Below are 461,373 nucleotides of genomic sequence, written 5' to 3' on the forward strand. Positions count from 1 at the left end.
GTTGTATCTTTTTGAAAAGGGGGAGAAGAGATGGCAGAAGTAAATGCTCAAAAATCTTCGTTTTTTAAAACTAAAAAAGAAGAATCAAATACAGATTTCTCTCTTGTGAAAGGTGCATTAACAGAAAATATAAATCGTTTAGAAAAACTTATGGATAGTAATAGTTCGAAATATGCTCGAGTGAAAAAAATAAAGGAAAATGCATAAGAGCATTTTCCTTTATTTTTTATTTTACATTAAACTTTTCTTTTACTTTTAAAGGTAAATCCGCTTTTTGAATTTCTTCATAGGATTTTACTTCAATCGATGATATTTCATTTTTATCTTTATTTTCTTGGTCTACATAAATGCACAAAAATGCCTTTTCATTTAATTTTTGATCGTTTGATTGTTTTTTACTTCTAAATGTAATTTGTTTTCTTACTCCATCTTCATCATATGCCGGCAATGTGTAGTTCCGTAAGTTTCTACCTTCTATCTTTTCAATAAACCCTTCACCTTTTATCTGTACGTAATATACATCCTTACCGATTCTATTTAGAGAAGCTCTTTCACACCCGATAGTTAAGTTACAAAATAATAAACTTAGTGTAATGACAGATAAAAATTTTTTCATTTTCATTATCTCCTTTAAATTATGTATTTAAAGTATACGGTTATTTTTTTAATAGAAAAATCGATTTTGATTACAGCACTCTTACAATCTTGTAAGAGTATAGCTTATTTATACTAAATTAAAAAATATAAGGATGGAATGAATAGGTTATAATGAATTTTTGAAATCTTAAAATAAAAGTAAAATAATGAGTCATGGTATAATAATAAAGGACGTACATATTATTTTGTCAATTGGAGAGGAGCTTAAAAATGTATTCTACTTTAGAACAATTAACAAAGCACCCTGTATTTTATCATTTTGCAGAAATTTCAAAGATTCCTAGAGGATCAGGTAATGAAAAAGAAATTAGTGATTACTTAGTGAGTTTCGCAAAGGAACGTAATTTAGAAGTTATTCAAGACGAAGCGTTAAATGTCATTATAAAAAAAGAAGCTACTTCTGGTTATGAGAATGTTCCAGCTATTATCATTCAGGGGCACTCTGATATGGTGTGTGAAAAAAACCAAGCGACAGTTCATGATTTTGAGAAAGATCCAATTGAATTAAGAATTATTGGAGATATGTTATATGCAAACGAAACTACTTTAGGTGCTGATAATGGTATTGCCGTTGCATATGCATTAGCATTATTGGATTCAACAGACATCCCGCATCCAGCTTTAGAAGTTGTTATTACAACTGAAGAAGAAACGACAATGGGAGGTGCATTCGCTGTTGATTCAAATCATTTTGACGGAAAAATATTTATTAATATTGATTCTGAAGAAGATCATAAATTACTAGTGAGTAGCGCAGGTGGTGCGAAAGCAGTTGAAACGATTTCAGTGATTTGGGATGAAGCGTCAGTAGATATGGACACATACCGACTATATGTTGGGGGACTTAAAGGTGGACATTCTGGTTTGGAAATTGATAAACAACGCGGTAATGCGAATAAAGTATTAGGACGAGTTTTACGTGATTTATCACTTCACATTCAGTTTAATATGAGTGAAGTTCATGGCGGCTTAAAAACAAATGCAATTCCGCGTGAAAGTGTAGCTACAATTTTATTACGTGCAGAAGATGTACAGCAAGTAGAAGAAAAACTAAAATCATGGACACGTATGTTACAAGAAGAGCTACGTGCTGTTGATCCGGATGTTCATGTTTCACTTACAAAAGTAGAAGAAAAGGCGGAAAAAGTCTTTTCTAAAGAAACACAAAAACAGCTTATTTCTTCATTATTCTTAATTCCAAATGGTATACAAAGTATGAGCATGGATATTAAAGGTCTTGTAGAAAGCTCAACTAATTTAGGAGTTATTCAAACACTGCAAGATGAGATTAAATTACGAAGCGAAGTGAGAAGTTCTGTAAGTAGTTTAAAACAACATATTGTAGATGAAATTAAGTATATTGCGGAATTAGTAGGGGCAACATTTGAAAAAGAGTCTGAATATCCAGAGTGGCCATATAATCCTAATTCGCCTATCCGTAATTTATTCGAAAAAGTGCACCAAGAAAAATACAGCAAAGATGCTGAAATCTTCGCAGTACATGCAGGAATTGAGTGCAGTGTATTTGTTCAAAAAATGCCTGAGTTAGATGCTATTTCATTCGGTCCAGATATCTTTAATGTTCACACTCCAGATGAACATATTAGTATTTCTTCTGTTGTGAATAATTGGGGATTTTTCGTTGATGTAATGCAGGGAACGAAAGAATTAGCTAAGTAATAAAAGACGGAATAAAAAGCAGCCTAAATTTATAGGTTGCTTTTTTGTATAGAATTTTATGTGAAGCAAAATAATGGCCAAGAAATTTACCTATTGTTGATTTAAAATAAAGTTTGATAAAAAGATCTATTTTGCAGAGTATCTCTTTCTTCAACAATCGGGCCATTTAATTGAATAAGACTACACAAAAAGTCGCTTTCCCTTACCTAAGGAAAGCGACTTTTTAGATTGGTTTTCCCCTTATTATCAAGCTTTTACTTTAAGTTCCTTTGACTAATAAGGTTTACTTCAGTAAAATAAGGTATATTATATTTGTTGAATAGATTCTCTTTAAAGACAAGAAAAGTAGGTGAATAAAGTGGGGAAATATCAATTGGATTACAAAGGTCAGGCAGCTGTGGCAAAGTTTCATGAAAAACAGACGCCTGCCAAATTTGATAAAAAGCAGCAACTTGAAAAATTGCGTGCGGAGTATTTGAAAAAGAAGCAAAAACAAACAGATAAATAATACGTTATGTTTTTCTTTATGTAATGCAAACAAACACAAGAAAATAGGTAAGTTATTCATCGTTCAAATATATACAGGCTATTTTTTCAAACCTCTTACTTAATGAACTAAAAAGTCGATTCCTTGAGATGGAAATCGGCTTTTTTAATAAGTGACATTTCCTTAGCGTTGTAAATCCGCATTTTCCTGACGCTATCCCAAGAAGTAATTGAGGATAATGTATCTACCACAGTCGGGCGCTTTAATTGAGTAAGGTTCACAAAAATCATCAAACTTTTCTATTCGCTCTTTTATCAAGGTTTATTAAGTTAATTTAATCAAACTTTATTCAAAAGCTACACCTATGTAAAAGTGCTGCTGTAATATTATATCCTCTTGATAAGGAGAAAGTATTACTACACAAGTGTCATGTGAATTTCATGTACCGTAATTTAAATAAAAAAATAAAGAGTTTCAAAAAAATATAAAATGGTTTTCTTGTCCGCATTCTCGGATTTATTATAACTTGGTTAATTTGACTTGTGTAATTATATTTGGTAGGAGTCTAGCAAATGGTGCAAATATAGTAATTTTTGAAAAGAGACCGACAGACCCTGTCAAGTAGATAATAAGAAAACGGCTAAGCTACCAGTGTGTTTCGATATTTAATCGGGGCGCACTGGTTTTATTTTTTTTGTAAATGTGGAACAAATGTATTACTTAGATTGTCTATTAAGTGTAATCCTAAAAAATATGAAAGTACGGATCATTTTGAAAAATACAAGGGTATTAAAAATAGGTATGTGTGTGGAAATACTAAGTGTCAGTGCGCCTAAAAGGGTGTGATGAGATGGTCTATATGAAAGCGATCCTAATGTCTTATATGTATATAGAATTTGATAACACTGTCTATTTTTTGGAGGATTATGTTAAAATAACGTTTTTTTGAGCACAAAGATATTGGAGGTAACAGAAGTGAAAGGTATGTTTTACAAGAGATTTATTGCAATAGGAACAGTGCTTACACTATTTTGTAGCATGGTTGTTACATCTGGAAGAGCATCAGCGGAAACAGTCCCTGTTTTAGACGTAGAAGCAGGATCAGCAATTTTAGTAGAAGCAAATTCCGGAAAAATTTTATATCAAAAAAATGCAGATGAATTATTAGCAATTGCTAGTATGACAAAAATGATGAGTGAATACTTAGTTCATGAAGCGGTGGATAAAGGAAAACTTAAATGGGATCAAAAAGTTAAAATTTCTGAATATGCATATAAGATTTCGCAAGATCGCTCATTATCAAACGTTCCATTAGAAAATGGTGGCTCTTATACGGTCAAAGAGTTATATGAGGCAATGGTAATCTACTCTGCAAACGGTGCAACAATTGCTTTAGCTGAAGAGATTGCTGGAAAAGAAGTCAATTTCGTGAAAATGATGAACGATAAATCAAAAGAGTTTGGAATGAAAAATTATAAATTTGTAAACTCTACAGGTTTAACAAACCATGATTTAAAAGGACATCACCCAGAAGGGACAACTCCAGACGAGAAAAATAAAATGTCCGCAAGAGATTGTGCGATTTTAGCACAACGTCTTATTCAAGATTTCCCGAAAATATTAGATACAGCAAAAATCCCTAAAAAAACATTCCAAAAGGGTGGCAAGTATCCGATTGATATGACGAACTTTAACTGGATGTTAAAAGGCTTAATTAAGCAATACGAAGGTGTAGATGGGTTAAAAACAGGAACTACTCCAGAAGCCGGAGATTGTTTTACTGGTACAGTAGAAAAAAACGGTATGCGTCTAATCTCTGTAGTTATAAAAGCAAACTCTCATACAGCACGTTTTGATGAAACAAAGAAATTATATGATTATGGATTTGCAAATTTTGAAGTGAAGAAGGTCTATGGAAAAGATTCAGTAGTAAAAGGTCATGAAACAGTGCGAGTAGCAAATGCAAAGGACAAAGATGTGGTTGTTCAAACGAAGCAAGCTGTTTCACTTCCAATGCCAAAGGGCAACAAAGACGTTTATAAAAAAGAATTTAAAGTATCGAATAAAGAACAAGAAGCGCCTATTAAAAAAGATGTAACAATTAGTAAAATGACTATATCACCTAAAGATAGTACAGATCCTGGATTTTTATCAGGTAAATCATTACAAGTAGACCTTGTAACAAAATCTGAAGTAGAACAAGCAAATTGGTTTACACGTTTAATGCGCGAAATAGGATCTTTCTTTAGCGGTATGTGGAATAGTGCGGTTGATATAGTAAAAGGCTAACTTTGTAGGATAAAACTAAATATTAGCCTGAAATAAAAGGTTTCAAAGTATTATAGATTTTTATGTGGATGGCTTAGAATGGAAGATTGCATTAATTCTCAAATCTGGTTCTTCGGAACTTTCGGTATTGCAATCAAGCTAAGATAAATTTGTATCCATATAATCAAAAAACGCTATTCTTTTTGTAGAAATATACAGAAAGGATGGCGTTTATTATGAATTGTTCGATTCAAAGGGTTCTGGTGCAAGGTTAGTTTAATAAAGTTACATGATGAAAAAACATTCATTATTCCATCAAGTGACAATTAAAATCGATACCTGGTACTTATTTCTGTTATTAACTTTTATAAAAATTTAATAAAATCTTTTCTTTCTATTAAATATTTTGTTTTAAATTATTTATATAAAGAAATGGAGGCCAGAAAATGAATTTTTTAAAGAAATTTAAGTATCTCTTTATAGCGTGTATCCCTATGTATATAGTTATTCTTTAATTTCAATCGAATAAAAAAGCAAGGTATTCGAGAAAAAAGTACGGTACCATACAGAGAAAACGCTCTCCCATACAAAAGTAAATTGTACCGAAAGTGATAAAAGCGAATGTTATATGGAGGGAACCCCCTAATAATTTCACCTGAAAATCGATAATTAATGAAACAAACAATAACAAAATGATACATGATTACGAGTTAATATCCCCAAAAGATAGGATTACTAGTGACAATCTTTGATACTGACAAGTGAGGTGACGTCGATGAGAGGGACATTAATAAAAAGTGGAGTATTTATTTTAGTTTTAACAGGAGGGCTATATCTTACAAAATACGCATATGACCATCATACTAACCGAGTTAAAGTAAGAGACACGATTCAACAAATATCAATAGAGCATGGTATACCGCCATGGATTCCTTTATCTATTGCATTCCATGAAAGTAAGTTTGATCGAAACGCAATTGGAGATCAGGGCACAACATTTGGACTGTTTCAGCTTCATCGAGGTGGACTAGCACCTAAAGATTTAACGAACGAAGATTTGAAAAATGCAGAAACCAATACTCGAATTGCAATATCTAATATGATAAATGCATATAACCGTGGTTTACAGCAAAATTTAAAAGGACCAGAGCTATTAAAATATGTTGCTAATACCTCAGGGTGGCCTGGGAATAAGGGTGTTCAATGGACAAATAAGCAGACAGACTATAACGAGGGTTTAGAAAACAGTTTTAAAATGTTTTCTAAACGACAATACGATTTTATAGAATGAAATTTCTTTTTTCTTTCTATTATTATATAACTTATGCCTAAATACGAAAGTTTCCTAAAACAGATACATAGATTGACTTTGTACTGCTTATATTAGGAATTTAAAGAAACAATATGTATAATTTTCACACTACACTAGTATAGTGGCCTTTATTAACAGCAAAATCTACAATTTACAAGGAGAACATTTTATGAGTAAGAGAATAAAAGAATTAGATTCCATGCGAGGATTAGCAGCACTTACAGTGGTATTTGGACATTTTTGTTTAATGCTACCATCGTTGCCTAATTCTATTAAATTTTCCCCGCTTAGGTTTTTATGGGCTGGCGGGGAAGCTGTAATCGTTTTTTATGTACTCAGTGGTTTTGTGTTATCTATGGCACTTTATCATTCAAAAACAAATTATTGGGGATATTTAATTAAGCGATTTGTACGAATCTATATTCCTTATTATTTTTGGATAATCATTACCTTTGCTTTATTTATTTTGTTCTCGCCGTATGAAGTGGCTGGACTACGGGATTGGTTCTATGATAGGTGGCAAGGGTCTATAACAAAAATAGATATTATAAACCATCTTGTGCTTCTTAATAACTTTTTTACGGAAAATTATAATCCAGTTATCTGGTCATTGGCTCAAGAAATGCGTATATCTATTGTGTTTCCGTTGTTATTCCTTCTTTTTTATAAACTGAGTTGGAAGAAAACGATACTATTTGCTTTGAGCTTTTCTTTAATTAGTGTTTTCCTTAATATGTTGCATATAGGGAAAGCAGAGGGATTTTATAATGGTTATGCCGATACACTGCATTTCACATCGATGTTTATGGTTGGAATGTTACTTTTTAAGCATCAGGAAAAGCTTATCTACTTATATAGGAATATGAAAAAATTTAATAAAGGATTTCTTATTGCATTAGGGATTATTCTATATTTATATTCCATTTTAATTTATGGTTTTTCCCGTAATGATACTACTTTCTTATTAAAAGATTGGGGTGTCGTAATCGGTGTTAGTATATTTATAATAATGGCCATGAGTAACCTAAAAGTGAAAGCATTTTTAAATAAGAGTGTATTTGTATACTTAGGAGAAATTTCATACAGTATCTATTTGTGTCATTTTCCAATCATGATGGTACTATTTAAACTTTTGTATACAAAGATACCTATCTTTTTCCTTCTTGCTTTGTGTATTTCAATGACAATACTTTTTTCTATAGTTTCGTATCATTTAATTGAAAAGAAATGTATCAACTGGGCAAAACAAAGAACAACAAATTTTCGAAAAAAAGTGTAATGCTTGAAGGAATTTTATTTCTTTAGTAAATATACGAATATGACCGATTCCTAAGTATATTAGGAATCGGTCAATTACGGATTCTATATAAATATACTAAAATTGAACAAATTTTTAATTTTATACTTAACTCCAAAAATCCTCTTACTAAAGAGAATCTTCGTAACGTTTTTCCAGACATAGCCGAAAGTACAATTAGTAAAACGCTAGTTTCCTTGTAGCTGCTTGGTCAAATAAAGCTGGTTTCAAGAGGAAGAAATGCTCAATGTATACAGGTTTAATTCTGTATTAATAATTATTAGGGGTAACAACACATCGCTATCTATATCTAAAATGTTATATAAAACTATTGAATATTTTATTCGTAAAAACAGAGGTGTAAAATGAATTTTATTTCCGAACTACTTGTTACCTTTGCAATTCCTACAATACAACTCACATTCTTGTTACTACTCATTTTTGTTTTTAGCTACTTTGTAGTATACAAAAAGGTATGTAAAGGAGGGGGGGAATTTACCGTACAACAAGTTATATTATTTATATTGATAATAGGATATTATTCCCTTGTATTATCAGCTACTTCATTTGGTCGTCCAGATGATATAACTTTTGCAAGAACAATTGACTTTGATGTACTTAGTGTTTATAAAAAAGCATGGAATACCTTTTCATTTTCTTCTTTTTTCCATATCATTGTGAATATAGGTATGCTTTTTCCGTTAGGAATTTTATTACCTTTATTTAGTAATGTTTTTCAAAAAACAAAATGGATGTTAATCAGCTCAATTATAGCAAGTTTATTGATTGAAATCCTTGAATTTACAATGCAACGTGGAAGTATGGAACTAGCCGATTTACTTCATAATACTTTAGGAATGATGCTAGGATATTCTATGTTAAATATAGTTCTTATATTGTTGAAGAAAAAAGAAACAGATACACAAATGACCAAATATTTATTTCTTCCGATTACAGTAAGTTTTGTTGCACTTGGAATAATGATTTCGTATCAAATGAAGGAATTTGGGAATATGCCTTTAGATCCCATTACAAAAACAGACATGACTGATGTCACTATAAAAACATCAATAGAGTTAAAAGACGAAGGTAATAAAATGCCTGTTTACAAAGAGGAAATTACAAAAATGCCTAATGACAATGAGCCAGTTACAAAAAAATCACATATTCGAGATGTCGAAATTCTGTCTCCCAAAGAAGTATTTCAAAAACTAAAACAAGGAGACTTTGATCCTATAATATCTTTCAAAGCAGGTGATACATTAGTCATTACAGATTATAATATAGATTACTACGCTGATACAAAAGGCTTTTCTCAACCTATATATGTTTTTCAAGTACGCTTAAATGATAATGGGAAAGATAGTTGGTCTCAACCTATTTCTGCGAGAAGATAACGTAGATTTTCATGTTTTTGTTCATGTGAAATAGTTTAATCGAGTTGTCTTGCTCATTTGAAAAATCTCCTATGGAATTTAATTGAAATTGAAAAACATTTAAGAAGAACAATTACGCTGTGGGCTATTGTATAGTGTAGATATGAATAATAAAAAAGGGGGACTATATATGTGGAAGCGATTTGTAGCGATTGGTGATAGTTTTACAGAGGGGATAGGGGATGAAGTTGAGGGAATAGCATTAAAAAGCTGGGTAGATCATTTTGTTCAACTGTGTGTAGATGATTTAAAATATGCTAATTTTGCAAAACGTGGGTTAGTAACTAAAGAAATTCGCTCACAGCAATTGGAACAGGCATTAACTTTTAATCCAGATTTGGTTAGTCTAATTGCAGGTGCAAACGATGTTTTAAAAGGACGTTGGAATCATCATGCATATAAGAACGATATGGAATTTATGATAGATACATTAAGTAAAGCAGGTGCTGATATTATTATAGCAAACCTTCCAGATTTTACTGTTAGGCTTCCATTTCCATCTGAAAAAAAACAAGTATTAAAAGAACAATTATTAGAGGCAAATGAAGTTATACTTTCACTGAGTAGAGAGTATAAGCTTCATCATGTTGACTTTTGGAATCATCATTTAGTTAATGACAATACGCTTTGGTCTACGGATTTAATTCATCCAAACTCAAAAGGATATGTAAAAGTTGCTGAATTGATTTTTAGTAGTTTGCCTGTACATGACTCTTTTAAATAAGCTGTAGAATGACCTAAACTCCTGTCGCATGCTGTACAGGGGTTTTTGGTGCGAAAAAGAAGGATATAGAGTGCCTATAAATTATACTTTAAGTAATTCTTTTTATTGTTTATATTTTTGTTATTTTCTGTTGCAGAATCCTTAGTATAAGGATTCTTTTTTTGTATCAATAATCTATAAAGAAAAAAGATGAAATTGGCGAAAATGAACTAAAAGGTATTTTAAATGAATTGTTAAAACAACACTAATAATGATAACGTTCGCTAAATATATTCGTCGTTTGTAAGAATCTTAAAATCTTCCCTTTTTGAATGCAGCTTAACCATAAATTTAATTTTTTTGTAAATGTGGAACTATTTCATTACTTACACTGTCTATTAAGCGTTAAAACATTTTTTATTTAACATATTTAGAAAGGAATAATCATTTTTAATTAAGGGAGAAGATTGAATTGAAAAAAATATGGATGCTGCTTTTCTTTTGTTTTGGAGTTATGTTGGTAGGATGCAATAAAGATGAGCCGCCAAAACAAGCATTTGAAGAATATATCAATTTATGGAATGATAAAAAATTTACAAATATGTATGATTATTTATCAGAACATGCAAAAAAAACGATTTCTAAAAAGGAGTTCACAGAGAAATATCAAAAAATTTATGAGGGTATTGGAGTTAAGAATTTAAAAATTAAAACGAAAGGAGAGAATACTAAAGATAAAGAACTTTTTCTTTTTGAAGTTAATATGGATACGGATGGAGGAACAGTTTCATTCATCCATGAAGCAAAACTCGTGAAAGATAAAGATAAGGAATCTTGGAAAATAGATTGGACACCAGACTTCATTTTCCCAGGTATGAAAAAAGATTACAAAGTACGTATGCAAACAGAGCAAGGAAAACGCGGAGAAATATATGATCGAAATGGAAAAGGGCTTGCAACGAATGGAAAAGCGACTGAGGTTGGAATTATTCCAGAGAAACTAGGTGAAACGGCAGCGCAAACGAAAGAAATAGTAGCACAATTACTTGATATGTCTATAGAAGAGGTCGATCAAAAGCTCGCAGCGAAATGGATAAAACCAGATTCCCTTGTACCAATTGGTATTTTAAAAGAGGGAACCAGACAGAATGATTATATTGAATTAGAAGGAGTTTCATCTCGCCCAGTAAATATTCGTACGTATCCATTAGGAGAAGCAGCGGCACACTTAACGGGATATATAGGAAAGGTAAATGCAGAGGAGTTAAAATCGCTTCAAAAAAAAGGTTATCAAGCAGATGATTTAGTGGGTAAGACAGGTTTAGAGAAAGTATTAGAGAATAAATTGCGTGGTGAAAAGGGTGGACGCGTATTTATGGAAGATGAGAACGGGAAAGAGATTAAAAATGTAGCAAAACAAGAAGCAAAAAAAGGGAAAAATGTTACGTTAACTATTGATGCTGTAATTCAAGAAAAAATCTTTAATGAGATGAAAAATGAAGCAGGATCTAGTGCAGCGGTCAATCCTAAAACGGGTGAAACAATCGCACTTGTAAGTAGCCCTGCTTATAATCCAAATACAATAGTTAGAGGAGCATCAAAAGCTCAACGGGAAGCATGGAATAATGACTCGAAACTGCCAATGATGAATCGCTTCACACAAGCATTTGTACCAGGTTCCGTATTTAAAACGATAACAGGTGCAATTGGTTTGGAAACAAACACAATAAATCCTAAGGAAGAATTTAAAATTCAAGGATTAAAGTGGACAAAAGATTCATCTTGGGGAAATTATTATGTAACACGTGTGAAGGATGCTAGTCCAGTTGATTTTGATAAGGCAATGAAGTACTCTGATAATATTTATTTTGCTCAACAAGCTTTGAAAATAGGAAAAAATCAGTATGTAAATGAATTTAAGAAATACGGATTTCATGAAAAATTACCAATTGAATACGAATTCCCTATTTCAATCATTGCAAAAGATGGGATAAAAAATGATATTCAACTAGCAGACACGGGGTACGGACAAGGACAAGTATTAATGACACCTCTTCATTTAGCATTGACTTATGCACCGATTGTCAATGAGGGTAACATTCCGTCACCGCATCTTATGAAAAAAACAAAAGAAGCGGGAAATTGGAAAGAAAATGTGATTTCAACCAAGAATCAAGAGATATTAAAAAGTGCGTTAATAAAGGTTATTAATGATCCTGATGGTGCTGGGAGAATTGCTAAAGTTGATGGTGTAACTCTCGCTGGTAAGACAGGTACAGCAGAACTGAAAGAATCGAAAGAAGCAGAGGGTAAAGAACTTGGATGGTTTGCAGCTTTCGATGCAAGCGCGCCAAACATGATTGTTACCATGATGATTGAAGATGTAAAAGGAAGAGGCGGGAGCAACGTTCCAGGTGAAAAAATAAAACATGTTTTTCAGAAATAATACTTAATTAGAAGGTGAAATTTACTTCTTTAGTAAATATACAAACCTTACCGATCCAAGAGTATATTAGGAATCGGTTAATTTATGTCTAAACGCAGATTTTATGATTTTAATAATCGTATTTAATTACGTGTTTTTTACACAATTAAATACGATTATTTTTTATTTGAAAATTATAAAACAACAAATTTAAAAATATTAAATTAGATAATTGAAGTTTAAAAAATAAGAGCTATTATACTTAACTTTATTTTCAGAAATATTACAAAACTGTTAGTTTGAAGTAAGGTTATTCAATATAAGTAAGAGGGGAATTTCTTTATACTAAAAGATAAAAGTATTAATTAGATATTTCTAGATAATAAATAGATACATAAATAAAAGGAGCTAAATATATGTATAAAATCATGATTGTAGAAGATGACCAAAAAATTTCTAAACTACTTCAATCCCATATTAATAAGTACGGGTATGAAGGGAATATTACAGAGGATTTTGAAAATATTTTGGCTAACTTTGAAAAAATTCAACCTGATTTAGTTTTATTAGATGTAAATTTACCGAGTTTTGATGGTTTCTACTGGTGCCGACAAATTAGAACGGTCTCTACTTGTCCCATTATATTTATATCAGCACGTAGTGGAGAGATGGAGCAAGTTATGGCACTTGAACATGGTGCAGACGATTATATCACTAAACCGTTTCATTATGAAGTTGTAATGGCAAAAATCCGAAGTCATCTTCGAAGAATTTACGGAGAATACGCACCGAAAGCGGAAGAAAGAGTTGTTCAGCAATCCGGTTTAATACTTTATCCAGAAAAAATGGAATTAAAGCTAAATGATAGCATGTGTATACTGTCAAAAAAAGAAACTGTTTTACTAGAAACTCTCTTACGACAATCTCCTAGTATTGTTAGTCGAGAGAAAATTTTAGAAAAACTTTGGGATGACTATACGTATGTAGATGATAATACGTTAAGTGTAAATGTTACACGTGTCCGAAAAAAATTAGAGGAAATCGGAATAAAAAATGCATTAGAAACAGTTCGTGGTGCTGGATATCGTTTGAAAATAACTTGGAAGAATGATGAGGTATAATAATGAATTTATTTTTACGTGAACATATCCCTTTCATCTGTTTCTCAATCATTCAGCTATTTGTCGTTCTAACTGTTTATTGGCTGGATGGATATAACCACTTATCTACTGCGTTATATAGTGTGTTTTTAGGAGGATGCTTTTTAATTGCGTTTTTACTTTATCGCTACTTTAGCCATCGTAGATTTTATAACAAATTATCCAACCCTTCTGAAACATTAGAGGACTCCTTAGAAGAACTCGATTCCACTCCATTATCAGTAGCACTTCAGCGTGTGTTAAAGACACAATACAGTCAATATCATCAACAGTTAAAGACTTGGGAATATAAACAAAAAGAGCACCTTACATTTATTAATCAATGGGTGCATCAGATGAAAACGCCCCTATCAGTTATTGAACTGATCACACAAGAAGAGAATGGGGAGGTTTTTGAAAGTATTGTGGAAGAAGTAGATCAAATGCAGTACGGATTAGAAATGGTTTTATATATGGCGCGATTACAAACGTTTGAGCAAGATTTTTATGTGGAAAGAGTTTCGTTACAGGAAATCGTTCAAGAAGTAATCCGTGAAAATAAACGTCTGTTTATCCGTAGCTATGTTTATCCAGAAGTAAAAGTAAAACAAACTATTATGGTAGAAACCGATAGAAAGTGGCTTCGGTTTGTTATTCATCAAGTGATATCCAATGCCATTAAGTATTCAGCAGGAAGTAGAAAAAACGTTACTATTACTACATTAGAAGAAGAGCTCTCAGTAATCCTTGAAATACACGATCATGGTGTGGGAATCCCAAAAGAAGACCTCCCGAGAGTATTCCGCCCATTTTATACGGGAATAAACGGTCGGAAATTTAAGGAATCTACTGGGATGGGATTATATCTTGTGAAAAATATTATAAAAAGATTGGAACATGATATTGAAATAAAGTCGGAAGTAGGAAAAGGAACAACAATCTGTATTATTTTCCCTTATGCAAATCGTTAGAACGGTATTTAGTTTGACTTTTCAGAAATATTACAGACCTGTTAGATATATGAAAGGTTAATCGATATGAGAAGAAGGGACGCTTAGATAAACTTAGGTTATTAAAAGATAAAAAGGAGCAAAACGATATGGAAATATTAAAGGTCTGTGAACTGAGTAAAATCTATACAGGAAAGGTATCTTATGAAGCGCTCGCCGACATTAATTTGAGTGTGAAAAAAGGGGAGTTTGTAGGAATAATGGGACCATCAGGAAGTGGAAAAACTACTTTGTTGAACATGGTTTCTACTATTGATTCTCCCACATCAGGAGAAATATTGATTAATGGAGAAAATCCATATCAATTATCTCAAAATGAACTGGCATTATTTCGAAGACGTGAATTAGGTTTTGTGTTTCAAGCATTCAATCTTCTTACAACATTAACTGTAAAAGAAAATATTGTTCTTCCTCTGACGTTAGATGGTACTAAAGTTGAGGATATGAATCAGCGTGTAGAAGGTATTGCAGAAAAATTAGGCATTCAAGATATATTAAATAAACGAACATATGAAATATCGGGCGGACAAGCACAAAGAACAGCAATTGCACGTGCTCTAATTCATAAACCTAAATTATTACTTGCAGATGAGCCGACAGGAAACTTAGATTCAAAAGCGGCTAATGATGTAATGGAGTTATTAAAACGATTAAATAAAGAACAAGATGCAACAATGATGCTTGTTACGCACGATCCAGTGGCTGCAAGTTTTTGTGATCGCGTTGTATTTATTAAAGATGGAAAATTATATAACGAAATTTATAACGGAGAAAACCAACAAATGTTTTATCAAAAAATTATAGATGTACTTGCATTACTAGGAGGTCGTAAGCATGACTTTTCAAAGATTCGCTTTTAATAATATCATTTGAAGTAAGCGGACTTATGCTGCACACTTTCTAAGTAGCTCATTTTCAGTTATGGTTTTTTTTACATATTCACTCTTACTTTTTCATCCTGATTTACAAGGAGAACTAGCCTCCACAAGTAAAACAATGAGCCTTTTAGGAACAATGGGGATGCAAATCTCTCAATATCTCATTTTTGTATTTTCATTCTTCTTTCTTTTATATTCGGTGAGTTCTTTTTTAAAAACAAGAAAAAAAGAATTTGGAATTTTAATCATGCATGGTATGACACCGGCGCAGTTAAACAAATTAATTTTTTTAGAAAATATGTTAATTGGAATCGGATCTATTATGTTTGGTATCTTAATTGGATTGATATTTGCAAAGCTCAATTTGTTAGCAAGTGAAAATATATTAGCGATTGATAAGGGTCTTCCTTTTTACGTTCCTATAAAAGCTGTCTTTACGACAACTGGCGCATTTTTGATTCTGTTTCTAGTCATTTCGTTGTTTACTTCTAAAATGGTAAAAGCAAACAAGTTAATTGATTTGATGAAATCAGAGGAAAAGCCAAAACCAGAGCCAAAGGCATCAAAAGCATTAGCATTTCTTTCCGTATTCTTCATTGGATTAGGGTATGGATGTGTGTTCTATTTCGTACTAGAAAGAAACTTCATTATGCCTTACTTACTTGGAGGGGTAGTCTTTGTAGTGATAGGGACATATTTTCTATTTTCACAGTTGAGCGTGTATGTAATACGTGTCTTAAAGAAAAAAGACACTTTGTTTTTTAATAAAACAAACCTTCTTACTATATCTGAATTGGCCTATCGTATGAAGGATAATGCAACTATGTTCTTTATGCTAGCGATTGTTTCCGCTGTGGCCTTCACAGGGATTGGTACATGCCTAGCAATGGGAAATAAGGGATTAACCGAAATGACCAACCCATTTGCATTTACCTATACTTCGTTAGGAGAAAATGCACAAGAAGAAGAGCACATTACAGAAATGAAAAAACAACTTACTCGCTCAAATTTCTCTTATCAGGTAGCGGTTACGAATCCTAAATTCACGGAAAATAATTTAGTGCTAATCAAAGTATCAGAGTATAACAAGTTTGCAAAAATCTTCGGGTATGAAATGGAAAAGATAGATAATGATCAAGAAGCGATTATAGTACCCTCAATAATTTCGCAAAAAGAAAAGTATGCAAGAGGAAAAGATATACCCGAGAAAATAGATGTAGTACAGGAAAACTTAGAAATGTCCCTCCGGGTCAAGAAGGCGGTCCCACATATAGTTCTCCCAAATTCAATTGGAGCCATTATTGTTGTTTCGGATTCTCTGTACGATAAAATCCCTAACAGAAAGACGGAAGATGATTCTTACGTAATGAAAAGTCAATATGGTTTTGTCGTGGAAAATTGGGAGAAATCAAGAGTGGTTACAAAAAAATTAGAAGAAACAATGGGTAATCATAATTCGGGGCAAGCACATCATTATTTTAAAGCGTTGTATTCTGAATGGATTTCTTCGAAACAAGAGAACGGTATTTTACTTATTGTCAGTGTATTAGTAGGGATCGTATTCTTTACGTTTGCAGCCAGCCTATTATATTTCAGGCTATATGCAGATTTAGAAAGAGAACAACAACAATACGAAATGATTGCAAAGGTCGGTCTAAGTAGAAAAGAACTAAAGAAAATCGTAACACGACAGCTTATACTAATGTTCTTCTTGCCTATCATTATAGCGATTATTCATAGCGGGGTCGCTTTTATAGCCTTGCAACAGCTAATTGACTACTCTGTTTTAAAGATTTCGATTTTAATTATACTAGCCTTTATATCCATTCAAAGTGTGTACTTTTTCACTGTCCGTTGGCGTTATTTACAACGGTTATATAAAAAAATTATGTAGCGTATTGATAAAACAAGCAAAGAGGAGAAAAAGCAATGAAAAAAGTAATGAAAGTGTGCGTGGCAGGGATTGTATCTATTTCTATGTTAGGAGCTTGTTCTTTTGGGAAGAAAGAAGAACCAAGGAATGCCGCTTTATTAATTGGAGGAGAACAATCATTAAAAGGAATAGTAAATCAACATAAAAGTGAAATTAAGACCAACACTTTGTATAAAGTGAAGCAAGCAGAAATTGATGGTAAACAAGTATTAATGATGGATCAAAAAACAGCGAAAAAAATGGTTGGGTTAGGTGTATTAAGAGAGTCAGATAATGATGATGAAGTATGGAGTTCAGACCCAATTAAGTCAGTACCTTCAGCTCCAAAAGGTAAAGCTGTATTATTGGCTAGTAAGAAAAATAAAAAAATTAAGGAATTAACAATTAATGAAAAGAAAATAGATGTCCAGTATGCTAGTGATACTTGGTTTGGTCACTATCGTAATCCAAATTACGAGGAATTGATTGTAATTGTTGATAATGCAACTTTCAATCAGATTCCTGTAAATGAAACATCAATGGAAATCCTACATTTCAATAAATCGTATGGAGAAGATAGACCATACAACTCAGATGATGTTAAAGCTGCACAAGCAGAAACTGAATGGAAAAAACTCACTAAAACTATGGGGAGTCAAGTGGATGTATTAGATGCGGTTTCTATTATAAAAAAATAATGAAAATATATTTAATACAGAAAAACCAGGATGATTTTAAGAATTTATCCTGGTTTTTCTGTATTACATTTTTTTAAGAAATATCATCTGTCGAAAAAAAGATAAACAATGGAACAAATGAAACTTGTATCATGTCTATATATTGAAACCATATTAAAAGTGAGGGCAGCTTTATGTTTATTCAAATAAGTTTGAGGTGTGGAAATGGAACAGAAGTTTATTGAAAAATGTAATCATGATGAGCTTGACTATGTTATAAAAGACTATTGGCAAGATGTATGGAATTATTCATTTATTATTACGAAAGATCCACACTTATCAGATGACATCACACAAGATGTATTTATTAAGGTTTTTAAACATTGGAATTCGTTTCGAAAGGAGTCATCTATTAAAACGTGGATATTAAAAATTACAAGAAATACGGCAATAAACTATTTGAAATCCTCTTATTTTAAAAGGATATCTTTAGTGGGATTTTTTAGTGACGATAAGCAATCTCCATCGGCAGAACAAGAATTTTTTAATCAAGAGGAAATGAATGATGTGTGGGATGTTGTATTAAAACTACCTAAAAAACACCGCGAAATACTAATATTGGACGCGAAATATGAATTATCTTATGAAGAAATGGCTGAAACATTAGGTGTATCCATTGGAACAGTCAAATCTAGGTTAAGCAGAGCAAGAAGTAAAGTTTCAAAATTAATAGGGGAGGGTAGAAGTGATGAACAATAAAAAAAATCCTGACTGGTATAGCAAATTAAAAAATGGACCAATGGAGCGTCGTAAAGATGAAGAAGCATTTATTTATAAAATAAAGCAATCGATATACCAAAATAGTGAAGTAGACTCTGTACCATACAAGAGACCATTTCGTAAAAAAGCATTGCCTATTGTAGTTGTTTTGGTTTGTACAATGTTATTTTTTATTGTTCAACAACCTTGGCTTGATGATAATAAATCACCGGTACAAAGTAGTACTCAAATTAAGCCTAAAACAAAAGATGAGTCTGCTCAAGATCCATCATTAAAACAATTTATGAATGAGTTATATCGAAGTACAAATTCAAAAAATGAAAATGACCTGTATAGAGCGTTAAATGATGAAGTTCTATTTAAAGGGAAAATTTATCAGAAGGATGAATTGAAGTTTGATGAGGATATTTTTCATGAGTTGCAAGTCGCTCTTACAATGGGGGGAGAATTTGCAAATGATACAAAGAAAGAATACAAAGTACCAAGTGGATTGACAGAAAGTAACCAACCAAAGCAATCGCATTTTATATATGCAACTGTTACTGGAAATAAAACGAAAATTTTAGCTGAACCAAAACGAGAATCACAAGTTTTATATGAAGTATCTAATGAAATGGTAAAAGCTTTGATTCCAGAAAAAGCGCAGAATGATGGATATATAAAAATATCGACAATTAACGGTTATACTGGATATGTACAAAAAGAGTATGTTTTAACTGATATTAAATATTCTTTCATATTTGAAAAGAATGATGAAGGTATATGGGAAATAACGAATATAGATTCTATATGGTAAAAGAGGAAGGTTCACTTTAATGAACCTTCCTCTTTATCTTTATCCTCTTTTTGAAGTGAATTCCAGCACTCTAAAATTTCTGATGTAACGAGAGCAGCAATATTTTTTTCCGAATTACTACCAGGAATAACGACAGAAATAGCAATTTTTGGATCTTCGGTAGGAGCATATGCAATGAAAAGAGAATGATTTATCATTCTTTCTTGCTCGTTCGGAGAGCCAGTTATCCCTGTTTTACCCGCGACATGAAAGGGCAAGTTTTTAATCTCCTCTATATTTTGACTCATCCCACCTTGCACGACACCCCAAAATTTCATAGGATAACGATTTGAACTTTCTAAGAGTGGTTTAAACTTTTTTGTTTCCTTATCGTCTTGACCAATAATAGCACTTACGATTTGAGGTTTATATTTATCACCTTTACTTGCCAAAGTTGCTGCATATTGAGCAAGTTGAAGAGGGGTGTGTACTTCATTTCCTCCCCAAGATGCATTTAATAAAGCAGAGATTCCATTTTCAAACTTATTAGATGGATGAAATTCATATTCTCCGTCTTCTTCAAAGGGTAAATCAATACCAGTTTTAGAGCGGAGGCCAAATTGCTTTAAATAATCTGTCCATATATTTGCTACTTTTTCTATATTCCCATTATTTCGGTTGAATAAGGGGAGAGCTACTTTTGCTGTCATAAATGTATTTGATGAATTAATGATAGCTTGACTCGGTGTAATTTCACCTGTTGGTGTTCCAGGAGCATTGGTGATGTTATTTTGATTATCATACTGAAAACTACCATTATCCAAATATGTATCCTCAGGTTGAAAAAGCTTTTCGTTTAATCCGATTAAAATAGTAAGTGGCTTTATAGTAGAGGCCATATTTACATAAGATTCACCATATTTTAATTTTTGAATTGCTTTATTTTGCGAAAGGGATTTAATGTTTTCTTTTTTAGATGATACATGTGTATTTAATATATTTGGATCAAAAACTGCCGAATTGGCCATAGTTAATATTGCGCCAGTTTTTACATCGGTTACTACTGCATAACCAGCATTAGCATCAGGTACTTTCTTAATTTGAGATCTTAGTGCTTCCTCTGTTTTTTGCTGCAATTTAGAGTCTAAAGCTAGCCGGACATCTTTTCCTTTTTGTACTTTTTGAATGTTCCATAAGAACTTTTTATTATTCATTTTAAAAATCAGAGTTTTTCCGGGTTTTCCTTTTAAATCATTTTCATATTGAAACTCAATCCCACTTTTACCAACAGGTACATTTTTAGAATTAAGGTCATTTTCTACATACCCAATTACTTGTGAAGCAATTTCGTTCTTTGGATAATATCGAATGAATTCGTCTTTGATCACTACATTTTTAGGTTTATTCTTGTTTATGAATGAAATTTCATTTTTATTTATATCAGAGTATAAGGATATTTCATTCATAGTCTGCTTATTACAGGATTGTTGTAATTGAGATTTTATGTCCTCTGTAGAAATGTCATGTTGAAACTCGTTTGAAAATTGATTGAAAAAAGCTAATGTGTTTGATGTATCTTTATTCGATAGTTTTTCATCATTAGAAGTGCAATATAGAGACTTAACTTTCTTATTTGTAGCTAGTATTACACCATTTTGATCCAGAATTTTTCCTCTTTCAGCTGAAGAAGTTGCGATAGTAATTGAAATGAAGTTGATTTTTAATAAAAGTAGTAAAATCACACTTACAATAGAAAGAACCGCAAAAAATCTCCATCTTTTCGTATGTAACATATAACCCTCCCTTATGTAGCCTATTCCATCTTATAGTTAATTATTTTTTTTGTAAATGTGGAACAACTTTATTACTTAGGTTGTCTATTAAGTATTACAGCATGAAGAAAGGAACAATCAGTATGAAAAAAGTACATGTTAATAGTAAGTCTATGTGTAAGTTTAATATGAGTCATTATACAGTTTAGCATTTCTAATGCAGGCGACAAAAAAATAGAGAAAAAACAGGAAGGGAGATTTATCAATTACACGGCTAAACCAAAAGGAATGGATGCTTACAAGGATTTAACAAAAAAGATAAGACACTATTATAACTGAATAGTGGTTTCTAATATATAGGGAACGCTTTAAGTATATTTATTTACTAAGTATTAGTGAGGATTTCCTGAAGAATTATATGGAGGATTTATGAAAGAACAAAAAGTAAAGAAACAGAAGACATATATATCTATTCGATTGAATATAATGTTCCTTTGCATATTTGTACTATTCTCAGCTATTATTATGCAGCTAGGAAAAGTACAAATCGTTGAGGGAGAGGCTTATAAGAACCAAGTGGAAAACAGTCAAAATGAAACAACTAGTATACCAGTTCCACGTGGACAGATTCTAGATCGAGAAGGGAAAACGGTCGTTAATAATAAATCTCTTCGCACAATTACGTATACAAGGGTGAAGGGGATTACGAGTGAAGATATTTTAAAAACAGCAAAAGACTTGGCGAAGGTACTTGAAATGCCTGAGCAAGATATAAATAAATTAACCGATATCGATAAAAAAGATTTTTGGATGCAATTGAATACGAAACGTGCGGAATCAAAGATTACTAAAAAAGACATAGGAAAGTTTAAAGAAAAGGGAATAGAGGGAAAAGAACTAGACAAAAAAATTCAAGACTTAAGACGAAGTCGCGTTACAGAAGTAGAATTGGCAGAATTAACAGCACAAGATTTAAAGGTGTTAGCTATTAAAAGTAAAATGAGTTCAGGTTATCAACTGACACCACAAATTATAAAAAAAGATGTGACAGATCAAGAATATGCGCGGATAAGTGAAAAACTTGCGGAGTTTCCAGGAGTAGATACAACAGTTGATTGGGAACGTAATTATGTAAATGGTAATTTATTTCGTTCCGTGTTAGGTAATATTACAAGTAGTGAAGAAGGATTACCGAAAGAAAACTTAGATTCTTATTTGGTACGTGGATATAACCGTAATGACCGTGTAGGAAAAAGTTATATTGAACAACGATATGAAGATGTATTACACGGCACAAAAGAAGAAGTGAAAAACATTACTGATAAATCAGGAAACATTATAAACACAGAAATAATCTCTAAAGGAAAAAGTGGTAATAGTTTAACATTAACGATTGATATGGAATTACAAAAGAAAGTGGAAGAAAGTATAGAGAAAAATTTGAGAGCTTTTAAGAGTTCAGAGCCACTGTTGGACCGAGCGTTTGTCGTCATGACAAATCCGAATAACGGACAGATTTTATCTATGGCAGGCAAAAAGATTGTAGAAAAAGAAGGGAAAATAGAGATTGAGGATTTGGCATTAGGTAACATGACAACTTCGTATGAGCTAGGGTCAGCTGTAAAAGGCGCAACGTTATTAACTGGATATGAGACAGGGGCAATACAGTCAGGAGATCAATTTTATGATGCACCGATGAAATTTAAAGGTACACAAGCCAAAAAATCATGGAATGTATCCGGATTTGGTAATATTAATGATTTACGAGCTTTACAAGTATCTTCGAATGTATACATGTTCCAGACAGCTTTAAAAATTGCGGGAGTTAATTACGTACCAAATGGTTCATTGGATATTAAACAAGAAGCATTTGATAAAATGCGTTATTATTTTAAACAATTTGGTTTAGGTGTCCCAACAGGTATTGATTTACCGAATGAAATAACTGGACAAACGAGAAAAGTAGATAGTCAACCTGGGTTTTTATTAGATTTTTCTATCGGTCAGTATGATACGTATACACCATTGCAATTGGCACAATATATTTCAACTATTGCAAATGGTGGATATAGAATGCAACCCCAAATTGTACAAGAAATACGAGAGCAATCAATAAAAGAAGAAGAGGTCGGTAAAGTTATACGCTCTATAGAGCCTGTCGTATTAAATCGAGTTGATATGAAGAAAGAACATATTGATCGGATAAAAGAAGGTTTTAGATGGGTATTCCAAGAAGGTGATGGAACTGGCGTGAAGTATTTCAAAAATGCGCCATATAAACCAGCAGGAAAGACAGGGACAGCTCAAACTGTATATGGTGGAGATGATCCAATTGGTAGAAATGCAAAAGGAGAACGTATGGAATGTTACAACTTAACATTAGTTGGATATGCTCCATATGATAATCCAGAAGTAGCATTTTCTGTAGTAGTCCCATGGCTTCATGATGATAAAAATGGAATTAATTCTATAATTGGAAAGGAAATTTTAGATGTATACTTTGATTTAAAAAAGCAACGTATACATGGTGAAGCTGCTAGTACAGATAGTTCGAATCAAAATTAGTAAAATTTGTGCACTTTTCTCAGGGGAAGAGACCCTGTTTATATAAAAGCCTTTATAAGTTAAAGAAAAAGGAAAATTTGAAATAAGAGATAGCGGCTATCATAGTTGCTATCTCTTACTTTTGTTAATATCTTGGCTACTAGTTAAAAAGGTTTTAAATTTATCCCGCTATTTGCCGGGTAGTAAAACTCCCACCTCAAAATTCAGCTGGAGCAAAGAAGTTAGGCGGGAGTCGGGCTGCCCGTAAAAGCCCGATTGGTGAGGGCTGATAATCAGTGGGGGATGAACAAAACCCCCACTGATTAAAGTTTCACTTTATGGAACAAACTTGTTTCTTAGATGGTCTATTATGTGTACGTATAAAAACAGGTTTTCAAATAGGATACAGTGTATTGAATTTACTACTTGTTTTCAGTATTGAAAATTTGAAAGGAATGATGGTTTTGGAAAACAAGAGGATGTTAAAAGTAGGTTTATGTGTTGGTATATTAGGTTTAAGTCTTACAAGCCTAGAAGCTTTTACAGGAGGGGCATTGCAAGTTGAAGCGAAAGAAAAGACCGGACCAGTTAAACATAAAAATCATGCGACGTATAAAGAATTCTCTCAACTTGAGAAAAAATTTGATGCTCGATTAGGTGTGTATGCTATTGATACTGGTACAAATCGAACAATTGCTTATCGACCTAACGAAAGATTTGCCTTTGCATCAACCTACAAGGCATTAGCGGCAGGAGTATTGCTACAGCAAAACTCAACTGAGAAATTAAATGAAGTTATCACTTATACGAAAGACGACTTGGTGGAATATTCACCCATTACAGAGAAACATGTAGATACAGGCATGAAACTTGGGGAAATTGCAGAGGCGGCTGTTCGTTCCAGTGATAATACCGCCGGGAACATTTTATTTAATAAAATAGGCGGACCTAAAGGATATGAAAAAGCACTTAGACAGATGGGTGATCGGGTTACTATGGCTGATCGCTTTGAGACAGAGTTAAACGAGGCTATTCCAGGAGACATTCGTGACACTAGTACAGCAAAAGCAATTGCTACCAATCTTAAGGATTTTACGGTCGGAAATGCACTTCCAGCTGATAAACGTAAAATTCTTACAGAGTGGATGAAAGGAAATGCTACAGGAGACAAACTTATTCGTGCAGGCGTACCAACTGACTGGGTAGTTGGAGATAAATCAGGAGCTGGAAGTTATGGGACACGAAATGATATTGCTATCGTTTGGCCACCGAACAGGGCACCTATTATCATTGCAATCTTATCTAGTAAAGATGAGAAAGAAGCTACCTATGATAATAAATTAATTGCAGATGCAGCTGAAGTTGTAATCAATGCTCTTAAGTGATAATCTTTCAGTTTTTTCATTTCTTTATATAATGTTATTAAAAGTATAAAATTAGAAAATGATTCTTTTTCGTGTGAAAAGAATCGTTTTTTTGTATTCTTATAATTCAAAGGGTAAAAGTAAGAATATAATGAAAATACATTACGTATCCGGAATGAAAATTTCATGTACTGAATTATTTTATTAACATAAACAATATCAAAAAAGTATAATATAATTCAGTTAACATATATAAATGTTTTATGAAAATAAAAAGGAGAAACTATGAAAAAAAATATTAATAGAGTCATTTTGATTGTTAGTACAATAGTTGGTATTATTATATTTTCATATTTGCAGAACAATTTAATAAGTGTAAATGAAGTTAATATAGCATCTAGCAAAATTCCTTCCTCTTTTAAAGGATTTAAAATCCTCCAACTTTCAGATTTACATAATAAAAAATTTGGTGAAAACCAAAATGTTTTAATTAAAAAAGTAAAAAACTTGAACCCTGATATCATTGTTATTACCGGTGATTTAATTGACAGTAAATCATATAATGCAGAAATTAGTTTGCAAGTAATACGAGAACTTGTGACGGAGTATCCAGTATATTTTGTGACAGGAAATCATGAACAGTGGTCAGGGAAATATAACAGTTTAGAGAAAGAATTGAAGAAATACCATTTTACAGTTTTAAGAAATGAGCATGTAAGTATTCAAAAAGAGGGGCAAGAAATAAACTTGCTAGGTATTGATGATCCAGAATTTACTAGTGGAAATCGTGATGAAGAACATATTGTTAAAAATGAGATTAGGAAAGCTAAAGATGGAATGAATTCAGACGGTTTTAAGATATTACTATCTCATAGGCCTGAATTTTTAGAAGCATATGTTGATGAGCAAGTAGATTTAGTGTTATCGGGTCATGCACATGGGGGACAAGTTCGGTTACCTTTTATCGGGGGATTAGTTGCTCCTAATCAAGGAATACTGCCCAAATATACAGCGGGTTTATATGAACAACAAAATACGTCTATGATAGTTAGTAGAGGATTAGGCAATAGTATCATTCCGCAAAGAGTTTTTAATAGACCTGAGATTGTAGTCGTGCAGTTAAATTAATCTGTACGGCTTTTTTGTTCAGGAGAATAATTTAAAGGTAGTTTTTCTTGAGTACAAGTTTCCATTACAATTTTGTTAAAATTTTTCAACGTTACATAAAGTAACAAAATTTGACCTATTGAGTTTGTTATAGTGTAAATAATCAAAAAACTTAAAAATTAGTCGAGTTAAAATAGTTATTATTAAGCAATATTAAAAATATAAAGGGGTGTACAAATGCATAAAGAATTTGAAATTGAAGAATATACGGCGATTGAGGAGCAAATTCATTATTATAGTACGTCTTTATTAGTAAGTCATCCTGAGCAAATTGTAAAGTATTTAGAAAAACGGTTGGAAAAGTATGCAGAAACGTTACAATATGCACATTTATATCCGGAAACGGTTATATTACCAATACAGCAAATAGTTATCGAATATTCATTAGATGTTGCTAGAATTAGAAGGTATTTAAATTTAAAAACATAACAAAAATCGAATAATTTACAATGAAACAGAGTCGACTTTAAGAAAAAATATTCTAATGTCGACTCTGTTTCATTGATTTAGTAAATAACAGAAAAAATATATGTTTGAAAAGTTTGACATATAATAATTCGAGAGTAAAATAAAAGTGAGTACTCACTCATTTTAAAGAAAAGGGGGATTTTTAGTGCAGCAACCTTCAATTATTTTACGAGATGTATCAAAAAGTTTTGGGAAAAAAGAAGTTTTGCATAACCTTTCGCTGCAAGTAGAAAAAGCAGAAATTTTTGGCTTGGTTGGACCTTCCGGATCAGGGAAAACAACACTCATTAAAATGATTGCAGGTATTAATGAGTCAACTACAGGGGATGTAATTGTTTTTAATACAAACATGCCTAATCTAAATGAAATGAAAAGAATTGGTTATATGGCTCAGGCTGATGCATTATACGAAGAACTATCGGCATATGAAAATGCAGATTTTATTGCAACGATGTATGGGTTAAAAGGTAAGCGTAAGAAAGAGAGAATCGTAGAAGTTTTTGAACTTGTGCAATTATCAGAGCATATGAAAAAGCAAGTACAGCATTTTTCAGGTGGAATGAAAAAACGTTTATCATTGGCGATAGCACTCCTTCATGAACCAGAAATATTAATTTTAGATGAGCCAACAGTTGGGATAGATCCTCTACTTCGAAAATCGATTTGGGAGAAGTTTTATGACCTTAAAAAGAAAGGAACAACTATTATTGTAACAACGCACATTATGGATGAAGCTGAGTTTTGCGAACGTCTAGGGCTAATTAGAGAAGGGAATTTAGTTGCGATTGGCACACCGGAGGAATTGAAAAAACAAACATCTTCTGGACGAATTGAAGATGTCTTTATGTTAGAAGGAGTGATTGAATCATGAGAGTTAATGGTGTAGTCATCCGTATCATTCGTCAATTTTTTCGAGATAAGCGTTCTTTAGCAATGATGTTTGGGGCACCAATGTTATTACTTTGGTTATTATCGCTAATATTTACACAAAAAGACTATATACCGCATATTGCTGTAGTCGATGTACCTGCTCCTATAGTAAAAGCAATGAAAAATCAAGAAGCATCAATTTATGAATATAGTAAAGACAAAGCAATTTCGGAATTAGAAAAGCAAAAGGTAGATGCAGTAATTCATTTAGAAAATGGAAAAATGAATCTTCTATTAGAAGGCAGTGATTCATCAAAAAACCGTGCGGTACTTCAAGTATTGCAAAAGAGTACAGAGAAGAATAATGTATCAATGATGAAGCCTGAAGTGGATTATTTACATGGCTCTAAAGACATTACGATGTTCGATGGGCTTGGTCCCGTATTAATTGGTTTCTTTACATTTTTCTTTGTATTTATATTGTCCGGAGTATCTTTTGTAAGAGAACGTTTAAGTGGTACATTAGAGAGATTATTGTCCACACCAGTGAGAAGATGGGAAATAGTTTTAGGATATATTATTGGTTTTGGAATCTTTGCATTTATACAATCTATTATAATTGTAAGTTTTTCAGTTTATATTTTAGATTTATATGTAGCTGGCTCAATATGGCTAACGCTACTTATAACATGTATGCTTTCTTTAACTGCACTAACATTAGGCACATTTTTATCGGCATACGCAAATAATGAATTTCAAATGATTCAATTTATACCGCTTGTTATCGTGCCACAAGTCTTCTTTTCTGGGTTGTTTCCAATGGAATCCATGAATACATGGTTACAAATGTTAGGTAAATTATTTCCACTCACATATGGTGCTGACGCTATGAGACAAGTAATGATTCGGAATCAAGGGTTTACAGAGATTGCATTAGATCTTACTGTATTACTACTTTTTTCACTATTATTTGCAGTAGGAAATGTATTTGCATTAAAGAAACATCGCAAAATATAATGATGATAAAAAGGAGCACAATAAATGAAGAAGGATTGGCTGGAAGAATTAGTTGCCGCAACTAATACTGATAAACGTAATGAACGTCAAATGCGTATATTAGAGGCAGCTGTTGATATGTTTGGAGAAAAAGGGTACGCCTCAACTTCAACGAGTGAAATTGCAAAGCGAGCTGGTGTAGCGGAAGGAACAATCTTCCGCTACTATAAAACGAAAAAAGATTTATTGTTTGCAGTCGTGATGCCGACCTTAACAAAGTTTGCTGCACCATTTTTCGTACAAGCCTTTGCAAAAGAAATATTTAAAACAGAGTATGAATCGTATGAAGTGCTTTTAAGAGTAATAATTCAAAATAGATTTGAATTTGCTAAAAAGCACTTTCCAATGATAAAAATATTAATTCAAGAAGTACCATTTCAGCCGGAACTAAAAAGTGAAATACAACAATTAATAGAAACAGAACTGCTTGTACATTTTAAAAAGCTGATTGCAAAGTTTCAAGAAGAAGGGGAAATTATTGAACTTCCGCCATCTTCCGTATTACGTCTTACTTTATCAGCTGTATTAGGGTTGCTCTTAACGAGGTTTTTATTATTGCCGGAAGAGAAATGGGACGATGAAGTGGAAATTGAAAATACGATTCAATTTATATTGTATGGACTAACGCCACGGAGGTAATGTGATGCGACAATTTGCTAAACCGATAATTGTTGTAAGTAAATGTTTAGAATTTGATGCCTGTCGTTATAATGGAGAGATGGTTCCAGATTTAACAATTCGAAACTTGCAGCCATTTGTTACATTTATACCTGTATGTCCTGAAGTAGAAATTGGTTTAGGGACTCCTCGTGAAACGATACGTATTGTAGAAAAAAATGGTGCGAATAGGCTTGTACAACCGTCAATACGAGAAGATGTAACTGAAAAAATGAATGAATTTTCAAATGCATTTTTACAAACATTACCTGAAGTTGACGGTTTTATTTTGAAGAATCGTTCGCCAAGTTGCGGAACTCGTGATGTGAAAATCTATTCTGGTTTTGAAAAAGGGCCAGTAAAAGGAAAAGGAACTGGATTATTTGGCGGAGCAGTAATAAAAAAATTTTCGCATCTTCCAATTGAAGAAGAAGGTAGATTGTCGAATTTTATTATTAGAGAGCATTTCTTTACAAGATTGTTTACAATCGCGCATTACAAAATGATTAAACATACTAAAAACATAAAAGAACTCGTAGCGTTTCAATCAGATTATAAGTATTTATTTATGGCATATAATCAGGTAAAACAAAAAGAATTAGGGCGTATTATTGCAAATCAAAAAAATGAAACAATTGAAGTCGTATTTGATAACTATGAGAAGACTTTATATGAATTATTTATTCGCGCGCCTCGCTATACATCGAATGTAAATGTATGTGAGCACATTTTTGGATATTTTAAAACAAAGCTAAAAAAACAAGAAAAAGATCATTTTTTAGAGCTGTTACAGAAGTATTCTGAAAAGAAAATCCCACTTAGTAGTGTACTTGTAATTTTAAAAACATGGGCCATTCGATTTGATGAAAAGTATTTATTAAGACAAACATATTTCGAACCATACCCTGAAGGGTTAGTAGAAATTTCTGATTCGGGAAAAGGTAGAGATTATTAAACAATAAATTACATAATTCGACACAAAACCTCCTATGTTGTTGTAGAACAATGTAGGAATTTTTTTGTGCATTGGTACAGAATCTGTTTTAAAATTAAGTTATGACAGAATTATAGCAATTGTCTAACTAATATTCGTGTCTTTTAAGAAGTAATGTTTGTAGTAGAAACTCGCACGCTGTCGAAACTCAATATTCGATAAGGGGTGTGTAGCGGAATGGAATTTACTCTAACTCGCGAAAAACAAATGATTAAAGAAATGGTACGTGATTTTGCTGAAAAGGAAATCGCACCGAAAGCTGTATATTATGACAAAACTGCGGAATTTCCATATGAAACATTTCAAAAAATGGGCGAACTAGGATTATTAGGTATCCCATTCCCGGAAGAGTATGGAGGTTCAGGTGGCGATACGTTATCGTACGCGTTAGCTGTTGAAGAGATTGGTCGTGCTTGTGGTGGAACAGGTTTAAGCTATGCTGCAACAATTTCATTAGGTGCTTCTCCAATTTATTATTTCGGTACAGAAGAACAAAAACAGAAATTTTTAGTTCCAATGGCGTCAGGTAAAACGTTAGGTGCTTTCGGATTAACGGAGCCAAATGCTGGATCTGATGCAGGGGGCACACAAACGAAAGCAATTTTAGATGGCGATGAATATGTTATTAGTGGTGAAAAGTGCTGGATTACAAACGCAGAGTATGCAAATACAATTATTGTAACCGCTATCAACGGTTTTGAAGACAATGGTAAAAAACGTATTTCTGCATTTATCGTACCGACTACTAGTGAAGGATTAACGATTTCAAGCCCTTACGATAAGATGGGTGTTCGTGCTTCTAATACTTGTGAAATCGTACTTGATGGTGTACGTGTACCGAAAGAAAATATTCTTGGTGATGTAAATAAAGGATTTAAACAATTCTTATATACGCTTGATGGAGGACGTATTTCAATTGCAGCATTAGCAGTAGGTATTGCACAATCTGCATTTGAGCGTGCATTGCAATATGCGAAAGAACGTCAACAATTTGGAAAACCGATTTCTAATTTCCAAGCGATTCAATTTAAATTGGCTGATATGGCGACTGAAGTAGAATTAGCGCGTAATTTAGTACATAAAGCAGCTTGGTTAAAAGATAACGATAAACCTTTCGGTAAAGAAGCGGCTATGGCAAAGTTGTTTGCATCTGAAGCTGCAAGTCGTATAGCAAATCATGCAGTACAAATTCATGGTGGATATGGCTATATGCGTGAATATGAAGTTGAACGATATATTCGTGATGCAAAACTTTTAGAAATTGGTGAAGGAACTTCTGAAATTCAACGTCTCGTAATTGCAAGACATTTAGGATGTAGATAAAAAGGAGGGGTCACTATGTTTCAAAAAATATTAATTGCTAATCGCGGGGAAATCGCAGTTCGCATTATGAAAACTTGTCAAAAACTTGGCATTCGTACCGTTGCTATTTATTCTGAGGCTGATGAAAATGCCCTTCATGTAAAATTGGCAAATGAAGCTTACTTAGTAGGCGGTCCACGTGTCCAAGAAAGCTATTTAAACCTTGAAAAAATTATTGAAATAGCTAAGAAGACAAATGCTGAAGCAATCCATCCGGGGTACGGATTATTATCAGAGAATCCATCTTTTCCGATTCGCTGTAAAGAAGAAGGAATCGTATTTATCGGTCCTTCAGAAGAAATCATTACTAAGATGGGAAGTAAAATTGAGTCACGTATAGCGATGCAAGAAGCAGATGTGCCAGTAGTTCCAGGCATTACTACAAATATTGAAACTGCTGAAGAAGCAATTGAAATTGCGAAACAAATTGGTTATCCATTAATGCTTAAGGCATCCGCGGGCGGCGGAGGCATTGGAATGCAGTTGATGGAAACTGAGCAAACGCTCACCAAAGCATTTGAAAGTAATAAAACAAGAGCGCAAAATTTCTTTGGTAACGGAGAAATGTATTTAGAGCGCTATATAGCAGATGCACATCATATTGAAATTCAGCTTTTAGCAGATACACATGGTAATACAGTGTATTTATGGGAACGCGAATGTTCAGTGCAGCGCCGAAATCAAAAAGTAATTGAAGAAGCACCTTCACCATTTTTAGATGAGGGTACACGAAAGGCTATGGGAGAAGTTGCTGTACAAGCTGCTAAAGCACTTGGTTATACAAATGCAGGTACAGTTGAGTTTCTTGTAGATGATCAAAAGAACTTTTATTTCTTAGAAATGAATACGAGATTACAAGTAGAACATCCAGTTACAGAAGAAATTACTGGGTTAGACTTAGTTGAACAACAATTACTTATCGCATATGGTGAGAAGCTATCATTTACACAGGATGATGTAAAACGTAGTGGTCATGCCATTGAGGCTCGTATTTATGCAGAAGATCCGAAAACATTCTTCCCATCACCTGGGAAAATTACAGATTTAACGTTACCGACAAATATACGTATTGATCACTTTTTGGAGAATCAAGTAACGATTACACCTTTCTATGATCCAATGATTGCGAAAGTAATCGCACATGGTGAAACTCGTGAAGAAGCGATTTCAAAATTAAAAATTGCTCTAGAAGAGTTAAAAGTAGAAGGTATTAAAACAAACACACCAATGTTACTGCAAGTACTCGGAGACGATGTGTTCAAAAGTGGTATTTATACAACAGGTTTTGTAACAAAACAACTTGTTAAAAAATAAGAGTTATGAATATTAAGGGGGAAAAAATGATGACGAAAGTATATGCATCGATGGCAGGAAATGTTTGGAAAATTGTTGTAGGAGTAGGAGATACAGTAGAGGAAGAGCAGGATGTCGTCATTTTGGAATCTATGAAAATGGAAATTCCAATCGTTTCAGAAGAAGCCGGAACTGTTATGAAAATTAACGTACAAGAAGGCGATTTTGTAAATGAAGGAGATGTATTACTAGAAATTGAATAGGGAGATATAGGGAGATATAGGGGGAAGCGAATTGAAACTACCTAATTTTGCTGTCATTAAAGAAGTCGGGCCACGTGATGGCTTACAGAATGAAAAAAAGATTGTTGGCACAAAAGATAAAGTAAAATGGATTCAACTACTTACAGAAGCGGGATTGTCGTACGTTGAAGTTTCCTCATTCGTTCACCCTAAATGGGTTCCTGCATTAGCAGATGCAAGTGATGTATTTTCTGAGCTAAAAAGGGATCCAGATGTTACATATGCAGCGCTTGTTCCAAATCAAAATGGTTTGGAACGAGCTTTTTTGCAAAATGTAGATGAGGTGAATGTTTTTTTATCAGCAAGTGAATCTCACAATAAAAGTAATATTAATAAATCTATTAAAGAAGCATTAGCTGTAATTGAAGATATAACAAAACAGGCAATGTTCGAAGGGAAAAAGGTAAGGGGCTATGTTTCTACTGTATTTGGATGTCCTTATGAAGGCGATATAAGTGCCACAGCAGTTGACGAAATATGTAATCAACTATTTTCATACGGCATTTATGAAGTTTCTCTCGGTGACACGATTGGTGTAGCGAATCCATTACAAGTAGAACAAGTATTAGAACATCTATTAAAGAAGTATGATGCTTCGCAGTTTGCAATGCATTTTCATAATACGTATGGAATGGCTCTGGCGAATGTAGTTAAGTCTTTAGAATATGGTATTACAACGTTTGATAGTTCTTGTGGTGGACTCGGAGGATGTCCTTATGCACCAGGAGCATCGGGTAATGTTGCTACTGATGACTTAGTGCATATGCTCCATAAGCTGGGAGTCCAAACTAATATTGATGAAGAAAAGTTATTGAGAGCTAGTCAGTTTATTCAAAGTAAGTTAAATATCCAATTACCGAGTCATGTGTATAGAGCGCTTCAACATAAAACGATAAGTAGGTGAGAAGATGCTACAATTACAAAACATTTCAGTTGACTATGTTACACCGCACGTTGTAAAGATTTCGTTAAATCGTGAAAGACAAGCAAACTCATTATCTTTGGCATTATTAGAAGAATTACAAACTATATTAACTCAAATAAATGAAGAATCAAATACGCGCGTTGTTATTTTAACAGGGGATGGCGAAAAAGCATTTTGCGCTGGTGCTGATCTAAAAGAGCGTGCCAACATGAGTGAAGAACAAGTTCGCCATGCTGTGGGTATGATTCGTTCTACTATGGAGATGGTGGAACAATTACCACAACCAGTTATTGCTGCTATTAATGGAATCGCACTTGGTGGAGGTACTGAATTAAGCTTAGCTTGTGATTTTAGAATTGCTTCTGACACTGCAATTCTAGGTCTTACTGAAACTTCTCTTGCAATTATACCTGGAGCAGGTGGTACTCAGCGTTTACCGAGATTAATTGGAGTCGGTAGAGCGAAAGAATTAATTTATACAGGAAGACGTATTTCGGCGCAAGAAGCGAAAGAATATGGTTTAGTAGAATTCGTAGTACCAGCTGATTTACTAGAAGAGAAAGCAATTGAAATTGCAGATCGAATTGCTAAAAATGGTCCAATTGCTGTTCGATTAGCAAAAGAAGCAATTTCAAATGGTATTCAAGTAGATTTACATACCGGATTACAAATGGAAAAACAGGCGTATGAGGGCGTAATCCATACGAAAGATAGATTAGAAGGATTACAGGCATTCAAGGAAAAACGCAAACCAATGTATAAGGGGGAGTAAATATGTTAGATCAAAAACAACAATCTAATTCATTTGAAGAACGAGTTGAAACAATTAAGCAAGGCGGGGCAACGAAATATCATGAACAAAACAAAGCAAAAGGAAAACTTTTTGTTCGAGATCGTTTAGCTCTTTTATTCGATAATGGTGAATATGTGGAAGATGCATTATTTGCAAATTGTGAACAAACCGGGTTACCAGCTGACGGCGTTGTAACTGCAACTGGTAAAATACATGGTCGTACTGCTTGCGTAATGGCAAATGATTCAACTGTTAAGGCTGGATCATGGGGAGCACGTACAGTTGAAAAGATTTTACGTATTCAAGAAACGGCTGAGAAATTACGTGTGCCGTTATTTTATTTAGTTGACTCCGCTGGGGCACGTATTACAGATCAAGTTGAAATGTTCCCTGGACGCCGCGGTGCGGGAAGAATTTTTTATAACCAAGTGAAATTATCTGGAAAAGTGCCACAAATTTGTTTATTATTTGGACCTTCAGCAGCTGGTGGTGCGTATATTCCAGCATTTTGTGACGTTGTTATGATGGTTGAAGGAAATGCTTCTATGTATTTAGGGTCTCCGCGTATGGCTGAAATGGTTATCGGTGAGAAGGTAACTTTGGAAGAAATGGGCGGAGCACGTATGCATTGCTCAGTATCAGGATGCGGAGATGTTTTATGTAAAACAGAAGAAGATGCAATTACGCAAGCGAGACAATATATTTCTTATTTTCCAAGTAACTATTTAGAAAAGACTCCTTTGATTACACCTCAAGAACCGAAACAGTTCGATAAAACGTTAGAAGAAATCATTCCAGAAAATCAAAATGCTCCTTTCAATATGAAAGATCTCATTAACAGAATTATTGATGAAGGTTCTTTCTTTGAAGTGAAAAAATTATTTGCTCAAGAACTAATTACAGGTTTAGCGCGTATTGATGGTAAGCCAATTGGCATTATTGCAAATCAGCCGCGTATGAAGGGCGGCGTATTATTCCACGATTCAGCTGATAAAGCAGCGAAGTTTATAAATTTATGCGATGCATACCATATTCCATTATTATTCCTTGCAGATGTACCTGGATTTATGATTGGTACAAAAGTAGAACGTGCCGGAATTATTCGTCACGGTGCAAAAATGATCTCTGCAATGAGTGAAGCAACTGTACCGAAAATTTCTATCGTCGTTCGAAAAGCATATGGAGCTGGCTTATATGCAATGGCAGGTCCAGCGTTTGAACCAGATTGCTGCTTAGCATTACCAACAGCTTCTATTGCGGTAATGGGTCCAGAAGCAGCGGTTAATGCTGTATATGCAAATAAGATTGCAGCTTTACCAGAAGAAGAGCGTGCAAGCTTTATTGCTGAAAAACGAGAAGAGTATAAGAAAGATATTGATATTTACCGTTTAGCATCTGAGATGGTGATTGATGGTATTGTTCATCCAAATAATTTACGTGAAGAGTTAAAAGGACGATTCGAAATGTATATGAGTAAATATCAAGTATTCACAGATCGTAAACATCCTGTATATCCAGTTTAAAAGCCCTATTTAGGGCTTTCTTGCTCAAAAAGTCAAGGAGGGGAAAACATGAAACAAGCAGTTTGGTTTCCAACAGAAGAATATAAAGAAAAAACGCGTTTATTTGGTTGGATGAAATCATTAGGCTATGAAGATTACGAAGCTTTTTATAATAAGTCAATTGAAGAAACAGCTTGGTTTTGGGGAGAAGCTGAGGGAGCAGTTGGCTATCAGTGGATGAAACCATATACAGAAGTGTTAGATTTAGAAAATGGTACACCGTTTGCACAGTGGTATACTGAGGGAACTTGTAACGTTGTAGAATCTGCTTTATCTCGCTGGCTTGCAGACGATAAAACGAAAACACAAGCAGCACTTATGTATGAAGGGGAAAACGGAACTTCGAAATCATTTACATATGAAGAGCTTGACAGCTGGGTAAGCCGTGTTGCCAACGGTTTGAAACATGCTGGTATTGAAAAAGGTGATCGTGTAACAATTTACATGCCAATGATTCCTGAAACAGTTGTTGCTATGTTAGCGGTAATGAAAATTGGAGCGATTATTTCACCAATATTCTCAGGTTTTGCTGCTGATGCAGTAATGACACGTGTACAAGCAGCTGGTTCAAAAATGGTTATTACCGCAGATGGCTTTTCACGCCGTGGGAAAATTGTTTCATTAAAAGATGAAGTAGATAAAGCTTGTGAACATTGTCCAACTGTTGAAAAGGTGGTAATTGTTCGTCATGCAGGAAATGATTTTACACCGCATAATTATGATTTTTCATGGAGTACGTTAGAAAAAGAAAAACCATTTATACATGCTGAAGAAATGAACAGTGATGATCCATTAATGCTTATATATACATCTGGAACGACTGGTAAGCCGAAGGGGACAGTACACACACATGCTGGTTTTCCGCTAAAATCTGCATTTGATGCAGGATTTGGAATGAATATAAAACAAGGCGACCGAGTGTTATGGGTAACTGATATGGGCTGGATGATGGGACCATTTTTACTATTCGGCTCTTTAATTAATGGCGCAACAATGGTTATGTATGAAGGTGTCCCAGACTTTCCAGAAGCAGACCGCTTATGGGAGACAGTCGATAAATATGAAATTACTCATCTCGGTATTTCACCAACGTTAATCCGTGCATTAATGGCAAAAGGTGATGAATATGTAAATAAACACTCGTTAAAGAGTTTAGAAGTATTCGCATCAACAGGAGAACCTTGGAATCCAGACCCATGGATGTGGTTATTTAATACAGTTGGTAAAGGTAAAGTACCAATTTGTAACTATTCAGGTGGAACTGAAATTTCAGGTGGGATTTTCGGGAATGTCCTAATTAAGCCGATCGCACCGATTAGTTTTAACGCATCTTTACCAGGAATGGCAGCGGTTGTACTTGATGATCAAGGTAAACCAATTCGAGATGAAGTCGGAGAATTATGTTTAGAAAAACCTTGGGTAGGTATGACGAAAAGTTTCTGGGAAGATGATGAACGTTATGTAAACACATATTGGTCACGCTTTGAAAATAAATGGGTCCATGGGGACTGGGTTATTTATGACGGTGAGCAATACATCATCACAGGACGTTCAGACGATACGCTAAATATTGCAGGGAAACGTATTGGGCCTGCTGAATATGAATCTATTCTTGTGAAACATAATGAGGTAATAGAAGCAGCGGCAGTTGGTGTACCGGATGATGTAAAAGGAGAAGTTTGTCATTGTTTTGTTGTATTACGAGATGGTGTAACATTCTCAGGAGAATTAAAGAAAGAATTAATGAGTTTAGTAAACTCTCATATTGGTAAAGCTTTATGTCCAAAAGACATCCACGTTGTAGAAGATTTACCAAAAACACGAAATTCTAAAGTAATGCGACGTGTTATTAAAGCAGCTTACTTAGGAAAAGAGTTAGGAGATTTATCGTCACTTGTAAATCCTGAAGTAGTTCCGTTTATTCAGGGGTTACAGTCTAGCAAACTATAAAATTACGAATGAGCTCTATTTACATAGAGCTCATTTTTAATGTTTACAAAAAGATAAGAGAGAAAAAGTAAATTTGAAGTTAAAAAATATACTATTAGTGTTAAGTATATCTGTTTGTTTTTAGTTTTTATCAAAATAGGATACTATGGCTGTCTATTCAATGGAGTGATTGAATTTTGTTAAGAATGAAAATTTAGTGAAGAAAAAAGTAATGAATAAAAGGAGAAATCCCTGGGGGACAGGGATTCAATAAGGGAGATATCATTGTCGTTCAATGTCGAAATTTGGCGTATCCGACAAATTAATATTATCACGAATTTTCAGGAGATTGTGATAGTGGATGTGTCAAAAATGTGTACGGGTTTCATATAAAAGTGTTATTTAAATAGGAAAAGGGAAAAGAATTAAGTTCACTGGTTCTTAAGATTTTTCCCTTTTAAATTTACTGTTTGTTCGTTGTTCTATATACATCTGAAATTGGTAAATCTTCGCCATGTAAAGCTTGAGTACTGTCCTTTTTGTTTGAATCATGTGCCTCCTGAGATGTTTCTTGCATTTGCTCTTGGGCCTTACTAGGAGTATTCAGCGCATCTGATGACACATGATCAAGTTGTTGACTTAATAAATCTTTTTTATCCATGTTATGTAGCTCCTTTTTGAACTTAGATATAAAAACGAAGTGCTTTTAAATAGTTACGTGGGTATTATGTATCTTTGAATGGAATTATATACATAAACTATATTGAGAATTTAACTAATTATAAAAATTACTTGTGATGACAAGCTTAAGAAATATAAAGATCATTAGTTCTTAATAAAAGCGTTATTTTAGTAGGGTGTTACGAAATTTTATTTGAAAGGAACATCCCAATGATAAAAAAGAGCACTGTAAATCAGTGCTCATCTTATTAGATATTGCTTAGTCCTTAAAAATAAAACCATTATGGACAATTCACAATGGTAATAGTGACGCTAGCCATTGTTCCAGGAGAATCAAGAAGTGAAGCAGTAACGGTTACTGTTCCAGGCCCATTAGCGGCTAGAAATACAGCGGTAAAGTTACCTGAAGCATTGGTAATGACCGCAAGAGGAACCATGAAAGCAAGAGAAGGGTTACTGAATGAAAAACTGACCACTACTCCTGGAGTAGGACTACCGTTTACTAATACTTGACCCGAAAAAAATAAAGTATTATTTCCTTGAGTGGATACACATGCTGTGGTTTCGTTAGAAGTCAAGGTAATAGAGGCAGGCCCAGCAGGAAGATTAAATCCAGTTGGTCCAGTTGGTCCGGTAGAACCGGTCGATCCGGTTGGTCCGGTAGAACCAGTTGATCCGGTTGATCCGGTTGATCCGGTTGGTCCAGTTGGTCCGGTAGAACCAGTTGATCCGGTTGAGCCAGTTGGTCCGGTAGAACCAGTTGATCCGGTTGAGCCAGTAGCTCCTGTAGAACCGGTGGGACCAGTAGGGAATTGAAAGGGTTGAACAGGTGGAAGGGTAGGTCCAATAGAACCCGGATTAAGTGCAGCAAAATATAAAAACTCGTCCATTATTTATCACCTCTAAAAATCGTATTACTAATAGTAAATGTAATGATAGAGCAATGTGAAATGGACAAGCGGTTGTATTTTAATAAATTAAACAAAATAGTTATTTGATAGAAAAAGAAATTAGTATGTTTATTTTAGAAATTAAATATAAAAAGGCGATTATCGTCAAATCGCCTTTTTGGGTAATGCAGTGTAATTTTATTCAGTTATTTGAAATATAGTTTCATTCGGTTTGGAAAATCCATACAGTTTCCTTGCGAATTTTAAAATTTCTTCTTCACTACCTGTTAAAGCCTTAACATCATTTTTAAGGGAATGACCATCCTTCTTTAAAGAAGATAATTTTTGTTGCTCTGTATTAAGCGTGATTTGTTTTTCTTTAATCATTTCTTGTTGGTTATTAAGAGAATATTGAAGGACAAAAATTACAGATAATATAAAAGCCAAAGTAGTTATAATACGGCGTCTTGTTTTTTTATTATTACCTTGTTGGGTGTTAGGGTTCACTTGCTGTGAGGGTATCTTAGGATTTGATTGTTGTGATGATATTTTTGGGATGTTTCCCATTAAAATGCCTCCATTACTGATTGTAGAATTTAAACTGTTTAAAAGTATTATAAATGTTCAATAGGAATTTTAGAAGATAGTTTAATATAGGTGAGTTTTGTAAAGTTTAAACAAAATCCTTATTTAAATAAAAGGAACCCCGATTGTCTGCAGGGCTCCTAAGGGTAATCGTCAAGTAATGACGTACTCGACTAGTTAACGATATCATGAATTTTTTGGTAAATATACTGGTAAATGCGTCCAAATTAATGAGAGCATTATTTGAAACAAAAACGCTATTTTAATAGGGAGGGGAATAATGATGATTCCATGGGACAAGCGAGTATACATTGTATTAAGGTGATCATTTTATTACAGAGGGGACAATTTTAGAGGTTAGTGAAAAGGCGAATAAATCATTATATTGGCTTTGGTGCATGTTAGCTCCAAGCTATGAAAAAGTGTGCGGTAATAGTACAAAGCGACTTCGGTTGATTCGGATAGATGATGATGAAGAATGATATAAAAATTTCATTTTGTAGAGAAATGAGGTGATTAAGGATGGGCATAGAATATGCCATGTTTGTATTAAAAAAGAGCAGAATTTAGCCTATATATAAAGATGTTGGAATTGTTCTAAAGGGGGGAATATCTGAAATATAAATAATTGAGGGGAGTGAACTAATAATGGAAACTAGTACTTTTTTAGGATTGTTTTGGGGATGGATAACGGTTATCGTATCGGGAATACTTTTCGTACGTCCATCGGTACTACGTGAATTGAAAAAATTAGTGGTTGAAGACAGAGGATTTGGTATTATGTATGGTTTTCTATCGATTTTCCTAGGGTTAGGTAGTGTAATCCTACATAATGTATGGGTATTCAATTGGCAGGGGTTCCTAACGGTTATTGCATGGCTTGCATTATTAAAGGGAATCTACATAATTGCATATCCTGAACCCTCCAAGAAAACAGACTTTGAATTAAGGGTACTATCTACACGTATAGCGCTCGCTATCATTGGCGCCTTGGCTTTATGGATGCTTATAGTAATCTATATAAAATAATCCTTTTCTAATAAGAACTATATTAAAATAAATCTCTACGTGTTCATTGACAAAAAGCTGACTATACTTAGTCAGCTTTTTGTATATTACATTCTAGTATTTATCGGTCACAAAAGACATGTTCTCTCTTTTAAGTCGATATTGAAAAAATTACCAATTTTTTCTTTTACAATGACAACAAATAAAGAAACATTTACAACGACACTTATTTCGTTTAGAACTCCAATCATCATCACAATGATTCTTTTCTTTAGATTTCCACCAATCATCATTACAATGCTTTTCCTTAGAACTCCAATCATCATCACAATGATTCTTTTCTTTAGATTTCCACCAGTCATCACAACAATGCTTTTTCTTAGAACTCCAGCAATCATTTTTCCAGGACATTCTTTTATACCTCCCTTCAATAGGATTCATACTATTCTATGTTTTAGTAAAAGAATGGCTTGTTTATTAACCTATTATTTTACCTTTATATGATAGAGTGCTTTCTACTAGATATAGAATTCATACAAACTATGCTAATTTTCAGGAGATAGTTGAGAGAACTACTGGTTATGATATTAATCAACAAACACTTGTTGAAGGAAACGTTAAGATTTTAAATAATATCTTATTTTGGAGTACGCTTTTTTGAATGTATATTTCACAATGGTAAAGGAAAAATACACCATATCACTGCGAACAAAGCCTATGTATATGTGAAGTAATAGGAAAAGGTGGTCCCTATTCAAGGAGCCGGCTTATTAAAAGTATAAATAAGAAGGTTTAGTACAAGTGTTTGTTTTTTTATTTCTATGCTTTTGTCTCGTACACTTTTAAGCTATTGGACATACTTTACTAGTAGAAAGGATTAGGGGGTGAGGTTTTGGGTTCTCGATTTAATAATTGTAGAAAGAAATGTACGTGTAAGCATGATGATTGTTGGGACATTTTTGAAGAGTGTAAAAAGGAAAAGAATGAAAAATGTGACAGCTCTTGTGTACAAGGAATTAGAGATGAGCTTAAAAAATTAATTAATAAAACAGTGCGAATTAACACTGAAGAACGTACTTATATAGGTACTGTTTCTTCGGTAACTTGCGATGTTGTTAAGCTAGCTGCTATTCCTGGTTCAGTTGCAGCAATTATATCTCTTTGTAAAATTGAAGCAATTTTACCACCTGCTACAACTGTTACTGATGAGTTTGATTTTAACGGTGTTGACGTAGCAAATAAAGATTAATTATGCTTTATTGATGCTAAGCCATTCTTACGAATGGCTTTTTATTTTGTTTAAAAGGGAATATATTTTTCATATAGAAATAAATTTGAAGGTGTATAAAAGGTTGTGTGAAAGGAGAATGAGAGTGATCAAGCTGAAACAATTTACAAGAACTGATTTCAAACAATTAATTAATTGGGTCGATTCCGAAGGGTTTTTAATACAATGGTCAGGAAATGCATTTACATATCCTTTAAATGAACAGCAATTAGAGAAATATATAGAAAGTGCAAATACACTCGCTTTCAAAGTAATAGATGAAGAGACTGAAGCAGTTATTGGTCATATTTCGCTTGGACAAATAGATAATATAAATAAATCTGCAAGAATTGGAAAAGTGCTAGTTGGTGATACGGAAATGAGAGGACATTCAATAGGGAAATATATGATGAAAGCAGTACTTCAGGTTGCTTTTGAAGAATTGAAACTGCATAGAGTTACTCTTGGTGTTTATGATTTTAATACGTCAGCCATTTCATGTTACGAAAAAATAGGATTTGTAAAAGAAGGATTATTAAGAGAGTCAAGAAAAGTAGGAGCTAAGTATTGGAACTTATGGGAAATGAGCATGTTAGAATATGAATGGAACAATAAACAACAATAGTATTTTATAATTATATTATGTTAACAAAAGGGATTTGGTGGGAATCGTGAATAAAAAAACTAAAATAATTTCAATTGCAGCTGTTTCAGGGGGCGGTAAAACTACCATTACAGAAAGTTTAGCTCATGAGTTGAAAAACTCAAAGGCTCTATATTTTGATAGATATAAATTTGATAACAGTCCGGTTGATATTTGTAAATGGATTGATGATGGAGCTAATTATGATGAATGGGTACTTACACCATTAATTAATGATATTCAGCATTTTATACAAGCTAGTAATTTAGACTATATTATTGTAGATTATCCCTTTGCATACTTAAATAGTGAAATGCGAGAATGCATGGATGTAACTATATTTATCGACACTCCTTTAGATATCGCGATGGCTAGAAGAATTTTGCGAGATTTTAAAGAAGGTACAATGGATGAAATACATAATGATTTGAAGCATTACATGACACATGCGAGAAAAGCTTATTTAGAGGCAATTCATACTGTTAAGCCGAATTCAGATATCGTATGGGATGGATCTTTATCTGTAAGTGAAATAATTAATCATGTTGTAGAGGAACTTAATCGAAGAGAAGTGATTGTCAATGGTTAAATGTATTGAGGAATATGTACCAGTTGATAACTTTAAAATATATACGAAAATATTCCAAGGAAAGAAGAAGCGACCAGTTATAATATTGGAAGCAGGTTATGGTGATTATTCAAAGGCATGGGATCATATTGCTGAAGGGCTGACGGAATATGGAACGGTACTCACATATGATCGAGCTGGATTAGGAAAAAGTGAGAATAGCTCTAAGCTACGCATTAGTTCTGAAATGGTAAAAGATTTAAGAGATTGTTTAAAGCAACTTCATTTAAGCCCACCATATATATTTGTAGGTCATTCATTTGGTGGTATTAATGCACGTTTATTTACGACTTTTTATCCTGATGGTATGTTGGGAATCGTTTTGGTTGATTCAACACCAGAAAATTATAAAGAAGATTTTTTACCAATAATGCCTCCAGAATTTCAAGAAGCTTACTATAAGCAATTTGTATATGAAAGTTCATATGAAGAGTTTATGTTTAGTCTAGGTGAAGCAGATCGACATTGTAAATCAATGAGTGATATTCCACTTGTCGCGTTAACTGCTGGAAAAAAAGATTTTTATTCAGCAGATGCACAACTGAAATGGTTACAATTGCAAGAAGAATTATTACAATTATCAACCAATAATAAATTTATTATTGCAAAAAATAGCGGTCACTATATTCAAAAAGATGAGCCACATTATGTAATAGATGCTGTGAAGTGGATAATAGATATGGAGAGTGATAAATGTGCTGGTTTTATTTCGGTATAATTGGCAAGTAAGACAGGATTGGTTTAAGTTGTGTGAGCAACTCACTGAGGAAGAATTGCTTCGCAAACGGGTTGGCGGTGTAGGGAGTATTTTAAAAACACTATTTCATATTGTAGATGTAGAGTATAGCTGGATTAATGCTCTTCAAGGAAAAAAAGATCGAGAACCGCAGTTTAAAGATTATCAATTAATCCAAAAAGTGAAAGCGCTATCTGATTCATATCGACGAGAATTAGAAGAGTTTTTGCAAATATGGTCTGGTGACCTAGAATATAAGATATTAAAAGCTTCGTGGACAGACAAAATATATACATACGGAGAAGTGTTACGACATGTAATTGTGCATGAAATTCAGCACATTGGCCAGCTATCTATACGGGCAAGAGAATTAAATCTTCAGCCCGTTTCAGCGAATTTAATTGGAAGAGGATTGTAGATTTAGAAACCGACTTGCAGTGTAAACGCAAGTCGGTTTTTATATATAAGAAGATTTCTTAATTAAAATCCTCGGCTTTTTTTTGACGTATATATAAAAACATTAAGATTGTAATGATGAAAAAGATCATAATCGTTTGTATGATTAAATTTTTAAACTGAAACAATATTGTCCAAGATGTAACAGCATCTTTAAAAGCTTGGAGTGCAGAGTACGAGGAAGGATCAAAACCGTACTGAAGTAACTTTTTTGTTTCAATAAAAGTACTGTTTTCATCACCGGCGTCTAATATTACTGAAATAAGTCTAGTATCTCCTCGTGTGGCTGTACTGACAAAACTATAATTACCATTAGTTGAAAAACTAGTTTGTAAGCCGTCAACACCTTGGAGTTTAATGTTTTTATTAAGGGAATATATCATTTTATTTGTATTGAAAACTTTTGAATCTTTGAAGGTAAATTGGTAAGAGGTTAGTTTCGTAACATTCAATACATCTGGAAAGTTTTTTACTAATTGTGTTGCTAGTTTAGCGACGTCTATCGATGTTGTAGTTGATTGTTTATTCGTATCGTTATTAATTCCAGTAGCATTTAGAAACGGGGATGGTTGTGATAACTTTAGTTGTTTTGCTTTGTCATTCATTAAAAGTGTAAAGTTATCTTCGTTTCCAGCAATGTGTTCTGCAAGGGCAAGTGCGGAACGATTATTCCCTGTCAAAAACAATGCATGAAGTAAATCACGAACCGTCGTTTTATCTTTCGAAGTTACTTGTATGGGACTCGTTTCTGCTCGGAAAACTTCGTTACTTATTTTTACTAATTCATCTAACTGTATTTTTCCTTCATTCAGTTGTTCCAGTGCGATATACTCTGTCATTAATTTAGATAAAGTAGCTGATTGTATAGGAGTTTCTTCATTTTTTTTATAAACAATCTCACCAGAATTAGTATCTATTAAAATAGCTGATTTAGCTTGAATAATTGGACCATTTACATAAAGATAAAAATATAAAACGATAAGTGCAGTAATAAGAAAAGATAATAATAAAACTGTTATTTTTTTCAAGAATTGCATTAGCGATCCTCCTACTATTACATCAATAATATTATTGTAAAAAGGAATGCTTAATTAGGAAGAAAGAAAAGGTAAAGAATTTCTAAAGAATTATAAAGGATTATTAAATTTTGGATATTGATGGAATATAAAAGGTTCAATTTCTTATATGATAAAAAATTGAACCTATAAATATGTGGTATTAAGCTTTATAAGGGAATAATTTTACAGTGAAAGTTGTTTTTTTATCATCGCTATATACTTCAATTGTTCCTTTATGCAATTCAACAATACTTTTTGCAATTGCTAATCCGAGCCCAGATCCACCAGTGTTTGTTGAACGTGATTTTTCAACACGATAAAAACGTTCAAAAATATGAGGTAAATCAGTACTAGGGATAGGTTGTCCGTAATTTGTTATATCAATTGTAATCATGTTATTGCTTTCGTAAGCGGTAATATCAATATGATCTCCATCATTTCCATAAGTAATAGCGTTTATGATTAGATTTTCAAACACACGTACTAATTTATCCCCATCAGCTAGTACCATTAGCTTTTGAGATGGGAAAGAAGGGCGACATTCAATATTAGCTTCTTGAAGCTGTATCCGAAATTGGACAGTTAATTGTCCAAGCAATTCCACAATATCAATGGGAGCAGAATATAAACTTAATTCTTTATTTTGAACGCGTGTATATTCAAACAAGTCATTCATTAATGCATTAAGACGAGTTACTTTATCGTAAATGACTTGAATATAGTATCGTAATTCTACTTCATCTCTATAATTATCATGATGGATTAAATTTACGTATCCAACTATAGATGTAAGAGGGGTTCGTAAGTCATGTGATACATTTGTAATAAGTTCGCTTTTTGCTTGTTCTGCCTGTCTTTCTTCATCAATTGATACTTTTAATTGCTCAATAATTTGATTGACCCCAGTTGCCAGTTCTTCTAAATAATTATGGTGTACGATGGAAACTTTATGATTAAAGTTTCCACTTGCAATATACCGAATCTCTTCAATCATTTTTTTTATACAAGTTTCATAGTAAACCTTTCTTTCATGACGATAAAAAATGTATAAATAGGATGAGAAAATAGAAAATAAAAACAAATAAGATACAATCATCATCCATAAAGACTCTTTTAATCCAATATATTTTTCATGGCCAAAAATTCTAATGAATTCTTTTCCTAGTTCGCTTAGAGTAAGTGAACTCTCAATTACACTCGTTACGAGGCGAAATATAATTAATTCGGTAATTGGTGTAAGAGTGATAGCTAATAAAAGCCAAAAAATAAGCTTCCACTTTGGTATATCTTTTAATATATCAAATGCTTCATTTCTCAATTTTATATCCTACTCCCCAAACCGTATGAATTAGTTTTTCACCATTCATTACGGTTTCAAGTTTATCGCGTAAATTACTAATATGGACCATTACCGTTTTATTAGAACCATAACCGTCTTCATTCCAAACTCGTTCGAATATCTCTTCAGAGCTAAATACTCTTCCAGTATTACTCGCTAGTAAATATAAAATATCAAATTCGATAGAGGTGAGTTTAATATATTCTCCATTTACTTTAACAGTATGATTATGTTTATGTATTTCAACAGAACGAATACGAATAATACCATCTTCATTCTTTTGGGAAGTAGCATTTTGGAAAGAGGATCTTCGTAATAAAGCTTTCACTCTAGCCACTAATTCTAGTGGATTAAACGGTTTAATCATATAATCATCTGCGCCGGTCATAAGTCCTAAAATTTTATCCATATCTTCAGCCTTTGCACTAAGCATAAGGATAGGTACGGTATTATTTTCACGCACTTCTTGACAAACTTCCAATCCGTTTCGTTTTGGCATCATAATATCTAAAAGCATAAGGTCAACTTCATATGTACATATCATTTGTAATGCTTCATCACCATCATAAGCTTTATAAATGTTATAGCCTTCATTTCGTAAATAAACAGCCAGTAATTCTACAATATCTTTATCATCATCAATAATTAATATGTTTTTATTCATTTTATAGTTAGTTCCTTTCCTTACAATTAATCAACATTACTATAATATCAAACATTTATGTATTTTGTAGTGATGTTTCTACATAAAATTTCATGTATCGTATTAAAAAGGAATTAAAACATTCATAACGAATATAAAATAAGAAGGATATTTAAACTCCACATTATACTGAAAGATAGTTATAAGGGGGACTTGCTATGTTATATAATGATATATATTCATTTACTCCAACTGGAAAAATAGAAAATGATATTAAAGCTTTTCTATTAAAATACAATAAAGAATTTACATATAAACATTCAATTCGGAATTTAAAAGAAATTGTAGAGTAGAAAGGGTATAAAAATGCAATTAAAAGAATATATGAATCAAACATTCCCAGGAGTTACATTAGTACCGTTCATATACTTTCAGTGGGAAAATCATCTTCATTTTGATTTTGGGAAAGATAAATATCAAAATATAGAAGGAAACGACGATTTAAACATGGAATACTTCTCTCGACTATATACATATAATAAATATTTATTTGAAGATATATTTTCAAAAGAAGATGAAGTGTTTTTAGTAACAAATGTTTATTGATTTAAAAAGGAAAATGTGAAAAATTCGCAGAAAATAAATGTATATAATCGATTTATTAAAAAGAGGGAATTAAAGTTTCAGGTTAGACAAGAAACTTTACCATTTTTATTTAATGATGAAGAAGTAGATTTATATTGTACATAGCAATTTTCGTTAAAATGCTTTGCGGAAGATATTAAATACCAATCGCTTATTAAAGCTGCTAATCATGAAGATTTCTCAGGGCTCCACCCGCGTTTTGGGCGTAAGAAAGAAATTTCTTATCCAGATGTATTTCTCATAAATGCAACGAAAGATATATCATGTTTATTTATCCTTTTCGGCAAGAAGACTCCATCTGATTTGTGTTACGGGTGAAGCCCAACAATTCAGGGGGAGATGAATTGCCGTCAGTCAATAGGCTGAACTCTCTGAGAAGGGTGGTGAAAACAATGGCTAGAAAGAAAGCAGTTAAAGTATTACGTAAACAAAAGAAAATAGAAAACATGCAACGATTCACTCAGAAACAGAATATCGGACGAGCTTGCCTCACGGCTAAAGAATTTCGTTTACTTCAACGCATGTCGCATAGTTCAAAAGCATTGCGAAATGTTGGATTGTACACCATTAAACAAAGTTATTTGAACAATAATAAAATGGCTACTGTAAAAGAAGTGGACACTGCCATGCAAGCCGATATGAACTATTGGGGCATTCAATCAAACTCTGTTCAAGCTATTCGTAGAGCCTTATATACAGAAGTGAAGAGCTTTTTTAAAGCATTGGAACAGTGGAAGAAAAATCCTGAGAAATTCACAGATCGTCCTAAGTTTCCGAAGTATTCTGGTTCAACTGACAAACGAATCATTGAAATCTATCAAGTTCCAAAAGTTGATGATAACGGGTATTGGATGATTCCGATGAATGTGGCATTCAGGAAAAAATTCGGTTCCATTAAAATACGTATGCCTAAAAATTTAAGAAATAAAAAAATTTCCTACATTGAGATTGTACCCAAGCAAAAAGGTCGGTTCTTTGAGGTGCATTATACATATGAGATGCACGTTTCTCAAATGAAGAAACAATCCACGACTACTAGTAACGCTTTGAGTTGCGATTTAGGTGTAGACAGATTATTAAGTTGTGCAACAAATACAGGTGATACATTCTTAATTGATGGGAAAAAATTAAAATCCATTAACCAATACTTCAACAAAGTGATACGTAATCTACAACAGAAAAATATGGAAAATGGACTTTCAAAACGTGTTGTAACGAATCAAATGGCTGCACTTTGGCATAAACGAGAAAGACAAATAAATGGTTACATTTCACAAACTGTAGGCCTGTTGTTTAAGAAAGTGAAAGTATTCAAGATAGATACTGTTGTCGTAGGTTATAACACTGGTTGGAAACAAAAATCTGATATGGGAAAAAAGAATAATCAAAAATTTGTTCAAATCCCATTTCATAAACTGATTTCAGCAATTGAGAATAAATGTGTAAAAGAAGGCATCCGATTTTTGAAACAAGAAGAAAGCTATACTTCAAAAGCCAGTTTCCTAGATAAAGATAGGATTCCTGTTTGGTTTAAGGATGATGAGATTAATTATCGTTTTAGTGGCAAACGAATCACTCGTGGTCTGTATCAAAGTAAATCAGGAAAGTGTATCCATGCGGATATTAATGGTGCGTTGAATACATTGCAAAAATCAAGAGTTGTAGAATTACATGAAAATCTTAAAGTGAAAACGCCGATCCTATTAGAAGTGCAAAAAAGTAAGGCTGTTGCTTCGTGCATGGCTTAGTGGGTGCGTCAACCATCCATGTGTACTCGACTTGTCGGGGCTTGTAGCACACGCCGGAGTAATCTGAGTGGTGGCTTCTTCTACAAGGAAGAATTGCTCTTTTTCGAAAGGGTGGTGCAAGTGGGAAAACGAGAGTTCGTTGCCAGTACCAACCAAAAACTTACTTGGGGTGTTACCATAAGGTGGCATGAACTCTAGAGCGTCAAACTGTCTAGCGATAGACGAAAAGACCTAGAGTTCTAACTCAAGCCCCACTGAAATGCTTCATCTCAGTGAGGGGAGTTGACGATGATAGAGGATGTGAAGTAATTGCGAAGAATAAAGAAAAGATACGGGATTTATATGAGAAGTATAAAGAGTGGATACCAGAATATGAACGAGAGAGTATAGATGACTTATTTACATGAAAATAGGAGGAAGTGAAGTGTGTAATGAAAAGGATCGCAATTGTATCTGCATGGGAACCAGAGCTTACGTATTTGCATCAACATTATCCAAGTGAGCGTGTAGAAAAAATAGCAGCTTGGGAATTTCATTTTCATTCTATTAATGAATTAGAAGTTATTTCAGTTGTAACTGGTGTCGGTAAAGTAAGTTGTGCTAGTTGTGTACAACTATTAATAAGTGAATTCCAGCCAGACCAGTTATTTATGACAGGGATTTGCGGGAGTTTATCAGATAAGGTGAAAAATGGACACATCGTTGTAGCTCTTAATACTTTGCAGCATGATGTTACAGCGGCTGGTTCAGGAGAAGATAGTTTTAATCTATATGATGGTAGAACAGCACCTATTGAAACAACTAAATCGCTCGTAAAACGAATGAAGAAATTGCGTTCGTATGACCCGGTCCATTTTGGTACATTTCTATCTGGAGATCAACGTATTCGAAGTTCAGAAATGAGGTATTTACTTCATACTGTATACGGTGCTTTAGCCGTTGATCAAGAAGTGGCAGCATTTGCTTATGTATGTCGTGTAAATAACAAACCATTTCTATGTTTAAAAGCTGCCTCAGATCAAGCGAATGACAAAACGAAAGAAGAACAAAAGGTTTTTAAAATGTTAGCATGTGAACGAGCGTGTGAGCATTTAATTACTTTTTTACGTGTTTATGAGATTACTGTAGTTAACAATAGATAACAAGAGGGGGAATATCCCGCTCATTTCAAATTAAGAGGTGAATTATAATTGCATACGTATTATGGAGAACTTTGTACAAAGATATATGAAAGTGATAAATCAATTGCGAGTGGAAAAGAATTGGATTTTTATCTTTCTTTTGCAAAAGATAAAAATATACATGTGTTAGAACCAATGTGCGGAAATGGTAGAATGTTAATTCCCTTTATGCAAAATGGTGTGAATATAGAAGGGTTCGATATTTCGAAAGATATGCTTAAAGTTTGTAAAGATAAAGCAGAAAAAGTAAACTTAAAACCGGTTGTATCACAAGGAAGAATAGAAGAATATCATAGTGATAAAAAATACGATCTCATTATGATTCCTATCGGTTCATTTTCACTTTTACCAAATAATTTAGTAGACAATAGTCTTCAAAATATGAAAAACAACTTAAAGGAAAATGGAAAATTACTTCTTACAGTTGTACAAGGTGGAAGTGAAATAGAACAAATTCTAGATTGGATAGAGACAAATAGAAAAGAAATTAACAATGAATTAATTGTTGAATATAGAAAAGTTTCATACGATAAGGCGCAAAAACTTCTAAATATTATACTGAAATATGAAATCATTCATGATGAGAAAATAAAAGAAACTGAGATTATGGATTTTCCTATAAGACTATATAATTTAAAAGAATTTGAAAATATACTTATTACTAATGGGTTTAGTCAAATTGTTGTTCATGAAATAAAAGATGGATATGGTGAAGGTAATTCATTTCATGTATTTGAATGCAGTTTATAACAAGTCAAAGCGGGGGATTATACCTATATGATTCAATACAAAAGATGTAGTGAAGTAAGTATAGATTTAGTGTATAAAGCTTTTAAGGATGGATTTTCAGATTACATTATTAAAATGGAAGTTTCAAAAGAAGATTTTATTAAAAGATTTTTTGGACCAGAAGGGAATATGCTAGAACACTCCTTTATTGCATTAGACGGTGACAAATCTGTTGGTGTAATACTTGGTGGTATTAAGGTATATGAAAGTATAAAAACAATGCGCTGCGGAACATTAGCTGTTCATCCAGAGTTTCGAGGCATTGGTGTAAGTCAAAAGTTATTTGAGTTACATAAAGAAGAAGCGACACAAAATAAATGTAAGCAGCTTTTCCTTGAAGTTATTGTAGGAAACGATCGGGCGATTCATTTTTATAACAAATTAGGTTATGAAAAAGTATATGATCTTTCTTATTATAATTTAAATGATTTAACTAAAATAATGAATAAAGGTAATAAAAATATTGAAGTAAAACAATTAGAATTTCCAACATTTAAAGTTGAAATTCAGAAATGGCTAAACTTCCATATAAATTGGCAAAATGATATTGATTATATTGAAAAAACAAATCATACATTTTACGGTGCATATGTTGATAGTGATATAAAAGGTTCTGTATGTGTAAATGAACAAGGAAAAATTAGTTTTATTTTCATAGACAAAGACTATAGAAATATTGGTGCTGGGACGAAATTATTACAGGTAGCAAGTGAAGAATTAAAGTTATCAAGTTTATCAATTGGGTTTCCAAACAACAATTTACTGAAAGGGTTTTTAAAGAAATCTGGATTTGAAAAGAATTCTTTAGCACAATATGAAATGTATTTATTGCTATAAAAAGCGGAGGGAATTATTCTTTTCGCTTTTTATTTTGTACTATAAACGTTTTTGCTGTATGTGGGAGGATAAGTAAAAACAACAGAAGTTTTGTTATCTATCTTATTGAACTAACTGGCACTTTAGTTGAAGAAGGAAAAAATATAGTAAACATAGAATATATTAATACATTAAAAGATTTATGAGGTGAAAGTGATGGCAATTAAGCAAGACGAAATTAAAGTAGTAGTCGGAGCTGGAGTATTTAATAATAATCCAGGTTGGGTTCAAACGCAAGAAGATGAACTTAATTTACTAGACAATACCACTTGGGAAGAAAGATTTGAATACAATTCCATTTCAGCTATTTTAGCAGAGCATGTATGGGAACATCTTACTTTTGAAGAAGGTGTAAAAGCAGCTGAAATTTGTTATAAATTTTTAAAGCCATCAGGTCATATTCGGTGCGGAGTGCCTGATGCATTTTTCCGAGATGAAACCTACCAAAATATAGTTCAAATAGGCGGCCCTGGCCCGAAAGACCACCCAGCTGCAAGCCATAAAATCGTACATAATTATAAAACATTAACGAAAATGTTTGAAATTGCTGGATTTGAGGTAGTTTTACTTGAATATTGTGATGAAAATGGTCAATTTTATTACACAGAATGGGATGCGAATGACGGCGTTATTTTCCGCTCGAAAAGGTATGATTCTAGAAATAGAGGCGACAAACTTGGTTTTCCATCGCTAATTGTTGACGCGATTAAAAGGTAAGTCATTCACCTAAAATAGGTGTTAGTTCTATCCGTTCATGAGTCGCAAATGCGGCTTTTTTTATTTGTTTTGTAAACCTACGTTTAGCAAGGAATTAGACATACATAATAAGTGATTTTGAACATTACATAACTTGATTTGAATACTATATTAGCTCTTATTAACACCATTTATCTTAAAGGAAATTGCTTTTAAATATTTAATGGAAATATTATATAAAATAAATAAATCAACGTTTTCTCATGTTGAATTTTTTTGTGGAAATGTTGAGGTACGCCTATTGTAATAAACATATGGAGAGAATATATAATAAATCAATGTTCAAATTATCATTCACACATTAAATTAATATTTCATTGCCATAGAGATTTCTTTAATACATAAATTCGTGTAAAATAAGAACATATATTCTATATACAAGTAGGAGGCAATAAATATGTTGGCTGAAATAGAGAAACAAACTGACGGCTATATTGTGAAATTTGAACGCCAATTTTCTTATACAATAGAGGAAGTTTGGTCTGTTTTAACTGAAAACAGCAAGCTTAAAAAATGGATGTCTAATTTACAGATTGAAAATCTTAAAACAGGTGGAATTATAAAGTTCGACATGATGGATGGTTCATTTTTAAATATTGATATTTTAGAGTGCCAACTAAATTCAGTACTTGAATTCACATGGGATAAAGATCGTGTCCGATTTGAAATACATAAAGAGGAAAATGGTTCTCTTTTACTTCTTAAAGAATACATTCAGGAATTAACTGACCATACACCGAAAGATATAGCTGGTTGGCATATTTGTCTTGATCTTTTTTCTTCAGTTTTAGAAGGAGAAGAGAAGGTTTTTTCAAAAGATGAGTGGGAATATTGGTTTGATAATTATAAGGTTAAGGTTGATGAGTTGAAAGATTAGGGATTAAATTCATGGTATTTATTATATAATTATTATCTTATAAAAATGATTTTTAAAAACAATAAGAATAGAGGTTAATATGAAAGTAAATCAATTAATTGCAAATAACATAAATAAACTTGATACTGTTATTCCGTTTAATAAATCACTTGGTATTGCTGGTTTATCTGGATCTGGAAAAACAACTCTTTGTCAAACAGTTGGTGAAGAATCAAAGAAGCGTCTAGTTTCCTTATTGCCAAAGGCTGAATATCAATATTTATTTCCTAATATTATGGAAACTAATTTTAGTGCCATTAAGATGGAGGAAATGCCTTTAGTACTTTTTTTAGGAAAATCATCAATTTCTTCCAATCCGCGTTCGACGATTGGTACTCATACAGGTGTTTTTAAAGAGATTCGTGAAAAACTAGCGGAAGAATTTAATCTTTCTCCTGAAGTCTTTTCATTTAATAATCAATTAGGTTGGTGTGCTAGCTGTAAAGGGCGTGGTACTACTAAAAATATTGAGTGTAAAAAATGTAAGGGGAAACGTTATAGTGAAGAAGTTGAACAACGTACTATTGAGTTATTTGCTAAATCACATACAATTTCGGATATTAACGATTTAAGTGTTGAATCTATTCTTTCATTAGCAGAAGAATTAAATATTAGTGAAGCAAAACAACATATATTGCAAAATATTATCAATATGAACATTGGTTATTTAACATTAAATCGAATTATGGGTACGTTGTCAGGTGGAGAATTAACACGACTTTACTTAGCTGAATTCATGGCAGTTAGTGAAAATACTGTAATTATTATTGATGAGATTTCAGTTGGACTTGATAATGAAACATTATTACAAATATTAGAAGAGATCAAGCAATTAGGGTGTAAAAATCAAATCTGGCTCATTGATCATTCAGATACAGTACTGGATACAACAGATGAGCAATTGTTCTTCGGACCTGGTAGCGGAAAATATGGTGGACAAATCGTGAAAGAATCACCAAGACCAAAACCAATACTATCGGAACGAAATTACGAAATGCCAACAGAATATTATACATTCCATGAATTATATTGCCGAAATATCCAAATGACTGAGTTTCAGATTCCTAAAAATAGACTTGTAACTGTTACAGGAGAGTCTGGATGCGGGAAATCTACACTTGTCAATGAGTGTTTAGCTACAGATTTCTTGAAACGATATCCCAAAGATAAACTAGTTATGGTAGGTCAAGATCGAAACCAATCGATTACCAGTCGATCAACTGTAGCAACTTTCTTAGATATTAAAAAGAAACTGACAAAGTATAGTGAAGAAATTGATGATATTTTTGAGCGCTCAATTGAGGATATTATTGATGAAATTCCAAATGAAGATATTGCGTATAAACGCTTAAGCCTACTAATCAAATTAGGACTGGGATATTTAACATTAGAACGAAAAACACAAACATTATCAACGGGTGAGTTTCAATGTGTTCATTTAGTTTCTGAGTTATTTGCAAAAACAAGAAATCCACATACATTGTTTATTTTTGATGAGCCTTCAAAAGGTTTATCGCAAAATATTTTAAATCAATTTATAGATAGTGTTAGAGGGATATTGCAAGATGAATCAGTCTCTATCATAATGATTGAGCATAACAGTTACATGCTAGAAAGCTCTGATTATATTGTTGATTTTGGAAAAAGACAGGTTGAATCTATAGAGCATCTTGATGTAGTAAGTCATGAGGATTATTATCGTCAAAAAAGCAGTGTGAATAATGCTGAGCAAATACATATTTCTTCAACGCTTAAGCGTAAAGAAGGAGTTCACTATTTAAAAGAAAATCATATTAACTATTTTAAAAATGCTGAAAACGTTTATAAGGGTGGTATTTTAAAAAGCTTATCATCAATGGCACGATTAATTTATGGTGAATATGAATCTGATACAATGGCACCTGTTGTTGCTATTGATCTCGAAAGACATTTGTATAGTCAATATAGTTTCTTATATGAAATTGGTGGATTGATCAATCATATTGTAGCTGCTCATCCGACTAATAAAGATACGAGAAGTTTCGATTTCTATTCTCAGGATAATCATTGCCCATCATGTTCGGGACGTCTTCAAATTGAAGTTTTTGATAAAGAAATTACAATTCAAGATAAAAATGTTCCATTTTGGGATGGTCTATTCGATCCGGAAATCATGAAAGTATTAAAATTTTATCAATATGAAAAAATAGAATTTCTATTTGAAGAAATTAAAAATGAGCTTGGTCATGATTTGACGAAAAGCTATAATGATATGTCTGAGGAAGAGAAACATACATTTTGGTACGGCTATTTTGATAAGTCTTTTTATGATAAGAAAGGAAAGACACGTAGAACATGGGTAGGATTTAATACGATTATTGGCGGGTATATTGTTATTTCAAAAGCAGCTATTAAAGAAGATATTAAGACTTCTAAAGAAATGATGACATGTCCAATTTGTAAGGGGACTTTATTAAATCACCATAAACCACTTAATTTTGGAGATACAGATATTCGTGAAATTATTAATCAGCCGCTTAACGAAGTATTAAAAATTGTAGGAGATTTGCCTGTACTCTTCAAATTGAAATCTATCGTAGGTGACGATATGATTATGACAGAAGATGTTTCTTTATTACCTAGAAATATACAAGTCGCACTGAAAATGTTTGAATTAGAACAAGCAAGCTTTTCAAACTATGAAATGGTATTACAAAATGTATTACCATTCTGGGGCGAAATTAAAGGTAATGTCGAATCAATCAGCAATAATAATAAGGTGACTATTTGTGATTTCCAAAATATCAATGAAACAAGAGAAACCATTATAGATAAGTATTTCACAAATGGAAAATATAAAAAACTAACATATGTGTATGAAGCATTTGGTTACAAAAAATTAGTTACCCAAATTAATAAAATTAAAAAAAGTAACCCATGTCCATTCTGTAACGGAAAAAAAGTAATAACAGAAGATAACCTGCATGACGGCGTGTTCAAATTAACAATTCCGTGTGTAACTTGTAATGCAAGTGGTATTAACGATGAAGGACGTAAAGAAATTGTCGATGACATAGACGTAGAAACATGGTTAACTGGAAAAGTTAGTGATGTTGTGGATGAAAGCTTACGAACTGAGGATGTTGCAGACATTCTAATATTTAATCGAATTCGTGAGTTGAATAAGCGAGAAATGATGGCAGTTTATGAATGTCTGGAGAAAAATAATTAAACTAAGAAGAATAAAAATAGTGGTTAGTTAGGGATTAAAAACTCATTTGCAATAATCTGCAAATGAGTTTTTATGTTGAAGAAGAGTTTCTTTAAACGTGTTAAGGTAGATAGATAATAGAGCAAGAAAAATCTATTTGTAATACCAATATAAATTATTCTTAAATTTAAAACTGAAAGGTATTACAGGTTGGCATTTATGTTTAAGTTTTGTTAGTCTTTCTAAGATGTAAATACATTTATCTGCGAGAGTTAGTTTTAAATCGTTAATTATGATCATTTATTATATAATTATTGACGTATAAAAATGTTTTTTCGGGATAATAATTTAGGTTATTTGGATAATAACAAAAGGAATATGCTACTTTTTTAGTGATTGTATAATTATTAGAATTTTTAAATTTAACAGAAATATATACTTGAATGAAGTATATATTTCTGTTAAATTTATCGTATGGATAGAACAAGTTTAATTAAAGGGAATTTAGAAATGTGTGTATTGTCTATTTTGTCTACAAAGAAAAGTTATGGTTATGAAATTATGAAAGAACTCGAAGTACATAATTTAAAATTGAAAGGAGTAGGAAGTATTTATCCCATTTTAACTAAACTGAAAAATCAAGAGTGGGTTAATACTTATCAAGAGGTGACGGATAGTGGTAAAGTTAGGATTTATTACGAAATTAATGAAAATGGAAAATTACGTCTTGAGAAGAAAGTTAATGAATGGTTAGAGTTGCAATCTGATATTAAAATATTATTAAAGAGTGGTTTGAAAGGAGACCTTCTGAAATGAGGAGTGAATTAAAAGATAAAGAACAGCAATTTTTAACAGGCGTACTTAAGGAATTAAAGCAATATGATATAAGTTTAGAAGAAAGGGAAAATATTAAACAACAAATTTTAGAGCATATCCAAGAATGTCGTGAACATGGTGAGGAAAGTATAAATGACCTAGGAACGCCTCAATTATTTGTTCAAGACTTTTTGGAGATAAATGAAATTGATCTGCGAGTGAAAATGAAACAACTTCAAAATATAAATAAAAAATCTAATACATTAATCATAATTGGCATATTTGTCGCATTTATTACATACCTCATTTCACAAACTACACTTTCAATATTTTTAACTGAATCCCTTAATCCAACCAACAGTGAAAATAACTTTAATTTTAATCTTTTATATCGAATAGCAGAAAATCAATGGTGGAACTCTATATTAATAATGATTAGTTTAATGGTTTCTTTATTAATATCTATAATTTTAGTAATTTATAAAAAAAGAAAGTTATCCGAAGTACATTAAGATGAAGATATCGAAATATAAATTGTTTCTAATTTGTATAGTTTGTAATGTATTAATGTTATGTATTGCACATTCAAAAGTTTACGCTCAGCAAAATATTAGAGTTACTTTAGATATTTATATTGAAAAATTTTTAAAGGAACATAAAATTCCAGGAGCTTCAGTAGCTATTGTACATAATAGAGATGTATTTTACACAAAATTATGGGGGGTTACTGGAGAATCTGAAAAAAAGATAACTAGTAAAACACCATTTGCAATTGGATCAATAAGTAAATCTTTAACTGGTCTAGCTATAGTGAAGTTAATAGAAAATAAAAAAATAAATTTAGAGGATTCAGTTCAACAACATCTTCCTTGGTTTAAAGTAAAAGATAATCAATCGGCCTCAAATATAACAATCCAACATCTACTAACACATTCAAGTGGAATGAGTACCTATGAAGGTTTAGCATTATCAGATAAGCAATCAAAGACTACTACGGCTATAAAAGAAAATGTAATGAAACTGTCGAATGTAACATTAACTGCTCCCCCAGGACAAAAATATCAATATAGTAATGCAAATTATCTCGTTCTTGGTGCACTTATTGAGGAAGTTTCAAAAGAGACATACTCTACTTATATGGAGAAGCAAATTTTTCAGCCATTAAGAATGAATGGTGCAGCAGCAAATAGTGAAGATTCTTATAAAAAGGGTTATTTAACAGGTTATCAATCATGGTTTGGAATACCAAGAAAAAGTACGGTGTCGTATGATAATGGTGGGACACCATATGGATATATTACAGCAAATCTAGAAGATATGATTCAATTCATTAAGTTTTTGAATCACCAAGAGCATACACAATTTTTAAATAAAGATAGTATGGATCTTTATTTATCTCCATTATATAAAATAGATTCAGCGAAATATTATGGTTTTGGACTGAGGACAACAAATATAAATGGAAACGAAAAGATGGTTTGGCATTCAGGCTCAACTCCTGATTCACATGCAGAAATATTTATTTTAAATGAAACTGGCTGGGGTGTTGTGATTTTAACGAATAAAAATCATGTTTTAGAAGAAGCATCACTACCAGAATTTAAAAAAGGGATTATTAATATTTTGAATGGTGAAGAACCGGTTGATATACCAAAAAATATATCAATAGTTCAAATTGTTATGTCAATATTAATATTCGCACTTTTCATTACAGCAATTATGTTAATAATAAAGTATAAACGTAATAAAATTTGTAAAAAAATGACCTGGATTTTTCTAGGGAGTTTATTTCTAATATTATCTATTACTTTAATTCCACTTCTTATTTATAGTACAAATTCACCGTGGCAGACGATTAAAACGTTTTCTGCAGATGTAGCGTTGCTCATTAGTATTATAGTTACTTTATTGAATGTAAATGGATTAATATCAATATATATTGCGTTGAAAAGTGAATTGGTAAATAAGTCATAAGAGCTTTTAATTATATAAATATAATACATTAAATAATTGTTTAAACTGTTATAAATAGTTGACTCTCACACAATGTGTCATTGTTTAAGCTTAAGTTGAGCTTCGAATAATTGTAATAAATAGGAGGAACTAATGTTCAAAATAGGGGATTTTTCAAAACTTTCTTCCATTAGTATACGTATGTTGAGACATTACGATAAAATGGAATTATTACAACCAGTAAAAGTCGATGAGCAAAGTGGTTATCGATTTTATTCAGCAGCCCAATTAAAGAAAGTAAATCAAATTCAAGTGTTAAAAGATATGGGATTTAATATTGCCACTATTAAAGAATTAGTAGAGAGTGAAAATATTGAAGTAATAAAGTCACAATTTGAAAATCGTAGTGCTCAAGTAAAGGAAGAAATGGACGATCTCAAAAAACAATTACGTCTCCTCGAAGACTCAATGAAAACGATGAGAGAGGATGTTATTGAAATGAACTATCATGTTTCATTAAAAGAAATTCCAGAAAGAAATGTAGCAAGTGTTAGAAAGGTTATTCCATCGTATAATTGCGAAGGGGATTTATGGAGTATATTGATGCAAGAAATTAATGTTAAAAATATTAGTATAGCTAATCCGAGTTATAGTATTGCTACATTCCATGATCAAGAATATAAGGAAAATGATGTGGATGTAGAAATACAGATAAATATTTTAGGGGAGCATGAAAATACAAAAGATGTTAATTTCAAAAAGATAGATCCATCCTATGTAGCTTCAATAACAGTTAACGGAAGTTATGAACAAATGACAGCTGTAAATGAGGCGGCAGCAAAATGGATTGAAACGGAAGGTTATGAATTAGCTGGACCGATGTTTAATATTTATCACGTTAGTCCAGCGATGGAATCAGATCCTAATAAGTGGGTTACAGAGGTTTGTTATCTGATAAACAAATAAACAATAAAGTAAAAAAGGCATCGTATATGCCTTTTTTACTTTATTTCTATCTGGAAATATTTAGCACAAAGGACTCGTTGATTAACCATAATAGCCTCCTTAATACTAGTTAATCTAAGGAGGCATTGAATTGTTATAAATTAATGATATGTGTATCCTCCATCAGGAAATAATACATTACCTGTAGTAAAACCATTTTGCATTAAATACAGGACAGTATGTGCAATTTCATCATTATACCCAGGTCTCTGTACAAGAGAAAGAGATTTATAATCTTCATAAGCAGCTAGTCTTTTCTCATTTTGTTCATTCTCTCTTCGTATCGTTCCAGGAGAAACAACATTAACTCTAATAGGAGCTAATTCAACAGCTAAAGCTTTCCCTAAGCTTTCAATAGCACCATTACAAGCTCCGTAAGCAGGCGCTCCTTTAAGTGGCCGTTGACTAAATGCACCGGACATTAATACGATAGATCCAGAGTTTGAGAGAAAAGGAATTGCATATTTTACGGCATAATATTGTGGCCAAAACTTTCCGATAAAGCTGCTTTCGGCGATATCATCCGTAGCAGTTATTGATCCAAGTGTGTAAGAGGCTCCTGGTGTGAATAAATGATTAAAATTCCCAACCTTCTTGAAAAAATCTTGTAATTGCTCTTTATTTTGATTATCCAATACATAAGTTTGAAGATGGTTGTTATTTATTATTTCTCGAGCAGCCTTTAATTTTTCTTCCGAGCGCCCTGCAATAATAACATGTGCTCCTTGTTCAAGTGCTTGTTTTGCTGTTGCTAATCCAATACCAGAACTCCCGCCGATGATAACGATATGTTTATCTTTTAATACAGTAATAGACATGATTAAACATCTCCCTTAATATAAGATTTAAAATAAGTTGTGTTAATTTTATTATTCGTTAAAAAATGACTACTGAAAAGTACGCACTTTATATGTACTTAGTCGCGAATTTCGTACTAATCGCTTGTTATATGGATACATAATATAAAAAATTATTCATTATAATTTATGATTTGAGGGGAGTGGTGAGGAAAATGAATTTAGAGGAACCGAAATTAAAAGGAGTAATAGCGACATTACAAATAATCGGTGGGAAATGGAAACCACTTATTTTATTTATTTTGCTAACAGATGGAACGAAACGGTTTGGTGAATTAAAGCGATTAATACCAGATATATCTCAAGGAACATTAGCGAAGCAGCTTCGTGAATTAGAACAAGATCAACTTATAAAACGTGAAATTTATCAAGAAATACCACCTAAAGTGGAATACAGCTTAACAGAACATGGAAAAACAGTAAGCACGGTTTTGGATAGTATGTGTGGTTGGGGAAGAGGACATTTAGAATATATCGATAAAAACAAACTATAATATTATTATGTAAACTAAATGAGATTTGTCGAAACATATCGTTTTAATAATTTGTATTTTATAATATATAATTAAATAGTGTTATAGGTTATTATATATACAGTCTTCCAGATGAGGTGATATAGATGAAATGCTGTATCGTTCGAAGTAACTAGTTGTTCGGGGCTGAAAAAATGCGTAGCAGATATAAAAGAAGACGTAGGCCCTTTCACGATAATATCAACTATGAGTCTATTTCGAGAATCATCTAAACAGTTAATGCATTTTTACAAAGGGGAAATAATAAAATGAATGAATTAGAGTATAAAAGTTTTTATGATAAAGTGGGACGATTAAATGGGTGGGACTTTAGTAAGCTAAAGTGTGAAACTGTAGGTGACACTTGGGACTTTTATGGCGAAGTGCAAGAAAGATGTAAACCATCAGATATTCTACTTGATGTTGGCACAGGTGGAGGAGAGAATATATTAAAAATAGCATCTTCAGCTGCATTACTGATTGGAATAGATAATTCTAATGGAATGATCAAAACAGCACATTCCAATTTGAATAAAGCAGGTGTACAAAATGTTGAATTTCTTCAAATGGATTCGGAATTTTTAACGTTTCCGCATGCTCATTTTGATATTACTTCAAGTTGTCATGCGCCGTTTGTAGCATCTGAATTGGCAAAAGTAATGAAAAAAGGTGCTTTTTTCTTAACACAACAAGTTAGCGAACATGATAAATTAAATCTTAAAGAAGCATTTGGTAGAGGGCAATGTTTAGGTGAAAGCGATGGTACGTTAAAAGATAATTATATGGGTGAACTTATTAGTGCAGGATTTGAACTCGTACAAGTACGTGAATATGATGTTACTGATTATTACAGTACTCCTGAGGATCTTATTTTCTTATTAAAACATACGCCTATTATTCCTAGATTTGGAGAAAAAGAAGAGGACTTTAATATTTTACAAAAGTTCATTAACGCTAATAGTTCCGAAAAAGGTATTCGTACGAATTCAAAAAGGTTTATGATTATTGCTGTTAAATCATAGTGTATTTTAACGTAAAAGCTGATTTTCTTTAAAAGAAAATCAGCTTTTTTTGTGGAAAAGAATGCAGGGGAAACTTAAAAATCATAGAAATAGGTAAAGTGGTAATCTAAAAATTGAAATATAGGGGATAATTATTTTGAAACGTTACTATATTAACAACGAAGAAATTAACGCACATATTACTGAGTGGGGAAATAATGAAAAGCCCGTTATCTTTTGTTTACATGGGTTAGGTAGTACGAGTTTAAGTTTTATAGAAATTGCAGAAGAATTAAAGGAAGAGTATAGATTTATCTCCATTGATGCACCTGGGCATGGTAAAACACCGCCCTTTGAAAGAACGAAAGATTATGAGATGCTGAATTTAGCAAACTGGTTAAATGAAATAATAAATGAACTGAGAATTGAACATTTCTATTTTTTATCACATTCGTGGGGAAGTTTTGTAGCACTATTTTATTTATTAAATAATCCAGAAAAAGTACTAGGAAGTATTCTTATTGATGGTGGATATCAAACAAAAAGGCTTCAAGAAGAAACTCTTAAAGAGGAAATCGCGTATTACGAAAAGGATTTTGAAGAATATATTTTTAATAATTGGGGTGGATTTTTCAAAAGTGAAAAAGAAGCATATACTAGGTGGTCTCCATTATTAGAAGTTGCTGTAAAAGACCTAGGGATTGAAATGGATAATAAAGTATGTTGGCATGCGAGAGGTACAACAGCTGGTAATATAATAAGAGGTATGCATAAAGATGAAACGATAGATATTTACGAGAAGTTACTATCTAATATTATATTGCTTCGAGCTACAGTTCCGCAAATATGGGATGAATATAGAGATAAAACAGTGAGGATTTTCAAGTTAAAAACTGGCGCGAAAGTAAAATTAATCTCTGATACTACACATTTGTTACACTGGGATAAACCAGAAGTTGTTATAGAGGAAATAAAAAGTAATTGGAGATAACATATTCATACTAAAGTTGTAGTTTTTATATAAAAAATCAATCCTTCCGTTTGATTTTATCTATTTATAAGTGTAATACAATAAGAATAGATAATAAGAAACAAGGGGGAATGTAAAGTGATTACACATATATCAGATATAAAACTACAAACGGTTTCTATAGAAGGGGTAAAACAAGTTTATAAAGACATATTATCTTTTCCAATAAAAAAAGAAAACGCATCATATATTCAATTTGAAGTAACACCGTATACAACAATTAGTTTTCAAGAAGTATATGAACCAATTGCACCTGCGCATTTCGCTTTTGAGATCCCATATTCAAAGTTTCATGAAACGGCAAAATGGCTTAAAGAGTCTGGATTACTCATTGTGAAATGGAAAGATGGTCATACAATTGGTGAGGAGAGCGGTCTATTCAATTTATACTTTAAAGATGGTGATGGAAATCTTCTCGAAATTATCGCACATAGTTATGTTAAAGAAGAGGTATTAGTCCCGCATTCACCGTTAAACATTTTATACGTAAGGGAAATTGGTCTTCCGGTTAAAAGTGTACCTGTATTTACGGAATGGTTGAAATCAAATCTAGACATGAAAACGAAGGAAGATGGGGATATTTTCAACTTTGTTATAGGTGGCACTGCATATATCGTTGCAACCTGGTGGCAGCGACCGTGGATTCCAATCGCGATGAAAGCTTTACCACCGAAAGTACATGTTTCATTCGGAACACCGGATCATACGTTTTTACAAAAAATCCAAAATAACTTTAAGAAAAATGGTGTTCCATTTGAAAGTAAACATACTGAAGTATTGTTTATTCAACAAGGGTATTCATTTTCTGTTTTGCATACACCGGAGTTTCATTCCGATATTCCTAGAAAATTAAACTTACCACTTTCTATATAATTATAGGGAGGGGTAAGTTTTTTCGTTTTCATGAAGGAGGGTTTCAGTATAATTACACTGAATTTATAGAGGACTATAAGGCGTTATTCTAATTTACTGTAAGGAGAGAAATGAATTGAATCTAGGAAATCCGATAGCCAAAGGAAATACGGCTGAAATTTATCTTTGTGATAATAAAGTTGTGAAATTGTTTAAAGAATGCCTCCCTAATACAGAATCTCTATACGAAGCACAAAAACAAAAGTATGCATATTCATGTGGTTTACACGTTCCTAAAGTATTTGAAGTTACAGAGATACAAGGTAGACAAGCTATTATTATGGAATATGTAGAAGGAGAAAGTGTTGGTGAGCTTTTGCTTAATAATTTGAGTAAAGCGGAGCATTACATAAGTATATGTGTTAGTGTACAACAAAAGATTCATGCGATCTGTGTGAGATCGGATGAAATAGAGCTGATGGAAAAGAGGCTTTATCGTCAAATTAATTCTGTTCATAATCTGGATGAAAAACAAAAGGGAAATATATTAAAAAAGTTTGATTCAATCACATTTGAACCTAGATTATGTCATGGTGATTTACATCCGTTTAATTTAATTATGAGTAATGGTGATGTGAAAATTATAGATTGGGTTGATGCTAGTTCAGGTGATATTCGTGCAGATGTGTTTCGGACATACTTATTGTATTCACAGAATTCAGTGGAATTAGCTGAAATGTATTTACATATATATTGCAAAAAAACAGGTCTATTAAGAGATGAAATTTTCCAGTGGGCTCCTATTATTAGCGCAGCTAGATTGGCAGAGAGTACACCTCTGTAAATAAAAGATGTTTTCAAGTATTTATTTTGATCCCTATTAAAATAGTGAATCATTTATTTTTTTACTCATTGATTCTCTCCGTTATTTTTCTTGCTAATTCTTTTCGGTTTGTCATATACTTAAAAGAGACCAAACGTTTTCTTTTAGGAGGACACAATGCGTAAAGGTGAATTAACAAAAAGAATGATTCTTGATCGTTCCTCTGCTCTGTTTAATGTAAAGGGGTATAGTGGTTCTTCAATTTCTGATATTATGCGAGAGACTGGGCTAGAGAAGGGCGGTATTTATCGTCACTTTAAAAATAAAGATGACTTGGCTGTTCAAGCCTTTCAGCATGCAACTTCACAAATGGGAGTGCGTTATGTCGAAGAGATAAAAAAAGCATCCAATACGTTGGATAAGTTAAAAACTTTTATTTCAGTTTTTACATCTCTCATTCATAATGATCCTCTTCCAGGAGGCTGTCCAATCATGAACGTAACGTTAGAAGCAGATGATTCCCATCCTCTCATGGCAGAACAAGCACAGATAGCGATGAATCAATTACTTGGAATAATTGAAAAGATTATTACGTATGGAATTGAGCAAGGAGAGTTAAAACCAGATACTCAAGCAAAACAGATTGCTATCATCTGGATTTCTTCTCTTGAAGGAGCACTTGCCTTGTCACGCTTATACCAAGATACAGTTTATATTGATACAGTATCGTCACGACTTTTAGATGAATTGGAAAAACAAATTACGGCCAACTAAGCCGTAATTTTTATCGCAAAAAAGAGATTGTTCGGTTTCTTTTTTGAGGGGGTGATCACTTAATAGAAATTCCATGATGGAACTATGAAAGAACGGATGAGAGAAGAATGGTACTAATACAAAATAGTAAATTGAAAAATGTGTAGAATATGAACGATTTCGGCCTACCTGTTTCTAATTTTTGGAGGAGTGTGAAAAGGGATATGAGAGAATTTGAAACAATCGTAATTGGCTCTGGACCTGGAGGATATGTTGCTGCAATAAGAGCTTCACAATTAGGGAAACAAGTGGCAATTATAGAAAGAGAGAATCTTGGTGGCGTATGTGCTAACGTCGGCTGCATTCCATCTAAGGCACTTATTTCTGTAGGTCATCGTTTTGAGGAAACAAAGCATTCAGAAAATATGGGTATTTTTTCTTCTGGTGTAAATGTTGATTTTGCAAAAGTACAAGAATTTAAAAACAACGTTGTAAAGAAATTAGTAGGTGGTGTAGAAGGGTTATTAAAAAGCAATAAAGTAGAAGTGATAAAAGGTGAAGCTTATTTCATGGATGCTAACACTATACGAGTAACCAATAAAGATGCAGCTCAAACATATACATTTAAAAATGCAATTATAGCTACTGGATCACGCCCAGTTGAAATTCCAACATTTAAATTTACAAAACGTGTGATTAACTCTACAGGTGTACTTAGTTTAACTGAAGTTCCAAGTAAATTGGTTGTAATCGGTGGTGGTTACATTGGTACTGAATTGGGCTCTGCTTACGCTTCCCTCGGTTCTATAGTAACAATTATTGAAGGAGGTAAAGATATTTTAACTGGCTTCGATAAACAAATGACTCAAATTGTGAAAGAAGACCTTATAAACAAAGGTGTTACAGTAATAGTAGATGCATCCGCTAAAGGTGTTGAAGAAGTTAAAAATGGTGTAATTGTTACCTACGAAATTGATGGTGAAGAAAAGAAAGTTGACGCTGATTACGTATTAGTAACGGTTGGCCGTCGTCCTAATACTGAAAATATGGGTTTTGAAAAAATCGGTATTGAGTTTTCTGACCGCGGTTTATTAAAAGTTGATCAACAATGCCGTACTAACCTTCCGAACATTTTTGCTATAGGAGATACCATTGCTGGTCCACAGCTTGCACATAAAGCATTTTACGAAGGAAAAGTAGCTGCCGAAGCTATCTCTGGTGAACTATCATTTGTTGATTACTTGGCAATTCCAGCAGTTTGTTTCACAAATCCTGAATTAGCTACAGTTGGTTATACTGAAGAACGAGCAAAGGCAGAAGGCATGGAAGTAAAAGTGATTCAATCCCCATTTTCAGCAAACGGTCGTGCACTTGTATCAAATGAAGGAAAAGGGTTCTTGAGGCTATTGGTGCGTAAAGAAGATGGTGTATTAGTAGGTGCTCAAATCGTGGGTAATGGTGCATCAGAAATAATTGCCGAAATGGGTTTAGCAATTGAATCAGGCATGAAAGTTGAAGATATTGCATTAACACCACATGCTCAACTAACTTTAAGTGAGATTGTGATGGAAGCTGCTGAGGCCTTAATTTACAATTTTAAATAAATATTAATTAATAAAAATTGGATTTCTTCGTTTTTTAGAAATTCTAAATAAAATAAATGTAGAGATAAATATGTAAAAAACAATCTTTACTAATAAACTTCTTAATAACATATTATGGCTAATTGAGCCGTTTTTTTACCGTAAAAAAGAGACTATTCGGTTTCTTTTTGTGAGAGGATTTATTCATTTATTAGAGAATAAAAAGTGAAATTATGGAAAATAAATATGAGAGGAGAATACAAATGAGTCAATTTGTTAATTCAACAATGGAAGGTAAAAATTTTAGTGCTGTTCAAGTAGGAAAGTGGGAGGATCTGCTTCAATATAAAAATGGAAATCCATTTAAAGCTCCTGGAAAGGTATTTCTTAAAGATGACTTACAATGTACAGGGATGGAAGTTTCACTAAATGTTTTCCCTCCAGGCATTTCAATGCCCTTTTATCATAAGCATAGAGAAAATGAAGAGCTGTATATCTTCGTCAAAGGACAAGGGGAATTCAAGATTGATGATGAAATCCTTGAAATCAAAGAGGGTACTGTCATAAGGGTGGCACAAGAGGGGGAAAGAATTTGGCGTAACAATTCAAGTGAACCTCTCTATTTTATTTGTATTCAAGCTAGGGCAAATACTTTGGAAGAAAGTAATATCGAGGATGGTATTAAGCTAGATAAATCCGTTGAATGGATTGAAAAATAGGTGCCACTGTACGATTAAATATCGTTTCGCTCCTTGTATTTTGTCTTTTGAAGAAAACTTATCTATAGAAAAGTACACCCAATTGTTAAACTGAATGTAACAATTGGGTGTACTTCATAGGAAACCAACTGTGTTTAAAGAATGGCTTTTTTCAATCTGTATTCTATAAAGGTTCATTATCCGTACTTGTTCCTCAGTTAACTCTTCTTTATTCCAATACATATGCATTAAACTATATTCGAATATCTCCTTTAATTTAATAAACAATGGAAGCTGCTCTATCATTTCTTTAGGTAGATCATTTTCCTCCTGGTATCCGTCGATTATTGCTTTTGTAATAGAATTCTCATAGTCGACTATGAGAATTCCCAACGAAAGAATATTCTATCGCGCTATAGACTGGAACAGCTAAATCGAATATGTAAAAATGTTTTTCACAGTCTTGAAAATCAATCATTTGGATATAGTTTATTAATTAGTTTAAGTATCTCTTTTTCTATATTATTCATTTTAACTTCCTTTCCAAACATAAATTTTCCACTCACAAAACTACTAGTTCCTTAACTTACAAATTTCGTGTTTTATTTGGTAGAATCCTTTAAAAAAGATTTATCCCGTAAAAGTCCGATTAGTATGGGATAATAATCAGTGGGGAGGAACAAATTCCCCACTGATTAAAGTTTCACTTTATTGGAAAGTTAAGTAAATGTATGTCAAAATAAGATAGCTGAAAAAATATGAAATGAGTAATTACATATGATATTTAAAGGTTCTAGAGGGTGGTTAATGTTATAAACCACAAGAAATATCAAAAGAAAGAAGTGGATACTTCTTATAATATTTAGTGAGGAGGGAGATAAATGAATGAACATATACAGCTAATGATTGAATGGATTGAGGGCAATTTAAAAAAGGAGTTTTCATTAGATAAATTATCTGATTATATGGGGTATTCTCCTTACTTCTGTTCGTTTAAATTTCATCAAGTAACAGGGATAAGTATTAGACGATATATTCTTCTTAGAAGATTGTATTTATCAACGGAAGATTTGACGAATGATAGAAAGATAATTGATATCGCATTTGATTACGATTACTCTTCGCAAGAGGCTTATAGTAGAGCATTTAAAACTGTTTTTGGTATCACCCCAGGAAAATTCCAACTTAACAAAATACCGGTTCAATCATTTATTAAACTCTCAATCAATGATGGCAAGGAGTGGGATAGAATGAATTTTTCTAGAAAAATTGAAGTTAATCAGTTACGAAATGCGAAGAGTGAGCTGTTTGATAAAGATGTACTAAACATATTAAATGGTCAATTTATGTATGAAGAATTTAAAAGTGAAAGACTAATGGGAGAGTCTGATTACGCTCCATTTAATGAAGCTATGTGTGTAAATGCGACTACTGCACAGATTTTTGATGATGAGTTTATTAAAACAAGGGCAGAAGGACATCAAGGTACTGTAGAAAATTATATGAAAAAGGTTATTCATCCTTTAGAGAATCTTTTTAAGAAAGAGTATAAATGTATCGTTTTATGGTTTGGTGAGGATATGTTTTGCCAAATGAATCTACTTACCGTACTTTCTTACCTTGAACAATCTGATTATAAGGGAAAAGTATACTTAAATAGCTTCAGAGAGGATGAATTTAAAGTAAGTCAAATTGAACTTGAATTAGGGAACTATTTTTCTGTTTACAATGAAGTTCTAATAAATCATAAAAAGCCATCTCATGAGATACTACCTGTAATGTATCAGGCGATAGGTTTATATTTAGAGATGCTAAAAGAAAATAATGTAGTAGTAAAGTATATCTCCAAAAATAAAGATTTACCAACACAAGAGTTACTAAAAAGGTTGTTTAATCTTTTTCCAACAATAGGATATGGGGACCTACAATATATAGAGCTTATTAATAAAGCGAGATAAAGATTCAATTTGTATTGAATAAAAAACAATAAAAAATGCACCTATAAGGACAGATGCATTTTTTTATTTATATTTGTTTAAGTAATTCCAATTCCTCTTCTACAAATGCCATTAATTCTTTTATTGTCTCACTAGAAAAATCAAAACGAATTCCAGCTGCTTCATATACCTCTGGTAAGGATTCAGAGCTACCTAGAGATAATGCTTTTTTGTAATTTTGTAGTGCTTGTTTAGGATTCTCTTTATATTGTTTATACATTTGCAATGCACCAAGTTGCGCGATTGCATATTCGATATAATAGAATGGTATTTCGAATATGTGTAGTACAGGTAACCAGCCAGTTGCTATCCAGTTTTCATAACCTTCAATATTTACCACATTCGATTGGTAAGTGTTATGTAATTCTAAATATTTTTCATTTCTTTCTTTAGCAGTATGATTTGGATTTTCATACATCCAATGTTGGAATTGATCAACGATAAGCATTTGTGGTAAATACTTAACAATATCTTTAAAGAAATCTAATTTTGCTTTTATAAATTCTTCTGTATTCTCATAAAATGCATCCCAATACTCCATCGAAAACAATTCCATTGTCATGCTGGCTAGCTCAGCTGATTCTGAAGGGATTTCTAAATATTTTTGTAGCTGTAGCTGCTTCATACATTCATTATGAATACTATGGCCCATTTCATGGAGGAAAGTAGTAACATCATAATGTGTATGATTGAGATTCATAAAAATAAAAGATAATTGAGAAGCAGGTAAGTGTTCGCAAAATCCTCCAGGTGCTTTTCCTTTACGACTTTCTAAATCTAAGCAATCATTTTTATACATACGGCTCAATAATGCAGAAAATTCTGGGTCTAGTTTTTGTAAAATATGAGAACTTTTTTCGATTAAATCACTCTCGTCTTCAATGGGTTTTAATACTTTTTGATTTGGTGCGGCTGCTTTTAGATCCCACGGACGAAGTGTATCTACTTGAAGTTCAGCTTTTTTCTCATTAAATATATTATCAATAAGTGGCACAACGTATTTACGAACGGATTCTGCAAGTTCATAGCAATCATCAGCCGTATAATCAAAACGTTCATATTTTTTAAACATATAATCACGATAATTATCTAATTGAATGTTTTTTGCCTTTTGGTGACGGATTGCAATTAATTCATTTAAAATATGTTGTAAATTATTTTCAACAGATAAGAATTTTTCAGAAATGAGCGTTTTTGCTTTTTTTCGTATATCACGATTCGGATTTTGTAAGTAAGACTGTAGTTCAGTAATTGTTTTTTCTTCGCCATCCCATAGTGCAGTCAAACTGCCTGTAATTTCGAAGTACTCGGTTACTAATTTGTCTTCTTTTACTTCTAAATCAATGTTCTTTTCACAAAATAATGTTTGCGCATTTTTTATTTTTTTATCTAGTAAGCTATAAGTTTTTGGATCAAGTTGCATTCGAAATGGTGACTCTAAATATTTATTATCCAAGGAATTTTGATAACGTTTCAAAAGAGGCCTTACATATTGTTGATCATATTCAAACGTATCTTTTATTTCTTTGTTATCTGTATTACATTGAAAGTCAATATAGTGTGATCTCAATTGTTCTTCGATTTCCCATATTAATTTCGACTGTATTTTCAGCCAATTTTCTAAATCTTCTCCTGAAGAAATGGGTCTACTTAATAAAGTAGATAATTCGTTCTCTAGCTCATGTATATTACGGATATCGATCGTATTAGAGTTCTGCATTATTTACCCCTCACTTTTTATTTACTCAAGGAGGTATTCTTCTTTTTCGCTATGATTCCTTTTTTTCCTAGAAAATTTGTGCCTATTACTCCAAGAACAATCATAAGTGTACCGGCAATATGATAGTAGGCAATTTGCTCGTGTAAGAATACAACGCCTGCGATAATTGTAATAAGTGTAGATAAGTTGCTAAAAACACTTATTTTGGCTGCTTCAATATAAGATAATGAATAGTTTAATAATAATGCTGTCAGTAAGGAAGATAGTAATCCTAAATATAAAATGGAGATAAGGAATGTTCCATTCGTAAATGGCTTAAAGTATACAGTTATTGTACCTTTGTTCATATGGTCAATGATTGCGATGAAATTAAAACTAATAAAACCGATTGCTGTCATTGTGTATGTTAAATCCATCAGCTTGAATTTCTTTGTCATTTTTCGAGCTAATACATTGTAGCAAGCAGATGATAATGCCGATAATAAAATGAGAATAACACCGATAAAGCTCGTTTCATGAGCCCCTATACCATTCATAACAAATATATAAATGACACCTATGACAGAAATACATACTGATGTTTTTTGCCATGTATTCGTATATTCTTTTAAAAAATAGGAAGCTAGTATCATCGTAAATATAGGGATCGCTGCTTGTATAATTCCAGCTTCAGATGAACTTGTATATACTAAGCCAAATGCTTGGAAAGCAAAGAACAATGCTGGATAAAATATTGCGAGTGGTAAAAGTGTAAGTATGTTTTTAAATGATATATTTAACTTTACAAAACCGAAAATAACCGGAATGGTTGCTGCTATGAAGGCAACTGTAAAACGGTGAGCCAGAGTATCAAGAGGACTCGTAATGGTTAGTGCTAGTTTCACAAACATAAATGAAAATCCAATAATAAATGAATAGAGTAATGCTGACATATATGCTTTTGTTGTATTTGTCATAATTCCACCTCATAGTAGTTGATTTCTTACTGGCCAGTATACGTACATAGTAATCCTTCTGGTCTAGTGCTACAATGTGAATAAATACAAACTGTACCGGTACAAAAAAATAGGAGGTGTAATGATGTATAAATATTTACATGTTTTGAACGACTTAGAAAGTATGATTCAAAATGGTGAGATAAAAGAAGGAAAGAAATTACCGTCTATACGGTCGCTTGTTACACAATATGAATGTAATAAGGCGACTGTAATACGAGCGCTGCATGAATTGGAAAAGCGTCATATTATTTATTCTGTACCTCAAAGTGGATACTACGTTGTTAAGAAATCTGGAAGTTACGTAGAAAGTAACGAGATTATTGATTTCGCTTCTTCGGCCCCAGATCCAGATGTTTTTCCATACTTAGATTTTCAGCATTGCATTAATAAAGCGATTGATACCTATAAGAATGATTTGTTTATATACGGAACACCGAAAGGGTTACCATCTTTAATTTCGGTTGTGCAAAAACAGTTAGCAAACTATCAAGTTTTCACAAAGGAAGATAATATATTTATAACGTCAGGTGTGCAGCAAGCACTTGCTATATTAACTTCAATACCATTTCCGAATGAACATAATATGATTCTAATTGAACAGCCAAGTTACCATTTATATATTGAATATGTAGAAACAAATAACATTCCTGTAATCGGAATTAAGCGTACGCATGAGGGGATAGATTTAAATGAACTAGAGCGGATATTCAGCACAGAAAAAATTAAATTCTTTTATACAACTCCAAGATTTCATCATCCACTTGGAACTTCGTATTCTAAAAAAGAGAGAGAAAAGATTATTAAACTTGCGAAGAAATATAATGTATTTATAGTAGAAGACGACTATTTAGCAGATTTAGAAACTGATTCAAAAGTAGATCCGTTTTACAGCCAAGATAATTGTAATCATGTTATATATTTAAAAAGTTATTCGAAGATCATCTTTCCTGGTTTGCGAGTCGGTGTTGCAGTCATCCCGCAATCCATTGCAGATGCCTTTTATAAGTATAAAAAGATTTTAGATATCGATAGTCCTATGATTTCGCAAGCTGCTTTAGAAATTTACATAAAGAGCGGAATGTTTGATCGGCATAAACATAAAATAAAAACATCTTACTACAATAGGTCAAAAAAACTAGCGGCAGTAGTAGAAGGTGTTCAAAATGAAAATCCACATTTGTTTACTTCTAGAACAGTAGATCCAATTGGAATACACACTTGTTTACAGTTGAAAAAAAATATAGTCACGGGCACATTTATTAAAAATTTAAGCAAGAGTCAAATAAGCATAGATTCTATTGATAAAAATTATTTAAGTAACTTTCATAAAGAGAGATTGTTAAAGTTAAATGTATCTAATGTAAAAGAAGAAAAGATTGAAGAAGGGATTGGGAAAGTAATTGAGGAAATAAAACGAATGAACCGTGTAGATTTTCAGTTTAAAAAAGAATAATGTTTATTAAGAGGCGTAATATGAAAAAGAAAATAATTGCATTGTATGTACTGCTCTGGTTGAGTCACAATAATAATGTTTAATTACAAAAAAATCGTTCCATTCATGATATACCATTAAAAGGTCGTTTTCTTGAATTTGAATTAGAGAACGGGTTATGTATATGTGAATTTAAGGTAATTCAGAGGGTGTTATTTCATTTAGTATAAGGAAGTATTACTCAACATGGAGGAGATTAATTATGAGCGATACACAGACATTACGAGGGCTAACCACAGTTAGTTTTTGGACAAATGATCTAGCAGCTGCGAAGAAGTGGTACGCTGAGCTATTAGGAAGCGAACCATACTTTGAACGCCCAGGATATGCCGAATTTCGCCTTGGAGACTACCAACATGAGCTAGGTTCGATAGTCGTTATGCGCCAGTTGGTACAGTCAGAGCGCGGCGTGGGATGATTTACAACAATTCTCTTTATTACTTATGTTTTTGAGTACATTAATATTTTACAGATACTTAAAGAAGATTAAACGTGAGAGAAAACTGACTTCTTTCGAATGGACAATGTATTTTGTCACTCAATTCGCGACTTCCATTTGGGCAATTACTTATTTTATTAAATTCTTGTCTGAATCGTAAGTTACATTAAAACATTTTAGTTTACTGGGTTATTGTTATCTATTAGGGATATAAATATAGTCCGTATCTAAGTCAATGACGACATCGCTCTTAATGTCTTCTTGTAATGACTTTGGAATGTTTTCAAAATGATAACGTACACAAAATAAATTTATAAGCTCCTCATTAGATAACTCTTCATTTTTTACGTTAAAATACATTTTTTTTAACTTACTGATAGAACAGTTATGACCAATAACATACTCATTAATTCCATATCCATCAAATTCAATTATCATGTTATCACTATTGGTTGCTAGCCAACATTATAGCTTTAATTTTGGATGAATCTTTCATATTGATTATTATACATAGCTTATATATGTCTCGTCTCAATTATGATATTCAAAATAAGAAGAAACACATTTGGAAATTTTTGTAGCAGGTGCAACAGCACGTTCTTTAATACCAATGCTAATAAAAGAAGGTCATACTGTGTATGCAATGATTCGTAACGAATCACAAGTAGAAGCAATGAAGAAAGTTGATGCTTTACCAGTACTAGCTGAGAGAGAGGTGCTTCAAAGAATAAGGCACGTAAAGAGAATGGATACTTTAAAATATCATAAAAATCCTTTAATGGGAATACTAGTAACATTCACTATTAAAGGATTGGGCTGTAATGAATATACTTTTTGAAAGCATTATTTTAATCCTCACTGGAATTATTGTTTTAAAATTGACAGGTAGTAAATCTGTTAGCCAAATGACGAGAGCTGAAATTATTATTGTGGTTTCTATAGGACGTATTATTGTAGAACCTATATTAAGTAGGAAAGTAGGCCCATCTATTTTTGCTGCGTTTATTTTTGCGGGTGTTTTACTTATTATTCATTTTTTTGAATTGAAATCACGAAAAGTAGAAAAGTTTCTAAATGGAAATAGCATTATTGTTATAGAAAACGGAGAAATCTTAAAAAAGAATTTATTACGCGCGAAAATGTCAGAACAACAATTATTTATGCATCTGAGAGAAAAAGGTATACATGAAATCAAGAATTTACAACAAGCAACTGTAGAAACGAATGGACGGATTGGGTATCAACTAACTACTAAAGCACAACCAGTTACTTTGGAAATGCTAGAAAAGCTTCTAGAGCAATGCAATCTGAAAAAAAAGTTTTAGACTGAAAAGCGCTTCTTGTACATAAAGGCACTTTTCGCAAACGTGTAAAAGTCCCTTCAGTAATCCTGAAGGGACTTTCGTGTTATCTAATTTACCGAGGGTGATGATGATTAATATTACGATTAACAACAACATTAAAGTTCATAAAAATAAACAGAATGAATAATTGACAAAAAATGAGAATAGTAGTAATCTAACGTAAAACATACGCTACCGTATTTTATTGGAGAGATGATATGCAATTAACGAGGGAAGACTGGATAAAAGTAGGATTACAACAATTAGCTAATGAAGGTATACATAAAGTTCGCATTGAAGCACTTGCTCGATTGCTAAAAATAAGCAAAGGAAGCTTCTATCACTATTTTCGTGACCATCAAGAGCTTTTAGATTCTATGCTCGACTTTTGGGAAGTGCATGCAACAAAGCTGATTGTTCAAAGTATGGAGCAACAGGATGCTTCTTTAGAACAGCTATTACAGATTAGTTTTAATCAAGATAAAAAAATTGAGAATGGTATTTATGCTTGGGCTAAATATGATCCTGTTGTGGCAACACGTTTAGTAGATATAGAAGAACAAAGAATTTCTTGTGTTGCAAAATTGTATCAAAAAATGGGCGTAGACGAAACTGAATCAATTGATCGAGCGAGACTTGCCTATTTAACGTATGTAGGATGGATGACAAGGTTTGAAGCAAATCTTAATTTTGATATTGATAAAATGGTTGAGCTTTTAACTTCTTTCAGCGGGTGTCCAAACATCCACTGAAAAAAGTAAAGCCTCCGGACGCAATTATGCTGAGGCATAATTGATTATTCGATAATAAATGTCCCTAATATGGTTATAAAACCTGAAGGGACAAAATTTTCACTATAACATACGGTAGTGTATGTTATCTTTGAAGTTACGAAATTGGGGGCGAATAAATGAAATTACTATTAATAGTAGTAGCTGTGGGGCTTCTGTGGTTTATCAGTTTTTTGCATATTTATTGGGCTTTTGGAGGTCGATGGGGTTCTGCTGCTGTTATCCCAGTAAAAGAGGGAGAACATAAGCCTGCTTTTACTCCGAGAATATGGGGAACATTATTCGTAGCCATTCTTATTCTATTAGCTAGTGTCATTATTGTTGTTCAAGTAGGTTATTTGCAGGGGTTCGAAGCAAATAGTTTATCTAAAATCGGAAGTATTGTCTGTGCTTTAGTTTTCATTATTAGGGCAATTGGTGATTTTAAGTTTGTTGGATTTTTCAAAAAAATTAAACATTCTCAGTTTGCTAGATATGACACTTGGTTCTATAGTCCATTATGTTTATTCTTTGGTTTTGTCTATATCATGTTGTTGTTTTAATAAGTATAATGAATTCCCTATAAAATAAATTTTATGCAGGAAGAAAACAGCTCTTATTGAACAAGTAGCAATAAAAAGAAGTTTGAGCATAGCAATAGAGCAATACGGGTTCTGGTGACAGCGAAGTCCGCTATGATTAGTCATTTGTGTTTAAAAAGAGGATAGATAGGGCGAATTTATTCAAGCTCTTCTATCCTTTTAATTTTTATAAATCTAATGTATGACATTAGATAAGAATTCACTATTAATAATAGGTTCAGCTTATATCTTGACTTTTAATAAAATTTTAAAGTGTTGGTTTTTTATTGTGTGAATAATAGGTTAGTTGTTGTTTTGGAGTTTAAATCATTGATTTAAACTTAGCAATGGTATCATGTAACCTTTCTAATCCAATCAACATATCTTTATCATTTAACATTGAATAACTAATTCGTAAATGATTATATTGAGTTTCATGGTTTAATAGACAAGCTGTTCCAGGTAAAAAAGAAACATCTACTTCATTTGTTTTTTGTAATAATGTAAAAGGATCGATTGACTGTGGGAGTGTAACCCATAAGTTAAATCCACCATTAGGTATTTCAAATTCTAATTCTTTTAATGGAGATAATATACCAATTGTTAAATCTCGTCTAATTTGTAAAGCTGTACGTAATTTTTCTAAATGATTTTTCATTCGTTCCGCTCGTAAAAAAGGAAGTAGTGCTTTCTGCGTTAATAAAGGGCTACCAATATCCATAGAAGCCTTCACAGCGTATAACCATTCAAAGATATGTCCTTCAGCTGCAAGTGCCGCGATGCGAAGACCTGGTGCTAACGTTTTACTAAATCCTTTTAAATATATAACATGACCATTTGTATCAAAGCTTTTTATTGGAGGGGGAATTTTAAAATCCTCAAAATAAATTTCTCCGAAAGAATCATCCTCAATAATGAAGAAGTTATATAGCTCTGCTAGTTCTACAAGTTCCATTCTTCTTTCTTTACTCATTACTGTGCCCGTTGGATTCTGAAAAGTAGGATTCACATATAACAAAACAGGATTCTTTCTTTGACAAATATCATCGATTAGATCTGAGCGAATGCCGTTGTTATCAAGACTAACAGGGATAATTTGAACTCCTTTATTAACAAATACATCAAGCGCCGCTCCATAACACGGACTTTCTACTAACACTATGTCTCCAGGCTTTAATAATGTTTGGGCGATTAAATCGATTCCTTGCTGGGCACCACTTGTAATTAATAATTGAGATGGATCTGTAACTAATTGTTGGTGTTCCTTTAAGTAGTTTGTTATTTCCACTCTAAGTTCTTTGTCACCTTGAACAGGTCCGTATGTTGCCAGTATCATTTGATCCTTATTAAGTAATTTGTGCATTTCATCTGAAAGAAACGGATTTGGTAATAAACGTGGATAAAGGACAGCCTGTGAAAAATCAAAATATTTACGATGTTGGTTCATTACATATTGAGAACGCATAACATTAATGGATTTCGTTTGTTGCCATTGATATGGGATTGGTTTGAAATCTTTATTCACACGTTTATGTATATAGGCACCTTTTCCTTGTTCAATTCGTATATAACCTTTCGTTTCTAACTGTTTATAAGCTTTACGAACAGTTAATAAACTAATTTGCAAATCATCGGCCATAGAACGTAAAGAAGGGAGGTAATCGCCATGTGAAAGCATCCCGCTTTGAATTCTCTCAACAATTTGCATATATATTTGTTGGTAATATGGTATGTTGGATTCTTTACGTAGTACTATCTTCATAGAATCACCTGTTTTTCTTTTTAATTTAATTAAAGCGAAAAACAGTCTGACAATCAACTATATTTTTATTCAACTGTTATATGCGTGGATACACTGTTATACAGCATATCCTCTATACTCATTTCAAGAGTAAAAAGGAGGAAGGAAAATGGTCATTTTAAATTATATTTTAGTATGTATTATTTTTGGAACGACATTTTTAACGATAAAAATTGGAATAGAAGCTGGCGCACCACCATTATTTTCAGCTGGAATTCGTTTCTTTTTGGCGGGCCTTATTCTCATTATTATTTTTAAATTAAAGCGAAAGGATATTATGCCCTACTTATTATCGAAACGTATTATATATGCTGGTTTTTGTTTAACATTTATGACATTCGCGACCCTTTACTGGGCTGAACAATATATTTCTTCTGGATTAGCTGCAGTTCTATCTGCAACAGCCCCAATGATGATTTTGCTATTACAATCAAAGAGAAATAAAACAAAATTGCAAAAAGAACAACTTGTTGCTTTAGTTATAGCACTTACAGGAGTTTTGTTTATATCTTTACCTGGCATGCATCAAGAACTTACTTTCATATGGAGTATTGCATGCCTTGTTATATTAGTAGGAGAGTTGTTTTATGGAATAGGTTCTATTCGTTCTAAAGAGATACTTTCAGATTTACCTAACGTATCACCATTTCTCATTAACGGCATTCAAATGTTTTATGGAGGAGTTTTGCTATTAATTGTATCTGTTGTAATGGAACAGCCGAATTTAGCTGTATTAACATCTTGGAATGTACAATGGCCAATTTTATATCTCATATTTGTAGGATCAATCGGTGGGCACGGTTTATATTATTGGCTCTTATCAAAAACAAATCCAATATTTCCATCAACATGGTTGTATGTATCCCCATTAATCGCTGTTATTGTAGGTTATTTTGTATTAGGAGAACCATTAAATCCTGCAATGGGAATTGGAGCTTGTTTAATCTTGATTGGTGTATTTTTAGCGAATCGTTCTACACTTGGAGTTTATTTTAAGCAAGGAAGGTTGTTAAAAAAAGAGATGTAGTTAAAGTTTAATGATGTAGAAAACAGCGAAAAACGTATTCAAACTTTAGAAGGAAAAATAGTTAATTTAGAGAGAGTGATTAACACATTAGAATATAGATTAGGGATAGTAGAATCAAAAACACAGTTGGAGAAATAACCAACTGTGTTTTTATATAGGGTGTATTTTATTTTACACTTAACTAAATCGGTCGCATATTGTTTGGTGGATAAGTGTTATTTTTTTATTACGGTATTGCCCATTGCGATAGAAATTCGATTCCAATTGTTTATTTGATTAATGATTAACACAAGGTCAACATATTGTTTTTCGTCAAAGTGTTCACGTACTCGGTTATATAGATTTTCAGGAACTCTTTTAGTAGGAATGAGAGTAATATGCTCCGATAGTTCCAGAGCAACTTTTTCTTCAGGAGTATAAAAATCACAATCATCCCAAGCATTTAAGCAATAAATTCTTTGCTCGGTTTCACCCAATTTTCGGGCGTCAGAAGTATGCATATCGATACAATAAGCACAGCCGTTAATTTGAGAGACTCTAATTTTTATAAGCTCTCTAACAGCTCGATTAATTGAAGATTTCTTCGTGTATTTCTCCATATCCATCATAATTTTCATACCATCAGGCGAAATATCATAATAAGACATTCTTTGACTCATAAGACAAAACCTCCGTTATTATAAGTTTTTATAATAAAAACACACTAGGTCGCGATAGGGACTTCTAGTGTGTTTTCATAATTAATTTACTTTTTTAATAAATCCTTTATAATGACGTTTCACAAGCTGACTTTCGAGCGTCTTCATCGTTTCTAATGCTACACCTACGATGATAAGTAAGCTTGTGCCACCGATTTGGGCAGAAGGTGGTAATGTTGCGATTTTCGTGAATACAAGCGGTAATATTGAAATTGCTCCTAAGAAAATCGCACCGATAAATGTTAAACGGTATAAAATTTTTGTTACATACTGTTCTGTAGATTTACCTGGGCGAATACCCGGGACATATCCGTTTTGCTTTTTCAAATTCTCAGCCATTTGTTCAGGGTTTACTTGAATAAATGCATAGAAGTATGTGAAAGCAACGATAAGACCAACATAAAGCGCCATTCCAAACGGATGTGCAAAATCAAGATTCGCAATTAGCCATTTAGATACGCTCGAGTCAGGGAAGAGCTGCGCAATTGTACGCGGCGTCATTAAAAAGGCTGAAGCAAAGATAACAGGAATTACACCTGCACTATTTACTTTAAGAGGTAAATGAGTATTTTTTGCTCCTTGATATTGATTGTTTCCTGAAACAGCTTTTGCATATTGAATCGGTATTTTTCGAACAGCTTGTTGAATGTAAATAACACCAACAACTATCGCTAAAATTACGAGTCCAATTAAAACCATTTTTATTATGTGCATAAATAACTGATCGCCTGCGTTTTGGAATTGTTGCAAATAAATTTGATTAGCGACATTTGGAATCGCCGCAACAAGTCCTGCGAAGATAATCATTGAGATTCCATTACCAACGCCATTAGCGGTAATTTGTTCACCTAACCAAAGTAAAAATGCAGTACCAGCAGTTAAAACTGTCGCAATAAATAAGTATGTAGTCCAGCTTTGATCTGTAATTAATTGTCCACCTGCTATATTATTAAAACCATAAGACATCCCAATGGATTGTATGAATGCGAGAATGATTGTAAAGTATCGAGTAAATTGAGCTGATTTCTTACGGCCCATTTCTCCTTGCTTTGCCCATTCTGTAAATTTAGGTACAACGTCCATTTGTAGTAATTGTACAATGATAGAAGCTGTAATATATGGTGTGATACCTACAGCAAAGATTGAGAAGTGTTGCAGTGCTCCTCCGCCAAATACGTTCAGCATGCCTAAAACGTTAGCTTGATCTTGTACTTTTAATACCTCTGCGTTAGTATGAGGAACTGGAATAAACGTGCCAATTCGAAAAACAATTAGCATCGCTAGTGTAAAAAGAATTTTGTTTCTTATCTCAGCTACTCTCATGAAATTTGAAATCGTACGAAACATTATGTCGCCTCCTATATTTTTATCAGTTCAAAACTGATTATTATATCCCGATGAAGTAACCACAAACCTCCTTCCGCATTAAATTCATTTGACAAATGGAATTTTATACATTTTGTAGTTTTCACGGATATAAAAATATAAGGTGTTATACAAGCGATTTATTAACTTTTCGTAATCATTCAATACCCATAATATAACTAATAAATTAACAAATGTACATACATAAGCATTAAAAATGAATGAATAGGTTGATTTTTTACATATATTTAATGCTAGATTGATAATTAGGAACGTTTTGTTTTATGTAGTTATATTGAAAGGATTCCGTTGAAAGTATTATGATGTAGCTGTAGCGCATAATAACCTCAAGGAAATCTTCAAGGATGTTGAGAGAACTCATACATTTCAGCATGAATTAGAGAACCTACTAAAGAAAGAAAAGATTGGATTGGAATAATAGTGAAGGAAAATCTTTTTTCCATAGAGAATATTTCTAGCGTAGGAATTTAAGTATGTAGGTTCTAGCGAAAGGAGAATTCACATGAATACATTTGTAAATGACAAGTTTTATGAAACTAGAAATCAATTATTTGAGGAAATTACTTTGTTAAGTGATGCTCAATTTAATAGGAAACCAGATAAGGATAAATGGAGTATAGCACAAGTTTGTCATCACTTAGTTTTATTAGATGAGAGAGTTATAACAGTTATTTCATCGGGATTAAAAAAGATGGATAGTATCTTAAATGAGCGTAAAGAAATTCACACTATTTTATTAGATAGATCGATAAAATTTATAGCCCCAGAAATGATTGAACCAAGTATAGAACCATTTGAAGTGCAGCAAATGGTTGATTTGTTAAACAACTCTAGAAAAGAATTGATGCGTTTCCTGAGTACAATAGAAGATGAATCTATATTAGCGAAAAAATCAGTGATGCATCCAGCTCTTGGAGAATTACTCCTTGATCAGTGGATAGAACTGATCTATTTGCATGAACAGCGTCATATAGAACAAATCAAAGAGATAAAATTGCTTTGTGAGGTTGAAAAGTAAAAATCATTATCTATTTATTGAGCGATTTGGGATAGCATCAAGGATTCGAGTGATAAAATATAAGTCCTGATTAAAATTATGATGAATTAATAAGCAGAAAAAAATACGAAACTAGCAGATTTTACTCCTGAAGAGGAAACGAACATTTGAAAAAAATCTGAATCCGATTTGCTGTATAAGTGTAACCCCGTCTTAAATGAAGAGCGGGGTTATTATTTTTGGAAGTGATCTCAGTATTTTCATATAGAAGGAAAAAATTAGAAATAAAATCCAAAAATGAGTTGTATGTCCAAAATTTTGAAAGTACGTATACATCTACCGTGGGTTTAGCGCTCTTCACACGTTGGAGGAAAAAGTATTTTATTAGAAAACGATAAAATACTATTCTGTTAGGGGATATATGCATTTTATTCTCTATATTTTCACAGCAAAACCACCTCCAAAATTATCTTTTGTAGTTGAATTTCTCTGAATAATAAGTTACATTTTTAAAGTTCAAGCAACTTTATGACAGTACAAAAAGGGGAGAAATATTGTTATTATGCAAAAAATGAAATGGAAGAACTATGTATGCAATTTTATTATTCTTATGCTTCTTGTAACAGCAGTAACAGTCAAACCAGCTATTTCTAAGGCTGAGGAATCTAATGTTAATATTACATTGTTAGGTACTGCAGATATTCATGGTAGATTTATGCCTTGGGATTATGCGCTTGATGGAGCAAATATGAGTGGAAGTTTGACGCAGCTTTATACGGTTATAAAGAAGGTACGTCAAGAAAATCCAAATACCATATTAGTAGATGCCGGGGATACAATTCAAGGAAACTCAGTAGAATTATTCAACGATAAGCCACAATCGCCAATGATGGTAGCAATGAATACAATGGGATATGACGCCTGGGCATTTGGAAATCATGAATTCAACTTTGGATTAGATACATTGAAAAAAGTTAGTGAGCAATACAAGGGAAAGACGTTAGCAGGAAATATTTATAAGGAAAATGGAGAGCGTTTTCTTCCTGCATATACGATTGTTGAAAAAGGTGGAATTAAAGTCGGGATTATTGGTATGAATACACCAATGATTAGTGATTTTGAAAAAGGGACAGATCATTTGGATGGTTTAGTAGTGAAAAATCCAGTAGAAGAGACAAAAAAGGCTATTAAAGAATTAGAAGATAAAGTAGATGTAATGGTAGGGGTTATGCATATGGGACTAGAAAATGAGAATGGAATCCCAGGTACTGGTGTTCAAGATATTGCGAATGCTTGTCCGGAACTAAGCGCTATTTTTGCGGCTCATATGCATAAACTTGTAAAAAAAGAAGTTGTAAATGGCGTAATTATTACAGAACCAGATAAATACGGAACGCATATTTCACGTATTGACCTTACTTTTACAAAGCAAGATGGGAAGCTTGTTTTAAAAGATAAAACAGCTACCGTTATACCTGTAAAAAATGCTGATGGAACTACAGTATTATCTGATTCTACACTTGAAGAAACACTAACACCTTTTCATGAGTATGCGAGAGGAGATGCAAATGTTGTAGTCGCCCAATTAAAGGGTAGAAACCTTGTTCCTGAAAATGAAATAAAGGGTATTCCAAGTGTGCAGATTCAAGAGACACCTTTATCAGATTTCTTTCATGAAGTCATGCTCCATTACAGTAAGGCGGATGTAGTAGCCCATCAAATTGATAATGATTATGCCCGTTTGGATATAGGTCCTATAAAGAAGAAAGATATTGCTTATAATTATCAATATGCTTTGGGAGAAATTACAGTATATAAGATAACTGGAAAAGATTTAAAAGACTATATGGAATGGGCAGCAGGATATTTTAACTCATCTCGTGCCGGAGATGTAACAGTTAGCTTTGATAAAAACCGTCGTGCGTCTAAATACAGTACGAACGATTTCTTTGGAGGCGTAAAATACGAAATTGACTTAACAAAACCATATGGTAGTAGAATTACAAATTTACGCTCTATTCGTACAAATAAACCAATCAAAATGAGCGATGTTATGACGCTAGGAATGAATGCGTATAGAATGGAGGCTCTTCAGGCAAAAGGGGGAGCTTTAGAGGGACGTAAATTTGAACAAACTTGGTCATCTAAACAAGAGAATGCATTCGGAGAAACAGGTGGAACCATTCGTAACCTTGCTATTACATATTTAAAAGAGGTAAAGAACGGTGTATACACGCCAAAAGTTATGCATAATTGGAAAATTACTGGTGTAGATACACATTCTTCAGAGCGTAAGGCTGTAGTTGATCTTGTAAATAAAGGGATTTTAGAAATCCCAAAAACAGAAGATGGAAAATATTCAAATATAGCATCTATAAATACTAAAGATTCAATTACAAAAGAAGAGATTGTAGCACTCTCACAAAAAGCTAATATTAATCCAAATCAGTTTAATCATGTAAAAAGAAAAGGTGAATTTTACAAAAAACTTAGTAGGATAATTAAATAAATATAAAAAAGATGGCTCTCGTGCAAAAAACTATTAAACTTGGACATACCATTATCCTAAAAAAGTTTGTGATCGGTATGGAAATATAGAGAATCATCGGTAAAAAATCCCCTGAATCGCTTTAAAAATTCAGGGGATTTTTCATTTGAATAATTATTGTTTCATTTCTCACTATGTATATTTATAATATGCTTTAAAAGAACATACCTTAAGTTAATAACATGCAATAGATACGTCCTTTTCTATATTTAAATGGGGAGAAAAATTTATCTTTAAAAGATATTTTTGACAAGATGAAACTCATATAAGACTTCAGCAGTCTCAAAACGTTACAATCCATGCAGCTATAGACATAAATAACAAAATTATATTGAAAAATCTAACTTGTATATGCGTTGCCTCACTAAAGTATTTATCTACTATTCTGAAAATAGTAAAGAGTGGTTTTTTATGTTGTTAATAAGATATAAGTGTACTTTGATTAGAATGAATATAGATAATTAACGACTAACCAATTGGATGAGCACCTAAAAGGGCTCATTTTTTATTTTATCGACCACATATATGTAATTTTGCATAATATTACATAAATTTTGTATTTTCTCTTTTTTTCGACATAAATAGACAGTATACTTTGTACAAGCTTTCTATTTCAAAAATTATACGAGGTGAAAAAATGAAAAACACAAAGACATTAACTAAAGTAGCATTAACAACAGGATTAGCTTTAACAGCTGTGGCACCATACGGAATAGGTCATGCAGAGGAAACAGATCAACTTCAAGTTCAAATTCAGGAGGACTCATTCCGTTCAGGTGAACTTACACAACCGTCACAAAAAACACCAGAGAATGTAGTAAAAGATGCTCTTAAGGAGAAAGCTGAACAAGCTCTTTCTCCAAATCAAGTCAATGGAGAAACAGGAGTAGATTATAAAGTTCTTCAAAAACGTGGTTCGTATGATGGAACAACACTTGTGCGTATGCAGCAAACATACGAAGGAAAAGAAATATATGGCCATCAATTAACTGCACACGTAGATAATAAGGGGGTTATTAAAAGTGTTTCAGGCGATAGCGCGCAAAATTTAAAACAAGAAGAATTGAAAAAGCCTATTAATCTATCAAAAGATGGAGCGAAACAATATATTTATACGAAGTACGGGAACGATATCAAGTTTATTTCTGAGCCAGAAGTTAAGGAAGTTATTTTTGTTGATGAAAATAATGGACAAGCTAGCAATGCATACCAAGTTACCTTTGAAGCGGCAACACCAAACTATGTTTCCGGAACTTATTTAGTAAATGCACAAAATGGTGATATGTTAAAAAATATGGTACAAGAATCTAACTTAAAAGCAAGTGAAAAACTAGTTGGAGCTTTAAAGGAAAGTAAAAAAAGTAGTCTTACATCATTAACTGGAACAGGAAAAGATGATTTAGGTATATCTCGTTCATTTGGTATTTCTAAACAAAGTAATGGCAAATATGCACTTGCTGATTATACAAGAGGGCAAGGAATTGAAACATATGATGTGAATTACAGAGATATTACTAAAGAAGAAAGCTATTATCCTGGTACACTAGCAACCAGCACTTCAACAACATTTAACGATCCAAAAGCAGTAAGTGCTCATTACTTAGCAACAAAGGTATTTGATTTTTATAAAGATAAATACAAGCGTAATAGTTTTGATAATAAGGGACAAAAGGTAGTTTCAGTTGTACATGCTTGGGATTCTGAAGATACGAACGATCCGAAAAATTGGCAAAATGCATTAAGTGCTAATAATGGAAGTATGCTTGTATATGGTGATCCTATTGTCAAGGCATATGACGTAGCTGGACATGAATTTACACATGCTGTTACTTCTAGCGAATCTAATCTTGAATATTACGGTGAATCTGGTGCGATTAATGAAGCGCTATCTGATATTATGGGAACATCTATTGAGAAATACGTAAATAATGGAAGCTTTAACTGGACAATGGGAGAACAAACTGGATCTGTTTTCCGTGATATGGAAAACCCAGCTTCTGTTCCATCTTCACTTGGAGTACCTTATCCAGATGATTACAGTGAATTTAACGATTTTAATGGATGGGATCAAGGCGGCGTTCATTTTAATTCAAGCATTATTAATAAAGTTGCGTATCTCATTGCAAAAGGTGGAACGCATAACGGGGTAACTGTTAAAGGAATTGGTGAAGATAAAATGTTTGATATTTTCTATTATGCAAATACAGATGAATTAAACATGACATCTAATTTCAAAGAATTGAAATCAGCATGTATTCGAGTGGCAACTAATAAATATGGGGCGAATACAGCTGAAGTTCAAGCGGTGCAAAAGGCATTTGATGCAGCAAAAATTAAGTAAGTTAGAAATATAGTTTTCATTCATATATTAATACATTATGAAAAAACAGCTAATATCATTTTAAGGATATTAGCTGTTTTTTTACGTAGCAATACACTAGTGAAAATAAACTTACTAAGCAATAATCAGGCATCTATCTTCAATAAGTTACGACAAATATATAAGATTTCAAGGATATAAAACAGAAAATTAATAATATATTGACCTTTTAATAGTAAGTGCTATAAAATGAAAGCGATAACAAACGATTGCTTTAAAATGATTTCCCTGATCTTTTAGTATTTACAACTATATGAAGGCAAAAAAAATCTATTTTTTTAAGCATTAATGCAAACGTTTTCGTATTAAAAGATCATTGAAATACATACGTGAAAATAGTCAATATGGGGGTGAAGTAAAAGAGATTTCTACATTAATTTAAGCAGTGTAATTTAGTATGAGCATAATAAATAGCTCGTACTATTTAAAGAAAGGGTGTATGTGGTGCAAATGACAAAAAGATTAATTAACAAATCATTTTTATTACTTGCCATAATCGTTATGTTATCATCTGTTTTCTCTTTTCAGAGTGTGAAGGCAGTTTCAAATTCGAAAACAACTGAAGTTATCATTCATTACAAAGAGAAATCTGGAAATACAAAAGACTGGAATCTTTGGGTATGGGGAGAAAATGCAAACGGTAAATCTTATGAATTTACTGGTGAAGATGAATTTGGAAAATACGCTAAGATAAAAATAGATGGTGACTATAATCGTGTAGGATTTATAGTTCGTACCAATGAATGGGAAAAAGATGGAAGTGATCACTGGGTTGAAAATATAAGGGATGGTCGTGCTGAAGTATGGATCCTTTCGGGTGATGAAAAAGTATATAACTCTAAGCCTTCTTCGGATCTCTCAATTCAAAAAGCTACTATTGATAGTTTTAATGAAATTACTGTAACGACTAATGTTCCGTTTAATAGTAAGGAACAGAAAATTGAAATTGAAGGCGTTAAAATTAAGGGAATTAGTCCTTATGATAAAAATAGTGGAGATATTACTAATAAGGTTAAAATAATTACGGAACAGAAAATTGATTTAAAACAAACATACAAAGTTAAAATAGCAAACTTAGCTGATGCGAATACTGAAATCGGTAAAGTCATTCGTAGCGAGGAATTTGATAATTTATTTTATTATGGTGGTAATGATTTAGGGAATATATATACTCCGCAACATACAAAGTTCCGTTTATGGGCTCCTACTGCGAGTGAAGCGAAGTTAGTTACATATAAAAAATGGAGCGATAAAATAGGTACTGAAATAAACATGCAACAAGGTGAAAAGGGAACTTGGAAAGCAGAACTTAAAGGGAACCAAAAAGGTCTCTTTTATACGTATAAGGTGAAAATTGGGGATAAGTGGACTGAAGCGGTTGATCCGTATGTGCGTGCTGCTTCTGTAAATGGAGATAAAGGTGCAGTTGTTGATTTAGAAGAAACAAATCCGAAAAAATGGAAAGCAAACAAAAAACCGAAATTTAAAAATCCGGAAGATGCTATTATTTATGAATTGCATGTACGCGATCTTTCCATCCAACCTGAAAGTGGTATTAAGCAAAAAGGGAAATATTTAGGTGTAACAGAAAAAGGAACAAAAGGGCCTGAAGGTGTAAAAACAGGACTTGATCATATGAAAGATCTTGGTGTTACTCACGTTCAGTTTTTACCGATATTTGATTATGCTTCAGTAAATGAAGAAACTTTAAATGAACCACAATATAACTGGGGATATGATCCGAAAAATTTCAACGTCCCAGAGGGCTCCTATTCTACAAATCCTTATGAACCGACTGTTCGAATAACTGAATTAAAGCAAATGATTCAAGCGCTGCATGATAATAATCTTCGTGTTGTGATGGACGTAGTATATAACCATATGTATAATGCCGCTGAATCAAATTTTCATAAGTTAGTTCCAGGTTACTATTATCGTTACAATGAAGACGGAACATTAGCAAATGGAACTGGAGTAGGGAATGATACCGCTTCAGAACGAAAGATGATGAGAAAATTTATGGTAGATTCCGTCACATACTGGGCAAAAGAATACAATTTAGATGGGTTCCGTTTTGATTTAATGGGTATTCATGATTATGAAACGATGAATGAGATACGTAAAGCTGTTAATCAAATTGATCCTTCTATTATTCTGCATGGAGAAGGCTGGGATTTAAATACACCTCTTGCAGCTGAATTGAAAGCAAATCAAAAAAATGCGGAGAAAATGAAAGGGATTGCTCATTTTAACGATAATATTCGTGATGGATTGAAAGGTAGTGTATTTGAGGAGAAAGAAAATGGTTTTGTAAATGGAAAGCAAAACATGGAAGAACGTATTAAAAAAGGCATTACAGCCGGTATTGACTATGATACAAATTCGTCTACTTATCAAGATCCGGAGCAGGTGCTAACTTATGTGGAAGCACATGACAATCATACTTTATGGGATAAACTTGAGTTGACTAATTCAGGTGACAGTGAAGAAATGCGAAAACAAATGCATAAATTATCTTCTTCTATTTTATTAACATCACAAGGTATTCCATTCTTACATGCAGGACAAGAGTTTATGCGCACAAAATATGGTGATCATAATAGTTACAAATCTCCTGATTCTATTAACCAGATGGATTGGTTACGCCGTGCAGCATTTAATAATGAAGTAGAGTATATGAAGGGCTTAATAGATTTACGAAAAAAATACTCAGCTTTTCGTATGACTTCTGCAGAGCAAATTAAAAAGTATGTAGCTTTTATCGATGTTCCCAAAAATGTTGTAGCTTATACAATAGATGGAAAGGGAAGTGGGAATAAAAGCGAATACTTTATGGTGGCTCACAATGCAAATAGGGAAGCCGTTGACATAACACTTCCATCGAAAGGTCCATGGAAAGTGCTAGTAAACGAGAATCAGGCGGGAAGTAAAACACTTTACGTTGTCCATGACAATAAAATTAAAGTTCCTGCATTAAGTTCACTAGTTTTAAAAACAGAGAAACCGATTAAATAAAAGCAAATAATGTGAAAGTATATACTGAATTGAGCAAATTGAATAGGGATTGCAAATGAAAAAAGCGAAGTGAAGGTTGTTTTCACTTCGCTTTTAAAGTTAAAGTAATATAATTTCACATACTGTAATTATATTACAATTTAATAACGAAAATAGACAAGAGATTATTGCTATTGTAACAGTAGGAGGAGAAGATATCTTTGTATTTATTTATAAAATTATCTGAAGCACATTCTTAATTTATATAATTTTTATTATATATTCGAACATCTAACGGGCTAGATGTTCGAGTTGTATTAATTCCTACAAATCGTTTAAAAAATAGCAAAGATGCAAAAGTATATGTATTTAAAATAGAGAAAAGACACCTTAAATGGTGTCTTTTCTCTATTTTAAATACGATATGTTAGTAACTCACTTGTATGTAATAGTATGTGCATTTTTACACTAACTTCTAAAGAAAAATTTCAAATTCTTTTCTTAATCTATTTGTAATAAATCTCATTAGAAAATTTTATCGCTATAACAAATAAAACTTTCTCAATATTATTTTGTTTAATAACTATTTCCATCTGCTTTCCAATCCATTACAATAATTTCACATTGGAAATACATGAAAATTCTCAATGTTCTAAATGGTTTATACCTTATAGGATTACTATGGGAAAGGATGTGAAATGTCTAATAAAAAATCATTTTTTATGATGAAATAAAAAAATTTAATGAAGAAAAAGTTATTTTATTATTCTCAAGCTTCGTTGAAGTACATGTATTTATAATCACTATGAGACAAGGGGCAGAATCTAAAGATTATTTTTGTAGATTAGAAAATTGTATTTTGAAAATAAGTAAAACATTTATGGAGGGTTATATGAGCGAGCAAATTTATTACTGGTCTCCTATTAAGCATTGGGAGAAGTTGCATAATGAAATTTTGATAGGAGAAATAAGATTTGCAGGCGTTCTGTCTGAATGGTTTCCTGAGTTTTATTTTTTGACTCAAAAAGGTGTGAAAATTAGTGAACTAGTAGAGCACTTTTCGTTAGGAAATGTAGAAGAGACACAAAAAACAATAGAGCTTATGATAAAAAATCGTGTGTTAGTAAGTAACATATTACCCCCAAGAGAAGTATTTTCCACACAAGAAAAGATTTTTCCGAATCCATATAGCAACCAGATTCGCTTTTCTAAAGAAGATTTAGATAAGTATATGAGTGAACAATTGAATCGAACACACCATGCTGTGCGGTCAACCGAAATTCAACTTGAAACAACAAATGAGTTACCCACTATAATCAAGGAACGTAGGTCTTGTCGCCAATTTGATATGAAAAAACATATTAGTTTTTTAGAATTTTCCCAATTCATATCAACTCTAAAACAGGTTAGGAAAGAAAATATATACTATCATTACGCAAGTGCAGGCGGACTCTACCCTATTGATATCTTTATTTATATAAAACCAAAACGTATAGAAGGTATGAAAGCTGGGTTTTATTATTATAACCCATCAAAAAACTGTCTTGTTATTGTAAATAATATTGATCAAGTAATCAAAAGTGATCATGAGTCAATTAACCAAGATTTATTTACTCAGTCTGCCTTTTCAGTTTATTTGGTTTATAATGCGAACGCTTCCATCCCGAAATACGGTTCAGATGGATATTTATTTGCTTGTATTGAGTCTGGTATTATCACTGCTACCTTAAATATGGTGGCTGAGACATTGAATTTAGGTGTTTGTTCAGTTGGTCATATGAAATTTGAAGAGATTCAGCAATTTTTATGTTTGGATAACCATCAAGTATTTCTCCATGGGCTTGAAGTTGGCTTGAAAATTAACGAATAGATGAAATGAATATTAGGGGGATAAAGATAAAAATGCACATTAAAGATCGAAGTTCGATTCATGAAGATAAAGGGGTAGAGGCTTTTTGGAAGGAGCAGTTATCTTCCGAGGTTCTCGATTTTTCTGTATTTAATAGCGGTTACCAACTAAATAAAGAAAATCCTTGCGAGCACGTTCAAGTCATAATGAATGTAGAGTTTAGTAAAAGTATACAAAAAGTAATTAAGTCTCAAGATTTATTATTATTTAGCTGGTTACAGGCCGCGTTAAGGATTTGTTTGGCACACTATACAGATCAAGAAAGGATTACTATTGGTATTCCTGTAATTGAAAAGAATATTGAACAAAGCGAGAATCTTAATAAGTTGATTCCTTTAGGAAGTGAAATCCATCCGCATCACAGCTTTAAACAAGTAGTAAATCAGATTGAACAAACGACTTTATTCGGGTATGACAATCAGAGTTATCCACTCTCTGAATTATTAGCGAAACACCATTTAACTCCTTTTCAAATTGTTATTGGGATGGAAGGATTACATAATAAAAATTCGATAGAAGAATATGCAGAGAATAATTTAGCCATCTGGATACAAAGAAAATGGAATGAAATACATAATGAATCTGAAATTCAAATTTCTTTCAAGTCTCATTCATTCTCTTCTTTGCAACAGTTTGCAAATTCATATCTTTATGTTTTAAAGCAAGTGTCAACAAATTCGAATTTGGCTGTGAAAGATATTTGTATCATTTCAGAAGAAGAGAAAGAGTTGCTAGAAGAATTGAATCAAGGTCAGGCGGACATAGAATTGTCTCAATCATTTCAAGATTTGTTTGAGGAACAAGTGTTAAAAACCCCAGATCAAATTGCTGTTGTTTGTAATGATCAATCTTTGACATATAGAGAATTGAATAAAAAAGCAAATCAATTGGCTTCTATTCTTCAAAGTAAGGGTGTTTCGAAAGAAAGTATTATTGGGGTTATGGTAGATCGGTCATTGGAAATGATCATTGGCATGGTGGGGATTTTAAAAGCAGGAGCAGCGTATTTACCAATCGATCCTAACTATCCAAATGAACGAATTGAATATATGTTACAAGATAGTCAAGCGAAATGTTTACTGAGCAAGCGAACAGAAGTAGAATTGCCGCAATTTGCGGGTGAAGTGCTGTATCTTGATGAGGAATATCTCTTCCAAGGTGAGGAAAGTAATTTAGTTCGAGAAAGTTATCCTAATGATTTAGCTTATGTTATTTACACATCGGGATCGACAGGGAATCCAAAAGGGGTAATGGTAGAACAGAAATCTCTTGTCCATTTTTTAAGTGTAATGAGAGAAAAAGTAAAAGATAATCAGTCATTCTTGTTTCTTGCTAGTGTTTCTTTTGATATCTCCTTGTTAGAAATATGTCTGCCTTTAACACAAGGTTCGAAAGTAGTTATTGCTACAGAGGATCAGTTCGCAACAAAAGAATTGGCTTATTTGGTCAAAGAACATAAGGTGGATTTATGGGAATCAACGCCATCGCGAATGGAAGTGATTTTGAGTGATCCAGAAGGGGCAAATTTTCTAAACGATTTAAAATCTATTTTGTTAGCAGGAGAAGCATTTTCCATTGATTTGGTTGAAAAAATTCGATGCATCAGTGAAGCGACAATTTTAAATATTTATGGTCCTACAGAAACAACCATTTGTGCAACAGTAAAAGATTTGAGCTCTGCCAAAGAAGTTACGATTGGAAGTCCCAACCCGAATTATCATTCCTACATATTGAATAAGTATGGTCAATTAAAACCATTTGGAATTCCGGGTGAACTCTGCATTGGTGGCGTGGCGGTAGCACGAGGGTATCTTGGGAAATCTAAACTGACAGATGAAAAGTTTGTACCGAGTCCTTTTACGGCAGGAGAAATGATGTATCATACGGGTGATCTCGTTCGTTGGTTGCCTAATGGAGAACTTGAATATCTAGGTCGAATGGATCATCAAGTGAAAATTCGGGGATATCGGATTGAATTAAGAGAAATCGAAAGCCAGTTAAGGGAATATCCAGAAATAAACCAAGCTATCGTTGTTGATCAAGTATATGGAAATAGGAAATTATTAGCTGCGTACTATGTATCGGATAATAAGGTCTCTTTTGATGAAATCAGAAAATATTTAAGTGATAAATTACCTGAGTTTATGATTCCTGAAAAAATGATTCAGGTGGAAGAGATTCCGTTGAATCCAAATGGGAAAGTAGATAGGAAAAGGTTATTAGATATAACACAAACAGATTATGTATCAATTCCATACGTTGCCCCGCGCAATGAAATTGAACAAAAATTGGTGCATGCATGGGAAAAAGTTATGGAGATTGAGGGAATCGGTATTCATGATAATTTTTTTGCTTTAAAAGGAGAATCGATTAAAGCACTTCAGGTAATTAATTTATTAAGAAAAGACTGCTTAAAAATAAGTACAACAGATTTTTTTAAGCATCCCACGATTGCTCAACTTAGTACTTGTGTAAAGTTAGAGCATAAAACGGAAAACTTTGAAAATAGACCAACCCATGTTAAAGATTTGTCTAAGCCATTTCCCTTAACAGAGGTTCAGACAGCGTACATGTTAGGACGGAATTCACAGTTTGAATTAAGTGGTATTTCACCTCAAACTTATTTTGAATATGAAACAGAATTGAATATCAATCGTCTTTCAAAAAGTTTTCAAAAGGTAATTCAACGTCATCCGATGTTACGAGCTGTAATTTTACCAGAGGGAGAACAGCAAATATTACAAAGCGTTCCTGATTACGAGATTGAAATAGTAAGTCTCATAGATTTAGATGATAGGAATCAAAATGCTCGCTTACAAGAAGAACGTTCTCGAATGACTAATCATGTATTTCCTTTAGGGCAATGGCCTTTGTTTGAATTAAAAGCCTTTCTTTTAAAAGAAGACACGTATTTATTATGTTTTCGATACGATGCTTTATTAATGGACGGAGCAAGCATGAACATCGTTGGACAGGATTTGTTTCATTATTATTATAAACCAGAGCAAAGGTTAGAACCTCTATCTTTTGATTTTCAAGATTACATGTTTATCTATGATGAACTGGAACAAAGTACAGAATATAAAACAGCAAAAGATTATTGGACAAGTAAGCTTCCTGACTTTCCGTTTGCGCCTTCTTTGCTGTTAAAAAAGGATCCAGCAGAGATTGCTACTCCTAAGTTCCAATCACTTAATAAGATCCTGGACAATGAAATATGGACAAAGCTACGAAAGTTAGCACAAGAGAAAGAAGTAACTCCTTCGGCTCTGCTTTGTACAATATATGGTGATGTATTGGCATATTGGAGTAATCAACGTCGATTGGCAATTAATTTGACTGTATTTAACCGTTATCCTGTTCATGAAGAAGTAGAGCAAATTGTGGGAGATTTCACTTCACTCATCTTGTTGGATGTTGATGTGAATCCAGATCAATCTTTCTTTACTAGAGTAAAAGAAACGCAATCTACTTTATTAGATGGTCTCGAACATCGCCATTACGATGGAGTTAATTTCATTCGAGATTTTACTCGATATCATCAAATGACGCCAAAAGCAGTTATGCCAATTGTTTTCACCTCGATGCTAGCAGGTGCGGGGGCTTTTGCTTGGGAACAACTTGGTTCACTTCGCCATATTCATGCTCGGACTCCACAAGTGTATTTGGATAATGTGGTAATTGAAAAAAATGGAGAGTTATTAATTAGCTGGAACTATGTTGAAGAATTGTTTGATGTTGATGTGATAGAAGCGATGTTTCACCAATTTGTTGACTTATTGGAACAATTAGTGAAACAAAGTGACGTAACATCTTTGCAGATGAAAGAGTTAGACCATGCTTTAATTGAGCAATACAATGAGACAACAGAAAAAATACCGTCGACTACTTTATATCAATTATTTACAGACCAAGTAAAACGTACACCGGATGAAGTAGCAGTAGTTTTTGAACAAGACTACTTAACATACTCGGAGCTTCATAAGCGCTCCAATCAAGTTGCGCACTTTTTAAAAGAACAAGGAATTGGTCTAGGTGACAAGGTTGGTCTTTTAGCACAAAGACGAGTTGACACAATTGCTAATATGATAGGTATTTTAAAAGCAGGTGCCGCTTATGTTCCGATTGATCCCGACCATCCTTCAGATCGCCAAACATATATTTTAGAAAATAGCTCATGCAAACTTTTATTAGAACCTAGTCTTTATGCAGAAAACCACTTGTCATTATACACAACAAAAGATATGCCTGCTATTGCTGGTCCGGAAGATCTTGCCTATATTATCTACACTTCAGGAAGTACAGGGAAACCGAAAGGAGTAATTATTACTCACCAAGCGGTTGCAAATACCATTCAAGATATTAATCAAAAATATCAGGTAAATGAAGATGATCGTATTATTGGTATTTCTTCTATGTGTTTTGACTTATCTGTATACGATATTTTCGGAACGTTAAGCACAGGTGCAATGTTGGTAATGATTCGTGACCCAAGGGACATGCAAGAATTAATCCGTACTGTCGAACGTAGAGGAATTACAATTTGGAATACAGTACCTGCAATTATGGATTTGGCATTAGATCAAGTAGGTTCTCATTTTGAACATTCTTCCTTGCGTTTAGTTTTACATAGTGGAGATTGGATTCCACTTTCTTTACCAGAAAAAATAAAACGACATTTTCCGATTGTGGAAGTAGTTTCACTCGGAGGAGCAACAGAAGCATCGATTTGGTCAATTTATTATCCGGTCAAACAGGTGGAATCGCATTGGAAGAGTATTCCATACGGGATACCTTTGGCAAACCAAACGTATTATGTGTTGAACTATGAAAAGAAAATGTGCCCTGTTGGTGTAATTGGAGATTTATATATCGGGGGAGTGGGCCTTGCTAAAGGATATTTAAATGATGAACAGAAAACAAATGAAGCATTTGTATCACATCCTGATTTTGGTCTTATTTACAAGACAGGAGACTGTGGAAAAATGCATCCTGAGGGATATATTGAATTTTTAGGCCGCCAAGATTATCAAGTCAAAATTCAAGGGTATCGAGTAGAGTTAGAAGAAATCGCCCATTGTCTTCTCACTTACAAACAAGTCGAACATGCAGTAGTGATTGATCAGACAGATGAGTATGGTATAAAATTTTTAGTCGCATATGTGGTAACTGAGAAAAATATTAGCACAACAGAACTTCGAAAGCATTTGCGAGATCACTTGCCAGATTACATGATTCCTTCTTATTTTGTTTATTTGGAACAATTGCCCTTGACTCCAAACGGGAAATTAGATAGAAAAGCGCTCCCTACTCCGGAGAAACAAACAAATGAAGTATTTATTGCTCCAAAAACGGAAATGGAAAAAATATTAACTAGTGTTTGGCAAGAAGTACTCAAAGTAAATCGGATTGGAGTAAATGATCATTTCTTTGCCTTAGGTGGAGATTCGATAAAAGCGATTCAAGTTTCCGTCAGACTGTATAGACAAGGATTTGAGCTGGAGCCAAAAAATTTATTTTCATTTCCTATATTAGGAGACATGGTTCAATTTGTTAAAAAGCTTGATCATCTTCCAAATTCACAAACAAGTGATGTAAACAAAATGAACGATAATAAAGTTACATTACTAAATGTTAAAGATAAACAACTTAATCAACATACACTTATCAAAATACAAGAAAAAATGCCAGAAATAAAAATAGAACGTATTTACCCATTGGCACCTTTCCAGGAAGTTATTTATGAACATGCTGCGACTGAACCTGATACAAATGCATATTTCGAACAAACAATTTGGGCACTTGAGGGGGAGCTGGATATTAATCTCTTTATTCAGTGTTTCCAACAATTAGTTGATCGTCATGATTCTTTAAGAACGATAATTGTGCAAGATGAACAAGCACAACCTTGGCAAGCTGTTCTACATGATGTTCAAATGATTTCAGAGATAAAAAACTTGATTGAGATGACGAAACAAGAACAGCAAGAATTCCTAGACCAGTGGATGAATGAAAATTTAAGTCAAGGATTCAAAAATGATGAACTCATGACCCGTCTCTGTATATTCCAACTAGAAAATAACGAGCATAAGGTGGTTTGGAGTTCCCATCATCTATTATGTGATGGTTGGAGCGTCAGCATTTTGATAGACGAATTATTCCAGCTCTATGAAACAATAAATGCGGGAACTACGGCAGAGTTACCTATGGTGAAACCTTTTGAGACATTCATAGATTGGACTGTAGCACGAGATCATGAGAAAGCACGTCATTTTTGGCGGGATTATTTATCAGGATACAATCGGAAAATTAGTATTCCTAAAAAGAAAGTACCAACTCAAAGTGAAGGGTTAAATTTCACATTTATGGATTTAACATTAGATAAGGATTTGACTAATCAGTTACAGACATTTGTAACTAAAAACAATATAACTATGAATTCGGCATTACTAGCTGTATGGGGAATATTGCTTGGCAAATACAACGGAATGAGAGAAGTAGTATTACCTAATCTAGTATCAGTCAGACCTCCCGAAGTAGAAGGGATTGAAAATATGTTCGGTCTGTTCACAAATGTTTTGCCTATCCGACTAGCATGGACAGAAACGCAATCTTTTGTGGACTTCCTGCAAAAAGTACAACTAGAAACATTGAAATGTAATGAGTATGCATACTATTCATTTGTTGATATACAAAAACAAAGTGAATTAAAAACTGAGTTGACTGACCATCTTTGGGTTTTTGAAAACTATCCGACTAACTCAGCTATCTTTTCTTCAAATGAAAACAGAAATTTTGCCATCACAGATTACGAAGTTGTTGATGAGCCTCATGTAAAGTATGGAATTATGTGCTTCCCTGAAGAGAAACTTACAATAAAGTTTGGATATGATCAAACCGTATATGAAGCGGAGAAAATACAGGAAATATTGAATCACATCCATCAGTTAATCAACATGATTCTTCAAAATCCAATACAGGCAATCGGTGATTACAAATTATAAAAAATGAAAAGGCGAGCAAGAACTCGCCTTTTTAAATAGAATAGGAGTAAACCAAATGACAAAAAACTTGCAGTTATCAGCCGAAGAGATGCGTCAGTTAGGATATCAAGCGGTGGACTTGATTGTTGATCATATGAATCATTTAAAAAGTAAACCAGTTTCGGAAACGATTGATAGTAATATTTTTAGAGACGAGCTAATTGAAACGATTCCAGAAAACGGATCCAATCCAAAAGAGTTACTTCATTTTCTTAATAACAATGTGTTTAATCAAATTACTCATGTGGATCATCCTCATTTTATGGCTTTTGTGCCAGGTCCTAATAATTATGTTGGTGTAATAGCAGATTTTTTAGCAAGTGGGTTTAATGTATTTCCTACAGCTTGGATAGTAGGTGCAGGTGCTGAACAAATTGAATTAACGACAATCAACTGGTTAAAATCAATGCTAGGATTCCCTGATTCAGCTGAAGGGTTATTTGTCAGTGGCGGTTCCATGGCTAATTTGACTGCACTTACTGTAGCGAGACAGGTCAAGCTGAATAATGACATAGAAAATGCGGTTGTGTATTTTTCTAACCAAACTCATTTTTCTGTAGATCGAGCACTTAAAGTATTAGGTTTTAAACATCATCAAATTTGCCGAATTGAAACAGATGAAGATTTAAGAATTTCAGTTAGTACTTTAAGAAAGCAAATAAAAGAAGATCGATTAAAAGGGAAAAAACCATTTTGTGTTATTGCTAATGCAGGGACAACGAATTGCGGAGCGGTGGACTCCCTCGATGAATTGGCTGATCTATGTGGTGATGAAGATGTATGGCTACACGCGGATGGTGCTTATGGGGCTGCAGCAATTCTCAGTGAAAAAGGAAGGGAGGTGTTAAGAGGAATTCATCGTGCTGATTCTTTGACGTTAGACCCGCATAAATGGCTTTTTCAGCCTTATGATGTTGGTTGTGTACTCATTCGCAATAGCCAATATTTAAGTAAAACGTTCCGTATGATCCCAGAGTATATTAAGGATACGGAAACTAATATAGAAGAAAAAGTGAATTTTGGGGAGCGTGGAATTGAACTTTCTCGTAGATTTAGGGCATTAAAGGTATGGCTTTCTTTTAAAGCATTTGGAGTCACAGCTTTTCGTGAGGCAATAGATCATGGCATTATGTTGGCTGAACAAGTTGAAGAGTTTTTAAGGAAAGAAAAAGATTGGGAAGTAGTAACACCTGCCCAATTAGGAATTGTTACTTTTCGTTATATTCCTTGTAAGCGAACGTCTACAGAAACAATTCATGAAATAAACAAAAAACTGGTGGAAGAAATTAATCAAAGAGGATTTACTATGCTAAGTACGACTAAATTAAAAGAAAAAGTAGTAATCCGACTTTGCTCTATCAACCCGAGGACAACATTAGAAGAAATAATTCAAATCATGATGAGCATTAAGGCGTTGGCAGAGGAAATAAACACATCGCCTAAACATCTTATATCTGTTTCTCAACCTTGATATATTAGGTGGATTTTACATATTAATAGCCGATTCTAAATGAGAATCGGCTATTATACTATTTACGAGTGTTTTTCTTGTAAAGGGATTAAGCCTCAACCTTAGAGACTCTTTTGAAACCAGTCTTTACTGCTTGTACCATTTCGTTTACAGCGTAAATAGATACATCGGCATTTGGATTTAACCCTTCAAACCAGTGATAGGCATTTGGATATAAATGAAACTCGACATCAACACCAGCTTGCGCTAGTTTGCTTACATAGGTTAATGTTTCACTGCGGAATGGATCTAATTGACCAACAAATGTGTAAGTATATGGTAAATCACTATAATCCTCTGCTCGAGAAGGCGCTGCATAGACAGGGATTTGATCTGTTCCATACATTTCTCCTAAATACATTTTCCAACCAGCTTCATTTGCCTTTTGATTCCAAACAAATCCTTCTTTAATTTCATTCGCTGAAGGTGTATTATTTCGGTCATCAATCATTGGATAGAGTGGCATCTGTAAACAAATTGAAGGATATTTTCGATCTCGGGCTAATAATGATAATGCTGCTGTTAGTCCACCTCCAGCGCTTACTCCTGCAACCCCAATTCGATTCGAATCAATGTTTAATGACTTCGCATTATCAGCAATCCATTTTAAAGCTGAATAACAATCCTCAATTGGTGCTGGGTAAGGGTGTTCAGGTGCTAAGCGGTAGTCTACAGACACGACCACACAGCCAGCTTCTTTTGCAAACCTCATACAAGTATCATCGTTATCATCTATAGACCCTAAGATATAACCACCACCATGTATCCATAATAAGACAGGTAAAGGCTCATTATTTGATTTTGGACGATAAATTCTTAATGGTAACGGATTATCATCAGGTCCAACAATGACTTCATCTGTTAATGAAAGGGATTCATCAACAACGGTAGGTGGTCTCATTTGAGCTATTCCTTCTCTGATTGATTGCAAGTTTTCCGGGTGTAAATCGAGATTTGGAAACATCTCTAACCCTTGTAATAACTCTGGATTTACTCTTGTTTTCATTTTAGCACCTCTATTTGTAATTGTTTTCGAATAAATGAAGTGTATTCTAAGTAGTTTAATTGTGAAAAAATATCACAATTAAATTGTAAATTGGATATGCGACAACAGTCAACAGAATATTCGGAAATTAAAACCTTTCTCAAGAAGGAGTTTCACGCAACCAATAATACAAGTAGTGGATTTAGGAGCAAAGTGTTTTCATGTCGTTGTATTTATGTACACTTAGTTTTCTAATTAAACCAAGTGATAATCCTTTTTATTTTAATGACATATTGCAAGTGATACCTATTCGAATTCATACTCGGAAAGAATTAATACATTTTCATTCCTTAATATATAATTCAGGGAAATACTCATGGGCAGGCATTAATATAGGAGAACAGTACAAATTAAAATAACTGTTTAAAAAAATTCCTTTTATTTGGCTAGAAAAGGAGTAGATTCTTTTTTCTTATCTAGACTCATGAAGAAGTATGAAAATCAGAATTTATAATTCAAAAGCCAGCTTAAAGTAATTGCAATAATTACTTTGGATAGTAATCTTAAAAAAATATAAAAAAGAGAAGAACTCACCAATGATATGATCCCCTTATAGTAGACAGGAAAAAGAAAGCACATTAACCTGTTTACTATGGAGGGGATTTTTTTATGGGAAAAATTAGAGTTACTTACGATGTAGAATTTAAGAAACAAGCTATAGATTTATACTTAAAAGAAGGCATGAGTTATAAAACCATTGCGAAAGAATTAGGTATTCATCACTCGGTTGTAAGTCGTTGGGTGAAACACTTTGAAGCTGAAGGAATCAAAGGACTAGAAGAAAAACGCGGTAAAGCGAAAGGACCAGGTTTAGGTAGACCAAGGGTTAGACCCGAAGATCCAGAAGCTAAGATCAGACGATTAGAAGCGGAAAATGAAATGTTAAAAAAGCTCTTAGGGATGTAAAAGGAGGAATGAAAGTCGTATCCAAAACGAAAAAATTCGAAGTCATCCATGAAATGACAAAAACAGGTTATACAGTGACTATTCTATGCGATATTGCTGGTGTAACCAGAAGTGGGTACTACAAATGGATAAAACGGCATACGACGCCTTCAAAAAAACAATCAGAGGATATCGAAATTAAGAAAAAGATATTGGCGTGTCATAAAAAATTAAGAGGAATTTATGGATATAGAAGAATACAAGTGTGGCTGAAAGCCACATATAACCTTTATTTGAATCATAAGCGCATCCAAAGATTGATGAGTGAACTAGGTATCAAAGCCGTAATTAGGAAAAAACGACCTTATTACGGAAAAAAAGAAGCTTATGTGATTTCAGAGAACCATCTAAATAGGGAGTTTCAAGCTTCAAAACCGAATGAGAAATGGGTAACCGATATTACCTATTTGATTTTCAATGGACAGCGCTTGTACTTATCCGCTATTAAGGATTTATACAATAATGAAATTGTTGCCTATGAAACCAGTCGTAGAAACGACTTGAAACTTGTGTTAGATACACTGAAAAAGGCAAAGAAAAAACGAAATGTGAAGGGAATTCTCTTACATAGTGATCAAGGGTCCCAGTATACATCTCGTCAATATAATCAATTACTTAAAAAATATCAGATGAAGGCAAGTATGTCTCGAAGAGGCAACTGTTGGGATAATGCTTGTATGGAAAACTTCTTCAGTCACTTTAAGGCAGAGTGTTTTCATTTACACTCCTTCCATAAAGCGAATGAGGTCAAACTTGCCGTGCGTAAATATATGCACTTTTATAATCATCAAAGATTTCAAAAGAAATTAAATAACCTGAGTCCATATAAATATAGAACTCAGGTTGCTTAGTTGCGCTTTTTAAATACTGTCTACTTGACAGGGGTCACTGCACAAGGTTCTTCTCTTTTTTATATGTAATTAGGGTTTCCATAACTGTAGATATGGATGGTGTAAATTAATGGATGAATAATTTACTCTTAAAATTATAACAGAACAATTAAAGATTTTTATATGTAATATTGCATATAAAGGGTAAACAACAATAATTTCTTTTTATAAAAATAAGCCCCTGGTGAAAATGATGAGTAACCCTTTTCCATATGAAATGAACTTGGTATAAAATGAAAGATTACAAGTATAAGATTCTATACTTAGTAATCCCTCACTTTAAGGTATGTCTTTGGGGAAGTGTGAGGAGTTCAATCGATTCTGAATAAAATTGATAGTATCAGTTGCAATTTTTTTACGTTTAAGAACAATCCCGGCATGTCCACATGTATAAATATATCTTGTAGGTCTTTCCCAGGATTCCCACAAATAGTCCGTATCCTCAGAGTGCACATATAGATCGTGCTTACCTGAAATTAATAAAATATTTTCTTTTTTTACTTTTGGTAACGCTTGACTCGGTTCAGTGATTTTCCAATAAGCTATTAAATCATCATACGTAACACCATGATGTTCCAAATCTTCTCTAATAAATTTACCTGGATTTGTCTTCCAAATTGAATAAGAGAGTCGATTCGCGTAGAAAATGGATGCTAACACATCAATTTCTGGTTCAACAAGAGATGTTAAGTTAGTAATAACTCCACCTAAACTGATTCCTATTAAAATCAAGGGACCATTTTTATTTTCTTTAATCCATTTGATCAAAGTTCGTAAATCAGCTACCGCTTGTCTAGTTGCTTCTACAGTTCGTTCAATATTGGCACTTACCATGTACTCTCCACTGTATAGGGATTGGTTCGGTTTTCTGTCAAAATGATATGGTAAAGTGAAATAATACATATTCCACTTCAAGTTGGTCATATGGTCGTGGAATATTTTTTTTACACGTTCGTTAGAATCCATTCTCCAACCGTGAACAAAGATGACATGAGGTGCATCTTCATTTTTATGTAAAAATAATTCCCCAGTGACAGAATCGTTGCGTGAATCACCAGATTGAACCGAGCTTTTATATTTGAATTGTCCAACCATGTATTCCTTTTCTTGTTTTAAATGCTTAATGTTAAAATGAATATGAGATGGTTTTACTTTATAAAAAAATTCTATGTCCTTTATATATAGTGAGGTGTTAGAAAGAGAAGTATACTGAAACTTTACACTTCTTTTTGTGTGCAAATCATACAAGGCGTATCGATCAATGAGTTTTGAAAAAATCAAATTAACCTCCTCCAAAATACATATCGTCTAAAAGATGGACAAAATTTATGCTGTAAATTAATTGTAAAATATTCTCTTTTCCTAATAGTAGATGCTTGAATTATAAAACAGGTGGGGAATTTATATATTATATTATAAAGCTATCAATAAAATAAAACTATAAATATCTTTTACAAAAACCTAAAAAGCAAGTTAATATTCTCATTCATAAAAGAGAACATTAACTTGCTTATTTTCGTATCAAAAGGTACACCTTTTGAAGTGACGTAATTTATATGAAAGACAATGTGTCAATTTGTATATTTAATACAGTGATAGTTACCATAATTTTCGAAGCCTATAGTTAATTAACCTTACAATATACGTCTTTTTGGTATATAAATAGCTATATTCATTAGAGAAAGAGTTTTAATCCTTCATGAGAATCTTTAAAACCTAATTTCTTATAAAAGTGTAAAGCTTCTTGTCGTTCTTTATCTGTTGTTAACTGTACTAAATGACATCCCCGTAATTTAGCACGTTGAATAGCCCATTTAATAAGTTTACTTCCTATACCTTTACCACGTTTTGATGAGGCCGTCCGTACACCCTCAATTGTAGCTCTCCAACCCCCTTGACGTACAATGTAAGGCGTAAATGTAATTTGTTGAATACCGACAATCTCCGTCCCATCACACGCTACAATCAACTCGTTATTTGGATCACAATCAATAGCATGAAATGCTCTTATATAACTATCAGGGAGTGGTGTTTCATAGCGCTCTCTTTTATTTCCTAAAACATCATCAGCAAGCATTTTTACAATTTCATCTAAATCATCTGCCGTTGCAATCCTAAATGTTATAGTTTCTGTCACTATCAAAAAACCTCCTTAATGTATGCACTTGTTACTTTTATTTTACTTGTTTAAATACAAAAGGTTAAATTATAAAATATTATGAGCCTCTATAACTTTTTCTTATAGATAGCATAAAAGCCTAACTTATAAAATTATAAGTTAGGCTTTTTAACACAATATTATTATTAGAGAATCCGACCAACTTCAATAAACCTCCATATTCTTTAATGAATTTTCATATTTAACAAGCACACATATAACCATCCAAATAGGGTGGTTTTTATTTGTTGTATAGAAATTACGTAATAAGCATGGATTTGTATGCTCTCATGCAATGCTATCTAAAGCCATATTTGCACATATTCCGGTTTTTCTTGACCAGGTCAATGAATAACTACACATAAACTCCTTATATCTCTAGATAAACTACCGATTAGCTCCATATAGACTCTAGATAACCTATATAGAATACAAGTTATCAAGGAGGTAAGAAAAAATGAACTTTATGAAACGAGCAATTCTCAGTATGAAAAAAAGAGTAGGAACATCATTAATTTTGATGGCAGTTTTCCTAATTGTTACAAATTTAGTGTTGGCAGGATTCACAATCCAAAATGCATCAAAAAAAGCTGCTGATGCAGCAAGAAAAAAACTCGGTGCAGATGTTACTTTAAGTCTTGATTTTGACAAATTAGGTCAACAAGCTAGGGAAACTGGAGAGATGCCTAATCCACCGAAGCTTAATACAAAAGAAGCAGATCAATTAGCGAAGTCAAAGTATGTAAAAGACTATAATTACATAACTAGCACTCTCGGAATTTCTGACGGACTTAAACTAGTAGGAGCTTCAGAAGGAGAAGAAGAAGGAAAAGGTAAGGCGGGAATGGCGGCTGTACGAGGCGGTTCAGGCTCCGGTACAGAAATAGATATGAATTCTTCTTTTATGATTGAGGGAGTTCGCAAAACTGCATTACAAGAAAGCTTTAAGAATGGAAAAAGTAAAATCATTGATGGGAAACCAATTACAGAACAGATAAAAGATCAGAATGTAGCTTTAATGGAAAAACGATTAGCGGAATTAAACAACTTGAAAGTAGGAGACAAAGTTAAAGTGCAATCAGGGGATAAGAAGGAAACCCTGGAGGTTGAAATTATCGGTATTTACGAAACGAATGAGCAAGCAATGGGGCAACAAGCTCCTCCTATAATGGATCCAGCTAATAAACTATATATGCCGCATTCAACTATGAAAAAATTAGAAATAGATCAAGGTATAAGTAGCATTCAAGTCGTGTATTTCTTGAAAGATCCACAAAACATTGAAGCATTTAAAGAAGAAGCAAAAAAATCTGATATTGATTTTAATTATTATAAATTAGATGCACATGATTCGTTGTACAAACAAATGATTGGGCCTATCGAAAATATCTCATCTACTTCTCAAATGATTATTTATATTGTATCAATTGCAGGTGCGATTATTTTAGGGTTAATCATTATGTTATCGATTAAAGCACGTCGTAAGGAAATGGGGATTCTATTGTCCATTGGAGAGAAAAAGTGGAAACTGATGGCGCAGTTCGTAGTAGAAGTAGTATGTATCGCTATTTTAGCATTTGGATTATCCATAACGACAGGAGCAAAAATTTCTCAATTCATAGGGAATAATTTACTTTCGAGTGAAATTGCTACAGCAGGAGAAGAAACAAACACCCCACAAAATGGAACTGTAATGGTAGCTGGACCTGGTGGAACTGTACAAAATCAAAAAGAGGATCCAATTGATAAAATTAATGTAAGTGTAACTGGAGAAGATGTAGGGAAAATGGGGGGGATTGGACTAGCTATTGCTATATTAGCAACGCTTCTTCCAGCATTATCTATTCTACGCCTGAATCCAAAACAAATTCTTTTAAAAGATGAATAAGGAGGCTCGATATGGAGACGATTTTACAATTTAAAAACTTAGATTATTATTATGAAAGTAACGGAAAAAAAGTAGCGATACTAGAAAATGTTAACTTTTCTTTTCAAAAAGGACATTTCTACACGATTCTAGGACCATCCGGATCTGGTAAAACCACTACGCTTAGCTTAGGTTGTGGGCTAGATATACCTAAAAATGGTTATGTACTATTTAATGGAAAGGATATTCGAAAAATTGGTTTGGATCGGTACCGTAATCAAAATGTATCGGTAATTTTCCAATCTTATAATTTGATTACCTATATGACTGCTCTTCAAAATGTCTTAACAGCAATGGAAATTACAGGTGTTAAAGTGCAAAATAAAACGGCAAGGGCATTAGAATTATTAGAGAAAGTAGGACTTACAGAAGTAGAAGCGAAACGAAATGTTCTGCAACTAAGTGGCGGGCAACAGCAGCGTGTTGCAATCGCTCGAGCGTTATCTTGTAATGTTGATTTACTGATTGCGGATGAGCCGACAGGAAACCTCGACGAAGAAACGGCAATGGATATAATAGAACTGTTTCAAGAACTTGCACATAAAGAAAATAAATGTATTATTGTTGTGACGCACTCACAGGAAGTTGCTAAAAAATCAGACCGTGCAGTCTATTTAAGTAAGAAGAAGTTGGTAGTAAACGAAATTTAATATAAACACCCTAGTTTTTTAATTCACATAATTTTCGAAATTAGTTTCTTCAAATATTTATATTTGATATACAATATAACTAAGCCATAATCAAAATGGTCTCCCTGTATTGAATGTTAAGATAGTTTGTTATTCCCTTTTTAACAACTTTTGAAAAAGAACTTGTAGTATATTCTACAGGTTCTTTTTGTTATGATCGGTTTACTATATCATTGAAGAATTGCATATAAAAAACGGGACAGTATTTAGGGTGTATGATCTAAATACTGTCCCGTTTAATTATTTATCTGTAAAAAGGAACTAGCTTACATCTCATGTGATAGATTTTATAAATAAGAGCGTTTAATTGTCCATGGCTCTAAGCACTAACCATTTGGAATAAAGATGCAATGTATCAGTTATACTATGTAATATTTATTCATTACAAAATATGGTGGTATGTATGACTAAGCAAACAATTACTTTATTTCAAGTTTCTATGATACTCATTGGTAGTATTGGGATAATTAATCATGTCATTATGATTCCTATGTTATTAGATACCTCGGGTAGAGATTCGTGGATCTCTATCATATTAGTAAGCATTATATACTTGATTTGGATTTCATTAATATTCATCATATATAGAAACATAAAAAATGAACACTTGTTTTCGTGGTTAAAAAATAATTTTGGGAAACTCAGTGTATATCCAATCATATTTATAGTTGTGATTTATTTAATAACAATTGGTGTCGTTGCACTAAAAGAAACATTAACTTTTTTCTCTTTTTATTTACCAGAAACACCTCACTTTGTATTAGGAATACTTTTTTCAATGATTTGTCTCTATAATGCTACAAGAGGAATTCAATCTATTGCACTTACAACAGGTGTTTTGTTACCTATTGTATTTCTACTTGGTTTTTTTGTAATGTTTGCAAATATTCCGCATAAAGATTATTCTTTACTTCAGCCAATGATGGAAAATGGAATGAAGCCAGTATTTAAGGGAATGGTTTATCCTGCAGCAGGATTTTTAGAGTTAATTTTTATTCTTTTCTTACAGCATCACATTTGTTCAAAAGTCAAATTATATCAACTGATCGCTTTGGGAATGGTTATTATCGGTATCACAATAGGCCCAGTTATGGCAGCTATTATAGAATTTGGACCTTTCGTAGCAGCAAACCAACGATATCCAGCATTTGAAGAATGGAGGCTTGTGTCAATAGGAAGGTATATTGAAAATTTAGACTTTCTCTCCGTGTATCAGTGGCTTGTAGGGATCTTTATTCGTCTATCACTTGTTGTTTTTCTTATACCAGATTTGTTATCAATTACAAATCGAAAAACGAGAAATGGGATTATGTTTGCAATACTTTCATGTATTTTATTAATAAGTATACTACCCATCAGTGACTCTAGTTTCTATTGGTTTGTATCTCAAATTATTTTACCAGTTTCAGCTTTAGGGCTATTTTTGTTTTCTATCTTACTAATAGTGTTTGTATGGGTTGCTAAATTTAAGAAAAGCTCTTAAAAGAGTATGGGGATGTATTTTATATAAGGTTGCTGAGTTTGAAGGAGACAACGTAGATGAACAAACGAGTAGAAATAAATGAGAAGATAATACTAGAGTGGTTTGAAGGATGCAATGATGTAAAAGTAATAAAGCGTGAATTGGATGAGAAAGAAAAAAGGAATTCAGTATTGTTTATGTATTGTCAAAACTTAATTGACAATACAAAATTAAAACAAGCCACATCATCCCATGTTTGCAAAGAGCTTTCAAGTAATTCAATAGAAGAGTTTAACCTCTCAACATTAATTCCCCAGTTATCAGTAAAGAAATTAGATATGGTAAATTCGAATGAAACTATCTCTCAGATTATATTTGAAGGTAACCTCCTTATTATTTTTGAAGAATCTAAACATGGATATATAGTTGATATTGCCCAAATACCTACCAGATCGGTTGAACAAACAAATACAGAGATGACCATTCGTGGTGGACGTGATGGATTTGTTGAAGAGTTAAACACAAATATAGGATTAATTAGAAAAAGACTAAAAACGAGTTCTCTTAGTTATGAAGAATTTATTATTGGAGAAAGAACACAAACTAAAGTAGCACTCCTGTATTTAAAAGATGTCGCATCCCAAGATATCATTAATCAAGTTCGATTAAAATTAAGACAAATTAAAATAGACGGGGTTGTTTCAAGTGCACAAATTGAAGAGTTAATCACAAACAATCAATTTAGTGTATTTCCTTTAGTTGAATATACAGGGCGCCCTGATTATGCTGTGAATTGTTTGCTATATGGGCGTTTTATTTTACTGGTTGAAGGGTCACCAACAGCGACAATTGCACCAGTTACATTTCCTTTTTTTGTGAATACATCTGAAGATCAAGATCTTTTCTACATATTCGGTAGCTTTGTACGACTTGTAAGTCTTTTGGGGATAGCAATTTCTATATTTCTTCCAGGAATTTGGATAGCACTAATTACATATCATCCAGATCAGATTCCCTATACGTTGCTAGCTACATTAAGCTTATCAAGAGAAGGGATTCCTTTTCCAGCTCCTTTAGAGGGGCTAATTATGATGACCTTATTTGAAATTTTGAGACAAGCAGGATTGCGTGTTCCTGCCGTATTCGGTCAAACATTATCTGTTGTAGGGGGATTAATTATTGGACAAGCTGCTATTAGTGCAGGAATTGTTTCAGCATCTATGGTCATTATAATAGCAATCTCGGTTGTTTCGACATTTGCTTTAACTAATCAGTCAGTAACAGGAATAATAAGTATATTGCGGTATGTAGTATTCTTAGTATCTTCTTTATTAGGCATAGTAGGATTTATCTTTTGTGTCCTTGTGATGGTGATACATGTAGTAAATTTACGCTCTTTTGGAGTTCCATTCTTTACACCATATTCACCCCCTGTGTTTAAAAGTATGCTAGCAGCCACATTTAGACTTCCTTTCACGTATATGAAAAAAAGACCTAAAGAATTGCATACGCAAGATAATACAAGGAAAAGAGAGAGTACCGATGAAGAAAAATAAAAGAATAGTTATATTTCTTTTTATGATGTGTACGTTTCTAACAGGGTGTTGGGATCAAAGAGAGTTGCATCACGTTTTGTATATAAATAGTCTAGGTATCGATTTTAAAGATAATAACTATATCATCCGTCCGCAATTTATTAATTTTTCTAACATAGCTAAACAAGAAGGGAGCACTACCCGTAATTATAGCCAGGCCTATATCGGAAAGGGAAAAGGCCCCATTTTAGATGAGGCAGCATTTGATTTTTATAAGGGTGCTCAACAAGAAATCTCATGGGAGCATCTCAAAACAATTGTTGTAACAGAGAGATTTCTAAAACATGGTGACTTAAATCAATTTAATGATTTTTTTTTCTCGTTTTTTTCAATTTCGAGATACTATGTGGATATTTGGAACTAAGGAGCCTTTAGAAAATATATTAGCGAACAATAATATATTAAATATTTCTCAATTATATACAATCATTAATTTACCAAAAGAGATAACCAAGCAATATACAATAATAGATCCTTTACCTTTATATAAATTCCAAAGAAATTATTATGAACCTGGGATGACAACTCGCATTCCATTCTTATCTACGACTAAAACATATTGGAAAAAAGGACATACATCATTTCCAATGTTAAAATTTAGTGGTTATGGTTTTATAAACGATAAATCCTATATAAATCATTTAAACAGCCATGATATTGCTGGGGTTCGATGGACGGATGAAAATACTAAACGAGCTCCATTACTATTAAAATTTAACAAGAAAATCATTGGACATATAGTATTAAAAAATCCAAAGATAGATACAAAGCATGTTATTAAAAATGGAAAATTACGTATGCTTATGAACATCCATTTCGATGCTGATATTTTTCAATTAATAAATTCTATGCCTGTAAATGATATTAAAAAAATTGCAGAGGACCAAGTTGAAAAAGAAATTAAAAAAACGTACCGAAAAGGAATCGAAAGAGGGATTGACACGTATCAGTTATCACATTCCTTATATCGGCAGAATTCTAAATTGTGGAAACAGTATAAAAAAGAGGGGGGGATATCCCTTCAAAATAAAGAATTAGATTTAAATGTCTCGATTAATATAGCTACAAATGGAAAATCTAAAAATATGCGTAATATGATTGAGCATTAGAATGGTTGAAGATGAAAGGAAACGTAAAATATTAACTCTAAATAGGAGATTCGAACTTGAAAGACCACTACGATGTGGCGTCGTCTTCTTTAGGAATGGGATGAGAGTTCGATTAGGAGAAGAGGGAGGCTTTTGCCTCCTTCTTTGCCTGAAAACACGCTTACATTTCTTAGCGTTTAGATAAGTACAAGTATTTAAAACTATATGTGCCGTAAAGTAGGAGCAGCTTAAATTCATTACTATGATTTATTTGTTACTTTTAAAGCGTCTAACACTATTTTAGTTGCATTTGCAATAAGTTTATCATCGTATTTCGCATCTTCTTTCGCATGATTAGAAAGTATCGCAAGAATAATTGGCTTTTTATTTGGTGGCCAAATGATTGCAATATCATTCCTTGTTCCATAAGACCCAGAGCCGGTCTTATCGGCTACTTCCCATTCTCCTGGAACTCCAGCACGAATTAAGTTGTCCCCCGTAGTATTTCTTTTCATCAAATCTATTAAAAAGTTCCGTTTCTCAATGGAAAGTATATCGCCTAGCGCGTATGCTTGAAGACTAGTAGCTAATGCCTTTGGGGTACTAGTATCACGAGTGTCTCCTGGCTGCACTTCGTTTAATTCTGGTTCAAAACGTTCAGGATTTGTGACAGTATCTCCTATTTCTCTCAGTGATTTTTTGAATTCACTTGGCCCACCTAATTGTTTAAGAATAAGATTTTGTGCAGTATTATCACTATATCGAATGGAAGCATCGGCAAGCTCTTTCAGAGTCATACCTGTATCTACATATTTTTCAGTAATTGGATTGTAATTCACAAGATCTTTGCTAGTATACTTAATTCTTTGATCTAAATCTTCTATTGATTTCTTTTGTAACAGTGCTCCAACAGCAAGGGCTTTGTGGGTAGATGCGTATGCAAACCGTTCATCTGAACGATAAGTAACAGTTTGATTCGTACCTGTGTCCAATGCATAAATACCAAGTTTAGCATCATATTCTTTTTCAAGCTTTACAAAAGAATGATTGCCTGTATTTTCTTGTTTGGTTTGTTTCGGTGGTTCGTATTGAATATTACTATTGGAACAGCCTATAAGCGTTGCACATGAAAGTAATACTACAGGGAGCATCTTTTTATAATGTGCGATGTGAAAAAACTTCTTTGAAACTAGCATACATTTTCAACCTCTTTCAAGAATATATGGATTTTGTTTAGGTATTTTACATACCGATACAATTAACAAATGTACCAGATAGCACTCATCTTGTGTTTCTTGCATTACAAAATGAGAGAACTACCAAAAGCACCTTTTTTATACGTAATAGACAATCTAAGTAACACATTTGTTCCATTTATGATTAAGGTTTTGAATATATCCATTAATTTTATTTATAAGAATCACAAAATCCACCTTTTTTGCACGCCACTTAATTTAATGTGGATTTAGATTGAGTTTACCTCGTAATGGGAATTTCAATTGGATTGCGCATATATAACAACCTCGTTCCGGACAGAATAAGTAATAACAACTACTGATTTCATTTTAAGTGAGGTGTTATACGATACATACGACAAAGCAAAAAAGACTTGTGGTGCAAAGTATAACTACATTTAGTCTACTAATAACGACTATCTTTACACCCATGCTTATTTACATTGTTTATGGATTACAGATTTCGAAAGGCTTTGAGGGATACTGGCCATCAATCTTGTTTTATACAACTTATATGACGGGTGTGTTTATCTGGATACCTATTGTGAATAAGGCTGGGATTCACCGCTCTTTATATTGGACTGTTTCTATTCTGATAGTATCATTACTTAGTGTTACTTTCTTTGGATGGAGTTCAAGATGGCTAGAAATAAGTGCGTTATTTTCTGGTTTTGCAGTTAGTACAATTTCTACCATGACGAGTACTTTATTGTTTCTACATGTGGAAGGCGGGGGAAAGGTTTATAATAAAAATCAACAAGCGATTATTATTGGTATCGTTTTTCTTTTACTAATAATCGTATTGTTAGCGATTAATTTTTTATCGCCGCCGCTGATAACATGCATATATGGGATTTGTTTAATCAGTATCCTTTTTGCTATAAAAAAAATGCCGAGAACAGAGTTAGCCAGAGGGCTTTTACCTATCTCTATCGTATCGGTTGTAGGAAAGTTTCTTTTTGTCTCAATGCTTATTCTTTTGATTCGAACAAGTCGTAACATAAATAATGAACAATATATTTTTTATTTTTTTCTACTTTCTATAGCGCTTATTTGTTTCATGTTTTTGAGTTTGTTGAAAGGAAAGTTCTTTCATAAACTTTCATCTTCTTTACCAATCCGCTTAAAGGCAGAATCATTTTTACTTGGATTAGGAAATGGATATTTATTTTTGATGGGTATTTTTTATAGTTTTACTTTCTATAACATGTTAACCTGTATTTTCATTGTAGTTGGACCATACCTATTAGGGATTTTGATGTCCATATTTTTAGATATCAAAGCTGCTAAGAAAGTTAATCCAATCCATTTATTTTTAGTAAGTACTTTAATCATGATATTCGGGTTTTATTCTCCAATATTTATAGTCCTTAGCGTTACATTTGGGAGCTATGCCATTAATAGTATTCCTTCTCAAAATAATATGAAAGTATATATGGTGAATGCTACACATAGAGAGCTTTCTTTACTCATTTACACAACATGGAGAAATATGGGGAATATATTTTTACAATTTTTTATATTGATTGTGATTGTGGGAGTAGGGGTGTTTTACGATGTCGAATGGTCGCAACTTTTCCAAACAATTGTTGGGAAGGGTCAAATGCAGATTGAAGGGTTATCCGTACAACGATTGATGTTTATGTTAGCAATTTGCTGTTGGCTTGGCATGGTGGGCTTAGGTATGTGGATTGGTAAAAAAGCTAATCCCAATATTGCTTAAAAAGTAACTCGAAAAATATCAATACTAAAACTACAAAAAACAAACAAACTCGTCCTACTAAGAGGGGAGTTTGTTTGTTTTTTGTTTAGATAATGGAATGTTCATGCAAAATTGTACACTATGTTCCATATTTTTTAAAGAATATTTTATATCTAGCGTTTCAAGAATTTGTTTAACAATATATAGCCCCAAACCACTTCCTCCAGTATTTCGATTCCTTGATTTTTCAATTCGATAAAATGGTTTGAAAATTTGTTGTATATCCTCTTCTTTAATATTGACACCTGTATTCATAATTTGCATTTTGAGTTGACCTTGTTTAGAATCCTCACTTAACTTTATATAGACTTTTTCATTATGTGGTGAATACATAACCGCATTATGGATAATATTTTTACATGCTTTTTCAAAAAGAACACGATCTGTATAAACAGAAAGATCAGAATCAATTTCTTTTATTATTTGGATGCTTTTTTGAGAAGCAAAAAATTCGAGATCTTTTGTGATTGTATCTATTAACTTCGAAAGATTAACTTCTTCTACTTTTAGTTTAAAGGTGTGTTGTTCTAATTTCGACATGCTTAAAATTTCACGAACTAATTGTTCCATACTTTCAATAATTTGATGATTTTTCTTTAAATATTGATCACGATTTTGATAAGGGCCAATATTGTATATCATCCCTTCTAAGTATCCTTTCATTACAGTAAGAGGGGTCTTTAATTCATGTGCTACAATCGCAAAAAACTCTCTGCGTTTTGTTTCTATTTCTCGTTCTTTTTCAATATCATTTTTTAATTGTTGATTTGCTTTTTTTAAATCAAACATAGCTTGTTGTAAGTTAATAGACATGTCATTCAAACTATTAGATAATTCTCCTAACTCATCTGTAGAGCGAACCTCAATTTTTTCGGAGAAATCTAAATTTGCCATCTTTTGTGCACCTTCATTAATATAAATAAGTGGTTTTGTAATAAACCTGGAATAGAAATAAGCACTCCCTACACCAATTACGAGTACAATGATACTAATATAGGGGAGAAAGCGTACTAAAACCTGTGAAGCTTCATCAATTGGTTGAAATGTAGCAAAGACTATAAGTGTTAAACTACCATCTTGAAATTGAATTGGTTGCGTAAGGTTATATGAATTGCTAAGGGTACCTGCATTCTCGAACCGTGTGGCTCTAGTAACTACTGTTGTTTGCGAACCATTTTGAGTAAAAGAAAATGAAGGAGAGTATTTAATTATTCCCTCATTATTTTGAAGATAAAGCATCGCATTATTTTTTTTTGCATATTCATCAAAAAGTGGTATCGCATCTTGAAACGTAAGATCTTTAGATTTATCAATGATTTCTTTTATCCCTGTTTGAAGTTGATCTGTTTTGTATTGCTCATAAAACGTAGGGAGAAAGAAGTATAAAGTTAAATAAATCAATACTGCAAAGGATAACAAAATGAGAGAGGTAGTCATAAAGAGTTTATAAGTAATTTGCTTCATCTTCATGATTTTCACAATACTATTCATCAATTTTATAACCAATACCCTTTATTGTCTTAATATAAGGGATAGCTAACTTTTTACGTAGGTTTTTAATATGTGTATCAATTATTCGTGTTTCTCCAAAATAATCGTACCCCCAAACTTTTTCTACGATATTTTCTCTTGTGAGTACTTTTCTCTCATTTTGAAATAGTAGTTGTAGAATTTCAAACTCTTTTGTCGTTAATAAAATTTCAACGTCATTTACATATACTCTATATGCATCAACATCGATACGCACCTCTTTAAATACCAAATGATTATTTACATTTTTATCATAACTTCTTCTAAGTACCGCTTCGACTCGTCTAATCAAAACATGAAACGAAAAGGGTTTTGTTATATAATCATCGATTCCAAGATCGAACCCTTTCATTTGATCTTCCTCTTCTTCCAATGCAGTTAGCATAATAATTGGTACGTTTGACTGACTTCGAATCATCTTGGATACTTCAAATCCATTAAGATTGGGCATCATTACATCTAGAAGAATTAAATCAAAGGATTGCTTATTAAATTGTGTCATACCCTCTAATCCATCTGATGCAACTACAACTGTATACTGTTGTGTCATTAAAAATTGTTTAATTAATTCCTGAATTTCTTGATCGTCTTCTACCACGAGAATATGATAGTTTTTCATAATATCACCTCTGGTAGTCATTATAGCCTTACTATCTGGAGTTTATGTGGAGATAAATTAGGAGATTCCACAAGACGATTATTGTGTTAGCTCCACGTTCAATAAAATGAACATTAATATTTAAGTAAAACTAATGTATAATAATGTAAATCAGGTGTAATTTCTTGAATTGTATGAAAATATACTTTTACTTCTTTACCAAGAGGAGAAAAGGAAATGAATTTCAATATAAAAGAAGCTACTGTAATTCTAGAGCGTGTGCCACAAACTTTGGAGTTTTTTTATCTAGTTTATCAGGCGAATGGCTACATTGTAATGAAGAGGAAGGAACTTGAAATACATTCGAAGTAGTTGAGCATTTAATTGATCTGGAGAGAAACAACTGGATTCTAAGGCTAGAATTAATTCTCCTGGAAGGTAAAAATAAATCCTTTACTCTGTTTGATCGTTATTCTCACATAAATAACAACTCTCTTGGTAAACCAAAAGTTTCAAGGTACGAACTAGGGATTATTTATATATTGCGAGAAAGGTTGTGAAATTATTTGAGGGGTTATAAAGCGATGCTATTTGATTTAGATGATACGTTACTTGATAGGGATAAGGCAGTAGATAACTTGTTTTTATTAGTTTTAGAGAAGTGTTATGAGGATGTTAGTGATACAGTCAAAAACAATATGTTACAGAAATTCAAAGAATATGATAAAAGAGAATATGGCATTAGTGATAAAACAATAGTTTTAGAATCATTATTTGATGAATTCGCGCCGAAATATAGATTGCCACGCAATTATATCCAAGATTTTTGGAATGAAAACTTTCCTAAATGTTTTTCAATTGACCAAAATACTATTCTTTTCTTAAATCATATAAAGAGGCACTTTAAAGTTGGAATTATTACAAATGGCTCAACTCAGAGGCAAAAAGCTAAAATAATGAATACGGGTTTAAATGAGTATTTTGATACGATTATTATTTCTGAAGAAGTGGGATTTAGTAAACCTGATAAACGTATATTCGAACTAGCATTAAATAAGCTAAATGTACAATCAGAAGATGTACTATTTGTTGGAGATGACTTAGAAAAGGATATTGCCGGTTGTCAAAATGCAAATATAAAGGGCATATGGTTCAATCCTAATATGATTAAGAATAATACCGACACTAAACCATATGCCGAGATTACTTCTTTTGATAATTTATTAAGTTATTGTGGAGAGATAAATTTTCAAAAATAGTAAAAAGATAGATTACCCTTAATTTCATTGACCATATGAGAAGTTTTAAAACAATATTTATTTACGAGGATATAAAGGATATTGGGCCAGGGGTAAATCATTTATGTGTGTTAATGAAGAGCTACACAGCATGTTTAATATATACTTTATAAATTATAGAGGAGTGAGACTATGGAAATAAAGAAAGTAGTAATTGGCGGAATAAATATTGCCGTCGTCAGAAACGATACAGTATTAATATCCGATGTTCAATCTGCATTAGATCTCATGGCAACAGTTCAATTTGAAGCGGATTCAAAGCGGATTGCTATCAATAAATCATTAATAAGTGAAAGTTTCTTTGACTTAAAAACACGTCTTGCGGGTGATATTCTTCAAAAGTTTATTAATTACAGCGTGAAAATTGCTATTATCGGGGATTTTTCTATGTACAATAGTAAAAGCTTAAGAGATTTCATTTATGAATGTAATAAAGGTAAGGATATTTTTTTCTTAGCAACTGAGCAACTGGCAATTGAAAAGTTAAGCTCATTGAAATAAAGATATAAAATGTATTTCGAAAGAGGCATCCGTGATGGTGCCTCTTATTTGTATTTTTATATAAAAATGTTTTTCAAATTTAAATTTTGTACCGGTACAGTAACTGCAAATGTACATTGTTACAATATCCCTTCAAATTTACAATCAGCATATATTATTTTAATTTATAACTTATTAAGGGGTGCTGAATATGACAAAGTTACAAGATCAACTTTTCACAAGATTAAACCTTGAAAAACGTACTGAAATAAAATTTGAAGAATTAAGTACAATACTCTTTGCATTTGCCCACACAATCCCGTTTGAGAATTTAAATGTAATAGCAAGTAATGCGAATACAATTTCTATGAAAAACTTACAAGAGAAAATTTTAACTAGTTCTCGAGGTGGGCTTTGTTATGAATTAAATACTCTTTTTTACTATTTTTTAAAAGATAGTGGTTATGATGTACAACTCGCACTAGGTACCGTATATAAAAATGATATAAATGCTTGGGCACTTGAAGATGGGCATATAACAATTATTTTAAATTACGAAAACGTAAGGTACTTAATTGATGTAGGTATTGCTTCATTAGTACCTCTTGTGCCAGTACCGTTTACTGGCGAACTTGTTTCTTCTAAAAACGGTTCGTATCGAGTAAGACAAAAAGATACGAGTAAAGGAAACTATGTTCTAGAAAGAATAGATGTTGATGGAGAATGGAAAGTTTGTCATGCTTTTTATAAACATATTATTGATGAGACAGTAGTAAACGATGTTCAAAGAAGAGTGATAGAAGATGAGAAATCTATTTTCAATAAAGGACCCATTGCAGTAAAATTGACGAACTTTGGCCATATCTCATTAACGAATACTAGTTTAACTGAAATTATTTATGGAGAAAAAACGAAGCGTGAAATTACAGAAAATCAATATAAAGAGCTTTTATATACTTTATTTGCTATTGAGTTGTGAATATAAAAATAGCCGGTTCTTATTCAGAATCGGCTATTTTTATTATTTTTGGTTTAAATGGTTTTCGTCTAATATGTTTCGGAAACTGCGGTATAGTTAACGTTTTTAACGTTTCCTCAGCTTCTTCATATGTATGAAAAACTGGCTCTTTTCCATTATCTCCTTGCAAAACTAGCCCTTCATCTCGGATTACATATCGCATAAAACCACTCCTTATAGTAAAAAATTATGGTCTATTGAAACAGAATGATACGATTTCAAGTTTAATTTTCTTAATAGATATAATACACTAGAACAGTATAAAGAAGTATATAAAATGAATATTGGATGCAAAGGAAGATTATAATGTCAGTTATTGATAAATTGAAACTAAATAAGTATACAAATATGGTCGTAATTAACGAACCAAGTGATTATGACATTTTCACAGGTAAAGAAACCTCATTTTCAAAAGAACATGATGCTATTTTTATTTTTGTTGAAACACTTGATGAAATGGTGAAACAAACGAATTTTATTATTAGTAATGAAGAATTACTAATTGAAAAAGGTTACGTGTTTTTCGCATATCCGAAAAAAGGTAATGCTCGTTACAGTACGTTTATTCACCGTGATGAGATGTTTCCGGCATTAAACGTTGGAGATGATGGATATGTTGGGGAAAGCGAAATTAAATTTGCGCGAATGGTAAGTATGGATGATGTCTTTACAGTTGTAGGTTTAAAACGTGAAAAGAAAAAAGCGAAGAAAACACCTGCAGCGAGTCAATGTGTTGCTGATTATGCAGATCGTATTCAAGATGTTGAAGCATTATTGGCTAATCATCCAGCTGAACTTAATTTTTATCAAAGTTTAACTCCTGGTTATCAAAAAGATTGGGCACGTAATTTATTTTCAGTGAAACAAGAAAAAACACGCGATAAACGTCTTGAGAAAATGATTGAAATCCTTTCACAAGGCTATAAAACAATTGAATTATTCCGTAAGAAGAAAAAATAATGATTAGGAACGTCACAATGATGCAACAATTAATTACGTTGAGCACATTGAAAAAAGGATTCCTTTCAGTATACTAAAATATGTTCTTATATTTAAATAATTAGCAAAAGAGAAAAGGTGTTTGAAATGAAATCGTATATTGTAGTTGGATCTGGAATTTTAGGGGCATCTACTGCCTATCATCTTGCTAAGGCTGGTGCGAAGGTTACTATTGTAGATCGTCAAGATTTAGGTCAAGCCACTGACGCAGCAGCAGGTATTGTCTGTCCGTGGCTGTCGCAACGTCGTAATAAAGCATGGTATAAAATCGTTAAAGGCGGTGCACGTTACTATTCTTCGTTAATTCAGCAATTAGAAGAAGACGGTGAAACGGATACAGGTTACAACCGTGTAGGTGCAATTAGTTTACATACTGATGAGAAAAAACTAGATCAAATGGAAGAGCGAGCGTATAAACGCCGTGAAGATGCACCGGAGATTGGTGAAATCACTCGCTTATCAGCTGAAGAAACGAAAAAATTATTCCCAGCATTATCGGAAGAATATAGTTCTGTTCATATTAGTGGCGCTGCACGAGTAAATGGAAGATTATTACGAAACGCATTAATAAGCGCTGCGAAAAAACATGGTGCAACTTTCATAAAAGGTGATGCAGTATTAGTCCGTGAAGGGAATCATATTACGGGAGTTAAAGTAAATGACGAAACAATTGTAGCGGAAAAGGTAATGGTAACTGCAGGCGCATGGGCGAACGAAATCTTGAATCCATTAGGAATTAATTTCTTAGTTACGTTCCAAAAAGGACAAATTGTTCATTTGCAAATGGAAAATACAGCAACAGAAAATATGCCAGTTGTTATGCCGCCGAACGATCAATATATTTTAACATTTGACAATGGCCATGTCGTAATTGGTGCAACGCATGAGAATGATACTGGTTTCGATTACCGTGTAACAGCTGGTGGTTTACATGAAGTATTCCATAAAGCGTTAACAGTAGCGCCTGGTTTAGAAGATGGTACAATGCTTGAAACTAGAGTTGGCTTCAGACCATTTACGCCAGGATTCTTACCTGTTATTGGCCCACTCCCTAATTTTGAAGGCATACTCATTGCAAACGGATTAGGTGCTTCAGGATTAACAGCAGGTCCATACTTAGGATCAGAACTTGCGAAACTTGCGTTAGGGCAACCGATTGAATTAGATTTAAATGATTATGATGTTGCTGGGGCAATGGAATAGTAATAAACAAAAAGATTAGGAGTGATTTCCTAATCTTTTTGTTATGTTATTTGGGCGTAACTAAGTATTTTGAGAGGTAGGAGTTCTTTTAAACAAGTGGGATCACCACATCGCTATCAAGCTAAGAAAATAGATAACCCACAAAACGAAAATTTTTTGCCCTTTATAGCAACGAAGTGCATTTTTATCGTTTGAGGTATTAGAGAAGAAAGATTGATTCGTTCAATATAGAGGCGAAAATACATATCAGAAATATAAACAATAGCCCCAAAAACTGGAGGCTATTCAATTTCACAATCTATTATGAGTACAATAGGTAAGCTCTTTAAAGTCTGTCCCATCGCTGCATTCGTAAAATGATGAATAACATCAAAACCCTCAACTTGATGGATATTAGCGAACCGTTCCACAAATGAAATTAAAGCGATAGACGGGATCCCAATTAAAGTTTTTTAAACCTAATTGGACTTACCATTAAGAGAGCGAGGATTAATGTAATCCATGCATTGCTATATGAAAACAATCCCATACCGGCCAATGGTAATCCAGCAGCTGGAATAGGTAATCCCTTAAAATATCCAATGGTTGGTTTTACACTAAATTTAGCTAATCTTAAAGCACCCATCGTTGGGAAAAGGATAAATGCCAAAGAAGTTAAAATAGATGGTGTTGCTATCGAATGAAATAAAAGTGCAGGAGCAACTCCGAAACTAACAATATCAGCTAAAGAATCCAATTGTACACCAAACTCACTGTTCACTTTTAATTTTCTCGCAATTCTTCCATCAAGGAGATCTAAAACAGCTGAAAAGAAAATAAAAATGGAGGCTACTTCCAAATAGTCACTCATATTCATGGTAATTGAAAAAACACCGCACAATAAATTTCCAATCGTAAATAAATTGGGTACAGCTTTTACTATTTGATTGAACAAGGTTGTCCCCCCTAAGTTGATCAAACTTCACGTTTATGTAGCATTTTCTATATATTCTTCCGTTATTCTTGAAAAAATATGACCATTGTATGCTAAGTAAATTTCGACAAGAGAAAAGTCGATTTCCTGTACGTTTTGTTGGTTTATAAACATGTTTGATCAAAGATAAGTCTATTACTGCTAATTTACCTAATATAAAAACCCCGTTTTTGAAAAAAAGAGTTATCAAAATAGGCTTTAAACATATTTTATAGAATCACTTTTTATAAAATATGTTTGATTATTTTCGGTGCATCATATCTTCATATAGTCATAAAATTAATCTGTAGTCGAAAATACGTAAAGAGCTGCTAGAATGAATTACTGAGAATACGAAGAATAAAGGAGAGAAGCGGGGTAAAAACTAAAAAAATTAGACAAAGAAAATGGAGAGATGAACTAAATGTTAAAGATCATCAAACATTTAAAACCATTTATTGCTTCTATCATTGCAGTTGTATGTCTTTTAACTGTACAGGCAGTATGCGATCTATCACTGCCAGACTACATGTCTAACATTGTCAATGTAGGAATTCAACAAAAAGGTGTAGAAAATGCAGTACCTGAGGTTATTCGTAAAAGTGAAATGGATAAACTTACGCTCTTTATGAATGAAAATGAGAAGAAAAAAGTTGCTGACAACTATGTGCTTTTAGATAAGAACAACCTCTCTCAAAGTGAACTAAAAAATGACTTAAAAGATTATCCGCAGCTTGATAAAGAGCCACTTTATAAGTTACATACAGAAGATAAAAAAATAATTAACGAACTTAACGATATCTTTGGGAAACCAATGTTAATTACACAAGGAATTGAAAAAGGTGGCTCATCTGCTTTCTCTCCTGCTGCGACAGGTGACAACAACACACCAGCGAAACTTCCGCCAAATTCAGATCCTTTTGCAATCATTGCGAAACTTCCTCAAGATCAAATCAATGTAATGAAAGAAAAGGCAGATGAAAAGTTTAAGAATATGCCAGGCAGCATGGTAACACAATCAGCTGTTTCATACATTGAGAATGAGTATAAGAAAATCGGTATCAATACTGATAAACTTCAATCTAATTTTATTCTTACTTCCGGCGGGAAAATGCTACTTTTATCCTTAGTAAGTATGGCAGCTACCGTTATCGTGAGTTTACTTGCTGCAAAAGTAGCTGCAGGACTCGGCAGAGACCTTAGAAAGAAAGTATTCCGGAAAGTTACAAACTTCTCGAATGCGGAGTTTGATAAGTTTTCCACTGCATCTCTAATCACAAGAAGTACAAATGATATCCAGCAAGTTCAAACACTTATGGTTATGATGCTTCGCATTGTATTCTATGCACCAATTTTAGGTATCGGCGGCATTATTAAAGTACTTACTACAGACCTTTCAATGGGATGGATTATCGCAGTTGCGGTAATTGCGATTTTAAGCCTAGTCATTGGTTTATTTAGCATCGCGATTCCTAAGTTTAAGCGTATCCAAAAGTTAGTAGATAAAATTAACTTAATCACTCGTGAATCTTTAACCGGTATGCTCGTTATTCGTGCTTTTAATACTCAAAAACATGAAGAAAAGAAATTTGAAAAAGGAAATCAAGATTTAACAAAAACAAATTTATTTGTAAGCCGTTTAATGTCATTTATGATGCCAATGATGATGTTTATCATGAATGCCGTTACTGTACTTATTATTTGGGTTGGATCACACCAAGTGGATATGGGACATATGCAAGTTGGTGATTTGATGGCATTTATGCAATATACAATGCAAATCATCATGGCCTTCTTAATGATTTCAATGGTATCTATTATGGTTCCACGTGCTTCAGTTTCCGCACAACGTATCGCAGAAGTTTTAGATACTGACATTACCATTAGTGATGTAAAAGAGCCGAAAACATTTGCTTCAGACAAGAAAGGTTACGTTGAATTTAAAAATGTTGGCTTTAGATACCCAGGTGCAGAAGAAGATGTGCTTTCCAATATCACCTTTACTGCAAAACCTGGTGAAACGACAGCTTTCATCGGAAGTACAGGTAGTGGTAAATCAACATTAATCAACTTAATTCCACGCTTTTACGATGTCACAAGCGGCCAAATATTAATAGATGGCACGGATATTAGAGAAGTATCTCAGAAGGAATTAAGAGAGAAAATTGGTTATGTACCGCAAAAAGGAGTTCTCTTCTCAGGTACAATCGAGAGTAATTTGAAATACGGTAAAAAAGAAGCGACTGAAGAAGAACTCGAAAAAGCGGCGGAAATCGCGCAAGCTATGGAGTTTATTAACGCGAAACCTGAAAGCTTCCGCACAGAAATATCACAAGGTGGTACGAACGTTTCCGGTGGTCAAAAACAAAGACTTTCTATTGCGCGTGCTCTTACGAAAAAATCGGAAATCTTCATATTCGATGATAGTTTCTCAGCTCTTGACTTTAAGACAGACGCAGCATTGCGCAGAGCTTTAAACAATGAGATTACAGGAAGTACTATTTTACTTATTGCCCAAAGAATCAGTACAATCATGAATGCCGATAAGATTATTGTACTTGACGAAGGAAAAATAATTGGAACTGGTACTCATGAAGAGCTTATGGAAAACTGTGAAGTTTATAAGCAAATTGCTTTATCACAACTTTCAAGAGAGGAGTTGTCATCATGAGTGATAGAAAACAAAGCGGCCCTGGTCCTGGCGGTGGCGGTCATATGGGCGGCGGCATGAGAAGGATTGAGAAAGCAAAAAACTTCAAAGGAACGATGAATAAACTCCTTCAATACTTGAATCCCTATAAATTATCAATCTTAATCGTTATCCTTTTCGCAATCGGCAGTGCAGCCTTTACAATCGTTGGTCCAAAAATTTTAGGAAACGCAACAACAAAACTTTTCGAAGGACTCGTAAGCAAAGTATCAGGAGCACCCGGTGCGGCCATTGACTTTACCTATATCGGAAACATTGTCATTTTACTCCTTGGATTATATATACTGAGCACTGTGTTTGGTATTATCCAGGGCTACATTATTTCTGGAGTAGCTCAAAAAGTATCTTATAACTTCAGAAAAGAAATCGATGAAAAAATTAACCGTATGCCGCTGAAATACTTTGATAAAACAACGCACGGCGAAGTATTATCGAGAATTACAAATGACGTAGATACAGTGAGCCAAACTTTAAACCAAAGTATGTCGCAAATCATCACATCCGTTATTACAATCATCGGTGTACTTATCATGATGTTATCAATCAGTTGGCAAATGACATTAGTGGCGCTTTTAATATTGCCAGTATCGATGATTCTCATCATGGCAGTCGTAAAACGATCACAAAAATACTTCAAATCCCAGCAAGAATCTTTAGGACACGTAAACGGTCAGGTCGAAGAAATTTATAGTGGTCACAATATCGTAAAAGCCTTCAACAAAGAAGAAGAAGAAGTAAAAAAATTCGAAAAGGTAAATGATACCCTTTACCATTCCGCATGGAAATCTCAATTTTTATCTGGAATGATGATGCCGATTATGACATTTATCGGTAATATCGGTTACGTCGCTGTATCTATTTTAGGTGGATGGCTTGCGGTAAAGAGAACCATCGCAGTTGGAGACATTTTAGCCTTTGTGCAATATGTTAGAAGCTTTACGCAACCAATCGCTCAAGTAGCGCAAATCGCGAACGTACTTCAATCCACTGCAGCTGCTGCAGAAAGAGTCTTCGAATTTTTAGAAGAAGAAGAGGAAGTGCCAGAAGCAGAAAATCCAGTGAAGCTGCAAAAAGTTCAAGGAGAAGTTACCTTCCAAGATGTTCAATTTGGATACAATCCAGATAAGATCATCATCAATAATTTCTCATCTAACATTAAACCTGGACAAAAGGTAGCAATCGTCGGACCAACCGGAGCTGGTAAAACAACGATTGTAAAACTGTTAATGCGTTTCTATGACATAAACAGCGGTGCAATATGTATCGACGGTCACGATATAAAAGACTTCACGCGAGAAGACTTGCGCAACATGTTTGGTATGGTACTTCAAGACACTTGGCTATTTAACGGCTCCATCATGGAAAATATACGTTACGGTAGACTCGATGCTACAGACGAAGAGGTAATTGAAGCAGCGAAAGCAGCTCACGTTCACAACTTCGTAAAAACATTACCAAATAAATATCAAATGGAACTAAACGAAGAAGCAAGCAACGTATCCCAAGGACAAAAGCAACTACTAACAATTGCACGTGCCCTTATAGCGGATCCGAAAATATTAATACTCGATGAAGCAACAAGCTCCATTGACACTCGTACAGAAGTACTGATTCAAAAAGCGATGGAAAACCTTATGGAAGGTAGAACAAGCTTCATTATCGCTCATAGATTATCAACAATACGTGATGCAGATTTAATCCTTGTCATGAAAGACGGAGATATTGTAGAACAAGGTAATCATGAAGAGTTATTGAAAGCTGATGGTTTCTATGCTTCGCTTTATAATAGTCAGTTTGAAGGTGCGGATGCTTCTTGAGTCAGGTGAAAGTCCATTTAAATAACTAAACCCACGAAGAAAATGCATTTTCTTCGTGGGTTTTTATTATTTTTAAGGTTCTGTTACAAAATTTTAAAAAGTAAGCTAGACTTTTGCAAAACAGAGTGAGGAGCATGATAAATGGGATGTTTTAAAGGGAAACAATTTAAAAAGAACATTAGAAGATTAATTAATACATTCTTGTAATGTTTTAGTGTTTCTCCTCCTTCTCTTGTTTTATGAATATCTCCAAAGATAAGGAGCATTTCTTCCCGATTAATTGTTGCACAACGGATAACCGGTTTAATTAAAGGGAATTATCAAAAAGGGTACTATAAAATAGAACAAGCCCAAGAGATAGATAAGGAGTGAGCAAGCGATGGAAAACATGATTAATACGGGCAGCTTTGGTTTACAAAGGGGACCTGATCAAAAAACGGTTGGCCAGTATTTGTTCGATTGCCTGAAACTCGAGGGCATTACCGAAATTTTTGGTGTCGCAGGGGACTATAATTTTACACTTCTTGATACTTTGGAGTGTTATAACGGCATCCGTTTTATAGAAGGACGAAATGAACTAAACTCGGGCTACGCTGCAGATGGCTATGCAAGAATCAAAGGAATATCGGCTCTTATTACGACATTTGGGGTCGGGGAGCTCAGTGCATGCAATACGATAGCGGGAGCCAACAGCGAGCATGTGCCAATTATACACATTGTGGGTGCGCCTCCTGAGAAGGATCAAAAAGAGCATAAGCTTATGCATCACACCTTAATGGATGGGAATTTTGACGTTTTTCGCAAGGTGTATGAGCAGATCACGGCATATACCGCGGTGCTTACGCCGGAAAATGCCAAGATTGAAATTCAGACTGCGATTCGCATTGCTAAGGAAAAGAAAAAGCCGGTATACCTGGTTGTGGCTAATGATTTAGTGACCAAGCCGATTAAAGTCTGGGCAGAACCGGCACCACCACGTCCAACATCCAACCCGAATACCCTTCAGGCTGCAGTGAATCATGTCCGTCCGCTTTTGGAACGTTCCCACCGACCAGTTATCTTGGTGGATGTGAAAACGATGCGATTCGGCCTTCAGACAGCGACTCGGCAGCTAGCCGATGCAATGAATGTGCCTGTTGTAACGATGATGTACGGGAAGGGAGGATTCGACGAGAACCATCCAAATTATATCGGAATGTATCAAGGCTCTTTCGGGAGGACTGAAGTCCAAAGTACGGTAGAGAATGCAGATTGTATCATTGCGATTGGCATGGTATGGGCGGACACAAACACCGCAAGTTTTACCGCAAAGCTGAACCCACTGATAACTGTCAATATTCAACCGGATATAGTTAAAATCGCTGAGGCGGAATATCCGAATGTTCTTGCATCCGACATGCTACTTGCCGTTCAAAAGGTGGGTTATACCGGTAAAGGTTTGACAAAAAAATTGTCATTCCCTTATGAGCAATTCACAACTATTGCCGACGGACCTCTAATGGCGGATGGCTATTATCCGCGTTTTCAGCGCATGCTGAAAGAGGGGGATATTGTAATCGCCGAGACCGGAACGTTTTATTATGGAATGGGAGAGGTAAGACTGCCAGGCAATGTAACATATATTGGACAAGGTGGATGGCAGTCCATCGGTTACGCAATCCCTTCGGCGTTTGGTGCTATTATGGCCGCGCCGGAACGCCGAGTATTGGTGTTTACAGGTGACGGTGCCTTGCAGCTAACGGCGCAGGAAATCAGTTCTATGCTCTATTACGGCTGCAAGCCTATAATCTTTGTTTTGAACAACGATGGTTATACAATCGAGAGATATTTAAATGTCAAAACAGAGGATCAAAAGTACAACGAAATCCCTCGATGGTCTTACACCAAGCTGGCCGAAGCTTTTGGAGGTAACGCGTTTACCGTTACGGTCCGGACCTATGGAGAGCTTGATCAGGCTATAATCCATGCTGAAAAGGAAAGCGCCAAAAGACTCTGTATTATTGAAATGATCGCAGGTAATCCAATGGACGCACCTGAATATATGCGACGGATGCGCAGTTATATGGAGAAGCAGGAAATGCAGCGCAGCCAGAAATAATATCCAATTCTCTAGTCCCTAATTGGATACTAATTGAACAGTTCTAATCATATTCTTTTAATAAAACGCAATTAAAGGGGTGTAAAGTAAGTTGACAAAAGTTAAGGTTAGTTTACGACCCATTGCAAGTAAGTTCAATTTACCTACTGTTTTGAAAACAACTATACTACCAGGTGACTCAATTGAAAGGTTATTTATTGCAACCCAGATAGGAGAAATCTTTTACATAGGAGACGGGGTTATAAGGACTTTTTTAGATATTCGCCCGCGAATTATCAAATTAGGCACGTTTGAAGAAGGTGTCTCTAGTAGCGGTTATGATGAACGCGGATTGCTAGGACTAGCGTTTCATCCACAATTTTATCAAAACGGTTTATTTTACCTTCATTATTCAGTAGCTGGCACTCAAGGTCCGGGTGCCCTTTCTGAACCTTTTAAACCTAATCCGTGTGATCCGAAAACTTTAAACTTAAAGTGGGTAAATAGAGATACTCAATATGATCATATTGATACGGTTGAGGAATGGATTTTACAATCACATAGTCAACCTCAAAAACGACGGACATTACTTAACATAAGAAGGCCCTTTTTTAATCATAACGGAGTCAATAGTTTAAACTTTTCACCTGAGACTGGAAAACTTGTTTTTACAAATGGAGATGGTGGATCGGGTTATGATCCATTTAATTTAAGCCAGGATGATTTAGAAATAGCGGGTAAAATAATTGAAATTGATGTAAGTAAAAATACATTCATAAATAACCCTCCAGTAGTTACACGCTTTAATGAGTTTCCTGTATCTATACAAGAAACACTTACAGTAATTGCGAAAGGAGTTCGGAATATAACAGGTATTTCATTCCAAAGGTTTTATAATCAATATATCAAATATGCTGGAAATGTCGGGCAGGATATTGTAGAGTCTATTTTTTCGTTTGTTCATTATAAACCCATATCGGTTACCGAACTTGTTCAAATGCATTTAATGAGATCCACTCCCAATCAAGATGGATTTATTAATTTTGGTTGGCGAGGATGGGAAGGAGAATTTCCTACTTCTTTTATAAGGCACTGTTCTGAGAATCCTACTTCGGATGAGAGAACAATGGCTTATTATAATGAAACAATAGAAACATCAGTGAGGCGCATACAGCCCCTAATTAGTTATTTTCATAAAGATTCCAGAGCAGATAAGTTTGGAGGAACCTCACTTACAGGAGTACAACCATATATGGGAACTACAATTCCTAGTTTAACTGGTAGTATCGTGTTTACTGATCTTGCTAAGAAAGAAGAATCTCAGTCTCCAGTTAAAGGTGTTTTAGCATATACTAGGGCAAGTATAGACGATAAACGTAATGATTTTCATGTTATTGAAACCAATTATGATTTTGATTCTCAAGCAGCTTATTATATGAGCTTGGGAACAAATGGAGATCAAACTAGATTATATTTAGGGGTTTATGGATCTATGAAAGTAACGGATTTTAACAAAGGTACTATTTTTGAAATTGTTCCATGATACGGTATAAACTCTTAGTCTAAAAATATATGGAATTCATACTTTTTCAAACGCACGACTTAGCGCCTCTTAAAAAACCTTCTAGGGATAAACATCTATTGTATAGTGATTCCTAACAAGCAGAAAGTAAAACATAACCAATAAGTATTTGAATGAAAATAGAAAGTGGTGAATTAAGTCTCTTTAGGGGGGAATTTGATGAATCGTTTTAGAAGCTATTGGTATCAATGGATGATAGAGCAGGATGCGAATTTTGTTCATAAAAGAAAGGTGACGCCTGCAAGTAGGTTAGTCATTACAGCATTACTCGGTTCATTTGCTGCTATTTTTCAATCTGCGGGGAACTTAATCCCTGGAATTGGGTTATTTATTAGTCCTTTCGCGACGCTACCGATTTTTCTGGCTATTTGTTATTCTATTCGTGAGGGAGTACTTTCTTATATTCTTACTATTTTCCTATTATTCATTATTGAGCCAAGTGAACTAATTGTCTTTCCCTTTACTACAGGCTTATTAGGTATAGCGTTAGGAGTATCCTTTTTACAATTCAAGAGGAGGATTTGGGTAATTTCCTTTTCAGCGATATGTCTACTTATAGGAATTATGATCATTCTCGATATCTTCCGTTTTCCTGTACTTGGTCCTACTATTCATACGACTATGGATATAAAAGTTATTACATTAATATTTATACTGAGTTTTTTATACTGCTGGATCTATGCAGAGTTGTGTAGAATAATAATGAATAGAGTATATAAAGTATGGTCTTAACAATTGCATAAAATCTTTTTGAACAAATACACTTTCTCATATATTTTCAAAGATTGGAGATGTAAGCCATGTATAACATTGAAATTAGAAGGCCGAATTCGAATGATTTAGATGAATTACATTTGTTTTTTCGTCTTGTTATTACCAATACATTTAAAAACGAAGGGTTATCACATCTATTAGATGACATAGAAAATGAAATTAACTCGAAAAATAAATATTTAAAAAATGATTTTGATAGTAATGGAGAAAATCGTTACTTTTTATTAGCGATAGATACAAGTAACGATAAAATCATTGGAACAATTGAAGTCGGTCCAGCAAGTGCATTGATTAATAGTTGTACAGACGGTGTACTTAAGGATTTGTATGAAATAGGAACTGTATTTATACTTCCGGAGTATCAAAGAAAAGGTATAGGGAGTTTATTACTAAATACAATGTATCTTACATTACTTAGCAGAGGAATAACCGAATGCTGTTTAGATAGTGGATACAAAAAAGCACAAAGTATATGGACAAAAAAGTTTGGAGAACCTAGTTATGTGCTGAAGGATTATTGGGGCGAATCAAACGATCATATGATTTGGAAAAAAAGTTTACATGATATACCTATAATATTTGAATTATAAAATGAAATATCTCTCTTAACATAGCTTTTCTTACATACTTATGCTATTATTTATCTTTATAATAAAAGAGGACGTGAATGAACTTGATTAAAATTAATATTCCTGAAGCTGATGTTTCAATTACTGAACGTAACCAAGTTATTAAAGGAGACGAGCCATTAATTACTCCAATTAACGGTTTTATCGATTTCCACTTGTTCCCTAGAGATAAAGGCGGCATTTTTATGTTTTACAATATTAATGACGAACTTCTTTTCGTAGGTAAAGCTCGTAAAATTAGACAACGTATTAAAAAGCATTTTGAAGATAATGTTTCACCAATCAAAAATCATCGTGATGAAGTATACCGCATCGATGCATGTATCGTAGAAGATCCAACTGAAAGAGAAATTTACGAAACATACATCATTAATAAGTACAAAGCGAAATATAACGTTGATAAAGTGTTTTATAAATAAACAACATTAGCGAAATGAAACAATCCTAGTACATACACTAGGATTGTTTTTATTTATATAGCTTTGTAATTTTTGTCTGTAATGATTTTCCTCGCATTTGTTCCTCCTTATAAGGGAATAGATTATTTAATCGGCAGAATTTTTTCGTTTTTTAAAGTAATGAGCGGCAATTAAACAAAGTACCCCTATAAATAACATAATAATTCCAAAAGTTTTATGCTTTCCTTCGAAGAAAGGTATGTCTGTAATTACATTTGTCATACATAAGCCTAAGAACACAAGAATTGGTCCAATCCAAAGTAATATGTTGCCTAATTTTGTGTGTTCCTCCATGTAAACCCTCCTTTTTTACATATATATCCATATTTATCACGATCCATAACTTCTAAATAAAGGTTAAAGTAAATCCCCAAGAGAAATATATTTTCTTTCATAACAAAAATTAAAGCATCATATATTGGTACAAGCAAATGAGAAAGGAGATCATCATGAATTGGCTAGAAGCTTTTATTTTAGGAATTATTCAAGGGCTGACAGAGTTTTTACCTATAAGCAGTACAGGTCACCTATATTTAGGGCGACATATTTTTCAGTTAGATGAGGCAGGTTTGTTTTTAGATACGATGCTGCATATAGGGACGTTACTTGCGGTGTTTATTTATTATAGAAAAGAATTTATTTATTTAATAAAAAATCCATTTTCAAAGCTTATGCTATTACTTATTGTCGGGACGATACCTGCGGTTGTAATCGGCTTATTATTTAAAGACTTTTTTGAAGATATTTCAAAAACAGGTATAACAATAGGTTGGGAGTTTTTAGTGACGGGTTTATTTCTTTATATGTCCGATAAACAAAAGAACGGTCGTAAAAAAATGAATGATATTACATATAAAGATGCATTCATAATTGGTTCATTTCAAGCAGTAGCTATATTTCCAGCAATTTCCCGTTCTGGAATGACAATTGTCGCTGCATTATGGAGAAAGTTAGACCGTGAAACAGCGGCGTACTTTTCCTTTTTATTATCAACACCAGCTATTGTCGGAGCTATCATCTTGCAATTTGCAGATGTTTTTCAAGGGAAAGCTGAATCTATTTCTAGTACATCATTAATTGTCGGAACATTATCAGCAGCGTTCTTTGGTTACATAGCAGTTTCATGGATGATTCAATATTTAAAACGTCATTCTTTAAAAGTATTCGCGTATTACGTATGGGGATTAGGTATTTTAATTTTAATGTTGCAATTCACACAGGTGTTTTAAATATAATTATCAAGGAATTATTAGTTAAGATCCTGTTCCATTCATACACGACAGGATCTCTTTTCATTAAGGGGGAAAAAATGTTTACTAAGGCTATTGTTATTGGTGGAAGTATCGCAGGAAAACTCGCCGCAAAGGCTTTATCAAATACGTTTGAAGAAGTAATCATTGTAGAAGTTGGTGAAGAATGGGATGGAAAAGGTCCGCGAAAAAGAGTTCCGCAAAGTAATCATCCGCATGTGTTATTAAAAGGCGGCGAAGAAGCACTTGAGGAGTTGTTTCCTAACATTACTAATGAATTAATTGAAGCAGGTAGCATCGTAAATAACTTTACTCGCGATTTAAAATGGCATCAGTTCGGCCTATGGAAGCAGCCTTTCAAAGGCGAAATAAATATGATTCAACAAAGTCGTCTTCTGTTAGAATCGCATATTCAAAAACGAATTGAACAAGTTTCAAATGTTACTTCGAAGTATGAAATGTTGGTTGAAGGATTACTAGTAGATAACAAACTTAATAAGGTCTATGGAATAACAGCTAAATGTTTGAAAACAGGAATGAAAGAAGAATTTCATGCAGATCTTGTTGTTGATGCAAGTGGATTTGGTTCGAAAAATATAGATTGGTTACAAGAATACAATTTCGAAGTACAAGAAGAGAAAGTAAGAATTGATTTGTTTTACGCAACTAGAATGTTTAGGCTCAAAGAAAAAGAGAAATTAGACTGCTGTAATATGCTTATGTCTCCAAGTTTTCCTGAGAATCCTTATGGTGTTCTAATTCAAACGATTGAAGATGATCGTTATTTTGTTACTTTTAGTGGATATGCAAATGAAAAAGCACCGCAAACAGATGATGAATTTTATGATTTTGCTGAAAACCTATCAATCACTAATGTTACAGAGTTTCTAAACAAATCTGAGGCGATTACCGATATAAAAACGTACAAAATTCCATATCAAGTACGCAGGCGATTTGATCTAGTTAATAATTTGCCTGAAGGATTGTTAGTAGTTGGAGATGCGCATTGTCGTTTTGATCCAGTTTTCGGACAAGGTGTTTCAGTTGCAGCTATGGAAGCTCACCAATTACAACTAATTCTTCAAGGGAGAAAAAGGCTTGATAAAACATTAACTCGAGAGTTTTATAGGAAGACTGCTATGATTATCAAAACACCTTGGGAAATGACCACAACGGAGATAGCACGTCATCCTAAGTTACAGAAAGAATTAACTACGAAACAAAAATTTCAGCAATGGTATACGAAACAAATATATCAACTTTCTGCAAGTGATTCTGATATTTATATTCGGTTAGTCAGAGTTATGAACTTAATTCGTAGTCCATTTCATCTTTTTCATCCTAGAGTATTACTTACTGTATTACTCAGACGAAAGAAATAGCAGGAAAATTATCGTTTAAAAAAGAATGTATAACAGTTAGTAAATCAAGAAGGGGTAAACGGGATGGAAATATACATAGAACAATTAAAGAATCAAGACGCTGAAGATTTATTTAATTTTGAACTAACGAACAAATCATTTTTTGAAACAATGGTACCAAGTCGTGGCTCTAATTATTACGTGTATGAATACTTTCAAAAGCAACTTGCCGAACTATTAAAAGAACAAACTGAGGGAATTTCTTATTTTCATCTCATACGTAATACGGAAAAAGAAATTGTAGGACGTATCAATTTAGTTGATGTAGATAAGAAAAAACGAATTGGGTCGTTAGGCTACCGAGTTGGGGAGGATTTTACAAAAAAGGAGTTGCAGCATCATCTGTAAAATTGATTTTGGCTCAAGCAAGAGTCTATGAAATTAATGAAATACATGCTATGACAACAACAAATAACATAGCTTCACAAATTGTATTAGAAAAGAACGGATTTTCTCGTGAAAAGGAAGCGGAGACAACTACTGTAGATTTAAACGGGGAAAACGTAAATTTCGTACATTATATTTGGAGGACTACTAAGGGTTAAAAATAATAGGGAGGGACATGTACATGAAGGATTTACGTTATCCAATAGGTCGATTTACTTACGTAGGAACTATTACAGAAGAAATAATTGATAAATGGATTCAAGAAATAGAGGATTTACCTAATGAACTAGCAAGAGCGATAAAAGATTTAGATCAGAAGCAGTTAGATACACCGTATCGCGTCGGTGGATGGACTGTTCGCCAAGTTGTTCATCATGTTGTTGATAGTCATATGAATAGCTACATACGCTTTAAATTAGCAATGACAGAAAAGAATCCAACTATTAAACCGTACAAAGAAGAAAAATGGGCAGAGCTACCTGACTCGAAATTACCAGTAGATGTTTCACTTGTAATGCTAGATTCATTACATAAAAGATGGGTTAACTTATTATATTCTTTAGAACCGGCAGATTTAGAAAAGACATTTAATCATCCTGAATCAGGAGAAACAAAACTTGCTGCTGCAATTGGACTATATGCATGGCACGGTCGTCATCATACAGCTCACATTACTTCTTTAAGAGAGCGTTTAAATTGGTAACATTAGAGAAGGCGACAGAAATTGATGCAGCAGTTTTATTTCAAATGCAAATAGACTCATTTAGTCCTTTATTAAATAAATATAAAGACTATGAAACAAATCCAGCAAATGAATCTATTGAAAAAACTATTTTAAGAATAAATAATCCGAGCAACAACTTTTATAAGATGATAATAGATTCGAACCTTGTTGGAGCGATATGTATATCCCAAAAAGAAAGACCTTATAAATTTTGGATCAGTCCAATGTTCATTCATCCAATCTATCAAGGGAAAGGAATCGCTAAGAAGGTACTTATTTTAATTGAAGAGATGTTTCCAGAAGCACGGAGTTTTGAACTTGCTACGATTTTAGAAGAAGAAAGAAATTGTTTTCTATACGAAAAAATGGGGTATAAAAGAACAGAAGTAATAAAGAAATTAAATGATAAAACTACACTTATTTATTACAAAAAAGAAAGGTAAAGCATTTGAAATACGCTTTACCTTTTTATGTTATTTTAGATTAAATATACAAAAATAACGCATATTCTTCCAAAATACTCGGGTTAGTAATTTCGATAATGAATAAAAATACGGAAAGGCGTTATTTCGTCGTATATGTTACTAACGCTTTTTGAATGCTTAAAATACTATCGTCACCTTTAAATTCTTTCGTAATTGGATCATCCATACTAGATACCCAAATTTTAAGCTCTGCATCTAAATCAAAATGCCCAGCTGTTTCAATGCTAAATTGTGTAATGCTTTTATAAGGAATAGAATGATACTCTGTTTTTTTACCTGATATTCCTTGTTTATCTACTAAAATAAGACGACGATTTGTAAATACGATTAAATCACGAATTAATTTATAAGCATGCTCAACTTTCTCATCGTCTAGCATAATTTTTTCTAAATCACGTTCAACGCTTTCTGTACTCGCACTTGATGCATTTCCTAAAATACCACTAAATAAACCCATATGAAATTCCTCCTTTATAATATGTGGAATGAGTTTCTTATATTGTACCATGCGAATGGCTAATAGATTATGACATTGCTTCAATAGTTTTTTGTTATTATTGCAACCAATTTATATAACCTCATCCTAAAATCTTGTGCTAACATATAATTAAGAAAACAGAAGTAGAGGGATATAGCATGAAAAATATCGGTTTAGTATTAGAAGGCGGCGGAATGAAAGGATTATATACTGCAGGAGTACTCGAATATTTTATGGAAAGGGACTTATTCTTTCCGTATGTAGTCGGTGTATCCGCCGGAGCGTGTATGGGAGCAACCTATTTATCACGTCAAAAAGGAAGAAATAAGAAAGTGAATACAGAGCTAGTAGCAGATCACAGGTATATATCTTATCGAAACTTAATTAGAAAACGTGAATTATTTGGAATGGATTTTTTATTTGATGAAGTACCAAACAAAATTGTACCGTTTGATTTTCAAACTTTCCTAAATTCAAATGAACAGTTTGTAATCGGAACGACTGATTGCGAATCAGGACAAGCAGTTTATTATAATAAAATAGAACACGGAAATGATATTTTAAAAATTATTCGTGCATCAAGCTCTGTACCGTTTATAGCACCTGCTGTAGAATATGATAATCGAAAATTGTTAGATGGAGGGATTATAGATCCTATTCCAGTATTAAAAGCGCAAAATGATGGTTACCAAAAGAATGTTGTTATTATGACAAAGCCGGATGGATACGAGAAGCAGCGGAATAAATTTTCTGGGCTGGCTAAAATGTTATATAGAAAATATCCGAATATCGCACAATCTTTAGTAGAACATTATCGTTTTTATAATGAGACGATAACTTATATGAATCAAATAGAACAAAAAGACAATTTTTATATCATTCAGCCTAGCGTACAGCTTCCTATAAGCGGAATAGAAAGAAAAAAAGAAAAACTCGTTAATTTATATAATCTTGGCTATACAGATGCTCAATATCATTATGAAAAATTATTAAATTGGATAGAGAAATAAAGGGGTGGAAAGTTGCTATTAGGTAAAAAGGTTATTTTTAATGAATTGCAGAAAATGCATAGTCCGCTGCTTAAACCGTTTCCGAATTGTGACCTTCGAAAAATACGAAAAGATTTTAATAATATGTTTACAGAAGATGATTGCATAAGCGCTGATTTAAATTATTATTGGATGCATACAGCAGGTACTTTAAGTTACATACTTAATAACAACGAAAAGGAGATTGTGTTTGATCAAATAAAGTGGCTAAAGAAATCGTTTTTTGAATGTTTTCCGCAATATCGTTTTATAGAAACAGAAATTGTGAAGTATCCCATTTTGTATAGAGATTTCATGAATTATGAGAAGGCCCGGAAACTATTACTGTATTATCTTACTGAATAAAAATAAAAACGTACAAGTCATGCTGCTTGTGCGTTTTTTTGTTCATAAAAAATACAATTTTAATACCTTGTTTATATAGGGATTCTAATACGAAGAAAGAAGTACATATAGAATGATCTAAAGGAGGGAGAGGCGTTTAGATACCGTTTTCCTTTAATCCATTATCCAATTCGAATATAGTTAGTTATTTATGATAAAATATTTCGAGTGAAATCAAGTACTTATTATATCCAGTATTAAATAAGTTAAGCCAGGAGGAACAATAGTAACATGGAAAACGTGTCAAATATAGATAAATTGGAATCAATAAAATCTTTACAATCGACAATTCGTAAACTTGAAAATGCTTTTTCACAGATGACTCAAAAGGGAGCAAATACTACCTTAGTGAAAAAAAGGCTTAAAGCCGTTTGTATAGGGCTAGCAGTGTTAGAGAACGTGTGGAATCAAGAAAGTCATCGGTATAGCCAAGAAGAGTTAGCAGAAGCTCGTAATATCCTTGCTGGTTTGCTTCCATCAATTGAGAGAGCCTATGATAAGTCTAAGGCTGGTAGTCCTCAAAGAACACTTTTAGAAAGAAGAATAAAAGCGTTGGAACTTTCTATTCAGGCAATTGATAAACCTTCTAAATAAATAACTCATCTAAATACATAACATACTAATCCTAAATTTTATAAAAGCAATCTAGTGAAAAGAAAGAAATACAAAGGAGGCAGATGGGTGACTTCAATAATTAGTCCTAAGTTAGAGTAGCTTAATAATCAATTAAAAAAAGGAAACGAGAAAGCAATTTATACTTTTTTGCATGAAATAAAGTCAAATAATACGCCACTAATAGAACAATGTCCTGTAGAAAATCAGTATAAGCTTATAACGTATATATGGTTAGGGGATCAAAAAACTGAAAACGTTTATGTATTCGGTAGTTTTCCTGGTTGGGATCTGTCTGTAAATCAACTACAACGGTTGTTACAGACAGATATTTGGTATGTAACGTTTAGGACGGATGAGAGTTTTATTTCAACGTACTATTTTTCAGTAAACGATTTTTTCGAAAATGATTGGATAAAGCGCAGTGAAAAGTACCAACTAGATCGATTTAATAAAAATACATTTGGAGAAGATGCCAATAAAGCGTCTGTGTTAAACATAGGAATGGAAGTACAGTATAGCAGTCGTTTTCCTTCAGATCATTATCCATCTGGAAAAATTGAAACATATTCTTTTCATAGTACGATTTTAAATGACACACGTAAAATTTATATTTATACGCCTCATGACTATTCTCACACTTCACATCTTCAAGAACTTCTCATTGTGTTTGATGGGAATTCATTCATTAATAACCTTTCAATCGCAAGAACACTCAATTATTTAATATACGAAAAAGAAATCCCATCTTGTATTGCTGTTGCAATAGAACCCGTTGATCGACTAGAAGAGCTAACTTATAACGATAAAATGAATACATTTTTAACGGAGGAATTACTTCCGTGGATTCAAGCTAAGTATCACGTATATCAAGAAGAGAGGAATACAACAATTGCCGGTTTCAGTCTCGGTGGCTTAGCAGCTTTTTATGCAGCGCTTCAAAATCCACATGTTTTCGGAAACATGTTGTCAATGTCTGGATCCGTGCATTGGAAAAAGGATGGTTATGAAAATCAAATTCCTTGGATTGAAAATCAAATTTCATCTATAGATTCTAATACGAGTCAACCTCATTTTTACATAGCAGCAGGAGAACTTGAAAACAAACCTCTTTTAACGGCTAATAGACGCCTGTATAAAGCTTTAAAAGAAAAAGGATGCCAAATTACTTATGAAGAGTTTCAAGGCGGTCATGACGGTGTTTGGTGGCGAGAAAAGTTATTTGATGGGTTGAAAGCATTAAAACATACAAAAACCACACTATAAAATAAAAAGGAGAGAGAATCTATGAATCAAGATGAGCTAGATAAAAAACTTAAAAAACAAGAAATTTTAGTTAAAGATGAAAAAGTTTGGTCGTTCACGTATGAGGATCATATTAGCTCTATCGTTAAACAGGCAGAAAAGACAGGAGCGTTTAATGATTTACCTGGGAAAGAGAAACCTCTTAATCTTGATAAAGATCTTTCGTATAATCCTGACAAGCAACTTTATAGAACTTTGAAAAATAATCATGTTTTGCCTAGGTGGATTGAACTTTCAAAGGAAATAGATCATCTAAAAGAAAATTTAAAAGAACTAACGGATAATGTAGAAGCAGCTATGTTAATTACAACTATTAATAAAAAGGTCTCAGAACATAATTTACTTTGTCCGCCAAGTGCGCAAAAAATGAGGGTTAAAACGGATATTTAACGATTTTCAATGAAGTTATCTGTTGCTATATAATTAAGTAAGGCATTTTCAATTCATTATTAAGGGGAGGCAAATGTAATGAAGAATACGTATCAACTTCAAATTCCGAAAGAACTAGAGCAGTATCGTAGTATTTTAGAAGAAAGTGTGAAACCTTATATTAAAGCGTCTGGAACATTAGCAGAGACAACGCTTTTTGAGAGTAAATTTGGTGGTTATCCGTATGTACCTATAGATCAAGAGCATCCTAAAGATTCAAATGGACAACCTATGATGTTACTTGCGCAGCTAAACTTTGAAGAAATGCAGCATGTTGAATATATGCCTCAAAAGGGTATGCTACAGTTTTTCGTAAGTGCTGAAGATGAGCTTTACGGAGCAGATTTTGATCATCCAACAATCCAAAAAGACTTTCGAATTATTTATCATTCTACAATTATAGAAGATTTAAATAAGGTTATTACTGATTTTAGTTATTTAAACACTTCAGAATTAGAGGACTTTATCATACCTGAAGCAGCGAAATTAAAGTTTGAATTGGGTTATCAGCCCGTAACATCAAGGGATTATCGATTTGAAAAGATGTTTAGTGAGGAAATTGATTGGGAAGAAATTGTTGATGAAGAAAATAATACAGAATTAGGCGAACTGTATGATGATTTATGTAAAGATCAAGGGCATAAAATTGGTGGTTATCCATTTTTCACACAGACAGATCCAAGGGAATGGGAAGAAAAATACCAGCAACATGATATGTTATTGCTACAAATCGATACAGATGATTCATTAAATATTATGTGGGGAGATTCTGGTGTTGCTAATTTCTTTATAAAGAAAGACGATTTATTAAATCTAGATTTTTCCAATGTTATTTACAATTGGGATTGTTACTAAAAATAGATAAATGGATTACTAGCTAACAAAAGAAATCTTCCTGAAGGTGAGGAGGATTTCTTTACGTTAAAAATAAACGTTATGTTAACTAGAATGAAGAATACAATGAAAGTCAAGCGTAAATAAAAGAAATAACAACAAAAATATAAAATAATAAAACATATGTAATTAGCAATAAATCTATAGAGCAAAACATAAAATGAAATTTATCATTTGTATAGAAAAATTTATTTCGCATAAAAAAATTCCGTGCTAATCAAAATTATTTTTGACTCGTTAAACGATAATTAATCGATTAAGATTTGCTGTGATTAATTTATAGCAAAATAAACGATAAAAACTGTAGAAATTCATTTAGATAAGATTTTATGTGAATCTCATTAAAAATCCCCGTTTCGTCTCATTAAGTATAGTTTACTTGGTTTTTGATACAGATAAACACTTACTCTATACAACTTCGTATAATATATATTATGTTAACTAGAAAAAAGTAATAAACTTATTACACATTGGTCTCGGTTGTTACACTTCCCTTTTCTTTGTTTGTTCATGATTGGTTGTGTGTTATATGAATTGATACAGCTTAATAGCTTAGATAAATTGTTCTAATATATTTTTGTTGTTTATTTTCATAAATAATGCCGCAAACAAATTTTAGTTAAGACAAAAAAGCAATTTGTTTAATCGTTAACTTTAAACAAATTGCTTCGATGTTAATTTAATTGATGATAAGTTTTTAAATTAGTTTGCTACAGCAATTGCTTCAATTTCGATTAATAGTTCGTCATGAATTAGTTTGTTAACTTCTACAGCTGAACTTGCTGGAGGATTTTTTGTGTTGATATATTGATCTCGAATATCTCTAACAATGGCCATTTGAGAAATGTCCGTTAAGAAAAATGTTAATTTTACTACATCATTAAAATTTAATTCTGAAGCTTCTAATGCTACTTTAATATTTTCAAATACTTGGCGCGTTTGTGTACCTAAATCTCCATTCCCAACTATATGACCATCAACATTAATCGCTACTTGTCCTGATATGTAAATTGTCCGTTTAGCGTTACTAACTTCAACAATATGTGAGTATCCAAAAGTTGCTGGCATAGTTTCCGGATTGATAAATTTCTTTTGCAAGGTGCATCTCCCTTATTTATATCGTATTTTCTTCATGTTTAAATTTAGATAACTATCTATTTTACAAATGATTTTTCACATATCCTTCTGCTACATATGTGGAGATATAATACGCTGCTTATATTTATAAAATTAGGTATTTAATAGATTATATATGTTTGATTTTCTTGAGTGCTGATACTAATTATGCCTTGTTTTATTAATTCTTCAGTTATTTTTGTATAGAAAAAGTGATACCACCAAATAAAAAATTCTTCGTAAGTTATTTCTTTTGAGTATCTGCTGCTTGCAAAGTATTCTTTTAAAGGTTTCTCATTTTCTTTACATAATAAGATCAAATCTTTACTGATTGTGTTCGCGATTTCGTTAAGTATAGATAAGTCTTTAGCTTTAAACACTGGGATAATTGATTGCGAATTTTTATATAAGCCTAATTTTTCGTATAATACATTTGAATTTAAGTCTACTTGTCTATCTACTGCTACAAAATTTTCAACTAATTGCTTTTTCGTATAATTAATATCGATAATAGCATCGTGAAAATATGCTTCAAACGTTTCTTTATTCGCAGTTATTAAATTCAAAGTTGTATATCGAGTGTTTCCATAAAGACCAATTTGATATTCCCCTAAATCCAAATACGTATTACCATACATTCCAAAGGACTCTTTGTCTGTTTGTTCTTGTTCTATAATCGCATAATAATATCTTTTATTGTTTCTCAAAGGCCGTTCTGTTTCTAAATAGTTTTCTTCAATGTTAATTATTTGTCCAAAATCTAATAACACACCACTATATAGTAAAAGACTATACGATTCTTTTAGACATAGCATCAATTTGATTAGAATACTTTTCAATTATGTTAAGTGCAGTTTTAATTAGAGGCTCACATAGGTTATACAGTTTTTCTCCTTCATTAGCTGTTATAACCATACATGTTGGATAGTAACTCCCTTCTGTCTTATTCAATAAACCTTCTAGTTCTAATGCGTGCATTTGTTTTTCGAATTCCTCGTTAGTCCAATTTAGCTTCGTTTTTATAGTATTTGATTCTATGCCCAGATGGAGCATTACAAGTAAATATTGAAGGTTTGTTCCGCTTATTTTTAAAGTTGGATAATTGTCAACTTATGAAATCATTTTTGTCTCATAAGTTGTTTTAAGTATTTTCTCCGGAGTATAATTAGCAAGCATTTTAAAATCCCTTCTTTTTTAGTAATTTAATTGTAAAACCTATGTATTTACTATGTTCTATAAATAAAAATAAGTATCCTTTAATGATTTCAAATAAAAAACCTTAGTATAGCTATGTTGATACCTACACTAAGATTATCTAGAATTCTATATTTAGTTATTGCTATTTAATAGTTTGCATTTAGACTTCTTTTTTCTTTCTTCTAGCATTTATAGACTCTCCTTCCTGTGGATAATTAGTTACCTATCTGCTTCTATAACATATAAAGAAACATACAGTCTTTGTTGTTTATAAGAAAGACTGTACTTAAACAAAACAATTCACAAATACATAATATTAGTTTTAGCTGCTGCTAACTGAATTCTATTTTTTATATATAAATAATAAATTTGAAGAATTTATGAAATGTACTGCATTTAAGATGAAAGGTAAAATGATTTCGTTTAAACTACAATTAGCTACAATAACAACATACGTATATTGTTAAACGTAAAAAGGAGAACTAATGAAAAAGAAATATATGAATCAAATTCCGACTGATGTAAGTTTTAATCCGAAAGATATTATCGGTTTAATGACTGATTACTTTAAAATGAAAACAAAGCTACGTCCTGTAAAGAATTTACCTATTGTTTTATCGAATAAAAATAATGAATCTTTAGAGAGTGTGACATGGTTTGGGCACTCTGCTTCTCTTTTGAAAATAGAAGGTAAAAAATTGCTATTAGACCCTATGTTTGGAGATGCCTCTTCCCCATTTCCTGTGTTTAATAGTAAGCGGTATAGTGGTGCTTTTTCTTTAGAACATGATGAACTTCAAGAAATTGATGCGATTATCATTTCTCATAATCACTATGATCATTTAAATTACAAAAGTATTATGCGGTTAAAAGATCGTGCGAAGCATTTTTATGCCCCGGTTGGAGTTGCGCGTTATCTTATTAAATGGGGTGTTTCACCTAATAAAATTAGTGAACATAATTGGTGGGATGAAATTACGTTTGATAATATTAAGTTAGTTTGCGCTCCTGCAAGGCATTTCTCTGGACGAAGTATGACAGATAGAGATTGTTCGTTATGGTGTTCATGGCTTATTCTTGGTCAAGAAACTAAAGTCTTCTTTAGTGGTGATAGCGGTTATGCGCCTCACTTTAAGGAAATTGGTGAGAAATATGGTCCATTCGATCTTACTTTAATGGAATGCGGGCAGTACGATACGAGATGGTCTGCTATTCATATGTTGCCAGAAGAAACAGTACAAGCTCATATTGACGTTAAAGGAGAATTGCTTGTTCCTATTCATTGGGGTGCTTTTACGTTAGCATTACATGAATGGAGTGATCCTATTGAACGTGTTACGAAAGAAGCAAATCGTTTAGGGGTTAATATTGCAACGCCACAAATCGGTGAAGCTATTGCATTACAATCTAAAGATTATCCTACGGCTGCTTGGTGGCGAGAAGTGTGATTATAATAAAAAGCGAACCAATTTAATATTGATGGTTCGCTTTTTATTATAATTCTTTGTTTTATCTACTGGAATTGCATTTTTCATCTTTTCTGTTGTCCAATATCCTGTAGGGTCTTCTATATCGTTTGAATCTTGAATAGCAGATGGGATACCGGGGGCTTTTTTTAGTTGAGTAAGAGTATCTTTTTCGCTAGAGGTTGCCAATGCTAAGTAAATAATTAAGGGGATTATAATAGTAATATTAGTTATATATATCCTTAATTATTTACTTTTTTCATGAGCTCCTCCTTCTATTACATACTAATCTCCCCTAATTACTACTTTACTATGCTGGTCTGCTTAGCTAATTCTTTATTCTTATACTCTACTAATTTATGATTTGATAAAACGCAAGAGTGCTCTAATATTAATTCATTATAAAGTACTTCAGTTAAAAATTTAGGTATCATCTCTCCTACGCCGTAATTATAGTCACTTAGAATCCAAGATACCTCTTTCCAATCTAGAATTCCTTCTGAGACTTTTTTTGGAGTGTGATATGTAAATTCATTAAGTAGCTCTACTAAATAGACATACATGCCACCAGAATATGAGGAATCCTCCCATTTAATAATGCCTTTAAATTGAATTTGATTTTGTTCAACATCTATATTTGTTTCTTCTTTTATTTCACGAATTGCATTTTCTAACGGTGTTTCTCCTTTTTCTATCTTCCCTCCTACACCGTTCCATAATCCTTTTACAGGATCATATTCTCTATTTAACATAAGTATTTTTTCATTTCTTTTTATAAAACATAAAGTGTGCTTGTACATAATTTAATTCCTTCCTTTGTTCTCAATAAGTTCTAACAGGCGATATTAAATATACTGCTGCAGATTGTTCACCTGCTTCAATTAATATCGGTCTCATGGAACCGCCAAAACTTAAAGTAACTCTATCTTCTTTTATTGCTTTTAAAGTATCGACCATATATCGTCCGTCGAAAGATATATTTAATTGCTTTTCACCGTGAATCGCATCTATTTGTTGTGTCTCGGATATTTTACCAATTTGAGAAGCGTTGGAAGAAATTTGTATTGTGCATTCGTCGATGATTTCTAAGTTAACGTTGTTGTTTGCCCATTCACTAGCCAATAAACTTGACCGATCTACACCTTGTAAAATCTTTTTTCTATCTATATTAATAATCGTTTGGGATTCATTTGGAATTAGGCCGGATATATTAGGATATTTCCCTTCAATTAGCCTTGAATACAACGTAATTGTACCGAATTTAAAAATAATGTGACTCTCTGAAAGATATATGTATACTAAATTTGAATTACTGTTCATTAATTTTAGTAGTTCACTAATAGTGGAACTTGGTACAATGCAATTTAATTTCGCATGTGAAGAAATGGGTATTTCACGTAAAGCCAGTCTGTGCGAATCAGTAGCAGCACAAATTAATTTGTTATGATCAATAACGAAATGTACGCCAGTAAGAACACGTCTAGATTCATTTTTAGCAGTTGCAAAGACAGTTTGTTTAAAGACTTCAATTAATTGTTCCGTCTCTACTTGTATTTCTGTATGTGCGTCTAAAAATGGTACATTAGGAAATTCATTTGCCGAGAGTCCATTTAAGTTTAAAGTAATTTCATCAGATTGAATTGTAATCAACTGCTCATTCATGCTTTTTATTAAAATATCACTTGGCATTTTCTTAATAATTTCAATGAAATATTTTGCTGGTACAACAATACTCCCTGCTTTTAAAATAGTTGTAATTTGTTCGTCTTCAATTGAAATAGGTATAAATTTTTCAATGAAAATATTCGAATTACTTGCGATTAAAGTAATTCCAGATTGATCTGCTGTTATCTTTATTCCGGATAATATAGGAATTAAAGTTTTTGTTGAGATAGCTTTACTTACTTCTGAAAGAGCTTGTGTAAATTGTTTGTGATTAACGATAAACTCCATTTTTCCCCCGCCTTAAATGAAATACTATCTTTATGAAGATTGATGAATAATAGTTCCATTAAAAATATAAGGAACTGTTTCTTTCTTTTGTAAAAGGCTTTTTAAGTGTTCTGGTATACGTAAATAAGGTTCTGCTGAATCTAATTCCATCCAGGTAATCTCCTCAATCTCTTTTGGCCGTGATATACAGATTTCCCCTCCGGTTATTTCTCCTAAAAAATTAAAGAAGATTGCATGATGTCCTCTCTCCTCAAAAAAGGCTTCACTAATGGAACAAACCCCTTTTACAGATATGTCTAGCCCTGTTTCTTCTTTCACTTCACGAATTGCTGCCTCTTCTAACGTTTCCCCGAATTTAACTGCTCCACCTGGTAAAGTGTAATAAGAACCATTTTCCCCTTTGTTTTTAACCATTAATAGCTTTTCATGAGTTTCATCATATAGAAGTGCGTATGTAACATTTACTTTTTTCATATGTAACCCCCTTGAATGGTAAAAATTTTCTGTCTTTATTTCATTCTATCATTAAATTGTTTGGATTCATAAAAAGTAATTTGAATAAATAACTAATACGAAACGATATCGTGTTCATAGACACACAAAAGAAAAGAGCATATTTTGAAAAAGATTAATCATAATACACTCTTTAATGATTCATTTATAACCTTTTTTCTAAATAGTAATGATTATGCCCTTTAGGATGATCTTCACTTACCCCTATCACTTTATACCCATGTTTCTTATAAAAATTAGGGGCTTGGAAACTAAAAGTATCTAATTTGATTAGCCTACATTCTTTTTTAATTGCAAATTCTTCAATAAGATTCATTAAATTGCTTCCGTAACCTTCGTGCCTGTATTCTTCTGAAACCCATAGGAAGTCAACATGTACATGGTGCCAAAATGTGATTGCCGTTATCCCTCCTACTATGTCTTCTTTTTCATTTTTCACTATAAAACTAATCTTTTCTGAAGGTGTTTTTTCTTCATTTGAAAGTTGTTTTTGGTTATATTCAATTACTTTTTCTCTTATGTAATCACTATCTTCTTGTACCCATTGCTTTACTATTTGCATTTTAACTATCACGCCCCTTTACATTATTTATTCAATTTAATAATCGGAATGTCCTATCTTCTTTAATGTTAGATTATGAAATAAGTACAGGGAAAAAATTAGATTTTTTGAATGTCATCCATTGTTTATACATTTTTTTGTAAAGCAAAAGAGCCCTAGCATAAGGACTCTTTCTTAGCATTAAGCTATTTTTCGATTTAACGATTTGATTTCCTTCTTCTTTTCTGCATTTGGAGGGCGGATTACTATAGAGATAACGAAAGATATAACACATAGAACACCGATTGTAATGAAGGTTGGCTGAAATCCGCCAAGTAGTGCTCCAATGAATGATCCTGCAAGTGCACCAAATCCGAAACCTTGGTAAACAATCCCGTAGTTTGTACTATGGTTTTTTAATCCGAAGAAGTCTCCCACAATTGCTGGGAAGATAGTGATGTTACCACCAAAGCAAAAGGCAACACTTGCTACACAAGCAAAATAAATCCCGTAATTTAGTGGAATAAAACTTAAAGTGAAGACGGATAATCCAATAATAATAAATGTAGCCGAGACGATTTTTAATCGACCTATTTTATCTGATAACGTTCCAAGAATAATTCTACCTATTGTATTAAAGATTGCAATCATTGCGACGGCATTAGCGGCCGTCGCTGCACTAAGACCAACGAGCTGCACCCCGATGTCTTTTACCATACCGATTAAATACAGTCCGCCCATACATGATGTGAATAACATGAAAAACAAGAGATATACTTGTTTTGTTTTCATCATTTCACGCGGCGTATAATCATTGTGTAATGTTTCAGTTGCAGTGTTACTTACAATTGCTTCACGTAAGAAGAATGATCCTATCAACACTAATAGTAAGACAATAATACCCCAATATAAAAATGCTTGTGATACTCCAAGACTGTTGATAAGATTTCCGTTTATATATCTAAAGATTAAGCTTCCCATTCCATATGCCGAAACAGATATACCAGAAATAAGTCCTTTACGGTTTGGAAACCATTTAATTAAATTAGATAGTGATGTAATATATGCTGTTCCATCAGCGTATCCAACGACAACACCGGCTAATAAATAAAGTAATGGTAATGAGGAAACTTGTGAACTAAGTATTAAACCGAGTCCTAAAACAATTCCTGCAGTAGCGATAAGTTTACGAAGTCCAAATTTTTGTTGTAGCTTTCCTGCAAATAGAGTTGAGAATGATAAAGAAAAACTCGTAATTGAGAACGTGATCGCGACTGAATTGAGGTTCCATCCAAACTTACTTACAAGGGGTTGATTAAATAAACTCCATGTGTAAATTGTTCCTAGGCCAATTTGAACAATGATTGTACCTAGAACAATTAGCAATGGATTTATAGATGTTTGTTTCATGCTAACTGTCCCCTTCTTTTATCATGACATGAATTTTCACAGTTAGTATATCCATGATAAATTGCAAGATACTGTACGGAAAATGGAAATTGAGTTAGCTTACACAAAAAGACACTTCATCAAGAAGTGCCTTTTTGTAGGTTATATACAGCATTTAAAGAAAGCTTTGTTAAGATAAGACATTTTCGAATGCTTATGTATATATGTTATCAAATAATTTGCTGAAAGTGATGAGACTTAAGACGTATTTTTCTTTCATAAATAAGTCGGAGAGAAAATTAATATTCAATTTCCTCAAAGTCTTTCGGCTGCGGTACAGTTTGCATATTAGCTGCATCTTTCGGATCGCTATAAATCGCGTTTTGTTCTGTGTTTACATCCTTTATATTTTGCTTTTTATTTTTATTCACTTCATTTTTCATTAAAGTTCACTCCTTTTTATTATAGGAGTAGTTATACCCTAACCATAGTATTTTTACTGCTACTAAATGTATCAGCGACTAAATGTATCAGCGACTAAATTGCTAAATTCACGTAAATAATATAAATAATTATCCCCACCATAGTTGTATCTTTTATTGTACATTTTAGCAACGACGACATTATATTCTGGAATGACTAATATCGTTGGTCCTGTAATTCCTAATATTTGATAGGAACCTTTAGGAACTCGCTCACCAAGTTCGCTAAATAAAGCAGGTTCATTTTGAACGAACCAAAACAACCCGTTTTGAGGTAGTTCTTTATTTGTGTACTCTGGACTTTGTAAGCTCGTAGCAAGTGCTATAACTTCTTTTGGCACAATTTGTTTACCATTTAAAAACCCTTTATTTAAATGAAGGTTACCCCAGTATGCAAATTCTCTCGCAGAGACAAAAAGATTTTTCTCGGAGCCGTCATCTACTGCACCAACACTACTTATTGCATCTTCATCTGGGTTTACAACAACCTTAACTAAATTATCATCTTGTTTTATTCTCCATCCAGTTTCATTGAAGTTGGCAGGTAGGAATACACGCTCCTTTAGTAATTCAGGAAAACTCTTATTATACAGCTGATAAATAAGCTGCGTCACCATTCTTACATTAATATCTCTGTACGCCCAAGCTTGTCCCGGGTCAAACTCACGAAAAACCGTCCCATCATCGGTTTCATTTAAACCGTGTGAATGAGTTACTAAATGTCTAATCGTTGTCTTCCCGAGTAATGAAGGATCATGTTTTTTAAAATAATTTACTGCCTCGTCATCAAGAGATTTTATTTTCCCCTCATAAACAGCATAAGCTACCATTAATCCTAAATAGCTTTTTCTTGCGGAAGCGACATTGAACTGTGAAGATATGGTTACTTTTTTACTAGTAGGAGTATTTGAATGCGTTCCACTATAATGCTCTAGTACAATCTTATTATCTTTAATAATACAAAGTGCCGCCGCAGAACTTTGATTGGTCTCTTTAATGCTTTCTACCCATGAAATTAATTTTTCATATTTGTACAAATAAATATCCCCCTAAAACATATAAAAATAACAGCATGAAAGAAAAGTTTCAATACATTATAACTTTGCATCTGCACTTTTCTTTCATGTGAAATATTATAGATCTATAATACTTAAATAAACCACCAGTTCCAGCAATTAGAACAGCTGAAACAACCAACACAGCCTACACAACCTACACAACCGCCGCAACGTCCGCCGCCACAACCACCACAGCGACCACCACAACCACCACAACCGCCACAACGTCCGCCACCGCATCCGCCACAACGACGTGCATCGTCTTGAATGTAGTAATATGGATATTGATTTTGTTGCTGATCCCAATACACAACATTACCAGGTTGATAATCATTAAGGTTTAACGCTTGTAGTTCTTGTTGAAATTCATTCATTATGAAACCCTCCATTTACAAATGTAAATTCCGTCCAAATTTTCGAGTTTATTTACTTTTAAAAATAAAGTAGAAATAAGGCTATAGACTAAATGCGTACATCAACAAAATATGACTTTACACTAGGTGATGTACCTTGTTTATGAGCCTATTTTCTTTATATTCTTTTAGTGAACGGAATTAATATAAATAGAGACAATTAAAAGTTGCTAATCCAGCAAGTTAATAGTTCATCACTTAATTTTCTTTCTAGTAATTCTTTTACTGAAGGTGTCGGCATTATTGTATAGGAATTTATATTTTCTTTATTGAAATCAATCCAGTGAAATGCTAAATGGGACTCTTTAGATATTGGAGTGAAATCGGATTTTAACTCATTTGAATCTATTTCAAAAATGTGGTTAATTTCATGGTGGAGGGTTTCTTTGGCTTGCCATTGATTTTCTATGACGCCTAAAAATTGTTTTATACTGCAAGTTACTCCAAGTTCTTCTCGTAACTCTCTTATTAGTGCATTCTCTGCTGATTCCCCAATTTCAACATGGCCACCGGGTAAAAAATAGTGATGTCCTATGTATTTAGCAACTAGTAATTTTTCATCTTTTATCATGATAGCTCGTACAATATGATGGAATTTACTTTTCATTTTGTATTCCTCCTAATCATTCACTTTATACTTGCTCGAAAATTTTCATTTAAAAGCGGGATAATATAAATCATAGGTGTTTCATATGGGTGAATTTCATTGATAATTACAAGAGTACCTTTTACAAGTTCTCGTTTATACGTTAATTAAAACTAATAATTTTGATAAATGATTCTAAAAAAGAGTATGTTTATGAAGAAAATTATCAAAACATACTCTTAATATTTTTAGTTGATTCATTCTTTTACAATAAGGTTTGATTAGCCCTATTCTTTGCGGCCTCAAAATCGAATCCGTAGCTAAAGTATTCAATCACTACTATTCCCTAAGCAAATCTATTCTCTACTTCAAATTTACCTGCCTGTACAAATTTTAGACTCTTAACGAACCACGAAAGCCTCTTGCGGCATAGTAAGATTCTGCCCCATTGTGATACACAAAGACGTGTCCAAAGCGATAATCGCAAAAAAGGGCACCGCCAAGTTCTCTAATATCAGAAGGTGTTTGCACCCAACTCGACGTCTTCATATCGAAATTTTCAAGATTATGTAATGTACGATATTCTTCTTCCGTTAATAGTTCAATACCCATGGCAGTTGCCATATCAATAGCGTTATTTTCTGGTTTATGTTTCTTTCTTGATTCTAGCGCTTCAAGATCGTAACAAACACTTCTACGACCTTTAGGACTTTCTGCTGAACAATCATAAAAAATATATTCGCCTTTTTCTTTATCAAAATCAACAACATCAGGTTCGCCACCAGTTCGTTCCATTTCGTTGAGCGACCACAACTTCTCAGTATTAGCATCCAGCCTTTCTTGAACATTAGCCCATTCTAAACCTTTATGACGGTTCATATTATTCTCAAAACGATCTTTCAATGTTTGTAGTAATTCTTCACGTTGCTCTAGTGACAACTCTTTTTTATTGCTTTCTTTCATATTAGTTCCTCCATTGATGTTTTTATTAATGATAGTTTAAGTATATATAAATACTGTTTTATAATAAAATGTTTAAATAATTGCGTGAATTGAGTTTGCGATAATTTATATGAATTAGTACAACCAATTCTCCGCAATATGACCCTTTAACGGAACAACTTATTGTTTCAAAACAGTACATCTTTATTTCAACAACAATAAGCGATATACTTCCTCACCGTCATATACATTTCCTAATGGTTTAAAATCATAACATTCATATAGTTTCTTTGCAGAAATATTATCTTTATGGACAGTTAATCTAATTTCCTCACACTCTTTAAAGTTATTTTTTATTAAGTTAATGATTTCCTGTAATGCTGCTTTTCCATATCCTTTTCCTTGCTCTTTTTCATCAATGATAAATCCGTTAATCCAATACATATCTGTTGACTCTCGTACAAAAGCATGCATAATAAAACCAACTATAAGGTCACCATCATATATAGCGAATGGAATATATTCGACATTTTCACCATCTGGTTTTATGTATACTTTAGCAAGTGATACTGCCACTGCGGGAACAAAGTGTATTTGGTTTTCTTTAACTTGTAACTTTAATGCGTCTTCCCAATTTTCTCTCGTAACAATTTTTAATTGGACGTTCACTATTTTAAGCTCCTTTAAAAAGAGAATTTATCTTTTATATTCAACGGAGTGAAATGATTCCCTTTTTCGACATCAACTTATAACATGATTTTCATAAAATCCTGAATAAATTTTTCCTCATCTAATTGTAACGCTATACGCGCCCCTTCAGATTTAGAGTGTGGGCGAAAATCAGCAAAAGTTTGTCCCTTCGTTTCGCCACATATGTCTACAGTCACTTTTCGAGATGTATAATTTAAAAATGTAGGATTCACTAAACCGCTTATAGCAAGTACATCGTGTAATAATGGCCCTTCAATAGATGGATTGAGTTTTTGGTATGCTGATAAATAATAATCGTACAGGGGTTTCATAATCGATTTAAATGGATTTTGTGTATTAACTAAAATGTAAGTAAATACACTTGGGGTTAAAACCGTTTTATTTGTTACATTTAAAGGGAATAACGTTATATTTTTCGCTTGCTGAAATACAATTTGACTTGCTATAGGATCTCCGTACACGTTTGCCTCTGCTAATGGAGTAACATTCCCTGCTTCTAAAAAGACACCACCCATAAAATAAATTCCTTTTATATTTAACATCAAGTCGTTCCATAAATTAAAAGCAATCGCTAACGAGGTAGATCTTCCTACATCGACAATTGTTAAATCTTCTCCATACTTTACAAGAATCGCAGCAATACTGCCAAAATTGTATATAGGAATAGATAACACACTTTCCGGTACATGGATGGGCCCTAATCCTTCTGGTCCATGAATTTCAGGGTAATACGTTGTAATTTCATTTGTAAGTGGGCCTGTTGCACCGCTAATTACAGGAATATCTTGTCTGTTTGCTAACAGTAAAATATATGCGGCATTATGAGCGGCATGCATATGTTCAACATTTCCATATCCAGTTACGATACCAACAATTTCAATTTCAGGATGCAGTAAGCCATACATAATTGCAAACGAATCATCAATACCTGGGTCTCCAAAAAATAAAACCTTCTCCAAGAAATGCACTCCTTTCATAGGTAAGATAATTATGTATATGTGGAAATAATTTAAATCTATACAGTTCTAAGCAAATATTAATGGTGAGTAATGTATTGATAAAAAAGAACTAGCATTATGCTAGTTCTTTTGCAGATAAATAATCTACCAGTTTAATTAAATCTCGTACAAATATTGGACTAGCTGATTTTAATATAGATTTTTTTCACTATATTTATAGAATTGAAAGCCTGTTATTAATCCGAAATTTTGCATTTAAATTGCAAATACTCGCAGGGATGTCTTACCACACTTTTTCACTCTCAATTTGCTTATAATCATCTTTATTAAATGTTAAATGAGCAATCACAACTCCAAGTATAGTAATTCCCCCTCCAATTATCGAAACAAAGGTTGGCACCTCACCTAACCATATCCAAGCGATAATACATGCAGTTACTGGTGTTAAATATAGAGAACTTGTTGCCTCAGAAGCACTGACATGGGATGTAATATATGCTAATGCAATATACGGCAGTACTGTCGGGAACACACCTAAATATATAACACTCAAAGTAACTTCTATAGGAGCTGCTACAATTTCTTCATAAATCCCTGGCAAAAAAATAAGCATAAATACAGTACCAGACCAAATTGTATATATTGTAAATGGCAAGAAACCGTACTTTTTTAAGTATGGCCTTTGAAAAACGAAAAATAGACTTTCTGAAATTGCCGCCAATAAAATTAGTAATCCCCCACTATTTAATTGAATGGAATCTCCTTGACTTAACGATAAAAAAGCAATTCCTACAAAACTAATTACACCACCGATCCAACCATTTAATTTCATTTTTTCATTCAAAAAAACAGAAGCAAGAATTGCCGTTAATATAGGTGTTACTGATACAATTAAACTAGCAGGTCCAGCATTCACACTCTTTTCACCGTAGTTCAGTGCAATATGATAAATTGTAAATCCAAGAGCACCAAATATAAAAATTACTGGAATATCTTTCAAATCAGGTAAACGTAATTTGTATATAAGTGAAAACAGAAAAAGAATCAAAGAAGCGATTAATAATCGTAGCAAAGTAAGGTGTTCAGGGGTGTAAGCTTCAAGCCCCATCCGAATTCCTGGAAAAGCTGTTCCCCATATAAGAATCGTAAAAGCGTGAGCACATACAATACGAAAATCCCATTTTTTATTATGCATATTTTCTCTCCCTCTCCAATAAACCAGCCATTTTCTAATTACCAATTATTTCTTTTCATCATATTTAATAGTTGATACAATGTCTTCAACCAGTTAATCCTCGAAAAAACCAACCACTTTGCATTTTTAAAATGAATGAGGGAGTTTTTAATATGTCTACTGATAAAAAACTGCCTAAATATCGGCAGGTAATAGACTATATGAAAGAAAAAATTGAATACGGAGAATGGCCGATTGGAAGTAAGGTTCCTAGCCAGCGGCAGTTAGCGAAATTATTTCATGTAAATCGTAGTACTGTAATAACCGCACTAGAAGAACTTATGGCAGATGGCTTAATTCAAGGGAAAATCGGGTCAGGAACAATTGTAACGAATAATACATGGTCATTATTAGCCACCAATCCCCCGCCCGATTGGAGTGAATATGTAAAGGCTGGTATTCATAAACCAAGCAAGTTAATGGTACGGGAAATAAATGAAGCAGAAGCAAATAAAAAATTGATTCATCTTAGTAAAGGAGAACTTGCACCTCATCTTTTCCCGTTAGAAACTATGCAATTCATTATGCGTAACGTATGTGAGGAACTAGATTATTTCGGATATGAAGAACAAAAAGGATATCTCCCTTTACGTGAAGCAATAAGTAATTATGTAAAATCATTTGGAATAAATACATCACCAAGCTCTATATTAATAGTCTCTGGTGCATTACAGGCATTACAATTAATATCAATCGGTCTTTTACATAGAGAGTCAACTGTTTTACTTGAACGACCTTCTTACTTATATTCTCTTCACGTATTTCAATCGGCTAATATTCACCTTTCTGGAATACAGATGGATCAACATGGAATTATCCCTAATGATTTGTTAAGAAGAATTAATTATAGTCAAAAGAAAAATATTTTATATTCGATTCCTTGTTTTCAAAATCCGACGGGTGTATTAATGTCCAAGGATCGACGAAAAGAAATACTAAGAATATGCGAAAAAGAACAATTGCCTATCATTGAAGATGATATTTACCGTGAGTTATGGATGGATGAACTACCGCCCCCTCCTTTAAAGTCGATGGATAAATATGGACATGTTTTATATATCGGTAGTCTATCTAAAACACTTAGCCCAGGACTTAGGATTGGTTGGATTATCGGACCAGAGCCTGTTATTGAGAGATTATCAGACATAAAAATGCAAACTGACTATGGGTCAAGTTCTTTATCTCAAAGAGTTGCTGCAGAATGGTTGAGTAGAGGTTTTTATGAGGAGCACGTAGCCAATGTAAGGATTCATCTAAAAGAACGAAGACAAATAATGATACAAGCATTAAATATATACTGTGCTGACATTACTACATGGGATATTCCTAGTGGTGGATTTTTTATATGGCTAAGGGTAGTGCCTAACATTTCGATGAAAAAACTATTTTCAGAGGCTCAATCAAAGGGAGTTCTTATTAACCCGGGACGTATTTATGAGGAAGAATCAGATCAGTTTATACGTTTATCTTATGGGTATTCTTCCCCTGAACAAATTACTCAAGGTATTATTATATTAAGTAATTTGATTCGTAAGTTAATGGCATAATAAAAAAATCCTCTTTTTATAAAGAGGATTTTTTGTGTGCCTTTTTTACCATAATCTCATTTCCTGTCCTAATAAAATAAGTTCTTTATAGGGATCACCATCAATTTTTAATACTTGCGCAAAAGCCGGTTCTGTTTTTACGCCTTGTTCTTTTAATTCAATTACTTCTTCTCTAATGTGTGGGTGCTGCATTAATAGCATGTGCTCCACTATCATATGTTTATATGCATTTTGGTTACGTACTGGCCGCGGTTGAGCAAATAATTCAAATTCAAAACCTTCAAATTGAAAATTCACCTTTATTGTTAAGATATTTTTAATGATTTTCTTTTTCATTTCAAATCCTTCGTATGAGCCATACAATGATCTAATTTCCTGTTCAAAAAAATCATAATTATGTACTTCCATTACAATGTCTAAGTCAGAATGAAGGGTATCAACTCTAATAGGGATTGTCCCGCAAAGTACAGGGCTATATAAAGCTAAATCCTCCATTATGTTTAGTTTATTAATAACTTCGTAAACTTTTTGTTGCTTATCATTCCCAGATTGTAAATATGTAATAGATGTAAACATAGAAGTCTCTCCTTCATTTAACGTAATACTCGTCTCACTAAATTTGAGAAAAAATTTAATCATTCCATTTTGTTCTAGGAGTACCTATATTTCAATATATTAAGCCGAACTAACTATATTTTTCAACTTTTCTCCTATACTGTAATACTATAAAAATAAAAAAGGAGGAATTATTATGAGTATTTTCAATATCCTTTTGACCATTCATATTTTATTTGGAACGATCTGTTTAATCACTGGAATTGTAGCGATGTTTGCTCAAAAAAAGAAAGGAAAACATACGGAATGGGGCGAAATATACCATGCGTCCTATGTTGTCATAACCCTTACTGCAATTATATTGTCTATTTTAAACTGGGATAAAATCGCATATTTATTTTATGTAGCAATTATCTCCTATTCATTTGCGATTTACGGATATCTCGCAAGAAAAAAACGATGGAGAAATTGGTTGCAACACCATATTAGAGGTATGTTAGGCTCTTATATTGGTGCAGTTACCGCACTTTTAGTAAACATTGGTATGTATATCCCTATTTTAAATCTACTTCCACCAATATGGTTTTGGTTCTTACCTACTATAATCGGTATTCCTCTCGTAGCCAGTGTATCAAAAAAATATAAAAAACAAAGGAAAAATTAATTACATTTTGGTTACTTTCTAGTTTGTTTTGTAAAAATGATATTCAATGTAGTAAAGACATAGAAGAGAAAATAAAAAGAATCCAAGTTTTATTGGATTCTTTTTATTTCTGTTTTTTTAAAGGCTTTATTGAATGTAAACGATCCGGATAATTAGTAAACATCCCGTCTACACCCCATATAAGTAACTTTTTCATATCCTTTTCATTATCTACTGTAAATGGATGCACTTCTAATCCATATTTCTTTATTTTTTTTACATAGGCTGCATCAATATATTTAAAGTTCATCCCTAGGCCAATGCAGTATTTTTTATAATTCTCAATTTCTAGTTCTGTTAATTGAACTGCTTTTTTATATGATAATAATTGTACTAGAGATATATTGGTATTTAAACTATGAATCTTTTGCAGACTTTTTTCACTAAACGATTGAATAATTACTTTATCATTTATGTGGTAGTGATTAATTATTTCTAATAATTTTTCTTCCATACCAGGATATTCATCAGGTGATTTTGTTTCGATATAATAATTAGCATTATGTCCAAACGTTTCAATAATTTCTGCTAATGTTGGAACTTTAGCATGTTTAAATTCTTCTTTTGCTAAATCGGGGTATTTTTCATTGAAAAAGCTGCCTGCATCAAGTTGTTTTATTTCTGTTAATGTATGATTTCTTACTAATCCAGTACCGTTCGTTGTACGATCCAATGTTTCATCATGCATAGCTATTAAATGTCCATCTTTTGTCATTTGGAGATCTATTTCTATATAGTCACCTTTTAATTGTTGTCCTAATTTGTAAGCTTCTATTGTATGTTCTGGTGCATATGCAGATGCACCTCTATGTGCAATGTTTTTTATATGATTTAATGTATTAGTAGCTTTAATGTATTTATGTTCATTTATTTGCTGAAAAACAAAGATGCTTATTACCATAAAGAAGCATATGGGTGTAATTAGAGATATTTTTTTCATAACGGTATGTTAACTCCTATATTTAAAGCAATTTTATTTGGATGAATTATCCAAATAAATGCCGGTTTTCAAAAACAGTCATTTGTCCTACAGCTTTAAATCCAGATTTTTCATAAATGTTAATTCCATCAGGTGAAGCTTGTAGTACGCAGTACATATTTTTTAATTGTTTTGCTTCTTGCAGCAGGAAATTAAACATAGTAGAGCCAAAACCTTTTCCTCTCATTTCTTCTTTAGTCGCTATATCATAAATACCGACACTATCTTTCGTACATACTAAAGAGCCAACAGATACTACCTCACCTTTATAAAGACCTAAGTATAGTTGCATGTCATCGCTATTCCATAAATCTAAAGAAGAAATTTGATTATAGTAGGATTGAACATTAGAGCCTTCCGCTGATGTACCGAATAAAGCCGCTAACGTTTCGCCAAATTTTTGTATTTGTACCGGCGAAGTTGCTTTTTGTATTATAAAACTTGCTGGTATGTCTAATGTAGGATGAATTGTTTGTAAATCTGCAACCATTGCAATATTATTTTCCGCTTCTATTAATCTAAGTTTTAGTAACTCGTACTTAAGTGTATTCTCTCGCTTTGCATCCCAATACCAAACACTTATAGGAAACCCTTTTTGATTAAATTGTTCTATCTCCGCACATAATTCCTCGTTTTCTTCCGTTAAGTTACTGTTTAATAAAGTAATAATATTAAATGTATCTGTAGGTAAACCACAGTTAACTGCAATATAATTCTTCGTTTTCTTTACACTCATCCCTTGCACATGACGAGCAACATATGAAGTTTTGTATATAAAATTATCTATAAGTAACTTTTGATAATTCATCAATTATGCCCCTTTAAAAAATAGTAATTAAATAATACCTATATTAAATATAACATATAAGAAATTTCACTTAATCAATGAAATCCCTCTTTTTAATCCCTTTATATCACACAATGTAGCATAATAAGAATTAAAAATGATATAATATTGTCGGAATGAAAAAAGTGGTATATAATAAATATTAACATTACTAGTAATTATTTTAGGTATTCCTAGAATAAAGGAGCGATACATATGAAAATTACTATTTATTTCGGAAGTCATGAAGATCAAGATGTTCGTACAATGGACTGTCATTTAGATGTAGAGGATACAGAAGAGATTGTATCTGTATCTTAATATAAATAATGGGATGAAACCTCTTCCCTGCAACGTTTAAGGCACCTTTTATAGGTGTCTTTTTTGTTGTTTTTTCGCCAAAAACCCTTTACTTTAGTGCGTTTTAATAGTAAAATATAAATATACGAACAAACGTTCTTTTTATTTTAATCGTACATGAAGGGATGATTTTATCAATGGCTCCAGCGAAGCGCAGAGGAAGAAAAAAGCAAACACCTATTATTTCAAATACAGGCTTTATTGGCTCTGTCTTTATTGATACATTGGAGTTACAAAAGAAATCCTATTATTTCACTCGTAAAAAACTTCAAATTGTTCATCACGTACTAGATGGCCTATCTGGGGCAACGAGTGCATTATTTAAAGAACATAATATATCTGCATACATGTCATGTGTGTATTTACATAAACAAAAGAAAATCGGCTTTGTTCTTTCAACAAAACCGTTTGAACAAAGTGATGGTGTTTCTTATTTTATAAATTATTTAATTGAAAAGAATTTTTACGGTAACGAAGAAGTAGAATATCAAGAAGTATTTAATACAGGTTTTATTGGTGTAGTATTCGCGGATTTATCTAGTATAGATCGCTTTAATTTTGAGTTTGAAATGGGTATGCTAACGAAATTAATGAAAGATATGATTATTCCGGTTAAAGAGCTCTTTTTACGCCACAATGTACCGGCTTACATCTCCACTTCTCATTTAGAGGAGCAAAATAAATTAGGTTTCGTTCTATCTGTAAAGCCATATGATGAACGTGCAGAAGCAGATTTATACTTTGAAACATACTTAAAAGAACGAGGGTTATTTATTGGTGATGAAGAGGATGATATTGATAAGATTGTTATTAGAAAGACGGCTGAATTACGATAGTTTTCCAGTACAACTTACATTAATAAATTTTTCAGTATTTAATTTGAACTTAATACCTTCCTATTACCAATAGGAAGGTATTAATAATTTATTAGTCCTTATGCTTTTCATACATCTCTATTTTTTTATTTAGTAAATCTTTACCCCAGACTTGCATTGCTTCTAATACAGGTATAAACTTTTCCCCCTGCTCTGTTAAAGAATATTCTACCCTTGGTGGAACAACTTTATAAACTTCTCTGTGTACTAACTCGTCCTCTTCAAGCTCTCTTAATTGTCTAGTTAAGATTCCTTTTGAGATACCAGGTAACATCCTCAATAATTCATTAAACCTAATAATTTCATTTTTGCTTAAATGCCACAAAATCACGATTTTCCATCTTCCTGCAATTGCATTTTGGGTAACTGTTAATGGACAATATACTTAGCTACGCAAAACACTGTAATCTTTTGAATGAATTTCTAAATTCAACTTATTTGAGTAAGCCTTATTCAAAATAAGAAATACTATCCCTCCTGCAATTGGAAGTGTATAGGCTGGAATATAATTTAATAATAGACCTGATAATGCCAATGCTATTGGCTGCATCATTTTACCTATACTTAATCCAATACTGAGTACCCTCCCCCTATATTCATCAGGAATCTCTTTTTGCATGAAATAAATTAAAGGAATATCAATTAACGCTATTATTAGCCCTAAAAAGAACATAACAACACAATACGTAATAACGTATACAAAATCATTTACTTCAAAACTTTTGAATAGAACTGGAATTCCTGAAATAATCATAAAAACTGCCAACATTGAACTTAGCTTTTTCAAAAGATAAGAGTAAGAAAAACGATTAGTTATCTTTTTTACTAAAATTGCACCAATTATCATCCCTACTGGAAAAGTCCCTTGAATGATACCAAATTGCTTAGAACTAAGATTGAGAACTGTGTTAATAATGTATGGCAATGGAACAGTTACAGCAAACCCTAAGAAGAAATTAAGTGAAATTAAAATTCGAAACGTATTCTTTAAGCTTTCCTTTTCAATTAAGTATGAAAACCCCTCTTTTATATCTTTAATAAAATTAATTCTCCTTTTTGGGCATTCCTCATTTATGTTGAACTCGAACAGTTTAAAATGAATAAATAATATGGATATACCCGAAAGAATAAATGAAATACCGTTTATAATTATAAAAATTTTAATATCAAAGACTGCAAAAACGATGCCACCTAACATAGGACCGAGAATTAAAGATACAGAATCGATAATTTTACTTATAGAGTTAATACTCATAAGCCGCTCTTTAGAGACGATATTTGGTTTTGCGGCTTCTAATCCTATTCCAAAAAATGTTGTAAATACCGTCATAAGAAAGGTAGTAGTATAAATGATGAATAAGTTTAACCCATAATAGCTGCTTAATATATAAACAGTTATTAATAAGCATCCACTTAGTAAATCCATACAAATAACCAGTTTCTTTTTATCAACCTTATCAGCAATTACACCGGCAAATGGATTCATAACAATCATTGGAATCGTTCCTAAAATGAGCGTAATCGCAAAATTCAACGCAGATCCGGTTATTTGTAAAACATATAATCCTAATGCGAAACTATATATAGTGCTACCGGATATTGATACTGTTTTTGCAATTGAATATAAACAAATATTTCTTAGTTCTTGGTTTCTTTTTTTATTTTCTATATGTAATCGTAAACTTCCCATAACATTTCCCTCCCGCTGAACTTTGTATTACGTACAGTGTAAGTTCTCGGGTTAACCCAATATCAATATGCTATTATTAAAAACTTCTAAAAGAAAAATTTAAAAAGATGGGGTTAACCCCATCATCATCAAGCTAGGCTCATGTACCGTCAATGATAAGCGATATTGCTTAAAATCTATATGTAGCAACATCTCGTAAGATATTTGAAGATAAAAAGCTTTGAATTTCTTGAGCAAATCATTGCAATTGATTAGATACAGAAATAGACATACAAAAAAGATGTTCGGCGGTGTATTATCAGATAAAATAGGTGCTCAAAAAAGTATTGTAATAGTTATTACTTTATTTGCTTTAATCCTATTTATATTACCGTTCACGACAGTTTCTATTAGCCTATTTATTCCTGTTATGATAGTTTGGGCTGCATTGAGTTGGGGCCTTGCACCACCTCAACAAAGTTATTTAATACAATCTGCCCCAGACACATCAGATATACAGCAAAGCTTTAATAATTCCGCTCTACAAATAGGAATTTCACTCGGGTCTGCAGTTGGAGGTATAGCTTTAAAACAAGTACATGATGTCGCCAACATGGCCTGGGTTGGCGGATTTCTAGTCCTTCTATCTTTAGGTTTAGCTATCTTTTCTCTCACTAGACATACGTTGACAAGAGAATGCCATTTATAAGTAAAAGTAGAAGTAAATCGCTTGTATTAGTAAAAAGTCCGGTTATTAAACCGGACTTAAATTTCAAAAAATAAAAATACAACTTTTCTATGTCACACAATCAGGTAGCGATGGGGTTAACTCCATCTTTTTCCGAAAAATGAATATGTATAAATTTCTTCTCCTTGAACAAAAAAATCTTCGTACTTTCCGCCTCGATCCAAATAATTTGAAGTTCTTTCATCAATGAATTGAAACTGTAGATTTTGGATTTCTTTCGTTACTTTTGAAAGTGTAAAAATTTCTCGAAACCTAGTTTCAATTTGGCTGTTTATGCTAAAATTTTTAAATAAAATAAATAAACTTAATAAATAACAATCCGTTTTAAAAAGTGGATTTAATTCGTGAAGTAAAAAATCCTCATGCTCAAAACTATAATTGCTCGTACCAGAGTGATCAATTACAATATCAACAGACTGATTCTGAATAGGTATACTTAAAAAATCAGCACAGATAAAGAGAATGTTTCTTTTCGGATTTCTTCTTTCTAATACATCTTTTAAAAATAGTAGTTTATTCAAATCTCGATCAACTGCAATAAATAAGCAATCCTCGGGTAGTTCTTCATAAATATTTCGCAAAAAGAACCCAAGACCCGATCCTATATCAAGTAGTATTTTGTTATTTAAATCTAATTGCATTAGTTTCTTTTTCGCCCATTCTCCTTCTCTATGCATATTTTCCAAATATGCAGTATCAGTTTCATGAATATAATCTGAAATAGAACTTTCAAGTGAAGATCGCTCATATGCTTTAAATAAATTGCCAGCTGTTAGAATACCTGAAGTAATAATGTATTCTTCCCCACAGTTACAAATTAACTTTCCCTCTGTAATTTGATTGCAATTAATAATTCCATTTTGAAGAATTAGGTTTTTGCTACACTTAGAACATGTAAGTAAATGAAGTACGCTTAAATCTATCCCAATAATAGAATTCGGAGTTTCATTTGTTAGCGATAAATCATTTAACACTTCTTTTAATTTATCCCTTCTCTCCTCTAAAATTTGTATTTCTTGTTCAAACATTTCGTATTTCGATTTAAATAAAGATTGGTAAAGAGTATCTTTTTCGTAATTCATAGATTTCGCTAAATTTTGATAAAGAAAAAGTTCTTTAATTTCATTCAAACTAAAACCTAGCCATTTGTACTCTAATATAAGCTCTATATCTTTTTGACAATACTCATCAAAAAAATAATGGCTACCCTTCTTTTCAGGAATAATTAGTCCGAGATCCATATAATGTCTAATTGTATCTATACTTATATTATTTTTTTCTCCAAACTTTCCGATTTTCATAATATCACTACCATTATAATATTTGTTTATACATACTTCTTTTTTTTAGTAGAAAATCCTTTTATCTATACATTATTATTTGTGATACGGGAATGATGTAATGAAGCTTTTATATAATAAAAAAACCCGCGAATTATTCACGGGTTTTCCTCTTAATAACTAATTGCTATTGTTCCTTCACCTGCATGAACAGCAAATGAAATCGGCAATGGATAAAGCTTGAAATCCATTTCAGGGAATGCTTGTTTAATATCTAAAATCCATTCTTCAGCTCCATCTTTATCGTTAGCATAGAACATATGAAGTACTTTTGGTAATTCTTTTTCAAGCTCATTTTTAATGTATTCTCTACATTTTTGGATTTTACGCACTTTCTTTTCAAGTAAAAGTTCTCCGCCTTTTACTTCTAAGATTAAGTTGACACTTAATAAACTTCCAAGTAAAAATTGAACTCCCTTTACTCGACCACTTGCATATAAACCTTTTAAGCTTTTTGGAAATACATAAAAAGGCCTTCTTTTTTCATCTACTAATGTTTTATGTATATCTTGTAAAGTCATACCATCATTGTATAACGTTTTAGCTTTTCTCAAAAGTTCATCCATTGGATAACTTGTCGTTTCACTATCTAATATAGTTAAAGGGAAACCTGCCATATCAGCAGCTAGCTTCATATTTTGATAGGTCCCACTTACTTTTCCGCTAATAGCAACTGCAAAGCCTTCTTCATATTCTTCTTTGCATTTAGTAAATAATTCTACCATTTCCCCTATGTTAGGTTGCGAAGTAGTAACTGTTCTTCCATCATTTAACGCTTCATAAAGACGTTTATGAACTCCTTCTTCACAATCCTTATAAGACACTCCATCAATAATAACTTCAATTGGGATAACAAAGTTATCACCATCTGTTGTAAAACTCGCAGTTGTACTATCAGTAAACCAAGCAACACGCTTCATGTTGTTCCTCCCTTATTCTGTTCCTCTTTTCTGACTTTTCTATATATTTATCTTATGAAAAGAGAATATCCCCTGTAATAGTAACAGGACTTTAATATTTTGGCTATAGAAGATGTATAATAAATGTGAATGTTTTTTGTCTATTTGTCAAAAAAAAAAGAAAACCACAAAATTTTCCGGTCTTCTTTTAACATTACTTAAATGTTTCGTTATCTAAAATTACAACATAATCATTCGTCAATCGGCCAGCTTCTTTCGTATAATTAACAAGCCTTTGTATGTTATCACAGCTAAGTTTTGCTCCCCATACGAGTAATGGTACGCCGATAAAGTCGATGTGGAACCTTCTAGAAAACAAACCACCGAAAGTCATTGGTAAAGGAACTGTTGGTGATGTATTAGAAAAAATAATCTTTTCATGGCTTTGATAATGTTTTTGCAGAATCTCTCCTAAATGCTTCATCGCAGGTACAACGATTTTGGATGCCCCGCACCCAATTGTATATACAGGATTCCCATATTCATCTTGTCCATGAAAAATAATCTTTCCCATATCTTCTGTTTTCAATTTATTAAAGTAATCTACATTTAATATTTCTTCTTTCGTTAACTTACGATCTGTTGGTAATTTATTTAAATGATAAGCTGCAGCGAGTGCAGTTGAATGCGTTCCACCGAAATCTGTGTAAATGAATATCATATTATCATCCCTTTTTGTAAAAGTTCAATATTATTTAGTATTACCGTTCACAGCGTTGTTAAACAAGGGACGAATGTATTTACGCTTTTTGTGTTAATTCATTATATTTTTTCCAAATATAATAGCGTCTACTAATTACGGTACCTAATGTGATACATAAAAAGGCATTCGTTACAACCATTAATGTGTGGTGAGTACTGCCATGAAACATACTTTGCTTAATCACGATTTTCACACCTAAAATAAAAAGGAGAATAATTGTACTTAACCAATTTCCTTTTCGTAATACATGACCCGTTTCACTATCTAATCGAAATGTTAAAGCTTTCCCCCTAATAATTCCAAGTGCCAATCCAATTCCAAACATTGCAACGAATAGTAGTACGTGCAATATATTTAATTGTCCCATATGAATAATGGACTGGATTGTTACAAAGTACAGCAAAGCCGGAATGAGCCAAATACGATTAATATTCACTTTGTATTCCTTACCTTGCATTAATACAATTATAAGAATAACAAATAGAATATCCATTTAGAGTCCTCCTATATACTTGTTTACCTTTGAAAATTATATTCGTCTCTGTTTGAAATACGATAGCTACTTTAATTTGTATAATATGGAATGTGATTTCCCATCAGCCTTAAGCATTATTTATAAAAGTAAAAAGACGTACTTTTTACTCGTACGTCTCCTACTACTTTTTCTTCATGTATAGCGACTAGTTCAATTGCGGGATTTTCATATTTTTCTTTCCCTCTAAGTACATTGTCATAATATGCTGTATCTAAAAAAGATAACACACGGCAACGTACCTAGCCTATTTCGTCTTCTTTTTTATATGCTCTAATTTTTATATCCATGTAATTAAAAAGCTCCTTCTATTTCCACCATTAGTTTTTCAGGTCCTGCCCCTTTATTTGATGGAATAACTAATGTAATTCCTAATTCCGGGTATACGGCCGAGCGAAAACTCACGCCTGGATCATATCCCATTACATGATATTTAAAAATATTTTCTTGTCTTTTCTCAATCCATATTCCATAGCCGTAAGACTGGCTATTATTCACCAAAATATGAGGAGTTAAAAGTAACTTCGTATATTCGCGGCTTAATATTTCGTTGTTAAATAGAGCTTCCCAAAATTTCACCATGTCTGGTGCAGTAATGTAAGCACCGCCATCAGAACCTCCTTTTATGGGTATAGAGTATGCATTTGTTCTCCATTTTTGACTATTTACATCCTTTATATATCCGAGAGCTGTATGTTTTGGTAAATTATCTAAAGAGAAATAGCCTGAATCATTCATACCAACTGGAACAAATATGTTTCTTTCTATATATTCCATAAATTCAAGTCCTGTCTGCTGTTCTATAATTAATCCAAGTATAATAAAACCTGCATTATTATAGTAAAACTTACTTCCTGGTGTAAACATCATATTACTGTTTTGGAATAATGGTAAAAAGTCTTTTAAACTTTTTAATAGATACATAGGAGTTTGTTTCCAAAGGTCTTCAAAGTTATCCATGATACTTTCATCAAAATAATCTGGAATACCCGAACTATGCGTTAAAAGTTGATGTACTGTAATATCTTCATTAAAGTTTGGGAATTTAATATGTAGACAATCTTTTAACTTTGTATGAAAAGTAATTACACCGCTTTCAACAAGTTGACAGATACTGATAGCAGTAAATAATTTGCATCCTGAGGCAATTCCAAATCTTGTTTGTAGTGTATTGTTTATACATTCACTTCGGTTAGCATATCCAAATGAATTTTCATAAATAATATCATCATCTTTTTTTATTAAGACTACCCCAGAAAAATCTATATTCCGATGTATTTCTTTTACAATTTTCTCTATTTGATCTTTTGTTTTTATCATAATAGCCACCCTTGTTTATTGGTATTGTTCTTTCCCCTTATTACTTTTCCATATATAAGGGAAAGAAACCTCCTATTCAACCCCCTAATTTTCAAATAAAAACCAAGGGAACTATTTCGAATTTATTGATTCAGCGGAATATACCTTAGACCGCGATGGTAATAAAGTAAACACGCACAATATGATAGTAATAAGTAGCATTACCAATACTCCTACAATGACTACAAGTTGTATAGAAGTGAATTGAGTTGCAACGCCGAACAGAATCGTTATAAAAATTGTAAAAACAGCTATAACGAGCCCGTATATACTCCCGATTCGTCCCATCATATGAACCGGAACGTTATTTTGATAAAATGTGTAAAATCCCGTATTTGCATATGCCATAGAGAAAGATAAAACAAAGAATCCGATAGCAGCTATTAAAAACTCACTTGAAAAAGCATAAATCAAATATCCGATTGCAATAAATAATGATCCTATCCCAATTAGAAATGAAGGTGCTAATTTTTTTGATAAAATTGTATTTGTTATGGCTCCTAAAATAAAACCCGTTCCAGCGATACTAACTAGGAAGCCATACTCACTATCTGTTAACAATAAAACTTCTTTCGCAAACGATAGTTCAAGTGAATCTATAGCAGTAGCTAAAACCATCATTCCTTGGAATAGGAAATAAACACATACTATATACACAGATTTTTTGCTGAAATTTAAAACTATGTTCCAATCTTTTTTTAGTACAGTTAGAGATAACTTATCACTTGATGTATTAGAATCGTATTTTTTATCAAGATCAGGTAAAAGTAATGTAATTAACCCTGATAACAGAAATGCTATAGCATTCATATATATAGCAAACTCTGGTGTACCAGTTATTAATAATATCCCCGCCACTGCTGGACCAATTAAAAATGCACCAGATCCTATTAAACTACGTAGTGAGTTGAAACGTTGTCTTTGCTCTACTGGAATTAATTTCGTCATATATGTCATAGCAGTTGGTTCATAAATCGCACTGGCCATGCTTATAAAAAATACTAAGAGATAGACAATCCAAAGGGATGGAACCAAGGGTAAAATAGCGATAAATACTGCTCGATATATATCGAGGTGAATCATTAACTTTCGTTTATTTAAACGATCTATCATACTTCCTGACCAAGCGTTTGTAAATAAAGTGGCTAATGGTTTTATCACATATAAAGTAGCGACAGCTAAGGCTGAGCCACCCATATTATAGACAAGTACATTCAGTGCGATTAAATAAATCCATGCACCTAAATTCGCAATACCAACTCCGGACAATAGTAATAAAGGATATTTCCAATCTTCAAGTAATTTTTTCACTTTAGGCACCCGCTTTCTAAATTGTTTTAGAACAATAAAAAAATCCCACCCCCAAGACTTTTAGTCTTAGGGACGAGATTTATCATCGCGGTGCCACCCTAGTTTGTTAATATGTCGCCATATTAACCTTATCAGGTACTGCACTATTTTCATGCTTATACCTTATCTCTATAACGGGAGCTCCCGTCACACCATCCACTTTTAAAAGGTTCCGATGTGCTGCTCAGAGGCTTGGTTCAATAAAGAATTTTTGCTCCTTTTCAGCTAAATAGAGCTCTCTGTGAAAAATTCATTTTATTTACTCTTCTCTTCACTGCATTTGGTTTTTTCCATATTATCACATAGGTTTTATATTGTAAATAATTAAAAAGAATAATCAGTTTTTTTAAAAAGTGAGCATCCTTTATAATTTTGTAACTTGATTTTTTATTTATTAAAAAATACGGTGCGTGAAATTGCTTGTAAATCTAAAAAAAGAGCCTATTATACTATAGACTCTTACAAAATTCGATATTAATTTATACTCGCTTCTGCTAATGGTTCTAGAGGCGGTTCCAAATCTAGTTTTAAAGTATCACCTTCTTGTATATATTCTCCCTTTTCAATGCTTTGACTCGTTACATACCCTGTACCTGTTGTTTTTAAATCTAATTTCAACAACTTAGAGAAATACATAACATCACGCATTGACCAACCTTTTAGGTTAGGCATTTTCACATTACTTCCTACTAGAAATATGCGATCTCCTTCACTCATTACCTCGCCAGTCTGTGGATATTGTTTTATTATCTTTCCTTCTCCTAATAATACCGGCTGAAGTTTCTCTTTTTCTGCAATATTTTTTACAGTATCCATTGTTTGATTTACATAATTTTGTACTTTTATTTCAGATTGCTTTGTTGCATCTGCCATTTTCTTTTCTGTATATGGTTTCACTTTTAAATATTCTAGACTATTTTTCATAACTGGTTTAAAAATTTCAGCAAGAGGCTGAGCACCGTATTCATTCCCCTTTAATTTAGGTTGCTTAATGGCTAAATATACGACTAATTGCGGATCATCAATTGGAGCCATTCCTAAGAATGAAAAAATATAATTATCTTTCCCTTCCATATATCGTCCATTTTCAGGATTCGGAATTTGCGCTGTCCCTGTTTTACCACCAATCGGATAACCATCAATTTTATACATCGTTCCCGTTCCTTTAGATGAAGTAATAACTCGCTCCATTAAGTTCCTTACCTTATCTGCAGTTTCTTTTTTAATCGGATTCCCTATTTCTTTAGGTTGATTTTCCATAATAACTTGTTTATTTGTTGGATTTACAACCTTATCAACAATATAAGGTTGCATCATTTTCCCGTCATTTGCTATAGCTGTGGCCGCTTGTACGATTTGAATAGGAGTTACAGTTGAGCCTTGACCGAAAGAAGTAGTAACTTGTTGAATTTGAGTATTTAACAATAATGTATTTTTACTTTCTCCAGGTAAATCTATCCCTGTTTTTTGATTGAAACCAAATTTATTCATATATTGCTTGAATTTATTTGGTTTCAGTAACTGGTCTTCTAAAATAGAAAAAGCAACGTTCGATGACCTTTCAAACCCTTCATCAAATGTAATTGAGCCCCATCCATAGCCGCCATTATGATCTTTAATCTCTGCTGAACCAACTGCGTATTTTCCTGATTGGAAATATTCTTTCCCGTTATATACACCTTCATTAATTGCAGCAGCTAATGTAAAAACTTTCATTGTAGACCCTGGTTCGAATGCATTCGCAATTGGATCGTTTAAAAAATATTCAATGTCTCCTTTGTTAGGATTATAACTAGGCTTACTAGACATTGCTAAAATCTTACCTGTTTTTGGATCCGCAATAATACCTACTAACATAGAAGGATCATAGTGTTGCGCAGCTTTATTCATCGCGTCTTCTAAAAAACTATTAATTTGTTTATCAAGCGTAAGGTATACGTTATTTCCATTTTTAGCAGGTTCTATTTTTCCTATATCATTTGTAAGTGGGATACCATTTCGTGAACCTACATATTTTACATTTCCGTTTGTAGAGCGTAAATATTTATCCAAACTTTCTTCAAGCCCAAACTTGCCCTCCGCATTACCTTTATCATCTGGTCTTGCAAAACCAAGTATATACGAGGCGAAGTCTTCATTTGGGTATACTCTGGCTTTTTCTGTTGTAAACGATACACCTGGTATTTTCAAATTTTTAAGTTCTTCCTTCGCTTCTCTAGATAAGTTACGTCCAATTTTACCAATTTCAACTTGCGTACGTCCTTCGTGAAAATTTTTCATGATCTCCTCTTTATCAACTTCAAGCGCATCTGCTAAACGTTGTGCGGTATCTTCTTTATCTTTTAATTTATCTTTTCCTTTTAGGTTTACAACGATGCGATATGTCGTTGAGTCTTGGACTAATACTTTACCGTTTTGATCATAAATTGTCCCGCGATTTGCCTCTAAAACTCCATTTTTGTTTTGTTGTTCCTTCGCAAGATCCTTTACATTAACATTATGCACGACTCCTACCGCTTGAATATAAAACATGCGTAAAAGCATAGTAAGAAACAAAACAATAAAAGCAATCATCATATATCGAGCGCCTTTATTCGTTTGAAGTTTATGCATATTTATCTCCTTTCTTTTCCAATGTATTAATGCATAGATGTGTTACTAAATATGTTCTTTATTATATTAGATACTATATTTTTCGAAGTTTTTTTAGTAATTCCTCTATAACTATAAGAAAACTAGCTATGTTACTATTTGTTTTTTATTAATTTATATTTTTAAAATAAAAAATACGGTAAGTGAAATTTAAGAATTTTCAAATAAAAAGAACCTACTTTTGTAGGTTCTTACGATTAAGCTATATGGTTATATTTCGCTAAAAAAGGAACTCGTTTTGCTACTAGTGCATACATTTTGAAAATAAAACGAACTAACGGTTCAAATATACGTGCACTTTGCATTACTAATCCACTTGTAATAAATGTTAAGAACGCAGCACCAAGTATATCTAGAGGATAATGAACGCCTACGTACATGCGTGATATACCGACTAATACTGCCCATATTAACGCGATATATTTAAGTTTTTCTCCTCTAAGAATAAATACGAAAGCAATCGAAAATACGAGTACAGAATGATCACTTACAAATGATGAATCTGCTGCATGCGGTACTAATTGATTGACATGATGTGTTATAAAAGGACGCGGATGGTAATATACCGCATGTATAAGAACATTTATTAATAATGCAATACTAACTGAAAGTGTCGTATATAACACTGTATATTGTTTTCTAATTGCATTCTCTTTCTTTCCATTATTGAACCATAGGATAAGCATAAATAGAATAGCTACATATGCAGCACTATTTGTAATAGCGATCATTAGCGTATCTAATAGCTTGGATGATCCAGCAAAGTTATTAATCCATTGAAATACTGTGTAATTCATATTACTCTCTCCTTATTTTTTCTCATTGTACTTTAAATAAAGATACAAGCGTTCTTGATTTACACAGTATACAACATCAATATGAAAATGGGTTTAAACTTTTCTCATCAAATTCTCATTTTACTACTATTCATTTGACAATGGTGTAACTATTTACACGAGCTAAATATGTATAAAGGTTGTAAACCATTTTAAATAGTATGGTGAACACTCTATGCATGGATATAATACATAACATATTCATTTAAATATATTAGTTACGAAATCATATTCTTATTCCATACGAAGGGCAATATTACCGAATTGTTCTCCTTGCTGCATTCGATTTAAAGCTTGGATTGCTTCTTCTAATGGATATACTTTATCAATAATTGGTTTAATATTATGTTTCTCTATAAAATGAACCATCTCATTAAATTCTTCACGGCTTCCCATTGATGTTCCCATAATATCAATTTGATTATAAAATAATGCTCGTAACGGTAATTCGATTTTATCTCCTGAACTTGCACCAAAGTTAACGATTCTTCCATTTGGTTTTAATATATCAAAATATTTTAAGAAAGTCGCCGGACCTATACTATCTATAATTAAATCCACTTTTTCTCCATGTAGGCACTCGTCCCAATTACCAGAACTATTAAAAGAAAAGTCTGCCCCATATTTTTCAGCAGCCTTTCTTTTGTCCTCTATCCTTGAAGTAACACTCACCTTTGCTCCAATTGCTTTAGCAAATAACATAGCATAAGTAGCTACACCACCGCCGATTCCCGGAATTAGGACATGTTCTTCAGGTTTTAATCTACCTTTTGTAAAAAGCGCTCTATATGCAGTTAATGCCGATAAAGATAAAACGCCAGATTCTTCCCACGTAAGATATGATGGCTTTTCCACTACATTTTCTGCTGGTACAATAACATATTCAGCAAATGTTCCATCTGCTGGTCCACCTAGTACTTCAGGTAACTCTGGTATTTCATGAGTATTATTCCATCCAATACTAGGGTTAATAATAACCTCGGTATGTAGTGAAATATTTGAAACTCCTTCTCCTAGTTCTATAACAATACCTGCACCATCTGACCCTAAAACTAATGGTAGTTCCATTTCTTTTCTATTATTCATTATAAATAAATCACGATGATTTAAACCTGCTGCTTTTAATTTCACTTTAACCTCTCCAATGTTAGGAGTTATCTCAGGTGATAATTTATATTCTAAACCTTCTAATCCTTTTTTATGTTGATGTACAATAGCTTTCATTAATTATTCCCCCTTAATCCTTTCAATTTACTTTAAATGTCGAAATAAATAAAATAATTTGATTACTAAGCAACAAAAAAGGAGGAAATACAAAATGTATTCCTCCTTTTACAGAGTATTTTCAAAAAGAATTTTTTACCTTTAACTATTCATGTGTAGTATCCGGAAATGTAATTGTAACAATTGTTCCTTCGTTTTCTTTACTCTCTAATTGAATAGCTCCGTTATATTTTTCTACAAGCCTTTTTGCAATTGATAAACCTAGCCCATTTCCACCTTGTTTTCGGCTTCTCGCTTTATCAACTCTATAAAAACGGTTAAGAACAAATGGCAAATCAGCTTCAGGTATTCCTGTTCCATGATCTATTATGCGGATTTTAATTTTTCCTGACCGCATACTTGATTCAATGCAAATATACTTATTAGCTCCTTTTGTATATTTCACTGCATTATCCATTACAATAATAATTATTTGTTCTAAGTAAGATGATGGTATTGAAACATACGCTTCATCTGCATCCAATTTCATATCAAATTGAAAGTCAGTTTGCAGTACTGCAAAGTTTTGTGTAACTTGTTTTAATACGCTATTAACATGGACTCGTTCAGCTGCTATTGGATGTATCAGTTCTGATTCAGCCCTTGATAGCTCTAGCAATTCTGAAACTAATTTATTTAATCGATCTACTTCTTTTAAACTGGATTGAAGAGATTTATCCAATATAGCTGGATCATTTTTCCCCCATCGATTCAGCATTGATAAGTGCCCTTGAATAATTGTTAATGGTGTTCTTAATTCATGCGATGCGTCTTCTACAAACTGTTTTTGCTGTGTAAAAGAAGTTTCCACTTCATCCATCATTTCATTAAAAAGAATCGATAATTTTGCGAGTTCATCATTATTTTCTCGTACTGGAACTCTTTCATTTAGTCCGTTTTTCTTAATACGCTTCATCGTATCCGTTATGTTTTGAACACTTGATAAAAGCTTTTTCGTTATAAGTATTCCGCCTAAAAAACTAAACACTAATCCACATATCCCTGCAAAGACCATTACCACTAAGATAATTTTTAATAAATGATCAAATGTCTCTAAGTTTTTCGTAAGTTCAATAGTTCCCGTGAATTTTTTTGTTTGAATTGGTATGCGCTCAACTAATATTCGATCTTCTATATGTCTTTTTATTAAGGATTCATCTTGGGTAACCTGTTTTGGTTTTATCCAAGCTTCATTAAAATCTCGAGAAACAGTAACAATGGGCTTTCCATCATTTCCGATAATACGAATCATTTGATGTTTATCAATCAAATTATTTAGAAATTCTTTACTATTTTCAAATGTTTTGCTCGAGAGCGTTTCGTTTTTATCTTGAAAATATGCCGTTATTTCTGTCAATTGTCTGTTTATTTGTTTCTGTTCATAATCTATAGTCCACTTATTAATTACAATGAATTGTAACGTGCTATACAAAATAAACAAAATGAATACTAGTGTAGTGGACCAAAGTGTTAATTTCCACTTTATAGGTAAATTTCGAATTCGGTGCACAATGTTTTTTATCATTTCATTATATATCCAGCACCGCGAACTGTTTGGATATACTCCTCCTTATCCACACTATGTAACTTATTACGTAAATAACGAACATACACATCGACTATATTTGTCTCAACCATTGCATCATATCCCCATACTTGGTCCAGTAAAATATCACGGGTAAGAACTCGATTAATATTTTTCATAAACATAAGCAGTAGCTCGAATTCTTTATTTGTAAGTTCAATTTCTTCATTTCCTTTAGTTATAGTTCGAGATTCAATCTGAAGCTGTAGATCTTTAAACGAAAGAAATGATGCGTGCTTTTGCTCTGTATTTTCTTCTCTCCTAAAAATCACTCTCATACGTGCTAAAAGTTCTTCAATTGCAAACGGTTTTGGAAGATAATCATCAGCTCCACTATCTAACCCTGTCACACGGTCCATAATACTATCACGAGCAGTCAACATAATAATAGGTGTACTTTTAGTTGCTCTTAGTCGACGACATACTTCCAGTCCGTTTAATCCTGGTAACATTAAATCAAGTAATATGAGATCGTAATTCTTTTCAAGTGCTGCTTCTAATCCCTTTCTTCCATCAAGTTGTATATCTACTATATATCCTTCATACTTTAATTCTAATTCTAAAAAATCTGCTAAGCTTTCCTCATCCTCAATAATTAGTATATGTTGCAACAATACTTCCTCCTATACGATTAAATGAATAAGTAATTCTATTCCGAATATAATTGCAACGATTTGATGTGTTTTTCGATACATTATCAATTTCGTTTTCTTATTAGTTTGTTGTAAAACAAATCCCGCAATCCCTAATGCTATTAAGGTTAAAAGAGAAAATATACCACTGTATACTAGCATAATATGCCGACTTCCTTTTATTAAAAAGTAAACACCGTGAGTAGTCGCAACAGCTATTACAGCGTATCCAATTAATACGTGAAAATGTTTTATAAAAAGATATAGCTCTTTAATTATTTTAAATCTGTGAATATGTTTCTTCTTTAAAAATAACCATATATGACGTAAGAACCATAATGATGCAGCTATAATTACCCCGTATTCACCTAAAGAACCTAATTTCTTATTTAGCCATTGTACATTTAATACATTCCCGTACAAAACATTAATAAATAGCAATTCTACACTACAAACAATAATAGTAATACCGATTATTTTAACATATATATGGAAATATTTATTTCTAAGTATTTTCTCCATTTTATATAATCTCCTTTTGACTCAAAAGCTCTATAATCAGCAGTGTATCAAGTAAAAGAGAGAATAACATGGGAGAAAGATTAAAATAAAATGAGAATCTGCAAACTACTTATATTTTATTTATCTCCTTTTTGGCCAATTCTAATATGTTGCAAATAAACGGTGCTTTTGCATTTGTATATGAAACACGATCAAAAGGATATGTAGCAGCAAGCATCTCTTTTAATACTCTATATTCTTCACGTGCCCACTCATGATTTATTAGAAAGTCTCGAAATAAAAGGTTGTTCCTCCATTCCTCGCTATTATAAATATAAACATGTAAATGGTGGGTACCAGCTCTCCATTTACCTTTTCTAAAAAAACGCCAATTAGGTGTTTTTTTAGGAACATATTCATAGCCAATTTCTTCTAGGGCTTCCCTCCAATTTCCGGTAATTTGTAAATTTGTTACGCCGATCATCATATCAATAAGAGGTTTAGCCCCTAACCCTTCTACGGCTGTGCTTCCTATATGTTCAATAGCAATAATTTCTTCATGGAGTAACGGCACAAGTTTATTTTTTTCATTTAAAAACTCTGTATGCCAATATTGTTGGTACGGTTTAATTATGATTTTTCCATCCATTTGCTTTCCTCCTTATAACTATATATTATTATATTTATAAAATTTAAGTTTATAAATATAGGGATTTCACAAAATATGTCGAATACTGTAATGGACAACTTAATTATATTAAATTCGAGGTGAATTATGAAAGATATTCCAGTTAAAATTCAGTTAGATACTATAACATTCCAACTAAAAAAACATCATAATTTTGATTGGCTTACAAAACTAGGTACAGTATTTGCGGTTTTTGACCAACAAGATTCCGGTAATATAAGTTTTGGTGTTGAAAAGAATGGGAAAAAGAACTTTATAAAATATGCAGGGGCACAAACACTCGCATATAATGCTTCTACAAATGAAGCTATACAAAGACTAAAAAGCTCAGTTACTATATACAATGAATTAACACACGTTTCTCTTATAAGTTTAATTGATCACTACCCTGTACAACATGGATATGTTTTAATTTTTGATTGGTTTGACGGTGAATGTCTCCACCCGCACTGGAGTTTCCCACCCCCAGCAAAATATAATGATCCTAACTCACCATTTTATAAATATAAAAAATTATCCGTTAAAAATAGGCTAGTTTCATTAAATTCTATTTTTAATTTCCATACTTACGTTGAACACAAAAACTATGTAGCTATTGATTTTTATGACGGTAGTATTTTGTACAACTTTAAAACTAATGAAACAAAAATTTGTGATATTGATTTATACAGTAACAAACCGTATGTAAATAAGATGGGACGAATGTGGGGGTCATCTCGTTTTATGTCACCTGAAGAGTTTCAACTTAACTCTATAATAGACGGACAAACAAACGTATTTAATATGGGGGCTATAGCTTTTGCACTACTAGGTGGCGGGCAAGATCGTTCCTTTATGAAATGGGAAGCTAGTGAAGGCTTATATGAAGTAGCATACCGTGCTGTAAATGAAAATCGTAGTGAGCGCTATGCGTCAATGGAAGAGTTTAATAATGCATGGTTAAAAGCCTATAACACTGAAAATCTATAAAAACTAAATACATTGTAAAAGTACATGTAAAACTTGTACTTTTATAATGTATAATACATATGGGATTGAAATTCAGGATAACGGGGCATGTATTATGAACTTTGTTTACATTAATCAAAATGTTTTAAATAATCTTCTTTATATTTTAAGCAGTATATTTGTTTTTTATTTTATTTATGATAGTGGGTACTTCGGGAAGAAATATAAGAAACTACTTATCATTCTTTGTACGAGTATCCCACTAATTTTATGTATGCGGTATCCCATCTATATGGATGAAAATTATATTCACGATTTAAGACAAATCCCCTTTTTAATTGGTACACTTTATGGTGGATTTCCAGTCGGTATTGCATTACTCATGATTTTATTAATAATACGTTTTATGTTTTATGGTTTTAGCCTGTTAACAATCATTGTTTATGGAACGATGTTAATAATTACAGCATTCGCATCCTCAAAATTTAACACATACAATAGGAAAATAAAAGTAACTTCATCTATGTTTTTAACTTTTTTCCTTGCAATATTTACAACAGTAATTGTTTTAACTCTATCAGATTTTGAAGTGAATAATTTGTACATTATTTATTTCATTCTATTACCAACTATTTTAATATTATTTATGGTCTATTTTAATGAGGTTTTAAAAGATGCAATATTTATGCGATCAAAATTAATAAAAGTTGAAAAAATGGAGATTGTCAGCCAACTCGCTGCAAGTATTTCACATGAAGTAAGGAATCCATTGACTGTTGTAAAAGGATTTACACAACTTTTAAAAACACCCAATATAACTCAACAATCCAAAGATGAGTATATTGAACATATTCTTGAAGAGTTAAATCGTGCACAAGCAATTATTGATGATTATTTAACTTTTGCCAAACCGGCTTCAGAAAAACTAGATCATATTTCAGTGGAGCACGAGTTAAATCGAGTTATTAATATGATGTTGCCTTTTTGTAACATGAATACTATTAATATTACAAAAGAGTTCTCAGAGGGAACAATTATTGGTAATACACAGCACTTCCATCAATGTTTTTTAAATTTAATAAAAAACAGTATAGAAGCAATGCCATGTGGCGGTAATCTAATTATTTCTGCAACTGTTAGCAATAATAAGGTCATAATAAGGATTCAAGATAGTGGAGTTGGAATGTCGCAAGAGCAAATTAATCGATTTGGCGAACCATATTTTAGTACAAAAACGAAAGGTACGGGTTTAGGAACGATGGTTGCTGTTAAAATTATTGAAACGATGCGAGGCAGTTTGAAAATCCGAAGTATCGTTAATAAAGGAACTACTTTAACTATTACATTCCCCAAATATAATAATGAGAGCACGTTGCATAATAAATAAAAAAGGAGCCATTATGCTCCTTTTTTATTTCGATACAAAAAGTATCTGCTATGTTTTTTTAGTTTACATTTAGAAGAGACTAATTAGAAATTAGTACCCTTAGCTCCAACAGCTACATCCAACAATAATTAATAAAATAAATAACACAACTAATAAAGCGAAACCTCCACCAAAACCACAAGAACCACCGAAACTCATATTTTCTCCTCCTTTTGGTTTGAAAACTAATAGGTAGTTGATCATTTTAACTGGTTCGTATTATACAGTATGTGTATCTCCTTTTTTTGAGCATGTCTTCATAAAAATTAGTAAAAGCACTCTATTGAGAGTGCTTTAAAATGGGTACCAGAAACTTTGGAATACATTCAGCTTTAAGTAAACTGCAATAATCAAAATGATAATACCAATAAAAAGTGTGATGTAATCCTCCTTTTGTGCGTCCTTTGCATAGTACCACGTTCGTTTATCCTTTTTTCCAAAACCTCTTAAATCCATTGCATTTGAAACAGTATCAATCCTTTCTAATGAATGAATAATAAGTGGCCAAAAAATTAAAATACGGTTTTTCATACGAATCCACAAGCTCGCTTCTCCTTTTTCAAAAGGTACGCCTCTTGCTTCCTGTGCGTGTCTAATGATTATATATTCAGATTGAATGCTTGGTATATAACGCAGTGCAATATTTATTGCATATGTAATTTTATAAGGAACAGCAAATTTATTTAAGCTGCTCACAAATTCACTTGGATGAGTTGTATAAATAAAAAGAAGTGTAAATGGTAATAACGTAAAATATTTCAATGAAAGTGTAGCTGCATAAAATAAAGTTTCATATGTAATTGTTGCATAACCTATATAAAAAAAAGAGGTATACGATCCCGTTAATTCCGATCCATGGGTGGGCGTAATGAAAAGAATCATAACGGAATTTAATAAACTAAATGTAAATATAACGCTGAAAATAACTATAATTTTACGCAATTGAATTTTTGCAATTAAGAGGCCGATACATCCAACAATAAATAAAATTAGCAATATACGAAAATCAAAAAATAAAAAAGTAAGTGTCATACAAAATATAAATAAAGATAATTTAATTGCACCCTCCATACGATAAAAATACGTATTATGCATATTCCTCCCTCCTATTAGCTTCAATATAAAGTTTCACAAATGTTTCTGGAGTTGGAATTCCGCTTAATTTAGCTAGTTTTATTAATGAAATCTCCCGTAGATTAGCTCTTTGTAACGTTCCTTGATCCCCTAAAACAGCAGATACAGTATTGTCCGCAATAATTTTCCCTTCATGCAGAACTACCGCTCGATCTGCATATTCTAAAGCAAGATTCATATCGTGTGTGATAATAATAAAGGATATGCCCCTTTCGGCCAGTTTTCTAATAAACGACATAAACTGTTTGTAATGGTAATAATCTTGTCCAGCTGTCGGCTCATCTAATACAATAAGTTTTGGGTTTGTTATAAGTACAGATGCAATAGTAAGCCTCTTTTTTTGTCCATAGCTTAATGCCTGAATTGGCCAGTTACGAAATGGATATAATCCACAAATTCTTAAAGCTTTTTCGACTCTTATCTCAATCTCATCTTTAGAAACCTTTTTTAATTGTAATGAATACGAAACCTCTTCTAAAACAGTAGGCTGTGTAATCATCTGATTTGGGTTTTGCATAACGTAAGAAATAACTTCCCCGCGTTTACGAATAGACCAACAATTTATATTTTCTCCATCGAATGTTATTCTCCCATTCTTTGTTTTATTTATTCCTATAAGAGTATGAGCTAATGTCGATTTCCCTGCTCCATTATGACCCAATAAGGCTATTATTTCTCCCTCTCCTATTGAAAGGTTGATATCTTCTAAGGCTGTATGTTTGTTATTGTACGTAAATGATAAATTTTCTATCTTGCATAAAGCTTTTTTAATATCTTTGTTTTTTGATGAATCTTGCTTCTGCATCCAGTTCTTTAATAGGCTATGAACGTCTTCATTACGAAGATTTTCAATTGGAAATACCTTAACATTATTACTATCAAAATTTAATTTCTTTAGCGCCTCTATATAAATAGGTTCTCTTAGTCCGATATTTGGTAATATATTAGAATTTAAAATACTATCCGGTGAACCAACGGCAATAACTTCTCCCTCATCTATTAAAATAATTTTATCTAAATCAAGGTTTAAAATTTCTTCTATTCGATGTTCAATAATTACAATTGTTTTATTATATTTCTCATGTATATTTTTAATGAGTTCTATTGTATTCAAACTACATGCAGGATCCAAATTAGCTAACGGTTCATCAAATAATAATATATCTGCATTTGTCGTTAGCAGACCTGCAAGAGAGACTGTCTGTTTTTGACCTCCTGATAACTCATGTGGACTTTGTGTATGAAAGTCCTGCATGCTTACCTTTTTTAAAGAATCCGTAACAATCTTTCTCATTTCTATTTGATTTACACAATCGTTTTCTAATGCAAATGCTACATCCTCTTCGACAGTAAGGCCTATAAATTGTGCATCTTGATCTTGTAATATTGTCCCTACGTGTTTACTCTGTTCAAAAACACTACCTTTTCTCGGATCCTTTCCAGCTATTAAAATGTTACCGGTACTTATCCCTTCGTAAGAAAATGGGATTAGCCCATTTATACAATGAGCTAATGTTGACTTACCTGAACCACTTCGTCCAGCGATAAGTACCTTTTCCCCAGGATATATTTGAAATGTAATATTTTTCAAAGTAGGCTGCGTAGCATGCCTATATTGAAAGGTAAATTGTTCAAAAGAAATAATTGGTTGCATGTATTCATCCCTACTTTTCAATTTTTAAATGTGTATGTTTCTTATTTGATTTCGCTAAGCCGATCGTGATTGGTAAGCCAAGAACTAAAAATACGATAACGTCTGCAATTGTTGCGCCTAGTACTTGTATAACTATTTTGTCAAACGGTTCTCCCATCACAATAATATCGAATGCTCCAGCAAATATAATAGCTATGACAATACCAATTAACCCTGCAATTGCAAAATAAGAAATATCACGGTTATTATACGTTCCATGTTTTACACTAAAACCAAATCTTTTTTGTATGAGTCCCATTGCAAAACCAATAATACCTGAACTAATAACCCATCCCCACCAAATACCCCAACCAGCGATCGTATCTGTAACGGTATGACCGATGAGTCCTATTAAAAGCCCTGCTACCGGGCCAAATAACGCTCCAAAAACTGTTAAAATAGCCAATGCGGGTTTAATAAATGTATTCGGTGCGATAGAAAATCCCCAAAGCCCTAATACCCCGTATAGCGCTGCTCCAATTCCAATAGCTACTACTAGCTTTGTCGTTAATTTGTTCATTACAATTCCCCTCTCGTATTATTCAACTTTTAATACTCTATATTTATTTTGAAAATGAATTATGCATCGACACTTCCTTTCTATACAACAAAAAATGACCTCTTTAATAAGAGGTCATTTTCTTTCACGTACAAGAATCCCCTTATCTTTCAAAAGACACATAGTGTCCTCTGCGGAATTAGCACCTTCCTATGTAATTACATAGGGGTTGCTGAGGCTTCAAAGGGCCGTTCCCTCTACCTCTCTGGATAAGTATGTATTTGTAATCTGTATTATGGCACTAACAATAAATAATTTCAATACTTTTCTTACTATTTTTATTTTTCGATAAATAGTTTGCTTAAATCATTGTATTCTTATCGGAATTATGAAATAATAAATTCAAAATTGTTACGGGAGGAATGCATGATGAAAGTAATTGGCTTAATTGGCGGACTAAGTTGGGAATCAACATCGTTGTACTATAAACACATTAATACACTGACTCTCTCTAAATATGATCAAAATGCGAAGCTTGTTTTATATAGTATGGACTTTGGTGAAGTAACTACATTATTACAAAATCATCAATATGAAGAAGTGAAAAATGAATTAGTCGCAGTAGCAAAAAAAGTAGAACACTCTGGAGCTGAATGTTTACTAATGTGTTCTAATACTGTACATCTATTTGCTGAGGAAGTAGAACAAGCAATATCAATCCCACTTCTTCATATCGGTGATGTAAGTGCTAAAGAAATGGTAGAACAGAATATAAAACGGATCGGATTATTAGGAACGAAACAAACGATGGAACAAGATTTTTATACATCACGACTAGCAAAATATAACATTGAGACAATCATCCCAAATGACGAGGAAAGAACTTTTATCCATCACGTCATATTAAATGAATTAAGTAGAGGAATTATTTCAGAAACATCAAAAGAAAAACTAATACAAATTACCAATTCATTAATTAATAATGGGGCTGAAGGAATTTTACTTGGCTGTACGGAAATTCCTTTGCTCATTTCCCAAAATGATCTATCTGTTCCTGTTTTTGATACTGCTTATTTACATGCGAATACTGCTGTACAATTTGCTGGATAATAATATAAAAGCATACAGGTAGAGCCTCTATGCTTTTATATTATCTGAACTATTTATTTAAAAGAGCATCAATAACTGCAATGGCTCTTTTGGAACCACCACACTCTAAAAAACTTTCATTCAGTTTTCGAATGCCATGTTTATACTTTTCATTTGAAAGAACGTCTGTTACCGCCTTTTTTAAAGTTTGCACATTAACATGCTCTTTCAATAATCTATATGCTGCCTCCAGCTCAGTTAATCTTTGCGCTATCATAGGTTGATCTTTATCATGCGGTATTATCACAAATGGGACATTATAATGGATTGCATCGTGCACACTATTCATTCCACCATGTGTAATAAAAACATCTGCTTCACTTAATATTTCTGATTGAGGTACGTAAGGGGTTATAATAAAGTTGTCTGGCGCTTGCTTAATTTTTGAAATATCATTTCTATCACCAATCGCCATTACTACAATCCCTTCGAAATTTGAAAAAGCGTCAATACAAGTATTAAAAAATGGTTCGAGCCCTTCAAGAAGTGTTCCCATTGAAATATAAATAACTTTCTTTTTTGAAAGCAATTCAAGTGGAAACTTTACATTTGTTTTGCGCTTTATAATACTCGGCCCAATAAAAACATTGTTTTCTCCGAACGAATCGCTATTAGGTTGAAAATAACGACTTGTATACACGAGACTAATATCTCCCTTATTATGCATAAATTGAAGATTATTTTTGGGCTTTACTCCAAATTCATGTTCCATTTGATACAGTAACTTTTCAGAGAGTTCATCGGGTTGGAATTGTATTTCTGCATTTGGATGAAAAGGCAAGGTTTCCAATAATACTGGTGGAATTAAAAATATAGGAGAGGAAACTATGCCTGGAACTTGTAAATATTCCTTTACTAACTCTCCAGCACCAAATATATCATAAACTATGAAATCAAAATTAATGCTTTTACATAATCGTTTCGTAATTTCTAATATGTATAAAGAAGTTTGAACATGTACATGAAAGAAAGATTTTAATCCATATGAAGTTTCATTATCAATAGAAATCTCCTTTAATAAATCCGGATGAGTATGTACAATGGCTCCCAAAACTTCAAGCCTTTCCTTAAAGCTTTCCGTTGTAATATAGTGTACGTTATCACCTCTTTCAGTAAAGGCCTTTACTAAACTTAATGTAGGATTTACATGTCCCTCTGCAGGGAAATTAACTATTAAAATATTCATCACTTATTTCTCACTCCTTACAATTCAATCTTCTTATTAATCGTACTGTTATTATTACAAGCAATCTTCCCTTAATAGTCCCAATATACTTACTACTTTAGGTTGATAAATAATTATCAGACATTGAAAAAGGCATCTACATAAAATGTAGATGCCTAACTGTGATAAGGAGTGTTCTGTGAGGTTAGGATAAGCTTTTCTGCTTGTCCTATGCTATCAATATATGATTTATTTTATAAAACGTGCATATCTAATAGAATTATTTTAACCATTTTATTTGATCAAATGGATAATATACCATTTTCACTTTACCTATTATATTTGACTCATCAATTAGTCCAAGCGTATTCCTACTATCTTTACTATGATTTCGATTATCACCTAACACAAATAATTTATGCGTAGGAACTTTCATTTCTCTACAGTTTGAAAAACGATTTGATACTTGTGACATATCTAACTGTATATACGACTCATCACGCTTTTTACCGTTAATATATACCTCATCGTCTCTTAATTGTATGTTATTCCCTGGTAATCCAATAATTCGTTTCACGTAGTATGTAGGCGAGTCTTCTTTTTTTATTATTACAACATCACCATGATGAAAAGAAGAAAAATAGATGCTAGCCTTATTAACTAGTATGCGATTATTCTCATTCAAAGTAGGTTGCATCGAAATTCCTTCTACCATACAAAATAAAAATAACTTATTAATAAAAATAATTCCTATTATAATTAAAATATAGCTACATATTTTTCTCCAATCTTTTAGAATCAATTGCTTCATAGATACCTCATTTCTAATCTATTCGTATGTAAAAAACGTCTCTAGTTCATATAATTGCTAGAGACGTTTCGTATATTTTAATTTTCTTTAGAGTCATCTATTTTTGGTGCTTCGCCAGTTAATCGCTTATTTTTTAAATCAAAATAAGCATCTAAAACATCTTTTCCAATATCAGAGTTAATACCTGATTTATCATTTATAACCCATGGCACAACAACAGAAAATGCTACTTCTGGATCGTCATATGGCGCATATCCTGCTAATGTTAAATTATAACATTTTATACGTTCACCTTTATCATTTCTACCTATGTCACTTTCTCCACCATATACTGTCTGTGCTGTCCCTGTTTTACCGGCTGGTTTATATGGTGCTTTTTGGAACGCCCTTACTCCCGTTCCATCTCCTTCCTGAAATACTCTCCTAAATCCTTCTTTTACTTGATTTATGTAATCTTCTTTCATATCTACTCTATTTAAAACAACTGGTTCTAATGAATGACCCACTTTACCGATTTCATCTTTTTGCACAGTTTGTTCTCTAATCTCTTGAACAATTTGTGGCTTCATACGATAACCACCATTTGCAATAGTAGCAATGTACTGTGCAAGCTGAAGTGGTGTATACGTATCATACTGGCCAATAGAAAAGTCTAATAAGAAACCCGGTTGATTATCTTTTCTCCCAATTTGTCCAGCTGTTTCATTAGGTAAATCAATACCCGTTGGAACACCTAAACCAAATTGCCTGAAATAATATCTCATTTTATCAAAGTATTCTTGTTTAATATCTAGTGAACTATTTCTAACATAATCCACACCTGCAATTTTTAATGCTGTATTAAACATATAAACGTTAGAAGAAACTTGTAAAGCTCTTAGATCATCAATATTCCCGAAATCTTTCCAAGACTTTTTCTCCTTAGTTCCTTTAAACTTCATAGGCGCATCATAAAAGTAAGTACCTGGTGTTATAGCTTTCGTTTCGAAACCAGTCAATATTGTCGCACCTTTAACAGTTGATCCAAGCTCATATGAACTTGTCATCGTACCTAAAGCATAATCTTCAACTTCTGTTTTCCCACCTTTTTCTACTAATTTTTTCCCTGCCATTGATAATACTTGACCATTTTTCGGATTTATCATTACAACGAAAGCACGGTCCAACATCGATTCTGAACCTTTATAGGCCTTTAATATTTTTTCTATGCTCTCTTCTACTTTTTTCTGTAATTCCATATCTATAGTTAAAGTTAAATTCTTGCCGCTTTTTCCTTCAGAAACTGTTTCCGTTCTAATTGTATTACCTTGTTTATCAGCAATACTTCTTACTTCTTTTTTCTTACCATGAAGCACATCTTCGTATTGCTGTTCGATGTAACTTTTCCCAACACGATCATTCCGGCTATACTCACGCACTAAATAATAATCTAATCGTTCACGTGGTAATCCTTCATCAGCATTCGAAACATTTCCAAGAACTGAACGGAATAAGCCATCATTTACATAGAGCCTTTCCCAATCAACTGATGCGTCTACACCTGGGAGATTTGCTAAATTTTCACTAATCACAGTATATTCCTTTTCACTAACATCTTTTTTAATAATTTGAGGTGCCATTTGATAACCTGAAGTCATTTTACTTTTAATAGCTAACACTTCTATATCTGTGGCTGTTAATTCTTGAAGATTTTTATCTGTGATGCGCTTTCTTTTTAACTCTTCTATTTTTTTGTCTAGATCTTTTCCATTAATATCCTTTTCTCTAAACTTATCTATTTCTTTTTTAGATACTAAATTTTGAGTAAGTTTTGGATTTAATTGCATCCAAAAATCTTTCTTATCAGTCTCGGTTAACTTATCAATATCTTCTTGCGGCATTTCAATTATTGCTGCAAGTTGTCTTGCGGTTTTTAACATTTCTTCCGCTTTTACACCTTTCACCTTTGTATATGTAATCGTACGTAAAGACTTATTGTCAACAACTGGATTACCTTCACGGTCATAAATTTTGCCGCGTGGTACTGTAAGATTAACCGTTGCATTCTCTCTTTTTTCTACTTCATTCTTATATGTTTCTCCATCGAAAATTTGAACTTTACCTAACTGTATAATCATGGCAGAAAATAATAAAAATACACAAAAGAATAAAATATTTAACCTCATCGGTATTGCTCTACCACTCTTTTTCTCTTTCTTTTTCACCTTGTCATAATCTCCTCCTTACAACATTTTCAATAATTTTAAGCTTTCTATATTAAAAATAATGTACAATTTCCATACATTACTTTGTACGCATATTAATATAACGTTTAAAACTTAATAGAAATTAAAACAAACATAAAGAAAAGGTAAAGTTTACTAAATTAAATATAAAAATACCCAATAACAAAAGCTTAGCTTTGTTATTGGGTATTAAGTATTTTAGGAGTTAATATTAGAACGTATTGAAATACATCTATCATCACAATTTGATAGAGATTGTTTACTCTGAATTTTCGGCAAGTAAATAGTTACAGTTGTCCCGACGCCAACCTCACTCATTATACTTATTGTTCCTTGATGACCTTCAATTATTTTATAACTTAACATCAATCCAATACCGGTACCTTTTTCTTTCGTACTATAGAAAGGTTCACCTAATCTTTTAATTCTTTCTTCAGGTATTCCTATTCCTTCATCTATTACACTAATAATGACACCTTTTTTATGTATTTTTTTTATATGGATTGAAATTTTCCCGCCATCTAGCATTGCTTCAATTGAATTTTGCAAAATATTAATAAATACTTGTTTCAATTGATTTTCTGAGCATTCAATAGTTAGTTCGTCGGAATCTGCAAATAACTCAACTTGAATATTCGTCATAATTGCTTTTGTGTTCATTAAAGAAACAACATTTTTAAATACTTGATAAATATTTTTCTTTTCAGTTGGGATTTCATCTGTTTTAGCAATCGATAAAAACTCTTGAAGGATCACTTCAATTCTCTCGATTTCAGAAAGCATAAGGTCAAAATATCTTTCTTGATCTTCTTTGTTGATTTGGAATAATTGAATAAACCCTTTTATTACCGTTAGTGGGTTCCTCACTTCGTGAGCCACACCAGCTGCTAATTGTCCAATTGCTGCAAGTGTATCTGATTTATTTAGCAATTCTTCTGCCTTTTTCCGCTCTGTAATATCGCGGACAATGATCATAATTTTATCTTGTAATAATGGTAAACATCTAGCTTCAAAGAAATCGATGCTTCCATTAATTGTTAGAGGATATTCTACAATTACATTCTTTCCTTCTTCTTTCAATTGGCGAATTGCTTCTTGAAATTGCTGTGCTACTGGAGACGGTAATATTTCGTAAAACTTTTTTCCCATAAAAGCTTCTGCGGGTACGTAAAATTTTGTAGGAGATCCTGCTTTATAATCTATAATTGTCCCATCGTCTTCTGTTAAAAAACATAAATCTGGTAAAGCTTTAAAAATTAATTCTAATTCAGACGTTTGTTGTTTTAATTGCCCTTCTATCGCTTTTAAATGTGTAATATCTACCCCAACAGCCCAGTAACTAAATCCTGTTACAGGAAACTGCTCAGATATATTGGACCACATTATCGTTTTAATTTCACCATTTTTACATGTTAAACTCATTTCCCAATCTCTAAAATTTTTTCCACGAGTCAAAAATTTATTTTGTATTTGATGGCGATAATTATGGTCAGGATACAGTAATTGAAGAGCGTTTGGATTCCCAATTATTTCTTCAGCAGTATAACCTGTTACAATCTCGCATTCTCGATTCCACAAAACAAAATCTCCATTATAGTCAAGCGCATCAACCATAACAGGCATGTTTTGTAAGATTGTATGTAGTTCTTCCTCTTTTCGAGAAAGTAACGATCTATTTTTACTTTGAACTGCTTTTTTTACCCCAGCTATAATGAGGTTAGAAAGCATTTCAAAATATTTTTGGCAATTGAAAATTTCGCTTCGTTTGGACCATACAACAAAAGATCCTAAATATTGATGGTATAAGAAAAGGGGGATTTCGATTTTGGGAAGTTTACATACTTTCATTTCATTAATTCCAAATGAAAATATACATTCGTTTTCAGCATCAAGAAGTTGATGTGATATGTTGGTTAATTTATAAAATTGTTCTGCCATGGTTTCTATTGTACTCACATCAATAAGTTCCATTAGCCGCGCATTCATTCCTTTTCCACCTCTATATGTAAAATTTATACAAATTCAAAATTCATACTTCTTCATTATACGAAGAAAGTGCTCCTAGGTATATAGCTATAGAATAATTATTCGAACAAATTCTATTTTTCAATTAAAAACAGAAAATAATATGGGAGTGTTACGCGCTGCTAGCAGCAGTATAAAAATACAATAAACATATAGTTCACAAATTTTTCACAACTTTCATGAAAAATATAAACATTTATTCCAATATATTCTATATAATGAGGTGTAATAAGGCTTCTATGAATCACATAGAATACCTTACCCCTAATAAAAAGAAAAAAGAATCTATTTGGATTCTTTTTTCTTTTTTTATTACATTACATATTTATATAAAGCATGTGCGACACCATGTTCTTCATTTGTTAACGTTTCGTATTGACACATCACTTTTATTTCTTCAACTGCGTTCCCCATTGCAATTGATATACTTGCTTTCTCCATCATGGAAACATCGTTTAGCCCATCACCTATCGCTACAGTATTTTCAACTGGGATATTCAGGTGTTCTGCTAAAGTATATAATCCATTTCCTTTTTGAGCATCTCGATGATTAATCTCTAAATTATGCCAATATGAAGATGTAATTGCTAAATCAGTATTATGCAGAAACGTTTCTTTTAACTTTTTTAATTTTTCTATGTCATAAGAAAATGGTAAAAGCTTATGCACATGTATATCAGTTTCTACAATTGGTTTACAACTTTCTGCACTATGAAATGCTGTATGCTCAAGATATAATGCAGCAATCGTTTCTAACTCTTTCAAGTCGAAGTTTTCATTCGAATTCTTCACGTACTCGATTTCATTACGTACACTCTCTACTCCATAATCCGGTACGTACACACCTTTATTAGTATAAAGCTGATAATATAAGCCATTCTCTTCAAGATAGTTCACAATCTCAAGTGCCTGCATATTTTGAATTGGATATCTCTTCATCATTTTCTTATCTTTATAAATAAGGGCACCATTTTCCGCAATAATTGGACACTCTAAATTAACTTCTAACAATAATCGTTCAATATCAACGATAGAACGTCCTGTACAAATAGCTACAACATGGCCTGCTTCCTGACATTTTCGAATTGCTTCTGCATTTTCTTTACTTATCATTTTATTACCGGAAAGAAGGGTTCCATCTAAGTCAATTGCTATTAATTTCATTATTTCTTCACCACTTTCTATAAATACACGAGATCTATTTAACAAAAAGGTATCGTTTTCATATTGAGCTCGTTAAGTACTTCTTATTTATAATTTATGAAAAGCGTTTCAGGTCAAGAAATAATTAAAAATAAAATCAAAAGCTTTTCTCTTTAAAGAAAAGCTTTTGATTTTAAACTATGAACTATAACTAATATATTTTGTCTCACACATATACACATTCTTTTCTTCAGTTGGGACATATACTTTAAACTTTTCTAAACGTTTTCCGTAAATATGAATCGTGACAACGCTTTCGCATTCAGCTATTTTAAGAATATGACAATCAGCTGGTGGAATGACTTTATCTGTTTCTCCTTCTCCCAAATAAAGATTTCCTGTATGGGTTAAATAAACAAGTGAATTTTCAAGCTGCTTAGTTTGTATAAAGTTCTGCACCATTATCCTTCCTGAAAAAACGCCTTCTACTCCCCATGTACCATCATGATCATGTAAAGGTGTAGATTGTCCATCTTTCCATACAAGAGCTAATACTTCAAATCGCTTTAAAGGATCTTCATATAACAAGTGTCGTGCATATTGAGCCGAATTCGCCTTCTGTTTTTCTAGCGGAAGCCATGTTTTTTTTTCTAAAAGTTCTTCTAGTAATTTTTCAATCGCACAAACAATTTGATCTTCTGATAAATTACTATCAATTAAATCCGTTACAGCTTTAATAAATGTTTGAAACGTTTTACTTCCATTACACGTTAACATAAGCATCCTCCTCCACTCTTCTTTCACACACTTCCATACTAAATAGACCACTAAAAATTTACAATTGAGAAATAAAAAAACAAGGTACAGTAATTTTGTACCTTGTTGAACGTTTTACCTAGTTTTCAAAAGAATAGGTAAGTATTTTAATGTTTGTTCATTTTCTAATATACATTTTTCTAAATTGAACGATGGAGATAACTCTATTTTTTCAAAGGCATTTATAAAGGTAGTTAATGCAATCTCAGCTTCTAAACGTGCAAGTGGCGCCCCTAAGCAAAAATGAGGACCTTTACCAAAGGTTAAATGCTTTTCATTTCCTATTCTGTGTAAATTAAATTTAGAAGCTTGTAAGAACTTTTTCTCATCTGAATTTGCTGCACTAACCCACGCAACAATCATTTGATCCTTTTTCATAAAAGGTCCAAATATATTTGTGTCCGCTGTAATCCTCCTAGCTAATGTAATGGGAAAGCGATAGCGTAAAACTTCCTCAATCGCTTTTGAAATTAACGTAGGTTCTTTTCTTAACTCTTCATATATTCCAGGTGAATCTACTAAAAAGCAATAAAAGCTGTTAATAATTAAATTTGTAGTTGTTTCATTACCTGCCGCTAATAAACCTAAAGAAAAAGTAACTATTTCTTCATCGGTTAATCTTTCGCCTTCATATTCAGCTCGTATTAAATCTGAAATAATATCGTCGGTTAAATGATATCTTTTCTCTTGGACAATTGGAAGAAGGTATGTTTTAAATTCATTCAACGCAATTCCTTTTTCTACATCCAAATCATTAAATCTTTCTTTACTATACGGCATAAATAAAATATCAGACCATTCTTTAATTTTTTTACGATCCGTTGTTGGTACTCCTAATAAATCGGATATGACGGTAACAGGTAAAGCTACAGCAAACTCTTCAACGATATTAACCTCACTATATTTTCTGATATGTTGTACAAGTTCATTTGCGATAGCCTGTATTCGAGGTTTCCATTGTTCTAAACTTCTTGGAGTAAATGCTTTAGAAACAATAGAACGTACATTGCGATGTTCTGGTGGATCAGTAGAATTTATATTTATTCTAGTTTCTAAAGGTGGGATTGCGAATTGTCTTCGTTCCCTTCTACTGGAAAATAAGCGATAATCCGATAAAACTCGATTTACATCATCGTATAAAAAAACATTCCATACATCCTGCTCCTCATCATAATGAACCGGATGGTTATCCCTCATAAATTCATACCACTCATACGGATTCCACAATTCTTCTTTTGTTTTCAGCTTTGAAATTTCATGAACTAAAATCACATTTTCAGGCGAAGCCATAGTTCTTTCCTCCCTTTTCTTTTACAATAAAAGTGATAGGTCGGTAGATCAAAGTTGTATAATTTAACATATGTTATTTTAACATATGTTAAAGGAGATTTTTCATTGGAGAACTTGAGAAATATATAAGGGGGATTTTTATGTACGTTGACATTTTATTACTAGCAGAATTAACGACTGGACCAAAACATGGATATGAAATAAAGAAAAATGTTCAAAATCGGTTAGGTGAGAATTTCGAATTAAATCATAATACACTGTATCCCGCTCTTCGGCGCTTCGAAAATATGGGCGCTATAACGAAAAAAATACATAAACAAGTCGGAAAGCCAAACCGAAATATGTACGACATAACTGAAACAGGAGAAGAAATTTTTTCTGAAATGTTAAGAGAGTTTCCCGAAAAGATTGCGACAAATAACGCTGAGTTTCTTGTGCGTATCGCGCTATTTGAAAAACTTGATTACGAAGCTAGAAAAGAAATTTTAACAATACGCCAAGACGTACTACATAAACAACTTACTGCTATTCAATCTTTACATGTTAGCTCATCTTTTATTACAGAAGTCATTGAATTTAGTAAATCACGTATTGAACATGAATTGCTCTGGATTGCATCACTTATGAAGAAAATATGAAAAAATAAAAAGAAAAGTTAAAAACAATGAATGAAAATGAGATTTATTATCAATACTATAATTAATAAAAGGGCAACCACGATTTGGCTACCCTTCAAAAATTTATACTTCTGGATCAAAAGTTTTACAATCTGTTTCTTCAGTTGTAGATGCATGTTTACCTTTATGACTTACTACATAAATTGCATCTGCACTACATTTATTGCCGTTAGCCCAAAATTTACAGTTGTTTACTTCACATAAAACGTCTTGTGCCATAGTATCACACCTCCTTGTTCTATTATCATTAACAAAATTCGGAGGTATGATACTCTTTGTCATGCATTTTTTATTGCCTTTTTAACTTTCTTAATGGTTCAATATCTCCTTGTACAATAGCATCTATATTTTCAGTTATTTTTTCAATATCAAATTGCCACCATTGAATTTGCAATAATTCTTCTATTATTGTATTTGTAAATCGTTCCTTTATTTTATTTGCAGGGTTTCCGCCAACAATTGTATATGGTGCGACGTCTCTAGTCACAACAGATTTAGCTGCAATGATTGCACCATCCCCTATTTTTATTCCGGGCATAATAGTTGTATCCATACCAATCCAAACGTCATTTCCTATAACTGTATCACCTTTGTAAGGTAAATCAGACAAACTAGGTGTATACTTCTCCCACCCATTTCCAAATATATTAAATGGATATGCCGAAAATCCATCCATCCGGTGATTCGCTCCGTTCATAATAAAGGTAACTCCATTTGCAATACAACAAAACTTTCCAATGGTAAGCCTATCTCCAATAAATTCATAATGATATAATACTCGATCTTCAAATGTTTCTCCATCTTTCGCATCATAATAAGAATAGTCACCAACAAGTATATTAGATTTCGTTATTGTATTTTTTATAAAATGAACGTTTTGATTTCCTTCAATAGGGTATTTAATATTTGGATTAGGATTCATGTTGCACAGCACTTCCTTTACCATCCATTTCACTTTCTACTGCTATTACTGGCTTTAAATTGTATATAGGTAAAATAAACAATAATCCAATAACAAATAGTAGAGCCGTCCCCTCATACATCGTACCTAATGAGAACATCTCCTTTAATGAACCAGCTATACTCATCGTTACTACCATTGAACCGGTGAATAGTGGACTTAAAATGCCATTTACTCTACCAATAAAATCCGTATCACTATTTTGTATAATAAGTGTATTTATCCCTATTTGAATACACGGTAGGGCTAAACCACTAAAAAGTTGTGCTGTAAGTGTCACCCATAAATTTGTAGAGTAGCCTATAATACCAATTCCAATTGCCTGACCGAGCATACCTACAATTAACATTTTTTGCGGAGCAACGTTTTTCGCAAATACCATCGCTAGAGCTCCGCCAACAATCATCCCCGCACCATTTACTGTTAGTAACCATTGTAAACTCTCTTTTGATAACCCTAACTGCTCAGTCACAATAAATATGCCTAGTGGCTGAATTAAACCTATACCTAGTCCTGCTGCCATAAAACAAAACCCTAGCAAAGTTAATGCTTTTTTCTTTTTTACATATTTAATACCATCCAGCATTTCCTGTAACAGCGTAATTTCTTTCTTCTCATTATCATTCTCAAGATCTTTCGGAAGAAATAACAACACAGCTGCTGCAAGTAAAAAAGCGATACCTGTTATGATGATTGAAATATAAATTCCAAAACTATGAAAAATAAATGTTCCAAGAATCGGTCCTAACACCATAAAAATCGCAAATATTGTTTGATATATAGACATCGCTAATTGAATTTGTTCCGTTGATAAATGCTGTTTAAACAACTTCATACCAGATGGTTGAGAAAACTGCGAAAGGATTGCAGAAATAAGCGTCACAAAAAACACGATTTTCCACGTTCCAAACATAAGAGTAATTAATACAGCGAATACAGAAATAGAACTTAACGTCTCACACCATATCATTGTCTTCTTTGGCTTCCACCTATCAGCAAAAGTTCCACCAATGAATGAGAAAATAAAAATGGGAGCAAATTCAGCAACCGAAATCATTGAAATAGCAAAAGCATCACCTTTCGTCATTTCCATTACATACAGTAATATCGCAAAGTTACGAACCCAAATTCCAACTTGTAAAAATAATGCTGATGCTAGAATCCCTTGCACAAATCGATTTTTTAATACTTGTGATACCCCATGATTTTGTTTCGTTTCTGCAGTCGTCGACATAAAAAAGCCTCCTATTTCGTGTTCTGAACAGGAGGCAGCACAAATCATATGAAAAGACTATATATTCGCAGTGCGAAACACATCCCTTTTCTATACATGCACATACTAATCCTATTCAGAAGAATATTTCGTTTTTTAACGAAGATCTCTTACAAATAGAATTAGTTGATCATTGGGATGTTTTCACCCTTCCGTTTCGAATTTAAATAACACATACATACTCTATGTAAATCATTTTCTATGTATGCATGTCTAAAAATAAATATTCTAGAATGTTAATGGTAATTCCTCTAAAGAACGCATTAAATAATTACCTTGCCATTTAATGTCTTGACGATTGCCTTTTATTTGTAGTTCAGGCATGCGTTTTAACAGCGTAGTAATAGCTATCTTTGCTTCTAACCTAGCAAGTGGAGCGCCTAAGCAGAAATGGCTACCATGCCCAAAGGCAATATGACGATTATTCTCCCGAGTAATATCAAATACTTCTGGGTTTTCAAATACTGTTTCATCGCGGTTTGCCGAAGCTAATGCAATGACAATCATATCCCCTTTTTGGATTGTTTGTTCGTGAATCTGAAAAGGCTCAGCTGCCCATCTTGCAGTTGTAACCTCAACTGGAGAATAATAACGCAATCCTTCTTCAATTGCAGAATCAATTAATTTTGGATTATCTTTTAATAACTGTAATTGATTTGGATTTTCAAGAAGTGCTAATACCGTATTCGTAATTAAATTCACTGTTGTCTCATGTCCTGCTACGATTAGTAACATTATCATTGAATATAGCTCTGGAGCACTAAGTTTATGCCCTTCATTTTCCGCAAGGATTAGCGCACTAACCAAATCTTCTTTTGGATCTTTTCGTTTTACATCAACTATATATTGAAGATATGTAATAAACTCAGATAGTTGTTTTTCGGTTTCTTCTATTTCTTCATGTGTTTCTGGCGATGCAATGACAGCATGAGACCAAATTCTAAATTTTGCTTGATCCTCTTTTGGAATGCCAAGCATATCACTTATTACAATGATTGGTAATGGGAATGAATAATCATCCACAAGATTTAATGTACCTTTTCGCTCTATCTCACTTATTAAATCATCCGCTATTCTCTGAATTCTTCCGTCTAATTGTGTAATCATCTTCGGTGTAAAAGCTTTTTGAACTAAAGATCGTAAACGACTGTGATTAGGTGGATCTGAATTTAACATGTGCGTTGTTAAATGATCACTATTGTCAACAGAAAGATACATGTTCTTTGTATCTTGAGAAAACACATTTGCCATATCTTTTTTTAAACGATTATCTTTTAAAAGTGGCAGAGCATCTTCATATCTTGTAATGAGCCATTCTTTACCGATTTCAACTTCATTTACAAATAATATAGGTTGCATTTTTCGTGACTCTTTATAAATTTCATATGCATCTTCTTTAAACTGAGCAGAAGCTAAATTAATGCCATCTTCTATTTTTCGGCCAACCTTATTTTTAATTGACATTACATTCCCTCACTCTCAATTATTTTTAAAAATCAACCCAATATTTGAATTATACTTCAATAAAAACTGAAAAATTGTAAATTTTCAATTAAAATCTTACTTCTAATATTGAAAAATAAAAAAGTGAGAGAGTAAAATCATTCTATCCTCTCACTTCCCATTATGCAAAGCACATAAAATTGCTAATTTGTTGATATCGATAACTTACTTTACGGCGGCGACCAGCTTGCCAAGTGTAGCCGGATACCCCACTTCTTCTTACTTCTGTCGGAAAAAACCATAAGTCTCTTCCGAAAGGTCCAGGACGATGCAAACGTAAATAGCCCCATCTTCCTAGACAGTTACACATCCATGATTTCATATTCCCTGCTTGTGCTGGAGAAGCAAATGTGGATGGTAAAGACGGAGCTTGTGACGGTGGTGGTGACGTTGGAGCATCTTCCGCATCATCTGGTCTATAGTCTTCTTGTTCAATATCTCTCACTTCATTTGTAGATTCATAACCGTAGTTTTGTGGATTATAATACATCTCTTGATCATATGGATAGTTTTGTTGGTTATACATAATAACCCATCACCTTCTTTTCATTTGTTTCTTTTAACATTCATATGTGATACGCCATTCATAGGAAGCTTATGTATAGCCTAAATTCATCTAAAAAAAGCTCGTATTTTAAAAATACGAGCTTTTTTATAAACAAAATATATTTTTTATTTTATTAACTTCACACTATAAAAACGCATTTGATCTAACGAACCTTCATATTCAAATACTTCTTGCTTAATTAATTCTTTCAAGCGATATTCCAAAAACGTATCCCCAACCAATTGATCCGCAAGTCCCAGTGCTTCACCTATTACTCTCGGAGCTTTATGAAATTCTTTATCTGCTCCTACATTTTTCGCACACTCAATAATGAATTGATCAAAATAATCTTCTTGTACAGAATGCACTTCATCGTCTTTCCAAACTCTTAAAAACTCCGTGCTTTGCGATAACCTATCCCACTCATGTGCAAACTTCATTCGCTTCTCTTCAGTTAAATACGGAAATTCCACAAAACTTTTTTGGAAAAGAGCTAAACTTTCAGGAGATAATTCTCCAGTTCCACGGATATCATAATCTTGTTTTAATATTTCTCTACTCGCTTCAGAAGTATTCATAACACGAATATTTTTCTTATCTTTTAATTGCGCAATTGCAAAACAAAGCCCTACGTGCTCATGGGCATTATCCGCCTTCCAAACGGTAATCGGTGTTTCATTCGGAATTGAATGTAGCTCTTCTAAAGTCTCCTTAAATCTTGGTAAATACTCTTCTTCAAAATAACAATCATAAGAAGTTAAGTTATTTAATAACCACTGTGCCCTTGCTAATTGACCTTCATTCGTATGTAATTGATGTATGGGACCAATTGAAAAGAATTCAGAGTATGAAACAACACTCTCCTCGTGTAATCCTTCTTGTTTCAACATATATTTTAAACATCCGGCAGTTGAATCATCAAAGGCAATATGAATGTGTGTGCTTTCTTCTAAATTCTTTTCCTGAGTTGTATGACTTGTCAATTGCTTAGGGATACTCGTTAAATTTTTTATCATATCTTCGCTATAATTCCCGTCTAATACATCTAACTGTATTAGAATACTTTGAAGTAAATGTTTTGCTTCATCTTCATACATATCCTCTACAACATTTTTAATTTTATCTATCATATAAATCCCTCTATTCATTTCTAAAATAACGTAGATTATAGTGTATCATTTTAGCCCAGATGTTTAAAAGTCTTTTTAAAATCAAATCGTTTATTACACAGATTGCTGCAGCCGTCTAAGTTTTTAACAACAGCTTTCTCTATATTTCTCTCAATCTATAGCTCTATAATGTTTTTTGCTTCCTCCTTATCTATCTCCCAAAATCACATTAGTTGCTAAATAATTTTTAAACATTTTGTAAATCTTTTTATTTAAATGTATAATTATATAGAAAATAAAAAAATACAGGAGCAATATTAATGGAGAAAGTACTTACTAATTATAAACATTATTTTAAAAATTGGAGATTTATATTTATTTGTATATTACCTGCTGTCGCTTTATTGTATACATTCGATGTCATCTTTGAACTACTGTGTCACCAAAATTTCTATTTGTCTAATTTAATTATTGCTATCATATTAATCTTAATATTTATTAACGTTAAAGATAAGTTTAAAATCAAAGGTTAAAAAAACTATAATTGAAACGAAGCCGTTGGAAGCTACATTTTCATAAAAAAATAAGAGCCCCCCGCTATTGGATGCCCTAATGTGATTAAAGGTTTTTTCTGAGTATGTAGTAGGACACGAAGATCTTGTCCTACTACATACTATATGCTTATACTTATTACATTGTGCATTAGAAAGCACAATGTCTAGATGCCAAATAGATACATACACATTGGAGTAACTAACACGCTAGAAAAGACCTTTCTATATCCATTCATTCTTAATAGCCTACATTATTACTAATAAAATTTTCTCATACTTTCATTGTACAATTGCTTTATTTATAAACAAAAAACATCCCCATGGATGTTTTTTATCTAATTACCTTTAAACTTCCATAAATTTAGCAGGTACACCAATTTTTTCAACTACAGAAGATATATTAGTAGGGTTAATCATTACATTTTCAATACAAACTAATTTATTTTCTAATAATCCATTCTCTGTAGTAATAAACTCTTCAAATCGTTCTAAAGTCATTGAGAATTTGTGCTCACTTCCACCATTCATACTGACTTTTACATACTTCATAGTGTCACCGCCTCTCTTAATTATCTATAATTCGCTAAAAATACGCTTACATCCTTTTATTAAAACGTGGATTTATCCCTTTTATCACTTCCCACTACACGTTTGAAATGATTTTGAGAAAAAAGCTACTAAACACCACCTTTTCTTTTCATTAAAATTTCAATAGAATGTTTCTAGAATTATATATTTTTGGAAAAGATTATATAATAGTACTGATTAAATATTAGGAGTGTTATTAATGGTTGATATAATCCGACTCTTAATCATCATACTTATCGCAATTTTTTTATTCTCATCAATTATTATGGAGTTTAAAAAACCTCACAAAAGTATGTTTTGGTTCTCAATTGAAGTCTTGTTTCTGCTAGGAATCGTACTTTTAATGAAAGAATTTTTCATCAAACTTTCCGCATAAGCCCTTAAGTAAAACATAATATCCCATCAATAACGCAGGATAAATTATGATTGTTATTTTTTTCACTGAAGTTAATAATTTAACTTCCGATAGTTATCTTTTATTTATAACTACTTTATAAGCTTCTGTTAATTACTCTTTTTCGTATCTTATCATGAAGACTAGAGCAAGCATGCCTTGTCATATATTAGATAAGGGATGTGATAACATTGGGTAACGATAACAATCAATTTATTTTTCATGTAGTACAAAGTTCGGCAATTAAAAGATTTATAATTATCGATATAATTGCTGGAACAGGAATTTATTGGACCGTAAATTTCATTTCTTCAAATGCATTACTCGCAATTATTAGTTGTTTTTTGGGGACAAAAAACATGAAAAAAATGCATCATTCATAGAAGCAATAACTAAATCCCAATTCATTTCTTTCAAATTTGTTGCCTTTACTCTTCTTGAAGTGGGAAAGCAATTTTTCACAGTTGGCTAATTCATCCGACTTTCTGGCAGACAATACTTTTGATTGTCTGCTTTTTGTATGAGATTTTTCGTTTGACATATACTACTTTTGAACCTGTATACCAATACAAGCCATTTTGGTGTTTGGGATTTCCCTTCCTGGGATAAATATTTTTGAACTTATCCCTTTTTTGTATAGGCATGTATATTTGGGATAAAACTAATTACAAGCAGATTTTCTGTTTATTCGTAGTTCTTAACCAAAAGACTTTTCTCCTTTAAAGGACAGTAGGTACGACTGCTTGTCCTTTTTTATTAATATTTCACACACCATTTTTTGCCCCCTTCTAAGCATTCTATTACAGCTCCCAAATAGCCAATGTTTATAGTCATACAAAATAAGCAGTTGCTGATACTTTCCTTTTTGAGTTACACAACACAATAAAAATGTGTAACTATAGATTTGAATCCATATCCCTCCTATCTCAAAAGCTCTCCTAAGTAACTAAAAAAAACACCTTAAGTGGGTGTCCTTTTTTCTTTATGTAAGAGAACATACAGATAACATTAATCCTCCAAATGTCACTGTTCCTAGTAACCCCAATACAACTCCTGTTAAACAAACACAATCAGCAAGACAAATTGAAGATTGCGATAATGGAACAAATGACCTACTTGTGCTCGATCCATAATGTTTTATTTTTTCATAATTTATATCCAACATTAAATGTAGACATGATACACAACCCTCAATAGTTTGAAGAGATTCATTTTCTAACCGCTCCAATAACTTGTTATTTAAAGCAAATGGAAGAGGGTACTGCTTATCTAATTTCATATTTTGATAAATTAATTGTAAACGAGATAGCATACTATTTTTCTTTTTTCAGATGCAGCTGTACATTTTATATTATTAAATTCATTTAATAACAGCGTCAATTCATCTCTGTTGCCGTATAAATCCCTAGCTATTCTTCTCTTTAGTTTGTACGAATGGATAATAGATTTAATTTCAATCATTTAATTACACTTCCTAATTAAATATTATTTCCTCTTATAGATAAAAAATACTTTTAAATCCTATTAACAATACACTCAAACATCTTAATTTACTATCAATTATCATTACATTAACCTTACATAGTTGTAATAATTTCTTTAGTTACTTACCAACCAGAAGCAGTCCATCCTCATAATTAATATTGTGTATATCACTATAGAAAATGAAATCATTAATAAAAATAACTTGACTTTATTTGCTTAATTAACCCTTCTCTTTACTTTGTAATAAAGTATTAAAATATTGCTGGTTATATATTACCGCTGGATGATTAGGTATATAATTTGCTGCTAATTCATTATAATGTAACGCCTTTTCATAGTTTCCTAAATGGCTGTAGCACAAGCTTATATGGAAATATGGAACCCAATTGTAACTTGCGGGGTTATAAAGTATCGCCTCGTTAGGATATGTAATTTTCGTGGCTGCTAAATACCAACGAATTGCTTCTTTATATTTTTTTTGTTCCATCATGACATGCCCTATCCCAACACAAATTTCCCCTCTTGGATTCCCGTATTGAAAAGCCCTTGTAAAAGTTTCTAATGCTTTATCCCACTTTTGAAGTTGCATATAACAATACGCTAAGTTTCCGCACACATAAACATTTCCTTCTCCCCATTTTTCTTTACTATCTAATACTTTTTTATAAAATTGAATTGCCTGATCATACTTTTGCTGAAACATACATTCATTCGCATAATTGAACCAATCTGTAAGCGTAACTTCTTCTGTCTCAATTATGGATTGGAGAATTTTAAAATTCTGATCAATTCTTGGCTTTTCTTTACAATGAGTAATAGTTATATCCGTGTGCAACACATTTCCTTCAACTTGTATAAATTCGTGCACTTTGTTAATCCATTGAAAATTTCTTGAGCGATTAACAAGCCTATAACGTGTTGTAATATACATTGGCTCCATACTTAATCCAGTATTCAAATGATAAAACATTAATACCGCGTCAATATCATTATTCATTTCTTGTTTTAAATTTAAAAATTTCTGCTGATCCTTTTCAAATAAAACATCATCAGCATCCAACCATAAAATATAATCTTTTTTCGCTTTAGAAAATGAAAAATTTCTGGCCGCCGCAAAATTATCATTCCACTTATAATCATAAATGTTAGTTGTATACTTTCGAACAATATCTTTAGTTCTATCTGTAGATCCAGTATCTACAATAACTATTTCATCAACTATGTGTTTTACTGAATCTAGACACCTTGCGATAACTTGCTCTTCATCTTTTACAATCATGCATAAACTAATTGTTATTTCGGTCAAGATAATCCCTCCTCCTAATGTATTATATGATTGAAAAAGAAATTATCTTCACAAATACATACCTCAAGATATACATGAAGTTATTATTTAATTGACTAATACTTCTAAAACTGTGCATACGCTATAATGTGTCACACTCTTTTGCAATAAAATGCAATCATACAAAATAAGCGGTTTCTGATTACACAGAAACCGCTTATCCGACATCCGTATATTTATATTTTTTAAATTCACTATACAATTACCTTTTATATGTTCACGTTATTATTGCTAATAAGAAGGATAAAGATAAAAATGCACAAAGTGGTACATATAAAACAGTATCCATTCTAGCAAACTGCGTATCTTTTTTTCGTTTAAATATACCAAAATAATGAAACTCACCAATTACTCTTATGAAATAACAACCATACAAATCCAGGATCCTATTTGAACAAAAACATTGGGAACTGCGAAATGAACAATATTTTCTTGTTGTAATAAAATCATTGCTGCCATACTTAATAATAATGCAATGAACAATGTCATTCCTGCACCTGGTGTAAACGCCTTTTCTCCAGCTTTAGTTGGAATGACACTATTTGTCGCCCACTTACCTCCGAAAGCCCAATAAACATGTAAAAAACTAACTAAGAATAATATGCAAACAGAAATATATGTAATAATAAGCATTTTGTCCTCCCATTATTTTATTTAAATCCTTACCATTAAAATATGCTATGAATACTTCATACGCAACCTATATTTAATTACATAAAAACCCCTTAGTAATTTATCAATTTTACGATAAATCATTAAGGGGTTAGTGGAATTTATTATGCATTATACCTATTTTTTCGACGTTCCATCCTAGTTTGTCCTTGAACAGTACTTTCTTTATATTGATCTATTTGCTCTGCCATTTCATATGTTACAACTGGTTCTTCGTTATTACGCTCATGCATTGCTTCTGGCGTTTTACGTTTAGAACCTTTTCCACCAAACTTAAATAATTTCATCTTAAATTTCGGTAATCTTGGAAGTGGAATCTTAAATGATAGTTTTTTGCGTTTCTTTTTTTGTTGAAATAGATTTATATTTTCTTTATTATCATCCTTCTCTTTACGGTGTAATAACATCGCAAGTAATCCACCTAATATAAGTCCTCCAACTAAAAGGAGAATATATAAGTAATGGCTTGTCATTAAATTCATCATACGCTCAAGTATGACTAACGACTGCACTTCTTTTATATCCCATAGTAACGCGACCCATAATGAGAATAAGCCAAAAGTAAGCCCGTATGTACGAAACCGGAATAAACACGGAATTAACGCAATGCAAGCGGCGATTTTCGCGTTCGCTATTATTGAACTTATTGAAATATCCTGATTCCAAATGACTAACAGTAATGTTATAAATGGTGCATACGCTATCCAGCTACATATACGTGAATATATCTTTTTCGCAAAGTAACTACCGAAACTAGTAAAAAATAAAAGTCCTCCAATATATAAAGATTGTTCAAGAGGGATTTGCTTTAACATTCCTGCAATTGGAAAGAGGCCGCTCAGTAGCATTAATAATACATCTAATTTCTTCACAATTCCCCATTCCTTTCAAATTTTCTTTTCAATTAATAAAAATCGCTTTTCCATATGATGTAGTTTTTGTATTTCTAAAAAACATCTTAATCCTGTATGTAAATAAAGTAAATACGTAAAAGAAAAGATACATGACAAAGGATAGCCTTATTTACATGAAAAAATGACAAATCCCGCTCATTATTACTAGCAGGATTTGTACACTATTATTTATATTAATATCAATGAATCTTCTTTTTCTAAAATTATTACATCTTCATCTAATTCGTCATTGAATTCTTTAAACTCCCTTGAATCAATATCGGTAGTATAATTTTTAATTAATTTAGCCATATGCATTACATACGTATTATGAATATTTTGTTCTGAGAGCAAGGTTGATTTACAGCACATGTAATGTATCATTTTGGCGATTTCTTCTCTCTCTTCAGATTTTACACCAAGCGGGATAACTTCGAGTATGTACTGCTGTACTATCTCATTACAATCTAATTCGTATGCAGCCGTGCTATAGTAAATTCCCATTTGATCTACAAATAATCTCGTTGCATTCATAACATGTTCTTGGTCTCTAACAATATAGTTCGGTACATCTGAGTTAGTATTAATTCTAATTATGTTTATATCCTCTTTAAAATTTGAGATTATTTCAGGTGAAACCCCAATATTAACGCTTTTATTTTGCAATTCCTCTATCCAATATTTCCTCATATTGGCATCTACAATAAAATAAACTTCTTTATTTTGTTTATGTGCATCTTGTGAAATTTCAACTAATGTTTCTGACATAAATTGTTTAAAACTGACTCCTATATCATTCCTTTTTGATGGTTGTGGTAAAAACACTTTATTATTACCTATATTTAATAAAGTATGATCAATTGTGCCCCATTCTTCTTGACCATATAATTTATATAATATTTCTCTCCCATTTATTTTTGAAAAAATAGGTAAGAAATCATATTTAGACATTTTCTCAATTGATAAATTTACAATTATCCCCGGTAATTTTATCTTATTCCAACTACACTTTAAGAACCCCTTTTGTTCTAACAAACTAAGAATGGCATTAATAATTTCTTTTTTAGATACACTTTGTCCGATAAATAAATTAATAAATGCTGAAATACGTTCCGTTTGAGCGAATCCTTCCCGAATAATTTGCTTTGGATTAATTTTTTCGCGACCATCACAATTTTTTATTGCAATTAATGCTAATTTCATTTCATTTTGCTCACCTGCCGTAGCATGTACAGCTTTTACGACATCGTCTACTAGTTTCTTTTTGTTTTTATGACTATATTGCATTCTATATGGATTTTGTAACAATTTCCTAATGTTATATCTTACTATTTTTAACAACACCGGATTGTCTGCATTTAATACATAGGAGGAATCTCCGTTTTGAGCTAAAACTATTTTGCTATCTAATAACGCTTGTTCTATCTCTATTACTATATCATCTGACCATACTTCTAACGTAATTGAGTCTAATCCCTTTGGGGCAAATAAAGGTAATAACTCATTCTCATTATTAGTTAATACATTTTCACATTCTGGAAGTAATGTGAAATATGGGCATATTCGTTGGAATTCATTAAAAAGTTCCTCTTTTTCTCTTACTTTTATACCAAATTTTATTTTTGTTCCTTGAACTTTATATATATTTTCGTTATATGGAAGAAGCACTCTTACCTTTGTTCCTCTAATATACTCTTTCGGACATTGGAGAATGTTCTCTAATTTAACTTCTCCCCCTATCCTATAATCATCTTTTAAATTTCTAAAACGTTTAATCCACTTTATTCCTTTTACAGCTTGTTGTACTTTTAACTTTACAAATCTTTGCTTTTTATTATTTGATTCAAATTCAGGAGTTGAAATCAGTATTTGGCTCCGCTTTCGCCCTAAAAGTATAGGGATATCTTTATGATTATATTGTTGATAAAACCTCCTAATCCCTACAGATACTTTTAATAGCGGAATATTCTCACCTCCACGAGTTACGTATTCAAACCGATATACATAAGAGAAATAATCATGTGTTTCTTCATCTTTAATTGGCTCAGACATCGCTTCAGAAACATGTTGTGATCGCAGTGGTGAAAAATATATTTCTTCCTCATTTTTATTTTCCATACGTAAAGGCTGTTCGCAAAAAATATGAGTAATTAGAGCTGGTACCCATTTAGAAAAGGTTTTTTTATCATGTAATGCTGGTAAATTACTAATTAAATCATACTGCCATTCTAAATGTGGTGGATCTATTAATTTATTAGGTTTCCAATCATGAATAACCTCATACCAGCTTTGGAAAATATAGTCTAACTGTTCTTGTTTCATTGGTTCTTTTGCTACAATCCAGGGCGTATCTTCCTTTAATATATATGGATTATGCTGAATGAATAATATATCAGAAAACATTTCATACAATCTTTCATTTACAAGTTTTAATTTGCTCGTTAATAAAAATGTTCTATAATGTATCTCTACAATCTCAAGCCATTCAATAGGAAAATAAATATACGATACTTTCTCATTATAGAGGGGTTCTACTATATTTTTAAATGCTAATAACTGTAATTTTTCCATATTATTAATACTTCCTCTCTTAATTTATATTGATCATGAATAATACTAGAAAAGATACCAATTTTTTAAGCATTAACGAATCAAATTTTAACCAAGCACATTAAAGGAAATAACTAAATTACATTTGGTTATTTAAATAAAACATTATTAAAATAAAATTAATATAAAGTAACTATTAACATATAACTACCTCCTTATGGGACTTCATATTATAAAATCATTATAATGAATTATTATATTTTTTATCTATGATTTACAAAAAAATTACAGAAACTAAATATAATAAAGGGTATCGCCTCTTTATATAGCGATACCTTTTATATACTCTTAATTAAATAACACCTTTAACTTCTTCATTCACCGGCCATTTTTCTAATGTATATGCCATTTCCCAAAATGAATATTCATATTGACTACTAAAAATAAAATGTTGTCTCATACGATTACGGTCTGCCTCTGTTACCTTTTCAGCGATCGTATCTAATCGTGTGATTTGCTCTTCTACTAGAGTACGGAACCAATCAGATCCATATGCAGAAATCCATTCTTGATAAATTGGCTCTTCTGGTTGACATTCTTTTAATCGTTCACCGATTTCATAATATAACCAATAACAAGGTAAAATAGCCGCAATAATATCTCCTAAATGCCCTTCATAAGCTGCGCGATACATATGAGATGTATAAGCGTATGCAGTTGGCGCAGGAATAAAATTATCTTTTTCTTCTTTTGTAATCCCTAATTTCTTTGCGAAATTCTCATGTAATGATAACTCAGCTTCATACGTATTTTGTGCATGGCGTGCCATACGAGCTGTCGTTTCTAATTCAAGAGCCTTTGCAGCACCTAACGTTTGTACTCTAGCAAAATGACTCAAATAATAAGAATCTTGAAGCACATAATATCGAAAACTAGCTAAATCTAATGTTCCTTCGCCTAGTTTTTTTACAAAAGGATGGTTAAAACTTGCTTCCCAAATTGAATCTACTTCTTTACGTAATGATTGTGAAAAAGTCATTTAAATCCCTCCAAATAATGTAAAAAATATACGTATTTATCCACAATTATTAAAGCTGTAAAATAAAAAAACTTTCTTTACAGGCGTAAAGAAAGTGAAATTGACAGTATTTATTCGTTAAATAGCAACGTCTTTCCCACTTCCCTACGCTGGCATTAACCAGATCAGGTACTAAGAGTCTCAAAATTTCATCTGATCTCAGCCTATAAAAGGCCCCCCTAGTGGATAAATATTTAGTTGTCGTATTGTAATTATCATAGCATAATTCGTGGAACTGTCAAAAGAATTAATTATATAACTACCTTAAAAACCTTCTTCTTTCCTTACTTTTAATGAAGTTTCAATTATCATATCTAATAGTTTGCTATAATTAATTCCCGCTGCTTCCGCACTTTTTGGCAGTAAACTTGATTGTGTCATCCCTGGTAATGTATTAACTTCCATTACATATGGAATTCCTTCCTTCACCATCATATCAACCCTTGCATAAACACTACATTTTAATGCTTTATAACAAGCCAGTGACGCTTTATTTACACGTTCCTTTATTTCAGCTGGAAGTTCGATAACTTCTTCAACTGTACTAGTATCATCATATTTTGCATTGTAGTCAAAGAACACAGCAGCATGTCGAATCGAAATGATAGGTAACTGTTGCCCATCAAAAATTGAACATGTAATCTCGTCACCTTTTATATACTTCTCAATTACTACTTCAGAATCCCATTCGAATACAGTTTCTAGCATAGAGATTAATTCATTTTTATCATAGACAATCTTAACTCCAACACTTGAGCCGCCAGAGTTTGGTTTTACCACTAACGGAAATCCTAATTTATCTAACTCCTCAAGCTTTAGATCCTCCATTTTTGTAAGTTCAATCCAATCTGGTGTCTCTACTCCTTCATAACGCAAAATCTTTTTCGAAATATTTTTGTCCATACATATACCGCTAGATAACATATTGCTACCGCTATAAGGAATACCTAAACTCTCTAGCGTCCCTTGAACTGTACCATCTTCTCCGTACTTTCCGTGTAATGCTAGCAATGCAAAATCAATGTCTTTCGCTTTTTCAATTAAATCCATTTTTTCATTTAACGTAATTGGAACGATTTCATATTTACTCTTATCTAAATGTGCAATCATTTCATTCCCAGTCATAATTGATACTTGTTTTTCAGAGGATACTCCTCCCATAATAACGCCAATTCTCATTTTCTCAACTCCAAGTTTCATTTTTTAAAGTTTCACCAATTATTTGAATCCCGCTAACAATTTCCTGTTCTTTCAAACGTGAAAATCCTAATCGGAATGTGTTCGCTCCTCCTCCATCAGAGTAAAAAACATCTCCAGGAGAAAACGTAACTCCTTTCTCATAACACTTTTGTAAAAGTGTGCGGGCTTGAATTTTTTCTTCCAACTCTATAAACAAATGAAGTCCACCGTCTCCAGTCATTCTTTTAAACGGAATGTACTGATTACACGCCCCAACAGCTAACTCATATTTTTTCTTATAAACAGATCTTGCTTTTTTTAAATATTTTTCAAAATATCCTTCATGTAAATATTGAAACAGAACAGCTTGATCTAACGTAGATGTGTGAATGGTTCTGGCTCTTTTAACACTTTCTAAATAATGTATCAGTTCTTTATCTGCAATGATCCAACCTACACGTAAACCAGGGAAAAGTACTTTTGAAAAGCTACTAATATAAATCACATTATTACCAGCCCCTGCAAAAGTTAATAATGGCGATAAATGTGAACCCGAATAACGTAATTCTTCATTAAACCCATCCTCTATAATAGGGATCTTGTATTTTGAAAATAACCTCATCAATTCCGTTCTTTTCTCCGAACTCGTAACAATACCAGTTGGATTATGATAAGAAGGGATTAAATACGCGAAATCAAAATCCTTTTCACGCAAACTTTTTTCTACTTCATTCGTATCAATACCATCATCATTCATATTAATTCCATGAACTTCAAGTCCATGTAAACGAAAAAGCTTCAATGCAGCATGGTGAGTTGGGTTCTCACAAATAACACGCCCTGATTTCTTCGATAAAGAAGATAACACAATATCTAATCCTTCTGTAAATCCATTTGTAATTAGAATATCTTTGTTCGAAATATCTACACCTTTCATTTCCATGTAATGAAGTAAATGATTCATTAACGGTCTATAACCTTTTGCATATCCGTAGTTCAATACGATATCCCCTTCAATGGACATACGTGTAAGAAAAGCTCTTTTGAAATTTTCAACATCAAATAGCTTTTCGTCCGGGGCTATACTATTAAAAACAATCATTCCTTTTTCCCAGCGAACTCCATGCTTCATTAAGTCTAATTCATCCGCTAATGTGGTAACTTTATTAAGTTTATTTTTCCAATCTATTTCAACAGACGAGGTGTTACTTATATCCACCTTCGCAACGAAATTTCCTTTTCCTTTAACTGCATAAATGAGTCCTTCTTGTTCTAAATCCGCATATGCAGAGAGTACTGTATTTCTGCTCACTGATAATAATTCACTTAGTTCCCTTGTTGATGGGATTTTTTGGTCCCCCAACAAATGCCCTTTCATAATCATCTTTTTTAAATAATCCTTTAATTGAATATAAACGGGACGATCTTTTACAACTTTAAAATCTTTAAACAATTTCTTACCCCCTGCAATTATTTTTGCATATTTATTTCATTCTCAAAAGGTCCACTACATATGTATTTTTTATTAATAGCGGTACGGTTATAAAGCCTATAAATCATTTCGATATAAATTGATTACATCTTTTAAAGCAGCAGCTGCAGCTCCGCGTGGATTAGAAGCTCCACCAATTGTAGTGACTTGTCCCATTGTATCTGTAAAGAACGTAATTCCTTTTTCCGTGCCATTTATATTTGCTAACGGATGTTCTTTCTCTAAATTACAAGGTTGTACACTAAGGTTTACTTTTCCATTATCATCTTTATATGCTGATGCAATTAATTTAATTGATTTATTTTGTTCCTTTGCATTTTGAATTTGTTGCGTTGTAACGTGCTCTATTCCGTTTATTTTTATATCTTTGAGTGAATAATTGTTTCCCATTAAACTATTCGTCAAAAGTAATAATTTACAAGCGCTATCCATCCCGCTTATATCTAATAACGGGTTAGTCTCCGCAATTCCTTTATTTTGTGCTTCTTGCAATGCTTCTTCAAACGTCTTATATTCTTCATGCATCTTTGTAAGAATATAATTTGTTGTCCCGTTCAATATTCCTTCTATTTTTTCAATATGGCAACCTGCTAAACTTAGTTGTCCAATGTCTAATGTCGGTAACGCAGCGGCAGTTGCACCGCTATATCGAATGCGTGAGCCTGAAATACGTGCTGCTGTATTCAGTTCACTCCAAGCTGTAACAAGTGCACCTTTTGAAATAGCTACTATATCCATTTGATTTTCAATAGCTTGTTTCATATACTGTTTCCCTGGATTTCCATTTTTAAGATTTGTAGCAGTTGATTCAACCAATACAGTACCATTTATATTAATCGTTCCGCGTTCCTCTGGATAATGTTCGATATATTTTTCAATTGCAGCAGAACCTTCACCATACGTTAATAAATCATTAATCTGCAAACCTTTCCCGTTATGTATTGCAATATTTCTTCCTATCACTCCACTAACAACTAAGTCAATTCCATATGTTTCATTTATATATAAATATTTTTCGTTTAATAATTTAATAAATTCTTTACCAACTGTCCCATACCCTGATAATACCACTTGAATTTTCATAATATCCCCCCATATTTTTCTACCAAATCCCTCTTTCAATATAATATAAAGCGCCCTCGAATTCCATCGAGAGCGCTTTATTATTATCTATTTCGGTAACCGTGATAATTTTTCTGCAATTGTTCTATAAAACTCTTGAATATTAGAAAAACCTAACGTGTCTGAAACGCTTAATCCTACCATATCAAGATGGTCCCAATTTGCTTTCGTTTCGATATGATTCCATTTTCCAACCTGTAAAGACTCATTATCATTTGCAGCAATATTAGACGAAGGCGCAATCATAGAATTTGTATTTACTACACCGTCATTTTGCCACCAAGAAGTATCTATTAATGTTCGATTCTCTTCATATCTTGCATAGGAACCTAAGAAAAATGCATTACCCATTAACACTTTATTCATCGTTATATGAGGTAACTGTAAACCTGTTATTGGTGCTGCTTGCGATGCATGTCCACTATAAGATAAGTAATATACATCCGATTGCGTCTTTACCCAATTATTTAACTCCTTTGCTCCATCAGTACTTAAATCCCATTGACTTATATCTTTTGTATTTTCCCAAATTGAACTATTTAAAATACGATCAGTATATTGGAAAAAGGACTCTCCGGCATTCTTTTTTATACCCCATTGATCCAATTTAAAATCATATAATGATAAATTATTGTTTCCACCTAAACTTGCAGCTGTAATGAGTAAATCTTTAACGAACGGCAACAGAAGACTTCCGTCCGCGAGTGTTGTACCGTTATGAGGAGTTGCTAAAGTTGTAACACTATGAACATACGATTTGCCACCTTCAAATAGTGGTGATATCTTTGTGTTCGGATGATTTTTCACATAATCTTTTTCTTCATAACTTCCTTCTTTTAATAATTGCACTAATGTTCTTGTCGTTTGTCCACCCATGCTATGCCCAACTAAATGAACTTTATTTGTTTCACTCCAATTCGGTGCAAATCCACTATAAGTTCTACCAAAACGATTATGTCCATGTTTCTCAGCATGTGCCGCACCGTAGTCTACTATTCCACCGTTAATTTGCGCATATAATTCACATGCACGATCCCAGTTACTAGAAACTGGTCCAACAGCTGCAGTATGTACTGTATAACCATTTCTTTTTAAATCTTCTTGTATATCATGAACACCACCCCAATATTTTACCCCTAGCATTTCCTCTCTACCCCATCCAGCAAATCCATTCACTAAAATGATAGGATAATTATTTTGTTGTCTCTCTTCAGCGTATGTTGTTTTCGCTGCGAATGAACAAACAGTCACTAATGCGAAAAAACATACTTTTAAAAATAATTTCCCCATACTTTCTCCCCCTCAATAAAACGTTTACATTTATCTTTGAAAAAAAAAACACAAAATTAGTTTGCAACTTAAACATAATGTAAAGTATTTTATATACGTTGTATATATAGAAAACATATACAAATGTTGATAAATATTAATTCAAGTAAGCATTTACTTTTCATAACACAACTTGTAAATCTGATTATTTGAATTTATAATTAAATATAGTTTCCTCATGTTAAATGGATTTAAAAATCATAAGAAAACTAATTTCATTGCTTGAAAAGGAGGAAAAAAGCATGCAAGTCGGATTAAACATTCATACATTAGCTCAACCTTCTAAAATAACCCCATCTAATCTTGAGCATAATACTATCTCTTCTACTAAGCATGAAGATAAGAAATCTAATGATCTAATCAAATTTGATATTCGTACATCTGAACAAGAAATGAAACAAGCGGATCATAAATTTAGCGAATTAGACTTATGGAAAATGCTAAAAGACAAAGGTGTACCTTTATGGATGATTTTAGAAATGTTACAGAAATTTCGTAAAGAAAAGGAATCTCAAAATGGTTCGGTTCAACATTCAAATGCGATTGAAGAAACGAGCGAGACTCGATTAAATGAAGTCATGTAAACTATGTTATCTGAATGGTCTATAACTAAAAAGAGTTCAAGGTTGATAGAAACTTTATCAACCTTGAACTCTTTTTTAAGATTTTTCTTCAATCGTTAAAAACTGAACTGATACTTCTCCCTCAAAATCTTTAATTAGCTTTCTTACTTTTACATTTTCATTAACCAATGTATTATCTGTCGACATTTTAGGTTTTTCGTCACCTAAAGATTTTTTTAATTGAAGAAGATGCATTTTTGTTTCATTTGCTTTTATTTCCTTATATATATTATTTTTGGATACAATCACATACCATTGCGTTGGATAATTACGCTTGTTACCTATCCAAACGTCACTATTGTATATGACAGGAACCTCGTTTCCTTCTAATTTAATACTTTTCAAAGTCTTTTCGTCTTCTTGTGCAAACAGTAGAGAACCCTCTTTTGGGAATTTCGGTAACGTATTTACAGGCATAAAATTGGAGCCATTATCTCGTTTACGGAAAACTTTAGCTTTAATCAATGCTTGTGCTGTAGACTCATTTAAAATTAATACCTGTCCGTTTCCATAAGTACCTGTTTTCACAGAAAACACTTCATTTTCTTTCGTAATTTCTTGATAACGATTAATAATTGGTGAAATTTTATTTTCATTTCCAATGATTAATAAACCGTTTGCAGGAAATGGATTCTCCTTTTTAGAACATGCACTAAAACTTATTAATAGTAGTATTGTTAACATAAAAATAGTTAAAGTTCTTTTCATCGCGTTTCCTTTCATCATACAGTTCATTTTTTCCACATACTTTAATGTAGTCTTACAAGCTAATAAACTCTATTGCTCCATAACCTTATAAAGCTTTTGCAGGTAACGCCAACGGGTTATAAAGAAATATAATACTTGTATACATATAAATGAAATTAAAATAACGATGGAGCTATTAATTATAGAAAAATCGACTAATTGCTGTAATGCCGTATAAGCGACTACAGTATGAATCACTGCAACAACAATCGGTAAGAAGAACATTAATAATAACTGTCTCGTTACAATTTTTTTTAATTCTCGTTTACTTAATCCCATTTTCGAAATCATTTTATATTGCTGTTGATCGCGATCCAAATCAGTATATAATCGGAAATAAATAAAACTAGCAGCGAATGTGAAGAAGACGATTCCGACTAAAACACTTGCCATAAGTAATAATCCATTCGTTTGCTTTGCACTTAACAAATCTATAGTTAAAGCCCGAAATTGAAAATTACCTACTCTAGTATCTTTCTCAAATCTACTAATTAATTCGTTTGAAATTCCCTTTGTTTTCATCCAATCGTCTACAACAAATCCGTAAGTACGATATTGAATGTCTTTATTAACTGGGTCACTAGTAAGAGGGATTCCATCATATACCTGATCTTTAACAGCGATATAAATAGTTCTAGAATCATGTGGTAAAACTAAATTTTCTACAGCTTTTTTCACATGAAATGTCTTTGTCCAATCTCCTTGAATGACTTCTATATTCTTTTTATACTCGCCATTTTTAAATTCTTGTTTTTGTGATACGACTCCAGGAATTAATAAAATTTCATCTTCTTTTTCTATTGTTTCTTGTTGATAGCCTAGTGCTTTAGCAAGATCGTTATATTCACTTAACTTCATTACATCTACACCATTTTCCGTGTATATATATGAAGATGAAGCCATTCGATACGGAATATTAGCATCAGAAAGGTGTTTTTTTATAATAGAAAGATTTTTATTTAATACTTTGTCGTTTTCAAAACTTCCATACAAAAATGTATACGGATTTGTCATCCTTACCAAATCCCTATTTCCAATTGCAGCTGTTGTACCAATCGCTGTAAATGCAACTGCTGAAACAATAGATACTATAAAAAACATCGTTGCATTATCTTTCATACGGTAAATTAATTCAGAAAATGTTAATATATTTGTTCTCTTTAAAAAGAAAGATTCTCTCCTTTTCGCAAGGTGCAATATATAAACGCTACACTGTGTATATAAAAAGTACGTTCCTATAATTACTAGGAGCACCCCTATTCCAAGCGTAATAAAATTAGTACTTGGGATAAAGCGAAATACTGAAAAATATCCATACCCTATACTAATTAAAGAAAGTAGCGATAATAAAATTGATGCTTTCGGTTCTGGCTTTGGCTTTTCCTCTGCTTGTATAAGTTCCACAAGTTCTGTTACTTTTATCATTTTAAATGTAACGAGCGAAACAATTAAAAATAATAAAAGAAATGTGATGACTGTTAATAATACAGCCTGCACTGGTATATAAAAAGGCAAACCATTACTAATCATTAATACACTTGCGCTTATCAATAAAACTAGTTTAGAAAATACGAGTCCAATGAGAATTCCTATACAAATTGAGCCAAGTCCAATCAACATATTTTCAATTAATAATAATTTCTTAAGCTGTCTCATTGACATACCTTGCATCATTAATATCCCAAATTCTTTCTTACGCGTTTTTAAAAATGAACTAACTGAATATAGAATGAAGAAAAATGAAAATACAAAAATCAAGCCTTGCGAAACTGAAAATCCCAATGTACCAAATGCACTTATTGTTGCACTTGTCGATTTCAACTCACCTTGTAAATCAGGATGAAATAATAAAAGAGCATACGTAAAGAAAATCATAATAGAAAATGCACTACTTAAAAAATGAGCTGCATATGTACGCTTATTGCGAAAAATATTATTAAATGCGAACTGACGAAAAGTCATGCCTTTTCCCTCCTAACAAAGAAAGGACATCCATAATCTTTTGATAAAATGCTTGCCTACTTTCACCACAATAAATTTCGTTATATAGTTGACCATCTTTAATAAATATGACTCTGCTGCAAAAACTCGCTGCATACGGATCATGTGTAACTAACATCATCGTAGCTTTTTCTTCTTTATTTAAAGTATCTAGCATCTCCATTACATCATTTGAAGATTTAGAGTCTAAATTCCCTGTTGGTTCATCTGCAAGTAATAATTGCGGCTTATGAACAATTGCACGAGCAATTGCTGTTCTTTGAGCTTGCCCCCCTGAAATTTCAAAAGTTCTTTTACTCAATATATCTGTAATATTTAATTTCTCTGCAATTTCTTCAACTCGTTTGTTCATTTCTTGTACAGAAACACCATCTAATGTCATCGGCAATACGATATTTTCCTTTACTGTAAGTGTGCTAAGTAAATTAAATGATTGAAAAACAAATCCTAATTGTTTCCTACGGAATAAAGCCAAATTATCTGATGTCAACTGGAAAGGATTTGTACCATTTATTAATATTTCTCCCGATGTTGGAGAGTCGATAGTAGATACCATATTTAATAACGTTGTTTTCCCGCTCCCTGATGGCCCCATAATCCCTATAAATTCACCTTCTTGAAGTGATAAATCAATATCTACCAATGCTTTAAAAGGTACTTTCCCTTTATATACTTTACTAATACTTTTTGCATGTAGAATTTCCATTTATATTCTCCCTTCATTTGCACTTCTCACAATATAGTGTAAATGAATTGTCTTATAGCACATATTGATTCATCTTTCATTTATCTTACACGCTTGTAAGGTTTCTGAAAAAACTGATAACAAACCTGTTTTCAAACTATAATTAACGATTATTCATCTTATAACATCTATATAGTAGTATAAAATACAATACTACTTATTTCTGGTTGCCAGGACACCTTGTAAGCCTATTAAATATATAAATAAAAGTGGGTTTAAGAAACGATTATCATCATTAAAAGTTGCTGTATTCCTTGTATTCTTTATTAGCAACATAAAATATATTATAAAGAATAACTATAGAACTTCAAAACGATGAATAATAACTTATAATTCATAAGTATAATCCAAAAGTAAATAATACATAAAAAAGCTCAGAGTTTTAGCTCTAAGCTTTTTTAAAATCATTTCATTCCATTATAACTCCTTTTAAAGAACAATATTTTTTATCCACTCTGATTTGCTTAATAAATAATGATTATATAGTTGGTTTTCTATCGTCTGTTGGCTCAAATAAGTAAATCCACATTTTTCAATAACTTTATTTGATGGTACGTTGTTAATTAAAGCAATTGCGTTGAGGACATCTACATTTGTATTTTTAAACAAATAATCAATTAATCCTTTAGTCGCTTTCGTAGCGTAACCATTGCTTTGATACTCGCTTGAAATAGCATATATTATTTCTCTATTTGGTGAAGGGAGTTCTTCTTTAATGCTTGTGCAGCACCATCCAATAAATTCATTTGTATCTTTATTAAATATTCCTAGCTTTAATATATGATCATCTATGTTACATGTATTTTTCACTGCATTAAGAAATGCTTTATTTGCTGGTATTTCATCATTAATAACCCAGTCAATCCTTTGTTCTTTCGTTGATTTCCAGTCTGGTAAAAACTGTTCTATTTCCGGTTGATTCGATATTTTATAAATACTCTCCGCATCTTTGATAGTAAACTCTTGCAAGTATATATCTCCACAGTCTATTCTAAATAAATTAGTCGAACTCTCTTCTCCCATGTTAATCCCCCTTAATTATATTAAAGCGCCTTAATCTGCTTCGTAAGTTCTATAAATCGTGCATCAAGTTCTTTATATTCTTTATCGTTAGAAGTTAAGAAACTTAATTTACCTAATACTTCTTGTCGCTCTGTTTCTAACGTTAAACGTAGCTCTTCAATATCATCTCTTGTTTTAATAGGTTCCTCTAGCTGCTTTTGTATTGTATTATTTGAAAACACGAGTTTCGTGTTAGTTGTTTTCTCTAGAAAATATCGATCGTGAGAAACTATAACGAGTGTTCCATTATACTCAGCTAATGTATTTTCAAGCTGTTCACGTGAAGGGAGGTCAAGGTGATTCGTCGGTTCATCTAAAATAAGTACATCTTTTTCATCTAAAATATAAGCCATTAACTTGCATTTTACTCGTTCCCCCATACTCATATGCTCAATCGGCTCTTTCCATTGAGAAGCTTGGAATCCTAAATGTTTCATTAAATTTTGGACTTTTCCTCTTTCTTCAAATGTCTCTTTAAAAAATAAATCTTCTGGTGTTTTATCCAGTGGTAAATCAAATACTTCTTGTGTTAAATAACCGATGTTTGCAGATGGTGAAATCCATACTTCTCCTTGTACAGTTTCCGTTCCCATAATCATCTTCAGTAATGTTGTTTTCCCGCTACCGTTTGGTCCAACAATCGCAACCTTCTCACCGTGCTGGATTGTAAAATTAACGTTTTCAAATAATGTCTTTCCATGAAAGTCTTTTTTTAATTTCTTTACTTCTAAAAAGCGTTTTCCTACTTTTTTATTCGCTTGAATAGAGAACTCCACTGAATACTCTTCTTTCAGACGTTCTACTTTCGTTTTCTCCAGCTCTTTTTCGAGACGTTTTCGTTTTGACTTCACTTGCGCATCCATTCGCTTCGCTTTTACACGATAAAACTCTTTAACTCCTTCTTGTTTTGTAGACTGTGCGTGTGCCTTTTGTGACCATGAACTTAATTCTTTTATATGTGTTTCTACTTGTTCTATCTTTTTTTGTTGTTTTTCATATTCACGTTGCTGCGTCATTCTTTTATGCTCACGTGCTTTCATATAACTCGTATAATTACCGATATGGTCAATTAATTTCTTATCCTCAATTGACCATATTCTAGTTGCGACAACATCTAAAAAGTATCGATCATGCGATACAACGATAACTGTACCCTTCATATTTTTTATTTGCTTAATGAGAAATTCCGTACTCATCTCATCTAAATGATTTGTCGGTTCGTCTAATATTAATAAATTAGGATTTTCGGCAAATCCTTTTGCTAGTCGAACTTTCAGCTTTTCACCACCACTTAAAGTAAGAAAATCGTTCGTTGGCACGCCCCATTTCGCAAGAAGTTCTGCTTCTTTTGCAATCATATCATTACTAATAAAAGATTCTATTTCTTGTTCAACATATGCCGTTGTCATATTCATTTGCTGCCATTCAACATTCCCTTTTGATGGCTCAATCTTCCCATTTATTAATTGAAGTAACGTTGATTTACCGGCACCATTTTTACCAATTAATCCGATAACATCACCTTGTCTTACTGTAACATTCATTTTCTCTAATAAAGTATTTTCCATTATTTCAACATACACATCATTTAATTTTAAAATTTCTTTCATATTACCGATCCCTTTCATTAAGGGAGAACAAAAAAATCCTCCCAAATTATTTTGGCAGGATTAGTCGTTAACATATTTATACCCAAATAAGCTATTACGCATAATAAATAGCAATACCGTTGTATGGAAATTGGGCAGACTAATCCTATTTTTTAGAAATTGAAATTTATTTAATTTCAACATTTAAAAATAAGATTAGTTAATCATCGTCCACCCATCAATCCTTTCCGTCATAAGTAACCATATTGTACCATACTAGTATGGTATGAGTAAATGCAATTATATGTGCTGTCATAAAGATTACTGTCTTCTAGGTCTATTTATCATTTCTTAACTTCATATTGAACAAGCATAAATTACATTTGTTGTACTAATTTCTTTAGATTTCCCTAGTAATAAACTTCTAAGTACTCCCTCTTATATAATTTTTATATAAATTTATGATTAATTATATATTATACATACTACATTTCAGTTCTTATAATAAAGTTATCATTTTTAAGGAGGGATTCTACAATGGAATTTAGCAAACTAGGAAACAGTGGATTAACAGTAAGTAAGATTGCATATGGGAACTGGATAAACCATGGCGGGAAAGTAAATGAAGATATTGCAAATGATTGTGTGAAAGCCGCACTGGATGTTGGAATTACAACGTTCGATACTGCTGATGTTTATTCGGACACGATAGCCGAGGAAGTACTTGGCCGGTCTTTGAAAGGTATACGACGAGAAAGCATAGAACTATGTACAAAAGTATGCCATCCGACCGGACCTGGAAAAAATGATCGTGGATTATCGAGAAAACATATTATAGAAAATTGCAATGCATCGTTACAGCGGTTGCAGACAGACTACATTGATGTCTATTATGCACATAGATTTGACTCAACAACTCCCCTTGAGGAAACGATGTTAGCTTTTGCTGATCTTGTAAGACAAGGTAAAGTCCTTTACTTAGGCGTAAGTGAATGGACATCAGAACAAATTACCCGCGGTGCAGCACTCGCACGAGAATTGAACATTCCACTTATCGCTAGCCAACCTCAATATTCGATGTTGTGGCGTGTTATTGAAACTGATGTAATACCAACATGTCAACGTGAGGGGCTTGGTCAAGTTGTTTGGTCTCCCCTTGCACAAGGTATTCTCTCAGGAAAATATCAACCTGGTAAACCCTTGCCGACTCAATCGCGTGCTAATTCAGATGCTGGTAAACCATTTTTCCACACACTCGTGCAACGTTGGATGAGTGATGATGTACTCACTGCAATTCAGAAACTCAATCCCATCGCGCAAGAAACTAATCTTACCCTACCACAACTCGCAGTTGCTTGGGTACTACAAAATCCAGCTGTTTCCTCTGCAATTATTGGCGCTTCAAACCCGGAGCAAATAAGAGAAAACGTAATTGCTTCTAGTGTTAAATTGCAACCTGAAATTATGGATCAGATTGATAATATACTACAAGGTTTCGCTGAGTACGATCCGGGTAAAACAGGTTGAATCATCAGTGACTTTAAAATAAAAATAGAAGTTTCCCTTTCCAAATTACCACTGCCCATCCTATCAAGATGGGCTTTTACTTTTCAAATTCAAATTGTGAAGTCGTATAAACCTCTCTAACAACTGTTAAGAAGTTTTCTAATACGACAGACTTTTCATCTTGTCTCCATCCAACATATAAATTTATTTTCGGTGTATTTTCTTGAATGTCTTTATACATGACACCCGATTTTTTATAGCTTTCCACCGATGATGGAACGACAGAAATCCCCATTCCTGCTGCAACTAAATTCACAATAGTTTGCATTTGGATCGCCTCTTGAACAATATTTAAACTTACTCCATGTTCCCAAAAGTAACTAATAATTAAATCATAAAAGTTAGTACCGAAATGACGAGGAAATAAAATAAATGGTTCATCAACTAATGATTTGATTGAAATGTTACGTAATGAAACTAAAGGATGCTCTTCATGCAAAACTAATTTTAAACATTCCTCAGAACAAACTTCGGAAACTAATATTTCATTATTCTGCTTGGAACGAATAAATCCAATATGAATTTGTTTTTCATATAGCGCTTTTATTTGCTGGTCTGTTGTCATCTCGCGTAATATAAGCTGTATTCTAGGAAAACGTTCTCGAAATTTTTTTAATATGTCTATTACGGTTTCTGTAGAATCGACAAAACCGATAATTAAATGTCCTATCTTCCCTTCATCCGCAAGCTGTGTTTCTTTAATAGTTCTATCTACTTGAAGCAACGTTTGTCGCGCACCTTCTAAAAATATTTTCCCTGCACTGGTTAGTTCAACCATTCTTTTTGTTCGATGAAAAAGTTGAACTCCTAATTCTTCTTCTAATTTACGAATTTCTTGACTTAAAGGAGGTTGTGCCATCATAAGACGTTCTGCTGCACGACTAAAGTTTAATTCTTCTGCCACTGTTATGAAATATCTCATTTTACGAATATTCATTTCAATCCCCCTAACATTCACAACTAGCAAAAAAGCCCTCCTTCTAATAAATTATAAGTCAACTACCCACACTGAGATGAAGCTTTTCAGTGGGGGCTTGAGTTAGAACGCTAGGTCTTTTCGTCTATCGCTAGACAGTTTGACGCTCTAGCATTCATGCCACCTTATGGTAACACCCCAAGTAAGTTTTTGGTTGGTACTGGCAACGAACGATTGTTTTCCCACTTGCACCACCCTTTCGAAAAAGAGCAATTCTTCCTTATGGAAGAAGCCACCACTCAGATGAATCCGGCGTGTGCTACAAGCCCCGACAAGTCGAGTACACATGGATGGTTGACGCACCCACTAAGCTATGCGCAAAGCAACAGCCTTACGTTTTTGTACTTCTAATATAATCGGCGTTTTCACTTTGAGATTGTCATCTAATTCTACAACTTTTGATTTTTCCAATGTATTCAACGCACCATTAATATCAGCGTGAATACATTTCCCTGATTTACTTCGATACAGACCACGAGTAATCCGTTTGCCGCTAAAACAATAATGAGTTCTATCATCCTTAGACCAAACTGGAATCGGATCTTTATCAAGAAATTTTGTAACTGTTAATTACTTTTGACAAATCAATATTTGGAACGAAATGGAACAAAATGTGAACAGGGTCTTCACCGTAATCCCTTTTGGCTCAAGTAACCGAATGATGATTATTCTCCAATTTCGTTATCTTACGATATATTCCCTCCTTATCTAAGGGCGGATTATATCGCAAGACAAAAAGAAACAGATATTCGCCCTCAAAAAATTATTATGAACCAAACAAAAGTGTTTGGTCTATTGACTGATAGCAATTCATCACCACCTGAATTGTTGGGTTTCACCCGTAACACAAATCAGATGGAGTCTTTTTGCCGAAAAGGATAAAAAGAAAATGTTATTCGCTATCCAATAATCACTTATTGTTTTTCGATAAATTTTTATTGATTACCCACCTGTAATAAGCTATTATATGTTTGTAGAAAATATTAATGTAAGGATTGAATTTATGGACAGGACATTAAAAATCACAAAGTTAAATATGTTTTTAAGGATTTTTCTCATCCCGATTATAGTAGGGATAATTGTTGGTATACTAACTAAATTAGGGCAAGGTATACTTCCAGGACATTGGAATTCATTAGCTAATCTAGGAAGCGTTTGGTTAGTTCCATCCTTTTTTGTGGCTAGCTTTAGTTATTCTAAGCGTACAGCTATACTTTCTGGTATCCTTGCACTACTCGGTATGGTATTAGGCTATTATGGTTATGCAATAGTTATTAAAAATGTAGCTCACTCTATTTATTTTATATCTGTATGGATTGTATGTGCATTTATAGGAGGAACTATCTTTGGAATTGCAGGTTTTCTATGGAAAGATACTACAAATCCACTTCATAAATTCGGAAGCGCACTTATTAGTGGAGTTTTTGTAACGGATGGACTTCACATTCTTTTAAATTTTGAAGACTATAGTCACATGTTACCTGTTGGATATACCGAAGTGATAGTCGGAATTATCTTGATTCTTGTATTAGAACGCTCTAATGCTAATCGAATTTCTTCTTTCTTAATGATGGTTCCTATCATTATTTTAGGATTAATTGGATATAAATTATTAAGTTTGTTCACTTAATTACAATACTGTATCATGAAAAAACAAAAGACTAATTCTATTATAATCCACAAAACATATCACGAATTCGAACATTATACTTATTAATGTTGATACACTTATTCATAGGATGGATTCATGAAGCTATCTCTTTCAAAGGGGTGGCTTTTTTCTTACAAAAACTATTTATCAGCTTTTTATTAAATCCTTCTAATTTAACAATCGTATTTATTAGCGTGTCATTATACATACTAAGATGACCTTTTACCATTTCATATAATCGCTATAAAGTGAAACTTTAATCAGCGGGGGTTTTCTCCATCCCCCACTGATTATTAGTTGAACCAATCGGACTTTTATGGGCAGTTGATCCCTAACTTCTTTGCTTTCGCTGAATTTTGAGGTGGGGGTCTTACTGCCCATTAAAGCGGGATAAAATAAGGCTAAAAAACTTATCTCCAAAGTTCTTTAGCCAAGAACACTTATTTACACATTAAAAAATATTATTCGTACAACGGTACCTTTACCAACCTCTGAATGGATTCCTACACTATGTCCTAATTGTTTCGTAATTTCATATACAAGATATAATCCCATTCCTGTTGATTCTTTAAAATCTCTACCGTTTTCTCCTGTAAAGAAAGGTTTAAATACTCTTGGTAAATCTTGCTTCGGTATCCCTACGCCACTATCGGTAATTTCAAGTACAACTGTATTACCTTCCTTACATGCTTTCACTTTAATCTTTTCTCTACTACCTGATGAGTATTTAATTGCATTCGATATAATTTGTCCAATTAAAAATTGTAACCATTTCGCATCACTTTCTACAGTAATCCCCTTATCAATTTCAAGCTCTGGATATACGAAATTCCGGATAAAAAAGCGTTTATGTTCATGCACGGAATCATTCACTATTTTATGTAGTTGTACTCTTTCTACATAAAAATCTTGTGTAAATGCTTCTAAACGTGCGACATACAGTGCCATCTCTAACCCCTTTTTTAACCTATCTGTTTCCTCATTAATACTTTCAAAACGTGAATCCACTTCATCTTGTGTAATTAATTCTATTACAGATAAAGGTGTTTTCATTTGATGAATCCACTGATTCATAAAGGTTAAATGATCATTATTTTTCCTCTCTTGTAACTGGAGCTGATTTTGATAATGTCGATATTGTACTTCGAGCAAATCTTGGAGAGCGGTAGATAAAACTGCAAAATCAGATTTTTGAACAGATTCATCCAAAGATTGCAACGGATTTGCTAAACGTTCATAAAAAGATCGATGTGTAAAATAACGAAATACTAAATAACTTACCATAAAAAAAGCACCTAAAAACATTGCATATAATGCCGTTGAAATATGATTATGCCCATCAAACCAATAAACTAAGAATATGGCTAGTAGTTGGATCGCAGTAAAACAAATAAGTGGTATATGATCACGTATAAATAACCTTATCATTTTTCCATACCATTATCCCAAGTAATATGTAATCTATATCCAACACTACGAATTGTTTCAATTGCTCCTTCAATTTGTAACGTTTTTAACTTTTTACGCACACGTGTTGTATTTACACTTAATGTATTATCATCAACATAAGATTCACTATCCCATAATTTATTTAATAATACTTCCCTACTCACAACACGCGGATAGTTTTTCATTAACATCTCTAATAAAATGGCTTCGTTTCTCGTTATATCAATCTCTTGGTTCCTAAGTTTTAATACAAGTCTTTCGGGATATAAACTAAGACCTTGTTGCTCAATCATTCGTTCTTCTAGTTTCGGTGCATAGTCTCCATAAGCACGTCTTAAATGACTACGAATTTTCGCCATTACAACTTCATAATGAAACGGCTTCGGGATAAAATCATCGCCACCATTTTCTAACGCCATAACTTGATCCATCGTACCTTCACGGGCCGAAATAAATAAAATCGGACATGTGGAAACCCCGCGAATTTGACGACACCAATAGTAACCATCAAAACTTGGTAAATTAATATCTAATAAAACTAACTCCGGTTGTTCTTCTAAAAATATGTCTAACACATTTTGAAAATCCGTTACAATAATTCCTTGGTAACCGTATTTCGCAACATATGTTGATAATAACTCCGCAATTTTCATATCATCTTCAACAATCATAATTTTAACCATCTCTGAACTCCTTTTTGATCCACAATCTCAAATATACTTATATAAATAAATACTACCTCTTTTCACAAAATCCGTAAAATAGAAAAAGGATACTTTTATACAAAAGTATCCTTTTTCTATTTTTCTTATTTAATATGAAATGCATTTAGAGAAAATCCTAACTTCTCCACATATTCCCTTCCTAGTTCCATCCGCGCCGTTTTTAGTGGATCCACAACTTGGCAAATTTTTAAATTACCTGCTGCTGATAATAAAAGAGTTGCATCAGCTTTAGACATTTCTAATTCTTCATGTAAAAATGTCACCAGATTAAGTACAGCACGATTCGCTGCATCATCTAGCAATTTCTCTGAAGCAATCGTCATTATTTTTTCTTTTTGAATAGCCAATGGTAATGGCCATTTCTTTCCTTTTATAGTCTGAACAGTTACAGTTACCTCACCAGCAACCTCTACTCCACTAACACCAATTTCACCATCACCCATCGCAGCGTGTAAATCGCCTAATGCTAAAAGAGCACCAGGAACATTTACAGGTAATAATAACGTGGTACCTTCTTTGATTTCTTTACAATCCATATTCCCGCCGTGATCATGCGGTGTACCACATGAAATACTCTCTTCTTTCGGTGCAGTACCAATCACACCAATCATTGGATTAATTGGAATTTACAGTTCATTTGAAAATGAAACATGTCCATTATGTATTGGGACAATTTTTACTGTATTTTCATTTAGCTCATCACCCATTACACCTAGGTTCGCACCTGTAGTTAAAACACCCTGCTCTGCAATTTTAATCTTTTCAATCGTTACGACTAATATATCACCAGGTTCTGCACCTTTAATATGTACAGGTCCGGTCGCTGGATTTATTCGATTCCAATCTAATTCTTGAAACACAACATCTTCAGAATCAATTTGATTTTCAAAGCAATCATATGTTTCAAATACAAGACGGCTCCCAATTTCTACTTCAATACATGGATTATTTTCTGGTGACATTGCGTAAATGATATGTTCTTTATGAATACGATGCATAGTACCTCTCCTTTTTCGTTTTTATCTTCTATATAATAATTAGCTTTTATCTGCATAAGCTCCTTTTTAAAATTAGTAGTTATTTTCAAGAAAAATGCACTTAGCTCATTTTGAAACATACACTCTTTACTATAACAGGTAAAGAAAGGTGGTATTACAATGCCCCTTATTCCATACAACGAAAGTGACGTTGATTTACTAGCACGTTTAATCCGTGCTGAAGCTGAGGGCGAAGGACGACAAGGTGAACAACTTGTTGGATGTGTTGTAGTAAACCGTGTATTTTGTGATTGCTTAGATTTCAAACAACTTCGATCTGTGCGTGATGCAGTATATCAAAGCCCTGGCGGATTCGAAGCAGTTCAATACGGTTACTTTTATCAACGTGCCCGTGAATCAGAAAAAGAAATCGCAAGAAAAGTTTTACAAGGTGAATGGCGCTGGCCAGCACGATGGGCTCTTTGGTATTTTCGTCCAGTTGGAGCTTGTCCACCCGAATGGTATAATCAGCCGTTTGCAGGGCAATTTAAAAGCCATTGCTTTTACGAACCAAGTGGTGATGAATGTCCAAAAATGTATTCAAGATAGTAAAAATTAAGCAACGCAAGTACCTATTCTATTGAGTACTTGCGTTGCTTTTAACTATATTTTAGAAATCTAATAATGTGACGAATTTTCTGGCGCCTACCACATGTATTAATAACGGTATACGTGGACCACTTGATTGATTCATAATGAGCCTATATAAAATGGTAAATAATTGTTTTTGATTTTCTTTCATTATTTTTTTATTTTCATGATGACAAATCGTATACAATTGCTCCATTAGTTTAGAATGATCGTTATTAGAACGAATTATTTTACAAACTTCTACTAGCCATTTTTTCTGCCGTTCATCTAATGTGTTATAAAACTCCGTATTTTTCTCTTTATTTACCGCAATAAATTTTTTAGATTGAAAGTTTCTTATCCAATACTCAGCACGATTACTTATCGCTATCATTTCAGGTAATGCATAGCTCCTATCTATTTTCTCTAATATATCTTGTAAAATAGATGAATCAAAATTTAATAACGGTAAAGTTCCTGCTACTTGATTAAACTTTGGATACTCTTTAAATCGGCTATCAAGTCTAGAAAGTTTAATTGCATCAAATAAATCTTCATTTTTGAGTGTTTTATTTTCATAACTATCCTTCAATCTCTCATACTCTGTATAATTGCGAATCACATCTTCATCAAGTCCAATATGAAAAGCTGCGCCGGGCCTATATTTTGCAAACATAAAAAGAATCACTTCTGGTACATACACTTTTAATAAGTCGCTAGGTGTAATACTATTCCCTGAAGAACTGGACATTTTTTCATGATGCCCTTTAATTCCAATGAAATCATAAGCAACGTATTGAGGGGCTTCACAATTGAATATTTTCCTTACAATTTCTTTTGATACATTATAACTACCGGTTTCCGATGAATGATCTCTTCCGCCCGGTTCGAAAATAACATCCTCTATCATCCATCTCATCGGCCAATCGATTTTCCAATTCAGTTTCATTTGATTTGTATTTAATACGGATAATTTATTTTGATTTCCACATTCACAGTCATACCGAACTGTTTTTAATACTTCATCAAAATGTGTAATAGTTGTTGCATCTTTCCCGCACCTCTCACAATATAACGTAACGGGATAAAAGTTTTCTCTATCTTCTTCTCGGTGTATTCCTGTTTTAAAACCCATTAAAATATCATATATTTCTTTTCTTTTACACAAAGACTCTAATATGTTTTCGTTGTACCCTCCACTTCTATATTCAGCATGCTGATAAATAAATTCTACTTCAATTCCAAATGCTTGGAGCGATTCCTCAAACTCTTTTTCAAAATGATCCGCATATGAGTTATGACACCCATGCGGATCAGGGATATCACAGTACGGCATACCAATGTATCTTACAAAAGATGGATCAATATTTTTAGGAACTTTTCTAAACCTGTCATAGTCATCCCATGAAAAGATAAAACGAGTCTTTTTCCCTAAATCTTGCAGAGCCCTTACAACGAAATAAGTCGTTACTATTTCACGGAAGTTCCCAATATGAACAGAACCAGATGGACTAATTCCAGCTGCACAAACAAAAGTTTCTTTGTTTGGATGTTTTCTAATTAATTCATGTGCTACTTCATACGCCCAATGCATATGCCACTCACCTCAATTGTATTTTTATTTTCACATTTTCAGTTTTATACAACAAAAAAACTCCCACCCCCAAGATTATTCATCTTGAGGACGAGAGTTATTAACTTCGCGGTACCACCTCAGTTTGTTAATACGTCACCATATTAACCTTTTCAGGTACGGCAAAATATGCTTATACCCTATCTCTATAACGGGAGAACCCGTTGCACCATCCCTAAATAAATTAGTTCCTTGCGCAGCTCCAAGTCTTTTTTCATTAAGATGTATACCGCTCTTTCTCAGCTACCAGAGCTCTCTGTACGTATTCTTTCTTAACTACTCTTCTCTTCAATGCCATTTTAAATATTGATTTTTACATGTGATAATTTATTATGCGTTTATTGTCAATTTTTTCTGAACAAAAATATAAAACTACCTAAAAAAACATTTTATCGCTTCTAATTGAATTCTATGGCTACACTCATCACAACAATATGTCCCTTTCGGTTTCTCTTTAAATCGCTTATATTTTTCACTTCCTTCGTATACTCGGAATATATTTTTACACGAAAAGCAAACAATCTCATAAAACATCATATGCATTTTCCTCACAGTGTTTATACATTTTTTTAATAACTTGAAAAGGTCTGTTTTCGACATTGCAAATCTTAATAATCTCTCACAAAAGGTTTACCTCTATTCTTATCGAATTATATAAATATCTTATAAAGCGAGGTGAACATCTTGTTCAGTAATATAGAATTATTTTTAGATGCTAAAGCAAGTTTAGCTGAAGGACCATGTTGGAATGAAAAAAAGCAGCTTTTATACTGGGTTGATATTATGGAGAAAAAACTATGCATTTATACCCCCGCTAATAATTCAAACCGAGTGATTGCCCTCAATCAGCAAATCGGCTGTGTCGTTCCATATCTAGATGATGTAGTACTTTTAGCTCTAGAAAAAGGGTTTTATTCTTTTAATCTAAATACAGAAGAGCTTACACATATTTATGATCCTGAACCACATTTAATAGAAAATCGTTTTAATGACGGGAAATGCGATCCGGCTGGCCGCTTTTGGGCAGACACTACTGACTTATATGGTATAAGTGGCGCCGGTTCCTTGTATTCTTTAAATAATAATCTCCAAGTAGAGAAAAAGTTATCACATGTAAATACATCAAACGGCATAGCATGGTCTCCTGACGATACATACCTTTATTTTATTGATACACCTACAAAAAAAGTAGTCCGTTTTCATTATGATATACATACTGGTGTAATTAGCAATCCAACAGATGTTATCATCTTCCCTGAAAATGAAGGTCTACCCGATGGTATGACAATTGATGTAGAAGGTTGTTTATGGATTGCACATTGGGGAGGCTCGAAGATTACTAGATGGAATCCCTTGACTGGAGAACAGATTTTAAGTATTCCGATTCCTGCTTTATATGTAACGTCGTGTACATTTGGAGGACCTAATTTGACCGATTTATATATCACAACAGCCAGAACAAGAATGACTGATGCGGAATTAAAACAGTACCCACATGCTGGTGGTATATTTCGAATTCAAATGAATGTTAAAGGTTGTCGAACCTATTCATTTCGCCATGAAACTATTGGAGCTGAAATACTATGAACAGAATCGATTACATAAGACAAGAAGAGAAAAAGTATCACGATCTTTGCTATGAACAATATAAATTATTCGAAGCAGGATCTTGGCTGTATAAACCTGTTAAAACAGTTATGGGCATGCTGAACTATTTTGAAGGACAGAAAGACCTACAAATACTTGACCTTGGCTCTGGTGTCGGTAGAAACAGTATTCCGATTGCACAAAAAATTATGAATAGTGGCGGCACTGTTACTTGTGTTGATCTACTTGATTCGGCTTTAATGAAGTTACAAGTTTATAGCAAAGAATATGGTATATTTGAATACATAAAAACGGAACAAGCAGCAATTGAAGACTACTATATTGCTCCTAATACTTATGACTACATCGTTGCAGTATCAAGTTTAGAACATGTTAGATCAATAGACGATTTTAAAAAAGTGATTCACACTATGAAAAAGGGGACAAAGAGTGGCGGTATCAATTGTTTAATCGTTAACTCTAACATTCAAGAAATAGATTTAGAAACATGAGAAGAATTAGATGCTTTAATTGAAATTAACCTTTCTACGGAAGGAATGATACGTACACTAAAAAGCGTTTATAACGAATGGAAAGAAGTAAAAGTTGAAATAAAAAATTTAGCGTATGATATTGTACGAAACGGTAAACACATTCAATTAAATACGAATGCGATTATTTTTGTCGTGCAAAAATTGTAGTTTATATGAGTGGTGACAATTTTTATTTTTTATAGTCACCACTCGTATATTTATGTAAATATCATTCCATCGTAATTACAATTTTCCCTCTAACATGCTGACTTTCACTTAAAATATGAGCTTCTCTAATTCCTTCTTCATTAAACGGAACAACCTTACTGATGATAGGTTTAATTTTTCCGTGCTCAATCAAAACAGATAATTCGTCCAATTGCTTCCCGCTTGGTTTCAACCATAAAAACCCTGATTTTATGGCCTTTACTTCATGACGTGGTTCATGAACGATAGAAACTAGAACACCACCAGATTTAATAATTTGAAAACTTTTTTCTTGTACTTCTCCGCCGATTGTATCTAACACAATATCATAATCTGATAGTAGCTCTTCAAATTTATCTTTTTTATAATCAATAACAAGGTCAGCACCTAAAGACTTTAAAAACTCTTCATTTTTACTACTTGCAGTTGTTGCGACAAAGGCCCCAAATGATTTTGCGATTTGAATTGCAAAACTCCCTACTCCGCCCGCTCCAGCATGAATTAATACTCGGTCATTTTCTTTTATTTGTGCGTAATCAACAAGACTTTGCCAAGCTGTTAGTCCTGCAAGAGGTATAGATGCTGCTTCTTCAAAATTAAGATTATTAGGCATTTGCGCTACTAAATTTGATTTCACTGTAATGTATTCAGAATAAGAACCTTTCCCTATATTTTCAGGTTTCGTAAACACTTTATCTCCTATTTTAAAATGATTCACATCTTCTCCAACTTCTTCAACTATTCCAGCAACATCTAATCCTAATGTAATTGGAAATGAAAATCGCAACTTTTCTTGTAAGTCTCCCTTTCTTATTTTCCAATCAACAGGATTGACAGATGTTGCGTGTATACGTATTAATACTTCATTACATTTAACAACTGGTTTAGGAACTTGTCTTTCTTGTAATTCTTCAACACTACCATATTGATCAATAACAATTGATTTCATTTCCTCTCCCCCTTGCTGTTTATTTTAATAACAAACAATTATTTTTCAAAATTTTTCGCCTTGAATGAAAATAAATATGTTTGGAGGTGATATTTATGCTACTCTACTAATTAAGCATCATGAGTGCAAAAAACATTTATTTCACTTAAATACAATCTAATTTACGCCTAAGAAACACCCAAAGTTATATTTCTCTTTATTTATTAATGACCTTTAAATGAAACGGAGAGTGTGCTATGAGTGAACAAGTTTTCAAAGTAAATGGTATTGATATATGTACAGAAAGCTTTGGAAATCCTAATAACCCAGCAATATTATTAATTATGGGAGCTACGTGTTCAATGGTTTATTGGGATGAAGAATTTTGTGAAAGGTTGGCTAGCACTGGAAGGTTTGTCATTCGCTATGATAACCGTGATGTTGGGCGTTCTGTTACATATGAGCCTGGGACTTCCAATTACACTGTAGCAGATATGGCTGAAGATGCAATCGGAGTACTCGATTCGTATCATATTGACAAGGCACACCTTTTTGGCATGTCATTAGGAGGTATGATTGCTCAAATTGCTGCAGTAAAACACCCAGAAAGAATTTTGACCTTAACATTACTAGCAACAAGCGTTATTGGATCTGATAACAATACTCGTGATTTGCCTCCAATGGATGAAAGAATTTTGACACATCATGCTAATGGTGCAAATTTAGATTGGACAAATAAAGATGTTATAGCGAAATATTTAATTACAGGATCACGTCTACTCTGTGGATCAAAGCGTATATTTGATGAAGCAAGAACTTTAAAACAAGTAAAGCAAGAAATAGAACGTGCTAACAATCTATTAAGTATGTTTAATCACGCCCTCCTTACAGGTGATGATTCTTATGAAGGTATACTAAAGTCGTTACTAGTACCTACTTTAGTAATTCATGGTACGGACGACACAGCTCTTCCACTTGAACATGGACTCGCACTTATTGATGAAATTCCGAACTCAAAGCTATTACCCCTTGAAGGTACAGGACATGAGAATCATCCCGATGACTGGGATAAAATTATTAAAGCAGTTTCAGAACATATATCCCGTATAAGATAAGAACAACTATTAGAAGGGGCACAAATTGTTTTGCCCCTTCTATTTATCCCTCATTAACGGGCAGTAAAACTCCCACCTCAAAATTCAGCTGAAGCAAAGAAATTAGGTGGGAGATAAACTGCCCGTAAACGCCCGATTGGTGAAGGCTAATAATCAGTGGGGGATGAACAAAACCCCACTGATTATAGTTTCACTTTATAAAGATTACGATACAATATCAAAAACCCATCACTGCATTCGTATGTATAGTGATGGGCTCTACCTATATTTTTCTATGCTTAAAAAAATGGACAATCTAACTGGTCAACAGATTCCCACGATTTTTTTTTTACATTTTCGGTGGATTTACTATTTTCTAGTGGTACGTGTTTAAATGGATTCATTTCAACTTTTAATAGAGATGATGGTTCTATATATAAAGAAAAAACATGGCTACTTGGCAAGGTTTTTGATACATCAATATCTCCTACTTGTTTAAATAATTGCTGGGCCGCAAAGAAAAAGAAATTAGTTGGATTAGATTGTTTATTAAGCCAAGCAATCATTTCAGGCGATACTGATTTATTAATATTAATTTTCACTCGATCACCACGTTTATATCGCCTAGATCGCATACTTCCACCAACTAACTTATCGTTAAGTTTGTAAACCCTAACTCTTTTTGCTTATGCTCTCTATATTTTGGCGAGCATGTATATACTAATAACCCACGAGCATTGGTGAATAACGGGTTATCTACAAAGATCACATTTTTCAAGCGTCCTTTTTGTTTCAAAATCATTTTTAAGCTATTTTTAATAATAACTGCGCCCCCACCATAAATAAATACATATGGATCGTCTTTCATATCATCAATTTTGTTAATAATATCCGTTGCGACACGTGCTGCTAAACCTAAAAATGCTGGCTGCGATTCCTCAACTAACAATGCATTTCTTGGGTGCTTTTCATTTAAATAAATTTGGTTAAATTCTGTAATGCTATCAATTGTTTTCGTAGGATATTTCCGATTCCATCTCGTAATAATTTGTAGTAACGTTTCTTTTACACCGTACGATAATCCTTTACTTAATTGCGGACGGAAATTTACCCCTAATGAAACAACTTCTTCCGTTGTCCCCGCGCCAATATCAAAAGACAATAAAGTTTTATCTACAAAATCAATTTCTGAAACTTGATTTTGTTCACATTCTATTTTATGTTTCACAACATTTCCTTCCTCATCATATACAATCCCCCACGTCCCAGAAGCGCCTTCAGGTAGACATTTACAAAACTCAATAGAAACATTAATCGTAACATCGCGTCCATTTGGATAATGGAATATGACCTTGTGATTACCCATATACCGTTTCGCATTTTCAGCAGCAATTTCCTGTGTAATAAGTTGCATTGGAAGAGCAACAGATAAATCATAACGAATATTAATATGACTTGAAGTAGGACTTTGACGCATAGCACTTATCGCTAAACCTGAAAGGATTGTAATGACCATTAACTCATCAGTAGATTTATTTGATTTTTTCTCCACTTCAGTACCTTTTAATTGATCTTGAATCACTTTTTCTCCAACGATGTATCGTACATTATTTAACATTAGCGATGGAGAACTAATGGTCACATCAATGTGATTCTCTAATTCTGACGATGAAACTTCACCCTCATCTAACAACCCCGTAGACTCACCTATATATAAGGAATAAATACTCGGAATAAAAATAGGTTCCTGCCCTTTCACCATTAACTTCAAACCATTATTTCCTGCATCTGCACCAGCTTTTAAAAGAATAGACATAACTACCCCCTAAATTAATCTGACATCCCTTCCAAATATATGCGAGCCCATTCTTTTACATTCAAATGTAATGTAATTTTTTCTTCATCCTTTAAACAAAATATCATAAACATTCACTTCGTATGTAAAAAACGTTTGACATAAAACTTTTCCAATTTTATACTATGGATGTAAAGAGTTTTTTACAAAAGTGGAGGTGCAATTATATATTGAATACTAAAAAAATTATTTTTGTAATCATAACTTTATCTTTAATCGCTATACTTGTACATGGCACATACAAATACATAACTGAAGGTTCAATTTTTGGTGGGACAATTTTCGCTGCTTCTTTAATACTTAGTAATTTAATTAATCATATTACATGGGGAGATCCAAACGGAGTATCGAAAGAAAGTCAAGATGAGATGGGACAACAAATTACATATAAAAGCTTTAAAATCGCATATTTTGTGCTTGTAGGTGTTATGTTCCTTATATTACTCTGCTCGGAAGGATTTTCTATGGGTTCCAATTTGGATGGTGTAAAAAACCTTCCACTCTTTATTGCACTCTGTTCTTCCTTTCTTATTTTCCCTATTGTTGAACTCATTGTCGCCAAACAATATAAATAAAAAAAGTGGTTTTCTAAATGCAGAAAACCACTTTTTTATGTTTAAATACCTTCTGCTATTGCTTTCAGCTTATTCACAGTCCGCCAGTTCCTTACTGTAGCTGGCGTATGTAATTTTTGAAACTGGTTCATTAGTTTAGAATTACGAATGCTTTTTTTGAAAAATAAATACACTACTCTTCCTTCGATATGGCAATCTTCTATGTCACTTTTGTACATAAGTAACCGCTTATTGTCTTCTTCAGAAAGTGGATTAGCTAAAAAGGCCACATGTACACTTTCTCCTTCTAATAACGAATGGGTCTCGTAAGGACACTTTTTAATAATATTAATAAATTCATCATTTGCTCGTAACATGACTGGAACATTGAAATCAAAAACGTTCTTAATTTCACATTCAATTCGTTCCTTTAAAAAACTTATCTCTTCTTCTGACTCAAACACTACATTTCCACTTTGAATATATGTTTTCACTCTTTTTAACCCTATTGATTCAAACATTATTTTCAAATCTGCCATTTTGATTACTTTATGTCCACCTACATTAATTCCCCGTAGTAGTGCAATATAAATTGTCATATGATTACCCCTCACGTATTTAAATGCTTAACAATCGAATTGTTTTGCACCTTCATGCTTCTCGAATACTTACTTTAATACATCTAACATATCATGTACGGAAAATATCTCAAATTAAAAAACTTACTACATGATTTTTTTCAAGAGTAAGCTTTGTTATCTCATTATCTCCTTATCTCCTTATAGGTAAATGTAATATGAATTGTTGTCCAATTGGTCCCATTCTTCTAAACCCTTTATCTTGAAATCCAACTTTCTCATATAACTTTTGTGCCGGAATGTTTTTTTCATTTACAGCAAGAATCACTTCATTTTTTACTGGATAATAATATTTTACAAAGTCTTGTAATAACGCCAATGATTTTTTAGCATATCCCTTATTTTGTTTATTGTGATTAACGGAAAAAGAAGTTAAAAGTATGGCATCCTTATTTTCTGTAAACTCCTGTACCCTATCACCTGTTTGTAATATAAATACACCGACAGGTACTCCGTTATAGTCTAAAATAACAACTACATTTTTCGTTCGATCATTTTTCGCTTTCTCCAGTAATTCACCTGGATTCGCCGTAAATTGAACTTGTTCACTTGGTAAAGTAAATGATTGTATTATCTCTTTATACTGCTCCTTATATGGAACTAATTGTATTTCCCCTGTATGTATGTTCATGCTTAACTCTCCCACTCCTTCAAGTTATTAACTTAAACCTTGCTGTGTTTTAGAATGCACTTTTCCATCCAAGAATGTAATTTCAGCAAATGATTTTGGATCGTTTCCTTTCCAAGCAAAAATTTGCTTAATTCGTGTAGAATGTTCTTCTCCTTCTTCTATGAGTAAATCCCCTTCAAAACCGATTAAATCTTTCACTTCTAAATAAGTCATTCCTTCATTAATATTTGAGAAATGATTTATATTAATGGTCTCTTGCTTTTTATTTTCCGTTATAGTAGAAGACATAGCTGTTTTCTTCTTCACTTCTTTCTTCTGGTCACACGCTGTCATACTAAAACCTATGCATAAACTACCTAATATGAGTGCGCTTTTTTTCATCATAACGGTTGTCCCTCCCCTCATTATTAAACCATATATTCCCTTAAAAATAAACTGAATATTTAATCTTACAGAAAAACCCCGTACAATTTAGTACGGGGTTTTCACTATTTTTTCAAATGGTTATTTGACTGATCTTCTTGTTCTTTTCGTAGTTCTTGTTCTTCATCTTTTGGTAATTGTTTATCATTATCTTTAATCGGATTCGTTTCTCTATTTTCAATCATATCATTTGGAACTTGCGGCATTACTCGCCCAACAATTGCTGCTAATTCATCAAGTATGCCTTCACCAGTTTTACCTTTTTTAATTTGCTTGCCTATTTGTTTTAGTCTTTCATACGTATCAACATCTGCTACAACGACTGCATTTGCACCGTTTGGGTCATTCTTCAAACTCTCTGCAACAGAATACTTAATTGACTCAACGCGATTTCGATCAAGTTTCGCCTTCACATCAATACCTACAACAGCATACTTCCCAACTACTACTGCTGTCGCATCGTTTACACCAGGTATACTTGCAGCTAAAGATGCCAGATGATCAGCTGCTTTTTCATTTGGCTTATTTGATTTATTTGTATACGTAACATTTTTCATCGAGACATTTTTTTGTTCTGGCTTTTCATTAGGATTGTCTTTTTTTCCAATGCTACATCCAGTAATAACGAAACAAAGCATTAACATATATATAATGATTTTCATTATTTTCACCACTTTATCATTGATGTTTAATCATAAATTTTCTCAACAGCTTGCATCTTCTTCACTTTTTCTTCTGCACCGCTATTTGCGTTAATGAAAATTTGGTACGTATCTTTCCCTAAAGTACCAATATATTCATAACAAAGTACTTCATTATGCAAGTCGTTTACTACTACAGCTTTACGTTCTTCCATAACTTTTACATCGGGGTTAATTTTCTTTCTCGCCTCAGCAGCGGTTAGCTTCGCACTCGGAATCGTTCGTTTTTGATGTGATGCTAAATATTCCTTTGCGGAAAAACCAACAATCGACCCATCATCTAAAGCAATTTTCATTTGGATTGCTTCTGGATAAATACGCACTCCATTTTCATTTACAACGTACGTAAACACACCGATATTATCATATTGAGAACTATCAAACAGCTCCATATTTGTAAACTTGTGATCCTTTAAAAATGTTAATCCTTTACTTCCTGCATCATTTAAACTGATTTTTTGCTCTTTAATTTCTCGGTTGTTCATTACCCAAATTGGATATCCACCTTTTCCGGTAATATCCATATAATACTCATTGTTCGTTGCTGGATCTTGAATTTTCACACTGTAGAATGATTCTTTTGCACCTTTTCCACTTTTCTCAACTTCTACTTTTTCATTCCCTTTTAAGTTTAAAAATGATTTCGCGATTTTTTCCGCTTCCGCTTTCGAAATCGTCTTTCCTTTTGCTTCAAATCCGCCTTTTTTATTCTTTTGTGCACTTGTAAAAGTCGGTCCAAAGTTTGTGGACGAGTATGATGTTACATTCTTTTCTACCGTCTTTAATCCATCGATAATTGTGTTATCTGCTGGATCTTGGTTTGACGCAAGAGCCATTTCTACATCCATCCAGCGAAGATTATTTTTCAATACAAGATGCTGCACTTTTCTCAGTTCATCTTGTATATTTGCTGCATTTGAATATAAACCTTGTAACGTTTTATATTCTTGATCATTTAACGGCTCTTTTTCTAAATCACGAACCGCTGCACGATAACTAAAATCACCGATATTCGCAAGGAACTCTTCCGTTTTATTAAATGGCATTAATGTTAAAGGTAATTGTCCTACATCAGAACGAGCCTCTGATGTTAAACGCCATACATCTACTAAAGCTGGCGATAATGAGGAACGTGAATTCATCGCCAGTGTTGTTCCAATTTTATCGTGTAATAAATCAACTTCATATGCTAAATCATGAAACGCACGCTGATAACTATTTTCCGCTCGAATTAATACTGCATTTTTCTCTTGATGCTCTTTATAGCCCCAATACCCTGTTCCGACTACACCTACTGTTAACAATACGATGATAATACCTCGTAACATGTTTCCACCTCCGCTCTATTTACAGAAAATATGCTTACCAATTTTTTTAATTTGCGGACGAGTCCAAATCCATTTACTTGTCGCAGTATCTGGGTTGAAATAATATAATGCATTCCCAGTTGGGTCCCATCCATTGATCGCATCTAATACGGCTTTTTTCGCATTTTCATTTGGCGTTAAATATATTTGTCCATCTGCTACTGCTGTAAATGCTCTCGGCTCAAAGATTACTCCTGAAACAGTATTTGGAAATGATGCACTTGTGACACGGTTTAAAATAACCGCAGCTACTGCAACTTGTCCTAAATACGGCTCACCACGGGATTCTCCGTATACAGCGTTTGCCATTAACTGAATGTCATTTTGAGAATAACCGTTTGGAACATTTGTCCCTGTACTTTTTGGCGGCTTATTTTCCTGTGTACCTCCACCACTGTTCCCTTTATTAGTTGTAGTATCTTTATTAGCGGTCGACTTATCATACTTCGTTGCCTTTACAAGCATTTGCTTCGTTTTAGCACCCGCTAAACCATCAACTGGCAATCCGAATTTTTGCTGAAAGTTTCGAAGCGCCCAATATGTACCCCATCCGAAAACACCATCAACTTTCCCCGTATAAAATCCGTTATATTTCAAACGAGTTTGCAGTTCAATGACATCTTCTCCAGATGCCCCTCTTTGAATCACTTGATTAGAAAAGGCTTCCACATTTTTGGTCTGTATACTACTTACCATTAAAGATAGCCCGATAAAGACAAGCAAAATCGCTATCTTAAAAACAGCTTTTTGACGCATGTATTTCCCTCCTTAATTACGGAAATGATTTCATGGTTATGTTTTGTAAAACCCTCGCTTTTATGTAAAGAAGACAAAAAAATCCAAACTTATATGCTTGAAGAAATATGTAAACAATATACAAAAAGAATAAAAGGAGCTTATTATGAAGCGATTCTTCTTACGTACAGCATTTATATTTTTTTTAATAACAACATGTTCAAATATACATACCGATCCATCTATTGTTCACGCACAGCCGCCATATGCAAAATGGGGTAAACTAGCCGTTGAAAAAACGAAAGAACAATATCCGAAAGCTGAGATTATCGATTACCTTCATATAGGTAGACAACCAAAAACTGTTCAAATAACAGTTGAAAAGTTTAAATTATGGCTACGTGAGGGTGGAAAAGAGTATGGTGTTTTTGTGGATGTAGAGTTTGATACGAAAACAGAGGAATTTTTAAAGATGTCCTTTCAGAAAACAAGTCGGTAAAACAAAAAACCTCCGTCTTTACATACAGACAGAGGTTTCTTTATGTACTTCTTCCTTAATAAGGAGGATTATTTTTTATATGCAAAGATCGATTCCCTAACATTTTTACTAATCCGCAAATAGCTCCAATAACAACGGATATCCCTATACTATATAAAAATACTCTCCCATATCCACCTATTCTCGGATCTAAAAACGGATATGGGTACCAATTCACGAATGGCCCGCGTATTAAGCTATAGACAACATATAAAAGCGGGAAAACAAGCCAACTCGCAGCCTGTTTCCATGTAATGGTCTTCGTAGGTGGATTTATAACCCAATCTAAAATCATCGCTAACGGCATGATGTAATGAAGCACAGTATTTACCCACGGTATCGGTGTTTGAAGTGACTCTTCTAATCCCCTTAATAACAGAAAATAAATAAGTCCTGTTGTCAGTATGTATACTGTAGCTGCACCGCGAAGAAATCCAAACTGCTCGGAACGTCCAAATAGAGCTGTCCCCAAACTACTAAATAGTAGAATTACCGCAACTAAAATATTACTTTCAATTGTGAAGAAACTAAAAAAGTTAACTGGATTGAACGGTTTCACTTGTGCCCTTGTAACAAATTGAGTAATAAGTGCACTAAACGCTAGAAGACTTAATAACAGTCTATAAATCGCTATCATTTTTGCACTTCTCATAAAAATCCTCATTTCTCTACTTATTTATGATTGGAATTCTCTTTTATATGTTCTATAAATAACTTTAATGGTACGAGGCCACGTTTTGGCATGTGACTACTAATTACAGCTACGAGCTCTAACTGCGGAATGATAATAATGTATTGCCCTCCGTATCCCATAGCAAAATACATACAATACGGTATGTGAAATCTTTCGTTATTTAATACCCACCAGTGATATCCATATGCTCCGACATGTTCATACGTTTCGAATAGAGCTATATTTGATTCTTCTAACCATTTCGATGATACGATTTCATTACCCTTCCAATATCCATTGTGCAAACATACTTTTCCTAATTTTAATAAATCTATAGATTTCATTTTCATACCAAATCCGCCAACATATATACCTTGCGGGTCTTGTTGCCACTCATACTCCGTAATGTTTAACGGCTCAAATAAATACTTTTTCGCGAACTGCTCCGTCGACATTCCAGTTGCTTGTTGAATGATGTAACTAAGTAAGTGAGAAGAACCTGAATTATAATTCATTTTCGTACCGATTTCTTCAATAAGCGGCTTTTCTAAAATGTATTGCACCCAATTGTCTGATTCCACAAAATCATTTGGGAAAACAACCCCATTTCCGAACTCTTTCCAATCTTCTCCTGTTGTCATCGTTAATAAATGATACAGCGTTAGTTCCCTCTTTTCCTCCGGCACATTTGGAATCCATGTTGTGATTGGTGTATGTATATTATTTATAAATCTTTTATCAATTGCGATACCAATTAATATAGATACGATACTTTTTGTAATCGAATTAATTTTAAATAATTCATTTGCACAGTCTATCGTTTTATAGTACTCAGTCGTTAATTCCCCCTTTTGATAAACAAGAAATGTATTAACCTTTTTCTTTTCAAATTTATTTTGTAATTGCTCGAAATTCAAGAAATCTTCCTCCATCTAAATGGTTATGTAATATTTGTAGTTCATCTCGTTCTCTCTATTAAATCATATTTGTTATTAAAACAAAAAATAAACTTGCCAGCATTTAATAGCTGACAAGTTTATTTTTATAATTTCGTTCGAACGTTCCAAAGCTCTGGGAAGAAGCATTGATCAAGCACTCGCTTTAAATAAGATACGCCAGAAGAGCCACCTGTTCCCATTTTATGACCAATAATTCGTTCTACCGTTTTCATATGACGGAAACGCCATTGTTGTAGCCAGTCTTCAATATCGATTAATTTCTCTGCAAGCTGATATAAATCCCAATATTTCTGCACGTCCGCATATACTTCTATCCAAGCCGCTTCTACAGTTGCATCCTCTTCGTAAGGCTGCGTAATATCACGATTTAACACATCTTTATGAATTGGGAATCCTTCTTTAACAAGCGCTTGTATCGCCACATCATACAAACTTGGTGCATGAAGTGCTTTATGAAGACGAGCATGTAATTCTGGGTCCTTTTCATAAATCTTTAATGCATGTGGTGTTTTATAACCAAGTGCATATTCAATCATTCGATATTGATACGATTGAAAACCTGAAGCCTGACCAAGTGAATCACGAAACTCAATATATTCTGATGGCGTTAATGTCGCAAGAATATCCCAAGATTGAATAATTTGCGACTGAATTTTTGATACACGTGCTAACATTTTAAAAGCTGGTGGTAATTTATCTTGTTTAATAGATTCAATTGCAGCATTCAATTCATGTAAAATTAGTTTCATCCAAAGCTCACTCGCTTGGTGGATAACGATAAATAACATTTCATCATGATGATCTGATAATCTTTGTTGACTAGATAATAAGCTATCTAGCTGTAAATACTCTCCGTACGTCATATTCTCCTTAAAATCCGTATGAATCCCTTTTTCCATAATTACCTTTTCATTTTCTTTCATATTAGCCAAACGCCCCTTTGTGTTCATTTCTACTTATATTGGTCTAATAACAGCTCGAACTGGACTCCCATCCGCATCTGTTAATGCAAGTGGTAATGCAATAAGTTCGTAATCGCCGTCTACTACGTGATCGAGTACGACATTTTCTAAAATGTGAATTCCATGTTTAAATAATTGATGATGTGCTGCTAGTTCTTTATCATCTAAAGGATCAACAGATGGTACGTCCACCCCGATTAAACGAATTCCCTTTTCAGAAAGAAAGGCTGCAATATCTGTGCGTAAATGCGGGATTACATCTGGGAATTCATTTGCTTTACCATGTGAAGATGTACGTAATAACAATCGTTCTACACCTTCTAAATGAAAGTTTTCTAATTCCTTTTTCCCGATGCTTTCAAGATTAGAAACGTCAATGATTCGCGCTGGGCCAACATAAACTTGAATATCTAAATCCAACACTTTCTTACCGTCATTATCAAAATGAAAAGGTGCATCAATATGAGTACCTGTATGGATACTCATCGTTAACTTTCCGACATTTACTGAACCACTGTTTTCTTTTGACCATGAAACTTCATACGAGAACGGTGTATCCCCTGGCCATGTCGCGATATCATTATTTAGCGGTTGTGAAATATCAATCCACTGCGATATTTTCATGCTTACGCCACAACCTCTCGCTTATTTTCAAAGTTTTTATATTCGTCATTTTTCATGATTTTCTTTAAAATCTGTACAGAGTTCCATACTTCCTCATACGTATTGTATAAAGCAACAGGCGCAAGTCTAACTCCATTTGGAGCTCTAAAGTCTGGAATAACCCCATTTGCTTTTAACGCTTTACAAATACGCGCCGCCTCAGCATGTTCTAAATAAATATGCCCGCCTCGTTTTTCATCCTCTAATGGATTTCCAATTGTAAATTCAAAGCCTTTTAATTCATGTTCAATTAAATCAAGCATATATCTCGTAATATGTAATGATTTTTCACGTAACTTCTCAATACCAGCTTCTTTAAAAATTTCAAGAGAACCGATTAATGGTGCAGTACTTAATACGTGAGGTGTCCCTATCTGATAAGCTCCAGCATGGTCAGCCGCAGTTAATGAATGCTCCATATCAAATTGCTTATCTTTTCTAGAACTAAACCAACCAGATAATCCTGGGAGTCTATTAAAGTGTTTATTATTTACATAAAGGCCTGCAACACCACCAGGACCTGCATTTAAATATTTATAATTACACCATACAGCGAAATCTACATCCCACTCTTTAAAATGATGCGGAATGGAGCCGATCGAATGACATAAATCAAAACCGATATGAATACCACGTTTATGAGCTTCAGCTGTTAATCGCTTCATATCAAGAATTTGTCCACTCCTATATAGTACAGAAGGCAATAATATTAAAGCGATATCATCGGTCATCGCATGAATAATATCATCTTCAGAAAGTGTTCTTCCATCTCGACTTTTCACTCGTACTAAATGTTCATCTGGATCTAAGCCTTTTAAACGAATTTGACTCTGAAGTGCATAAATATCTGACGGAAAAGTTAATTCATCCGCAAGAATTTTTGTTCGTATTCCTTTTGGCTCATAAAACGTCGCAATAACTTGATGTATATTCGCAGTCGTGGAACCGGTTACAATCGTTTCTTCCGGTAAAGATCCAATAAGAGGTGCTGTCAATTCACCCAATTTCTCCGAAAGGAAAAACCATGGATGCTCACCTTCAGTCCATCCATCAATCCCAAACTCTTTCCATGAATCTAGCAAGGTAAGTAACGATTTCTCTGCTCTTTTTGAAAGCAACCCTAAAGAGTTACCATCTAAATATATTGTTCCTTCTTTTTTATAAAATTCAGATTGAAAATCTTTCAGTTCATCATGTTTATCACATTCAAGCGCATACTCATAAGTTGGTTGAAATGGTTCTTTATACATGGTGTCACCTTCTTTTAATTTTCTTTTTATTCTAACTAATTGAAATATATCACTTAAATTGATATAACGTCAATGATATTATGTCAGTTGACTTTATATACAAACTTCTTTTACAATACAATTATATTTTCAGATATTTCAGTATAAAGAGGTGATTCCTTGAAAAATTCTACTCTTTCAACAAGAAAACACCGCTCCTTAGAAACAAAAAAGAAACTATTACATTCCGGTTATACTATGTTTATAAAAAACGGATTTCAGAAAACTACAATCACGCAAATTATTAAACATGCAGAAACTGGTTATGGAACAGCATATGTATATTTTAAAAACAAAGATGCTCTCCTCGTCGTTTTGATGGAAGATGTTATGAATCGCTTTTATGATATTGCTGATCGCTCTTTTTCCCCTCAAACAAAGGTCGAAGCACGAGATATGATTCAGAATCAAGTGCGCGCTTTTTTACAGTTAGCACAAGAAGAAAGAGCTATATTACAAGTTGTTGAAGAAGCAATAAGAACCTCAAAAGAAATACGTCAAAAATGGGATGAGATTCGCGAACGCTTTGTAACACGGATTATACAAGACATTTCCCATTCCCAGGAAAATGAATTAGTACGAACTGAGTTAAATAAAGAGATTGTCGCATGCGGCTGGTTCTCTATGAATGAAACGTTTCTTTGGACAATCGTGCAAAATGATAAAGAACTAGAATTAGAAGAAATTGTACATACTTTAACGGTAATGTATACGACGGGGTTATATAAATAGCACATTATAACCTCAAAAAACCGTTACTCAATATGCTTAGTAACGGTTTATTTAAAATATTTTATTAACGATACAATAATACAAAAAAGTGATGTAAGTAATAGCAAAAGCCCCATATTCTTATTCTCTTTTTCATCCTTCTTAACGTTGTGTATCCCCATACCGGCAAGCATAAAACCTAAAAGTAATTGTAAAATGAGCATACTTTGCTTCGAATCATCATTCCAACTGTAAATAGAATAGCCCATTATAATAAAAGCGAGTATGAATGTGATAATTCTAATCATAAAAACACCCCCTGTGTGATTCTATTGTTTTAACCTACTCACCATTCCAACAATAAACTTATACTCAGCTCTACTTTTTCTTACTTTCTTAAAGCCCTCTTTCGTATCAAAAATAAAACACGTTTTCCGAAACCAAATCCGTACATATAAAGACTCAAAATAAATTGGTTTAATAATTCCTCGTTCCTCGAATTCAGTTCCATCTTTATTTTCGGTTTCCGTTCGAATGAACCACCTATTCCCGATTCCAATTTCAATATACTTCACATGCTAACCCCCTTCAGGAAATCTTCTTTCTAATTATTCTATTATTTCCCTGGCAAGCGCACATTCCGACAGAACGTGAGCCCATAAAGAAAAAGTAGATTACAAAAATCTACTTTTATAGCCTAAATTTTTGCATACGTTTATAAAATGTACTGCGTGGCACATCTAATAGTTTTGCAGCTAATGAAACATTTCCGTTCGTCTTTTGCAACGCTTCAATCATGCTATCACGCTGTATTTTTTCACGGAAATTTAATGTATGCTCCGTTTTATTTTCTGCTTGCAATTCAAGTTGATGTTGATTTCCAATCATTGTTTGTAATAAAAAAGAGATTTGTTTTTCGCATATTTCCCGTCCTTGCGACAAAATGTATATGCGTTCTAATACATTTAATAATTCTCGAATATTTCCGGGCCATGTATGCTGTGAAAATTGATTACAAATACTCTTTGGAAATACAACATTCCAATCCTTTCGTTCACAAAAATGTTGTATGAAGTACGGAATATCCTCTTTTCTTTCTATTAACGACGGAACATATAGCGGATAAACATGTAAACGATAATATAAATCTTGACGGAATTTCCCTTCTTCTACTAATCGTAGTAAATCTTTATGTGTCGCAGTAATAATACGAATATTTACTGGTCCCTCTTTTGAACTACCAATTGGGGTTACTGTTCGTTCTTGCAAAACACGCAATAATGCCACTTGCATCTCTGGCGGTACTTCACCAATTTCATCTAAAAATATTGTTCCTCCATCTGCTTGTTCGAATTTCCCTTTATATCCTTGGCGCCGCGCACCTGTAAACGCACCTTCAGCATAACCGAATAATTCACTTTCCATTAATTCTTTCGGTAATGAACCGCAGTTAACAGCTATAAAAGGACCATTTTTTCTTGGACTATTTTCATGAATCGCTCTCGCTACATATTCTTTCCCTACACCTGTTTCTCCACAAACATATACACTAGCGTCAGTTGGTGAAACAAGCTTAATTTCTTCTAAAGTATGTTGAAATACGCTGCTTGTCCCAATAACTCCAGGGAAAGTAATTCCGTTTATAAACGGGTAAGTAGAAAATAAATTTTCTTGTTTATTTTCCTTTAAGTAAATACATTTCCCGATCATTCTATCATTACTATATACCGGTACCTCTAATTTAGGTTTCAATCCATTGTGCAATAAATCTTCAAGTTTCATTCGTGACCAATTACATACTCGTTCACGAACCCTCTTGCTCGCAGAAACGATAACATCACGATGGTTACAAATAACAACTTGTTCATCACTGTCAATTACATCTAAAAAACGATGGATTAAATGCAGTTCATTTTGATGTACTCGAATACTACATTCACGTTCAATCGCATGCGCGATCGAAGTTACCATTCCGAGCATATATGGATGTGAAAACTCAATTGGACAGGAGAAATCTAGAACACCAATTAATTTCCCATCATCATTATGAATCGGAGAGGCCGCACAGCTCCAGCTATGAGATGCGACAGAATAATGCTCTGTACCACTTATCATAATAGCCTCTTCAATCTGTAACGCTGTTCCTATCGCATTTGTACCAACAGCTGCTTCCGTCCATTTCACACCTTCAATAAAATTAATATGTTTCGCTCGTTTCAACGTTTGCTGATTTCCACTTAATGATAGAACATAACCATCTGGATCAATTAATAATGCCATCATTTGCAGTTCATCAATGGTTTTCCTCATATTTTGTATTTGAGGTATTGCTATATCAAGGAAGATTTCACTCTTTTTCTTTTGATCCTGAAAAATATCAGAAGACAAAATTTTCTGACCTTTATTCATATGAGGATTCACATTTGCTTGTTTACATCGATGCCATGACTCTGAAATTCTTTCGTTTATACGGTTCGAATCAAGGACTCCTTCATCAACAAACTTTTTCCATGTATGTAAGTAAAACGGTGAAGCTAACATTGTATCATCTCCCCTATTAATTGTTTTGGAGATTTATAAAACATACTTTTATTATAAAACTGAATAAAAGCGTTTTCAATACAACTAGAAAGATGACACAAATATGTTAATAATTTGAATATCTTAATGAACTTCTTTATTCTTTTTTAGTAGAACTATATTTTGTATAATGGACGCAAAGAAAATACATAACCAAAACCACTTTTGTGGATTGCCGTTTATAAAGAAAACTATCACCGCTATTGCAAATAAAATGGTGGATGCTAAACTAAAATATAATTTTGTTTTAATTCCCATTATTCCTCACCCCTCTATCACTTTACAGTACATACTAACTCTTCATTTTTTAACTTTAATATGTACTCCTGTAAAACATATTCTTTCCCGCCATGTTTTTCATACCAATCATGTATTCTTTTAACATGTATCTTGTCGCTTCTAATTTTTGATTCAATTTCTTTATACTGTTCATAACTATCATATTCCCATATTGCAAATACTTCAGTCGTACCATCATTATTATCTTTCATCCAGCGTCCTATTAAACGAGAACCATATTTTATTTGATTAGGTAAATTAGTATCATTGAAATGATCATTAAATATTTCTATGAATTCATTTTTTACTACATAGTATTTCCTTCTGTAAAACATACTTCTTCACCTCTTTTATGAAAAGTATCAGTAAACCTTCCCATTACTACCGTATTATAATACTTACCATCCGACAGTTTTTTATCATTTTTTAGAATACCTTCTACCTCCAAACCTAATTTTTTATAAAGTTGGATGGCTTTTTCATTTGTCTCTAACACTTGCAATGATATCTTTTTCACTTCATTTTCATCAGCCCACTGAATAGATTGTTGCAATAGACTCTTACCCATTCCATATCCCCAAAACTCTCTTAAAATACAAACACCAAACTCTACTTTATGGGATAATCTCTTCAAATTTGATCCTTCACATCTCGAAAATCCTACGATTCGGTTGTGCACTTCTGCAACTAAAAAAAGATTCTTCATCTCTTCACTATCTGTTTTTACTATTTTTTGAAACCCTATCTTATCAATAAACCCCTCTCCAGCTTCTCTATCCATATTTTCAGTTTCGCCATCGATCTGAACTCTAATTTCTGATAACTGCTCAGCATCCGTTTGAACTGCAGAACGAACTGTATAAGTTAATCCATTTATATGAAACTCTTGTCCTTTTATAATCATTTCAAACTCCTTTTAAATGAGGTCTATTGACGCTATTACAATTTCTTTACCTTGTTTCTCAAATTGTTGAATCGTTTCTTTACTAGCCCCTTCATCTGTTATTATAAGGTCAATTTCTAACAGTGACTCTCCTTTTATAAAGCAGTCTATTCCAAGTTTATTATGAGGAGCTAAACAAATATTTCTTCTAGCAATTTTACTTACTGTTTTTCCAAAATAAGCAACTTCCGGTGTCGCAGTACTTATACCATTCAATGAAATACCGCCACCTGTAGAGAAATAAAGATCAATAGAGAATCTACTTATCAATTCAGAGGCCAGTGTATCTGTCATATTTCCTGATGGTTTCACTTTTCCACCAATTAAGTACGTATCAATGTTCTTATATTCTCGTAACTTACTAGCAATTTCTAAAGCATTCGTAATAACTATAAATGATGTTTCAGGTAAATACTTTAACATGGCATAATGAATGGAAGCCCCGCCAATAAAAACGGAATCTCCTTCTTGTATGTAGGATACAGCAACTTTCGCAATCGCATCTTCATCTATTGAACTATCACGATAACGTTTCGATGGTTCGGCAGCTAAGTTTCTCACTCGCGTAAGTTCAACTGCACCTCCGTGAGTTCTTTTTAATAAACTCTCTTTCTCCATAATGGATAGATCTCTTCTTATAGAATCAATAGACATATCAAAACTTTCCGCAAGATCCTTTGCGATTACTCTTCCATCTCTCTTAAGTAACTCTAAAATTTTCTCTCTACGCTCTTCAGTGAACATGTTATCACCACCATTATTGAAGATTCAGAAATTTAATCTTTATTTTAATTATATGCATGCCTCTTCCCTTGTACAATATTTTCAATTCTTATTCATTCCGTTTTATACAGTTTTCTCCCTCTTTCTATCCCATTAACTTGAAAACGAAATAAATATATATTTGCATATTCCACAAACATACTTCCATTTACTTTCCTATTGATGTAAAATTATTCCTATGTTTTACTTTTTAATACAGAAAGGGATTACTATGAAATCTATAATTAAAGTAACTTGTACAGCATTATTATTTACAGGAATAATGGCAGGATGTAGTGGAAATACTGCACCAAAACAAGAAAAGAGCGCTTTTGAAAAGAATGCAATGCACTATGGGGAAATATTTAAAAACGAATACTATAGAGCAACTGTTGAAAATGCAAAATTCGATAAAATTGACAAAGAGTGGCGTCTCACAGCTCGCGTTACTATAAATAATGCTCGTGCTGACGGACAAACGATAGATCTTTCAGAAATAAAATATTTCATAAAAGATGAAAAAACGGGTGAAAAATACGAAGGTGAATTTATACAAAATGAAAATGCTAAAAAGGTTCCATCTGAGTTTTCTTTAACTACCGACATTGTATTTAATATGAAAACTTCTCCAAAAGATTTAAATAATATGTATTTATACATAGATAGCAAAGCTGCGCCGTTAACAGATACATATTGGAAACTTGATAATTTAGCATCTAAATAAAAAACAGTCATATAAGACTGTTTTTTTGTTTGTAAAGTTATAAAGTTTACTAGTTACTTTTCTCAAGCAATACATCTTTTGCACAAATCGTCACTTCTTCAAATGGGCAATCAAATAAAACACCCAATTCGAAGCCTTCATTAGTAAGATCTATTTCATGACATAACCACCAAGCACCTTCAAAATTTTCCGGAATAGAACATTTCGTTACGCCTGTAAAAGTTACTTCCAGTTTGTCAAATTCACTGAAAGTACCACTGCAATCTAAAGTTATAATTAGCGTATCTTTTGATCTTCTCTCTACTGATTTGACTACACTGTCATGTAGTGAGCAATTATGTAATTTCATAACATTTGTTGGGAGTTTTTTCTTAATCGAATGGAAGTGCTCTAAGTAGAATCGATCTAAATGAGCCCTTCTTTTCTCACAATCCTCTATCCATTCTTTCATAAGTTTTTTCAATTCACTAGAAGGATATTCTGAATTAATTGTGGTGCTATGAATAAATGGATGTATGGATTCAGAAAGGAATTTTAATAAATCTATTTTCCTTTCCTTTATTTCCTCTATTAAACTTTGTATATCCATTTCTGACCATTCTTTTATAGACTCTATAAAACTTACAAATTCTATAATTTGCATTTCTTTATACCAATCTTTATTGAAATACTTCAATGGCTTTCCTCCTAAAACATTTCAACATCCAACAAAAGCAATATATCTATTTATTATATCATTCCAATAGCTATTTTTTCTAAAGAATAAATGCAAAAATGTAAATATTCCGCCTATTATTTCTAAAACTTCAGAATATTTACAAAAATGCGAAATTAGAATACATTTTACATGTACAAGTTTTACCTGTACAAAAATCTAAACAAAAAGGGATGGTTATATGTTGAAGAAATTAGTAGCAGGGACATTAGTAGCAGGTTTTGCATTAACTGGAGGATTAGGAGTAGTAAGTGCTGCAGAAAAAGATAATACAATTAAATCATTTGATTATTTAAAAGTTGATGAAAAGAATGTTAATTCATTCACAAAATTAAGCGATCAATCAAAAAAAGACATCCAAATTACTATGGTACTACCTAAGCAAAATGAAAATGGAGATTGGTTAGCTTATGGCTTTACTAGCAGAGAAACATTGAATGCTTTTATTGAAAAGGATAAAAAGGCACTTAAAAATCAAATTAACCCTTTAGGTAGTGGTGCTGGTAGTACCGATTTTTATGAGCATCAAAATAAAGGTGGACAGTATATTTATTGGAGCAGTGGCTTTAAAAACCTACCTTCTAGCTGGAACGACAGAATTTCTTCTGTAAGTACAGCTTCACCTTCTGCAAGTTATTCAACAACGCTATGGGAACATTCTTCAACTCAAGGATATGGAAAAGGTGTCTCCTTTAGACACTCTGATTGGTATGGTCAAACTGCTAATTTAGCTGCAGATTGGAACGATATAACTTCAGCTATTGAAATTAAATAGTAACAGCGCATTTCAATTAAATAAGTGAAGAAGTTTCAAAATCACTATACTCTCATCGATTAAAAAAACATGAGAGTATAGTGATTTTTCTAGTATCTTTTTATACATATTGATACTTAAATATTATTTACTAAAAAGACCAGTCATATTAGACTGGTCTTTTTACCTTCAAGCATGTACAGCATGTCCTATCGCCTGCAATAATGCCTCATGGATTGCTTCAGATAAAGTTGGATGTGCTGCAATATAATCTCTCATTATATCAGCGGTTACTTCTGTATGAATCATCACCGTTCCTTGTCCGATTAGTTCGGTTGCACGAGGACCGATAATAGAAATCCCTACAATTTCTTGATATTTAGGTTCCACAATAACTTTTACTTTCCCCGTTTGTTCTCCAATAATAAGCGCTTTTCCGTTCGCTGTAAATGCGAATTCTCCGATGAGGATGTCACCGTATTGCTCTCTTGCTCCTTTTTCTGTTAAACCGACACTAGCAATTTCTGGAGCTGTATAAATACAGCGAGGTACAGCATGATAGTTTACTTTCACATCTTCTCCGCTCGCGTGTAATGCCGCTGTCGTTCCTTCATGGAAGGCAACGTGAGCAAGCTGTATTCCACCAATCACATCACCCACTGCGTAAATATGTGATCTATTTGTTTGCATATGTTCATTCACATAAATTCCTTTATTTGGAAATTGAATGCCTGCTTTTTCTAAAGCTAATTCTTGTACACGTGGTTTTCGACCTACAGAAACGAGAACAAATTCCGGGTTGGCTTCTTGGAAACTTCCTTCATATTCAAATGAAGCCTGCTTCTTATAATTATTTAATCCTTTTAAAGCCGCTCCTGTAAATATTTTTACGCCATCATTTTCTAGTTTCTCCCTTAAAATTTGTGCGATATCTTCATCTTCACCAGGTAATAATTGCGATGCCATTTCAACAATCGTAACTTTTGTTCCAAGACGACTATAAATGCTTGCAAACTCGCAACCTATTACACCACCACCAACGATTAATAATGATTTTGGTATATTTTCTAGGGACATTGCATGACTACTATTTAAAATCCACTTCCCATCAAATGGAGCAAAAGGTAATTCAGTTGGTTCTGATCCTGCCGCTATAATGAACTGTTCTCCATGTACTACCTCTTCTTTATCACCGTGTGTAACTCGCATACGGTGATCCGTTTCAAATTTCGCTTTACCTTGTATAACTTTTATTTTATTTTTCTTCATTAAATATTGGATTCCTTGGACGAGCTGCGTTACGATTTGTGATTTCCTCGCCTGTATTTGCTTCCAATCAATTGATATACTTCCTTCATTAAGTGTAACTCCATAATTATTCGCTTTTCTCACAATGTCATGCACTTCCACACTTTCTAACAATGATTTCGTAGGCATACAACCGACATTTAAACAAGTCCCGCCAAGATCAGCTTCATCAATAAGAGTGACATTTTTTCCATTTTGAGCCGCGGTAATTGCCGCTACATAACAGCAGGTCCGCCCCCAATAACAACTAAATTACTCATTTTCTCACCTTCTCTTTATAAAAGAATTGTTACAGGTTCTTCTAAATAACGTTTAATTGTGCGTAAAAATGCAGCTGCTGGTGCACCGTCTAGTACACGATGATCGAATGTTAAACTTAAAGGTAACATACTTCCTTTTCTTAATTTTTTCCCTTTATATACAGGAACATGTTCAATTGCACCTACACCTAAAATACCAGTTTCAGGTGTATTTAATACTGGCGTAAAATATTCAATACCGAAGCTACCTAAATTACTAATTGTAAATGTTGTCCCTTGCATATCATCACTACTTAAACTGCCTGCTCGTGCCTTTTGTGCCACATTTTTAATCTCTTTAGATAACTCTACTAAAGATAGATTATTAGCAAAGCGAATAGCTGGAACGACTAATCCTTTTTCTAACGCGACCGCCATACCTAAATGAACATGTTCAAATTGATGAATGGCATCATTTATATACGCGCTGTTCATTTCTTTATGCTCTCTAAGCGCTAATACAACAGCACGAGAAACGAAATCAGTAATAGTTAGTTTGTTATCGTATCGTTTTTGTACAACTTCCGCTATTTCTTTATGTAAAGCAACTAAATCTGTAACATCTACTTTCATCGTTAATGTTAATTGCGCACTATTTTGTAAGCTTGCATGCATACGGTCCGCAATTGCTTTTCGCATACCAGTAATAGGAATGACTTTACTTTCTTCTTGTTCAAGTATTTCTGGAATTGCTACTCTTTCTTCAAGCACCTTTAATACATCTACCTTTGTAATTCTTCCGCCAGGTCCTGTACCAATTAATGATCTAATATCGAGATTTTCAGTTTTTGCAATTTTCTTTGCTACTGGAGATATTTTAACTCTTTGCTTCGTCACATCTATCGCATATGGTTCTGGATGTTGTACCTTTTTAGGTTCTGGATTAGATGCTTTTTCTTCTACAACATGTATGTTTTCATGAACTTCTACTTTTTCGTCCGGTTTACCGATGTAGCAAATTACAGTACCCGGCGGCACTCCCTCATCTTCACTTACAGCTATATCAAGAACAGTTCCATCAGCTGGTGCTTCTATTTCAGTTTCGATTTTTTCCGAGTTAATACTAGCAATTAGTTCACCTTTTTCTACATTATCACCTGCTTTAATATTCCAGCTCGTAATAATACCTTCTTTCATCGCCATACCTAACTTCGGCATTACAACTTCTACAGCCATGTTTCTCTCTCCCTTCCCATCGTTTCATTACACATGTAATAAAGATTGGTCTCCGATCATTTCTGATACAGTTTCAATTACTTTCTCCGGCGTTGGTAAATATAACTTTTCAAGTGGTGGCGAAAACGGAACTGGTGTATGTGGTGCTGTAATTCGTTTAATAGGTGCATCTAACAAATCGAATCCTTTATCCGCTACAATTGCCGCAATATCTGTTGCGATACTACATCTTGGATTTGCTTCGTCAATAACAATTAGGCGATTCGTTTTTTCAACAGATGCTAAAATCGTATCTTCATCCAGCGGTGATAAAGAACGTGGATCGATTACTTCTACTTCGAGTCCTTTTTCCGATAATTGCTTTGCAGCTGCAAGTGCTGTATGAACTTGTTTTCCAATTGCAACGATTGTTACATCAGAACCTTCACGTTTAATATCTGCTTTTCCTAAAGGAATTGTATAGTACCCTTCTGGTACTTCGCCTTTCATATTGTAAAGTGTTTTATCTTCAAAGAAGATTACTGGATCGTCATCTTCAATTGCCGCTAATAATAAGCCTTTTGCGTCATAAGGAGTGGAAGGAACGACAACTTTTATACCTGGAATGCTCGTAAATAACGCATATAAACTTTGTGAATGCTGTGCCGCTGCGCTAAATCCAGCACCGTGCATCGTACGTACTGTAACTGGCACTTTCGCTTTTCCACCGAACATATAGCGGAACTTTGCACCTTGGTTTAATACTTGATCAAGACAACTACCGATAAAATCATTAAACATTAATTCAGCTATCGGGCGTAAACCTGTTGCAGCAGCTGCCATCGCCGCTCCCATATAACCCGCTTCTGAAATTGGAGTATCTAAAATACGATTTCGACCAAATTCTTGTACAAGTCCTTTCGTAACACCGAGTACACCGCCCCATGCTTCATCATCTTGCAAGTGATCCACTTGTGCACCGCCTGCAACATCTTCACCGATTAAAATTACATTTTCATCACGACGCATTGATATTTTCATCGCTTCATTAATTGCAGTTGACATACTTACTGTTCTAGTCATTATTTTTCACCCTCCTCTTATTCGTAAGAAACGTATACATCTTTTAATAATTCTTCATCTTCCGGATATGGACTATTTTCACTAAATTCAATTGATTGTTGCACTGCTTCATCTACTGCCTTTTCCATATCCACAAGTTCAGATTCTGTTAATAAAGCTTCATGAATTAAATGCTTACGGAAATTCACAATCGCATCTTTTTCATTTAAATGTTCTTCTTTTTCTTCTGAAGTTTTATATGTTTGCGCTTCACCTTCGAAATGACCGTAATTACGATATGTCATACATTCAATTATTGTTGGACCACCGCCATTACGCGCACGTTCTACTGCTTCTTCCGCCGCTTTATACACTGCAAGTAAATCTTTTCCATCTACTTGAACACCTGGAATATTGTAAGCTTTCGCTCGATCTGCAATGGAATCACAACTTGACGCATATTCAAATGTTGTTGCTTCACCGTAACCGTTATTTTCTGCGATAAAAATAACTGGTAACTTCCAAATCGCTGCTAAATTAACCCCTTCATGGAATGTTCCTTCATTATTTGCTCCGTCATCGAAGAAGCAAACACTTACATCTTTCGTTCCTTTATATTTAGCTGTTAATGCTGAACCGCAAGCAAGTGGAAAACCTCCGCCTACAATCCCATTTGCACCAAGCATTCCTTTATCTAAATCGGCAATATGCATTGAACCACCTTTACCTTTACATAACCCTGTCGCTTTCCCAAAAAGTTCGGCCATCATGCCATTTAAATCACAACCTTTTGCGATACAATGGCCGTGACCTCTATGCGTACTTGTAATACTGTCACTATCTGTTAAGTGGGCACATACACCAACTGCTACCGCTTCTTCACCAGCGTATAGATGAACGAAACCTGGCAGAACGCCTTGCGCGAACAATTCATGCACCTTGTCTTCAAACTTACGAATCTCTAACATTTTTTCATACATCCAACGAGCTTGTTCTTTCGTAATTTCATTCCCTTTACTTTCAGTTGTTTTTAACATGTCCAGCCCTCCTATTTTCTTGTTCATCTTTTATATTGCAAGTACTGTGCCAAATTCTAATCCCTGATTTAATAGGTTTTCTCTTTTCTTTCATAATAAAAAAGTGGACAAAATGAGACATCTGTCTCGTTTTGTCCACTTTTGTTCACCTAATTTGACAATTATTATCTTATTCATTATCAAAACTCTTCTGTAATTTCCGAATGTAAATAATTTGACCAATGTGATACGCGTTATGAGTCGTTACATTAGCTAATACTTCCCACCACTTCGCAGATACAGGAAATCCAATTACATCACTTTCAACATTGTCTTCATTTATGAGACTTTGCCATTGTAACAGTTTCTCTAATAGTTTTTCTCTTAACTCTTCAAATGTTTGATTATCTGAAAGCATAAAACTTTTGTTATTATCACCAATAGCGGGCACAGCATTAACATTTGATTCTTTGTACCTAGTTTGCCACGTCGTATTCCAATACAGTAAATGTTGTACAATTTCAGCTATACTATTACACTCTTCATTCGGTTTCCAGAAAGCTTCTCTCTCAGATAAATCCTTAACTGCATCTGAAAATGGAATATACCAACTGGGATCATTCGCATTTGCTAATAACTGATCTGCTAATACGTCTTTAACATGGAACACTTTGCTTCCCCCCGTTAAAAAGATTCATTTCAAGACAATACTCACTTCTCTATATACGCTGAGTTTGCCAGATCCCCTCTTTTTAGCCTTAATCCCAAACATATGCACATAAAGAAACCGAAAGCACCTAATCCATAAGCTGTTGTATAACCACTTTCCCCGATAATCCATCCTGCAAGTCCTGGTCCAATCATTTGACCAACTGCATAGAAAACGGATATAAAACTAATTGCCATTGAGACATATTTCGGAGAGACTTGCCTTGAAGCAGCAACTTGAATTAATAAAAGGATACCTCCGAGGCTGGAACCCCAAATAATTGCCGACATGATAAAGCCAATGATATGTCCAAATATAATTGGAATCATATCACCTATTACAGCTAATAAAAGTGCAATACATAACGTCTTCTTTATACCAATCCGATCCGAAATCAATCCCCAGACAGGAGCTCCTACGATTGAAAACATTCCTGCAATCGCATAAACAGTTCCCGAAATTGATGCCGAAATACCATTATTAATCATAAAACTAGTTTGATATAAATTTGGAATTAAATAAACAACGCCCACAATAAAATACATCCATGCAATGATGTATAACTCTTTCGTTTTCCATAAAACCGACTTATTATTCCTTTCCCCCTCATCTTCAGTAACTTCTGGATTTTTCAAAACAATTGAGGCAACGAATACAACAATACATGTAATAACGCCAAACAAAAGCCATGAACCACGCCAACTATACTCTGGAAATGTACGTACTATATAAGGAACAATTATTCCACTAAATAGCATGCCTATGCCAGCACCGCTTAATAATAGCCCCATTGCAGTTCCTCTTTTTTCTGGAAACCATCCTACTGTTATTGACATGAGTGGTGTATATACAAGAGCACTTCCAGCTCCAGAACATAGCATAAAAATAGCAGCTATCCAAACTGAAGGAACAAATGATAATCCTATTAAACTTATAACGACGAGCCAACTCCCTATTAATAAAACTGATTTTGCTCCAAAACGGATAGTAAGTATTCCAGATGTTCCGACTGTTAATAAATACCCTAAAAAGAGTATAGTTCCTAACATACCTGCTTGAGCTGTAGATAAATGGAGTCCTTCTTGCATAAACGGTAATATAATTCCATATGCCATACGTGCAAAACCCGTCGTTGTTATAATAAGAAACATTCCTGTTAATACAAATATCCAAAAATGACTTTCATTCCGTTCTTTCATTTAAATTCCTCCATAAAAAGTTATTTCCAATTGGATGTTGTTTGTAATTATAATGACCATTACAAAAAGCAACTACCAAATGACGGAGGAATTTACGGTATAGGGGATTATTCCTGTTTTACGTTAATAAATACGTAAAAGTTCTGATGGATTCATTCCATACTTTTTACGAAATAACTCTGAAAAATGACTGACATTATTGTATCCAACTGCAAATGCCGTTTCGGTCACATTACTATTTCCCGAACGCAGTAAATCTATCGCATGTTCCATACGCTTTTCTCGTAAATATGCAAATGTGGACATCCCAAATAATTCTTTAAACCCAATTTTTAATTTATAATCATTTAACTCTACTATTTTAGCTAATTCTAATAATGATGGGGGTGATTCCATCCGTTGAAGTAAAATTTCTTCAGCCTGTTTTATTTTATTCAAATCCTGTTTTGATAATTGACTCCTTTTATTTGCGTCACAATCATTAAACAACACTCTCCCAAAATGTATAGAAAGCAATTCGAGCGCTTTACTTTCTAATTCTAGTTGACTAATACGATCCTTTTGGGGATGCTCTATCATTCTCTTAATAAGACTAGATGTTATAGAGTCAATTGGATTTTGAAACTTTTCAAAAGATTGATTTCCTAATATAGAATGAAAATCAAGACTTTTTTCAATAGCATTATTCATCATGAAATGATTAAACAATTGTACAGGAATCCCAATCGCTAATGAATATAGAGGCGTTTCTTTTTCATATTCAAATACTACATCAAAATCATTCATAAAATATAAATAGCTATTTCCAGTCATTAATTCATACGAAGAATGACCAACTTGCACTTCTCCGAACCCTTGTAAACAAAAATTAAGCTCTACCATTGCTACATCAGATGCAAACTGGATACGATGATTTTTATGAAATTGATAATTTGATAACACAATTTCCATTCCTGAAAACGAAGTCCATCTTCGTATTTCACCCATACCTATTGTTTTTGGAACATTCATATGTCTTTCCTCTACAACTTGTAAACCATAAAAATATTTATGAAAAATATCATGAAAACCGTTAGTCTCCATGAAACCCACACTCCTTTTATGTAAAAATCAAAATTTAATTGATAATTATTTTCAATTATATCAAATATCTTTATACAATAAATAGATTTTCTCTTTATAACTCGTTATGATAAAAGAAAAAGAAAGCGAGCGAACAATGAATACAAAAATCGCGATTATTACAGGGGCATCAAGTGGATTCGGACTTTTAACGACACTTGAACTTGCAAAAAAAGACTATTTTGTCATTGCTACAATGCGAAATCTTGAAAAACAAATAGACTTAATATCTCAAGCTACTAAACTCCACTTACAACAAAATATAAAAGTTCAACAATTAGATGTAACAGATCAAGGTTCTATACATAACTTCCAATTATTTTTAAAAGAAATAAACAGAGTAGACCTTCTCATTAATAATGCAGGATATGCAACTGGGGGCTTTGTAGAAGAAATTCCAGTAGAGGAATACCGTAAACAATTTGAAACGAACCTTTTTGGAGCTATATCAATCACTCAGCTTGCCTTACCATATATGAGAGAACAGAAAAGCGGAAAAATCATTAATATTAGCAGCATTAGCGGCCAAGTCGGATTCCCTGGTTTATCCCCTTACGTTTCTTCAAAATATGCATTAGAAGGCTGGAGTGAATCCCTTCGCTTAGAAGTAAAACCTTTCGGAATAGACGTTGCCTTACTTGAACCAGGTTCTTATAACACGAATATATGGGAAGTTGGTAAACAATTAGCTAAAAACCAATCTGATACAACCTCTCCTTACAAAGAATATATGGATAAAATACAAAAGCACATAAACAATGGCAACGATACACTTGGTAATCCGATGGATGTTGCAAATAAAATCGTAGAAATTGCTGAAGCAAGGCGTACTACATTACGATACCCAATTGGGAAAGGTGTAAAATTTATGATCTTTGCGAGGAAGGTTCTTCCTTGGAGATTGTGGGAGTTTCTTGTATTGAGGAGCTTTAAGAAGATGTAAGTAACTTTATTGAAAAAATATGTAAGGGGTGCTAATTAAATGCTAGGTTTACCCTATGGTAAAGTGTTTTTAGTTCCGTGGTCCGAAGAGTGGGAATTTGAGTTTTCAAAAGAAAAACAATTAATTGAGGAACACATTGGAAAATATATTTTAGCGATACACCATATTGGAAGTACTTCCATTCCATATTTAAGTGCAAAACCTATTATTGATATTGCGATTGAATTAAAAGATTACAGAAATGGTATAAAATGTATCATAAACCTAGAACAATTAAATTATAAATATAGAAAAGATGTATTACCCGAAAGGTATTATTTCAATAAAGGTGAGCCAAGAACTCATCAAATTCATATGTATGAGCAAGGGAATCCATATTTAATAGAACAATTAAAATTCAGAGATTACTTAATAGACAATAAAACTTCTCGTATGCAGTATGAACAGTTAAAGATTCAACTTTCAACAGCTAACCCAAATGATAAGCATAAATATGCAGAGGATAAAACAAATTTCATTAAATCCATATTGGCTAAAATAAATGATTAAATTGCGAAGACCGAACTTCGTACACATAATAAGAAACCATTCATGTATAGATGAATGGTTTCTTATTAATTAGTTATCTCATTATTTGTACCATCAATAATCATTTTATTATGCAGCAGGTGGAACGAAGTAAAATAGCATCGAAGTCATAAAAACAAATGCAAATAATCCAATTATCGAAAAAATATATTCTTTCGATTCTCTATCATACTTCCATTCCATCCATGTCCTTAGGATCCACGTAACCCCTAAATAAGTGAAAATGATAAACCAAATATTAGTGCTTTCGAATTTAAAGATGTAAATAAAACTAATTATTAAATAAACAAAAAGCAGTCCTATTTCCAATTTTTTATGTAAGCTATTTACATATTTATTATATCCCCAAAACCCGCTCTTTGGCATATTCAATTTTTTTCTTAAAAATCGATCCAAAAAGTAGCCCGCTATACAAAAAACAAAAATTATAATCCAAAATGTATAGGTTCTCAATATCATTCCTCCTATTACTTCATTGAATTGTTTAAAATAAAGTGGACTATATTAACGGTTATTGAACGAGTATTCTTGAATGATCTTCATTAAAAATGATCGATTCTGCACGTAAGAAAGGGTTTTTCATTTCTTCTCTCCCTCTTCCTTTAAATTTATACTATATTAAAGGAAGAAATATAGTATGAACCCTGTTATTATTAATGCTGCAACTCCTAATAATGAAATCAAAAACTCCCGCGATTCCTTATCATATTTCCACTCCATATATGATTGAAATCCATATAACGTAATAAAAAACAAAAGAGGTACATAGCCCATATATATACGATTTGGAAGAAAAGTGCTTATAGCAATAACAACTATATAAGAGGAAATAATAATTCTATTTCCCCATTTATGTGTATCATTCACATATTGGTTATTCCATCCTTTTTGTTTCGGTATATTTAACTGTCTTCTCGCAATTCTTTCAAAAACCAATAAAGATAGCACCCATAAAATTAATAAGGATATTTTTGTAACTGACAGAAAACCCTCTCCTTTTTATTTTTTCACTTTAATTTTCTCCGGCTGATCACTCGGATACGTAGCATATGCATCATTTTCATAATCCCAACTAATAATGGTCGCACTATCTCGTCCTAATTGATGATGAACGTGTTCTAAAATATTGTGAACATTTTCTTTAAGCGCTATATTATTTTTATTCATATCACTGTATAGGTTTAATGGCGTTTCATAACGGCGTTCCCCGCATTCTAATACCCCATCTGTCACCATTACAATTCGATTCTTTCCAGTACGTAGTTCACGAATTCCTGAAGAATAGCAAGGAACGGGTAAATCAAATGTGTTTACATTTCCAATCCATTCGTAAAAGTGGCGTTGATTCAATGTATATTGTCCTAATTTATGTAATTCATCATGAAATACATAAACTAAGCAATCACCTATGGAAAGCCACCATATGTAATTTTCTTTTCTTAAGCATATTAAGCAAGCAGTTTCACCTTTTACCCTTTCGCACTTTTCTTTAAATGAGCGGGATTGAAATATCGTAAGTATATGATTTTCAACAGATCGAAATACTGTTTCAATCTGTTCATTCATAATTACTTTTATATTTTCATATTCTGCTTGAATCGTACTTACTACTAAATCAACACTTTCTGCACTATTATGTCCGTCTAATATAACGGTAAATTCCCAATCACCATTCGACCAAACTAATGCACCGTCTTCATTCTTTTTTGCTCCGGCACTTATATTCCCGCCGTATTTACCAAGTACAATATCACCATATTGCTTGACTGAAACTTCGTCTAAACACATTTCTCTACTTCCAACCCATGAATATTGTGTATTATTTGTTGTATGCATACTCATTTACCATATACTTTCGTATTCTTTCGCATAGTTTTTTATTTTCTCTGAATCTCCATGTGGTGCACCAGTCCAATTTGCTACTTCAGTCGGTGACCAAAACTCTTTTGGTGTATTTGGATAACGCGGAATAATGTGCATATGCAAATGTGGTACACCATTACCTGAAACGAAACTGTAAATATGTTCTGCACCTTTGCTTTCTTTAAGCGCTTTACTTACTCTACTTGTTATCAGTCCGAATGCCTTTGCCTCATCTTCAGTTAATTCAGCGAGACCAGGTACATGTCTCTTTATATCAATCATTACATAACCAAGATATGTTTCTTCTGCATCCCAATGGACATGTCCAACGTAAATGAGTTCATCTTCGTAAATAGCTCCACCTGGAACTGTAATGTTCCCTTTATGTTTTTCACAAATGAAGCAGTTTTGTTCTGCTTGATTGTTTATTGGCATATCCATCACCATCCTTTGCATATATAATATCATAAAAAAAGGGAAAATAGGTTTTATATTCCGAAAATTCAATCTCTTGAAATGAGAATTTTCACATTAAAATAATTTACAACTCATTATTTCTTCAAAAGCGTAATCCCCATTCCAACTGCAATCCCAATCGCTATTCCGATTGCTATATTATCATTAAATACACCAGGAATTACACCGATTACAACACCTATAGCGACACCAATTGTCATAGCATCATTTCTTTTTTTATTATTAGCCAAAATAGCATCTCCTCTCATAATTTCTCCCCATATAATATCCATTTACATGAACTTTGCTGTCTACTAATATATTTGCTATTCCGCTTGAAAATTTCCAAAAAATGTACTTTATTAATTTTCCATTCCCCCTACATAATCCTCTTCGTTTGAAAGAATTTTTAAGTCACCATTACATATACATAGGCATTTACTATAGATCAGTAATTTATTGAAGGAGGAACGATTCAAATGTATCCTCATCGGAATCCAAATATAAATCAACAATATGCTTACTCCCCCCATCCAGTAAGGAATACACTGCATTATGATTCACAATACATGATGCAGCGCATCGCAAGCCTTGAAAGCGAATTAGCTAAATTAATCTCATTAATCGAAGAAAATAATCAATTAATAAAATCAATGGAACAACAGCAAAACCAAGTTTGTGCACCAGCTGGAGGTTCTGTTATTGTTCGGATGTAATTCGAATTCAAAAAACACACTTTGTAGTATAAAGTGTGTTTTTTGAATTATTTTCTTTTTGTATAAAACCCTTGCGTAATTCGGTCTAATATAATCGCAATCACGACGATAGCTAGTCCAGCTTCAAATCCCATTCCGATATTTACTTGTGTTACAGAGCGATATACATCGACGCCAAGTCCTGGCGCTCCTACAAGTGAAGCTGTTACAACCATTGATAACGAAAGCATAATACTTTGATTCACGCCAGCCATGATCGTTCCGGTTGCGAGCGGTAATTGTACTTTAAATAATTTTTGTGATGCGGTAGAGCCAAACGCATTCGCAGCTTCAATTAAATCTTCTGGAACTTGTCTAATTCCTAAGTCTGTAAATCTGATTGTCGGTGGCATAGCAAAAATAACGGAAGCAATAATGCCTGGTACGACGCCTACTCCAAAAAATGTTATCGCGGGAATGAGATAGACGAATGCCGGCATTGTTTGCATAAAATCTAATGTCGGTTTTAAAAATTTTGAGAAACGTTCATTTTGAGATGCTAAAATGCCAATGGGAATTCCGATAATAATTGAAATAATAACTGACGTAAGTACGAGCGCTAATGTTTGCATCGTTTGTGCCCAGTAGTTAATATTTAAAATAAATAATAATCCGATGAGCGTAAAAATGACTAAAGATAATTTCCTCGTTGTGTACCAAATGAGGAAACATAAGATGATAATCATCACTATGGCTGGTATTATTGTTAAAAAATTAGTGAGTAAATCAACAAATCCACCGATAATATAGGAGAATCCTCGGAACAAGCCTTCAAAGTGCTCATATAAACTTGCAACAAATGAATCGACCCATTCGCCTAATGGAATGCGCGGAATATTATTCATCGTCTTTCACCTCTTCCTCAATGTTACCTGCAAGAGCTTGAATGACACTTTCACGTTTAATAATTCCTCTCAACCTTTTCTTTTCATCAATTACGGGTAATGGATATTTCATCTCCGCCATTTTTGCATACGTTTCTTCCAGTAATGTATCTAGATAAACGTGTGGAATATCGTTAAGTAATAAATCAGCAATTGGCCATTGTTTTTTCATTGCTTTACTTGCATCATCCGCTGTTAAAATACCTAAAAACTCATACTTTTTGTTCACAACATATACCGTAGAAACACCTGCATTTCTCATAATTTGCAGAGCTACACGCGGCCCACGATCGATTAATAACGTTTCTGGTCTTTTTAAAATAGATTCTGCCGTAATTACTTTTCCTAAATTCACATCCGCTACGAATTTCTCTACAAATTCATTTGCAGGGCTCATCATAATTTCTTCCGGTGTTCCAATTTGGACAATTTCTCCATCTTTCATTAATGCGATACGATCACCAATTCGAAGAGCTTCATCTAAATCATGTGTAATAAAAATAATTGTTTTTTCCATTTTATCTTGTAACTCTAACAATTCATCTTGCATTTCTTTTCGAATTAGTGGATCTAATGCACTAAATGACTCGTCCATTAGTAATACATCTGGATTATTCGTTAGTGCCCTTGCAATTCCAACACGCTGCTGCATACCACCACTAAGTTGACTAGGGTAATTATCTTTATGATGATCGAGTCCTACTAACTGTAGCGATTCTAACGCCTTATTTTCTCGTTCCTCTACTGGAACTCCTTGAATTTCTAACCCGTACGCAACGTTTTGTATTACCGTACGATGTGGAAATAAAGCAAACTTCTGAAAAACCATACTCATTTTCGTCCTTCTTACTCTTCGCAATTCTTCTTTTCCCATCGTTGCGATGTCTTCACCATCTATGTATATATGCCCGGCTGTCGGTTTGATTAATTGATTTAGCATTCGAACTAGCGTTGATTTCCCACTACCAGACAAACCCATAATAACGAAAATTTCTCCAGTGTATACTTCAAACGTTGCCTTTTTCACACCAACGTTCATTCCTGTCTCCTTTAAAATTTCCGATTTGCTTTTTCCTTCTTTTAATAAGGTAAGCGCTCGTTGCGGATGTTTCCCAAAGACTTTTGTTACATTTTCAACACGTACCTTTGTATTATCCATGTCACTACTCCTTTTCTACCCATCTATTTACATAGTGTTGCGATTTTACAGAGAAATATTACATAAAAATGACATATATAAGATTTCTTTAAAAATTCTTGTTTCCGTTCATAATAAGAAGGTTCACTTATAGATTAATTTATAAAAAGCAAAAGCTTCACAGGAGGTTTTGAATGCGAAAAAAAATATGGATTATAAGTCTGTTACTATTTATTAGTATGATTTTCACTTCTTGTAATGCAACAAATGCAAATTCGAAAGGAAAAATTAAACTTGGTGTAACAAGTTGGAAAGAAAATATCGCAACCGCAAATATGTGGAAAGTTTTATTAGAAGAAAAAGGCTATAAAGTTGAACTCATGTATTTAGAAAAAGCTGCGATATGGACTGGCGTCGCACGTGGTGATGTTGATGCGAATCTAGAAGTATGGCTTCCTGTTACAGATAAACCATTAAATGCCCGTTACAAAGATGACTTCGTCTTAAAATCAAAATGGTATGAAGGTACTGGGCTTGGTTTAGTCGTCCCTTCTTATGTGAAAAACGTTAACAGTATTGAAGATTTAAATGCACATAAAGATGAGCTAGATAATAAAATTGTTGGGATTGAACCTGGTAGTAGCCTAATGAATTTAACGAATAAAGCAATGAAGGAATATGATATAAAACTAAAACTTGTCCAATCTTCAGAAGCTGCGATGATGAGCGAACTAAAGAAGGCATATACGAAAAAGAAACCAATTGCTGTTACGCTTTGGAATCCTCATTGGGGCTTTTCAGAATTTGACTTAAAATATTTAAAAGACCCTAAGAAAGTATATGGTGAAAAAGATGACATTTATTACTCAGTTCGTAAAGGTTTCGAAAAAGATCATCCGGGTATTGTGAAATACTTTGATCAATGGAAAATGAACGATGAACAACTTGGTACGTTAATGGTCATGTTAAATAAAACGAAAGATCCAGAAGAAGCTGCTCGAAAATGGATAAAAAAGAATCAAGCTTTAGTTGATGCATGGATAAAAGAATAAAAAATGACAAAAACAGGCTAGAGAATTTAGTATATTCTCTAGCCTGTTTTACGTTATTTTTTCTCAATAACTGCATCAACAATTCCATATTCCTTCGCTTCTACTGCCGTCATAAAATAATCTCTTTCTGTATCATGAGCTACCTTTTCTACTGGTTGCCCTGTTCGATCAGATATAATTTTGTTAATATCATGTTTTAACTTTAATATTCTTTTTGCTGTAATTTCAATCTCCGTTGCTTGCCCTTTTACACCGCCGAGCGGTTGATGAATCATGATTTCACTGTTAGGGAGCGCAAATCTTTTTCCTTTTGCGCCAGCTAATAGTAAAAGCGCACCAAATGATGCCGCAAAGCCCATACAAAGTGTTTGCACATCTGGTTTAATAAGGTTCATCGTATCTAATATTGCAAATCCCGCTGTCGTTGAACCACCCGGACTATTGATATACAGGAATATATCTTTTTCTGCATCTTCCGCTTCTAAAAACAATAATTGTGCTACTACACTGCTTGCAACTTGATCGTTAATTTCTGAACCAATCATAATAATTCGGTCTTTTAATAATCTTGAATATATATCATAGGAGCGTTCTCCTAATTTTGTTTGTTCTATTACGTAAGGAATTACACTCATTATAAATCCCTCCATCTGTTTTATGCCGCATTAAGCATACAACTGTAAGAATAAGGTTTTTTCATACTGAATAATAACACCGGTTGTATTGATGGTAACTTAGTGAAATCTATTGTTGGGAGAAGTTTCGTCAACAATTCAGGTCTTTCTTCTCGAATAGAAGTTACAACGATTTCAACATCATCCGTGTACTCCACTATTTCAATGCCTTCTTCATTTACAGTTTTCAGCCTATTTCTACTCCTAAATAAAGATGCTTTCACTGCGCCTTCTGATACCGAACATACTTTAGCAATATCCGCGATACTATACTGAAAAACATCCTTCAATAATAAAATTACGGATTGTTGCACATTTAACGAAGACAATACTTTCCCTACCATTTCATGCAAATCTGCAATTTTCCCATGTGGTTCTTCAAATGTATTTTGCTGTTCTAACTTTTCTTGAACGGATTTTGATTTCATTTGATCTAACCATTGATTTCGAGCAATTTTATACAGAAGCGTTATACAAATTTCCTTCTCACTATACTTTTGAAGAACTTTGCAAATTGCTTCTTGGGCAAGGTCTTCCCCATCCCATTTGTTTTTCGTCAAAAACGTACAGTATCTTTTTACCTCTGCATAATGTGTAATTAAAAAATTTATATTTGAATGATTCATATCGATATGATCCTTTAAAACCTGAGTTACTTTTGTGCACAAAATAACCACTCCTTTTCAGCGCTTACTTAATAAACGATTGAACAAATAAAAAAGTTACGGGGCTTATAATTAATTTTATGTTTATGTTCATGAATACGGGTCATAAATATGTTATATAGCATTTTACATGAGGAGGAATCAATTTGCCAAAATTAACAGTTGAAGGTACCGGAACTTTCGATATTAAAGAAGGAACGAAATTAGTCTTAGCACTTGAAGATAACGGTGTACACATTCTTCATCGTTGCGGTGGCAAAGCAAGATGTACAACTTGTAGAGTTGAAGTCATTGCAGGTGATTTTTGTGAGGCGACAAATGATGAAAAACAAGCTATTACGGAAAAAGGAATTGAAGACCACTTACGATTATCGTGCCAAATGCGTGTACATAAAGATATTACCGTTCGCCCTATACTTACAGTTGAAAATTCCGGTTTAGATGCTGGATCACGCCCGGCGGAGTAAAATGATGAATTTAAAACAGCTTGCAGGCGAATATGCTGCTGGCTTTGTAAGAGATGGTATGACGATTGGACTTGGTACGGGTTCAACCGTATATTGGACGATACAAAAGTTAGGTCACCGTGTACAAGAAGGGTTATCTATTCAAGCTGCACCGACATCAAAAGAAACTGAAGTATTAGCAAAACAATTATCTATTCCGCTAATCTCTTTAAATGAAATTGATATACTTGATCTCACAATTGATGGAGCAGATGAAATCAATAATGATTTACAATTAATAAAAGGTGGTGGTGGTGCATTACTTCGCGAAAAGATTGTTGCCACCTCCTCTAAAGAACTTATTATTATTGCAGATGAATCCAAACTCGTTTCACATTTAGGTACCTTTCCACTTCCTATTGAAATCATCCCCTTCTCTTGGAAGCAAACTGAAAAAAGAATTCAATCTTTAGGATGCGAAACGCGTTTACGTATGAAAGATGGCAGACCATTTATAACTGATAACGGCAATTTAATTATTGATTGTATTTTTCCAAACAAAATATTGAATCCAAATGATACACATACAGAGTTAAAGATGATTACCGGTGTAGTTGAAACAGGATTATTTATCAATATGACGAGCAAAGCGATCATCGGAACAAAAAACGGTATAAAAGAATATTAAGCATTTTAAAGCTGACTTTTGCAAGTCAGTTTTTTCTTTTATAGCATTACAGTATGATATACTATGAAAACACATTCATATCACACTAGAAAGGGCTGAACAATTTGCAATCCAAACTCATAACAGAACTTACAGATTTAGAAACTGCCTTTCACATTCGAAAAGAAGTCTTTGTAAAAGAACAAGGTGTCCCACTTGAAGATGAATTCGATACATATGACCAAATTGGCGAGGCATGCAAACATATATTAGTTTATTATTATGAACTTCCTGTAGGAACTGGCCGTATACGATTCGTTGACGGAATGGGTAAACTAGAAAGGATTTGTATTTTAAAAGACTATCGCAAATACGGATTAGGCAAAGTAATCATTCAAAAGTTAGAAGAGATTGCTCGTAACAAAGAAGCAAACAAAGTGAAACTACACGGTCAAACACAAGCTGAAGGGTTTTATGAAAAATTAGGCTATCAAACTTCTTCCGACGTATTTATGGAAGATGGAATTCCACATATTCTTATGACGAAAGTGTTATCATAATAGAAAGGTTACTATATGATTCTACATTATGTATTCGTATAGTAACCTTTCTGTAGCTTATTCGTTTGAAAGTCTCTTTGATGAATATTCTAGATTAATACAAAAAGACGACGCTGAATACGTCGTCTTTTTTATAAGCAGAAAAGTTAACTCTCAAACTTCCTTTTTTTGCATCAAAGCCCATCATCTTTCATTTCATTTTGAGGTAAAGCTTACACTGTTTTCCATAAGGATAAAGCAAAAATCCAGTTTGGATCCCCATGTCCTTCATAATTTTGGACTGCTTCATACACTTTTCCCTCGTGTAAAACTCTATCTTCCTTTTTATATGCTTTCTTTGCATCCCACGCTTCATATGAAGCGCTTTCAGTTTTTGTAGTAATTGTGAACGTATCACTTTGTACGGATTCATTTCCAACTACATCCACTGCTTTCACTGCATATTTATAAGTAGTATTAGCGAGTAAATTTTTATCTATATAAGAAGTCGTATTGGATGTTGCAATTTTTTTCATTATTCCTTCTATTTCTCTATAAATATCGTAATAGTCTACTCCAACGTTATCATCAGATGGGCTCCACATTAGATCCACACTTGACGCTGTTGTTCCCATGCTATGTAATCCTTTTGGTTGTGTTGGTGCTTCTGTATCAGGAGCTTCAACTGTTGTTTTCACTGTAAGCGCTGTACTTTCTTTCGATACATTGCCAGCTGCGTCAATTGCTTTTACAGTATAAGTGTATTCTGTGCTTGGTTGTAATTTCTTATCAATAAAATAAGTGCCTGGTACTGTGTCAATCATCTCTCCGTTACGGAAGATTTGGTACCCTTTTACTCCTACATTATCCGTAGAAACGTTCCATGTTAGTTCTATACTATTTGCTGTTACTTTTTGCGCCTGAATTCCATTTGGAATACTTGGCGCTTCTGTGTCTGGTTTCACATTATTGATGAGATTCACATCAATTACATTATAGAACGCATTTGCTGTATCAGCTACATCCCATACAGCTAAAATCACATGATATCCACTACGGTCAGTAGGTACATTGATTTTATGAGTTAAATTATTTGAAGCTGCAGAACCATCATGTTGTACAGTGCCAATTGGCTCAAAGTCTGCTCTTGTTAGTGCTTTATTTGGATTCCATCCTTTTTTTGTAATATAGTAGTGCCATTTGCTTGTTAAGTGAGGTGCTGTATACTTCCAAGTAAATGTATTTTCCCCACCAGTGATTGTATTTTTAAACCAACGATTTGCTGTTTGTTGATCTAAAATACCGCCAAATTTTCCACCTGCAGAAGCGATTTGCCCATCAACTGGGCCACCTTGTGGGAATCCTTTTGGAGCTTCTAAACTTTGTGGTTCATACATAACACTTCCACAGTTTACATTTAGAGCACCATAAGTTGGACTACATAAAGCGGAACGGCTACCAGGCTTTTCAACAAAGCCGTGCGCGTATGCATTTTGAGGAATAAGTGTCGTGCTGATAATTCCAGCTGTTAATGCAACAGCTCCTATACTTTTTTTGTTCATTTTCAAGTTTTGTAGTTGTTTTAAAAATCGATTATTCATGTTCCTGTCCCCTTCTTGTTATACTTCGTAGTGTAATGTGGGCTTTGATGTAAAAGAATAACAAGAGTCAATCTTATTTCGTGTATGCGTAAATATGCATACACCGTCGTAAAGAAACATTTCATTTCTTGTGAAACATTTCACTTATGGAATATATCATGACATAGAAATCACCTAAATGTGTGCAGAAGTTGTGCAGAAACAGTGAAATTACTACTAACACGTAAAACTACATCCTAAATTTATAAAGTAAAAGTGAGCAATAGAAATTGTAGTACTTGTAATGAAAAATTTCAGGTATATATATGGATGAATTGCACCAAGTCGTCTTGAAACCCTTCATCGTTAACTTAAAACGCATGGCAATGTGAGATCACATTATTTTAAAACAACGTGCCATCTCCATTTTCCATATATCTTTCTATCAATACTTTGAAATTACTTATCACTTGTAAACATTTCCGAATCCGTCAATATAGTTTCATAAAACTTATCATATTCTTCACTGTATTGAAGTTTTAACTTTTCTATTAAACTTGTATCTGGTGAAACAATGTCAATAACTTCTGTACTTATATACAATAAATAAGTATCGTTATAAAAAGAAATATACGCTTGCTGACCACCATTAACGACATACTTGCAATACTTATATACTTCATCTTCATGTACACCTTTAATCGTAGTAAATATGATTGTACTTTCAAGATCATCAACGTCTACTTTCGTTTCTGCCCAATTTTTAATCTTCATGAACCTTCCAATTTTTGTTTTCTCATTTATTCTCTTACTTTTACCATATGTTATGTAACCGGAAATAAATGAAACATCAATTGTATCAGGACTTTTAAAAAGTTCAGTCAAAATCCCTCTTAATCCTCTCAAATTACCCTCAAATAATTCTATATCGAATCTAATTCTATTTTTCGCCTCCACTTGAAAAAATGGTGTAGCTGTCATGTCAGCAAAATTTACATCTAGTATTTTCATTCTTTCCATTTCATCAATTCCTCGCTTCATATAACATAAAAGTGTCTATATCATTTAATATAGACACCCTTTCACATGTATAGTTTTAATAACAGCCTGTAAATTTAAAAATTTCATCAACTGCTTGCTTATACCCACCTGATTTTCGGAGAGACTCCTTCAAATTCAAAGCAGCTTCTTTACATGACGGATTATTTAATACTATTTCTACACTTTCACTTAGTTGATCCGCAGTTAATCCTTGCATTTGCAATTTAACTCCTGCCCCGAGACTCTCCACTTGCTTTGCGATTACTGGCTGATCTGCACTTTGCGGAATTACAAAGAGTGGAACACCGTTATATATCCCTTCATGCGTACTGTTCATACCGCCGTGTGTAATAAATAGTTTCGTATATTTGAGAAGTTCAGTTTGTGGTACATAGTTTTTCACAATGAAGTTTTTAGGGATATTACCTAAATCACTTATTTCCGTTTTGTTGCCAATAGACATAACAATTGTATGCTTACTATTCTCGAACGCCTTCATACAAAGTTTATAAAAATCAAGCGCTTCATTAAAAACAGTACCTAATGAAATGTAAATCAGGCTTTTTTCTTCAATTGAAGTGTAATCAAAACCTTCATTTTTCACTTGTGTAGAGATAGATGGACCCACAAATTTGAATGTTTCATTAAATGTATCCCCAAAAGGTTGGAACTCCTTAATTGTATACACAATAGTAAGTGAAGCTGGATTACAGAAAACTTCATACGGTGAGTTTATATTAACACCATATTTTTCTGTAATTCCATTAGTTAAGTTTTCAAAATCATTATGTATTCTATCCTGAACTTCCAGTGGGATATTTTTAGAAAGATGGTCTAACATTTGTTTAAATGATTTTTCATCTTGTGCAAAAGATGTGCATGAATTTATTGCTGGAAGCTTTAGAATTTGGGCAATTAAGCGGCCACAGCCAAACATCGAATCATGAATAATATAATCAAAATGTTCACCTTCAATTTGTTCTAAAACACTAGGTATTACAACATCCGTTGTATGTAGAAGGCCGTTTATTCTTTCCTGTAAATAATTTCGACCACCGGAAAGAAATGCTTGTATAAATTTTTGATCATCAATCGTTCGTACAGTAGCACCTGTCTTCTCAATACGCTCCCTGAAAGCCTCTATTGAAAAATAAACTACCTCTTCACCGCGAGAAATCAGTTCTTCTACAACATGTAATGTTGGATTTATATGCCCTTCTGATCCAGCGTTAATGAATAAAACACGTGCCATTCAAAACACTCCTTAAATTTTAAAATTTCTATGTTGTAAAGAGTATGGATACTTTCCATACTCTTTACGGAGTTATATGTATCATTTTCCTGCTAAATTGACCTAGCAAGCCTAAAACCGAGATCATCTATATGAAATGTAGGATGACTACGACGGCGACAAGTGGCACCGCAACCTCTAGCTGCTTCAGCCCAACTACCACCACGAAAAATGCGGTATGACCCGTACACTGTTTCATCATACAAATCATAGCACCATTCCCAAACGTTCCCTAACATATCATAAAGTCCCCATGCATTCGGCTCTTTTTTACCGACGTCATGAATTTGCCCACTTGAATTTTCATTATACCACGCTATTTTCTCAAGTGCTCCATATGTATATCCCGTCGTATTTGCTTTACATGCATATTGCCACTCTGCCTCAGACGGTAATCGATAGCCATTTGAATGTAAGTTACAACTAACCTTTTTCCCATCATCTTGTATAGAATAATACTCTGTAAACCCTGCTATTTTAGACAGTAAATTACAAAAAGCAATTGCATCATGCCATGAAATATTTACAACAGGTTTATTACCATTTTCATTACCATTTAGTGCACGATTCGTAATTGCGTAATATAATTCCGCTGTTACAACATACTTTGCAAGAAGAAATGGTTTTATTTGAACTTGCCATTCTTTTTTTATTCGATCATCTCTTAATTCTACTTTTCCTGCTGGAATTTTCACCATATTAGAATCAACCGGGCCAATGAATCTATTCAATCCTATCCCCCCATGTTACTTCTTTTTATAATCTAACTATTTATGGTATCATGCTTCTCTAAAAATAGTCTTACTTCATTTGAAGATTTTAAAATAATAACATCTGTATCCTTACTCAATTGATTTAGCCTCTTTAAAATTGAAGGGCGTTTCGTTTTAGGATATTCCCATATCCATTTAAAAAATTGCAAGTCAAACCTTTCTTCACATCCAGCACCCATATCCGGTCTTGTTTTATTACGATATTGCACAATTCTTTTAAAAGCACGATAAACACATATTGTTCTATGAATATCAAGGAAGATAATTGTATCAGCTGCGTTAATTCTTATGTCCATTGTCCCGCCATAATTCCCATCAATAATCCACTTTTCCCCTTTAACTAATTCATTTTGAACCGTTCTTTGCTCCTCTTTCGGTACACCCTCCCAATTTGGTTTCCAAAATAGTGTATCAAGATGATGCACCTTAATATTTAGCTTATTACCTAACTGCCTTGCTAATGTGGATTTTCCTGAACCACCAGAACCAATTAATATAATTTTTTTCATATGAGTACGCTTCTTTCTATAGATTCTTCAATATCTTCCTTATTAGCAAAAATCCATAAAAACATCTCTTCATTTAATTTTAGTAAATCTTTTAACTGAACAAAATAAGTTATAAATATAATTTGAATTGAAAGCATTACATACCAAATTGATTGTAGTTCTGCTCTCGTTAAAATGTTTTGCTTATAATATCCTTTAAAAATTTCACTTACAATTTGTAACCATTTCCCTCTTAATGTTTCATCACTAAATATCTCACTTAAAACACTTGTACAGCAATAGCATAAATCGAATACTCTAACGTTTTCTTCTAGAAGCTCAAAATCGATAAACCCTTGAAAATAACTTTCTCTAAAGATTACATTTGATAAGTGCATATCGCGATGAATAATTTGTTTCGGTAATGAGTGAACCGTTTCCTTGAAAGTTGTATGTATTTGATCCATTTTTTGAATTACATCCTGATGAACATGCTCATTCTTTACTAAATTCGGTAAAGCCCATTCGTATACCACTTTATATAACTCTCTTTTTATTAACTCGTTAGCACTATTCACTGAATTTAGTTCGTGATGTAAATTAGCCATTTCCTCTCCAATTGTGCTTCCTAGCACTTTTAGCTTTTCTGTATCTTTGATTTCTAGTACACTTCCGGCAACATATTCGTACAAACAATAATTCTTCTCTTTATACAATACGTACCTTTCATCATTTCTCGTTTTTACTAATTTTTGTACTTTAACTCCTTTTTCATCAAGCTGTTCTAATACATTTAGTTCAACTAGAAACTGTTTTATCGATCCCTTTCCCTTTAAAATATACGCTTTATTATTACAATGAATCTTCGTTACGTTTGGTTGAATTTCAGTAGCTGTGACACCTTTATCTTGAAACCAAAACTTTGCAATTTCTAATATATCCTTCATGTACAAATCCCCCTTTTTAAAGTCACTTATTTCTTCCGTAGCACAAACTCACCAAGCATTCCTACTCCAACACCAATTGTGTAAGCCACTAAATCACTCCATAAAAATCCGTAACCTAATACGAGTCCACCTAAAGTCGTTGCTCGAATGCTATCTATCCATTCCGCATGGTACAATTGGCTAATTTCAATCCCATAGCAAAATATTAAACTAATAAAAGCTAATTTCTTTGTTTCTATTTTAGGAAACAAAAATCCGAATCCAACGAAAATCATTAATGCCCATAAAGCATCACCTAAGTAATCATTTAATAAATCTGGTAACGCAAAAGCAAACTTTCTTGAACTAAGACCTAACATAATAACAACTATAGTAAACACCGCATATAGTAATCTATTTCGTTTCGTATTCATTTCAAAATCCCCTAATATATAATGTAAAACTGCAAATAGCTAGTAAAATATAATCATTTTACTAGCTATTTATAGTCGAATTCACTTTGTATTTAATCCAATAACTCTTGCTGCTTTTTCTTTGAAAATGATTGTAATACTAAATCATACGACCAGTCTATCATTTTATTAATTTGTTCTTGTCCTACATCCTTATGTATGTACACTGTATTCCAATGCTTTTTATTCATATGATATCCAGGAATTATTGTTTCTGGGTAATCTTCTCTTATTCGTAAAGAAAGTTCTGGATCACATTTTAATGTAATCGCAGCTTTTTCACCTTCTTCATGATTCACTATCGCAAATATTTTATTATTTAACCTCATACATGTTGCACTCCAGCCATCTGGAGAATCTTCTGTCGCTTTTCTTTTCGATAAACAATATGCTCTTGTTGCATTCATTCTAATTGGCACCTCTTATTCTTTCACTATTTGATTACGATGCATCACAATTTGCTTCGTCGCTTTAAATTGCTGTTCACCATAGAACTTTATTAGTTTCTCTCCGCAAAATAGACTAACAATATCAATATGGGATACCTCTTGAAGTAACATTGTAAGCATCTTCTCACCAATTCCCTTGTTTCTTACACTCTCATGTACGACAACATCTTCAATATACGCCCGAAAAACACCGTCAGTAACAACTCTAGCAAATCCAATTAATTCGTTTTCTTCCCATACTCCAATTGCTATACTATTCTTTAACATTTTTTGAATATCGACTTCTTTTCTTTCTGGCCACCAACCTACAGAATCGTAAAGTTTCTTTATTTTTTCTACACAGATTGGTTGTTCATGTTGTAATTTATACGTGTACATTTTTTCTCCCCTCAACCAGTATACATAATATTATTATAATCTCTTTTCTAAAAAGTGTTGACTATGCCCTTTAGGATGATCTTCAACAACACCATATTCTCGGTATCCGTGCTTTTTATAAAAATCTGGTGCTTGGAAACTAAATGAATCTAGTAAAATGAGTCTACATCCTTTTTTCATCGCAATTCCTTCTATTTTATGTAACAATTGACTACCATAACCATCATGACGAACAGATTCATCAACCCATAAAAAATCGATATGAAGATGATAAAAATACATCGTTCCTGTTACCCCGCCAAATATTTTTCCATCTTCATCTTTCACTACGAAGCTTACTTGTTCCATCGGTTGCTTTACTTCATCTGTTAAAATAGACATGTTATATTGAATTACTTTATTTTTAATGTATTCTCCTTCAGTGCGAGTACCATTCTCTATGCTTTTCATATATTTCCTACTTTCAACTTAGTAAGCTACATTTAATTTTCACTTCTTCTCTTTAATATACTGATGAATATAAATCCAGCATATGTAACAAAGCATGAAAAACCAATTATGCCTGGTACAGAGACATAGCCTGTTCTCACATAACTTATAACGGCAAAACTAGCGATTAATAATAAAATAGATGGCCAAAATATAAGAGCTGTTTTTCTTCGTCTCTGTTTCGATGTACTTTCTTTCTCTTCAGAAACACGTGTGCCAAAAAGTAATACAATACAAATAAGAATCGCTGCAAAGTAAATAGTATCTAATGACAAAGTGCGATCGTATAGCGCTATTCCAACTTCAAAAGCAATAATCGTAATGATTAAAATAATGATTGTTGAAGTCTTTAAGTTTCGTTTCAATCACTCACCCCTAATATACTTTTACTATATTCTTTGTACACGTACCTCAAAGTTTCTATAACGGTTTCATCAACTTGTTTATTATCAAATCGATTAGGTAAATCTCTTCCCCCAATTACATAAAGAAACGGAAATTTATGAAACATTCCTATTATACCAATATTTATTATAGCGGTGGATAAACCACCTGTCATATGAGCTAAATGATAATAAGGTATACCTTCATACTCTCCTTGTTGTCTTACCATTCCATTAATAATGGGTTCCCATAATTCTGGTGCGGATTTATATCCTTGGAAAATATGTACTAAAAGTGAAAGAACTTGATTTAACTCTCCGACATTTTGCTCATCTCTAGGGTTTTCCTGTATATGAATCTTTGAAAAGTACGTTAAAACATTTTCTCTGACAGTTTCCCATCCTCCGCAGTGCATTACAACCGAGTGAGCAATATAACTGTCGTGGCAAGCTATCATTACTTCAACCGCTTTACTAAGTGTTAATGTAGTTCTTCCATGTAAATGAGGATATAACTGCACACTATCCTCATTTGGATTAAACTTAATGTGATGAAGTGTATCATTCCAACTAATTAGTTTATCCTTTACCATCTTTGCTACTGTAAATCCAATTGCCACTTTTGCTGCTGATGCTAAAGGAACGTATAGCTCATTGTTATGGGTAGCAACTATATTTCCATTCTTTGTTGAATAAACAAGTATTCCAACTTGACCAATTTGTATTTCTTTTATTTTTCTAATGACAGCCTGCATATTCATCCCTCTTCTTATATCGTTTTATCATCTTCTCAAAATTCGATATAGAATATAAGAATCCTTTTTTGTTAAATGATAATCATGAATACAATAAGAAAAAGATAGCATGAGATTTCTTCATACTATCTTTTGTAATATATACAATTTCTTTTTAAAATTATTTTTACAGTAATAGATACAGCTATTCTTCAGTAGGATTTTTAGGACCATTAAGCTCCAATTGATAAAAAGCTAAATCTAGCCATCGATTGAACTTATAACCAGCCTTTTTTATTGTTCCCGAATAAACAAATCCGAAGTTTTTATGCATTGCAATGCTTTTTTCATTTTCCGCATCAATTCCAGCAATTAAGGTCATATATTCTCTTTTCTGTGCAATAGCTATTAGTTCTTTCATTAAAGACTTCCCAATTCCATTTTTTCTATATTCCTTATCAACGTATATAGAATGTTCAATTGAATATTTATAGGCAGGCCATGCCCTAAAGGGGCCAAATGTCGCAAACCCTACTACTTTATTATCTAGCTCGTAGACTAAAATTGGATTGCAATCAGCCTTTTTTTGTTCATACCAATCTATTCTATTTTCAAGGGTTACAGGTTTGTACGCATATACAGCTGTTGAATTAAGGATTGCATCATTATAAATATCTAAAATAAATGTTACATCTTCTTTCATTGCTTCCCTTATCATTGTTTTCTTCCTTTCATAATGATTTTTCTCTGTACCTTTCTTTCAACTGATCTACCTAATAATAATACAAACTTATTTTTACAACCGAATTCTAGATTTTCGAAAACCATCAATTGCATTTAGTACCGCAGATAATATGAAGATAATTATCCCTCCACCAATTAACCACGTTTTAAATTCCTCTGGAGAAATTGCAAACACATTTGCCACATACGTAATGAATCCTTCGTTAAATAAATGAGGATTTACTACGATTACAATGAATACTATTGTTGCAGCTAACTGTAGGATTGCGTTCCCAATTGCCAATTTTTGCGTCCATTTTCCTTGCACTAACTTATAAAGAGATATACCTATTTCGAGAATGATCATAATTACAACGATTGGCCAATACTGAAGTAAAACATCTTGATTGAAAGTTGGTGCGACAAATTTCAGTCCATCTGCTGCACCATTATATACGCCAACAAGATGATTCGCATAAAAGTAAAGGGTAGCCCAAACTGCTGTCCACATCAAACCTCCAAAAACTTCAAACTTTGAGATCGACTTTTTCTTTGGAACATACGAGATATTTTTCAAATCATCAGGAGTCCATTTTTTTAAACTTGTCGTCAACGGTTGGGTACCTTTGTCTTTATCTGTTCTTTCTAAAATAGCAAATACAAGTGTCAACCAGAAAAATACATGGAGGCCTACTTCGACAATTTCCCCAATGCCTTTACCTATCAATTGTAAAATAACATTTAATACTGCTTGATCACCAGTATAGCCTATAAAGTTTTCTGCAATCATTGCAATGAGTGCGATAACAGCTGCAATTGGTATAATCATTTTTAATAGCGTCGTATATACATCAAAATAGCGTGGTCCAATTAAATGCATCGGTCTATCCAAATACCCATTAGCCAATGAAACCGGGCTCCCCAATTTTTCGAGAACGCTCTTCACATCATCTTCATTATAATCGTCTGATAACATATCCTCTATTGTCGACCGTAGCTCAAGCGTAATATCTTCACGATTTTTTTCAGGTAATCTCTTCGCAACTTCTTGGACGTACATATCAATCAAACTCATTCTCGTCCTCCTCCTTTAATAAGTTATAAAGTTCTTTTGAATCCTTTATCCATTCCTTTTTCAACTGCAAAAATATATTTAATCCATATTCACTTAAAACATAGTACTTACGAGGTCTACTCTCCGTTTTATCCCAACTACTCGTCACTAGCTCCTGCTTTTCTAATCGGCGAAGTAGTGGATATAAAGTACTTTGATCTATCATGATTCCTGATTGCTCCAATAATTGGACAAGCGAATATCCATATTGCGGCGTTCTTAGTTGACTTAAAACCGCTAATGTCAATGTCCCTCTCCTTAGCTCAGTAATTAATGAATTTAATAAAGTATCCATTCACCCACCTCATTTCCATTACTATATGTCATACAGTATGTGTTTTATACTATGTATCGTACAGTATTAGTGTGACAAAAACAATAATTTTTCAAAAAATATATACAATAAAAAGCACAAACTATATAATTTGCGCTTTTCTAGCTAACTTAAATACCTATAACACTCTTAACTTTGTCCCTCTGGTAATAAAAAATCTCCCTTTTCTTTAAAAAATGGAGCAACACCTACAATTGCCTCAAAATTGATTACTCCATATACATGCGGGTATTCTTGACCGTTAGTAGCAAGTTCATATTTTATTTCTGCTTTTACTAGGGATGGATCAATTGTAAGTAATAAAACATCTTCTTCATGACTGAAATATGTTTCCGCAACTATTAAAGCTTGGTCTAATAATGAACAATGAATAAATCCCTCTTCTATTAGTGATTTTTCATTAATTTCTCTAGTTGTTTTTGCGATTTCCCAATTTCTTTTTGTTATTACTTTTGTAATCATATCCATTCCCCCTATATCCTTATATAGAAAAAAAGAGGTTTTTCTGTTTATTACTAGAAAATCCTCTTTTTTATTTATTTTATTCCCTTAATTAATGGCGACGCTTCCCCACTATGGAAAATCCATAAATCATGAAGCGATCTCGTACATCCGACATACAATAATTTCGCATCATGTTTTGTATTTTTGTAATGTTCCTCATCAACGTCGATTAGAAGTACGGCATCAAATTCTAAACCTTTCGCCAAATATACAGGTACTACCGAAATACCACCTTCATATTTACTTTGATCTGCTTCAATGACATTAACAGTCAACCCTGCATTTGTAAACTTCTCATATATATCACGGCATTCATCGTCTGTTCTTCCAATTACCGCGATTGTTTTCACATCTTCAGTTTGCAAATGCTGTAATGTCTTTAAAACTTCAGTAAATTGGTCCTCTGCCGGAATTACTTTCACGTCTTCACCGCTACGGAAAACTGGAGTTGCGAGTCCCACTGGAATCTCTGCATTTTTAATTATTTCATTCGCGAATTCAATAATTTCTTTTGTAGAACGATAACTTCTCGTCAATTCATAATAACCTGTTTCTTGGAATACTTCCTTAAAGGCACCCCAGTCTTCAATTCCTTGATAATCATAAATCGCTTGAGATAAATCACCTAATATAGTGAAAGAATTACCTAGTGTAATTTCTTTTAATACATATACTTGGAATGGCGAGAAATCTTGCGCTTCATCAATAACGACGTGATGGAACTTTTGTCCAATTTCAATTCCTGTTATGCGATGTTGTATGTAAATTAAAGCTGGTAAGTCTTCTACATACACTTCTTTTTTACGACAATTCTTTTCTGTTTCTTGAACAAGTTCTTCAGGTAATACTTCGAGTATTTCTTTACTCTTTATCATTGAATTATATAGTGAAAGCGGGCTCATTTTCGGCCAAAAATTCATATATGTGTTCAATCTCTTTGTTGCTTCTTTTTTTAGTAATTTTTTCTCGTTCGTTTCTCCAAACTTTTTAAGCTCAATTTCAATCCAGCGCTTCATACGACCGACTAAACGTTCTCTTCTTTTCTTTAATGGATAGTGTTTATATTCAACCTGCATCCATTTTTTAACGTCTTCCACTGGAATAACAGCTTTATCCCATGCCTCAAAATCTTTTGTTGGCACTAAATCTTTTTCAAATTGAATCATTCTTTCTTCAATAAACGACTTAAATTCCAGCGTGCCTTTCAATTTACCTAGCATAACCTTTTTTTCATCGCGATTAATTGAGAAAGCTTCTTTCAATTTTTCTTCTGTCTGCTTCAGTTTCACCGAACCATCTAACGTACGTAATGCCCAGTCTGGAAACGTTGTTTGACTAATATTTCCTACACCTAACTCAGGAAGTACACTTGAAATATAGTCTAAAAACAAACTGTTTGGAGCGAATACGATCATTCTCTCCGCTTCAAGTTGTTCACGATATTCATAAATTAAAAAAGCAAGGCGATGTAAAGCGATTGTTGTTTTTCCGCTCCCTGCAACCCCTTGAATTAATAACGGTAAGTTTCTTTCCGCACGAATAATATCATTTTGCTCCGATTGTATAGTCGAAACGATATCTTTCAATTTGTTATCTTTATTCTCACCTAATCGATATAGAAGAAAATCATCAGCATGTGAGACATCTTCATTTCCTTTCACATATGTATCAACAACACGTTCTAGTTCTCTCTTTCGAATCGAAATGTTTCGTTTTAAATAAACATCGCCTTCTACTAATCCGTCTGGTGAATGATAAAATGCTAATTCTTCACCACCGGTAAATGAATAAAACATACTTGCGACAGGTGCACGCCAATCAATTACAATTGGTTTCATCGTATCTTTATCTGAAACACCTACTTTACCGATGTAAATCGGCATTACGTCTTCCTTGCCATCCTCCTGAAAGTCTAATCTTCCAAAATACGGCTCATGTACACCAATACGTAAGCTTTGTCTATTAGACTCCCTCATACTTTCAAGAATTTGCTCTTTAAAATCTTCTCCATAATAAACCGGGATTTTTTCAAGCTGTTCTAATTGATCATCCATCGTACTTAAAGTATCTTTCATTTTTTGTAACTCTTCGTCAAAAATGTTGTTCATTTGATGATTCCCTCCTGTCCGTTCCAATTTTTTCAGTCGAAATATAATTGTATTAAAAATCCATTCATAAAGTCAATATTTTTAGTAAGAATTTTCTAAATTAAAAAAGAGTAGAGATTAATCCCTACTCTTCCTTACTTTAATTCGATATGCCAAACATTCATTTAATGTTGCCAATTCTTTATATTTTCGTTTTTCAAAATCATATGCTCCCCCAGGGAAGAATCCCATAATACTTAAACCCGCTTCAGCACATAGATTGCTAATCTCATCTACCGTATAACATCGTAAAGACTGTGTTACTACATCATTTGGATAATTAGGGTCCCACCAATGATCTAACATTCTTTCATTTATACTATCATATTCGTATTTTCGCATAGCTGCACTTAAGGACATTTCTTGTCCACTTATTTTTTTCCAATACAATGGTTGATAAATATCAATAAGTGCACATCCATCATCCTTCATCCAATTTTTAATCCGTTTTAATAGAATCAATTGCTCATCATCTGTTCCTACACCAAAACCGTCTAAATAACTAACAACATCAAACTTTTCTTCAAAGTTAATTTTATAAAAATCAGCGCAATGAATATCTATATTATTAGTAGAATGTTCTTTTGCAAACATAACTAACTCTGGTACAAGTTCAACCGTAGTCATTTTCACTTGTAACCTAGACATCGCCCTTGCAAATCTACCATTTCCTGCTCCTAGTTCTAACATCGCTTGAAATGGATGACCAACTTGTTCTTGAACTTCTTTAGCAACCTGCTCTAACCAGCTTTCTGTATTGATATCGTAATTCGACAGTTCGAATTGTTTTTGGTAAAATTCCTTCACATTTAATTCGTTCATTATTATTCTCCTCCTGCACTAGATTTTTCTGCTACAGGTGAGAAACTAAATTTCTGACACCCATGAAAAAAACCATTTTTATTTCTCTATATTTATGATTTATCAAAATAATAAGAATTTTGAAATTACCAATATGAAAAGCAGATAATGATCGATTCCACTATCTGCTCTATAGCTGCTTTTATTTTCCTTGTTGATACTCCACCCAATCACCAGAAATGATGACTTTCTTTAGCATCTCTTTATCTTGAGCAATATACACAAATGCACGTATTTCTCTATCACCTAAATAAATCGTTTCGGTGATTCGGTCATATAAATCACTCTCTGCATTACCTGTGTATTCTTCAAGTTCATCTAACTTTTGCAGAACATCATCATTTACTTCATAAACTTCTCCGTATACTTTGTCCTCATTTGAACAAATCATCGCAGGATACCCTTCGTATGTATCAAATAATTTACCATACGTCCATGCTTCGTCTGCGATGCATATTGCACCTTGCATAAAATGAGCATTCGTTTGCTCTTTTCTTAACGTGCCATACACGAAAACGTGATGCATAAATCCCTATCCCCTTTATATGTCTCTACTTTCTAATTTGTAAATAAGCACGAATCATAAAGTAACTCACTTCATTTGGAAGTTGGTCCTTAATCGATTTCAGACCACCCTCTGCATTTTGCACGGCAGTTTCAATCAGTGATTCATATTCTGCAGGAACAAAACTGTTCCAGTCTACTTCCATTCCATCTTCAAAGCAGCGAATTAAATGATTTTCAATTGTTTGTCTTGATAAGCTACGTTCTTTAGCAATTTCATCTAGATCAATGCCTTGTTTATACATTTCATACGTTTCTAAATGAGAATTCGCTGACGCTTTTCCTGATTTTTTACTCTCTGAAACAACTTCAGTCTTAATTGTTTCCGCATAGTTTGGGTTATCCTCAATAAAGTGCTGAACTGCTTGTAAGAAGTGAGACCCGTACTTCACAAGTTTGTGTTCTCCGATTCCTTTTACAGTTAGGAGTTCGGAGTCACTTTGTGGCATTTTCGCACACATATCTTTTAACGTTTGGTCAGAGAAAATAACGAACGGTGGTACACCTTCTCCTTGTGCAATTTCTTTACGCACTTCACGAAGCACTTCAAATAAAGGATGGTCTTGAACAATTTGTCTCGTTTCTACTCGTTCTTTGCGTAAAACATTCTCTTTACCAAGTAATACTTCTTTTCCTTTTTCCGTTACTTTTAATGTTGGATACGTACCATGTTCAACTGCAATTAACTCATCTGAAATTAAAAACTCAATAAACTCACTGACTTCTTTTACACTACGGTTTGATAAAAGACCGTACGTTGGCAAAGTATGAAAATTAAATTCAATGACTTTCTTATTTTTAGATCCAGTTAATACTTGTGCAATCATTTGCTTTCCGAATCGTTGGTTCGTCCTAATCATACAAGATAGTACCATTTGGGATTCTCTCGTCACATCGATACTTTCACGGTCGTCCGTACAATTACCGCAGCGACCACAATCTTCCTTCGGCTCTTCTCCGAAGTATTGCAAAATAAATGATTGTAAACATTGTTCTGTATGACAGTAATCGGTCATATTTTGGAGTTTTTCAAGCTCATTTGAAAAACGTGATTCTCCAGTTGATTGATCGATTAAAAAGCGTTGTACTTGCACATCTTGAGAAGAATATAACAAAATACATTCACTATCTAATCCATCACGACCAGCACGTCCTGCTTCTTGATAGTAACTTTCCATATTTTTTGGAAGTTGATAATGGATAACGTAACGTATATTCGATTTATCTATACCCATTCCAAATGCAGATGTTGCCACCATAACGCTTATTTCATCTCGTAAAAAGAGTTCTTGCTGTTCATTTCGATCGTGGTCGCTCATACCAGCATGATATTTCGATACAGAAACTCCTGCTTTCCCTAAATCTTCATATAACTGATCGACAACTTTTCTTGTAGCTGCATATATAATCCCAGATTCCTTCTGATTTTGACGAATATAATCCGCTAAATAAGCATTACGATCCTGTCCTTTAATGACAGAGAATGATAAGTTCTCGCGCTCAAACGTTGTCATAATCGTGTTTTCTTGATTAATTCCAAGCGTGTTGCAAATATCTTCACGAACTTGTGGTGTTGCCGTAGCAGTTAACGCTAATACGAGCGGCTTCTCTGGAAGATAATCTAATATGCGATGTATATGTAAATAACTAGGACGGAAATCATGTCCCCACTGCGAAATACAGTGCGCCTCATCAATTGCAATCATCGGGATTTTCATATCGATAAGTTGATCAACAAATTCCATTGAATCAAGACGCTCAGGCGCCACATAAAGTAATTTATAATGGCCTTGTTTCGCTAATTGAATTCGTTGATTTGCTTCTGTAATAGAAATAGAACTATTAATATAAGTAGCTGAAATACCGTTTTGTACTAATGTATCTACTTGGTCTTTCATAAGTGAAATCAAAGGTGAAATAACTAATGTCGTTCCTTCGAATACTAATGCGGGAATTTGATAACAAATTGACTTACCACCACCCGTAGGCATAATACAGACTGTATCTTTCCCATCTAATACATTTTTAATTGTTTCATCTTGTCCTCTTCGGAATGACGAATAACCGAAATAAGACGCTAAAAGTTCTTGTGCTTTTGTAAACAAAAAAGAGTCACCTGCTTTTCTTTATCTTTCATCTATTCCCATTATATCATCAAACTGATTCTCGCCACTTTGAATTTTATAAGTATTTGAGTTCTATTTGCTTCCTACGTTTTCCAACATAAAAAAACAAATCTAGTACACAAGAAGAAAGAATTTCAAAATAAATATTCATTTAATTTACCTTCCTAGAATACTACTAATCGTATACATATGAATTTGAGGAGGTTAAATTATGAAGAGTCGTTACAATAATTCCAACAAACCTAAAGCATTAAATAAACAACTCCAATTCTCTAATAATGATGCGTGGAAATATGAATCATTTTATAAGTATCAGCCCTTATTTTCTTATAGCAAGTTTATGAATTTCCTTTCTCAACTTTTTAAACGTTAATACATGTGCCAAATATATATCATTCAAACAAATTTTCTCAACATATAACTTATAGACTTACTACAATACAGTTGTTACCATATATAATAATCTGTTAGATAAACCCCTTATGTTGACCTGCTTAAATTAGCAGGTCTTTTTTTATACTTACATATTGCAATGTATCGTAGCCTGGCTGAAAAGTCTTTTCTCCATTTTAGAACCCTATTCCGCTCTCCACAAATGATTGTAATTCCAAAAAGCAAAATATAAATCCGCTACATTCATACAAGCAATTCATTTTTTCTCAATACACAAAGTGAATTTCATTTGTTACTATAAAAGTACTCTAGATGAGTTTTTGCTCATCAACATTATCTAGTTAAAGGGATCTGCCGCGGGAAGCAGATCCCTTTAACTTTATTAAAAAGCACCCTTCTCATTTGGACACATTTACCAGGTTTTTTTGAAAGAATTTTATGTTAATATTACGTAGTCGAGTCCGACATCTCGGCAATACCCTTTTGAGGTCCTGCAATTTCCCTTGCAGGACCTCTATTATTTTAGAATTCTTTTTATTCATATATATCATAAGTGTGTTTTTTATTCCCCTTCAACTTTCTCCTTTTCCAACTCTCAAAAAAACTCTTGGACACGTAACTTAAAAATAACGTTTATCATATTGTGAGATATACATGTTCAAAGGAGTGTAACTATTTATGTATACTTATTGGCAATCGTATTACTCCCCTTATCATATCACTAATGGAAACTTCGATTCATTTGTACGAAATTACCGAGTTAGTAAAAACGAAAACTTTCTAAAAGGATATATGCGTTCTTTATGGGAACAACACGTTGCTTGGACACGATTAGCCATTATAGGCATCATCTTTAACTTGCCCGACGTAAACGTTACCGTTGGACGTCTTCTACAAAATGCAACACACATGGGGCTATCACTTGAACCATTCTACGGAGAAAATGCAGTAAAAAAATATAGTGCATTAATTAAAGACCACTTAACAATCGCTGCTGATCTTGTTAAAGCCGCAAAAGCTGGTGATCAAAACGCAGCGGCCGCTATAGAAAAGAAATGGTACGCTAATGGAGACGAAATTGTTGAGTTTCTAACTAGTATCAATCCATATATAGAAAAAGAAGAATTTAGAAAAATGTTTTATGAGCATTTAGCGTTAACGAAAGCGGAAGCACTTGCCTTCCTAAATAAAGATTATGATGCCAGTGTAAAACTATACGATAAAATTGAAAAAGAAGCATTAGAAATGGCCGACATGATAACAAACGCAATCGTAAAACAATTTCCGCAAGTATTTCAATAAAAATAAGCCGATTTGAAAAAACAAATCGGCTTATTTAGTTTTCTATCAATGATATTTCACCACTCCTCTTTACATTTAACGTATATCGATATATTTTATTAATATCCGTTTTTTATAGGAGGAAATAGTTTGATTAACGCAATTGGTCTCGTATTTATTCTCACAAATAAGCACGAGAAAAAGAAGAAAGTTTATCTGAATGAAAAATTCGCATTAATAGACATTATTGATTCTAAAGAAGTATTTGATGATGAAGGTAACTCATTAGTAGAACTAACATGTAAATACAGCATATACTTAGATGAAAAATACTATTGTAAATCTCTCGATGATTATACTGGACAAGTATTCCCCTTCTTAAGCGCAAAAATAGGAAAGGGACTTCTTAGAAACTTAAATTATTACTTTTCTTACGTTGATGCCTATGATAAAAAACCACCTGTTAAAGAAATAAGACCGCTTATGAAACAAGTAACTAACAGATAGCGGACAGTATTCAAAAAGAAAGCACCTAACTTCAGATGCTTTCTTTTTTTGAATCAGTAACTCTCTAACTTTCATCTCCTTCTAAATATATATACCCACGCATACTTTAAAATAAAAACATTGGAGGATTAGGCTGAATGAAATATTCAGAATCAATCGTAAGTAAACGGCTTCGAAAACTTAAAACAACTGGTATGTTTTTTATACTATTTTTAATCGCATGGCTTGGATATACAAAATTCCTTTATGGAAATGGTTTTCTTCTAGAAAAGAAAAATTCAGTTGAAGTAATGAATACTAGCGTTACTGGAGAAATAGAAAAGAATTTCGATGTAAACTTACAAGGTTTTCGTAAAACGAACCTTGATACACTTATAGATGCTAGTAAAACCGATCCTAGCGAACTATCCTTAATTGAACTTATCAACACATCTTGTTCTAAAGATTGCATTGGCGAACCTTTAACTTATGTTAAATCAAACCACGGATATATCTTTTATAAGGAATCTAATGGTACTAATGTAGCTTTAAAGATTATAAAACATGATTCATGGGAATTTGAAAAAAAATCTGTTCAAGATGGAATTTAAAAGGTTTATACACAAAAAGAGTACTTACTTCAAAGTACTCTTTTTAAAATATTACCACTTACGACATTTATCATCATCGTCGTCACGTTTACGATTGCGACGGCAATCATCACAATCACAGTCACGTTTACGTCTACAACCACAATCATCACAATCTCTGCGTCTACATCTTCCAAACATTAAATCATCCCAAAATCTATTACAATCTCTGCGTCTACAACCACAATTATTACACATGAATATGACTCTCCCCTAATATAAAATAGAATTCATCATATTCTATGTTCAAAAGGGTAAAAATGCTTGTTTACTAGTCTATTTTAAATGTATTAATTTGGTATGATTTGAATCTATATTACTAATTTATCCCTATACTTCCTTCTGCGCTTCCACTGCCCCATTCAACCTCTGCAAAATATACCCAATCCCTCTACATCCCGCTAACGGATATGTGATGATTTCTTCTGGATATAACTTCGTCACTACTTTTTTATGCTTCTTCCCCGCAAGTAAGACGATCTCTTCAAACTGAAGTAAATCTTTATCAATCATCTGTTGTTTTAATTGTTCTATGCTAATAATCTCATTACTATTTGAATCAAATGCAAGATCATAATTTTCCTTTACAATATCATTTGGTCTTAAAAATCCATGCTTTGCTGATAATATAACCCAATTCTCGAAAAACTCAGTTGCATACGCCTGACATGCTTTTCCGAATGAACTAATATATACATCTTTTGCCTCTGCCTCCCCATACTCTGGGTAATTATCCCAAATTTTCTTCTTTCCGCATGGAATTATGCATAACCTTTTCATCGTTATTTCTTACCTCGCTTCTATATTTCTTATGAAATATCAATTTTCCAGTACATTTTTTTACAGAATACTATATACTTATCTCGAAAGATAAAATTACATTATCTCCTATATTTGGTTTAATTTATTTTAGAACGGTCTATTAAACATATGTATTATTACATAAACACACCGTACTAAAGTCACTTTCATACAGCATGCAGACTCCTCATCCTTTAGTGAATTTGTAAAGATTTCGTAAAATCAAGTACACTTAATCTCCCAATCTCTATTCAATAGCACAATATATAAATATAGTATAAAAAGGAGGTGAACAACTATGAAAAATATACTCCCAGCATTATTAGCTTATATTATTGTTTGTATCATCGCGATTATCATTCCAGCATCTGAGGGCTATAATACTGTAGGTTGGAAATTCTTTGTTGGGCAAGCGTACGCAATACCTATTTTCATTATTGCAGCTATTATCACATTTTATATAAATAAGAAACGATCTTATGAATAAATGATAAGAAGGATAGCTATTGCTATCCTTTTTTATTTCCATCCAATAGGCTCTTCTGTAATTTTATAATAAAAAGGACAAGTAGCCAATATGACTACTTGTCCTTTCTTTTATCCATACTCAATAATATTAAGCTTGGAATGTTTCTGTTAATACAGGAACGATTTGTTTTTTACGAGATACAACACCTTTTAAAGTAGCTGTGTTGTTTTGTAATGTTACGTTGTAAGCTTTCTCAACAACGTTTGTTGCTTTACCAATCGCAAGACCAACAGAATCGTTAGTTAAGATATCAGTTACAACGAATAAGAATAGGTCCAAACCTTTTTTTTCTACTACTGTAGTGATAACTTTTTCAAGTTCTGCTTGGTGTACAAGAACGTCGTTTGTATCAACAGCGTTTACTTGTGCGATTTCAACTTTCGCGTTACCCATTTGGAATTCTTTAGCGTCAAGAGAGATTAATTGCTCCATTGTTTTTCCGCTTAAATCAGCACCAGCTTTTAACATTTCTAAGCCGTAGCTATCTGCATCTACACCAGCGATTTCCGCTAATTCACGAGCTGCTGCTACGTCTTGTTCTGTGCAAGTTGGAGATTTGAATAGTAAAGAATCTGAAATGATTGCAGATAACATTAAACCAGCAACTTCTTTACGAATTGTAACGCCATTTTCTTTGTACATTTTGTTTAAGATTGTAGCTGTACATCCAACTGGCTCACAACGGTAGTAAATAGGATCGCTTGTTTCAAAGTTAGCAATACGGTGATGGTCAATAACTTCTAACACACGAACAGATTCGATATCGTTAGCACTTTGTTGACGCTCGTTATGGTCAACTAAAATAACGTTGTCCACTTCGTTTGCTACTGTCTCAACAAAACGCGGTCCTTCTACTTTAAAAGAGTCTAACGCAAATTGAGTTTCACCACTGATTTCGCCTAAACGTACAGGCTCAGCATTCATTCCTAATTCTTTTTTCAATTCTGCATAAGCAATCGCAGAACAAATTGCATCTGTATCTGGGTTTTTATGCCCGAAAACTAGTACTTTTTCCATGTTTTCCACCTCTTCATGAAAAGGATATCTTAAAGAAGCAAATATGACAATATTTTAGACACATTTTTTTATAAATAATTGCAGTTTCTGCTATATTTTTCATAAAAAAAATCATCTAAAATGAATTAGATGATCAAAATGTATATTTAATTTAAAATAGTGTAGGAACTTGCACTACATTGTTAAAAGCAAAATTGGAATTTAAACCATTATTCACAAGGTTCACATCAATAACTTGATAAAACGCATTTCCAGTGTCCGCAATCTCCCAAACAGCTAAAATAAGATGGTAGCCACTACGGTCAGTTGGTACATTTGCTTCATGCGTTACTGTTGTCCCCGGTCTAACTCCGCCATCATTTTTTACATAGAACGGCACTAAATCTAAACTAGACCTTGTTAAAGGCATATTTGGATTCCAATCCTTCTTTGTAATGTAGTATTTCCATTCTTTCGTACTATGAGGAGCTGTTAGTTTCCACTTGAATGTATTCATCCCGCCGTTTAACGTAACTTTCTTCCACCTATCAACTGCTTGAACGTCTAAAGCAGGAAAATGGCCAGCTCCTGCGATTTGTCCATCAGAAGGTCCTAATTGCGGAAACCCCCCTATTCCTTCTACACTTTGTGGTTCATATTGAACTGGACCGCAATTTACATTTACCCCTTGCTTACATAAATAAGATCGGCTCGCTGGTGATTCTACATACCCATGAGCTGAAGCCTTTTCTGAAAATCCAAATGTTAATAACCCCGTAAGTAATATCCCGCCACTTAATATAACCTTCTTCACCTTTTGTAAACTTGTCTTTTTCATTCTTTCATCCCCTTCCCAAAAATGAAATAAAAATAACTATAGTTGCCTAGTCATCTTCTCTACATCCATTATAAGTGGAAGAGTATTACTAAAAGAACCCTCTAAAAACTTTCTCAAATTCTTCCAGCTACAAAAATATCAATTCTTCACGCATTTTAATTACCAGTTATCAAATCTATTATTTATTTTGTCGTTTTACTGTTAAATACTTATAACACCGTCTGAAAATACAAACGGCGTTAAAGTAGTTACTAATTACTTACAATTATATATCACAGTGTAGCTTCGAAAAAAGTTTGATTACATTAACTCTATAAACCTAGATAAAATAATACAAAGAAAAAGTGTGTTTTGAAAAAGATTGATCTAAACACGCTTTAAATATACTCAATTAAACCATTCGTTTATAAATAAATTACGAAATTGGCAAAGGTAGTCTAGTTATCATATAGCCCTCTCCCTCTCAGATTTGCGGAAACTGGCTCCTTTCCTATCTCACGTGCCCATATAGATAACTGGCCGATATGGTGGATTTCATGGACAATGACATGACGTATTATCTCTCCGTGTGTACATTCAATGACTCGGCGCCTGATTGGGGCGTCTCTAGAGCTAATCGGTTCTTCATTGAAATCAGTTTCTGAAAGTTTCCGAGAATCCATTTCATTTGTCCAAGAGGTCACAAATGGCTTCACTTTCTCGTGGTATTGATCCGAAAGATTTTTCACTTTTTGCAAGCTAGCATAATCTTCAAACAATGGCTCCTCAGGCACTGGTTCACCTCGCAAACCTAAGATCCACATATATTCCACATCTACAATATGAAATAGGGTATGTAGTATACTGCCGAACCCACCGATCCGTTTCTTTACCAGTTCTTCAGCCGACATGTCTTCGCACAATGTAAACCAATCATCACGAACTTGCCAGTTATATTGAAACAGTTTCAACATCACAGCAACCTCCATCTTTTAGATTAACATTTAATATTCACCAAATGACTTCAAAATTCCTATTTAAATAATACCTCTTATAAACCTATTAAAACCTTACACAAATTGGCCCTCAAATTGAACATTCAATATGAAGTTAATGAATGAAAAGAAAACCCCTATTATACAGGGGTTTATCAATCTTTTTATAAATCAATACTCAGACCTAATAACAACTTTGTGGTTTGAAAATATCCCTCTTTTTAAATAAAAATACTAAATCATTTTATAATAAATAACCGTTGCATCTAACTCACCATTCGGAGAAATTGCATACCCCGGTATTTTTCCAACTTCTTGATAGTCTAATGATTTATACAATCTATTGGAAGGGTCTCCATCTCTCGTATCTAGTACTAAAAGAGACCGTTTTTCTTGTTTTGCTCGCTCCTCTACTTTTTGCATGAGTAAACGTCCAATACCATTACGTCTAAAGTTTGGATGAGTCATTAACTTGCAAATTTCGGCTCTATGAATCCCATTAGGCTTTGTAACTAAATGTAATTGAATACTCCCTGCCACTTCATTATTTATTTTAGCAACATATAAGATCACTTCTGGTGCTAAGACGGTTTGCCAATAATTTATGGCTTCTTGTTGTTCCAGTGGAGGTAAAAAACCAATTGACGCCCCATCATCTACTACTGTTTTCAAAAGTTTAGAAAGCTCTTCCATATCATTTTCTAATTGCTTAATTTCTTCAATTACTAAATTTTGCATTACTAATCCCCCTTTTGTTTCATTGTAACAACTTTTAAAGAAGGAATAATGAAATTCTAAGATGAAATTATTAAATATATGATTTTTTAGAGAAAGGATACCTATATGAAATATATATTAGATAGGACATATGCAAGAGAATTACTCCAGTGGGCATATGAACAAAAACCAGGTCCGTGGTTCGAACATTCATGTAATGTTGCCCTTGCAACTGAAAAGATAGTTGTTGAACTTATTAATAATGGGTACGACCTAGATGCTGATATAGCATACAACGCTGCCCTCCTGCATGACATAGGAAGATATAAAGGTTTTACTAAATCTGTTATTCATTCCTATGATGGTTATATGTATATGAATGATTTAGGGTATACAGGAAACGCCATTATATGTGTGACGCATTCATTTCCTTGCAAAAATGAGCATTTAGATATCGCGGCAGAGTGGAGCATTGTTCCTGATTATATGGAAAGCCGATTAATTGAAATATTGAATGAAAACAGTGACTACGACTTATACAATAAGGTGATTACCCTTTGTGACGCACTTGCTGATGCGGAAGGCTTTACTACTCTTGAAAAAAGATTGATTTCAGTTGGTTTACGTCATGGCACAACCTCTCATACTTCTTTACATTGGAAGGGATTCTATGCAATTAAGAAAGAATTAGAATCTTTAATTGGTAAGAGCATATACACACTTCTCCCTAATATAGAGACATCGATTTATAAAAATATAGAATATTAAAATAAACACAACTTAAAAACGATAGAATTTGTATGTATGATTCTAAAAAACTCTTTCAAAATTGGAGGGAATAATTATTAGTAAAATGGGATTTGACTTGATAGAACATAAAGGTAACTTTGATTTTGGATATGAAGATATTGCGGGTATATCTCGGAAATGTAAATTTTCTAATTGTTCGCATACAAATGAACCACACTGTGCAGTAAAAAAAGCTATTTCTGACGGCATACTTTCTGAAGAAATATTTAATAGTTTTTATAGAGATTTAGACGAGGCACACTATGTTTCTAAACAGAGTAATAAAACAAAAGCTATCGACTATATGAAACAATTGAAACTCTTTCAAAAAAATTAGACTACACTAGAAAGTCCCCCTTAAAAGAACATTTTAAGGAGGGCTTTTTCTTGTTTAATGACTTTGATGTTTCAATTCCACCAGACATTCTTGTACTAAGGTTACTGCCTGACTCATTGCAGCTCCCCCAGCAAATGCTGCTGAAACACCACACGCTTCTAAAATTTCTTTATCAGAACATCCTTGGTCAATACAGCCCTTCGTATGATAAATCGTACAATATTCGTCTTGTGTTGCTAAACTAATCCCTAATGCAATGAGCTGCTTTTCTCTTTTAGTTAATGTACCCTCCTGAAAACATGCTTGTGTAAAAGCGTTATATGTTTCTGCAATTTCAGGGATTTGTTGCGTAAAATTCCCTATACCTTCTTTATAATCAAGTAATACATCATTTATAGAGCCATATTGTTGATTTTCCATCGTATATCCTCCATTCATTTTATTCACACTTACTTTAGTATGAGATAAAATGAAGGACATATACAAATATTTACTTTAAAAAATAGAATGAATTTTCAGTTTATTTTACTTTTAAATTTGCACATCTACAGTTTCAGCCCATTATCTACTGACACTTTTTCTTTAGAATTTTTCCTTTCAACCTCTTTACTCCGCTCTTCCCAAAATGTTAAACCTTCAATTCCCACATTTTTAGGATCAAACACTGGATCTTTCCCTTCTTTTTTCTGCGTTTCATAGTCTTTTAACACTTTTAATGCCGTTTTACTTAATAATAGAATCGCGATTAAGTTTAACCATGCCATACTACCGATTCCTAAATCTCCAAGGTTCCATAATAGCGAAGCTGATTCTACGCTACCGATGTAAACCATAATTAAAAACCCAATTTTCAAAACTGGTTTTAACCAGCTATATTTGAGGTCACGATCTAAATAAGTAAGCGTCGTTTCAGCGATATAGTAGTACGCGAGTAAAGTTGTAAATGCAAAAAAGAAGATTGCGATTGAAATAAATATTGGACCAAATCCTGTCATAACAGTTTCAACTGCTTGTTGTGTATAGATTGGACCTGCATCTACATTTCCCATATTCTTTACAATAGCGCTTTTCCCTTCAGGTATTACATTATACATACCTGTTATTAATATCATAAGAGCTGTCGCTGTACATACTACAATTGTATCAATATATACAGAAAACGCTTGAACTAGCCCTTGTTTTGCAGGATGTGATACTTCAGCAGCAGCGGAGCTATATGTCGCTTCCCCAACACCAGCGACGTTTGAAAATACAGCACGCTTTACTCCCCATGCAATAGCTGCGCCGACGATGCCGCCAAACATTTCATTTACACCAAAAGCACTTGAGAAAATTAAAGCAAACATACTTGGAATTTCCGTTACATTCGCAATTAATACGATACATGTAACAATTACATAACCAATTGCCATAAATGGAACTAGCATTTGAGAAACGCCCGCAATTCTCTTTACGCCACCAAAAATGATAGCTGCTAATAATACGACTAACAATATACCAGTTATATATTTGCTAATACCATTAGAATTTTCAAATCCAACTGCGATACTACTCGATTGAATACCTGGTAATAAAACGCCATATGATAGTGTTACAACGACCGCTACAATGACCGCAAACCATTTCATTTTCAAGCCTTTCTCAATGAAATATGGCGTACCACCACGGTATTCATTGCCTACTTTACTTTTATATACTTGTGCTAATGTTGATTCAACAAATGCACTAGCTGCTCCTAATAATGCCATCACCCACATCCAAAATACAGCTCCAGGTCCGCCGAAAGCGATAGCTGTCGCTACTCCTGCGATATTACCAATTCCAACCCTACCTGATAACGCCAAACAAAATGCTTGAAAGGATGATATCCCAGTCTCCGAGCTCTTCCCTTCAAATAATAGTTTAATCATCTCCTTAAAATAGCGAATTTGTAAAAAACGAGTTGCAATTGTGAAATACACTCCTGCTCCTAATGCGAAAACAACTAAGCCAATACTCCAAACTTGCCCTACTAACCATTCTACTAACTGCTCCATCCAAATCCCCCTTATAATTCTTTTGAAAAAGCAATTTTATATATAAGAAAACGGACAACTATTATTAAACCTTCCAGTTGTCCGCATCTCTCATTATTTCATCCCTCTATTTATTAACAGTTAGACTCTCTATTACTTTATATTTACCCAAACACTTTTCACTTCTGTATAGTTATCAAGGGCGTATGAACCTAATTCACGTCCGATACCAGATTGTTTATATCCACCAAATGGTGCAGCAGCATTTTCTAAGTTATAATCATTAATCCACACTGTTCCTGCCTTTAATTTATTGGCAACTTGATGCCCTGTTTTAATATTTTGTGTCCATACGCCCGCAGCAAGTCCGTAAGACGAGCGATTTGCTCTTTCAATTACTTCTTCTGTCGAATCGAACGGGAGTACAACGACAACTGGTCCGAAAATTTCTTCCTTAACGATTGTCATATCGTCTGTAACATTTGTGAATACTGTTGGCTGTACAAAATAACCTTTTTCAAATGCACGTTTACCACCAGCTGCAACAGTAGCACCTTCAGATTTTCCTTGTTCAATGTAATTTAGCACACGCTCTTGTTGTTTTTTAGATACGAGCGGTCCCATTTCAGTTTCCGCCTCCATACCTGCCCCTAGCTTCACGTTATTTGCCATTTTCACAAGTTCATTTACTACTATTTCATAATGTTTCCGATGAACGAAAACTCGAGATCCTGCGCTACAATTTTGACCATGATTATACATAATGCCTTGGAACGCACCGTTAATCGCTTCTTCTAAGTCAGCGTCTTCTAAAATGATGTTTGGTGACTTACCACCAAGTTCTAACGTTACATGTTTAATTGTTTCTGCAGATTGACGCATAATATATTTCCCTGTAACTGTTGAACCTGTGAAAGCTACTTTATCAATATCATGATGGTTTACAATTGCCGATCCTGCTTCAGGACCGAAACCTGGTACAAAGTTTACGACACCGTTTGGAAAACCAGCTTCTTTAAAAAGCTTCGCTGTATATAGTAAAGATAAAGGTGTTTGCTCTGCTGGTTTTAATACAATCGTACAACCCGTCGCAAGAGCGGCTCCCATTTTCCAAGAGGACATAACGAGCGGAAAATTCCACGGAATAATTTGACCTACAACACCAACCGGTTCGTGACGTGTGTAATTTAAATAATCTTTTGAAATTGGAATTGTTTGCCCGATAATTTTTGTAGCCCATCCCGCGTAATAGCGGTAATTTTCTACAGTCGCTGAAATATCATCATCAAGTGCTACTTGATATGGTTTTCCATTATCTAAAGCTTCCAGCTGTGCTAATTCTTCTTTATGCTCTTCAATTAAATCTGCTAATTTATAAATAAGGTGTGCTCTTTCAGCAGTAGTCATCTCTGCCCACGGGCCTGATTCAAAAGCAAATCTTGCCGCTTTTACTGCGACATCAACATCTTCTTCTTGCGCTTCACATACGACTGCTAGAACATCTTCTGTTGCTGGATTGTATGTTTCAAACGTCTTTCCACTTATTGAAGAAACAAATTCACCATTAATAAACATTTTAATTTCTTCATTTAAAAACGCTTTCACTTTTGGTTTCAGCTCAATGTTTGTCGTTAACATATATACTCTCCTCCTTATTTAAACAGCTGCATGAGCTGCAATTTCTAGTAAAATAGCTTGAAGCTTTTGATCTTCTTCTTCAGTTAATCCTAATCTCGGATAACGTGAAGGTCCTCCGACTTGCCCATGTAATTCCATTGAACGTTTAACGATTTGCACATACTTTCCTGATCCTTCAAGAAACTCACAAAGAGGTAAAATAGCATCGTTCATTTCCCACGCTTTTTCTAATTCACCATTTTGAAAATGCTCATACATTTTCGTAACGAGTCCTGGAACGATATTTCCTGCTACTGAAACCCATCCCGATGCACCAACTAAATAAGATTCCATAACTAAATCTTCAGATCCGCAGAAGACTTGGAAAGCACCTTCACCTTGTCTTACTAAATCTCTCGCTTTTCGAATATCTCCACTAGATTCTTTAATATGTGTAACATTTTCACACTCTTTTCCAATACGGAGCATTAACTCTGTGCTCATATCAACACCAGAAGTAAATGGGTTATTGTATAGCATAATTGGTATATTTACAGCGTTTGAGATTTCTTTAAAATGAAAATAAATCTCCTCTTCCTTCGGTTTACAATAGTAAGAGTTTATAATTAATGCGCAATCCGCTCCGTGCGCTTCTGCATGTTTCGTATATTCAATCGTTTCTTTCGTCGTCTCTGCAGCAGTTCCAACAATGACAGGAATACGGCCATCAACTTCTTTTAATACTGTTTCTACCATGTTAAATCGTTCTTCTTTTGATAAACTAACAAATTCCCCTGTACTTCCATTAATAATAATTCCAGCTACCTTTTGCTCAATAAAGTAGTTTACGTTTTGTTTTACGCCTTTCCAATCAATCTCTTGAAATTCATCCATCGGTGTTATTAATACTGGAAATGCCCCTTTAATTTTTTGCATCTTTATCTCTCCCTTTAACATATTATTTTAATAAGAAACCTGTTGGAAACGGATCAGTAGGATCTAATATAAATGTTTGCATACCTGTAATAAACCCTCTACTTTCAAATCGAAAAATGTATCCGAGTTCTTCTTTCTTCACTTTTTCTACTGTTATAAAGCTATTAAAAATACTTTCATTTTTAAAAGGTTTATCCGCTATATAATCATTTTTAAATAATGTATGAACATAAGACACAATAGTAGAAACAAAACCTGGTGAACGTACTATAAAGTTATCTTCATGAAATGTAATCGACTTTATATGGTTCTTTTCTTTTCGCATAGAATCTACTAAAATAAGTCTTTTTATTAATGACTGTTTTTGTATAGCTTGAAGTGTAGCTTCACCCCATTTTTTTAATTTAGAGATGTTTTCAATACTGATTTCTGGCGAATACGTATCCTTTTCTACAACTGCATATACTTTATCTGCCTGTATGAGAGAGTAACTTATATTACCAACCTTTAAATTTTTCTCAATCATATAACATAGTTTGCTTTCAAACGAAACAGATACAACTTCATCATTCTCTACATATGCATTCACTGAAAATATTCCAGATAGCGTTTCGATTTTGTATTGATTAGACTCTCTCTTTTTTAAATACCCACTTTCTAGTAACATCGTTATTACTGCGACAATGCCTCCGTAATGAAGAGGAATGGCTCCTTCATGATTAAAAAACAATACAGCTGCATCCACTTCATTATGAATAGAAGGAACGACAATACATCCATTTAAACCGATGAAACCACGTGGTTCATTTAATAAAAGTTTCATTTCTTCTGCTAATTCACCTGAAAATTGTTCATTTAATTGCTCCAAACTGTAATAGTATTTGCATGGTACGTCTTTCATTACACGAAACGCCTCGCCATTTACGTGTACGTCTACTGCTGTATACATTTTTTGAATGTTCATTTTACATCCTCCGTTTCATGTTCCATCGGCGGAATTAGCAAAAAGCCTTCTTTAAGTGGATCCTTTTCATTGTAAAAAAATCTATGCATACCCATAAGCCAAGCTGATCCTGTAATTTTCGTTATTACAGCTTCAATATTTTCCACATATGTCGTATTTATGACACACCCTTTAAATAATGAGCCAACGATACTCTCATGAATAAACTCTTCATCGATTTTAATTTTTTTATGAGCGTATAATACAGCTAACTTCGCTGATGTTCCTGTGCCACATGGAGATCGATCAATTCCTCCTGGCGGAACAACAACTGTATTTTTCACATGCGCACTTTCATGAGTAGGATCTGTATAAAATTCAACATGTGTTAATCCTCTTATAAACGAATACTCTGGATGAATGATTTCAAACTTCTCATTAATTGTATTTCTAATATGAATCGCCTTATCAATGATTGTAGATGCGTTTTCTGGTACTAACTCTAAACCTACTGACTTCGCATCGATAATGGCATAAAAATTCCCTCCATACGCAATATCCGCCTCTACAGTTCCAATTTCTTCGACGTGTACAGAAATATTTTTCAGTAAAAAAGCTGGTATGTTACAGAAGGAGACTTCTTTCGCTTTCCCATCTTGAACAGAAATATCTACTTCAACTAAGCCAGCTGGTGTATCTAGCTTTAAAGAAGTAACCGGTTCAATTACTGGAATTAAACCTGATTCAACTAAAGCTGTACATACACCGATTGTATCGTGGCCACACATCGGCAAATATCCACCTGTCTCTATGTATATAACACCTATATCAGCTTCAGGATGACACGGATCTGTTAATAATGCCCCTGACATTACATCATGACCACGAGGTTCATTCATTAACAATTTCCGAATCCAGTCATACTCTCTTTTCATATGTAACATCTTCTCTGCCATCGTCTCTCCAATTAACTTAGGAAGTCCGCTAATTAATGTCCTCGTTGGATTCCCGCCCGTATGTGTATCAATTGTCGTAAAGACTCTTTGTGACCTCATCCGTTTAACACCCTTTCTGTAAAACGACTCAAACGAAGTGGTTCAATAGGAATGCTTGTTTCTTTTTCATTTAATAACTCTTCAATCACTTTCCCAGTAACTGCCGCAAGACTAATTCCATCACCTTCATGTCCTGCTGCAATAAAATAATTCGGAATATGTTCCACTCGTGAAATTATCGGCAAATGATCTTCTGTCCACGGGCGTAATCCAGCATATGAACGAATCACCATCATATCTGCCATTTTCGGATAAAAACGAATTGCTCTATTCGCAATACATTTAATAACCTCGTTATTTATCTTCGTATGAAAACCTACAAACTCTCTACTACTACCAATTAAAAAATTTTGGCTTTCTGTCGGTTCAAATACAAGTGCCACCCCATACTTTTCAGTTAAAGCATCCACTTTTCGTTTTCCACCAAATTTAGAAATTAAATAACCAAATTCCATTACTTTACGGCAGCCAACGTGTTGTTGCCTTGAAGCTACAATAATATGTCCCTTTCTCGGTTCAATTGGGATATTCACATCTAACATCTGTCCGATTTTAGGAGCCCACACACCGGCTGCGTTCACAACTTGCTTCGCAGTAAACGTTCCATTTGTCGTTTCTACAATAAAGGAACCGTCTATATCTATTTTTATTTCTTTCACTTCTGTATGATTAAAAGCTTTCGTACCAAATTTCTTCGATTCTGCAAGAAGTGAAAAAGCAAGAAGATATGGATTTACAGTCGAATCAGTTGCGCATTCTAAACCACCTAATAAATCATCCGCAAAAAATGGTGATTCCTCTCTTATATCTTGCCTATCAAGCATTCGAAATGGTAAACCAGCCTCTTTTTGACGATTTACCCATTGCTGCGCTGCCTCCATCTCTTCGTCTGATTCACAAACGAGAATGCTTCCTGGCGCCCTATATTCAAATGAGTGTTCCAACTCTTCACTTAATTCAGTTACTAATTTTTGACTTACTAACGACATTTGACTATCAAACCCAGGGTCTTTATCAATAGCCAAAATGTTCCCGTCACACCGTGAAGACGTCCCACTGACAAATTCTCCTTTTTCGATGATTGTTACGTCTCTTCCGTATTTTGATGTGTAGTACGCGATAGAACAGCCTATAATACCACCGCCTATTATTAAAACGTCACAGTGTCTCACATAGCACCCCTCCTTTCTCCTAAATCTCTCACTTTCTATTTATGCAATTGGTGTGCCAACTCTACATACAGAACTATTTATATGAAATAATTTTTATTTGTAAAAATATTTTAAATTTATCGTAAATAGGTGTATTATTTTTTTATCACTGTCTAAATTTTTATACATAATAGGAGGGCAATATGGCATTTTCATTCCCAACAATAAAAGAGTTAATAAAAATTTTGTCCATTGATTGTACAAGTATCGTTAAGCGCATGAAACAGGTAGGTGAAAAATTTTATTACCTCCATTCACCTACTGAGGAATGGAGGTGCGCAGTTATATATGAAGATGACTCTTTCACTACTTTAATCGACGCATTTTCTCATGAACTAGCCGTTGTCATCATTAAAGAAAATCAAGAGCCTTTATGCTGTATAACTGCTCAGCAAATGATTCCTTTTCTTTATAAGTATTACAATGAACTACTAGCTTTTTATAACACTGTTATTCAAACGTCTGATTCTTCTGTTACAGTCATCGACGATAAAGAATGCGTTCGTACTTGGACAGATGGCGCTGAAAAGATTTTTTCAGTGAACTATAATGAAATTATCGGACAACCCATCACCCGTTTTTTTGATTATAAAGATTTAGAAATTCTGCAATCATTACATGACGGAAAAAGCATAATTGCTCAGTTCCATCAGCCACGTCCAGATTTGTTCGTATTAATTAATTCAAACCCAGTTTATTGCAACGATAAAATTATTGGAGCAGTCGTTTCAGAAACGGATGTTACAAATCAAGTCGTATTAAATGAAAAACTATTTAATATGTCGCATGAAATGCACCGTTTAGAACAAGAAGTAGCAAAATATAAAGATACATCCGATCCTTTCCTTGCGATGAATGGAAAAAGCCCTGTTATACAAAGAACGATTCAATTAGCTAGAAAGGTTTGTTCAGTGAAATCCACGGTTTTAATACTCGGAGAAAGCGGAGTTGGAAAAGAAGTGTTTGCGAAAGCAATTCATGAAGCAAGCGAGACAGCAAATGCCCCTTTCATTTCAATTAACTGCGGCGCAATCCCAGAAGCGTTATTTGAAAGTGAATTATTTGGTTACGAGCGCGGGGCGTTTTCTGGTGCAAATAGTAAAGGTAAGAAAGGTAAAATAGAGCTCGCACAAGGCGGTACTTTATTCCTCGATGAAATAGGTGAAATGCCGCTCGATATGCAAGTGAAGCTTTTACGTGTACTGCAAGAACGAAAGTATTACCGAGTTGGTGGAGAAAAAGAAATAAATATTGATTTCCGCATTATCGCTGCTACAAACCGTGATTTACAAGAAGAAATGAGAAAAGGAACTTTCCGAGAAGATTTATACTATCGCTTAAATGTAGTTAGCTTGCTTATTCCACCGCTGCGCGAAAGACGAGAGGATATTATCGAATTGACGTACTCCTTTTTAAACGATTTTTCAATAAACTATAACAGGCCTATTCGAGACTTACCTTCAAATATTATGCATGAACTACTTCATTACAATTGGCCTGGTAATATTCGCGAGCTCCGAAACGTAGTTGAAAGACTCGTCGTATTTGCGACAGACGGCATTATTAAACAAGAATATTTACCATTTCATACAAATGAAACTTTAGACAATCATACAGCTCAATCCCTATTACTCAGCAACAATAATACGATTCTTTCTTTACAAGAAGAAATGGATGAGCACGAGAAAAAGGTAATTGAAAGAGCTTTACGCATTTTAGATGGTAATAAATTAGAATGTGCGAAACAACTTGGCGTAACGAGGGCCACTTTATATAACCGTTTAAAAAGACTCGGGTTACAATAATCCCTCTCCTCCTCTATATTGGCATAGTTTTTGCATAATAATTTGTGCAAACCGAACTAGAGGAGGAATACATATGACGAATAAAGAGAACTTAATTGTTTGTCGTTGTGAAGAAGTTACATACGGACAACTTCAATCGACAATTGCTGAATATAAATGCTCGGCAAGAGAATTAAAACTAAGAACACGTGCTGGCATGGGATTTTGTGGTGGTCGCACATGTAGAATGATGATAGATCGAATGATTGAAGGTACAAACCCTGACATAACTCCCAATGAAATTCCATTAAAATATCAGCCACCCGTGCGTGCAGTTACTTTTGGAGCGGTAGGTGACAATAAATGAGTAGAATTACACATCACCCTATTTTAGGTAGTTTAAATAATAATCAGCACATCACTTTTCAATTTAACGGTCAACAATACGAAGCATATGAACATGAAACGATAGCGGCCGCTCTACTTGCAAACGGAATAAGAACGTTAAGAGTGCATGAAGATAGCGGAACTCCGCGAGGTATTTATTGTAATATCGGACATTGTTCTGAATGCCGTGTGACTGTAAACAATCAAACGAACGTACGAGCATGCTTAACGGTTGTAGAAAACGATATGGTTGTTGAAAGCGGAAAACAGCATCCAAATATCGTGAGAGCGATGGTGAAAAAGCGATGATCGATGTAATTATTATTGGTGCAGGACCAGCAGGATTATCAGCTTCCATCTCTTGTGCACGTTTTGGACTTAACGTACTTGTTATTGATGAATTTATGAAGCCGGGCGGGAGATTGTTAGGACAGTTGCATCAAGAGCCTACTGGGGAATGGTGGAACGGAATAGAAGAATCAAAACGTCTTCACGAAGAAGCAAAATCTCTTTCAGTCGATATTCGGTGCGGTGTTTCCGTCTATAATTTAGATAAAGATGAGAGTTGTTGGTTCGTGCATACAAATATCGGTACGTTAGAAGCACCGTTCGTACTAGTTGCTACTGGGGCTGCGGAGTATTCTATTCCCCTACCCGGCTGGACACTTCCAGGGGTTATGTCAATTGGCGCAGCTCAAGTTATGACAAATGTTCACCGCGTTCAAGTTGGTAAAAAAGGAATCATTATCGGTGCTAATATTTTGTCATTCGCCATTTTAAACGAATTACAATTAGCTGGCATCACAGTGGATCATATTGTACTCCCTGAAAAAAGCGAGTTAAGCCAAAAGGCCGGTGAACCAGAAGAAGTTTTAAACTCACTCTTAAATGCGGCTCACCTCGCCCCATCTCCCTTCCTACGTATAGGTAGCCGTTTTATGAAATATGATTGGATTCGAAAAGCTGGATTAACATTTTATCCAAATAGCGGCATGAAAATAAACGGGACGCCGCTTCATCTTCGTAAAGCTGCACTTGAGATTATCGGAGCGGAACAAGTTGAAGGTGTTCGTGTTGCTAACATTGACTCTAAAGGGAATATTATTAACGGATCAGAAGAGATATATGAGGCGGACTTCGTTTGTATTGCCGGTGGCTTATACCCTCTTGCTGAGCTTGCCGCTGTAGCAGGATGCCCTTTCCATTACATTCCGGAATTAGGCGGCCATGTTCCACTTCATTCAGAAGAAATGGAAACCCCTCTTCCAGGTTTATTTGTAGCTGGAAATATTACTGGAATTGAAAGTGGTAAAATCGCAATGGCACAAGGTACTGTCGCTGGATATTCAATCGTGAAGCAAGCAATTCAAACATCCAATTCGGTTGAACAACACTTGCAACAAGCAATTCAAAATGTCCACACTGTGCGTCAACAAGCTGCGATTCAGTTTAATCCGATGGTTGATGTTGGTAGACAAAAGATGAATGAGATTTGGCGTGATTTTCAATCATTTGAAGAAAATCAACAAATGAAAGCGTGAAATACTAGCATATAAAAAAGGTGGTAGATTCATTTCCACCGCCTTTTTTATAATTTTCGTACTACATCTAGTATTTCTGTTACGTCAATTACAGGAACCAAAGGTATTACCTATTTTTCATTCCGACTAAAACTTTCGATATCGAAATCCATAAATTTATAAACATTAAAATTCCGCAAATATCAGCGACAATTACATACAATCCTATAAATTGGTTTTCAAAGTGGAACAACGGAGTGTAATAAATGGCCATAATTAAGGATATAACCATTGAAAAAAGAAGCAGTTTTTTCCTAGTTATCATATAAATACAATACAAAAACGTATAATAGGCCCAAAATTGCGCAGCATACCATGCATGAGATAGTCGAATACCTGTTTTCGTGTGCAAAGTTGTTAAAACCAGTATGTATATTACAAGTAATGCAATTACTGGTGCAAATCTAACAAATTGCAAAAGATTTATTAAAAAGCGTCTTTTTGAACTTAGGTGATTTACTTCGTATTTAAACATCTGTTTCGTTATATAATGAACAAAAAATATTAATCCTACACTAATAGCTAACATAAAAAATATCATTACTACGCCTTCTTTTCTAATGTATTAATCAACTGTATTTTAAAAATCAATAGGACTTAACCTAATAAAAATTACACCATCATTCTTCTACCTCGCTTTGAATAATAAAATATAAGATTTCTGAAATATCATATCAAATATAGTTGCGATTTATTTGTCGTAATTCGTCGAATAGATAAATAAAAATCGTTTTATGTCAAAAATATTTTTTATTGGGATAGCCAACTTTGAATTAGGTAGATAAAATGATGCAAATACTAAATTGAAGACACTTGAAATACTGGATTTTATTCTAAAAGAAGAAACATACTAGCAATATTAATCCAAATAAAAAACTGTTAGAGCATACAGCTCTAACAGTTTTATTGTTCATTATTATTAAATTTTGCTAATGCGTAGATGCCTTCTTCATCATCTAATTCAAGTTGCAATCTTGCTGCAAATGAATTGACGTTGTATTCTCGATCAAGCAACAAGCGTAGTGCTTCGATTAAGTTTGCTTGAATTAAAATTTGCTGGCGACCATTTACCTCTACTTCTGCAGAGAAACCGTAGTCATCATCATACATTAGTTCAACTGAAACTTCTTCTGGACCAACTTGTCTTTTTTCAGCGATATATACGCAAAGCGCATTTATTAATTCTTGTTCAGAAATTTTTATTGTTTCCATGCTACTTCATCTGCCTTTTTCTTACGTTGATCTTTGAAGTATTTAAATGCACGAACTGCTAACATTACGATACCAGCCATTACTAACATATTTACCATAAACGCTAATACAGAACCAAGTGCTCCCATATTTGCAAATAAGCTACCCATTAGTAAACCACCAAGACCACCTAGTAATAAGCCTTTCATAAAGCCACCTTTATTACTTTTTGGCGCTGTGTTTGTTGCTTTTGTTTTTGAATCAGTTGTCGTTTTTTGTGAATTCACATTAGAATCTTTTTTGTTTAAATCAACTTTTGACTTTTGACCTGAACTTGGTGTATATGATTTTTTACCAGATTTGTAACTTTTCGCTGCCGCATGATCTACGAACATAAAGCTACTAGCCCCAAAGATAACCATGAATGCTGTCATTACTGCTACAAGTTTTTTCAACATATTATATCCATTCTCCTTTTATATAGATATATGTGAAATCTACCTTTCTAGTAAATTCAGAATGATAGATTTATTTTAAAACCATTTTAAAGGTTCTTATGAACTTATTATATGAACTTTTGTCGAAATATGCAAGCATTATTTACTTAAGACAATTTCATGACATAGGAAAAATTAAGCAAAACGGAATTGACTTTAAATGAAACAAAACATATTATAAGTTCATAAGAACTTTTTATAATTTTGGAGGTGAAAAGATGGAAACATTTCATCTCACACGAAACGAAATGGCAACGCTCCTTCTATCACTAAGAGGATGGAATACGAAGAAGCCTCTCGGCATTTTACAAGAAGCTTGGGCAAAGTCACATAAAAAAGATATTGAAAGCGGACAAAGCGTTACTGCTTTTATTACAACCGCACTTTCACCTATTTTTGAAAAATTGATTAAGATTGACGATACGGATGTCGGTTTTTCTTTAAATGAAATAGTTGCGCTTGGCAATCAGATTGAAAACACGAGTTTCTCTGTAACTGCTATGCAAAACTGGGTGAAACGAGATATAAAAGAAATGATTGGCTCCCCTCAAAAAGGGAAGAAATACTCAATCGAACAAGCAGCATTACTATTCATTGTCGAAGATTTAAAAACAGCGCTTGATTTTGAATCTATTCGCAAACTATTACGACTCATCGTAAATGACCCGGCCGATCGAAGTGATGACTTAATCAATCCTGTTCATTTGTACGGAGCATACTCTTCTCTATTTGAAGAACTCAATCAAGGGAATTGCTTACAATTAAATGCAACAGACACAATCCATACAATTGAAAATATCGTGAAAGAAAGAGCTGATAAAATTGCAAGCAATTTCGATCAGGTTAACAACGAACAACGCGAAGCAATTCGTAACGCCATTATTATCGCCACCCTTTCTGTACATACCGCATATGTACAAATGTTAGCGAAACGTTACGTAACAGCAACTTTATTTTTACAAAATTTAGAAGTGAAACCGTAAAAAATAGGAGCAGAAATGCTTCTATTTTTTTATGAGAAATTTTTAATAATCTTTTCATTATCTCTTCATGAAAACTGGGCTTATATCCTTTACTATAATACTTATGAGAGACATAAAAGAATTGAAATGGCAATCCCCTATATAAATAAGGTATAATCTACATATAGTGAACCTTTTATATTGTTAAATAAAGGGGCTTATATTCAAAATTCATAAATTAGAAGGTGCAACAATGTTAAGTAGTTTTATTCATTCAGTATTAACATTTTTTGAGGGATTAGGTTATTGGGGCATAATGCTTGGACTTATGATTGAAATTATTCCAAGTGAGATTGTCCTTGCTTATGCGGGATACTTAGTATTCAATGGTAGTATCTCATTTGTAGGCGCAGTTATATTCGGTACAATTGGTGGTGTTATTGCCCAAATCTTTGTTTACTGGATTGGTCGATATGGTGGTCGCCCTGTATTAGAACGTTACGGTAAGTATATTTTCATACATAAAAAACAAATGGATGCTGCTGAAGATTGGTTTAATCGTTACGGAACTGGCGTAATTTTCACTGCACGTTTCATTCCTATCGTTCGTCATGCGATATCAATTCCTGCTGGTATTACAAAAATGCCATTACTACGTTTCACTACATTAACAACACTTGCGATCATCCCTTGGTCTATCATTTTCATTTATTTAGGTGAGAAACTAGGTGAAAATTGGGAGAATATTAACGATATTGCTGGACCGTATGTGAAATCGTTCGCTATCGGTGGCGTTGTACTTATACTTTTATATTTCGTAATAAAAAAGTGGACAAAAAAACGTAAAAATCTTGCTTAAGATTATAATAAAAACCGCTATAAATTCATGTAGAATTATAGCGGTTTTTTATTATAGGCTTGTTTATATATTATAAATTGCATTATTTCTTCTTTATGCTTTAAGTCATGCTGAATGAGTGATGGAAAATAATCGTTTAACCTCAATCTTTTTGTGCCGAATTGATAGTCACCATTAAAATTCTGGGCAGGAATTTGATTAATTTGATCAACTAATTGTTTACGAGTAAAGCTGAATTGATCTAATAGTTCTTCTTTTGAAATACCGAATCTCGCATATTTTATTGCACCCTCATTCATTTCCTCAACACCTGTTGGAACATTGGGTACAGATTGTCCGCTTATAAAGTATGGAATTCTAAACTTCATTAAAAACTCATCCCAAACGATTAAATGTGAAATCACATCCGCGGTTCCCCATGAACCTTTTCTAAAAGGTTTAAACCATACATCATTAGTTACATACTTCAACGTTTGGCACCAATCTATTAGACTTAACTTTTTTTCTAGAATACTTTCTTTCTCCATAATTCATTCCTTCCTCTTTCACACTAATAATCGATTCATATATAACTTCTAGACATTACATAAAAACCCCTCCAGTCTAAGATTTACATGGATAAGCAACAATTCCACTATAAAATACGTATAGTAACTCAAAAAGGATTGATTCCCTATGCATTGGCAGCAAAAAGTACCATACTTAATCGGACGCCCTGTTGGTGTTTCTCTTATTAATGGGCAAGGAACTTCCGGCGTTTTATGCGGCGTTCAAAATAATAAATTATTTGTTTACGAATACCTTTACCAAGCCCAGTTCGCCATGAAACATTATGACTTTAGACAAATTCAAGATATACACGCCTTTCCAAATTGCCCACACCAAAATCCTCTATACTAAAAAACAGGAACGGCTTTATTGCCATTCCTGTTTCTATTGTTTATGCATTATTTTTCAGAGTAAAACTTCTGCACTGCTTCATCAAAATAGATCCATCCTTTCCAGCCTAAATGAATCGTATCTTTTAAGAAATACTTATCATATTCATGGCTAGAAAAATCGACTACTGGGTATCCTGCTTTCTCAACTTGATCGCGAACCTTATTGTAATACACATCACGACGTTCTTTTGGGAAACCAGCGTAATCATACCACGGTCCATTTACAGGCACAGAAATAAAGAGTGGTTTTACATTTTTTTCTTTGAAAAGATCTAAAACAATTTGTAAATCATCATATTCTGGTGAATCATCATACGATTCATTTGCTCTAAAGTTTTTTAAACCTTTTAATTTTTTCTTTAAATTATGTTTATAATAATATGGATTTTCAATTCCGAATGTATTTGTTGTGGATCCTACTTTACCTTCTTGTTCCGCATGTTTACGTGCATCTTCCCAAGAAAGCGAACGTAGTCCTATATTTGTTTTCTCTTTCATCGGTTCGATCTTAAATAGAGAGTTAAATAAATCTCGATGATCTAAAATGTTCCGGTACATATACGCTAGCGGTTTAGCTAGTCCAGCTTTTATGTTATGTTTTGTATCATTATATGCAATACTTTCTAGCGAACTACTTAATATCGCATCCTTACGAACAACTTTATAATCTAGTAAACGTTTCGCGATTTTTTTCTTCATTTCAGGCTTTATTTCGTCATTAAAAATAAAGTGATAGGCTTGTTGTTTGGAGAAATTATTTGTAAAATCCCCTTGTGATACACCGATTTTTGTAAACCATTGTGGTGAAAGAACAAAGACTACCTTTTTACCTTCTAATTCATCCATTGTAGACGTCATATTTAATATATGAGCCAAGCTTTGCGTACCACCAGTCCCTATTAAAAATGGAGTAAAACCTGCTGGATTTACTTTAAAATAGTTAGATGGATGATATGCATCCATTCGTAAAAACTCTGATGAACCATACATCGGTAAATACTGCGAATTCTCTAACATTTTCTGTTGCAAGAAAACACTTTGTAATTTCTCTTTTTGTAAGGAAGTTGCTGCATCTTCTATTTTTTTATCGCTTATTAGTGACACTAAACTCTTAGATGGAATAAGCAATACAATGAAAAAGAGTACACAGGCTAAAATAATTGGTCCGAAAGCATGCTTCATCTTCATCGTTTATTCCTCTTTCTATTACGAATAAATTGTAACCCTTGTTTATGACACGTCATCATTTTTCTCCTTTTTTCTATACATGTCCCATTCTATTTATCTATTATATACATGTATGTATTCCTCTCTTTTCTCTGCAAATTCACACATTCATAGAGAAAGAAAATGTTTCCAAAGAAACATGTTAATTATACAAGATTCTACATAAATTTCACACTTTAATTTATGTAATAATTTTATTTTTAAGCGATGAAAAAACTTATAAAATGTCTATAATTCATTTGAAGCTATAAGAAAAAAACAGACTATCACATACGTGAAGTCTGTTTCTCCATCACTTTATTTTTGTACATCTGCCCATTTTAAACTTGTAGCTGGACCGAATTGATGTACATATAATTCTTTCACATATGGTTTTTGTAAGTAAGAAAGACCGCGCTGGAATACTGGTGCAATTACCGCATCATCAAGGAGCACTTTTTCCGCATCTTGTAGTGCTTTCCAACGAGCTTTTTCATCATTACCTAACTCTGTTTTAATCTTCTTAATTAAAGCGTCGTATTCTGGATTTGCATATCCTGTATTATTTACGGTACTTCCCGAAAGGAAAACTTCTAAGTATGTCATTGGATCTGGATAATCAGGTAACCAACGTGATAACGACATTTCGTATTCTTTTTTCTTCTCTAACGCTAGTTTTTGCGTATGTGGTTGTAATTTCACATTTACTTTTAGCCCCGGTAAGTTTTTCTCAAGCTGTTCTTTAATATATTCGCCTACCTTTTTAAAGTTCTCTAAGTCATAGTTTAATAGTTCTAACGTCACTTCATTTGTGCCTGTCTCTTGCTTCGCCTTTTCCCAATATTCCTTTGCCTGTTTTACATCCGTCTTATTAAACTCGCCTGCCGTACTTCTAAAATCTTTCTTATCTGGTCCTTTTAAGAATCCTTTTGGTACGTAGTAGTTCGCCGCAACTGATCCGTCATTTAAAAATGATGTCGCTAAGCCCTTTTTATCAAACACTGTACTTAGCGCAAGACGTGCATTTTTATTTTTAAGAATCGGCACATTTTCATTGAAACGGAAGAAATACATAACCGGATCTGTATATTGTTTTAACTCTTTATTGTTTTTATATTTATCTACGAATTCTGTTGAAATGACAGCTCTATCTACCTTATCTGTTTCATATAAATTTACCGCAGTTGAAATTTCTTTAACAATTTGATAGTTTACCTCATCTAATTTCACTTCTTTTTTATCCCAATATTTATCGTTTTTCTTCATTGTAAAGCTCGCTTCGTGCTTCCAATCTGATAATGTAAACGGCCCATTATATATCGCTTTATTTGCTTCTAACCCGTATTTATCGCCTTGCTCCTTCGCATATTTTTCATTAATTGGATAGAAAGATGGTAAAATGAGTAGTTTCGTAAAATACGGTACAGGATGTTCCAGCTCTACAACGAACGTTTTATCATCCTTTGCTTTCACACCTAATTCTTCTAAGCCTAATTGTTTCTTATTTATCTTCTCCGCATTTTTCACATCGTACGCGATATATGCATATTGAGAGGCTGTATCTGGATTTATAAGTTGCTTCCAAGCATATACGTAATCATGAGCTGTTACTGGATCTCCGTTAGACCATTTCGCATCACGTAAGTGGAATGTATATGTCTTACCATCTTTACTCACTTCATATTTTTGTGCTCCCGCTTGAATCACTTCATCATTTTTCGATAAACGGAATAACCCTTCCATTACATTGTTTAAAACATTAAACGATACGGCGTCTGTTACTTTCCCTGAATTTAATGATGGAATTTCACCCGTTTCTAGTAGTTGCAATACTTTCTTCTCATCTTTCGGCTTTGTAGCTGTTTTTTCTTTAGCACAGCCTACTAAAAATGAAGATACAAGTAGAGTACTAACTAATGAGTAGCGAACAACCTTTTTCATATAAAGCCCCCCTATCTTTTTTAAGGTAAGTAACGACGAGCACCAGCGTATTCTTCTATATATCCTGGTGTATTTAGCGGTATAATTTCTACCGATCTTTCAGCTCTTGGTGAGTGAATCATATTTCCATCACCAATATACATGGCAACGTGATGAACACTACCTTTTCCTTGATTATGTGCAAAGAATATTAAATCGCCCTTTTGTAGGTTTTCTTTATCAACCGCAATTCCTGCTTTTGATTGTGGCCCAGAATCCCTCGGTATTGTAATACCATGTGATTTATAAATCGTATGTGTAAATCCAGAGCAATCAAATCCAAAACCACTTGTACCAGCCCATATATACGGTAATCCTAAAAACATTTTTCCGGTGTTTATTAAATCATCAGCGGTTGGAGCCGGAATATCATTTTGAGAATGGTAAACAGTTCCATCATTTTTTCGTAGCCACGCCTTCTGACCATTTGGCAACAATACGCGGTATGAGATCGTATCTTCACTTAATAGCGGTAAACGCGTATTATAACTGACTTCAAGCGATTTATGTTTTTCAGAAGGGTTAATATATACAATTGCTGTCGGTTTCGTTACTAATACAAAAGGTTCGTTTGTTTTATCTGCAAATTCCTGATTATACGTTAATTGTTTTTCGGGCATCCATCCAGGGTAACCTTCTTCATTTCGCGGCGTTGGCTGTCCGTGCACTAGTACTTTTACCCAATCACCTTTTTTATCAATTACTGTTACTTCTTGACCGAGTAGCGCTTGCGTTTCTAATTTATTTGCACTCGTTAACCAAAGCTTCTCATCTAGCGTCATTGATTTCGTCCACTTCCATAAATCAACTGGATTTGTCGCACTCGGTGCATCAATTGGTCGTAATGAATCTGGTGCAGTCCATAACGTTGCAGCAGATACATCTATAAATGCTTTACTATCCTTCTTCTCTTCAGCATTCACCGAAGTAAACGATGAAAATATAAATAAAGTTGTTAAAAATGCAGTTCCTACTTTTTTCATATATATCCCCCTTATAAGATAGTTTACTAGGTACTACTTCTAAGATTGTATATTCACTATAGAATGCAGGTTTACCTTTGGACCAGTGTAAGTCATCCCTTCTGGCTCTTCTACTAACCATAACGGTGCATCAAGATCAAAGTAATGAATATTCGGATGTGCCGCAGCTAAATGGGCAACAGCGCTAACTGAAAGTGAAGGTTCCATCATACTTCCAACCATACATTTCACACCTGCTGCTTCCGCAATATCTGCAATTTTCCATGCTTCTCGTATGCCGCCGCATTTCATTAATTTAATATTAAGTAGGTCTGCATATCCTCCTTGGACAATCTTTAATGCATCGCTTGCCGAAAACATACTTTCATCTGCCATAATAGGCGTTTGTACATTGTCCTTCACGTACTTTAATCCTTCCCAATCTTTCGCATGAACTGGTTGTTCTACAAATTCTATATTTAAATTTCTATTCTCCATTTCTCTAATAATAGAAACCGCTTCTTTCGGTTTCCATCCTTGATTTGCATCTAAACGTAACGTCGTATTCTTTGGTACTACATTTCGAATTGCCTCTATGCGTTCTAAATCTAAATGTGCCTCTTTACCCACCTTAATTTTTAATGTTTGGAATCCCTTTTCGATATGCTTTTTCGCTTCTTTTGCCATTAATAAAGGCTCATCCACACTTACTGTAATATCAGTATGAATCTCTTTCTTCCCACCTAACAATGCATATAACGGTATGTTGTGAAATCGACAATATACATCGTATAAAGCCATATCTACCGCCGCTTTCGCACTTGTATTTCCTATACAGCTCATTTGAATGTGTAACAATAACGTTTGAAATTGCAGCACATCTTTATCAACTAATACGGAGCGAATTGGCCCTAATATTGCTTCCTCAATCCCGTTGGCAAAATCACCTGTAATAACCGGTGTTGCTGCAGCAGCTCCTTTTCCAACAATCCCTTCATCTGTATGAATAAACACATCTATACTTTCGATTTCCGTTACAGTGCGAAGCGCAGTTTTAAACGGTGTATGAAGCTTTACATGTCGGCGGTTTACCTTCACATCGGTAATTTTCATTTTGTTCATCCTTTCATTGTTTATAGAGTGATACTTTAATATCCGGGTGGCTTTTCCGTTAATGCGAAACAAAAAAATCCAGCCATAAGAAGATTCTTACGGCTGGATTTTGTCTATGAATGGGTAGACAAAGCAGCGATCTGATTATATTTTTTCTGTGCATCCTTTAGCGCTACAAGTAGCGCCTTTTGAGACGAACCGAAGTACCGATTTTTTATTTCTGTTACTAATGCTGGGTCATTAATATTTTTATGTAGAAACAAATATTTAACAAATTGAGATGTTAATGCAATTGTGGCTGAGCAATCTGCATCTACAATTTCCCCTGTATCCTTCTCAAGTACAAATGCTACAAAATAACTTTTGAACTTTTCGGTAATGGGATTATTTTGAGGTGCTTTCGCATCCCCTACGACGTAAATTGTATTTGAAGCGTACACAGCTATCTTCCTTTCTTATACGAGGATAACGGTTTTCTTAACAGACGTATAAGCTGTTAACTCAACGTTGATTAAAAAATGTATCCGCTTACCTTGTATTATATACAATTGACAGAATTTTAACAATATTTATTTTGACATATATTCCATAATTATGAAAATCTCTTAAAACAATTAAAATTAGCTCAAACTTCTCATTTTTACAATATGTCATTGCTCCTTGTACCATGACATTCACACTACAAACAACTTTTCCCTCATACATCAAAAAACAGTTAGCTATCGCTAACTGTTCCACCACTTCACTTTGGCAATACGAATATTGTTTCGTTTGACTTAGAAAATTGATACTCTTTTCTAGCAAACTTTAAAATCTCTTCTTCATTATCGGTTAAATTCTCAATGTTAGTCTTTAAAGAACCTTGATCTTTCTTTAAAGAAACTAATTGTTTCTTTTGATTTGTTATTGTATTTTTTTTGCCATTAATTACTTCTTGTTGTTTCGTTAAAATATATTGAACGTACAAAGTAGTCGCAGCAATAAAAATGAACATGAAAATAAAACGCCTTAACTTCTTCTTATTTATAGTTCGCTTGTCGTTAGGCTGTGATAGTTGCTCTGGTATATTAGGAACATTGACTCTTTTGAGTTTCCTCATTTTCAAATCCCCCTAACCCATATTTTCTCACTACCATAGGCACGATCTCTTACTAACTTAAATTCTATTCTTATAAAATAACCTCCTTCACAAAAAAATCTCACAAATTAACCAATTAGAGATAGCGTTCGACGACATCTCTGTATTTAAAATGAAAATTTTTATTTATGCTGCTATAAAATAGTAGTTTATGTTATTCTTTTTCCCCAATTGTAGAAAACATTTTTACACATATAAATTCTAGTTTTGCATACCGATGTTATAACATGCTTACAAGGAGGAAAAATGATGCACTACCGTACATTAGGTAAAACTGGAATTACTGTTTCTGAAATTGGCTTTGGAGCTTGGGCGATTGGCGGCGATGAATGGGGTCCTGTTAACGACAAACAATCTATAACCGCTATGAAGAAAGCAATTGAATGTGGCGTAAACTTTATTGATACTGCTGATGTATACGGATTAGGACATAGTGAAAGGTTAGTAACTCAAGCGATAAGAGAGCACCGTAATAATATCGTTTTATCAACGAAAGGCGGTTTAATTGGGCATCACTATGATCCAAGTGGAGAGCCTGTTTATAATACTGCAGAAAAAGTGATCGCAGTATTTGAAACTAGCTTACTGCGCCTAGAAACAGATTATATTGATGTTTATTTCTGTCACATTTGGTGGGATAAACAAGAAGAAACAGAAGCATTTTTACGAGCATTTGAAATATTAAAACGGGACGGAAAAGTAAGAGCTGTTGGCGTTTCAACTCACGACATACAATATATAAAACACTTCAATAAAAACAATGAAATTGATGTTGTGCAACTTGATTACAACATATTAAACCGAAAACCAGAAAACGACATACTGCCCTACCTACAGGAGAACAATTTAGGAGCTGTTATACGCGGCCCTTTAAAAATGGGGATATTAACTGGAAAATTTACAAATAAAACAACTTTTCTTGACGGAGATTTACGCAAAGAATGGCCAAAAGAAAAGTGGTTTCAAGAAGATTTACAAAAAGTAGAGAAACTACGATTACTCTCAAATGAAAATCAAACCTTAGGGCAACTTGCACTTCGTTATGTCCTCACTCATCCAGCGGTATCGGTCGCAATTCCTGGCGCAAAAACAGAAAAACAAGCGAAAGAAAATGCAGACTCGTCTATCCGTCCGATTCTTACAGATGAGGAATTAGCGCATATTCAGTCAATATAAAACAAGACCAGCAGCTGGAAATATCCAACTGCTGGTCTTGTTTTACTTTTAATATTTTAAATCTATATCATATTCCATCCATCTTCACTAAATGAGTTAACAACACTTGGATCCGTATTAATGATTTCTACTACCTTTTCTTTTTCCCCGCTTATGACTGCTTGTGATATTGATATGATTTGTTCCATAATGAACCTCCATGTATACAAATATTAAGTACCCCTTAATAAATTCCATTAATAATCACATGTTCCTTTCTAAATAATTAAGTTTACATAATAAAATTATTTTTATAATTCGCTATCCTAATAAAAAAACAATCCACTCTAATGAGTAGATTGTTTTTGAATTTCATTTTTATAATTGTTTAAAAAATATCATTTTCACTTACAACTAATAAACATTAATAAAAATGAAATAAAATTATATATTTAGCAGCCATGAACTCTTTACATATCAAAACCGGCTATTTACTTAAATTAATAGTTTTTTATCATTTGAAAATAAAAATGGAATTTATCCTTACATTTGAAAAATACATATATAGCAAGAATATATAGCAGTACTCTTATCATACTAATCTATAACAATTCTGCCTTCTTCCCTTACCTGTATCCTTTAAAACATAAGACTTTAAAACGAGTGCTGTTAGTGAATCTGTTAATGTTTTATATGATAAATTTGAAAGAGCTAATAGATCGTTCGTATATAACATTCTATGCTTCTCTAATAATAATAGTACTAATCGTTCTGACGGTTTTAATGTTTCATCACTTTCTAGTATAAAATCTATATTTTTCATATCCCTACTTCTTACTCCTTATATAAAAAAATGATTTTAGTAGTTATTTAATATAAAAATACTACATAACAAATTTGAAGATATATCGAAATAACATAACGTCCAAACACTTTTATACTATAACATAAAAAAGACATTTCCCCAAATTGAAAATGCCTTTTTATATCTACTTCTCTTTTTTATATAATTGATATGATTGTTCTAGCCCTTTATTATATTTCGTATTATTATCTGTCCATTCTCCCCCTAAGTTTCCTGGCCACCCTGATGTATTAGCAACATATTTAAGCAACTCCCAATCCTGCAGTCCTTTTTTCACACCACGTTCATACGATTTGACCATACTTGAAACTGCTATCGTTGTATTTATACGCGAATCCACTAAACTCTCTTCCGATAATTGCGCTGGTGCTAATCCACCACGATGTAATTGGAATAATCCGAAAGATGTTCCGTTATCCCCTATCGCTTTTCGATCAAATTTTGTTTCATGATCAGCAATAGATAATGGTATCCACTCTGGAATACCATACCTCTTTGCAACTTCACTAATTACTTGTTTATTATTTTTAATCTCTTTCTGCTTTTCATAGTTAATATAAATTACATAACTTAAAGTAACTAACGTAAATAATATGAATATATATTGTAGTGCCTTTTTCATCATTTCATCTCCTGCTTTGTATATGTTTCACTTTCTATATACACTATAAGACTTTTATGTGACATTCATTTGACAAAATGATATTAATTATACATAAGCTGTTACAGTTTTAACTATCAATCTAAAAACTACAATTCTTCTAAACGACTCCTTCAACACATAAAAACAATCAGCCTTTCATGTACTATACATGAAAGGCTGATTGTTTTTCACTACACTTTTTTATGTATACAGTATATCCCTGCTATAATAAAACAAAAAAGACCTTTATACGTTAAAGATCTTTTTCATCTTATTTTTGTTACAAAAAACGCCAGAATCTAAAAAAACTTACTTTATGATTTGTATTTTTATATATAAATTAAAGGTTATAAGGCTTCCAGCATCTTCTCGATTAACATTTTTCACATTAAATATTTCTTGCAATATGCGGTTTGCTGTAATGACTTGTTCCACCACCACCCACTACTACTTTTCCGCCTTTTTCGAAGATTAACAATTTACTTGAACCATCTGAAAGAAGTACTATTACTTCAGCATTATCACTTGTAGCTACATAGATTACATAACCACTTTTTGAAATACAAGTTTCCCAATTCTCATCAAATTCTGATCTCACTTCTCTAAATTGTCATTTATAGTAAAATAATAGCCCATTTAAAATAGTGACTGACTTTAACATAAATAGTATATGTAGTTAGTAGGAGAATGCTTGGACAATGAAAACGTAACAGCATTTAAGTATTTTACAATCGGAATTTTTCCTTAATCATTACAGCTACTTCTTTAGCACTCAAATGAGTATTATTAATTTTTATGTACTCTTCTTTTTCAATTTCATCATGAAATGAATTTAATCTATGTTTTTTCATCGTTTCTTTTAAATTTTTTTCAGACCATTCAATGTCTCTTTTTTTCGGCTTATGCTCTAGTCTATGTGGACTTTTATTTCGCTCTAATCTTTCATCTAATTCTGCCTCGAGCTCTACAAAATATACTGCTGCGCCTTTTGATTCAAAAATACTTACTACATGGTTTATGTAATCCCAATCCGATTGAAGATCAAATGCCCATACATATGTAAAAATCATTCCGTATAAATCACTTTTAGACACTTCTTCAAACAGTTCATTACGAAACAAACTTACTAACCGTTGTGCTTCCGCTTTGTACTGTAATCAAAAAACGAGCTAACAAAATCAATCGTCATATGATTATGAAATAGCTTTAAATCAGTTATTTTTTCTAACTCATGCCCGACCGTCATTTTCCCGACTGCTTGCGGGCCAAATATTAAGATGAATTTCATTTGTTTTCCTCCGATTTTTCTCTATAAACAATTAAATAAAACATATCCAAAAATTGAAAATAAGGCAGTCGATGTTGTGTCGATTGCCTTATTTTCATGAATAGTTCCTATATTATTACTTTCGTACAGCTTCAAAAGTAATAATTTGTTCTGCATTTGACGGTTGCTTTTCATAAACATAGTCAGCAGAGCAAGTAATGCCAGTGAAACCTATACTTTCTAAAAGGAGTCTAAACTCTTCTATTCCATACCACCGCATTGCAAAACGTTGTAGTTCAGTTTGTACTAACTTTCCTTTACTCCATTTTTCATATTTTAAATATGATACAGTTACTTGGTTAAGCCAATCTATTTCAATTGATTTATTTTCTAATGTAATTCCGTCCCCGCTTGGCAAGGAAAAAGTCGATGTATGAATCTCACCCGTCTTCCAGTCATATGGAAGCGCAAGATCTACAATTAAACGCCCGCCTAGATTAAGATGTCGATAAAAACATTTCAGAGCATTTATAGAATCATCACGATTTTCAATTAAACAAAAGGATCCAGTAGGAATTATTATCGCTTCATATTTATGTGTCAGTGAAAGTTGTTGTAAGCTTCCTTCAAATAAATTAGGATGCAATCCTCTCTCTTTACAACGTTTCCGGCAAGAATCTAGCATTTCAGGTGAATAATCTATCCCATCAACTTTAAAACCAGCTTCAAGAAGTGGTATAATGACACGCCCTGATCCTACTGCTGCTTCGAGAATGCTGCCCCCACAATTATTTAAACGTTCTTGGTAATACTCAATATCACCATTCAAAGCGTAACCGACAGGTTTTGTGCAATCATATAATTCCGTACAAAGTGTACTATAATAACTAAACATTTATTTTCTCCTCCGTTTTATGTGTACGGAAGATTCTAACTTACTTAATCTTTCCGTACCTCAAATTTTAATGAGAATTCGAAAGAGCTGACTGTCATAATATATCACTCGCTTTCCATAGAATATAATCATATTGTATAATATTCCCTTCAAAATGAACATATAGAAACCAAAATTCAGATTTATACTGAAAGGAGGATATGATGAATTCATTAATTGGATTTCTTTTTCTTCTTATCGCTATTACTGTTCTAATTTTCTTTATAGCAAAACAGTATAAACACATATGGAAAATAGCCAGTGGTATTTTCATTCTTTCTTCCCCCATTTTTTTCTTTGCCACTATGCACGTAATTGGAGAAAAAGTAGGAGATGGATTAGCTGGAGGTTTTGCCGCTTTTACCTTTAGTGGCCTTTTAATCATTAATGCAATTTTTTTATTTGTTGTAAATATTATTATATCTACCAATAGAAATGCATAATACACTCCCTATGTTTGTAGGCATTTCTATTTCAAAATTTAAAGAGCTTACTATAGTAAGCTCTTTATCAAAAACTATTTATTTCACAATCGGCAATGTCACTTCACTCAATTTCACCGTTAGCTTCGTTCCTGCTTTCGGTCTAATTGTATAATCGTAATCACTTGCGATTAAAACGACCCCCATTTGATGCCCTGCTTTAAATACATAATCATCTGGCTGCATGTCCCATGTAAATGTGTAATCTTTACCAGGTTGAATCGCTGTTGAATTTTCTATACTATTTAAGTTTTGCGGATCCATCCAACCTCTCGTTACAATTTCAGGCCTCGCTCCGCCATAATCAACAAGTAAAGCTGTTAAATTTGAAACAGATCGATCAATATTTCCTGTTATTGAAATTTTAGGCGTACCACTTATTCGCATATCTTTTTGCAGTACAGGCATTGTATATACTAATCGATTCGCTATTTCTAACTCAGGGTTTTCTACTAGTTGATTTGACTTTATTTTAGTATCATCTACTAATGAGAAAACATTGTTTACTGATCCCATACTTAATGGTAGATTGACTGCTTTATTACTTAAATACATACGGACTTTTGATGGTACAGCTGCTGGATCTGGCCAATTTTTTATTTTTTGCCACGATTTATTTTCACGTTGTACATCTACCATCGGTTCATCCATAATTCCATTTTCAATTCCATATAACCAATAATCGAACCATTTATTTTGGGTTTGTTGCCAGTTATTACTTGATGTTCCGCCATGTCCACCTTGATGTAACCACATTTTACGAGGAACATTATTTTTGCCAAGAGCTTCCCACCACTGTGCGAACTGCTTCGTTTTTACATTCCAATCATTTAAACCGTGAACAACAAACACACTAGCCTTCACATTCTTAACATCTTTTACATAGTTACGTTTATCCCAAAAATCGTTATAATCGCCTGTTTTACGATCTTGTCCAGCTGTTAGTTCTTTAATAATTTGCCCGCAAACTTCAGGGTTCTTTCTTGTTAGTACTGCTTCTGCCATATTATCTGTATCTTCTCCCTGATATCCACCTGGCGCAATAACCGCCCCATTTGCACGATAATAATCATACCAGCTACTAATCGCTGCGATTGGAATAATTGTTTTTAACCCTTCCACTCCTGTCGTTGCGACAGCATTCGGTAACGTACCATTATAAGAAACTCCTGTCATTCCTACATTTCCCGTAGACCAATTTGCATTTACTTCCTTACCATCCTCTGTATATGCTTTTGCACGCCCATTTACCCAATCAATGACAGACTTCGTCCCTAGTATTTCTTGTTCATCTCCAGTTGTCGGACATCCATCTGATTTTCCAGTTCCGATACTTTCGCCTAAAATAACTGCATATCCTCTCGGAACATAATAATTACCATACGACCCAAGGTTAACTGCCCCATACGGTTTTCCTTCATACTCATACAATTCTTCATCAACATTATAAACAGGCACATCTTTTAATCCAGATCGATATGGACTCATTTCATATATAACAGGAACTTTTACATTTGATTCTGTCTTTGGACGCATAACTTTAATCGATACTCGATCTTTCTTACCATCTCTATCACTATCGACTTCTGTCTCTACAAATAAATTTTCAATAATTGCTTCATCAAGAGAATAGATTGGTTTTGTCATCCCATTTTCCAATTGAATTTTTGTGTTTGGAGTTAAAGCTTCTGAAACTTGACCATTTAACTTAATATCACTCCCTTTTACAGAGCTCCCTTCATTTTCTGCATGTGCAGTCATACTAGAAACTCCTGAAGTAATTGTTAAAGATAATATAGCTGAAAGTGTTATTGCTAATTTCTTTTTCCTCATGCCCTTCCCTCCCCATATATTCCTTCTTTTACTATACATTAAAAATGCAGAAAATTCAGTTTATATTTCGTAGAAAGTTGAGAAATTTGTAAAACATTCGAATCTTTCAAGATACTAGAAAAGGAACTAATAACAATTAGTTCCTTTCTATATACATATAAAATTGTATTTCTCCATCTTCTACCGAAACTCCGTATTCAAAACCATGTCTTTCTAATATACTTTTTACAATCGCTAATCCTAATCCAGTACCTGATTTTTCTTTGCTACGTGAAGACTCTAATACGTAAAAAGGCTCCCAAATTTTATCTATCTCTTTAATTCCCTCAGCAGCAATACCATTTTGAATTTGAAAATACACAATGCTATTTTTCTCTTCTAATGTGATTTTTATATTTTGATTCGTTGTATATTTTATCGCATTAGAAATTAAATTTTGAAAGACCATTCTCATTTTATTTAAATCAGCATAAACAATCGTGTCACCAACACTATAGTTCACTTGCAACTTAATTTCTTTCGACTCCAGTTCAATCGTATGCTTATCTATTATACTTTGTACTAGTGGTTCAATAGGGAATTCTTCTTTTTGTAAAATATCTCTTTCTAGTTTAGAAAATCGCAATAACTCTTCAATTAAATTTGAAATTTGATCTGTTTGTTTAATGATTGTATCAACATATGTGCCATCATCTAAACCGTCTTTTATTCCCATAGAATATGCTTTTACTAATGCGATTGGTGTTTTTAATTCATGAGTTACATCGCCCATAAATCGTTTTAAGTGGTCATTTCGATCTGTTAAATCTTGATGTGCTTCATGTAATTTATCACTCATAATGTTTATACTATTTGCTAAATCACCTATTTCATCATTCGTTTTAACTTTCGTCCGTTTAAATTTCAGACGTGAAATATCTTCTGCGACATCACTCAATTCATTCAGTGGTGTAGTGATTGTTTTTGAAAAAATCCAGACGAGCACGATAATAAGAAATAGTGAGAATCCCAAAATGTATAAATAAAATGAGTTAAGCGTTTTAATTACTTCATTGGAATGTGCGATAGAAACTCCTACTAAAATCAACATATCATCTTTCGCAATGTATTTCGCAAAAAAACTAGATTTTATCTTTTCTTGATCATATATTTTATTCGATTGTCCGAGGTTCTTCACTTTCGTAATTTCTTCTTTTGTAATCCAAAGTTTATTCAATGCAACTCTCTTTTTTGTAAGTTGCATTCGTAATTCTTCATTAATAGCATCTTCTGAACTATTTATTGATGTATAAGCAATCGTAACATTACCTTCATTTTCAATATAATTTATAGCATCATCCAGTTCTTTACGCGGTATTGACTGGATTTGCGCTGTAATGCCTTCTAAGCTTTCGCGTGTTTTGTGAACATTATATTTTGGTAAAAAATAGTTAATTAATAATAAAGAGATGGCAAAAATAAGGATGACTATTAAAGAGATGCTGAAAAATAACTTTTTACCGAGTTTATTCACACTCTTCCTCCAAACTGTATCCTAAACCGCGATGTGTCTTTATAATATTTTCTCCTATTTTTTTACGTAATCTTCTTACATGCGTATCAACCGTTCGCTCTTCCCCAAAATAATCAAATCCCCAGACGATATCTAACAACTTTTTCCTCGTTAAAATCGTGCCTTTATGATTTAAAAAGCACTTTATTAATTGTAATTCTGTCTTTGTAATGTCTAATTCTTTCTCATTTTTATATACTTTATTTTTGGTGAAATCTATTTTTAAATCTTGAACTTGAATAACATCTTCATGCTGTACAAGCTTTTTCGCTCGCGTAATTAGCACTCCTGGGTGAAATGGTTTTTTCACATACTCATCTGCCCCGCTTTGAAGAGCTGCTAATTCATCTTCACTTTCACTTTTCGCAGTAAGCATTAATACTTTTACACTCGAATTCTTTTTTATTTCCTGACAGACAGTAATACCACTACTTTTCGGCATCATCCAGTCTAAAATAGCTAAGTCAATTTTCTCATCATAAAATATTTGAAGTGCTTCCTCTCCATCTTTTGCTAATAAAACTTCGAAGCCTTCTTTTTCAAAATACGCTTTTAAAATTTTCAGCATATCTTGTTCATCATCTGCGATTAATACTTTCATTACATTTCCTCCATTACTAATAAACAAATATCAATTTTATCATACAACTTCTTTGTTACATCAATGTGACATAAAAATATTTACAACGTTTGCGGGTATAGTAAGTGTGAGGTGTTGTTTCATGTTCAAAAAAATAGGAGTCATTACTCTTCTCTTCTTTTTATTATCAACAAATGCGTTCGCAAATACAAATAAACAAATTGAAGTATTTGATTGTAAAAAAGAAATGGTGGTCCAAAAACAATCTTTAGATTCAGCCATTCAAAAAGAAGCAGTTCAATACGCAAAATCAATTACTGGTCCATTTAAAAACTTAAATGTCGTTCCGAAAGATGGTCATATGATAAAAATCCCGTTATCAAAACCTGTTCCTATTACAAATCAATGGTTACATACAACAATCGATGAAGTACTCATCCTTCTCCCACTTAATGAAAAACCTTACATTATGCTTTACGATGATGAGAATAATCCCCATTTTTATTATGTAAAAGGTGATCCGAAAACTTTATTGAAACAAATGAATGTTAAATTATAATTAATTAAAGATCCCGCAAGTATCATTCGCGGGATCTTTCTTTATCAGTTAACAACTTGATTTTCATTTAAAAAATTAATAATCTGCCTTTTGTGATGGTTATCGTGATCTACGAATTCTTTAATAATATATATTAGAGAGTACGGCATTCCAGTATGAGGACAATATGATACTCCATTGGCAGTTAAATGTTCCTTTAGCTTTCCAATAGACAGTCGGTTAAGCTCTTGAACAAGTAACTCTCTTTTAGCTTGTGCTTCTTCAAGAAGTTTTATCTTAGATATACCTGATTTTGCATAATTAGAGGCTAGTTTATTATATGTATCAAAGTCAGGGAACTCCATTCCCTGTCCATCTCTCACTGATGATAATGTCTCACGTAAAAGATAGTCATCCCAATTCATAATATGAGATACAATCTCACCAATAGTCCATTTCCCCTCTGATATTGGCGCTGTCCACAATTCTTCTTTCATACCTTTCAATGTGGTTATCCACATTGAATAATCTTTAAAATCATTAATAATTTTATTTTCTCCCATCATCTAATCCCCATTCTAATAGTAGATTCAAATAAATTATACCATAAATCTACACAAAGAAGAACAAACGTTCCCTTGGAGATCAAATAATAATTCACTACATCCTTTTATCTAAGTTTAGATAATGGCTTGTTCCTACATACATTTTCCCTTTCGCAAATCCACTCGAAGTATAAAACTGATTCCCCTGTTCTGTATCTGTATGTAAAACAACAATAGTAAAATAGATTTTTGCATCGCTTAAGATTCTCCCTAACAGTAACCTTCCTAATCCTTTCCGCCGGTAATCTTTTGCAATGTAAAACCTTCTTAATCGGCCAATCTTATTATCTTTCGTATACGGATCTTGATTTAATCCCCGATTCCAATTAACGTATCACCTTGAAAAATGCCATATAAACATTCGCCCGTTTTACTAAATGTATTTCTTTTACTTTCATATTCATTTATTAGTTTTATTAAGAAGTTAAATCCTTCTTCTTTACTTTCCTGGACAAGGTGATTGACCTCATATTTTAGCAAATCTCCAATTCGTTTTATTTGTATATTTTCCAGCTTACTCCCCCACTTTCTCTATCCAAATGTATCTTTTTAAAAAATAAAAATGCCCAAGAATATATTATCCTGAGCATTCATTTGAATGTGAACTTATTCATTTTGTTATGTACGTATTCTTCAATTCTGGTAATATCCCCTTCAGTTCCATTAAATCATCAATTACTAAATCAGCATGAGCAAGCTCATCTTCTTTTGCAAAATCAAAATTACATCCAATCGCAATTAGACCATTATCTTTTGCAGCGTTAATATCCGATAAACGATCTCCAACTACCGCTGCCTCTTTTATATCATATTTCATCAAAATGCTTTTTACTAAGTCACCTTTATTTAGCGAGTGTATTTGTTCAATACTGAATGTTTCCGTAACCCATTGGTCTAAATCATAATAAGATACGATTGCTTGTAAATATTCCGTTAAGCCGTTACTAGCAATGTAAACAGAACAATTATTTTCTTTTATAAAACTAAAAACTTCCTTTACATTCGGATATAAAGCACCATTTCCGCTCTTTATATTTTCAATTAGTCTTTCTAAAAAATATGCATCTGTTTGTTCCCTTACTTCATTAGAATGATTAGGTAATAAAGCTTCCCAAACTTTAGGTAAAGGTACACCCATAATTTCACGATATTTATCAATTGGTGTTATCGTATTCCATAATTGTAGTGACCGTAAATGATCAAATGTATCATCTAGTGATAACTCTAAAATTTTATCTGTTTGAAATAAAGTTCCATCCATATCGAAAATTAGTACTTGTAACATGATATTCTCTCCCATTCTTTACTTATGAACTACAATACAGCTTTAATCGAAATATTTTTAAGCATCTCAACAATAATTTCTGAGCAATAATTCGCTGCAGTTTTCGCAAAGTCATCATATGAAACTTGCGCTTCATCATCTGCGCTGTCAGAAATGCATCTCATAACGAGAAACGGTACATCATTTATATAAGCGACATGCCCAATTGCTGCTCCTTCCATTTCTGTACAATGAGGTGCATATTCAGTGACTAATTGCTCCTTTAACTTTGAATCCTCGACGAAACATTCTCCGCTGACGATTCTTCCTTCATGAACAGTAATATTTAAACTACTACTATTAACAGCTTTTCGGGCTAAATCTCTTAATTCCTCGCTTGCATGAAACGCTTCTTGAAACGGAAATAGATTCTTCATTTGATTTTTATTAACATCATGATGCGTAACATTTGTAGAAATAACTAGATCGCCAATTTTCACATCCGGATGTAATCCACCCGCAACACCTGTATTAATGATAGAATTCACATCAAATTTATTAATTAAAATTTGTGTACATGCGGCGGCATTTACCTTTCCTACACCACATCGCGTAATAATAATTTCTGTATCCATGAAGTTTCCTTTATAAAAAGGTATTCCCGCAATAGTATGTTCCTCTTTTATATGTAGTTTTTCTAAAAGTAAGTCTATTTCTATTTGCATTGCTCCGATAATACCGATTCTGTTCATATATGTAGTCCCCTTAATTAATTTGCAAATATTCATCAATATCTTTATGAATTTGCATAAAAGCTTTATTCCAAAATTCATACTCTGTTAGATCAATATCAAAATGTTTTTTCATCAATTCTTCAACTGGGGCCTTTCCTGTTTCTCTTAAAAACTCTTTATACCTCAAATGAAATGCATTTTTATTTTCCTTTGCTATTTCGATTAAACTAAAACTCGCTAAATACCCAAATGTGTATGGATAATTGTAAAAAGGAACGTCTGCTATATAAAACTGAACGTATTTCATCCAAACAAATGGCTGATATTCTGTTAGTGCATTCCTGTATGCCTTTTCTTGCGCGGCTATAGATAATTTCTCAATTTCATCAGCACTTAAAGGACCTTCCTTGCATTCTTCATAAAACTTCTTCTCAAACTGAAACGATGCACGAATTGCCATAACATAATTAAAACTATTTCTTATTTTCCAGCTAAGCAATGACTTTTTCATCTCTACACAATCTGTTGTTTGAATTAAATAATTCATGATTACCGTTTCAAAGAAAATAGACGCTGATTCAGCTGTACTCATTGGCAGATAATCATCTAAAAATGAAGTAGATTGTTCAAGACTCATAACATAAAAATGCCAAGCGTGTCCCAGTTCATGAGCAAGTACTCTTACACTATCAATTGTTCCATCATAACGAAGTGAAATGCGAGATTCTTTTTCACTGAAAAAAGGAGCACAAAATCCACCCGGCGGTTTATTATCTCTCGGTTCAGCATCGATCCAGCCATTCGCTATTGCATTCTGTGCGAACTGTGCCAATTCTTCATCTATATTTTTTAGTGCATCATATATGTTTTTTACTGCTACTGAAAAAGGAATAACAGTCTCCTTACTTTCTTTCCATGTCATTAGCTCGTGCCATGTAATTGAATTCTTTCCTTTTTTACAACCGTTTAACGCAATTACTAGCTTCGTAAGATTTTGTTCCGTTGCATTCCACATTTGGGATAATGCAGTTTCAGAGATGCCATTTGCTTGTAGTGATTGTTTTAAAATCTCTGTCCCTTCCATTTCATCACTTTTAGCATGACGTAATCTTCCTATTTGATTCAATACAGTAGCAAAGATATCTTTTTCCTTATTCAAAGCATTTGTAAGAGAATCAAATACTATTAATCTTTCATTATGATCATCACTATTCATCGCAACGTAATTTGCTTGTCCAAATGATAAAGTCTCTTTATCGTGTATTACTTCTATCTTATTTCTTAATTGTGTATACATATCTTCCCAAGCTTTTAATTCATTTTCTATTAGTTTAATACTTGAATGATTTGTATTAACACTTTGTCCCTTACTAGATTCTATTAATAGTTGAACTTCTTTCTTTAATTGATTTACTTTTACACTTAGTAAAGTATCTTCAGGATGCTTCTCATCTTCAGCAGCACGGCAATATAAGTAATATTCTGCTTTTTCGATAGCCTGTATAAGTTGTGAAAGGATTGCAGGATCTTTTTTAGTTTTATATTCTATTTTTAGTTGTTCTATAGAAAACATAAAGTCTTGTTCATCAGAATATAACCTGTATAAATCCCATTGAGTTGGCGTTTGTATAAGGACATTCATTTTAATAACCTCCTATTTTTACAAGCAGTTACAACAAATTAGCACCTACACAATTATATATGAATAAAGAAATTTTTAACATAACTAAAAATTCTGATTTATAATAAATTTAAAAGATGATTTCCGTTAAATACAGAAATCATCTACTTATAGATTTTATTTATCCCCATAATTCGGAAGAAGTTTTTCTAAACAAATTCCACTTGCTAATACAGAAGTAGCACTTACTAGATTTAGGTTATAAATTAAGCAACTGTTTCTTCTTAGCGTTAAATTCCTCTTCTGTAATAACACCTATATCTAATAATTCTTTGAATTTTTTCAGCTCATCTGCCACAGATATTACAGCTGTTGAAACCGGTTGAGTTTCAGTTGTACTATTTTTTAATGAATCCAAAACTTGGTGAACATTTTTATTAATAGCTGTTGCTGAATCTTTTTCTAAAGAAATATTAAATTTTTCTTGCGGTGTATCAATCGTTAAGACTCCAAATAATAATCCTTTTTCAAATTTTATATCATTTATTTTTTCATAAGCCACGGATTTGAACTTTTCACCAGTTAAAGAATTTTGACCGAACATAATTCTTTTATTGGTAATAGCATATGCGAAATTACGATCATGTTTTGTTGCGGATTCATAATTATGTAAACCGATAAAAGTCATTAAAACTTCTTCGGCTTGCATCAAGTTTTTTTCAAGTACTCCGAAATGTTTTAAACCCCACTTTTCGTTATATCCAGAGCCAAAGTTATTATCAACACAGTATTGATACATTCCTTCAGCAGTTGACATCGGGTTTTCAGCAATTTTTTCTGTCCTTGCATCAATTACAGCTTTTTTCTCTTCAATCATTACTTTAATTTCTTCAATTGTAACTTTATTTACAGGCACAACAGTCATGCCACCTGCTGCTTTTAAGCAATCTGGACAAACCCAAGCATTTGATTTTTTTACTTTGTATCGATTCAAACCAACTTTATTATCACAAACACCACATACCACTTTTAAACTAAAAAAACCCATAATCAACCTCCAAGTTTCAATATGAAAATTCTATTATTTTCAACAATATTTAGTACCCTACTTTATGATTAATACTAAAAGGTTACTAAATTTGCTTGGATTTCGTTTATTAATAGAGAAACAAATACTTTATCACTAATTATTCATAGAATCAATACTATATCATCATTTAGAAATAATTACCTCGCAACAAAAAAAGAGAGATTGATCAAAGATCAATCTCTTACTTTACTCTACTTCATTTAAGAAGAACAACGTTAACGCACCTGGTCCTGTATGCGCTCCGATTGCTGCTCCAATTGTATTTACGATAAATACTTCACAAGCGAATCTTTCAGTAATTAATGCTTTTAATGCTTCGGCAGTTTCTAAATCATCACCGTGAGTCATACCGATTGTTTGACCTTTAAGGTCTTTCCCACGCTCTTCCATAATATCAACAATTCGGCTTAATACTTTCTTTTTCCCTCTTACTTTTTCAAGTGGTACAAGTTTTCCTTCATCCACATTTAAGATCGGCTTAATGTTTAATAAACCACCGATAAAACCAGCTACTTTACTTAAACGCCCACCTCTCACTAGGTACTGCAAGTCAGCTACAGTGAAGATATGTTCCATATGGTTCATTAGAAAAGCGACACGGTTTAATATTTCTTCTTTTGATGCGCCCTCTTTTGCCATTTTTGCAGCTTCTAATACGACAATACCTTGACCCAGTGAGGCACATTTTGTATCAATAATTTCTAAATCTAAATCAGTGTATGTTTCTTTCACTTCTTCTTTAATGAGAACTGACGATTGATATGTACCAGACAGTTCAGATGAGAAAGCTAAATATATACAAGGATTACCTTCTTTTGCATAAGAAACAAATTTTTCTTGGAAAGTTTCAAGTGAAGGCAATGACGTTCTATAAACTGCGCCTTCTCTCATTTTTTGCAGTAATGTAACCGATTTTAATGTAACCCCATCTAAATACTCTGTTTCTGCTTCATCATATACACGGAGTGGAATTAAATCAATATCATATGCTTGCAGCAATTCTACCGGTAAATCCGCCGCACTGTCCGTAATGATTTTAACACCCATTTTTAAACCTCTATTCTGTTATAAATATAAAAAATATAAAATAAAAATAGTACTTTTAAATTATATACGTAAAACTTAAATGAAGAAAGGAAAAGACTTTATATTGTATGCACTATTCTTCAAAACTTGAACTGCAAATAAAAATGATTTCATTTTAACCTCTTTTTACAAGTTATTACACTGTGTATAATGAGAATATTACATTTTTTCTGAGGGAGGATACATATGAGTATTCAACTAGCTACATATAATGATTTAGAATGGGTTAATAATCATTATGAATCGATAGGATTTGTACCAAGTGATTTAACACGAGACACAGTTGCGATCATTACATATAACAACGAGTATGCAGGTGTTGGACGTTTAGTCCAAATAGATGAAGGTACTATTGAAATGGGTGGAATTTTTATTCTCCCTAAATTTAGAGGTCTACAATTAGCTGGGCAACTCGTTTCATTTTTAGTACAAACTGCAAAAAAATTACAAATACTAAATGTGTATTGTCTTCCTTTCGAGGAACTAGAAAACTTTTATAAAAAATATGGCTATACTGAAGTCGATACTACGAAAGAAGTTGTCCACCCAATTATTCTAAAAAAATATAATTGGTGTTTGGAAAATTACGATAAACATGTTTTACTATTTAAGTTGTGAGTTTTGTAAAAAAGGAGTCAATGCACTTTGTATTACACATCAGATTATACAAGCAATTATCTGTGAATTAGCTTCTTTATTCAAACAACATATACGCCACATTTTATACCCGTTTTTAATAAGTGTTAGCAAGTTCGTTGACAAACTTGTTAGCACCTTTTTAAAACTTAAACCTGAAGAAATTCATACAATTAAGTAACTATCCTAGCTAGCAATAATATCATCCTTCATAAATATTAAAATGAATTCATTGAGGATAAACCGTTTGGAGGATATTCTATAGCACTGAATGATTTACAAAAGATTACGCATTGATACGCTACGAATAAAAATAATGAGCTAATCAAGGGAATATAATCATTTTTATGTAATTCGCACTTGTACTTCCTGTTCTTGTATCACTTGAATGATTAATTCCAATACAATATTTTGTACTAACTGATACACATTGTCATGAAATGTACTTTGTTCTGATATGTAATCAATACATTGATATATATATCCTTCTACCAATAAGCTCCCTTTTTCAACTGTAAATTTATTTTGTCCATTCTTTTTTACTTTTGGTACTAAAAATTTGGTTTTTGTCAAAACAATCTCCTGTTCCACCTCTTTTATTCCTATGACTTTTTCTGTAAATACCACTTTTTCTCGTAAACTAATTTCACCTTTATATCTTCCTATTTCTATTGGTAGTCTGGCTGTTATATAATTACTTACTTCTCCCCCATTTTCACTCTCTAATATTATGCTGTGAATAGGAATCCATGAAGATGTCTCTACCTTATTCTCTTCATTATTCCCTTTAACTTTTTGATTATATAATTCAACAAGCACTCTCTTTTCATGAAGATTTAAAGAAACTAATTTACAATAAGCCTCCGAATGATACTGTTGCACTGTAGTTAATAACTTAGAATCTAATTCACGCCCCTCCGCATCTTTTTCATTTCGAAATACAAATGCATCTTGATTTTTCACATTTATTTTTGGAAATACTTTAAAGCTAGACACTTCTGAAATAATAGAAAATGGCGTTTTCACTACCATTGAATGCACTGAAGTCTCTATTTTTGATCCTAAACCTATACTTTCTCTCTTTGATTCAGTTTCTTCACTTTTTTTCTCTGATTCATTTGCTACTTCTACTTTCTCTAATCCAATCACTTTATTTTCTTTTGCTGGTTCAGTCTCTTCACTTTCTTTGTTTGATTCAATTGCTATTTCTTCTTTCTCTAATTCTCTTTCTTCATATTCTTTTACGGATTCAATTTTCACCTCTTCTTCCTCTAATCCAATCGCTTTATTTTCTTTTGTTAATCCAGTTTTTTCACTCTCTTTCTCTATTCCAATTACTTTATCTTCTTTTTTTGACTCTGTTTCTTTACTTTCCTTTTTTTCTCTTATTTCGCGCGGATCATCTTGAACATTCAGCATTTTCCATTTGTAAACTTTGTTCCATATTTCCTTACCAACCCATGGCTTATTCATCACCATCCCCCCATCTGATGAAATTCATAAAAATATGCTTTTTGTACGCGACCATTCCATCATTATATATGTTTTATAATAATAAAAAAGACATTGTCTTTTTATTAAAGACAATGCTTTTTTAGTCTTATACTTGTACTTGTTGTACTTGTAAAACTTTTAAAGTAAGATCTAGTACAATTTTTTCACGAAGAGTTCCAAATGGCTCGTTTAATTCTGTTGGACAAGGTGAAAAGTCTAATTCGAAAAATTGTGCGCTTACTAATTCACAATATGGTTGTTCATTATAAAAAACTGTATTTTCGAAGAAGTATTTGTCTAAACGTGGTAAATCACCATTTTTAGGATTAATAAAGTGAGATGTAGTATCTGAGGAAGAAGCTACTACAGCTTGTGATAGAAAATCAGCTGCTGTTAAATCTGCAAAACCAGAAAATGGAACATTTGCAATACGATCATATAGCACTCCATTACACTCATCATTTGCATATTCAATATTTTTACGAATATATCCTTGTACAAATAATTTTGCTCTTGTAACTCGGCGATAATTTGTACCTGGTACTGGAGTAAATGCTACAGGAACTAACTTACATTGTGTTAAAAATACATTTTTTAACACACGTTTAATCTCAGTTGCTGGAGGATCTAATGAAATATCAGATTCTACAACAATTTGAATTGTTCTTTCTGCTAATACAACTGGTATTTTTACAATCGGTGTTCCTGGAGTAAGAATTGGTGTTGCAGCTGCATCACTTAATGGCGTTTGAGTTTGTCCATCTACCTGACATGGTACATTAATTGGGCATTGTTCGCTCATATTTTATAATCTCCTTTATACAATATTTTGGAGTTTTTTAACTCTCTATACTGTATATGTATCTCTTCTATTAATGCGTGGGTTTGTATAATAGTTACTTTCATCATTTACAAAAAAATAGCAAATTTATTGTTAGTTAAACACACATAACTTAATATATTAAGCCTTGATGATTATCTACCTATATAAAAAGAGAATTTCTGAACCCTCATCGTGGAAGTAGGAACTGATGTGTTAATTATATTCACTAGTAATAGAAGAAAAATCAATATTAGTATCACTCTACTGTTGAAAAAAATAAAAACCGACTAAAAAAAGTCGGTTTTTATACCCAAATTTTTGCGGAATCCCTTCATCCTTATCATTAATATCATTGTTTTATTCTCAAATTTTTCACTAAAATTTATCAACTCTTCTTAGGAAACCAATCTTGTCGTCATTCTTTTCCCTTAATTTCATTTATTAACATCTCTTTTAATACCTTTTTATCTTTGGATAGTTTAGTTTTTGTTTGCAATTATAAAAAATAAGACTACTAAACGTTAATTTACTAGTCTTATGACGTTGTACAATCCGTACACGCTCCCGTTCATTCACTTATTATTTACAAAATAAGTATCATATGCCTTATCAAAAACATACCCTAGCTTTTCTGCTAATTTGACAGAAGTACTATTCGCTGTGTCCCAGTTTGGATACCTCCCCTTTTCTAAACAATCCAATATTAAGGTCGCACAAACTACAGTTGCCAATCCCTTTCTTCTATGATCAAGATCAGTAGCAACTTCAATTTCAATACCATCATTATAAATACTATATGATGATGCACCGCATACGACTTCTCCATTATACAAAATGCTATAACCTATACCTCGATTTACATAATCATCTATTGATCGAAATTGACTTGTAAAATCTTCAGAAACGTTGTGTAATGTTGGATTATTTGCGATATGCTCATCTATTTTTCTTAATTCATATCCTTTTGGAAGTGCAGTTATAAAAGATTGTAATTTTGAGCGATTAAACACTTCTGCATTTCTTTTAAATTTATATCGTAAAAACTTATCTATTTTTCTTTCATGGAATGTTTCTAAACGCTTTTTCCATTGATCACTATTTACGATTACTAAAATTCTTTCAGGGATGTTACGTAATAACTCTTCTGTCTCTTTTGCATTTGAATCCCCAGCGTAAAATGTGAAAATCCCTACCGTAATTTGCGCTACTGTCGGGTTTTCAAGATCGTTCACCCAGGCATTGCCCATATGTCCTTGTAAATAAGAAAGTAGAACAACATTATTAAAATCCTCGAACATAGAAACTAATTTTTTTCTTGTATGTATTTTTGCCTCATATATCATTTACATTCCCGCTTTCTTTAAAATCAACTAGACTCAACATTTTCATGAGTTAACTTTTATTAGTATTCTTATACACACTTATTTATTATCTAAGTAAATGTCTATGAAACTCAACTCTCAAATATCAAATAATTACAAATTATACGTAAATTCAATTTTATTATAACATCTAATTTCATTGAAATGATTTACCAATCAAGAATTGCTATTTTCAGATTCACTTTAGTCCTCATATCTCATTTTCTATTTACAGGTAAAAACATTATTATTCACAAATAATAGATAGCATTAGGACCATACCACATAGCTATCCACTCAATTAATACATTGTTTCCCAAAACGAAAAATTTGTAATTCCTCAATATAAAAATACATACCTCCCAATATTCTAATGAAAACTATTTGTTGATAAATTTTTGCATGTATACCAAATCAAGATAAATAACTGTAAGATTGATTTGTAAATAAGCTTATTAAGGGGGATTATAAAATGTCTGATTTGTATTCTCGTCTTTCAAAAAGTGATGCCGCGGTTCTTCTAGTGGATCATCAAACAGGTCTTATTTCCAGTCTAGTGCGTGACTATGGTGGTGATGAATTCAAGAATAATGTTTTAGCTCTTGCGAATACCGCTAAGTTTTTTGATTTACCTGTTATTTTAACAACTAGCTTCGAAGACGGTCCTAATGGTCCACTCATGCAGCAATTAATCGAACTATTTCCAAATGCGCCTAAAATAGCGCGTCCTGGACAAATTAACGCGTGGGACAATGATGAATTTGTAAAAGCTATTGAAGCAACGGGTAAAAAACAGTTAATTATCGCAGGTGTCGTTACTGATGTTTGTGTTGCGTTCCCAGCTCTATCAGCTATAAATGCAGGGTATGAGGTATTTGTTGTAACGGATGCATCTGGAACTTTTAGTAAACAAGTTGCTGATGCCGCTCTTATGCGTATGGCTCATGGAGGGGTGCAACTAATGAACTGGTTTAGCGTTGCAGCAGAATTACAGCGTGACTGGCGAAATGATGTTGAAGGTTTCGGAGCTTTACTTGCTAAGCATCTTCCAAGTTATCAAAATATCATTGGAAGCTATATGGGGGCTCAAAGAGAGCTTAGCAAGTAAAATCTTAATATAAAATCAGAATTGGTATTGTATTTTCGTTAACTTGATGGCGATATATGGTAACAATGATGACTAATTATTCCTAATAAAATTCACTCCCCAAAAAACTTACAGCAGGTATTTACATAATTAAAAAAAGGGCTGTCGTAGCAGCCCTTTTTTTAATTATTTTACTAATATTGTATAATCGCCTACTCCACCGCTATATTTATTTACACTTAAATAAATATCCCCTGCAATTGACTTCTTTCATATTTTGTTGCGTAAGCAGGGTACCTAATTTGCATGTTTATGGCAGTGACGCATTAAGGAATAACACGTATCAATTGATAGTACAAACCAGCCTATTTCCCGCTACTACGGCCTATACAGTATAGAAAACAATAAATACCTTTACTTTCATTAGTGTATCTAAAGAGAAGCTAAAAAATTTCCGATTCCACACAATAAATGGTTAAATTCAAATGTAACAATTTTTCATTTAATCATTTTTATGTAAAAACCCTCATTATAGTGTACGAGGGTTAATTACGATAAATACATTATAACTCCTTCTTAGAAATGTAAGATTCCGTCTCACCATTTTTATATATTCTAGTTAACTTAATAATTGAATTGTACATCATACTATTGTCGTTAATAATCTCTTTTTTCATCTCTTCTATTTCGGCATTTCCAGTTCCACTCTCTATTTTTAAACAGTTTGAAATGTTGAGGTATCCATTTGATGCGAAAAGAATGATAAATGTAATATCAGGAAAGTTAATAAACAGTAATCCAAATTTCAATGGATTTCCAGTTATATCCGATAAGATTAATCGAAAATCTAACAGTTCAGGTACCGGAACGAAATCTTTAGAAACAATCGCTTCACCTACTATAGTAATTTGCTTTACTACATTCCCAAGCTCATCTACAAATTCAATACATCTAGGTGGATCAATCGTTGTTGCCTGTAAAGATAAACTTAATTCAGGATTATTAAAATCGAAGAATAGTGTACTTCCCTCATTTAAACAATGTGGACAAACATTTCCAAGTAAACTGAATTCATCTTCAATAAATTTAACTTTCGTTTTACAACTACAAACTTTCCCTATTCGAATCGCATCAATTCTTGAACAATCTACAAATATTACCTCACTGTCTTCTTGTGCAAACGACACTATACCTTTTATCTCATTAAATGAAATAAAATAGGATACAACTATTTCGTTTCCGTCTATTACGATACTCTCAACCCTAGAATAAGGATGTAAACTTTTCAAAAATTCACATATACTATTTTGACAACATTGACAATCACGTTTCGGCTCACAATCCACTGATTCTCCATTCCTTTCCTATATGTTTTACCTAATAAATATAATATGAAAGGTATGTAAGAAAAGCTTGGACAATATAACCCTAATATTAGTCTAGATAAGTATACAGACATATGCCTGTCAAATTAAGAAACTCATCGTTCCTCAAATAAGTAATAAAATATATTTTTCACTATAAATGCATATAACAATTTCATCTTTCAACAAAAAAGCGTTATAATAAAGTGAAACTTCTATTAGCGGGGAGCTTTATCTCCTACTAATGGTTAGCCCTCACCAATCGGGCTCTTACGGGCAGTTATCTCCTGCCGTCCTCATCATTTGCTTCTTCACCTTGAGGCGGGAGTCTACTGCTCGTTATTGCGGGATGAATTGCAGCCTCTAAGATTACGTAATAAAGGAGATTAAAACAATGACTAAAATTAAAGTATATCAAGTAAAAGAAGAAAATATGGAAGCAGTAAAAAACATCATTGATGTTGAGGAACAAAACCCAACTGCTGAGAACTTACAAAATCTATATACATGTGTATTAGATACTGAAGATATGGCATTACCTGAATCATACGTTGAAGAAGATATCTTAATTGATTCTATGGAAGTTATGGTTAACGCTTCTCAAAGCAAGCTAAGAGACTTAGGTACATATGATGTAATCGAAGTTCAAAACAAAGGTAAGAAAACACAAATTTTATTATTAGCAGACGAAGAATACGAAATTATCGAAGGCTAATTCGACTCCATACATAAGAAAAAGCTCCTTTCAAAATTGAAAGGAGCTTTTTCTTTATGCTTTTGATGTTTCACTTTTCACCTTGCTTTGTTCTTTTTTATATACCATGCGCTCATTTCCCATAAAGAAAACGAATACGAACGCTAAACTTGCGGGGACTAACGCCCACATAAATGTCTGAACGATTGAACTAGAGAGAGCTTCAATAATTTCATCTAATATTTGCGGCGGAATTTGAGATCTTGCCGATTCTGATAGAATAGCTCTTGAATCTCCTAAAGCGTTTGTATTCATTCCCCCGCTCATACCTTTAAACGATTCTTCTAATTGATCCTGGAAACCAGTTCTTTGAATCATTCCGAAAATTGTAATACCAAGTGTCATACCTAATGAACGAATGAAGTTACTCGTTGAAGTCGCAGAACCGCGTTGCTCCATACCGAAGTTATGAATAGCAGCCATACTTAGTACAGAGAATGAGAAACCAACTCCAAAACCGATAATAACCATATAAATTGTTAATAATATACGACTTGTTTCTGGCGTTAATGTACTTAATAAGAATAATCCGATTAGCATAATTGCAGCAGAAATAATCATAATGTTTCGGTAGCTAAGTTTCGATGTTAAAAATCCACCTAACTGCGCTGTAACTACTGATCCTAACATCATTGGTAATAACAATAATCCTGAGTTTGTTGCCGTACCACCGTATACACCTTGAATAAATAACGGAATGTACACAGTTGCTGACATAAATGCCGCCCCGTAACATAAGGCAATAATTGTACTCATTCCGAATAGACGTTGTTTAAACATCTCAAATGAAATGATTGGTTCTTCTACTTTTCGTTCAATAACAATAAAAGCAATTACTAAAATAGCGAACCCAGCAAATAAACTTAAAATAAAGCTAGAATCCCAATCATACTTTTGTCCGCCTAATTCTAAGGCGAACATTAAACAAACTACTGCACCAACTAAAGTAATTGCGCCAAACCAATCAATCTTTTGTTCTCTATGAACTCGTGACTCTTTATAAAATAATGTAATAAAAATAAGTGCTAAAATTCCAAGTGGTAAGTTAATATAAAACACCCAGTGCCAGCTAATATAATCCGTAATATATGCGCCAAGTAATGGCCCGAAAATACTTGATAAACCAAATACTGCTCCGAATAAACCACCCATTTTCCCGCGCTTTTCTGGAGGGAAAATATCAAAAACGATAGTAAATGCGATTGGCACTAGTGCCCCGCCGCCAATACCTTGAATGGCACGATAAATACCTAACTGTGTAATATTTTCAGCAGTTCCACAAAGTGCCGAACCAATCATAAAGACGATTAAACCGAAAATAAAGAATCTCTTTCTACCATACATATCTGATAGTTTACCGAAAATCGGCATACCTGCCATTTCTGCGACCATATAGGCAGAAACGACCCATACAAAGTTTTCAAGGCCTCCTAAATCACCAACGATTGTTCCCATCGCTGTTACGACAATGGTATTATCCATTGATGCCATTAAAATCCCTAGCAATAAGCCCGCCACAACAAAACCGAGCTTATTATTCTTCTCAACCATAACCTTGCTCTCCCTCATACTACTTATATTTGTTTATGTTCTTTTACGACTGCATTACCTTTCTGATTAAAACTAGTATGATATTCTACTACACTAATTTCACAGCCAGGGCCAATTATAACATGATTTCCTCTTACTACGTCTGCTATTGTATGTTCTAAATAAATATCATCCCCTTCAATAATTGATGTTTGAAGGCTTCCTGCATGACTTGTAAAAGGAATAAATCTCGCTTTTTTACGTACTGTAATCTTTTTCCCACCGATTTCTCTCACTTTACTTCCTTCATAACGAAGTGAGATTTCAATATTTTCAGCATTAAGCAAACCATCACTTTCAAGACCACCAGTTAGTAATAATTCCTCTACTTCTATATCTCCCTTTACATTTAAAGCGCCTTTCACATCTACGAAATCACCGGATAGCTTCCCTTTAAAATCTATCATACCTCTAACTTTTGTTTTATTAATTTGTCCGTCGCCTTGTACTTGGGCATTGCCATATACTTTTACATATTCCGCCTCCATATTCCCCTGTACTTCACTATCTCCATACACGACATAATTTTTCGCTTTCATATTGCCACGTACTTCACTCGTACCATACGTTTTAAAATCATTACAACTCATATGATTAGAGATTGTTCCTTCGCCGCGTATCTTTACTTTGTTATAATCTCCACCTGCTGAGCTACCTGATCCATTTACAGTAAGACTATGTTGATTTTCCATACCGATTCCTCTCTCCCTTTTAAACTTAAACTTGCTTAATTTCTTTTACATTTGCGCTTTTATCAACAGTAAGAACCCCAGTATATTCAATTAGTTCAATCTCACAGTTCGGCCCTACAGTAACATTGTTTCCTCTTACCGTTTTTATGTGAGCATAATCAATATCGATATTGTCACCTTCTAGCAGTTCAGCTTCTAACTGTAAGCCAAATACTGTTTTAAATAGTCTACTAAAAGCACTCAATCTATGTTTTACTTTAATGGTTTGGCCACCAATTTCTTTCGCTCTACATGTACCATGAATATTTATATTAATTTCATCTGCGCTTAATAATCCACCAACTGTAAATTGCCCTTCTGAAGAAAAAATATCAACTTCACAATTACCATCAATCGTAGCTTGACCATTGATTTTAAATTCTTCACCAGTTACATTACCACCTATCGTCCCTTTTCCTGCAATTTTTAAAGTGGTCGCCTTTACATCTTGTGTAATTGTCCCTTTCCCATCGATTCGCATCATTTCTGCACTAACTGTACCCTCAACTTTACCTGATCCGCTAATTCTCGCATCGCTACTTTTCAAATCACCAGTAACAATTCCGTAACCATTACATTCAAATTGGTCGCACTCAACGTTTCCATTAACAGTTCCTTTTCCATTTAGTTGCACTTTATGAAACTCTCCACCGTTTGATGAACCATATCCGTTTATAATTAAATTTTCTGTACGCATTATTTCTCCTCCATTACAACAGTTTAGTTTTTAATGCTTCGGTAAATTTCATAATTGCTACACGTAAAACAATCTTTGTTCCCTTTTCAAAAATTAAATCCTCAACGCTTGATACTAAGAAGCATGTAGAAACCCCTAACTTCCGAATAATAACTAAGTCACAATTTTTATGTTTAATCGCTTCATAATTTTCACGTAAAACTTGTAAAACCATTTTCCCTTCTTCTAAGCTAACGTCTCCTGATTGAAGAAGTTCTTCTAACACGTATACATAAAGAATATCTGCAAATTGAAAATCTGCCGTTTTGTTCGTTTGCTCCATGAAAAATTGTAAAACAGGTTCTGATGTAATTTCTTTACGAATGAGATCTTCCTTTGCTAAAAGAATCTCTGTTACGCTTGGTGAAAACATATTTGCCAATTCATCAAGCGATAGATCCTCTTTCATCGTTTGAATTTTATCAATACGCTCTAATATCTTTTCTTTTGGAAAAAATGTTTCCTGACCTGTGAACGTTGACTTCCGTACAAACCAATCTTCCGGTATTAAATTTTTTCTCTTCCACCTATATAACTGTCCGTATGAAATACCAGTTAACTCTAATAAATCTTTTTTTGAAATTAAATTTGTAATCAACTGTATATCACTCCTTCCTAATAGCAATGTAACATAACACTGTTACGCTGTAAATGGACTTTTATAACATGTAGCGTAACAATGTGCAAAACAAACTTCATTTCCATACAAAAAAGGTTCTTACACATCTTACTAACATGCATAAGAACCTTTATATATCAAGCCTTAAACCATATTTGATAAAAATCAATCCAACCTTGTGGATTAATCATTATATTTTGCACTTTTTCGTGTGAACTTACTTGATGTTTGTTACGATATAAAGGAATAATATGAATTTGACGTAACAATGTGTCTTCAATATCGTGTAACAGTGTCATCCGTTTCTCTAATTGATTCTCTATAAAATAAGACTGCAATACTTCGTTAAATTTTATATTGCTATGTTGATGAATAAAGCTGTTTTTTGTAAGAAACATATATAGTAAACTCTCTTCAATACGCTCACTAATTGTCGCACTATCATGTATTATATCAGCCTTTTGTATCTTACTTGTTTGCAATAACTCTTTTGTTTCAAGAAAAACGACTTCAATAGTGACGCCATACTTCGCACACTCTTTTTGTATCCAATATGAGTCTTCAACATGATCTTGTTCTGTAAATGTATATAGTCGCAGTGTTTCATTACGGTAAGAGCTCTCTTTAATAAGCTTATATATGTCCTCATTTATATGTATAGTGCCACCCTTTGTTAGAACCAATTCTTCTGCTATTTCTCCGCGCGCTCCTTGCAATTCCTCGATAAGCGCATTGCTATGAATGATTTTATATAGAGCTTTCCGAAACATCGTGTTTTGCATAGGTCCTTCTTTTGCGGTATTTAATGTAGTGTATGTTACATTCGACTCAAGTCTAGTTAGTTCTTTATGATGCTTTTCTATATTGTTATAGTGTGCTTTCGCTAAAATATCGCACGTATTTACGCTGTGCTCTACATTCCATAATTCAATTCGATCGAGAAATGGTCGCTCGCGAAAATATAAATCATTTGCTTCTAATACGAATACATCCTCATTCTTTTCGCATAATCGAAACGGTCCAGTACCGATTAACCTTCCATCTCCATCTTCATTTACAATAGAACACTGTTCTGTACTTAAAGCATGTAAAAACAGCTTATTATCTGTAGATAAACGAATCTGCACAATGTAGTCATCAAGAATATGTAAACTTTCAACGTGCTGTAACATCCACGCATGCGGATTATTTTTCGCTTTCAAGAATCGTTTAAATGTATGTACAACGTCATAAGCAGTAAATTCTTTCCTGTTATGAAACTGAACACCTTTTCGTAAGTAGAAGGTCCATATATATTTCTGGTCATCATATTCCCAATAAAACGCAAGTCTTGGCTCTACACTGTTTGTATTTCCGTCTATATACACTAACGTGTCGTATATATGTTTTACCATATGACATTCCGAACGCATCGTAGCGTATACAGGATCTAATGCAATATCTAGATTCATTTGGACTTGCAAACGTAGTACATCTCTTCTCCCTTTAGATGTCCTTTCGACTTGATACCCGAATATCGAATCTATCCAAGTTTGAAATTGAGTTTGAAGTGATGGAAAATATGAGCTATACCTTTCAATAAATGCACTCCCGTTTTTTACATCCCCTTGTTTCGTTATTTCTTTTCCTCTTTCTAAAATTAAAGAAAGTGGATGTTTTTGAAATAACAACTTTGAACGATTTCCTCTCCCTCGGCCTGGAAACCACATAATCCAATTAAATTCTTCTAATTTTTTTATGATTAATTTACTATTTCGCTCTGTACAAAATAAAGTTTCAGATATATTTTGTATTGTTATTTCTAATTGTTCTCCCTCTGCTCTCCCATTTCCATACTGGAGCCACAGGTGCATATATTGCTCCAAAATAATCATAAAACGCCCCCTAAAAGATGAAAAATCTTCCTCTTTCATTCTACCCTTTTTCATTTCTAGCTTCCATCTTATCATTTCAATATAGAAAGGAGGAAATAAAAATGAAGTATCTTTTAAAACGTTATAATAAGCCTATTCTCATTCGATTGTTCGGTGAATTGTTAGTCCGAACGACTGAAGCGATGTTAGCTATCATTTTTATCGTTCATGTTAATAAAGCGTTAAATGGTAATGTCATCGTTACAATGCTTCTTTTCGGATTACAGCCTCTCGCTGATATTGTGTTTACATTAATCGCTGGGGGTGTAACAGATAAATACGGCCGAAAGAAAATAATGTTACTCGGATTACTTTTACAAGCTTTTGCCGTAAGCGGCTTCGTTTTTGCTGAATCGGTCGCCTTTTTCGCCTTATTGTATGTAGTAAATGGTATTGGACGCTCATTATATATTCCGGCACAGCGCGCTCAAATCGCTGACTTAACGAGGGAAGAAAAACAGGCAGAAATATTTGCTGTTCTGCATACTACGGGAGCAATCGGCTCTGTAATTGGCCCATTAATCGGCGCCTTTTTCTATACTAGTCACCCTGAGTATTTATTTATTTTGCAAGGTGTAGCCCTTACGCTATATGCTATTCTCGTTTGGACGCAGCTTCCTGAAACGGTCCCACTCAGACAAAGCGTTAATAAAACTAAAGAAGTATATTCGCCAAAACAATTTATTTCAAAGCATTATGCTGTGTTTGGACTTATGGTTTCTACACTACCTATTAGTTTTTTCTACGCTCAAACCGAATCGAATTATCGCATATTCGCCGAAAGTGTATTTCCAAATTTTCTATTTGTACTCGTGTTTATCTCAACTTGTAAAGCTGTCATGGAAGTGATTCTCCAAATTTTCCTTGTGAAATGGTCTGAACAGTTTTCTATGCCTAAAATCATTGTTATTTCCTATACTTGCTTTACGTTAGCTGCGATTGGCTACGGTTATTCCACAACAATATGGTCATTATTCTTCACATTGCTCTTTTTAGTAATTGGGCAAAGTATAGCTTTGAATCACTTACTACGATTCGTTTCACAAATCGCTCCAAGTCATAGACGCGGATTATATTTTTCTATATACGGTATACATTGGGATATTTCAAGAACTTGTGGGCCTTTTGTAGGTGCATTGTTATTAAGTAAATTAAGCGGTAGTACTCTATTTTATATTTGTGCCTTCTTATTAATAATTGGTGGTATCATTCAAGCATTTTTTGTTCAGTCATTAGAGAAAACAAAAGCAAAAGAGCTGTCCCTATAGGAACAGCTCTTTTATTTAACCTGCCATATTATTTATGCTATCCTCCGGTGAGAACACAGAAATATGATGTACTTTACCGGTCGATTTCGGAATTATAAATTTCAATTCAAATTGGTCATTTACTTTATAAACGTATATTTTGTCATTACCATTTACTTTAACAGACGCTGGTTTTCCTAAAGCCTTTTCGATTTCTTGCAACGTAATCGATTTGAGTTCTGAATGATATGAGCGAACGTCAAAGACTTGAGATCCTTTGTTAAAGCCAAATGCTACATTTTTACTTGTAAAAGTTGCATACATCCCGTTGCCTGCTTGATCAGTTTTATCTGCTTTTCCCCACTCTTTTTCTATTTCCTCGATGTCACCTGTATGTGCTGCATATGGTACGTTAGGTACTTTACCTTCTTTCGCTTGCTCAAATAAATATTTTACATGGTTAATTGATTTTTGATTAAGCACTGTATTTTTCGTATTAGACTCCGTTGAAGGTTTTACCGATTCTTGATCTTTTGGTTTTTCCACAGGTTCTTTCTCTTTTTTGGGAGCAGTCTCTTCATTCTTTTTACTCTTTTCTGACGTATCGCTCTTTTTTTCCGTACTATTTTCTGATGTTGAATTAGTTTGTTTCTTTTCCTCAGCGTTAGTACATGCGGTTAAAGCCGCTACACACGTTAAAGTTAGGAAAAATATAAGTACTTTCATATATACTTTCATCATTTTCAACCTCCCTCTTCAATATATTCACTTTTGTAACCATTCCATAACACTACTCCTCAAATTATTTTTGGTCCAAAAAGTAAGTGCTTCGCTTTCCCCGAAAGTATTCACAATATACTCCATATACGATGTTCCTAAAAAATAACCGAGTCGATTGTATCCGAAATAGTTCCCTCCGGATAGACGGAACCATTCTTTCTCTTTTTCACCTGTCCACCCTTTAACATAATCTTGTAAAAAATGTTTCTTAATATGATCTTTATGTTCTTCATAGCAATACAACCAATCGTCACCATCATTATCATATGAATAATAGACTGATTTACTTAATCCTTTAGCTATTCTTTGCGATAAATATGTCGCGACTCCCTCACGATATAAACCAACCGCTGCATCAGTCCATTGTGCTTTAGTCCAATCCATTCCACTCTCTTGCAATACGAAATTATGATATATATGACCAATTTAATGAGCAACGATAACACGAAGATGCTCCCTTTCAGGAGATAATTTTTCTGCCGAAAGAAATATATCCCCAATAATATCGCTTTCTACAAATGCATTGGAACCAAAGCCACCTACAAATAGATGAAAAGTCAAATCTATATTAAAACCAAATTGAATGTGATACTCCTCACTAATTTCTTGAATAATAGATGGTAAAGTTTCCGAAATAATACGGATGTCTTTTAGTTTTTCAGGATATTTTTTAATTGTACTAGAAAGACGTTCTTCCGTCTTAGGACAATGATAATTAAAATACTCTTCAAATGCTTCTGGATACATATCATAATATTTGTCCAAGTCATGTAATCCTATATCATCGCTTTCCAAAAGCTTCAAAAAGCTTGGAATTGTATTGTTAATCATCTTATTCATCTCCTTGTATACACCTTCTCTCCATACTCGCTATATCCTTTTTGTAACTTGAATTAAACTGCTACAAAATCTCCTTTAAATGCAAAAAACCAGCAGAAAGTGAATACTCATTCTCTGCTGGTTTAATGTTTTGTTCCTTCTGAATCTTATTCAAATCATTTGTCATGATCAGAAATCCATTAAGATTAACTATTTATATAATTAAAAAAGCTGTCCTATTAAAGGACAGCCTTAATTATGTATTTTATACTTCGATAGATTTACCGTCTTCAACGATATGGTAAAGTAAGTGCGCTAAATGATGAATTGGACCATTTTCTTCCTCTTCTTCATTTGTCTCACCTTGGAATTCAAGATCATTTAAGTATAGTGCTAAAAATTGATAGAACAATTTCAAATCAAATCCGTAGCAAGCACTTGGTTCTTCATGATCTCCTTCATATTGTAACATTAAGTATTGCTCGTTTCCTTCTGTATCTTCAGCATCAAAGAATACGAAGAAACCAACGTTTGTATCTAAATCAAATAGATGACGAGTACCTTTTTCTGTTGCTTTCTCGAAGTCCTCTTCACTTAATTTATGTACTGTTGTTGCCTTTGCATTATCCTCTTGATGAAAATTTACTGTAAATGATTTCAATGCTGACACCTCCTGATTGTATAACAGTAGCATAACAGATTAGACAACATAATACAAAGGGACTGCTTACAAATGTAAACAGTCCCCTGTATTCATTTCCGCATTGCACGGAATATAAAGCTTACGATGAAAATCAAAACAATCGCGCCTATTAAAGCCGGAACAATCGCATATCCGCCTATAACAGGTCCGAATTTACCAAGTAACGCTGTACCAAGCCAAGAACCGACAATACCTGCAATAATATTACCGATTACACCGCCAGGTACATCCTTCCCAGTAATTAAACTTGCAAACCATCCTAATATACCACCAACGATTAAAGACCAAATCATATCATTACCTCCTTTATTTTTGAACGATAAAAATTATAATCAGAAACAATTGCTTACCATTAGTTATGTTTCATTTTTCGTAAGTTATTCGTCTTATGAAAATCATTCAAATCTGCTCAACCTTTTAAAGACAATCTGGCTTCAATATTGTTCTCATAAATTCGTCTTTAAACGCTTGATAATTGAATTCAACGGCAATTCTTTGTATAGGACGATCATCAAACCTCGTCGGCTCAGCTATTTTTCTAAAATCTGCAACACTTTGACCTCTCGTTACATCATTTTTCGTACTTATCCAAACTGCTGATTTTTTATATTCAAAAATATCATCATTTATAAATGAAATGAACGGAAGTAAATCGTGAATCGGACTCCCTGCAATACCTGGATATTCTTTTTTGTAAAAGTTCTCGTAATAAAAATCGATCATTGGCTTTATAAGTTTCGCTTGCCCTGTTCCTTCTTTATCAATAATATCGACCATTTCAGGGGTAATAAGAGCACACTGCGTTACATTTAATGGATATATAGTAGCATTCTGCGCATATTTCATAACGATATTCGCGGCAATTGGATCGCCGTAAAAATTAGCTTCTGATACAGGTGTAACGTTTCCCGGAAATAGAAAAGCACCGCCCATTATATAATAAGAACATACTCGATTCATTAAATTTGGGTACAATAAAAATAATGTTGCAAGTGTTGTTAATCGTCCCGTCGCCACTATAATAATATCTTCTGGACAAGGCTCAATTAATTTAATCAATTCACAAAAATTTTCTCTGTCACAAATTCTCATTTTCGGTGGGATAATTGGACCTAAACCGTGATCCCCATGAATTTCAGGGAAAAACAAAGGTTCTTCAGCTGTCATTGGTCTACTGGCACCTTCGATAATCTTTACTTTTGTAGCATAGTATCTTTCTAAAAAATAAACATTTTCCGTAACAATTTCTCTTGATACATTTCCATACTCTGCAACGATACCTATAATATCTAATTTGCATGTTTTATTCGCATAAATTAACGTTACTGCATCATCAATACCAAAATCTCCGAAAAAGATTATTTTTTTATTAACATTCCTCACCCCTCTCCAGCATAATCTACTATCATTATTATGCGAAAAAGACAAGGTGGTGAAACGGAGATAATTAAAAAAGCCGCCTATTTATTGGCGACTTCAATCTTCTTATAAGATAAATATGCTAGTACATTTTTGCTTGAATCATATTTCGGATTATTCCCTTTTCTCGGTTCTCTCATATGTGTTTTTTCAAACCCAGAAATGTCCGGCATTTTCTCTAAAAATTCAAGCATCTCTTCCTCAGTTCCCTCAATACGTACACGAATCATTATTACTATTCCTCAATTCTCATTTTCTCTGTACTAAGTATATCGTACATCAGAAAGACTGCAAGAAATTTATCTTTTTAATGTTGAACTTTTTTTACAGACGAACAGTGCCATTTCAGTATAAAACGATTCTATTTTATTGTTTTCAAATTGAATTTTGAAAAATTCTTGCATTTCATTTGATGTTTTCATCATACACTCTGTTAACTTTACACGTTTTTGCATAGGAACATCCATCATATCGCACCACCAATCAAAATCGAACTTCTTTTCAAAAGTATGACATGACTGCATTTGTAAACCATGTTTTTCTAATAAAGTAATCCATTCTGTTTTTTTCAAAGCTCGTTCATGGCTTGGATCTCTCTTCTTTTCGATAAAGTTATAAAATGTATCAAACTCATTATTTTCTGGTGAAACGTTATCAATTAATATAAATAACCCATTATCTTCTAACGTTCGATTTACTTCAAAAATAAATTGCAAAGGATCAACAAAGTGATGTGCTGCAATTCGGCATGTAATTGTATCAAAGGATTCATCAGCGAATGGTAACCTTTCTGCATGTCCTGCTACAAATGATACATTTTCATGTCCGTTCCCTTCTATAAAACCTTTTGCTTTTTCTAACATTTTTTCTGTTAAATCAAGAGCGACTACCTCTTTGAACATTGGGGCTAACAAATTAGCAACATGTCCGCCACCAGTAGCAATATCAAGAAGACGAGTATTATGACGAGTTTCAACTTGCTTAACTACATATTGTAAATCCAGTCCTTTTGCATGAATTTTACTTTTCACATACTTCTCTGCATTACTACCAAATTGTTGTTTCACAAGTTCTTCTTTACTCACTTTTATCATCTTCTTTCTATAAAGTATTATATTTAATTTATAAGTTCTCTTTATATAATTTCAAATCCTCTTTTAGTCTCGTCTCTTGTATTAGAGACCTTCTATCAAAAAAATTTAACTCTTTTATTTTTAAGCACAAAACAAAAAAGGTTATGGGGAATTATCCCACAACCCCACAAAGTATCTCTTATATTTGAGGATCTTTTTACACGTCTAATCCCCCTGTAACTTCACAATAACTTCTACTTCGCTATTAGTAGCCTCTCTTGCATGCAATCCATATTGGTCCATGCCAATAGGACTATCATAAAGAATATCTATGTTGAAATGCTTCAACTTAGTAAGCTCTGACCTAATAAATTTATCCCTACTAGCGATTTCCTTATCAAGCAAGCCATATTCTTTCCCATTTTCAAATAGCGCTATCATCTTTCCTGCAAGTGGATGTATACGAACTATAAAGTGATATTCTTTTTCATTTATATTCGCTACAATCGTATTAGAATCAGGTACATCACATCTAGAATTCGGCATATTCATATCGGTCAGCTCCTTTATTGATTTCATTAATATCGTAACAGATTAATATTTAGATATTATTAATATAATGTAAAAAATGTAAAAGCTGACTTCCCTTTAGAAATCAGCTTTTACACATTGTTTATCTTTAAACTTTTTACAAATTTTATAATGTTTCTTTCTCTTCACCATTTCCGGAAACTAAATCTCCTAAAACATCCACCGTAACTTCAACTACAAATTCACAAATCCCTGCTACAACTTCTCCAATTACTTCCTCCATCTTTCTACCCCCTTGTTTTATGGAACCTATTTGTAGTATAGAAGATACTGGTTAATTTTAACTATCGGCAAAGGTGACAAAAACATTACAGATTTGTAAGCTATTTCAATGTTTTTTTGAATTTATACTTCTCCCCTTTGAAACTTTAAGTATTATTAACAACCAGATAGGTCATCATAATATAAAGTATTTAAGAATCCTAATTTAAAGGAGGCGTGTAAAATATACTACGTAAAACTAATTAAAGGTCAATCTTTCTATGCTTTTGATCATCGTTTCTTAATATCCGAAGAAAAAGAGGTTTCAGAGAAAATTTTTAATTACTTACGCCGGAATGAATTCTTCGAAGTACGTAAAGAGGAATACTCTGCCTAATGTACAAACAGCATCGAGAAACAACTCACAGTATTGTGACTCTTTCTTGATGCTTTTATATTATCGCCCCATATTCAACTTTATTCTCAATTCTATTAACATCTTCTAGTATATGTCCAAGCTAATTTATCGTTACTTTCATATTTTAGTATATAAGGAGGTGACGAATATGACTCATATCATTGATTACCAAGCTACTCAACCAATAAATAAAACGGGTGAAACAACTTTTGTAATTCCCCATTCCCCAAACAAAGCAATTCTAGCAAATATTAAATTGAAAATTCCAAGAAAAGATTCACGTAATAATCGAGTAGAATTAATTGCTACAGTTGGGGTTAAAGGTATAACTGACATAGCACAAATATTATTTAGAATTTTCCGTGACAATACAGAAATCTTCAACGCTCAAGTAGGGATTGAATCTACAGATTCTGAGCAATTTTACGTGCAAACATTTCAAGCTATAGATCAAAATGTTAGCTGCGGGACTCACGAGTATTCATTAACTGTAGAAAACCTTACTAGTGGTGCAAGTGCAGACATTATTGGTCCTCTGTCTTTTAGCGGTTTAGCTATTGGACAAGATCATAATTGTTGCTAAGTAAATTTATTGTTTAATGTTGTATTTAAGAAAAGTGAGACGTAGTATATACGTTCTTGCTTTTTTTATTTTCCCTATACATACCTTCCCTTTAAATTTGGATTTACTTGTAAATTTTTTCGTCTATTCAATTACCTATTGCATCACTTAATCCATCATTTTTCCACAAATCAAAAAGATTGAAATCCACTAATGAAACACGTAATATAGACTCTGACTCTAAAAAAAGCGTGTTAAAAAATAATGAATAAATTAGGAGGTTTTATATACGAGTTGTTAATTTTAAAAGACTGAGAGGTTTAAATTATGTGGCGTAATAAAAATGTTTGGATCGTATTAATTGGGGAGTTTATTGCTGGTCTTGGATTATGGCTTGGTATTCTTGGTAACCTTGAATTTATGCAAAAATACGTCCCTTCTGATTTTATGAAATCCGTTATATTATTTATCGGACTGTTAGCTGGCGTTCTAGTTGGTCCAATGGCTGGGCGTGTCATTGATCAATATGAAAAAAAGAAAGTTCTTCTTTACGCTGGATTTGGTCGTGTTATTAGTGTTATTTTCATGTTTTTCGCTATTCAATATGAAAGTATCGCTTTCATGATTGCATTTATGATTGCACTTCAAATTTCCGCGGCATTTTATTTCCCTGCATTACAATCTGTAATTCCACTCATCGTTAATGAACATGAGCTATTACAAATGAACGGTGTACATATGAATATCGGTACAATCGCTCGTATTGCAGGTACTTCACTAGGTGGCATTCTTTTAGTTGTAATGAGTTTACAGTATATGTATGCCTTCTCAATGGCAGCATACGCTTTATTATTCCTCTCAACTTTCTTCCTACAATTTGAAGATAAAAAATCCGCTACATCAAGTAAACAATCAGCTAAAGATAATAGTTTTATGAAAGTATTTCGTATTTTAAAAGGAATTCCTATTGCTTTTACAGCACTTATATTAAGTATTATCCCTCTATTATTTATAGCTGGATTCAATTTAATGGTTATTAACATTAGCGAAATGCAACATGACCCAACGATTAAAGGATTCATATATACAATTGAAGGTGTAGCATTTATGTTAGGTGCCTTCGTTATTAAACGTTTATCTGATCATTTCAAACCTGAAAAGTTACTATACTTCTTCGCAATTTGTACCGCTTTTGCACACCTTTCGTTGTTCTTTAGCGATATTAAATGGATGGCACTTGCCTCATTTGGTTTGTTTGGATTTAGTGTAGGCTGCTTCTTCCCTATTATGTCGACAATTTTCCAAACGAAAGTCGAAAAAAGCTATCACGGACGTCTCTTCTCATTCCGTAATATGTTTGAAAGAGTTATGTTCCAAATTGTCTTACTCGGCACAGGCTTCTTCTTAGATACGATTGGATTACAGTATATGGTTCTAATTTTCGGAGTCATTTCATTGGTGATTATTTCCATTTCTCTTTCTAAGCAGAAACAATTTAAAAAACAAACGTCACAATCTGCGAATATATAAAACTAATACTTCTTAAGAATGGATCCCGTATTTTACTGGGTCCATTCTTTTTGAATTTCAAGGATTAAAATCTATTTTCTTTATGTAGTTTAAATATTTAAAGGAGTATCCCCTACTACTTTCGAATAAAATAAATTATAGTTTTTCAAAAAGGAGCTGTGGAAATGTCTTATAGCATCCAATTATTAATTATCCTTCTTTTTTCATTGGTCATGTTTGGCGTCCTTAATTTTTTAGCCATTTCCTTATCTCAAAATAACTTTAAAAGAAGGATTGTTGCAGGTTTCCTATTTTTATTGTTAACTCCCATTATCTTTTTGACTACTACAGCACTCACATCTATATTCGATAAAGGTGGTTTGGGAGTAGCTAACCTAGTCTTCGTTATTTTAAATTTATATATTGTAAATGGAATTGTCATTCTTCTTTCCGCTTCATTTATCCTCAAAAAACATAACATAAGATAGAGTACTAGGCATGAATCTAGCATTACACTAGATTCATGCCTTTTTATTTTAAAAATCTCACCTTTACCTTTCCCCAAATTTTTATGTGAAATTTAAAAATTCTTTATGAAAATTTAAACTTTATTTTTTACAATATTCCTATCGTATTCGCACGTTTATAAAAACGAATAAGAAAGGAGTACACAATGAAAAAGTTTCTATTTATTTTCCCTATATTAATCGTTCTACTTAGTGGATGTAGCAATAATGATATATACGGTTATTGGGAAGTCGTTGACAACAAAAATGGTCTTTGCCCTACATCTTATAAATTTGAAACAGTTGTAAAAGAAGAAAAGAAAGAAAAAATTGTTCAATATTTAGTGGAGATGCAAACATCAAAGAAAAAAGAAGATTTATACAAAGGTTCATTTGTAAAGGATTCTAATGTATATCACATTGATTATGGTAACTCATTTACATCGGATCAAACTTTAAAAGTTGTCGATGGCAAATTAAATGTATACTTTTATGCAGTGGAAAAATTATGTACATATAAAAAGAAATGATTAGACTTCATATAAAACGCAGAAAATATTTTCTGCGTTATTTTGTGTTCCTCCTTATTATCCTCCCTCTAAATTTGTCAATCGTTTTAATTTTCATAAAAAAATGATAAAATGTAAACATGTGTTTTCAGAATAATTAAAAATACAGAAAGAAAACACTGTTTTTAGGAGGGGTTTTGATGACTTACACTTTAGCAACTAGAATGAAAGCATTCCAATCTTCTATATTTAGTGAATTAGGGGCCTATAAAAAAGAGAAAATTGCAGCAGGTCATAAAATGATCGATTTAAGTATCGGGAATCCTGATATGCCTCCTGCTGATTTTGTGAGAGAAGAAATGGTACATACAGCAAGTGCAAAAGAAAGTTACGGATATACATTATCTGGTATTCAAGAATTTCACGAAGCTGTAACTGAATATTACAACAACACTCATAACGTTATATTAAATGCTGAAAAAGAAGTTTTATTATTAATGGGTTCACAAGACGGACTCGTTCATTTACCTATGGTTTTTGCAAATCCGGGAGATATAATACTAGTTCCTGATCCAGGATATACAGCTTATGAAACAGGAATTCAAATGGCCGGTGCAACATCTTACTACATGCCATTAAAAAAAGAAAATGATTTCTTACCTAACTTAGAAGTTATCCCTGAAGAAATCGCCAATAAAGCAAAGATGATGATTTTGAACTTCCCAGGAAATCCAGTTCCAGCAATGGCACATGAAGATTTCTTTAAAGATGTAATCGCATTCGCGAAAAAACATAATATTATCGTTGTCCATGATTTTGCTTACGCTGAATTTTATTTTGATGGTCAAAAGCCAATTAGCTTCTTATCTGTACCTGGTGCAAAAGAAGTTGGCGTTGAAATTAATTCTTTATCTAAAAGTTATAGTTTAGCTGGTAGCCGTATTGGTTATATGATTGGTAACGAAGAAATTGTCGGCGCGCTTACGCAATTTAAGTCTAATACAGATTACGGTGTGTTTTTACCAATTCAAAAAGCTGCATCCGCTGCATTACGACACGGCGCTGCATTTTGCGAAAAAAACCGTGGAATTTACCAAGAACGTAGAGATACTTTAGTGGACGGATTCCGCAAATTCGGTTGGAATGTCGATAAACCAGCTGGAAGTATGTTCGTTTGGGCTGAAATTCCGAAAGGATGGACTTCGCTAGAGTTCGCTTATGCACTTATGGATCGTGCAAATGTCGTTGTCACACCAGGCCATGCATTTGGTCCTCATGGCGAAGGTTTTGTTCGTATTGCACTTGTTCAAGATAAAGTAGTATTACAAGAAGTAGTTGAAAACATTAAAAACAGCGGTATTTTCTCTATTGAAAAAATAGAAGAGTTAGTTAAGAATTAATAATAACCCCCCTGCTTAACTTTAGCAGGGGTATTATTATTCCTGGAGGTACGATATGAATATTAAAGATACTCTTCCCCATCGCTATCCATTTTTAATGATTGATAAAATTACAAACGTTAAAGAATCTCAATCAGCTACAGGATACAAACTGATTACAAATAACGCGTGGTTTATTAATAAAAATCAAAACTATATGCCTCATATGCTAATTGTAGAAGCACTCGCTCAACTTAGTGCTTTTGTAAGTACAGGTGAATCTGAAGGACTTGGTTTCCTCTCCTCTTTAGATGGGGTGGAATTTCATGAAAATGCGTATCCCGGTGATAAACTTGACTTACATTATGAATTAACACGTAACAGACGAGGTTTTGTTCTTGGGAAAGGAATTGCCTCTGTAAACGGTCAATCAATCGTTACCATTGAAAAGCTATTAATATATCAAGCTGATTAAACAGATTACATAGTAAGGGGTAGGGAAATGCGGAATGTTGTTGGTATTGATGCTGGGGGAACATTAACAAAAATTGCTTACTTTAACGAAATGAACAAATTAGTTTTTGAAAAATTTTATTCATATGAACAAGAAAGAATTAAAGAATGGCTTCATAATAATAATTCAATTACACAATTATGCATTACAGGTGGTAAAGCTAAACAGTTAGAAGAACTACTTTCAGGTTCATATAAAATAGTAGAGTTAAACGAGTTTGAAGCAACTTTAGTAGGAGTACGCTACATACTAAAAGAAGAAAAACGTGCTATAAACAGCTTTGTATTAACAAATATCGGTACAGGTACTTCCATTCACTATGTTCACGACAAGCAATATGTTCGCGCTGGTGGAACTGGAGTTGGCGGTGGTACTATTATGGGTCTTTCAAAACTATTAACAAATATAGATCATTTTGAAGACGTGATTCCGCTTACGAAAATTGGTTCAAGAAACAGTCTAGATATTACAGTTGGAGATATTTATGGCGGGATTCTCTCCCCTCTTGATAATAACTTAACTGCTAGCAATTTCGGAAAAGCGACCATTACAGACTCAAATTATAGTAGTTCAGATATACTAGCTACCGTTCAAGGACTTGTCGGTGAAGTCGTCACAGCATTAAGTCTTCAATTCGCCGAAGCAAAAAATATTGACCATATCATTTACATCGGTTCTACTCTATGTAATAACGTACATCTTCAAAATATTATTAGTAGCTATACAGAATATCAAAACAAAATACCAGTCTTTTTACAAGACGGTGGTTATAGTGGTGCAATTGGTGCTTTACTTCATAGTTCGAAATAAAAAAGCTGACTTTTGTCAGCTTTTTTGCAATGGTACTTCAAATTCAATAATTGATTCTCCATTCTCACCAATTCGTTCCACACTAATTCTATCAATTACACAATTTAACTTCTCATGAAAACTAGGAATATCCTTCGCTATTTCAGCCGCTAACTTCGCGCTATCTTTTCTCCCAACTGTTACATGTGGTATGTATGGAATATCCGTTCTAAAAAATTGTAGTAAAGGACCTGTATACAATCTATCGTGCAATTCTTCTATTTTTTCTTTCCCTCTTTCAACTTCCAAAAATAGATACTCTCCCTTGCTACTTATCCGGTTAGCAAACTCAATTTCAATCGGATGAACCCCTTTCGCCACTTTCAAAATATGTAATTCCAGCTCATCATTTGAAATGGAACTTTCAAACGGGAATACAATTGTTATATGAGGAGAAATTAATTCAAATAAAGGATCATGCTTTTCTCTCACACTCTCTATTTCATCAATGGGCATGTTATGTAAAAACAGTAAAATTGTACGCACTTTTATATCCTCTACTTCCCCTCAATTTTTTTATATTTATCATATTGTATGGTAGCGTGAACCTCAACAAATTATTTTGCTTGCATATAAAAATAAAAAACTTCTCATTTGAGAAGTTTTCATATAGCATGGTTATTATTTTCTCGCAAAACTTTCCTGAATTTTATATAACAAGCAATTCTCCACGGAATAATATATGATACTGCAACGACGTAAAATAATAAACCAATTGTTTGTTGATCTAAATCAACAATATATTGTCTTGAACCATATCTTAAAATAACAATTCCGATAAAGGTAATTAAAAAGGCTGCACTTTTTTTCGTATAAATGTTTCCGTCTTCTCTTCGCTCATAATTTGTAAGAAATATAAGTGGTGCGGCGAAAAGAGCCCCAATGAATACCGCTATAGTCACTTGTAATATAGCTGGGTGTACTGGACCAAAAAACAATATAATACCTGGTGTTAAAAATAGTAATGGCCACAAAATACGTTTTCCCTTTCCCTTTATCGGCTTATACATAGAACGATATCGTCGCCAAAAAATCAGCAGTGCTACGCATAAAAAGACGGTTATTAGTGAAGAAGTATCTCCCATACAGTCTTCCTTCTCTCTTCAAGTAATTGTGCTTAAATCGTATCCTCAAAAGAAACTTTACGAATAAATAGAGCGCCAATTATAAAGTATATTAAAATAAGCACTATCGAAATTGATATAAAATTAGGTATATCAATTAACGATTTACTATCAATAAATACCAATTCTTTCAAACCTACCTTACCATAAATTGTACTCGTCAACCCCAAGAAAAAAATCACACTAAAAGCAAAGCCTATCCAATTAAATCTTTTCTGAAAAATAGTTGTTAATTGAAATAGGCTAGCTAATAAAAGATAGAACACGAACTGTGCAAAGAATTGTTCGATTGTATCTGCTCCTAAATTTATATGTTTCGTTTCATAAAATGTACCTTGTAAAAGCAAAACCTGAAGAAATGAAAAAATTACTGATTGTAATATGATAAAACATACTGAACCAATAAAGAATTGTAATCTAGTAACGCCAAATGAGACAACTGTACGAAATATGTCATCTTGAACAAGAAAAACACTTGCCACAATAAATATTGCAATTGCAATAGATGAATTATTGAAGATATCATGTAAAAATGCTACCTTTAGTCCCTTTATATCAGTTGCAGTTGTTGTCCATTTTATAAGTAATGCCACACACCAAAAGATAAGAACAGCCTTATAATGAAATTTCATATGTAACTTTAATTGTTTTAAAAGCATTTTCATTTCACCTCATTATCTGTTAGATAAATAAATAGTTTTTGCAGTGTTACTCTGTCTATTTCTAACCCTTCAGTTTCTAACAGCTCATAATCTCTAGCAGAAAGATCTTCCCATATCACAGAAATCTCTTTATTCCCATACAACTCTTGCTTTACAACATTTTTCCCCATTAAAAAATTTGTCACTTTATCTTTATGTCCTGATATTATGTGTCCTTTTTCTAAAAAATCTTCCACAGAGGATTGAACAGCTAATGATCCTTCTTTTAATATGATTACATTTTCTATAACATGGGACACTTCCTCAACTAAATGTGTTGATAAGATGATTGTTCGTGGATATTCACTATAATCTTCCAATAGTAATTCGTAAAACAACTCTCGATGTGCTGCATCTAAACCGGTAGTCGGCTCATCAAAAATAGTAATTGGTGCTCTACTAGCTAAACCTTTAATAATACCAACAATTGTTTGCATACCATGGGATAAATCATAATATTTTTCTTTTGCATTCAATTGAAATTTTTTAATAAGTTCCTCAGCATATTCTTGATCCCAATTTTCATAAAACATGTTACACAAATAAAAAACATCTTTTACCTTACTACTTAAATTAATGTTTTCTTTCACCTTTACGAAACAAATATTTTGCATCGCTTTACTATTTTCAAAAACATTTTCACCAAATACAGATACGCTTCCACTACTTGAAATAATCTGACCTGCGAGTATGTTTAATAAAGTTGTTTTCCCCGCTCCGTTTCTTCCAAGCAAACCATATATTTTATGCTCTTCCAATGAAATAGTTACTTCGTTAACAGCTAATTTCTTTTTATATTTTTTAGACAAGTTTTTCGTTTCAAGTGCAATCATCCCTCTTTCCCCTCCTTCGTAATTTTGTGTATCATGTCCATCAATTCGTCTTTTGATATTTCTAGTACTTTTGCTTCTTCCCACACTTTAGGTAAATACTCAGTCATAAAAACATGCTGTCTTTTTTTTAGTACGACTTCTTTTGCTCCCTTTGTAACAAACATCCCGATCCCTCTCTTTTTATATAAAATCCCCTCATCTACTAGTAGATTTACTCCTTTTGCAGCTGTAGCCGGATTAATTTGTAACATCTTCGCAAATTGATTTGTCGACGGAACTTGTTCTTCTTCAAGTAATATGTCTTTTAAAATATCAGATTCAATTGTTTCTGCAATTTGTATGTATATTAACTTATTTTGTTCTAGAGTAGGTTTCACGATTTCACCACCTTAGGTTCATAGGTTCATTACTTATGTAACCAACCATAGCACAACGTTATATTTTTTTCCATAATTTTCATCAAAAAAAGAATCATTCGATACTGAATGACTCCCTTTAAAAAATGTCCGTATTTTCAATCGTTAAATAACCACATCTTCCTCCATATCACTTAGATTCCCGCACAGGATGTTCATTAAAAAATTGCTTTCGAAAATCTTTATTATTAACTAGCTTTTCTATTTTTTCTTGATTACCGTAAAAGAAATTCATTACGATTCCCTTATTCCATATAAGATCATCCTTTGGCAAATCATTAAATTCTTTATACAGTATGGGTAAAAGTTCTTCTCTTTTTAATGTAAAACTTTGATTTTTAATCTGAAACTCATACCCTTTCGCATTCGGTACTAAAACTGCAAGATAAATAGCATTAAAGAGTAAATTCTTCTTCATCGTATCCTTCCCATCAAACCAATACGTCTCAATCATTTCTTCTGTAAGATTTCCATTCTCTTTTGCACCATATTCCACTTTAATATTTTCATTTTCTAAATTTAAACTTTGAACTGTTTCACCACCAGGTAAGTTTGTAACAATCGCAATAACGTCGGAATTATTTCCAACGTATGTCCCCGTATATTTTTTAAAAGCCCCAGGTTCAATATGTGATATTTCTTTTATTTGCTCCCCATTAGAACAAGCAGTAACAACTAATAAAATCGTTAGCATAATACCTGCTATTCTATTCATATAGTTCATTAGACACCACCAAGTTCTGTTTATTATCCAATCTATACAATGTATCCTTTAAAAAGCCCTTTTAAATATACGCATTTTAATCAAAATTAAAAATTTTCAATTTTTATGTTTACAATTATCCATTAATTGTATATAATTACTAACGTAAGAAAAATATTCTAAAAGGAGGTCGAAGGAAATGATGAAATTACAATTACATGCTTTAACTTTATCGTTAACTGCATCTGAGTTTTTCGGACAATTAAATATGAATTCGACCACCCTAATGGAGAATTAAAAATCGTACTTTATTTCTTTTAATTCATAAATTCGCCACAGGAGGTCGTATACTTTCCTGTGGCTTTTTCACGCCCAGCCATAGGAAAACGATATCTTCCTGTGGCTTTTTTGTGCGATTTTTTAGTCTCATACATTATTTTTTAAAGAAAGGAGCAACATTCGATGACTATTAGCGTATTGTTTTTAAGTATTACGATTCAAAGAAATACACTTTCCAAAGCTGAAATTCTTCATAATGAGCAAATTACAAAAGCTATGAATGATGTTAAGGAGCGCCAAGTGCTTTATTGCGATCACCTGTAATTCCTTTTCGAAAGGAGGAATTCGTCTATGACTTTTCATATTTTCTTTTTTACGACAGCACTTCAGAAAAAAACGTTATCTGAAGCTGAAATCTTTCGTAAACAACAATTAAAACAAACTATGGATAAAATAACGGACATTAAAAGTTCGTATTATACACAAATGTATTAAAAATATTTTTTAAAGGGGCAATATCCTAATGAAATTTAAGGCTTTCTTTTTAACGATTACCATTCAAAAACGTAAACTTTCAAGAGATGAAATTTGTCGTGAACAACAAATTAAAAACATTATGGATGATGTGAAAGAGCGCCAGTCCTCTTATTACAATCGTCTTTACTAAATACATTGTAAAGGGGCAATATCCTAATGAAATTTAAGGCTTTCTTTTTAACGATTACCATTCAAAAACGCAAACTTTCAAAAGATGAAATTTCTCATGAACAACAAATTAAAAACATTATGGATGATGTGAAAGAGCGCCAGTCCTCTTATTACAATCGTCTTTACTAAATACATTATAAAGGGGGAATATCCTAATGAAATTTAAAGCTTTCTTTTTAACGATTACCATTCAAAAGCGTAAACTTTCAAGAGATGAAATTTCTCGTGAACAACAAATTAAAAATATTATGGATGATGTGAAAGAGCGCCAGTCCTCTTATTACAATCGTCTTTACTAAATACATTATAAAGGGGGAAAAATCCAATGAAATTCAGAGTATTATTTTTAACGATTACCATTCAAAAAAATAAACTGTCTGAGTCTGATATGCTTCATGACCGACAAATTGAGCAGGCTATGTACAACGTAAAAGAACGACAAAGTCATTATTGTAGTCACCTGTAATTCCTATTCGAAAGGAGGAATTCATGTATGAGGTTTCACCTTTTCTTTTTAACCATTACGATTCAAAAAGAAACTATATCTGCAAATGAAGTAAAACAAGAGGAACAGTATAAAAAGATTATAGATGAAATTCGTGATCGTAGAAGCAAGTACTACACTCACCTATAATTGTTTGAACTTATATTAGAAATGAAAGGAGTCGATTATGATGTTAATAACGCGGTGTAAAGAAATGATTTGGATAGTTCAGAGGGATTCCACGTAGTTCATTTAACAAAAATTCACCGCCTGATTTGATGTGTAAAAATATATACTAATAATAATATGTATTTCATACACTAAAAAATAAAAGATACACCCCTTTTTATTAAGCGGTGTATCTTTCTCAACATATTCTATTTCCGTTTACTTCGTTTCGTCTTAAACAATCTCACTAAGTTCGAAACAACTGTTTTTGTTACCGCATAAGCTGGTACTGCTAAAATCATTCCGATAATTCCCGCGAAATTACCTACTCCTAAAATAAGGATGATAATTGTCAACGGATGGATATTTAATTTTGAACTCATAATACGCGGTGAAATGATGTTACTTTCAAACTGTTGTACGATTGTTACTATAATAATTACGTACAGAGCTTGCATCGGAGATACGAACAGACCTATAATGACAGCTGGTGCTGCTCCGATAAATGGACCTAAGTTCGGAATTATATTTGTAAATGCTGCGATAATTCCTAAAACGAAAGCATACGGTAAACCGATGATTAAATAACCAGTAAATGTAAAGGCACCAATAAACATACAAACGAGCGCTTGACCTTGAATATATGCAGATAATGTTTCGTTCGTTTCCTTTATGATACGAAGTCCTTCTTCACGGTAAGACTCTGGTAATACACTAACAGCTTTTCCTGGAAATGCATGTCCATCTTTAAACATATAAAATAAAATGAACGGTACTGTAAAGATAACTAACGCCACGTTCGTGATAATACCAAATAAAGCCGTTGCACTCGACGTAATTGTGTTTGGTATACCCTTTAAGTATTCAATCGCATTTTTCTCAATTGTTTCAATGGAAACGTAGTTTTGTGTAGATAACCATTCAAATAACCTATGATGAGATAGATCTTGTATGTATACTTTTCCCTCTTTTATATAAGTCGGCATATTTTTCACTAAATCCATTAGCTGTTGTGAGATGGTTGGAACAACTACTCCAATAGCAACTCCAGTTAATGTGATGATAAAAAGATACAGTAGTAAAATCGCTAAACCTCTAGGTACTTTTTTATTCTCCAAAAAGACTAACAATGGGTTAAATATGAAGTATAAAAATAACGCGATTAAAATTGGGAAAAATAATGTTGATATGAAGATACCAATCGGTTGAAATAGAAACGATATTTTTGTGCAAATAAATATAATTCCTACAACCATCAGCACTTCTAATGTCCAAAAGTGCACTTTCGATTTCAAAAAAACGTCCTCCTTTAAACTAGCACTTCTCTTCATTGTACCAAATTAAACTTAGATTTCACATAATATTTTCCTTTACAATATTCCAAAATCCCATTAAATACACTACAATGAGATTACAGACAAATTTGCAGGTAAAGGTGATAAATATGACACAATGCATCATTTGCAGAAAAGATACGAAAGAACTTAGTGAACAATATGTCATTCCAGAGATATTATGTGGATATTATTTCATAAATTCAATTTGTGATTCATGTCATGAACATATGACAACAAATATTGATCGTCCTTTAATTAGACATAAATTAAGTCAATATAAGATTGAGCAAATGAAAAAACAAATCGATTCCCCTCTCTATACGAATGAACATGGTGAGGAGCTAGCAGCCGCTGAGACAGATGTAGTCGAAGTAAGTGATGAGATACTTTATTCCAATGCATTAATTATGAAACTATGTAAAAAGCACGATATTTCATTACATAATGAAATTTGGAAAGAAGAGCGCGTAACAAAAGTAGCTAGTTCTATTCAACGTGAATTGCTTTTAGATAACCGTAAATATAAAATGAGTGTATTAAAAATGGCTTATACTTTTGCTGTACAAACAATTGATGGCTACTTTGACGATCCAGATGCGATTGATATTTCTACCATTCTATTAAATGCCGATTTCATGGAATTAAAGGAAAAGAGTATCGTTCGTGACTTAAGCAAAAGCTCTTTATGGAATACATTAAATACAACGAGCGAAAACCATTACTTTATTTTACTTAGTGATAAAGACGGGCTATTCTGCTTCATTCGCCTATTTGATATTTTTGATGTTGTTGTTCATTTATCAGAAAAAAGATACAATCTTCCATCACCAATTGTCGGCGTAAATAATGTAGACAAAAAAGGATTTTTTGTGGAAAGTTTAAAACAGTATATGGATGGGCTATTTAAAGAAACTACACGTTCTATTTAATCCATATAGGAACATACGGTCTCCTTTCTTCATGAAAAGACACTGTGTTATAATGAGTGTGAAAAGAACAATACAATCACATAAAACAATTAAAACCTGTATATAAATAAAAAAGACTAGTGTGCGGCTACACACTAGTCCACGTAACTTAGCAGATTGGATTGTTCATTTATCCTATTTGTTTCGTACAAACACAACAACCCACATTCTATAGGCATAGGTGGGTTGTTATTTTTTGAGCTTGTCAATTAAGACGACAATAAACGTTAACAATGCAATGAGAAACAGTCCACCTTGCAATAACAACGCAATTTCACTCACTTATTATCACCCCCCTCCTACTCGGAGAAGTGATAATTGAACAACCAACCGTACCATAAGTTACCTCTTAATTTTATCATATTTTCTAATAGTTTACGATGAAAACCCGCAAGCTAGTAAGCTGCGAGTTTTTTTATTTTTCATGTAGAAAAAATCTCTTTCTGTTTAAATATAGTCTCCGTTTCTAAAATCATTTGAGGTAAAAAGACATGAATTGTATCCGTTAATACGTTAAGAGCTTCTTTCACATAACCATTTTCAAATTGATCTAATGACTCAGGTAATTCGACTTCATCTAATATGAAATACTCACCATTAGGAAGAACCATAATATCAATGATTAAATCTTCAAATGTTACTAACTCATTTCCTACATGTGTGTTTTTTATGATATTAAAATATGACCCTAAATAATGCCCAGCATCATCTCTCCATATGTATAGGTTATACGGACGATCTTCCCAATAATATGCGGTTGTATAACTACCTTTAGGAATAGTTAATTTTATTTCGTTTGCTGTCATAGTAAAAGGGTACTGTACCTCATGAAATAGTACGATTCTCTTCGGTTGTGCTTCTACTAATAAACAAACGTGATCTACAGTTGTAGAATCATAACGTATTTTTCTTTCTATAATTTCAATCCTTGATGTACGTAAACAATTCATTTTTTAGTTACCCCTTTTATCATATAGTCCGTTTTTAATTATATCCTTTACGCTCCTGATTAAGAAAGTATACCGTATTCCGCATCATAAAAACTCCTTCTATAATGGAAGGAGTTAATGAACTACTACTATTTTATTAACCACAATTCATATATGGTCTTTTATTTTTTTCAATACAAACTCCATATACACCAAACGCACGATGATATTTAGGAGCTTTACTCATGTTTTAACTTTCCCTTAACTACATCATAAAATTTCCATTCATCGTCTACATTTAAGTGAATACGACTTACTGTTTTAGAAAATCCATATAACAACTGCGCTTTAATTGGCTCTTTTAACGTTATTTCAAAAGTTGCAGGTTCCTTTATAAATTCCATAACAGTTGCGTCAAGAACCTCTTTCTCTTCTTCTTTCTTTAAAGGTTCGCCTTTATAAAACGCAATGTTATCAATTTGTGTAAATGATATAACGATTTTCTTTCCTAATCCAATTTGAATAATCATTTTTTCTTCCGCAACGATAATTGGATTTTTACGCATCGCTTGTATTTCAGCTAAAAAATAAAACATCGCATATATGTTTAAGATGAGTAAAACCCAAGCTATTACTGGATTCCATTGATGAAGTAAATAATGAAAACCGATACTTTCAATTAATGTTGCATGAATAATCATGATATAAACACCTATTGCACCGGTCTTTTTATGATATGAGTATGTGGATTCACTTTCTAATACTTTTTCACGCCACGATAAAAAAGCATAATAGAGTAATTTACACTCTGTTAGAATGATATTTACTGTCTTACTTCTCTTCATATTAGCATCAAATGCTGCATCAATCGCATAAGAAAATGAAGAATACTCACTTCTATATTCTTTATATCGTTTTATTATTTTAGGAAGTACTCTTATAATTTTATATATAAGAAACAGTTCAAAACATACGAACACAATTTCTCCAGCAACTATTACATACGAAACAAATGAAAAAGCTTGTAAATAATCACTAGGAATTATAAATCTTGCGAATACATATCCAGCTATAACTACAGGAAACATATACGTTAACGAATATCTTTTCCGTATAATAAAGAAATATGTGATGACTGGAATTACAAACATAAAATCTAATAATGAACCGAGGACTACTTCTTTCGGGGCAGCTGGCACTATTGGAAGGGCATACAATAGATAGTTTGATAACATAATTAAAGATACGAGTCCAATCCAAATGCCTTTTTTCCTTCGTGAAATTGATGGATTCATTACTTCTCTCCTCTATTCAAAAACCTCATTTAAATGGTCTTTATAAAATGAAATAGCACGTTCAAATTCTTTTATCTCATCTACTTTCACAACTGTCTCTAACAGTAATTTCATCGCTTCTTCATGTTCGTTTACGTTATATTTTGCTAATGATAAAAACACTTTCATCACGTCATTTTCCGGGAACTTCTTTATTCCTGCTTCTAATACAGTAATCGCTTTATCATATTCCCCTATACAACGATACGTACTGCCAAGACCGATATACGCACCGCAAAGGGATTCACCATCAAGTCCGTTCGCAATTGCCTGTTCATAATACGGAACCGCCTCCGTTTCAAGACCCATTACATCATGTATCCAGGCGCATTGATACAGTACTTCTGCATCCCTCGTAAAGTTTGTTAATCCTATAAGTATCTCTCTAGACTGCGCATATTTCTTTTCATTTCTAAGTTTAATAGCTTGCTTTAATAAATGTTCCATACAATCCACTCCTCACAAAATGTTCATTATGCATATATCATGTATTACACATTTAAGAGCAGCTAATGGCCTATTTATTCCATTGATTCAATTTAATAATCAGTGAGGGCTAAGTTCCCCCACTAATTTAATATTAACTCCATTACATACTATGCGACTGCATCTCTTTCTAAAAGCTTAAATTTACATCGCAGTGATACGATTACATAAATGCTCTAACATATTGACAATTTCTTTTGCAGTTTCATCTTTCCCATTACATAACTTCACATTACCGTCTTGTCCAATAACGTGATGCACAGCACCGCGAGAATATAAAGAATGCGGTGAGTTTGCTACCATTACACTTGCTTTTGCATCTTCCATTCTTTTACTTGCTCTTTCAATAAGTTCTGCTTCATTTACGTCACTTTCCAATTTAAAGCCAACGAGTATCGTTTCTGGATCCCAACTCTTTATTTGTTTTAATACTTTTGGCGCTTTTTGAAAATGAATAATTGGAGCGATATCACTTGAAATCTTTCCGTTCATATTAAGAACATTTCCATCTTGATCACAAATCTTTTCGACAACCCAATCTGAGCCAGCAGCAGCCATAATAACTGCATCTACTTTTTCATGTGTAATAATACTTTTCATCTTATCTTGTAAATCAATAATCCCCTCAAATGGGTGCAATTCTAATTGGTTATTTACATCCATTGGCTTCTCAGCAAAATAGCCATGCAAATATATAACATTTGCTCCTTTTTTCATTAGCTCTTCTGCAATAATTCTTCCAATCGTACCTTTTGCTAAATTTGTATGCCCACGTACTTGATCCCATTTTTCTAGGCAGCCGCCGCTCGTAATTAATACTTTTTTCCCTTGCATAATAACCATCCCTTACTGATTTTTCGCACGAAACCACTCTGTTCCAAAGTCAACTGCATCACGCTGCCTCATAAAACGGCACGTCGCATTCCCTATCTTCCCACGCGTAACTGTTCCTTTAAGCTCATATTCAACTCCGATTTCTACAAACGTATCAGAATCGTAATCCATTTCAACGAATTCTTTCCATACTCTTACACCTTCTTCTATAATAGGTGCTCCTACCTTTATTAACTCGCGTGCACCTGTACGTACCTCAGATAAATGTATAGACGTATTAGAGTCATAACCAACACCAAGTAATAATATGTATCCATCTAAATCGTATATTTTTCGTAATGGCGATTCTTCACCAAAACTTATGGAAAGTGAATGATTCGCTGTAATTTCTTCTGCGTGTTGCCCCCATGCTGCAAAACTACTGAGTGGATGATTACTGCGCAATACATTCGGATATGTACGAAAACATTCAACTACTTCTCCCATTGCCCTTGTTGGTGTTATACGTGGATCAAATGCTGGGACGTTATCCCGAATAATTTGCCACCATTCTTCTGGTACAGGTGGTCTTGACCAATGTTTTGGATCGGATAAATCCGAAGATTGCGTCGGCATAATTATCGTTCCTTCTTCTGTAACAACTTTCATTAACGCTTCTACTACGGCAACTGCACCGCCTGATATCCAACCGATTGAACTTAATGAAGAATGTACAATAACTGTCATTCCCTTTTCTATCCCTAATGCTTTTAAATCATTTGTAATTGTTTCGATTGTATTTGGAAATTGTGTATTCGCCACTATGTCATTCATTTTCACGATTGTTCCCCCATTTTGCTTTAAACTAATACATACATATATTATCATATTTTTCTTAATTTTTAACTTAATCATTCCAATTACTATATGTCGTTTTTATCATATCGGAAACAGTTAAATTATTGTATATTAATTTAAAATAAATATAGAAAGGTAAACACAATCAAAAACTTTCAATCTAGCAATCTTAATTTATACTAATATGAAATAGCCCATCACAAATGATGAGCTATTTATTTTATTCATTCTCTAAATAACAATTAAACCTTTCTATCCCCGGGTATTTTTCACCCAAACTTTCAATCTTAAAGTTACATTTCTTGTAAAATCCGACTGCCTCTGTATCTGTCTCAGCCTCAATATATGTTAACCCATATTCCCTAATTATTTCTTTAATCATTTGAAGTGCAATTCCTTGATTGCGATATTTTTCATCAACAGCTATGTGACACATTCTCGCTCTATTTGTATGAATTAGCGCTATACCTATGCAACCCTTATTCCCATATTTATATAGCACTGCCTGATCATTTTTATACATTGAAACTGCTTTAAATAAGCTTGCTTCACTCGGACCGGTCGCATGCTTTAATACTTTTTTAATGGGATCTATTTCTAAATACTCAACACGTTGTAACATCCTATCTCCATCCTTTCTCATGAAAAAAGATTAGCTCTTTATTGAAAAAGAGCTAATCTCATTACGCCGTTATTTTTTCTTCTTTTTTCACAACTACAGCTACATAACTATGAAGTATCATTCCGACAATTACAAGACTCATTCCAACCCACGATAAAGAAGACGGAATTGGAGCCGATAACCAGAGCAGCTCTCCTACTAACGCAAATAAAACTTCACCAGACTGTGTCGCCTCGACTGTTGCTAATTTTTGCGGATCATCTTTTACAAGATCTGTCGCAAAGAAGAATAATACCGTTGCGATTAACCCTGAACTAACTGCTACAATAAAACATTGGAAAACTTGACTACTTGACGGTAGTCCGCCTGTTGATACTTCATAACCAGATAGTAAAAACCAAAATGGTAAACTTGCTAATGTCATACCGAGAACTCGTTGGAAGACATCTAATTCGCCCTTACATACTTGCATCATTTTTCTATTTCCAAGTGGATATGCAAACGCAGCAATGAGTACAGGAACCACACATAAAATGGTTTCACGAATCCCTAAAGAAGAAGCGTGTTCTACTTGCATAAGAACAACACCGAATAAAATAATGCCTGACATTACTAATTCTTTCATTGGAAGTTTTTTATGTAATGGGTCTACCGCAAAAAATGGTGTTAACAAAATTCCTGCGACTATCGTAATTTGCCAAGTTGAAGCAACGAGCCACCCCGGTCCAAACGCACCCGCGAAACTAAGTGGTGCATAAAAGAGACCAAACCCTACAATACTCCATAACAACCACTCTTTCGGATTGTTTTTCATATATTGCAAGAGTTGTTTTAAATTCCCTCTATACAGAACAATAAGTAGTAGCATTGGAACCATAAAGTAATACCGTAGTGATGCACTCCAAATCCAACTCCCGCCCCCTAAGTCCATCGACCGGTTTAACACAAAGGTAAAGGCAAAGAAAAACGATGCCAATATCCCTACTGCAATAGCTTTCATTATAAAACCCCTTATATAGTTTCTTTTTCTACTATATAACAAAATGAATATAATTAATATTCAAAAATTTAATCATACATGCGGTCTACTTCTATATAACTTTCGTAATCGACTAATATGAGCTTGATGGTACCGATTATGATCGGCTATATGCCATATTCCCCACCTTATAGTCGCATTTTCTCCCTTTTCATAAAAAACTTCTCGTGTTAAATCATTTTCTGTTAGTTTCATACATTCCTCATAAAACATATGTTGCACAGCTTCATAATCTTGCATTAATTCTTGTAATTTGTACTTTCTTAAACTAGGCAATTCTCCCATTTCATTCAACATTGGTCCATATTTATTTTCAAGTGCAGGCGGAACTCCCTCTCCTTTTAAACGGTACACCCAGTGTAAATCGACTACTGCTAAATGCTGTAGTAGCTGTCCAATGTTATTTTCAGACCCTTTATAGGATAGTTCGTTCTTTTCAATACCTTCGACTAACCTTTGCAATCGTTTAAATGTATCAGTAACCGTTGCACACAAAATTGCCACGTTGGGGTTCATATCTTTTTCTAAATGGAGATCTTTCATGATAATATCCTTCCTTTAAAGAAACAACACCATATTTTCATCATCACTATACACACCATTCACCTTTATAGCTCTTTTTTCAATTCCATACGTTTTAAATCCCATTGATTCATACAATTTTTTTGCTGGTTCGTTTATAGATACAACACCTAATGTCAATTGCTCTAGTTTTATATCTCGCGCTCTTTGAATGGCATTTGTTATTAACTCACGTGCCAATCCGTTCCGCCTGTTTTGTGCATCTACATACATCGCAACGATATGACCTTTATGTTTATACGCCTCTCTCTCTTCTGTTAGTAAAGTGACAACTCCAACTAAATGATTTTCTTCATTAAATGCACCAAATGTACAACTAGTAGTAGCTGTTAAATTACTTTCCACTCGCTTAATAGGATTTTCCTGGCGAATCGCCTCTTCATAAGTTGTTACAAATGCCTCTGGATTTACTTGTAAAGCTTGTAAACGTAAGTCCCAATATTTTTCCGCATCTTCTTTCGTAAGTAATCGAATCATATTCATCCTGCCCCTTTAAGTTAACATAATATTTTTATAAACTACTATTTAAAGCTTGGTGTTCTTCTCTTAACATACTATAGCGATAACGATGAATGAACTTCCCTTTACGTAACCGATCATTTCTCATTATTCCTTCACAAACAAATCCTGCTTTTTCATAACTCTTTCTAGCTTGTAAATTATCTTCGTCTACTCGTAGCCATATTTTTTCTAATTCGAATACAGAAAAGCCAATTTGTAACATACTGTATAGTGCTGCCATTCCATATCCTTTACCCCAATATTCTTTATTTCCAATGGCAATCCCTAGTTCAGCATTTTTATTTGTTTGATCAAAGTTTTTTAGGTCTATCCATCCAATGTGTTTACCTTCCTTTGTAACGATAGCTCGTTGTTCATAACCATTCCCTCGACTTATGCATGCTTCAATCCACCTTCCCGTATCTTCACGAGTGAACGGTGGATATTGATCTGGTACAACTAAATGCTTTGTTACTTCTGTATCTAATGACCATTGATATCGATCTTCTACATCATCTATTGTCAGTTCTCTTAATTGAACGAATGGTACATTCACTTTGCTATCCCCTTTTCATTTCCCTATAGAAAATCCTTCGAACATTCTTCCTCCGTATTGATCTAGCGTGTTTTCTACAAAAGTAATTAATTCATTTTTCTCCTCTGTTTTATAAAAATGATCAAAAGCCGCTACAAAATGTTCTGCATATTGCTCGTCATACCTTCTTAACACTCTAATAAACCATTTTGAATTTCCAAGCCATTGACCATTTACCCTTAAAACATATTCATGTACTAAATCAGCTAATAAATTGGCGATGAACAATTCTTCTTCTCTCTTTGTTGCACCAATGAAATCATCCAAGGTATCCGTAATAAAATAGCGTTTCTGCTTCATCGTTTCTTCTGACCATTTTTTTGGTCCTTTATTTAATAAATCATTCGCTTCTCTTTTAAGTGTCTCTACAATTTCATCTTTTCCTTTTAGCACAATTCCTTCCGAAACTAATTGAGGTAATGAAGGTCTCCCGCGCTCACAATCACTTTTAAAAAAGGTTTTATACGTTTCAAAATTATGTACGAATACTTCAACAGGCCAGCCATTACTATAGAAGGATTCTCTATAACAAGATGACAAACTTTGGTCGAATATTACTATATCAAGGTCAGATGTTTTCGTAGCCTCTCCTCTAGCCACACTTCCCCCTAGTAAAGCAACATCACAATTCGAAAATTGTGATGTAATTATGCTTTGTGCCGCTTCAAGTGGTCTCATAGCCTTTCTCCTTCTCTTATTTTACTTTCTTCTTTTCAGCTCTTTCTCGTGTCTTTTTAATATATGATTCTGCATTTGGTGTTTTGCATGACGTTTCACCGTGATCAACTTCCACTTTTCCAATTTCACGTGAAATTTCAATTGCTTGTTGCTCTAAAGATTCATTTCGAACCCCTATCGCAATTAAAGCCCTATTCATCGCTTCTCTTTTTCGATTTTTCCCATTATGTATCTGAACTTTAATCTCTTCTAAATACGGTAAGAAAAAGTCATCGTCTAACGCTTTATTTTTCATTGCGATATTCGCTAATAATGACCAACCAGCTCTTCCAATCCATTCATCATCAGACTTCGTCCATTCTTCCATTCTTTCTATCGCGATTGGCGACGTACATATAGCCGTCATAAGAACGTCCATTAAACAATAATAATCAACATCCTGAATCCATCTATTTAGTTGTTCTGATGTTAGTTTCTTCGGATCTAAAATCATCGTTGCTAAAGTCATTGCATCCATATTTTTCGTTTCCCATAATGAGATTGCTAAATCATGATCCTTTTTTATCTTCTTTTTCAACAATTTTAAATTTGCAAAACTAACTCCAAATAACGGCTCTTTTGCCCCATGATTTTTAAAGATTTTACGGTTTTGTTCTGTTCCATATTCTTCTAGTTGCTGCATTACTTCTTCAAGTAACATATGTCCACCTCTTTTATATATTTTGTTGCCTTCACATATGTTTGTACAATATATTCTACATTATTTTTTGGTTTTCCTATATTTATTTTTTAAATACGGTATGTGAAATTTTTATTGATTTTCTTTAAAACAACAAACATCCTCTTCCTTATTTTTCACACGGTTGTTCATTCACACTCTGTATACAATACTCCACAAGCGCATTCAACGGATTTATTATGTTCTTTCCTATTATATTTTCTATCCTTGTAGTAGCGTCTACCATAGATAATTGTGCAACTGAAAGCATTTCGTTTCTATCTTTCATAATTTCATATAAATACTTTTCTAATTTAGCATCATGCTCTTCTTTACGCCCTTGCATAATTAACTCAAATATCCCTTCTATCACTTCTACTTTTACTTGTATGGATTTATTATTCTGCTGAGCGTATAGTCTTAAACGTTCCATCGTTCCTGAAACAGTACGGTTATTTGTAAATAGTATTGTCTGTGGCTCTTCAACCTGACAAATCATTTCAAAGAATGGCTCATCAATTTTCAATATAGGTATGTCTATTTTGAAATTCTCATCTAATAACGTGATATAATCTGTACAAGTTATTAAAAGTGTATCTACATCACTTTCAGCTATATACTTTATAATATCTTTTAAATTATTTCGTGCTTGTTCTTTTTTAAAATCGCAATCTTTTTTTAATATGCGTGATAAGATGGGATCTACAAAATGGAGTATTTCGATTCCAAAAGATTGCAACGCTCGGTCAATGTATTCAATATTTGAATGATGAGCATGTAAACAAGCTAATTTTTTCATACTTATCCTCCCTTTCTAAAACAAAAAACGTGAATGAACCATTTTACATGCAGTTCCATTCATTTAATTCTTGTTTCATTTTTTCAAACCTGCAAAACAGTGAAATCTTACATACTTTTTAACAAACTTTTTTGCGCTTGTAAAAAAGTTTTTTTGCATTTCCCCCTCTAAAATTGCTAATATAGTAGAGTAGAACTTTTATAGAGAGTAGGAAAATTATGCACAATGGAATTCGGATGACAACTTTAGTGAAAAGGGCTCTGTTGATTTGCGCTGGGGTATTATTTACATACGAAGCTGCTTACGGATCAACACATATCGCTCTAGCAAGTACAGAGGATGAAGCGAAATCTGTTCAACTTGTAAGTGAAATTCAAACGTCCCTTGCTCCGAAAGAAGCTCCAAAGCACTATAACGGGCAAGTTAGAAAAGTCGCTTACTTAACATTTGACGATGGTCCTGGAAAATACACAGCTGAGCTTTTAGATATGTTAAAAAGTGAAAATGCAAAAGCAACATTTTTCCTAATTGGTTCAAACGTGAAAGCTTTCCCTGATCTTGTAAAACGTGAAAATACTGAAGGCCACTACGTTGGGATGCACAGTATGACTCATAACTACAAGAAGCTTTACACAGAAGGTCATTACGTTGATGAAATGAAAGAAGACCAAGGCTTAATCGCTGGCGTTCTAGGAAAATCACCAGTATTAACTCGTCCAGCTTACGGCTCAATGCCAGGATTAAATGAAGCCCTTCGCAACAAAGTTGTAGAAAATGGTTTAAAAGTTTGGGACTGGACAATTGATTCATTAGACTGGAGATACAACAAAATGCCAGTTGACGCTGCTTCAGCTAAAATCGTAGAAAATGTTCTAGCTGGTGCTACAAATCCAACAGAAGTTATCCTTATGCACGATATTCATCCACAATCAGTTAAAGCAGTACCTGGAATTATTAAAGGACTGAAAGAAAGAGGATATGAATTAGAAGCCTACCATGAGAACGAACACTTCCCAGTAAACTTCTGGCATGATAATCGTATGTAATAAAAAGACTTGATTCCCTCTAGTAGGTTATCAAGTCTTTTTTTATCGTTTTTGGAATTTTCTTTGTTGCTCTTCAATAGAACGAATAATATTCTCCCTATCCACTTGAGTTATACCGATAGAAAATTCGTATTCTTCTTCCTTACACCATGTGGGGTTAAGTTCCAGCGATAAGCGAATAACAATGTTAAACTCCCCTGCTTTTCCCCCCATAAATTCAAACGCTAAATTTGGTTCTATGAAATCTAGTTCGTTATATGTAGGGTTTGGTAAAGATTCAAACCATTTTATCATGTACTGTAAATCGTATGTTTGTAAAAAAGGATCCATCGTTTCAAAAACTTTATTTTCTTCTGATAGTTTCGCTTTTACTCTTAACCAATTTCTATCACACTCGTCTTTTGCATCTGCATATTGGTAATTTACAACCTCTAAATGTAATGATATTTTTTCATTTTGAAAATTCATGCATAGACTCCTTTTATTTTACCCTATTTTGAAAATATACTTTTCTGTTTCAATATTGATCCTCAAGGAAAATCAAAAGATTTTACAAACAATCATAACACATTTTTTTCAAACCAATCCCTATTTCTTTTATTCAAATCCCCTCACTTTCTTACACTTTAATATTTAAATAAAAAGACTTGAATTCATAATTAGAATTCAAGTCTTTTTATGCTCTATTATTTAGAAAACATTCCCTAGCAATTTCGCAATTTCACTAATTAAAATACCAACAACAGCAAAGTCGGAATCACCGAATGTTGTATTTTCAAATCCTAATCCACCTAATATAGGTAGTAATATAGCTGGTAGGAATGAGATTAATAATCCATTTACAAAAGCTCCAAGTATTGCTCCTCGTCTTCCTCCAGTTGCATTTCCAAATACAGCAGCTGTTGCCCCTGTGAAGAAATGAGGGATTAATCCTGGCACTATTACACTTAATCCGATAAACGGAAGAATAAACATAGATAGTAATCCAGCAATAAAACTTGTTAAAAAGCCAATAATAACTGCATTTGGCGCGAATGGGAAGATTGTTGGACAATCTAATGCTGGTTTGGCATTTGGTACAAGTTTATCTGCTATCCCTTTAAATGCAGGGACAATTTCTGCAATCAACATACGGACACCAGCTAGAATAATATATACACCCGCAGCGAATGTAATTGCTTGCATGAATGAATACACGAGATAATTTTGTCCGTTACTTAATTCTGTTTCGATAAAGTTTTTTCCAGCAAATGGTGCAACAATAAAGAATAACACAGCCATTGTTAATGACATAGAAACTGATGTGTCACGTAAAAACCCTAATGACTTCGGTACTTTAATTTGTTCTGTAGATTTTTCCTTATTTCCAAATTTACTACCAACAAATCCTGCTGCTAAATACCCAACTGAACCGAAATGGCCAATTGCGATATCATCCATTCCCGTAATTTTTTTAACATACGGTTGAAGTAGAGCTGGAAAAATGACCATAAGTAATCCTAAAATAATAGACCCACTAATAACTAGTGAAGCGCCTTTCATCCCTGTAGTTGAAAATACAGCTGAAATTAAACATGCCATGAATAAGGTATGATGACCAGTTAAAAATACATATTTAAATCTTGTAAATCGTGCAATTAGTAAATTAGCAATCATCCCAAATACCATAATTAATGCCGTTTCTGTTCCTAAAGTTTGCTGTGCTATCGCAACAACAGCTTCGTTATTTGGAATAATCCCTTTAATATGAAATGCTTTATCAAATATTTTACCAAAAACATCTAAAGCCCCTATTAATATAGTGGCTCCGCCTCCTAAAACGACGAAGCCCATAATTGTTTTTAATGTTCCTGAAACTGTATCTGCAAAATTCTTTTTTTGCAATAGTAAACCACACATAGCAAACAATCCAACTAATATTGCAGGCTGTCCCAAAATATCTTTCATTATTAAATCAAACATAGCACTACTCCCCTTTCACCGTTTCTACATCAGGTGTTTTTGTAATGCTTCTTTAATTTCATTTAAATCTAGAATGTTTGTTAATCCAGCAACTGTGCGAGTACCATCTTCAAGGTTGCAAATGATATCTTTCGCACCTAAATATAGATCTGCTTGTTCTGATTTACTTGATGCTAAATCCGTATGAGAAACTTCAGCTTGCATACCAAGTTCAGTTAATATTTTCTTTACATTCATTTCTATAATAAAACTACTTCCTAATCCATTTCCACATACAACTAATACTTTTTTCATTTCAATCTCCCCTTTAATTAGAATATTTAGCTATCATTTCTAGCATTTTATCTTTTGAATTTGAATGCATTAACATTTCTATGTTCGTTGGTTCAGATAACATCTCACTTAATTGTGCCAATGCCTTCAAATGTGTCTCGTTATCTATAGCTGCTAATACAATAATTAAATTTACAGCATGCTCTTGTTTTTCTGAAAATAACACACCCTCTTTTAGTTGTAATAAACTCATCCCTAATTTTTTGACACCTGCTTCTGGACGAGCATGAGGTATAGCGATTTTAGGTGCAATTACAATATATGGGCCTAACTTCTTTACATTCGCAATCATTTCAGAAATATATTCTTCAGAAATATGTCCACTTTGTAATAAAGGTTCCGACGCAACACGAATTGCTTCCTCCCACGTCTCAACGTGATTCTCAAGCTCTATAAATTCTCTAGTTAATAGCTCGTTTAACATAGGCTTATATTTCTCCTCCTTATCAATATGTACCGGACCACTCATAAACTCTCTCAATTCATTTTTTAAAGATTTTTCATCTAAAATGTCTGTGTATTTTTGGATAATACCCATCATCATATCAACTGAATCATTTTGATTTTCGCCATATAAAGCTACATTGACTTTTCGTAGTAACGATGCTTTTTCGGAATCGGTCAAAATTGGATTTACCATAAAGATAGGAATTTTCCCCTTCTCCAGTTCAGTTGTAGTAATAATACAATCTACATCAAATGTATTTGATTCATATTCCCGCTTTGAAATGGCTTTTAAAATATCTACACTTGAAAACACTTGCTCTAATTGGTACTGCAACATACGTGATGTACCAATACCATTTGGACAAACAAGTAGCGCGGTTTTTCTTGGGCTGGGAACGATTCCCTCTTTCCTCATCCAAGCACCAAAGTGCATAGTAATATATGCCATTTCATCATCTGAAACTATTTTCCCAACATATTCTTCAAAATGATGAATTACTTTTTTTGTAAGAGTATATACTTCTTCATAATTTTGCTGGATTGTATAAAGTAATGGATTTTCTATTTCAATCCCGTACTTTACACGATAATATGCCGGTTTCATATGCAGATATAGGTCTGAAGCAAGTCCTTCAAAATCTTGAAATATAACACAAGCATAATGTTGAAAATCCTTTATCATATATCCGACCATTGAATGTATTCCATCAATCTCACTTTTTTCAAAGTCTTTTTGTTGAGCATTTACTTTTGCTCCTAACAAATGCGTCGTAATATAATAAATTTCATCTATTGGAAAATCCACGAAAAATACTCTTTCAAACTGTTTTGCAATATATTTTGCTGCTTCAAATTGTTTTGTTTCTCTTAGTACATCCTTTTCAGCATCTTCCATCTCAACACATTTTCCATTTACAATACGATTGCGGAATAAATACATGTAAACGCTTAAACTTTCAAGTACCTCATCTGTGTACTGAACCCCTAAAAGCTCTTCACAATTTGATAAAATATTTTTTATTATAAGAAGTTCCTCGTGATCTTTATTACCTTTTACATTTTTATTATCATTCGTAATATATTTCACATGCGATATTAAATATTCCCATCCATGCTTTGAAATTATTTGTGAAAGATTTAAGATTAATATATTTCGTTTTCCATGTTCATTCCCTATAATATTGTAGCCATGTTTACGATTAAAGTTTAATGCGAGCTTAAACTTCACTAACTCTGCTTTTATTTTTTTTAAGTCAGCAAGAGCAGTATTACGACTGACTTGCACAAGTTCTATTAAGTCTTCTAATAGAATCCTTTTCTCCATTGTTAGTATATAAAGAACCAGCAATATTTTTCGTTCATGTGGAGAATATTCATATTGGCTTGTTGTAAATCCATTTAACTTTTTTATCACTCTTTGCTTCGTTTCATTATCAAAACAGTAGCCTAAAGGGCGAATATATTCATATGAATTTAAATCCTCTGCAACTAACCAATCTTCTATTTTCTTCATATCATAATAAATTGTTCGCTTTGAAACTTGTATGACTTCCATTAATTGAGATACAGAAACATAGCTATCTGCTTGAATAATTTGCTGTAAAATACTTATACTTCGATTATCTAATATCATATATGATATACACCCTTTCTATACTTGTTCTTAAATAGAATTGCAAGTATAGATACTAACTTTGCAAAATTAGAGTTTGAAATCGCTTTCTATTAATATCTTATCTTGTATCTCTTCTAAAATTAAGTCCAAATTCTTGTTTATGCACAGTGCAATGATTGTACTTTCATTTAAAAATTTTACTATATACATGCGGCATATGAAATTATACAATACGATTTTTTATTTTAAAGACAATTTGTCAATCTAAGTGCGACAGTTCTTCCTGAAACCCTTCATGGGCAGTTTTCTGTATGAAGTAAGTGATGTGATAACTTCTACTTTATACGAAGCGATATGGGCTTTTTTCTTTAGGTGTCGCACTTAATAATACAATGTGTCGATACATAAAATATTTTTAACTCATTACCCTCTGTACATGAAATAAATTTGATTTGCAATATAATCTGAACTAAAGTGAAGTCCATTCCTTATCCACCACATGATAATACCTACCAATGAAGCTGTTTTAATATCAACCGCAACATAATCATCAGGCAGATCCTTTTTCGTATTCTCTCTTCTCGTTTCTATTAACTCTTTTAAAAATAAAAATAGTTGCTCCTCAAATTGATTCATTTTAAATAATATAAATAAATAATTTCGATGGATATATAAATAATCAAGTAATTGTGTTAGCTTTTGTTTTTCTGATAAATCTTTTGCATGTATTAAATCAGCTATTTTATTTGAAAGTTCATTTGAAATCTCATTCGTGATTTGGTCTAGTAAATCTTGAATATCTTGATAATGTAAGTAAAAGGTTGTTCGGTTTAATCCTGCTTTTGTTGCGACTTTCTGAACCGTTAAACTTGAAATACTAGGATTCTCACATAGGAGAGAAAAAACAGAATTTTTAAACATTTCTCTTGAACGAACTGTACGAGGATCTTCTTTTTTAGGTGTAGACATTTTGAAACTCCTTTATAGATTTTCTCTTTACTTACTCGACAGTGCATACCTTCTATGTCGAGTAGTGAACATTTTCAACAAAACTGTTCATGGTCAAAGAAAATTTATTTTGTTACCATTAATTTTATCGACACAATGTCGATAAATCAAGACGACAATGAAGGAGTTTACCAATGCAAAAGGAAATATCAGAAAGAAATAAAAAAATTATATTAATTGTGCTCATTTCCGGTTGTTTTTTATCAACATTAAATCAGACGCTATTAAATGTAGCGATGAGTAATTTAATGGGAGTATTTGATGTTACAGCTGCAACAGTGCAATGGCTATCGACAGGATTTATGCTCATAAATGGTGTTCTCGTGCCAATTACTGCATTTTTAATGAAACGATTTACAACTAGGCAGCTATTTATTAGCTCAATGCTCTCTTTGTTTATTGGGACTGTTCTTTGTGCATGCGCCATGAATTTTGGCATTTTGTTAACAGGAAGAATGATTCAAGCAGTTGGAGCAGGAATTATTATGCCACTAATGATGACAGTTATTTTATATTTATACCCTAGTGAAAAACGTGGAAGTATTATGGGAACCATCGGTTTCGCCATAATTTTTGCGCCAGCCATCGCTCCAACATTATCTGGCTTTATTATTGAATATGTATCATGGAGATGGTTATTTATTGGATTCGCTCCATTTGTATTAATCGTTATTATTCTCGCGCTAAAATATTTAATGAATGTTGCTGAGACAACAAAAGCAAAATTAGATATCGTAAGTGTCATTTTATCAACGATTGGCTTTGGTTGTATTATATTCGGATTTAGTAGTGCAGGAAGTAAAGGATGGGATCATCCAGTTGTTATTACTACAATTATCATCGGAATAATTGTTACAACTCTATTCTGTTTACGTCAAATAAAGTCTAGCGATCCACTATTAAATTTATCCGTATTTAAGTATAAAATTTTCACTCTTACATCAGTCATTAACGTACTCATTACGATGATTATGTATGCTGATTTAATTCTTTTACCGATTTACTTGCAAAACGGACGAGGTTTTACTGCTTTTGAATCAGGTTTACTTCTATTACCTGGAGCTGTAATTAATGCATTCTTATCACCTATCACGGGTAAAATGTTTGATAAATATGGGGCAAAACCACTCTTTATTATAGGTTTAATATGTATCATTATATCGATGTGGGGTGTAATTGATTTGACCGAATCCACCACTTATATGTATTTAATGGTTCGTACCATTATTCTACGCATTGGACTAAGTTTCATTTCGATGCCTTTAAATACAGCAGGTTTAAACGCTTTACCAAGAGAACTGGGTTCACATGGTTCCGCAGTGAATAATACCGTACGTCAATTAGCAGGTGCTATAGGAACAGCAGTCATTATCACTGTGTATACAATTCAATCCACTTCACATACTTCACAATTATCTAGTGAGAACGGAAGCATATCAGCTATGCAAGTAACGAAATTAGCTTCTATCTTCAGCTCAAGTGATGCCTACGTATTTATGTTAGTCTTATCCTTTGTAGCTTTGATTATTGCATGTTTTATGCCTAAAAAAGTAGCACTCCAAAAATCCGAAAGTAAATCTTAAAACAAAAAATCCTACTCGTTTTCTATACGAGTAGGATTTTTTATTATTTATTTCGTTTCCCCGTCTTCAGTCGTCTTCACCTTCGTTTTATCTTTATCACGATTGTTATAGTTATATTTAGAAGGTTCTACCGGTGTAAATCCTTCTGGTGTGTAGAATCGTAATAAGTCACCGTTAACAACTTGGTCGGAGTATTTTAGTGATTTTTGAACCATTTGCTCATTTTGTTTTATTTCATCTGTAAATTCTACAGGTTTCCCAGTCGCTGTATCATAGTATTTGCCGTTAAGTGCAGTAACTGTTGGGCTTACGTAGTTACCGTTACGGAACGGAACGACTTGTTTATGCTCTGGTGATAATAAATCTGATCCGAATTGGACATAATTTTTCGTATCTGTACCTAGTAAGTGTAATAACGTTGGAAGAACGTCAATTTCTCCGCCGTATTGATGTTGTACGCCGCCTTCCATTCCTGGTACGCGAATGATTAATGGTACACGTTGTAATTGAGCATTTTCAAATGCGTTCATTTCTTTACCCATTATTTGAGACATTGCTGCACTATGATTATCTGAAATACCGTAATGATCACCGTACATAACGATAATTGAGTTATCGTATAGACCAGATTGTTTCAAGTAATCAATGAATCCTTTTACAGATTCATCTAAATAGCGCGCTGTTTGGAAGTACGTATCTACTGATGAATCACCTGTTTTAGCTGGTTCAATCGTTGCTTCCGCTTTATCAATCGGATAAGGGAAATGGTTCGATAACGTAATGAACTTCGTATAGAACGGTTGTTTCAACGTTTGTAATAACGGAATTGATTCATTAAAGAACGGTTTATCTTTTAAGCCATAGTTTACTACATCTTTTTCATTCATATCGTAGTATGACGCATCAAAGAATTTATTAAAACCAAATGATTTATAAATTTCATCACGGTTCCAGAATGTTTTGTAGTTACCGTGGAACACTGCTGATGTGTATCCTTGTTGACCTAAAATAGCTGGTGCTGATTGATACGTGTTATGAGCTTTATTTGTAAAAACAGATCCTTGTGGTAATCCAAACATTGAGTTCTCTAACATGAACTCCGCATCAGATGTTTTCCCCTGTCCTGTTTGATGGAAGAAGTTATCAAAGTATAACGTATTCGCATCTTTTGTAAATGAGTTTAAGAATGGTGTAACCTCTTGACCATTTAGCTTGTAGTTTAGTAAAAAGTTTTGGAATGACTCTAAATGAATATAAATTACGTTCATTCCTTTTCCTTTACCGAAATACTCAGGGTTTGGACTTGCATAAGTTGATGAAAGATAGTTTCTAACTTCTGTCATATTATCTCCATCCGCTAATGCTCGTTCTGTTGATGCTTTCGCACTTTGAATACCATCATAAATCGTAAAGTTGTACGCCCCTAAATATTTCACGATATAATTGCGGTCAAATGTTCTTGTTAACAATTCAGGACGGTCAGATTCTGCCAGACCTAAGTTAACGCTAAATAATAAAATACCTGCTACAAATACTAGAGATAATTTATGCTTCGCAACACGGATTGGTTTAGGATTTACAAATTTCGTTGCGACTAAAACAATTAAAATGATTGTATCTAAGAAATATAGTGGATCATATAAGTGTAGCAATGCAAAAATACTACCACCTAAATCTCCAAAGTTATTCGATTGTGTTAATGTCGGGAACGTAATAAAGTCGCTGAAAAAGCGATAATATACTACGTTTGCGTATAAAAGTATAGACATTAGCAAATTAATAATAATTAACCAAATGTAAGCTCGTTTCCCTTTTGCGAATAATGCGAGCCCTAAAAATAGAACTGCTGAGCTTAACGGGTTGAAAAACAGTAAGAACTTTTGGATTGTGTTCGATATCCCTAAATTAAATTCTGTCACATATGCGGCATATGTTTTTAACCAAAGTAAAATAACAGCAAATACGAAAAATCCAAAATGATTACTTAATACTCGTTTACTCTTCAATAAAAATTGTTGCATCTCTCCACCTCTTTTGATCATCCAAGGCTTATTTTATATAAGTCTCTCTCTATTCAATTTTTCTTCTTCAAATAGATTTTATTTGTTTAACTATATGAAGAATATTAGTAATTATAATTTGTAGCTTTTATTTATTCAACTATTTCTTTTTAAACATTTTGACCTTGGTTTCTATTTAACAAAATACATTTGTAACATTTCCTGTTTTCTCCCAAGGCTCATCCACTAATTATGACTCCACAAACTATAATCCTTTATTTCCTCATTTGCAAACTAACCTATCTCCAATTTTGGTACATTCATGTAAACTACCCAATTTCATAAAATAAAAAGTGTAGTTTGGGCAATTTGCTCAAACTACACTTTTTCGACTACCGTTTATCATCCTTTGTAGCTATTCCCTCTTCTTTTAACCAATTCTTTCAGTCCCATGAATATTACATTCCAACCATGCTCAGAGCCATCATGACACCCTTTTAAAGCTTTTTCAACATCATATTTTGTCCAATCTTCTTCATGAGCAACGATTATATTTTGTGAAAATATCATTTTAAATCCTTGTTGTTTCTCTTTTATTTCAACTGTGATTTTATCTAATAATTCACTAAACTGCGGCGTTTTTAATGTAAATACTAATTTTTTTTAGGACGATTCATTTCGATATATTCCCCAATTGCTCGATAATCTTTTCCGCCACGATGATCAATAATTTCCCAACTCCCTCCTACTTCAGGAGTATTTCCCGTTACTTTATCCGTCCCTTCCAATGTAAAAAACCATTTCTTCATCATTTCAGGGTTTATCCACGCTTCAAAAATTTCTTACCATCGCTAATGTTATTTTTGGATAATTATTCATTTTAATCCTCCCCCCACTTTATATTAAAACGAATATTTGTTTACTTAAAAAACCCCCGCTCTCATAAAAGAAAGCGAGGGTTTTAATCATTTATTATTGACCTTTGTACATTGCATCAACTTGTTTTTGAAGTTCTTGACTTTCTAAGAACTCATCATACGTTGCTACCTTATCAACTACACCGTTTGGCGTTACTTCGATAATACGGTTTGCAATTGTTTGTACGAACTGATGGTCATGAGAAGTGAATAGTAATGTTCCTTTAAATGTGATTAAACCGTTGTTTAATGCTGTAATAGACTCAAGGTCTAAATGGTTCGTCGGATCATCAAGTGTTAATACGTTTGCACCGCTTAACATCATTTTAGATAACATACAGCGAACTTTTTCTCCTCCAGATAAAACAGAAACGTTTTTCTTTACTTCTTCACCAGAGAATAGCATACGGCCTAAGAAACCACGTAAGAAACTTTCTGACTCATCTTGTGGAGAGAACTGACGTAACCAATCAATTAAAGTGTAATCACTGTTCTCGAAGTACTCAGAGTTATCTCTTGGGAAATGAGCTTGAGATGTTGTTACACCCCATTTGAATGAACCGCTATCTGGCTCCATTTCACCCATAAGAATTTTAAATAATGTTGTCATCGCAATATCGTTACGTCCGATAAATGCAACTTTATCACCTTTATTTAAAGTGAAGTTCACATTATCTAATATTTTTTCGCCATCAATCGTTTTCGAAATACCTTCAACTGTTAATAGGTCATTTCCTACTTCACGTTCTGGTGTGAAACCAACGAACGGATAACGACGTGATGATGGTCTAATATCATCTAATGTAATTTTATCTAACAATTTTTTACGAGAAGTTGCCTGTTTCGCTTTAGATGCATTTGAGCTAAAGCGTGCAATAAAGTTTTGTAACTCTTTTACTTTTTCTTCTTTTTTCTTGTTAGAATCTTGCGTTAGTTTTAATGCTAATTGGCTTGATTCGTACCAGAAGTCATAGTTACCAACGTATAATTGAATTTTACCGAAATCAAGGTCAGCCATGTGCGTACATACTTTATTTAAGAAGTGACGGTCATGGGATACAACGATAACTGTATTTTCAAAGTTCATTAAGAAGTTTTCTAACCATTGAATCGCTTTTAAGTCCAAATGGTTGGTAGGCTCATCTAGTAATAGAATGTCAGGTTGACCGAATAAAGCTTGAGCAAGTAATACTTTTACTTTCTCTGCCCCTGTTAATTCAGACATCTTTTTATCATGAATATCTTCACCAATACCTAATCCTTTTAGAAGGATTGCAGCTTCTGACTCAGCTTCCCAACCGTTTAGCTCAGCGAACTCACCTTCAAGTTCTGCAGCACGCATGCCATCTTCATCACTAAAGTCTTCTTTCATGTAAATTGCATTTTTCTCTTGCATTACTTTATAAAGACGTGTGTGACCCATCATTACTGTTTCTAGTGCAGGGAACTCTTCATATTCGAAGTGATTCTGTTTTAATACTGCTAGACGCTCACCTGGCGTAATATGTATGTCACCTGTTGATTGGTCAATTTCTCCAGATAAAATCTTTAGAAATGTTGATTTACCAGCACCGTTTGCTCCAATTAAACCGTAGCAATTACCTGGCGTGAATTTTATGTTAACATCTTCAAATAATTTGCGATCTGCGAAACGCAAACTAACGTTACTTACTGTAATCATTTGTGTCCTCCTACTAATACCGCTTATTTCAGCGTTTTCTCACCGATTGTCTTAAAAAATCGCATATTACGACTCAATTATTGTAGACTATAGCTATTATATAGTAGAAGCTGGATGAATAGCAACGGTTGATTAGCTTTCTACAACGAAATCGAATAGTTTTTATCCATTCCCCTAGCTATTTTTTGTATATCATCGACCTCTTTCTAATATCCCTATTCGCTTCTCATTCTGTAATACATTGAATCATTTTTTCATTTCATATTTTATATACAAAAAACCTGTAGAGAAAACATTCCCTACAGGTTTTTCTTATTTCGTATTTATTATTTTCTCTTTATAACTCTTCAATTTACTCGTCAATCCTATTAAAGCAGGTAACAATATCGGCATTACAATTAAAGCTAATAGTAAAAGAGCAACGCCAACAACGGATGCTACTTGTATAAGTGTCAATACTCCTGAAGGAATTAACGCTGCAAATGTCCCTCCTAAAATAAGTGCCGCTGATAATACGACTCCTCCTATGTGACGAGATGCATTTACAATTTTCGTTACTGAATCCCCTTCTAGCTCATTGTATCGCATCATAACGAAGATGCTATAATCCACTCCTAAAGCGACAATCATAATGAAGCTAAAGAATGGAACATTCCAGCTTAATGACTCTACGTTTAATACATGTGCACTAATTTGTTCACTTATACCAAGTGATGCAAAGTACGCTAAAATTAGCGACCCAATAATAAAGATTGAGTTTAAGAATGAGCGTGTAATCACGATTAATACAAGCGAAATCCCTAATAACATAATCGTAGCAGTACGTAGGAAATCTTGCCCGGTTACTTCTTTTAAATCAACGTTTCTAGCTGTTGTCCCGCCAATTGCTTTTTTCGCATCATTTAGTTCTGTTCCCTTTAACGTACCATCTATCGTTTTATTAATTTCTTGAATGATAGGCATCGCTTCTTTTGAATACGGGTTTACGTCTAAAATAATTGTCATTTTAGCAGTTTTTCTATCATGTGACATGTACGTATTCAATGCTTTTTGGAAATCTTCTCCTTCTAAAACTTCTTTCGGAATATAAAATTTCTCAGAGCTTTTCGACTCATTTAGCTCTCCTAAATATTTTTGAGCATCCCCTAGGCCATTACTTACTTTTCCAAGCCCTTCTGTACTTTTAGATAAGCCTGATTGTAATTGCCCCATCTTTTCTTGCAAATCTTTCAGTCCAGTTAATAACTGTCCTTGTCCATCGTTTATTTTCGTTAATCCAGATTGTAAGTCAGCCGATTTGTTCGAAATTTGTTTTGAACCTGTAGCTCCTTCGTTCAATCCATTTTTCAGTTCAGCAGCTCCTTTTTGTAGTTGCGTTACTCCATTGTTCATTTCCTTTAAACCATTATCTACTTTTAATAATGATTGATTTGCTTCTTTAAATGAACTCATCGCTGCTTTGTGCTGCGTTGCTAATTGATTTAATTCGTTGGAAAGCCCACTCAATTGCTTCTGAGCCTCTTTTGCAATTCCTAATGTTTGCTGCACATTAGGATCATTTGCTAATTCTGGTTTTGTTTGAATGAAATTGTTCATTAGCGTTTCAATTTGTTCATATCCTTTTTTCGCACCATCAATCGCTTGAGAAATACTTCCGAAATATTGATCATACGAACTTAAACCTTTTTCTAACTGAGCATAACCAGCATGAAGCTGCGAAGTTGCATTTGACAGGGCATTGATATTTCCGTTTAATGATGCTAGCCCATCCTCTATTTGCTTCGCTCCTTGTGCTCCATTGTTTATTCCATTCGATAATTGATTTAAAGCTGTCCCTAATGCTGATACGCCATTTTTCGCTTCATTTGTTCCATCAATTAACTTTTGAACATTTGCAAGACTATTTGAGTCATTACTACCCATTTTATCTTTCGCATCAGTTAATCCTTCATTAATTTCTTTTATTCCACCATTTGCATCTCCTAAGCCTGTATTCAATTCTCCGGCTTGTTTATTTATATATAATTCTTTAATCTTATCTCCAGTTGGACGCGTCGGTGAATATACTTCTGAGACTCCTTTAACTTTCGAGATTTTATCAGTAAGTTCATCTAAAGGTTGTAAAGAAGTCGCCTCATCTAACTTTTTATCCGATTGAATGACTAACGTACTTGGTGAAGAGAAACCAGGCGGAAAATGCTCTTCTATTACGTTAATCCCCATTTTTGATTCATATTTATTATCCACTTCAAATAAATCATTGTAATTAAGCGTGTTAGAATATTTTAATACGAATGGAATCGATATCACGAATACGATAATTAAAGCGATAAATGGTCTTGCTACTGAATTTTTCGCAAAGAATCCCCATAAACGACTATCCTCATGTCCTTTAAATGTTTTAACTGGATAAAACATTCCTTTTCCTAATAGCACCATGAAAAATGGATTTAAAGTAGTTAATACGAGTAGTAATACTGCAACACCAATTGCTACTGCTGAAGTAGATTGATATAATTTAAAACTCGCTAAAGCAAGAGTTGCAAAGCCAATTAGTACTGCTATCCCGCTATATAAAACGGTTTTACCTGCCGATTTAAACGTTTCTTTCGTAGCCAAAAATGCATTTTCTTGTTTACTTAATTCTTCTTTAAATCTTGTATATAATAAAATGTTATAGTCTGTTCCCACTCCAAACAGGACGACTACTACAAACACTTGCGTAAAGTTTGAAAACGGAAAATTAAATTGATCTACAAGATGGGCAATAATCCCCATTGAAATTAAATACGAAACACCAACTGTAAGAAGAGAAATAATTGGAACAACTGGTGAACGGAATACAATGATTAATACTACAAGAATGAAAATGATCGAAATAACTTCTGTCTTTTTCACGCCCTCTTGAGAGGATGTAAGAAAATCACCCGCTATTAAATCACTTCCTGTTAAGTACGTTTTAACTCCTTTCATTTGTACTTTTTTATGAAGATTATTTACAACTTTTGATATTTTACCATGTTTTTTATCTACCGATATTTGCGTTAAAATAGTCGTATTATCTTTAGAAACTAATTGTTTCTCCAGTTCTTTATTATCTAAATGTGAAACGACTTCCTTAATTCCTAATTGCTCTTTTTCATTTTGCAGGGCATTGATCGTTTTCGTTATTTCCTCTTTTTGCTCATTTGTTAAAGCCTTCTTACTTCCACTATTAAAGACAGTTATAATTTCATACTTTTCAGCCCCTTCTTTATCCATCTCCTTTATCATCTTGTCAGCAATACTGCTTTGTTCTGTATTAGGAATCGTGATTTGCCCTTTTTCCTTCACTAACTGATCCATATTAGGCATCGTTACGATCATTGCAATAGTAATAACTATCCATAATAGAAAAGATAAACTTCTCCAACTTTTTAGCTTTCTCATTTGAATCATCTCCTGTTATTAGAGTTTCATGGTGCATAGAGAATGAATATTCATTCCCTGTTTTTGAAAATATCATTTAGGAATGAACGTTCATTCCTATTATCCTATTAAATTATTTTTCAATTCTATCAAATCACTACCCACGGAATGAATATTCATTCCTTAAATTGTGCAGTTATATCAACTCCTGTAATCGTTTTTTATATTTGTTTAGGAATGAATGTTCATTCCTGTCCTTATAAAGCTATAGAATCAAATGATTCTAATAGCATTCCAAGAGCTTTCTTCCAATTCTTTTACTAATTCTTTTGAGTATTCTAACTGCCCTGTCGCCATTACTTTTATTAATTTTTCAAGTGGTTGATATACAATAATAATTAAAGCAATTATAGGCAATGGACGAAGAAAACCTTTTTCGATTCCATCTTCAATAATATTCATAAAGAAGCCTATAAAATCATCAAATATTTTCTTACTCTGTTCATCAAGAAAATAACTATCACAGTGAGAATTTGTAAAAAGAAAAGCATTCACATTGTTTCTCGCAAATTCAAATAAACGGTTATACGTATGACTAAACTGTTCACGAATATTTGCTTCAACAGGAAAATCAGTTTTTATTGTTTCAGATAGCTGTAGCATACTTTTGGTAAATAATGAGTTAACGAGTGCCTCTTTATTTTCAAAATAGCGATAAATAGTACCCGCGCCAACTTTTGCTTTTTCAGCGATCATCGGAATTGTCGTACCATCGTAACCACGCTCTGCGAATAATTGTATAGCCGCTTCAAAAATGTCTTCTTGTTTATTTTTAGCCATTTTTCTCACCTCAATTTCCAGGAATGAAAATTCATTCCGTTTTTAATTATAAATTACATGAATTAAAAGTCAAGTGTGTAAATACGCTATTGAAACATTTATCAAATAACACACTCAATTAAGATATTAATACATTTTTTGCGTTATCCCATCAAAAAATTTCTTTGTATCATCATGACTTAAAACCCTCAATACATCTTGTATCTTAAAAAATTGAACTTGACTTATTTCATTATCTTTTGGATGTAAATCTATTCTGTCACCTATATATTCTACATAAAACATAGTAGTTTCTTGCTCTTCATATCCAATTTTCATTTTGAGTTCTTCAGGAAAGCCAAAGCAAATTTTATCTTCAAATTGTTTTATAACTTTAAACTTTGTAGATCCAGTTTCTTCTTCCAGCTCTCTCAAAATAGCACTCTCTAAATCATTATCTGTATGTTTCACTCCACCTTTAGGAAAATCCCATTCCCCCTTTGACATAGCATATTCTCCATCTATGTCGCTAATTTTCACCTTATGTACCAATAAAAATTCACTGTGTTGGAATACGACCGCACCTACGGCTTGCCTAATCATTTTACTTTTCCTCCTAAAACAATGATTTCACTCTATTAAATAGAAAAGTACTATAATAAAAAGTTTATCATTATAGTACTTTGTTACTCATACATAGCACATGACATTAATTAAAAGAAATCATAAATAAACGGCTTACGCACCGGCACTACATTCTCAAATGCACGTATCTCCTCTTCGCTACCGCTTATTAAGTCTATTTCATTTAATTCTAGCGGTCGCTTGTAACCAAACATAATAGTAGATAACGCATTAATATCGATTTGAATTCCATTTTCTTTTGCTGTTTCTTCTTTAACGATTGTTATTTCATTATTTTTAAGTTGAACCGTTACGTTATTCCACGGTGCAAATGAATCTGTAATATGTAAAATTACTTCTTGCTCTTCGTTGTTCCAGTTCCATTCATATTGTTTGAAAAACTGTTCTACATCTACAATTCTTCCCATGAAATATGGAGTTACTTCTGCTTTTACTCGTGGTTCTTGTAATGTGTAAAGAAGTGGTTCTGTCTCACTTAGTATCATTTCTAGATCTTTAATCATAGAATCATGTTGGCAGATGAAGTTCCAAAGACCAATTCTTGCTTCATTATGTAATGGGACAAATTCTTCTACTTTCATTTTAGAATTCTCTATTTTGTATAAAATGTAACCAGCCGCCGTTTTATTTTCATCATAGTAAACTGCCAATGTTAAATCATGGTACACCGCTTGTAGCCACCATTTACGTCCGCGAACTAACATACCAGAAAATCGTTCTGCAAATGTTTCATATAGATTCTCTACTTCTTCTGGATGATTATCTTTACTAAAACGTTTCACTGTACCATTCACTTGTTTTTTAATTATTAAATCGCTCTTTGTCATCTGACATACGATTCGATTCGCACAAAGTTCCCAGCCGTATTTACGATAAAATGAAACGGCAAATGGATGTAACATCGATACACTATATCCGTCTCTTTTCATAGTTTGCAGTGAATGCTGAAGTAACTCTTTTACATATCCACTTCTTCTATATTCCGGATACGTCGCTACCCCCGCAACGCCGCCCATTTTAAACTTTTCTTTTCCTATATAAATATGAAAAGGAATTAAGTGCAACTTTGCAGCTAACTCTTCTCCTTCCATAATACCGTATATTTGATGGCTTTCCTTCATTCGTGTAATTTGCTGCTCTACTCGTTCTTCATCTGCTTTATATTGAAAAGCATATTCTGATAAACGTAATGCTTCTCTAAACTTATCTTCTTTTAATTGTATAACGTTCATATATTTCTCCTCCATTCCTCGTTTGAATTATATCATAATTCAAACTATTATAGTTCGGTAAGTGAAATTACGAGGATGTTTCAACAAAAGATATCGATTTAGAAACAATCTAACATAAAGGCTCTTTTCAACTGCTTTCTATTGGCGGCATAAGAATATTAAAAGTCTTGCGTTCTCTTGGGTTTGCGAAGCTAAGAGGTACCATTGAAAGTGATGAAACTTATGACAACGGCAACATTACGGGCATAAAAAAAACCAGTTGATTGAGAGAAACTGGTTCAATAAAGGTTTTATATTGGATATTCATTCAACCAAATTAATGCTTGTTCATAATCATCGAAAAATTTTACGGATTCTTTTGTATTGGATTGTTGTAAATAATTCATTATCTCCCCTTCTTCAAGGAGAAACGCAATTGCCTTACTGTGATTCAAAATGGTTTCATTGAAGAACTTATCTTTCCATGCTTTTTGAACAGAAAAATGATCTGGCGTGTATCCTTTTCTATCCACCAACAATTTGTATTTCCGACCCTCGGAAATGAATTGCTGACAAACCTGCTCGAAGCCATTAAACCATTCATAAACATCAGCTGTATTAATCTTGCCAATTAGATGGGTAACAATTAAATCCCCTGAAACTGTTGTGCTGATATTCTGTTTACTCAACTTGGAATCATCTCCCTTAGTTACAATTATGCGTAAAAATCTCATAAAATCAATAAGGATAAAATTCTTACGCAATAAAGCAACATTATTTACGAAAAAAGCCAATATAAAAAAGCAGATACATTGCATATCTGCTTCTCATCACTTTATTTAGCTAACGTTTGTAGTTCTTCAAAAAATGTAGGATATGATACACCTACTGCTTCTGCATCTTCAATTGCTGTTTCTCCTTCAGCTATACAGCCGGCAATCGCAAGCATCATTCCAATGCGGTGATCACCGTGACTATGTACTGTAGTTCCTTTTAGCTTACATTTACCGTAAATAATCATTCCGTCGTCGGTCGCTTCAATACGAGCTCCTAGTTTCGTTAGTTCAGCAACGACTGTATCAATACGGTTCGTTTCTTTTACTTTTAATTCGTGTGCATCTTTAATGACTGTAATTCCTTCTGCTTGTGTTGCTGCTAAAGCGATTACTGGAATTTCATCGATTAATCTTGGGATTATATCTCCGCCAATTTCGATTCCTTTTAGTGAAGACGTTTCGATTGTAATGTTTGCAGCTGGTTCAGATGCCCCTTCGTTAATTGACTCTACAGTAAATGTAGCACCCATTTTCTCTAAAACATCTATAATACCTGTACGTGTTGGGTTCATTCCTATATTTTGTAATACTAGTTTACTATTTGGGATAATTGCACCTGCTACTAAGAAAAATGCCGCTGATGATACATCACCTGGCACTTGAACATCTGTTGCGGTTAACTTCTGTCCTCCTGCTAGTTTCACTGTTTTCCCCACGCGAGTTACTGTAACGCCAAACGCCTCAAGCATTCTTTCTGTATGATCGCGGGAAATATGAGGTTCTGTAACAGCTGTTACACCTTCTGCGCGAAGGCCTGCAAGTAAAATAGCTGATTTCACTTGCGCACTTGCTACCGGTGAAGTATATTCAATCGCCTTTAAATTCCCGCCTCGTATTGTGAGCGGCGTAAACGTTCCTTCTTTTCGGCCATCAATTTTTGCACCCATTTGCTTTAGTGGATTTGTTACACGTTGCATCGGTCTCTTCGCAATTGAAGCATCACCTTGCATGCAAGAAAAGAATGGTGTGTTTGCAAGTATTCCTGACATTAATCGAATCGTTGTACCAGAATTACCAACATCTAATACAGCTTTTGGCTCTTGTAAACCTTCTAATCCTGTTCCAATTACCGTAACTTCGTCTCTATTTTGTGTAATCTCTACTCCCATTTCTTTAAAACAAGAAATAGTACTTAAACAATCCGCACCAGGAAGAAATCCTTTAATTGTTGTTTTACCTTCCGCGATTGCGCCAAACATGACAGCGCGATGGGAAATTGATTTATCTCCAGGGATTGTAATTGTGCCATTCAATCCGTTATTTACAGTTTGTACTGTTTTTTCTTTCACGTTGTCACCCTCCTCATTAAATTGTTTCATACGTTTGGTATTCTTCTTTTCCGAGCGCAATTTTTGCCTGCGTTCGATCCTCTTCTCTTTGGAAACTAATTCGTAAAACTCCGAGCAATCCTTCTCGCGCTTCTAATATTTGCAAGTTCGTAATACTAATTTCTTCTTCTGCTAGAATGCTTGTGATATGGGCTAATGCCCCTACTTTATCTAAAACGTCGACGTATAAGTCGTGATAGGCAGGAATCGCCCCTCTTTTTCGAACTGGTAAAGAGTCACGATATTCTTTCGCATCTGCAAAATAACTTTGTATTTCTCCTGCATCTCCTTTAGAAACCGTCTTATATAGCTCTTCCATTTCTGAAATCCATTCTTCTAATAGTTCCAATAAATGCCCGCGATTTTGCTTTACGATATCACTCCACATTTTCGGACTACTTGATGCAATACGTGTTATATCTTTAAATCCGCCTGCCGCTAGTTGATGAATAAGCGGATTATCACCAGCATGTTTCTCAACTTGTTTTACTAATCCTGCTGCAATTAAATGTGGGAAATGACTAACTATTCCTGTTATATAATCATGTTCTTTTGTATTTAATACAAGAAAATGAGAGCCTGTTCCTTTTAACCATTCTTTTAGCTCGTCTACTTGATCCGCCTGCACGTGATTCATTGGCGTTAAAATGTAAAATGCGTTTTCAAAAAGGTGTGCCTTTGCACTTTCAACTCCTGTTTTGTGAGAACCTGCCATCGGATGTCCGCCGATAAATGAAACTTGCTTTGTTAATAAAGCTTCTGCTTCATTCATGATTGTCCCTTTCGTACTTCCTACATCGGTAACAATGACATCTTCTCGTAAATGAAATGATGCAAGTTTGTGTAACAACTTTTTCGTTTCTTCAACTGGAGAGGCAAATACAATTAAATTTGCCTCCTCACATGCACGCTGTAAATCTACTGCTACTTCATCAACTACATGTAATTCTTTTGCGCGCTCTACTTGCTCTTTAAATATGTCATAACCGATAATCGTTACATCGTGCTCTTTTTTAATCGCTAATGCAAGAGAGCCTCCTATTAATCCAGTACCGATTAATACTACCTTTTTACACATTTGCCTCATCTCGAGACTTACCTTTTTTATTTTCAAAGTGTTGTTTTAACACTGAAATCACTCCTTCATTTTGTTCCCTAGTTCCGATTGTAATACGGACACCATTTGGGAACGGACGAATAATAAACCCTGCATGCGCACAAGCTTCATAAATTTCCCCAGCATCATCTACCGGCAAGAAGATAAAGTTCGTTTGCGACGGATAAAATGGAATTTCATTTTCCGTACAAAAACTCTCGTATTGTTGTAATCCTTCTGTATTAACACGAACTATTTCTTCAATAAACGCTTCATCGTTAAAAGCAATCGTCGCTGCTTTTTGCGCTAATGAAGATACGTTAAATGGCAAACGTACGACATTTAATTTCTCGATTAACTCTTCCTGTCCAATCGCATAACCAACGCGGAAAGAAGCTAATCCGTACGCTTTAGAAAACGTTCTAAGTACAAGAATGTTGTTATGTTTTTCTAGAAGCGGTAATGTCTCAGGGAAATCTTTTGCTGTTACGTATTCATAGTACGCTTCATCAATGACAATTAACGTATTTTCACTAATGCTTTCAATGAATTGAGTCAATTTTCGCTCATTCACATATGTGCCTGTCGGGTTGTTCGGATTACAAATCCATACGATTTTTGTATGTTCATCAACTGCTGAAGAAATTTCATCTAGATCATATACACCGTTCTTTAAAGCAATTTCTTTCACTTCACAGCCTTCAATAATTGCATGATGACGGTACTGAGGGAATGTCGCGCCAGCAGTTACGATATTATCTCCTTTACAGAGCACTGCACGACTTATAATTTGAATGACTTCATCAAGTCCACTACCACAAAGCACTTGTTCCATTTGCACTTGTAATTTCTCTGCAATTGTTTGACGGAGTACTTCAGCACCTCCGTCAGGATATAAAGCATGTTCCTGCCACGATTTTTGTAATTCTCCTAAAACACGAGGTGAACAGCCAAATGGATTTTCATTTGATGCTAACTTAACAAATGAATGATTCCCGTATACTTCTTTCATTTGCTCTGGTGATTTACCTGGTTTATACGGTTGTAATGATGATAGTTGATCTTTTACTCGCATGTTAAATCCACCTTTTCATTAAAATTCTTTTGCGTATTTGTTATGTTGCGAAATATTTTGTTTTAGTAATTCCATGCGATCTTTTCCGAATTGCTCGACTAGTGCACCGGCAAGTTCCCATGCAACGACAGCTTCAGCTACAACACCTGCTGCTGGTACTGCACAGCTATCAGATCTCTCAATACTCGCTTGGAACGCTTCTTTCGTATCAATATCTACGCTTGCTAACGGTTTATATAATGTAGGAATTGGCTTCATTACGCCTCTTACGACAATTGGCATACCTGTTGTCATACCGCCTTCTAAACCGCCGGCATTATTCGTATTTCTCGTGTATCCTTTTTCTTCATCCCATAAAATTTCATCGTGCACTTTACTTCCCGGCTGTCTTGCCGCTTCAAAACCAATTCCGATTTCAGCACCTTTAAACGCATTCACGCTCATAATAGCACCGGCAAGTTTTGCATCTAATTTGCGATCGTAATGAACGTAGCTACCAACTCCAATTGGCATTCCTTCTGCAATGACTTCGACAATACCGCCTATAGAATCTCCGCTACTTTTCGCATCATCAATCGCATTCATCATCTCTTGTTCTACTTCTTTATCTAAACATCGAACTGGTGAATTTTCAGTTATCGTTTGAATTTCTTCAATTGGTAAGTTTGAAATACGCTTCGCTTGTACCCCACCAATTTCAAGAACATGCCCTGCAATTTCCACGCCTAATTCTTTCAAAATTTGTTTCGCAACTGCACCAGCAGCAACACGAACTGTCGTTTCTCTTGCAGAAGAGCGCTCTAATACGTTTCTTATATCACGATGACCGTATTTAATTGCCCCGTTTAAATCCGCATGTCCTGGACGTGGTTTCGTTATAGTACGTTTCATTTCTTTACTTTCTTGCTCCGAAATTGGTTCAGCACCCATTACTTTCGTCCAATGTTTGAAATCATCATTTTTTACGATTAACGTAATTGGTGAACCAAGTGTCATTCCGTGACGTACACCACTTGCAATTTCAACTGTATCTGTTTCAATTTGCATGCGTCTTCCGCGCCCATGCCCTTTTTGTCTTCTTAATAATTCTTTATTAATATGTTCCGCTGTTAATGTTAAACCTGCTGGTACACCTTCTAAAATAACTGTTAACTGCGGCCCATGTGATTCTCCAGCTGTAATGTATCTCATTTCTTTTGCCCCTTTACTATTTTTTTGTACAAAAAAGTCCCTACTGAGCGCTCAGTAGGGACGATGTTTATCGCGGTACCACCCTAGTTGTAGACTTCTTTCGTCTACCTCTCTTCTTCTTTAACGATCGTTTGACCGTCTTTCTCTCCAAAAGTTGGCGGGAAAGATGCTCCAAGGCTGTAATTCATGCTTACCTTTGTACTGATTCACACCGGCCATCAGCTCTCTTTAACAGTGAGATAAGCACTACTGTTTCCTCTTCAGCGCATTTATGATATGGAATTAAGATAATTTATTTTTGAAACCTTTTAACTCATCCATGAATCTATGGAATTCTGGAATATCCATTTGTTGCGCAGAATCTGATAACGCAACTGCTGGGTCTGGATGTACTTCCGCCATTACTGCATCTGCTCCAATTGCAAGTGCTGCTTTCGCTGTTGGTAATAGTAAATCTCTACGTCCAGTTGAATGTGTTACGTCAACGATAACTGGTAAATGTGTTTCTTTCTTTAAAATCGGAACTGCTGAAATATCTAATGTGTTACGTGTCGCTCTCTCGTATGTGCGAATACCGCGCTCACATAAAATAATTTGGTCGTTACCTTGCGCAATAATGTATTCCGCCGCATTAATGAACTCATCAATCGTTGCTGCTAACCCACGTTTTAGTAATACTGGCTTGTTAACTTTACCTACAGCTCGTAGTAAATCGAAGTTTTGCATGTTACGTGCTCCAACTTGAATTACATCAACGTATTCTAGCGCCATTTCAACATCGTTCGGATTTAAAATTTCACTAATAATCGCTAAGTCGAACTCATCTGCTACTTGGCGTAAAATTTGTAAACCTTCTACTCCTAAACCTTGGAAATCGTATGGAGATGTTCTCGGTTTGAAAGCACCACCGCGCATTAATTTTAAGCCTTGGTCTTTCATAGCTTGCCCTACTTGGCGAACTTGCTCTAAACTTTCTACCGCACAAGGTCCCATGATGAACGTTTGTGTTCCGTTTCCAATCAATTCACCTTTAACATTAACAATTGTATTTTCTTTTTTCTTTTTACGTGAAACTAGTAATGCTTTACGGTTATCATCTTCTTGTAATTCTAAGCTTGCTTTGAAAATCGTTTTGAAAATATGTTGAATCGTTGACGTTTCGAATGGTCCTTCGTTATGCTCTGCAAGCATATCAAGTACTTCACGCTCACGTACTGGATCAAAGCGTTTCGTACCTTGTACTTGTTTTTGCTCCCCAATCTTTTGAACGATTTCACCGCGTTTGTTTAATAGGTGTAATAATTGTAAGTTAATTTCATCTACCTGTTTACGTAATTGATCTAATTCGTGATTTGCCATTTGGAAATCCTCCTCTAATGTTTTAAAAGTATAGTAAGAGAATAAAAAATTCTCTATTTTCTGAACTGGTTAATTATACAAATTTAAAGTGGAATCGATACCTCTTCTTATTTTAAACTAATAATTACCATAAAGACACTAACTACTAGTTAATAAGCCACTTTTTTGTACAAAAAAGCCCTACTGATTCAATCAGTAGGGACGATATTTATCGCGGTACCACCCTAGTTGTAGACTTATTTCGCCTACCTCTCTTCATTGTTAACGATCAATGTGACCGTCTTTCCCTTCATAAAGATACATATCTTTACTACGAAAAAGATGCTCCAGGACTGTAATTCGCTCTTGTTTTTGTACTGGTTCGCACCAACCACCAGCTCTCTGTTACAGGGAAACAACAACTACTGCTTTTCCTTTCAATGCATGACTATTTTATTTTCAAGTTGGACCACTAAAATACAAAAAGTCCCTACTGAATAAATCAGTAGGGACGATATTTATCGCGGTACCACCCTAGTTGTAGACTAATTTTCCGTCTACCTCTCTTCACTGTTAACGATCATTTGACCGCTTTTCCTTCATAAAGACAATAGTATCTTTACTACGAAAAAGATGCTCCAAGACTGTAATTCATGATTATCCCTGTACTGGTTCACACCAACCACCAGCTCTCTGTTACAGTAAGACTAACCACTACTGTGATCTCTTCATTGCACTTTGTTTATTCAAATGTTTTTGAAATTGAATAAGTATGATTCGTATTATAGAACGCTTTTCAAAACACTGTCAATAACTTTTTATATATTTTTTAAAAATTCCACTTCCGCCCTATGATTCCTCTTGTAAATTCTCCGTTACGATTCCGATGCGAATTATTTCATTTTCTATTAAATTTAATACCTGTCTTTCTACTTCATACCTGGTTAATAGTTCTTTTATTTGTATGATCTCACTTTCAAGTAAATCGGCTTCTTGACACGTCTGCAGTAAAGTGAAAAACACATTTGCATACAATTCTTTATACGCTTTCATACGCTCTTTCTTTTCAAGTATCTCTATAAACAACTGTTTCATTTCTTCTTGATTAGATTGTCCTTCCACACCTTGAAATTTACTAGAAATAATATTTAATCCTTTTTCTAAAACCTCATCCATGCATAAAACAATACGTAAAAGCATCATATATTCTCTCGTTGTTATTACGCCCATTTTCGGACGTTCTCTTAAAAACACACTAAGCCACGCTGTCCAAAATTTTTGTTGTTCCTTACCACTTAACGTTTTTACGTAGTAGCATAAATACTGCATAAACTTAATTTTATTCTCTTCGTTTTCTTGCATCAAAAGTGGATATAACCAATCTGTTTTTTGCTCCCAATATAATACGCATTTAATAAATACAAAGCTAAGCCATTTTAAAAATGCTTCTCTCGTATATGGATGTAGTGCATCTAAATGTTCTACTGCATACTTAATATATCGTCTTATTTCTGTAAACAAAGGTAGATTAATTTGCGTATAACATAATCCCGCCCACGCATATTTCGTAAGCTCACTTTCTTTCTTTAAATCTAAGTAAGGTAGTACATTTTTCCGACACCATTGCTTCTCAATATGGTATAAAAACGTAATATCTGCTGTTAAACGCGCAAACATGAAGTTCGTTCTTTCCGAAGTAACCCTTACCTGCTCCTCAAATAAAAATAAATATTCATACACGTTGCGATCGTATAAATGATCATATGCTAGCAGTTTTAGTAATACAGCGGTCATCTTCCCAACAGGGTGCTGAATGGATTCATTGTAAAACTCTTGTTTTCCAATTTTAAAATCCGATTCCCCTCTCATAACTTGTGGAAGTACAGAAAAGGCAAAGCGTTTTACAATCCGTATACTATTTTCATCTAACTCTTCTAATCGATTACTAATTTCATATAAAAAACTACTAATTAACCAATGAAAAGCAGTATTTCTAACAAACTTCTGCAATAACGGAATGATCTTTTGAATTTGTTCATTCGTCAAATTCCGGTTATTTCGCCACTCTCTTATACACACAAACCATACTTCATTACTAATTTCGTGCACGCCTACTAGTTGATAAGCAAACGAAATACTCCACTCTACATTCAATTTACACGCTTTTGATAACATCTCTAAAAAATGGCGTTGTTCAAAAACACCGTCTCTTGAAAATTGCCGAACTTGCTCCATTATTTCATCGTCTTTCAGCTGCAGTAATCCATCAGCTGTTACATTGCATGTAATACGTTGTTCATTTGCCTCTTTCTTTGGAACACTGTATAAATCTGAAGAAAAATGGGGGTGTTTCTGTTTCATTAGCTCGTATCCTTCCGCCGTACACTTACTATTCGAATCACACGTGAATAGTAAGTCTAATACAAGACAAGCATCAAACGCCCTCTCTTCTGCAAGATACTCTAATACATGTTGAATTACTTCTTCTTTCGTTTCCTCTAAAGCATCTGCGTAATAATTCTTTAAAAGTTGAAACACTTCATGTTTACATGTGAAATCTAACAGAACATCTACATGTAACAACCACTTCAGTTTGTCATCCGCTGTAACGAATACATTATTAATCATTGCTTCAATTGCAATTCGCTTTTGAAGTACACTATCAGTTTCTATCATTTCTGTAATATAATGATTTGCTTTTTTCTCATTGTTTTCACATAAATATGTAAGACACTCTTTTACAATTTGAATTAAAAATGTAAAATCATTTTGCTGTAACTCCTGCTCTGAAATTTCTCTATCTCTTTTTTTCAGTGCATTTTGTCTTAATGACAATAGTTGTATTTTTTCTAACCCCGTAACCATAATCGGATTTGCGTAGTAAGTAATATGTGGTCTCATTTTCTCTTTCCAAATTCGCTCCACATGAGAAAAAATAGGCATCGGTATACGACTCGATTCCTCGAGTTCAATCGACTCTTGCGTATCATTTCCCCATTTTCTTACACGCTTCAATTTTAGTTTTCCATCTAAAATAAACGTTAGTAACAATAAAGCAATTTCTTTATGCTCTGGGAAAGAACATTTTTGCAGTAAGTATGAAATCATTTCAATAGAGCTACTATCTTTTTCTGCCGTTTCTAATATAAGCAATGTCCATTTTGCAAACAACAAAGGATCCATCGTTTCTTTCGTATCGTTCAAGTAAGTACAAATTATTCGCCACCATAACGGGGATATTTTAGAATGATTTTTAAAAATCAATTGAAATAGTTCTTTTTGATGACTAAATAGAAATTGCTCCACTAACCATTCCGCAAGCAATTCATCTACTTCATCATAATTTGCTGTAAGCAGAAATAAATTTCTTAGTTTCCCTTCTGCTTCAAGCCATTCCACCCATTCATAATCACGAGCAAATTCAACGAAGTACCGAACGGTTTCAATTTTTTTTATTGACTGTTTTATATAGGATAATTGCTCCTGCTCTACTGATGGAGGAACGGTTACAATATCACGAATACGCATTCTTTTCGTAATATAATTATCCCCCATTAATTCCGCCCACCGCTTCACCGCTTTCACAAGTGCCTGATGATTATTTGCTTTATTCGGATACACAATCGGTCTTATCCCTAAATGCTCCCAATGATATGTATTATCACCTTGTGCAACGAAAGCATAACGCCTTGTACTCGGTGGTAAGCCTGTTGCTAAATATTTCATTACAGGATCATTATGACTATACCCAACGAATAAAACAGTGTAATTTGAAAATAAATCAACTAAAAATCGTCTCGCCCATCCTTCTGTTAAGTAAGCCCTTCCAAAATCACCATCCGTTAAAATTAAAGCTTCTTTCTCTTGTTCTACATTCCCATGTATGTAAGCCAACCCTTTAAACGCTCTCCCTGTCGGTAAAGCAGGTGCATAATAAATATTCAGCTCTTTATTCATTTCTGTAATTACAGACGTAAAATGTTGATCAAAGTTTGTCGTTACAATTCGAACATCCGTATCTAACGGAAACAGCCTTGGAATCGCATAGTGTAATGGATTTGGTTTTGATTTTTCTATATTAACGAGGTCTCTTGCAACTTGATGCACATCTTTCGTTTTCGCAATTTTACCGAGATAATAATCGTGGGGTTCTGTCATCTCACGCCTTTCGACATATAAAGCTTTCGAAATTTCATCAACTAAATCATCGAAATTCGGTAAGTTTGATTTCCCCTTCATAGAAACTCCTGCTCCAACGAATAATACTAACTTACCTTGTTCAAGGTGATCGATTAACTCATCTGGAATTTCTACTTCTGAAGTTATCCACATCCCGGATTCCCCCTTACCTAAAAATGTCATACGCTCTCATTTCACTATAACATTTTTTAATTGTTTTTTTAATATTTAGATAAAATTTCAGCATGATAAAGTTTTATATAAATTAAACCGTTCCAATGTATGAACTCCTGCATTTATTGTAAAACTATGTATAAATGGGAGGTGTGAATATTGAATGATATTACTGTAATACTTATCAAATTTATATCATGCATCATCGCTTTTAGTATCGGACTAGCTCTATTTTTCCCAGCAACGCTCGTCCAAATCATTTCTTTTAGTCTCTTCGTCACAATCGTTTCTTATATGTTTGTTGATAAAATTATTTTAAACCGAATTGGCAATTCCGCTGCCATTATGACGGATTTCTTACTTACGTACTTAAGTGTTTGGATTTTCGGTAATATTTTATTAGACAACTACATGCAAATTGCATGGGGCAGTATCCTTTCTGCCATCGTCTTTACATTATCAGAAGTAATCGTCCATCGCTTTTCTAATTCCCACACAAGGCACAGCAATGATAACATTCGAATTAATCGCCGGTTTGCATATGGCACGGAGTTTGCTGAAGAACAGAATGTGTTGGATAAAGATAAGAAGAAATAAAGCCATAATTACTGGTGCAAAAAAGTAGCTGTCTCATCAGTCGAATTTTTGACGATGTGGCGCTCCTTTTTGTTTTTTGTACTATCAATACGGTGAATGAAATTATATCAACGATTTTGGAAATATATCTATCGTAACTCTAATTATATCAACGATTCGACAAGAAATATCGATTTATCGACAACGTTTGATAGCCTATCTTCAAATAAAAAAGCTGCCCCATTAAGAGACAGCAACTTCTGTAATTACGCTTTTACTTTTAAATCTTTTAACGTAATAACATCTGCAAATGATCCAAATACAACATTATGATGTTTTACAATATCTTCAGCGCGTAATACATCTGTGTCAAATGTGCTATGGGCATCACTTACTAACGTTACTTTATATCCTTCACTAAATGCTCTACGCGTTGTTGTATCCACACAATACTGTGTTTGCATTCCTGAAATAATAACGTGTTCAATGCCTTTTTCTTGTAACACTTCGTTTAAGTTCGTCTCATGGAATGAATCTGGCGTCGTCTTTTCAACGATATTGTCCCCTTCTTGCGGAGCAATCGCCGCATGCACTTTCCAGCCATCTGTACCTTTTTCTAACGGATGATCTTTTGGCCCGTTATGTTGTACATAAATAACCGGAATACCATTTGAACGACATTCCCCAATGAGCTCTTGCAACGTTTCTAAAAACTTTTCCCCATTATGTACTGGGATTCCTGCTGTATACATACCCGCTTGCACATCAATAACTAGTAATGCCTTTTTCATTTCACACAGCTCCCTTTATTTTTATAAGCCCCTGCATATTTATTATAATTGTTTATATTCTACCATCCAACAATCTTCTAATTTCCCCTCATGCAGTTCATGTTTCTTTAATATCTTCACCTTTTTAAATCCGCATTTTGCATAACAGCTTATCGCACGTTCATTATTTACTCTAGGATCCATCGCGATTGCTTCCGCACCCAATTTCTCCATAATGTATGTAATAGCTGCTTGAACAAGTTTTGTTCCAATTCCTTTTCCCCAAAAGATCGGTTCACCGATAAATTGGTCCATTCCCCATACATTCTGCGATTCTTCATATCCATATAACGCTTTCCATTCAGAATCAACTGGATACATTTGAATGTAACCGATTGGAACGGCATCAAATTCTATTAAACATCTTTTTTCATGACCGTTTGGATGATGTATAAAATGATTAAGTACCTTTTCTACAGGTTGCGGATTATCTCGTCCTTCGTAATACTGCAGGACTTCTGGATCTGTTAGCCATTTTGAAATGATAGGTGCATCGTTTTTTATTACGTATCTAACTAATAATTGTCCCTTTTGGAATAACATAGGTCACCTCCTTATTAGTTACTCTTATAATAACTTTTCTATATGCGGATAGTAAATTTTTCAAACAGCTTTACTTGCATAATCCCACAATAAGAAATTATTCTGTTCAACCTACACTGAGTATCATAAACTATTATTTAACTAACTAAAAGAATGTTTCCCATAATGAAGTTCTTTTGTAACAGGACCTAAAAAACTAAAACAATTTGGAGATGAGACTTTGAAATCAACATTAATTATTCTTCGAGGAAACTCCGCAAGTGGCAAAACAACAATCGCAAAAGAACTGCAAGAGCATTTCGGGCAAGGAACACTTCTAGTCTCACAAGACGTTGTGCGCAGAGATATGCTAAAAGTTCACGATACAATGGGTAACTTATCTCATGATTTACTATTTGAAATTACGAAGTACGGAAAAGGAAAATGTGAATTTGTTATTTTAGAAGGAATACTAAACAGTCGTAGGTACGGTAATATGTTAAGAGAATTAATACATTATTTCGAAGGAAACGCTTATACATATTATTTTGACTTATCACTTGAAGAAACGATTAGACGTCATAATACTAGAGAAAAACGACTTGAATTTGGAAAAGATTTATTGAGTAAATGGTATAACCCACACGATACAATTGAGGTTAATAGAGAGACTGTTTTTACAGATGATTTCACGCAAAGAGATATATTTCATGCGATTATTACTGATGTTACGATACAAAAATAAGACTGACTCTTTTTGTCAGTCTTATTTTATTATGTTCCTTGTATTTCAGTTTTCATAACGGAACAATCTTTACATAAGTAATAATATATATTCATCTCACCGAACAGAAAATCAACTACTGAAATAAGTTCCCGTTCTTCAAGGTCTTGTGTAATTGTAGCAACATATTTCATCTCTTTCGAACAAGTTGGACATCCTAAATCTTCTGGAACATCATCGTATAGGGGCGCTCCTAACAATCTACATACATATTCCGAACCGAATAAGTCAAAAGCTTCCCAGTAACTATCTTCATCAGTAGGTATATCTTCATTTTTCATATTCGTTAGCTTTACATTAGTTTTTGGAAGATTGACCGGTAGCTTATACTCAGCTTCCATAATCCACTCTTCCGTATTGTCTTGTTTTATTATTTGTACCGTTTTGCCCCCATTACTTAATTGAAAATATTGCGGCTCCCACACCATCGCACAATTCAAGCAAGAGATGAATGGTAATACAATCAATTCATCATTTTTAAGTTCAGCAAGTTTCTCATCTTTCAAATCAAAACAAAAAATTTGATGCATTTTCTCACCGCATAACTTACACAATGGTACTTCACAATCTTGACCACCGAAATAATGATTATATGAATCTTTCCCTTCCATTACTCTATACCCTTTTATTCCATCCCAATGTTCGCCATATAATTCCATTGTCATATTCTATCCTCTTCTCGCTTATAAAGGTAATCCTCGATACTAATCTTTTAATAACTTTCGGTACATAAAACATTTTTTATTGTTGCTAATCATCATTTTTCTCATTCTTATCACCGTTATCTTTTTGGTATGAATACGATAATAAAATAATAACAATTTACAAGAAGACTGAGTTCTGTATCCATTCTGACACTATAGGGATTTGGAACGTTATAAACCCTAGTGTAAGACTAAATAAAACAATTACTATTTTATGAATATTTTTTCCTATTTATCTAATTGTATTTTAATAGTGATAGAAGAACAATATGGTTGTCAGAAATACAAATAAGGATTATATAATTCAATAGGGTTACTTTTACTGCTCACGGTACTCAGCAGCAAAATTAAGGTTTTATTCTTTTACATATCCTTCGAATTTTTCCAATGAATCACATTAAGGTAAAAAATATAAGCCAGTCTCAATAAAGAGAACTGACTTCTATTTGGATAACCATTATTATAAAACTTTTACTTTAACAGTTTGTCTTCCCCAGTTCATAGCTTTACTTTTTGAACCCATTAAAACATCAATACGATTTCCTTTAATAGCACTACCAGTATCACCAGCAATAGCTTCTCCATAACCTTCTACCCATACTTTAGATCCTAATGGGATTACCTTCGGATCTACTGCAATAATTCTCATATTAGGATTTACCGTTAAATCATGACCCATCGCAGTTAAAACGCGTCCACCATATGTACCATTTTCACTTGGATCAGCAGTATATGCTGTCGCTACTACCGTTAATTCACGTTTAGCAGACTGTGTGTTATTTTTAGATACTTCTTGTGTCTTTGTTGCTTCTTTTGCTTGCGCTTCTTCTTTCGCTTTTTCTATTTCTCGTGCTTGCGCTTCTTTCTTAGCCTTTGCTATTTCCTGCGATTTTGCTTTTGCTTTTTCTATTTCTCGTACTTTTGCTTCTTCCTTAGCCTTTGCTATTTCTTGTGCTTTTGCTTCTTCCTTAGCCTTTGCTATTTCTTGTGCTTTTGCTTCTTCCTTAGCTTTTGCTATTTCTTGTGCTTTTGCTTCTTCCTTAGCTTTTGCTATTTCTTGCGCTTTCGCTTCTTCTTTTACTTTTTCTATTTCTTGTACTTTTGCTTCTTCCTTGGTCTTTACTATTTCTTCTGCTTTCATTTCTTCCTTAACTTTTACTCTCTCTGTTACTTTCGCTTCTTCTTTAGGCTTTACTATTTCTTCTGCTTTCGTTTCTTCCTTAACTTTTACTCTCTCTGTTACTTTCGCTTCTTCTTTAGGCTTTACTATTTCTTCTGCTTTCGTTTCTTTCGCTTTTGCTATTTCTTGTACTTTTGCTTCTTTCTGCGTTTTTACTTCTTCCTTTGCTTTAACTGCTTTTTGTACTTTCGCTACTCGCTTCGTTTTCTCTTCAGCTTTCTTTTCAATTGGTGCTGTACTTGATAGGAAAGAAACATTTGCATAAGCTGTTTTTCCTTTATACTCAAATTGCAGCCATCCGTCTTTTACTTGATGAGTTGATTCAATTACATCATCTTGTTTCAGTCTGCCAAGAATTTCTGATTCAGTGTTTGCTTCAGAACGTACATTTAATAGGTTTGCTGTTACATGGTAAATATCTTTTGTAAACTCCGAACTTACAAATACTTCTTTACCATTTAACTCAATTTTTGACCATCCTTCTTCAGTATGTATGACCTTTAACTTTTGTCCTTCTTTTACTTTTTCGACAACTTTTGATTCCGTAGTTGGCTTTTCACGTACGTTGAGTACATCCGCTGTTACGATAGTTTCTGCGATAGCAGATGTGGTAAAAGCCCCCAATCCAAGAACTGTTGCTGTTGCTGCGCCAATTATTTTTTTCATATTAGCCTCCATTGCGTTTTTTTGAGTTCTATCAAATGCTTCCATAAAATTAGGGAATTCCACAGAGTATCAAAACATTTGTAACAGTATATTAATACAACTTAATATACTGTTTTTAAAACTTTCTACTCCAATATTATCAAATTTTCATTTCTAATTCTATACATTATAAATCTACGTATCTTCTATAAACTCTTCATGACCTTCTACTTTACACTAGATTGTTGTCGCAATTCCTGCCAAAAATAAACTTACAATTGCTAAAAATGGCGTTCCAGCTATTGCACCTCTTAAGTGAAACTTATAGTCTTTATATCCTTTCATTTCCTCAGTACTAGGAATAACAACAAACCTCGGAGTAATCCAGCAAAATATAAGCCAATCGATTATTAATAAATCTACTAAATTGAAAATCATTACAATCCCAAAAGTATGTAAATAGGCCTCAATATACAATAATTTTCCATGGTGATGTAGTATATATGTAGAAACTAAAGGCGTTCCGAAGAGAATAATATTGTAAATAATTCCGAAATAAAACGTTTGTTTTTTTTCATTTATCGATTTTGGCAAAACTACTTTTTGAATATCTTTCGGATAATCATTTAACCAAAGGCGAGGATTATAATATATAGACCCTAATATCATAATAGACAGTATAAAAGACATGGAAATACCGACAATCACCATTTGTTCAAATTGCCCCACAAATGTCCCTCCTTATTTGAAATTTTGACGTACGTAATTCACTTAATTAGACATTGTATGCATGTTATGACTTAAAAATTATCTAATACCATTAATAAAATTTTTTCATTACAATCCGCTTTTTCCTAACGTCCATTCTTATTTCTTGCAATATGGTTGCAAATTTAATAAAGTGAACATCTAATTAGTGTTGTTGAATTTCGCTAATTATTACAGAGTACATATTTTTAAATTTACATAAAGATAGGATTGGTGAAACGAATGAAAATCGAACATATAGCAATTTGGGTAAATGATTTAGAATTAATGCGTACTTTCTATACAAAGTACTTTAACGGTAAAGCAAACTCTTTATATCATAATGAAGCGAAACACTTTGAATCTTATTTTATTACGTTCGAATCTGGAGCGCGCCTTGAAATTATGCGTAAGAAAGGCATAGAAAACGAGCCTAACCTAAATATAACTGGCTATGCACATATGGCTTTCTCTGTTGGTAGTGAAGAACGTGTAAATGAACTAACAAAAACGTTAAAAGAAGCTGGTTATCCTTTATTAAATGGACCACGTTTCACTGGAGATGGCTATTACGAAAGTGTAATAAGCGATCCGGAAGGCAATCAAATTGAAATTACGATTTAACTTATCTTTTTCTTTTCTGAAGAACAAATGAAAATTAGTTTGGAGGAATACTATGCAAAATCTATATTTTAATAAATTTGAAGCGACAGACTTCAATTTATATTTCCAACTCGTATCAAATAAAGAAGTGATGGCGCAAATTACTGAGCGCGCTATTCCTTTAGACGAGGCGCAAAATGACTTTAAAAAATTGTTAAAACGCAATGAAAAGCATCAACTATTCGGCTCCTATAAAGTGTATGACTCTATTACAAATGAATTTATCGGCCTTGGACATGTAACAGTGAATGAAGATAATGTAAAAGAAGCTGAAATTGGGTATATGATTTTGCCAGAGCACTGGGGAAAAAGATATGGTAGTTATATTGCAAGAGAATTAATTGAAATAGCGAAGCAGACAGATGTAAACGTACTAAAGGCAATTATCGATCCAAATAATATCTCCTCTCGAAAAATATTAATAAACGTTGGTTTTACATCAGATGTAGTTTGTGAGATTGATGGATTACCTGGGGAAATTTTAAGTATATATATTTAACTTTATTAAGGCAATGCTACATTTGAACTAACCGTAGCACTGCCTTTATCTTTTTTTATTATAAAAGTCCCATTTTCACCTTAATACGAGATAAATCACTATTTCTTTATCTCGTCTACTACACTTTGAACTAAAGAGATAAGAGCTTTCTTTGTATCCTCATCTGTTACTTTTGCATCATCACTAAATTTAGTTCGCACAGATGGGATTAATAACGAGCCATTTTGAACGACAATTGTATCTAGCATACCTAGTGTAAGTAATAAAGATTCATGGGCTTTATCCCCTCCCGCAATTGATGGTGAAGCTGTTATAATAGCCACTGGCTTTTTATAAAGTTCCGCTGATGAAACAAGCCATTCTAAAGCATTCTTCAAAACTCCTGGAATACTTTTTGCATACTCTGGTGTACAAATAATAAGTGAATGTGCTTCACTTATTGTCTTTCGAAATTCTTCAACAACAACCGGTGCTCCAACTCGATCTACATCCGGATTAAAATGAGGTAGTTCCTCTATCCCATTATAAATAGTGTAATCTATACCTTCTGGAATAAATGCTGCTAAAGTTTTTAATATGTTTGTGTTGGATGATCCTTCCCTAATACTTCCTGAAATCGCTATGATTTTTTTGTGTATACTCATATGATCCCCTCCTACAAACATCATACTTATGCAGTCAGAGAAAAATCAAAAATATTGAACTATTTAACAAGCTGTACATTCATCAATTTTGACATCTTGCTTTTGATTCCCTAATAAAAATACTACTGTCTATAAATATCTTTACTTGTTAATTTATAAATAACTCGAAAGGCTCCTTGGTCCCCAGACTCCATTTTATACAGCCATTCTTTTAATTCTACTTCATCCAAAATTACGTTCCCCTCTCATGATCTTTCACACTATATTCGCCCGTTTCTCACAAAAGGTTCATTTTACATAAAAATTTATTTATTACAATGAAAATATACTATATATTTTACAGAAAGGAGGATTCGTATAATGAACAAAGAAGACAAACTTTATGCTGAAAATGTATTAAAACATCTCTTCATAGGAGCACAAGTTGATGGATTGCAATTTGGTATTTCTCCAGCAACTATAAAGATTCATTTTACAAATTTTGAAGCTGCAGTTGACTATGATGGGCAATTATATGTCAACATCGAATCGAAATGGTTTTTATTTATTAATCCACCAGAAAAGTACCCTTCTAATGAGGAGGAATTTGACGATTATACTGAGGAGGAAGAATATAAGAGAATTTTTGAAGTAAGAAGACAAAAAGTTACAAACATACAACTTGCTAATGAATCTCCGCATTTATTTATAACATTTGAGAACGGACAAATCATGTTTGTAAATGGTTTTCATAATCACTATGAATGCTGGCAAGCTGGGGTCCAATTTGAGGATTGGCTTGTAGTTGCTGCACCTGGAAATGAAATCGTTACTTGGACTCCCGATGAATTTACTAATAAATAAGCTGTCAGAAATCACAATATAAAAAGTATATCTTGCACAAGGGGCAACAGATTTACGTAAATCAATTGATGGACTAGCGACTGTTGTAAAAGAAGAATTTGAAATTTAAAATCACCTCGTTTTAACAGGAAAAAGTGGCATTTTTACTATTTCTAATGTTCGCTAATACTTATTGTGTGATTTGGTTCCATTGCTACACAAACCCCAATACCCACCCTTAACTTGATGGGCATGTATAGTGCCCCCTATTAGCATCAACGAGAAGGAATAGACCTTGTAAAAAAACATTTATAATTCCACTGATACGCAGAAAAATAAAAAGAGAATAATTCAGAAATTCCCTATGAATCATTCTCTTTTTATTTTCATATTTTAACATGCTGGATATGCCTTAGAACCCAAATAACGTTCTTTTACAAGTTGACGATGATGAAGCTCATGACCAGCAATTATGTTTGCTAATGCAAGAACCGTGACTTCAGAATTGTTCGCAATTCCCCTTTGTAACCAAGCTTCTTTATCTAAACTTTTAAGCAAATGCATAGTAGATTGGCGAACAACTATTAAATTCTCAAGAAGATCTTGCATAGATTGCTTATCAAAAGCTGCTCTAAGAACATACATATCATCGTTATATCCAGGAAGTTCTGCTGTCTCGCCTCTTGCTATGGAAAGCAATCGATACGCCATAATACGTTCAGTATCCGCAATATGACCGATTACTTCTTTGATACTCCATTTATTAGGAGCATATCTAAAATGTCCCTCACTATCAGAAATATCCTTCAACAAAAGATTCGTTTCCTTCATTTGTTGCTCTAGAATATGTATGATATCTCCATCTGGTATTAAGTTTATGTACGTTGAATAATACGGGTTATATTCATTTGCCTCTGGTCTCTTTTGCATGCTTATCATCCTTTTTATTTTATCCTTATATACAACTTATCATAAATTATTATCATATTAATCAAAAAAAATAATTTTAAAACAAAAGGTCCCCATCCTATAGGATTACATTAACAAAGCGGCTTATCCCCAAGCCCCCAACTAAACCATCTCCCATGCCCTTCCGTTTCCCCAACCGTTTCACAATATTCGTTTCCGTTAATATAATAATCAATATGAAGGTCCCGGTCCCACATGTTGTTATATAGGTGGAATACATCACGTTTTGCACCTATTTCTTTAATTTGTTTTTCTAGCTTATGTTTTACATTTTCATGTATTTGATTTGCGACGTGTGTATGGAAAATGCAGATTACAGCATCTTCCCTTATTTGATTTACAATGGCTGGAAGAAGTGCTACACCTTCCCCTTCAATTAATTGTACTGATTTTTCTTTTACAAGCGTTGCTGCTTGATCGAATAGTTCAAGTCTTTCTTTATGTTCTGGCCAAATAAGCGCGCGTAACCATAAATAATCTTCTTCATCATTTAAATTATTCACATGTAAATCTAGTCCGATTCTTTCCATAACAGGTGGACTTTGTTTTAAAAAGGAGGGCTTCTTTTCCCCTTTTATTTCTGATTGTAAATGAACATTTGATTGTCTATTTCCATACATTTCTTCCGTTCCATATGAATAACGATATTGATCCCAAAATAGTTGTAATCCCGCACTTGTACCAATTTCTATTAACGCCAATGGTTTGTTCACTTTATTAAATATGTAACAGAAACTTGGATATAAATAGGCACATCGTCTTACTTCATTCGTTTGAACAAGTTTCGTTTGTAATAAAGAGATAATTTCTTCTCGATATACATGGCAAAAATCTTTAAATTGGTAAAAGGCATTTTCAAAATTTATATCAGCATTTTCAACTAAACTTTGATAATAGTTTTTTAAACTGTTCTCTTTTCCTTTTAACAATAAATAATGGACTGCACCTAATAATAAGTTTGGGACTGGTTGACCAGGTTGTGCGTAGGAAGCTAACGTAAGAACTTCCTCATCTTCAGAAATTTTTATTGATAAATATTCGTATAAGTCACTAGATCCTTTACATTCATTCACAGAAAAGTTTCGAAATAAGTTTGCGACTTGTTCTTTTGTAAGCATTGGTATCCCTCTTTGATTATTTTCAGAATAATCTTATCATTTATTTGTTATTTACTCTATTTTTTCAAATTAGATGTCACGAAAATAGAATTTTACTAGCTTCCAAAGATAAAACATAAAAATAGAAGTTTTTTTGACATAACATCAAACTGGAATTCTTCTCCAAATCCCGCTTTACTACTATGCTTTTTACCCTTATGACAGAAGAATTCTATGAAATAAAACGTTAAATAGTTTAAAATTATCAGATAACACTAGATATTTTAGTCTATTAATTATTATAATAGACTATGAGATGGTTATATAATTGAGACAAAAAAGGTAAGTACCTAGGTGGGGCCTAGGCGGTGTTTTCTTTTTACGGCTTAGATATAAAAACACCTACTCTTTTTTGCCAATATAGGGGATGGAGAGATTATCATGAGCAACATGCAGCAAAAAACAGACGTTATCTTAATTGGCGCAGGAATTATGAGCGCAACGTTAGGATCATTACTGAAAGAATTGGCACCTGAATGGGAAATTAAAGTATTTGAAAAACTCGCAAATGCCGGAGAAGAAAGTTCTAACGAATGGAATAATGCCGGTACAGGACATTCTGCGCTATGTGAGCTTAACTATACATCCGAAAAATCCGACGGATCTATAGATATTGGTAAAGCTGTAAAAGTTAATGAACAATTTCAACTTTCAAGACAATTCTGGGCGTATCTTGTAAAAAGAAATTTAATTCGTAATCCACAAGATTTTATTATGCCACTACCTCATATGAGTTTGGTACAAGGGGAAAAAAATGTAGAGTTTCTAAAAAAACGTTTTGAAGCGCTTTCAAAAAACGCTCTATTCCAAGGAATGGAATTTTCTGATGCACCTGACACATTAAAAAAATGGCTTCCACTCATTATGGAAGGTCGTAATTCTAATGAACCTATGGCTGCAACGAAAATTGACTCTGGAACAGATGTTAACTTCGGTGCGTTAACGCGCATGTTATTTGATTACTTAAAAACTAAAAATGTTGAGCTAAACTACAAACATAGTGTTGAAAATATTAAACGCACGAAGAATGGTTTGTGGGAAGTAAAAGTACATGATATGAATAGTGGCAAAATCGAACATCATACTGCAAAATTCGTCTTTATCGGCGGCGGTGGCGGTAGTCTACCTCTACTTCAAAAGACTGGTATTCCTGAGTCAAAACATATTGGAGGATTCCCAGTAAGTGGACTATTTATGGTATGTAAAAACCAAAAAATTGTAGAGCAGCATCATGCAAAAGTATACGGAAAAGCTAAAGTTGGTGCTCCACCAATGTCTGTACCTCACCTTGATACGAGATATATAGACAATAAAAAAGCTTTACTGTTTGGACCATTTGCAGGCTTCTCACCTAAATTCTTAAAAACTGGCTCAAACCTTGATTTAATTGGTTCTGTAAAACCGAATAACGTCTTAACGATGTTAGCAGCCGGTGTAAAAGAAATGGGATTAACAAAATACTTAATCCAACAAGTTATGTTATCACACGAAAAGCGTATGGAAGAATTACGTGAGTTTATTCCGAACGCTAAAAGTGAAGATTGGGATACTGTCGTTGCTGGACAACGTGTGCAGGTAATTAAAGATACTGATGCAGGTGGTAAAGGAACACTTCAATTTGGTACAGAAGTTGTTAGTGCAAATGACGGATCAATCGCTGCGTTACTTGGTGCTTCTCCAGGTGCTTCTACTGCGGTTCACGTTATGCTTGAAGTATTAGAAAAATGCTTCCCAGAACGTATACTAGAATGGGAGCCAAAGATAAAAGAAATGGTCCCTTCTTACGGCGTGTCACTTACGGAAAATCCAAGACTGTTCCAAGAGCTTCACGCTTCAACAGGACGCACACTTGGGTTAAATGAAAAAGAAGCTGTTCACAATTAATGAATAGACTAAAAAAACGACATAATAAAAACGTCCGATATATTCGGACGTTTTTATTTTCTACTAGAAATTATACTTATCAATATTATCCTTCGTAAATACAACTCGTTCAGGTAATACGATAATACCATTTCCTTCTGCCTCATAGTCATACCCTTGAATAGAGTTCGGCTCTACTTTCACTTTTCCGATTCCTTTTACTTCAAAGCTATCCCCGACTTTTAACTTCTTCCCTTTTACAACAATTTCATTTGCAACATACGTTGCGAGGGCACCTTGTTGTTTTACATCCCATAATCCAAATTGTTGTACTGTTCCTCGTTTTACATAATCACGCATAACATTCGGTGTCGAAAATCCCGTTACGACTACTTTCTTATCCATTTTCAAATTCTCAGCTGCTTGCGCCATTGCTGGTAGTGCTGTTGCATCTGGACATATTACTGCGTTAATATCCGGATATGTTTTTAAAATACTCTCCCCTATTGATAAAGATTTTTGCGCATTATTTTCACCGTATTGCGTCGTTACAATTTCCCAATTCGGATATTTCTCTTTAATAATCTCTTTCGCCTTCGTTACCCATTGATTTTGATCTGTTACAGTCGGGCTTGAATAAAAGAATGCTACTTTTCCTTTATCTCCAATTTGCTTAGAAGTCATTTCAATTAATAAGTTTGCTAGTTGGTCTGGTGTACCTTGGCTAATATAAAACGAACGGTCTTTCGGATTCACATCAGAATCCCACGTTAATACGGTCATCCCCTTTTTCTTTGCACGTTGTAATGATTGCGAGAGACCATCAACTGACGTAGATGAAACCATAATTGCATCGTAGTTTTGATTAATAAAATTGTTTATATATTTTACTTGCCCTGATACGCTCGCTTCAGAAGGTCCATCATATTTCACTTGTACACCTAACTTATCTCCCATCTCTTTTGCACCTTCACCGCCTGATGTAAAGAAGCCAACTCCCGTTAATTTCGGAATGAATGCAAATTTCACATCATCTGCTTTTTTCTTGTCCGCTGTTTGGCTAGAACAAGCAATTAAACCGATTAAACAAATACACATAATAATAACAATCCCCAGTTTTCTCTTCATGACATTTCCCCCTTATGCAAATTCCTTCTTTTCCCCGTAGTGAATCGTTGTAATTTGAAATGTCTCATAATAACAGAAACAATAAGGATAATACCTATTACTACATTAGATTGTTCATTCGTTAAGCCCGTCATTTGTAAACCGTACTGCATGAGTCCTATAAAAATACTCGCTAGTACTGTCCCAATAATACTCCCTTTTCCGCCTGTAATAAGTGTGCCGCCTAATACAACTGCCGTAATTACTGGCAAAATCGTTTCACTTCCAATATCTGCACGAGCTGAACCGAAATAAGCTGTTAAGAAAGCTCCTCCTAATCCACCTCCTAACCCAGAAAGTACGTAAGCAATAATCACTACTTTCTTCGTTCGAATGCCGGAATATCTCGCCGTACTTTCATTTGCGCCAGTTAATTTTGCGTAGCGACCATATGTTGTACGGTGAAACAATATCGTAAATACTATAGTTAAAATGACAAGGAGCCATAATAGATTAGGTATACCGATAAAACTACCATTTGCCATTTGCACATACGAATCTGGTAAACCACTTATTCCTTCATAGCCCGCTGCACCCGAACCACCTGAAATAACAAGGGCGATTCCTGCATATAAAAACATCGTTCCAAGTGTAACGACAAGAGGTTCTACATCTGTCATTTTTATAATAAGTCCATTTAATCCGCCCGCTATGCAACTTATTACGAGCGCAATGATAACGGCCAACAGTATAGGCATGCCATTCATCCAAAGTGCTCCGATAAGAATCGAAGTAAGCCCCATAATAGATCCTACTGATACATCAATTCCGCCAGTTACAATGACAAATGTCATCGGAATAGCCGCGATTGAAATAATGAGGAAATCGTTCATACTAAAAAGGAGGTTACTAATGTTTAAGAAATCACTATTTATGAAACTAAAGAGAATGAGTTCTACGAGAAGCAATATGAGAAGAACCCCTTCCCATCTATACAAGCTACGTATTCCCCTCATAGATTCACCCTTCCTTCTTCTAGTTGCCGGAGTTTCTTCCATTTTTTTAAGACACTATCTAATATGATGATGAGTAAAAGTAAAAATCCTGAAATAGCACTATTCCAAAATGCAGGTATTTTTAAAAAGACGAGTGAACTGCTTATCACTTCTAAAAAAAATGCACCTAATGCCGCTCCAAATATAGAACCTGTTCCTCCTTTTAAATGTATACCACCTAAAACAGCAGCGGCGATAACTTGCAATTCTATCCCTGTACCTGTTTGATTTGGAACGAATCCAATATTCATTACGAATATACATCCAGCGAGCCCAGCGCTTATGCCTGATATGATAAACGCGTATATTTTCACTTTATCTACATGTATTCCTATAAGCCTTGCACCATCTTCATTATCACCGACCGCATAAAAATATCTTCCAATCTGTACTTTCATTAATAAGAAATATAGTAGTAGTAATATGATAAGAACGGTCCATACCGTTACCGGAATGCCTAACATCATAATAGAAGAAATTTGTTTATACTCATTCGGAATATCTTCAATCCACTTTCCGCCCGTGAATAGTAACATTGCACCTCTAATAATACCGAGCATTCCTAATGTCATAATGATAGCTGGCACTCGAAATTTCGTAACGCCAATTCCATTTACCATACCAATAAGAGCACCAAGTATAATTGCCACTAATATTGAAATAAAGGCACTGTATCCATCTGTTAACAACATCCCGCAAACCGCAGCGCTTAATCCCATAATAGATCCTACTGATACATCTATATTTTTCGTAAACAATACGAAAGATTGACCAATTGCCAAAATAACTAAAATAACGCTTGATTTCATAATTAAAGATAAAGAGCTAAACTGAACAAAACTAGGATTCATTACTCCAACGAAGGCTATGTAAAGAAGTAATAAAATAATAATAGACGTCTCATGCATTTTAAATAAACGGTTCACTCCGTTACACCTCCCTTTCCTCCGTACGCAAGGCGTGTAACTTCATCAATACAAATTTCCTTCTTCTCCAAATGAGAGACGAATCCTCCGTTTCTCATCACATAAACACGATTCGCTAATTGAACGATTTCTTCCATATCTGAAGAAATTAATATGAGCGCAAGTCCCTTTCTCTTCAAACTTTGTATCATTTCGTATACTTCTAATCTTGCTTTCGCATCAATACCACGGGTCGGTTCATCAAGAATAATCACTTTCGGATTACATGCAAGATATTTCGCTAGCACGACCTTCTGTTGGTTCCCACCTGATAAAGACGTCAGCTCTTCATTCATATGAGGGACAACAATTCTAAACTGTTTTATATACAATTCGGATAAAGCGCTTTCTTTTTTGCTATTTAAAAAGAAGCTACTCATACTGTTTAAAGATGCAGATGTTATATTTTCCTTAACAGACGCAATTGAAAAAATACCATTCCCTGCTCGATCCTCCGGTACATACACCATACCTTCCTTTATTCGCTTATGTACCGAATACTTTGTAATGGATTTCCCATCTAATAAAACAGAACCTGATTTCAAAGGCTTTAATCCACATAACGATTCAGCTAGTTCAGTCCTACCTGATCCAACGATCCCAGCAATCCCAACAACTTCTCCAGCGTGTACAGTAAATGATACATTTTGAAACGCATAGCTTGACGCATTCGTGACATCTAATAGTTTTTCCGCATGCTCTGTTTCCTCTTGTATGATCTCTTTTTTCTCCTCAAATTTATATCCTTTCGGTAATAACCCCTCCATTAGCATGTCATATGTATACCTTGATACATCACCTTGACTTACAATCATTCCATCACGTAAAATTGCTACTTTATTCGCAATTTCAAAGATTTCTGGAAAACGATGCGTAATATAAATCATGCCAATTCCTTTTTCTCTTAAACTTTTCATCAACACAAAAAGACTCTTAATTTCGTGAGTTGTTAATGTCGATGTTGGCTCATCTAAAATAAGAATCTCAGCTTCTCTTATTAATCCCCTCAATATTTCTACTAATTGTTGCTGTGCGATGGATAACGATACCCCTAGCTCACGAAGTTGAATGTTCCACCCTAAGTCTTCTAGCAACTTTTTAATTTTATTTCGAAGCTCTTTCTTTTTCGCTTTCATTCCGATACAAATGTTCTCTTCAATTGTCATATGAGGAAAGATGAGCGGCTCTTGTGGTATTAAGTAAATACCATGTTGATGCGCCTCTGCTGTGTTTGAAAACTTTTGTATTTCCCCCTTCACATACATTTTGCCAGCATCGTATGAATACAAGCCCGTTAGTATTTTCATTAACGTTGATTTCCCGGCACCATTTCCTCCAACTAAAGCGTATATATCTCCACGCTCTAATTGTAAATTGACTTCTTTTAATACGAGTTGATCTGCAAATGATTTACTCATCTTTGTAACTTGTAATAAGGGCACGCTCTCCACATGTTGTCACCTGCCTTTATGCAGAACATTTTTGAGAAAATGATTTTTTGTTCTACTTGTTTTGTAGCATTGTATATTTCTTTTTTCATATCTAGAACACTTTTTTCACTGGGCTATTTATCGCTTCAACTGGAATAAACAAAATAACGAGCACATATGTTTAAGCAGTGGTCAATTGTTGAAAGGGATGAAGAGCATGTCACAGCTGAACTTTGAAGACAATTTGTTAACAAAAGTAGCTTGGTACTATTATAAAGATCAATTAACCCAGCAAGAAATTGCTTCACTTCTTCACATTTCAAGAAATAAAGTCGTTCGGTTGTTAGATAAAGCACGGACGGAAGGTGTCGTCACATTTCACGTAAAAGGTACTGGTTTGCACTGTTTAAGCATCGAACGTGATCTTATGAAAAAATTCCATCTAAAAGATGCTTTCGTTATTCCAACTCCAACTGAGGATTATGCATTTTCACTCGGAAAAGCTGCCGCACAATATTTAGAAACTCAATTGCAACAAGGTGATTTACTTGGGATTGGCTGGGGAGAGACGATAAGTAAAATGCTAGAAAACATTCATTTTGATAGCTCTATGAGTCTTTCAATCGTTACTCTTACAGGAGGCGTAAATCACTATATTCCAAGAAATCAAAGCTATTTAAACTACATGCAAGGCGATCTTCATATTATTCCTACCCCTTTTCTTACATCTACAAACGAAATGACACAAATTATTCTATCTGAACCGAGCGTGAAAGATATGCTTCACGTCGCTTCACTCGCTCATACAGCAGTAGTTGGCATTGGCAGCTTATCTCAAGACGCCACAATTGTGAAAGAAGAAAAATTAACACTACGTGAAATGACTTATATACGTAGTCAACACGGGGCTGGAGATATTTTAGGGCAATTTTATAATACTGATGGAAAACAATTAGAACTTCCCCATCATAACCGTCTTATCGGCACACCACTCTCTGTTCTTCAAAATATGAAACATGTCGTTGGTGTAGCTGGCGGTACGGAAAAGATAGCTGCAATTTACGGCGCCTTAAAAGGAAAGTTCATTCATACATTAATTACCGATGAAGAAACTGCCCTCTCCTTATTAAGAAAGGAAGGTGACTCTTAATGTCTACTCTATTAGCTTACGACGCTGGTACAGGGAGCATTCGAGCAGTTCTTTTTGATTTAAACGGTAACCAACTTGCTGTTAGTCAAAAAGAATGGATTCATAAATCAGATAGTCGTTACCCTGGTTCTATGAATTTTGATGTAACTGAAAACTGGCAGCTCGTTCAACAATGTACGAAAGAGGTTCTTCAAAAAAGTAATACGTCCTCCTCTTCTATTAAAGGTATTAGTGCAACGAGTATGCGTGAAGGCTTTGTTTTATACGATAAAAACGGGCAGGAAATATGGGCTTGTGCAAATGTTGATGGTCGCGCGTCAGCGGAAGTTAGTGAACTAAAACAAATTCGTTCCGAAATTGAAGAGGATTTATATAAAAAATCCGGTCAAACTTTTTCGTTAGGTGCTTTACCTCGCTTACTTTGGATAAAAAAGCATGAACCAGACGTGTACAGAAACATTCATTCTTTCACGATGTTAAACGATTGGATTTTATATAAATTGTGCGGCGTACTACAAATTGATCCTTCAAACGGATGTACGTCCGGTATATTCGATTTACAAAATAGAGCTTGGGATAACTGGGTTGCTGAGCAATGCGGTCTTACTCTAGCCTTTTCTCCAAAAGTAAATGAAGCTGGTACAGTTATCGGGAATATCACAAAACGAAGTGCTGAGTTAACAGGATTATATGAAGGAACACCGGTCGTTGCTGGCGGCGGAGATGCACAAATGGCATCGCTTGGAACTGGAGTTGTAAAACCTGAACAAACATTTATATGCGGGGGCAGTTTTTGGCAACAAGAAGTAAATATAACAAAACCAGAAACTGATCCAAATGCGGCACTTCGCGTAAATTGCCATGTCGTTCCTAACCTATGGCAATACGAAACAATCGCTTTCTTCCCTGGCCTTGTTATGAGGTGGTTTCGAGATGCCTTTTGCCATGAAGAAAAACGGCTCGCTGAAAAACTCGGCGTAGATGCTTATGAATTACTAGAAGAACAAGCAAAAGATGTTCCTATAGGCTCTCACGGTATAATCCCTATTTTTTCAAATGTAATGAACTATATTTCTTGGCGACACGCTGCACCATCCTTTTTAAATTTAAGTTTAGATGCTGAAAAATGCGGTAAAAAAGAAATGTTCCGAGCAATTGAAGAGAATGCTGCCTTCGTTACATTCAGCAACTTGAAATTAATAGAGGCTCTCACAGGGAAATTTCCTTCTGAAGTGATTTTTGCTGGCGGCGCTGCTAAAGGAAAACTTTGGCCACAAATTCTTTCAGACGTACTCGGAATTCCTGTGAAAGTACCAGTTGTAAAAGAAGCAGCAGCTTTAGGAACTGCAATTGCTGCTGGGGTTGGTGCTGGCATATATTCATCTATGGCAGAGACTGCCGAACAGTTTGTACAGTGGGAAAAAACATTTGAGCCAGTCACTGAAAATCATGAACTATATAAGGAATTCTATGAAACATGGAAAACTGTGTATAACAGTCAGCTCGCTTTAGCCGATAAAGGCCTCACCTCACATATGTGGATTGCACCCGGTGCTCTGTAACACATTACATAAAGGAGTGAAATGTATGTTAAAAGCGAATGAAAATGATTTCTCCTATCGCTTCGGTGATAACGGGCCTAAATATTTAATACAAGGTCCAAATATCGATCTTGGCCTAGTCGTGATTCAGCCTGGGCAAGAGTTTCAAAATCACTATCATACAACGTGTGAAGAAGTCTTCTATGCGTTAGAAGGCGAAATAGATTTCTATGTGAATAACGAGAGAGTTCCGATCAAACAAGGGGATGTCTTGCAAGTTCGACCTCATGAATCCCATTATCTTATTAACCATTCTGATAAGCCTTTTAAAGCTGTTTTTATAAAGTCACCACATTTACCAAATAAAGATACTGTACAAACTGAAAATCCAACATTAACGAAGGAGTGATTCCTAATGACTTGGGGATTTAAAAATCGATTAAACACAATTTTACCTGACGGCAGAGCGGTTATGTTAGCGATAGATCACGGCTACTTTTTAGGGCCAATTCACGGACTTGAACAACCGTTAGAAACAGTTAAAAACTTGCTTCCATATACTGATTCCCTCTTTTTAACACGAGGCGTATTAAGTTCCTGTATTCCTGAAAACTGCAACACACCAATGGTTATGCGTGTATCAGGCGGGGCAACTGTAGTAGGCAAAGATTTAGCGAATGAAACAATTGTTACACCTGTGAAAGAAGCAGTAAAACAAAACGCAATTGGCGTCGGCGTTTCTGTCTTTGTTGGATCAGACTATGAAACACAAACTGTTTCAAATCTCGCAAACGTAGTCTCTGAAGCTCACGATTACGGCCTGCCAGTACTCGGTATTACCGCCGTTGCGAAAGAACTACAAAAACGTGAAGCTCGCTTTCTAGCACTCGCCTCCCGCGTATGTGTTGAAATGGGAGCTGATATTATTAAAACGTACTACTGCGAAGGATTCGAAAAAATCACAAGCACATGCCCTGCTCCAGTCGTAATCGCGGGAGGACCGAAACTAGATTCAATCGAAGACGCATTAAACATTACGTACAACGCGCTGCAAGAAGGCGCAATCGGAGTAGACATGGGCCGAAACATATGGCAGTCCGAGCATCCAGCCGCGATGATTCAAGCAATTCATGGCATTGTAAAAAATAGATTGAATGTGAAAGAGGCGCTGGAACTATATAATGATGTGAAAAATTAATGTAAAAAGATGGACTATTTATTATAACGGGTTCAGTTAAGAAGAGTAAAACTTGTTTTGACACTCAAACTACACAAGGAAAAGGATGGCAAGTGCCATCCTTTTTGACATACATTGAACTTTTACTGTTTTCAAGTTTCCTTCTTCGACTAACGAGCCAAAAATTTTAATCAACCTTTAACTTTATAGCTTTTGTAGCAATAAAAGTTTTAATATGCTTATCTAATATCCTTGTTCCACCAAAATCATCCTCGTAAAAACCCGTTATAACAAAACCAGCTTCAACTTGACCTTGGATTTGATCTTCTAGAGTATGTGCGTATTCTATTGTTTGATTTAAATTAATATAATCTTGAACTTCATCCTCTGGTAAATAATCCAATGTTGATGAAGGTATTGAATGTTTAACATCCAAAATACCTTTTTGTTCTTGGTTGTCATCAAAAATCCATAGTAAAGGATTTGTAAATCCAGAAATAAGAATACCTTTATTCTTTAAAACCCTTGAAATCTCATTCCATACAAGATGAACATCTTTTACAAACAAATTAGAAACAGGATTTACGACAATATCAAAATATTCATCTTCAAAATCACTAAGGTCTGACATATCTCCTTGTACTGTTTTTAAAGTTAATCCATCCCGTTCCGCTACCATTTCATCTTGTTCCAATTGCTTCTTAGATATATCAGTAACTGTTACATCTGCTCCAGCAGCAGCCAGTACTGGTGCTTGTTGCCCTCCACCTGATGCTAAACAAAGTATCTTTAATCCCTCTAATGACTTTGGAAACCAATCTCTAGGAACTGATTTTTCTGTGGTGACTGTGATTTCCCATTCACCTGATTTACTTTTTTCAATAACCTCACTACTTACAGGTTGAGTGTATCTAGAACCTTCTTCAACCTTCTTATCCCATGCATTACTGTTTTGTTGTGTAGTATCCATTATAATCATTGCTCCTAACTATCTAGTTGCATTTTAATTTTGACATTATTAACTATTTACACCCTTTTTCTATTAACCTGCCGATAGTTAATAAATGGTTTTCTATATTTATTTTAACACATAAACATCATATTTTTCTAAATATTTAAATTAATTGATTGTATTGTAAAAAATGATAATTGTTTCAGTTATAATAAAATATGAAAACAAAATAAAGGAAAAGAGGAATGATTATGCAACGAATGCCTTTTGAACGCCCTACTGATCATTATGATGAACGCTTATCTTCTATTGATGAAAAAATTTGCTCTTTATTAAAAGAACGGAAAGAACTTTCGAATGGGAATCCGGGTTTCCCACCAGATGAAGCCATTTCTAATTGGGCAAAGCAGAACGGGTTATATCCCGATTATTTAAATTCATTATTCTCATCTATGATGGACGAAGATGAGTTTAAACCTCGCGTCGAACCGACTAAGTTTAAAAAACATATACCCGTTTTAAAAACTTATGAACATAAAGAAACTGTGTATACTGTAACCTTTATTCGTCAATATTCTAACGCTAGTGTAATTAATTTATATAAGGAATGGGATCCAAAAAACAATACACTTAATGAGAATAATACACATAGCCTTGTTGAATTATCGATAAATGATACATACGATTGCTGGGCAGAAGGATGGACTGGAACAGATGGACATGTGAGCTACCAATTTGTAGTTTCCCCTACTCTTACTAATAATCTCTCTGGAATTAGCTTATTATTTAAAGAACAAAGTATGCCATTTATGAAAGATCAAGCTATGCTTGAATTTGAAATTCGGTTAGATTAATAAAGTGAAACTTTAATCAGTGGGGATTTTGACTAAAAGATGCTTATTTTTTACTTTGGTGTTCCATTAAATAAGCGAATAAAATGATCAAGCCCCTTTCCAAACTGGATAAGGGGCTATATATACACCTTCAAAGAATTATTCTTGATGAGTGCCATTCAGTTTTGAGACTTTCTTACCATCTCTATAGTCAAGGCAAGATACTTCAATTAACAATCCATTAAACATTGTAAAATAAAAACCATAACTACTACCTCTCATTGAATACGGTTTCTTGTCTATTTCAATGCCACCAGCTACTAAACGATTATATGATTGATCAACTTCACTTGAAGTTTCCACTAAAAAACCAATATGAAAAGCTTCAGGATACATAACTTCCTTATTCCCCTTAAATGCTTTTGGATCACTTAGCACAAGTATAAATCCACTCTCATCACTCATTACTACAAGTGCCTTTCCCTTTTGCTCCAAAAATTGAAAATCAAAAAATGTTTCAAAGAAATGTCTAGCTTCTGATAAATCATCAACACATAGATTTAAATGATTCAACTTCATTCACTCATCTCCTTTTAAGCAGAGGGTATATATACTCATATTAATAACACTTAAATATTCAAGGGGGAAGCATTAGACTATTTTTAATAGTCTAATGCTTCCCCCTATAGTCTAGAACGTTTTTTAAAATGCAACATTTGGAATACAATGAATGAAATTATATGAACAATTCGACACGGAATCTCACTTTACTGATAAAAATTGAGAATCGTAGTAGCCCTATTGTTTATTCTCCAAATTGGTTAAAACCCACTCAATCAAGGAAATTGCTGAAGAGATTCGCTCTGTCGTATCTCCTAAAAACACTTTATTAAGTAAATCATCAAAATTAGTCGGTTTAATAGATAATGCTTGAATATACCTTAAAGCAGATCCAGCTGGAGGTGTTGGTCTGTTATTAATAGCCCATATTCCCTCTAGCAATGTCCACATTGATGTGTGAACTATGTATGAAGCTTTTAACTCATCTTTTGCTTTCAAAGCAGCCTGAATTTTAATAAGCGAACTATGTAACCAATGAGAAATGCCTTTTACTTTATCACTAGAAACAGCATAATTTTCATAATTATGTTGAGCTATTTCCTTTAACCTTCTCAACTCACCGTTACTATCAAATAAAATTTCTCCTTCTAAAAAAGAGTATAATTCCATTGGATTATTTTTAAGGTTTAATTGAATTCTATTAAAATCTGCATACTTATATTCAATTAAAATACCTTCTCTCATTTCTGAATGAAAATCCTTCTTTTGTCCATTCTCTAAAAGAACATATACGTCTATATCGGATTCGGGGTATGCGTCACCTCTTGCGATAGATCCGATGAGCATTAACCCACTCACTTCATTCCTAGCGATATATTCATTTAGAATTTTATGTACTAACTCTTTATGGCTTTCATATGTAATAAATGAAAGATTTTCTAACATTTCTATCCTCCAAGTTATCGATCTATTCTTATAAGAATAGATCGATATTTCTCAGTTTCTAAAATAAGCAAACACCTTTTAAACGATATTGAATTATATTTTTTCTCATACATTTCCATTATACACACTGCTAATTGTTACATGCCGAGCTCTATTTTATTTTCACATACTTGTAAAATGCCTAGTCAAATTGCTTACTATTAATTCTTTGTGCAATTGGGTGATCATCCTTTAGTTGCAGTAGATCCCATAAATTCCCGTATAAGTCCTTAAATACTGCAACAATTCCGTATGATTGCTCTTTCGGTTCTCTCACAAATTCTATTCCTCTTGAAATCATTTCATTATAATCTCTCCAAAAATCGTCAGTATTTAAGAAAAGAAATACTCTACCGCCTGATTGGTTACCAATAAAGGGCTCTTGTTCAGGTTTAGATGCCCTGGCTAGTAATATTGTGGTGCCGACTGAACCTGGAGGAGATACCACTACCCACCGTTTGTTTTCTTCTGGCTGATAAATATCTTCAACTAATGTGAAATTTAGTTTCTTTGTATAAAACTCTATTGCCTCGTCATAGTCTTTTACTACTAATGCAATATGAACTATCGATTGAACCATTATTGTCCCTCCTAATCTTACTCACTGATCGAGTTTATATTATAACATTTCTAGTTTTAACCTGTCCGTTAATTCTTCTTACATCACATGCGAATCATTCTCTTTATTCAATATAAATAACCATCTATCAGTAAGCAGATAGATGGTTATTTATTCGAAAGAATATAATTAAACAAATGTATTTTTACGACTGTTGATAAGCCGATTTCGATGATTTCACATAATAAACCCCGTGCTCAACCTTAATGATATGATCTGGTTTTGGCTTACCGCGGCCCGCTCTATGTCCAGCTAAGTGCTCTTCACTCGTTTCCCAGTTCTTCCATGCTTCTTCCGATTCCCACCGAATCATAACTACAACTTCTTCGTCTCCGCGTCTTACTTTTTTAACAAGAACACTTAAGTCGATGAATCCTTCAAATTTTTCAATAATGCCTTCTCCTGTAAAACGCTCTACAACTATATCTGATGTACCTTCTTTTACTGTAAATGTCTTCGTTTCGATAAACATATATTCCACTCCCTCTTTGTAATACGAATACTAGTATTCTTCTATTATAATTGATTATGATAATTATTTTCAATTATAAAGTTTCAAATCTTTAGAATTATGCTGACTTCTCCTCAATCGCCTCATCTAAAAATTTGAAATACGGAAGCAATATCCCTATTAAAGAAGTAACACATATAATCGAACCGATGATAAAGTATAATACTCTCACTCCCCACATTTCACTCAGTATTCCCCCAAGAAACACACCTAATGGCATTGCCGATCGTATGAAAAATAATCGCACTGAAAATACTTTTCCTATCATATTATTTGGGACAGTTTGTTGGCATATCGTCGTGTTATGAACATTGAAAAATGCAATACATATACCAGCAATTACCTCGATTACAATCGCAATAGTAATACTGTGATTGAACCCTAAAGAAATGTATGTAAGGCCACCTATAAACAATCCTCCAAGCATAAGTATTCGCCGGCTTTTATATGTTACTTTTCCGACTAAGATTGATCCAACTACATAGCCAAGTGGGAAACCTGCCATGAAGTAACCGTACTCCGCATATCCCGCTGACAGCTCATCTTTTATATAAGGTAGGTTTGTAACCATCGTTACCCCAACTCCAAATTGAACGAAAGTAAGAAATATACCGAGCCAAACGATTATTGGTTTTGTGAAAAAGTATGTAAAACCATGAAGAAACTGTTCTATCCACGTTTTTCGAATCTCTTGCTTTATCCTCTTTTCTGTAATGAAAAGTAATAATCCTCCACTTATAAATAGACAAACGCACACAAAAAATAATGTAAGCTTCATTCCAATAAAATGAATGACGATACCACCTAATACTGGCGCTAGAAACATCATAAGACGAGTCATTCCATCTATATACGCATTTGCATCTTGAAGCTGCTCTTTACTTACAATGCTCGGTGTAATCGCTTGACTGGCGGGTGTATACAGCGGCGTAATGAGCCCTACTATAATTTGAACAACGTAAATGTGCCATACTTCTACACTGTTAGTAACTAGCATTACTAAAGGCAGTAAGAAAACAGAGGCCCGCATCCATTGCGAAAAAATCATAATCCACTTTCTGCTCCATTTATCAATATATGGCCCGCTTATAAGTTGCAGTATGAGTGACGGGATAAAATATAGTAACCACATGCTACTTAATGCTGTTTTTGATCCTGTTAATTCATAAACGAGAATTGAATTACATAACGTCCCGAAAGCCCCGCCTAATTCTGAAATTGCACTGCCAATCCACATAAAAAAGAATGAACGATTTTTCAATACACTATTCACTATAGCTCACCAACTTTTCTATTAAATTCCTCCCTTTATGTACATTCTCGTTGTATTTTATTTATTTAAAAAAGCTTCTAATTCTTTCGCTAAAGACTGTACTGCTTTCTTTCTCAATACATATTTTCCGTCATGAATATCTACTAACTTTGCTGAACGTAACAATTTCAAATGATGATGTACTGTCGATTTTCCTAGTTGTAATCTTTCCGTTATTTCTTGCAGCGTACGCTCTTGTTCAAATAGTAGTTTTACAATACGAAGCCTTGCCTCGTCCCCGAGCGCCTTATGTTTATGAACTAAAAAATAACTCGGCTCATACGGATCTTCTGGATGTATACTTTCATTTGCGACTGGATAATGAAACACTTTCGTATCTTCAATATCAGCTTCTATGTTCCACGGTCTGTATGTAATTTGCGGGATAAGAAGTACGTGATGAACACTTGGCTCTGGCATATATGTAACGCCACCTGTTGCCCACTCTACAAACTCTTCCGGTTGCATCTTTTTATTCATTTCATTTTTCGCTTCATAATCTCGCTCTAGTATAGAACCAATTTCTTCTACCTCTTTTTTAACAACACTGTCATACCACCCTGTCATAACGGCAATTAAATGCGTTTTTAGTTCACGCACATCGGCATGACATACAAACTCTATATACGTAGAGAAAAACTGATGATCATGTGTCAGTTCCTTTAGTTCGTGTATTACAGATGCTTCTCCGCTAGCTGCTAAACGTCTTTTTTCTTGATGGATTTCTCCTAAAAACGGTAAACACACATATTTAAAATCTACTTCCGATAACGAATTGATATTATGAATAAACTGAGTTAAATCCGTAAAATCTCCATCATACAGTAACTGTAGCAACGCTTTCCACGTATTATGCCTCTCGACAAATTGTAAATGTTCTATCATTTCATGAGGTAACGATATTCTAATTTTTCCCCATTCACTTTGAGTCTTTTCAAGAGTATCGATTAACCTCTTATGAGTAATTGCCGCAATGCCAAGTGCACATTCGAAAAGTATCGAATACTTCATTTGAACGTTGTACGTTTCCCTCTTTCTACTCGTTACGTGAAAGACTTCCATTTTATCCCCTCCTTATTTGCTAAGTATTAAATTCCACACTTACCGAATTATACCTTCTATATTTTTAGAATTCCGAAACATTACGAAACTTATTTCGCTACAATTTTTTAAATTTAAGCTGCAGTTGCTTTTCATGTTCAACTATGATGCAGGTTTCTTGATGAGAAAGGAGAATTTATTGCAGTAAGAAAAATGATTTTGAAAGCATAAGTTTATTTCTGCAATTGCTACAACGGCGCCATATTGTTCTTTTAGAGACTTCCAAATATCAATTAGATGATAAGTAGGTACGTTTCTACCTAATTTCTTTAACACTTATTGTTGATTTATCTCATAGTTAAGGAGGCTATACGAATGAGTAAAAAAGAAATATTACAAAATGGGGTCAAGCAAGTTTTTTACGAAGAAGAATGGTACCCACCGATATCAGAAGCGTTAAAGAATCTTACCGCTGCACAAGCGTGTTGGCACCCAGAAGGAAAGGCCAGTAATACGATTTGGGAAAATGCAAACCATTTACTAACCTTTAAAGAGCGCTTACTTTCCCGCTTACATCAAGATGACACATTTGTTGCTCCACAAAATAATGATGACACGTTTGTCCAAGGCGGACCTAATGATGATGATGCTTGGCAACAAACAGTGAAACGAATGCTCCAAGTACATGATGCCTTACAATCTTCATTAACATCCCTTCAAGAAGCAGAACTGGATCAACCAAGTCCGTCTCTACCAGTTTGGCAACAATATATGAATATCCTATTGCACGATGCATATCATACAGGTCAAATTATACAACTTCGTAAACTCCAAGGCTCATGGCCATCTCATCGTTCATATTTATAAGCAACGATTAAAGATGATAGATAAGCATATGATTCTACATTTAGCAAAATAAGTACAAAAAAAGCAAATGAGATTCTAACTCTCATTTGCCTTTTTGCGTGCTGGAGAAACATCCTGCAATGAATTATTAAGCTTAATTAATATTCAACAAAGAATGTTCAATGGATAAAGTAAAACTTTAATTAGGCATTTCCGGGCCATTATCTCCCGCCTAACTTCCTCACATTCGCCGCTTATCAATCCATCTGCGCATCGTTCAATATCCCAATTATTTCACTTAACATTTCTTCTGTAAAAGCACCTGCGCTAAAGTTCACTAATGCTCGTAATGGCATATAGTTCAGCATAGCGTCCATCATTTCAGATGCATCACTATCCCCCTCAGTCATACTACCAAACGGACTGTCTTTTAATGCTTTTTCCATAAGCCCTTTTGCGATTGGTGCTAAGATTGGGTCCGTAAATATGTCCCCAAGTAACGTATTACGATGCACTGGTTTTTGAGTTATAGTCGTTGATTGAACATACATGCTATCATGTAAAACGATCTCTTTTGAAGACTTTCCTACTAAAATCTCAAATTCACCTGTTTCAACATGCCAGTCCTTTAATTCAACATTATAATAAGCAAATGATTTTTTATTTAAAGTAAAGCTAACCGTTTTTTCTTCTCCCGGTTGCAATTCTACTTTTTCAAATCCTTTTAGCTCTTTTTCAGGACGAGTCATGCTGCTTTCAACATCTTTTATATAAAGCTGAACAATTTCTTTCCCTGCTCTACTACCAGTATTTTTCACGTTCACACTGATAGAAACAGTGTCCGTATCCGTTATCTCTTTCTTATTTATTGAAAGATTACTATACTCAAAATTTGTATAGCTTAATCCAAAACCAAATGGGAACAACGATTCAATATTTTTCGCATCGTAGTAACGGTATCCGACGAACACACCTTCTTTGTATTCCACTTTGTCCCCTTCACCAGGGAAGTTTAAGTAAGAAGGGTTATCGCTTAACACTTTCGGAAATGTTTCCGCTAATTTCCCGCTTGGATTCGCATCACCAAATAATAAATCAGCAATCGCTCCGCCTAATGCTTGGCCACCTAAATAGCCTTCAAGTATTCCTTTTACTTTACCTATCCATGGCATTTCAATTGGAGCACCGTTACTTAAAACTACAACGATATTACTTTGAACTTCAGCGATAGCCTCAATTAATTGCACATGATTTTCTGGCATTTGTAAATGTTTTCGATCAAAACCTTCAGATTCATAACGATCTGGAAGTCCAACAAAAAGGACCGCTGTATCTGCTCGCTCTGCTATTTTTTTTGCTTCATTAACCATGCTTTCATTTACATCATCACTTGCAATGTCATAGCCTTGGGCAAATAATATGTTCGTTTTTTCACCTGATACCATTTCAATTTCTTCGAGAATACTTTCAAGATTTGTTGGATTAATATGAGAGCTTCCGCCACCTTGAAAACGTGGTTGCTTTGCAAATCCTCCAATTACTGCTACCGTTCCCTCTTTTTTCAGTGGAAGAATGGAATCTTCATTTTGTAACATAACCATACTTTCACTTGCAACTTCTCTTGCAAGCTGATGATGCGCGTCCTTACTATACACAGCGTTTTCTAATTGGTTATCATAAGCTTTAAAAATAATGTAAAGAAGACGCTCTGCCGCTTGATCAAGCTTTTCTACAGATAGCTTACCACAGTTAACTGCGTCGACAATTTTCTTCTCACCAATTCCAAAGCTTGAAGGCATTTCTAACTCCAAACCGTTAGCTAAACTTGCAACACGCTCATTTACTGCACCCCAATCAGAAACGACAAAACCTTCAAAGCCCCATTCATCTTTTAAAATATCATTTAACAAATAGTTATTTTCCGAAGCGTATTCACCATTCACTTTGTTGTAAGCGCTCATTACTGTCCAAGGCTGTGCTTCCTTAATAACATCTTCAAAGCTAGCAAGATAGATTTCACGCAATGTTCTTTCATCAACAATTGCATCTACTGACATTCTGCGATGCTCCTGATTATTAGCAGCGAAATGTTTTAATGACGTTCCAACCCCTTGACTTTGTACGCCTTTAACATGGTTTGCAGCCATTTGTGATGATAAATACGGGTCCTCTGAAAAATATTCAAAGTTTCTTCCGCATAGCGGCGAACGTTTTATATTTGCACCTGGTCCAAGGAGAACTCCTACATTTTCAGCCTGACATTCTTCTCCTAATGCAACTCCTACTTGTTTTATTAATTCTTTATTCCATGTACTTGCTAATCCTACTGCTGAAGGGAAACAAGTCGCTGGAATACTGTTATAAATCCCTAAGTGATCTGCTCCTTCTGCCTGTTTTCTAAGTCCGTGTGGTCCATCAGTTACCATAATTGAAGGAATTCCTAATCGCTCAATCCCTTTTGTATTCCAAAAGTCTAATCCAGAACATAGACTTGCCTTTTCTTCTAATGTCATTTGTGAAATGATTTTCTTAATATCCCTTTTCATGATAGCCCTCCTAAAAAATAATTAAGTAAACGCTTTCTTAATGTTATTATAGTTATTATTTTTTGGATATTATGGTATATTTTTTAGAATAATGGTAAAAATTTTAGCTGATTATATTTATGGTTATACCGTACTCTCTTTCGCTCTTATTTTAAAACCTTTGCTTAGGAGAGGATTTTAACTTGTACATATATAGGCTACTGTTTAAAGAATAGAGGTTAAAATAATGAATTGCTCCAAACTTGAAGATTTATATTATATTTGTAAGTTGGTCTTTGACATACATAAAACACCTATCTTTTTCATTGATAACAAAGGGGATTTGGCATTTGAAATCTCGCCCCATTTTCAGCATAACCCATTGTATTCTTCAAAAGAGGTGTTACTTAATCAAGTATTTAGAGAAAATCCTCCCTATACTTTTCCAGTACTTGAAGAGACTGCCTTTCTTGAAAACTTTTTCTCAATTAACTTACGTTTAAACGATCAACTTAGCGGGAATATCCTCGTTGGACCAGTCCTTTATTCCAGGTTATCAGAAACCTCAATTAAAGGAATCGTTAATGATCTTCAACTAAAAATAGACAAAGAGGAAATGATTCGCTATTATCAATCTCTCCCTGTTTTAAGCAATTTGCAATTTTTAAATATAAGCATGGTTCTTTATTACATGCTGTATCAACAAAAATTAGACATTGCTGATATTTTGCAAAAAAATATACTGTTAAAAAAGGATGATTTTGAAATTGAACAGCCCGCTATACATATATCGGAGCAACGTCAAAGTACACTAACTCATATCGATCCACTAGTTGAAAGGAAAATATTTGAGTGTATTAAAGAAGGAAAAAAGGATGATTTAATTAAAAATCTAAGAAAATTACCTGAATCAGGAGATCTTGGGGTGTTGTCAAAAACAAGCCACCTGCGAAGCCAGAAAAATTCTGCCATCGCAGCAATTACACTTGCGACAAGGTCGGCTATAGATGGCGGACTATTCCCTGAAATTGCATATACCCTCAGTGATTTATTAATTCAAAAACTCGAAGAAATAAAAAAAAGTGAAGCCATTTCCCCATTTTTAGAGAATGCTTTACTTGAGTTCTCAGAACAAGTTAAAAACGGGAAAATGCAAAAACATTTAAAGCCTATAAACATATGTCAAAATTATATATTTACTCATCTTTACGAAGATATTACACTATCCCATCTAGCAGAAATAGTCGCATTAAATCCTAGTTATCTATCTTCCCTTTTCAAAAAAGAGGTTGGAATTTCATTAGGCGAATATATTCAGCGCGCTAAGATAGATGAGTCAAAAAGCTTAATGACCTATACAAAACATTCTATATCAGAAATCTCCACACTATTAAATTTCCATGACCAAAGTTATTTTACAAAGGTCTTTAAAAAACATACTGGTATTTCACCTAAACAATTTAAAAATGGATACAGTTATTAGTTTAGAAAATTTCATCATACTTCCAATAATTGTTGTCCTTCGTTCTACCAATAGATTTATTTTGTTGCTTTACATTATTAATACATATCCTTTATAAAGCGAAAAAACATTAATTTTTAGTACATAAATTGAAATAGATTGATCCCAACATAAATTACATTCTTCATAACTTCTGATCATAATCCAAATTTGGAAGAATAGGGGCTTTTTTATATACAAATAATAAGCCTCAAGGAGTTGTTGACATGCATTTCATATTAAATATGTTAGGGATTTTCGTTGTAATATTAATCGTTTTCCTATGTTCGCCTAATAAAAGAAAAATAAAATGGAGACCAATCGTTATTCTAATCATATTGGAGCTTTTTATTACGTGGTTTATGTTAGGCACGAAATTAGGCAGTATTATCATTAATAAAATTGCGTCATTTTTCAGTTGGCTACTATCATGTGCGAATGAAGGTATTCGATTTGCATTTCCTTCAGCTATGGAAAATCAAACAGTTGATTTTTTCTTTAGCGCATTACTTCCTATCATTTTTGTTATCACTTTTTTTGATATCCTTTCTTATTTTGGAATCTTAACTTGGATTATTGATAAAGTAGGTGCAATGATTTCAAAGATTTCTCGTTTACCAAAGTTAGAAAGCTTCTTTTCCATTCAAATGATGTTTTTAGGAAATACGGAAGCACTTGCAGTTGTTCGTGATCAATTATCTGTGTTAAAAGAAAATCGTTTGTTGACTTTTGGAATTATGAGTATGAGTAGCGTCAGCGGATCCATTCTTGGTGCTTATCTATCAATGGTTCCAGCAACATATATTTTCAGCGCTATTCCTTTAAACTGTATTAACGCATTAATTTTAGCCAATGTTTTAAATCCTATTGAAGTTACTAAAGAAGAAGATGTTATTTATAAACCTTCAAAAAATGAAAAAAAAGATTTCTTTTCTACCATTTCTAACAGTATGTTAGTCGGGATGAACATGGTTATCGTTATTTTAGCTATGGTAATTGGATATGTAGCTTTAACAGCATGTTTAAATGGTATTTTGAGCTTTTTTGTAGCAGGGTTAACAATTCAAAAAATCTTCTCTATTATCTTTAGTCCCTTCGCTTTTTTACTTGGTTTATCAGGCAAAGATGCTATGTATGTAGCAGAATTAATGGGTATAAAAATCACAACAAATGAATTTGTTGCAATGATGGATTTAAAATCAAACCTAAAGTCTTTACAACCACATACAATTGCAGTTGCAACAACATTTCTAGCCTCTTTTGCAAACTTTAGTACAGTAGGTATGATTTATGGAACTTACAATTCATTATTTGGCGGAGAAAAATCATCAATAATCGGTAAAAATGTTTGGAAGCTTCTTGTTAGCGGAATGGCTGTTTCTTTATTAAGTGCTATGCTTGTAGGGCTTTTTGTGTGGTAAATGAATAATTGTAATAAGATGAAGACACTTAAACTGAATTGGGTGTCTTCATCTTATTACTTGTTCTTTTATAATTTTTATCTTCGAATTTGTCCATTTCCACGAATCACATATTTTGTGGAAGTTAATGCAGGAAGCCCCATTGGTCCCCTTACATGTAGTTTTTGCGTACTGATGCCAATTTCTGCGCCGAAGCCGAATTCAGATCCATCTGTAAAACGAGTCGATGCATTATGGTAGAGTGCTGCGGCATCAACAGATGTGAAAAACTTGCTGACATTTCCCTCGTTCTCTGTAATAATCGCTTCGGAATGCATGGATCCATACGTATTTATATGATGAATCGCTTCTTCCGCAGATGAAACCACTTTGACTGCTAGCGTGAGAGATAAAAACTCTGTTTCCCAGTCTTCTTCTGAAGCTAATGCAATAGAAGAATCAATTGCCAATGCTTTATTATCACCACGTAGCTCCACGCCTCTTTCCTTCAAGGAAGAAAACAGCTCGCTACCAAATTGCTGCGCCCAATTCTCATGAAGTATAATCGTTTCAATTGCATTACATACAGATGGACGCTGCGTTTTTGCGTTTATAATAATATCAATTGCCATTTTTTTATTTGCTGTTTCATCAATAAAAATATGACAATTCCCCGCACCTGTTTCAAGTACTGGAACAGATGCTTCTCTCACTACAGTATCTATTAACTGCTTGCCGCCTCTTGGGATAAGAACATCCAAGTACTCATTCAATGTAAACAACTGCTTTGCACTATCGCGCGTTGTATCTTCTATGAGCTGTACGCTTTCTGGAGGCAAACTTGTTTGTTTGAGCGCCCTGTGAATAACGCTAACGATGGCTTTGTTAGAATGAATAGCAGAAGAACTACCACGTAGTATTACTGCATTTCCTGTTTTTAAGCAAATTGTAGCAGCATCCACTGTCACATTCGGCCTTGCCTCGTAAATCATTCCGACAACACCAAGTGGTACGCGCATCTCCTGAATAGATAATCCATTTGGTCGTTCCCATGCACTAACACGCTCTCCAACAGGATCACGTAAATCAATTAACTGCTTAATTCCTTCAGTCATATCAATGATACGCTGTTCATTCAGCATAAGACGATCAAGGAGTGCCTCAGAAAATCCTTTTGTCTTCCCTTCTTCAATATCCCGTTTGTTTTCCTCTAAAATATAAGCTGTTTCTAATATCAGCTGATCAGCAATTACGGCAAGTGCTTCATTTTTTTGATCTGTATATTTAAGCACAAGTTCTTTAGCAACCTCTTTCGCCTTTTTCCCCTTTGCCAACACTTCATTCATTTTTATTTCCTCCTTTTTAAGGTTAATCAGTTTTTATTTGAGAACCATTTAACACCAGTATCTAAATCTTTCCTGACCATTAAAATTTGAGTGCTCTCTTTTCTTAAAATGAAACCCAGTGATCTCTATGGATGACTTCATAATTATGCCTTTCGCCTCTTGCTTGAATATCTTGGCTTTGCATACCTTTTAAATTCCTTAGTTCCTCTGCGCTATATGTGCATTGTCCTTTTCCTATTACGCGCCCTTGTTGCGTGATTACTTCCACGACTTCACCCACTTGGAAAAATCCTGACACATTTGTAACACCAGCAGGAAGAAGACTCTTACCATGCTGAATGATGGCAGAAGCTGCCCCCGCATCTACTTCAATTTGTCCGCTAACAAGCGAATGCAAGGCGATCCATTGCTTGTTCATCTTAATCACTTTTTGAGGAGCATTCCCGATATATGTTCCATCACCTTTGCCCTTCATAACATCTAAAAGCTTCTCCTGTCCACATCCCGTTCCGATAAATACACTCACTCCAAGAGATAGTGCCGTCTTTGCAGCATCGATTTTTGATTTCATACCGCCAGTCCCAAGTTTTGAACCAGCATCTCCTGCAAGAGAAGCAATTTCTTCCGTTACCTCAGGAAGGAAATGATATTTTTTCGCATCCGCATTTTTCTGAGGATTTTGGTCATATAAACCGTTCACATCTGTAAAAATCATGAGCATATCTGCCGAAACAAGTCCGCTTACTAAAGCTGACAGCATATCATTATCACCGAACGTCAGCTCTTCTAAAGAAATGGAATCATTTTCATTGATTATAGGAAGAGCAGAACGGTTTAGTAGCTCTCCTAAAGTAGCGTAAGCGTTACTGTATTGTTCTTTTCTAGAAAAATCACTTCTCGTTAGTAAAAGTTGTGCAGTAACGATACCATATTTACGGAATTCCTCCGTGTATGCCTGCATTAATAAACTTTGCCCGACAGCGGCAGCAGCCTGTTTCCCTTTAATTGTCACAGGTCTGCTAGGATACCCTAGAGCAGAAAAACCTGCAGCGACGGCCCCGGATGTAATTAGTAAAACTTCATGCCCTTCCTCTTTCAATCGTGCCAATGCGGCAACGTGATCTGAAAGTTGTTCTTTACAGATGCCTCCATGACTCGCTGCCAAGGAACTACTCCCAATCTTTACAATAATTCGTTGTTTTTTCACTTTTTTATCCCCCAAGTCTAAAATCAAAGTTTTAATAAATTACACTTTTATTTATACAGTTTGCTGCTATGTCTATCCTCATCAATGCTGCACCTATAGTACTAAAGGGCAAAATAAAAATGACCGCTTCGCCCTTAATAAAATAAAAAGGACGAAACGGTCATTGTTCCGCGGTACCACCTTAATTGATATACATAGATATCCACTTGGCGCCTATAACGCAGGCGTACGCCTAAACTTTCATTTAAGACTCAGGGATAGGTTCGATACATTCTATACGAGGAATCTTTCAGCCGGTGAATTCCACTCTCTTTCGCAAGAAGACATATGTACTAATTCCCTTCAACGATTTTCGGTTTAATTTTTTATATTATGCGATATAATTTGATTTGGTGTCAAGAAGTATTTTTAAAAATAAATAGAGCGGCAAGTTACTTGTATGAAATTATTACCCTACTGAATGAAAATACAAATCGATATAAGTTTAACTCATATTCATCAACATAAAACCTAAAATTAAAGTGTATATATTTGCATAATGTCGAATATAATTGATTTTCAACTTTTGGTGTTGCAAAAAGGAATATATTCTCTTAGAATGTTTCTTTATATTGCATGGAGATGTTATTGTTATTTTAAGATAACAATTTCAAAATGATATAATTTATTATAAAAGGAGCAAGATTGAGTTATTATGGATAAACAAATTGGATTCATCGGTTGCGGAAATATGGGAATGGCTATGATTGGTGGGATGCTAAACAAAAAGATAGTGTCTGCAGATAATATTCTTTGTTCGGATTTAAACACTACGAATTTAAAAAATGCTAGTGAAAAATATGGGCTAACTACAACTACTGACAACAATGAAGTAGCTAAAAATGCTGATATTTTAATTTTATCAATTAAACCAGACCTATATGCATCAATAATTAACGAAATAAAAGAAGTGATCAAAAACGATGTTATCGTCGTAACGATCGCTGCCGGGAAAAGCATTAAAAGTACTGAAGAGGCTTTTGCTAAAAAATTAAAGGTTGTAAGAGTAATGCCTAACACCCCTGCTCTTGTTGGAGAAGGAATGTCTGCGTTATGCCCTAATGAAATGGTGACAGAAAAAGATTTAGAAGATGTGCTAAACATTTTCAATAGCTTTGGTCAAACAGAGATCGTAAGCGAAAAATTAATGGACGTTGTAACATCTGTAAGTGGTTCGTCGCCAGCATACGTATATATGATTATAGAAGCGATGGCAGATGCAGCTGTATTAGATGGTATGCCTAGAAATCAAGCATATAAATTCGCTGCTCAAGCTGTGTTAGGCTCTGCAAAAATGGTACTAGAAACAGGCATACATCCAGGTGAATTGAAAGATATGGTTTGTTCTCCTGGCGGAACAACTATAGAAGCTGTAGCAACATTAGAGGAAAAAGGCTTACGAACAGCCATCATTTCAGCTATGCAGCGTTGTACGCAAAAGTCTGTTGAACTATCTAGGCAAACTAAAAAGTAATAAATTAGTGTAAAGAAACCCACTTTAAATACATTCACATATCTTTAAACAGTTTTAGACTATATACACATTTCATTTACATACTCCTCCTTTTTCACCAGTAACTGAACGGACAAATTCAAGGATAATTGAGTTTGTCCGTTTTGCATTTTATTATCCTAAAATAATCACCCTGTTCTTATTATCATTTATTTTATAGCGTAATACCCTTTTATTATTAAGGGAACATCATTTTCATATGTATTTGCTGCAGATTTTATCAAGTTTTAAATCATACGTTTCTTGTAAGACATGATACACACCAGATGAAATATACTCAGAGACTAAGCATAATATCTATTGAAAAAAGTAATATCAATCTCCTCAAATTGTTAACATAATATTTTTATCTTCCTCTAATATTAATTACTATTTCCTAATCCACCTCCATTACAATTTAAATCATTTAAGTTTTCTCCATATCGTGCATCTACTAGTTAAACAAAAACTCCCCTTAAATCGAAAATGATTAAGGGGAGTCAGTCATATTTGATGAAGTTATAGTTCTGATTTCACTGGAATAGAAACATTATTTTTCACTAAATTTTTAACTTCTTTAAAGCTAACAAAATTGTTGTTTTGCTCATCCCAAAGACGGAAACGGAGTGACCGCAAACTTGTAGCAAGAGTAATCGTTGGTACATTCTTTAAAGGAAGCGTATTATTGTGTGCCTCTTCTAGTTTATAATTAGGTACTCTTGGACTTAAATGGTGAACATGATGAAATCCAATATTACCAGTTAAAAATTGCAAGATTTTAGGTAGTTTATAAAAAGAACTTCCTTCCACTGCCGCTTTCACATATTCCCACTCTTTATCTTCTTCAAAATAAGAATCCTCGAATGTGTGCTGTACGTAAAACAGCCAAATACCTATTGAACCTGCTATTAAGAATATGGAACCATGTACTAAAAGAAACGATTGCCATCCGAGTGTCCAGCAAAGTAACCCTACTAAAGCAACGATTAAAACATTCGTCAAATAGGTATTCATGCGTTCCTTCTTTCTAGCACCTTTTCTGTTAAATCTATTTTTAAGTAGGAAAACATAAATCGGACCTAACCCAAACATAACCAATGGATTGCGATATAAACGATATGCTAAACGGAGTCTAAATGGCGCTGCCAAATATTCATTCACTGTAAGTGTCCAAATATCTCCTGTACCTCGCTTATCCAAATTACCACTTGTAGCGTGATGAACGGAATGCTCATGCCCCCATTGATCAAACGGGAATAAAGTTAAAACACCCATACATGTCCCTACTATTCTATTTACACGACGGCTTTTAAAGAAAGAATGATGGGTACAATCATGAAAAATAATGAAAACCCGTGTCATAAATCCCGCGGCTAACACAGCTGGAACTAATGCTAACCAATAAGAAACGGACAAACTTTTATAAGCAAGGTACCATAAGATAATAAATGGCACTACCGTATTGATGATTTGCCAAACACTTTTTTTTGCCGTTGATTTTTCAAAAGGAGCAACTTGTTTTTTTAAATTTTTAGTATTTTGTAAGGTCATTTTTTCTAATTCCTTTCCTTTATGTTGCTAATTTGTATTATAACACATTATTAGTAGTAGGTGTTATACGTAGGTATAATAAATATTTTATACTATGAAAATCTCTTTTTTCTTACTCATTCCTTACAAATTACTTACGTCCAGAATAGCTTCTATTATAGGATAGAAGGAGCATTTGTGCCGGAAATTTCGAAGTTTTTCCCAATAAATATATTAATTAAAAAGAAACACAGAATTTTTCCACTTCTGTACTGCCCCGTTTCCACAATCAGAAGTGAACTGTCCCATAAGTCAGTGTCACCGACTTTGATATGCTCCTCTTAGTTTCGTAATGTTCACTTGTTGCAATTGATTTTACCGGAACTGGATCTATTTCATGAAACTAATCAAATTACATTTCAAATAAAAAACTAGTCTATTTTGAAAACTTCCCTCACTTTTATTCTATATAAAATGTAAAAATTTAATGTCCGTTTATTTAATTTCAAATCTATGATATATTCAAAATATTAATCAAACAAAGTTAATAAAATGAAACTAAGGGAAATTTATGAAAAACACATTTTATATTCATACTAAAATCATATGTTTTTAGTATAGAAAGGAGATTCAAAATTTGAATAAGAATTTAACCAAAATTACATTAATAAGCGGTACCGCTCTTATACTTTATCATTTTTTCAAATGGTATTTAGTTGAATTCCTTACCCCATTTGTTATGCCATTTCTTTCAATAATAGTTCATGGATTGTTTTTTTTAATATTAATTTTCACAATCATATATCTCATTAAATACAAAAATTGGAAACCGTTAATTGTTCAACTAATCATAGTAATTACTTGGATATGTATACCATTTAATGAAATTTATATAAATTTAGATTTTATTATCTATAAAGAAGACCGTGAAAAAGTTATAGCACTTATAGAACATAAAGAGTTAACTCCTAATGTTCATTATGATAGTAGACAAATTCATTTACCTAAACAGTTTGCATCCACTTCCAAAAACGGTGGGGATGTAATTATTCAACAAAATAAAAATGGTATTTCTGTTTTCTTTTTTACTTATCGTGGTATATCAGATAATTTTTCAGGATTTATTTACACACCAAATGATACTAGACCAAACAAATACGACTTTAATAATGAATATAAAGAGATCACAAAAATAGAAAAAAACTGGTATTATGTCACATCATATTAAAGAACACAAAAATTTTCTTTTAATTATATTAAAAACATACCGTATTTATAGAAAGGGAATGCTTGTATACTATATACTGATCTGTACTGCATTCCCTAATTAGGCCCGACACGAATTCTTTTCGTATTAGCTCATTCAAGGTGAGGCAATTTTTTCACAAGCGATACATCTTTTTTATCATATACGTCGCTTTAACACCACTCAATATAGAGGTTGCTGTTTCAAATGACTCGAACCTTAACATAGGAGTAGCATCACACATCCATCACTTAAGAATTTTCTCGTTTTGGATTATTTGTTTTTCTCAGCTTGATTGTGACAGGGCACTGCCAACAAAAAGCGATTTTCGTACGCTAAGCGATCTTTTATATAAAAAAGCCGATTTCCTGTAATCTAAAGGATAATCGGCCGTGTTACTATTCATTTATTTGTAGTAGTTGAAGAAATTCTAAAGGTATAATCATATTAATTATTATCTATAAAACAATTCGCTTCTCAGTTTTAGAGTCGAAATAATGAACTTTATCCATATTCAAAACTAGATCTATATTAGATTGACTTTGCACATCTAAAGATGTGTCCACACGTGCAACAAAGGATTGTCCATTAATGTTAGAATATAGATATGTTTCTGCTCCCATTAATTCTGCTACATCAATCGGTACTGTTACTTTTGTGTTATATGGTAAATCCTCGATTTCTTTTCCATAATAAAAGTCTTCTGGACGTATTCCTATTATGATTTCTTTATTCGTATATCCCTTATTTCGCAAGCCTTTCCTCTTCTCTTCTGGCACTTCAATTTTCCACTTATCAATCATAACTGCATTATCTATTAATACTCCTTTGAAAAAATTCATTCCAGGAGAACCAATGAATCCTCCGACAAATACATTCTCTGGATTATCATACACTTCTTTCGGTGTACCGACTTGTTGTACAATCCCGTCTTTTAATACAACTAATCGCGTTGCCATCGTCATCGCTTCTATTTGATCGTGTGTAACATACACAGTTGTTGTTTCCAGCTGCTTGTGTAATTTTGTAATCTCAGCACGCATTTGAACGCGTAATTTCGCATCTAAGTTTGATAAAGGCTCGTCCATTAAAAATACTTTTGCATTTCGAACAATCGCTCGGCCTAAGGCAACACGCTGGCGCTGCCCACCTGAAAGTACTTTTGGCTTCCGGCTTAAATACTGCTCAAGTCCAAGAATTTTTGCTGCATGTTGCACACGCTGGTCAATTTCTTCTTTACTATACTTTCGTAGTTTTAATCCAAATGCCATGTTTTCATACACATTCATATGCGGATAAAGTGCATAGTTTTGAAATACCATTGCAATGTCTCTATCTTTCGGTGTAATATCATTTACACGTTTTCCGTCAATATAAAAATCGCCCTCTGAAATCTCCTCAAGTCCTGCAATCATACGTAATGTTGTAGATTTCCCACACCCTGAAGGGCCAACCAAAACGATAAATTCTCCATCATTTACTTCTAGGTTAAAATCTTTTACGATTGTCACATCATGATCATATTTTTTGTAAATGTTTTTGAATGATAGTTGAGCCATAATATCCTCCTAGAATTCGAGCTATATTTATAGATATTGTTAAAAATTATGATGACATGAATTATAAAACCTTCGAAATATCCTTCATACTGTTTAAAATATAATCCGCTTTTCCTTCTAAATCTTCCTTCCTGCTCGCACCCGATAAAACGCCCACTACTTTAATGTTACTATTTCTCGCAAATGTAACGTCTGTTAATGTATCACCTACCATAAGCACATCTTCTTCAGTTAGTGAAAATTTTTCTTTAAACATATGATAAAAGTCACTTTCAGGTTTTGTCCTATTCACACCATCATCTGCACCTAAAAAATCTACATAATCATATAACTCAGTCATTTTCAGAGAATGAATAGCTGCATCAACATCGTCTGCCGTAACAACCCCAATAATATATTCATTGTCTTTTAAATATCGTAACGTTTCCTTTGCACCTTCCACTTCTGTAAATACAAGATCATCTGCTGTAGAGTACTTTTTGAATAGAAGACATACATTTTGAATAAAATTCTCTTTATCCACATATTGATTTTCTAATAACGAATACCATGCAGCCGCAATAAAGTAATTTGTGCGACAAGCTAGTAAACTCGTACTCTCAAAATCGTTATCATTCATACCAATAATCGTTAAGTAGTCTTTTCGTTTACTTTTTTCATTTGGATACGTTTGAAATATATCATCTAACACACGATGCACAATTTTGTACCAAACTGCATCTAACTGTATTAATGTTCCATCTTTATCAAAAATAATCGCTTTATTCACCTTTTATTCCCCCTGTAACTTCATTCCATGTTTTTATATTTTTATTCTGAACTTTATTATGAATAGGATTAATAAATGCTACTAATTCGTCCTCTTCCCATCCCTCAACTCTAGCGTACGC

At 33.3% G+C, this 461,373-nt stretch carries 450 protein-coding genes, 29 pseudogenes, 2 riboswitches and 6 other annotated features (1 of these 487 cut by a window edge); of the genes and pseudogenes, 195 read left to right on the top strand and 284 right to left on the bottom strand.

Features of this window, described 5'->3' with window-relative positions; genetic code table 11:
* Positions 1–30 precede the first annotated feature (30 nt).
* On the top strand, positions 31–207 hold the full coding sequence (gene spoIISB / locus NSS97_RS13010) for a stage II sporulation protein SB (protein WP_002017052.1): 177 nt from the start codon (positions 31–33) through the stop codon (positions 205–207).
* 19 nt (positions 208–226) lie between these two features.
* Here the strand turns inward: spoIISB and NSS97_RS13015 are convergent, their stop codons facing one another.
* The gene (locus NSS97_RS13015; protein ID WP_241875896.1) at positions 227–616 is read right to left on the bottom strand and encodes a YxeA family protein; all 390 of its coding nucleotides are present in this window, start codon (positions 614–616) and stop codon (positions 227–229) included.
* Between the two features lie 251 nt (positions 617–867).
* Between NSS97_RS13015 and NSS97_RS13020 the strand changes: the two genes are divergently transcribed.
* The 16 genes and pseudogenes from NSS97_RS13020 (at position 868) to NSS97_RS13095 (ending at position 19,457) form a co-directional block, all read left to right on the top strand.
* Positions 868–2,337, top strand: coding sequence for an aminoacyl-histidine dipeptidase (locus NSS97_RS13020; RefSeq protein ID WP_016102002.1), 1,470 nt, complete (start codon positions 868–870; stop codon positions 2,335–2,337).
* Positions 2,338–2,695: 358 nt separating this feature from the next.
* Positions 2,696–2,845 (top strand): hypothetical protein, encoded by a 150-nt coding sequence (locus NSS97_RS13025; RefSeq protein WP_002069316.1) that lies wholly within the window; start codon positions 2,696–2,698, stop codon positions 2,843–2,845.
* Between the two features lie 954 nt (positions 2,846–3,799).
* Complete coding sequence (locus tag NSS97_RS13030; protein ID WP_107888184.1) at positions 3,800–5,113, top strand: D-alanyl-D-alanine carboxypeptidase family protein; 1,314 nt, start codon at positions 3,800–3,802, stop codon at positions 5,111–5,113.
* Positions 5,114–5,867: 754 nt separating this feature from the next.
* A complete protein-coding gene (locus tag NSS97_RS13035; protein ID WP_341112815.1) occupies positions 5,868–6,383 on the top strand; it encodes a transglycosylase SLT domain-containing protein in 516 nt (171 codons plus the stop codon).
* Between the two features lie 142 nt (positions 6,384–6,525).
* Positions 6,526–7,683, top strand: coding sequence for an acyltransferase family protein (locus NSS97_RS13040; RefSeq protein WP_107888185.1), 1,158 nt, complete (start codon positions 6,526–6,528; stop codon positions 7,681–7,683).
* Positions 7,684–7,772: 89 nt separating this feature from the next.
* Positions 7,773–7,904, top strand: a pseudogene (locus tag NSS97_RS13045) (Fic family protein); the annotation flags it as partial.
* A 162-nt stretch (positions 7,905–8,066) separates the two neighbouring features.
* Positions 8,067–9,098, top strand: a complete 1,032-nt coding sequence (locus NSS97_RS13050) for a VanZ family protein (RefSeq protein ID WP_044440859.1) — start codon at positions 8,067–8,069, stop codon at positions 9,096–9,098.
* Between the two features lie 169 nt (positions 9,099–9,267).
* A complete protein-coding gene (locus NSS97_RS13055) occupies positions 9,268–9,861 on the top strand; it encodes an SGNH/GDSL hydrolase family protein (RefSeq protein WP_002127450.1) in 594 nt (197 codons plus the stop codon).
* A gap of 451 nt (positions 9,862–10,312) precedes the next feature.
* A complete protein-coding gene (locus NSS97_RS13060; protein WP_341112823.1) occupies positions 10,313–12,286 on the top strand; it encodes a penicillin-binding transpeptidase domain-containing protein in 1,974 nt (657 codons plus the stop codon).
* A 395-nt stretch (positions 12,287–12,681) separates the two neighbouring features.
* Positions 12,682–13,386 carry a response regulator transcription factor gene (locus NSS97_RS13065; RefSeq protein ID WP_002085493.1) on the top strand — a complete coding sequence of 235 codons (705 nt, stop codon included), beginning with the start codon at positions 12,682–12,684 and terminating at the stop codon, positions 13,384–13,386.
* Positions 13,387–13,388: 2 nt separating this feature from the next.
* A complete protein-coding gene (locus tag NSS97_RS13070; protein ID WP_107888187.1) occupies positions 13,389–14,375 on the top strand; it encodes an ATP-binding protein in 987 nt (328 codons plus the stop codon).
* Between the two features lie 128 nt (positions 14,376–14,503).
* Positions 14,504–15,274: an ABC transporter ATP-binding protein gene (locus NSS97_RS13075; protein WP_002017024.1), complete on the top strand. Its 771-nt coding sequence runs from the start codon at positions 14,504–14,506 to the stop codon at positions 15,272–15,274.
* Positions 15,249–17,186 (top strand): annotated as a pseudogene (locus NSS97_RS13080) (FtsX-like permease family protein). Before NSS97_RS13075 ends, NSS97_RS13080 begins: the two are co-directional and overlap by 26 nt.
* 35 nt (positions 17,187–17,221) lie before the next feature.
* Positions 17,222–17,902: a lipoprotein BA_5634 family protein gene (locus tag NSS97_RS13085; protein WP_002085484.1), complete on the top strand. Its 681-nt coding sequence runs from the start codon at positions 17,222–17,224 to the stop codon at positions 17,900–17,902.
* A 204-nt stretch (positions 17,903–18,106) separates the two neighbouring features.
* Positions 18,107–18,640 (top strand): RNA polymerase sigma factor, encoded by a 534-nt coding sequence (locus NSS97_RS13090; RefSeq protein ID WP_002127457.1) that lies wholly within the window; start codon positions 18,107–18,109, stop codon positions 18,638–18,640.
* Positions 18,630–19,457, top strand: a complete 828-nt coding sequence (locus NSS97_RS13095; RefSeq protein ID WP_131929430.1) for an SH3 domain-containing protein — start codon at positions 18,630–18,632, stop codon at positions 19,455–19,457. Before NSS97_RS13090 ends, NSS97_RS13095 begins: the two co-directional genes overlap by 11 nt.
* An 11-nt stretch (positions 19,458–19,468) precedes the next feature.
* Here NSS97_RS13095 and NSS97_RS13100 read toward each other — a convergent pair whose 3' ends face one another.
* On the bottom strand, positions 19,469–21,229 hold the full coding sequence (locus NSS97_RS13100) for a peptidoglycan D,D-transpeptidase FtsI family protein (protein ID WP_341112828.1): 1,761 nt from the start codon (positions 21,227–21,229) through the stop codon (positions 19,469–19,471).
* A gap of 408 nt (positions 21,230–21,637) precedes the next feature.
* Here NSS97_RS13100 and NSS97_RS13105 point away from each other — a divergent pair, with 408 nt between their 5' ends.
* The 15 genes from NSS97_RS13105 (at position 21,638) to NSS97_RS13175 (ending at position 38,515) form a co-directional block, all read left to right on the top strand.
* Entirely contained in the window at positions 21,638–23,773 is a 2,136-nt protein-coding gene (locus tag NSS97_RS13105) for a peptidoglycan D,D-transpeptidase FtsI family protein (protein ID WP_044440851.1), read from the top strand.
* A gap of 437 nt (positions 23,774–24,210) precedes the next feature.
* Positions 24,211–25,137 carry a class A beta-lactamase Bla1 gene (gene bla, locus NSS97_RS13110; RefSeq protein ID WP_440162527.1) on the top strand — a complete coding sequence of 309 codons (927 nt, stop codon included), beginning with the start codon at positions 24,211–24,213 and terminating at the stop codon, positions 25,135–25,137.
* A 264-nt stretch (positions 25,138–25,401) separates the two neighbouring features.
* On the top strand, positions 25,402–26,244 hold the full coding sequence (locus tag NSS97_RS13115; protein WP_341112834.1) for a metallophosphoesterase: 843 nt from the start codon (positions 25,402–25,404) through the stop codon (positions 26,242–26,244).
* 216 nt (positions 26,245–26,460) lie between these two features.
* A complete protein-coding gene (locus tag NSS97_RS13120) occupies positions 26,461–26,712 on the top strand; it encodes a hypothetical protein (RefSeq protein ID WP_002017002.1) in 252 nt (83 codons plus the stop codon).
* A gap of 184 nt (positions 26,713–26,896) precedes the next feature.
* Positions 26,897–27,622 carry an ABC transporter ATP-binding protein gene (locus tag NSS97_RS13125; protein ID WP_002032219.1) on the top strand — a complete coding sequence of 242 codons (726 nt, stop codon included), beginning with the start codon at positions 26,897–26,899 and terminating at the stop codon, positions 27,620–27,622.
* Complete coding sequence (locus tag NSS97_RS13130) at positions 27,619–28,638, top strand: ABC transporter permease (protein WP_033709125.1); 1,020 nt, start codon at positions 27,619–27,621, stop codon at positions 28,636–28,638. The genes NSS97_RS13125 and NSS97_RS13130 overlap by 4 nt, the downstream gene beginning before the upstream one ends.
* 24 nt (positions 28,639–28,662) lie before the next feature.
* Complete coding sequence (locus tag NSS97_RS13135) at positions 28,663–29,316, top strand: TetR/AcrR family transcriptional regulator (protein ID WP_002065518.1); 654 nt, start codon at positions 28,663–28,665, stop codon at positions 29,314–29,316.
* A gap of 4 nt (positions 29,317–29,320) precedes the next feature.
* The gene (locus NSS97_RS13140; RefSeq protein WP_107888192.1) at positions 29,321–30,289 is read left to right on the top strand and encodes a YbgA family protein; all 969 of its coding nucleotides are present in this window, start codon (positions 29,321–29,323) and stop codon (positions 30,287–30,289) included.
* 216 nt (positions 30,290–30,505) lie between these two features.
* Positions 30,506–31,651, top strand: a complete 1,146-nt coding sequence (locus NSS97_RS13145) for an acyl-CoA dehydrogenase (protein WP_002032227.1) — start codon at positions 30,506–30,508, stop codon at positions 31,649–31,651.
* 15 nt (positions 31,652–31,666) lie between these two features.
* Positions 31,667–33,004, top strand: coding sequence for an acetyl-CoA carboxylase biotin carboxylase subunit (locus tag NSS97_RS13150; RefSeq protein ID WP_044440840.1), 1,338 nt, complete (start codon positions 31,667–31,669; stop codon positions 33,002–33,004).
* A 26-nt stretch (positions 33,005–33,030) separates the two neighbouring features.
* On the top strand, positions 33,031–33,246 hold the full coding sequence (locus NSS97_RS13155; RefSeq protein WP_001985297.1) for an acetyl-CoA carboxylase biotin carboxyl carrier protein subunit: 216 nt from the start codon (positions 33,031–33,033) through the stop codon (positions 33,244–33,246).
* Positions 33,247–33,277: 31 nt separating this feature from the next.
* Positions 33,278–34,189: a hydroxymethylglutaryl-CoA lyase gene (gene mvaB / locus NSS97_RS13160; RefSeq protein WP_044440836.1), complete on the top strand. Its 912-nt coding sequence runs from the start codon at positions 33,278–33,280 to the stop codon at positions 34,187–34,189.
* A 4-nt stretch (positions 34,190–34,193) separates the two neighbouring features.
* Positions 34,194–34,982: an enoyl-CoA hydratase gene (locus NSS97_RS13165; protein WP_107888193.1), complete on the top strand. Its 789-nt coding sequence runs from the start codon at positions 34,194–34,196 to the stop codon at positions 34,980–34,982.
* A gap of 2 nt (positions 34,983–34,984) precedes the next feature.
* A complete protein-coding gene (locus tag NSS97_RS13170) occupies positions 34,985–36,526 on the top strand; it encodes an acyl-CoA carboxylase subunit beta (protein WP_107888194.1) in 1,542 nt (513 codons plus the stop codon).
* 48 nt (positions 36,527–36,574) lie between these two features.
* On the top strand, positions 36,575–38,515 hold the full coding sequence (locus NSS97_RS13175; RefSeq protein ID WP_341112848.1) for an AMP-binding protein: 1,941 nt from the start codon (positions 36,575–36,577) through the stop codon (positions 38,513–38,515).
* Between the two features lie 442 nt (positions 38,516–38,957).
* Here the strand turns inward: NSS97_RS13175 and NSS97_RS13180 are convergent, their stop codons facing one another.
* A complete protein-coding gene (locus NSS97_RS13180; protein ID WP_044440827.1) occupies positions 38,958–39,155 on the bottom strand; it encodes a hypothetical protein in 198 nt (65 codons plus the stop codon).
* 317 nt (positions 39,156–39,472) lie between these two features.
* On the opposite strand from NSS97_RS13180, the gene NSS97_RS13185 reads away from it, so the two are divergent.
* Positions 39,473–39,688 (top strand): hypothetical protein, encoded by a 216-nt coding sequence (locus NSS97_RS13185; RefSeq protein WP_002085442.1) that lies wholly within the window; start codon positions 39,473–39,475, stop codon positions 39,686–39,688.
* Positions 39,689–39,733: 45 nt separating this feature from the next.
* The gene (locus NSS97_RS13190; RefSeq protein WP_341112853.1) at positions 39,734–39,991 is read left to right on the top strand and encodes a hypothetical protein; all 258 of its coding nucleotides are present in this window, start codon (positions 39,734–39,736) and stop codon (positions 39,989–39,991) included.
* A gap of 17 nt (positions 39,992–40,008) precedes the next feature.
* On the opposite strand, the pseudogene NSS97_RS13195 reads toward NSS97_RS13190, so the two are convergent.
* Together NSS97_RS13195 and NSS97_RS13200 are read right to left on the bottom strand one after the other, a co-directional pair.
* Positions 40,009–40,065, bottom strand: a pseudogene (locus NSS97_RS13195) (exosporium leader peptide-containing protein); the annotation flags it as partial.
* A 198-nt stretch (positions 40,066–40,263) separates the two neighbouring features.
* On the bottom strand, positions 40,264–40,632 hold the full coding sequence (locus tag NSS97_RS13200; protein WP_002200443.1) for an FtsB family cell division protein: 369 nt from the start codon (positions 40,630–40,632) through the stop codon (positions 40,264–40,266).
* Positions 40,633–41,298: 666 nt separating this feature from the next.
* On the opposite strand from NSS97_RS13200, the gene NSS97_RS13205 reads away from it, so the two are divergent.
* On the top strand, positions 41,299–41,679 hold the full coding sequence (locus tag NSS97_RS13205) for a hypothetical protein (RefSeq protein ID WP_002127497.1): 381 nt from the start codon (positions 41,299–41,301) through the stop codon (positions 41,677–41,679).
* 107 nt (positions 41,680–41,786) lie between these two features.
* On the opposite strand, the gene NSS97_RS13210 is transcribed toward NSS97_RS13205, so the two are convergent.
* Positions 41,787–42,089 carry a hypothetical protein gene (locus tag NSS97_RS13210; protein WP_181295540.1) on the bottom strand — a complete coding sequence of 101 codons (303 nt, stop codon included), beginning with the start codon at positions 42,087–42,089 and terminating at the stop codon, positions 41,787–41,789.
* A 461-nt stretch (positions 42,090–42,550) separates the two neighbouring features.
* Here NSS97_RS13210 and NSS97_RS13215 point away from each other — a divergent pair, with 461 nt between their 5' ends.
* The 5 genes from NSS97_RS13215 (at position 42,551) to NSS97_RS13235 (ending at position 45,350) form a co-directional block, all read left to right on the top strand.
* Positions 42,551–42,907, top strand: coding sequence for a hypothetical protein (locus tag NSS97_RS13215; protein ID WP_107888196.1), 357 nt, complete (start codon positions 42,551–42,553; stop codon positions 42,905–42,907).
* A gap of 124 nt (positions 42,908–43,031) precedes the next feature.
* Positions 43,032–43,550, top strand: a complete 519-nt coding sequence (locus tag NSS97_RS13220; protein WP_107888197.1) for a GNAT family N-acetyltransferase — start codon at positions 43,032–43,034, stop codon at positions 43,548–43,550.
* Positions 43,551–43,587: 37 nt separating this feature from the next.
* Positions 43,588–44,157, top strand: a complete 570-nt coding sequence (locus NSS97_RS13225; RefSeq protein ID WP_181295542.1) for a hypothetical protein — start codon at positions 43,588–43,590, stop codon at positions 44,155–44,157.
* On the top strand, positions 44,150–44,914 hold the full coding sequence (locus NSS97_RS13230) for an alpha/beta fold hydrolase (protein WP_107888198.1): 765 nt from the start codon (positions 44,150–44,152) through the stop codon (positions 44,912–44,914). Before NSS97_RS13225 ends, NSS97_RS13230 begins: the two co-directional genes overlap by 8 nt.
* Positions 44,892–45,350, top strand: coding sequence for a DinB family protein (locus NSS97_RS13235; RefSeq protein ID WP_107888199.1), 459 nt, complete (start codon positions 44,892–44,894; stop codon positions 45,348–45,350). The genes NSS97_RS13230 and NSS97_RS13235 overlap by 23 nt, the downstream gene beginning before the upstream one ends.
* Positions 45,351–45,408: 58 nt before the next feature.
* Here NSS97_RS13235 and NSS97_RS13240 read toward each other — a convergent pair whose 3' ends face one another.
* From NSS97_RS13240 to NSS97_RS13250, 3 genes are all read right to left on the bottom strand, one after another.
* Entirely contained in the window at positions 45,409–46,425 is a 1,017-nt protein-coding gene (locus NSS97_RS13240; RefSeq protein WP_107888200.1) for a serine hydrolase, read from the bottom strand.
* A gap of 181 nt (positions 46,426–46,606) precedes the next feature.
* Positions 46,607–47,764, bottom strand: a complete 1,158-nt coding sequence (locus NSS97_RS13245; RefSeq protein WP_107888201.1) for an ATP-binding protein — start codon at positions 47,762–47,764, stop codon at positions 46,607–46,609.
* On the bottom strand, positions 47,754–48,449 hold the full coding sequence (locus tag NSS97_RS13250) for a response regulator transcription factor (protein WP_002016575.1): 696 nt from the start codon (positions 48,447–48,449) through the stop codon (positions 47,754–47,756). The genes NSS97_RS13245 and NSS97_RS13250 overlap by 11 nt, the downstream gene beginning before the upstream one ends.
* A 197-nt stretch (positions 48,450–48,646) precedes the next feature.
* Between NSS97_RS13250 and NSS97_RS13255 the strand changes: the two are divergent.
* The 14 genes and pseudogenes from NSS97_RS13255 to NSS97_RS13320 all read left to right on the top strand — a co-directional run.
* Positions 48,647–48,769: pseudogene (locus tag NSS97_RS13255) on the top strand (HD domain-containing protein); the annotation flags it as partial.
* A 25-nt stretch (positions 48,770–48,794) separates the two neighbouring features.
* Positions 48,795–49,391: pseudogene (locus tag NSS97_RS13260) on the top strand (DUF3885 domain-containing protein).
* Positions 49,392–49,465: 74 nt separating this feature from the next.
* Positions 49,466–50,821, top strand: a complete 1,356-nt coding sequence (locus tag NSS97_RS13265; RefSeq protein ID WP_341112864.1) for a transposase — start codon at positions 49,466–49,468, stop codon at positions 50,819–50,821.
* A gap of 287 nt (positions 50,822–51,108) precedes the next feature.
* Positions 51,109–51,228: pseudogene (locus NSS97_RS13270) on the top strand (DUF3885 domain-containing protein); the annotation flags it as partial.
* A 24-nt stretch (positions 51,229–51,252) separates the two neighbouring features.
* Positions 51,253–51,963 (top strand): 5'-methylthioadenosine/S-adenosylhomocysteine nucleosidase, encoded by a 711-nt coding sequence (mtnN, locus tag NSS97_RS13275; RefSeq protein WP_002016571.1) that lies wholly within the window; start codon positions 51,253–51,255, stop codon positions 51,961–51,963.
* Between the two features lie 48 nt (positions 51,964–52,011).
* Positions 52,012–52,752 carry a class I SAM-dependent methyltransferase gene (locus tag NSS97_RS13280; protein ID WP_341112866.1) on the top strand — a complete coding sequence of 247 codons (741 nt, stop codon included), beginning with the start codon at positions 52,012–52,014 and terminating at the stop codon, positions 52,750–52,752.
* 27 nt (positions 52,753–52,779) lie between these two features.
* Complete coding sequence (locus tag NSS97_RS13285) at positions 52,780–53,628, top strand: GNAT family N-acetyltransferase (RefSeq protein ID WP_107886900.1); 849 nt, start codon at positions 52,780–52,782, stop codon at positions 53,626–53,628.
* 192 nt (positions 53,629–53,820) lie between these two features.
* Positions 53,821–54,384, top strand: coding sequence for a class I SAM-dependent methyltransferase (locus NSS97_RS13290; RefSeq protein ID WP_033728073.1), 564 nt, complete (start codon positions 53,821–53,823; stop codon positions 54,382–54,384).
* 436 nt (positions 54,385–54,820) lie between these two features.
* Positions 54,821–55,300, top strand: a complete 480-nt coding sequence (locus tag NSS97_RS13295; RefSeq protein ID WP_002016566.1) for an SRPBCC family protein — start codon at positions 54,821–54,823, stop codon at positions 55,298–55,300.
* A 79-nt stretch (positions 55,301–55,379) separates the two neighbouring features.
* Positions 55,380–58,550, top strand: a complete 3,171-nt coding sequence (locus NSS97_RS13300; RefSeq protein ID WP_341112870.1) for an ATP-binding cassette domain-containing protein — start codon at positions 55,380–55,382, stop codon at positions 58,548–58,550.
* Positions 58,551–59,003: 453 nt separating this feature from the next.
* Entirely contained in the window at positions 59,004–59,345 is a 342-nt protein-coding gene (locus NSS97_RS13305; RefSeq protein WP_002085418.1) for a PadR family transcriptional regulator, read from the top strand.
* Positions 59,342–59,857: a hypothetical protein gene (locus NSS97_RS13310; protein ID WP_098168227.1), complete on the top strand. Its 516-nt coding sequence runs from the start codon at positions 59,342–59,344 to the stop codon at positions 59,855–59,857. The genes NSS97_RS13305 and NSS97_RS13310 overlap by 4 nt, the downstream gene beginning before the upstream one ends.
* Position 59,858: 1 nt before the next feature.
* The gene (locus NSS97_RS13315) at positions 59,859–61,319 is read left to right on the top strand and encodes a serine hydrolase domain-containing protein (protein WP_341112872.1); all 1,461 of its coding nucleotides are present in this window, start codon (positions 59,859–59,861) and stop codon (positions 61,317–61,319) included.
* A 132-nt stretch (positions 61,320–61,451) separates the two neighbouring features.
* On the top strand, positions 61,452–62,264 hold the full coding sequence (locus NSS97_RS13320; RefSeq protein WP_044444527.1) for a MerR family transcriptional regulator: 813 nt from the start codon (positions 61,452–61,454) through the stop codon (positions 62,262–62,264).
* Between the two features lie 140 nt (positions 62,265–62,404).
* Here NSS97_RS13320 and NSS97_RS13325 read toward each other — a convergent pair whose 3' ends face one another.
* Positions 62,405–63,121 carry an SDR family oxidoreductase gene (locus tag NSS97_RS13325; protein WP_002013344.1) on the bottom strand — a complete coding sequence of 239 codons (717 nt, stop codon included), beginning with the start codon at positions 63,119–63,121 and terminating at the stop codon, positions 62,405–62,407.
* A 194-nt stretch (positions 63,122–63,315) separates the two neighbouring features.
* Here NSS97_RS13325 and NSS97_RS13330 point away from each other — a divergent pair, with 194 nt between their 5' ends.
* The 8 genes from NSS97_RS13330 to NSS97_RS13365 all read left to right on the top strand — a co-directional run bounded on the left by NSS97_RS13330 (position 63,316) and on the right by NSS97_RS13365 (position 70,433).
* Positions 63,316–63,654: a winged helix-turn-helix transcriptional regulator gene (locus NSS97_RS13330; protein WP_044444525.1), complete on the top strand. Its 339-nt coding sequence runs from the start codon at positions 63,316–63,318 to the stop codon at positions 63,652–63,654.
* 287 nt (positions 63,655–63,941) lie between these two features.
* Positions 63,942–64,694, top strand: a complete 753-nt coding sequence (locus NSS97_RS13335) for a class I SAM-dependent methyltransferase (RefSeq protein ID WP_341112875.1) — start codon at positions 63,942–63,944, stop codon at positions 64,692–64,694.
* 136 nt (positions 64,695–64,830) lie between these two features.
* Entirely contained in the window at positions 64,831–65,664 is an 834-nt protein-coding gene (locus tag NSS97_RS13340) for an alpha/beta hydrolase (protein ID WP_341112878.1), read from the top strand.
* A 117-nt stretch (positions 65,665–65,781) separates the two neighbouring features.
* A complete protein-coding gene (locus NSS97_RS13345) occupies positions 65,782–66,576 on the top strand; it encodes a VOC family protein (protein ID WP_341112880.1) in 795 nt (264 codons plus the stop codon).
* 115 nt (positions 66,577–66,691) lie between these two features.
* Positions 66,692–67,399, top strand: coding sequence for a phosphotransferase family protein (locus tag NSS97_RS13350; protein WP_341112883.1), 708 nt, complete (start codon positions 66,692–66,694; stop codon positions 67,397–67,399).
* Between the two features lie 156 nt (positions 67,400–67,555).
* A complete protein-coding gene (locus tag NSS97_RS13355) occupies positions 67,556–68,152 on the top strand; it encodes a TetR/AcrR family transcriptional regulator (protein WP_016095405.1) in 597 nt (198 codons plus the stop codon).
* 203 nt (positions 68,153–68,355) lie between these two features.
* Positions 68,356–69,735, top strand: coding sequence for a dihydrolipoyl dehydrogenase (lpdA, locus tag NSS97_RS13360; RefSeq protein ID WP_341112885.1), 1,380 nt, complete (start codon positions 68,356–68,358; stop codon positions 69,733–69,735).
* 242 nt (positions 69,736–69,977) lie between these two features.
* On the top strand, positions 69,978–70,433 hold the full coding sequence (locus NSS97_RS13365; RefSeq protein WP_002127529.1) for a cupin domain-containing protein: 456 nt from the start codon (positions 69,978–69,980) through the stop codon (positions 70,431–70,433).
* A 114-nt stretch (positions 70,434–70,547) separates the two neighbouring features.
* Here NSS97_RS13365 and NSS97_RS13370 read toward each other — a convergent pair.
* Positions 70,548–70,896: pseudogene (locus NSS97_RS13370) on the bottom strand (protein kinase); the annotation flags it as partial.
* Positions 70,897–71,293: 397 nt separating this feature from the next.
* Here NSS97_RS13370 and NSS97_RS13375 point away from each other — a divergent pair.
* The gene (locus NSS97_RS13375; protein WP_044439860.1) at positions 71,294–72,370 is read left to right on the top strand and encodes a helix-turn-helix domain-containing protein; all 1,077 of its coding nucleotides are present in this window, start codon (positions 71,294–71,296) and stop codon (positions 72,368–72,370) included.
* 67 nt (positions 72,371–72,437) lie between these two features.
* On the opposite strand, the gene NSS97_RS13380 is transcribed toward NSS97_RS13375, so the two are convergent.
* Positions 72,438–74,129, bottom strand: coding sequence for a M3 family oligoendopeptidase (locus NSS97_RS13380; protein ID WP_341112887.1), 1,692 nt, complete (start codon positions 74,127–74,129; stop codon positions 72,438–72,440).
* Positions 74,130–74,146: 17 nt separating this feature from the next.
* Positions 74,147–75,085, bottom strand: coding sequence for a DMT family transporter (locus tag NSS97_RS13385; protein ID WP_341112890.1), 939 nt, complete (start codon positions 75,083–75,085; stop codon positions 74,147–74,149).
* Positions 75,086–75,209: 124 nt separating this feature from the next.
* On the opposite strand from NSS97_RS13385, the gene NSS97_RS13390 reads away from it, so the two are divergent.
* Together NSS97_RS13390 and NSS97_RS13395 are read left to right on the top strand one after the other, a co-directional pair.
* Positions 75,210–76,580 (top strand): aminotransferase-like domain-containing protein, encoded by a 1,371-nt coding sequence (locus NSS97_RS13390; RefSeq protein ID WP_341112892.1) that lies wholly within the window; start codon positions 75,210–75,212, stop codon positions 76,578–76,580.
* A 241-nt stretch (positions 76,581–76,821) separates the two neighbouring features.
* Positions 76,822–77,039, top strand: a pseudogene (locus tag NSS97_RS13395) (VOC family protein); the annotation flags it as partial.
* Positions 77,040–77,253: 214 nt separating this feature from the next.
* Here NSS97_RS13395 and NSS97_RS13400 read toward each other — a convergent pair.
* The gene (locus NSS97_RS13400; RefSeq protein ID WP_002200406.1) at positions 77,254–77,496 is read right to left on the bottom strand and encodes a hypothetical protein; all 243 of its coding nucleotides are present in this window, start codon (positions 77,494–77,496) and stop codon (positions 77,254–77,256) included.
* Positions 77,497–77,623: 127 nt separating this feature from the next.
* Here NSS97_RS13400 and NSS97_RS13405 point away from each other — a divergent pair, with 127 nt between their 5' ends.
* The 4 genes from NSS97_RS13405 to NSS97_RS13420 all read left to right on the top strand — a co-directional run bounded on the left by NSS97_RS13405 (position 77,624) and on the right by NSS97_RS13420 (position 79,734).
* Positions 77,624–77,896 carry a hypothetical protein gene (locus NSS97_RS13405; RefSeq protein ID WP_107886889.1) on the top strand — a complete coding sequence of 91 codons (273 nt, stop codon included), beginning with the start codon at positions 77,624–77,626 and terminating at the stop codon, positions 77,894–77,896.
* A complete protein-coding gene (locus tag NSS97_RS13410; RefSeq protein ID WP_044442055.1) occupies positions 77,880–78,383 on the top strand; it encodes a DUF421 domain-containing protein in 504 nt (167 codons plus the stop codon). The genes NSS97_RS13405 and NSS97_RS13410 overlap by 17 nt, the downstream gene beginning before the upstream one ends.
* Before the next feature lie 236 nt (positions 78,384–78,619).
* Positions 78,620–79,153: a TetR/AcrR family transcriptional regulator gene (locus NSS97_RS13415; protein WP_044442053.1), complete on the top strand. Its 534-nt coding sequence runs from the start codon at positions 78,620–78,622 to the stop codon at positions 79,151–79,153.
* A 158-nt stretch (positions 79,154–79,311) separates the two neighbouring features.
* Positions 79,312–79,734, top strand: a complete 423-nt coding sequence (locus NSS97_RS13420) for a DUF3995 domain-containing protein (protein WP_002085376.1) — start codon at positions 79,312–79,314, stop codon at positions 79,732–79,734.
* Between the two features lie 340 nt (positions 79,735–80,074).
* Here the strand turns inward: NSS97_RS13420 and pdxR (NSS97_RS13425) are convergent, their stop codons facing one another.
* Positions 80,075–81,514, bottom strand: coding sequence for a MocR-like pyridoxine biosynthesis transcription factor PdxR (pdxR, locus tag NSS97_RS13425; RefSeq protein ID WP_107886888.1), 1,440 nt, complete (start codon positions 81,512–81,514; stop codon positions 80,075–80,077).
* Between the two features lie 148 nt (positions 81,515–81,662).
* Between pdxR (NSS97_RS13425) and NSS97_RS13430 the strand changes: the two genes are divergently transcribed.
* Complete coding sequence (locus tag NSS97_RS13430) at positions 81,663–82,580, top strand: DMT family transporter (protein WP_044442047.1); 918 nt, start codon at positions 81,663–81,665, stop codon at positions 82,578–82,580.
* A gap of 215 nt (positions 82,581–82,795) precedes the next feature.
* On the opposite strand, the gene NSS97_RS13435 is transcribed toward NSS97_RS13430, so the two are convergent.
* The gene (locus tag NSS97_RS13435; RefSeq protein ID WP_002189701.1) at positions 82,796–83,239 is read right to left on the bottom strand and encodes a carboxymuconolactone decarboxylase family protein; all 444 of its coding nucleotides are present in this window, start codon (positions 83,237–83,239) and stop codon (positions 82,796–82,798) included.
* An 81-nt stretch (positions 83,240–83,320) separates the two neighbouring features.
* Positions 83,321–84,625: a preprotein translocase subunit SecY gene (secY, locus tag NSS97_RS13440; protein ID WP_002141891.1), complete on the bottom strand. Its 1,305-nt coding sequence runs from the start codon at positions 84,623–84,625 to the stop codon at positions 83,321–83,323.
* Positions 84,626–85,166: 541 nt separating this feature from the next.
* Here secY and NSS97_RS13445 point away from each other — a divergent pair.
* From NSS97_RS13445 to NSS97_RS13475, 8 genes and pseudogenes are all read left to right on the top strand, one after another.
* Positions 85,167–85,682, top strand: coding sequence for a DinB family protein (locus NSS97_RS13445; RefSeq protein WP_107886887.1), 516 nt, complete (start codon positions 85,167–85,169; stop codon positions 85,680–85,682).
* A gap of 541 nt (positions 85,683–86,223) precedes the next feature.
* Entirely contained in the window at positions 86,224–88,170 is a 1,947-nt protein-coding gene (locus NSS97_RS13450; RefSeq protein ID WP_341112903.1) for a bifunctional metallophosphatase/5'-nucleotidase, read from the top strand.
* A 676-nt stretch (positions 88,171–88,846) separates the two neighbouring features.
* On the top strand, positions 88,847–90,550 hold the full coding sequence (locus tag NSS97_RS13455) for a M4 family metallopeptidase (RefSeq protein ID WP_044439877.1): 1,704 nt from the start codon (positions 88,847–88,849) through the stop codon (positions 90,548–90,550).
* Positions 90,551–91,033: 483 nt separating this feature from the next.
* On the top strand, positions 91,034–93,604 hold the full coding sequence (gene pulA, locus NSS97_RS13460) for a type I pullulanase (protein ID WP_107886885.1): 2,571 nt from the start codon (positions 91,034–91,036) through the stop codon (positions 93,602–93,604).
* 266 nt (positions 93,605–93,870) lie between these two features.
* Positions 93,871–93,978: pseudogene (locus NSS97_RS30495) on the top strand (DM13 domain-containing protein); the annotation flags it as partial.
* Between the two features lie 497 nt (positions 93,979–94,475).
* A complete protein-coding gene (locus NSS97_RS13465; RefSeq protein ID WP_131929172.1) occupies positions 94,476–95,453 on the top strand; it encodes a SagB family peptide dehydrogenase in 978 nt (325 codons plus the stop codon).
* 32 nt (positions 95,454–95,485) lie between these two features.
* A complete protein-coding gene (locus NSS97_RS13470; RefSeq protein WP_341112911.1) occupies positions 95,486–102,496 on the top strand; it encodes an amino acid adenylation domain-containing protein in 7,011 nt (2,336 codons plus the stop codon).
* A 55-nt stretch (positions 102,497–102,551) separates the two neighbouring features.
* The gene (locus NSS97_RS13475) at positions 102,552–104,006 is read left to right on the top strand and encodes an aminotransferase class I/II-fold pyridoxal phosphate-dependent enzyme (protein ID WP_107886883.1); all 1,455 of its coding nucleotides are present in this window, start codon (positions 102,552–102,554) and stop codon (positions 104,004–104,006) included.
* A gap of 88 nt (positions 104,007–104,094) precedes the next feature.
* On the opposite strand, the gene NSS97_RS13480 is transcribed toward NSS97_RS13475, so the two are convergent.
* Positions 104,095–105,051 (bottom strand): alpha/beta hydrolase, encoded by a 957-nt coding sequence (locus tag NSS97_RS13480; protein ID WP_002127565.1) that lies wholly within the window; start codon positions 105,049–105,051, stop codon positions 104,095–104,097.
* 648 nt (positions 105,052–105,699) lie between these two features.
* On the opposite strand from NSS97_RS13480, the gene NSS97_RS13485 reads away from it, so the two are divergent.
* Both NSS97_RS13485 and NSS97_RS13490 read left to right on the top strand, forming a co-directional pair.
* Positions 105,700–105,996, top strand: a complete 297-nt coding sequence (locus tag NSS97_RS13485; protein WP_002135468.1) for a transposase — start codon at positions 105,700–105,702, stop codon at positions 105,994–105,996.
* Between the two features lie 8 nt (positions 105,997–106,004).
* Complete coding sequence (locus NSS97_RS13490) at positions 106,005–106,886, top strand: IS3 family transposase (protein WP_341111275.1); 882 nt, start codon at positions 106,005–106,007, stop codon at positions 106,884–106,886.
* A 318-nt stretch (positions 106,887–107,204) separates the two neighbouring features.
* Here NSS97_RS13490 and NSS97_RS13495 read toward each other — a convergent pair whose 3' ends face one another.
* On the bottom strand, positions 107,205–108,206 hold the full coding sequence (locus tag NSS97_RS13495; RefSeq protein ID WP_107886882.1) for an alpha/beta hydrolase family protein: 1,002 nt from the start codon (positions 108,204–108,206) through the stop codon (positions 107,205–107,207).
* 394 nt (positions 108,207–108,600) lie between these two features.
* Positions 108,601–109,062 carry a GNAT family N-acetyltransferase gene (locus tag NSS97_RS13500; RefSeq protein ID WP_002032325.1) on the bottom strand — a complete coding sequence of 154 codons (462 nt, stop codon included), beginning with the start codon at positions 109,060–109,062 and terminating at the stop codon, positions 108,601–108,603.
* Between the two features lie 478 nt (positions 109,063–109,540).
* On the opposite strand from NSS97_RS13500, the gene NSS97_RS13505 reads away from it, so the two are divergent.
* From NSS97_RS13505 to NSS97_RS13525, 5 genes and pseudogenes are all read left to right on the top strand, one after another.
* Positions 109,541–110,971, top strand: coding sequence for an FtsX-like permease family protein (locus tag NSS97_RS13505; protein WP_107886881.1), 1,431 nt, complete (start codon positions 109,541–109,543; stop codon positions 110,969–110,971).
* Positions 110,972–110,982: 11 nt separating this feature from the next.
* Positions 110,983–111,660, top strand: coding sequence for an ABC transporter ATP-binding protein (locus NSS97_RS13510; protein ID WP_000447830.1), 678 nt, complete (start codon positions 110,983–110,985; stop codon positions 111,658–111,660).
* Positions 111,661–112,102: 442 nt separating this feature from the next.
* The gene (locus NSS97_RS13515; RefSeq protein WP_107886879.1) at positions 112,103–113,182 is read left to right on the top strand and encodes an endospore germination permease; all 1,080 of its coding nucleotides are present in this window, start codon (positions 112,103–112,105) and stop codon (positions 113,180–113,182) included.
* 56 nt (positions 113,183–113,238) lie between these two features.
* Positions 113,239–114,717: a spore germination protein gene (locus NSS97_RS13520; RefSeq protein ID WP_107886878.1), complete on the top strand. Its 1,479-nt coding sequence runs from the start codon at positions 113,239–113,241 to the stop codon at positions 114,715–114,717.
* A pseudogene (locus NSS97_RS13525) lies at positions 114,704–115,865 on the top strand (Ger(x)C family spore germination protein). The gene NSS97_RS13520 and the pseudogene NSS97_RS13525 overlap by 14 nt, the downstream one beginning before the upstream one ends.
* 239 nt (positions 115,866–116,104) lie before the next feature.
* Here NSS97_RS13525 and bla (NSS97_RS13530) read toward each other — a convergent pair.
* Positions 116,105–117,040 (bottom strand): class A beta-lactamase, encoded by a 936-nt coding sequence (gene bla, locus NSS97_RS13530; protein ID WP_341112917.1) that lies wholly within the window; start codon positions 117,038–117,040, stop codon positions 116,105–116,107.
* 469 nt (positions 117,041–117,509) lie between these two features.
* Here bla (NSS97_RS13530) and NSS97_RS13535 point away from each other — a divergent pair, with 469 nt between their 5' ends.
* Entirely contained in the window at positions 117,510–118,802 is a 1,293-nt protein-coding gene (locus tag NSS97_RS13535) for a hypothetical protein (protein WP_107886916.1), read from the top strand.
* Between the two features lie 57 nt (positions 118,803–118,859).
* Here NSS97_RS13535 and NSS97_RS13540 read toward each other — a convergent pair whose 3' ends face one another.
* Positions 118,860–120,332: an ATP-binding protein gene (locus tag NSS97_RS13540; protein ID WP_107886875.1), complete on the bottom strand. Its 1,473-nt coding sequence runs from the start codon at positions 120,330–120,332 to the stop codon at positions 118,860–118,862.
* On the bottom strand, positions 120,325–120,990 hold the full coding sequence (locus NSS97_RS13545) for a response regulator transcription factor (RefSeq protein WP_000800741.1): 666 nt from the start codon (positions 120,988–120,990) through the stop codon (positions 120,325–120,327). Before NSS97_RS13545 ends, NSS97_RS13540 begins: the two co-directional genes overlap by 8 nt.
* 216 nt (positions 120,991–121,206) lie before the next feature.
* On the opposite strand from NSS97_RS13545, the gene NSS97_RS30500 reads away from it, so the two are divergent.
* The 4 genes from NSS97_RS30500 to NSS97_RS13565 all read left to right on the top strand — a co-directional run bounded on the left by NSS97_RS30500 (position 121,207) and on the right by NSS97_RS13565 (position 123,726).
* Positions 121,207–121,341, top strand: a complete 135-nt coding sequence (locus NSS97_RS30500; RefSeq protein ID WP_002141907.1) for a hypothetical protein — start codon at positions 121,207–121,209, stop codon at positions 121,339–121,341.
* 212 nt (positions 121,342–121,553) lie between these two features.
* Positions 121,554–122,228 (top strand): HAD family hydrolase, encoded by a 675-nt coding sequence (locus tag NSS97_RS13555; RefSeq protein WP_060751157.1) that lies wholly within the window; start codon positions 121,554–121,556, stop codon positions 122,226–122,228.
* Positions 122,229–122,399: 171 nt separating this feature from the next.
* Entirely contained in the window at positions 122,400–122,768 is a 369-nt protein-coding gene (locus NSS97_RS13560; RefSeq protein WP_107886873.1) for a DUF4180 domain-containing protein, read from the top strand.
* 190 nt (positions 122,769–122,958) lie between these two features.
* Positions 122,959–123,726 (top strand): arylamine N-acetyltransferase, encoded by a 768-nt coding sequence (locus NSS97_RS13565; RefSeq protein ID WP_107886872.1) that lies wholly within the window; start codon positions 122,959–122,961, stop codon positions 123,724–123,726.
* A 19-nt stretch (positions 123,727–123,745) separates the two neighbouring features.
* Here the strand turns inward: NSS97_RS13565 and NSS97_RS13570 are convergent, their stop codons facing one another.
* Entirely contained in the window at positions 123,746–123,928 is a 183-nt protein-coding gene (locus tag NSS97_RS13570; protein WP_107886871.1) for a hypothetical protein, read from the bottom strand.
* A 143-nt stretch (positions 123,929–124,071) separates the two neighbouring features.
* Here NSS97_RS13570 and NSS97_RS13575 point away from each other — a divergent pair, with 143 nt between their 5' ends.
* Both NSS97_RS13575 and NSS97_RS13580 read left to right on the top strand, forming a co-directional pair.
* On the top strand, positions 124,072–124,725 hold the full coding sequence (locus tag NSS97_RS13575; RefSeq protein WP_088033779.1) for a YdeI/OmpD-associated family protein: 654 nt from the start codon (positions 124,072–124,074) through the stop codon (positions 124,723–124,725).
* A gap of 126 nt (positions 124,726–124,851) precedes the next feature.
* A complete protein-coding gene (locus NSS97_RS13580) occupies positions 124,852–125,967 on the top strand; it encodes an NAD(P)/FAD-dependent oxidoreductase (protein ID WP_044441673.1) in 1,116 nt (371 codons plus the stop codon).
* Between the two features lie 442 nt (positions 125,968–126,409).
* Here the strand turns inward: NSS97_RS13580 and pssA are convergent, their stop codons facing one another.
* The gene (gene pssA, locus NSS97_RS13585) at positions 126,410–126,901 is read right to left on the bottom strand and encodes a CDP-diacylglycerol--serine O-phosphatidyltransferase (protein ID WP_002085344.1); all 492 of its coding nucleotides are present in this window, start codon (positions 126,899–126,901) and stop codon (positions 126,410–126,412) included.
* A 442-nt stretch (positions 126,902–127,343) separates the two neighbouring features.
* On the opposite strand from pssA, the gene NSS97_RS13590 reads away from it, so the two are divergent.
* The 7 genes from NSS97_RS13590 (at position 127,344) to NSS97_RS13620 (ending at position 136,927) form a co-directional block, all read left to right on the top strand.
* Complete coding sequence (locus NSS97_RS13590; RefSeq protein WP_341112924.1) at positions 127,344–129,590, top strand: ABC transporter ATP-binding protein; 2,247 nt, start codon at positions 127,344–127,346, stop codon at positions 129,588–129,590.
* Positions 129,587–131,446, top strand: coding sequence for an ABC transporter ATP-binding protein (locus NSS97_RS13595; RefSeq protein WP_341112926.1), 1,860 nt, complete (start codon positions 129,587–129,589; stop codon positions 131,444–131,446). Before NSS97_RS13590 ends, NSS97_RS13595 begins: the two co-directional genes overlap by 4 nt.
* 379 nt (positions 131,447–131,825) lie before the next feature.
* A complete protein-coding gene (locus tag NSS97_RS13600) occupies positions 131,826–133,544 on the top strand; it encodes an alpha-keto acid decarboxylase family protein (RefSeq protein WP_341112928.1) in 1,719 nt (572 codons plus the stop codon).
* A 91-nt stretch (positions 133,545–133,635) separates the two neighbouring features.
* Positions 133,636–135,066: a PQQ-dependent sugar dehydrogenase gene (locus tag NSS97_RS13605; protein ID WP_044441665.1), complete on the top strand. Its 1,431-nt coding sequence runs from the start codon at positions 133,636–133,638 to the stop codon at positions 135,064–135,066.
* A 198-nt stretch (positions 135,067–135,264) separates the two neighbouring features.
* Positions 135,265–135,837, top strand: coding sequence for a hypothetical protein (locus tag NSS97_RS13610; protein ID WP_002013264.1), 573 nt, complete (start codon positions 135,265–135,267; stop codon positions 135,835–135,837).
* A gap of 68 nt (positions 135,838–135,905) precedes the next feature.
* Complete coding sequence (locus tag NSS97_RS13615; protein ID WP_107886868.1) at positions 135,906–136,469, top strand: GNAT family N-acetyltransferase; 564 nt, start codon at positions 135,906–135,908, stop codon at positions 136,467–136,469.
* A 77-nt stretch (positions 136,470–136,546) separates the two neighbouring features.
* Positions 136,547–136,927 carry a GIY-YIG nuclease family protein gene (locus tag NSS97_RS13620; RefSeq protein ID WP_107886867.1) on the top strand — a complete coding sequence of 127 codons (381 nt, stop codon included), beginning with the start codon at positions 136,547–136,549 and terminating at the stop codon, positions 136,925–136,927.
* Positions 136,928–137,053: 126 nt separating this feature from the next.
* Here the strand turns inward: NSS97_RS13620 and NSS97_RS13625 are convergent, their stop codons facing one another.
* Positions 137,054–137,260, bottom strand: a complete 207-nt coding sequence (locus NSS97_RS13625) for a hypothetical protein (protein WP_044441659.1) — start codon at positions 137,258–137,260, stop codon at positions 137,054–137,056.
* Positions 137,261–137,415: 155 nt separating this feature from the next.
* Between NSS97_RS13625 and NSS97_RS13630 the strand changes: the two genes are divergently transcribed.
* The 5 genes and pseudogenes from NSS97_RS13630 to NSS97_RS13650 all read left to right on the top strand — a co-directional run bounded on the left by NSS97_RS13630 (position 137,416) and on the right by NSS97_RS13650 (position 141,191).
* Positions 137,416–138,195, top strand: coding sequence for an undecaprenyl-diphosphate phosphatase (locus NSS97_RS13630; RefSeq protein WP_107886866.1), 780 nt, complete (start codon positions 137,416–137,418; stop codon positions 138,193–138,195).
* An 80-nt stretch (positions 138,196–138,275) separates the two neighbouring features.
* On the top strand, positions 138,276–139,598 hold the full coding sequence (locus NSS97_RS13635) for a glutamate synthase (RefSeq protein ID WP_131929170.1): 1,323 nt from the start codon (positions 138,276–138,278) through the stop codon (positions 139,596–139,598).
* Positions 139,599–139,661: 63 nt separating this feature from the next.
* A pseudogene (locus NSS97_RS13640) lies at positions 139,662–140,182 on the top strand (GNAT family N-acetyltransferase).
* 23 nt (positions 140,183–140,205) lie between these two features.
* Positions 140,206–140,727 (top strand): YfiT family bacillithiol transferase, encoded by a 522-nt coding sequence (locus NSS97_RS13645; RefSeq protein ID WP_044441652.1) that lies wholly within the window; start codon positions 140,206–140,208, stop codon positions 140,725–140,727.
* Positions 140,667–141,191 carry a GNAT family N-acetyltransferase gene (locus tag NSS97_RS13650; RefSeq protein WP_131929169.1) on the top strand — a complete coding sequence of 175 codons (525 nt, stop codon included), beginning with the start codon at positions 140,667–140,669 and terminating at the stop codon, positions 141,189–141,191. The genes NSS97_RS13645 and NSS97_RS13650 overlap by 61 nt, the downstream gene beginning before the upstream one ends.
* Positions 141,192–141,312: 121 nt before the next feature.
* On the opposite strand, the gene NSS97_RS13655 is transcribed toward NSS97_RS13650, so the two are convergent.
* Complete coding sequence (locus NSS97_RS13655) at positions 141,313–141,690, bottom strand: PH domain-containing protein (protein ID WP_002065713.1); 378 nt, start codon at positions 141,688–141,690, stop codon at positions 141,313–141,315.
* A 179-nt stretch (positions 141,691–141,869) separates the two neighbouring features.
* Between NSS97_RS13655 and NSS97_RS13660 the strand changes: the two genes are divergently transcribed.
* The 6 genes and pseudogenes from NSS97_RS13660 to NSS97_RS13685 all read left to right on the top strand — a co-directional run bounded on the left by NSS97_RS13660 (position 141,870) and on the right by NSS97_RS13685 (position 146,345).
* A complete protein-coding gene (locus tag NSS97_RS13660; RefSeq protein WP_107886865.1) occupies positions 141,870–142,721 on the top strand; it encodes a patatin-like phospholipase family protein in 852 nt (283 codons plus the stop codon).
* Positions 142,722–142,733: 12 nt separating this feature from the next.
* The gene (locus tag NSS97_RS13665; RefSeq protein WP_044441648.1) at positions 142,734–143,105 is read left to right on the top strand and encodes a YxiJ-like family protein; all 372 of its coding nucleotides are present in this window, start codon (positions 142,734–142,736) and stop codon (positions 143,103–143,105) included.
* A gap of 270 nt (positions 143,106–143,375) precedes the next feature.
* The gene (locus tag NSS97_RS13670; RefSeq protein WP_002127600.1) at positions 143,376–143,738 is read left to right on the top strand and encodes a hypothetical protein; all 363 of its coding nucleotides are present in this window, start codon (positions 143,376–143,378) and stop codon (positions 143,736–143,738) included.
* Positions 143,739–143,825: 87 nt separating this feature from the next.
* Positions 143,826–145,022, top strand: a pseudogene (locus tag NSS97_RS13675) (alpha/beta hydrolase-fold protein).
* Between the two features lie 21 nt (positions 145,023–145,043).
* Positions 145,044–145,451: a DnaJ family domain-containing protein gene (locus NSS97_RS13680; RefSeq protein WP_107886863.1), complete on the top strand. Its 408-nt coding sequence runs from the start codon at positions 145,044–145,046 to the stop codon at positions 145,449–145,451.
* Positions 145,452–145,529: 78 nt separating this feature from the next.
* Positions 145,530–146,345 (top strand): YwqG family protein, encoded by an 816-nt coding sequence (locus NSS97_RS13685; RefSeq protein ID WP_341112940.1) that lies wholly within the window; start codon positions 145,530–145,532, stop codon positions 146,343–146,345.
* Between the two features lie 741 nt (positions 146,346–147,086).
* On the opposite strand, the gene NSS97_RS13690 is transcribed toward NSS97_RS13685, so the two are convergent.
* Positions 147,087–147,482 carry a Rid family hydrolase gene (locus NSS97_RS13690; protein WP_107886861.1) on the bottom strand — a complete coding sequence of 132 codons (396 nt, stop codon included), beginning with the start codon at positions 147,480–147,482 and terminating at the stop codon, positions 147,087–147,089.
* Positions 147,483–147,622: 140 nt separating this feature from the next.
* Positions 147,623–148,553 (bottom strand): annotated as a pseudogene (locus NSS97_RS13695) (hypothetical protein).
* A 629-nt stretch (positions 148,554–149,182) separates the two neighbouring features.
* Here NSS97_RS13695 and NSS97_RS13700 point away from each other — a divergent pair.
* Positions 149,183–150,145 carry an MBL fold metallo-hydrolase gene (locus NSS97_RS13700; protein ID WP_107886860.1) on the top strand — a complete coding sequence of 321 codons (963 nt, stop codon included), beginning with the start codon at positions 149,183–149,185 and terminating at the stop codon, positions 150,143–150,145.
* Between the two features lie 320 nt (positions 150,146–150,465).
* Here the strand turns inward: NSS97_RS13700 and NSS97_RS13705 are convergent, their stop codons facing one another.
* From NSS97_RS13705 to NSS97_RS13765, 13 genes are all read right to left on the bottom strand, one after another.
* Entirely contained in the window at positions 150,466–150,963 is a 498-nt protein-coding gene (locus NSS97_RS13705) for an NUDIX hydrolase (RefSeq protein ID WP_107886859.1), read from the bottom strand.
* A 22-nt stretch (positions 150,964–150,985) separates the two neighbouring features.
* Positions 150,986–152,116, bottom strand: coding sequence for a DNA polymerase III subunit beta (dnaN, locus tag NSS97_RS13710; RefSeq protein ID WP_044441637.1), 1,131 nt, complete (start codon positions 152,114–152,116; stop codon positions 150,986–150,988).
* Between the two features lie 30 nt (positions 152,117–152,146).
* Positions 152,147–152,590 carry an NUDIX hydrolase gene (locus tag NSS97_RS13715; protein WP_002085308.1) on the bottom strand — a complete coding sequence of 148 codons (444 nt, stop codon included), beginning with the start codon at positions 152,588–152,590 and terminating at the stop codon, positions 152,147–152,149.
* Positions 152,591–152,774: 184 nt separating this feature from the next.
* Positions 152,775–153,191, bottom strand: a complete 417-nt coding sequence (locus NSS97_RS13720; protein ID WP_016095453.1) for a GNAT family N-acetyltransferase — start codon at positions 153,189–153,191, stop codon at positions 152,775–152,777.
* A 180-nt stretch (positions 153,192–153,371) separates the two neighbouring features.
* Positions 153,372–154,580 (bottom strand): L-lactate MFS transporter, encoded by a 1,209-nt coding sequence (locus tag NSS97_RS13725; protein ID WP_002032385.1) that lies wholly within the window; start codon positions 154,578–154,580, stop codon positions 153,372–153,374.
* A gap of 278 nt (positions 154,581–154,858) precedes the next feature.
* The gene (locus NSS97_RS13730; RefSeq protein ID WP_002013225.1) at positions 154,859–155,002 is read right to left on the bottom strand and encodes a hypothetical protein; all 144 of its coding nucleotides are present in this window, start codon (positions 155,000–155,002) and stop codon (positions 154,859–154,861) included.
* 71 nt (positions 155,003–155,073) lie between these two features.
* Positions 155,074–156,078 carry a serine hydrolase domain-containing protein gene (locus NSS97_RS13735; RefSeq protein WP_341112946.1) on the bottom strand — a complete coding sequence of 335 codons (1,005 nt, stop codon included), beginning with the start codon at positions 156,076–156,078 and terminating at the stop codon, positions 155,074–155,076.
* Positions 156,079–156,191: 113 nt separating this feature from the next.
* Positions 156,192–156,473 (bottom strand): heterocycloanthracin/sonorensin family bacteriocin, encoded by a 282-nt coding sequence (locus NSS97_RS13740; RefSeq protein ID WP_341112948.1) that lies wholly within the window; start codon positions 156,471–156,473, stop codon positions 156,192–156,194.
* A 199-nt stretch (positions 156,474–156,672) separates the two neighbouring features.
* Positions 156,673–157,119, bottom strand: a complete 447-nt coding sequence (locus tag NSS97_RS13745; protein WP_044441628.1) for an NUDIX domain-containing protein — start codon at positions 157,117–157,119, stop codon at positions 156,673–156,675.
* A 372-nt stretch (positions 157,120–157,491) separates the two neighbouring features.
* Positions 157,492–158,061 carry a DUF4256 domain-containing protein gene (locus NSS97_RS13750; RefSeq protein WP_002013217.1) on the bottom strand — a complete coding sequence of 190 codons (570 nt, stop codon included), beginning with the start codon at positions 158,059–158,061 and terminating at the stop codon, positions 157,492–157,494.
* Between the two features lie 183 nt (positions 158,062–158,244).
* A complete protein-coding gene (locus NSS97_RS13755; protein ID WP_002032392.1) occupies positions 158,245–158,709 on the bottom strand; it encodes a GNAT family N-acetyltransferase in 465 nt (154 codons plus the stop codon).
* A gap of 77 nt (positions 158,710–158,786) precedes the next feature.
* Positions 158,787–159,710 carry a nucleoside hydrolase gene (locus NSS97_RS13760; RefSeq protein ID WP_107886856.1) on the bottom strand — a complete coding sequence of 308 codons (924 nt, stop codon included), beginning with the start codon at positions 159,708–159,710 and terminating at the stop codon, positions 158,787–158,789.
* Between the two features lie 283 nt (positions 159,711–159,993).
* A complete protein-coding gene (locus tag NSS97_RS13765) occupies positions 159,994–160,905 on the bottom strand; it encodes an EamA family transporter (RefSeq protein WP_107886855.1) in 912 nt (303 codons plus the stop codon).
* A gap of 152 nt (positions 160,906–161,057) precedes the next feature.
* On the opposite strand from NSS97_RS13765, the gene pdxR (NSS97_RS13770) reads away from it, so the two are divergent.
* Positions 161,058–162,491 carry a MocR-like pyridoxine biosynthesis transcription factor PdxR gene (gene pdxR / locus NSS97_RS13770; protein WP_107886854.1) on the top strand — a complete coding sequence of 478 codons (1,434 nt, stop codon included), beginning with the start codon at positions 161,058–161,060 and terminating at the stop codon, positions 162,489–162,491.
* Positions 162,492–162,536: 45 nt separating this feature from the next.
* Here the strand turns inward: pdxR (NSS97_RS13770) and NSS97_RS13775 are convergent, their stop codons facing one another.
* Positions 162,537–163,067 (bottom strand): DUF4269 domain-containing protein, encoded by a 531-nt coding sequence (locus NSS97_RS13775; RefSeq protein WP_044441603.1) that lies wholly within the window; start codon positions 163,065–163,067, stop codon positions 162,537–162,539.
* Between the two features lie 175 nt (positions 163,068–163,242).
* Between NSS97_RS13775 and NSS97_RS13780 the strand changes: the two genes are divergently transcribed.
* Entirely contained in the window at positions 163,243–163,710 is a 468-nt protein-coding gene (locus tag NSS97_RS13780; RefSeq protein WP_044441601.1) for a DUF2306 domain-containing protein, read from the top strand.
* A gap of 103 nt (positions 163,711–163,813) precedes the next feature.
* On the opposite strand, the gene NSS97_RS13785 is transcribed toward NSS97_RS13780, so the two are convergent.
* Positions 163,814–164,689 carry a glycerophosphodiester phosphodiesterase family protein gene (locus NSS97_RS13785; protein ID WP_107886853.1) on the bottom strand — a complete coding sequence of 292 codons (876 nt, stop codon included), beginning with the start codon at positions 164,687–164,689 and terminating at the stop codon, positions 163,814–163,816.
* Positions 164,690–164,735: 46 nt separating this feature from the next.
* Positions 164,736–165,536: a GNAT family N-acetyltransferase gene (locus NSS97_RS13790; RefSeq protein ID WP_044441600.1), complete on the bottom strand. Its 801-nt coding sequence runs from the start codon at positions 165,534–165,536 to the stop codon at positions 164,736–164,738.
* Positions 165,537–166,051: 515 nt separating this feature from the next.
* Here NSS97_RS13790 and NSS97_RS13795 point away from each other — a divergent pair.
* Entirely contained in the window at positions 166,052–166,750 is a 699-nt protein-coding gene (locus tag NSS97_RS13795; RefSeq protein ID WP_107886852.1) for a hypothetical protein, read from the top strand.
* A 91-nt stretch (positions 166,751–166,841) separates the two neighbouring features.
* On the opposite strand, the gene NSS97_RS13800 is transcribed toward NSS97_RS13795, so the two are convergent.
* Entirely contained in the window at positions 166,842–167,141 is a 300-nt protein-coding gene (locus NSS97_RS13800) for a winged helix-turn-helix transcriptional regulator (RefSeq protein ID WP_165927669.1), read from the bottom strand.
* A gap of 33 nt (positions 167,142–167,174) precedes the next feature.
* Positions 167,175–168,479, bottom strand: coding sequence for an MFS transporter (locus NSS97_RS13805; protein ID WP_107886851.1), 1,305 nt, complete (start codon positions 168,477–168,479; stop codon positions 167,175–167,177).
* 283 nt (positions 168,480–168,762) lie between these two features.
* Here NSS97_RS13805 and NSS97_RS13810 point away from each other — a divergent pair.
* Positions 168,763–169,167: pseudogene (locus NSS97_RS13810) on the top strand (MFS transporter); the annotation flags it as partial.
* A gap of 116 nt (positions 169,168–169,283) precedes the next feature.
* Here the strand turns inward: NSS97_RS13810 and NSS97_RS13815 are convergent.
* From NSS97_RS13815 to NSS97_RS13880, 14 genes and pseudogenes are all read right to left on the bottom strand, one after another.
* Positions 169,284–170,507, bottom strand: a complete 1,224-nt coding sequence (locus NSS97_RS13815) for a methyltransferase domain-containing protein (protein ID WP_107886850.1) — start codon at positions 170,505–170,507, stop codon at positions 169,284–169,286.
* A 152-nt stretch (positions 170,508–170,659) separates the two neighbouring features.
* Entirely contained in the window at positions 170,660–171,466 is an 807-nt protein-coding gene (locus tag NSS97_RS13820) for a DegV family protein (protein WP_044443054.1), read from the bottom strand.
* A gap of 193 nt (positions 171,467–171,659) precedes the next feature.
* A complete protein-coding gene (locus NSS97_RS13825) occupies positions 171,660–172,166 on the bottom strand; it encodes a DUF3189 family protein (protein ID WP_044443053.1) in 507 nt (168 codons plus the stop codon).
* Between the two features lie 79 nt (positions 172,167–172,245).
* Positions 172,246–172,701: a DUF1453 domain-containing protein gene (locus tag NSS97_RS13830; protein WP_341112961.1), complete on the bottom strand. Its 456-nt coding sequence runs from the start codon at positions 172,699–172,701 to the stop codon at positions 172,246–172,248.
* Positions 172,702–172,844: 143 nt separating this feature from the next.
* Positions 172,845–172,970, bottom strand: a pseudogene (locus NSS97_RS13835) (GNAT family acetyltransferase); the annotation flags it as partial.
* 64 nt (positions 172,971–173,034) lie between these two features.
* Positions 173,035–174,060: a serine hydrolase domain-containing protein gene (locus NSS97_RS13840; RefSeq protein WP_341112963.1), complete on the bottom strand. Its 1,026-nt coding sequence runs from the start codon at positions 174,058–174,060 to the stop codon at positions 173,035–173,037.
* Positions 174,061–174,171: 111 nt separating this feature from the next.
* Positions 174,172–175,410 carry an MFS transporter gene (locus tag NSS97_RS13845; protein WP_044443048.1) on the bottom strand — a complete coding sequence of 413 codons (1,239 nt, stop codon included), beginning with the start codon at positions 175,408–175,410 and terminating at the stop codon, positions 174,172–174,174.
* Between the two features lie 65 nt (positions 175,411–175,475).
* Positions 175,476–175,733: a binding site (T-box leader), on the bottom strand.
* 190 nt (positions 175,734–175,923) lie between these two features.
* Entirely contained in the window at positions 175,924–178,062 is a 2,139-nt protein-coding gene (locus tag NSS97_RS13850; protein WP_107886847.1) for a penicillin-binding transpeptidase domain-containing protein, read from the bottom strand.
* A 236-nt stretch (positions 178,063–178,298) separates the two neighbouring features.
* Positions 178,299–178,898 carry an undecaprenyl-diphosphatase gene (locus NSS97_RS13855; RefSeq protein WP_341112971.1) on the bottom strand — a complete coding sequence of 200 codons (600 nt, stop codon included), beginning with the start codon at positions 178,896–178,898 and terminating at the stop codon, positions 178,299–178,301.
* A 273-nt stretch (positions 178,899–179,171) separates the two neighbouring features.
* Positions 179,172–180,161 (bottom strand): zinc-binding dehydrogenase, encoded by a 990-nt coding sequence (locus tag NSS97_RS13860; RefSeq protein ID WP_044443042.1) that lies wholly within the window; start codon positions 180,159–180,161, stop codon positions 179,172–179,174.
* A 145-nt stretch (positions 180,162–180,306) separates the two neighbouring features.
* Positions 180,307–181,725, bottom strand: a complete 1,419-nt coding sequence (locus NSS97_RS13865) for an ATP-binding protein (RefSeq protein WP_107886844.1) — start codon at positions 181,723–181,725, stop codon at positions 180,307–180,309.
* Entirely contained in the window at positions 181,722–182,396 is a 675-nt protein-coding gene (locus tag NSS97_RS13870; protein WP_002032425.1) for a response regulator transcription factor, read from the bottom strand. Before NSS97_RS13870 ends, NSS97_RS13865 begins: the two co-directional genes overlap by 4 nt.
* Positions 182,397–182,408: 12 nt before the next feature.
* Positions 182,409–182,939 carry a hypothetical protein gene (locus NSS97_RS13875; RefSeq protein WP_061690135.1) on the bottom strand — a complete coding sequence of 177 codons (531 nt, stop codon included), beginning with the start codon at positions 182,937–182,939 and terminating at the stop codon, positions 182,409–182,411.
* Between the two features lie 109 nt (positions 182,940–183,048).
* On the bottom strand, positions 183,049–183,567 hold the full coding sequence (locus NSS97_RS13880) for a GrpB family protein (protein ID WP_107886843.1): 519 nt from the start codon (positions 183,565–183,567) through the stop codon (positions 183,049–183,051).
* Positions 183,568–183,693: 126 nt separating this feature from the next.
* Here NSS97_RS13880 and NSS97_RS13885 point away from each other — a divergent pair, with 126 nt between their 5' ends.
* Entirely contained in the window at positions 183,694–184,575 is an 882-nt protein-coding gene (locus NSS97_RS13885) for a serine/threonine protein kinase (protein ID WP_107886842.1), read from the top strand.
* A gap of 46 nt (positions 184,576–184,621) precedes the next feature.
* Positions 184,622–185,941 (top strand): sensor histidine kinase, encoded by a 1,320-nt coding sequence (locus NSS97_RS13890; RefSeq protein ID WP_002141985.1) that lies wholly within the window; start codon positions 184,622–184,624, stop codon positions 185,939–185,941.
* Between the two features lie 99 nt (positions 185,942–186,040).
* Here the strand turns inward: NSS97_RS13890 and NSS97_RS13895 are convergent, their stop codons facing one another.
* The 4 genes from NSS97_RS13895 to NSS97_RS13910 all read right to left on the bottom strand — a co-directional run bounded on the left by NSS97_RS13895 (position 186,041) and on the right by NSS97_RS13910 (position 189,327).
* Positions 186,041–186,139 (bottom strand): YjcZ family sporulation protein, encoded by a 99-nt coding sequence (locus NSS97_RS13895; RefSeq protein ID WP_000007808.1) that lies wholly within the window; start codon positions 186,137–186,139, stop codon positions 186,041–186,043.
* A gap of 135 nt (positions 186,140–186,274) precedes the next feature.
* Positions 186,275–187,075 (bottom strand): CbiQ family ECF transporter T component, encoded by an 801-nt coding sequence (locus NSS97_RS13900; protein WP_107886840.1) that lies wholly within the window; start codon positions 187,073–187,075, stop codon positions 186,275–186,277.
* Positions 187,068–188,768 (bottom strand): ABC transporter ATP-binding protein, encoded by a 1,701-nt coding sequence (locus NSS97_RS13905; RefSeq protein WP_341112978.1) that lies wholly within the window; start codon positions 188,766–188,768, stop codon positions 187,068–187,070. The genes NSS97_RS13900 and NSS97_RS13905 overlap by 8 nt, the downstream gene beginning before the upstream one ends.
* A 10-nt stretch (positions 188,769–188,778) precedes the next feature.
* Complete coding sequence (locus NSS97_RS13910) at positions 188,779–189,327, bottom strand: ECF-type riboflavin transporter substrate-binding protein (RefSeq protein ID WP_002168272.1); 549 nt, start codon at positions 189,325–189,327, stop codon at positions 188,779–188,781.
* Between the two features lie 139 nt (positions 189,328–189,466).
* Positions 189,467–189,582, bottom strand: a riboswitch (SAM riboswitch).
* A 150-nt stretch (positions 189,583–189,732) separates the two neighbouring features.
* Between NSS97_RS13910 and NSS97_RS13915 the strand changes: the two genes are divergently transcribed.
* Positions 189,733–190,416 carry an aspartate/glutamate racemase family protein gene (locus NSS97_RS13915; protein ID WP_002085241.1) on the top strand — a complete coding sequence of 228 codons (684 nt, stop codon included), beginning with the start codon at positions 189,733–189,735 and terminating at the stop codon, positions 190,414–190,416.
* Between the two features lie 49 nt (positions 190,417–190,465).
* Here the strand turns inward: NSS97_RS13915 and NSS97_RS13920 are convergent, their stop codons facing one another.
* The 7 genes from NSS97_RS13920 to NSS97_RS13950 all read right to left on the bottom strand — a co-directional run bounded on the left by NSS97_RS13920 (position 190,466) and on the right by NSS97_RS13950 (position 199,930).
* Entirely contained in the window at positions 190,466–191,644 is a 1,179-nt protein-coding gene (locus NSS97_RS13920) for a macrolide family glycosyltransferase (protein WP_341112981.1), read from the bottom strand.
* A 256-nt stretch (positions 191,645–191,900) separates the two neighbouring features.
* A complete protein-coding gene (lepB, locus tag NSS97_RS13925; RefSeq protein WP_107886837.1) occupies positions 191,901–192,431 on the bottom strand; it encodes a signal peptidase I in 531 nt (176 codons plus the stop codon).
* Between the two features lie 77 nt (positions 192,432–192,508).
* Positions 192,509–194,635: a peptidoglycan D,D-transpeptidase FtsI family protein gene (locus NSS97_RS13930; RefSeq protein WP_341112984.1), complete on the bottom strand. Its 2,127-nt coding sequence runs from the start codon at positions 194,633–194,635 to the stop codon at positions 192,509–192,511.
* A 219-nt stretch (positions 194,636–194,854) separates the two neighbouring features.
* Positions 194,855–196,642 (bottom strand): ATP-binding protein, encoded by a 1,788-nt coding sequence (locus NSS97_RS13935; protein WP_044439574.1) that lies wholly within the window; start codon positions 196,640–196,642, stop codon positions 194,855–194,857.
* A 351-nt stretch (positions 196,643–196,993) separates the two neighbouring features.
* Entirely contained in the window at positions 196,994–197,845 is an 852-nt protein-coding gene (locus NSS97_RS13940; RefSeq protein WP_044437725.1) for a Cof-type HAD-IIB family hydrolase, read from the bottom strand.
* A gap of 177 nt (positions 197,846–198,022) precedes the next feature.
* Entirely contained in the window at positions 198,023–198,601 is a 579-nt protein-coding gene (locus tag NSS97_RS13945) for a cysteine dioxygenase family protein (protein WP_107886835.1), read from the bottom strand.
* Positions 198,602–198,715: 114 nt separating this feature from the next.
* The gene (locus tag NSS97_RS13950; RefSeq protein ID WP_107886834.1) at positions 198,716–199,930 is read right to left on the bottom strand and encodes a cytochrome P450; all 1,215 of its coding nucleotides are present in this window, start codon (positions 199,928–199,930) and stop codon (positions 198,716–198,718) included.
* A gap of 140 nt (positions 199,931–200,070) precedes the next feature.
* Between NSS97_RS13950 and NSS97_RS13955 the strand changes: the two genes are divergently transcribed.
* Entirely contained in the window at positions 200,071–200,568 is a 498-nt protein-coding gene (locus tag NSS97_RS13955) for a PadR family transcriptional regulator (protein WP_088033681.1), read from the top strand.
* Positions 200,569–200,670: 102 nt separating this feature from the next.
* Here NSS97_RS13955 and NSS97_RS13960 read toward each other — a convergent pair whose 3' ends face one another.
* The 6 genes from NSS97_RS13960 to NSS97_RS13985 all read right to left on the bottom strand — a co-directional run bounded on the left by NSS97_RS13960 (position 200,671) and on the right by NSS97_RS13985 (position 206,021).
* Positions 200,671–200,826, bottom strand: a complete 156-nt coding sequence (locus NSS97_RS13960) for a DUF1540 domain-containing protein (RefSeq protein ID WP_000046089.1) — start codon at positions 200,824–200,826, stop codon at positions 200,671–200,673.
* A gap of 70 nt (positions 200,827–200,896) precedes the next feature.
* Positions 200,897–201,529, bottom strand: a complete 633-nt coding sequence (locus NSS97_RS13965; protein WP_088033679.1) for a Vat family streptogramin A O-acetyltransferase — start codon at positions 201,527–201,529, stop codon at positions 200,897–200,899.
* Positions 201,519–202,802, bottom strand: coding sequence for an MFS transporter (locus NSS97_RS13970; RefSeq protein ID WP_107886832.1), 1,284 nt, complete (start codon positions 202,800–202,802; stop codon positions 201,519–201,521). The genes NSS97_RS13965 and NSS97_RS13970 overlap by 11 nt, the downstream gene beginning before the upstream one ends.
* Positions 202,803–203,069: 267 nt before the next feature.
* Positions 203,070–204,305 carry a cytochrome P450 family protein gene (locus tag NSS97_RS13975; RefSeq protein WP_341112990.1) on the bottom strand — a complete coding sequence of 412 codons (1,236 nt, stop codon included), beginning with the start codon at positions 204,303–204,305 and terminating at the stop codon, positions 203,070–203,072.
* Between the two features lie 160 nt (positions 204,306–204,465).
* Positions 204,466–204,870, bottom strand: a complete 405-nt coding sequence (locus NSS97_RS13980; RefSeq protein ID WP_044443784.1) for a hypothetical protein — start codon at positions 204,868–204,870, stop codon at positions 204,466–204,468.
* 146 nt (positions 204,871–205,016) lie between these two features.
* Positions 205,017–206,021: a DUF1835 domain-containing protein gene (locus NSS97_RS13985; protein WP_060751208.1), complete on the bottom strand. Its 1,005-nt coding sequence runs from the start codon at positions 206,019–206,021 to the stop codon at positions 205,017–205,019.
* A gap of 299 nt (positions 206,022–206,320) precedes the next feature.
* Between NSS97_RS13985 and NSS97_RS13990 the strand changes: the two genes are divergently transcribed.
* Positions 206,321–206,533 (top strand): hypothetical protein, encoded by a 213-nt coding sequence (locus NSS97_RS13990; protein ID WP_044443788.1) that lies wholly within the window; start codon positions 206,321–206,323, stop codon positions 206,531–206,533.
* A gap of 366 nt (positions 206,534–206,899) precedes the next feature.
* Here NSS97_RS13990 and NSS97_RS13995 read toward each other — a convergent pair whose 3' ends face one another.
* A complete protein-coding gene (locus tag NSS97_RS13995) occupies positions 206,900–207,103 on the bottom strand; it encodes a hypothetical protein (protein ID WP_002085220.1) in 204 nt (67 codons plus the stop codon).
* A gap of 624 nt (positions 207,104–207,727) precedes the next feature.
* Between NSS97_RS13995 and NSS97_RS14000 the strand changes: the two genes are divergently transcribed.
* Positions 207,728–207,919: a hypothetical protein gene (locus NSS97_RS14000; RefSeq protein WP_107886829.1), complete on the top strand. Its 192-nt coding sequence runs from the start codon at positions 207,728–207,730 to the stop codon at positions 207,917–207,919.
* Positions 207,920–208,518: 599 nt separating this feature from the next.
* On the opposite strand, the pseudogene NSS97_RS14005 reads toward NSS97_RS14000, so the two are convergent.
* The 10 genes and pseudogenes from NSS97_RS14005 to NSS97_RS14050 form a co-directional block, all read right to left on the bottom strand.
* Positions 208,519–208,997: pseudogene (locus tag NSS97_RS14005) on the bottom strand (homoserine dehydrogenase).
* 244 nt (positions 208,998–209,241) lie between these two features.
* Positions 209,242–210,300 (bottom strand): TPR domain-containing glycosyltransferase, encoded by a 1,059-nt coding sequence (locus NSS97_RS14010; protein WP_107886915.1) that lies wholly within the window; start codon positions 210,298–210,300, stop codon positions 209,242–209,244.
* Positions 210,301–210,583: 283 nt separating this feature from the next.
* Positions 210,584–210,999: pseudogene (locus NSS97_RS14015) on the bottom strand (DUF3995 domain-containing protein).
* A gap of 143 nt (positions 211,000–211,142) precedes the next feature.
* Positions 211,143–211,910 (bottom strand): DUF3959 family protein, encoded by a 768-nt coding sequence (locus NSS97_RS14020; protein WP_107886828.1) that lies wholly within the window; start codon positions 211,908–211,910, stop codon positions 211,143–211,145.
* 210 nt (positions 211,911–212,120) lie between these two features.
* Positions 212,121–214,502, bottom strand: coding sequence for a pPIWI_RE module domain-containing protein (locus NSS97_RS14025; protein ID WP_107886827.1), 2,382 nt, complete (start codon positions 214,500–214,502; stop codon positions 212,121–212,123).
* A gap of 331 nt (positions 214,503–214,833) precedes the next feature.
* Positions 214,834–215,520 (bottom strand): thiaminase II, encoded by a 687-nt coding sequence (gene tenA, locus NSS97_RS14030; protein ID WP_341112998.1) that lies wholly within the window; start codon positions 215,518–215,520, stop codon positions 214,834–214,836.
* Positions 215,521–215,644: 124 nt separating this feature from the next.
* Positions 215,645–215,750: riboswitch (TPP riboswitch) on the bottom strand.
* Positions 215,751–215,823: 73 nt separating this feature from the next.
* Positions 215,824–216,738, bottom strand: a complete 915-nt coding sequence (gene ddlB / locus NSS97_RS14035; protein ID WP_002013134.1) for a D-alanine--D-alanine ligase — start codon at positions 216,736–216,738, stop codon at positions 215,824–215,826.
* A 4-nt stretch (positions 216,739–216,742) separates the two neighbouring features.
* Complete coding sequence (pdxR, locus tag NSS97_RS14040; RefSeq protein ID WP_341113000.1) at positions 216,743–218,191, bottom strand: MocR-like pyridoxine biosynthesis transcription factor PdxR; 1,449 nt, start codon at positions 218,189–218,191, stop codon at positions 216,743–216,745.
* Between the two features lie 96 nt (positions 218,192–218,287).
* Positions 218,288–219,313, bottom strand: coding sequence for a homoserine dehydrogenase (locus NSS97_RS14045; protein WP_107886825.1), 1,026 nt, complete (start codon positions 219,311–219,313; stop codon positions 218,288–218,290).
* An 87-nt stretch (positions 219,314–219,400) separates the two neighbouring features.
* Positions 219,401–220,642, bottom strand: coding sequence for an esterase/lipase family protein (locus tag NSS97_RS14050; RefSeq protein WP_044444383.1), 1,242 nt, complete (start codon positions 220,640–220,642; stop codon positions 219,401–219,403).
* Between the two features lie 281 nt (positions 220,643–220,923).
* Here NSS97_RS14050 and NSS97_RS14055 point away from each other — a divergent pair, with 281 nt between their 5' ends.
* Positions 220,924–221,265 carry a DUF3914 domain-containing protein gene (locus NSS97_RS14055; RefSeq protein ID WP_002127670.1) on the top strand — a complete coding sequence of 114 codons (342 nt, stop codon included), beginning with the start codon at positions 220,924–220,926 and terminating at the stop codon, positions 221,263–221,265.
* A 75-nt stretch (positions 221,266–221,340) separates the two neighbouring features.
* Here NSS97_RS14055 and NSS97_RS14060 read toward each other — a convergent pair whose 3' ends face one another.
* The 5 genes from NSS97_RS14060 to abc-f all read right to left on the bottom strand — a co-directional run bounded on the left by NSS97_RS14060 (position 221,341) and on the right by abc-f (position 227,469).
* Positions 221,341–222,012 carry a lipoprotein BA_5634 family protein gene (locus tag NSS97_RS14060; RefSeq protein ID WP_107886914.1) on the bottom strand — a complete coding sequence of 224 codons (672 nt, stop codon included), beginning with the start codon at positions 222,010–222,012 and terminating at the stop codon, positions 221,341–221,343.
* Between the two features lie 69 nt (positions 222,013–222,081).
* Positions 222,082–224,013 (bottom strand): ABC transporter permease, encoded by a 1,932-nt coding sequence (locus tag NSS97_RS14065; protein ID WP_002168255.1) that lies wholly within the window; start codon positions 224,011–224,013, stop codon positions 222,082–222,084.
* The gene (locus NSS97_RS14070) at positions 223,988–224,758 is read right to left on the bottom strand and encodes an ABC transporter ATP-binding protein (RefSeq protein WP_341113003.1); all 771 of its coding nucleotides are present in this window, start codon (positions 224,756–224,758) and stop codon (positions 223,988–223,990) included. Before NSS97_RS14070 ends, NSS97_RS14065 begins: the two co-directional genes overlap by 26 nt.
* A gap of 468 nt (positions 224,759–225,226) precedes the next feature.
* A complete protein-coding gene (locus tag NSS97_RS14075; protein ID WP_341113006.1) occupies positions 225,227–225,820 on the bottom strand; it encodes a GNAT family N-acetyltransferase in 594 nt (197 codons plus the stop codon).
* Between the two features lie 20 nt (positions 225,821–225,840).
* Entirely contained in the window at positions 225,841–227,469 is a 1,629-nt protein-coding gene (gene abc-f, locus NSS97_RS14080) for a ribosomal protection-like ABC-F family protein (RefSeq protein ID WP_107886913.1), read from the bottom strand.
* A gap of 516 nt (positions 227,470–227,985) precedes the next feature.
* Between abc-f and NSS97_RS14085 the strand changes: the two genes are divergently transcribed.
* Complete coding sequence (locus NSS97_RS14085; protein ID WP_107886822.1) at positions 227,986–228,975, top strand: aldo/keto reductase; 990 nt, start codon at positions 227,986–227,988, stop codon at positions 228,973–228,975.
* 76 nt (positions 228,976–229,051) lie between these two features.
* Here the strand turns inward: NSS97_RS14085 and NSS97_RS14090 are convergent, their stop codons facing one another.
* From NSS97_RS14090 to NSS97_RS30505, 3 genes and pseudogenes are all read right to left on the bottom strand, one after another.
* Complete coding sequence (locus NSS97_RS14090) at positions 229,052–229,951, bottom strand: LysR substrate-binding domain-containing protein (protein ID WP_341113010.1); 900 nt, start codon at positions 229,949–229,951, stop codon at positions 229,052–229,054.
* A gap of 345 nt (positions 229,952–230,296) precedes the next feature.
* Positions 230,297–230,545, bottom strand: a pseudogene (locus NSS97_RS14095) (RNA-guided endonuclease TnpB family protein); the annotation flags it as partial.
* 1 nt (position 230,546) lies between these two features.
* Positions 230,547–230,650: pseudogene (locus NSS97_RS30505) on the bottom strand (IS200/IS605 family transposase); the annotation flags it as partial.
* 343 nt (positions 230,651–230,993) lie between these two features.
* Here NSS97_RS30505 and NSS97_RS14100 point away from each other — a divergent pair.
* The gene (locus NSS97_RS14100; protein WP_000376267.1) at positions 230,994–231,620 is read left to right on the top strand and encodes a DUF6518 family protein; all 627 of its coding nucleotides are present in this window, start codon (positions 230,994–230,996) and stop codon (positions 231,618–231,620) included.
* Positions 231,621–232,085: 465 nt separating this feature from the next.
* Here NSS97_RS14100 and NSS97_RS14105 read toward each other — a convergent pair whose 3' ends face one another.
* The 3 genes and pseudogenes from NSS97_RS14105 to NSS97_RS14115 all read right to left on the bottom strand — a co-directional run bounded on the left by NSS97_RS14105 (position 232,086) and on the right by NSS97_RS14115 (position 234,813).
* Positions 232,086–233,069 carry an ATP-binding protein gene (locus NSS97_RS14105; protein WP_107886820.1) on the bottom strand — a complete coding sequence of 328 codons (984 nt, stop codon included), beginning with the start codon at positions 233,067–233,069 and terminating at the stop codon, positions 232,086–232,088.
* Positions 233,066–233,773 carry a response regulator transcription factor gene (locus tag NSS97_RS14110; RefSeq protein ID WP_002127681.1) on the bottom strand — a complete coding sequence of 236 codons (708 nt, stop codon included), beginning with the start codon at positions 233,771–233,773 and terminating at the stop codon, positions 233,066–233,068. The genes NSS97_RS14105 and NSS97_RS14110 overlap by 4 nt, the downstream gene beginning before the upstream one ends.
* 125 nt (positions 233,774–233,898) lie before the next feature.
* Positions 233,899–234,813 (bottom strand): annotated as a pseudogene (locus NSS97_RS14115) (acetamidase/formamidase family protein).
* A gap of 159 nt (positions 234,814–234,972) precedes the next feature.
* Here NSS97_RS14115 and NSS97_RS14120 point away from each other — a divergent pair.
* Positions 234,973–235,401: a cell wall hydrolase gene (locus NSS97_RS14120; RefSeq protein WP_002013108.1), complete on the top strand. Its 429-nt coding sequence runs from the start codon at positions 234,973–234,975 to the stop codon at positions 235,399–235,401.
* Positions 235,402–235,462: 61 nt separating this feature from the next.
* On the opposite strand, the gene lysS is transcribed toward NSS97_RS14120, so the two are convergent.
* Together lysS and NSS97_RS14130 are read right to left on the bottom strand one after the other, a co-directional pair.
* Positions 235,463–237,016 carry a lysine--tRNA ligase gene (lysS, locus tag NSS97_RS14125; protein WP_107886818.1) on the bottom strand — a complete coding sequence of 518 codons (1,554 nt, stop codon included), beginning with the start codon at positions 237,014–237,016 and terminating at the stop codon, positions 235,463–235,465.
* A gap of 83 nt (positions 237,017–237,099) precedes the next feature.
* Positions 237,100–237,356, bottom strand: a binding site (T-box leader).
* Between the two features lie 71 nt (positions 237,357–237,427).
* Complete coding sequence (locus tag NSS97_RS14130) at positions 237,428–237,598, bottom strand: DUF2197 domain-containing protein (RefSeq protein ID WP_080784661.1); 171 nt, start codon at positions 237,596–237,598, stop codon at positions 237,428–237,430.
* 141 nt (positions 237,599–237,739) lie between these two features.
* Here NSS97_RS14130 and NSS97_RS14135 point away from each other — a divergent pair, with 141 nt between their 5' ends.
* Together NSS97_RS14135 and NSS97_RS14140 are read left to right on the top strand one after the other, a co-directional pair.
* Entirely contained in the window at positions 237,740–238,642 is a 903-nt protein-coding gene (locus tag NSS97_RS14135; protein WP_131929166.1) for an SMP-30/gluconolactonase/LRE family protein, read from the top strand.
* Positions 238,639–239,343 (top strand): annotated as a pseudogene (locus NSS97_RS14140) (class I SAM-dependent methyltransferase). The gene NSS97_RS14135 and the pseudogene NSS97_RS14140 overlap by 4 nt, the downstream one beginning before the upstream one ends.
* Positions 239,344–239,404: 61 nt before the next feature.
* On the opposite strand, the gene NSS97_RS14145 reads toward NSS97_RS14140, so the two are convergent.
* The gene (locus tag NSS97_RS14145) at positions 239,405–240,331 is read right to left on the bottom strand and encodes an NADP-dependent oxidoreductase (protein WP_002013102.1); all 927 of its coding nucleotides are present in this window, start codon (positions 240,329–240,331) and stop codon (positions 239,405–239,407) included.
* Positions 240,332–240,567: 236 nt separating this feature from the next.
* Here NSS97_RS14145 and NSS97_RS14150 point away from each other — a divergent pair, with 236 nt between their 5' ends.
* Entirely contained in the window at positions 240,568–241,425 is an 858-nt protein-coding gene (locus NSS97_RS14150) for an alpha/beta fold hydrolase (protein WP_044444371.1), read from the top strand.
* A gap of 278 nt (positions 241,426–241,703) precedes the next feature.
* Here NSS97_RS14150 and NSS97_RS14155 read toward each other — a convergent pair whose 3' ends face one another.
* Entirely contained in the window at positions 241,704–242,039 is a 336-nt protein-coding gene (locus NSS97_RS14155; protein WP_002085171.1) for a hypothetical protein, read from the bottom strand.
* An 11-nt stretch (positions 242,040–242,050) separates the two neighbouring features.
* Positions 242,051–243,220 carry a ParM/StbA family protein gene (locus NSS97_RS14160; RefSeq protein ID WP_002013097.1) on the bottom strand — a complete coding sequence of 390 codons (1,170 nt, stop codon included), beginning with the start codon at positions 243,218–243,220 and terminating at the stop codon, positions 242,051–242,053.
* A gap of 209 nt (positions 243,221–243,429) precedes the next feature.
* Between NSS97_RS14160 and NSS97_RS14165 the strand changes: the two genes are divergently transcribed.
* Complete coding sequence (locus NSS97_RS14165; protein ID WP_002168244.1) at positions 243,430–243,834, top strand: hypothetical protein; 405 nt, start codon at positions 243,430–243,432, stop codon at positions 243,832–243,834.
* Positions 243,835–243,875: 41 nt separating this feature from the next.
* On the opposite strand, the gene NSS97_RS14170 is transcribed toward NSS97_RS14165, so the two are convergent.
* From NSS97_RS14170 to sleB, 6 genes are all read right to left on the bottom strand, one after another.
* The gene (locus NSS97_RS14170; RefSeq protein WP_060751415.1) at positions 243,876–244,412 is read right to left on the bottom strand and encodes a DUF1697 domain-containing protein; all 537 of its coding nucleotides are present in this window, start codon (positions 244,410–244,412) and stop codon (positions 243,876–243,878) included.
* A 172-nt stretch (positions 244,413–244,584) separates the two neighbouring features.
* On the bottom strand, positions 244,585–245,082 hold the full coding sequence (locus NSS97_RS14175) for a GNAT family N-acetyltransferase (RefSeq protein WP_044444369.1): 498 nt from the start codon (positions 245,080–245,082) through the stop codon (positions 244,585–244,587).
* Positions 245,083–245,109: 27 nt separating this feature from the next.
* Positions 245,110–245,466, bottom strand: coding sequence for a hypothetical protein (locus tag NSS97_RS14180; RefSeq protein WP_002165674.1), 357 nt, complete (start codon positions 245,464–245,466; stop codon positions 245,110–245,112).
* A gap of 104 nt (positions 245,467–245,570) precedes the next feature.
* Positions 245,571–246,167, bottom strand: coding sequence for a YhcN/YlaJ family sporulation lipoprotein (locus tag NSS97_RS14185; RefSeq protein ID WP_044444368.1), 597 nt, complete (start codon positions 246,165–246,167; stop codon positions 245,571–245,573).
* 26 nt (positions 246,168–246,193) lie between these two features.
* Entirely contained in the window at positions 246,194–247,534 is a 1,341-nt protein-coding gene (gene ypeB / locus NSS97_RS14190) for a germination protein YpeB (protein ID WP_341113027.1), read from the bottom strand.
* Positions 247,535–247,549: 15 nt separating this feature from the next.
* Positions 247,550–248,329, bottom strand: a complete 780-nt coding sequence (sleB, locus tag NSS97_RS14195) for a spore cortex-lytic enzyme (RefSeq protein ID WP_002013086.1) — start codon at positions 248,327–248,329, stop codon at positions 247,550–247,552.
* A 145-nt stretch (positions 248,330–248,474) separates the two neighbouring features.
* Here sleB and NSS97_RS14200 point away from each other — a divergent pair, with 145 nt between their 5' ends.
* A complete protein-coding gene (locus NSS97_RS14200) occupies positions 248,475–248,807 on the top strand; it encodes a DUF3889 domain-containing protein (protein WP_060751411.1) in 333 nt (110 codons plus the stop codon).
* 55 nt (positions 248,808–248,862) lie between these two features.
* On the opposite strand, the gene NSS97_RS14205 is transcribed toward NSS97_RS14200, so the two are convergent.
* The 5 genes from NSS97_RS14205 to kynU form a co-directional block, all read right to left on the bottom strand.
* Positions 248,863–249,498 (bottom strand): Pr6Pr family membrane protein, encoded by a 636-nt coding sequence (locus tag NSS97_RS14205; protein ID WP_044444365.1) that lies wholly within the window; start codon positions 249,496–249,498, stop codon positions 248,863–248,865.
* 20 nt (positions 249,499–249,518) lie between these two features.
* Positions 249,519–250,436 carry a serine hydrolase gene (locus NSS97_RS14210; RefSeq protein ID WP_107886816.1) on the bottom strand — a complete coding sequence of 306 codons (918 nt, stop codon included), beginning with the start codon at positions 250,434–250,436 and terminating at the stop codon, positions 249,519–249,521.
* 125 nt (positions 250,437–250,561) lie between these two features.
* Positions 250,562–251,401 (bottom strand): tryptophan 2,3-dioxygenase, encoded by an 840-nt coding sequence (gene kynA, locus NSS97_RS14215; RefSeq protein WP_044444363.1) that lies wholly within the window; start codon positions 251,399–251,401, stop codon positions 250,562–250,564.
* 33 nt (positions 251,402–251,434) lie between these two features.
* Positions 251,435–252,064, bottom strand: a complete 630-nt coding sequence (gene kynB, locus NSS97_RS14220) for an arylformamidase (RefSeq protein ID WP_044444362.1) — start codon at positions 252,062–252,064, stop codon at positions 251,435–251,437.
* 2 nt (positions 252,065–252,066) lie between these two features.
* Complete coding sequence (gene kynU, locus NSS97_RS14225) at positions 252,067–253,353, bottom strand: kynureninase (RefSeq protein ID WP_107886815.1); 1,287 nt, start codon at positions 253,351–253,353, stop codon at positions 252,067–252,069.
* 159 nt (positions 253,354–253,512) lie between these two features.
* On the opposite strand from kynU, the gene NSS97_RS14230 reads away from it, so the two are divergent.
* Complete coding sequence (locus NSS97_RS14230) at positions 253,513–254,124, top strand: TetR family transcriptional regulator (protein ID WP_107886814.1); 612 nt, start codon at positions 253,513–253,515, stop codon at positions 254,122–254,124.
* Positions 254,125–254,171: 47 nt separating this feature from the next.
* Here NSS97_RS14230 and NSS97_RS14235 read toward each other — a convergent pair whose 3' ends face one another.
* The 6 genes from NSS97_RS14235 to NSS97_RS14260 form a co-directional block, all read right to left on the bottom strand.
* Entirely contained in the window at positions 254,172–254,411 is a 240-nt protein-coding gene (locus NSS97_RS14235) for a DUF3953 domain-containing protein (protein WP_002165667.1), read from the bottom strand.
* Positions 254,412–254,432: 21 nt separating this feature from the next.
* Entirely contained in the window at positions 254,433–254,678 is a 246-nt protein-coding gene (locus NSS97_RS14240; protein WP_000873838.1) for a DUF3977 family protein, read from the bottom strand.
* 115 nt (positions 254,679–254,793) lie between these two features.
* Positions 254,794–256,644 (bottom strand): sigma 54-interacting transcriptional regulator, encoded by a 1,851-nt coding sequence (locus tag NSS97_RS14245; protein WP_107886813.1) that lies wholly within the window; start codon positions 256,642–256,644, stop codon positions 254,794–254,796.
* A 314-nt stretch (positions 256,645–256,958) separates the two neighbouring features.
* A complete protein-coding gene (locus NSS97_RS14250; RefSeq protein WP_107886812.1) occupies positions 256,959–257,297 on the bottom strand; it encodes an NIPSNAP family protein in 339 nt (112 codons plus the stop codon).
* A complete protein-coding gene (locus NSS97_RS14255; RefSeq protein WP_107886811.1) occupies positions 257,270–257,866 on the bottom strand; it encodes a GNAT family N-acetyltransferase in 597 nt (198 codons plus the stop codon). The genes NSS97_RS14250 and NSS97_RS14255 overlap by 28 nt, the downstream gene beginning before the upstream one ends.
* A gap of 12 nt (positions 257,867–257,878) precedes the next feature.
* Complete coding sequence (locus NSS97_RS14260) at positions 257,879–258,649, bottom strand: DeoR/GlpR family DNA-binding transcription regulator (RefSeq protein ID WP_044444356.1); 771 nt, start codon at positions 258,647–258,649, stop codon at positions 257,879–257,881.
* Between the two features lie 250 nt (positions 258,650–258,899).
* On the opposite strand from NSS97_RS14260, the gene NSS97_RS14265 reads away from it, so the two are divergent.
* The gene (locus tag NSS97_RS14265) at positions 258,900–259,391 is read left to right on the top strand and encodes a hypothetical protein (RefSeq protein ID WP_060751402.1); all 492 of its coding nucleotides are present in this window, start codon (positions 258,900–258,902) and stop codon (positions 259,389–259,391) included.
* A 49-nt stretch (positions 259,392–259,440) separates the two neighbouring features.
* Here NSS97_RS14265 and NSS97_RS14270 read toward each other — a convergent pair whose 3' ends face one another.
* Positions 259,441–260,067, bottom strand: coding sequence for a DUF4085 family protein (locus NSS97_RS14270; protein WP_107886810.1), 627 nt, complete (start codon positions 260,065–260,067; stop codon positions 259,441–259,443).
* 220 nt (positions 260,068–260,287) lie between these two features.
* Here NSS97_RS14270 and NSS97_RS14275 point away from each other — a divergent pair, with 220 nt between their 5' ends.
* On the top strand, positions 260,288–260,881 hold the full coding sequence (locus NSS97_RS14275; protein ID WP_000914462.1) for a hypothetical protein: 594 nt from the start codon (positions 260,288–260,290) through the stop codon (positions 260,879–260,881).
* Between the two features lie 168 nt (positions 260,882–261,049).
* Here NSS97_RS14275 and lpdA (NSS97_RS14280) read toward each other — a convergent pair.
* The 7 genes and pseudogenes from lpdA (NSS97_RS14280) to NSS97_RS14310 all read right to left on the bottom strand — a co-directional run bounded on the left by lpdA (NSS97_RS14280) (position 261,050) and on the right by NSS97_RS14310 (position 268,691).
* Positions 261,050–262,428, bottom strand: a pseudogene (gene lpdA / locus NSS97_RS14280) (dihydrolipoyl dehydrogenase).
* A gap of 15 nt (positions 262,429–262,443) precedes the next feature.
* Positions 262,444–263,643, bottom strand: coding sequence for a 2-oxo acid dehydrogenase subunit E2 (locus NSS97_RS14285; protein WP_107886808.1), 1,200 nt, complete (start codon positions 263,641–263,643; stop codon positions 262,444–262,446).
* Positions 263,644–263,670: 27 nt separating this feature from the next.
* Positions 263,671–264,705: an acetoin:2,6-dichlorophenolindophenol oxidoreductase subunit beta gene (gene acoB, locus NSS97_RS14290; protein ID WP_002168235.1), complete on the bottom strand. Its 1,035-nt coding sequence runs from the start codon at positions 264,703–264,705 to the stop codon at positions 263,671–263,673.
* A 17-nt stretch (positions 264,706–264,722) separates the two neighbouring features.
* A complete protein-coding gene (gene acoA, locus NSS97_RS14295) occupies positions 264,723–265,721 on the bottom strand; it encodes an acetoin:2,6-dichlorophenolindophenol oxidoreductase subunit alpha (RefSeq protein WP_341113038.1) in 999 nt (332 codons plus the stop codon).
* Positions 265,722–265,890: 169 nt separating this feature from the next.
* The gene (locus NSS97_RS14300; protein WP_107886805.1) at positions 265,891–266,370 is read right to left on the bottom strand and encodes a DinB family protein; all 480 of its coding nucleotides are present in this window, start codon (positions 266,368–266,370) and stop codon (positions 265,891–265,893) included.
* Between the two features lie 41 nt (positions 266,371–266,411).
* The gene (locus NSS97_RS14305; protein WP_107886804.1) at positions 266,412–267,608 is read right to left on the bottom strand and encodes an MFS transporter; all 1,197 of its coding nucleotides are present in this window, start codon (positions 267,606–267,608) and stop codon (positions 266,412–266,414) included.
* Positions 267,609–267,731: 123 nt separating this feature from the next.
* Entirely contained in the window at positions 267,732–268,691 is a 960-nt protein-coding gene (locus NSS97_RS14310) for a helix-turn-helix domain-containing protein (RefSeq protein WP_107886803.1), read from the bottom strand.
* Between the two features lie 136 nt (positions 268,692–268,827).
* Between NSS97_RS14310 and NSS97_RS14315 the strand changes: the two genes are divergently transcribed.
* Positions 268,828–269,673, top strand: coding sequence for an SDR family oxidoreductase (locus NSS97_RS14315; RefSeq protein WP_207913261.1), 846 nt, complete (start codon positions 268,828–268,830; stop codon positions 269,671–269,673).
* A gap of 39 nt (positions 269,674–269,712) precedes the next feature.
* Complete coding sequence (locus NSS97_RS14320) at positions 269,713–270,222, top strand: GrpB family protein (protein ID WP_044438915.1); 510 nt, start codon at positions 269,713–269,715, stop codon at positions 270,220–270,222.
* 108 nt (positions 270,223–270,330) lie between these two features.
* On the opposite strand, the gene NSS97_RS14325 is transcribed toward NSS97_RS14320, so the two are convergent.
* The 5 genes and pseudogenes from NSS97_RS14325 to NSS97_RS14345 all read right to left on the bottom strand — a co-directional run bounded on the left by NSS97_RS14325 (position 270,331) and on the right by NSS97_RS14345 (position 272,849).
* Positions 270,331–270,714: a DUF4181 domain-containing protein gene (locus tag NSS97_RS14325; RefSeq protein WP_107886801.1), complete on the bottom strand. Its 384-nt coding sequence runs from the start codon at positions 270,712–270,714 to the stop codon at positions 270,331–270,333.
* 165 nt (positions 270,715–270,879) lie between these two features.
* The gene (locus NSS97_RS14330; protein WP_080784428.1) at positions 270,880–271,197 is read right to left on the bottom strand and encodes a DUF4181 domain-containing protein; all 318 of its coding nucleotides are present in this window, start codon (positions 271,195–271,197) and stop codon (positions 270,880–270,882) included.
* A 63-nt stretch (positions 271,198–271,260) separates the two neighbouring features.
* Positions 271,261–272,103 carry a PP2C family serine/threonine-protein phosphatase gene (locus NSS97_RS14335; RefSeq protein ID WP_080784430.1) on the bottom strand — a complete coding sequence of 281 codons (843 nt, stop codon included), beginning with the start codon at positions 272,101–272,103 and terminating at the stop codon, positions 271,261–271,263.
* Positions 272,081–272,565, bottom strand: a pseudogene (locus NSS97_RS14340) (HIT family protein). Before NSS97_RS14340 ends, NSS97_RS14335 begins: the two are co-directional and overlap by 23 nt.
* Positions 272,566–272,675: 110 nt before the next feature.
* A complete protein-coding gene (locus tag NSS97_RS14345) occupies positions 272,676–272,849 on the bottom strand; it encodes a hypothetical protein (protein WP_002085128.1) in 174 nt (57 codons plus the stop codon).
* A 210-nt stretch (positions 272,850–273,059) separates the two neighbouring features.
* Between NSS97_RS14345 and NSS97_RS14350 the strand changes: the two genes are divergently transcribed.
* Positions 273,060–273,296 (top strand): hypothetical protein, encoded by a 237-nt coding sequence (locus NSS97_RS14350; protein ID WP_341113046.1) that lies wholly within the window; start codon positions 273,060–273,062, stop codon positions 273,294–273,296.
* A gap of 47 nt (positions 273,297–273,343) precedes the next feature.
* On the opposite strand, the gene NSS97_RS14355 is transcribed toward NSS97_RS14350, so the two are convergent.
* Both NSS97_RS14355 and NSS97_RS14360 read right to left on the bottom strand, forming a co-directional pair.
* Positions 273,344–274,180, bottom strand: a complete 837-nt coding sequence (locus tag NSS97_RS14355; protein ID WP_002127727.1) for an ABC transporter permease — start codon at positions 274,178–274,180, stop codon at positions 273,344–273,346.
* Positions 274,173–275,378 (bottom strand): quaternary amine ABC transporter ATP-binding protein, encoded by a 1,206-nt coding sequence (locus NSS97_RS14360; protein ID WP_002013036.1) that lies wholly within the window; start codon positions 275,376–275,378, stop codon positions 274,173–274,175. The genes NSS97_RS14355 and NSS97_RS14360 overlap by 8 nt, the downstream gene beginning before the upstream one ends.
* A gap of 173 nt (positions 275,379–275,551) precedes the next feature.
* On the opposite strand from NSS97_RS14360, the gene NSS97_RS14365 reads away from it, so the two are divergent.
* Positions 275,552–276,409: a glycine betaine ABC transporter substrate-binding protein gene (locus tag NSS97_RS14365; protein ID WP_341113048.1), complete on the top strand. Its 858-nt coding sequence runs from the start codon at positions 275,552–275,554 to the stop codon at positions 276,407–276,409.
* Positions 276,410–276,462: 53 nt separating this feature from the next.
* Here NSS97_RS14365 and clpP read toward each other — a convergent pair whose 3' ends face one another.
* Positions 276,463–277,044, bottom strand: coding sequence for an ATP-dependent Clp endopeptidase proteolytic subunit ClpP (gene clpP / locus NSS97_RS14370; RefSeq protein WP_002136712.1), 582 nt, complete (start codon positions 277,042–277,044; stop codon positions 276,463–276,465).
* A gap of 20 nt (positions 277,045–277,064) precedes the next feature.
* Entirely contained in the window at positions 277,065–277,751 is a 687-nt protein-coding gene (locus NSS97_RS14375) for an RNA polymerase subunit sigma-70 (protein ID WP_107886800.1), read from the bottom strand.
* A gap of 143 nt (positions 277,752–277,894) precedes the next feature.
* Here NSS97_RS14375 and NSS97_RS14380 point away from each other — a divergent pair, with 143 nt between their 5' ends.
* From NSS97_RS14380 to NSS97_RS14390, 3 genes are all read left to right on the top strand, one after another.
* Positions 277,895–278,215, top strand: a complete 321-nt coding sequence (locus tag NSS97_RS14380; protein WP_002189833.1) for a 2Fe-2S iron-sulfur cluster-binding protein — start codon at positions 277,895–277,897, stop codon at positions 278,213–278,215.
* 4 nt (positions 278,216–278,219) lie between these two features.
* On the top strand, positions 278,220–278,882 hold the full coding sequence (gene rpiA, locus NSS97_RS14385; RefSeq protein WP_107886912.1) for a ribose 5-phosphate isomerase A: 663 nt from the start codon (positions 278,220–278,222) through the stop codon (positions 278,880–278,882).
* Positions 278,883–278,986: 104 nt separating this feature from the next.
* Positions 278,987–279,421 carry a GNAT family N-acetyltransferase gene (locus NSS97_RS14390; protein ID WP_107886799.1) on the top strand — a complete coding sequence of 145 codons (435 nt, stop codon included), beginning with the start codon at positions 278,987–278,989 and terminating at the stop codon, positions 279,419–279,421.
* 212 nt (positions 279,422–279,633) lie between these two features.
* Here NSS97_RS14390 and NSS97_RS14395 read toward each other — a convergent pair whose 3' ends face one another.
* The 20 genes from NSS97_RS14395 to recQ form a co-directional block, all read right to left on the bottom strand.
* Positions 279,634–281,001: a lytic polysaccharide monooxygenase gene (locus tag NSS97_RS14395; RefSeq protein WP_107886798.1), complete on the bottom strand. Its 1,368-nt coding sequence runs from the start codon at positions 280,999–281,001 to the stop codon at positions 279,634–279,636.
* Positions 281,002–281,439: 438 nt separating this feature from the next.
* Positions 281,440–282,000, bottom strand: coding sequence for a phosphatase (locus tag NSS97_RS14400; RefSeq protein WP_341113054.1), 561 nt, complete (start codon positions 281,998–282,000; stop codon positions 281,440–281,442).
* A gap of 76 nt (positions 282,001–282,076) precedes the next feature.
* Positions 282,077–283,273: a macrolide family glycosyltransferase gene (locus tag NSS97_RS14405; protein ID WP_107886797.1), complete on the bottom strand. Its 1,197-nt coding sequence runs from the start codon at positions 283,271–283,273 to the stop codon at positions 282,077–282,079.
* A 92-nt stretch (positions 283,274–283,365) separates the two neighbouring features.
* A complete protein-coding gene (locus NSS97_RS14410) occupies positions 283,366–284,043 on the bottom strand; it encodes a formylglycine-generating enzyme family protein (protein ID WP_044438935.1) in 678 nt (225 codons plus the stop codon).
* 32 nt (positions 284,044–284,075) lie between these two features.
* Complete coding sequence (locus tag NSS97_RS14415) at positions 284,076–284,594, bottom strand: DNA topology modulation protein (protein WP_107886796.1); 519 nt, start codon at positions 284,592–284,594, stop codon at positions 284,076–284,078.
* Positions 284,591–285,520, bottom strand: coding sequence for a phosphotransferase enzyme family protein (locus NSS97_RS14420; protein ID WP_341113058.1), 930 nt, complete (start codon positions 285,518–285,520; stop codon positions 284,591–284,593). Before NSS97_RS14420 ends, NSS97_RS14415 begins: the two co-directional genes overlap by 4 nt.
* A gap of 26 nt (positions 285,521–285,546) precedes the next feature.
* Entirely contained in the window at positions 285,547–285,933 is a 387-nt protein-coding gene (locus tag NSS97_RS14425) for a ribosomal maturation YjgA family protein (protein WP_044438941.1), read from the bottom strand.
* A gap of 92 nt (positions 285,934–286,025) precedes the next feature.
* Positions 286,026–286,379 (bottom strand): MmcQ/YjbR family DNA-binding protein, encoded by a 354-nt coding sequence (locus NSS97_RS14430; RefSeq protein WP_000994618.1) that lies wholly within the window; start codon positions 286,377–286,379, stop codon positions 286,026–286,028.
* A 15-nt stretch (positions 286,380–286,394) separates the two neighbouring features.
* Positions 286,395–286,799 carry a GNAT family N-acetyltransferase gene (locus NSS97_RS14435; protein ID WP_016091530.1) on the bottom strand — a complete coding sequence of 135 codons (405 nt, stop codon included), beginning with the start codon at positions 286,797–286,799 and terminating at the stop codon, positions 286,395–286,397.
* Between the two features lie 33 nt (positions 286,800–286,832).
* Positions 286,833–287,249 (bottom strand): GNAT family N-acetyltransferase, encoded by a 417-nt coding sequence (locus tag NSS97_RS14440; RefSeq protein ID WP_107886795.1) that lies wholly within the window; start codon positions 287,247–287,249, stop codon positions 286,833–286,835.
* A 32-nt stretch (positions 287,250–287,281) separates the two neighbouring features.
* Positions 287,282–287,653 (bottom strand): hypothetical protein, encoded by a 372-nt coding sequence (locus NSS97_RS14445; RefSeq protein ID WP_107886794.1) that lies wholly within the window; start codon positions 287,651–287,653, stop codon positions 287,282–287,284.
* On the bottom strand, positions 287,650–288,426 hold the full coding sequence (locus NSS97_RS14450) for a serine hydrolase (RefSeq protein WP_107886793.1): 777 nt from the start codon (positions 288,424–288,426) through the stop codon (positions 287,650–287,652). Before NSS97_RS14450 ends, NSS97_RS14445 begins: the two co-directional genes overlap by 4 nt.
* A gap of 184 nt (positions 288,427–288,610) precedes the next feature.
* Positions 288,611–289,123, bottom strand: coding sequence for a GNAT family N-acetyltransferase (locus NSS97_RS14455; protein WP_107886792.1), 513 nt, complete (start codon positions 289,121–289,123; stop codon positions 288,611–288,613).
* 78 nt (positions 289,124–289,201) lie between these two features.
* Positions 289,202–290,203 (bottom strand): HAAS signaling domain-containing protein, encoded by a 1,002-nt coding sequence (locus NSS97_RS14460; protein ID WP_044438954.1) that lies wholly within the window; start codon positions 290,201–290,203, stop codon positions 289,202–289,204.
* Positions 290,190–290,537: a PadR family transcriptional regulator gene (locus NSS97_RS14465; RefSeq protein WP_002013008.1), complete on the bottom strand. Its 348-nt coding sequence runs from the start codon at positions 290,535–290,537 to the stop codon at positions 290,190–290,192. Before NSS97_RS14465 ends, NSS97_RS14460 begins: the two co-directional genes overlap by 14 nt.
* Before the next feature lie 168 nt (positions 290,538–290,705).
* Positions 290,706–291,038, bottom strand: coding sequence for a DUF952 domain-containing protein (locus NSS97_RS14470; RefSeq protein WP_002189854.1), 333 nt, complete (start codon positions 291,036–291,038; stop codon positions 290,706–290,708).
* Positions 291,039–291,112: 74 nt separating this feature from the next.
* On the bottom strand, positions 291,113–293,188 hold the full coding sequence (locus NSS97_RS14475; RefSeq protein WP_107886791.1) for a 3'-5' exonuclease: 2,076 nt from the start codon (positions 293,186–293,188) through the stop codon (positions 291,113–291,115).
* A 117-nt stretch (positions 293,189–293,305) separates the two neighbouring features.
* Positions 293,306–294,049 (bottom strand): class I SAM-dependent methyltransferase, encoded by a 744-nt coding sequence (locus NSS97_RS14480; RefSeq protein ID WP_044438961.1) that lies wholly within the window; start codon positions 294,047–294,049, stop codon positions 293,306–293,308.
* A gap of 181 nt (positions 294,050–294,230) precedes the next feature.
* A complete protein-coding gene (locus NSS97_RS14485; RefSeq protein WP_002032638.1) occupies positions 294,231–294,614 on the bottom strand; it encodes a gamma-glutamylcyclotransferase family protein in 384 nt (127 codons plus the stop codon).
* 25 nt (positions 294,615–294,639) lie between these two features.
* Positions 294,640–296,757: a DNA helicase RecQ gene (gene recQ / locus NSS97_RS14490; RefSeq protein ID WP_002013002.1), complete on the bottom strand. Its 2,118-nt coding sequence runs from the start codon at positions 296,755–296,757 to the stop codon at positions 294,640–294,642.
* A 1,092-nt stretch (positions 296,758–297,849) separates the two neighbouring features.
* Between recQ and NSS97_RS14495 the strand changes: the two genes are divergently transcribed.
* The 3 genes from NSS97_RS14495 (at position 297,850) to NSS97_RS14505 (ending at position 299,549) form a co-directional block, all read left to right on the top strand.
* Positions 297,850–298,473 (top strand): hypothetical protein, encoded by a 624-nt coding sequence (locus tag NSS97_RS14495; RefSeq protein ID WP_033709182.1) that lies wholly within the window; start codon positions 297,850–297,852, stop codon positions 298,471–298,473.
* Positions 298,474–298,602: 129 nt separating this feature from the next.
* A complete protein-coding gene (locus NSS97_RS14500) occupies positions 298,603–298,959 on the top strand; it encodes a hypothetical protein (protein WP_000606233.1) in 357 nt (118 codons plus the stop codon).
* A 137-nt stretch (positions 298,960–299,096) separates the two neighbouring features.
* Positions 299,097–299,549, top strand: coding sequence for a hypothetical protein (locus NSS97_RS14505; protein WP_107886789.1), 453 nt, complete (start codon positions 299,097–299,099; stop codon positions 299,547–299,549).
* A 51-nt stretch (positions 299,550–299,600) separates the two neighbouring features.
* Here NSS97_RS14505 and NSS97_RS14510 read toward each other — a convergent pair whose 3' ends face one another.
* Both NSS97_RS14510 and NSS97_RS14515 read right to left on the bottom strand, forming a co-directional pair.
* Positions 299,601–299,786, bottom strand: coding sequence for a hypothetical protein (locus NSS97_RS14510; protein ID WP_002085081.1), 186 nt, complete (start codon positions 299,784–299,786; stop codon positions 299,601–299,603).
* A 132-nt stretch (positions 299,787–299,918) separates the two neighbouring features.
* On the bottom strand, positions 299,919–300,368 hold the full coding sequence (locus tag NSS97_RS14515; RefSeq protein WP_044438970.1) for a DUF6884 domain-containing protein: 450 nt from the start codon (positions 300,366–300,368) through the stop codon (positions 299,919–299,921).
* A gap of 319 nt (positions 300,369–300,687) precedes the next feature.
* Between NSS97_RS14515 and NSS97_RS14520 the strand changes: the two genes are divergently transcribed.
* Positions 300,688–300,876 carry a DUF4017 family protein gene (locus tag NSS97_RS14520; protein WP_002012993.1) on the top strand — a complete coding sequence of 63 codons (189 nt, stop codon included), beginning with the start codon at positions 300,688–300,690 and terminating at the stop codon, positions 300,874–300,876.
* 129 nt (positions 300,877–301,005) lie between these two features.
* Here NSS97_RS14520 and ppaC read toward each other — a convergent pair whose 3' ends face one another.
* The 4 genes from ppaC to NSS97_RS14540 all read right to left on the bottom strand — a co-directional run bounded on the left by ppaC (position 301,006) and on the right by NSS97_RS14540 (position 304,464).
* The gene (gene ppaC, locus NSS97_RS14525; protein WP_107886788.1) at positions 301,006–301,935 is read right to left on the bottom strand and encodes a manganese-dependent inorganic pyrophosphatase; all 930 of its coding nucleotides are present in this window, start codon (positions 301,933–301,935) and stop codon (positions 301,006–301,008) included.
* A gap of 151 nt (positions 301,936–302,086) precedes the next feature.
* Positions 302,087–302,752, bottom strand: coding sequence for a lytic polysaccharide monooxygenase (locus NSS97_RS14530; protein WP_002012991.1), 666 nt, complete (start codon positions 302,750–302,752; stop codon positions 302,087–302,089).
* Between the two features lie 437 nt (positions 302,753–303,189).
* A complete protein-coding gene (locus NSS97_RS14535) occupies positions 303,190–303,705 on the bottom strand; it encodes a DinB family protein (RefSeq protein WP_044438973.1) in 516 nt (171 codons plus the stop codon).
* A gap of 255 nt (positions 303,706–303,960) precedes the next feature.
* Positions 303,961–304,464 carry a GNAT family N-acetyltransferase gene (locus NSS97_RS14540; RefSeq protein WP_044438975.1) on the bottom strand — a complete coding sequence of 168 codons (504 nt, stop codon included), beginning with the start codon at positions 304,462–304,464 and terminating at the stop codon, positions 303,961–303,963.
* 105 nt (positions 304,465–304,569) lie between these two features.
* On the opposite strand from NSS97_RS14540, the gene NSS97_RS14545 reads away from it, so the two are divergent.
* Positions 304,570–305,211: an HD domain-containing protein gene (locus tag NSS97_RS14545; RefSeq protein WP_107886786.1), complete on the top strand. Its 642-nt coding sequence runs from the start codon at positions 304,570–304,572 to the stop codon at positions 305,209–305,211.
* A gap of 85 nt (positions 305,212–305,296) precedes the next feature.
* Positions 305,297–305,569: a hypothetical protein gene (locus tag NSS97_RS14550; protein WP_044438979.1), complete on the top strand. Its 273-nt coding sequence runs from the start codon at positions 305,297–305,299 to the stop codon at positions 305,567–305,569.
* 54 nt (positions 305,570–305,623) lie between these two features.
* On the opposite strand, the gene NSS97_RS14555 is transcribed toward NSS97_RS14550, so the two are convergent.
* From NSS97_RS14555 to NSS97_RS14585, 7 genes are all read right to left on the bottom strand, one after another.
* On the bottom strand, positions 305,624–305,989 hold the full coding sequence (locus NSS97_RS14555) for a carboxymuconolactone decarboxylase family protein (protein WP_002085063.1): 366 nt from the start codon (positions 305,987–305,989) through the stop codon (positions 305,624–305,626).
* A 125-nt stretch (positions 305,990–306,114) separates the two neighbouring features.
* Positions 306,115–307,605 (bottom strand): alanine/glycine:cation symporter family protein, encoded by a 1,491-nt coding sequence (locus NSS97_RS14560; protein ID WP_002085061.1) that lies wholly within the window; start codon positions 307,603–307,605, stop codon positions 306,115–306,117.
* Positions 307,606–307,737: 132 nt separating this feature from the next.
* Complete coding sequence (locus tag NSS97_RS14565) at positions 307,738–309,222, bottom strand: aldehyde dehydrogenase family protein (RefSeq protein WP_044438982.1); 1,485 nt, start codon at positions 309,220–309,222, stop codon at positions 307,738–307,740.
* Between the two features lie 18 nt (positions 309,223–309,240).
* A complete protein-coding gene (gene dapA, locus NSS97_RS14570; RefSeq protein ID WP_002142092.1) occupies positions 309,241–310,137 on the bottom strand; it encodes a 4-hydroxy-tetrahydrodipicolinate synthase in 897 nt (298 codons plus the stop codon).
* A gap of 22 nt (positions 310,138–310,159) precedes the next feature.
* Positions 310,160–311,101 carry a proline racemase family protein gene (locus NSS97_RS14575; RefSeq protein ID WP_107886785.1) on the bottom strand — a complete coding sequence of 314 codons (942 nt, stop codon included), beginning with the start codon at positions 311,099–311,101 and terminating at the stop codon, positions 310,160–310,162.
* Positions 311,098–312,135, bottom strand: coding sequence for a proline racemase family protein (locus tag NSS97_RS14580; RefSeq protein ID WP_137076066.1), 1,038 nt, complete (start codon positions 312,133–312,135; stop codon positions 311,098–311,100). The genes NSS97_RS14575 and NSS97_RS14580 overlap by 4 nt, the downstream gene beginning before the upstream one ends.
* The gene (locus tag NSS97_RS14585) at positions 312,132–313,307 is read right to left on the bottom strand and encodes an FAD-dependent oxidoreductase (RefSeq protein ID WP_107886783.1); all 1,176 of its coding nucleotides are present in this window, start codon (positions 313,305–313,307) and stop codon (positions 312,132–312,134) included. The genes NSS97_RS14580 and NSS97_RS14585 overlap by 4 nt, the downstream gene beginning before the upstream one ends.
* A gap of 182 nt (positions 313,308–313,489) precedes the next feature.
* Between NSS97_RS14585 and NSS97_RS14590 the strand changes: the two genes are divergently transcribed.
* The 4 genes from NSS97_RS14590 (at position 313,490) to NSS97_RS14605 (ending at position 317,058) form a co-directional block, all read left to right on the top strand.
* Positions 313,490–315,151 (top strand): sigma 54-interacting transcriptional regulator, encoded by a 1,662-nt coding sequence (locus NSS97_RS14590; protein ID WP_107886782.1) that lies wholly within the window; start codon positions 313,490–313,492, stop codon positions 315,149–315,151.
* A gap of 73 nt (positions 315,152–315,224) precedes the next feature.
* Positions 315,225–315,497 (top strand): (2Fe-2S)-binding protein, encoded by a 273-nt coding sequence (locus tag NSS97_RS14595; RefSeq protein ID WP_044439035.1) that lies wholly within the window; start codon positions 315,225–315,227, stop codon positions 315,495–315,497.
* Positions 315,494–315,826 carry a (2Fe-2S)-binding protein gene (locus tag NSS97_RS14600; RefSeq protein ID WP_044439037.1) on the top strand — a complete coding sequence of 111 codons (333 nt, stop codon included), beginning with the start codon at positions 315,494–315,496 and terminating at the stop codon, positions 315,824–315,826. The genes NSS97_RS14595 and NSS97_RS14600 overlap by 4 nt, the downstream gene beginning before the upstream one ends.
* On the top strand, positions 315,823–317,058 hold the full coding sequence (locus NSS97_RS14605; RefSeq protein WP_107886781.1) for an FAD-dependent oxidoreductase: 1,236 nt from the start codon (positions 315,823–315,825) through the stop codon (positions 317,056–317,058). Before NSS97_RS14600 ends, NSS97_RS14605 begins: the two co-directional genes overlap by 4 nt.
* 106 nt (positions 317,059–317,164) lie before the next feature.
* On the opposite strand, the gene NSS97_RS14610 is transcribed toward NSS97_RS14605, so the two are convergent.
* The 3 genes from NSS97_RS14610 to NSS97_RS14620 all read right to left on the bottom strand — a co-directional run bounded on the left by NSS97_RS14610 (position 317,165) and on the right by NSS97_RS14620 (position 318,746).
* Positions 317,165–317,638 carry a hypothetical protein gene (locus NSS97_RS14610; RefSeq protein WP_107886780.1) on the bottom strand — a complete coding sequence of 158 codons (474 nt, stop codon included), beginning with the start codon at positions 317,636–317,638 and terminating at the stop codon, positions 317,165–317,167.
* Between the two features lie 362 nt (positions 317,639–318,000).
* The gene (locus tag NSS97_RS14615; protein WP_000447767.1) at positions 318,001–318,309 is read right to left on the bottom strand and encodes a YxcD family protein; all 309 of its coding nucleotides are present in this window, start codon (positions 318,307–318,309) and stop codon (positions 318,001–318,003) included.
* Positions 318,297–318,746, bottom strand: coding sequence for a hypothetical protein (locus tag NSS97_RS14620; RefSeq protein ID WP_002032604.1), 450 nt, complete (start codon positions 318,744–318,746; stop codon positions 318,297–318,299). The genes NSS97_RS14615 and NSS97_RS14620 overlap by 13 nt, the downstream gene beginning before the upstream one ends.
* Positions 318,747–319,003: 257 nt before the next feature.
* Between NSS97_RS14620 and NSS97_RS14625 the strand changes: the two genes are divergently transcribed.
* Both NSS97_RS14625 and NSS97_RS14630 read left to right on the top strand, forming a co-directional pair.
* Positions 319,004–319,768, top strand: a complete 765-nt coding sequence (locus NSS97_RS14625; protein ID WP_016127125.1) for a DUF1836 domain-containing protein — start codon at positions 319,004–319,006, stop codon at positions 319,766–319,768.
* 232 nt (positions 319,769–320,000) lie between these two features.
* Positions 320,001–320,606, top strand: coding sequence for a VTT domain-containing protein (locus NSS97_RS14630; protein ID WP_107886779.1), 606 nt, complete (start codon positions 320,001–320,003; stop codon positions 320,604–320,606).
* Between the two features lie 35 nt (positions 320,607–320,641).
* On the opposite strand, the gene NSS97_RS14635 is transcribed toward NSS97_RS14630, so the two are convergent.
* Positions 320,642–321,133: a DinB family protein gene (locus NSS97_RS14635; RefSeq protein ID WP_341113081.1), complete on the bottom strand. Its 492-nt coding sequence runs from the start codon at positions 321,131–321,133 to the stop codon at positions 320,642–320,644.
* A gap of 148 nt (positions 321,134–321,281) precedes the next feature.
* On the opposite strand from NSS97_RS14635, the gene NSS97_RS14640 reads away from it, so the two are divergent.
* Positions 321,282–321,506: a hypothetical protein gene (locus NSS97_RS14640; protein WP_107886777.1), complete on the top strand. Its 225-nt coding sequence runs from the start codon at positions 321,282–321,284 to the stop codon at positions 321,504–321,506.
* Positions 321,507–321,553: 47 nt separating this feature from the next.
* Here NSS97_RS14640 and dltD read toward each other — a convergent pair whose 3' ends face one another.
* The 7 genes from dltD to NSS97_RS14675 all read right to left on the bottom strand — a co-directional run bounded on the left by dltD (position 321,554) and on the right by NSS97_RS14675 (position 327,907).
* Positions 321,554–322,735, bottom strand: a complete 1,182-nt coding sequence (gene dltD / locus NSS97_RS14645) for a D-alanyl-lipoteichoic acid biosynthesis protein DltD (protein WP_107886776.1) — start codon at positions 322,733–322,735, stop codon at positions 321,554–321,556.
* 336 nt (positions 322,736–323,071) lie between these two features.
* Positions 323,072–324,694 carry an ABC transporter substrate-binding protein gene (locus NSS97_RS14650; RefSeq protein ID WP_107886775.1) on the bottom strand — a complete coding sequence of 541 codons (1,623 nt, stop codon included), beginning with the start codon at positions 324,692–324,694 and terminating at the stop codon, positions 323,072–323,074.
* A 20-nt stretch (positions 324,695–324,714) separates the two neighbouring features.
* Entirely contained in the window at positions 324,715–325,716 is a 1,002-nt protein-coding gene (locus tag NSS97_RS14655) for an NlpC/P60 family protein (protein ID WP_107886774.1), read from the bottom strand.
* Positions 325,717–325,755: 39 nt separating this feature from the next.
* Entirely contained in the window at positions 325,756–326,817 is a 1,062-nt protein-coding gene (locus NSS97_RS14660; protein ID WP_002032592.1) for a dipeptide epimerase, read from the bottom strand.
* 104 nt (positions 326,818–326,921) lie between these two features.
* Positions 326,922–327,248 (bottom strand): DUF3870 domain-containing protein, encoded by a 327-nt coding sequence (locus NSS97_RS14665; RefSeq protein ID WP_002012954.1) that lies wholly within the window; start codon positions 327,246–327,248, stop codon positions 326,922–326,924.
* An 88-nt stretch (positions 327,249–327,336) separates the two neighbouring features.
* Positions 327,337–327,612, bottom strand: a complete 276-nt coding sequence (locus NSS97_RS14670) for a hypothetical protein (protein ID WP_107886773.1) — start codon at positions 327,610–327,612, stop codon at positions 327,337–327,339.
* Complete coding sequence (locus tag NSS97_RS14675; protein ID WP_002085024.1) at positions 327,551–327,907, bottom strand: FtsB family cell division protein; 357 nt, start codon at positions 327,905–327,907, stop codon at positions 327,551–327,553. The genes NSS97_RS14670 and NSS97_RS14675 overlap by 62 nt, the downstream gene beginning before the upstream one ends.
* 288 nt (positions 327,908–328,195) lie before the next feature.
* Here NSS97_RS14675 and NSS97_RS14680 point away from each other — a divergent pair, with 288 nt between their 5' ends.
* Complete coding sequence (locus tag NSS97_RS14680) at positions 328,196–329,122, top strand: aldo/keto reductase (protein WP_002127781.1); 927 nt, start codon at positions 328,196–328,198, stop codon at positions 329,120–329,122.
* A gap of 74 nt (positions 329,123–329,196) precedes the next feature.
* On the opposite strand, the pseudogene NSS97_RS14685 reads toward NSS97_RS14680, so the two are convergent.
* The 6 genes and pseudogenes from NSS97_RS14685 to NSS97_RS14710 form a co-directional block, all read right to left on the bottom strand.
* Positions 329,197–329,310 (bottom strand): annotated as a pseudogene (locus tag NSS97_RS14685) (ankyrin repeat domain-containing protein); the annotation flags it as partial.
* Between the two features lie 383 nt (positions 329,311–329,693).
* Positions 329,694–329,924: a hypothetical protein gene (locus NSS97_RS14690; protein ID WP_000789035.1), complete on the bottom strand. Its 231-nt coding sequence runs from the start codon at positions 329,922–329,924 to the stop codon at positions 329,694–329,696.
* A gap of 166 nt (positions 329,925–330,090) precedes the next feature.
* Positions 330,091–330,591 (bottom strand): transglycosylase SLT domain-containing protein, encoded by a 501-nt coding sequence (locus NSS97_RS14695; RefSeq protein WP_107886772.1) that lies wholly within the window; start codon positions 330,589–330,591, stop codon positions 330,091–330,093.
* A 406-nt stretch (positions 330,592–330,997) separates the two neighbouring features.
* Complete coding sequence (locus NSS97_RS14700) at positions 330,998–331,207, bottom strand: hypothetical protein (protein ID WP_107886771.1); 210 nt, start codon at positions 331,205–331,207, stop codon at positions 330,998–331,000.
* A gap of 127 nt (positions 331,208–331,334) precedes the next feature.
* Positions 331,335–331,897 (bottom strand): annotated as a pseudogene (locus NSS97_RS14705) (AAA family ATPase).
* A 115-nt stretch (positions 331,898–332,012) separates the two neighbouring features.
* Complete coding sequence (locus tag NSS97_RS14710; protein ID WP_107886770.1) at positions 332,013–332,771, bottom strand: methyltransferase domain-containing protein; 759 nt, start codon at positions 332,769–332,771, stop codon at positions 332,013–332,015.
* A gap of 203 nt (positions 332,772–332,974) precedes the next feature.
* Between NSS97_RS14710 and NSS97_RS14715 the strand changes: the two genes are divergently transcribed.
* Complete coding sequence (locus tag NSS97_RS14715; protein ID WP_107886769.1) at positions 332,975–333,253, top strand: hypothetical protein; 279 nt, start codon at positions 332,975–332,977, stop codon at positions 333,251–333,253.
* Positions 333,254–333,331: 78 nt separating this feature from the next.
* Here NSS97_RS14715 and NSS97_RS14720 read toward each other — a convergent pair whose 3' ends face one another.
* The 3 genes from NSS97_RS14720 to NSS97_RS14730 form a co-directional block, all read right to left on the bottom strand.
* Positions 333,332–335,125, bottom strand: a complete 1,794-nt coding sequence (locus tag NSS97_RS14720; RefSeq protein ID WP_341113087.1) for a Xaa-Pro dipeptidyl-peptidase — start codon at positions 335,123–335,125, stop codon at positions 333,332–333,334.
* A gap of 136 nt (positions 335,126–335,261) precedes the next feature.
* Positions 335,262–336,638, bottom strand: coding sequence for an ATP-binding protein (locus tag NSS97_RS14725; RefSeq protein WP_107886767.1), 1,377 nt, complete (start codon positions 336,636–336,638; stop codon positions 335,262–335,264).
* On the bottom strand, positions 336,631–337,278 hold the full coding sequence (locus NSS97_RS14730) for a response regulator transcription factor (protein WP_000865958.1): 648 nt from the start codon (positions 337,276–337,278) through the stop codon (positions 336,631–336,633). Before NSS97_RS14730 ends, NSS97_RS14725 begins: the two co-directional genes overlap by 8 nt.
* A 121-nt stretch (positions 337,279–337,399) precedes the next feature.
* On the opposite strand from NSS97_RS14730, the gene NSS97_RS14735 reads away from it, so the two are divergent.
* On the top strand, positions 337,400–337,816 hold the full coding sequence (locus tag NSS97_RS14735) for a hypothetical protein (protein WP_002032565.1): 417 nt from the start codon (positions 337,400–337,402) through the stop codon (positions 337,814–337,816).
* 44 nt (positions 337,817–337,860) lie between these two features.
* Here NSS97_RS14735 and NSS97_RS14740 read toward each other — a convergent pair whose 3' ends face one another.
* The 7 genes and pseudogenes from NSS97_RS14740 to NSS97_RS14770 form a co-directional block, all read right to left on the bottom strand.
* The gene (locus NSS97_RS14740; protein ID WP_107886765.1) at positions 337,861–338,358 is read right to left on the bottom strand and encodes a DinB family protein; all 498 of its coding nucleotides are present in this window, start codon (positions 338,356–338,358) and stop codon (positions 337,861–337,863) included.
* Positions 338,359–338,455: 97 nt separating this feature from the next.
* Positions 338,456–338,880, bottom strand: a pseudogene (locus NSS97_RS14745) (GNAT family N-acetyltransferase).
* 130 nt (positions 338,881–339,010) lie between these two features.
* Complete coding sequence (locus tag NSS97_RS14750; protein WP_107886764.1) at positions 339,011–339,685, bottom strand: HAD family hydrolase; 675 nt, start codon at positions 339,683–339,685, stop codon at positions 339,011–339,013.
* Positions 339,686–339,714: 29 nt separating this feature from the next.
* Complete coding sequence (locus NSS97_RS14755) at positions 339,715–340,416, bottom strand: 5'-methylthioadenosine/adenosylhomocysteine nucleosidase (protein WP_107886763.1); 702 nt, start codon at positions 340,414–340,416, stop codon at positions 339,715–339,717.
* Between the two features lie 13 nt (positions 340,417–340,429).
* Positions 340,430–342,040, bottom strand: coding sequence for a M3 family metallopeptidase (locus NSS97_RS14760; RefSeq protein ID WP_107886762.1), 1,611 nt, complete (start codon positions 342,038–342,040; stop codon positions 340,430–340,432).
* Positions 342,041–342,278: 238 nt separating this feature from the next.
* On the bottom strand, positions 342,279–343,067 hold the full coding sequence (locus NSS97_RS14765; RefSeq protein ID WP_107886761.1) for a PH domain-containing protein: 789 nt from the start codon (positions 343,065–343,067) through the stop codon (positions 342,279–342,281).
* Between the two features lie 228 nt (positions 343,068–343,295).
* Positions 343,296–344,156: a DegV family protein gene (locus NSS97_RS14770; RefSeq protein ID WP_002032551.1), complete on the bottom strand. Its 861-nt coding sequence runs from the start codon at positions 344,154–344,156 to the stop codon at positions 343,296–343,298.
* 225 nt (positions 344,157–344,381) lie between these two features.
* On the opposite strand from NSS97_RS14770, the gene NSS97_RS14775 reads away from it, so the two are divergent.
* The gene (locus NSS97_RS14775; RefSeq protein WP_060749954.1) at positions 344,382–344,813 is read left to right on the top strand and encodes a GNAT family N-acetyltransferase; all 432 of its coding nucleotides are present in this window, start codon (positions 344,382–344,384) and stop codon (positions 344,811–344,813) included.
* Positions 344,814–345,176: 363 nt separating this feature from the next.
* On the opposite strand, the gene NSS97_RS14780 is transcribed toward NSS97_RS14775, so the two are convergent.
* The 3 genes from NSS97_RS14780 to NSS97_RS14790 form a co-directional block, all read right to left on the bottom strand.
* Positions 345,177–346,304: a BC_2427 family protein gene (locus NSS97_RS14780; protein ID WP_107886759.1), complete on the bottom strand. Its 1,128-nt coding sequence runs from the start codon at positions 346,302–346,304 to the stop codon at positions 345,177–345,179.
* Positions 346,305–346,431: 127 nt separating this feature from the next.
* Positions 346,432–347,127, bottom strand: coding sequence for a CsxC family protein (locus tag NSS97_RS14785; protein ID WP_002013348.1), 696 nt, complete (start codon positions 347,125–347,127; stop codon positions 346,432–346,434).
* 593 nt (positions 347,128–347,720) lie between these two features.
* On the bottom strand, positions 347,721–348,491 hold the full coding sequence (locus tag NSS97_RS14790; RefSeq protein WP_107886758.1) for a GNAT family N-acetyltransferase: 771 nt from the start codon (positions 348,489–348,491) through the stop codon (positions 347,721–347,723).
* 490 nt (positions 348,492–348,981) lie between these two features.
* On the opposite strand from NSS97_RS14790, the gene ycaC reads away from it, so the two are divergent.
* Positions 348,982–349,617, top strand: a complete 636-nt coding sequence (ycaC, locus tag NSS97_RS14795; protein WP_107886757.1) for an isochorismate family cysteine hydrolase YcaC — start codon at positions 348,982–348,984, stop codon at positions 349,615–349,617.
* A 542-nt stretch (positions 349,618–350,159) separates the two neighbouring features.
* Here ycaC and NSS97_RS14800 read toward each other — a convergent pair.
* On the bottom strand, positions 350,160–350,942 hold the full coding sequence (locus tag NSS97_RS14800; RefSeq protein ID WP_016101230.1) for a BC_2878 family exosporium-associated protein: 783 nt from the start codon (positions 350,940–350,942) through the stop codon (positions 350,160–350,162).
* A 412-nt stretch (positions 350,943–351,354) separates the two neighbouring features.
* On the opposite strand from NSS97_RS14800, the gene NSS97_RS14805 reads away from it, so the two are divergent.
* Positions 351,355–351,675: a hypothetical protein gene (locus NSS97_RS14805; protein ID WP_002032538.1), complete on the top strand. Its 321-nt coding sequence runs from the start codon at positions 351,355–351,357 to the stop codon at positions 351,673–351,675.
* A 54-nt stretch (positions 351,676–351,729) separates the two neighbouring features.
* Here the strand turns inward: NSS97_RS14805 and NSS97_RS14810 are convergent, their stop codons facing one another.
* The 5 genes from NSS97_RS14810 to NSS97_RS14830 all read right to left on the bottom strand — a co-directional run bounded on the left by NSS97_RS14810 (position 351,730) and on the right by NSS97_RS14830 (position 357,303).
* A complete protein-coding gene (locus NSS97_RS14810; protein WP_107886756.1) occupies positions 351,730–353,265 on the bottom strand; it encodes a DHA2 family efflux MFS transporter permease subunit in 1,536 nt (511 codons plus the stop codon).
* A 23-nt stretch (positions 353,266–353,288) separates the two neighbouring features.
* On the bottom strand, positions 353,289–353,996 hold the full coding sequence (locus NSS97_RS14815; protein ID WP_044438155.1) for a polymer-forming cytoskeletal protein: 708 nt from the start codon (positions 353,994–353,996) through the stop codon (positions 353,289–353,291).
* A 25-nt stretch (positions 353,997–354,021) separates the two neighbouring features.
* A complete protein-coding gene (locus NSS97_RS14820; protein ID WP_002189907.1) occupies positions 354,022–354,732 on the bottom strand; it encodes a bactofilin family protein in 711 nt (236 codons plus the stop codon).
* Positions 354,733–354,745: 13 nt separating this feature from the next.
* A complete protein-coding gene (locus tag NSS97_RS14825; RefSeq protein ID WP_107886755.1) occupies positions 354,746–355,369 on the bottom strand; it encodes a DUF4004 family protein in 624 nt (207 codons plus the stop codon).
* A 158-nt stretch (positions 355,370–355,527) separates the two neighbouring features.
* Positions 355,528–357,303 (bottom strand): ABC transporter substrate-binding protein, encoded by a 1,776-nt coding sequence (locus NSS97_RS14830; protein ID WP_341114640.1) that lies wholly within the window; start codon positions 357,301–357,303, stop codon positions 355,528–355,530.
* A gap of 62 nt (positions 357,304–357,365) precedes the next feature.
* Here NSS97_RS14830 and NSS97_RS14835 point away from each other — a divergent pair, with 62 nt between their 5' ends.
* On the top strand, positions 357,366–358,571 hold the full coding sequence (locus NSS97_RS14835; protein WP_341113100.1) for an MDR family MFS transporter: 1,206 nt from the start codon (positions 357,366–357,368) through the stop codon (positions 358,569–358,571).
* Between the two features lie 15 nt (positions 358,572–358,586).
* Here NSS97_RS14835 and NSS97_RS14840 read toward each other — a convergent pair whose 3' ends face one another.
* The 8 genes and pseudogenes from NSS97_RS14840 to NSS97_RS14875 all read right to left on the bottom strand — a co-directional run bounded on the left by NSS97_RS14840 (position 358,587) and on the right by NSS97_RS14875 (position 363,896).
* Positions 358,587–359,291: a YjgB family protein gene (locus tag NSS97_RS14840; RefSeq protein WP_341113102.1), complete on the bottom strand. Its 705-nt coding sequence runs from the start codon at positions 359,289–359,291 to the stop codon at positions 358,587–358,589.
* Positions 359,292–359,315: 24 nt separating this feature from the next.
* Positions 359,316–360,161, bottom strand: a pseudogene (locus NSS97_RS14845) (aminopeptidase).
* 253 nt (positions 360,162–360,414) lie between these two features.
* Entirely contained in the window at positions 360,415–360,810 is a 396-nt protein-coding gene (locus NSS97_RS14850; protein WP_002084959.1) for a hypothetical protein, read from the bottom strand.
* A 92-nt stretch (positions 360,811–360,902) separates the two neighbouring features.
* Positions 360,903–361,145 (bottom strand): GlsB/YeaQ/YmgE family stress response membrane protein, encoded by a 243-nt coding sequence (locus tag NSS97_RS14855; RefSeq protein ID WP_002013368.1) that lies wholly within the window; start codon positions 361,143–361,145, stop codon positions 360,903–360,905.
* 124 nt (positions 361,146–361,269) lie between these two features.
* Entirely contained in the window at positions 361,270–362,235 is a 966-nt protein-coding gene (locus NSS97_RS14860; RefSeq protein ID WP_341113105.1) for a nucleoside hydrolase, read from the bottom strand.
* Between the two features lie 77 nt (positions 362,236–362,312).
* On the bottom strand, positions 362,313–362,501 hold the full coding sequence (locus NSS97_RS14865) for a DUF3970 family protein (protein ID WP_002168186.1): 189 nt from the start codon (positions 362,499–362,501) through the stop codon (positions 362,313–362,315).
* Positions 362,502–362,570: 69 nt separating this feature from the next.
* A complete protein-coding gene (locus tag NSS97_RS14870; RefSeq protein ID WP_044438130.1) occupies positions 362,571–363,356 on the bottom strand; it encodes a class I SAM-dependent methyltransferase in 786 nt (261 codons plus the stop codon).
* A 213-nt stretch (positions 363,357–363,569) separates the two neighbouring features.
* Positions 363,570–363,896 (bottom strand): hypothetical protein, encoded by a 327-nt coding sequence (locus NSS97_RS14875; RefSeq protein WP_341113108.1) that lies wholly within the window; start codon positions 363,894–363,896, stop codon positions 363,570–363,572.
* A 484-nt stretch (positions 363,897–364,380) separates the two neighbouring features.
* On the opposite strand from NSS97_RS14875, the gene NSS97_RS14880 reads away from it, so the two are divergent.
* From NSS97_RS14880 to coaW, 8 genes are all read left to right on the top strand, one after another.
* On the top strand, positions 364,381–364,533 hold the full coding sequence (locus tag NSS97_RS14880; protein WP_078176551.1) for a YqbF domain-containing protein: 153 nt from the start codon (positions 364,381–364,383) through the stop codon (positions 364,531–364,533).
* Positions 364,534–364,702: 169 nt separating this feature from the next.
* Positions 364,703–365,137 carry an exosporium protein ExsC gene (gene exsC, locus NSS97_RS14885; protein WP_341113111.1) on the top strand — a complete coding sequence of 145 codons (435 nt, stop codon included), beginning with the start codon at positions 364,703–364,705 and terminating at the stop codon, positions 365,135–365,137.
* A 306-nt stretch (positions 365,138–365,443) separates the two neighbouring features.
* Positions 365,444–366,646 (top strand): MFS transporter, encoded by a 1,203-nt coding sequence (locus NSS97_RS14890; protein ID WP_341113114.1) that lies wholly within the window; start codon positions 365,444–365,446, stop codon positions 366,644–366,646.
* 164 nt (positions 366,647–366,810) lie between these two features.
* Positions 366,811–367,113: a hypothetical protein gene (locus tag NSS97_RS14895; RefSeq protein WP_044438123.1), complete on the top strand. Its 303-nt coding sequence runs from the start codon at positions 366,811–366,813 to the stop codon at positions 367,111–367,113.
* 185 nt (positions 367,114–367,298) lie between these two features.
* On the top strand, positions 367,299–367,661 hold the full coding sequence (locus tag NSS97_RS14900) for a hypothetical protein (RefSeq protein WP_341113116.1): 363 nt from the start codon (positions 367,299–367,301) through the stop codon (positions 367,659–367,661).
* 179 nt (positions 367,662–367,840) lie between these two features.
* A complete protein-coding gene (locus NSS97_RS14905; RefSeq protein ID WP_044444173.1) occupies positions 367,841–369,040 on the top strand; it encodes an LL-diaminopimelate aminotransferase in 1,200 nt (399 codons plus the stop codon).
* Between the two features lie 55 nt (positions 369,041–369,095).
* Positions 369,096–369,494 carry a 3-hydroxyacyl-ACP dehydratase FabZ family protein gene (locus NSS97_RS14910; RefSeq protein WP_341113119.1) on the top strand — a complete coding sequence of 133 codons (399 nt, stop codon included), beginning with the start codon at positions 369,096–369,098 and terminating at the stop codon, positions 369,492–369,494.
* 27 nt (positions 369,495–369,521) lie between these two features.
* Entirely contained in the window at positions 369,522–370,343 is an 822-nt protein-coding gene (gene coaW / locus NSS97_RS14915; protein ID WP_107886744.1) for a type II pantothenate kinase, read from the top strand.
* A gap of 15 nt (positions 370,344–370,358) precedes the next feature.
* Here coaW and NSS97_RS14920 read toward each other — a convergent pair whose 3' ends face one another.
* The 6 genes from NSS97_RS14920 to NSS97_RS14945 form a co-directional block, all read right to left on the bottom strand.
* Entirely contained in the window at positions 370,359–370,868 is a 510-nt protein-coding gene (locus NSS97_RS14920; RefSeq protein WP_341113121.1) for a 2'-5' RNA ligase family protein, read from the bottom strand.
* Positions 370,869–370,987: 119 nt separating this feature from the next.
* Positions 370,988–371,467 (bottom strand): CcdC family protein, encoded by a 480-nt coding sequence (locus tag NSS97_RS14925; RefSeq protein ID WP_044444170.1) that lies wholly within the window; start codon positions 371,465–371,467, stop codon positions 370,988–370,990.
* 32 nt (positions 371,468–371,499) lie between these two features.
* Positions 371,500–372,171, bottom strand: a complete 672-nt coding sequence (locus NSS97_RS14930) for a DUF4052 family protein (RefSeq protein WP_341113122.1) — start codon at positions 372,169–372,171, stop codon at positions 371,500–371,502.
* Positions 372,168–373,040, bottom strand: a complete 873-nt coding sequence (locus NSS97_RS14935; RefSeq protein ID WP_107886742.1) for an ATP-binding cassette domain-containing protein — start codon at positions 373,038–373,040, stop codon at positions 372,168–372,170. The genes NSS97_RS14930 and NSS97_RS14935 overlap by 4 nt, the downstream gene beginning before the upstream one ends.
* On the bottom strand, positions 373,037–373,417 hold the full coding sequence (locus NSS97_RS14940; protein ID WP_000805181.1) for a GntR family transcriptional regulator: 381 nt from the start codon (positions 373,415–373,417) through the stop codon (positions 373,037–373,039). The genes NSS97_RS14935 and NSS97_RS14940 overlap by 4 nt, the downstream gene beginning before the upstream one ends.
* A 169-nt stretch (positions 373,418–373,586) precedes the next feature.
* Positions 373,587–374,180 carry a DUF4825 domain-containing protein gene (locus tag NSS97_RS14945; RefSeq protein ID WP_341113123.1) on the bottom strand — a complete coding sequence of 198 codons (594 nt, stop codon included), beginning with the start codon at positions 374,178–374,180 and terminating at the stop codon, positions 373,587–373,589.
* 441 nt (positions 374,181–374,621) lie between these two features.
* Here NSS97_RS14945 and NSS97_RS14950 point away from each other — a divergent pair, with 441 nt between their 5' ends.
* From NSS97_RS14950 to NSS97_RS14980, 7 genes are read left to right on the top strand one after another with little or no spacing between them, the layout of a single operon-like run.
* Complete coding sequence (locus NSS97_RS14950) at positions 374,622–374,762, top strand: YrzI family small protein (RefSeq protein ID WP_000156202.1); 141 nt, start codon at positions 374,622–374,624, stop codon at positions 374,760–374,762.
* A gap of 27 nt (positions 374,763–374,789) precedes the next feature.
* A complete protein-coding gene (locus NSS97_RS14955) occupies positions 374,790–374,933 on the top strand; it encodes a YrzI family small protein (protein ID WP_000142704.1) in 144 nt (47 codons plus the stop codon).
* A gap of 28 nt (positions 374,934–374,961) precedes the next feature.
* The gene (locus tag NSS97_RS14960; RefSeq protein WP_341113124.1) at positions 374,962–375,105 is read left to right on the top strand and encodes a YrzI family small protein; all 144 of its coding nucleotides are present in this window, start codon (positions 374,962–374,964) and stop codon (positions 375,103–375,105) included.
* A 26-nt stretch (positions 375,106–375,131) separates the two neighbouring features.
* A complete protein-coding gene (locus NSS97_RS14965; protein WP_044444166.1) occupies positions 375,132–375,275 on the top strand; it encodes a YrzI family small protein in 144 nt (47 codons plus the stop codon).
* Positions 375,276–375,301: 26 nt separating this feature from the next.
* The gene (locus NSS97_RS14970; protein ID WP_002120145.1) at positions 375,302–375,445 is read left to right on the top strand and encodes a YrzI family small protein; all 144 of its coding nucleotides are present in this window, start codon (positions 375,302–375,304) and stop codon (positions 375,443–375,445) included.
* 26 nt (positions 375,446–375,471) lie between these two features.
* Positions 375,472–375,612, top strand: a complete 141-nt coding sequence (locus NSS97_RS14975; protein ID WP_000672237.1) for a YrzI family small protein — start codon at positions 375,472–375,474, stop codon at positions 375,610–375,612.
* A 27-nt stretch (positions 375,613–375,639) separates the two neighbouring features.
* Positions 375,640–375,780 (top strand): YrzI family small protein, encoded by a 141-nt coding sequence (locus tag NSS97_RS14980; protein WP_002013395.1) that lies wholly within the window; start codon positions 375,640–375,642, stop codon positions 375,778–375,780.
* A 227-nt stretch (positions 375,781–376,007) separates the two neighbouring features.
* Here the strand turns inward: NSS97_RS14980 and NSS97_RS14985 are convergent, their stop codons facing one another.
* Positions 376,008–377,093: an AI-2E family transporter gene (locus NSS97_RS14985; protein ID WP_044438278.1), complete on the bottom strand. Its 1,086-nt coding sequence runs from the start codon at positions 377,091–377,093 to the stop codon at positions 376,008–376,010.
* Between the two features lie 149 nt (positions 377,094–377,242).
* Here NSS97_RS14985 and NSS97_RS14990 point away from each other — a divergent pair, with 149 nt between their 5' ends.
* On the top strand, positions 377,243–378,064 hold the full coding sequence (locus NSS97_RS14990) for an HNH endonuclease (RefSeq protein WP_000189680.1): 822 nt from the start codon (positions 377,243–377,245) through the stop codon (positions 378,062–378,064).
* A 228-nt stretch (positions 378,065–378,292) separates the two neighbouring features.
* On the opposite strand, the gene NSS97_RS14995 is transcribed toward NSS97_RS14990, so the two are convergent.
* The 14 genes from NSS97_RS14995 to NSS97_RS15060 all read right to left on the bottom strand — a co-directional run bounded on the left by NSS97_RS14995 (position 378,293) and on the right by NSS97_RS15060 (position 388,057).
* Positions 378,293–378,385, bottom strand: coding sequence for a putative holin-like toxin (locus NSS97_RS14995; RefSeq protein ID WP_001289318.1), 93 nt, complete (start codon positions 378,383–378,385; stop codon positions 378,293–378,295).
* Positions 378,386–378,525: 140 nt separating this feature from the next.
* Complete coding sequence (locus NSS97_RS15000) at positions 378,526–379,053, bottom strand: DUF402 domain-containing protein (RefSeq protein ID WP_002013419.1); 528 nt, start codon at positions 379,051–379,053, stop codon at positions 378,526–378,528.
* Between the two features lie 218 nt (positions 379,054–379,271).
* On the bottom strand, positions 379,272–380,327 hold the full coding sequence (locus NSS97_RS15005) for a hypothetical protein (RefSeq protein ID WP_107886738.1): 1,056 nt from the start codon (positions 380,325–380,327) through the stop codon (positions 379,272–379,274).
* Between the two features lie 12 nt (positions 380,328–380,339).
* Positions 380,340–380,813, bottom strand: coding sequence for a tetratricopeptide repeat protein (locus NSS97_RS15010; RefSeq protein ID WP_002084932.1), 474 nt, complete (start codon positions 380,811–380,813; stop codon positions 380,340–380,342).
* 183 nt (positions 380,814–380,996) lie between these two features.
* Positions 380,997–381,686, bottom strand: a complete 690-nt coding sequence (locus NSS97_RS15015) for a phosphopantothenoylcysteine decarboxylase domain-containing protein (protein ID WP_107886737.1) — start codon at positions 381,684–381,686, stop codon at positions 380,997–380,999.
* 12 nt (positions 381,687–381,698) lie between these two features.
* The gene (locus NSS97_RS15020; RefSeq protein ID WP_125930143.1) at positions 381,699–382,499 is read right to left on the bottom strand and encodes an aminoglycoside N(3)-acetyltransferase; all 801 of its coding nucleotides are present in this window, start codon (positions 382,497–382,499) and stop codon (positions 381,699–381,701) included.
* 244 nt (positions 382,500–382,743) lie between these two features.
* Positions 382,744–383,145, bottom strand: a complete 402-nt coding sequence (locus NSS97_RS15025) for a GNAT family N-acetyltransferase (protein WP_107886736.1) — start codon at positions 383,143–383,145, stop codon at positions 382,744–382,746.
* Between the two features lie 61 nt (positions 383,146–383,206).
* A complete protein-coding gene (locus tag NSS97_RS15030; protein ID WP_107886735.1) occupies positions 383,207–384,145 on the bottom strand; it encodes a multidrug resistance efflux transporter family protein in 939 nt (312 codons plus the stop codon).
* A 72-nt stretch (positions 384,146–384,217) separates the two neighbouring features.
* Positions 384,218–384,727, bottom strand: a complete 510-nt coding sequence (locus NSS97_RS15035; protein ID WP_113769279.1) for a DinB family protein — start codon at positions 384,725–384,727, stop codon at positions 384,218–384,220.
* A 15-nt stretch (positions 384,728–384,742) separates the two neighbouring features.
* Complete coding sequence (locus NSS97_RS15040) at positions 384,743–385,243, bottom strand: GNAT family N-acetyltransferase (protein ID WP_044438272.1); 501 nt, start codon at positions 385,241–385,243, stop codon at positions 384,743–384,745.
* Positions 385,244–385,277: 34 nt separating this feature from the next.
* Positions 385,278–385,823 carry a GNAT family N-acetyltransferase gene (locus tag NSS97_RS15045; RefSeq protein WP_341113132.1) on the bottom strand — a complete coding sequence of 182 codons (546 nt, stop codon included), beginning with the start codon at positions 385,821–385,823 and terminating at the stop codon, positions 385,278–385,280.
* Positions 385,824–385,838: 15 nt separating this feature from the next.
* Positions 385,839–386,540, bottom strand: a complete 702-nt coding sequence (locus NSS97_RS15050; RefSeq protein WP_044438270.1) for a nucleotidyltransferase domain-containing protein — start codon at positions 386,538–386,540, stop codon at positions 385,839–385,841.
* A gap of 16 nt (positions 386,541–386,556) precedes the next feature.
* Positions 386,557–387,240, bottom strand: coding sequence for a DNA alkylation repair protein (locus NSS97_RS15055; protein ID WP_044438269.1), 684 nt, complete (start codon positions 387,238–387,240; stop codon positions 386,557–386,559).
* A gap of 148 nt (positions 387,241–387,388) precedes the next feature.
* Positions 387,389–388,057, bottom strand: coding sequence for a hypothetical protein (locus NSS97_RS15060; protein ID WP_341113134.1), 669 nt, complete (start codon positions 388,055–388,057; stop codon positions 387,389–387,391).
* A 218-nt stretch (positions 388,058–388,275) separates the two neighbouring features.
* On the opposite strand from NSS97_RS15060, the gene NSS97_RS15065 reads away from it, so the two are divergent.
* Entirely contained in the window at positions 388,276–389,103 is an 828-nt protein-coding gene (locus NSS97_RS15065) for a peptidoglycan-N-acetylglucosamine deacetylase (RefSeq protein ID WP_044438267.1), read from the top strand.
* Between the two features lie 42 nt (positions 389,104–389,145).
* On the opposite strand, the gene NSS97_RS15070 is transcribed toward NSS97_RS15065, so the two are convergent.
* From NSS97_RS15070 to NSS97_RS15090, 5 genes are all read right to left on the bottom strand, one after another.
* Positions 389,146–389,571 (bottom strand): WapI family immunity protein, encoded by a 426-nt coding sequence (locus NSS97_RS15070; RefSeq protein WP_107886730.1) that lies wholly within the window; start codon positions 389,569–389,571, stop codon positions 389,146–389,148.
* Between the two features lie 222 nt (positions 389,572–389,793).
* Positions 389,794–391,065, bottom strand: coding sequence for a PTS ascorbate transporter subunit IIC (locus NSS97_RS15075; RefSeq protein WP_341113138.1), 1,272 nt, complete (start codon positions 391,063–391,065; stop codon positions 389,794–389,796).
* Positions 391,066–391,089: 24 nt separating this feature from the next.
* Entirely contained in the window at positions 391,090–391,359 is a 270-nt protein-coding gene (locus NSS97_RS15080; protein ID WP_000757313.1) for a PTS sugar transporter subunit IIB, read from the bottom strand.
* Positions 391,360–391,372: 13 nt separating this feature from the next.
* Complete coding sequence (locus tag NSS97_RS15085) at positions 391,373–393,478, bottom strand: BglG family transcription antiterminator (RefSeq protein ID WP_098635680.1); 2,106 nt, start codon at positions 393,476–393,478, stop codon at positions 391,373–391,375.
* Between the two features lie 405 nt (positions 393,479–393,883).
* Entirely contained in the window at positions 393,884–394,429 is a 546-nt protein-coding gene (locus NSS97_RS15090; RefSeq protein WP_341113141.1) for a TetR/AcrR family transcriptional regulator, read from the bottom strand.
* Between the two features lie 173 nt (positions 394,430–394,602).
* Here NSS97_RS15090 and NSS97_RS15095 point away from each other — a divergent pair, with 173 nt between their 5' ends.
* Complete coding sequence (locus tag NSS97_RS15095) at positions 394,603–396,051, top strand: DHA2 family efflux MFS transporter permease subunit (protein WP_044438264.1); 1,449 nt, start codon at positions 394,603–394,605, stop codon at positions 396,049–396,051.
* A gap of 47 nt (positions 396,052–396,098) precedes the next feature.
* Here NSS97_RS15095 and NSS97_RS15100 read toward each other — a convergent pair whose 3' ends face one another.
* From NSS97_RS15100 to NSS97_RS15170, 15 genes are all read right to left on the bottom strand, one after another.
* Entirely contained in the window at positions 396,099–398,072 is a 1,974-nt protein-coding gene (locus tag NSS97_RS15100; protein WP_002165580.1) for an LTA synthase family protein, read from the bottom strand.
* Positions 398,073–398,453: 381 nt separating this feature from the next.
* Entirely contained in the window at positions 398,454–398,621 is a 168-nt protein-coding gene (locus tag NSS97_RS15105; protein WP_341113145.1) for an ATPase, read from the bottom strand.
* Between the two features lie 83 nt (positions 398,622–398,704).
* Positions 398,705–398,863: a hypothetical protein gene (locus tag NSS97_RS15110; protein ID WP_002084908.1), complete on the bottom strand. Its 159-nt coding sequence runs from the start codon at positions 398,861–398,863 to the stop codon at positions 398,705–398,707.
* 160 nt (positions 398,864–399,023) lie between these two features.
* Positions 399,024–400,649 carry an ABC-F family ATP-binding cassette domain-containing protein gene (locus NSS97_RS15115; protein ID WP_002032778.1) on the bottom strand — a complete coding sequence of 542 codons (1,626 nt, stop codon included), beginning with the start codon at positions 400,647–400,649 and terminating at the stop codon, positions 399,024–399,026.
* A gap of 312 nt (positions 400,650–400,961) precedes the next feature.
* Positions 400,962–404,078 carry an MMPL family transporter gene (locus NSS97_RS15120; RefSeq protein WP_341113149.1) on the bottom strand — a complete coding sequence of 1,039 codons (3,117 nt, stop codon included), beginning with the start codon at positions 404,076–404,078 and terminating at the stop codon, positions 400,962–400,964.
* A gap of 252 nt (positions 404,079–404,330) precedes the next feature.
* Complete coding sequence (locus NSS97_RS15125; protein WP_002084903.1) at positions 404,331–404,897, bottom strand: TetR/AcrR family transcriptional regulator; 567 nt, start codon at positions 404,895–404,897, stop codon at positions 404,331–404,333.
* 126 nt (positions 404,898–405,023) lie between these two features.
* Positions 405,024–405,479: an NUDIX domain-containing protein gene (locus tag NSS97_RS15130; protein WP_002127860.1), complete on the bottom strand. Its 456-nt coding sequence runs from the start codon at positions 405,477–405,479 to the stop codon at positions 405,024–405,026.
* Between the two features lie 110 nt (positions 405,480–405,589).
* A complete protein-coding gene (locus NSS97_RS15135) occupies positions 405,590–406,753 on the bottom strand; it encodes a GNAT family N-acetyltransferase (protein WP_002131142.1) in 1,164 nt (387 codons plus the stop codon).
* Between the two features lie 290 nt (positions 406,754–407,043).
* Positions 407,044–407,550, bottom strand: a complete 507-nt coding sequence (locus tag NSS97_RS15140) for a SpoIIAA family protein (protein WP_140152447.1) — start codon at positions 407,548–407,550, stop codon at positions 407,044–407,046.
* Positions 407,551–407,567: 17 nt separating this feature from the next.
* The gene (gene aroA, locus NSS97_RS15145; protein ID WP_341113157.1) at positions 407,568–408,857 is read right to left on the bottom strand and encodes a 3-phosphoshikimate 1-carboxyvinyltransferase; all 1,290 of its coding nucleotides are present in this window, start codon (positions 408,855–408,857) and stop codon (positions 407,568–407,570) included.
* A 16-nt stretch (positions 408,858–408,873) separates the two neighbouring features.
* Positions 408,874–409,974, bottom strand: coding sequence for a prephenate dehydrogenase (gene tyrA / locus NSS97_RS15150; RefSeq protein WP_341113160.1), 1,101 nt, complete (start codon positions 409,972–409,974; stop codon positions 408,874–408,876).
* On the bottom strand, positions 409,967–411,067 hold the full coding sequence (hisC, locus tag NSS97_RS15155; RefSeq protein ID WP_002066031.1) for a histidinol-phosphate transaminase: 1,101 nt from the start codon (positions 411,065–411,067) through the stop codon (positions 409,967–409,969). The genes tyrA and hisC overlap by 8 nt, the downstream gene beginning before the upstream one ends.
* Before the next feature lie 18 nt (positions 411,068–411,085).
* Positions 411,086–412,258 carry a chorismate synthase gene (aroC, locus tag NSS97_RS15160; protein ID WP_002013434.1) on the bottom strand — a complete coding sequence of 391 codons (1,173 nt, stop codon included), beginning with the start codon at positions 412,256–412,258 and terminating at the stop codon, positions 411,086–411,088.
* 53 nt (positions 412,259–412,311) lie between these two features.
* Positions 412,312–412,531: a binding site (T-box leader), on the bottom strand.
* A gap of 9 nt (positions 412,532–412,540) precedes the next feature.
* Positions 412,541–413,617, bottom strand: coding sequence for a bifunctional 3-deoxy-7-phosphoheptulonate synthase/chorismate mutase (locus NSS97_RS15165; protein ID WP_002013433.1), 1,077 nt, complete (start codon positions 413,615–413,617; stop codon positions 412,541–412,543).
* 194 nt (positions 413,618–413,811) lie between these two features.
* Positions 413,812–414,046 (bottom strand) — a binding site (T-box leader).
* Between the two features lie 54 nt (positions 414,047–414,100).
* Positions 414,101–414,337 (bottom strand) — a binding site (T-box leader).
* 108 nt (positions 414,338–414,445) lie between these two features.
* Entirely contained in the window at positions 414,446–417,958 is a 3,513-nt protein-coding gene (locus NSS97_RS15170; RefSeq protein WP_341113163.1) for a DUF4020 domain-containing protein, read from the bottom strand.
* A gap of 150 nt (positions 417,959–418,108) precedes the next feature.
* On the opposite strand from NSS97_RS15170, the gene NSS97_RS15175 reads away from it, so the two are divergent.
* Positions 418,109–418,546 (top strand): YndM family protein, encoded by a 438-nt coding sequence (locus NSS97_RS15175; RefSeq protein ID WP_002168161.1) that lies wholly within the window; start codon positions 418,109–418,111, stop codon positions 418,544–418,546.
* Between the two features lie 245 nt (positions 418,547–418,791).
* Here NSS97_RS15175 and NSS97_RS15180 read toward each other — a convergent pair whose 3' ends face one another.
* Both NSS97_RS15180 and NSS97_RS15185 read right to left on the bottom strand, forming a co-directional pair.
* Complete coding sequence (locus tag NSS97_RS15180) at positions 418,792–419,316, bottom strand: cysteine hydrolase family protein (protein WP_044438254.1); 525 nt, start codon at positions 419,314–419,316, stop codon at positions 418,792–418,794.
* A 42-nt stretch (positions 419,317–419,358) separates the two neighbouring features.
* Complete coding sequence (locus NSS97_RS15185) at positions 419,359–419,898, bottom strand: GNAT family N-acetyltransferase (RefSeq protein WP_341113164.1); 540 nt, start codon at positions 419,896–419,898, stop codon at positions 419,359–419,361.
* A 220-nt stretch (positions 419,899–420,118) separates the two neighbouring features.
* Between NSS97_RS15185 and NSS97_RS15190 the strand changes: the two genes are divergently transcribed.
* Complete coding sequence (locus NSS97_RS15190; RefSeq protein ID WP_341113167.1) at positions 420,119–420,622, top strand: kinase; 504 nt, start codon at positions 420,119–420,121, stop codon at positions 420,620–420,622.
* A 29-nt stretch (positions 420,623–420,651) separates the two neighbouring features.
* On the opposite strand, the gene NSS97_RS15195 is transcribed toward NSS97_RS15190, so the two are convergent.
* From NSS97_RS15195 to NSS97_RS15205, 3 genes are all read right to left on the bottom strand, one after another.
* A complete protein-coding gene (locus NSS97_RS15195) occupies positions 420,652–421,326 on the bottom strand; it encodes a hypothetical protein (RefSeq protein ID WP_044438251.1) in 675 nt (224 codons plus the stop codon).
* 499 nt (positions 421,327–421,825) lie between these two features.
* Positions 421,826–423,211, bottom strand: coding sequence for a cell wall-binding protein EntB (gene entB, locus NSS97_RS15200; protein WP_341113170.1), 1,386 nt, complete (start codon positions 423,209–423,211; stop codon positions 421,826–421,828).
* Between the two features lie 216 nt (positions 423,212–423,427).
* On the bottom strand, positions 423,428–423,919 hold the full coding sequence (locus NSS97_RS15205; RefSeq protein WP_341113171.1) for a nitroreductase: 492 nt from the start codon (positions 423,917–423,919) through the stop codon (positions 423,428–423,430).
* A 261-nt stretch (positions 423,920–424,180) separates the two neighbouring features.
* Between NSS97_RS15205 and NSS97_RS15210 the strand changes: the two genes are divergently transcribed.
* Together NSS97_RS15210 and NSS97_RS15215 are read left to right on the top strand one after the other, a co-directional pair.
* Entirely contained in the window at positions 424,181–424,561 is a 381-nt protein-coding gene (locus tag NSS97_RS15210; RefSeq protein ID WP_201065503.1) for a VOC family protein, read from the top strand.
* 52 nt (positions 424,562–424,613) lie between these two features.
* Positions 424,614–425,099, top strand: coding sequence for a GNAT family N-acetyltransferase (locus tag NSS97_RS15215; protein ID WP_341113173.1), 486 nt, complete (start codon positions 424,614–424,616; stop codon positions 425,097–425,099).
* A 98-nt stretch (positions 425,100–425,197) separates the two neighbouring features.
* Here NSS97_RS15215 and NSS97_RS15220 read toward each other — a convergent pair whose 3' ends face one another.
* The gene (locus NSS97_RS15220; protein ID WP_341113175.1) at positions 425,198–425,743 is read right to left on the bottom strand and encodes an NADPH-dependent FMN reductase; all 546 of its coding nucleotides are present in this window, start codon (positions 425,741–425,743) and stop codon (positions 425,198–425,200) included.
* Between the two features lie 90 nt (positions 425,744–425,833).
* Positions 425,834–425,973 (bottom strand): annotated as a pseudogene (locus tag NSS97_RS15225) (sigma-70 family RNA polymerase sigma factor); the annotation flags it as partial.
* 130 nt (positions 425,974–426,103) lie between these two features.
* On the opposite strand from NSS97_RS15225, the gene NSS97_RS15230 reads away from it, so the two are divergent.
* Entirely contained in the window at positions 426,104–426,586 is a 483-nt protein-coding gene (locus NSS97_RS15230; protein ID WP_044438245.1) for a hypothetical protein, read from the top strand.
* A gap of 34 nt (positions 426,587–426,620) precedes the next feature.
* Positions 426,621–426,695: pseudogene (locus NSS97_RS30510) on the top strand (hypothetical protein); the annotation flags it as partial.
* A 263-nt stretch (positions 426,696–426,958) separates the two neighbouring features.
* Here NSS97_RS30510 and NSS97_RS15235 read toward each other — a convergent pair.
* Complete coding sequence (locus tag NSS97_RS15235; protein ID WP_016101170.1) at positions 426,959–427,495, bottom strand: DinB family protein; 537 nt, start codon at positions 427,493–427,495, stop codon at positions 426,959–426,961.
* 110 nt (positions 427,496–427,605) lie between these two features.
* Positions 427,606–428,652 (bottom strand): DUF2332 domain-containing protein, encoded by a 1,047-nt coding sequence (locus NSS97_RS15240; RefSeq protein WP_341113178.1) that lies wholly within the window; start codon positions 428,650–428,652, stop codon positions 427,606–427,608.
* Positions 428,653–429,072: 420 nt separating this feature from the next.
* Between NSS97_RS15240 and NSS97_RS15245 the strand changes: the two genes are divergently transcribed.
* Positions 429,073–430,575 (top strand): malate:quinone oxidoreductase, encoded by a 1,503-nt coding sequence (locus tag NSS97_RS15245; protein WP_044438243.1) that lies wholly within the window; start codon positions 429,073–429,075, stop codon positions 430,573–430,575.
* 63 nt (positions 430,576–430,638) lie between these two features.
* Here NSS97_RS15245 and lsrB read toward each other — a convergent pair whose 3' ends face one another.
* From lsrB to NSS97_RS15265, 4 genes are read right to left on the bottom strand one after another with little or no spacing between them, the layout of a single operon-like run.
* Positions 430,639–431,682, bottom strand: coding sequence for an autoinducer 2 ABC transporter substrate-binding protein LsrB (gene lsrB / locus NSS97_RS15250; RefSeq protein ID WP_044438242.1), 1,044 nt, complete (start codon positions 431,680–431,682; stop codon positions 430,639–430,641).
* A complete protein-coding gene (locus NSS97_RS15255) occupies positions 431,679–432,677 on the bottom strand; it encodes an ABC transporter permease (protein ID WP_002189993.1) in 999 nt (332 codons plus the stop codon). The genes lsrB and NSS97_RS15255 overlap by 4 nt, the downstream gene beginning before the upstream one ends.
* Positions 432,674–433,642 carry an ABC transporter permease subunit gene (locus tag NSS97_RS15260; protein WP_044438241.1) on the bottom strand — a complete coding sequence of 323 codons (969 nt, stop codon included), beginning with the start codon at positions 433,640–433,642 and terminating at the stop codon, positions 432,674–432,676. The genes NSS97_RS15255 and NSS97_RS15260 overlap by 4 nt, the downstream gene beginning before the upstream one ends.
* Positions 433,639–435,132: an ATP-binding cassette domain-containing protein gene (locus tag NSS97_RS15265; protein WP_107886716.1), complete on the bottom strand. Its 1,494-nt coding sequence runs from the start codon at positions 435,130–435,132 to the stop codon at positions 433,639–433,641. Before NSS97_RS15265 ends, NSS97_RS15260 begins: the two co-directional genes overlap by 4 nt.
* A gap of 196 nt (positions 435,133–435,328) precedes the next feature.
* Here NSS97_RS15265 and NSS97_RS15270 point away from each other — a divergent pair, with 196 nt between their 5' ends.
* From NSS97_RS15270 to lsrF, 4 genes are read left to right on the top strand one after another with little or no spacing between them, the layout of a single operon-like run.
* On the top strand, positions 435,329–436,261 hold the full coding sequence (locus NSS97_RS15270; RefSeq protein ID WP_002165567.1) for a sugar-binding transcriptional regulator: 933 nt from the start codon (positions 435,329–435,331) through the stop codon (positions 436,259–436,261).
* Complete coding sequence (gene lsrK / locus NSS97_RS15275; protein ID WP_044438239.1) at positions 436,261–437,823, top strand: autoinducer-2 kinase; 1,563 nt, start codon at positions 436,261–436,263, stop codon at positions 437,821–437,823. Before NSS97_RS15270 ends, lsrK begins: the two co-directional genes overlap by 1 nt.
* 25 nt (positions 437,824–437,848) lie before the next feature.
* The gene (locus tag NSS97_RS15280; protein WP_000909986.1) at positions 437,849–438,211 is read left to right on the top strand and encodes a cupin domain-containing protein; all 363 of its coding nucleotides are present in this window, start codon (positions 437,849–437,851) and stop codon (positions 438,209–438,211) included.
* A gap of 6 nt (positions 438,212–438,217) precedes the next feature.
* Positions 438,218–439,000 (top strand): 3-hydroxy-5-phosphonooxypentane-2,4-dione thiolase, encoded by a 783-nt coding sequence (gene lsrF, locus NSS97_RS15285; RefSeq protein WP_003190261.1) that lies wholly within the window; start codon positions 438,218–438,220, stop codon positions 438,998–439,000.
* 166 nt (positions 439,001–439,166) lie between these two features.
* Here lsrF and NSS97_RS15290 read toward each other — a convergent pair whose 3' ends face one another.
* The gene (locus NSS97_RS15290; RefSeq protein ID WP_002127899.1) at positions 439,167–439,949 is read right to left on the bottom strand and encodes a class I SAM-dependent methyltransferase; all 783 of its coding nucleotides are present in this window, start codon (positions 439,947–439,949) and stop codon (positions 439,167–439,169) included.
* A 233-nt stretch (positions 439,950–440,182) separates the two neighbouring features.
* On the opposite strand from NSS97_RS15290, the gene NSS97_RS15295 reads away from it, so the two are divergent.
* Complete coding sequence (locus NSS97_RS15295; protein WP_341113185.1) at positions 440,183–440,785, top strand: hypothetical protein; 603 nt, start codon at positions 440,183–440,185, stop codon at positions 440,783–440,785.
* Between the two features lie 138 nt (positions 440,786–440,923).
* Here the strand turns inward: NSS97_RS15295 and NSS97_RS15300 are convergent, their stop codons facing one another.
* The 6 genes from NSS97_RS15300 to NSS97_RS15325 all read right to left on the bottom strand — a co-directional run bounded on the left by NSS97_RS15300 (position 440,924) and on the right by NSS97_RS15325 (position 445,813).
* On the bottom strand, positions 440,924–441,343 hold the full coding sequence (locus NSS97_RS15300) for a VOC family protein (protein ID WP_044438236.1): 420 nt from the start codon (positions 441,341–441,343) through the stop codon (positions 440,924–440,926).
* Positions 441,344–441,562: 219 nt separating this feature from the next.
* Positions 441,563–442,270, bottom strand: coding sequence for a nucleotidyltransferase domain-containing protein (locus tag NSS97_RS15305; RefSeq protein ID WP_326997264.1), 708 nt, complete (start codon positions 442,268–442,270; stop codon positions 441,563–441,565).
* A 181-nt stretch (positions 442,271–442,451) separates the two neighbouring features.
* The gene (locus tag NSS97_RS15310; RefSeq protein WP_078176498.1) at positions 442,452–442,889 is read right to left on the bottom strand and encodes a VOC family protein; all 438 of its coding nucleotides are present in this window, start codon (positions 442,887–442,889) and stop codon (positions 442,452–442,454) included.
* Between the two features lie 184 nt (positions 442,890–443,073).
* Complete coding sequence (gene hmoA, locus NSS97_RS15315; RefSeq protein ID WP_002084853.1) at positions 443,074–443,400, bottom strand: heme-degrading monooxygenase HmoA; 327 nt, start codon at positions 443,398–443,400, stop codon at positions 443,074–443,076.
* Between the two features lie 97 nt (positions 443,401–443,497).
* Entirely contained in the window at positions 443,498–444,712 is a 1,215-nt protein-coding gene (locus NSS97_RS15320) for an MFS transporter (RefSeq protein WP_341113188.1), read from the bottom strand.
* A gap of 57 nt (positions 444,713–444,769) precedes the next feature.
* Entirely contained in the window at positions 444,770–445,813 is a 1,044-nt protein-coding gene (locus tag NSS97_RS15325) for an ArsR/SmtB family transcription factor (protein ID WP_341113190.1), read from the bottom strand.
* A gap of 354 nt (positions 445,814–446,167) precedes the next feature.
* Between NSS97_RS15325 and NSS97_RS15330 the strand changes: the two genes are divergently transcribed.
* Entirely contained in the window at positions 446,168–446,659 is a 492-nt protein-coding gene (locus tag NSS97_RS15330) for a DinB family protein (RefSeq protein WP_044438233.1), read from the top strand.
* Positions 446,660–446,895: 236 nt separating this feature from the next.
* On the opposite strand, the gene NSS97_RS15335 is transcribed toward NSS97_RS15330, so the two are convergent.
* Positions 446,896–449,184: a glycoside hydrolase family 3 C-terminal domain-containing protein gene (locus NSS97_RS15335; RefSeq protein ID WP_341113193.1), complete on the bottom strand. Its 2,289-nt coding sequence runs from the start codon at positions 449,182–449,184 to the stop codon at positions 446,896–446,898.
* 226 nt (positions 449,185–449,410) lie between these two features.
* Between NSS97_RS15335 and NSS97_RS15340 the strand changes: the two genes are divergently transcribed.
* Both NSS97_RS15340 and NSS97_RS15345 read left to right on the top strand, forming a co-directional pair.
* Entirely contained in the window at positions 449,411–450,646 is a 1,236-nt protein-coding gene (locus NSS97_RS15340) for a helix-turn-helix domain-containing protein (RefSeq protein ID WP_012261174.1), read from the top strand.
* A gap of 245 nt (positions 450,647–450,891) precedes the next feature.
* On the top strand, positions 450,892–452,085 hold the full coding sequence (locus NSS97_RS15345) for a nucleoside transporter C-terminal domain-containing protein (RefSeq protein ID WP_107886710.1): 1,194 nt from the start codon (positions 450,892–450,894) through the stop codon (positions 452,083–452,085).
* A gap of 77 nt (positions 452,086–452,162) precedes the next feature.
* On the opposite strand, the gene NSS97_RS15350 is transcribed toward NSS97_RS15345, so the two are convergent.
* Positions 452,163–453,410, bottom strand: coding sequence for a glutamate-5-semialdehyde dehydrogenase (locus NSS97_RS15350; RefSeq protein WP_341113197.1), 1,248 nt, complete (start codon positions 453,408–453,410; stop codon positions 452,163–452,165).
* A gap of 103 nt (positions 453,411–453,513) precedes the next feature.
* Positions 453,514–454,617 (bottom strand): glutamate 5-kinase, encoded by a 1,104-nt coding sequence (gene proB / locus NSS97_RS15355; RefSeq protein WP_107886708.1) that lies wholly within the window; start codon positions 454,615–454,617, stop codon positions 453,514–453,516.
* Between the two features lie 144 nt (positions 454,618–454,761).
* Positions 454,762–454,972: a binding site (T-box leader), on the bottom strand.
* A 339-nt stretch (positions 454,973–455,311) separates the two neighbouring features.
* Here proB and proC point away from each other — a divergent pair.
* Complete coding sequence (proC, locus tag NSS97_RS15360) at positions 455,312–456,130, top strand: pyrroline-5-carboxylate reductase (RefSeq protein ID WP_107886707.1); 819 nt, start codon at positions 455,312–455,314, stop codon at positions 456,128–456,130.
* Between the two features lie 537 nt (positions 456,131–456,667).
* Here the strand turns inward: proC and NSS97_RS15365 are convergent.
* The gene (locus NSS97_RS15365) at positions 456,668–457,699 is read right to left on the bottom strand and encodes a fatty acid desaturase (RefSeq protein ID WP_002013512.1); all 1,032 of its coding nucleotides are present in this window, start codon (positions 457,697–457,699) and stop codon (positions 456,668–456,670) included.
* A 616-nt stretch (positions 457,700–458,315) separates the two neighbouring features.
* On the opposite strand from NSS97_RS15365, the gene NSS97_RS15370 reads away from it, so the two are divergent.
* Entirely contained in the window at positions 458,316–458,906 is a 591-nt protein-coding gene (locus NSS97_RS15370; RefSeq protein WP_341113203.1) for a hypothetical protein, read from the top strand.
* 476 nt (positions 458,907–459,382) lie between these two features.
* Here NSS97_RS15370 and NSS97_RS15375 read toward each other — a convergent pair whose 3' ends face one another.
* The 3 genes from NSS97_RS15375 to NSS97_RS15385 all read right to left on the bottom strand — a co-directional run.
* A complete protein-coding gene (locus NSS97_RS15375) occupies positions 459,383–460,483 on the bottom strand; it encodes an ABC transporter ATP-binding protein (RefSeq protein ID WP_341113206.1) in 1,101 nt (366 codons plus the stop codon).
* A 61-nt stretch (positions 460,484–460,544) separates the two neighbouring features.
* Entirely contained in the window at positions 460,545–461,252 is a 708-nt protein-coding gene (locus NSS97_RS15380; protein WP_341113208.1) for an HAD family hydrolase, read from the bottom strand.
* On the bottom strand, positions 461,245–461,373 hold the final stretch of the coding sequence (locus tag NSS97_RS15385) for a CehA/McbA family metallohydrolase (RefSeq protein ID WP_107886703.1). The gene runs 1,299 nt beyond the window's last position; only the last 129 of its 1,428 coding nucleotides appear in the window; its start codon lies beyond the right edge, outside the window — the gene reads right to left on this strand; its stop codon occupies positions 461,245–461,247. Before NSS97_RS15385 ends, NSS97_RS15380 begins: the two co-directional genes overlap by 8 nt.

This window comes from Bacillus sp. FSL R12-0074 (assembly GCF_038005725.1).
GTDB classification, from domain to species: domain Bacteria; phylum Bacillota; class Bacilli; order Bacillales; family Bacillaceae_G; genus Bacillus_A; species Bacillus_A mycoides.

Bases quoted from the DNA above. Each gene is read 5' to 3' on its own strand.
- spoIISB (WP_002017052.1), top strand. From the start codon at position 31: ATGGCAGAAGTAAATGCTCAAAAATCTTCGTTTTTTAAAACTAAAAAA.
- NSS97_RS13015 (WP_241875896.1), bottom strand. From the start codon at position 616: ATGAAAAAATTTTTATCTGTCATTACACTAAGTTTATTATTTTGTAAC.
- NSS97_RS13020 (WP_016102002.1), top strand. From the start codon at position 868: ATGTATTCTACTTTAGAACAATTAACAAAGCACCCTGTATTTTATCAT.
- NSS97_RS13035 (WP_341112815.1), top strand. From the start codon at position 5,868: ATGAGAGGGACATTAATAAAAAGTGGAGTATTTATTTTAGTTTTAACA.
- NSS97_RS13050 (WP_044440859.1), top strand. From the start codon at position 8,067: ATGAATTTTATTTCCGAACTACTTGTTACCTTTGCAATTCCTACAATA.
- NSS97_RS13055 (WP_002127450.1), top strand. From the start codon at position 9,268: ATGTGGAAGCGATTTGTAGCGATTGGTGATAGTTTTACAGAGGGGATA.
- NSS97_RS13065 (WP_002085493.1), top strand. From the start codon at position 12,682: ATGTATAAAATCATGATTGTAGAAGATGACCAAAAAATTTCTAAACTA.
- NSS97_RS13070 (WP_107888187.1), top strand. From the start codon at position 13,389: ATGAATTTATTTTTACGTGAACATATCCCTTTCATCTGTTTCTCAATC.
- NSS97_RS13075 (WP_002017024.1), top strand. From the start codon at position 14,504: ATGGAAATATTAAAGGTCTGTGAACTGAGTAAAATCTATACAGGAAAG.
- NSS97_RS13085 (WP_002085484.1), top strand. From the start codon at position 17,222: ATGAAAAAAGTAATGAAAGTGTGCGTGGCAGGGATTGTATCTATTTCT.
- NSS97_RS13090 (WP_002127457.1), top strand. From the start codon at position 18,107: ATGGAACAGAAGTTTATTGAAAAATGTAATCATGATGAGCTTGACTAT.
- NSS97_RS13095 (WP_131929430.1), top strand. From the start codon at position 18,630: ATGAACAATAAAAAAAATCCTGACTGGTATAGCAAATTAAAAAATGGA.
- NSS97_RS13100 (WP_341112828.1), bottom strand. From the start codon at position 21,229: ATGTTACATACGAAAAGATGGAGATTTTTTGCGGTTCTTTCTATTGTA.
- NSS97_RS13105 (WP_044440851.1), top strand. From the start codon at position 21,638: ATGAAAGAACAAAAAGTAAAGAAACAGAAGACATATATATCTATTCGA.
- bla (WP_440162527.1), top strand. From the start codon at position 24,211: ATGGTTTTGGAAAACAAGAGGATGTTAAAAGTAGGTTTATGTGTTGGT.
- NSS97_RS13115 (WP_341112834.1), top strand. From the start codon at position 25,402: ATGAAAAAAAATATTAATAGAGTCATTTTGATTGTTAGTACAATAGTT.
- NSS97_RS13120 (WP_002017002.1), top strand. From the start codon at position 26,461: ATGCATAAAGAATTTGAAATTGAAGAATATACGGCGATTGAGGAGCAA.
- NSS97_RS13130 (WP_033709125.1), top strand. From the start codon at position 27,619: ATGAGAGTTAATGGTGTAGTCATCCGTATCATTCGTCAATTTTTTCGA.
- NSS97_RS13135 (WP_002065518.1), top strand. From the start codon at position 28,663: ATGAAGAAGGATTGGCTGGAAGAATTAGTTGCCGCAACTAATACTGAT.
- NSS97_RS13140 (WP_107888192.1), top strand. From the start codon at position 29,321: ATGCGACAATTTGCTAAACCGATAATTGTTGTAAGTAAATGTTTAGAA.
- NSS97_RS13145 (WP_002032227.1), top strand. From the start codon at position 30,506: ATGGAATTTACTCTAACTCGCGAAAAACAAATGATTAAAGAAATGGTA.
- NSS97_RS13150 (WP_044440840.1), top strand. From the start codon at position 31,667: ATGTTTCAAAAAATATTAATTGCTAATCGCGGGGAAATCGCAGTTCGC.
- NSS97_RS13155 (WP_001985297.1), top strand. From the start codon at position 33,031: ATGATGACGAAAGTATATGCATCGATGGCAGGAAATGTTTGGAAAATT.
- NSS97_RS13165 (WP_107888193.1), top strand. From the start codon at position 34,194: ATGCTACAATTACAAAACATTTCAGTTGACTATGTTACACCGCACGTT.
- NSS97_RS13170 (WP_107888194.1), top strand. From the start codon at position 34,985: ATGTTAGATCAAAAACAACAATCTAATTCATTTGAAGAACGAGTTGAA.
- NSS97_RS13175 (WP_341112848.1), top strand. From the start codon at position 36,575: ATGAAACAAGCAGTTTGGTTTCCAACAGAAGAATATAAAGAAAAAACG.
- NSS97_RS13180 (WP_044440827.1), bottom strand. From the start codon at position 39,155: ATGGATAAAAAAGATTTATTAAGTCAACAACTTGATCATGTGTCATCA.
- NSS97_RS13185 (WP_002085442.1), top strand. From the start codon at position 39,473: ATGGTAATAGTGACGCTAGCCATTGTTCCAGGAGAATCAAGAAGTGAA.
- NSS97_RS13200 (WP_002200443.1), bottom strand. From the start codon at position 40,632: ATGGGAAACATCCCAAAAATATCATCACAACAATCAAATCCTAAGATA.
- NSS97_RS13205 (WP_002127497.1), top strand. From the start codon at position 41,299: ATGGAAACTAGTACTTTTTTAGGATTGTTTTGGGGATGGATAACGGTT.
- NSS97_RS13230 (WP_107888198.1), top strand. From the start codon at position 44,150: ATGGTTAAATGTATTGAGGAATATGTACCAGTTGATAACTTTAAAATA.
- NSS97_RS13240 (WP_107888200.1), bottom strand. From the start codon at position 46,425: ATGCAATTCTTGAAAAAAATAACAGTTTTATTATTATCTTTTCTTATT.
- NSS97_RS13250 (WP_002016575.1), bottom strand. From the start codon at position 48,449: ATGAATAAAAACATATTAATTATTGATGATGATAAAGATATTGTAGAA.
- NSS97_RS13265 (WP_341112864.1), top strand. From the start codon at position 49,466: ATGGCTAGAAAGAAAGCAGTTAAAGTATTACGTAAACAAAAGAAAATA.
- mtnN (WP_002016571.1), top strand. From the start codon at position 51,253: ATGAAAAGGATCGCAATTGTATCTGCATGGGAACCAGAGCTTACGTAT.
- NSS97_RS13285 (WP_107886900.1), top strand. From the start codon at position 52,780: ATGATTCAATACAAAAGATGTAGTGAAGTAAGTATAGATTTAGTGTAT.
- NSS97_RS13295 (WP_002016566.1), top strand. From the start codon at position 54,821: ATGTTGGCTGAAATAGAGAAACAAACTGACGGCTATATTGTGAAATTT.
- NSS97_RS13300 (WP_341112870.1), top strand. From the start codon at position 55,380: ATGAAAGTAAATCAATTAATTGCAAATAACATAAATAAACTTGATACT.
- NSS97_RS13305 (WP_002085418.1), top strand. From the start codon at position 59,004: ATGGATAGAACAAGTTTAATTAAAGGGAATTTAGAAATGTGTGTATTG.
- NSS97_RS13310 (WP_098168227.1), top strand. From the start codon at position 59,342: ATGAGGAGTGAATTAAAAGATAAAGAACAGCAATTTTTAACAGGCGTA.
- NSS97_RS13315 (WP_341112872.1), top strand. From the start codon at position 59,859: ATGAAGATATCGAAATATAAATTGTTTCTAATTTGTATAGTTTGTAAT.
- NSS97_RS13320 (WP_044444527.1), top strand. From the start codon at position 61,452: ATGTTCAAAATAGGGGATTTTTCAAAACTTTCTTCCATTAGTATACGT.
- NSS97_RS13325 (WP_002013344.1), bottom strand. From the start codon at position 63,121: ATGTCTATTACTGTATTAAAAGATAAACATATCGTTATCATCGGCGGG.
- NSS97_RS13330 (WP_044444525.1), top strand. From the start codon at position 63,316: ATGAATTTAGAGGAACCGAAATTAAAAGGAGTAATAGCGACATTACAA.
- NSS97_RS13335 (WP_341112875.1), top strand. From the start codon at position 63,942: ATGAATGAATTAGAGTATAAAAGTTTTTATGATAAAGTGGGACGATTA.
- NSS97_RS13355 (WP_016095405.1), top strand. From the start codon at position 67,556: ATGCGTAAAGGTGAATTAACAAAAAGAATGATTCTTGATCGTTCCTCT.
- lpdA (WP_341112885.1), top strand. From the start codon at position 68,356: ATGAGAGAATTTGAAACAATCGTAATTGGCTCTGGACCTGGAGGATAT.
- NSS97_RS13365 (WP_002127529.1), top strand. From the start codon at position 69,978: ATGAGTCAATTTGTTAATTCAACAATGGAAGGTAAAAATTTTAGTGCT.
- NSS97_RS13375 (WP_044439860.1), top strand. From the start codon at position 71,294: ATGAATGAACATATACAGCTAATGATTGAATGGATTGAGGGCAATTTA.
- NSS97_RS13380 (WP_341112887.1), bottom strand. From the start codon at position 74,129: ATGCAGAACTCTAATACGATCGATATCCGTAATATACATGAGCTAGAG.
- NSS97_RS13385 (WP_341112890.1), bottom strand. From the start codon at position 75,085: ATGACAAATACAACAAAAGCATATATGTCAGCATTACTCTATTCATTT.
- NSS97_RS13390 (WP_341112892.1), top strand. From the start codon at position 75,210: ATGTATAAATATTTACATGTTTTGAACGACTTAGAAAGTATGATTCAA.
- NSS97_RS13400 (WP_002200406.1), bottom strand. From the start codon at position 77,496: ATGATAATTGAATTTGATGGATATGGAATTAATGAGTATGTTATTGGT.
- NSS97_RS13410 (WP_044442055.1), top strand. From the start codon at position 77,880: ATGAATATACTTTTTGAAAGCATTATTTTAATCCTCACTGGAATTATT.
- NSS97_RS13415 (WP_044442053.1), top strand. From the start codon at position 78,620: ATGCAATTAACGAGGGAAGACTGGATAAAAGTAGGATTACAACAATTA.
- NSS97_RS13420 (WP_002085376.1), top strand. From the start codon at position 79,312: ATGAAATTACTATTAATAGTAGTAGCTGTGGGGCTTCTGTGGTTTATC.
- pdxR (WP_107886888.1), bottom strand. From the start codon at position 81,514: ATGAAGATAGTACTACGTAAAGAATCCAACATACCATATTACCAACAA.
- NSS97_RS13430 (WP_044442047.1), top strand. From the start codon at position 81,663: ATGGTCATTTTAAATTATATTTTAGTATGTATTATTTTTGGAACGACA.
- NSS97_RS13435 (WP_002189701.1), bottom strand. From the start codon at position 83,239: ATGAGTCAAAGAATGTCTTATTATGATATTTCGCCTGATGGTATGAAA.
- secY (WP_002141891.1), bottom strand. From the start codon at position 84,625: ATGTTTCGTACGATTTCAAATTTCATGAGAGTAGCTGAGATAAGAAAC.
- NSS97_RS13445 (WP_107886887.1), top strand. From the start codon at position 85,167: ATGAATACATTTGTAAATGACAAGTTTTATGAAACTAGAAATCAATTA.
- NSS97_RS13450 (WP_341112903.1), top strand. From the start codon at position 86,224: ATGCAAAAAATGAAATGGAAGAACTATGTATGCAATTTTATTATTCTT.
- NSS97_RS13455 (WP_044439877.1), top strand. From the start codon at position 88,847: ATGAAAAACACAAAGACATTAACTAAAGTAGCATTAACAACAGGATTA.
- NSS97_RS13465 (WP_131929172.1), top strand. From the start codon at position 94,476: ATGAGCGAGCAAATTTATTACTGGTCTCCTATTAAGCATTGGGAGAAG.
- NSS97_RS13470 (WP_341112911.1), top strand. From the start codon at position 95,486: ATGCACATTAAAGATCGAAGTTCGATTCATGAAGATAAAGGGGTAGAG.
- NSS97_RS13475 (WP_107886883.1), top strand. From the start codon at position 102,552: ATGACAAAAAACTTGCAGTTATCAGCCGAAGAGATGCGTCAGTTAGGA.
- NSS97_RS13480 (WP_002127565.1), bottom strand. From the start codon at position 105,051: ATGAAAACAAGAGTAAATCCAGAGTTATTACAAGGGTTAGAGATGTTT.
- NSS97_RS13485 (WP_002135468.1), top strand. From the start codon at position 105,700: ATGGGAAAAATTAGAGTTACTTACGATGTAGAATTTAAGAAACAAGCT.
- NSS97_RS13490 (WP_341111275.1), top strand. From the start codon at position 106,005: ATGAAAGTCGTATCCAAAACGAAAAAATTCGAAGTCATCCATGAAATG.
- NSS97_RS13505 (WP_107886881.1), top strand. From the start codon at position 109,541: ATGAACTTTATGAAACGAGCAATTCTCAGTATGAAAAAAAGAGTAGGA.
- NSS97_RS13510 (WP_000447830.1), top strand. From the start codon at position 110,983: ATGGAGACGATTTTACAATTTAAAAACTTAGATTATTATTATGAAAGT.
- NSS97_RS13515 (WP_107886879.1), top strand. From the start codon at position 112,103: ATGACTAAGCAAACAATTACTTTATTTCAAGTTTCTATGATACTCATT.
- NSS97_RS13520 (WP_107886878.1), top strand. From the start codon at position 113,239: ATGAACAAACGAGTAGAAATAAATGAGAAGATAATACTAGAGTGGTTT.
- bla (WP_341112917.1), bottom strand. From the start codon at position 117,040: ATGCTAGTTTCAAAGAAGTTTTTTCACATCGCACATTATAAAAAGATG.
- NSS97_RS13535 (WP_107886916.1), top strand. From the start codon at position 117,510: ATGCTTATTTACATTGTTTATGGATTACAGATTTCGAAAGGCTTTGAG.
- NSS97_RS13540 (WP_107886875.1), bottom strand. From the start codon at position 120,332: ATGAATAGTATTGTGAAAATCATGAAGATGAAGCAAATTACTTATAAA.
- NSS97_RS13545 (WP_000800741.1), bottom strand. From the start codon at position 120,990: ATGAAAAACTATCATATTCTCGTGGTAGAAGACGATCAAGAAATTCAG.
- NSS97_RS30500 (WP_002141907.1), top strand. From the start codon at position 121,207: ATGAATTTCAATATAAAAGAAGCTACTGTAATTCTAGAGCGTGTGCCA.
- NSS97_RS13555 (WP_060751157.1), top strand. From the start codon at position 121,554: ATGCTATTTGATTTAGATGATACGTTACTTGATAGGGATAAGGCAGTA.
- NSS97_RS13560 (WP_107886873.1), top strand. From the start codon at position 122,400: ATGGAAATAAAGAAAGTAGTAATTGGCGGAATAAATATTGCCGTCGTC.
- NSS97_RS13565 (WP_107886872.1), top strand. From the start codon at position 122,959: ATGACAAAGTTACAAGATCAACTTTTCACAAGATTAAACCTTGAAAAA.
- NSS97_RS13570 (WP_107886871.1), bottom strand. From the start codon at position 123,928: ATGCGATATGTAATCCGAGATGAAGGGCTAGTTTTGCAAGGAGATAAT.
- NSS97_RS13575 (WP_088033779.1), top strand. From the start codon at position 124,072: ATGTCAGTTATTGATAAATTGAAACTAAATAAGTATACAAATATGGTC.
- NSS97_RS13580 (WP_044441673.1), top strand. From the start codon at position 124,852: ATGAAATCGTATATTGTAGTTGGATCTGGAATTTTAGGGGCATCTACT.
- NSS97_RS13590 (WP_341112924.1), top strand. From the start codon at position 127,344: ATGTTAAAGATCATCAAACATTTAAAACCATTTATTGCTTCTATCATT.
- NSS97_RS13595 (WP_341112926.1), top strand. From the start codon at position 129,587: ATGAGTGATAGAAAACAAAGCGGCCCTGGTCCTGGCGGTGGCGGTCAT.
- NSS97_RS13600 (WP_341112928.1), top strand. From the start codon at position 131,826: ATGGAAAACATGATTAATACGGGCAGCTTTGGTTTACAAAGGGGACCT.
- NSS97_RS13610 (WP_002013264.1), top strand. From the start codon at position 135,265: ATGAATCGTTTTAGAAGCTATTGGTATCAATGGATGATAGAGCAGGAT.
- NSS97_RS13615 (WP_107886868.1), top strand. From the start codon at position 135,906: ATGTATAACATTGAAATTAGAAGGCCGAATTCGAATGATTTAGATGAA.
- NSS97_RS13620 (WP_107886867.1), top strand. From the start codon at position 136,547: ATGAACTTGATTAAAATTAATATTCCTGAAGCTGATGTTTCAATTACT.
- NSS97_RS13625 (WP_044441659.1), bottom strand. From the start codon at position 137,260: ATGGAGGAACACACAAAATTAGGCAACATATTACTTTGGATTGGACCA.
- NSS97_RS13630 (WP_107886866.1), top strand. From the start codon at position 137,416: ATGAATTGGCTAGAAGCTTTTATTTTAGGAATTATTCAAGGGCTGACA.
- NSS97_RS13635 (WP_131929170.1), top strand. From the start codon at position 138,276: ATGTTTACTAAGGCTATTGTTATTGGTGGAAGTATCGCAGGAAAACTC.
- NSS97_RS13645 (WP_044441652.1), top strand. From the start codon at position 140,206: ATGAAGGATTTACGTTATCCAATAGGTCGATTTACTTACGTAGGAACT.
- NSS97_RS13650 (WP_131929169.1), top strand. From the start codon at position 140,667: ATGGCACGGTCGTCATCATACAGCTCACATTACTTCTTTAAGAGAGCG.
- NSS97_RS13655 (WP_002065713.1), bottom strand. From the start codon at position 141,690: ATGGGTTTATTTAGTGGTATTTTAGGAAATGCATCAAGTGCGAGTACA.
- NSS97_RS13660 (WP_107886865.1), top strand. From the start codon at position 141,870: ATGAAAAATATCGGTTTAGTATTAGAAGGCGGCGGAATGAAAGGATTA.
- NSS97_RS13670 (WP_002127600.1), top strand. From the start codon at position 143,376: ATGGAAAACGTGTCAAATATAGATAAATTGGAATCAATAAAATCTTTA.
- NSS97_RS13680 (WP_107886863.1), top strand. From the start codon at position 145,044: ATGAATCAAGATGAGCTAGATAAAAAACTTAAAAAACAAGAAATTTTA.
- NSS97_RS13685 (WP_341112940.1), top strand. From the start codon at position 145,530: ATGAAGAATACGTATCAACTTCAAATTCCGAAAGAACTAGAGCAGTAT.
- NSS97_RS13700 (WP_107886860.1), top strand. From the start codon at position 149,183: ATGAAAAAGAAATATATGAATCAAATTCCGACTGATGTAAGTTTTAAT.
- NSS97_RS13705 (WP_107886859.1), bottom strand. From the start codon at position 150,963: ATGTACAAGCACACTTTATGTTTTATAAAAAGAAATGAAAAAATACTT.
- dnaN (WP_044441637.1), bottom strand. From the start codon at position 152,116: ATGGAGTTTATCGTTAATCACAAACAATTTACACAAGCTCTTTCAGAA.
- NSS97_RS13715 (WP_002085308.1), bottom strand. From the start codon at position 152,590: ATGAAAAAAGTAAATGTTACATACGCACTTCTATATGATGAAACTCAT.
- NSS97_RS13720 (WP_016095453.1), bottom strand. From the start codon at position 153,191: ATGCAAATAGTAAAGCAATGGGTACAAGAAGATAGTGATTACATAAGA.
- NSS97_RS13725 (WP_002032385.1), bottom strand. From the start codon at position 154,580: ATGAAACAAACATCTATAAATCCATTGCTAATTGTTCTAGGTACAATC.
- NSS97_RS13730 (WP_002013225.1), bottom strand. From the start codon at position 155,002: ATGAAAAATGAAGTGAATAAAAATAAAAAGCAAAATATAAAGGATGTA.
- NSS97_RS13740 (WP_341112948.1), bottom strand. From the start codon at position 156,473: ATGAATGAATTTCAACAAGAACTACAAGCGTTAAACCTTAATGATTAT.
- NSS97_RS13745 (WP_044441628.1), bottom strand. From the start codon at position 157,119: ATGAAAAGTAAATTCCATCATATTGTACGAGCTATCATGATAAAAGAT.
- NSS97_RS13750 (WP_002013217.1), bottom strand. From the start codon at position 158,061: ATGAAAGAAAGCAATAAAAAAGAGTTGTCACTAGAGCAACGTGAAGAA.
- NSS97_RS13765 (WP_107886855.1), bottom strand. From the start codon at position 160,905: ATGCATAATAAAAAATGGGATTTTCGTATTGTATGTGCTCACGCTTTT.
- pdxR (WP_107886854.1), top strand. From the start codon at position 161,058: ATGTCTACTGATAAAAAACTGCCTAAATATCGGCAGGTAATAGACTAT.
- NSS97_RS13775 (WP_044441603.1), bottom strand. From the start codon at position 163,067: ATGTTTACATCTATTACATATTTACAATCTGGGAATGATAAGCAACAA.
- NSS97_RS13780 (WP_044441601.1), top strand. From the start codon at position 163,243: ATGAGTATTTTCAATATCCTTTTGACCATTCATATTTTATTTGGAACG.
- NSS97_RS13785 (WP_107886853.1), bottom strand. From the start codon at position 164,689: ATGAAAAAAATATCTCTAATTACACCCATATGCTTCTTTATGGTAATA.
- NSS97_RS13790 (WP_044441600.1), bottom strand. From the start codon at position 165,536: ATGAATTATCAAAAGTTACTTATAGATAATTTTATATACAAAACTTCA.
- NSS97_RS13795 (WP_107886852.1), top strand. From the start codon at position 166,052: ATGGCTCCAGCGAAGCGCAGAGGAAGAAAAAAGCAAACACCTATTATT.
- NSS97_RS13805 (WP_107886851.1), bottom strand. From the start codon at position 168,479: ATGGGAAGTTTACGATTACATATAGAAAATAAAAAAAGAAACCAAGAA.
- NSS97_RS13815 (WP_107886850.1), bottom strand. From the start codon at position 170,507: ATGAAAATCGGAAAGTTTGGAGAAAAAAATAATATAAGTATAGATACA.
- NSS97_RS13820 (WP_044443054.1), bottom strand. From the start codon at position 171,466: ATGAAGCGTGTTGCTTGGTTTACTGATAGTACAACTGCGAGTTTTACA.
- NSS97_RS13825 (WP_044443053.1), bottom strand. From the start codon at position 172,166: ATGATATTCATTTACACAGATTTCGGTGGAACGCATTCAACTGCACTC.
- NSS97_RS13830 (WP_341112961.1), bottom strand. From the start codon at position 172,701: ATGGATATTCTATTTGTTATTCTTATAATTGTATTAATGCAAGGTAAG.
- NSS97_RS13840 (WP_341112963.1), bottom strand. From the start codon at position 174,060: ATGATAAAAACAAAAGATCAAATAGAGAAAATTGTAAAAGAAATACAT.
- NSS97_RS13850 (WP_107886847.1), bottom strand. From the start codon at position 178,062: ATGCATAAACTTCAAACGAATAAAGGCGCTCGATATATGATGATTGCT.
- NSS97_RS13855 (WP_341112971.1), bottom strand. From the start codon at position 178,898: ATGAATTACACAGTATTTCAATGGATTAATAACTTTGCTGGATCATCC.
- NSS97_RS13860 (WP_044443042.1), bottom strand. From the start codon at position 180,161: ATGAAAGCTATTGTACATCAACATAAAAAAGGATTAGAAGGTTTAGAA.
- NSS97_RS13865 (WP_107886844.1), bottom strand. From the start codon at position 181,725: ATGATAAAAAACATTGTGCACCGAATTCGAAATTTACCTATAAAGTGG.
- NSS97_RS13875 (WP_061690135.1), bottom strand. From the start codon at position 182,939: ATGGAGAAAATACTTAGAAATAAATATTTCCATATATATGTTAAAATA.
- NSS97_RS13880 (WP_107886843.1), bottom strand. From the start codon at position 183,567: ATGGATGGAAAAATCATAATTAAACCGTACCAACAATATTGGCATACA.
- NSS97_RS13885 (WP_107886842.1), top strand. From the start codon at position 183,694: ATGAAAGATATTCCAGTTAAAATTCAGTTAGATACTATAACATTCCAA.
- NSS97_RS13890 (WP_002141985.1), top strand. From the start codon at position 184,622: ATGTATAATACATATGGGATTGAAATTCAGGATAACGGGGCATGTATT.
- NSS97_RS13895 (WP_000007808.1), bottom strand. From the start codon at position 186,139: ATGAGTTTCGGTGGTTCTTGTGGTTTTGGTGGAGGTTTCGCTTTATTA.
- NSS97_RS13900 (WP_107886840.1), bottom strand. From the start codon at position 187,075: ATGCATAATACGTATTTTTATCGTATGGAGGGTGCAATTAAATTATCT.
- NSS97_RS13905 (WP_341112978.1), bottom strand. From the start codon at position 188,768: ATGCAACCAATTATTTCTTTTGAACAATTTACCTTTCAATATAGGCAT.
- NSS97_RS13910 (WP_002168272.1), bottom strand. From the start codon at position 189,327: ATGAACAAATTAACGACAAAGCTAGTAGTAGCTATTGGAATTGGAGCA.
- NSS97_RS13915 (WP_002085241.1), top strand. From the start codon at position 189,733: ATGATGAAAGTAATTGGCTTAATTGGCGGACTAAGTTGGGAATCAACA.
- lepB (WP_107886837.1), bottom strand. From the start codon at position 192,431: ATGAAGCAATTGATTCTAAAAGATTGGAGAAAAATATGTAGCTATATT.
- NSS97_RS13935 (WP_044439574.1), bottom strand. From the start codon at position 196,642: ATGAATGCGCGGCTAATGGAACTTATTGATGTGAGTACAATAGAAACC.
- NSS97_RS13940 (WP_044437725.1), bottom strand. From the start codon at position 197,845: ATGAAATTAATAGCAATTGACTTAGATGGAACCCTTCTTTCCGGTAAT.
- NSS97_RS13945 (WP_107886835.1), bottom strand. From the start codon at position 198,601: ATGTTAACGTGTAATGGAAGTAAAACGTTTCAAACATTTATTAAAGCT.
- NSS97_RS13950 (WP_107886834.1), bottom strand. From the start codon at position 199,930: ATGGCTTCGCCTGAAAATGTGATTTTAGTTCATGAAATTTCAAAGCTG.
- NSS97_RS13955 (WP_088033681.1), top strand. From the start codon at position 200,071: ATGTACGTTGACATTTTATTACTAGCAGAATTAACGACTGGACCAAAA.
- NSS97_RS13960 (WP_000046089.1), bottom strand. From the start codon at position 200,826: ATGGCACAAGACGTTTTATGTGAAGTAAACAACTGTAAATTTTGGGCT.
- NSS97_RS13965 (WP_088033679.1), bottom strand. From the start codon at position 201,529: ATGAATCCTAATCCAAATATTAAATACCCTATTGAAGGAAATCAAAAC.
- NSS97_RS13970 (WP_107886832.1), bottom strand. From the start codon at position 202,802: ATGTCGACGACTGCAGAAACGAAACAAAATCATGGGGTATCACAAGTA.
- NSS97_RS13975 (WP_341112990.1), bottom strand. From the start codon at position 204,305: ATGTCAATTAAAAATAAGGTTGGCCGAAAAATAGAAGATGGCATTAAT.
- NSS97_RS13980 (WP_044443784.1), bottom strand. From the start codon at position 204,870: ATGTATAACCAACAAAACTATCCATATGATCAAGAGATGTATTATAAT.
- NSS97_RS13985 (WP_060751208.1), bottom strand. From the start codon at position 206,021: ATGATAGATAAAATTAAAAATGTTGTAGAGGATATGTATGAAGATGAA.
- NSS97_RS13990 (WP_044443788.1), top strand. From the start codon at position 206,321: ATGGAGAAAGTACTTACTAATTATAAACATTATTTTAAAAATTGGAGA.
- NSS97_RS13995 (WP_002085220.1), bottom strand. From the start codon at position 207,103: ATGAAGTATGTAAAAGTCAGTATGAATGGTGGAAGTGAGCACAAATTC.
- NSS97_RS14010 (WP_107886915.1), bottom strand. From the start codon at position 210,300: ATGATTGTAAAAGATGAAGAGCAAGTTATCGCAAGGTGTCTAGATTCA.
- NSS97_RS14025 (WP_107886827.1), bottom strand. From the start codon at position 214,502: ATGGAAAAATTACAGTTATTAGCATTTAAAAATATAGTAGAACCCCTC.
- tenA (WP_341112998.1), bottom strand. From the start codon at position 215,520: ATGACTTTTTCACAATCATTACGTAAAGAAGTAGATTCAATTTGGGAA.
- ddlB (WP_002013134.1), bottom strand. From the start codon at position 216,738: ATGAGAATTGGCGTTATTATGGGAGGAGTATCCTCTGAAAAACAAGTA.
- NSS97_RS14045 (WP_107886825.1), bottom strand. From the start codon at position 219,313: ATGAAAATTCAAGTGGTATTATCAGGGTATGGGACAGTTGGTAAAGAA.
- NSS97_RS14050 (WP_044444383.1), bottom strand. From the start codon at position 220,642: ATGGGGAAATTATTTTTAAAAGTATGTTTTTTCGCATTAGTGACTGTT.
- NSS97_RS14055 (WP_002127670.1), top strand. From the start codon at position 220,924: ATGCAAGTCGGATTAAACATTCATACATTAGCTCAACCTTCTAAAATA.
- NSS97_RS14060 (WP_107886914.1), bottom strand. From the start codon at position 222,012: ATGAAAAGAACTTTAACTATTTTTATGTTAACAATACTACTATTAATA.
- NSS97_RS14065 (WP_002168255.1), bottom strand. From the start codon at position 224,013: ATGACTTTTCGTCAGTTCGCATTTAATAATATTTTTCGCAATAAGCGT.
- NSS97_RS14070 (WP_341113003.1), bottom strand. From the start codon at position 224,758: ATGGAAATTCTACATGCAAAAAGTATTAGTAAAGTATATAAAGGGAAA.
- NSS97_RS14075 (WP_341113006.1), bottom strand. From the start codon at position 225,820: ATGGGAGAAGAGAGTTCGACTAATTTATTTAGAATAGACTGTGGAGAT.
- abc-f (WP_107886913.1), bottom strand. From the start codon at position 227,469: ATGAAAGAAATTTTAAAATTAAATGATGTGTATGTTGAAATAATGGAA.
- NSS97_RS14085 (WP_107886822.1), top strand. From the start codon at position 227,986: ATGGAATTTAGCAAACTAGGAAACAGTGGATTAACAGTAAGTAAGATT.
- NSS97_RS14090 (WP_341113010.1), bottom strand. From the start codon at position 229,951: ATGAATATTCGTAAAATGAGATATTTCATAACAGTGGCAGAAGAATTA.
- NSS97_RS14100 (WP_000376267.1), top strand. From the start codon at position 230,994: ATGGACAGGACATTAAAAATCACAAAGTTAAATATGTTTTTAAGGATT.
- NSS97_RS14105 (WP_107886820.1), bottom strand. From the start codon at position 233,069: ATGATAAGGTTATTTATACGTGATCATATACCACTTATTTGTTTTACT.
- NSS97_RS14110 (WP_002127681.1), bottom strand. From the start codon at position 233,773: ATGGTTAAAATTATGATTGTTGAAGATGATATGAAAATTGCGGAGTTA.
- NSS97_RS14120 (WP_002013108.1), top strand. From the start codon at position 234,973: ATGCCCCTTATTCCATACAACGAAAGTGACGTTGATTTACTAGCACGT.
- lysS (WP_107886818.1), bottom strand. From the start codon at position 237,016: ATGCATTGGGCGTATGAAGTAGCACATGAATTAATTAGAAAACATCCA.
- NSS97_RS14130 (WP_080784661.1), bottom strand. From the start codon at position 237,598: ATGCATATGATGTTTTATGAGATTGTTTGCTTTTCGTGTAAAAATATA.
- NSS97_RS14145 (WP_002013102.1), bottom strand. From the start codon at position 240,331: ATGAAATCAATTGTTATTGATCAATATGGTAGTGTTGAAGAATTACAA.
- NSS97_RS14150 (WP_044444371.1), top strand. From the start codon at position 240,568: ATGAGTGAACAAGTTTTCAAAGTAAATGGTATTGATATATGTACAGAA.
- NSS97_RS14155 (WP_002085171.1), bottom strand. From the start codon at position 242,039: ATGCGATCTAGGCGATATAAACGTGGTGATCGAGTGAAAATTAATATT.
- NSS97_RS14160 (WP_002013097.1), bottom strand. From the start codon at position 243,220: ATGTCTATTCTTTTAAAAGCTGGTGCAGATGCAGGAAATAATGGTTTG.
- NSS97_RS14170 (WP_060751415.1), bottom strand. From the start codon at position 244,412: ATGACAATTTATATTGCACTACTACGGGGAATTAATGTAGGTGGACAT.
- NSS97_RS14175 (WP_044444369.1), bottom strand. From the start codon at position 245,082: ATGAACATACATACAGGGGAAATACAATTAGTTCCATATAAGGAGCAG.
- NSS97_RS14180 (WP_002165674.1), bottom strand. From the start codon at position 245,466: ATGATGAAAAAAAGCGCACTCATATTAGGTAGTTTATGCATAGGTTTT.
- NSS97_RS14185 (WP_044444368.1), bottom strand. From the start codon at position 246,167: ATGAAAATCATTATATATATGTTAATGCTTTGTTTCGTTATTACTGGA.
- ypeB (WP_341113027.1), bottom strand. From the start codon at position 247,534: ATGTTACGAGGTATTATCATCGTATTGTTAACAGTAGGTGTAGTCGGA.
- sleB (WP_002013086.1), bottom strand. From the start codon at position 248,329: ATGCGTCAAAAAGCTGTTTTTAAGATAGCGATTTTGCTTGTCTTTATC.
- NSS97_RS14200 (WP_060751411.1), top strand. From the start codon at position 248,475: ATGAAGCGATTCTTCTTACGTACAGCATTTATATTTTTTTTAATAACA.
- NSS97_RS14205 (WP_044444365.1), bottom strand. From the start codon at position 249,498: ATGAGAAGTGCAAAAATGATAGCGATTTATAGACTGTTATTAAGTCTT.
- kynA (WP_044444363.1), bottom strand. From the start codon at position 251,401: ATGAAAGAAAATGAAAAGGTAATTATGGAAAAAGGGATTCATACGGAT.
- kynB (WP_044444362.1), bottom strand. From the start codon at position 252,064: ATGAAAATATCGCAGTGGATTGATATTTCACAACCGCTAAATAATGAT.
- kynU (WP_107886815.1), bottom strand. From the start codon at position 253,353: ATGTATAAAGAACCATTTCAACCAACTTATGAGTATGCGCTTGAATGT.
- NSS97_RS14235 (WP_002165667.1), bottom strand. From the start codon at position 254,411: ATGATTAGAATTATCACATTCATACTCGCTTTTATTATAATGGGCTAT.
- NSS97_RS14245 (WP_107886813.1), bottom strand. From the start codon at position 256,644: ATGTTAGCTTCACCGTTTTACTTACATACATGGAAAAAGTTTGTTGAT.
- NSS97_RS14250 (WP_107886812.1), bottom strand. From the start codon at position 257,297: ATGTTTTACAGAAGGAAATACTATGTAGTAAAAAATGAATTCATAGAA.
- NSS97_RS14255 (WP_107886811.1), bottom strand. From the start codon at position 257,866: ATGATTATAAAAGGACAAGAGTTTCATATAAATGGATTAACTTATACA.
- NSS97_RS14260 (WP_044444356.1), bottom strand. From the start codon at position 258,649: ATGTTCACTGAAGAGCGTAGAGAGAAAATTTTAGAGTTACTTAAGAGA.
- NSS97_RS14265 (WP_060751402.1), top strand. From the start codon at position 258,900: ATGAAATCTATAATTAAAGTAACTTGTACAGCATTATTATTTACAGGA.
- NSS97_RS14275 (WP_000914462.1), top strand. From the start codon at position 260,288: ATGTTGAAGAAATTAGTAGCAGGGACATTAGTAGCAGGTTTTGCATTA.
- NSS97_RS14285 (WP_107886808.1), bottom strand. From the start codon at position 263,643: ATGGCTGTAGAAGTTGTAATGCCGAAGTTAGGTATGGCGATGAAAGAA.
- acoB (WP_002168235.1), bottom strand. From the start codon at position 264,705: ATGACTAGAACAGTAAGTATGTCAACTGCAATTAATGAAGCGATGAAA.
- acoA (WP_341113038.1), bottom strand. From the start codon at position 265,721: ATGTTAAAAACAACTGAAAGTAAAGGGAATGAAATTACGAAAGAACAA.
- NSS97_RS14305 (WP_107886804.1), bottom strand. From the start codon at position 267,608: ATGAAAGAACGGAATGAAAGTCATTTTTGGATATTTGTATTAACAGGA.
- NSS97_RS14310 (WP_107886803.1), bottom strand. From the start codon at position 268,691: ATGGAGACTAACGGTTTTCATGATATTTTTCATAAATATTTTTATGGT.
- NSS97_RS14315 (WP_207913261.1), top strand. From the start codon at position 268,828: ATGAATACAAAAATCGCGATTATTACAGGGGCATCAAGTGGATTCGGA.
- NSS97_RS14320 (WP_044438915.1), top strand. From the start codon at position 269,713: ATGCTAGGTTTACCCTATGGTAAAGTGTTTTTAGTTCCGTGGTCCGAA.
- NSS97_RS14335 (WP_080784430.1), bottom strand. From the start codon at position 272,103: ATGAGTATGCATACAACAAATAATACACAATATTCATGGGTTGGAAGT.
- NSS97_RS14345 (WP_002085128.1), bottom strand. From the start codon at position 272,849: ATGAGAGGAGATGCTATTTTGGCTAATAATAAAAAAAGAAATGATGCT.
- NSS97_RS14350 (WP_341113046.1), top strand. From the start codon at position 273,060: ATGTATCCTCATCGGAATCCAAATATAAATCAACAATATGCTTACTCC.
- NSS97_RS14355 (WP_002127727.1), bottom strand. From the start codon at position 274,180: ATGAATAATATTCCGCGCATTCCATTAGGCGAATGGGTCGATTCATTT.
- NSS97_RS14360 (WP_002013036.1), bottom strand. From the start codon at position 275,378: ATGGATAATACAAAGGTACGTGTTGAAAATGTAACAAAAGTCTTTGGG.
- NSS97_RS14365 (WP_341113048.1), top strand. From the start codon at position 275,552: ATGCGAAAAAAAATATGGATTATAAGTCTGTTACTATTTATTAGTATG.
- clpP (WP_002136712.1), bottom strand. From the start codon at position 277,044: ATGAGTGTAATTCCTTACGTAATAGAACAAACAAAATTAGGAGAACGC.
- rpiA (WP_107886912.1), top strand. From the start codon at position 278,220: ATGAATTTAAAACAGCTTGCAGGCGAATATGCTGCTGGCTTTGTAAGA.
- NSS97_RS14395 (WP_107886798.1), bottom strand. From the start codon at position 281,001: ATGAATAATCGATTTTTAAAACAACTACAAAACTTGAAAATGAACAAA.
- NSS97_RS14400 (WP_341113054.1), bottom strand. From the start codon at position 282,000: ATGGAAAGAATGAAAATACTAGATGTAAATTTTGCTGACATGACAGCT.
- NSS97_RS14405 (WP_107886797.1), bottom strand. From the start codon at position 283,273: ATGGCACGTGTTTTATTCATTAACGCTGGATCAGAAGGGCATATAAAT.
- NSS97_RS14415 (WP_107886796.1), bottom strand. From the start codon at position 284,594: ATGAAAAAAATTATATTAATTGGTTCTGGTGGTTCAGGAAAATCCACA.
- NSS97_RS14420 (WP_341113058.1), bottom strand. From the start codon at position 285,520: ATGAAGGATATATTAGAAATTGCAAAGTTTTGGTTTCAAGATAAAGGT.
- NSS97_RS14425 (WP_044438941.1), bottom strand. From the start codon at position 285,933: ATGAATACGAAACGAAATAGATTACTATATGCGGTGTTTACTATAGTT.
- NSS97_RS14430 (WP_000994618.1), bottom strand. From the start codon at position 286,379: ATGAATGCAACAAGAGCATATTGTTTATCGAAAAGAAAAGCGACAGAA.
- NSS97_RS14435 (WP_016091530.1), bottom strand. From the start codon at position 286,799: ATGTACACGTATAAATTACAACATGAACAACCAATCTGTGTAGAAAAA.
- NSS97_RS14440 (WP_107886795.1), bottom strand. From the start codon at position 287,249: ATGAAAAGCATAGAGAATGGTACTCGCACTGAAGGAGAATACATTAAA.
- NSS97_RS14450 (WP_107886793.1), bottom strand. From the start codon at position 288,426: ATGCAGGCTGTCATTAGAAAAATAAAAGAAATACAAATTGGTCAAGTT.
- NSS97_RS14455 (WP_107886792.1), bottom strand. From the start codon at position 289,123: ATGATAAGGGAAGCAATGAAAGAAGATGTAACATTTATTTTAGATATT.
- NSS97_RS14460 (WP_044438954.1), bottom strand. From the start codon at position 290,203: ATGAGTTTGATTGATATGTACGTCCAAGAAGTTGCGAAGAGATTACCT.
- NSS97_RS14465 (WP_002013008.1), bottom strand. From the start codon at position 290,537: ATGGATACTTTATTAAATTCATTAATTACTGAGCTAAGGAGAGGGACA.
- NSS97_RS14470 (WP_002189854.1), bottom strand. From the start codon at position 291,038: ATGATTACAAAAGTAATAACAAAAAGAAATTGGGAAATCGCAAAAACA.
- NSS97_RS14475 (WP_107886791.1), bottom strand. From the start codon at position 293,188: ATGAACAACATTTTTGACGAAGAGTTACAAAAAATGAAAGATACTTTA.
- NSS97_RS14480 (WP_044438961.1), bottom strand. From the start codon at position 294,049: ATGAACGAATTAAATGTGAAGGAATTTTACCAAAAACAATTCGAACTG.
- NSS97_RS14485 (WP_002032638.1), bottom strand. From the start codon at position 294,614: ATGCATCACGTTTTCGTGTATGGCACGTTAAGAAAAGAGCAAACGAAT.
- NSS97_RS14495 (WP_033709182.1), top strand. From the start codon at position 297,850: ATGTATACTTATTGGCAATCGTATTACTCCCCTTATCATATCACTAAT.
- NSS97_RS14505 (WP_107886789.1), top strand. From the start codon at position 299,097: ATGAAATATTCAGAATCAATCGTAAGTAAACGGCTTCGAAAACTTAAA.
- NSS97_RS14510 (WP_002085081.1), bottom strand. From the start codon at position 299,786: ATGTGTAATAATTGTGGTTGTAGACGCAGAGATTGTAATAGATTTTGG.
- NSS97_RS14515 (WP_044438970.1), bottom strand. From the start codon at position 300,368: ATGAAAAGGTTATGCATAATTCCATGCGGAAAGAAGAAAATTTGGGAT.
- NSS97_RS14520 (WP_002012993.1), top strand. From the start codon at position 300,688: ATGAAAAATATACTCCCAGCATTATTAGCTTATATTATTGTTTGTATC.
- ppaC (WP_107886788.1), bottom strand. From the start codon at position 301,935: ATGGAAAAAGTACTAGTTTTCGGGCATAAAAACCCAGATACAGATGCA.
- NSS97_RS14530 (WP_002012991.1), bottom strand. From the start codon at position 302,752: ATGAAAAAGACAAGTTTACAAAAGGTGAAGAAGGTTATATTAAGTGGC.
- NSS97_RS14535 (WP_044438973.1), bottom strand. From the start codon at position 303,705: ATGTTGAAACTGTTTCAATATAACTGGCAAGTTCGTGATGATTGGTTT.
- NSS97_RS14540 (WP_044438975.1), bottom strand. From the start codon at position 304,464: ATGCAAAATTTAGTAATTGAAGAAATTAAGCAATTAGAAAATGATATG.
- NSS97_RS14545 (WP_107886786.1), top strand. From the start codon at position 304,570: ATGAAATATATATTAGATAGGACATATGCAAGAGAATTACTCCAGTGG.
- NSS97_RS14550 (WP_044438979.1), top strand. From the start codon at position 305,297: ATGGGATTTGACTTGATAGAACATAAAGGTAACTTTGATTTTGGATAT.
- NSS97_RS14555 (WP_002085063.1), bottom strand. From the start codon at position 305,989: ATGGAAAATCAACAATATGGCTCTATAAATGATGTATTACTTGATTAT.
- NSS97_RS14560 (WP_002085061.1), bottom strand. From the start codon at position 307,605: ATGGAGCAGTTAGTAGAATGGTTAGTAGGGCAAGTTTGGAGTATTGGC.
- NSS97_RS14565 (WP_044438982.1), bottom strand. From the start codon at position 309,222: ATGTTAACGACAAACATTGAGCTGAAACCAAAAGTGAAAGCGTTTTTA.
- dapA (WP_002142092.1), bottom strand. From the start codon at position 310,137: ATGCAAAAAATTAAAGGGGCATTTCCAGTATTAATAACACCGATGGAT.
- NSS97_RS14575 (WP_107886785.1), bottom strand. From the start codon at position 311,101: ATGAACATTCAAAAAATGTATACAGCAGTAGACGTACACGTAAATGGC.
- NSS97_RS14580 (WP_137076066.1), bottom strand. From the start codon at position 312,135: ATGAGGTCACAAAGAGTCTTTACGACAATTGATACACATACGGGCGGG.
- NSS97_RS14590 (WP_107886782.1), top strand. From the start codon at position 313,490: ATGGCATTTTCATTCCCAACAATAAAAGAGTTAATAAAAATTTTGTCC.
- NSS97_RS14595 (WP_044439035.1), top strand. From the start codon at position 315,225: ATGACGAATAAAGAGAACTTAATTGTTTGTCGTTGTGAAGAAGTTACA.
- NSS97_RS14600 (WP_044439037.1), top strand. From the start codon at position 315,494: ATGAGTAGAATTACACATCACCCTATTTTAGGTAGTTTAAATAATAAT.
- NSS97_RS14605 (WP_107886781.1), top strand. From the start codon at position 315,823: ATGATCGATGTAATTATTATTGGTGCAGGACCAGCAGGATTATCAGCT.
- NSS97_RS14610 (WP_107886780.1), bottom strand. From the start codon at position 317,638: ATGATATTTTTTATGTTAGCTATTAGTGTAGGATTAATATTTTTTGTT.
- NSS97_RS14615 (WP_000447767.1), bottom strand. From the start codon at position 318,309: ATGGAAACAATAAAAATTTCTGAACAAGAATTAATAAATGCGCTTTGC.
- NSS97_RS14620 (WP_002032604.1), bottom strand. From the start codon at position 318,746: ATGTTGAAAAAACTTGTAGCAGTAATGACAGCATTCATGGTTATCTTT.
- NSS97_RS14625 (WP_016127125.1), top strand. From the start codon at position 319,004: ATGGAAACATTTCATCTCACACGAAACGAAATGGCAACGCTCCTTCTA.
- NSS97_RS14630 (WP_107886779.1), top strand. From the start codon at position 320,001: ATGTTAAGTAGTTTTATTCATTCAGTATTAACATTTTTTGAGGGATTA.
- NSS97_RS14635 (WP_341113081.1), bottom strand. From the start codon at position 321,133: ATGGAGAAAGAAAGTATTCTAGAAAAAAAGTTAAGTCTAATAGATTGG.
- NSS97_RS14640 (WP_107886777.1), top strand. From the start codon at position 321,282: ATGCATTGGCAGCAAAAAGTACCATACTTAATCGGACGCCCTGTTGGT.
- dltD (WP_107886776.1), bottom strand. From the start codon at position 322,735: ATGAAGATGAAGCATGCTTTCGGACCAATTATTTTAGCCTGTGTACTC.
- NSS97_RS14650 (WP_107886775.1), bottom strand. From the start codon at position 324,694: ATGAAAAAGGTTGTTCGCTACTCATTAGTTAGTACTCTACTTGTATCT.
- NSS97_RS14655 (WP_107886774.1), bottom strand. From the start codon at position 325,716: ATGAAAAAAGTAGGAACTGCATTTTTAACAACTTTATTTATATTTTCA.
- NSS97_RS14660 (WP_002032592.1), bottom strand. From the start codon at position 326,817: ATGAACAAAATGAAAATTACCGATGTGAAGGTAAACCGCCGACATGTA.
- NSS97_RS14675 (WP_002085024.1), bottom strand. From the start codon at position 327,907: ATGAGGAAACTCAAAAGAGTCAATGTTCCTAATATACCAGAGCAACTA.
- NSS97_RS14680 (WP_002127781.1), top strand. From the start codon at position 328,196: ATGCACTACCGTACATTAGGTAAAACTGGAATTACTGTTTCTGAAATT.
- NSS97_RS14690 (WP_000789035.1), bottom strand. From the start codon at position 329,924: ATGAAAAATATAGATTTTATACTAGAAAGTGATGAAACATTAAAACCG.
- NSS97_RS14695 (WP_107886772.1), bottom strand. From the start codon at position 330,591: ATGATGAAAAAGGCACTACAATATATATTCATATTATTTACGTTAGTT.
- NSS97_RS14710 (WP_107886770.1), bottom strand. From the start codon at position 332,771: ATGTTTAGTTATTATAGTACACTTTGTACGGAATTATATGATTGCACA.
- NSS97_RS14715 (WP_107886769.1), top strand. From the start codon at position 332,975: ATGAATTCATTAATTGGATTTCTTTTTCTTCTTATCGCTATTACTGTT.
- NSS97_RS14720 (WP_341113087.1), bottom strand. From the start codon at position 335,125: ATGAGGAAAAAGAAATTAGCAATAACACTTTCAGCTATATTATCTTTA.
- NSS97_RS14730 (WP_000865958.1), bottom strand. From the start codon at position 337,278: ATGAAAGTATTAATCGCAGATGATGAACAAGATATGCTGAAAATTTTA.
- NSS97_RS14735 (WP_002032565.1), top strand. From the start codon at position 337,400: ATGTTCAAAAAAATAGGAGTCATTACTCTTCTCTTCTTTTTATTATCA.
- NSS97_RS14740 (WP_107886765.1), bottom strand. From the start codon at position 338,358: ATGGGAGAAAATAAAATTATTAATGATTTTAAAGATTATTCAATGTGG.
- NSS97_RS14750 (WP_107886764.1), bottom strand. From the start codon at position 339,685: ATGTTACAAGTACTAATTTTCGATATGGATGGAACTTTATTTCAAACA.
- NSS97_RS14755 (WP_107886763.1), bottom strand. From the start codon at position 340,416: ATGAACAGAATCGGTATTATCGGAGCAATGCAAATAGAAATAGACTTA.
- NSS97_RS14760 (WP_107886762.1), bottom strand. From the start codon at position 342,040: ATGAATGTCCTTATACAAACGCCAACTCAATGGGATTTATACAGGTTA.
- NSS97_RS14765 (WP_107886761.1), bottom strand. From the start codon at position 343,067: ATGGGTTTTTTTAGTTTAAAAGTGGTATGTGGTGTTTGTGATAATAAA.
- NSS97_RS14770 (WP_002032551.1), bottom strand. From the start codon at position 344,156: ATGGGTGTTAAAATCATTACGGACAGTGCGGCGGATTTACCGGTAGAA.
- NSS97_RS14775 (WP_060749954.1), top strand. From the start codon at position 344,382: ATGAGTATTCAACTAGCTACATATAATGATTTAGAATGGGTTAATAAT.
- NSS97_RS14780 (WP_107886759.1), bottom strand. From the start codon at position 346,304: ATGAATAAGCCATGGGTTGGTAAGGAAATATGGAACAAAGTTTACAAA.
- NSS97_RS14785 (WP_002013348.1), bottom strand. From the start codon at position 347,127: ATGAGCGAACAATGCCCAATTAATGTACCATGTCAGGTAGATGGACAA.
- NSS97_RS14790 (WP_107886758.1), bottom strand. From the start codon at position 348,491: ATGATATATGAGGCAAAAATACATACAAGAAAAAAATTAGTTTCTATG.
- ycaC (WP_107886757.1), top strand. From the start codon at position 348,982: ATGTCTGATTTGTATTCTCGTCTTTCAAAAAGTGATGCCGCGGTTCTT.
- NSS97_RS14805 (WP_002032538.1), top strand. From the start codon at position 351,355: ATGACTAAAATTAAAGTATATCAAGTAAAAGAAGAAAATATGGAAGCA.
- NSS97_RS14810 (WP_107886756.1), bottom strand. From the start codon at position 353,265: ATGGTTGAGAAGAATAATAAGCTCGGTTTTGTTGTGGCGGGCTTATTG.
- NSS97_RS14815 (WP_044438155.1), bottom strand. From the start codon at position 353,996: ATGGAAAATCAACATAGTCTTACTGTAAATGGATCAGGTAGCTCAGCA.
- NSS97_RS14820 (WP_002189907.1), bottom strand. From the start codon at position 354,732: ATGCGTACAGAAAATTTAATTATAAACGGATATGGTTCATCAAACGGT.
- NSS97_RS14830 (WP_341114640.1), bottom strand. From the start codon at position 357,303: ATGAAAGAGGAAGATTTTTCATCTTTTAGGGGGCGTTTTATGATTATT.
- NSS97_RS14835 (WP_341113100.1), top strand. From the start codon at position 357,366: ATGAAGTATCTTTTAAAACGTTATAATAAGCCTATTCTCATTCGATTG.
- NSS97_RS14840 (WP_341113102.1), bottom strand. From the start codon at position 359,291: ATGATGAAAGTATATATGAAAGTACTTATATTTTTCCTAACTTTAACG.
- NSS97_RS14855 (WP_002013368.1), bottom strand. From the start codon at position 361,145: ATGATTTGGTCTTTAATCGTTGGTGGTATATTAGGATGGTTTGCAAGT.
- NSS97_RS14865 (WP_002168186.1), bottom strand. From the start codon at position 362,501: ATGATTCGTGTACGTATTGAGGGAACTGAGGAAGAGATGCTTGAATTT.
- NSS97_RS14875 (WP_341113108.1), bottom strand. From the start codon at position 363,896: ATGAATATGCCGAATTCTAGATGTGATGTACCTGATTCTAATACGATT.
- exsC (WP_341113111.1), top strand. From the start codon at position 364,703: ATGACTCATATCATTGATTACCAAGCTACTCAACCAATAAATAAAACG.
- NSS97_RS14890 (WP_341113114.1), top strand. From the start codon at position 365,444: ATGTGGCGTAATAAAAATGTTTGGATCGTATTAATTGGGGAGTTTATT.
- NSS97_RS14895 (WP_044438123.1), top strand. From the start codon at position 366,811: ATGTCTTATAGCATCCAATTATTAATTATCCTTCTTTTTTCATTGGTC.
- NSS97_RS14900 (WP_341113116.1), top strand. From the start codon at position 367,299: ATGAAAAAGTTTCTATTTATTTTCCCTATATTAATCGTTCTACTTAGT.
- NSS97_RS14905 (WP_044444173.1), top strand. From the start codon at position 367,841: ATGACTTACACTTTAGCAACTAGAATGAAAGCATTCCAATCTTCTATA.
- NSS97_RS14910 (WP_341113119.1), top strand. From the start codon at position 369,096: ATGAATATTAAAGATACTCTTCCCCATCGCTATCCATTTTTAATGATT.
- coaW (WP_107886744.1), top strand. From the start codon at position 369,522: ATGCGGAATGTTGTTGGTATTGATGCTGGGGGAACATTAACAAAAATT.
- NSS97_RS14925 (WP_044444170.1), bottom strand. From the start codon at position 371,467: ATGGGAGATACTTCTTCACTAATAACCGTCTTTTTATGCGTAGCACTG.
- NSS97_RS14930 (WP_341113122.1), bottom strand. From the start codon at position 372,171: ATGAAAATGCTTTTAAAACAATTAAAGTTACATATGAAATTTCATTAT.
- NSS97_RS14935 (WP_107886742.1), bottom strand. From the start codon at position 373,040: ATGATTGCACTTGAAACGAAAAACTTGTCTAAAAAATATAAAAAGAAA.
- NSS97_RS14945 (WP_341113123.1), bottom strand. From the start codon at position 374,180: ATGAACTATATGAATAGAATAGCAGGTATTATGCTAACGATTTTATTA.
- NSS97_RS14950 (WP_000156202.1), top strand. From the start codon at position 374,622: ATGACTATTAGCGTATTGTTTTTAAGTATTACGATTCAAAGAAATACA.
- NSS97_RS14955 (WP_000142704.1), top strand. From the start codon at position 374,790: ATGACTTTTCATATTTTCTTTTTTACGACAGCACTTCAGAAAAAAACG.
- NSS97_RS14960 (WP_341113124.1), top strand. From the start codon at position 374,962: ATGAAATTTAAGGCTTTCTTTTTAACGATTACCATTCAAAAACGTAAA.
- NSS97_RS14965 (WP_044444166.1), top strand. From the start codon at position 375,132: ATGAAATTTAAGGCTTTCTTTTTAACGATTACCATTCAAAAACGCAAA.
- NSS97_RS14970 (WP_002120145.1), top strand. From the start codon at position 375,302: ATGAAATTTAAAGCTTTCTTTTTAACGATTACCATTCAAAAGCGTAAA.
- NSS97_RS14975 (WP_000672237.1), top strand. From the start codon at position 375,472: ATGAAATTCAGAGTATTATTTTTAACGATTACCATTCAAAAAAATAAA.
- NSS97_RS14980 (WP_002013395.1), top strand. From the start codon at position 375,640: ATGAGGTTTCACCTTTTCTTTTTAACCATTACGATTCAAAAAGAAACT.
- NSS97_RS14990 (WP_000189680.1), top strand. From the start codon at position 377,243: ATGACACAATGCATCATTTGCAGAAAAGATACGAAAGAACTTAGTGAA.
- NSS97_RS15000 (WP_002013419.1), bottom strand. From the start codon at position 379,053: ATGAATTGTTTACGTACATCAAGGATTGAAATTATAGAAAGAAAAATA.
- NSS97_RS15005 (WP_107886738.1), bottom strand. From the start codon at position 380,327: ATGAATCCATCAATTTCACGAAGGAAAAAAGGCATTTGGATTGGACTC.
- NSS97_RS15010 (WP_002084932.1), bottom strand. From the start codon at position 380,813: ATGGAACATTTATTAAAGCAAGCTATTAAACTTAGAAATGAAAAGAAA.
- NSS97_RS15015 (WP_107886737.1), bottom strand. From the start codon at position 381,686: ATGCAAGGGAAAAAAGTATTAATTACGAGCGGCGGCTGCCTAGAAAAA.
- NSS97_RS15020 (WP_125930143.1), bottom strand. From the start codon at position 382,499: ATGAATGACATAGTGGCGAATACACAATTTCCAAATACAATCGAAACA.
- NSS97_RS15025 (WP_107886736.1), bottom strand. From the start codon at position 383,145: ATGTTACAACGTGTTGAGTATTTAGAAATAGATCCCATTAAAAAAGTA.
- NSS97_RS15030 (WP_107886735.1), bottom strand. From the start codon at position 384,145: ATGAAAGCTATTGCAGTAGGGATATTGGCATCGTTTTTCTTTGCCTTT.
- NSS97_RS15035 (WP_113769279.1), bottom strand. From the start codon at position 384,727: ATGAAAGATCTCCATTTAGAAAAAGATATGAACCCCAACGTGGCAATT.
- NSS97_RS15040 (WP_044438272.1), bottom strand. From the start codon at position 385,243: ATGATTCGATTACTTACGAAAGAAGATGCGGAAAAATATTGGGACTTA.
- NSS97_RS15050 (WP_044438270.1), bottom strand. From the start codon at position 386,540: ATGAGACCACTTGAAGCGGCACAAAGCATAATTACATCACAATTTTCG.
- NSS97_RS15055 (WP_044438269.1), bottom strand. From the start codon at position 387,240: ATGTTACTTGAAGAAGTAATGCAGCAACTAGAAGAATATGGAACAGAA.
- NSS97_RS15060 (WP_341113134.1), bottom strand. From the start codon at position 388,057: ATGAAAAAATTAGCTTGTTTACATGCTCATCATTCAAATATTGAATAC.
- NSS97_RS15065 (WP_044438267.1), top strand. From the start codon at position 388,276: ATGCACAATGGAATTCGGATGACAACTTTAGTGAAAAGGGCTCTGTTG.
- NSS97_RS15070 (WP_107886730.1), bottom strand. From the start codon at position 389,571: ATGAATTTTCAAAATGAAAAAATATCATTACATTTAGAGGTTGTAAAT.
- NSS97_RS15075 (WP_341113138.1), bottom strand. From the start codon at position 391,065: ATGTTTGATTTAATAATGAAAGATATTTTGGGACAGCCTGCAATATTA.
- NSS97_RS15080 (WP_000757313.1), bottom strand. From the start codon at position 391,359: ATGAAAAAAGTATTAGTTGTATGTGGAAATGGATTAGGAAGTAGTTTT.
- NSS97_RS15085 (WP_098635680.1), bottom strand. From the start codon at position 393,478: ATGATATTAGATAATCGAAGTATAAGTATTTTACAGCAAATTATTCAA.
- NSS97_RS15090 (WP_341113141.1), bottom strand. From the start codon at position 394,429: ATGTCTACACCTAAAAAAGAAGATCCTCGTACAGTTCGTTCAAGAGAA.
- NSS97_RS15095 (WP_044438264.1), top strand. From the start codon at position 394,603: ATGCAAAAGGAAATATCAGAAAGAAATAAAAAAATTATATTAATTGTG.
- NSS97_RS15100 (WP_002165580.1), bottom strand. From the start codon at position 398,072: ATGCAACAATTTTTATTGAAGAGTAAACGAGTATTAAGTAATCATTTT.
- NSS97_RS15105 (WP_341113145.1), bottom strand. From the start codon at position 398,621: ATGATATTTTCACAAAATATAATCGTTGCTCATGAAGAAGATTGGACA.
- NSS97_RS15110 (WP_002084908.1), bottom strand. From the start codon at position 398,863: ATGATGAAGAAATGGTTTTTTACATTGGAAGGGACGGATAAAGTAACG.
- NSS97_RS15115 (WP_002032778.1), bottom strand. From the start codon at position 400,649: ATGATTACAGTAAGTAACGTTAGTTTGCGTTTCGCAGATCGCAAATTA.
- NSS97_RS15120 (WP_341113149.1), bottom strand. From the start codon at position 404,078: ATGAGAAAGCTAAAAAGTTGGAGAAGTTTATCTTTTCTATTATGGATA.
- NSS97_RS15125 (WP_002084903.1), bottom strand. From the start codon at position 404,897: ATGGCTAAAAATAAACAAGAAGACATTTTTGAAGCGGCTATACAATTA.
- NSS97_RS15130 (WP_002127860.1), bottom strand. From the start codon at position 405,479: ATGATTAGGCAAGCCGTAGGTGCGGTCGTATTCCAACACAGTGAATTT.
- NSS97_RS15135 (WP_002131142.1), bottom strand. From the start codon at position 406,753: ATGAACGTTATACAATTAAAAGAAGATAAGTTTAGAGAAGCATTACGT.
- NSS97_RS15140 (WP_140152447.1), bottom strand. From the start codon at position 407,550: ATGCAATGTATCTGCTTTTTTATATTGGCTTTTTTCGTAAATAATGTT.
- tyrA (WP_341113160.1), bottom strand. From the start codon at position 409,974: ATGTGTAAAAAGGTAGTATTAATCGGTACTGGATTAATAGGAGGCTCT.
- hisC (WP_002066031.1), bottom strand. From the start codon at position 411,067: ATGCGAGTAAAAGATCAACTATCATCATTACAACCGTATAAACCAGGT.
- aroC (WP_002013434.1), bottom strand. From the start codon at position 412,258: ATGAGATACATTACAGCTGGAGAATCACATGGGCCGCAGTTAACAGTT.
- NSS97_RS15165 (WP_002013433.1), bottom strand. From the start codon at position 413,617: ATGGCAAATCACGAATTAGATCAATTACGTAAACAGGTAGATGAAATT.
- NSS97_RS15170 (WP_341113163.1), bottom strand. From the start codon at position 417,958: ATGACATTTTTAGGTAAGGGGGAATCCGGGATGTGGATAACTTCAGAA.
- NSS97_RS15180 (WP_044438254.1), bottom strand. From the start codon at position 419,316: ATGAAAAAGGCATTACTAGTTATTGATGTGCAAGCGGGTATGTATACA.
- NSS97_RS15185 (WP_341113164.1), bottom strand. From the start codon at position 419,898: ATGTTATTCCAAAAGGGACAATTATTAGTTAGATACGTAATAAAAAAC.
- NSS97_RS15195 (WP_044438251.1), bottom strand. From the start codon at position 421,326: ATGACAATGGAATTATATGGCGAACATTGGGATGGAATAAAAGGGTAT.
- entB (WP_341113170.1), bottom strand. From the start codon at position 423,211: ATGAAAAAAATAATTGGCGCAGCAACAGCAACAGTTCTTGGATTGGGG.
- NSS97_RS15210 (WP_201065503.1), top strand. From the start codon at position 424,181: ATGAAAATCGAACATATAGCAATTTGGGTAAATGATTTAGAATTAATG.
- NSS97_RS15215 (WP_341113173.1), top strand. From the start codon at position 424,614: ATGCAAAATCTATATTTTAATAAATTTGAAGCGACAGACTTCAATTTA.
- NSS97_RS15220 (WP_341113175.1), bottom strand. From the start codon at position 425,743: ATGAGTATACACAAAAAAATCATAGCGATTTCAGGAAGTATTAGGGAA.
- NSS97_RS15230 (WP_044438245.1), top strand. From the start codon at position 426,104: ATGAACAAAGAAGACAAACTTTATGCTGAAAATGTATTAAAACATCTC.
- NSS97_RS15235 (WP_016101170.1), bottom strand. From the start codon at position 427,495: ATGCAAAAGAGACCAGAGGCAAATGAATATAACCCGTATTATTCAACG.
- NSS97_RS15240 (WP_341113178.1), bottom strand. From the start codon at position 428,652: ATGCTTACAAAAGAACAAGTCGCAAACTTATTTCGAAACTTTTCTGTG.
- NSS97_RS15245 (WP_044438243.1), top strand. From the start codon at position 429,073: ATGAGCAACATGCAGCAAAAAACAGACGTTATCTTAATTGGCGCAGGA.
- lsrB (WP_044438242.1), bottom strand. From the start codon at position 431,682: ATGAAGAGAAAACTGGGGATTGTTATTATTATGTGTATTTGTTTAATC.
- NSS97_RS15255 (WP_002189993.1), bottom strand. From the start codon at position 432,677: ATGAGGGGAATACGTAGCTTGTATAGATGGGAAGGGGTTCTTCTCATA.
- NSS97_RS15270 (WP_002165567.1), top strand. From the start codon at position 435,329: ATGTCACAGCTGAACTTTGAAGACAATTTGTTAACAAAAGTAGCTTGG.
- lsrK (WP_044438239.1), top strand. From the start codon at position 436,261: ATGTCTACTCTATTAGCTTACGACGCTGGTACAGGGAGCATTCGAGCA.
- NSS97_RS15280 (WP_000909986.1), top strand. From the start codon at position 437,849: ATGTTAAAAGCGAATGAAAATGATTTCTCCTATCGCTTCGGTGATAAC.
- lsrF (WP_003190261.1), top strand. From the start codon at position 438,218: ATGACTTGGGGATTTAAAAATCGATTAAACACAATTTTACCTGACGGC.
- NSS97_RS15290 (WP_002127899.1), bottom strand. From the start codon at position 439,949: ATGGATACTACACAACAAAACAGTAATGCATGGGATAAGAAGGTTGAA.
- NSS97_RS15295 (WP_341113185.1), top strand. From the start codon at position 440,183: ATGCAACGAATGCCTTTTGAACGCCCTACTGATCATTATGATGAACGC.
- NSS97_RS15300 (WP_044438236.1), bottom strand. From the start codon at position 441,343: ATGAAGTTGAATCATTTAAATCTATGTGTTGATGATTTATCAGAAGCT.
- NSS97_RS15305 (WP_326997264.1), bottom strand. From the start codon at position 442,270: ATGTTAGAAAATCTTTCATTTATTACATATGAAAGCCATAAAGAGTTA.
- NSS97_RS15310 (WP_078176498.1), bottom strand. From the start codon at position 442,889: ATGGTTCAATCGATAGTTCATATTGCATTAGTAGTAAAAGACTATGAC.
- hmoA (WP_002084853.1), bottom strand. From the start codon at position 443,400: ATGTTTATCGAAACGAAGACATTTACAGTAAAAGAAGGTACATCAGAT.
- NSS97_RS15325 (WP_341113190.1), bottom strand. From the start codon at position 445,813: ATGGAAGTCTTTCACGTAACGAGTAGAAAGAGGGAAACGTACAACGTT.
- NSS97_RS15330 (WP_044438233.1), top strand. From the start codon at position 446,168: ATGAGTAAAAAAGAAATATTACAAAATGGGGTCAAGCAAGTTTTTTAC.
- NSS97_RS15335 (WP_341113193.1), bottom strand. From the start codon at position 449,184: ATGAAAAGGGATATTAAGAAAATCATTTCACAAATGACATTAGAAGAA.
- NSS97_RS15340 (WP_012261174.1), top strand. From the start codon at position 449,411: ATGAATTGCTCCAAACTTGAAGATTTATATTATATTTGTAAGTTGGTC.
- NSS97_RS15345 (WP_107886710.1), top strand. From the start codon at position 450,892: ATGCATTTCATATTAAATATGTTAGGGATTTTCGTTGTAATATTAATC.
- NSS97_RS15350 (WP_341113197.1), bottom strand. From the start codon at position 453,410: ATGAATGAAGTGTTGGCAAAGGGGAAAAAGGCGAAAGAGGTTGCTAAA.
- proC (WP_107886707.1), top strand. From the start codon at position 455,312: ATGGATAAACAAATTGGATTCATCGGTTGCGGAAATATGGGAATGGCT.
- NSS97_RS15365 (WP_002013512.1), bottom strand. From the start codon at position 457,699: ATGACCTTACAAAATACTAAAAATTTAAAAAAACAAGTTGCTCCTTTT.
- NSS97_RS15375 (WP_341113206.1), bottom strand. From the start codon at position 460,483: ATGGCTCAACTATCATTCAAAAACATTTACAAAAAATATGATCATGAT.